330 protein-coding genes, 1 tRNA gene, 1 rRNA gene and 2 pseudogenes are annotated in these 384,578 nt (G+C 59.1%); 157 read left to right on the top strand and 177 right to left on the bottom strand.

Going from position 1 to position 384,578, the window contains the following annotated elements:
• Together G505_RS0103730 and gmhB are read right to left on the bottom strand one after the other, a co-directional pair.
• A 16S ribosomal RNA gene (locus G505_RS0103730) occupies positions 1-172 on the bottom strand; the annotation flags it as partial.
• Positions 173-510: 338 nt separating this feature from the next.
• Positions 511-1,065, bottom strand: coding sequence for a D-glycero-beta-D-manno-heptose 1,7-bisphosphate 7-phosphatase (gene gmhB, locus G505_RS0103725; protein WP_035385024.1), 555 nt, complete (start codon positions 1,063-1,065; stop codon positions 511-513).
• Between the two features lie 335 nt (positions 1,066-1,400).
• On the opposite strand from gmhB, the gene G505_RS0103720 reads away from it, so the two are divergent.
• On the top strand, positions 1,401-2,315 hold the full coding sequence (locus G505_RS0103720; RefSeq protein ID WP_028108359.1) for a LysR family transcriptional regulator: 915 nt from the start codon (positions 1,401-1,403) through the stop codon (positions 2,313-2,315).
• Between the two features lie 28 nt (positions 2,316-2,343).
• Here G505_RS0103720 and G505_RS0103715 read toward each other — a convergent pair whose 3' ends face one another.
• Positions 2,344-3,468 (bottom strand): helix-turn-helix transcriptional regulator, encoded by a 1,125-nt coding sequence (locus tag G505_RS0103715; RefSeq protein WP_028108358.1) that lies wholly within the window; start codon positions 3,466-3,468, stop codon positions 2,344-2,346.
• Between the two features lie 284 nt (positions 3,469-3,752).
• Here G505_RS0103715 and lhpI point away from each other — a divergent pair, with 284 nt between their 5' ends.
• The 5 genes from lhpI (at position 3,753) to ylqF (ending at position 11,576) form a co-directional block, all read left to right on the top strand.
• On the top strand, positions 3,753-4,697 hold the full coding sequence (gene lhpI, locus G505_RS0103710; RefSeq protein WP_028108357.1) for a bifunctional Delta(1)-pyrroline-2-carboxylate/Delta(1)-piperideine-2-carboxylate reductase: 945 nt from the start codon (positions 3,753-3,755) through the stop codon (positions 4,695-4,697).
• On the top strand, positions 4,690-6,000 hold the full coding sequence (locus G505_RS0103705) for an aminopeptidase P N-terminal domain-containing protein (protein WP_035385023.1): 1,311 nt from the start codon (positions 4,690-4,692) through the stop codon (positions 5,998-6,000). Before lhpI ends, G505_RS0103705 begins: the two co-directional genes overlap by 8 nt.
• A 254-nt stretch (positions 6,001-6,254) precedes the next feature.
• Positions 6,255-8,369, top strand: a complete 2,115-nt coding sequence (locus G505_RS0103700) for a TonB-dependent siderophore receptor (protein ID WP_035385022.1) — start codon at positions 6,255-6,257, stop codon at positions 8,367-8,369.
• 62 nt (positions 8,370-8,431) lie between these two features.
• Positions 8,432-10,531 carry a PepSY domain-containing protein gene (locus G505_RS0103695; RefSeq protein ID WP_028108354.1) on the top strand — a complete coding sequence of 700 codons (2,100 nt, stop codon included), beginning with the start codon at positions 8,432-8,434 and terminating at the stop codon, positions 10,529-10,531.
• A gap of 124 nt (positions 10,532-10,655) precedes the next feature.
• A complete protein-coding gene (gene ylqF, locus G505_RS0103690; protein WP_028108353.1) occupies positions 10,656-11,576 on the top strand; it encodes a ribosome biogenesis GTPase YlqF in 921 nt (306 codons plus the stop codon).
• A gap of 29 nt (positions 11,577-11,605) precedes the next feature.
• Here the strand turns inward: ylqF and G505_RS0103685 are convergent, their stop codons facing one another.
• Both G505_RS0103685 and G505_RS0103680 read right to left on the bottom strand, forming a co-directional pair.
• Entirely contained in the window at positions 11,606-11,854 is a 249-nt protein-coding gene (locus tag G505_RS0103685) for a DUF2164 domain-containing protein (protein ID WP_028108352.1), read from the bottom strand.
• A 68-nt stretch (positions 11,855-11,922) separates the two neighbouring features.
• Positions 11,923-12,303 carry a VOC family protein gene (locus tag G505_RS0103680; protein WP_028108351.1) on the bottom strand — a complete coding sequence of 127 codons (381 nt, stop codon included), beginning with the start codon at positions 12,301-12,303 and terminating at the stop codon, positions 11,923-11,925.
• Positions 12,304-12,478: 175 nt separating this feature from the next.
• Here G505_RS0103680 and G505_RS0103675 point away from each other — a divergent pair.
• The 3 genes from G505_RS0103675 (at position 12,479) to cspE (ending at position 16,858) form a co-directional block, all read left to right on the top strand.
• Positions 12,479-12,569 (top strand) — tRNA-Ser (locus G505_RS0103675).
• Between the two features lie 1,052 nt (positions 12,570-13,621).
• A complete protein-coding gene (gene pflB, locus G505_RS0103670; protein WP_028108350.1) occupies positions 13,622-15,904 on the top strand; it encodes a formate C-acetyltransferase in 2,283 nt (760 codons plus the stop codon).
• Positions 15,905-16,645: 741 nt separating this feature from the next.
• Positions 16,646-16,858: a transcription antiterminator/RNA stability regulator CspE gene (gene cspE / locus G505_RS0103665; protein WP_028108349.1), complete on the top strand. Its 213-nt coding sequence runs from the start codon at positions 16,646-16,648 to the stop codon at positions 16,856-16,858.
• Between the two features lie 636 nt (positions 16,859-17,494).
• Here cspE and G505_RS0103655 read toward each other — a convergent pair.
• On the bottom strand, positions 17,495-17,875 hold the full coding sequence (locus G505_RS0103655) for a winged helix-turn-helix transcriptional regulator (RefSeq protein ID WP_028108347.1): 381 nt from the start codon (positions 17,873-17,875) through the stop codon (positions 17,495-17,497).
• A 99-nt stretch (positions 17,876-17,974) separates the two neighbouring features.
• On the opposite strand from G505_RS0103655, the gene nfsB reads away from it, so the two are divergent.
• Complete coding sequence (nfsB, locus tag G505_RS0103650; RefSeq protein WP_028108346.1) at positions 17,975-18,631, top strand: oxygen-insensitive NAD(P)H nitroreductase; 657 nt, start codon at positions 17,975-17,977, stop codon at positions 18,629-18,631.
• A gap of 166 nt (positions 18,632-18,797) precedes the next feature.
• On the opposite strand, the gene G505_RS0103645 is transcribed toward nfsB, so the two are convergent.
• Positions 18,798-20,702 (bottom strand): monovalent cation:proton antiporter-2 (CPA2) family protein, encoded by a 1,905-nt coding sequence (locus G505_RS0103645; RefSeq protein WP_028108345.1) that lies wholly within the window; start codon positions 20,700-20,702, stop codon positions 18,798-18,800.
• Positions 20,699-21,307: an NAD(P)H-dependent oxidoreductase gene (locus tag G505_RS20500; protein ID WP_051215862.1), complete on the bottom strand. Its 609-nt coding sequence runs from the start codon at positions 21,305-21,307 to the stop codon at positions 20,699-20,701. The genes G505_RS0103645 and G505_RS20500 overlap by 4 nt, the downstream gene beginning before the upstream one ends.
• 202 nt (positions 21,308-21,509) lie before the next feature.
• Here G505_RS20500 and G505_RS0103635 point away from each other — a divergent pair, with 202 nt between their 5' ends.
• Positions 21,510-23,087: a BCCT family transporter gene (locus G505_RS0103635; protein WP_028108344.1), complete on the top strand. Its 1,578-nt coding sequence runs from the start codon at positions 21,510-21,512 to the stop codon at positions 23,085-23,087.
• A gap of 60 nt (positions 23,088-23,147) precedes the next feature.
• On the opposite strand, the gene G505_RS0103630 is transcribed toward G505_RS0103635, so the two are convergent.
• Both G505_RS0103630 and G505_RS0103625 read right to left on the bottom strand, forming a co-directional pair.
• A complete protein-coding gene (locus G505_RS0103630; RefSeq protein WP_028108343.1) occupies positions 23,148-23,870 on the bottom strand; it encodes a 3'-5' exonuclease in 723 nt (240 codons plus the stop codon).
• 9 nt (positions 23,871-23,879) lie between these two features.
• On the bottom strand, positions 23,880-25,754 hold the full coding sequence (locus tag G505_RS0103625; RefSeq protein ID WP_028108342.1) for a putative nucleotidyltransferase substrate binding domain-containing protein: 1,875 nt from the start codon (positions 25,752-25,754) through the stop codon (positions 23,880-23,882).
• 210 nt (positions 25,755-25,964) lie between these two features.
• On the opposite strand from G505_RS0103625, the gene G505_RS0103620 reads away from it, so the two are divergent.
• From G505_RS0103620 to G505_RS0103605, 4 genes are all read left to right on the top strand, one after another.
• Entirely contained in the window at positions 25,965-26,390 is a 426-nt protein-coding gene (locus G505_RS0103620; protein ID WP_028108341.1) for a hypothetical protein, read from the top strand.
• Between the two features lie 141 nt (positions 26,391-26,531).
• Positions 26,532-27,548, top strand: coding sequence for a Fe(3+) ABC transporter substrate-binding protein (locus G505_RS0103615; protein ID WP_028108340.1), 1,017 nt, complete (start codon positions 26,532-26,534; stop codon positions 27,546-27,548).
• An 18-nt stretch (positions 27,549-27,566) separates the two neighbouring features.
• Positions 27,567-29,207, top strand: coding sequence for an ABC transporter permease (locus G505_RS0103610; protein ID WP_028108339.1), 1,641 nt, complete (start codon positions 27,567-27,569; stop codon positions 29,205-29,207).
• Position 29,208: 1 nt separating this feature from the next.
• Positions 29,209-30,318, top strand: a complete 1,110-nt coding sequence (locus G505_RS0103605; RefSeq protein WP_084643795.1) for an ABC transporter ATP-binding protein — start codon at positions 29,209-29,211, stop codon at positions 30,316-30,318.
• Between the two features lie 59 nt (positions 30,319-30,377).
• Here G505_RS0103605 and G505_RS0103600 read toward each other — a convergent pair whose 3' ends face one another.
• On the bottom strand, positions 30,378-31,601 hold the full coding sequence (locus tag G505_RS0103600) for an HlyD family secretion protein (RefSeq protein WP_028108337.1): 1,224 nt from the start codon (positions 31,599-31,601) through the stop codon (positions 30,378-30,380).
• Positions 31,594-31,908, bottom strand: a complete 315-nt coding sequence (locus G505_RS0103595; protein ID WP_028108336.1) for an MFS transporter — start codon at positions 31,906-31,908, stop codon at positions 31,594-31,596. The genes G505_RS0103600 and G505_RS0103595 overlap by 8 nt, the downstream gene beginning before the upstream one ends.
• Before the next feature lie 179 nt (positions 31,909-32,087).
• On the opposite strand from G505_RS0103595, the gene G505_RS0103590 reads away from it, so the two are divergent.
• Together G505_RS0103590 and G505_RS23430 are read left to right on the top strand one after the other, a co-directional pair.
• Complete coding sequence (locus G505_RS0103590) at positions 32,088-32,558, top strand: GNAT family N-acetyltransferase (RefSeq protein WP_028108335.1); 471 nt, start codon at positions 32,088-32,090, stop codon at positions 32,556-32,558.
• A gap of 20 nt (positions 32,559-32,578) precedes the next feature.
• The gene (locus G505_RS23430) at positions 32,579-33,640 is read left to right on the top strand and encodes an NUDIX domain-containing protein (RefSeq protein ID WP_051215861.1); all 1,062 of its coding nucleotides are present in this window, start codon (positions 32,579-32,581) and stop codon (positions 33,638-33,640) included.
• Here G505_RS23430 and G505_RS0103580 read toward each other — a convergent pair.
• From G505_RS0103580 to G505_RS20475, 11 genes are all read right to left on the bottom strand, one after another.
• On the bottom strand, positions 33,632-34,024 hold the full coding sequence (locus G505_RS0103580; protein ID WP_028108334.1) for an MAPEG family protein: 393 nt from the start codon (positions 34,022-34,024) through the stop codon (positions 33,632-33,634). The genes G505_RS23430 and G505_RS0103580 overlap by 9 nt on opposite strands.
• 21 nt (positions 34,025-34,045) lie before the next feature.
• A complete protein-coding gene (locus G505_RS0103575) occupies positions 34,046-34,459 on the bottom strand; it encodes a hypothetical protein (protein ID WP_028108333.1) in 414 nt (137 codons plus the stop codon).
• Between the two features lie 133 nt (positions 34,460-34,592).
• On the bottom strand, positions 34,593-35,129 hold the full coding sequence (locus G505_RS0103570; protein ID WP_028108332.1) for a hypothetical protein: 537 nt from the start codon (positions 35,127-35,129) through the stop codon (positions 34,593-34,595).
• Positions 35,130-35,241: 112 nt separating this feature from the next.
• Entirely contained in the window at positions 35,242-36,267 is a 1,026-nt protein-coding gene (locus tag G505_RS22295; protein ID WP_051215860.1) for an AraC family transcriptional regulator, read from the bottom strand.
• A 192-nt stretch (positions 36,268-36,459) separates the two neighbouring features.
• The gene (locus G505_RS0103560; RefSeq protein ID WP_051215859.1) at positions 36,460-37,482 is read right to left on the bottom strand and encodes a helix-turn-helix domain-containing protein; all 1,023 of its coding nucleotides are present in this window, start codon (positions 37,480-37,482) and stop codon (positions 36,460-36,462) included.
• A gap of 72 nt (positions 37,483-37,554) precedes the next feature.
• On the bottom strand, positions 37,555-38,868 hold the full coding sequence (gene fliB, locus G505_RS0103555) for a flagellin lysine-N-methylase (protein WP_028108330.1): 1,314 nt from the start codon (positions 38,866-38,868) through the stop codon (positions 37,555-37,557).
• A gap of 127 nt (positions 38,869-38,995) precedes the next feature.
• Positions 38,996-39,826 carry a flagellin N-terminal helical domain-containing protein gene (locus G505_RS0103550; RefSeq protein WP_028108329.1) on the bottom strand — a complete coding sequence of 277 codons (831 nt, stop codon included), beginning with the start codon at positions 39,824-39,826 and terminating at the stop codon, positions 38,996-38,998.
• Positions 39,827-40,044: 218 nt separating this feature from the next.
• A complete protein-coding gene (locus G505_RS20485; RefSeq protein WP_051215858.1) occupies positions 40,045-42,141 on the bottom strand; it encodes a S9 family peptidase in 2,097 nt (698 codons plus the stop codon).
• Between the two features lie 78 nt (positions 42,142-42,219).
• Positions 42,220-43,746 (bottom strand): fumarate hydratase, encoded by a 1,527-nt coding sequence (locus tag G505_RS0103540; protein WP_028108328.1) that lies wholly within the window; start codon positions 43,744-43,746, stop codon positions 42,220-42,222.
• Between the two features lie 167 nt (positions 43,747-43,913).
• Positions 43,914-45,770: an ATP-binding protein gene (locus tag G505_RS22290; RefSeq protein ID WP_028108327.1), complete on the bottom strand. Its 1,857-nt coding sequence runs from the start codon at positions 45,768-45,770 to the stop codon at positions 43,914-43,916.
• Positions 45,767-46,627 (bottom strand): sulfurtransferase, encoded by an 861-nt coding sequence (locus tag G505_RS20475; RefSeq protein ID WP_051215857.1) that lies wholly within the window; start codon positions 46,625-46,627, stop codon positions 45,767-45,769. Before G505_RS20475 ends, G505_RS22290 begins: the two co-directional genes overlap by 4 nt.
• Positions 46,628-46,970: 343 nt before the next feature.
• Here G505_RS20475 and G505_RS0103525 point away from each other — a divergent pair, with 343 nt between their 5' ends.
• The 7 genes from G505_RS0103525 (at position 46,971) to asnS (ending at position 53,840) form a co-directional block, all read left to right on the top strand.
• Complete coding sequence (locus G505_RS0103525; protein WP_028108326.1) at positions 46,971-47,459, top strand: TlpA family protein disulfide reductase; 489 nt, start codon at positions 46,971-46,973, stop codon at positions 47,457-47,459.
• Complete coding sequence (locus G505_RS0103520) at positions 47,456-47,668, top strand: DUF4266 domain-containing protein (RefSeq protein ID WP_028108325.1); 213 nt, start codon at positions 47,456-47,458, stop codon at positions 47,666-47,668. Before G505_RS0103525 ends, G505_RS0103520 begins: the two co-directional genes overlap by 4 nt.
• Positions 47,659-48,942, top strand: a complete 1,284-nt coding sequence (locus tag G505_RS0103515) for a DUF3570 domain-containing protein (protein WP_028108324.1) — start codon at positions 47,659-47,661, stop codon at positions 48,940-48,942. The genes G505_RS0103520 and G505_RS0103515 overlap by 10 nt, the downstream gene beginning before the upstream one ends.
• Positions 48,942-49,850 (top strand): FAD:protein FMN transferase, encoded by a 909-nt coding sequence (locus tag G505_RS0103510; protein WP_084643791.1) that lies wholly within the window; start codon positions 48,942-48,944, stop codon positions 49,848-49,850. Before G505_RS0103515 ends, G505_RS0103510 begins: the two co-directional genes overlap by 1 nt.
• 56 nt (positions 49,851-49,906) lie before the next feature.
• Positions 49,907-51,289 carry an aminodeoxychorismate synthase component I gene (gene pabB, locus G505_RS0103505; protein ID WP_028108322.1) on the top strand — a complete coding sequence of 461 codons (1,383 nt, stop codon included), beginning with the start codon at positions 49,907-49,909 and terminating at the stop codon, positions 51,287-51,289.
• 319 nt (positions 51,290-51,608) lie between these two features.
• A complete protein-coding gene (locus G505_RS0103500; protein WP_028108321.1) occupies positions 51,609-52,205 on the top strand; it encodes a CoA pyrophosphatase in 597 nt (198 codons plus the stop codon).
• Positions 52,206-52,439: 234 nt separating this feature from the next.
• Positions 52,440-53,840, top strand: a complete 1,401-nt coding sequence (gene asnS / locus G505_RS0103495; protein ID WP_028108320.1) for an asparagine--tRNA ligase — start codon at positions 52,440-52,442, stop codon at positions 53,838-53,840.
• Between the two features lie 67 nt (positions 53,841-53,907).
• Here asnS and G505_RS0103490 read toward each other — a convergent pair whose 3' ends face one another.
• From G505_RS0103490 to G505_RS0103480, 3 genes are all read right to left on the bottom strand, one after another.
• A complete protein-coding gene (locus G505_RS0103490; protein ID WP_028108319.1) occupies positions 53,908-55,194 on the bottom strand; it encodes an ammonium transporter in 1,287 nt (428 codons plus the stop codon).
• Positions 55,195-55,533: a P-II family nitrogen regulator gene (locus tag G505_RS0103485; RefSeq protein WP_028108318.1), complete on the bottom strand. Its 339-nt coding sequence runs from the start codon at positions 55,531-55,533 to the stop codon at positions 55,195-55,197.
• A gap of 419 nt (positions 55,534-55,952) precedes the next feature.
• A complete protein-coding gene (locus G505_RS0103480; RefSeq protein ID WP_028108317.1) occupies positions 55,953-56,183 on the bottom strand; it encodes a hypothetical protein in 231 nt (76 codons plus the stop codon).
• Between the two features lie 440 nt (positions 56,184-56,623).
• Between G505_RS0103480 and G505_RS20470 the strand changes: the two genes are divergently transcribed.
• Entirely contained in the window at positions 56,624-58,840 is a 2,217-nt protein-coding gene (locus G505_RS20470) for a heavy metal translocating P-type ATPase (RefSeq protein ID WP_035385059.1), read from the top strand.
• Between the two features lie 14 nt (positions 58,841-58,854).
• Positions 58,855-59,211 carry a cupredoxin domain-containing protein gene (locus G505_RS0103470; RefSeq protein WP_028108316.1) on the top strand — a complete coding sequence of 119 codons (357 nt, stop codon included), beginning with the start codon at positions 58,855-58,857 and terminating at the stop codon, positions 59,209-59,211.
• A 25-nt stretch (positions 59,212-59,236) separates the two neighbouring features.
• Here G505_RS0103470 and G505_RS0103465 read toward each other — a convergent pair whose 3' ends face one another.
• The 3 genes from G505_RS0103465 to G505_RS0103455 form a co-directional block, all read right to left on the bottom strand.
• The gene (locus G505_RS0103465) at positions 59,237-60,406 is read right to left on the bottom strand and encodes an AAA family ATPase (protein ID WP_028108315.1); all 1,170 of its coding nucleotides are present in this window, start codon (positions 60,404-60,406) and stop codon (positions 59,237-59,239) included.
• 170 nt (positions 60,407-60,576) lie between these two features.
• Positions 60,577-61,572, bottom strand: a complete 996-nt coding sequence (locus G505_RS0103460; protein ID WP_028108314.1) for a Gfo/Idh/MocA family protein — start codon at positions 61,570-61,572, stop codon at positions 60,577-60,579.
• 3 nt (positions 61,573-61,575) lie between these two features.
• Positions 61,576-61,875: a putative quinol monooxygenase gene (locus tag G505_RS0103455; protein ID WP_028108313.1), complete on the bottom strand. Its 300-nt coding sequence runs from the start codon at positions 61,873-61,875 to the stop codon at positions 61,576-61,578.
• Between the two features lie 104 nt (positions 61,876-61,979).
• On the opposite strand from G505_RS0103455, the gene G505_RS0103450 reads away from it, so the two are divergent.
• From G505_RS0103450 to G505_RS0103435, 3 genes are all read left to right on the top strand, one after another.
• Positions 61,980-62,858, top strand: coding sequence for a LysR family transcriptional regulator (locus tag G505_RS0103450; RefSeq protein WP_028108312.1), 879 nt, complete (start codon positions 61,980-61,982; stop codon positions 62,856-62,858).
• Positions 62,859-63,038: 180 nt separating this feature from the next.
• Positions 63,039-65,186 (top strand): M3 family metallopeptidase, encoded by a 2,148-nt coding sequence (locus G505_RS0103445; protein ID WP_028108311.1) that lies wholly within the window; start codon positions 63,039-63,041, stop codon positions 65,184-65,186.
• A gap of 175 nt (positions 65,187-65,361) precedes the next feature.
• Positions 65,362-66,006 carry a nitroreductase family protein gene (locus G505_RS0103435; RefSeq protein ID WP_028108310.1) on the top strand — a complete coding sequence of 215 codons (645 nt, stop codon included), beginning with the start codon at positions 65,362-65,364 and terminating at the stop codon, positions 66,004-66,006.
• Positions 66,007-66,059: 53 nt separating this feature from the next.
• Here the strand turns inward: G505_RS0103435 and G505_RS0103430 are convergent, their stop codons facing one another.
• The 20 genes from G505_RS0103430 to G505_RS20455 all read right to left on the bottom strand — a co-directional run bounded on the left by G505_RS0103430 (position 66,060) and on the right by G505_RS20455 (position 84,296).
• Complete coding sequence (locus G505_RS0103430) at positions 66,060-66,803, bottom strand: hypothetical protein (protein WP_051215855.1); 744 nt, start codon at positions 66,801-66,803, stop codon at positions 66,060-66,062.
• Between the two features lie 156 nt (positions 66,804-66,959).
• Entirely contained in the window at positions 66,960-68,309 is a 1,350-nt protein-coding gene (locus G505_RS0103425) for a lipid biosynthesis B12-binding/radical SAM protein (RefSeq protein WP_028108308.1), read from the bottom strand.
• A 53-nt stretch (positions 68,310-68,362) separates the two neighbouring features.
• Positions 68,363-69,583, bottom strand: coding sequence for a beta-ketoacyl-ACP synthase (locus tag G505_RS0103420; RefSeq protein WP_028108307.1), 1,221 nt, complete (start codon positions 69,581-69,583; stop codon positions 68,363-68,365).
• Entirely contained in the window at positions 69,580-70,305 is a 726-nt protein-coding gene (fabG, locus tag G505_RS0103415) for a 3-oxoacyl-ACP reductase FabG (RefSeq protein ID WP_028108306.1), read from the bottom strand. The genes G505_RS0103420 and fabG (G505_RS0103415) overlap by 4 nt, the downstream gene beginning before the upstream one ends.
• Positions 70,302-70,754 carry a hotdog family protein gene (locus G505_RS0103410; RefSeq protein WP_028108305.1) on the bottom strand — a complete coding sequence of 151 codons (453 nt, stop codon included), beginning with the start codon at positions 70,752-70,754 and terminating at the stop codon, positions 70,302-70,304. Before G505_RS0103410 ends, fabG (G505_RS0103415) begins: the two co-directional genes overlap by 4 nt.
• A gap of 2 nt (positions 70,755-70,756) precedes the next feature.
• Positions 70,757-71,938 (bottom strand): beta-ketoacyl-ACP synthase, encoded by a 1,182-nt coding sequence (locus G505_RS0103405; protein WP_028108304.1) that lies wholly within the window; start codon positions 71,936-71,938, stop codon positions 70,757-70,759.
• On the bottom strand, positions 71,935-72,498 hold the full coding sequence (locus G505_RS0103400; protein WP_028108303.1) for a DUF3261 domain-containing protein: 564 nt from the start codon (positions 72,496-72,498) through the stop codon (positions 71,935-71,937). The genes G505_RS0103405 and G505_RS0103400 overlap by 4 nt, the downstream gene beginning before the upstream one ends.
• Positions 72,489-73,706: an NAD(P)/FAD-dependent oxidoreductase gene (locus tag G505_RS0103395; RefSeq protein ID WP_035385020.1), complete on the bottom strand. Its 1,218-nt coding sequence runs from the start codon at positions 73,704-73,706 to the stop codon at positions 72,489-72,491. Before G505_RS0103395 ends, G505_RS0103400 begins: the two co-directional genes overlap by 10 nt.
• Positions 73,707-73,708: 2 nt before the next feature.
• On the bottom strand, positions 73,709-76,021 hold the full coding sequence (locus tag G505_RS0103390) for an MMPL family transporter (RefSeq protein WP_157509006.1): 2,313 nt from the start codon (positions 76,019-76,021) through the stop codon (positions 73,709-73,711).
• Entirely contained in the window at positions 76,008-76,574 is a 567-nt protein-coding gene (locus G505_RS0103385; protein WP_157509005.1) for a LolA family protein, read from the bottom strand. The genes G505_RS0103390 and G505_RS0103385 overlap by 14 nt, the downstream gene beginning before the upstream one ends.
• Positions 76,559-76,981 (bottom strand): acyl-CoA thioesterase, encoded by a 423-nt coding sequence (locus tag G505_RS0103380; protein ID WP_028108299.1) that lies wholly within the window; start codon positions 76,979-76,981, stop codon positions 76,559-76,561. Before G505_RS0103380 ends, G505_RS0103385 begins: the two co-directional genes overlap by 16 nt.
• Complete coding sequence (locus tag G505_RS0103375) at positions 76,981-78,534, bottom strand: HAL/PAL/TAL family ammonia-lyase (RefSeq protein ID WP_028108298.1); 1,554 nt, start codon at positions 78,532-78,534, stop codon at positions 76,981-76,983. The genes G505_RS0103380 and G505_RS0103375 overlap by 1 nt, the downstream gene beginning before the upstream one ends.
• A gap of 2 nt (positions 78,535-78,536) precedes the next feature.
• Positions 78,537-80,201: a glycosyltransferase family 2 protein gene (locus G505_RS0103370; RefSeq protein ID WP_028108297.1), complete on the bottom strand. Its 1,665-nt coding sequence runs from the start codon at positions 80,199-80,201 to the stop codon at positions 78,537-78,539.
• Positions 80,198-80,554, bottom strand: coding sequence for an ApeI family dehydratase (locus G505_RS0103365; protein ID WP_051215854.1), 357 nt, complete (start codon positions 80,552-80,554; stop codon positions 80,198-80,200). Before G505_RS0103365 ends, G505_RS0103370 begins: the two co-directional genes overlap by 4 nt.
• A complete protein-coding gene (locus tag G505_RS20465) occupies positions 80,538-81,845 on the bottom strand; it encodes an AMP-binding protein (RefSeq protein ID WP_051215853.1) in 1,308 nt (435 codons plus the stop codon). The genes G505_RS0103365 and G505_RS20465 overlap by 17 nt, the downstream gene beginning before the upstream one ends.
• Entirely contained in the window at positions 81,842-82,381 is a 540-nt protein-coding gene (locus G505_RS0103355; RefSeq protein ID WP_028108295.1) for a COG4648 family protein, read from the bottom strand. The genes G505_RS20465 and G505_RS0103355 overlap by 4 nt, the downstream gene beginning before the upstream one ends.
• Positions 82,381-82,629 (bottom strand): acyl carrier protein, encoded by a 249-nt coding sequence (locus G505_RS0103350; RefSeq protein ID WP_028108294.1) that lies wholly within the window; start codon positions 82,627-82,629, stop codon positions 82,381-82,383. Before G505_RS0103350 ends, G505_RS0103355 begins: the two co-directional genes overlap by 1 nt.
• Positions 82,629-82,898, bottom strand: a complete 270-nt coding sequence (locus tag G505_RS0103345; protein ID WP_028108293.1) for a phosphopantetheine-binding protein — start codon at positions 82,896-82,898, stop codon at positions 82,629-82,631. The genes G505_RS0103350 and G505_RS0103345 overlap by 1 nt, the downstream gene beginning before the upstream one ends.
• Positions 82,843-83,658 (bottom strand): lysophospholipid acyltransferase family protein, encoded by an 816-nt coding sequence (locus tag G505_RS20460; protein WP_051215852.1) that lies wholly within the window; start codon positions 83,656-83,658, stop codon positions 82,843-82,845. Before G505_RS20460 ends, G505_RS0103345 begins: the two co-directional genes overlap by 56 nt.
• The gene (locus G505_RS20455) at positions 83,658-84,296 is read right to left on the bottom strand and encodes a beta-ketoacyl synthase chain length factor (protein WP_051215851.1); all 639 of its coding nucleotides are present in this window, start codon (positions 84,294-84,296) and stop codon (positions 83,658-83,660) included. Before G505_RS20455 ends, G505_RS20460 begins: the two co-directional genes overlap by 1 nt.
• A 217-nt stretch (positions 84,297-84,513) precedes the next feature.
• Here G505_RS20455 and G505_RS0103330 point away from each other — a divergent pair, with 217 nt between their 5' ends.
• Positions 84,514-85,047, top strand: coding sequence for a 4'-phosphopantetheinyl transferase family protein (locus G505_RS0103330; protein ID WP_157509003.1), 534 nt, complete (start codon positions 84,514-84,516; stop codon positions 85,045-85,047).
• A 66-nt stretch (positions 85,048-85,113) separates the two neighbouring features.
• Positions 85,114-85,989: an alpha/beta hydrolase gene (locus G505_RS0103325; protein ID WP_028108291.1), complete on the top strand. Its 876-nt coding sequence runs from the start codon at positions 85,114-85,116 to the stop codon at positions 85,987-85,989.
• A gap of 8 nt (positions 85,990-85,997) precedes the next feature.
• Here the strand turns inward: G505_RS0103325 and punC are convergent, their stop codons facing one another.
• Positions 85,998-87,206: a purine nucleoside transporter PunC gene (gene punC / locus G505_RS0103320; protein WP_028108290.1), complete on the bottom strand. Its 1,209-nt coding sequence runs from the start codon at positions 87,204-87,206 to the stop codon at positions 85,998-86,000.
• A 138-nt stretch (positions 87,207-87,344) separates the two neighbouring features.
• Between punC and punR the strand changes: the two genes are divergently transcribed.
• The 3 genes from punR (at position 87,345) to G505_RS0103305 (ending at position 91,340) form a co-directional block, all read left to right on the top strand.
• On the top strand, positions 87,345-88,247 hold the full coding sequence (gene punR, locus G505_RS0103315) for a DNA-binding transcriptional activator PunR (RefSeq protein WP_028108289.1): 903 nt from the start codon (positions 87,345-87,347) through the stop codon (positions 88,245-88,247).
• A 262-nt stretch (positions 88,248-88,509) separates the two neighbouring features.
• Positions 88,510-90,870: a M1 family metallopeptidase gene (locus G505_RS0103310; RefSeq protein WP_051215850.1), complete on the top strand. Its 2,361-nt coding sequence runs from the start codon at positions 88,510-88,512 to the stop codon at positions 90,868-90,870.
• Entirely contained in the window at positions 90,867-91,340 is a 474-nt protein-coding gene (locus G505_RS0103305; RefSeq protein ID WP_028108287.1) for a DUF6702 family protein, read from the top strand. The genes G505_RS0103310 and G505_RS0103305 overlap by 4 nt, the downstream gene beginning before the upstream one ends.
• Before the next feature lies 1 nt (position 91,341).
• Here the strand turns inward: G505_RS0103305 and G505_RS0103300 are convergent, their stop codons facing one another.
• Together G505_RS0103300 and G505_RS0103295 are read right to left on the bottom strand one after the other, a co-directional pair.
• Positions 91,342-91,836 (bottom strand): GNAT family N-acetyltransferase, encoded by a 495-nt coding sequence (locus G505_RS0103300; RefSeq protein ID WP_035385019.1) that lies wholly within the window; start codon positions 91,834-91,836, stop codon positions 91,342-91,344.
• Between the two features lie 51 nt (positions 91,837-91,887).
• Complete coding sequence (locus G505_RS0103295; RefSeq protein ID WP_028108285.1) at positions 91,888-92,592, bottom strand: aspartate/glutamate racemase family protein; 705 nt, start codon at positions 92,590-92,592, stop codon at positions 91,888-91,890.
• Positions 92,593-92,797: 205 nt separating this feature from the next.
• On the opposite strand from G505_RS0103295, the gene G505_RS0103290 reads away from it, so the two are divergent.
• From G505_RS0103290 to G505_RS0103270, 5 genes are all read left to right on the top strand, one after another.
• Entirely contained in the window at positions 92,798-93,556 is a 759-nt protein-coding gene (locus G505_RS0103290) for a hypothetical protein (RefSeq protein WP_157509001.1), read from the top strand.
• 331 nt (positions 93,557-93,887) lie between these two features.
• Complete coding sequence (locus G505_RS0103285; protein ID WP_028108283.1) at positions 93,888-95,084, top strand: KamA family radical SAM protein; 1,197 nt, start codon at positions 93,888-93,890, stop codon at positions 95,082-95,084.
• 9 nt (positions 95,085-95,093) lie between these two features.
• Positions 95,094-96,539, top strand: a complete 1,446-nt coding sequence (locus G505_RS20450; protein ID WP_051215849.1) for a sodium:solute symporter family protein — start codon at positions 95,094-95,096, stop codon at positions 96,537-96,539.
• A complete protein-coding gene (gene ablB / locus G505_RS0103275) occupies positions 96,532-97,398 on the top strand; it encodes a putative beta-lysine N-acetyltransferase (protein ID WP_035385018.1) in 867 nt (288 codons plus the stop codon). The genes G505_RS20450 and ablB overlap by 8 nt, the downstream gene beginning before the upstream one ends.
• 414 nt (positions 97,399-97,812) lie before the next feature.
• The gene (locus G505_RS0103270) at positions 97,813-99,387 is read left to right on the top strand and encodes a BCCT family transporter (protein WP_028108281.1); all 1,575 of its coding nucleotides are present in this window, start codon (positions 97,813-97,815) and stop codon (positions 99,385-99,387) included.
• Between the two features lie 115 nt (positions 99,388-99,502).
• Here G505_RS0103270 and G505_RS0103265 read toward each other — a convergent pair whose 3' ends face one another.
• The 7 genes from G505_RS0103265 to G505_RS0103235 form a co-directional block, all read right to left on the bottom strand.
• Positions 99,503-100,702: a carbohydrate porin gene (locus G505_RS0103265; RefSeq protein WP_028108280.1), complete on the bottom strand. Its 1,200-nt coding sequence runs from the start codon at positions 100,700-100,702 to the stop codon at positions 99,503-99,505.
• Between the two features lie 181 nt (positions 100,703-100,883).
• A complete protein-coding gene (locus tag G505_RS0103260; RefSeq protein WP_028108279.1) occupies positions 100,884-101,369 on the bottom strand; it encodes a MarR family winged helix-turn-helix transcriptional regulator in 486 nt (161 codons plus the stop codon).
• 181 nt (positions 101,370-101,550) lie between these two features.
• The gene (locus G505_RS0103255) at positions 101,551-102,051 is read right to left on the bottom strand and encodes a DUF3299 domain-containing protein (RefSeq protein WP_028108278.1); all 501 of its coding nucleotides are present in this window, start codon (positions 102,049-102,051) and stop codon (positions 101,551-101,553) included.
• A 9-nt stretch (positions 102,052-102,060) separates the two neighbouring features.
• On the bottom strand, positions 102,061-103,299 hold the full coding sequence (locus G505_RS0103250; RefSeq protein ID WP_245568325.1) for an ABC transporter permease: 1,239 nt from the start codon (positions 103,297-103,299) through the stop codon (positions 102,061-102,063).
• A gap of 5 nt (positions 103,300-103,304) precedes the next feature.
• Positions 103,305-103,994, bottom strand: a complete 690-nt coding sequence (locus tag G505_RS0103245; RefSeq protein WP_028108276.1) for an ABC transporter ATP-binding protein — start codon at positions 103,992-103,994, stop codon at positions 103,305-103,307.
• An 8-nt stretch (positions 103,995-104,002) separates the two neighbouring features.
• A complete protein-coding gene (locus G505_RS0103240) occupies positions 104,003-104,563 on the bottom strand; it encodes a ZrgA family zinc uptake protein (protein ID WP_028108275.1) in 561 nt (186 codons plus the stop codon).
• Positions 104,564-104,599: 36 nt separating this feature from the next.
• The gene (locus G505_RS0103235) at positions 104,600-104,896 is read right to left on the bottom strand and encodes a hypothetical protein (RefSeq protein WP_028108274.1); all 297 of its coding nucleotides are present in this window, start codon (positions 104,894-104,896) and stop codon (positions 104,600-104,602) included.
• 306 nt (positions 104,897-105,202) lie between these two features.
• Between G505_RS0103235 and G505_RS0103225 the strand changes: the two genes are divergently transcribed.
• Both G505_RS0103225 and G505_RS0103220 read left to right on the top strand, forming a co-directional pair.
• Positions 105,203-107,320 carry a TonB-dependent receptor gene (locus tag G505_RS0103225; protein WP_028108273.1) on the top strand — a complete coding sequence of 706 codons (2,118 nt, stop codon included), beginning with the start codon at positions 105,203-105,205 and terminating at the stop codon, positions 107,318-107,320.
• A 153-nt stretch (positions 107,321-107,473) separates the two neighbouring features.
• Complete coding sequence (locus tag G505_RS0103220; RefSeq protein ID WP_028108272.1) at positions 107,474-107,665, top strand: hypothetical protein; 192 nt, start codon at positions 107,474-107,476, stop codon at positions 107,663-107,665.
• A 55-nt stretch (positions 107,666-107,720) separates the two neighbouring features.
• On the opposite strand, the gene serS is transcribed toward G505_RS0103220, so the two are convergent.
• From serS to lrp, 6 genes are all read right to left on the bottom strand, one after another.
• On the bottom strand, positions 107,721-109,010 hold the full coding sequence (gene serS, locus G505_RS0103215) for a serine--tRNA ligase (RefSeq protein ID WP_028108271.1): 1,290 nt from the start codon (positions 109,008-109,010) through the stop codon (positions 107,721-107,723).
• Between the two features lie 11 nt (positions 109,011-109,021).
• The gene (gene crcB, locus G505_RS0103210) at positions 109,022-109,396 is read right to left on the bottom strand and encodes a fluoride efflux transporter CrcB (protein WP_028108270.1); all 375 of its coding nucleotides are present in this window, start codon (positions 109,394-109,396) and stop codon (positions 109,022-109,024) included.
• Positions 109,389-110,717, bottom strand: a complete 1,329-nt coding sequence (locus tag G505_RS0103205) for a replication-associated recombination protein A (RefSeq protein ID WP_028108269.1) — start codon at positions 110,715-110,717, stop codon at positions 109,389-109,391. The genes crcB and G505_RS0103205 overlap by 8 nt, the downstream gene beginning before the upstream one ends.
• Complete coding sequence (lolA, locus tag G505_RS0103200; RefSeq protein ID WP_028108268.1) at positions 110,714-111,313, bottom strand: outer membrane lipoprotein periplasmic chaperone LolA; 600 nt, start codon at positions 111,311-111,313, stop codon at positions 110,714-110,716. Before lolA ends, G505_RS0103205 begins: the two co-directional genes overlap by 4 nt.
• 68 nt (positions 111,314-111,381) lie before the next feature.
• Positions 111,382-114,039, bottom strand: coding sequence for a DNA translocase FtsK (locus G505_RS0103195; protein WP_425402168.1), 2,658 nt, complete (start codon positions 114,037-114,039; stop codon positions 111,382-111,384).
• Between the two features lie 116 nt (positions 114,040-114,155).
• A complete protein-coding gene (lrp, locus tag G505_RS0103190; RefSeq protein ID WP_028108266.1) occupies positions 114,156-114,662 on the bottom strand; it encodes a leucine-responsive transcriptional regulator Lrp in 507 nt (168 codons plus the stop codon).
• A gap of 184 nt (positions 114,663-114,846) precedes the next feature.
• Between lrp and ald the strand changes: the two genes are divergently transcribed.
• From ald to cydC, 4 genes are all read left to right on the top strand, one after another.
• Entirely contained in the window at positions 114,847-115,965 is a 1,119-nt protein-coding gene (gene ald / locus G505_RS0103185; protein ID WP_028108265.1) for an alanine dehydrogenase, read from the top strand.
• 101 nt (positions 115,966-116,066) lie between these two features.
• Entirely contained in the window at positions 116,067-117,017 is a 951-nt protein-coding gene (trxB, locus tag G505_RS0103180; RefSeq protein ID WP_028108264.1) for a thioredoxin-disulfide reductase, read from the top strand.
• Between the two features lie 70 nt (positions 117,018-117,087).
• The gene (cydD, locus tag G505_RS20445; RefSeq protein ID WP_035385017.1) at positions 117,088-118,779 is read left to right on the top strand and encodes a heme ABC transporter permease/ATP-binding protein CydD; all 1,692 of its coding nucleotides are present in this window, start codon (positions 117,088-117,090) and stop codon (positions 118,777-118,779) included.
• Entirely contained in the window at positions 118,772-120,427 is a 1,656-nt protein-coding gene (gene cydC, locus G505_RS20440) for a heme ABC transporter ATP-binding protein/permease CydC (protein ID WP_035385016.1), read from the top strand. The genes cydD and cydC overlap by 8 nt, the downstream gene beginning before the upstream one ends.
• Positions 120,428-120,480: 53 nt before the next feature.
• On the opposite strand, the gene G505_RS0103165 is transcribed toward cydC, so the two are convergent.
• Entirely contained in the window at positions 120,481-120,942 is a 462-nt protein-coding gene (locus G505_RS0103165; RefSeq protein WP_028108263.1) for an outer membrane lipoprotein, read from the bottom strand.
• Positions 120,943-120,998: 56 nt separating this feature from the next.
• Here G505_RS0103165 and aat point away from each other — a divergent pair, with 56 nt between their 5' ends.
• From aat to infA, 3 genes are all read left to right on the top strand, one after another.
• The gene (aat, locus tag G505_RS0103160) at positions 120,999-121,712 is read left to right on the top strand and encodes a leucyl/phenylalanyl-tRNA--protein transferase (RefSeq protein ID WP_028108262.1); all 714 of its coding nucleotides are present in this window, start codon (positions 120,999-121,001) and stop codon (positions 121,710-121,712) included.
• Positions 121,705-122,403, top strand: coding sequence for an arginyltransferase (locus G505_RS0103155; protein ID WP_028108261.1), 699 nt, complete (start codon positions 121,705-121,707; stop codon positions 122,401-122,403). Before aat ends, G505_RS0103155 begins: the two co-directional genes overlap by 8 nt.
• A 72-nt stretch (positions 122,404-122,475) precedes the next feature.
• Positions 122,476-122,694, top strand: coding sequence for a translation initiation factor IF-1 (infA, locus tag G505_RS0103150; protein WP_028108260.1), 219 nt, complete (start codon positions 122,476-122,478; stop codon positions 122,692-122,694).
• 82 nt (positions 122,695-122,776) lie between these two features.
• Here infA and clpA read toward each other — a convergent pair whose 3' ends face one another.
• Both clpA and clpS read right to left on the bottom strand, forming a co-directional pair.
• Positions 122,777-125,044, bottom strand: a complete 2,268-nt coding sequence (gene clpA / locus G505_RS0103145) for an ATP-dependent Clp protease ATP-binding subunit ClpA (RefSeq protein WP_028108259.1) — start codon at positions 125,042-125,044, stop codon at positions 122,777-122,779.
• Between the two features lie 34 nt (positions 125,045-125,078).
• The gene (gene clpS / locus G505_RS0103140) at positions 125,079-125,393 is read right to left on the bottom strand and encodes an ATP-dependent Clp protease adapter ClpS (RefSeq protein ID WP_028108258.1); all 315 of its coding nucleotides are present in this window, start codon (positions 125,391-125,393) and stop codon (positions 125,079-125,081) included.
• 198 nt (positions 125,394-125,591) lie between these two features.
• On the opposite strand from clpS, the gene cspD reads away from it, so the two are divergent.
• A complete protein-coding gene (cspD, locus tag G505_RS0103135) occupies positions 125,592-125,798 on the top strand; it encodes a cold shock domain-containing protein CspD (RefSeq protein WP_028108257.1) in 207 nt (68 codons plus the stop codon).
• A gap of 76 nt (positions 125,799-125,874) precedes the next feature.
• Here cspD and icd read toward each other — a convergent pair whose 3' ends face one another.
• Positions 125,875-127,128 carry an NADP-dependent isocitrate dehydrogenase gene (icd, locus tag G505_RS0103130; RefSeq protein ID WP_028108256.1) on the bottom strand — a complete coding sequence of 418 codons (1,254 nt, stop codon included), beginning with the start codon at positions 127,126-127,128 and terminating at the stop codon, positions 125,875-125,877.
• Between the two features lie 343 nt (positions 127,129-127,471).
• On the opposite strand from icd, the gene rluE reads away from it, so the two are divergent.
• From rluE to G505_RS0103095, 7 genes are all read left to right on the top strand, one after another.
• Positions 127,472-128,086 (top strand): 23S rRNA pseudouridine(2457) synthase RluE, encoded by a 615-nt coding sequence (rluE, locus tag G505_RS0103125; protein ID WP_028108255.1) that lies wholly within the window; start codon positions 127,472-127,474, stop codon positions 128,084-128,086.
• Positions 128,087-128,235: 149 nt separating this feature from the next.
• Positions 128,236-129,339: a tRNA 2-thiouridine(34) synthase MnmA gene (mnmA, locus tag G505_RS0103120; protein ID WP_028108254.1), complete on the top strand. Its 1,104-nt coding sequence runs from the start codon at positions 128,236-128,238 to the stop codon at positions 129,337-129,339.
• Positions 129,340-129,350: 11 nt separating this feature from the next.
• Positions 129,351-129,962, top strand: coding sequence for a high frequency lysogenization protein HflD (hflD, locus tag G505_RS0103115; RefSeq protein WP_028108253.1), 612 nt, complete (start codon positions 129,351-129,353; stop codon positions 129,960-129,962).
• Between the two features lie 158 nt (positions 129,963-130,120).
• Positions 130,121-131,488, top strand: coding sequence for an adenylosuccinate lyase (gene purB, locus G505_RS0103110; RefSeq protein ID WP_028108252.1), 1,368 nt, complete (start codon positions 130,121-130,123; stop codon positions 131,486-131,488).
• A gap of 108 nt (positions 131,489-131,596) precedes the next feature.
• On the top strand, positions 131,597-132,628 hold the full coding sequence (locus G505_RS0103105) for an efflux RND transporter periplasmic adaptor subunit (RefSeq protein WP_028108251.1): 1,032 nt from the start codon (positions 131,597-131,599) through the stop codon (positions 132,626-132,628).
• Positions 132,616-135,669 (top strand): efflux RND transporter permease subunit, encoded by a 3,054-nt coding sequence (locus G505_RS0103100; RefSeq protein WP_245568324.1) that lies wholly within the window; start codon positions 132,616-132,618, stop codon positions 135,667-135,669. Before G505_RS0103105 ends, G505_RS0103100 begins: the two co-directional genes overlap by 13 nt.
• Before the next feature lie 47 nt (positions 135,670-135,716).
• Positions 135,717-136,838, top strand: a complete 1,122-nt coding sequence (locus G505_RS0103095) for a JmjC domain-containing protein (protein ID WP_028108249.1) — start codon at positions 135,717-135,719, stop codon at positions 136,836-136,838.
• A gap of 159 nt (positions 136,839-136,997) precedes the next feature.
• On the opposite strand, the gene G505_RS0103090 is transcribed toward G505_RS0103095, so the two are convergent.
• On the bottom strand, positions 136,998-137,396 hold the full coding sequence (locus G505_RS0103090; RefSeq protein WP_028108248.1) for a DUF2057 family protein: 399 nt from the start codon (positions 137,394-137,396) through the stop codon (positions 136,998-137,000).
• 290 nt (positions 137,397-137,686) lie between these two features.
• Positions 137,687-139,474: a flavocytochrome c gene (locus G505_RS0103085; RefSeq protein WP_028108247.1), complete on the bottom strand. Its 1,788-nt coding sequence runs from the start codon at positions 139,472-139,474 to the stop codon at positions 137,687-137,689.
• Between the two features lie 432 nt (positions 139,475-139,906).
• On the opposite strand from G505_RS0103085, the gene G505_RS0103080 reads away from it, so the two are divergent.
• The 3 genes from G505_RS0103080 to G505_RS0103070 all read left to right on the top strand — a co-directional run bounded on the left by G505_RS0103080 (position 139,907) and on the right by G505_RS0103070 (position 144,458).
• A complete protein-coding gene (locus G505_RS0103080) occupies positions 139,907-140,956 on the top strand; it encodes a porin (protein ID WP_028108246.1) in 1,050 nt (349 codons plus the stop codon).
• A 155-nt stretch (positions 140,957-141,111) separates the two neighbouring features.
• A complete protein-coding gene (locus G505_RS0103075) occupies positions 141,112-143,082 on the top strand; it encodes an ATP-binding protein (RefSeq protein WP_028108245.1) in 1,971 nt (656 codons plus the stop codon).
• Entirely contained in the window at positions 143,079-144,458 is a 1,380-nt protein-coding gene (locus G505_RS0103070; RefSeq protein ID WP_028108244.1) for a sigma-54-dependent transcriptional regulator, read from the top strand. The genes G505_RS0103075 and G505_RS0103070 overlap by 4 nt, the downstream gene beginning before the upstream one ends.
• Before the next feature lie 45 nt (positions 144,459-144,503).
• On the opposite strand, the gene G505_RS0103065 is transcribed toward G505_RS0103070, so the two are convergent.
• Positions 144,504-144,923 (bottom strand): DUF4826 family protein, encoded by a 420-nt coding sequence (locus tag G505_RS0103065; protein ID WP_028108243.1) that lies wholly within the window; start codon positions 144,921-144,923, stop codon positions 144,504-144,506.
• A 252-nt stretch (positions 144,924-145,175) separates the two neighbouring features.
• Between G505_RS0103065 and G505_RS0103060 the strand changes: the two genes are divergently transcribed.
• Both G505_RS0103060 and G505_RS20435 read left to right on the top strand, forming a co-directional pair.
• Positions 145,176-146,174 (top strand): Glu/Leu/Phe/Val dehydrogenase dimerization domain-containing protein, encoded by a 999-nt coding sequence (locus G505_RS0103060; RefSeq protein WP_425402167.1) that lies wholly within the window; start codon positions 145,176-145,178, stop codon positions 146,172-146,174.
• 174 nt (positions 146,175-146,348) lie between these two features.
• On the top strand, positions 146,349-146,849 hold the full coding sequence (locus G505_RS20435; RefSeq protein WP_157508996.1) for a YbjN domain-containing protein: 501 nt from the start codon (positions 146,349-146,351) through the stop codon (positions 146,847-146,849).
• A 56-nt stretch (positions 146,850-146,905) separates the two neighbouring features.
• Here G505_RS20435 and G505_RS0103050 read toward each other — a convergent pair whose 3' ends face one another.
• The 4 genes from G505_RS0103050 to ppsA form a co-directional block, all read right to left on the bottom strand.
• A complete protein-coding gene (locus tag G505_RS0103050) occupies positions 146,906-147,727 on the bottom strand; it encodes a MaoC family dehydratase (protein WP_084643774.1) in 822 nt (273 codons plus the stop codon).
• 166 nt (positions 147,728-147,893) lie between these two features.
• Positions 147,894-148,859 carry a DNA-binding transcriptional regulator DsdC gene (dsdC, locus tag G505_RS20430; RefSeq protein ID WP_051215846.1) on the bottom strand — a complete coding sequence of 322 codons (966 nt, stop codon included), beginning with the start codon at positions 148,857-148,859 and terminating at the stop codon, positions 147,894-147,896.
• 435 nt (positions 148,860-149,294) lie between these two features.
• Positions 149,295-152,294, bottom strand: a complete 3,000-nt coding sequence (gene ydiJ / locus G505_RS0103040) for a D-2-hydroxyglutarate dehydrogenase YdiJ (protein ID WP_028108240.1) — start codon at positions 152,292-152,294, stop codon at positions 149,295-149,297.
• 96 nt (positions 152,295-152,390) lie between these two features.
• Entirely contained in the window at positions 152,391-154,769 is a 2,379-nt protein-coding gene (gene ppsA, locus G505_RS0103035; protein ID WP_028108239.1) for a phosphoenolpyruvate synthase, read from the bottom strand.
• A gap of 129 nt (positions 154,770-154,898) precedes the next feature.
• On the opposite strand from ppsA, the gene ppsR reads away from it, so the two are divergent.
• Entirely contained in the window at positions 154,899-155,711 is an 813-nt protein-coding gene (gene ppsR / locus G505_RS0103030; protein WP_028108238.1) for a posphoenolpyruvate synthetase regulatory kinase/phosphorylase PpsR, read from the top strand.
• Positions 155,712-155,763: 52 nt separating this feature from the next.
• Here the strand turns inward: ppsR and G505_RS0103025 are convergent, their stop codons facing one another.
• The gene (locus G505_RS0103025) at positions 155,764-156,207 is read right to left on the bottom strand and encodes a superoxide dismutase, Ni (RefSeq protein WP_051215845.1); all 444 of its coding nucleotides are present in this window, start codon (positions 156,205-156,207) and stop codon (positions 155,764-155,766) included.
• A 295-nt stretch (positions 156,208-156,502) separates the two neighbouring features.
• Here G505_RS0103025 and G505_RS20425 point away from each other — a divergent pair, with 295 nt between their 5' ends.
• The 7 genes from G505_RS20425 (at position 156,503) to G505_RS0102995 (ending at position 163,791) form a co-directional block, all read left to right on the top strand.
• A complete protein-coding gene (locus tag G505_RS20425) occupies positions 156,503-157,423 on the top strand; it encodes an SPFH domain-containing protein (protein WP_084643772.1) in 921 nt (306 codons plus the stop codon).
• A gap of 440 nt (positions 157,424-157,863) precedes the next feature.
• Positions 157,864-158,280 carry a cytochrome c3 family protein gene (locus tag G505_RS22650; RefSeq protein ID WP_084643770.1) on the top strand — a complete coding sequence of 139 codons (417 nt, stop codon included), beginning with the start codon at positions 157,864-157,866 and terminating at the stop codon, positions 158,278-158,280.
• Between the two features lie 39 nt (positions 158,281-158,319).
• The gene (locus tag G505_RS0103015) at positions 158,320-159,528 is read left to right on the top strand and encodes an NADH:flavin oxidoreductase (RefSeq protein ID WP_169628186.1); all 1,209 of its coding nucleotides are present in this window, start codon (positions 158,320-158,322) and stop codon (positions 159,526-159,528) included.
• A gap of 162 nt (positions 159,529-159,690) precedes the next feature.
• Positions 159,691-160,701 (top strand): hypothetical protein, encoded by a 1,011-nt coding sequence (locus G505_RS0103010; RefSeq protein WP_245568323.1) that lies wholly within the window; start codon positions 159,691-159,693, stop codon positions 160,699-160,701.
• Between the two features lie 83 nt (positions 160,702-160,784).
• The gene (locus G505_RS0103005; RefSeq protein WP_035385014.1) at positions 160,785-161,684 is read left to right on the top strand and encodes a LysR family transcriptional regulator; all 900 of its coding nucleotides are present in this window, start codon (positions 160,785-160,787) and stop codon (positions 161,682-161,684) included.
• Between the two features lie 281 nt (positions 161,685-161,965).
• Positions 161,966-163,024, top strand: a complete 1,059-nt coding sequence (locus G505_RS0103000; protein WP_028108233.1) for a 3-deoxy-7-phosphoheptulonate synthase — start codon at positions 161,966-161,968, stop codon at positions 163,022-163,024.
• A 110-nt stretch (positions 163,025-163,134) separates the two neighbouring features.
• Positions 163,135-163,791, top strand: coding sequence for a response regulator (locus tag G505_RS0102995; RefSeq protein ID WP_028108232.1), 657 nt, complete (start codon positions 163,135-163,137; stop codon positions 163,789-163,791).
• 36 nt (positions 163,792-163,827) lie between these two features.
• On the opposite strand, the gene G505_RS0102990 is transcribed toward G505_RS0102995, so the two are convergent.
• On the bottom strand, positions 163,828-164,169 hold the full coding sequence (locus tag G505_RS0102990; protein WP_028108231.1) for a YkvA family protein: 342 nt from the start codon (positions 164,167-164,169) through the stop codon (positions 163,828-163,830).
• 114 nt (positions 164,170-164,283) lie between these two features.
• On the opposite strand from G505_RS0102990, the gene G505_RS0102985 reads away from it, so the two are divergent.
• The 3 genes from G505_RS0102985 (at position 164,284) to G505_RS0102975 (ending at position 167,227) form a co-directional block, all read left to right on the top strand.
• A complete protein-coding gene (locus tag G505_RS0102985; protein WP_028108230.1) occupies positions 164,284-164,640 on the top strand; it encodes a YibL family ribosome-associated protein in 357 nt (118 codons plus the stop codon).
• Positions 164,641-164,855: 215 nt separating this feature from the next.
• A complete protein-coding gene (locus tag G505_RS0102980; protein WP_028108229.1) occupies positions 164,856-166,889 on the top strand; it encodes a methyl-accepting chemotaxis protein in 2,034 nt (677 codons plus the stop codon).
• Between the two features lie 26 nt (positions 166,890-166,915).
• The gene (locus tag G505_RS0102975) at positions 166,916-167,227 is read left to right on the top strand and encodes a LysE family transporter (RefSeq protein ID WP_157508994.1); all 312 of its coding nucleotides are present in this window, start codon (positions 166,916-166,918) and stop codon (positions 167,225-167,227) included.
• A 316-nt stretch (positions 167,228-167,543) separates the two neighbouring features.
• Here the strand turns inward: G505_RS0102975 and G505_RS22285 are convergent, their stop codons facing one another.
• From G505_RS22285 to G505_RS0102910, 13 genes are all read right to left on the bottom strand, one after another.
• Positions 167,544-168,110 carry an OmpA family protein gene (locus G505_RS22285; protein WP_051215841.1) on the bottom strand — a complete coding sequence of 189 codons (567 nt, stop codon included), beginning with the start codon at positions 168,108-168,110 and terminating at the stop codon, positions 167,544-167,546.
• A complete protein-coding gene (locus G505_RS0102965; protein ID WP_211219924.1) occupies positions 168,110-169,354 on the bottom strand; it encodes a TadE/TadG family type IV pilus assembly protein in 1,245 nt (414 codons plus the stop codon). The genes G505_RS22285 and G505_RS0102965 overlap by 1 nt, the downstream gene beginning before the upstream one ends.
• Positions 169,354-169,917 carry a tight adherence pilus pseudopilin TadF gene (gene tadF, locus G505_RS0102960; RefSeq protein WP_051215839.1) on the bottom strand — a complete coding sequence of 188 codons (564 nt, stop codon included), beginning with the start codon at positions 169,915-169,917 and terminating at the stop codon, positions 169,354-169,356. Before tadF (G505_RS0102960) ends, G505_RS0102965 begins: the two co-directional genes overlap by 1 nt.
• Entirely contained in the window at positions 169,917-170,429 is a 513-nt protein-coding gene (locus tag G505_RS0102955) for a TadE/TadG family type IV pilus assembly protein (RefSeq protein ID WP_028108225.1), read from the bottom strand. Before G505_RS0102955 ends, tadF (G505_RS0102960) begins: the two co-directional genes overlap by 1 nt.
• Positions 170,426-171,625 carry a tetratricopeptide repeat protein gene (locus G505_RS0102950; RefSeq protein ID WP_157508993.1) on the bottom strand — a complete coding sequence of 400 codons (1,200 nt, stop codon included), beginning with the start codon at positions 171,623-171,625 and terminating at the stop codon, positions 170,426-170,428. The genes G505_RS0102955 and G505_RS0102950 overlap by 4 nt, the downstream gene beginning before the upstream one ends.
• A gap of 14 nt (positions 171,626-171,639) precedes the next feature.
• On the bottom strand, positions 171,640-172,509 hold the full coding sequence (locus G505_RS0102945; RefSeq protein ID WP_028108223.1) for a type II secretion system F family protein: 870 nt from the start codon (positions 172,507-172,509) through the stop codon (positions 171,640-171,642).
• On the bottom strand, positions 172,506-173,423 hold the full coding sequence (locus tag G505_RS0102940; protein WP_051215838.1) for a type II secretion system F family protein: 918 nt from the start codon (positions 173,421-173,423) through the stop codon (positions 172,506-172,508). The genes G505_RS0102945 and G505_RS0102940 overlap by 4 nt, the downstream gene beginning before the upstream one ends.
• Positions 173,420-174,688 carry a TadA family conjugal transfer-associated ATPase gene (locus tag G505_RS0102935; protein WP_028108221.1) on the bottom strand — a complete coding sequence of 423 codons (1,269 nt, stop codon included), beginning with the start codon at positions 174,686-174,688 and terminating at the stop codon, positions 173,420-173,422. Before G505_RS0102935 ends, G505_RS0102940 begins: the two co-directional genes overlap by 4 nt.
• Positions 174,685-175,890, bottom strand: coding sequence for a CpaE/TadZ family protein (locus G505_RS0102930; RefSeq protein WP_028108220.1), 1,206 nt, complete (start codon positions 175,888-175,890; stop codon positions 174,685-174,687). The genes G505_RS0102935 and G505_RS0102930 overlap by 4 nt, the downstream gene beginning before the upstream one ends.
• Positions 175,887-176,354 (bottom strand): hypothetical protein, encoded by a 468-nt coding sequence (locus tag G505_RS22280; RefSeq protein ID WP_051215837.1) that lies wholly within the window; start codon positions 176,352-176,354, stop codon positions 175,887-175,889. The genes G505_RS0102930 and G505_RS22280 overlap by 4 nt, the downstream gene beginning before the upstream one ends.
• Positions 176,351-177,688: a type II and III secretion system protein family protein gene (locus tag G505_RS0102920; protein WP_211219923.1), complete on the bottom strand. Its 1,338-nt coding sequence runs from the start codon at positions 177,686-177,688 to the stop codon at positions 176,351-176,353. Before G505_RS0102920 ends, G505_RS22280 begins: the two co-directional genes overlap by 4 nt.
• A complete protein-coding gene (locus G505_RS0102915) occupies positions 177,685-178,329 on the bottom strand; it encodes a CpaB family protein (protein ID WP_157508992.1) in 645 nt (214 codons plus the stop codon). Before G505_RS0102915 ends, G505_RS0102920 begins: the two co-directional genes overlap by 4 nt.
• 324 nt (positions 178,330-178,653) lie before the next feature.
• Positions 178,654-178,866, bottom strand: a complete 213-nt coding sequence (locus G505_RS0102910) for a Flp family type IVb pilin (RefSeq protein WP_028108217.1) — start codon at positions 178,864-178,866, stop codon at positions 178,654-178,656.
• A gap of 197 nt (positions 178,867-179,063) precedes the next feature.
• On the opposite strand from G505_RS0102910, the gene G505_RS22645 reads away from it, so the two are divergent.
• Together G505_RS22645 and G505_RS0102900 are read left to right on the top strand one after the other, a co-directional pair.
• Entirely contained in the window at positions 179,064-179,486 is a 423-nt protein-coding gene (locus tag G505_RS22645; RefSeq protein WP_028108216.1) for an A24 family peptidase, read from the top strand.
• A gap of 147 nt (positions 179,487-179,633) precedes the next feature.
• On the top strand, positions 179,634-180,464 hold the full coding sequence (locus G505_RS0102900) for a LysR family transcriptional regulator (RefSeq protein WP_028108215.1): 831 nt from the start codon (positions 179,634-179,636) through the stop codon (positions 180,462-180,464).
• An 11-nt stretch (positions 180,465-180,475) separates the two neighbouring features.
• Here G505_RS0102900 and G505_RS0102895 read toward each other — a convergent pair whose 3' ends face one another.
• The 3 genes from G505_RS0102895 to G505_RS0102885 are packed head-to-tail and all read right to left on the bottom strand — an operon-like array spanning position 180,476 to position 185,092.
• Positions 180,476-180,904 carry a hypothetical protein gene (locus tag G505_RS0102895; RefSeq protein WP_035385013.1) on the bottom strand — a complete coding sequence of 143 codons (429 nt, stop codon included), beginning with the start codon at positions 180,902-180,904 and terminating at the stop codon, positions 180,476-180,478.
• A gap of 43 nt (positions 180,905-180,947) precedes the next feature.
• Positions 180,948-181,640 carry a DNA-3-methyladenine glycosylase I gene (locus tag G505_RS0102890; RefSeq protein WP_028108213.1) on the bottom strand — a complete coding sequence of 231 codons (693 nt, stop codon included), beginning with the start codon at positions 181,638-181,640 and terminating at the stop codon, positions 180,948-180,950.
• Between the two features lie 26 nt (positions 181,641-181,666).
• Positions 181,667-185,092, bottom strand: a complete 3,426-nt coding sequence (locus tag G505_RS0102885) for a PAS domain-containing hybrid sensor histidine kinase/response regulator (RefSeq protein WP_028108212.1) — start codon at positions 185,090-185,092, stop codon at positions 181,667-181,669.
• Between the two features lie 436 nt (positions 185,093-185,528).
• Here G505_RS0102885 and acs point away from each other — a divergent pair, with 436 nt between their 5' ends.
• Positions 185,529-187,484 (top strand): acetate--CoA ligase, encoded by a 1,956-nt coding sequence (acs, locus tag G505_RS0102880; RefSeq protein ID WP_028108211.1) that lies wholly within the window; start codon positions 185,529-185,531, stop codon positions 187,482-187,484.
• A gap of 640 nt (positions 187,485-188,124) precedes the next feature.
• Here the strand turns inward: acs and G505_RS20410 are convergent.
• Positions 188,125-190,041: a sensor domain-containing diguanylate cyclase gene (locus G505_RS20410; protein WP_051215835.1), complete on the bottom strand. Its 1,917-nt coding sequence runs from the start codon at positions 190,039-190,041 to the stop codon at positions 188,125-188,127.
• A gap of 366 nt (positions 190,042-190,407) precedes the next feature.
• Here G505_RS20410 and radD point away from each other — a divergent pair, with 366 nt between their 5' ends.
• The 5 genes from radD to G505_RS0102845 all read left to right on the top strand — a co-directional run bounded on the left by radD (position 190,408) and on the right by G505_RS0102845 (position 196,257).
• Complete coding sequence (radD, locus tag G505_RS0102865; RefSeq protein WP_028108209.1) at positions 190,408-192,123, top strand: DNA repair helicase RadD; 1,716 nt, start codon at positions 190,408-190,410, stop codon at positions 192,121-192,123.
• Between the two features lie 128 nt (positions 192,124-192,251).
• The gene (locus tag G505_RS0102860; RefSeq protein ID WP_028108208.1) at positions 192,252-192,515 is read left to right on the top strand and encodes a GrxA family glutaredoxin; all 264 of its coding nucleotides are present in this window, start codon (positions 192,252-192,254) and stop codon (positions 192,513-192,515) included.
• A 92-nt stretch (positions 192,516-192,607) separates the two neighbouring features.
• Complete coding sequence (locus G505_RS0102855) at positions 192,608-192,979, top strand: nuclear transport factor 2 family protein (protein ID WP_028108207.1); 372 nt, start codon at positions 192,608-192,610, stop codon at positions 192,977-192,979.
• Positions 192,980-193,059: 80 nt separating this feature from the next.
• Positions 193,060-193,485 carry a GNAT family N-acetyltransferase gene (locus G505_RS0102850; protein WP_035385012.1) on the top strand — a complete coding sequence of 142 codons (426 nt, stop codon included), beginning with the start codon at positions 193,060-193,062 and terminating at the stop codon, positions 193,483-193,485.
• Between the two features lie 288 nt (positions 193,486-193,773).
• The gene (locus G505_RS0102845) at positions 193,774-196,257 is read left to right on the top strand and encodes an EAL domain-containing protein (RefSeq protein WP_051215834.1); all 2,484 of its coding nucleotides are present in this window, start codon (positions 193,774-193,776) and stop codon (positions 196,255-196,257) included.
• 55 nt (positions 196,258-196,312) lie between these two features.
• Here the strand turns inward: G505_RS0102845 and G505_RS0102840 are convergent, their stop codons facing one another.
• From G505_RS0102840 to G505_RS0102820, 5 genes are all read right to left on the bottom strand, one after another.
• Complete coding sequence (locus G505_RS0102840; RefSeq protein ID WP_051215833.1) at positions 196,313-196,672, bottom strand: DUF4870 family protein; 360 nt, start codon at positions 196,670-196,672, stop codon at positions 196,313-196,315.
• A gap of 9 nt (positions 196,673-196,681) precedes the next feature.
• Positions 196,682-197,353: a sterol desaturase family protein gene (locus G505_RS20405; RefSeq protein ID WP_051215832.1), complete on the bottom strand. Its 672-nt coding sequence runs from the start codon at positions 197,351-197,353 to the stop codon at positions 196,682-196,684.
• 82 nt (positions 197,354-197,435) lie between these two features.
• Positions 197,436-197,774 (bottom strand): antibiotic biosynthesis monooxygenase family protein, encoded by a 339-nt coding sequence (locus G505_RS0102830; RefSeq protein WP_028108203.1) that lies wholly within the window; start codon positions 197,772-197,774, stop codon positions 197,436-197,438.
• A gap of 39 nt (positions 197,775-197,813) precedes the next feature.
• Positions 197,814-199,031 (bottom strand): peptidase T, encoded by a 1,218-nt coding sequence (pepT, locus tag G505_RS0102825; RefSeq protein ID WP_028108202.1) that lies wholly within the window; start codon positions 199,029-199,031, stop codon positions 197,814-197,816.
• A 115-nt stretch (positions 199,032-199,146) separates the two neighbouring features.
• Positions 199,147-200,895 carry an ABC transporter transmembrane domain-containing protein gene (locus G505_RS0102820; protein ID WP_028108201.1) on the bottom strand — a complete coding sequence of 583 codons (1,749 nt, stop codon included), beginning with the start codon at positions 200,893-200,895 and terminating at the stop codon, positions 199,147-199,149.
• A 651-nt stretch (positions 200,896-201,546) separates the two neighbouring features.
• Here G505_RS0102820 and G505_RS0102815 point away from each other — a divergent pair.
• Positions 201,547-201,981 carry a hypothetical protein gene (locus G505_RS0102815; RefSeq protein ID WP_157508991.1) on the top strand — a complete coding sequence of 145 codons (435 nt, stop codon included), beginning with the start codon at positions 201,547-201,549 and terminating at the stop codon, positions 201,979-201,981.
• A 1-nt stretch (position 201,982) separates the two neighbouring features.
• On the opposite strand, the gene G505_RS0102810 is transcribed toward G505_RS0102815, so the two are convergent.
• The 3 genes from G505_RS0102810 to G505_RS20400 are packed head-to-tail and all read right to left on the bottom strand — an operon-like array spanning position 201,983 to position 207,109.
• Positions 201,983-205,018 (bottom strand): efflux RND transporter permease subunit, encoded by a 3,036-nt coding sequence (locus tag G505_RS0102810; RefSeq protein ID WP_028108199.1) that lies wholly within the window; start codon positions 205,016-205,018, stop codon positions 201,983-201,985.
• A gap of 8 nt (positions 205,019-205,026) precedes the next feature.
• Positions 205,027-206,088, bottom strand: a complete 1,062-nt coding sequence (locus G505_RS0102805) for an efflux RND transporter periplasmic adaptor subunit (protein ID WP_028108198.1) — start codon at positions 206,086-206,088, stop codon at positions 205,027-205,029.
• Between the two features lies 1 nt (position 206,089).
• The gene (locus G505_RS20400) at positions 206,090-207,109 is read right to left on the bottom strand and encodes an efflux RND transporter periplasmic adaptor subunit (protein ID WP_169628185.1); all 1,020 of its coding nucleotides are present in this window, start codon (positions 207,107-207,109) and stop codon (positions 206,090-206,092) included.
• 211 nt (positions 207,110-207,320) lie between these two features.
• Here G505_RS20400 and G505_RS20395 point away from each other — a divergent pair, with 211 nt between their 5' ends.
• The gene (locus G505_RS20395; protein ID WP_051215830.1) at positions 207,321-208,043 is read left to right on the top strand and encodes a TetR/AcrR family transcriptional regulator; all 723 of its coding nucleotides are present in this window, start codon (positions 207,321-207,323) and stop codon (positions 208,041-208,043) included.
• A 39-nt stretch (positions 208,044-208,082) separates the two neighbouring features.
• Here the strand turns inward: G505_RS20395 and G505_RS0102790 are convergent, their stop codons facing one another.
• The 3 genes from G505_RS0102790 to G505_RS0102780 are packed head-to-tail and all read right to left on the bottom strand — an operon-like array spanning position 208,083 to position 211,043.
• On the bottom strand, positions 208,083-209,159 hold the full coding sequence (locus G505_RS0102790) for an ABC transporter permease (protein WP_051215829.1): 1,077 nt from the start codon (positions 209,157-209,159) through the stop codon (positions 208,083-208,085).
• Between the two features lie 14 nt (positions 209,160-209,173).
• Complete coding sequence (locus G505_RS0102785; protein ID WP_028108196.1) at positions 209,174-210,100, bottom strand: ABC transporter ATP-binding protein; 927 nt, start codon at positions 210,098-210,100, stop codon at positions 209,174-209,176.
• Entirely contained in the window at positions 210,093-211,043 is a 951-nt protein-coding gene (locus G505_RS0102780; protein WP_028108195.1) for an HlyD family secretion protein, read from the bottom strand. The genes G505_RS0102785 and G505_RS0102780 overlap by 8 nt, the downstream gene beginning before the upstream one ends.
• 452 nt (positions 211,044-211,495) lie before the next feature.
• On the opposite strand from G505_RS0102780, the gene G505_RS0102775 reads away from it, so the two are divergent.
• Complete coding sequence (locus tag G505_RS0102775; RefSeq protein WP_028108194.1) at positions 211,496-213,007, top strand: phospholipase D family protein; 1,512 nt, start codon at positions 211,496-211,498, stop codon at positions 213,005-213,007.
• 64 nt (positions 213,008-213,071) lie between these two features.
• Here the strand turns inward: G505_RS0102775 and G505_RS23425 are convergent, their stop codons facing one another.
• Positions 213,072-214,655 carry a S8 family serine peptidase gene (locus G505_RS23425; protein ID WP_028108193.1) on the bottom strand — a complete coding sequence of 528 codons (1,584 nt, stop codon included), beginning with the start codon at positions 214,653-214,655 and terminating at the stop codon, positions 213,072-213,074.
• Between the two features lie 603 nt (positions 214,656-215,258).
• Between G505_RS23425 and G505_RS0102765 the strand changes: the two genes are divergently transcribed.
• From G505_RS0102765 to G505_RS0102750, 4 genes are all read left to right on the top strand, one after another.
• Positions 215,259-216,767: a flavocytochrome c gene (locus G505_RS0102765; RefSeq protein WP_028108192.1), complete on the top strand. Its 1,509-nt coding sequence runs from the start codon at positions 215,259-215,261 to the stop codon at positions 216,765-216,767.
• A 10-nt stretch (positions 216,768-216,777) separates the two neighbouring features.
• Positions 216,778-217,143 carry a cytochrome c3 family protein gene (locus tag G505_RS0102760; RefSeq protein ID WP_028108191.1) on the top strand — a complete coding sequence of 122 codons (366 nt, stop codon included), beginning with the start codon at positions 216,778-216,780 and terminating at the stop codon, positions 217,141-217,143.
• 62 nt (positions 217,144-217,205) lie between these two features.
• Positions 217,206-217,940 carry a cupin domain-containing protein gene (locus tag G505_RS0102755; protein ID WP_425402166.1) on the top strand — a complete coding sequence of 245 codons (735 nt, stop codon included), beginning with the start codon at positions 217,206-217,208 and terminating at the stop codon, positions 217,938-217,940.
• Between the two features lie 59 nt (positions 217,941-217,999).
• Entirely contained in the window at positions 218,000-219,127 is a 1,128-nt protein-coding gene (locus G505_RS0102750; RefSeq protein ID WP_028108189.1) for a hypothetical protein, read from the top strand.
• A 187-nt stretch (positions 219,128-219,314) separates the two neighbouring features.
• Here G505_RS0102750 and G505_RS20390 read toward each other — a convergent pair whose 3' ends face one another.
• The 4 genes from G505_RS20390 to G505_RS0102730 all read right to left on the bottom strand — a co-directional run bounded on the left by G505_RS20390 (position 219,315) and on the right by G505_RS0102730 (position 223,304).
• Complete coding sequence (locus tag G505_RS20390) at positions 219,315-219,788, bottom strand: hypothetical protein (RefSeq protein ID WP_035385011.1); 474 nt, start codon at positions 219,786-219,788, stop codon at positions 219,315-219,317.
• 11 nt (positions 219,789-219,799) lie between these two features.
• Complete coding sequence (locus G505_RS0102740) at positions 219,800-220,726, bottom strand: C-GCAxxG-C-C family (seleno)protein (RefSeq protein WP_028108188.1); 927 nt, start codon at positions 220,724-220,726, stop codon at positions 219,800-219,802.
• A 698-nt stretch (positions 220,727-221,424) separates the two neighbouring features.
• Positions 221,425-222,177, bottom strand: a complete 753-nt coding sequence (locus G505_RS20385) for a TetR/AcrR family transcriptional regulator (RefSeq protein WP_035385010.1) — start codon at positions 222,175-222,177, stop codon at positions 221,425-221,427.
• 110 nt (positions 222,178-222,287) lie between these two features.
• Positions 222,288-223,304 (bottom strand): cation:proton antiporter, encoded by a 1,017-nt coding sequence (locus G505_RS0102730; RefSeq protein ID WP_157508990.1) that lies wholly within the window; start codon positions 223,302-223,304, stop codon positions 222,288-222,290.
• A 797-nt stretch (positions 223,305-224,101) separates the two neighbouring features.
• On the opposite strand from G505_RS0102730, the gene G505_RS20380 reads away from it, so the two are divergent.
• The 3 genes from G505_RS20380 (at position 224,102) to G505_RS20375 (ending at position 230,289) form a co-directional block, all read left to right on the top strand.
• Positions 224,102-225,781 carry an L-lactate permease gene (locus G505_RS20380; protein WP_035385009.1) on the top strand — a complete coding sequence of 560 codons (1,680 nt, stop codon included), beginning with the start codon at positions 224,102-224,104 and terminating at the stop codon, positions 225,779-225,781.
• 1,056 nt (positions 225,782-226,837) lie between these two features.
• A complete protein-coding gene (locus G505_RS0102720) occupies positions 226,838-229,660 on the top strand; it encodes an FAD-binding and (Fe-S)-binding domain-containing protein (protein WP_028108186.1) in 2,823 nt (940 codons plus the stop codon).
• 158 nt (positions 229,661-229,818) lie between these two features.
• A complete protein-coding gene (locus G505_RS20375) occupies positions 229,819-230,289 on the top strand; it encodes a hypothetical protein (protein ID WP_028108185.1) in 471 nt (156 codons plus the stop codon).
• Here the strand turns inward: G505_RS20375 and ybaK are convergent.
• Positions 230,259-230,750, bottom strand: a complete 492-nt coding sequence (gene ybaK / locus G505_RS0102710; protein WP_028108184.1) for a Cys-tRNA(Pro) deacylase — start codon at positions 230,748-230,750, stop codon at positions 230,259-230,261. The genes G505_RS20375 and ybaK overlap by 31 nt on opposite strands.
• Positions 230,751-231,326: 576 nt before the next feature.
• Here ybaK and G505_RS0102705 point away from each other — a divergent pair.
• Together G505_RS0102705 and G505_RS0102700 are read left to right on the top strand one after the other, a co-directional pair.
• Positions 231,327-232,169, top strand: coding sequence for an ABC transporter substrate-binding protein (locus G505_RS0102705; RefSeq protein WP_028108183.1), 843 nt, complete (start codon positions 231,327-231,329; stop codon positions 232,167-232,169).
• Positions 232,170-232,332: 163 nt separating this feature from the next.
• Positions 232,333-232,974 carry a UPF0149 family protein gene (locus tag G505_RS0102700; RefSeq protein WP_028108182.1) on the top strand — a complete coding sequence of 214 codons (642 nt, stop codon included), beginning with the start codon at positions 232,333-232,335 and terminating at the stop codon, positions 232,972-232,974.
• A 77-nt stretch (positions 232,975-233,051) separates the two neighbouring features.
• Here G505_RS0102700 and G505_RS0102695 read toward each other — a convergent pair whose 3' ends face one another.
• The 6 genes and pseudogenes from G505_RS0102695 to G505_RS22260 form a co-directional block, all read right to left on the bottom strand.
• Positions 233,052-233,957, bottom strand: coding sequence for a LysR family transcriptional regulator (locus tag G505_RS0102695; protein WP_028108181.1), 906 nt, complete (start codon positions 233,955-233,957; stop codon positions 233,052-233,054).
• Between the two features lie 121 nt (positions 233,958-234,078).
• The gene (locus tag G505_RS22265) at positions 234,079-235,197 is read right to left on the bottom strand and encodes a GGDEF domain-containing protein (protein ID WP_051215825.1); all 1,119 of its coding nucleotides are present in this window, start codon (positions 235,195-235,197) and stop codon (positions 234,079-234,081) included.
• A 276-nt stretch (positions 235,198-235,473) separates the two neighbouring features.
• Positions 235,474-236,781 carry a cation:proton antiporter gene (locus G505_RS0102685; protein WP_028108180.1) on the bottom strand — a complete coding sequence of 436 codons (1,308 nt, stop codon included), beginning with the start codon at positions 236,779-236,781 and terminating at the stop codon, positions 235,474-235,476.
• Between the two features lie 200 nt (positions 236,782-236,981).
• Positions 236,982-237,266: pseudogene (rplY, locus tag G505_RS0102680) on the bottom strand (50S ribosomal protein L25); the annotation flags it as partial.
• 116 nt (positions 237,267-237,382) lie between these two features.
• A complete protein-coding gene (gene mepK, locus G505_RS0102675; protein ID WP_028108178.1) occupies positions 237,383-237,925 on the bottom strand; it encodes a peptidoglycan L,D-endopeptidase MepK in 543 nt (180 codons plus the stop codon).
• A 142-nt stretch (positions 237,926-238,067) separates the two neighbouring features.
• The gene (locus G505_RS22260; RefSeq protein ID WP_157508989.1) at positions 238,068-239,546 is read right to left on the bottom strand and encodes a L,D-transpeptidase family protein; all 1,479 of its coding nucleotides are present in this window, start codon (positions 239,544-239,546) and stop codon (positions 238,068-238,070) included.
• A gap of 525 nt (positions 239,547-240,071) precedes the next feature.
• Here G505_RS22260 and G505_RS0102665 point away from each other — a divergent pair.
• Positions 240,072-240,536 carry an HU family DNA-binding protein gene (locus G505_RS0102665; RefSeq protein ID WP_342662875.1) on the top strand — a complete coding sequence of 155 codons (465 nt, stop codon included), beginning with the start codon at positions 240,072-240,074 and terminating at the stop codon, positions 240,534-240,536.
• Positions 240,537-240,578: 42 nt separating this feature from the next.
• Here the strand turns inward: G505_RS0102665 and G505_RS0102660 are convergent, their stop codons facing one another.
• The 4 genes from G505_RS0102660 to G505_RS0102645 form a co-directional block, all read right to left on the bottom strand.
• Positions 240,579-242,351, bottom strand: coding sequence for a DUF885 domain-containing protein (locus G505_RS0102660; protein ID WP_028108176.1), 1,773 nt, complete (start codon positions 242,349-242,351; stop codon positions 240,579-240,581).
• A 57-nt stretch (positions 242,352-242,408) separates the two neighbouring features.
• Entirely contained in the window at positions 242,409-243,041 is a 633-nt protein-coding gene (msrQ, locus tag G505_RS0102655; protein ID WP_035385008.1) for a protein-methionine-sulfoxide reductase heme-binding subunit MsrQ, read from the bottom strand.
• A complete protein-coding gene (msrP, locus tag G505_RS0102650; protein WP_028108174.1) occupies positions 243,041-244,060 on the bottom strand; it encodes a protein-methionine-sulfoxide reductase catalytic subunit MsrP in 1,020 nt (339 codons plus the stop codon). Before msrP ends, msrQ begins: the two co-directional genes overlap by 1 nt.
• 95 nt (positions 244,061-244,155) lie before the next feature.
• Entirely contained in the window at positions 244,156-245,130 is a 975-nt protein-coding gene (locus tag G505_RS0102645; RefSeq protein WP_157508988.1) for a LysR family transcriptional regulator, read from the bottom strand.
• A gap of 252 nt (positions 245,131-245,382) precedes the next feature.
• On the opposite strand from G505_RS0102645, the gene rmuC reads away from it, so the two are divergent.
• The 7 genes from rmuC (at position 245,383) to cdd (ending at position 254,993) form a co-directional block, all read left to right on the top strand.
• Positions 245,383-246,702 carry a DNA recombination protein RmuC gene (rmuC, locus tag G505_RS20360; protein ID WP_051215823.1) on the top strand — a complete coding sequence of 440 codons (1,320 nt, stop codon included), beginning with the start codon at positions 245,383-245,385 and terminating at the stop codon, positions 246,700-246,702.
• A 30-nt stretch (positions 246,703-246,732) separates the two neighbouring features.
• Positions 246,733-248,622 (top strand): transglycosylase SLT domain-containing protein, encoded by a 1,890-nt coding sequence (locus tag G505_RS0102635; protein WP_028108172.1) that lies wholly within the window; start codon positions 246,733-246,735, stop codon positions 248,620-248,622.
• A gap of 70 nt (positions 248,623-248,692) precedes the next feature.
• Positions 248,693-249,598: an AAA family ATPase gene (locus G505_RS0102630; RefSeq protein ID WP_028108171.1), complete on the top strand. Its 906-nt coding sequence runs from the start codon at positions 248,693-248,695 to the stop codon at positions 249,596-249,598.
• Positions 249,595-250,509 (top strand): DUF58 domain-containing protein, encoded by a 915-nt coding sequence (locus G505_RS0102625; protein WP_028108170.1) that lies wholly within the window; start codon positions 249,595-249,597, stop codon positions 250,507-250,509. The genes G505_RS0102630 and G505_RS0102625 overlap by 4 nt, the downstream gene beginning before the upstream one ends.
• The gene (locus G505_RS20355; protein ID WP_051215822.1) at positions 250,499-252,478 is read left to right on the top strand and encodes a transglutaminase TgpA family protein; all 1,980 of its coding nucleotides are present in this window, start codon (positions 250,499-250,501) and stop codon (positions 252,476-252,478) included. The genes G505_RS0102625 and G505_RS20355 overlap by 11 nt, the downstream gene beginning before the upstream one ends.
• A gap of 101 nt (positions 252,479-252,579) precedes the next feature.
• Positions 252,580-253,989, top strand: coding sequence for an exodeoxyribonuclease I (sbcB, locus tag G505_RS0102615; RefSeq protein WP_028108169.1), 1,410 nt, complete (start codon positions 252,580-252,582; stop codon positions 253,987-253,989).
• Positions 253,990-254,105: 116 nt separating this feature from the next.
• On the top strand, positions 254,106-254,993 hold the full coding sequence (cdd, locus tag G505_RS0102610) for a cytidine deaminase (RefSeq protein ID WP_028108168.1): 888 nt from the start codon (positions 254,106-254,108) through the stop codon (positions 254,991-254,993).
• A gap of 138 nt (positions 254,994-255,131) precedes the next feature.
• On the opposite strand, the gene G505_RS0102605 is transcribed toward cdd, so the two are convergent.
• The 3 genes from G505_RS0102605 to G505_RS0102595 form a co-directional block, all read right to left on the bottom strand.
• Positions 255,132-255,998 (bottom strand): NAD(P)-dependent oxidoreductase, encoded by an 867-nt coding sequence (locus G505_RS0102605; RefSeq protein WP_028108167.1) that lies wholly within the window; start codon positions 255,996-255,998, stop codon positions 255,132-255,134.
• A 141-nt stretch (positions 255,999-256,139) separates the two neighbouring features.
• Positions 256,140-256,601, bottom strand: a complete 462-nt coding sequence (locus G505_RS0102600; RefSeq protein ID WP_028108166.1) for a hypothetical protein — start codon at positions 256,599-256,601, stop codon at positions 256,140-256,142.
• An 11-nt stretch (positions 256,602-256,612) separates the two neighbouring features.
• Positions 256,613-258,679, bottom strand: coding sequence for an LruC domain-containing protein (locus tag G505_RS0102595; RefSeq protein ID WP_028108165.1), 2,067 nt, complete (start codon positions 258,677-258,679; stop codon positions 256,613-256,615).
• Positions 258,680-258,951: 272 nt separating this feature from the next.
• On the opposite strand from G505_RS0102595, the gene G505_RS0102590 reads away from it, so the two are divergent.
• From G505_RS0102590 to G505_RS0102520, 15 genes are all read left to right on the top strand, one after another.
• Positions 258,952-259,833 (top strand): LysR family transcriptional regulator, encoded by an 882-nt coding sequence (locus G505_RS0102590; RefSeq protein WP_028108164.1) that lies wholly within the window; start codon positions 258,952-258,954, stop codon positions 259,831-259,833.
• Positions 259,834-260,142: 309 nt separating this feature from the next.
• The gene (locus G505_RS0102585; protein ID WP_028108163.1) at positions 260,143-260,358 is read left to right on the top strand and encodes a Flp family type IVb pilin; all 216 of its coding nucleotides are present in this window, start codon (positions 260,143-260,145) and stop codon (positions 260,356-260,358) included.
• Positions 260,359-260,407: 49 nt separating this feature from the next.
• Positions 260,408-260,818, top strand: a complete 411-nt coding sequence (locus tag G505_RS20350) for an A24 family peptidase (RefSeq protein WP_169628183.1) — start codon at positions 260,408-260,410, stop codon at positions 260,816-260,818.
• A gap of 24 nt (positions 260,819-260,842) precedes the next feature.
• The gene (gene cpaB / locus G505_RS0102575; RefSeq protein ID WP_028108162.1) at positions 260,843-261,655 is read left to right on the top strand and encodes a Flp pilus assembly protein CpaB; all 813 of its coding nucleotides are present in this window, start codon (positions 260,843-260,845) and stop codon (positions 261,653-261,655) included.
• Positions 261,652-262,980 (top strand): type II and III secretion system protein family protein, encoded by a 1,329-nt coding sequence (locus tag G505_RS0102570; protein ID WP_028108161.1) that lies wholly within the window; start codon positions 261,652-261,654, stop codon positions 262,978-262,980. The genes cpaB and G505_RS0102570 overlap by 4 nt, the downstream gene beginning before the upstream one ends.
• Positions 262,977-263,465, top strand: a complete 489-nt coding sequence (locus G505_RS0102565; RefSeq protein ID WP_028108160.1) for a hypothetical protein — start codon at positions 262,977-262,979, stop codon at positions 263,463-263,465. The genes G505_RS0102570 and G505_RS0102565 overlap by 4 nt, the downstream gene beginning before the upstream one ends.
• Position 263,466: 1 nt before the next feature.
• Complete coding sequence (locus tag G505_RS0102560) at positions 263,467-264,699, top strand: CpaE/TadZ family protein (RefSeq protein ID WP_028108159.1); 1,233 nt, start codon at positions 263,467-263,469, stop codon at positions 264,697-264,699.
• The gene (locus G505_RS0102555; protein ID WP_028108158.1) at positions 264,696-265,976 is read left to right on the top strand and encodes a TadA family conjugal transfer-associated ATPase; all 1,281 of its coding nucleotides are present in this window, start codon (positions 264,696-264,698) and stop codon (positions 265,974-265,976) included. Before G505_RS0102560 ends, G505_RS0102555 begins: the two co-directional genes overlap by 4 nt.
• Positions 265,973-266,881, top strand: a complete 909-nt coding sequence (locus G505_RS0102550; protein WP_028108157.1) for a type II secretion system F family protein — start codon at positions 265,973-265,975, stop codon at positions 266,879-266,881. Before G505_RS0102555 ends, G505_RS0102550 begins: the two co-directional genes overlap by 4 nt.
• Positions 266,881-267,729 carry a type II secretion system F family protein gene (locus G505_RS0102545; protein WP_035385007.1) on the top strand — a complete coding sequence of 283 codons (849 nt, stop codon included), beginning with the start codon at positions 266,881-266,883 and terminating at the stop codon, positions 267,727-267,729. The genes G505_RS0102550 and G505_RS0102545 overlap by 1 nt, the downstream gene beginning before the upstream one ends.
• Positions 267,726-268,427 carry a tetratricopeptide repeat protein gene (locus G505_RS0102540; RefSeq protein ID WP_084643754.1) on the top strand — a complete coding sequence of 234 codons (702 nt, stop codon included), beginning with the start codon at positions 267,726-267,728 and terminating at the stop codon, positions 268,425-268,427. Before G505_RS0102545 ends, G505_RS0102540 begins: the two co-directional genes overlap by 4 nt.
• Positions 268,424-268,906 (top strand): TadE family protein, encoded by a 483-nt coding sequence (locus G505_RS0102535; RefSeq protein ID WP_028108154.1) that lies wholly within the window; start codon positions 268,424-268,426, stop codon positions 268,904-268,906. Before G505_RS0102540 ends, G505_RS0102535 begins: the two co-directional genes overlap by 4 nt.
• On the top strand, positions 268,896-269,423 hold the full coding sequence (gene tadF / locus G505_RS20345; RefSeq protein ID WP_169628182.1) for a tight adherence pilus pseudopilin TadF: 528 nt from the start codon (positions 268,896-268,898) through the stop codon (positions 269,421-269,423). Before G505_RS0102535 ends, tadF (G505_RS20345) begins: the two co-directional genes overlap by 11 nt.
• Before the next feature lie 2 nt (positions 269,424-269,425).
• Entirely contained in the window at positions 269,426-270,988 is a 1,563-nt protein-coding gene (locus G505_RS0102525; RefSeq protein WP_051215817.1) for a TadE/TadG family type IV pilus assembly protein, read from the top strand.
• Positions 270,989-270,992: 4 nt separating this feature from the next.
• A complete protein-coding gene (locus tag G505_RS0102520) occupies positions 270,993-271,601 on the top strand; it encodes an OmpA family protein (protein ID WP_035385006.1) in 609 nt (202 codons plus the stop codon).
• Between the two features lie 59 nt (positions 271,602-271,660).
• Here the strand turns inward: G505_RS0102520 and fabF are convergent, their stop codons facing one another.
• From fabF to yceD, 8 genes are all read right to left on the bottom strand, one after another.
• Complete coding sequence (gene fabF, locus G505_RS0102515) at positions 271,661-272,899, bottom strand: beta-ketoacyl-ACP synthase II (RefSeq protein ID WP_028108151.1); 1,239 nt, start codon at positions 272,897-272,899, stop codon at positions 271,661-271,663.
• Between the two features lie 62 nt (positions 272,900-272,961).
• Positions 272,962-273,195, bottom strand: coding sequence for an acyl carrier protein (gene acpP, locus G505_RS0102510; RefSeq protein ID WP_028108150.1), 234 nt, complete (start codon positions 273,193-273,195; stop codon positions 272,962-272,964).
• A 166-nt stretch (positions 273,196-273,361) separates the two neighbouring features.
• Positions 273,362-274,108, bottom strand: coding sequence for a 3-oxoacyl-ACP reductase FabG (fabG, locus tag G505_RS0102505; protein ID WP_245568322.1), 747 nt, complete (start codon positions 274,106-274,108; stop codon positions 273,362-273,364).
• A 16-nt stretch (positions 274,109-274,124) separates the two neighbouring features.
• The gene (gene fabD / locus G505_RS0102500) at positions 274,125-275,048 is read right to left on the bottom strand and encodes an ACP S-malonyltransferase (protein WP_028108148.1); all 924 of its coding nucleotides are present in this window, start codon (positions 275,046-275,048) and stop codon (positions 274,125-274,127) included.
• 14 nt (positions 275,049-275,062) lie between these two features.
• Entirely contained in the window at positions 275,063-276,028 is a 966-nt protein-coding gene (locus tag G505_RS0102495; RefSeq protein ID WP_028108147.1) for a beta-ketoacyl-ACP synthase III, read from the bottom strand.
• Between the two features lie 7 nt (positions 276,029-276,035).
• A complete protein-coding gene (plsX, locus tag G505_RS0102490) occupies positions 276,036-277,064 on the bottom strand; it encodes a phosphate acyltransferase PlsX (RefSeq protein WP_028108146.1) in 1,029 nt (342 codons plus the stop codon).
• Between the two features lie 12 nt (positions 277,065-277,076).
• A complete protein-coding gene (rpmF, locus tag G505_RS22640; protein WP_084643748.1) occupies positions 277,077-277,247 on the bottom strand; it encodes a 50S ribosomal protein L32 in 171 nt (56 codons plus the stop codon).
• 16 nt (positions 277,248-277,263) lie between these two features.
• On the bottom strand, positions 277,264-277,791 hold the full coding sequence (gene yceD / locus G505_RS0102485) for a 23S rRNA accumulation protein YceD (RefSeq protein WP_028108145.1): 528 nt from the start codon (positions 277,789-277,791) through the stop codon (positions 277,264-277,266).
• A 272-nt stretch (positions 277,792-278,063) separates the two neighbouring features.
• On the opposite strand from yceD, the gene G505_RS0102480 reads away from it, so the two are divergent.
• The 10 genes from G505_RS0102480 to G505_RS0102435 all read left to right on the top strand — a co-directional run bounded on the left by G505_RS0102480 (position 278,064) and on the right by G505_RS0102435 (position 292,754).
• Positions 278,064-278,681: a Maf family protein gene (locus tag G505_RS0102480; RefSeq protein ID WP_028108144.1), complete on the top strand. Its 618-nt coding sequence runs from the start codon at positions 278,064-278,066 to the stop codon at positions 278,679-278,681.
• Between the two features lie 211 nt (positions 278,682-278,892).
• A complete protein-coding gene (locus G505_RS0102475; RefSeq protein ID WP_028108143.1) occupies positions 278,893-279,231 on the top strand; it encodes an Mpo1-like protein in 339 nt (112 codons plus the stop codon).
• A 110-nt stretch (positions 279,232-279,341) separates the two neighbouring features.
• A complete protein-coding gene (rarD, locus tag G505_RS0102470) occupies positions 279,342-280,241 on the top strand; it encodes an EamA family transporter RarD (protein WP_028108142.1) in 900 nt (299 codons plus the stop codon).
• A gap of 122 nt (positions 280,242-280,363) precedes the next feature.
• Entirely contained in the window at positions 280,364-281,233 is an 870-nt protein-coding gene (locus G505_RS0102465; protein WP_157508987.1) for an EamA family transporter, read from the top strand.
• Positions 281,234-281,387: 154 nt separating this feature from the next.
• Positions 281,388-282,461 (top strand): efflux RND transporter periplasmic adaptor subunit, encoded by a 1,074-nt coding sequence (locus tag G505_RS0102460; RefSeq protein WP_028108140.1) that lies wholly within the window; start codon positions 281,388-281,390, stop codon positions 282,459-282,461.
• Positions 282,462-282,470: 9 nt separating this feature from the next.
• Positions 282,471-285,698, top strand: a complete 3,228-nt coding sequence (locus tag G505_RS0102455; RefSeq protein WP_028108139.1) for an efflux RND transporter permease subunit — start codon at positions 282,471-282,473, stop codon at positions 285,696-285,698.
• The gene (locus G505_RS0102450) at positions 285,688-288,738 is read left to right on the top strand and encodes an efflux RND transporter permease subunit (protein WP_035385005.1); all 3,051 of its coding nucleotides are present in this window, start codon (positions 285,688-285,690) and stop codon (positions 288,736-288,738) included. Before G505_RS0102455 ends, G505_RS0102450 begins: the two co-directional genes overlap by 11 nt.
• A 222-nt stretch (positions 288,739-288,960) precedes the next feature.
• Positions 288,961-291,348, top strand: a complete 2,388-nt coding sequence (locus tag G505_RS0102445) for a TonB-dependent receptor plug domain-containing protein (protein WP_028108137.1) — start codon at positions 288,961-288,963, stop codon at positions 291,346-291,348.
• Positions 291,349-291,535: 187 nt separating this feature from the next.
• Positions 291,536-292,387 (top strand): MBL fold metallo-hydrolase, encoded by an 852-nt coding sequence (locus tag G505_RS0102440; RefSeq protein ID WP_028108136.1) that lies wholly within the window; start codon positions 291,536-291,538, stop codon positions 292,385-292,387.
• The gene (locus G505_RS0102435; RefSeq protein ID WP_028108135.1) at positions 292,380-292,754 is read left to right on the top strand and encodes a hypothetical protein; all 375 of its coding nucleotides are present in this window, start codon (positions 292,380-292,382) and stop codon (positions 292,752-292,754) included. The genes G505_RS0102440 and G505_RS0102435 overlap by 8 nt, the downstream gene beginning before the upstream one ends.
• 42 nt (positions 292,755-292,796) lie before the next feature.
• On the opposite strand, the gene kdsB is transcribed toward G505_RS0102435, so the two are convergent.
• From kdsB to G505_RS0102410, 5 genes are all read right to left on the bottom strand, one after another.
• The gene (gene kdsB / locus G505_RS0102430; protein WP_028108134.1) at positions 292,797-293,540 is read right to left on the bottom strand and encodes a 3-deoxy-manno-octulosonate cytidylyltransferase; all 744 of its coding nucleotides are present in this window, start codon (positions 293,538-293,540) and stop codon (positions 292,797-292,799) included.
• 2 nt (positions 293,541-293,542) lie between these two features.
• Positions 293,543-293,719, bottom strand: coding sequence for a Trm112 family protein (locus G505_RS22635; protein WP_084643745.1), 177 nt, complete (start codon positions 293,717-293,719; stop codon positions 293,543-293,545).
• Positions 293,720-293,722: 3 nt separating this feature from the next.
• Complete coding sequence (lpxK, locus tag G505_RS0102420; protein ID WP_028108133.1) at positions 293,723-294,697, bottom strand: tetraacyldisaccharide 4'-kinase; 975 nt, start codon at positions 294,695-294,697, stop codon at positions 293,723-293,725.
• Positions 294,690-296,459, bottom strand: a complete 1,770-nt coding sequence (gene msbA, locus G505_RS0102415) for a lipid A ABC transporter ATP-binding protein/permease MsbA (protein ID WP_028108132.1) — start codon at positions 296,457-296,459, stop codon at positions 294,690-294,692. The genes lpxK and msbA overlap by 8 nt, the downstream gene beginning before the upstream one ends.
• Positions 296,460-296,564: 105 nt before the next feature.
• On the bottom strand, positions 296,565-298,754 hold the full coding sequence (locus G505_RS0102410) for a DNA internalization-related competence protein ComEC/Rec2 (RefSeq protein WP_169628181.1): 2,190 nt from the start codon (positions 298,752-298,754) through the stop codon (positions 296,565-296,567).
• 30 nt (positions 298,755-298,784) lie between these two features.
• On the opposite strand from G505_RS0102410, the pseudogene G505_RS20340 reads away from it, so the two are divergent.
• A pseudogene (locus tag G505_RS20340) lies at positions 298,785-299,288 on the top strand (DUF2062 domain-containing protein); the annotation flags it as partial.
• Between the two features lie 265 nt (positions 299,289-299,553).
• Here G505_RS20340 and lolE read toward each other — a convergent pair.
• The 3 genes from lolE to G505_RS0102390 are packed head-to-tail and all read right to left on the bottom strand — an operon-like array spanning position 299,554 to position 302,688.
• A complete protein-coding gene (gene lolE, locus G505_RS0102400) occupies positions 299,554-300,792 on the bottom strand; it encodes a lipoprotein-releasing ABC transporter permease subunit LolE (RefSeq protein WP_028108130.1) in 1,239 nt (412 codons plus the stop codon).
• Entirely contained in the window at positions 300,789-301,472 is a 684-nt protein-coding gene (gene lolD / locus G505_RS0102395) for a lipoprotein-releasing ABC transporter ATP-binding protein LolD (protein WP_028108129.1), read from the bottom strand. Before lolD ends, lolE begins: the two co-directional genes overlap by 4 nt.
• On the bottom strand, positions 301,465-302,688 hold the full coding sequence (locus G505_RS0102390; RefSeq protein ID WP_028108128.1) for a lipoprotein-releasing ABC transporter permease subunit: 1,224 nt from the start codon (positions 302,686-302,688) through the stop codon (positions 301,465-301,467). The genes lolD and G505_RS0102390 overlap by 8 nt, the downstream gene beginning before the upstream one ends.
• A gap of 70 nt (positions 302,689-302,758) precedes the next feature.
• On the opposite strand from G505_RS0102390, the gene G505_RS0102385 reads away from it, so the two are divergent.
• From G505_RS0102385 to G505_RS0102375, 3 genes are all read left to right on the top strand, one after another.
• Entirely contained in the window at positions 302,759-303,340 is a 582-nt protein-coding gene (locus tag G505_RS0102385) for a PilZ domain-containing protein (RefSeq protein ID WP_028108127.1), read from the top strand.
• A gap of 69 nt (positions 303,341-303,409) precedes the next feature.
• Positions 303,410-306,844, top strand: coding sequence for a transcription-repair coupling factor (mfd, locus tag G505_RS0102380; RefSeq protein ID WP_028108126.1), 3,435 nt, complete (start codon positions 303,410-303,412; stop codon positions 306,842-306,844).
• Positions 306,844-307,902, top strand: a complete 1,059-nt coding sequence (locus tag G505_RS0102375; protein WP_028108125.1) for a CsiV family protein — start codon at positions 306,844-306,846, stop codon at positions 307,900-307,902. The genes mfd and G505_RS0102375 overlap by 1 nt, the downstream gene beginning before the upstream one ends.
• Here G505_RS0102375 and G505_RS0102370 read toward each other — a convergent pair.
• Both G505_RS0102370 and ycfP read right to left on the bottom strand, forming a co-directional pair.
• On the bottom strand, positions 307,892-308,164 hold the full coding sequence (locus G505_RS0102370) for an acylphosphatase (protein ID WP_028108124.1): 273 nt from the start codon (positions 308,162-308,164) through the stop codon (positions 307,892-307,894). The genes G505_RS0102375 and G505_RS0102370 overlap by 11 nt on opposite strands.
• 83 nt (positions 308,165-308,247) lie before the next feature.
• Positions 308,248-308,802, bottom strand: coding sequence for an alpha/beta hydrolase YcfP (gene ycfP, locus G505_RS0102365; RefSeq protein ID WP_028108123.1), 555 nt, complete (start codon positions 308,800-308,802; stop codon positions 308,248-308,250).
• Positions 308,803-309,157: 355 nt separating this feature from the next.
• Between ycfP and G505_RS0102360 the strand changes: the two genes are divergently transcribed.
• The gene (locus tag G505_RS0102360) at positions 309,158-310,528 is read left to right on the top strand and encodes an L-serine ammonia-lyase (protein ID WP_028108122.1); all 1,371 of its coding nucleotides are present in this window, start codon (positions 309,158-309,160) and stop codon (positions 310,526-310,528) included.
• Positions 310,529-310,688: 160 nt separating this feature from the next.
• Here G505_RS0102360 and queE read toward each other — a convergent pair whose 3' ends face one another.
• Genes queE through G505_RS20335 form a run of 3 tightly spaced genes read right to left on the bottom strand, consistent with a single transcriptional unit; the run spans position 310,689 to position 312,674 of the window.
• Entirely contained in the window at positions 310,689-311,300 is a 612-nt protein-coding gene (gene queE / locus G505_RS0102355; protein ID WP_051215865.1) for a 7-carboxy-7-deazaguanine synthase QueE, read from the bottom strand.
• Between the two features lie 59 nt (positions 311,301-311,359).
• A complete protein-coding gene (locus tag G505_RS0102350; protein ID WP_028108120.1) occupies positions 311,360-312,430 on the bottom strand; it encodes an AI-2E family transporter in 1,071 nt (356 codons plus the stop codon).
• Between the two features lie 25 nt (positions 312,431-312,455).
• Positions 312,456-312,674: a sulfurtransferase TusA family protein gene (locus G505_RS20335; RefSeq protein WP_051215816.1), complete on the bottom strand. Its 219-nt coding sequence runs from the start codon at positions 312,672-312,674 to the stop codon at positions 312,456-312,458.
• Between the two features lie 425 nt (positions 312,675-313,099).
• On the opposite strand from G505_RS20335, the gene bepA reads away from it, so the two are divergent.
• The 4 genes from bepA (at position 313,100) to G505_RS20330 (ending at position 317,302) form a co-directional block, all read left to right on the top strand.
• Positions 313,100-314,548, top strand: coding sequence for a beta-barrel assembly-enhancing protease (gene bepA, locus G505_RS0102340; protein ID WP_028108119.1), 1,449 nt, complete (start codon positions 313,100-313,102; stop codon positions 314,546-314,548).
• Between the two features lie 64 nt (positions 314,549-314,612).
• A complete protein-coding gene (gene arsC, locus G505_RS0102335; RefSeq protein WP_028108118.1) occupies positions 314,613-314,963 on the top strand; it encodes an arsenate reductase (glutaredoxin) in 351 nt (116 codons plus the stop codon).
• Between the two features lies 1 nt (position 314,964).
• Positions 314,965-315,342, top strand: a complete 378-nt coding sequence (locus G505_RS0102330; RefSeq protein ID WP_051215814.1) for a DUF2069 domain-containing protein — start codon at positions 314,965-314,967, stop codon at positions 315,340-315,342.
• Between the two features lie 64 nt (positions 315,343-315,406).
• Positions 315,407-317,302, top strand: coding sequence for a PKD domain-containing protein (locus G505_RS20330; protein ID WP_051215813.1), 1,896 nt, complete (start codon positions 315,407-315,409; stop codon positions 317,300-317,302).
• A gap of 54 nt (positions 317,303-317,356) precedes the next feature.
• On the opposite strand, the gene hda is transcribed toward G505_RS20330, so the two are convergent.
• The 3 genes from hda to G505_RS0102310 all read right to left on the bottom strand — a co-directional run bounded on the left by hda (position 317,357) and on the right by G505_RS0102310 (position 321,267).
• Positions 317,357-318,064, bottom strand: coding sequence for a DnaA inactivator Hda (hda, locus tag G505_RS0102320; RefSeq protein ID WP_028108116.1), 708 nt, complete (start codon positions 318,062-318,064; stop codon positions 317,357-317,359).
• A gap of 66 nt (positions 318,065-318,130) precedes the next feature.
• The gene (locus G505_RS0102315) at positions 318,131-319,201 is read right to left on the bottom strand and encodes a DUF2066 domain-containing protein (RefSeq protein WP_028108115.1); all 1,071 of its coding nucleotides are present in this window, start codon (positions 319,199-319,201) and stop codon (positions 318,131-318,133) included.
• Positions 319,202-319,470: 269 nt separating this feature from the next.
• Entirely contained in the window at positions 319,471-321,267 is a 1,797-nt protein-coding gene (locus G505_RS0102310) for a flagellinolysin (RefSeq protein ID WP_028108114.1), read from the bottom strand.
• Between the two features lie 426 nt (positions 321,268-321,693).
• On the opposite strand from G505_RS0102310, the gene G505_RS0102305 reads away from it, so the two are divergent.
• Positions 321,694-322,431 (top strand): Crp/Fnr family transcriptional regulator, encoded by a 738-nt coding sequence (locus tag G505_RS0102305; protein ID WP_157508982.1) that lies wholly within the window; start codon positions 321,694-321,696, stop codon positions 322,429-322,431.
• 159 nt (positions 322,432-322,590) lie between these two features.
• The gene (locus G505_RS0102300) at positions 322,591-323,040 is read left to right on the top strand and encodes a hypothetical protein (RefSeq protein WP_028108112.1); all 450 of its coding nucleotides are present in this window, start codon (positions 322,591-322,593) and stop codon (positions 323,038-323,040) included.
• A gap of 48 nt (positions 323,041-323,088) precedes the next feature.
• On the opposite strand, the gene G505_RS0102295 is transcribed toward G505_RS0102300, so the two are convergent.
• Both G505_RS0102295 and upp read right to left on the bottom strand, forming a co-directional pair.
• Positions 323,089-324,351: a uracil-xanthine permease family protein gene (locus G505_RS0102295; protein WP_051215811.1), complete on the bottom strand. Its 1,263-nt coding sequence runs from the start codon at positions 324,349-324,351 to the stop codon at positions 323,089-323,091.
• A gap of 134 nt (positions 324,352-324,485) precedes the next feature.
• The gene (upp, locus tag G505_RS0102290) at positions 324,486-325,112 is read right to left on the bottom strand and encodes a uracil phosphoribosyltransferase (RefSeq protein WP_028108110.1); all 627 of its coding nucleotides are present in this window, start codon (positions 325,110-325,112) and stop codon (positions 324,486-324,488) included.
• A 260-nt stretch (positions 325,113-325,372) separates the two neighbouring features.
• Here upp and purM point away from each other — a divergent pair, with 260 nt between their 5' ends.
• The 7 genes from purM to G505_RS22255 all read left to right on the top strand — a co-directional run bounded on the left by purM (position 325,373) and on the right by G505_RS22255 (position 333,931).
• Positions 325,373-326,410: a phosphoribosylformylglycinamidine cyclo-ligase gene (purM, locus tag G505_RS0102285; protein WP_028108109.1), complete on the top strand. Its 1,038-nt coding sequence runs from the start codon at positions 325,373-325,375 to the stop codon at positions 326,408-326,410.
• A 1-nt stretch (position 326,411) separates the two neighbouring features.
• Complete coding sequence (gene purN, locus G505_RS0102280; RefSeq protein WP_028108108.1) at positions 326,412-327,062, top strand: phosphoribosylglycinamide formyltransferase; 651 nt, start codon at positions 326,412-326,414, stop codon at positions 327,060-327,062.
• A gap of 7 nt (positions 327,063-327,069) precedes the next feature.
• Positions 327,070-327,828, top strand: a complete 759-nt coding sequence (locus tag G505_RS0102275) for an HAD-IIA family hydrolase (protein WP_028108107.1) — start codon at positions 327,070-327,072, stop codon at positions 327,826-327,828.
• Positions 327,829-328,011: 183 nt separating this feature from the next.
• The gene (locus tag G505_RS0102270) at positions 328,012-329,598 is read left to right on the top strand and encodes a M28 family metallopeptidase (protein WP_028108106.1); all 1,587 of its coding nucleotides are present in this window, start codon (positions 328,012-328,014) and stop codon (positions 329,596-329,598) included.
• Between the two features lie 41 nt (positions 329,599-329,639).
• Positions 329,640-330,380, top strand: a complete 741-nt coding sequence (locus G505_RS0102265; RefSeq protein WP_028108105.1) for a sporulation protein — start codon at positions 329,640-329,642, stop codon at positions 330,378-330,380.
• Positions 330,381-330,516: 136 nt separating this feature from the next.
• Positions 330,517-332,181 carry an asparagine synthase B gene (gene asnB, locus G505_RS0102260; RefSeq protein WP_028108104.1) on the top strand — a complete coding sequence of 555 codons (1,665 nt, stop codon included), beginning with the start codon at positions 330,517-330,519 and terminating at the stop codon, positions 332,179-332,181.
• Positions 332,182-332,533: 352 nt separating this feature from the next.
• Complete coding sequence (locus G505_RS22255) at positions 332,534-333,931, top strand: EAL domain-containing protein (RefSeq protein ID WP_169628180.1); 1,398 nt, start codon at positions 332,534-332,536, stop codon at positions 333,929-333,931.
• Between the two features lie 33 nt (positions 333,932-333,964).
• Here G505_RS22255 and G505_RS0102250 read toward each other — a convergent pair whose 3' ends face one another.
• Positions 333,965-334,858, bottom strand: coding sequence for a LysR family transcriptional regulator (locus G505_RS0102250; RefSeq protein WP_028108102.1), 894 nt, complete (start codon positions 334,856-334,858; stop codon positions 333,965-333,967).
• 207 nt (positions 334,859-335,065) lie between these two features.
• Here G505_RS0102250 and G505_RS20320 point away from each other — a divergent pair, with 207 nt between their 5' ends.
• Positions 335,066-335,551: an isochorismatase family protein gene (locus G505_RS20320; RefSeq protein ID WP_211219922.1), complete on the top strand. Its 486-nt coding sequence runs from the start codon at positions 335,066-335,068 to the stop codon at positions 335,549-335,551.
• Between the two features lie 259 nt (positions 335,552-335,810).
• Here the strand turns inward: G505_RS20320 and G505_RS0102240 are convergent, their stop codons facing one another.
• The 4 genes from G505_RS0102240 to G505_RS0102225 all read right to left on the bottom strand — a co-directional run bounded on the left by G505_RS0102240 (position 335,811) and on the right by G505_RS0102225 (position 340,234).
• A complete protein-coding gene (locus tag G505_RS0102240) occupies positions 335,811-336,995 on the bottom strand; it encodes an alginate export family protein (protein WP_035385002.1) in 1,185 nt (394 codons plus the stop codon).
• Between the two features lie 64 nt (positions 336,996-337,059).
• Entirely contained in the window at positions 337,060-337,443 is a 384-nt protein-coding gene (locus tag G505_RS0102235; RefSeq protein WP_028108100.1) for a nitrate reductase cytochrome c-type subunit, read from the bottom strand.
• 44 nt (positions 337,444-337,487) lie between these two features.
• On the bottom strand, positions 337,488-339,971 hold the full coding sequence (gene napA / locus G505_RS0102230) for a nitrate reductase catalytic subunit NapA (protein WP_028108099.1): 2,484 nt from the start codon (positions 339,969-339,971) through the stop codon (positions 337,488-337,490).
• Between the two features lie 17 nt (positions 339,972-339,988).
• Positions 339,989-340,234, bottom strand: coding sequence for a chaperone NapD (locus tag G505_RS0102225; RefSeq protein WP_028108098.1), 246 nt, complete (start codon positions 340,232-340,234; stop codon positions 339,989-339,991).
• A 489-nt stretch (positions 340,235-340,723) separates the two neighbouring features.
• Between G505_RS0102225 and G505_RS0102220 the strand changes: the two genes are divergently transcribed.
• Together G505_RS0102220 and G505_RS0102215 are read left to right on the top strand one after the other, a co-directional pair.
• The gene (locus tag G505_RS0102220; protein ID WP_028108097.1) at positions 340,724-342,310 is read left to right on the top strand and encodes an EAL domain-containing protein; all 1,587 of its coding nucleotides are present in this window, start codon (positions 340,724-340,726) and stop codon (positions 342,308-342,310) included.
• Positions 342,311-342,317: 7 nt separating this feature from the next.
• Positions 342,318-342,743 carry a DUF3010 family protein gene (locus G505_RS0102215; protein ID WP_028108096.1) on the top strand — a complete coding sequence of 142 codons (426 nt, stop codon included), beginning with the start codon at positions 342,318-342,320 and terminating at the stop codon, positions 342,741-342,743.
• 81 nt (positions 342,744-342,824) lie between these two features.
• Here the strand turns inward: G505_RS0102215 and G505_RS0102210 are convergent, their stop codons facing one another.
• Entirely contained in the window at positions 342,825-344,135 is a 1,311-nt protein-coding gene (locus tag G505_RS0102210; protein ID WP_028108095.1) for a DUF3943 domain-containing protein, read from the bottom strand.
• Between the two features lie 183 nt (positions 344,136-344,318).
• Between G505_RS0102210 and G505_RS0102205 the strand changes: the two genes are divergently transcribed.
• The 3 genes from G505_RS0102205 (at position 344,319) to creD (ending at position 347,842) form a co-directional block, all read left to right on the top strand.
• Positions 344,319-344,987: a response regulator gene (locus G505_RS0102205; protein WP_028108094.1), complete on the top strand. Its 669-nt coding sequence runs from the start codon at positions 344,319-344,321 to the stop codon at positions 344,985-344,987.
• A 22-nt stretch (positions 344,988-345,009) separates the two neighbouring features.
• On the top strand, positions 345,010-346,452 hold the full coding sequence (gene creC, locus G505_RS0102200) for a two-component system sensor histidine kinase CreC (protein ID WP_028108093.1): 1,443 nt from the start codon (positions 345,010-345,012) through the stop codon (positions 346,450-346,452).
• 70 nt (positions 346,453-346,522) lie between these two features.
• Positions 346,523-347,842, top strand: a complete 1,320-nt coding sequence (gene creD / locus G505_RS0102195; protein WP_028108092.1) for a cell envelope integrity protein CreD — start codon at positions 346,523-346,525, stop codon at positions 347,840-347,842.
• Between the two features lie 46 nt (positions 347,843-347,888).
• Here creD and G505_RS0102190 read toward each other — a convergent pair whose 3' ends face one another.
• From G505_RS0102190 to G505_RS0102180, 3 genes are all read right to left on the bottom strand, one after another.
• On the bottom strand, positions 347,889-348,851 hold the full coding sequence (locus G505_RS0102190; protein WP_028108091.1) for a phospholipase A: 963 nt from the start codon (positions 348,849-348,851) through the stop codon (positions 347,889-347,891).
• Positions 348,852-348,960: 109 nt separating this feature from the next.
• On the bottom strand, positions 348,961-350,340 hold the full coding sequence (locus G505_RS0102185; protein WP_028108090.1) for a methyl-accepting chemotaxis protein: 1,380 nt from the start codon (positions 350,338-350,340) through the stop codon (positions 348,961-348,963).
• A 147-nt stretch (positions 350,341-350,487) separates the two neighbouring features.
• Positions 350,488-351,132, bottom strand: a complete 645-nt coding sequence (locus G505_RS0102180) for a DUF3313 domain-containing protein (RefSeq protein WP_245568321.1) — start codon at positions 351,130-351,132, stop codon at positions 350,488-350,490.
• Positions 351,133-351,217: 85 nt separating this feature from the next.
• On the opposite strand from G505_RS0102180, the gene G505_RS0102175 reads away from it, so the two are divergent.
• Positions 351,218-352,510, top strand: coding sequence for a DASH family cryptochrome (locus tag G505_RS0102175; RefSeq protein WP_028108088.1), 1,293 nt, complete (start codon positions 351,218-351,220; stop codon positions 352,508-352,510).
• Positions 352,507-354,051 (top strand): cryptochrome/photolyase family protein, encoded by a 1,545-nt coding sequence (locus G505_RS0102170; protein ID WP_028108087.1) that lies wholly within the window; start codon positions 352,507-352,509, stop codon positions 354,049-354,051. Before G505_RS0102175 ends, G505_RS0102170 begins: the two co-directional genes overlap by 4 nt.
• A 115-nt stretch (positions 354,052-354,166) precedes the next feature.
• Here G505_RS0102170 and G505_RS0102165 read toward each other — a convergent pair whose 3' ends face one another.
• From G505_RS0102165 to G505_RS0102095, 14 genes are all read right to left on the bottom strand, one after another.
• Positions 354,167-355,468, bottom strand: a complete 1,302-nt coding sequence (locus G505_RS0102165) for an inosine/guanosine kinase (RefSeq protein ID WP_028108086.1) — start codon at positions 355,466-355,468, stop codon at positions 354,167-354,169.
• A 146-nt stretch (positions 355,469-355,614) separates the two neighbouring features.
• A complete protein-coding gene (gene hemH / locus G505_RS0102160) occupies positions 355,615-356,601 on the bottom strand; it encodes a ferrochelatase (protein WP_028108085.1) in 987 nt (328 codons plus the stop codon).
• A 149-nt stretch (positions 356,602-356,750) separates the two neighbouring features.
• Positions 356,751-357,395, bottom strand: coding sequence for an adenylate kinase (gene adk / locus G505_RS0102155; RefSeq protein ID WP_028108084.1), 645 nt, complete (start codon positions 357,393-357,395; stop codon positions 356,751-356,753).
• 304 nt (positions 357,396-357,699) lie between these two features.
• Positions 357,700-358,554, bottom strand: coding sequence for a tetratricopeptide repeat protein (locus G505_RS0102150; RefSeq protein ID WP_028108083.1), 855 nt, complete (start codon positions 358,552-358,554; stop codon positions 357,700-357,702).
• A 47-nt stretch (positions 358,555-358,601) separates the two neighbouring features.
• Positions 358,602-360,509, bottom strand: coding sequence for a molecular chaperone HtpG (gene htpG / locus G505_RS0102145; RefSeq protein ID WP_028108082.1), 1,908 nt, complete (start codon positions 360,507-360,509; stop codon positions 358,602-358,604).
• Positions 360,510-360,805: 296 nt separating this feature from the next.
• Positions 360,806-361,636, bottom strand: a complete 831-nt coding sequence (locus tag G505_RS0102135; RefSeq protein WP_028108080.1) for a hypothetical protein — start codon at positions 361,634-361,636, stop codon at positions 360,806-360,808.
• 188 nt (positions 361,637-361,824) lie between these two features.
• Positions 361,825-362,424 carry a recombination mediator RecR gene (recR, locus tag G505_RS0102130; RefSeq protein ID WP_028108079.1) on the bottom strand — a complete coding sequence of 200 codons (600 nt, stop codon included), beginning with the start codon at positions 362,422-362,424 and terminating at the stop codon, positions 361,825-361,827.
• On the bottom strand, positions 362,424-362,753 hold the full coding sequence (locus G505_RS0102125; RefSeq protein ID WP_028108078.1) for a YbaB/EbfC family nucleoid-associated protein: 330 nt from the start codon (positions 362,751-362,753) through the stop codon (positions 362,424-362,426). Before G505_RS0102125 ends, recR begins: the two co-directional genes overlap by 1 nt.
• A 234-nt stretch (positions 362,754-362,987) precedes the next feature.
• Positions 362,988-365,393, bottom strand: coding sequence for a DNA polymerase III subunit gamma/tau (dnaX, locus tag G505_RS0102120; RefSeq protein ID WP_028108077.1), 2,406 nt, complete (start codon positions 365,391-365,393; stop codon positions 362,988-362,990).
• Between the two features lie 112 nt (positions 365,394-365,505).
• Complete coding sequence (apt, locus tag G505_RS0102115) at positions 365,506-366,051, bottom strand: adenine phosphoribosyltransferase (RefSeq protein WP_028108076.1); 546 nt, start codon at positions 366,049-366,051, stop codon at positions 365,506-365,508.
• Positions 366,052-366,173: 122 nt separating this feature from the next.
• A complete protein-coding gene (locus tag G505_RS20315) occupies positions 366,174-366,569 on the bottom strand; it encodes a response regulator (protein ID WP_051215809.1) in 396 nt (131 codons plus the stop codon).
• A 159-nt stretch (positions 366,570-366,728) separates the two neighbouring features.
• On the bottom strand, positions 366,729-367,472 hold the full coding sequence (locus G505_RS0102105) for an HvfC family RiPP maturation protein (protein ID WP_051215808.1): 744 nt from the start codon (positions 367,470-367,472) through the stop codon (positions 366,729-366,731).
• Positions 367,469-368,299, bottom strand: coding sequence for an HvfB family MNIO-type RiPP peptide maturase (locus G505_RS0102100; protein WP_028108074.1), 831 nt, complete (start codon positions 368,297-368,299; stop codon positions 367,469-367,471). The genes G505_RS0102105 and G505_RS0102100 overlap by 4 nt, the downstream gene beginning before the upstream one ends.
• Positions 368,300-368,671: 372 nt before the next feature.
• Entirely contained in the window at positions 368,672-369,208 is a 537-nt protein-coding gene (locus tag G505_RS0102095) for an HvfA family oxazolone/thioamide-modified RiPP metallophore (protein ID WP_028108073.1), read from the bottom strand.
• 225 nt (positions 369,209-369,433) lie between these two features.
• Here G505_RS0102095 and dusC point away from each other — a divergent pair, with 225 nt between their 5' ends.
• Positions 369,434-370,411 carry a tRNA dihydrouridine(16) synthase DusC gene (gene dusC, locus G505_RS0102090; RefSeq protein ID WP_028108072.1) on the top strand — a complete coding sequence of 326 codons (978 nt, stop codon included), beginning with the start codon at positions 369,434-369,436 and terminating at the stop codon, positions 370,409-370,411.
• 913 nt (positions 370,412-371,324) lie between these two features.
• Here the strand turns inward: dusC and G505_RS0102085 are convergent.
• The gene (locus G505_RS0102085; protein WP_051215807.1) at positions 371,325-374,582 is read right to left on the bottom strand and encodes a hypothetical protein; all 3,258 of its coding nucleotides are present in this window, start codon (positions 374,580-374,582) and stop codon (positions 371,325-371,327) included.
• A gap of 216 nt (positions 374,583-374,798) precedes the next feature.
• Between G505_RS0102085 and G505_RS20310 the strand changes: the two genes are divergently transcribed.
• On the top strand, positions 374,799-376,106 hold the full coding sequence (locus G505_RS20310; RefSeq protein ID WP_051215806.1) for a dicarboxylate/amino acid:cation symporter: 1,308 nt from the start codon (positions 374,799-374,801) through the stop codon (positions 376,104-376,106).
• A gap of 1,061 nt (positions 376,107-377,167) precedes the next feature.
• Positions 377,168-377,530 (top strand): four helix bundle protein, encoded by a 363-nt coding sequence (locus G505_RS0102075; RefSeq protein WP_028108070.1) that lies wholly within the window; start codon positions 377,168-377,170, stop codon positions 377,528-377,530.
• A gap of 167 nt (positions 377,531-377,697) precedes the next feature.
• Here the strand turns inward: G505_RS0102075 and G505_RS0102070 are convergent, their stop codons facing one another.
• On the bottom strand, positions 377,698-378,681 hold the full coding sequence (locus G505_RS0102070; RefSeq protein ID WP_028108069.1) for an NAD(P)H-dependent flavin oxidoreductase: 984 nt from the start codon (positions 378,679-378,681) through the stop codon (positions 377,698-377,700).
• 154 nt (positions 378,682-378,835) lie between these two features.
• On the opposite strand from G505_RS0102070, the gene G505_RS0102065 reads away from it, so the two are divergent.
• Positions 378,836-379,207, top strand: coding sequence for a DUF2750 domain-containing protein (locus tag G505_RS0102065; protein WP_035384999.1), 372 nt, complete (start codon positions 378,836-378,838; stop codon positions 379,205-379,207).
• A gap of 624 nt (positions 379,208-379,831) precedes the next feature.
• Here the strand turns inward: G505_RS0102065 and G505_RS0102060 are convergent.
• Positions 379,832-381,619 (bottom strand): ABCB family ABC transporter ATP-binding protein/permease, encoded by a 1,788-nt coding sequence (locus tag G505_RS0102060; RefSeq protein WP_028108067.1) that lies wholly within the window; start codon positions 381,617-381,619, stop codon positions 379,832-379,834.
• A gap of 917 nt (positions 381,620-382,536) precedes the next feature.
• Between G505_RS0102060 and G505_RS20305 the strand changes: the two genes are divergently transcribed.
• Together G505_RS20305 and G505_RS20300 are read left to right on the top strand one after the other, a co-directional pair.
• The gene (locus G505_RS20305; protein ID WP_157508980.1) at positions 382,537-383,934 is read left to right on the top strand and encodes an MBL fold metallo-hydrolase RNA specificity domain-containing protein; all 1,398 of its coding nucleotides are present in this window, start codon (positions 382,537-382,539) and stop codon (positions 383,932-383,934) included.
• A 406-nt stretch (positions 383,935-384,340) separates the two neighbouring features.
• Positions 384,341-384,578: IS110 family transposase (locus G505_RS20300; protein ID WP_169628179.1), on the top strand; the 238-nt coding region annotated here is incomplete at its 3' end.

Below are 384,578 nucleotides of genomic sequence, written 5' to 3'. Positions count from 1 at the left end.
TTTCCAACTGTTGTCCCCCTCGACTGGGCAAATTCCTAAGCATTACTCACCCGTCCGCCGCTCGACGCCCATCAAATCCACCGAAGCTTCAATGATGTCGTTTCCGCTCGACTTGCATGTGTTAGGCCTGCCGCCAGCGTTCAATCTGAGCCATGATCAAACTCTTCAATTAAAAAGTTTTTTGGAGTCCGAAAATTTCGACTCAATGAATTACTGAATTAACTTGTTATAGTCACTCAGTGCAACATTGATATATGAGATATCAATCCTGCGCGAGTGCCCACACAGATTGTCTGACTAATTGTTAAAGAGCGCGTCTCTCATCGAGACAGGAGGCGCATTCTACGCGACTCTCCGTGGCGGTCAAGGGCTAATTCGCTGCCTTGGCGCCGAGTGTCGAAGTTTTGCTCAGCGTCCGTTTTCCTTCCGCTTTGCCCCGTCGACAGGAAGCGCATTATAGGGGGGGAATTTCTGTTGGCAACAGGAAAATCCCCTCCACGAACCGATTGGCTATTTTTTACCCAGAAGCCACTGGACAGCGCTAGCCAGGTCATCGGCAATCCAGTCTGCGCCACTGGCGCCATCCACCGGTTTGCCACTGCGAACCTGAATGCAGGTGGCCACACCCGCATTACGTCCCGCGTCAACATCGCCCGGTTTGTCTCCCACCATGACAGAGGCAGCCAGATCCAGTTGATGTTCCTGAGTTGCCTGCAGAAGCATGCCGGGATTGGGCTTGCGACACTGGCACTCTCCCACATATTGAGGCAAGCCCTTCTCAGGGTGATGAGGGCAGAAGTAAACCCCCAGCAGAGGTGCACCGGCTTCGGCAAAGCGCTCACTCATCCACTGACTCAAGGTTTGGAACTGCTCTTCAGTATAATAGCCACGAGCAATGCCCGATTGGTTGGTCACCACCACCAGTTGATAGCCTGCCTTATACAGTCTGGCACAGGCTTCCAGCGAGCCGGGGACAAACTCAAACTCATCGATATTATGGACATAGCCGTGATCCAGGTTGATCACGCCGTCCCTATCCAAAAACACTGCTTTACGCACAGGCATACCTGTCTGCTCAAAACTCAATGGGGGTATTATCGATAAAGCCCTTGTGAACTCAAGGGACAGGGAAAGGAATTGAGGCCAAAAAAAAGCCCGCTTACCGCGGGCTCAATCACAATTGGGGAGAGTTCTTTCCAAGATACCATCGCTGCCGCAACGCTCCACACCCATCTGACCACCAGACACAAAGCAGTCATTTTGTTGATGGGGGAGCCATTACGTAGGGAAAGGGGCCTCTGTGTGCAAATCCCAACGTGCTCTCATACAGGCACCAACTGTACGGAGCCATGGCAAATGAGTAAAATGAATTGACACCATGAAGTAGATTCCATTTTGGCATGAACACAACCATACGTTCCCTCAACTGTTTCCTGGCTTTGGTGAAATGCGGCAACTACACCAAAGCAGCCGATCAGTTGTTCATGACACAGCCGACACTAAGCAAGATGATTCAAAGGCTTGAAGAGAGTCTTGGGACGCCTCTCCTGGTTCGAAGCAACCAGGGCATTCGATTGACGCCCGCCGGAGAGCACCTGAAGCAGACCTCAGAGAGCATCGTAGGCCAATGGCATCGGTTGCAACAAGAGTTGGGAAGTTTGACCGACCTCACGTCAGGCACCTTGCGCCTGGGCATCTGCCCCATGCTCAGCAGCCTGATGATCGAACTGCTGTCCCAGTTCCGTCAGCGCTATCCCGGGGTGGTATTGAAGATGTCTGAGTATGGGGGCTATGGCTGCGAACAAGCGCTCATCGCCGATAAGCTGGATATCGCCTTCACCGCCCTGCCAGTCACTCACTCAGAGCAGCTGGATTATAAGCAGTTGGCCCAATACCCCTTGTGGGTGTGTCTGCCTCACTCCCACCCCCTGACTGAAAAGACCTCCATTCAGTGGCAGGACTTCCACAATGAGTCCTTCGTCCTATACAACGAGGACTTTTCCCTGGCTCAGTTGATCAGCCGGCTCAGTCAACAAAATGGCGTCAAGCTCAAAGTGGCATTCCGCAGTGGCCAGTGGGACTTTCTGGCAACCATGGTGGAAAATGGTATGGGTCTTGCCCTGCTGCCCGCCCCCATCTGTCAGAAGCTTAACAGTGCCAAGTTGACCTTCCGCCCCATGGAGCCGGCTCTGTATTGGGATCTGGCCCTTATCTGGCGTAAATCCCTGCCACTGACTCCAGCCGCCGACGCGCTGCTGACACTCAGCCGCAACTTCGCGCCCGGGGACCTGGCACTCGAGGAGTACAACATATAGAGGGTTAATCTCCACCGGACAATTAAACTCAATACGTCCTATTCGGCTCCATGGAAGCCAGTAGCATGGTGGACACCAACTGCACCTGACTGCTGGTGCCCGTCTTCTTCAGGCAACTCTTTATCTGCTGCCTGACCGTTTTCACCGATACCCCACGAGATATGGCGATCTGTTCGCTGGTCAATCCGCTGCACAGAGCGCGACAGATCCCTGCTTCTGCCTGGGTAAGAGAGAACAGCTCGGCAATCCACTCTGCCTGAGGAACCCGGCCACCACTGCAGGGTTCAAAGGTCACCAACAGCGCACAACCACTCTGTTCGCCCCAAATGCCCCCGGTGCTCCAATTCCAGGGGCGCACATGCAACCACACCCGACCTTGCCGCCAGGTCAGTAACTCTCGACCTGGGCCTTCACTCCCCTTGCCGTCCATAAACTGTATCGACTCATGCCGTAGCCGGTTGAACAGCAACTGATGATCGGTCTCGGAAAAGCGGAACTCACTCTCGCGTCCGGTCAGCACCCCCGTTCCTTTGGCAAAAAGTTCAGCCTGATGGTTGCGGTAAAGAAGCTTACCCCCTGGCGTGCAGATAAAGGTCGGAATGCTGCTGCTGTCAAACAAACCTATGAGCTGCGCCCGCTGAGTTTCCAGAAACTCCCGGCGCCGGACCATGGTGATGGCCTGCTCGATATGAGGCACAAACAGGTTCGAGGTTGTTACCTGGTCGTCGCTGTAGTGACTCTGATCCTGGCTGCGCATAAAACCCAGTTCGGTGATCAGCCCATCATCATGGGTAATCAGACAGCCTATGGAGTGTCGAATCCTGGAGGGTCGGGCAAAGTCGTTGTAAATTTCAGAGTTCAGAAACAGGTTATCTTCATAGACCCAGTGGCTGGCATGGAATTGGCCCGGTGGGTGGGGCAGCAGGGCCTGACTCCACACATCCACCTGGTAAAAATACTGGTTATACCGTTCGAAGTAGCGCTCATCGAATCCATAATCGTAAAAACCCAGGGGTTGGGAGTGCAGGCCCTCTCGGGCCAACAGGAAGCAGTGATTGGATTCACTGAACCCGGCTATCCCCTTCAAAACCTCAGTCCACAGATGGGGTTCTTCAACAGCCTGGTAGATCATCCTGATCAGTTCCGATTTCACCCTTGCCCACCTTGGCTTAGTCCACTGTCTGTTTTTTATACCAGATGGTAGATGACAGCAACATCAATCGAAACTAGATTCAATATCAATCTGATGGATTTGTTAGCGCCAAATCTTGTACGGCCCTTTTGGGAGCCTGTCGGCTCCCATTTTCTTTTCCACTCTATGTTGTTCACCCTACCCTGAAGAGATCTTGCTCCCCGCGAGTGCACTGCCCCAAATACCGTGACATTGGCAATGGATTACTCTACCCTCAATGAAAAAGGATATTGTATACAATTAGCATGGGCATCATAGACGCCGACACCATTCGCCGGGCCCTGCCCTACCCCAAATTGATAGACGCCCTGTTTCAGGCTTTCTGCAGCGAACTGACCGCACCCATGCGCCACCACCACGACATGGCCAACCCCGGCCACAGGGAAACCACCCTGCTGTTGATGCCTGCCTGGGAGAGTGGCGGCAAGGCCGGTGTCAAGATAGTCACCGTGGCACCGGAACACGCCCCCAGCATCAAGGGGCTCTATTTGCTGATGGACTTGGCCACCGGCACCCCGGAACTGATGATGGACGCACCGGCGTTAACCGCCAGACGCACCGCCGCCGCCTCAGCCCTGGCCGCCAGCCGTCTGGCGCCTAAGGACAGCTCCACCCTGCTGATGGTGGGCACCGGCGCCTTGTCTCTGGAGCTTATTCAAGCCCATTGTGCCGTGCGGCCCATCAATCGGGTGATGATTTGGGGACGAAATCACCACAAAGCCAGCTCAGTGGCTGAACAAGCTCGCCAGCTGGGACTGGAAGCCTGTGAGGTCCGCCATCTGGAGGCCGGCTGCCGGGAAGCCCAGATCATCTCCGTCGCCACGCTGTCTCAGCATCCACTCATCAAGGGAGACTGGTTGCAACACGGCCAGCACCTGGATCTGGTGGGCGCCTACCGGCCCGACATGAGGGAAGCCGATGACGAGGTAATCCGCCGATGCCAGCTGTTTGTGGACACCCGTCAGGGGGCCCTCAAGGAAACCGGGGATCTGGTGATCCCCTTGAGTCGGGGGCTGATTACACCAGACGATATCCAAGCCGACCTGTTTGAGCTCTGCCGGGGCCAGCACCCTGGCAGAACCCAGACGACACAGACCACACTGTTTAAATCTGTAGGCCACGCCTTAGAAGACCTGGCCGCCGCCAGGCTGGTGGCCAGCGCAGTGCAACCGAGTAACGATCATGAATAACGAACAACATCATTATCAGCAGCGCCGGCAGCGGCTGATGGACACACTGGGCAGCGATGCCGCCGTGATCCTGGCCGCCTACCCGGAGCGCATCCGCTCCAAGAACATCCATTATCGCTTCGTCCAGGACAAAGATTTTTACTACCTGACCGGCTTCGAAGAGCCCGACGCCGTTGCCCTGCTGCGCCCTGGCCATCCGCAGTCATTCATACTGTTCAGCCGTCCCAAGGATCCGGCCCAGGAGACCAGCTTCGGTAGCCGCGCCGGCGTTGAAGGCGCCATCAAGGACTTCGGTGCCGATGCGGCCTACTCCCTGGATGAACTGGATGCCAGGCTGCCGGACCTGCTGGAAGCGCGTACCGACATCCTCCTGGGCGATGAACAGGAACGGCTGGGACACAAGGTTTGGCAATGGTGTAATCACCAAAGGCGCAACACCAGGTTTGACCACCCCAAGCTGTACCGCCGCCTGCGTCCGCTGGCTGAAGTGCTGCACCCAATGCGGCTGATCAAAGATGAGATGGAGATCGAGCGCATTCGCCACGCGGTCTCCGCCAGCTGCCTGGCCCATCGACAGGTGATCGCCCACCTGAAACCCGGGGCGAACGAAGCTGAGCTCTCCTGCCTGTTCAACCTGGAACTGGCCCGTCACGACTGCATCAGCGACCCCTACCCCAACATCCTCGCCGGCGGCGAGCGAGCTATGTGCCTGCACTATGACCACAATAACCAGCCACTGGATGCGGAAACACTGCTGCTGATCGACGCCGGGGGAGAATATCGACACTACGCCGCCGACATCACCCGCACCTACCCGGTCAGCGGTCATTTCAGTGAAGAACAGGCGATCATCTACGACCTGGTGCTCGAAGCCCTAAACGCCGCCACCGGCCAGGCTAAGCCAGGCACACCTTGGAACAGGTTGTATGACGCCGCCATGGAGGTGATCAGCCGCGGTCTTATTCAACTGGGCATCCTGGAAGGCTCCCTAGAGCAGGTGATGGCGGAGGAGTCTCACAAGCCCTTCACCGTACACAAGACTGGCCACTGGCTGGGCCTGGATGTGCACGATGTGGGCCCCTATCAGGACGCTCATGGGCAGTGGCTCCCCCTGGAAGCCGGTATGGTGCTCACCATCGAGCCCGGCCTCTACTTCGGCGCCAATAACCCGCGGGTGTCCGAGCGCTGGCGAGGCATCGCCATCCGCATCGAGGATGACATCCTCATCACCACCGATGGCAACCAAGTCCTCTCCAAGGACGCGCCCAAGACCCGCGCTGAGATCGAATCTCTGATGCGTTGATTGCTCACGTCCCACCGAACTCTGCCACTTCAGGCAGAGTTCGTCTTTTTCACTGTTCTCCCTCGATTTTTTCAGCAATCGTCACCTTTTCCCATTTCACAAATGCAAATACGAATAACTATCAGTTTCATTTTTGAGATCTCGATCACACGCGTGCATCCGCTCGCGAGCACAGGGTTTAAATAATATCGATTCTCATTTAAATTTCGCTGCGTCCCATATTTAACCTACTGTTTCGTTGTCAGGAGATCTCAATGTCTCACCCCGTTCGCCCCCTGGCGGTTGCCGTGCTTGCCGCCCTGGGTTCCGCTCCCACCTTCGCCCAATCCCAGGACACCGCTTCCATTGAGCGGGTCGATGAGCGCATGGTGATTACCGCCATCTCCTTTGACAACTACAAGTCAGACTCCGCCAGGGGTGCGATGCGCTCCGACATTCCGCTGCTGGACACCCCACAGTCCATCACCGTCATTCCGGAGCTGATCGCCGATGAGCAGTTGGCCACCACCCTGAGTGAAGTGCTGATCAATGACGCCAGCGTCACCTCAGGCTCGCAGAAATGGAACCGGGAAGTGTTCAGCCTGCGAGGCTTCGAGCTCTCTTCCGGCAGCGGTTACCTGAGAAACGGGCAGCAGGCCTGGTCTCACTACGTTCACCCCATCGAGACCCTGGAGCGCATCGAGGTGCTTAAGGGGCCGTCCTCCATGCTCTATGGCCAGTCTGCCCCGGGTGGCCTGATCAACATGGTGACCAAAAAGCCCACCTACGACGCCATGTTTGAGTTTGCCTTCGATGTGGATGAGCACGGCTCCTCTCGCTTCCAGGCGGATGCCGGGGGCGCTCTAAATGAGACTGAAACTTTGCGCTACCGCGCCACTCTGGTGAAACAGGATGCGGAATACTGGCGTGAATACCAGGATGGCAGCAGTCAGGAGCGGGATCGCTTCCTGGGCGCCCTGGCCCTGGATTACGATCTGAGCAACTGGGGCAAACTCTCCGCCCACTACGACATGACCCAGGACAAGACCGGCATCGACCGGGGTGCCTGGCTGGACAATGACGGCAACATCATCGGTGACAAGGACACCATCTGGGACATGCCCTGGGCCTTCACCGATAACGAGGTGGAGAACTACGGCCTGGATATGGACCTCTACCTGAGCACCGACTGGACCCTGACCCTGGGCTTCAATCACCAGATGTTCTCCCGCCAGCGCCTGGACTCCAGCCCCAGCTACGACTCTTACGTGGCCTACCAGGAGGCGGGTTACACCGACGGTCGCTACGACTACACCGCCTTCGACCGCTATGACGACTGGCAGTACAGGACCTACTACGCCGATTTTAACGGCTACCTGGACCTCGCCGGCATGGAGCACCAGATCCTTATCGGCGCCAACATGCTGGATTACTACTATGGTCAGCTGCGCGACAAGGACCAGACCCAGACCTATGTGCCCGGCGAGCCCCTGCCGCCACGCCCCGATCTGGACTACAACCGCGACACCAGCCTGTATGAGTCCGAGTACAAGTACTATGGTTTCTACCTGCAGGATCTGATCACCCTGAACGAACAGTGGCAACTGCTGCTCGGCGGCCGCTTCGACATCCAGCGTAAGGATGGCCCCGGCAACAACAACGAGTCCTTCGTGCCCAAACTAGGCGCCATCTATCACCCTCAGGAAAACAGCAGCATCTACCTGAGCTACTCCGAGAGCTTCGAGCCTCAGGGCGTGGTGGCCAAAGAGGATGACGTCAATGACGGCATGGATCTGGATCCTGAGACCGGGAAATCCTGGGAACTGGGCAGCAAGTGGGAACTGGCCGATGGTCGCCTGATGGTGGACGGCGCCCTGTTCGAGATTACCAAGACCGACATCGCCGTGACCGAAGACCTGGGCAATGGCCAGACCAAGACCACCCAGGGCGGTGAGCAACAGCATCGCGGTTTCGAATTCTCCGCCCAGGGCCAGGCCTCCGAGCGCTGGTTTGTGATGACCTCCCTGATGTATCTGGATGCGGAGTACACCCATCACGATACCTACCAGGGCAAACGCCCTATCGATGCGCCTGAGTGGTCCGCTTCCGCCTGGACCCGTTACAAGATGAACGACCAGTGGGCCTTCAACCTGGGCGCCTTCTACGAGGGCGACCGCTACGCCGATCTGAACAACACCATCACCAAAGATGGCTATGTCCGCGTCGATGCCGGCGCCTCCTTCAAGATGATGATCAAGCAAGTGGAGATGAACCTCAGGCTCAACGTTGAGAACCTGTTTGACAGAGACTACATGGCCGGCGGCTCCTACTCCGATCTGAGCATCGGCGCCGAGCGCAGTTTCCGTCTGTCCGCCCAGTTCAACTACTGATTTTTACCCCGAAAAAGGCAGGCCCAAAGTGGCCTGCCTGTTTGCGTTAAAGGAACCAACCCATGCTGGCCAAACTCCATCGCTACCTGGCTGCCCTGGTCGCCCTGCCTCTGCTGCTGGTGATCTTCTCGGGCCTGCTGCTGGCCCTCACTCCCCTGCTCACCCCGGATGCGGAAACCAGGCCGACGCCTGCCCAGTTTCAACAGACCCTGGAGACCCTGGAACAACAGCAGGGCCCAATCCGCTTCGCCTTCGCCCTGCCCGAACACCAATTGGTGATGGTGGCCTTCGAGAGTCAGAAAGGGCGCCAGTTTTTGGACCTCTACAGCGGCGAGCCCGCCGAGTTGCCCTGGCAGTTTCAACTCAGCCGCTTCGCCAAGGGACTGCACGTCAACCTACTGGTGGACGCCAACTGGCTGGTGGAGTTGAGCACCTGGGTGATGCTGTTCCTCAGCCTCTCCGGACTGTTCCTGGCCCGGCCCAAGTCCCCCAAGGGGGCCATGGGTTGGCACACCGCCCTGGGCTGGTATGGTGCCCCCCTGATGCTGGTGGTCACCGTCACCGGTCTGCTGATGCTCCACCCTATGGGCGGTGAACAGCCTAAACAGGCGCCTCACCCCTCCCCCATGAGCCTGGACCGAGCCTTCGCCAAACTGGATGAGGTGGACGTGGCGGCCATGCGCATGGTGCGACGCCCCCCTCAGGGAGTCACCCTCTACTGGGAGAATGACCAAGGCACCCGCTGGCAGTGGCAACCGGATCAGCAGCAGAGTGCGGTCACCCAACCCACCCGCTGGACCCGCATCCTCCATGACGGCAGCTTTGGCGGCCGCCCTGCGGCCTTTATCTATGCCCTGCTGTGCATCAGCGCCCTGGTGCTCTGGGGCACCGGCTTCTACAACTGGGTACGTCGAGCCCGGCTGAGCAGACCGACCAAGGCCCCGGAAGGCGCCTGCCACCTGGTGGCCTACGCCAGTCAGACCGGCAGCGCCGCCGAACTGGCCAAGGACACCGGCTCTCTGATGGAATCGCGCGGTGACAAGGTGCATCTGTGCTCCCTGGCCCAGCTCAAGGCGGAAGATCTCAGCCAGTACCTGTCGGTGCGACTGCTGATCTCCACCTGCGGTGACGGCGAGATGCCCATTCAGGGCCAGGATTTCTTAGAGAGCCTGAAGCGGGTTAGCCTCAAAGGGGTGAGCTATCAACTGCTGGGCCTGGGCGACAGCCGCTATGCCAAGTTCTGTCAGGCAGCTCATGATCTGGATGGCGCCTTGCGACGCAGTGGCGCCTCACTGGTGGGCGGGCTTGCTCTGGCCGACGGTGACCCGACCCAGGTGTGGCAACGCTGGGCCGGTGCAACCGACAGTGAACAACCTCAGTCCATGGCCAACACTGTCTCTCTTAGACTCGAAGACAAGATGCGTTTGGATGATGGCCAGGGGCACACCCGGGAAACCTGGCGTCTGCGCTTTAGCTGCGCGGAGCCCCTCAGCTATCGCTGCGGCGATCTGCTGAAGCTGCGGCCCGCCCAGGGCGGTACCGAACGCGCCTACTCCATCGCCTCGGCCCCTGACGGCAACGGCCTGGAGATCTGCGTGACCCTGCACCAGTGGCAGTTGGATGACGCCCCCCGTATCGGCCTGATGTCCGGGCAGCTGTGCCATGAATCGCAAGTCGGCGATTTGCTGGAAGGTCGCATCGCCGCTCACCCCGGCTTCAGACTGCCGGAGGACTGCTCTCCCATCATCATGGTGGCCGCCGGCTGTGGCATCGCCCCCTTCATGGGCTTTATCCGTCAGCGTCCGCAACTGCGCAACTGGCTGCTGTTTGGCAATCGCCATCGGCAGGGCGACTTCCTCTACGGTGACCAACTGCTCCAGCACCAGCAAAGCAGGGCCCTGGATCACCTGGACCTGGCTTTTTCCCGGGACCAGCAACAGAAGGTTTACGCCCAGGACCGTCTTGAACAAAATCCGAAGCGGGTCGGCGCCTGGCTGGAGCTGGGGGCCCACGTCTATGTCTGCGGTCACCAGTCCCTGGGTGAAGGAGTGCGCCAGGCACTGCTGTCGGTTTTCATCTCTCAGGGCTCAGGGCCTGAGCAGGCTCAGGAGCAGCTGGACCAACTGATCAAGCAGGGTCGCTATCACGAAGACCTGTTTTAGCCCAGCTTTACCCTATCAAGCGCGCCGGTAAGGCGCGCTTTTTTTGTGGCGGACAATTGACCAAGCAAACTGAGGTGGGATCACGTAAAATGGCGCCTTTGACTAATTAACAAGAGCATGACCCATGGCGATTAACTGGTTCCCGGGCCATATGCATAAGGCGAGAAAAGAGATCGCCGAGCTGATGCCGCAAATTGACCTCATCATCGAGGTGTTGGATGCGCGCATCCCATTCAGCAGTGAGAACCCTCTGGTCCCCAAGCTCAGAGGCGATACCCCCTGCATCAAGATCCTCAACAAGAGCGATCTGGCCGATCCGGAGATGACCGAGCGCTGGCAGACCTATCTGGAACAGGAGAATGGCGTGAAAACCATCGCCCTGACCCAGAAGAACAAGTCCCAGGTAAAAAGCCTGCTGACCCTGGCCAAAGAGATGGTGCCGAAAACCCCGCTGCGTGCCCTGATCCTGGGGATCCCCAACGTGGGCAAATCCACCCTGATCAACACCCTGGCGGGCCGTACCATAGCCAAGACCGGCAACGAGCCCGCGGTCACCAAGGCCCAGCAGCGCATCCGTCTCGAAGACCACATTGTGTTGCACGACACCCCTGGCTTCCTGTGGCCCAAGCTGAGCCCGGAGGAGTGTGGCTATCGTCTGGCCACCACAGGCGCCATCAAGGACACCGTGGTGGAGTACGAAGAGGTGGCCATGTTCGCCGCCGAATACTTGCGCACCACCTACCCTGACGCCCTGTGCCAGCGCTACAACCTGGAAGAGCTGCCGGAAGATGACATCGGTGTGCTGGACGCCATTGCCGCCAAGCGTGGCTTCCTGCGTCGGGGCGGCATCGCCGACCTGCACAAGGTCTCTGAAATCTTGCTGCACGAACTGCGCGCTGGCTCGCTAGGCGCCCTGACTCTGGAAACCCCGGAACTGGTGGAGAAAGAGAAGGCCGAAGAGGAGATTCGCGCCGCCAAGGCCGCCGAAGAGAAGAAAATTAAAGAAGAGCTTCGCGCTGCCAAAAAGCGTAAACGCCGTAAATAATCGAAACCCGCCAATAGGCGGGTTTTCTTTTATAAATCGCAGGGCTGCTCCATTTCGTACACCACCTCGGTGGCCAACTCCATTCTGCCCAGGATGGCCACCCTGGCATCCTCCAGCCCCTTGTTGTAACACAAGGTTCCCAGACGCTGCAGCATAAAGTCCAGCAGGAAGCCCGCCTCGAACTGGCCCAGATCCTGGTCCATCTCCTGCTCGCTGTACTCTTGCAGCGCTTCGACCAGCGCCTCACGCTGTTCCTTGGTCAAATCAACCGGGTTCACATCGGCTCCATCAATAAATCTGCTGAGAGAGCCAGTGTATCTTCTCACCCAGAACGCCGCCAGACGCACTATCCCATCACATAGCTGATGGCGGCGATCACCGCCCCCTGGGGATCCTTGATCCAACAGAAACGTCCCACTTCAGGAATGTCCTGGGGCCCGTAGAGCAGCTCGCCGCCCAGCTCCGTCGCCTTGGCGGCCACCGCATCCACATCGGTAACGGTGACATAGCCGGTCCAGGCGGTGGGCATGCCTGGCTCCGGGCTCTGCATGATGCCGCCCACTCCGGCGCCATCGTTCTCAATGATGTGATAGGTGCCCATCTCCATCTGCTGCTCCTTGAAGCTCCAGCCAAACAGGGCACCATAAAATGTCTTGGCGCCTTCGGGGTCAGAGGTCGACAATTCCTGCCAGCTGTGGGCACCGTGAGTCTCGAAGGGTGAACCCATGTTGCGCTCCTCAGTATGGGGTGGCCTGAGGCTAAAGTGTAGACAGCTTCAAAGCCCGAGTGAGCAGAAATAGAGCACTCACCCTGTTCACAGCCGGGTTTTGTTCACAGCTTAGGCGGTTGAACGCCCTGCCCCTTTACAGCATCCCGCTGGTTCACTAACATGCATCCCCGTTGGAGAGATGGCTGAGTGGTTGAAAGCACCGGTCTTGAAAACCGGCAAGGGTTAATAGCCCTTCTAGGGTTCAAATCCCTATCTCTCCGCCATACATAAAGAAGCCCGCCTAGTGCGGGCTTTTTGCTTTTCTGTGTTCGAAGAAAGAGGAGAGATGGGGTGAAGAAGCCTAGCCGGGTTCGCAACGAGCGAAGCGAGTAACGCCGCAGGCGGCCGTACGAAGTGAGGGTATCAATCCCTATCTCTCCGCCATACATAAAGAAGCCCGCCTAGTACGGGCTTTTTGCTTTTCTGTGGTCGAAGAAAGAGGAGAGATAGGGTGAAGAAGCCTGGCCGGGTTCGCAACGAACGAAGCGAGTAACGGAGCAGGCGGCCGAACGGAGCAAACAACGCCAAATGCGGCCTAGTGAAGAGAGGGCCCCTGTCGCTTCGCATACACAGAGAAGCCCGGCCCATGCGGGCTGTTTTAGTCACAGCAAGAAATCTCCACATAATCCACTAAGAGGAATAAGTTCAGAATAGAGTTAAAATTCATATTTAAAGTTCAATAATTAATGCAAGCATGAATTAGATCTATGCGTCCAAATAAAACGCCGAACATTTCACATTGCGCTAACGTATTTATCAATGCGGCAAAATAAACCTCTATTCAAACAAAAATGGAATGCAATAGGGAAATATTGTTTATGCATCGAGCGCAATACCCCCCCGACAATCCAAAAACAGTGCATTCGTAATAAAAAACTATCGTAATTTCTCGTTTCTTTATTGACTAAGAGTCATGAATGATCAAAAGTGTTTCATCAATGACGGATGGCTAAGTGTGCCTCAAGACAATGGTAAGACCATTTACCCCATGCGCCACCAAGCAGTCACACCAAAGGATCGAGACATTACCAAGCGCCCAAACTCAAGGGGTGAAATTTGGGTTTGTCGATTCTGAAAATCTGAAACCAGCGAAGACTCTGGTTAATAAGCCAATGGATGTATGTCCTGTGGTGAATTCAGTCTCAATTTTGCAAAACCAGGTACACGTCTTCTAGCAAAGGCAGGTACCTGGATACTAACTTCGCCATAGAGCGGCCCCTTTTCCTGTCGTGATTGGCGAGGCGTTTTATTCACATTCTATCTAAGGCTAACGTCTATGAATGAAAATACCGCCCCATTTGCAAAGGCCTGGGAAGGCTTTGTAGCAGGTGACTGGAAATCCGAAGTTAATGTTCGCGACTTCATCCAGAAAAACTACACCCCCTATGAAGGCGATGAGTCCTTCCTGGCGGGCTCCACCCCAGCAACCGACGAGCTGTGGGCCAAGGTGATGGAAGGCGTTCGTCAAGAGAACGCCACCCACGCCCCTGTCGACTTCGACACCTCCAAAGTTTCCACCATCACTTCTCACGACGCCGGTTACATCAACCAGGATCTGGAAAAGATCGTTGGCCTGCAGACCGAAGCGCCTCTGAAGCGTGCCATCATCCCTAACGGCGGCATTCGCATGGTTGAGGGTTCCTGCAAGGCCTACGGCCGCGAGCTGGATCCTGTCACCAAAGCTATCTACACCGACTACCGTAAGACCCACAACGCCGGCGTTTTCGATGTTTACACCCCAGACATCCTGCGTTGCCGTAAGTCCGGTGTGATCACCGGTCTGCCGGATGCCTACGGCCGTGGCCGCATCATCGGTGACTACCGTCGTGTCGCCCTGTACGGCATCGACTTCCTGATGCAGGACAAGCTGAACCAGTTCCACAGCCTGCAGCAAGAGCTGGAGCAAGGTGGCAAGCTGGAAGACACTCTGCGTCTGCGCGAAGAGATTGCCGAGCAGCACCGTGCCCTGGGTCAAATCAAAGAGATGGCGGCCAAGTACGGCTGTGACATCTCCAAGCCTGCTGAAACTGCTCAGGAAGCGATTCAGGCGACCTACTTCGGTTACCTGGCGGCCATCAAGTCACAGAACGGCGCCGCCATGTCCCTGGGCCGTACCTCTACCTTCCTCGACATCTACGTTGAGCGTGACCTGAAAGCGGGTCTGATCACCGAGAGCCAAGCTCAGGAGATGGTGGACCACTTCATCATGAAACTGCGCATGGTTCGTTTCCTGCGTACTCCCGAATACGATCAGCTGTTCTCCGGCGACCCAATCTGGGCCACCGAGTCCATGGCCGGTATGAGCCTGGACGGCCGCACCCTGGTCACCAAGAGCAGCTTCCGCTACCTGAATACCCTGTACACCATGGGCCCAAGCCCAGAGCCGAACATCACCGTTCTGTGGTCTGAGCACCTGCCAGAAGGATTCAAGAAGTACTGCGCCAAAGTATCCATCGATACTTCCTCCATCCAGTACGAAAACGATGACCTGATGCGCAAGGACTTCGAGTCTGATGACTACGCCATCGCCTGCTGCGTATCCCCTCAGGTTCTGGGTAAGCACATGCAGTTCTTCGGCGCCCGTGCCAACCTGGCCAAGACCCTGCTGTACGCCATCAACGGCGGCGTGGATGAGATCTCCAAGGCACAGGTAGGCCCCAAGATGGACGCCATCACCGACGACGTTCTGGACTACGACACCGTTTACGCCAAGCTGGACACCCTGATGGACTGGCTGGCCAAGCAATATGTGACCGCCCTGAACTGCATCCACTACATGCACGACAAGTACTCCTACGAGGCGTCTCTGCTGGCGCTGATGGACCGCGACGTTGAACGCACCATGGCATGCGGCATCGCCGGCCTGTCCATCGCGGCAGATTCCCTGGCGGCCATCAAGTACGCCCAGGTGAAACCGGTGCGCGACGAAGATGGCATCGCCACCGACTTCGCCATCGAGGGTGACTATCCCAAGTTCGGTAACAACGACAAGCGCGTGGACGAGATCGCCTGCGAACTGGTTGAGAGCTTCATGCAGAAGATCCGTTCTCTGAAGACCTACCGCAACTCCACCCCGACCCAGTCCGTCCTGACCATCACCTCCAACGTGGTGTACGGTAAGAAGACGGGCAACACCCCAGACGGTCGCCGCGCCGGTCAGCCTTTCGCCCCTGGTGCCAACCCCATGCACGGCCGTGACGAATCCGGTGCGGTAGCGTCCCTGACCTCGGTGGCCAAACTGCCCTTCGCCCACGCGAAAGACGGTATCTCCTATACCTTCTCCATCGTTCCTGGCGCTCTGGGTAAAGACGAAGACGGTCGCCGCGGCAACCTGGCTGCCCTGATGGACGGCTACTTCAAGAACACCCAGGCTCGCGAAGGCGGTCAGCACCTGAACGTTAACGTGATGAACCGCGAGATGCTGCTGGACGCTGTTGAGAACCCAGAGAAGTACCCTCAGCTGACCATCCGTGTATCTGGTTACGCCGTACGCTTCAACGCTCTGACCAAAGAGCAGCAGCAGGACGTCATCACCCGTACCTTCACTGAGTCCATGTAATTACCCCAGGGTAGTTCACTCCAGTGACAGCAAGGGCGGCCTCAAGGCCGCCCTTTTCTTTTCCTGGCCAGACACACCCTTTTCCATTTGGAACAACACCAATGTCCTAAGGGTCGCTGGGCTCACGCCAGTGCAGCCCGTTAGCTTGTGGCCACTATCAACAGCCGGGCTGGTCCTTGAATTGCCTGCTGCTCTGCCTTACTGACGCCGACCTCTGCCTTATCTCGGTTGCCAACATAGCTGACGATCTGCCCCACGCGACACAATCACACCCAAGCGGCTCTGGCTCGAAGAGCAGGTTAGCCCAACAGCGGTACAACGACTGCAATCAACGGTTTGATAGAGAGTGGCTGGCTTCAGCACTGCCAGCCTTTTAAGCTTTTAGAGTATTTACTAGTAACTTCGTGCCCCTCACAGAGCGAAAGGCCCCAATCCAAGCACCGATGGCTCAACCAGCCTAAGGTTCAAGCGAAGGCATTTTTACCCTACAATTCAAATGGTTAATCACACAGCCATTGCGGCCTTCAAAAAAGCTTTACTTCCCCGGTGTTAGACCTCATACTTACGCCGCTCTGTTATCAGGGTTATTATTGACACATTATGTAAAGCAAAACCTTCAGAACATCTTCATTGTTGTTGTAGTCCTAAGTGTTTCCCTTAACTTCATAGTCATCTTTAATAATTCAAGTTTTCAGTGCATTGAAATTGTAAAGTTTTTATCCAAATTAAGAGGGACACATTATGTCTAACAAAACAACTGGTCAGGTAAAGTGGTTCAACGACGAGAAAGGCTTTGGCTTCATCGCTCCTGACAACGGTGGCTCCGACGTGTTTGTACACTTCCGCTCCATCGCTTCTGAAGGCTTCAAGACCCTGTCTGAAGGTCAGAAAGTTTCCTTCGATGTAGAGCAAGGCCAAAAGGGCCCTCAAGCTGCTAACGTAGTAGTGCTCTAATATCGATTGTGGCGCAGGTGCTCTGTCATCTGCGCCCATTCAGCTCCTTCCCCTCCCCCCTGATTAGTTGAGTCAACGCACTCATCACTCCTCCTGCCTAGAAATTTTTCAATAAAATCAGTTCGTTATCTTTTTCGTTACCCGCAAAAACCTCACCTCTGGAACCTTAGGTGAAAGTCCTCCCTTAAACCAAAGACTCGCTACACCCGGAATCAGACCTGGCTGGACCTAGGTAGCCAATGAGGGACTCTGCCACCGCGAGGGCAAGCTTTAAGGTGCCCCCGAGCCCGGCCGCGCCCATTACCATGCGGATATTGAGACACGCAGCGACAACCTTGACGCCCCGGAGTCTCGTGCGCTGAGCCTATTCATCCTTGGAAATTAAGTTTTGGCCAGCCCCCATTACGGCCAGTCTGCTGAACTCGAAGGCAAACACCATGCTGGTCATCAAACCGAGCAACGCCGGGTGGTGACAATCAAAGCAGTCTTGAAACCGGCGGCGCACCACCAGAGAAACCTCCTCACCGTTCTCTGTGGAGATTGATTCCCACACAGGTATGCTGTGGCGCCCAAAACACCCAACATCGGCGGGCCCCCCCGAGCGCCCCAAACAGCCGGTTCATTGTTATCTCACCATTACTCGACAGGCTCATCCTGCTGCTGACGCTCAAGCAAGATGGGCATGGCGTGCTGTTCTCCCCAGTGTTTCAGAGAAAGCAAAATCGGTTCCAGGCTTCGGCCTGTGTCTGTGAGACTGTATTCCACCTTGGGGGGCACTTCCGGGTAAACCTTGCGATCCACCAGGCCATAAGATTCCAGCTCCCGCAGCTGCTTGGTGAGCATTCTCTGGGTGATACAGCCCACCCGGCGTTTGAGCTCATTAAACCTCAAAGTCCCATCCAGCAGATGATAGAGGATCATCCCTTTTCCCTTACCGCTGAACAGCTCCAACGTCGCTTCCACCGGACAGCCCTTGCCCTGATAGGAGGAGTATCTTGTGCGTTTTACAGTATCCATTTTGTGCCTATAGCACATTTCTGTGCGTACTTGTTTAAAAGAAATGTATCCCTATTATACACGGCATACGCCAACCTAGAATGCTGTTAGGAGCTTCCCATGAATCTGAACAAGATTGTTCAATCCCGCTACTCCACCAAGGAGTTTGATGGCAGTAAGACCATTCCCGCCGAGCTGTTTGACCAGGTTAAGGCGCTGCTGCGCTTTAGCCCCTCCAGCGTCAACTCCCAACCCTGGCACTTTGTGATTGCCGATTCCGAAGAGGGACGCCAACGCATCGCCAAAGGCACCCAGGGTTTCTTCGCCTTCAACGAGGCCAAGGTACTGAACGCCTCCCATGTGGTTCTGTTCTGTGCCAAGACCGGCATCGACGATGACTACACCCAACACCTTCTGGACACCGAAGAGAGCGATGGCCGCTTTGCCCAGCCTGAACACAAAGAGATGGCCCACATGGGGCGATCCACTTTTGTGAATATTCATCGTTTCGACCTGAAAGATGCCCAGCACTGGATGGAGAAGCAGCTCTATCTGAATATGGGGACCGTGCTGCTGGGCGCCGCAGCTCTCGGCATCGACGCCCTGCCCATTGAAGGCCTGGACACCAAGGTACTGAACGAGGAATTTGGTCTGCTGGAGAAGGGCTACACCGCCGTGGCCATGGTGGCCCTGGGTTATCGCAAAGACAGCGATTTTAACGCTTCTCTGCCCAAGTCCCGCCTGCCGGAAGCCGAGATTTTCACTCAGCTGAGCTAATAAAAACGCGTCGATATGCGAAGGGGCCTGATGGCCCCTTTTTTACCCGCTATGGGCGATAGGCGGGCTTGAAAAAAAGCATCTGCGTCTTGCCAGTCAGACTGCGACCTTTGCTCCCGGGTATCCGCCGCAACCCAGACAACCCCTGATTCAACCACTGACGGGCTCAGCCCTCCTTCCAGTGTTCCAGATAGTCTTTGGGAGGTGGCGTCCAGCTGCGCTCCGCTCTGGAGTGGCGCTCAGAGTCCTGACCCCGCATCGCCTCCCCCAAAAGCTCCTCCAGCTGCATGAAGAGATCGCGATAATGGGTACCGAAACGATCCCCCTCGTCCCCCTGTAGCCAACTGTCATACAGCAGCTTATCGTGCTCACGCTCCACCTCCTCGAAGGCCAGGCGCCGCTGTCTCGCCCTGAAGGGGTGGTTACCCAGGGCCATCAGGGTTTCGCTGCCCAATGCCAGGGCCGAGTGCAGGGTCTCCTTGATCACCACGTCTGCACCCGCAGCGCGTAAAGCATAGAGGTGGCCTCGGTCATAGGCCCGGGCCAGCACTTTCACCTTGGGATAGGTCTGCTTCACGTAGTGCACCAGTTCCACCGCCGCTTCCTGCTCGTCGATGGCGATGACCAGAGCTTTGGCCTCTTCGATGCCTGCGGTGTGCAGCATGTCAGGGCGGGTGGCGTCGCCAAAATAGCTTTTCACCCGGATGCTCCTCAACAACTCGACCTGGTCCGCTTCATGGTCCAACACCACAGTGGTGATGCCATTCACCGTCAGCATACGGTTGATGATCTGGCCGAAGCGGCCCACGCCGGCGATGATCACCGACCCTTTCTCATCGATGTCGTCCGCTTCCCGCTCGTTACTGCGCTGCTCATAGCGAGGCAGAATCACCCGTTCAAACAGAATAAACAGTGCTGGCGTCAGGAACATGGAGAGCGCCACCACCAGAGAGAGCAGTTGCACCAGATCCTGGGACAGCACCTGATTTTGCTGAGAGTATCCCAACAGCACAAAACCAAATTCGCCGGCCTGGGCCAGGCTCAGGGCAAACAGCCAGCGATCGCTGCCCCTGACCCGGAAGATCCAACCCAGCAGGTAGAGGATCACCAGCTTGCCCAGCATCACTGCGCCGGTCAGCATCAGCACCAGACCCAACTGCTCCCAGAGGACACCGAAGTTAACTCCGGCGCCGACGGTGATAAAGAACAGTCCCAACAGCAGTCCCTTGAAGGGCTCGATGTTAGACTCCAGCTCATGACGGAACTCCGAGTTGGCCAGCACTACGCCAGCCAGGAAGGTACCCAGGGCTGGCGAGAGCCCCACCAACCCCATCAGCGCAGCGATGCCGATCACCAGCAACAACGCCGTGGCGGTGAAGATCTCCCGCAGGCCTGAGGAGGCCACGTAGCGGAACAGGGGGCGACTGAAGAAGTGACCCGCGGCAATCAGCAGCGCGATGGTGGTGATCACCACCAGGGCATAACCCCATCCGGGCAATCCCGCCACCAGGCTGATGTCATGACCATGATCCGCCTCACCGGCGCCGGAGATCAGCTCAGGCAAGGCCAGCAGAGGAATAAAAGCCAACATCGGGATCACCGCGATATCCTGCAGCAGCAACACGGAGAAGGCGCTGCGACCACCATCAGTGTTCCCCAGGTGCTTCTCGTTAAAGGTCTGCAGCACGATGGCGGTGGAGGAGAGAGAGAAGATCATGCCGATGGTCAGAGCACTCTGCCAGGGAAGGCCGGCATACTGGGCCAACCCCCATCCCAATGCAGTGCTCATCGCCACCTGAAGCCCACCCAGGCCAATCAGACGGTTGCGCATCTCCCACAGCATCTTGGGCTGCAACTCCAATCCCACCAAAAACAGCATCATCACCACGCCAAATTCGGCGAAGTGCTGAATGGTCATGGTCTCTTCCCCCACCAAACCGGTGATGGGGCCGATCACCACACCGGCAATCAGGTAACCCAGCACCGAACCCAGGCCCAACCGTTTGGCCAGGGGAACGGCGATCACCGCCGCCAACAGGTAGATAAAGGCTTGCAGGAAATAGAGTGTCATAATGCCGCCTCCACCAGGTGGTTGCTGGTGTGGGTGGCATCGTCGTGCTGCCACTCAACCTCTTTGGCCACCAGGCGCCTGAGCATCTGCTGCCAGGCTTCCAGGTGGCCTGGCAGGCGATCTTCCTCCACGGCTGTGCGGGCACCGAACAGCATAAAGGGAGGCAGATAACGCATGCCGGTCAGCAGAGCCGTCTGCTCCAGGGGCCGAAACAGCTCGCGGATGGTAAAGTGGTTATAGCCCTGCTCCCGGTAGGCGTGCAGGGGACCACCGGCGCTGGCCGCGCACAGAAAGCCCTTGCCCTGAAGGGCGATACCACCTTCGCCATAGGCAAAGCCATGCTCCAGCACCAGGTCCTGCCACTCCTTGAGGATCGAGGGGGTGGAGTACCAGTACACAGGAAACATAAACACCAGTACATCGTGTGCCAGCAGTCTCTGCTGTTCGCGATCCACATCGATTCGCATGTCCGGATAGTCGTGGTAAAGGTCTACCGTGGTGACCCCCTCCACTTGCCGGGTGGCCCGCAACATCTTTGCATTGACCTCTGAACGGTGGAGAGAGGGGTGGGCAAACAGCACCAACACAGAAGGCTTATCACTCATAACGCCTATAGCTCCTTGTGTTTTTTCAAATAAGTTCCCACAGATCGCAGCATAATCCCAGCCAGAAATGACTGAAATAGTTTTGTGATCCTGGCGGTGTAAGAGAGCGACTCCTACTGTTAAACTGTCGCGTTTTAACCGCCGTTAGCGATTTTCCAGTGACAACGACTGAGTCAATCGCAACCCAACTAGGGAGGAAGGTTTGACCAAAGGCATAGATAAATACAGCATCGACAGCACTGACTACACAATAGGTCAGGACAACGTTCAAAAGTGGGGCATCGACGTCCACAATCCGGTTTTCGGCATCAGTGCCGGCCTGATTATCCTCTTTCTCATCGGGACGCTTGTGACCGACGCCGCCACCGCCAAGGCTGCACTAGACGGAATCAAATGGAAGATCATCAACAACTTCGACGGACTTTTCATCTGGTCCGGTAACATCTTCGTGATCTTCTGTTTGGTTCTGGTTGTCTCCCCCTTTGGCAAGATTCGCCTGGGCGGTGACAATGCCGAAGCGGACTTCTCTTTCCTTTCCTGGCTGGCCATGCTGTTCGCCGCCGGTATGGGTATCGGCCTGATGTTCTGGAGTGTTGCAGAGCCAGTCGCCTATTTCACCGGCTGGTATGAGACACCCCTGGGTGTCGAGCCCAACACCCCGGAAGCCGCCAGACTGGCTCTGGGTGCCACCATGTTCCACTGGGGCCTGCACCCCTGGGCCATCTATGGTGTGGTTGCCCTGTCTCTGGCCTTCTTCACCTACAACAAAGGGTTGCCTCTCTCCATGCGGGCAATCTTCTACCCACTGCTTGGGGATCGCACCTGGGGCTGGCCAGGCCACATCGTCGACATCCTCGCGGTGGTCGCCACCCTGTTTGGTCTTGCCACCTCCCTGGGTCTGGGTGCCCAGCAGGCCGCCAGCGGCATCAACCACGTCTTCGGTATCGATGGCGGCATGGGGCTGCAAGTTCTGGTGATTGCCGTAGTCACCATGTTGGCGGTGGTGTCCGTTTATCGCGGCATCGAGGGCGGTGTAAAACTGCTGTCCAACATCAACATGCTGCTGGCTCTGATGCTGGTGGTCTTCGTGGCCCTGCTCGGCTTCGGTGTGGTGCTGGGTGCCATCCCGACCACCCTGATGGCCTACTTGGAAAACCTGGTGCCCTTGAGTAACCCTCATGGCCGGCCCGATGAAGCCTGGATGCACGGCTGGACCGTGTTCTACTGGGCCTGGTGGATCTCCTGGTCTCCTTTTGTCGGCATGTTCATCGCCCGGGTCTCCAAGGGGCGGACCGTGCGCGAGTTCATCGTGGCCGTACTGATTGTCCCCACTCTGGTGACCCTGTTGTGGATGTCGGTCTTTGGCGGTATCGCCCTGGACCAGGTGATCAACCAGGTGGGCGTACTGGGGGCTAACGGACTGCGGGAAGTGCCTCTGGCGATGTTCGAGATGTTTGAAAGCCTGCCCATGAGCGATCTGCTCTCCATTGTGGCGATCATTCTGGTGATGGTGTTCTTCATCACCTCCTCCGATTCCGGCTCTCTGGTGATCGACAGCATCACCGCCGGCGGCAAGGTGGACGCTCCAGTGGTTCAGCGCATCTTCTGGGCTTTCATTGAAGGCGCCATCGCCGCGGCCCTGCTGTGGATTGGCGGCACCGAGTCTATCCAGGCTCTGCAAGCCGGCGCCATCTCTACCGCCCTGCCCTTCACGGTGATCCTGCTGATGATGTGTGTCAGCCTGGTGATGGGCATGCGCACCGAGTCCAGGTTTCGCTAAGGCGAAGTGATAAACCGCGACAAAAAGAGGCGCATGATGCGCCTCTTTTTGTACCCGAACTCAGTCCCAGATCTCTGAGATGGGGGTCTGGGGAGAAAAGTGGTAGGCCACCTGAGCCTGAAACAGCTCGGCGGTGGCAATGGCATCGGTAAGTGCGTGGTGGGGCTGATACGCCGGCAGGCCATAACGTTGGCGACAGGCGCCAAGGCGCACCGACGGGGCCTTCTTGCCCACCAGACGATTCCAGCGACTGCCCATTTGATGCTGCAGTATGCTCTGCTCCAGCTCCATGGTATCCACCAGAGGAAACTGCACCCCCTCCCCCAACCGGGATTTCAATGCCTGGTCGAGGAAAGGTCGCTCAATCTGCTTGAAGTGCACCACCGGGATGGCCCCGCCCAGAGCCTCCAGCAAGGGAGCGATCACCTTGGTAAAATCAGGCGCCTCATCCACATCGCTGTGGGTGATGCCGTGGATCACCACAGACTCGTCGTTGAGGGGATGTTCCGGCTGTACCAGAAAGTGGCCAGCCCGGCGGCAGTAGACCCGATTGAGATCAAAGGGCACCCAGCCCGCGGAGACAATGGCATCACGTTCCGGATTCAGCCCCGTGGTCTCAAAGTCCAGAGCCACAAACGGCACCTCGGACAGCGGGGTGTCCGGCGCCACCACCCCCTTGTCATAGAAACGTTTTAGCCTGGGATCACGCACTTGGGTGCAGGCCTGCTCAAACAGGCTCACCCAGTCGTTATTGCGTTTACGACGTTTCCACCAACCAAACATTGGGGCTCCTTAAGCGAAACTGCTGGCCTGATAGCGGTATTTGAGGAAGTTCTGCGCATTGCTCAACACCTGGAAGGCGTCCTTGAGGTTTCGCCGCTCAAAATCCGACATGTTTTCAGGCTCGATGTTGTTGTCCGGCTCCTGGCCCAGCTCCACATCCCGGGCCTGGTGGCGAATGCGCACCATGGAGATGAACTCCATGGCGTCACGAATGTCCTCCGCCTTGCCCTTGGGCAAGATGCCGGCATCGATGATGTCGTCCAGACGCTCGAAAGAGTTCTGCGCCCGGGAGCCCACCGCCAGAGCATGGACCCGGATCAGATCCGCCAGGGGTGCGGTCCCCCTCCGCTTAAGGTTAATGGAGTTGTTGTGACGCCCATCCTTCTCCATCACGAACTCCTTGAAAAAGCCCAGAGGTGGCGTACGGTTCAGGGCGTTGCGAGCCAGGCAGGCGAGGAAGCGGTTGTTCTTTCGGGCCCGGCGCACGATAAAGCCGTTAAGCTGCTCGGCCCACTTCACCCGGCCATGCACCCCCTCAAGATCGAAAAAGATGGAGGAGTTGAGCAGGGCCTTGGGGTTGGGATCATCAATCCAGTCGGCAAAACAGGCCTCCCACTCCTGGCGGGTCATGCGCCACATGGGGTTGGTGGCCATGATGCCGCCGGTGCACCTGGGGTAACCACACCTGTCCAGGGCATCACACACCCACTCGGCCAGGGAGGTAAAGTAGTCCCCGTGCAGCTCCTGACGATACTCATCGTCCAGGATGATGGCGTTATCCTGATCGGTCACGATCAGCTGCTCGTCGCGGGCCATGGAGCCCAGCGCCAGGAAACAGTAGGGGACCGGCGGAGGGCCCATCAGCTCCTCGGCCAGTTCCAGGATGCGCTGCTTGAAGCTGCGACCGATCACCGCCATGGCGCTGCCCACCATGTGGGCGTTGGCATCCTCATTAACCAGGCGCACAAAGCAATCTTTCACCTGATGAGACAGCTGCTCCAGCTCCTCCAGACTCTGCTGCTTAAATATGGAGCTCACCAGCAGCAGGCTGTTCTGAGACTCGTAGCGGACAATGTCGGTCAGGGAGATGATCCCCAACGGCTTACTGCCCTTAACCACAGGCAGGTGATGAACGTTATGCCTGAGCATGTAGAGCATCGCCTCGTACACATAGGCGTTGTTGTCCAGGGTGATCACTTCGGTACTCATCACCTGTGAGATGGGCAGGGTGATGTCCAGCCCCTGGGCCACCACCTTGCTGCAGAGATCCTTCTCGGTAATGATCCCCTGCAGCTGCTCCCCTTCATCCTCAGCGCGTTCGTTCCACACCAGCAACGAGGAGAGGTTCTCTTCCGCCATCTTGGCCGCCGCCGCATGAATACTGCACTTGCTCTCCACCCACACCGGATCGCCGCTGAGCAGAGTCACCACCTTGGAGGTGGTCATGTCATTGGTATCAAACCCACTGGAAACCGCCTGCCTGAGGCGCACCGAGTTCTCCACCTCAACGAAGTCCGCGAAGGAATCAAACTTGTCGTTGAGGCGATGAAACACCTCTTCCGGGATACAGTAGAGCAGGGTGTCTTCGATGGCGGTGGCCGGGAAGCGTACTTTGTTGTGGGTCAGCAGACCCAATTGGCCAAACACCCCGCCCTCATCCAGGCGATTGTAGAGATCACCATTACGGCGATACAGCTCCACGGCGCCGCTGCGCACCACATAGAGATCGTGAATCTCCTGCCCCACCGCAAGGATCGCTTGGGACTCGCGCACATAGGCGATCTCAACCTGGGAGACCACCTCGTTGAGGGTCTCCTCAGGAAGATCATCAAAGGGGGGAAACTGGGACAGAAATCCCTGAATCTCCAACAGTTCAGCGTTCATAGGCATGCTCATAGGGGGCTATCCCCTAATCCTAACCGTCACCGCCAAGATTCTCCAAGGGAAGAGGAAACGAATGGCCAAAGCTGCAGCGACTTGTGCACCGACGTCCAATCAGGCAAGTTAGGGCTTGTTGCGCTACGGCGATGGTTTTTGCGACAACATCTGACCGCACAACAGGCCCCAATTCACAGAGCTCCACGGGACGGAACCATGAACAACGGATGGATCACTAAGGCGTTTATTGCCGCTGGCATCATCAATCTCGCCGGCGTTCTGCTGTTCTCCAAGGGCCTCACCAATGAACTGCTGTGGCAATGGGATCCGGTGCTCTTTACCCCCTTTGGCCTGGTGCTGATCATGCTCTGGGGCGGCGCCTACATCGCCGCCAGCCACCGCCACCTGCAACTGCCCTGGCTATCCCTGGTGTTTGCCGCGGAAAAAGCCCTCTATGTCGGCGCCTGGATTCTGTGGATGGCGGCCCATGGGCAGCAGCTTTCCTCCATCTTTGAGCAGGACTGGCTGACCGGGGTGTTCTTTACCATCTACGGCGCCAATGACGCCCTGTTTATGCTGGTGTTCCTGTTCGCCTTCTACCGGGCACGCCACTCCAGGGTCAAAGTCAACCAAATGACCTGATTGCCAAGGCTCTTATCCTCAGATTGCGTAAACCATACCCTTGAGAGTTGGTAAGTGCTAACCTATTCTTGCTAATGGCAATCACTCTCATTGCCGTTGCCATTGCCAATCAACCCAATACGCCTTGAAGGATACAACGACATGCATAAGCTCCTGGCCCTCTCTCTGCTGATGCCCCTGGCTCTGTCGCCGTCGCTGCTGCAGGCGGAGGAACTGAATATCTACTCCTCACGCAAGGAAGCGCTGATCAAACCCCTGCTGGACAAATTTTCTGAGCAGAGTGGCATTAAGATCAATCTGGTGACCGGCAAAGACGATGCCCTGATCACCCGGCTGACCAGAGAGGGCAGCCGCTCTCCCGCAGACATACTGATCACCGCCGATGCCGGGCGCCTGCATCGTGCCAAAGCCGGTGAACTGCTGCAGCCTATGGCCACCAGCGATGCATTGAAGCAAGTCCCCGCTAACCTCAAGGACCAGGACAATCAATGGGTGGGGCTGACCCTGCGAGCCCGCCCCATCTTCTACGTCAAGGGCAAGGTCTCGCCAGACGAACTCTCTACTTACGAGGCACTGACCGACACCAAGTGGCAGGGCAGGATCTGCATCCGCTCTTCCGGCAACATCTACAACCAGTCGCTGATGGCATCCCTGATTGATGCCGACGGCGCCGACAAGGCCCAGGCCTTCGCCTCAGGCCTGGTGGGCAATATGGCCCGGCCACCCGCCGGAGGAGATACCGACCAGCTGCGCGCCGCCGCTGCCGGCGTGTGCGACATCGCCATTGCCAACACCTATTACTATGGGCGCCTGGCCAACAGTGACGATCCCAAAAACCAGAGCGTGGTGAAGGCGCTGGGGCTGTTCTGGCCAAACCAGGCCGATCGTGGCACCCACGTCAACGTCAGTGGCATCGGCATCACCCGCTCAGCCAAAAACCGCGAGGCCGCCGCCAAGCTCATCGACTTTATGCTCACCGAGGAGGCGCAAAACTGGTACGCCCAGGTCAACAACGAATACCCGGTCCTGCCCGGCGTGTCCCCTTCACACGTGCTGGCCAGCTGGGGGGAGTTCAAGGCCGACGACATCAGCCTGAACCGTCTGGGTTCCCTCAACCGTCAGGCGGTTGAGATCATGGACCGGGCCGGCTGGAAGTAAACCCGTAAGGTGCCGGCCATGCCCCTCTCCCGAGTCAACCCGCTGCTTCTGGGCGCCATCACCATCGCTTTGGTGCTGATGGTGCCCCTGCTGACCGTCACCGGCCAGAGCCTGGTGGGATCTCTGGAGGTCTGGCGGCATCTGTGGCAGACGGTGCTGGGCGAGTACACGGTCAACTCCCTGCTGTTGGCAGTCGGAGTGGCCGTGCTGGTCACCCTTATCGGCGTCCCCACCGCCTGGCTCACCGCCCGCTGCGATTTTCCCGGACGTCGACCTCTGAGCCTGCTGTTGCTGCTGCCCATGGCGATGCCCGCCTACATCATCGCCTATACCTACACTGGCGTTCTGGATTTCGCTGGCCCTGTTCAGCAGTGGATCCGCAGCCTCACCGGCCTGGGATATGGCCAATACTGGTTCTTTGAGATCCGCTCCCTGGGTGGCGCCGTTGCCATGCTGTCGCTGGTGCTCTACCCCTATGTCTACCTGATGAGCCGGGCCGCCTTTCTCTCCCTCTCCGACAGAATGATAGACACCAGTCGCAGTCTGGGGGTCTCCTCCCTGGGAGAGATGCGCCGGGTGATTCTGCCCCTGACCCGCCCTGCCATCGTGGTTGGGGTGGCCCTGGCCCTGATGGAGACCCTGGCGGATTACGGTACCGTGGAGTATTTCGGTGTGCCCACCTTCACCACAGGCATCTTTCGTACCTACTATGGTTTTGGTGACGGCAGCGCCGCCGCCCAACTGTCGTTGATGCTGCTGGGATTTGTGCTGGTGTTACTGACCCTGGAGTCCCACTCTCGCCGACGAATCAAGTACTTTGCCAAGGGAGAGCCCCAAAGTCAGGTTCGCCGCAACAGGATCCCGGGGTATCAGGGCTGGCTGGCCTCGCTGGTGTGCTTGCTGCCGCCGCTGCTCGGCTTCCTGTTGCCTGGTGCTCTGCTGCTGCGCTGGAGTCTCATCAGCGATCAGGCGGCCACCGCTCAGTTCCTTGAGCTGGCCTGGAACTCCTTCTCCCTGGCCGCCATGGCTTCACTGCTCTCCCTGGCACTGGCCCTGGTGCTGGCCTATGCCCTGCGGGCTCAGCACAGGAGACTGACCCGGTTATCCGTCAGGCTGGCCTCTGTGGGCTACGCCCTTCCTGGCACCATAGTGGCCATCGGCGTGCTGAGCGCCCTGACCTGGCTGGACCACACCCTGGTCGCCGAAGTCGAAACCACCCTGGCCAGCCTCGGGTGGTCGTTGGATCTTGGCCTGCTCTTCTCAGGCTCACTGGCCGCCCTGTTGTTCGCCTATTCAGTGCGCTTTATGGCGGTCTCCATCGGTGCGGTGCACAGCGGCCTGCAGACCATACAGCCCAGCCTGGACCACAGCGCCCGACTGCTGGGCAACAGTCCGGGCCAGGTGCTGTGGAAAATTCATTTGCCACTGCTGCGACGCAGTGCCCTGACTGCGCTGCTGATCGTTTTTGTGGATGTGCTTAAGGAGTTGCCTGCCACCCTGATGCTCAGGCCGTTCAACTTCAATACTCTGGCGGTGCGTGCCTTCGAGTTGGCATCTGACGAGCGCCTCATTGACGCAGCTCCCGCATCACTGATGATCGTCGCCGTGGGGATCATCCCGGTGATCTTGCTTAACCGGTCCATTACGGAGGCTCACTGATATGCTGGCTCACACCAACCGCGCGGCCCTGACCGGCCTTCAGGAACCCGCTCCCGTGCCCAAAGAGGTTCAACTCAAAGCCGAAGGGGTCAGCGCCGGGTATGCGGGTCCGCCGGTGATCCACCAGGTCAATCTGGAACTGTTCAAGGGGGAGATCGCCTGTCTGCTTGGCCCCAGTGGCTGTGGCAAGTCCACTCTGCTCAAAGCGATCGCCGGTTTCCAGCCTCTGATGGAGGGGCGGCTGTGGATGGGGCAGCGATTGCTCTCCTCCACCTCGGTCCAAGTCCCCCCAGAGAAACGCAACATCGGCATGGTATTTCAGGACATCGCCCTGTTTCCCCACCTGACCGTGGCTCAGAACATCGCCTATGGGCTCCACCGCAGTCCCAAAGCCAAACGACGGCCGAGGATCGATGAATTGCTCAGCCTGATTCGCCTGGAGGGTCATGGCGACCGCTACCCCCACGAGCTGTCCGGCGGACAGCAGCAAAGGGTGGCACTGGCCAGGGCGTTGGCCCCCAAGCCCGACCTGCTGCTGCTGGATGAGCCCTTTTCCGGCCTCGATGCTCACCTGAAGGATGAGTTGGTGCCCGAAGTGCGCCGCATCCTGGCCCAGGAAGGGATCACTGCCCTGCTGGTTACCCATGACCAACAGGAAGCGTTCTCCATCGCCGACCGGGTAGCCGTGGTTCACCAGGGCCATATCGAACAGTGGGACACGCCTTACGCCATTTATCACAAGCCGGCCACCCGTTTTGTGGCCAGCTTTGTGGGTCAGGGCCGGCTGATTAAGGCCCGGGCCCTGGCGGATCACCAGGTGCAGACGGCACTGACCTCCACACCCTGGAATCAAGCGCACGCCTTTGCTCCACACACCCCTCTGGAGATGCTGATTCGTCCTACGGATCTGCGCATCGATGAAGAGGGGGAGCTCAAAGCCAGGATCGTCTCAAGGCAGTTTCGTGGCGCAGGCTCTCTGTATGAGGTGGAGCTGGCCAGCGGCGAGCGGGTGCTGTGCACCAGCGCCTCCATGGAGCATCAGGTGGGTCAGTTTGTCGGTCTGAAACTGCAGCTGAAAGAAGCGGCCCTGTTTGAGGCAAGCCATGGCTAAGACCCCGGTTCGCCGAGACCAAAAAGGGCTCCCTGGGGAGCCCTTTTTTTCGATTCCAACTACATAGAGTAGAAGTAGTAGATCTGCGACTTCATGCGAATAATGATCCCGCGAATCACATCCAGGAAGTTGAGGAAGGCGATGGGCTTTTCACCACTGACCCAGGCCAGTCCCACCGAGCCCACCGGGATATTGGTCCCCTCAGGTTCATGAATCTTCAGCCTGACAAAGTGGTGCTTGTTCTGCACGTTGGCGCCTGTGGTCTGCCTGACCGACTCTTCGCGGCCGATCAGGTTGCCCTGTGACTCTCCCGTGGCCTTGACGATGCCGGTGACCTCGGCTTGGAAAATGGTGCCCGGGTAGATGGCCGAGGCAAACTCGGCGCTCTGGCCCACCTTGAGGTTGCGCATCGCCTGGTGGTTGACCCGCATCAGCACATACTTCTCACTGGTGAACATGTTGATTCTGGCCACGGCACCGATGTACTGACCGGGACGCAAAATAAAGTTGGTCATAAAGCCATCGGCCGGGGCATACACCCTGGTGGACTCCAGGTTCCAGCTGTCCTTCGACACCTGGTGCCGGGCCACGTCCACCTCGGCGGCGGTGGACTGCACCGACAGGCGCTGCTTCTCCACACTGAGGCGTTTTTTCTCGGCACTGGCCTGGTTGCGTTCAATGGCCGCCTCCAGGGCCACCACCTTGGCACGGGCACTCTCCACCTTGTTCTTCTGCTCATCCAACAGACTCTCTGTGACCGACTGGGGCACCACCCGGTTCTGCTCGATAAAGCGCGTCAGCTGGGAACGCTTCCAGCTGAGGTCCTCTTCGGCAGCAATCAGATCGTTGCGGCTGATCTCAATGTCCTTCTGGGCTTCGCGGAACTCCGCTTCGGCAATGGCCACTCCCTCTTTGGCTACGGCCAGGGAAGCCTGCTTGGCCTTGAGGCTGGCCTCAGAGCTGGCCAGGGCGATGCGATAGGGCTCATCGTCCAGCTCATAGATCAACTGTCCCTCGGTGACGTACTGGTTGGGCTCCACGTGCAACGCCTTCACTTTGCCCTTGATCTGGGTATTGCCCGGGCGAAGCTGGACGTGGGGCGATTGCACCAGTGAGCCACCGGACAGATCCATGGGGGTGTAGTTCAGCAGGCCCACCCAGACGAACAGCAACCAACCGGCGCCGCCCAGGTAGGAGAACCCCTTGGTGAAGGTATTCCAAGGCATGCCCACCAGCCTGAACAGGTAGATAAACAGGGCCCATACCGCCAATCCCTCAAGCATGGTCACCTCCTCGGGCAGGCTCTCGCCAGATGTCACGGACGCGTCGCAGCGCCGCCTCCCCATCCACGAAAGCGAGGATCACTGCCAACACCCACACCCAGTGCCAGACAAAACCTATCCAGGTAAGGACGGTAATCAGCCCCAGCTGATGATGCTTGCGATTGTGGGCCTGGCTGATGGGCAGCTCATGAAGCTTCCAGAAGCCGTACAGGGCCGCGGCCACTGTGCCGACCATCACCACAGCCGCCACCACATGAAGCGCGGTGTCTGCACCGGTGCCGACAAAGGGGGTACTGATTAAACTCATCTTTTTTGTCACCTCACTGATCTGTTGCCACCCGCCCGGGGGCGAATCCGATTTCGGAAACACATGTTACATTTTGTTTCTGAACCCGCTCTTAACTGAGCCGGCACTTCCTGAACCGGGGGTGAACCAGAATGGTTCCGTGTTATAACAACCCAATCAGCCAGGGAGAGGAGGAGGATATGACCAGCATACGCAAGGCAAGGTTGCAGGACGCTGAAGCCGTTTGGCAGCTTCGCATCGACGCCATCAACGGCCTGTGCCGGGGCCATTACAGCGACGCAGCCATGGACAGGTGGACCGAGGGCCAATGCACCCAGGCATTCGCCGAAGAGGTTGACACCGCCTTCTATCTGCTGGAGCTGGCCGGGCAACCTGTGGCCTGCGGCGCCGTCATAGAGGGTCAGGTAGAGGGGCTGTTTGTCTCTCCCCAATACGGTGGCTTAGGACTGGGAAAGCGGATGCTGAAACATCTGGAGGCGGCGGCCAGGCAACAGGGCCTGACCAAACTGACCCTGGAGTCCACCCTCAATGCCGCCCCCTTCTACCGCAGCCAGGGTTATCAGGGCGAGCGGATCGCTCACTATCAAAGCCCCAGAGGCTTCACCCTGGATTGCATCCCCATGGAGAAACTTTTACTCTCTCCCTCCTGATTTCCGCAGTCCGAGTTTCCATGTCCACTGATATCAGTTTTTTCAACTGGACCCCCAGTACCCCTCACGCCATGGCCTACGTAGTGATCGTTACCCGTCACCAGGGCCGCTGGTTGCTGGTTCGCCACCATCAGCGCAGCAGCTGGGAGTTGCCTGGTGGAAAGATAGAACCTGGCGAGACACCTCTCGAGGCGGCCCATCGAGAGCTCAGGGAGGAGACGGGTGCACTGGCCTACCAGTTGCAGCCGGTTGAGGGATACCGGGTGACTCAGCCCGGCCTCAGCGGCGAAGGGCTGCTCTGTTTCGCCGAGGTGGAGACTCTGGAGGCGCTCTCTCCCCAGTCAGAGATTGCCGAAGTGGCCGCCATGGACGCCCTGCCTCAGGAGCTGACCTGGGCCGAGATTCAGCCGGTGCTGTTCCAACATGTCACCGGACGCCTGTCTCTGATGAACAAGCTCGGGGGCTACCAGCACGTGGTCTGGGACTGGAATGGCACCCTGGTCGATGATGCGCCACTGGCGGTGGAGATCGTCAACCAATTGCTGGCCAGCCAAAACCTGGGAAGCACGGATTTGGCGAGCTACAGAAGGGACTTTTGTCACCCGGTCATCGATTATTACCGCAACCTGGGCTTTGACTTTGAGCGCCTGCCCTTCGACCAGTTGTGTAATGAGTTTGGCCAACACTACGGGGCCGCCAGGAAGCAACTGCAACTGCATCCGGGCAGCCGGTTTCTGCTGGGAGGCATTGCCGGGCAAGCGACTCAGTCCCTGCTTTCAGCCAGCTCACAACCTGTTCTGGAGCAGTGTCTGAGCCACCACGGCATCACCTCCCTGTTCGATCACATCTATGGTCTGCCCGACAATCAGGCGAGATGTAAGATCGACCGGGGACGGGAGCTGCTGGCCACCACCGGCATTCAGGCCGAACACACCATACTGGTGGGCGACACCGACCATGATCTGGAGGTGGCCAACGCCTTGGGCGTTGAGCTGTTGCTGATCGGCGATGGCCACCAGTGCGCCAGCAAACTGGCTAAGATGCACCATCAGGTCCTCTCTGGCTGGCACGCCTTAGACTAGTAGCAAGCCCAGGTTGACTCCGGCCAGGGCGAGGATCACCAACCAGGTGACCAGGGTGCCGAGGAAGCGCCCCGGATGATAGCCGCCGCCCCCCTGAGTCAGCCCCCAGGGGTGGAGGACTCTGGCGATAACCCACAGGCCTCCGCACAGATGCAGCCAGGTTGAGTCTGCGCCATTGAGTTCCGCCGCTCCCAGCATAAGCAGCACCAGCGGCGCATACTCCAACAGGTTGCCATGACAGCGAACGCAGAGTGTCAAATCCTTATCTTTACCTGTCCCTACGCCAATTTTGCGGCTGCGGCGCAGTCGCACCACACGAAAGGCCAGCACCAGGGCCAGTATGGCGGTCAATGACAGGTACAGGGCGGTGATCTTTACCGGCATGGCTCCCTCCGGGTAACTGGGTTAACGCTCATGAAACTGGCGATGATCCACCAGGCGATAAAACGCCAGGGTCATCCGAAGTGCTCCCCAAAGCCACAGCAATGCCAATGGCCACCAGGACTCGAAGTACCACACCAGGCCCGACCCGGCAGGCACCATGAAGACACTGAGCGTCAATACAAAGATGATGTTATCGAAGTGGTCTTCCCACAGGGTCTGAGAAGCTTCCCGTTTTTTCAGCCATCCCCAACCGCCGCCACAGAGCCACAGAATAAGAGAAAAAAAGAAAAACCAGCTGTGTAGCACCCCAACCAGGGAGATCACCAGCGCCGCGCACATCAACAGATAGCAGATTTGGGCATCGAGGCGCGCCATATCATTGCGTTGGGGAAAGGGCAGCAAATCGTCCATTGACTCCTGCTCACGGACTGACATAGAACCTCCTTGTCATGTCTGTCAGTTGTGCATATTCATTCAACGAAGATAGGGATGAGCCTGCATCAAGGCAATAGTTATCTTAAAATATTTAATAAATTTTAATGAGTTGTGTGAATTGATACAGAGAAAACTACAGCTCAACCTTCTCCCCGGGTCGCTTGCCACCGCTTCGATACAGCGCTTCAACATAGGCCTCCACCAAACGGGTCATTGCCGCCTCCTGCAGCGAGGGGGTTGGAATCATGGTCACCGCCTGGGCGGCGTAATCCATATGCGAGGCCACCTCAATGGCCCGCTCCACTACCTGTCTGAGCAGTTGGCTGCGCATCCGCTCAGACTCAATCTGCTGCGCCGCCAAAAGCGCCATATTGAAATCATCGGCCTCCAGGGCCGCCTCAACCACCTCGATTAGGGCCATTTGACGCTGGCTGCCCTGATGGCCCAGGGCGCTGTGATACATGCCATAGATCCAGCGACACTCTCCGCTGTAGATCTCCAGGTTAAGACTCAGCTGAGGTTTGGCCTCGTCACCCAGGATGAGCGTCTCCATCACCTGAGCACTCTGACTGACCTCTCCCTGGGTTGAGTCAAAGGTCTGATAGACGCCCAGCATCCCCAAGGCAATCACGGATGCCCCCAACAACGTCTGACCCAGCTTTCTCTTCACCCACCCAGTCCATAAAGAAATCACTAATATTAGCGATTCTACAAAGCCAAGTGTTGTCTAGCAAATTTCCCCTACTTTTAATAAGGACTCATCGAATTGGCAGACATTCAACCTAGTGCAACGGGGTCTGGCGGCGGCGGTACTGACTGGGGGTCTCCCCCTGCCAACGCTTGAAGGCCTTACAGAAATTGCTCTGGTCCTGAAAGCCCAGCTGACGGGCGATCTCAGCCAGAGACAGATCATGACGACACAGATGGTGACAGGCCAGCTCACGACGCACCTGCTCCAGCAGTTGGCTGAAGCTGTAGCCTTGCTGCTTAAGACGCCGCTGGAGGTGCCTGGGGGTGATGGCAAGCTCCTGAGCCACCAGTTGTTGATGAGGCTCGCCCCCGGACAGGTGTTTGGTGATCAGCCCCGTCACCCGATTGACGATGCTCTGCTTGCCCAATTGTGCCAGCTCATCCAGGGCCAGCGACTCACTGGCCTGGGCCAGTGCCGGGTTCCAGAAGGGGTTTTGCTGCTTGGTGGCCAGCCGGTCAAACACCACACTGTCCCGGGCACAGCCATAGAGGATGTTACATGGCAGCAATGACGCCAGGTACTGAGCCCCCTCCTGCCCAGGGTGGGGGCGATTGAGCTCGATGCGGCGAATGCTCTTTCTGCCTACGATCCCCTGCTCCATCATGGTCAGCACCGGCAACAGGGCCAGATTCAATCCGGCATCGGAGAACCCCAACCCCTCCTCCTCGGTCAGTTCATAGACCAGACGCAGCTCCCTGTTATCCGCCTCCAGAGTCAGGTCTACCGCATCACACACCAGATGACTGATGCGACACATACGCCGGCACGCCTCCTCCATATCCCGGCTGGTGATCATCGCCGTCAGCATGGTGTCACCCCGGAGCTGATCGCCCCAGCGGGACAGCATCAGTCCCATATAGGGGTTACCGGTCAACTTGGCAGCCTCAACCCACAACGCCCTCACCTGATCAACCCACAAACGTGCGCCCGGAAGGCCCAGGGGCTCTGCCACTATGCCCACTTTCTTGAGGATAGGATCCGGATCGTGTCCGGCAGAATGTAAGTAATTTAGCAGCGGCCGAATCCATGCGGCCAGCAGGGTTCCTTGTGATCTCATCACTCATCCTTGAAGTGGCGCCCAGCGCCGCAGCCAGCAGCGCTGATCGCTGGTTTGCTGTTAACTTGCCCAGTTCAATTGTCAGGTGCAAGACACCGATGACACCCTCCCTCAATGTCAACGACGCCCTATTTTTATAACTGCATGTTATATCTTATTATTTTGCAAACCCCCGCAAGAGGTCATACCACTTCAGAGGTGACGCTCCCTGAACTCGGCTGGCGTCACCCCGGCCCAACGACGAAAGCTTCGATAGAATACCGAAGGCTCGGAATACCCCAGCATCAAAGCAATTTCAGAGATGGACCGCTCACTTCCCAGCAGCAGCTTGACCGCACGGGCCCGGCGCACTCTGTCTTTGAGCTTATGGAATTGATGCCCTTCGCGTTTCAGACGTCTGCCGAGAGTGGCCACACTGATATTGAACTGAGCCGCCACCTGCTCCTGAGACAGGCTTTCCAATTGGGAGGACTCCTCCAGATAGCGTCTCACCTGACACGCCAGGGAATCATCTGGCCGGTAAAGAGTCAGCAGACTCTCCGGAGAATCCGCCAGGAAGGCACTCAGGGTATCGCCGGATTGCTTTATGGGCTTTTGCAGCAGGATTCTGGGAAACACCAACCGGGTGACAGGGGCCCCAAACTCAATCCGAGCCTGAAGCAGAGGCGCCAGAGGGAGATCAAACCGCGCGTCGGTAAACGGCAGGTCAACCCGGGTCAGCGGGAGGGGAGCGTCAATCATCCAGGCACTCCAGCGATGCAGGATGACGCACAGGCTCAGCAGCAGGAAGGCCCGGTCACTGCCCTGCTCTCCTCCCAGGATAAAGCTGGCCTGCTCTCCCTCCTCCTCCAGGGTCCACTGGTACTCATCGGACAGCAGCCGAAAAAAATCCCCCACCCGAATCAAGGCGCGGCGCAGGTTAAGGCAGCCGATTGTGGCCTGGCACATCATCCTGAAGCACCCTACTCTCAAGGGACGCAAGGCAAATCCGGAAGACTCATCGTCCAGATGGTCCCACAACCCGCGCAGCAGAGCGCTGAAGCGCTCGGGGGAGAGTCCCTCTCCCATGAGCAGTTGCCGCTCGCTGCTGCCCACAGCCGACAGCAACGGCCCCACCTCCACACCTTTGGCCACGGCACCCTCCAGGGCTGCCGTCACCAGGGTGGCGTCGATGATCGCCTCAGACTGGCGCCGCTCACTCACTCCCTGAGCCATCTTCCCCTCCTTTGATTGGAGAGTTCAGACTATCACAGTCTCAGCATCCGGCACCCAAAGGCACACGCCCCGCTAGGTCAGAAGGCCAAAAACCGCTGCCAAGGGGTCCGGTGAAGCCCGTTTCAGGTACTGCTCCACCTCATCCACAAAGGCGCGGCTGTGCTGGCGTTTCTTGGCGTAGGCAGAGAACAGCCCGATGACCCGCTCTCTGTCCAGTCCCTGCTCGAGAGCCAGGCCGGCAAGGTAGCCCTCGATCACCAGCAGATCCACCATCATCACCTGGAAAAACTGAATGGGACGCTTGTCGCTGCCCAGCAGGAACTGGTGGTGGTACAGCTGATAGAGCAGATAGTTCAGCAGTACCTGAGGGTGGTCACTGAAGTAGGGGTTGATGACTTCGGCGCGGGCCCGGGCAAGCAAGTCATCGAAGGCCTCGGCCACATTCACGCCGTCGCCAGACGCTTGCAGGGCGCGGGACAGAGAGCCTAGGTCCTCACCCTCCACCCCCAGCCTCAGGCTCAGCTGACGAATCAGCGGTGCCTGGAAATCGAGAAAGCGCGCCTCGGCAGGCAGCAGCCTGACGGTACTGTCCTGAAGCTTGCGGATGTTGCCGGTGATGTTGAGCACCTGGTGGACGAAGATCTTCCATCGATGTCCCCTGAGTTCCGGTAGCGCGGAAAACGACTTCCTCATGGTGCCGTCCTGGATATGGCGACGATACTGAGCCAGCACCTGTTCCACCCTCATCGGATCGGCCAGGTGGTCGTCAATCTGGTGGTAGCTGAGCCCGAGAATAAACAGCTTCTCCGACAGGCTGTACTGAGGCAGCAGCATCACCTCGAAACTGTAGTCCCGAAGAAGGTCGGCCCACAGGGGCAGCCGGGCCGTCGTCATCCCGGAGGCGGCGAAGTGGTGGCGATACCCTGAAGATTCGGTCACCCGGCTGAGCATCATGGCATCAGGGTTGTAGAGGATCGCCTCAGCCGCAGCCGGACAGGAAAGGGACAGGCTCAACTCCAACCGGTTGCCGAAGTAAAGCGGCATGCGCGGATACTGCTGGCAGGTCACCGACAGCGCCCCCGGGCCGAGACGCTTGTGCACCTCGCACAGGCCCGCCCCGTCCAACATGGGACAGCGCCCCTCCCCATCCAGGCGAATGACGCCGTAGGCCCCCGGACTGGGGGTGTCACCCTCATGGCGTTTAAAATGGCGTTTCGACAGGGTCTTGATGACGCTGTCACTGGACTTTCGCATCGCCTTGAAGCTCTTCTTGTCCAGGGCGATACTCCAGGAGTGACAGCAGTTCGATGGGCAGCGCTCTCCAATACACTGAAAATCGCGGACGAAGGTGGGCTCCAGCATCTGGCTGGCATTTTCCGGTGGCATAAAGGCACCTCTGAGGTAAGTTGGAATCGATGACTGGCTTAACGCAAGTTTCACGCCAGGCGACCGCCCTGGCTCGCAGACACAAAAAAAGCCGGGCTCAGGCCCGGCTTCGATACGGTTGGGGTGCTTAACCCAGCAGACCCATTACCAGGTTGGTGTTCTGGTTGGCGCGGGCCAGGATGTTGGTGCCGGACTGAACCAGCAGCTGGTTCTTGGTCATCGCCGCGCTCTCGGTGGCGAAGTCGGCGTCCATGATACGACCGGCAGCGGCCTGGGTGTTTTGAGACACGTTGGCCAGGTTATTGGAGGTGTGCTCCAGGCGGTTGATGTTGGCACCCAGAGTGGCGCGGTGCTTGCCCACATTGTCGATCAGGGTGTCGATTTCGCCCATGGTGGTGGAGGCGTTGGCCTGAGAGGTCAGGTCGGCGGTGAACAGGCTGCTGTCGATCTTGTCGGTAGCCACATCGATGGACACAGACAGAGTTTCAGAGGCATCAGCACCGATCTGGAACTTCACGCCGGCGGCGCTGGAGAGGCCGGCACCGGCGAACAGGGTGTTCCCTGCGAACTCGGTCTTGGTGACGATACGATCCACTTCCGCAGACAGCTCCTGGAACTCGGCATCCAACGCGGCCATGTCGTCGGCGGAGTTTACGCCGTTGGCTGCCTGGGTCGCCAACTCCTTCATACGCATGGCGATGCTGTTCACCTCATCCAGGCCACCGTCGGCGGTCTGCAGCATGGAGGTGGCGTCACCGATGTTGCGCTGGGCGGTGTTCATGCCGGTTACGTTGGCGTTCAGGCGATTGGCAATCTGCAGGCCGGCAGCGTCATCGGAAGCGGAGTTGATGCGCAGACCGGTGGACAGACGCTCCATGGCGCTGTTCAGGGCGTTGTTGCTGCTGCCTACAGAGTTCTGGGCAACCAGTGAAGGGAAGTTAGTGTGTACTGAAAGCATTGGTTTATCTCCGTGAGATGCGTTGTGTACTGTCACTGAGAGATAGGCGCCCCATCCTTTGAAAAACTTAAAGAAATTTATCAACCAAAAGGTAATCTTGATTTAACCCATTGTTTATAAAAAGTTTTATATCGAGTCAAAATCCCTGCCGACTTGAACCCTGCAACACGGGATCAAAAAAGGCCACCCGTTGGTGGCCTCATTGAGATCAGGTCAGATCACTCCGCCTGACTGCTCAGCATCTCCTGACGCAGGGCTTCGTTGATGTCGACGGCCTGCTCCTGGCCGGTGTGACGCTTCATCCAGCCCAGTACCACGTCGTACCACTGCACCAGATTATCCGGATTGATGATCCAGTGATTTTCTTCATCGAACACCAGCAGTTCGGAATCGATGCCCTTACGCTGCAGTACGGTGAAGGCTGCCAGTCCCTGCTCCAGAGGCACGCGGTAGTCCTTGGCACCGTGGACCACCAGCATGGGGGTCTGCCACTTGTCGATGTGGTTCACCGGATTGAACTTCTCGTAGGTCTCGGTGGCCTCCCAGTAGCTGCCGCCAAACTCGTGCTCGGGGAACCACAGCTCCTCAGTCACGTTGTAGAAACTGCGCATGTCGAACAGACCGGCATGGTTCACCAGACACTTGAAGCCGTCGCTCCAGTTGCCGGCAATCCAGTTCATCATGTAACCGCCGTAGGAGCCACCTGCGGCACAGGCGTTGTTGGTGTCCAGCCAGGGCTGCTGCTGGCCCACCGCGGCCAGGCCCTTCTGCAGATCAACCAGAGGCTTGCCGCCCCAGTCCAGGGAGATGGAGTCGGTGAACCCCTGGCCATAGCCGGTGGAGCCGTGGAAGTCGATCATCACCACACCGAAGCCGGCGGCGGCCCACAGCTGGGCGTTCCAGCGGCCATGCCAGCGGTTGCCGAAGCTGCCCTGAGGACCACCGTGCACCAGGAAGGCCACCGGGTATTGTTTGCCCTGCTCAAAGCCTGCCGGTTTGATCCAGTAGCCGTAAACGGTCTCGTTGTTCCAGCCCTTGAAGGAGAACTGCTGGAACTCACCCAGGCCCTGCTTGTTGAGCAGATCCTTGTTGAGATCGGTCAGGCGCTGTTTGCCGCTGCCATCCAGGCCCATCACATAGAGGTCATTGGGGCCGGACAGGTCGTTATGGGTGTAGAACAGTTTGCCATTGGTCACCTTCACCATGGCGTTACTGCCCTCGGCCACCAGGGTGCGCTTATCACCGAAGCGCACATCCATGGCGTAGATGGCCACCTGACCCAGGTCCTGGGCGCTCACGTACAGGGTATGGCTCTCTTCCGCAAAGGCGATGCCGCGGGCACTGCGGTCCCACAGGGGCGCCACCTCACGGGTTTCGCCGGACTGCAGGTCCTTGAGCATCACGGCGAAACGACCCGCCTCGAAGCCGGGGCGTTTCATCGCCGCGTAGGCCATGTAGCGACCATCGTCGGAGAAGACCGGATGGCTGTCCCAGGCCAGGTTGTCGGCGGTCAGGTTAACGGCATCACCGCCGGTGACCGGCACCTGCCACAGGTCGTAGTTGGTCTGCCAGGCCTGGTCGCGGCTGGGCGCCTTGGCACTGTAGACCACATGCTTGCCATCCGGTGTGAAGGCCACCTCCTCCATGCCAGAGAAGGGCAGAGACGGCACCTCGGTATCCAGGCCGGCGGTCACATCCACAGGCTTGGAGAGGGTGTGCCCCTCCAGTTTGGCCACAAACAGGTGGTTGCGCAGACCGTCATTCCAGGTGTCCCAGTGACGCACCATCAACTGGTCGTAGTGACGGCCTTTCTGCTTGTTCTCTTTCTTGGCTTTCTGCTTGTCGGCGCTGCACTGGAGGGTGTCGCAGTCAACATTGACCCGCAGCTGCATCACCACCTGGCCGTTGTCGTTGGACAATTTGAAACCGTCGATGCCCAGAGGCAGATCGGAGACCTGAATCGCTTCACCACCGTCTAAGGGGAGCGCCCAGATCTGGCTGGAACCGCTGCGACCGCTGAGGAAGTAGAGGGTCTTGCCGTCTTTGGAGGCCACCAGATTGTGCTCGGTGCTCTTGTGGTTGGTCAGCTGACGGGCTTCGCCGCCCAGCTTCTGCAGATAGAGATCGGAGCGGTAACCCTTGTCGGTCTTCTTCTTCACCCCATAAACCACCGCATCGCCACCGGGCAGAACCACGGTAGAGTGCAGCTTGCTCAGGGTGTTGAGCTGGTTCACGTCGAAAGGTGCAGTCACCGGCTTGGCGATGGCTGACGCACTGAGCGTCAGGGCGGCGCCCAGCAGTAGGCTGTGTTTCATCGTTGCTATTCCCTTGAATGCGAAAGGCGGCCACTGGCCGCCAAGGTCTTTATGGCGCCCCAGTGGCCGCCTGTGTTGTTATTTGCTGAGCTCGGCATCGAGCTCCTCAATCTTGGCCTGCCAGATGGCTGGGCCACTCTGGTGCACGTTGCTGCCGGTGGAATCCACCGCAACGGTCACCGGCATATCTTCCACATCGAACTCGTAGATCGCTTCCATGCCCAGTTCCTCGAAGGCCACCACACGAGCCTGCTTAATCGCCTTGGCCACCAGGTAGGCGGCTCCCCCCACGGCCATCAGGTAGGTGGCCTTGTGGTTGGCGATGCTGTCGACGGTGGCGGGGCCACGTTCGGCCTTGCCGATCATCCCCATCAGACCGGTTTTTTCCAGCATCATGTCGGTGAATTTGTCCATGCGAGTGGCGGTCGTCGGGCCGGCGGGGCCCACCACCTCGTCGCCCACGGCGTCGACCGGACCGACGTAGTAGATGAAGCGACCACGGAAGTCCACCCCTTCGGGCAAACCTTCACCGGAGTCCAGCAGATCTTTGATGCGTTTGTGGGCCGCATCCCGGCCGGTGAGGATCTTACCATTGAGCAGCAGGGTATCACCCGCCTTCCAGCTGGTGGTCTCCTCCTTGGTGATGGTGTTGAGATCCACCCGCTTGACATTGTCCCCCACCTCCCAGGTCACCTCCGGCCAATCCTCCAGCTTGGGGGTTGGCAACTGGGCGGCGCCGGTGCCGTCCAGGGTGAAATGAACGTGACGGGTGGCCGCACAGTTGGGGATCATCACCACAGGCTTGGAAGCCGCGTGGGTCGGTGCGCTGTTGATCTTGACGTCCAGCACTGTGGTGAGGCCGCCCAGACCCTGGGCACCGATGCCCAGCTTGTTGGCACGCTCGAAAATCTCCAGGCGCAACTTCTCTTCGGTGGTCTCGGCACCGCGCGCCTTGAGCTCGTGAATGTCGATGTGCCCCATCAGAGACTCTTTGGCCATCACCGCCGCTTTCTCGGCGGTGCCGCCGATGCCGATGCCCAGCACCCCAGGAGGACACCAGCCGGCACCCATGGTGGGCAGGGTCTTCTCGACCCAGGCGGCAATGTCGTCGGAGGGGTTGAGCATCACCATCTTGGATTTGTTTTCCGAGCCACCGCCCTTGGCAGCCAGGAACACCTCGACCTGGTCACCGGCCACCATATCGATGTGCACCACGGCGGGGGCGTTGTCTCTGGTGTTCTTTCGGGCCCCGGCGGGGTCGGCCACGATGGAGGCTCGCAGCGGGTTGCTTTGATCGTTGTAGGCGCGGCGTACGCCCTCGTCCACCATCTCCTGAACCGTCTGGTCAGAGTCCCACTGAACCTGCATGCCGATCTTGACGAAGCAGGTCACGATCCCGGTGTCCTGACACAGGGGGCGATGCCCCTCGGCGGACATGCGGGAGTTGATCAGAATCTGGGCAATGGCGTCCTTGGCTGCCGGATTGGCTTCCCGCTCATAAGCAGCGTTCATTGCGTCGACGAAATCTTTAGGATGGTAATAAGAGATGTACTGTAGGGCATCAGCCACTGAGCTGATGAAGTCCTCTTTACTGATCACGGCCATTTATTTTTCTCCACGGAGGCTTCCAGCCTCTTCTCACTATGCCTGTGTGGTTGTGAAATCCGACCCATAATACCCCGACCCTGCCCCCCCTGACCAGTGGCGGAAGGTCTAGGAAACCCGGGCATCTCAAATGAATTTTCCGAAAGGCACTGAACCAGTTGCAGCGGTTAGGAGAGGCGTGTGGCTGAATGTCCGTGACGCAGCCGGGCGGCGGCAATCCCCGCCCCTAGCGATGCCAGAGTCACAGGTTTGGTCAGAAAATCGTCCATGCCACTGTCCAGGCAACGCTGTCGGTCCTCCTCGGTCGCGTTGGCGGTCAGCGCCAGAATCAAGGTGTCTGCCGAGGGCCCCAGGCGAATCTGACGGGTAGCGCGATAACCGTCCATCACCGGCATCTGACAGTCCATCAACACCAGGTCGAAGCTCTCCCTCTGACAGGCCTCCACCGCCTGCTGGCCGTTGGAGGCCAGCGTCAGCGCCTCGCACCCCAGCTTCTTCAGCATAATCTGCATCAGTTTCTGGTTACTGATGTTGTCCTCCGCCAGCAACACTTTGGCTCCCTGCAGAGGGCACTCAACCCGCTCGGCATCGCCTTCGGCCTGGCTGTTGAAGTCTGGCTGGCTCAAGGGCAAAGATATCACCAGTGTAAAACGGCTGCCCTGATCTGGCCGGGACTCCACGTCAAGCTGTGCCTGCATCAACAGCGACAGACGTTTGCAGATGGCCAGCCCCAAACCTGTGCCGCCAAATCGCCGCGTCACCGAGCCATCCGCCTGAGTGTAAGCGTCAAAAATTCCAGCCAGCTTCTGAGCCTCAATGCCGATGCCGGTGTCCTCTACAGAGATCGCCAACCGACACTGGCACTCCCCCAGAGATTGGACTTTGGCCTTCAATTCAACCTGGCCGCCGGGGGAGTACTTGATGGCGTTGGTGAGGAGGTTCCCCAGGATCTGCTCCAACCGTCCCTCATCCATCACCAGCATGGCCGGTAGGTCGGGGTCCAGGCACAGGCCAAACTCCACTTTGTGCAACCTGGCCATCCCCTGGTAGTGGGCGTGAACCCGCTGCAGGAAGTCGGAAGGACAACCCGGCAAGGGATCCAGCGTCAATTCACCCGCTTCCAGGCGAGAGAAATCCAGCACGTCGTTCACGATGTGCAAGAGACTCTGAGAAGCCCCCTGAAGCAGCTGCAACTGCTCCTGCCCCTCAGGGGTCAGCCTGGTCCGCTGGGCCTCCAGACACTCGATGAAACCGGTGACCGCATTCAGCGGGGTGCGTATCTCGTGGCTGGCGTTGGCCAGAAAATCACTCTTGGCCTCCAGAGACGCTTCCAGGCGACTGTTAAGCTCGGTGGCCTGCTGCTGACGCTCGAAAAGCTGTCGGTCACTCTGCTCCAGAGTCCGCGCCAGCATCGCCAGCTCACTGCGATGCACCCCCGCATAGGGGAAGTTCACCTGGCCTGTGCCCATCAGCGGCAGTCCGGCCACCAGCTCATCCACCGGTTTTTTCACCCAACGACGAATGCTGCGGTAGATAAGCCCAAAGCAGAACAATGTTCCCATCACCACCATCAGCGCCTGCTGGAATATCTGTGCCTGCAGCTCTCGGGTATCGACCTCCATGGCGTAATCCAGCCACTGGGCCGATTCAAACTCCAACTTCTGATGAATCACCATGCAACCATCCACCAGGGGAGCCAGCCAGGGAAACTCCCCAGGGCAAGCCGACGCCGCGTCCTGTCGCCGATACTCATAGCGCACCTCCCCCTGCAGGGTCATGAGGGTTAGCCCTCTAAGCTGAGGAAAATTACGCAGCTGACGATTGAATTCGGTGACCGTCTCAGGCTGATCCAGCACCACCAGCTCAATCATGGTTGGCGCAAGACTGCCGGCAACTCCGGTGTATTGGGCTCTCATGGTTTGCAGGTCCACCTTGTAGCTCCAGGCACTGATGACAAAGGCCAACAGCGCCATCACCGCGAAGATGGCCAGGTTGAGTCTCTGGGTCAGGGACTGCTGATTCATTCGGGTCTCTCCACCGGAAGATCCCGCTGGGACCAGTCCAGCCAGGAGCCGTCATAATGGGTCACCCGAAGGCCGGACTGCTGCATCAGGAAATACCCGAGGGTGGATGCCTTACCCTTGTAGCAGTAAGTGATGTAACGCTTGCTGGGATCCAGTCCCTGAAACAGCGCCATCAGCTCTTCCCAGCTTCGCAGGCGCAACTGCTGCTCATCATCCGGGTAGAAGAATTTGTCCATGGGAATGTTGATGGCCCCGGGAATATGACCAAATTTGTGGGTTTCGGAGGCCTTGCCCAGAAAATGGTCCTCACCCCGTATGTCGACAACACCAAAACCGGGGTTGTGCCCCGCCAGCAGGGTCATTCTGGCATTGATCAACACATCCGGATTCAGGGCAGGGACATAACTCGATGACCTCGGGGTCACCACCTCTTTGCTGAGTTCGGTGCTCTCCATGTCGTCCACCAGTATGTGGACCTGGTTTAAACCGTAGAGCTCCAGTACCCAGGCCAGTCTGGCCGCATCCATCAATAAACCGTCGTCATACACCACTATGGTTTGCCCCAGAGCCAGTCCTCGTCGGCGGATCTCCTGCGTCATGGCGGATATGGACTTGGCCAGCCAGACCCCCTGATCCTGCCGGTACGTATCCTCAACGTCGAAGCTGATGGCCCTTTGGCGATGCCCCTGGAGGTAGGCCTGATGGGGCCGGGCATCAAGCAATTGAACAGGCGTCCCCTGATGCAACCAGAGTGACAGGGTTTCAGGGGCCAGTGCACTGGCCGCTTCCACAGAAAAAGCGGCCCATACCAGAGGCAGGCTGACCAGCAGCCGATGAGGAGATCGATACCAGACCATAGACTCGCTCCCTGCGATTTTTGTCAAGGTGACTGTTTATCCTGATGTTTCAGTATAGACACTTCCCTCTGCTTCACTCGAGCCTGGCCCGTTTTTCCTCTTTACCCGCCGTACAAATGTGCCATGATGGAATCAGGCTGCGGTGATTAGGGCGTGTTTCTCTTGGGTCTAAAGAGTTTGGCCGAGGACAATGAGGGATTGTTGTCAGCCCGGCCCCGAAGGGCGCTCTGCTCAACCAAGGCACCAATTGATATGGAGCAAACTGCCGACACCTCGATGCCTCAACGGCCAGGTGCTGGCGAAACAACACTCAACAAAGGTTAACACGCCCTAAGGACAGACGATGCGCACCCTTCTCCTCACCCTATTGCTGCTGTTGCCCGGCGCGCCGCTTTCTGCCCGCCCAGCACCGGATTTTCTTATCGAGGTGGCGGGTCAGAGCCGCTCCATGGTGGAGCTGAGTCAGCAGGGTCCGGTCTATGTGGATTTCTGGGCATCCTGGTGTGGCCCTTGCCGACGCTCCTTTCCCTTTATGAACCAGTTGCTCAAAGATTTTGGCCCTAAAGGGGTGACGGTGGTGGCCATTAACCTGGACGTGGACAAGGCAGACGCCGCCAAGTTTCTGGAGCAGTTTCCTGCCGATTTCCCCATCGTCTATGATCCCGAATTTTCCCTGGCAGACGCCTATGGCGTTGGTGGCATGCCCAGCAGCTATCTGATTCAGGACGGCATCATCATCCAGACCCACGTGGGCTTTCGCCCCAAGGACGCCGAAACCACCCGGGCCACCCTGGAGAATCTGATCAACCAACGCAGTGGAGGCTCCCAATGAGACGGCTCTTGACCCTCGCGCTGCTGGTCGCACTGTCCGGGTGCAGCTCCATGGGAGTCAAACCCTGGGAGCGTGACCTGCTTGCCCATCCGGCCATGGCTCTGGAGGCGGACGCCCTGGACAAATCCTTCGACGACCATGTCTATTTCAGCAAGGAGGCCACCAACGGCGGCCGTGGCAGTGCTGGCGGAGGGTGCGGGTGCAACTGAAGCCTGTCAGCAACATTACCGCCGCCCTGGCCGCCGCCACCCTGCCGTTGACCCAGGTGCACGCGCAGGAACCCCTGTTTGAGCCCGAGTGGAACTTCGATGCCGCCTTCCTCTATTACAGCGAAGGGGATGACAGAGTCGACGCCTATGAAGGGGTACTGCAGGCAACCCGCACCAACGCCGATGACCAGATCCTGGTGCTGACCGGCACCCTGGATGTGCTTACCGGCGCCTCCCCCAATGGCGCCGCCCCTCAAAATACGCCCCAGACCTTCACCCGCCCCTCAGGCAAGGGGGAGTACCAGGTTGTCCCGGGGGACACTCCGCTGGACGACACCTTTAAAGACACCCGGGCCCAGCTAAACCTGCAATGGACCAGCCCACTGAACCGGGCCATGGGCTACAGCGCCGGGCTGCACCTGTCCAAGGAGTATGACTACCTGTCTCTGGGCATCAATGGCGGCCTCACCCGGGACCTGAACCAGAAAAACACTCAGCTGGCCGTGGGGGGGGCGCTCTTCTACGACACCGTAGAACCGGAAGGGGGCGTGCCGGTTCCCATGAGCACCATGGCCATACGCAACAACTTCCCCAGCGAAGAAGCGTTCCAGCAGGCGTTTGACGCCACCCGAGGCGACGGTGACGACACCAAGACCACCTGGGACCTGCGTGCCAGCATCAGCCAGGTCGTTAACCGGCAGCTGATTGTCCAGGGCACCCTGACCTACGCCCAGGTAGAGGGGTATCAGAACGATTTTCTCAAGGTGCTCTCCGTAGTCAATGAGTTGGGAGAAGCCCAGCGCTACCTCTACGAATCTCGGCCACAGCGCCGCAATAAGTGGGGGTTCTTCGGTCAGGCCAAGTACCATTTCGGCCCGATACTGGATGTCAGCTACCGCTACATGAGTGATGACTGGGAGGTGGACTCTCACACTCTGGATGCCCGGCTGCTGTTTGAATTCGGCCCCCACAGCCTGGAACCCAACCTGCGTTACTACAGCCAAAGCGCCGCCGAGTTCTATCAGCCCTTCCTGATGGAGGGCGACTCGCCCCGATACGCCAGCGCCGATTACCGTCTGGGCGAGTTAGACACCTATACCCTTGGGCTGAAGTATGGCTACCGCATGCCCAATGGCCACCGAATGGCACTGAGGCTTCAGTGGTACCATCAGGCACCGCAATCCATTGGCAAGACCGAGCCGGAACAGCTAAAGCCCCTGGATCTCTACCCCAGCCTCAACACCCTGATGCTGCAAACCAGCTATCACTTCTGATGACCACCCTGGCCGAGAAAACCGCCCTCACCCTGACGGCCGCAGAACCTGGCGTCTACCGGGGCTGCTTTCAGGCCATGGCCTGCCGTTGCGAACTGTTGATCCGCACCGATGATCACGCCCTGGCTCATCAGGTGCTGGGGGTCGGTGCTCGCGAGGCACTGCGTATCGAGCACAAGTTCAGCCGCTACCGCCGTGACGGACTCTGCCATGCGATCAATCACAGTCAGGGAAAGCCGGTCGCCATCGATCCGGAGACCCACCAACTGCTCTCCCTGGCTGACACCGCCTGGCGCCTCTCCGATGGCCTGTTCGACATCACCAGCGGCGTGCTGGGCAGGGTGTGGTTCTTCGATGGCGGCAACCGCCTGCCCTGCCCGGAACAGATCGCCGCCCTGCTGCCGCTGGTCGGCTGGGACAAGGTGACTCTGGGGCACAACAGTTTCACCCTGCCCCCGGGCATGGCCCTGGACTTTGGCGGTCTGGGAAAGGAGTTTGCCGTGGATCGCGCCCTGGCACTGATTCAGCATCATTGGCCACAACTGGAACTGCTGGTGAATTTCGGTGGCGATATCGCCGCCTCCCCCACCCAGGCCCCCTGGCATGTCGGCATCAGCCGGGCGGATGGTGGTACATCAGCGAACACCCTGGCACTGAAACAGGGCGCCGTGGCCACCAGCGGAGACATGGAGCGTTACCTGATCAACGATGGCAAGCGGGCCAGCCATATCCTCAACCCCAAAACCGGATACCCGGTCGAACGGGCACCGGCCAGTGTCACCGTCCAGGCCGAGCGCTGTACCGATGCAGGCCTGATCGCCACCCTGGCCATGTTGCAGGGTGAACAGGCGGAGATCTTTCTCGAGGCCCAGGGGCTGCCCTTCTGGGTGCAACGACGGACACAATAGGCCCAACCGCTCTGAACTGGTATGATCCCGGCAAAGGACAATAACCGAAGAACCTTATGCCACACCTGACTCGCCGCCCGCTGGAATGGGCCTGCGACGCCACGGCGCTGTTTTCAGCGCTGCAACACCTGCCCTGGGCCATGTTGCTGGACTCGGCCACCGATGCCGCCACGCCTCACCCCGATGCACGCTTTGACATCATAGTCGCCGATCCTGTGGCCACCCTGACCACCCAGGGCGACCGGACCCGGATCCACAGCCAGGGCCGTGAACAGATAAGCGACGAGGATCCTCTCGCCCTGTTGGAGCAACAGCTCTCTGCCCGTCTGCCCAGCCTGAGTGGCCATCAGGACCTGCCCTTCTGCGGCGGTGCCCTGGGGCATTTCAGCTACGATCTGGGGCGCCGCTTCGAGCGCCTGCCCGACCAGACCCGGGATGACATCCAGCTGCCCGAAATGGCGGTGGGCCTCTATGACTGGGCCCTGGTGTTGTGCCATGAGCGGGATCAGGTGGAGCTGGTGGTTCTGGGCGATGAACAAGCCTGGCAGTCCCGCCTTCAATGGCTGGTGGACCAGTGTCGCCAGGCACCACAGGGCTTTTCCCTGACCGGGCCCTGGCATCATGACACCAGCTATGGGGACTACCTCAAGGCGTTTGATCAGGTTCAGGAGTACCTGAAAAGCGGCGACTGTTACCAGATAAACCTGACCCAAAGGTTCCACGCCCCGTATCAGGGCAGTGAATGGCAGGCCTACCAGGTGCTGCGCAGCCACAATCTGGCCCCCTTCTCCGCCTTTGTCCGTTTGCCGGACGCGGCCCTGCTGTCGGTGTCACCAGAACGTTTCCTGCTGGTGGAGGGGGACCAGGTGCAGACCAAACCCATCAAGGGCACCCGCCCCCGCAGCCCGGACCCTCACCAGGACAATCAGTCCGCCCTGGAACTGGCCCACTCCGAGAAGGACAGGGCAGAGAACCTGATGATTGTCGATCTGCTGCGCAATGACATCGGCCGGGTCAGCGCCCCGGGCAGCGTTCAGGTGCCCTCCCTGTTTGCCATCGAGAGTTTTCCTGCGGTCCACCACCTGGTGAGCACGGTAACCTCCACCCTGGCTGCGGGAATCACCCCCTGCGACCTGTTGCGGGGGGCTTTTCCCGGCGGCTCCATCACCGGCGCGCCCAAGATCCGTGCCATGGAGATCATCGAAGAGCTGGAACCCTGGCGGCGCAGCCTCTACTGCGGCAGCATCGGCTACATCAGCTGCCATGGACGCATGGACACCAGCATTACCATCCGCTCGCTGGTGGCCAAGTCTGGCCACATCTACTGCTGGGCCGGAGGTGGCATCGTTGCCGACTCCCATGGCGAGGCGGAGTATCAGGAGTGTTTCGATAAACTGGCGCGCATCCTGCCAGTACTCAGTCAAGCAAACGACACCTAACCAAAAGGCGGATTCCCCCCCGAAGCCGCCTCTGTTATCTTGGGACTATCTAGGGCGTGTTTATCTTTGGTGTTTAGAGTTTGGCCGAGGATGACGACGACTAATCAAGGAGTTCAATTGTAGGCATAGTTGCTCTACGTCAAAATCGAATGACGACGAGTAGTCGTTGTCAGTCCGGCCCCGTAGGGCGCTTTGCTAAAAAATGGTACCAATTCATTTGGACTACAGAGCTAACGCATTGATGCCTTGGCGGCTGAAGTGCAGCGCAAAAATATTCAGCAAAGGTCAACACGCCATAACACCGGAGGATGGTCTCAAGTTGAATCGCCAGCAGTTTCTCGCCCAGTTCGCCCTAAGCCCCATCTCCGGGGTGGAAGACCCCATTGCGGCGCACCCCCTGGCCCCTATGTTCAAGCCGGCCTCGGTCCTGCTTGCCCTGACCGAACGCCAGGGTGAACTGCAACTGCTGCTGACCCGGCGCGCCAGTCATCTTCGCCACCATGCCAACCAGGTGAGCTTTCCCGGCGGCAAGGTGGACGACACCGACACCTCGGCCTGGCATGCCGCCACCCGGGAGGCCTGGGAGGAGGTGGGGCTGGAGCCGGACCGGCTCACCCGGGTCGGTGAACTGCCGGAGTTTCATACCATCTCCCGCTTCCGCATGCTGCCGCAACTGGCGTTCTTCGAGGGTGATTTCGCCCCGGTCCTGAGTCAGGCTGAAGTCAGTGAGTGCTTCTTGGTGCCCCTGGCTCATCTGTGCGAACCCGCCAACCGCCGTGCCGTGGATCTGAAGCGTCGCGGCGCCGACCACCGAGTCTATTTCATGTTCTGGCAGCATCACCAGATCTGGGGAGCCACCGCCGCGGTGATTGAACAGCTGGTCCGCCATCTGGGCTACCCTCGCGCACCACTCTAGGCCCATTGCCGGCACCGATATAGGCGAAGAATTGCGCAATGACGGTCCAGAAAAATCAACCGACCCAACTCTCCCCACCGAATTGCCTCAAATTGTCTTGAGAATCAGGGTCAGCAAGGTAAGATTAACGGTTTGCAGCTGACCGCAGAGTGTGGTTAGCTGCCCTAGTCAAACCGCAGCCTGTGGTTTACTGACAACGTTTTGATTTTAATCTCGCTGGAGAGACAACCGAGAATGAGTGTGGCAACTATCGCTGACGTCCTGAAGGGCGTTTACGCAGTAGGCAGCGAAGTGACGGTACAGGGTTGGGTTCGTACCCGCCGTGACTCCAAAGCCGGTATTTCCTTCCTGGCCGTGTACGACGGCTCCTGTTTTGATCCTATTCAGGGCGTAGTACCCAGTAATCTGAATAATTACCAGGAAGATGTGCTGCGCCTGACCGCCGGTTGCTCCGTGAAGATGACCGGTGAAGTGGTGGAATCCCCCGGAAAGGGCCAGCAGTTCGAGATGGCGGTCACCGCCGTTGAGGTGGTGGGCCTGGTCGAAGATCCAGACACCTACCCCATGGCCGCCAAGCGCCACTCCATCGAGTACCTGCGCGAAGTGGCTCACCTGCGTCCCCGCACCAACCTGATTGGCGCGGTCATGCGTGTGCGTAACTGCCTGTCTCAGGCCATTCACCGCTTCTACCACGAGCGCGGCTTTATCTGGGCCGCGACCCCAGTACTGACCGCCTCCGACTGTGAAGGCGCCGGTGAGATGTTCCGGGTTTCCACCCTGGACATGAACAACCTGCCTCGCACCGATAAGGGCGAGGTCGACTACGACCAGGATTTCTTCGGCAAGGAGACCTTCCTGACCGTATCCGGCCAGCTCAACGCCGAAACCTACGCCTGTGCCATGTCCAAGGTGTACACCTTCGGCCCGACCTTCCGTGCCGAAAACTCCAACACCAGCCGCCACCTGGCCGAGTTCTGGATGGTGGAGCCTGAGGTGGCCTTCGCCGAATTGGACGATGTGGCTTCTCTGGCGGAAGACATGCTGAAGTACTGCTTCGATGCGGTGCTGGCCGAGCGCATGGATGATCTGAAGTTCTTCGAGCAGCGGGTCAACAAAGAGGTGATCACTCGCCTGGAGAGCTTCGTCAAGGCCGACTTCGCCCAGGTGGATTACACCGACGCCGTCGAGATCCTGAAAAACTGTGGCAAGAGCTTCGAGTTCCCCGTTGAGTGGGGCATCGACCTGGCCTCCGAGCACGAGCGCTTCCTGGCGGAAGAGCACTTCAAGGCCCCTGTGGTTGTGAAGAACTATCCGAAGGACATCAAGGCTTTCTACATGCGCATGAACGACGACGGCAAGACCGTTGCCGCCATGGACGTTCTGGCCCCAGGCATCGGTGAAATCATCGGTGGTTCCCAGCGTGAAGAGCGTCTGGATATGCTGGACAAGCGCATGGACGAGATGGGCCTGCCCAAGGATGAGATGTACTGGTACCGCGACCTGCGTCGCTACGGCACCGTGCCTCACGCCGGTTTCGGCCTGGGCTTCGAGCGACTGGTGAGCTACGTAACCGGTGTGTCCAACATCCGTGACGTGATCCCCTTCCCTCGCGCCCCGCGCAGCGCCAACTTCTAAGGCCTGCCCTGGAACGACAAAAACCAGCCTTGCGGCTGGTTTTTTTGTGTCTGCTGCAATCTTGGCGTCACAGGTTGTAGCCCGTTTCCTCATGCTCATGGATATCCAGGCCGGCGACCTCCTGCTCCTCACCGACTCTCAGCCCCTTCACCAGGATCGCGACCAACTTCAGCAGCAGATAGCTGACCACGGCGGTATAGCCAAAGGTGGCGATCACACCGACAAACTGTACCCACAGCTGACCCGACATGGTGGTGATGCCCTCGGCAAAACCGTAACCGCTGAACACCCCCAGTTCGGGAGAACTGAACACTCCGGCCAGCAGGGTTCCCAGGATGCCGCCCACGCCGTGAACGGGAAACACATCCAGGGAGTCATCGATCTTCAGCTTCTGCTTGATGTAAACCGTGGCGTGGAAACAGATAACCCCCCCAGCCAAGCCGATAACCAGGGCGCCACCCGGGCCGACAAAACCCGAGGCCGGGGTGATGGACCCCAGTCCCGCCACCATGCCGGTGACCACCCCCAGGGCGCTGGGCTTACCAAACTTCTTCCACTCGATGGCCGCCCAGGTCATGGCCCCCATGGAGGCGGAGATGTGAGTCACCAGGATCGCCATGGCGGCATCCCCATTGGCTCCCAGGGCACTGCCACCATTGAACCCGAACCAACCCACCCAGAGCAGGCCAGCTCCGGTCACCGTCATGGTCATGTTGTGAGGCAAAATGGCGGTGTGCAGATAGCCCTTTCTTGGCCCCAACACCAGGGCCGCCACCAAAGCCGCTACGCCGGCGGTGATGTGCACCACGGTACCGCCGGCAAAATCATACAGCCCCATCTCGGCAAGCCAGCCGCCGCCCCACACCCAGTGGGTAATGGGCGCGTACACCGCCAGCAACCACAGGGCGCTGAACAGAAGCACCGCCGAGAATTTCATCCGTTCGGCGAAACCACCGATGATCAATGCCGGGGTAATCACGGCAAAGGTCATCTGAAACAGCATGAAGAGCACCTCGGGTATCTCCCCGGACAGCGACGCCTTGCTGACGCCCGCCAGCATCACCTTGCTCAGCCCACCGATGAAACCGTTGCCCTCATCGAAGGCGATGGAGTAGCCCACCACCAGCCACAGCACCGAGGCGATGGCGGCAATGGAGAAGCACTGCATCAGGATGGAGAGCACGTTCTTACTGCGCACCAGGCCACCGTAGAACAGTGCCAGGCCCGGCAGGGTCATCAGCAGCACCAGTGCGGATGAGGTCAGGATCCAGGCGGTGTTGGCGCCACTCATCTGTTGCGCGGACACCCCAAAGGAGCACAGCATCAGTGCTAATAAAGTCAGTATCTTATTCATCTATATTGCCTCAGTGCCCTCTTCACAGGTGCGTATGCGTACCACTCGTTCGAGGTTTCTAACGAAGATCTTTCCGTCCCCAATTTTTCCGGTTCTGGCAACAGAGATGATGGTGTCGATGACCCGATCTTCCAGCTCGGTCGGTATGGCGATATCCAGCTTCACCTTGGGCAGGAAGTCGACGACATACTCTGCACCACGATAAAGTTCTGTGTGTCCCTTCTGACGACCAAAGCCGACGACTTCGGTCACGGTCATTCCTTGTACCCCGACATCCGACAATGCCTGTCGGATTTCGTCGGCCTTAAATGGCTTAACGATGGCGGTTACAAGCTTCACAACTCCCCCCTTAGTGTTGATTCAACGCCAAACCTCCTGTCCGGTGACGTTCGAAGGACTCCTTGCGGACAGGGGCAACAGCAAGGGGTGCAATTTCAGCGCCAACAGCAACACCATTTACATTTCAGTAACTTAGACAATGCTCGCACCCATTTGGCCCAGAAAGACGCACAACGCCTGTGCAGCCGCCGCATCGATTGCGCCAAAGAGGTGCGCCGTCACCAGGCTGGGTCAATAGTGTGACAAGGGAAAGGGCACAAACGCTCAGGCAGACCGGCCTCCATGCCATCTTGGCGCAGAGCACTGAATCATTGAGGGGAAGAGTCCACTGTCACAAGCGTTCCGGTTACCGCATGATAGAGGACGACAGCAGCCTCGGGGGGCCGCTTGGTGTTGTGGTCTGACGCCGGACGATGGCCTCAAGCGGTTCTTGGGTTGACCCACCAACCGTGATTTTCACTGTCCGGGCCTGTACTGGGAGTCTCGAAGTAACGACTGAGGATCCGGTTTGCCTCCTCGAGAGAGGGTTGGTAACCCAACTCTTCGCGGCACCGCTCCAGAAAATCCTGGGTACTGAACCCCAGGGTGACGTCTCCGCTCATGGCGGCGAAAAGGACGATGGTTTCTTCGTTCAAATCCCTGAGTTGCATGGTCACACTCTCCTTGGGTCATGACTTACATCCTGAAAACCATTAAGACACGCTACCACCCAAATTTAAGCCGTTTTGTGACAGCGAGCACGAACATTGCTTCACCCAAAGACCTCATACCAGTGAACCAAGGCTACCGGCTGTGCGCCTAGGATAAGAGCGCATTTGCTCACGGCAGAACCAAAGCTCCGGCGTCATTGTTCAAAGAGCTCAGCCAGTATCAGTCGTTTGACCCTCCCGCGACAGGAGGGTCTATAGTGGCAACTGGGGCAACTCTCCGCCGCAACCCACAGTCCGGTGACAGATGGTGCCCTATCCTGACCAGTATTGGTTCGCGGCTGCCTTATAGGTGGCAATAAAGGAATACAACGATGACGCCGACGCCACACACCGCTCCCCCCACAACCCCGAACCCAAACCGGGACACCCACAGCGAACTGATGATAGACGGAGTCAGCTGTGCCAGCTGTGTGGACAAAATCGAAATGGCCCTTGCCCGGGTGCCCGGGGTGGAGCATGTCACCATGAATTTCGCCCTTCGCACCGTGGCCATTAAGGGCAGCGCACCCCAGGAGGCCCTGATTCTGGCCATCGAAAAGGCAGGGTATGGCGCCCGCCCCATACCCAATCAGCAGGAGAGTAAGGCCCTGCAGGAGCGTGAACAGGCAGATAAGGCCTACCAGAGGGGCCTATTCAGAAAGGTCGCAGTCGCGCTCGGCCTCGGTGTGCCGCTTATGCTCTACGGACTGCTGGGAGGAGAGATGACAGTGACGACCGGAGGCCAGCGTCTGGCTTGGCTGGTGGTTGGTCTGCTGACGTTGGCTGCCATGGTCTTCTCCGGCGGACACTTCTATGCCGGGGCCTGGCAGGCGTTCAGGAATCACGCTGCCACCATGGACACTTTGATCGCCCTGGGGACCGGCACCGCCTGGCTCTACTCCATGGTGGTGGTGGTGCAGCCGGAACTGCTCCCCTTGGTGGCCAGGCACCTCTATTTCGAAGCCACCGCCATGATCATCGGCCTGGTTAACCTGGGGCTGGCATTGGAAGTGAGGGCGCGAGGACGAACCTCGGAGGCGATTCAACGCCTGATAGGTTTGCAACCGAAGACGGCCAGGGTGGTCCGAAATGGCCAGGAAGTGGATCTGCCTATTGAGCAGGTGGTGGTAGGCGACACCCTGCGTATTCGGCCTGGCGAAAAGGTGCCGGTGGACGGCAGAGTGACCCAGGGCCACTCTGCCGTGGACGAATCCATGCTCACCGGAGAGCCCATGCCGGTAGAGAAAAAGGTCGACGATCCGTTAGCGGCAGGCACCCTGAATCGTACCGGCAGCCTGCTGTTTACCGCTCAGCGCGTCGGGGCGGATACCGCCCTGTCTCAGATCATCGCCATGGTGAAACAGGCACAAAACTCCAAGCCTCCCATCAGCAGACTGGCAGACGTGATCTCCGCCTACTTTGTTCCCTCCATCATGATCATCGCCGTCGTCAGCGCCATGGTATGGATGAACTTTGGTCCGGATCCCGCGATTGGCTTCGCCATGGTCTCCGCCACGACCGTCCTGATCATCGCCTGTCCTTGTGCTCTGGGCCTGGCAACCCCAATCTCGGTGATCGTCGGCATTGGCAAGGCTGCCGAGGTCGGAGTGCTGATCCGCAACGGTGAGGCACTGCAAACCGCCTCGAAGATAGACGTCATGGTACTGGATAAAACCGGTACCATCACCCAAGGCTCCCCAAGGGTGACGGATCTGATTTTAACCGGCAGCCGAGACGAGCAGGAGGTGATGGCCCTGGCCGCCACTCTGGAGTCCGGGTCCGAGCACCCCCTGGCCATGGCCATTATGGAGTCTGCCAGGGAAAGGGGCATTGAGCCGGGAGTACTGGAGGAATTCAATGCCATTGCCGGTCATGGCGTCGAAGCCAGAGTCGATGGCAAACCCCTGCTCTTTGGCAATGAGAAACTGATGGCAGACCGCGGCGTCGCCCTGAACCACCACCAAAGCCAATCCCAATCATTGGCAAGAGACGCCAAGACCCCAATCTACCTCGCCGTCGAAGGCCAGCTGAGCGCCATCATTGCCATCGCCGACCCCATCAAGCCAGGTGCCGCCGATGCCATAGGCCGACTCAAGGAGAAAGGGATCAAGGTGGTGATGCTCAGTGGCGACAACCGGGAGACCGCCATGGCGGTGGCGAAGAGCGTCGGCATCGATGATCTGTTCGCCGAAGTCCTTCCGGAGCAGAAGGCACTCAAGGTGCAGCAGTTGCAAGAGGCCGGTCATATCGTGGGCATGGTCGGCGATGGCATCAACGATGCGCCCGCATTGGCACAAGCTGACGTTGGCTTTGCCATCGGCACCGGTACCGACGTAGCCATGGAGAGCGCCGACATCACCCTGATGCGCGGCTCGCTTCACGGCCTGTCAGACGCTGTGGAGGTGAGCAAAGCCACCCTGAAAAACATCAAACAAAACCTGTTCGGGGCCTTTATCTACAACGCCGCCGGTGTACCGATCGCCGCCGGCATCCTGTACCCCCTGTTTGGCCTGTTACTCAATCCGGTGGTGGCCGGAGCTGCCATGGCGTTCTCCTCAGTCACCGTGGTGACCAACGCCAACCGGTTGCGCTGGTTTACGCCAACCAGACCCCAGTAAGGAGAAGACGCGAGATGTTGTGGTTCAACCTGGCAGCCCTGATGATCATCGGCCTCATCGTTTGGTGGTTCTGGCTCGATACGCCGGCTCAGGCGCAAGCGAGAAACGACCGCCCCATCGCCATTGTGGTGGCCAACGGGGTCTACCAACCGGCACGGGTGCATGCCTCGGTGGGGCAAACCCTGACCTTGCGTTTTCTGCGTCAGGACACCTCCCCCTGCGCAGAGCTGGTTCAGTTTCCTGAACTTGGACTGAGTGTCACCCTCCCCATCGGCCACCACACCGAGATTCAACTTCCCGCCTTGGACAAAGGGGAATACGCCTTCCACTGCCAGATGCAGATGTACCGCGGCAAGCTGATCATCGACTGACGCCGCCGAAAGCCCTGGTTCGCCCCTACAGCCCTGCCGGCCAACTCCAGGGGGGGGCATCCAGTCTCGACTGCCCGAGAATGTCGGTCTCTCCATGGGGCTTGTGCAGCTCGATGGAGTGACAGTCTGAACTCTTTTCCAGGGCAGCAATCAGCCTGGGAGCGTGGGAGATCACCCACACCTGGCTGTGAGCCGAAGCGTTGATGATCAATTGTCCCAGGGCAGGCAACAGATCCGGGTGCAGACTGGTTTCCGGCTCGTTCAGCACCATCAGGTTGGGGGGCCTGGGGGTGAGCAGGGCCGCGGACAACAGCAGGTAACGCAGGGTGCCATCGGAGAGCTCAGCCGCCGTCAGCGGGCGCAGCATTCCCGGCTGCAACAAACTCAGGGTAAATCGGTTATCTGGGCTGATGTCGACATTCAGTCTCGAGCCAGGAAACGCCCTGTGGATAGCCTCATCCAACCCGTCGGCATCACCCACTTCACGGATGGTCTGCAGGGCCGCGGCCAGGTCTCTGCCATCATGATGCAGTACCGGCGTACGACTGCCGATCTGTGCCTGGCGGGCGGGCGCCCCCGGATCAGTGCGAAAATGATCGTAGAATCGCCAGCGGCGGATCGCCTCCCTCATGGCAAACAACTCCGGCGTGGCCTGAATATCCGCCACCTGGTCAAACATGCTGTCGTACGCAGGCAGGTGCTGACTGACCACCCGAAAGCCGCCCCCGTCGCGGGTCTTCACCAGGGGCCCCTGACGGCTGACCAGTTCAGACGCCGGGCGCCAGCGATGGCTGCTCCAGATGGACTCCCGTTTGACTTCAGGGTCCAGGTTGAAGACGCTGCGCGGAACAGGCTCGGGCATCCCCAGGCTGATGGCGTAACTGAACGGCTCTCCGGTAAACCCCAGCCTCAATCTGGAATGACGGTTGCGTCCCGTCCCCTGAATCGCCACCTCGCCGCGGCGCATACCGCCGGTGATCTCATCGGGGCCGGCCCACATGGTGGAGAGCAATCCCCCCTCGCGGGCCAACGCGCTGACCACACCTCCCTGCGCGGTTTCCGCCAACAGCCTCAGGGCACGATACAGGTTGGACTTGCCACAGCCATTGCCTCCGGTGATCAGCGTCAACGGTCCGAGGGGAATGCGCAGGCTGCGAATGGAACGATAGTTTTCAATGGCAAAGGCGGTCAGCATAGTCGCGGAAGAGGAAGCAAAACGGAATGCTATTACCTTAGCACCGCCGTCGCCCTGGCAACATCACTGTTTACCCTGACCGGCCGGCCAACTTAACCACCAGCCTGGCGGCATGCTCCCGGACCCGCTCCGGACAACAAAAGACCCGCCAATGGCGGGTCGGTGCAGCATTAGCTCGGCGTGACCGTCGCCGCCTCCCAGCGAGTGAGCAGCGCCATGATCTCCCGAGAGTCCTCCGGCGTCGCCGCCGGCCGAGCCAACCGGGACTGCCCCGCCTCCAAAGCCTGGCGCACCGCCTGCACCTGGTAGAGGAAGGCATCTCCCTCTCCCGCCACCTCTATGGTTTCGGGGGGCTGTTCATGGGGCATCAATTGCAGGGTGTTGGTTGCGCCAGGCAACCATGGGTTGCTGATCATCCTCATGCTGGCGTCGCTGCCCACCAGGGTGAACTGCCAGTGGAGACCGTAGTCCTCGGCGCTGTGCAGCTGAACGGCCACACCGTTGCGCAGTCGCAGACTGGCGGCGGATTCACAGATGTTGCCATCGTCTCCACGGCGCCCCAGGGCCTGAATCTGAGCCCCCTCGAAGGGATTCCCCAATCCGGTTTGTTGCAGCATCAGCTGGACCAGGGAGGCCGGATAGCACCCCAGATTGTAGAGGGTACCCTTGCTGCCCGGATTAACAAACTGGCTGATGGCGGCGCTGTAGCTGGCATGAATCGCCTTGATCTCGCCCAAGCAGCCCTTGTTTACCAGCTCAACCGCCCTGGCGATAACCGGATGATTCAGGTACATCAGCCCCTCAGCAAAGAAGACGCCGGCGTCCGCCACGGCGCTCAGCGCAGCCTCGGTGCCGGCCATATCCACAGACAGGGATTTCTCGCACAGGATTGCCTTACCGGCCTTGGCGGCTTTGACCACATACTCATGGTGCAGATGATTGGGCAGGGCGATATAGACGATGTCGATCTCAGGGTTGGCGATCAACGCATCGTAGTCCTGGTAACGCTGCTCAATGCCGTACTGGTCGGCGAACTGATCCAGCCGCTCAGAATGACGGCCGGCCACCGCCTGAATCCGGGTCTGCCCCTCTGCAGTGATGGCATCGGCCATCACCCCGGAGATAAAACTGGTGCCCAGGATGCCCCAGCGAAGTGGTGTACTCATCGATTACAACTCCGGAATCAACAGCTCAGACTGGAATGCCTGCACCAGCTCGGTCAGACCTTGTTGGATGAACCTCTGGGTATGCTCGGCATCGAAGTGGGCCTGGTGGGCCGCTTCATCGTCATAACGCTCCCACAGAATGAATTTGCGGGGATCCTCTCTGTCCTGAAGCGGCAGGGCCAAGGAGCAGCCCGGCTCCGACTCCATGTCCCGGCAGAAGCGGAAGATGGCCAATTTGGCCAGCTCCAGAGAGACATCGGGTTTAACCCTGAGTTCGGCGGTGATAAACAGCCCCTGATCCATACGACCTTTCCTGGATAGTGATATCAAAGCGCCACTGTAGTTGACTCTCCCAAATGGATAAACCACCATTTGTTCACTTTATTGCAAACCAAAAGTTTCTAATCATGGATCGACTGAAGAGCATGCAGGTGTTTGTCACCGCCGCCGAACAGGGCAGCTTCGCCGCTGCCGCCAGTACCCATGCCATTACTGCCACCATGGTGGGTAAACACATACGCTCACTGGAACAGCACCTTCAGGTCAGGCTGATCAACCGCACTACCCGCCGCCAATCCCTCACAGAATCCGGCCAACTCTATTACACCGAGTGCCAGCGGCTGCTTCGAGAGCTGCATACTGCAGAGCAGACCCTGCAGCAGCGCAGCCAAGCCCCAGAGGGCACGGTGAAACTCAACTCCCCGGTCACCTACGGCAGCCGGGTGCTGGCTCCTCTGTTGGCGGGCTTTCTGGAAGATCACCCCAAGATCAATGTGGAACTGACCCTGGAGAACAGCCTGGTGGACCCCTTCCATCACCCCACGGATCTGGTGGTGCGCATCGGCGCGTTGGCGGACTCCTCTCTCATCGCCCGCCCTCTGGGCAGCTATGAGCTGATCTATTGCGCCAGCCCGGACTACCTGGCGCGACACGGTACCCCTGATTCGCTGGCCAGCCTCGAAGATCACGCCTGTCTGGGCTTCGACTTCGGCCGGCGTCGCGCCAGCCAGTGGGGCGCGCCCACCGCCTTTGATAAGGGGCAGGCAAGACTGGTGGCCAACAGCGGCGATGCGCTGCTGGCCGCCGCAAAAGCCGGAGCCGGCGTGGTGTTTCAACCGAGGTTACTGGTCGAGGAGGAGCTGGCCCGAGGGAATCTGGTGCAACTGTTGGAAACACAGTCACCCAGACCGGCGCCCATCCACCTGCTCTACCGCGAAAACGAACCTCCCAAACGGGTTCGTGTGCTGATCGACTATCTGACAAGCGCGCTTTCGCCGAAAAGCTGAGCGAACTGTAACACTTGATTACAGATCCCGGCATCCGGGGATTTTCGTTCACCCCCCCTTTACGATAAGGTATCGCCAGACTCTGTCTGCTAACACAGAGAACATAACTAGAACGCCCGCAGCCAAAGGCGCTCCCGTCCTTGGGGCGAACGCGACAAGCCATTCAAGAAGGAAGATATGATGCTTCGTAAAACTCTGCTTGCGTCAGCGGTGATGCTGTCGCTTGCTGCCTGCACTTCAGTGGATACCAACACCGTGACCGACACCGCCCAGGTGGCCCAGCTGGCCGACAGCAACCCTCTGAAGAACGAGAGCACCCTGCTCTACCGCGCCCCGGATTTCACCAAGATTGACGACAGCCACTTCAAGCCCGCCATGGAAGCGGGCATGGTCGCCCAGTTGGCCGAAGTGGGCGCGATCGCCAACAACCCGGACGCCCCCACTTTTGAGAACACCGTGGTGGCGATGGAGAAAACCGGTGAGCTGCTGAGCCGTTCCGCCAGCGTGTTCTACAACCTGGTGGGCTCCACCAGCAACGACGCCCGTCAGGCACTGGCCGCCGAGATGGGCCCCCAATTCTCCGAGCACAACGACAACATCTATCTGAACGACACGCTGTTCAAGCGCGTAAAGTCCGTCTACGACCAGCGTAACGAGCTGGGCCTGGATCCTGAAGGCCTGCGTCTGGTGGAGAACTACTACCAGAACTTCGTGCTGGCCGGTGCTAACCTGAGCGATGCAGACAAGACCAAGGTCCGCGAGCTGAACAAGCGACTGTCCACCCTGACTACCCAGTTCGGTGACAACATTTTGGCGGCCAGTCAGGGCGGCGCCCTGCTGGTCACCGACGTCAAACAGCTGGATGGCCTGTCCAAAGGCGAGATCAACGCCGCCAAACTGGCCGCCGACAACGCGGGCAAAGAGGGCTACCTGCTGACCCTGACCAACACCACCCGTCAGTCCGCCCTCTCCAGCCTGACCAACCGCGACCTGCGTGAAAAGCTGTGGCGTGCCTCTGCCTACCGCGCCACCAGCGGTGAGTACGACAACCGCCCTGTGCTGCTGGAGCTGGTGAAGCTGCGTGCCGAAAAAGCGGCCCTGTTCGGTTACGACAGCTGGGCCGAGTACCAGTTGCAGACCAGTATGGCCAAGACTCCCGAAGCGGTGCTGGACCTGCTGGGTTCCATGGCACCTAAGGTCGCCACCAACGCCGCCAACGAAGCCAAAGCCATTAAGGCCATGGCGTCCAAGGACCAGGCCAACTTCGAAGTAAAACCCTGGGACTGGCTGTACTACGCCGAGAAAGTGCGTCAGAAAGAGTACAACCTCAACTCTGCCGAGGTGTCTCAATACTTCGAGTTCAACCGGGTTCTGGAAGATGGTGTGTTCTATACCATGAACCGCCTGTTCGGCATCACCCTGAAGCCGCGCACCGACATCCCGGTGTACCACCCGGATGTGAAGGTGTATGAGATCTTCGACAAGGACGGCAGCTCCATGGGTCTGTTCTACGCCGACTACTTTGCCCGTGAAGGCAAGCGTGGCGGTGCCTGGATGAACACCTTCGTCAGCCAGTCCAACATGAAGGGCACCCAGCCGACCATCATCAACGTGATGAACATCCCCAAGGCCCCCGCAGGCGAGCCTCAGCTGGTGAGCTGGGATGAAGTGACCACCATGTTCCATGAGTTCGGCCACGGCGTGCACGGCCTGTTTTCCGATGTTTACTACCCAAGCCTGGCCGGTACCAACGTCTCCCGTGACTTCGTGGAGTTCCCCTCCACCTTCCAGGAAGACTGGGCCGCCGACCCTCAGGTGATCGCCAACTACGCCAAGCAGTACAACACCGGTGCCCCAATTCCTAAGGAGTTGTTGGACAAGGTTCTGGCTGCCAGTAAGTTCAACCAGGGCTTCGACACCCTGGAGTACCTGTCCGCCGCCCTGGTGGACATGGAGTGGCACGCCCTGAGCGCCGAGGAAGCCGCCAAGATCACCGACGTGGAAGCCTTCGAGAAGGCCGCCCTGGCCAAGCACGGCGTTGATGTGGAAGCGATTCCGCCACGCTACAAGTCCACTTACTTCGCCCACATCTTTGCAGGTGGTTACTCCGCCGGTTACTACGCCTACATGTGGTCTGAGATCCTGGCCGCCGATGCCTTCGCTCACATGCGTGACAACGGCGGTCTGACCCGCGAAATGGGTCAGCGTTTCCGCGACACCGTCCTGTCCCGCGGCAACAGCCAGGACCTGATGAAGACCTACCTGGACTTCAAGGGCAGCAAGCCTGACACCACCGCCCTGTTGGAGCGCCGTGGTATCTCCCTCTAAGTCACTGGGTAGAGATTGCATAAGCCGGCCCCTGGGCCGGCTTTTTTTCTGCCAGAAACTCAGCTGCCTGCACTGATGACAACAGAGGGTCAGCAGCCCGCAACATGATCTGCCTCCTTGAATTTTCTCAGGCTCTGGTCACACTGACACTCTGGTCTGAACAGGAAGCAAAACCATGATAAACACACTGCAACAGGTGCTGGAACAGCGCTACTCCACCAAGGTGTTTGACGCCAGCCAAGGCGCCGAGGAAACCAAGATCCAGGCGCTGATCGACACCCTGCGTTTGGCGCCCTCCTCCATCAACAGTCAGCCCTGGCACCTGTTTGTTATCTCCAACCCCGACGAAAAGGCACGCCTGGCCAAGGCCGCCTGGGATTACAATCAGCCCAAGTTCCGCGACGCCTCCCACCTGTTCGTGTTCTGCGCCAAGACCGAGTTTGGTGCCGGTGAGGTGATGGAGCTGGAGCAACTGGTGGCCGAGGTGCGCGGCACCGACGTCAACCCGGACCGCGTCGCCCTGATGACCAACTACGTAGAGGGGATGGATCCGGCTGATCGCCAGGAGTGGCTGAAGAAGCAGGTGTATCTGCTGTTCGGTCAGTTCCTGCTCTCCTGCGGTCTGCTGGAGCTGGACGCCTGTCCGGTGGAGGGCTTCCTGCCCGAGGAGCTGGACAAACTGATGGGCCTGGAAGAGAAGGGGCTGACCTCAGTGGTCACCGCTCTGGTGGGCGTGCGCTCCAACGAGGACTTCAACACCCTGGATAAAGCGGCCAAGGTGCGCATTCCCCGCGAACGCTTCGTGACCGAAGTGAAGTAATCACGTCTGCATAAAAAAGGGGCGCTCGGCGCCCCTTTTCTTGAATCTATATATCAAAAGTAGTTCAGATACTTCCTGGCATACTTTCGCATCTTTGACGCACCCGCCTCTTTGGACAGCTGCTCGATCAATGGGCGATATTGAGGCTCACCCGAGCCTGCCACCGCTTTGGCCATCCAGGCATAGGCATCCACGGTCAACTTGTCATCCGCCATGGTGGGCGCCTTGGCTTTGAGCTCCGCTGCCAGGGTTTCCAGCAGGTATGGGGTATAGTTATGCTCATAATGCACCCGCTTGGCGCCAATGCGGTTTAGCTCCAGCACATCACTGCGGATCATGTTGGCCAGACGGTTGTCTTGCAGAGACTCACCCTGTTTGAATCCATCAGCATCGTTGATGATGGGGTTCCATAGCTTATGCTGATCCAGGTAGCCCAACGACTTCTTGGCGTACTTGCGTACCTTCTTGTGGAAACCGCTCTGGGTGTACTTCTGAATCTCTGCCCGATATTTCTCGTTGCCGGAAAACGCCAGTGCCTTCAGCAACCAGGCCACATGATCAATGCTTGCCTTGCTCTTGGCCTCGGGAGCGGCCTGCTCCAGGTTGGCGGCGACCACGTCGAACAGGGCCTCGTCACTCAGGCCAGACCATTCCAGGGTTGACGCTGCGGCAGTTTGCTCCACCCTGGAGCCATGCTCGAAAATCTGCTGGTAATAGTTAAGATCAAACTCTTCAGCCCAACTGCTGCTGCAGAACAGCATCAAGGCAACACTCAGGTACTTTTTTAATAGCTGCACGGCTCTCTCCAATAGTCGTCATCTCAAAAACAGAGCAGCCTAGGCCACCCTAAACAAAGCCTGACACCGATTTAATTCGATAACGTTTTTAAAATCAATGGTTTTAGTAAATTGATTGGCCGTCGTTCTGGGGTCGAGTGACGCCCGTCTTCCCCTCTAGAGGATGTACTCCCAAAGAGGTCCTCGCTTACCCAGCTTTCTCAGCATCTCAATATTGCCACTGAGATCCTCATCGGGCAGTACCCAGCGTTGTCTCGCAGCTTTCAGCCTGCTCCTGAACCCTTCCAGATCCAGATCAGGGCTCTGATAATAGCGAGGCGCCAGCAGATCGTCTTCGGCTGACAACAGCCCCTGCTGGATCATCGTCTTGGCCAACAGGGTGTTGGGATACACCCTCATGCCGAAATAGGGAAAGAATACGGTATCCGCCAGGGTATCTGCATTAACCAGCGTCTCCTCGATGCTCTGGGTGGTCTCACCCCAGCCCCCCATGATCATAAAGTGAGCCTGATGAATCCCGAGATCGGCGGCCAGTTCGGCGGTGCGCTGCACATGCTTGACCCGAAACGGCTTGCCGTAACTTTCCAGGGTGATGTCCGACAGGGCTTCGGTACCAAACTCCAGGTGGGTCAGCCCCGCCTGCTGATAGAGCGCGAGCTGAGAGGCGCTTAACCTGTGGGGAGCGAAATAGGCGCCCCACTTGGTAGGCAGCCCCTCTTTGATGAGGGCACGAGATAGCGACTCGTTGAAGTCCGGATTGAGGTTAAACACCGAATCGGTGAAAAACACATAATCGATGCCGTGACTGTCCCAGGCCTCCCTCAAGGTGGTGACAATCTGCTCCACCGGCAGGTTGCGCACCCGGGTGCCGTCAATCAGCGGATAACTGCAATAGACACATTTATGGGGGCAGCCACGCTTGGTCTGGATATTGAGCATGCCGCTTCGCTGCCAGTAGTGAGCCACCAGCTCAGGATCAAAGGTCAGGGTGGGGTTGTCGATATAGCCGCACCTGGGCTGCAACTGACAATCGACGCCGTCCCGACGTACCAAGCCATCCACCTGAGTCAGCTCTCCCCCTCCCTCCAGGGCCCGAATCAGATCGATCAGGGACTGCTCCCCCTCCCCCACCAGGCCAAAATCGCCCTCGAGTTCGGTCAACAGCCGCTCCGGAAACAGAGAGTAGCCAGCACCACCAAGGATAACCGGCGCCTGTGTGCCCTTACGAACAGCCCGGATCACCTCCCCATAGCCCTCGACAAAGCTGCGTTTATGGATTTGGTCCACATCGTCAATGTTGCGCAGAGACACGGCAACGTAATCCGGCGCCAACCCCTGAATTCTCTGGGTAAGCTCCTTGCCTCCCATCATATTCATGTCCACCAGGGACACTCTGAGATCGGGCCACTCCCGGTTGAGATAGCTCTTCAAATAACTCAATCCCAGGGGATAGACGGGATAGGGGGTAGTAAAACGATTGGCGGAGACCAGGGTCAGGTGGGGCACAGCAAAATCCCTAAAAACAGTAGAGGCGCCCCGTGAATCCGGGGCGTTGGGCATTATGGACGAGCGAAGATCAACGAGGTGTTGATGCCGCCAAACGCAAAGTTATTGCTCATCACTTTGTCTATCACCATCTTGCGGCCCGACCCGGTGATGTAGTCCAGATCACCGCACAGCTCATCGACCTGATCCAGGTTAATGGTGGGCGCAAACCAACCCTGTCGCATCATCTCGATGCTCCACCAGGCTTCCAGGGCACCACAGGCCCCCAGGGTATGGCCAACATAGCTTTTCAAAGAACTGATGGGCTTGCGGCCCAGCACCGCCGCGGTGGCGTTGCTCTCGGCCACATCGCCCCTGTCGGTGGCGGTGCCGTGAGCACACACATAACCGATGTCGTCAGCGCTCAGATCGGCGTCATCCAGGGCCTGCTGCATGGCCACCGCCATGGTTTCCTGATTGGGTTGGGTCACATGCAAGCCATCGCTGTTGGTGCCAAAACCAAGCACTTCGGCGTAGATGGTGGCGCCACGGGCCAGGGCGTGCTCCCGCTCCTCCAGTATCAGGGTGCAGGCACCTTCACCAATCACCAGGCCATCCCTGTCTCGGTCAAATGGACGAGGCGTCTGCTGCGGCTGATCATTACGGGTGCTGGTGGCAAACAGGGTGTCGAATACCGCCGCTTCAGAGATACACAGCTCTTCGGCACCGCCGGCCACCATCATCGTCTGGCGGCCGCTGCGGATCGCCTCGAAGGCATAGCCTATGGCCTGGCTTCCCGACGTACAGGCACTGGAGGTGGTATGAACCCGCCCTTTCAGGCCAAAGAACACCCCCACATTGACTGCGGTGGTGTGGGCCATCATCTGGATATAACTGGTGGCCGTCACCCCGGTCATGTCGCCGTCATCAAGCAGACGGCCAAACGCCTTGATGGGATCGGTAGACCCCGTCGAGGAGCCATAGGCGACCCCCATGGCACCACTCTGGATAACGGGATCTCCCAACAGGCCGGCATCGTCGAGGGCCCGCTCGGTGGCAACCGTGGCCATCAGCGACACCCGTCCCATGGAACGCACCGCCTTACGCTTGTAGTGGGCGGGCTTTTCAAAATCGGTTACAGGGCAAGCCAGGCGGGTATGCATCTGCTCGGCACTGTCCCACGCCTCCATACGCACCACGGCATTATCCCCTTTGGCCATGCGCGCCTGAACGCTCGACCAGTCCTGACCTATGGGGGAGATACCGGCCATACCGGTGACCACGACTCGCTTCACAACATGCCTCCGTTCACCGAAATCACCTGACGGGTGATGTACGCGGCGTCATCACTCATGAGAAAGGCCACAGTAGCAGCCACCTCTTCCGGCTTTCCGAAACGGCGAGCCGGGATCTGATCCTTGAGCATCTTCTCATCCAGACCGTCGGTCATGTCGGTGTCAATGAGTCCGGGCGCCACACAGTTAACGGTGATCTTTCTCTTGGCCAACTCCAGAGCCAGGGCCTTGGTGGCACCGATGATTCCGGCCTTGGCGGCGCTGTAGTTGACCTGGCCGCGATTTCCGGCCACTCCTGAGAGGGAAGAGAGAGTGATGATGCGGCCGCCTTTGCGCCCCTGGACCATGGGCATCACTACCGGGTGCACCACATGATAGAAGCCATCGAGGTTGGTGCGCAGCACCCTGTCCCAGCTCTCCTCTGACATGGCGGGGAAAGCAGCATCGTCACTGATCCCTGCGTTGCACACGACCCCATAGTAGGCACCACGGGCCTCAATATCCTGCTCCAGGGCGGTGCGACAAGCGTCGCCGTCGGCCAGGTCGAAACGAACCAGGCTGGCCCGGCTGCCCAGGGCTTCCACCTCTTGGGCCACCGATTCGGCCGCGGCGCTGTTGCTGTGATAGTGCAGCACCAGTTCGACATCAGGACCGGCCAGCTTCAAAGCAATGGCACGTCCGATTCCCCGGCTGGCACCGGTAACTAAAATGCGTCGTGTCATGAGGGAAATCCTAGGTATTCGTTGACGTTGTTGGGCTGAAAGACATTGATCCTGGCACTGGCTACCGGGGCCTGCCCCCGGAAAATGTCACATTGGAAGTTGGCCATGCCGTCTTCATCCTGATAAAGACGCTCTACCCGGATGGTGTAGGGCGTATTGAGAGCAAAAGCGCGTTCGTGAACCTGGTATTTTCGGGTTCCCAGCAGAAAGCCAATGCGTACCTCCTCCCCTCTGCCCCGTGCTTCCACGCCAGCGAGAGTGGCCACGGTCTGAGCCATATACTCCATGCCCACCCATTCGGGCACCCGCCCGGAGTCAGGGTCATAGAAGGGAGAGTCTTCACTCAGAGTCACCTTACAGCTCAGGCTCTCGGCCTCAAGGGATACCAGCTCATCAATGAGAATCATCGGCTCATCATGGGGCAGGTATTGAGAAAGAGGATGGGTCATGATTAGCTTTCGCGCTCCAATATAAGGGCTATGTTGCTGCCACCAAAGGCAAAAGAGTTACTTAAAATGCGTCCACCTGCAGGCAGCCTGTCGAGCTCGCTGGCCAGGCGAACCTCTGCCAGCTCAGGGTCTTTCTCTCCAAACAGCAACTGAGGCGGCAGTTTCCGTTCGGGGTTGCAGTCGCTGAGCAGCCCCCAGCACAGGGCGGCCTCCAGCGCACCCGCGACACCCAGGGTATGTCCGGTCAGGGTTTTGGTGCTGCTCACCGGAACCCGGTCGCCACACAGACGCTCAATAGCGGCACACTCCATCTTGTCGTTCAGTGGCGTGCCGGTGCCATGCAGGTTGATGTAATCCAGGTGCTCAGGCTCCAGAGAGGCTGATTGCAGAGCCTGCCTCATGGCCGCCTCGGCACCCCGGCCCTGCGGGTGCGGCGCTGACACATGATGCGCATCACTGCTCTCCCCGGCCCCCACCAGACGAATGCCGCCGGGTTCACGGGTCATCACGAAGAGCACCGCAGCTTCTCCGATGTTGATGCCATCGCGCTCCCGGGTTAACGGTGAACACTGGTTGTCGGAATAGGACTCCAGGGCATCAAATCCATTGACGGTCAGTTTGCACAGGCTGTCGCTGCCGCCACAGATAACCGCATCGGCCAGGCCACAGTCGAGCAGCCTTGCGGCAGAGGCCATCGCCTTTGCCGCAGAAGAGCAGGCGGTGGATACGGTGTAGGCACAGCCTTCAAGCTCAAACCGTTCCGCCACAAACAGGGCGGCGGTGCCCATCTCCTGCTTACGGTAGTGATAGTCACGCACCGGCTCGCCGGCCTGTTCTTCGGCGAGGGTCAGTTCATACTCCTCAATGCCGGAGGTGGAGGTCCCCAGAACCACGGCAATGCGTTCGCCGCCATGCTGAGTCTTCAGCGCCTCGACCTGCGCCGCAACCCGATCACAGCAGACCGCCAACATGCGGTTGTTGCGACAATCCCAGTGGTTCAGGTGTTGCGGCAGAGGCCGGTCCAGATTCGGAGCCTGACCCACCACGTAATTTCGCTCACCACCGAAGCTGTCCGAGGGGGTCATAATGGGCTGGCGGCTGCCGAGCACCCGGTCCACCAATGTCTGAATATCCTGTCCAAGCGAGGAAAACAGTGCCGGAGGGCTCAATCGATAGCTGGTCACAGAGCCTCCCGACTCAAGGTATTGATGGTCATGGTCAGTCCATAATTATGATGCTCGACCCGGGTGTAGTTGTTTGAATGGCTCAGTGTCATCAGCCGCTCGCTGTCCTGCCACAGCTGCCTCTGCCTCAGATCCCCTGTGGTGGTCTCCGTCAACCCCGCGCCACTCAATGCCGCTTCCACGCCGGCAAGAGGGTATTCGCTCAGCTGAACCATGGCCAACAACCAGGCCGGATCCAGGGTGTCCGGCAAACCATGGTTGCGGGACTCCAGATGCCGACCGTCCCATTTCAGGGATAAGCTGATCTGGCCGGCTGCCCCGGTCGCCGCAAGCACCATGCTTCCCGGCGTGCTTTCACGCACCCCCTGAAGCGTCATTTTGGGTGTGCCCGGCACCTCGATGACGATCTTCTCTATCTGCCTCTGGCTCAGCGTCCCGGCAGGGGACAACAGACAATAGCCGACTCCGGGGGCCAGATAGGGGCAGGTCTCCCCCTTCAGCACAGCACAGCCATTTAATAACAGGGCCAGCAACAGCGTCAAAAGCCCCTTCACTGACATAACGCCACCAGGGCCGCCAGGCGGCGGTCACTTTCGCGAACCAGAGGGTTGGCCTCGTCCCAGGCGTAACCTGCAAGAATGGCACTGACCATATCACGTATGTCACTGTTTGGATTGGGATGGAACATCAGCGTCTGAAAATCGCCTCGGTACCAGGCTTTGACATAGGTCTTGAAGGTGTTGACCCCCTGCTGGAGCGGCCTGGCATACTGCTGCTGCCAATCCACGGTGTTGCCCTCCAGCTGCTCCCCCAGCACTTGTGCGGCCAGCACCGCCGACTTCATGGCGATGGTCACTCCGGACGAGAACACGGGATCCAGGAACTCACCCGCATTGCCCAGCAGGGCAAAACGCGGGTCTGCCAGAGTGGTAACATCGGCAGAGTAGCCCTTGAGGCTCTGGACAGGACGATCGAATTGGCTGTCGGTCAATACAGACGCCAGGCTGGGCGTCGCGGCCACCCAGGCCTTGAGCTGCTCCTCCCAGGGCACCCCCTCCTTGAAGAAGTGCTCCTCTCCCACCACGCCGAGAGAAGCACGGCCATCTGAGAAGGGGATCAGCCAGAACCACAGGTCCTGATGCTCAGGGTGGACGGTAATCAGGATCTTGTTGCGATCGAACCGGCCTTCGGCGTTATCCTGGATGTGGGTGAAGATGGCCCGCCGCGACGGAAAGTCTGAGGGTCGCTCGAGCTTGAGAAGCTTTGGCAGCACCCGGCCAAAGCCGCTGGCATCTAGAACAAAATCGCACTCAATGCGATAGCTCTGTCCATCGGCCTCCACACAGAGCTGGGCCCCCTTCTGCTGCAGAGTCACACCCACCAGGGTATGGCCATAACGAATCTCCACTCCCTGGGCTTCGGCGGCGTCGGCAAGGCGTTTATCAAAATCGGCTCTGGGCACCTGATAGGTGGTCCCCGGTCCCGGAGAAAACTTCTCGCGAAAATCGAACTCGGTGTACCGCTGACCCCAGGCAAATGCGGCGCCGTTCTTATGCTGGTAGCCCCCCTGCTCTACGGCATTCAGCAAGCCAGCCTGCTCCATGAAGGCCATGCATTGAGGCAGCAGGCTTTCTCCAATGGAGAATCGGGGAAACCGATCCCGCTCCAATACGACCACATCCCGCCCTTGCTTCTTCATCAAGGCGCTGACCAGTGCGCCAGAGGGGCCGGCACCAATCACCACCACAGTGCGCTTCTCCGTGTGCATCTTTATCTGTCCTTCTCATCATTTGTCAGGGCCATGGTGGACAGCACCAGTGCCGTCATTAATCCGAGGCTGAGGCTTTGGCCAAAGGCCGCCAGGGCGGGCGTCTGAGACAGGCCCAGCATGCCGAAGGCGACGACTGTGGACACCACACTCAGACCGATGGCCAGGGCACACCGGCCCAACTCAGTGGGACCGGAGGTTGCCAGAAACAGGGATTGATCCAGGGCGATACCAAACATCAGCAACAGCCCCAGCATATGGAAAAGGTTAAGGGGAGTGCCCAGCAGGCCCCACAGAGCCAGCACCATCAGGGCAGAGAGTGTCGGGGGCGCCAGTATTCGAATGGCGGATTTCAGACCATAGCTGCGACTCACCAGCAACAACGCCGCCAGCAGGATGAGCCCCATGACCACCGACAAGGCCTGCCGATAATGCGCCATAAACTGACTGAGGTCCTCCACCCTGTCCAGATACCTTACTCCACTGCCAGCCGCGATGGCGCGCAGAGAGTCGATGTCGGCCACTCCCTCGAGCAGGATCACCGTCCTCCACCCATGCTCCCCTTGACCCAGCCACTGCATCTGCAAGGGCGCCAACGCGGCCTGTGACAGCCAAAGTTCCGGAGTGAGTAAAGGGGCCTGCTGAATCGTCTGAGACAGACTGGACAACAAACCCGGGGCAAACCCCATCTCCAGCATCATGGACTCCAGTTCGGGGCTCTGATAACGGCGGGCCAGAAGCTGACGGTCACTCCGCTGCTGCGCCAGAGAAGGCAGGGAGTCAGACGCCCGGCGATAGCCCTTGAGGGCACCGGACGCCACTAAGCCGTCCAGCCCGACACGCAACGCCTCTTCAGCCTGCAAAACCTCTTCCGCCGTAGCCGCTTCCACCAACAACATGCGACTCTGATCAGGCTGAGGCAACAGAGATTGCAACCGCTCCTGTTGTGTCAGCAACTCAGGGGCACTGTGCTGCAGGTGACGAATATCGTCATCCACCCCCAAACGACTGAGCCCCGCCAAGACCAGCGCCAAAAACGGCGCCCAAAACAGGGTTGAGCCGGTCAGACGACGTGCGGTCAGTGCCAGGGTGCGCGCTGCCGGGGCCAAACCTGGCGCCACGCCTGGCGAATGAAAACCCATGGCGGGCATCCACTGAACCGTGACAAAGGCCCAGCACAGTCCGGCAACGGAAAACACCGCCATCTGCTTGAGGCCAGGAAAGGGCAGCAGCAACATCACCAGGTAGGCCAGACAGGAGCTGATCAGCGCCAGGGCCATAGGCCGACGCAACAGGGCCGCGGCCCGTCGACTGTTGCCTGCGCCATGACAACTCAGGTGCAGGGTATAATCCACCGCCACTCCGACCAGGGTGGTACCGAACACCAGGGTGATGGCATGCAGCTCACCCAGCAGCAACAGGCAGGCGGCCACTCCCACCGTCATGCTTGACCCCACCACCAGCAATAGCCAGCCCAGGGGCATCAGTCGCCGAAACGCCAGCCAGGAGAGCAGAATCACCATCAGCAATGACGCGCTGCCCAGCAGAGTCATCTCCTGGCGAGCGGATCGGGCCGCCTCGGCGGCATGGAACAGCACCCCAGCTCGGCTGAGGCTGATCTGAGGATGCGCCTCCTCGAACCGGGACAACTGGTCGAACACCCGCTGCTGCAGCCCCATATCGAAGGCACTGGTGCCGACACGCCACTGGCTCAGCAGTACCTGCTGTTGGCCCAGCCGGCGCTCCAGCGCCAGGTTGCCGGGGTGCCAGTTGCCCTGGTCGCCGGCCAGAGAGGAGAGAAACTCAGGAAACAACAGCAGGGGGTCCTGACTGATAAGCCCTGCGGCCGGCGTCGTCCCCGGGGTCGCCAGAGCACGCAGCAGCGGCCTGATCCACAACTGGGGATTGTCCTGCTTCAGCCTGGCCCGAGCCTCATCGGTGAGCAAGCCAAAGCGGTAGGGAAACAGCGCCGTTCCCAGGGCAAGATGCTGCTCACTGCCGGGGGCCACCAGGGTGAGCCCGGCTCGCTCCAGCTCTGGCACCAGTGACGCCAGGGCCTGGCGTGTCTGACCGGTTTGTGGGCCTTCCATCATCAGGAACAGGGTATTGGCTCCGGACTCGGCCAACCGCTCCAGCACCACGGTCGCGGGGCTGGAGTCGTCGGCGCTCGGCAAGAGTGCGGTGATCTCCGTATCCAGGCGGGGAAGCCGGAACTCCAGTCGAACAGCCGCCGCCGAGAAAAGCAGCAGCAACAAACCCAGCCAGAGCACCCAGCCCTGGCCGGCAGAGACGTGGCGGCGCTCAGAAGCGAGCACGTTCATCCTCCTTCAGTTCACCGAAACGAATGTCGCTGAAACCTATTTCTGTGGGCTGTGCGGCGGTGTCGGTCAGAGTGAGCCCGAGGATCTGCCGCTGTTCACCGCGGATCTCTATGGTGCTGAACAGCCTCGTCATGGGCTCCGCCTTGGGCACCAGCTGAAGGCGCCAGCTCTCTAAACTGCCCTCCCCTGTCAGGGTGAAGTGCTCCCTGAGGGTATCCAACTGTCCCTGCATCAACGCGGCAATCACAGGTGCAAAGGGCCCCGCCTGCATCTCCACAGACTCTCCGTCCATGGTTAACTTACCCTGGCTGAGGATCATCTCCTGGGGCCAGGGGGTGACCTGATCCCAGATGAGTCCCATCCCGGGGGCCATCAGATACTCCCCTTCGCTGACCATGGGCCTGGACAGAAACGCCAGGGTCTTGGACTGGGTAAATTGGCCTCGCACAGGCTGGTTATTGTCCAGCAGCGACTGCAGGGCACTCAGTTCCAGCGCCTGCGCTCCGCCGGCCAGCGCCAACAGCAAGGGGATCAACCATCGAGCCATGGGGACAACCTCTCTCGTAATACCGGCGGCGAGACCAGGCACATCTCACCGGTGTCGTTGTGTACCGCCACCTGCACCGTCTCTCCCTTGACCAGGCGGCGGCCGGTTTCCGCGTCCAGCACCTTGTAGCGAATCTTCAGCCGCTGCTCCCACTCCACCAGCTCCGCATGGACCTCCAGCTTCTGCTCAAAGGTCGACGGCTGGGGATAGCGCACCTTGAGGTCGATGATGGGCCAGCGGTAACCGGACGCCTCCATCTGCCGATAGTTATATTGGAATGAATCCAGCAGCGCACATCGAGCCAACTCGAAATAGCGCAAATAATTGCCGTGCCATGTGATTCCCATGGGATCGCAGTCGTGAAACGGCACCTCCACCCGGACCATCGCAGAAGGCAGCGCACTCATCAGGGCACCTGCCAGTACTGCTGCTGAATCTGAGTGGCCGTCTGACGCAGGCTGTGCTCCAGGGGGCGATCCTCAATCACCAGGTCAAACTCCTGAGCCAACTGCGACATCAGGGCGGTGATTCCTGAGGTCAGCGGCTGCTCACCCTCTAGGCGGCGACGCAGGCACACCGCCTGGTAGCTGGCCAGAAGCAGGGCCGAAGCAACCTGTTCGGTGAGCGTCAGCACTCTCAGGGCATCCCGAGCGGAGATGGTGCCCATACTGACCTTGTCCTGGTTGTGGCACTCGGTGGAGCGGCTGAACACCGACGCAGGCATCGTCTGCTTCAGCGCTTCCGCGGTCCAGGCGGACGCCCCGATCTGCACCGCCTTGAAACCGTGGTTGATGGCGGCGCGCTCGCCCGTCGAGGCGGACAGGTTGCGGGGCAATCCGTTATTGAATTTGGTGTCCACCAGATGAGCCAGCTGCCGGTCCATCAGATCCGCCAGGTTGGCCACCGCATTCTTCAGGCTGTCCATGGCAAAGGCGATGTGGCCGCCGTAGAAATGGCCACCATGGAGAATTCGGCCCGCTTCGCCATCGATGATGGGGTTGTCGTTGGCACTGTTGAGCTCGGTTTCGATGGTCTGCCGCAAAAACGGCAGGACGTCCGCCAGCACCCCCACCACATGAGGGGCACAGCGCAGAGAGTATCTGTCCTGCAGTCTTGGGGGATTGGGGTTGCCATCGTTGCCACCGAGATCCTGATAGATCCAGTGAGCCACCTCTGCCTGGCCGGGGTGAGGCTTGGCCTGAAACAGCAGCGGATCGAAATGGTAGGGGTTGCCCTTGAGGGCAATGGAGCAGAGGGCGGTCATCCTGGCGCACAGGCGGCTCAGGTATTCGGCCCGGGCGAAGGCATCACAGGCCAGGGCGGTCATCACTGCGGTGCCGTTCATCAGCGCCAGGCCCTCTTTGGGGCGAAGCACCAGCGGCTGCCAGCCCAACTCGGCATAGACATCCTGGGTATCACGCACCTCGCCGTGATAATAGACCTCTCGCTCCCCCACCAGCACGGCGCCGATGTAGGAGAGCGGAGTCAGATCGCCGCTGGCGCCCACCGAGCCCTCCTCTGGGATGCGGGGGATGATGTCATGGTTGAGCAGGTCAACCATGCGTTGCAGCAGAGCCACACTGACGCCGGAGCGGCCGATCACCAGAGACGCCAAACGCGCCGCCAGTACCGCCCTGCCTTGACGCAGATCCAGATGGCGCCCCAGGCCACACCCGTGGAAGCGGGTCAGGTGCAGGGGCAACTCCTCCACCAGGTGATCCGGGATGGACACGGTGCAGGAATCGCCGTAGCCGGTGGTCACACCGTAGATCTCACCGTCCTGCCTGAGCAGGGTATCCAACAGGTCGGCGCTGCGCTGCAGCCGTCCTAGCACCTGTTCACTATCACTCAGGCGCACCTTGGCGCCATCGGCAATGGCGTTCACCTGCTCTATGGTCAGAGCGCTCTCGCCCAGGGTGATGATCCCGCTCTGGAGGGCGGAGGTCGTCTGCTGTTCCATGATCAATCCTTATCAAGCTGCAGGGCATCGTCCCGCAGCCAGAAATCATAAAAGTTGAACCAGTGGAGCGGGTGCTTGAGCACCTGCTGCTCCAGTCGGGCGGCGTAGTCGTCTATGCAGCGGCCAATCTGCGCCTGCCGCTCTTTTCTCGGGCCCTTGAGCGAATCCGACAGCTTCTCCATGTGAAGCTCGGGAGTCGGCAGCCCCAACATCAGGTAGACCGGGCACTCCAGAACGGAGGCGAGCACATAGGGCCCTACGGAGAAGGGCGCCGGCGCCCCCAGGAAGGAGGCATAATGAACTCGGCCAAAGTTGCTGGCAGAGGTGCGATCGCCGGCGATGATCACCAGCTCGCCGTTGGAGACCCGCTCCTGCAGCAGCATGGCCGTCTCCACCCCAAGGTCATCCACCTGAAGCAGCTCCACCTGAGATTCAGGGTTGAGCTCCTTGAGGATGGCGTTGAATTTGGCCGCATGACTGGTCAGGGCCAACACATTGATTCTGGGTTTGAACTGACTCTCGGCCGCCGCCCGAAATATCTCGATGTTGCCAAAATGCGCGGTCAGAATCACCGCCCCCCGGCGCTGTTCAAACAGCTCCACCAACAGGTGACGATTGGGGAACTGGGCAGGCCCCACGTCCAGCCGGCCGCTCCAGGCGTCCAACTTGGCCAGTGCCGCCTGTCCGAAATTCAGGAAATGGCGATAGCTCTGCCAGTGGCCCGGGCGAGGTGCTTCCGCCCCCTGCTTGGCCTTGGCGACCCGATAGAGAAACTCCCTAGAGGCATTCCTGGCCTGGGTGCCGGTCAGATAGAAATAGCCAATCAGCAGCGGCAGGAACCCCTGGCACAACCAGCGACCACCATGACGATAGAGCCAAAGCAGGGTCTTCAGGCCCCACATGGCACCGCGCTCCGAGGCATTGCTCCAGTGTTGGCTGCGACTTTTACGAAACAGCAGCCGGGGGGCCCGCCACAACATGCCAAACACAAGGCGGGTATGCATCTTACTGATCAGCCAGTTGTCTTCCAGGGCACGGAAATGGGACAGGCCCTGTTCTGGATAGATCACCTTGGTGGGCCGCTGAATAATGGGCACCCCCTGCCAGTGCATGCGCACCATGATCTCCGGATCAAAGTCCATGCGGTCCCCCAACGTCTGGGTGCGCAGAACCTCCACCACTGATGCCAGGGGGTACACCCTGAAACCGCACATGGTGTCTTTGAGCTCCAGGCTCAGGGTCTCGATCCAGACCCAGACGTGGGTCAGGTATCGGGCCCAATATCGGTGACGGGGCACTGAATCATCGTAACTGGGGATGCCGGTGATCAGCGCCTGGGGGTGTTCCCGGCACAATCCCAACAGCTCAGGCAGGTCCTCTAGGTCGTGCTGACCGTCGGCGTCCACCTGAATCGCATGGGTGTACCCCTGGTCAAACGCCCAGTTCAGCCCACTTTTTACCGCCGCGCCTTTGCCACCATTGTGGGGTCGCTGCACCAGCTTGACCCAGGGGCGGTCGGCGATCAGTTCATCCAGCGCCTCACGGTGCGCCGCGGCAGAACCGTCATCCACCAGCACACAGTCGATGCCGTGGCGAGCCAGAGAGGCCAGCACCGGCGGCAGTTGCTTGCTGTGGTTGTAATGCGGAATCAGCAGGCAGGGTGTCATGCACTCTCCGTCTCAAATACGATGCGACCGCTGGAGTAGCGTTTGTCGCCACTGAAATAGGCAAAACGCACCCGGGCATCATCCAGCTGCTCCAGCTCCAGAGTGACACTCTGCCCCGGCAACTGCAGATGCTGAAACTTGACGACGTCCAGCCGAGTGCAATACTCCGCCATGGGGAATGTCTGCTGAGCCTTGCGAATCGCCCACTGAAGTTGCACCACTCCGGGCAACACCGGAGCGCCATTGAAATGACCGCGAAAATAGTCCAAATCTTCGGGAATCGTCATCTCAAAGCTGTGCAATGGGCCATCCTGAGTGTGTGCCACCCAAAGAGGATCAACCTTGGTTAACATCAAAAAGCTCCAATAATGCGGTCCGGGGCAGCTTGCCCTGACTGTTGTAGGGAAGTTGATCCCGGTAGCGCCAGCGTCTGGGCAGGGTCACCCGCTCAAATTCCCCCATAAGGGCCTGCTTCAACCTCTCGGACAAGCCCCGGTGGCCGACCTCTGCCAAGGATTGCTGACCGGCCACGGTCAGCTCGAGGGCAGCCCCCAACTGGGCGCGTCGGCCAGGCAGCATCACCAGGGCCGCCTTGCGAACCCATGCCGATGATTCCAGGGCACGCTCCATAGCCACCAGGTTGACCCGTTTTTCCGCCAGCTTGACGGTGCGATCAGCCCGGCCAAGGAGGCAAAAACCCTCGCCCGCCGACTCCACCAGATCATCGGTAAGATACCAGCTGTGGGGGTCAACGAAGGCTGAACGAAGCTGCAGTCGCTGCGCTTCGATACGCGTTTCCACCCCGGGGAAGGGAAGCCAGGCCGGATTCGGTTGCGCCGCAGAGGTCTGTCGCCGGGCTATCCCCCCGGTCTCTGTACTGCCATAAATCTCCACCACGCCCTCTCCCCAGCCCTGAGCTCTGGCTACCGCCGCAGAACGAGCCAGGGGTCCGCCGGAACTGAACGCCAACCGGGGTACCCCCTTTCCATTCAGGTCCCAACGCTCCAGCACAGAAGGACTGGCAACCAGCACCGCAGGCGCATACTTCAGCAGTGCGCCTTCGATGCACTCGGGATAGCGCAGGGTTTGAGCCAAAAAGGGGCGACCGCTGACGAAAGGCCAGAGAACACGAAACAGCAGGCCATAGATGTGCTGGTGTGACACGCTGGCGATCACGGTGGTCCCCGCCAACCTTGGCCCAAACATCTGCTCAAGGGCGGCCAGCTCCGCTTCTATCTGCTCCAGCGTCTTTTCCACCGGCTTGGCATCACCGCTGCTGCCTGAGGTGAACAGCCGCAGCCTGCCCTGCTGACTCCAGCGCACAGGCCCTGGCTGGCCACAGGCGGGTTGCCAGTCATCGTCCATCTGAAGTTGGTGTTCTGAGGCCAACTTGGCCAGCGACTCCGGCTGACCATTGGCGGGCAGCACTACCTCAATGCCCAGCCCCAACAGGGCAAGCAGGCGAACTAGAAATGTGCCACTGCACTCGCTGTACAGCATGACCCGGCTTACACCTGCCGGCACAGAACTCTGAACACGAGCCACTCGCCGACGCAGGGCCTCGAGGTCGACGCAGCCCTCACCGGTGATGACACAGCTGACGCTGTCATCGCCCATCAACGCCTGACCGATACTCAGCCTCATTGCACCGCCTCGTGCTTGGGTCGCACCAACCATTCACCGGCCATGAGCACCCCCATTAACCCATAAGAGATCAGGCCATTGTAGATGGCCCACCACTGCAGATCGCCCATCAGTACAGTCGCCAGCGCCAGGCTGCCATTGATCACGAAGAAACCGCACCAGACCCGGGTCACCCGCACCAGGTAGGGGCGGGCAGCGTCGGGCAAGTCGGGATGACGCAGGCGAGCGAACCGTTCAATCATACTGGGGCCCCGCTTCAACGTCAGGGCAAAGGTCACCAGCATCACAAGATTCACCATGACCGGGTACCACATCAGCACCTGATCCTGGCGGGTGACCCCGTAGAGCATCACCAGGGCACATCCGGCCGCAGGCAGCAGCCGGCTGCCTGCCGGGGCCAGAATGGCTCTGGCCGCCAACACCAGAAACAGGAGGGCAGCCAGAATCATCCCTCCTCCCTGGTTCACCGACAGGAACACCAGGACGGGGTAAGCCAGCAGCAACAGGGTTGCCATCACTGCCAACAGGCGTTTCATCACGCGGGAATCAGCTTTTCCAGGGCGTCCAGAACGTCGTTTACGGTTCTCACGGCCTTAAATTCCTCAGGCTGAATCTTCACCCCGGAAGACTGCTGTAGCTTGATGACCAGGTCCACAGCATCGATGCTGTCCAGGTCCAGATCTTCGTAGAGGTTGGCGTCCGGCTGAATGTCATCGGCGTCGATCTCAAACTCGTCGATCAGGATGGCGGACAGCTCCGCAAGCAGTTGCTCTCTGCGGCTCATTACAGGGACTCCTGTTTTTTCTGTGTTTCGATAAAGTTGGCCAGCGCAGTCACACTGGCGAAGTGAGAGCGGGTATCCTCTGCGTTGGGATCCAGCTTCACACCGTATCGTTTCTTGATGGCTACGCCCAACTCCAGGGCGTCAATGGAGTCCAGTCCGAGGCCTTCAACAAACAGAGGTTCGTCAGATTCGATCTCTTCGGGGGTGATCTCTTCAAGTTCTAAGGACTCGATGATCAGCTGCTTCAATTCCAGTTTCAGTTCGTTCATTCGGGTGTAGCTCCATGTTGTAACCGGCCTCAAGGCGACGAGTCAGTTGTCGTACCTGGAGAGACTCGGGTAATTCTGGGTCCGGGGCATAGTTGACCTGCTCGCCCACCCTGAGATCAATAACGAATCGCCGGGGGGCCACATGATACCAAGGAGTCCCCTTAGTCAAAGTGGTCGGTGTGCAACGGATTGTAACCGGCAGCACGGGCGCCTGATTACGTAAAATCAGCCTGGCGGCGCCCCGCTGCATGCTGATGGGGTTGTCTGGGGTGGTTCGGGTGCCTTCAGGGAACACGATGAGGTTATCGCCTCGCGCCAGGCGCTCTTTAACGTCACGAACCACGTACTCGGGATCGTCGTTAGCAATGTAACCCGCGGCCTTAATCACCCAACGCATAAAGGGGTTGCGCAGCAGGGACTGTTTCACAATGCAGTTGGTGTGAGGTACCACGGAGATCATCACCACCACATCCAACAGGCAGGGATGATTGGCAATAATGATGCACCCCCTGGCCTGCGCGAGACGTTCTGGCTTGTCCACCTCGACCCGGGTTACCCACAGCAGCTCCATGAAGCGGACAAAGCCACGAAACATCAGGTGCACACAACGTTGAGCCCGGCGCTCCTTCACCATGGGTTTCCCCGGTAACATCGCCAGCAGGGGAAAAAACAGCAAGCCGGTCACCAGCCCGCCCACCCCGAAGAGGGTAAAACTCAGGCCGGTCACGACAATGCGATAGAGATGATACAGCTGCCCCATCACGACTCCAGGCTCCACCGCAAACACCGGCGCTCCTGACTCACCACGCGCTCCCCTTCTCCCTTGTGCAGCAAACTCAATAGCTGCCAGGCAGGCTGGTCACAGGACTCTGGGGTGTCAGTGGTCGTTTCGGCCACCAATTGACGTGGGGCTGTTAAAGAGAGTCGGATACCTAAGGCAATGGCGGGTTCCTCCGCATTGCGAAACCGCTCAGGCAGGGGCACATCCACATAGATGACCAGCACGTCTCTCCCCGGCTCGAGCATGGCCCGAGCCTCCACCAAAGCGGAGAACAGGGTGTCACGCCCTGCCGCGATGGATGTGGAAGCAGACTGATTTGAAAAATGGATACCGTAAGCCCCAGAAGCGGAGTTGTGCACTGACTGGCTGAATTTGGTGGGAGAGGGAGCGTCGCCGCCAAAAATACCCTCTAACATGGTCATGGTATGCGCCACCTCTCCATGCTGAGAGGCAAACACAGACGGAAGGTCATGAGACTCATCCAGAGCGGAAGCAACATGAAGCGCCATTTTAGACAGACGAGTGAGCCTGCGGCGCTGCATCGCTGGCACCACACTCACAACAGGTGCATCGCCTTGATCGCTCCAGGGATACTCAGGCAGCGATTCCAGTTCCATGGAACCTCCTGAACACCACCCTTCCCACTCCAGAATAGGGAATATCTGCTTCATGTTTTTCTTGATTTAAACTAAATTCGAAAGGCCGCCAAGCGGGCGCTACCATAGCCCTTTTTTACATATGTTACAACAAGAGGCCTCTGAATCAGAGTCACCAGTGATGACAATAACTCTAAATAGGTCCGCAATCACAAAACAACAGAAGATCAGAGTGGGATTGGCCGAATTTTCAGCACCATCAAATGATAGAAAACTGAAAGAACAACAAAGAGATGCGGTAAAGGCTCTGTTTGCAGAACTTAACGATGATGGCGCACTTCCCGACAGCTGGCACCGCACCCCATCGGGGCAGCCACGTTTTCTAGACTCGCAGTGGCAGATCTCCATCAGCCACAGCGGCCATTTCGTTGCCATCGCACTGTGCCTGAATGCCTCCATAGGGGTGGACATTCAATTGGAAAAAAATAACAAACTCCATCAGTATGCCGATTACCTGAAATGGCCAAAAGATCAACTATTTCGTCGTTGGTGCCTGTATGAGGCGACGTTTAAGGCGGCGCAAGATATAACGCCAGACCTGATCAAGAAAGTTGGTGAAATAGATATCCCGTCAAACCCTGCCCCCTTCCCTTGCCTGGAATCCTGGGCCCTGTGCTGGTCTCCCGTAAATGGGTTGAGCGCCAGCTTAGTTTGCAGCGACAGTTTGCTGAAGCAACCCATCTGTACTAACTTGAAATTCAGCGCGTTATAACAACAAACCCGCACTATCAGGTGATTCCATCACAGGCGGCCCTCCGGCCTCCTCAAGGAGACTTGAATGCGATTTATGCTGCTTACCCTGCTGTTGATGAATCTGTTCGGTTGCGGTCATCGATTCTTCTATTCGCCAAAGAGCGCCGACGTAATGCGCATCGGCTCAGGCATCGACAACTACTTCCTGGACTCCCGCTCCGGCAATCAACTTCACGTTCAGCTGCATAGCCCCCCGGGCTACGCCAAAGGCACGGTGATCCATTTTCACGGTAACCGTGGACATCTTGACGAAACCGGCGAAAAAGCGCTGTGGCTGGTGAATGAAGGCTATCAGGTCCTCCTGTTTGATTATTCAGGTTTCGGCTTATCCGGCGGCAAGGCCAGCAAAGAGGCACTGGCTCTGGACGCTCGCTCTCTGCTCGAACACGCCGTTGCTCGACCGAACTTTCACTCTCTGCCTCGAATCATCCTCGCCACCTCTATGGGCGGTGCCATAGCACTCGATGGGTTGGCACAAAGCGGGCTTGAACACCAATTCGACTTACTTGTGCTGGACAGCTCCTTCGATGACTACCTGCTACTGGCACAGGACGTTGTAAGCACTTACCCCGGTGGCACTCTTTGGCGCAACCTGATGCCGCTGCTGATCAACACCGATGACGCACCGAAAGAACGGATAAGGTCATTGAATCACCTGCCAGTGGTCATCAGTCACTGCAGTCAGGACCGGTTGATTCCGGCAATACGTTCTATACAGCTCTATGAGGCTGCGCAGACACAGAAGGAGTTTTGGCTGATGCCTCTATGCGCTCATGCCAGAACCTTTACCAGTGACCACCCACAGCATCAAAGTAGATTACTGCTTCGGTTCGATCAGCTTGCAACTCCCTCTTTACCTTCGCGCCGAAGTCAATTGGCCGGTCCATCAGCCAACCCCTAGACTGCAGGCTACTCACGCTCATCCATGGCCACCCGGGCCGGGTCTGGCCGGGTCCACTGGCAACGCTGGCTGGCATCGGAGACCACATACCCCAGCATCACACCGACACAGCTGAGGCCAATGGCGATGCCAATGGCGGCCTGAGCCTGGCTGGCAAAGAGCGCCACCGCCGCACTGGCGGCAAAGCTGATGCTGATCTGGATGCAGTTCTGCAGCCCTGCTCCAGTCGCCGGGCACTCCCTCGCCTGCCCCAGGGCCCGGTTGACGGCGATGGGATAAAGGGCACCATTGGCGGCGGCCAGTAAACAGAAGGGCAGCAACATCGGCCAGATAACCGGGAGGGGCAGCAGGGAGACGACCGTCAGCAACAGTGAGGCAAAACCAAACAACACCAACAGCTGCTTCAGTAGCCACTCATCCCCCATTCGCTCAACCAGTCGCTTGCCCAGGTAACCGCCCGCCATGAAAGCCAGTGTCTGCGGCAAAAACACCATGGCGATATCGGCGGCAACGTATCCCATCCCGGTCATCACCCTGGGCAGGCCGGTCAGAAATGCGAAGAAGGCCGCCGAGCCGAAGCTGTAGATCAGCACATTACCCAGATAACCGGGCCGTCGCAGCAGCAAGCCGAAATCGGCGGCGATACTGCCTCGGCAAGCCAGTGGCCTGCGCGGCGTACGGCTCAGGGTCACCAGCAGACAGGCCAGTCCCATCAGCGCCAGCCCGACAAATATCCCCTGCCAGTCAAACCACTGCATCAGCGCTACCCCGAGTTGAGGTGCCAGTGCCGGGGTCAGCGCCACCAGGGGCATGATGCTGGCAAACAGGCGCTGCGCCTCGCGTTCACTCTTTTCCGAGATCACCATCGCCTGCCAGATCACCGCGGCAGAGGACACCCCGACCGCCTGCAGGGCCCGCAAGGCGAGCAGTTGCCAGATACTGTGACTGTAGGCAATGGCCACCGAAGCCAGGACAAAAAGCGTCAGGCCAGTCAGCAGCGCACTGCGGTGCCCCAGCCGGTCAGAAACCGCCCCCCACAGCAGTTGCCCCATGGCCAGGCCCGCCAGAAACACCGACAGGGACAGCGCCACCGCTTCCGGGCCACTGCCAAAGAAATCCTGCATCCGCTCGAAGGCGGGCAGATACATGTCGGTGGCGACAAATCCCAGCATCGACAGAGCCGCCAGGTAAACCATCTCCAGTTTGGTGGTTTTCACTATAAATACCTTTCAATAATTTTCATCGAGCGAGGTGGCGCCAGCCCCTTGTATATCAACGGACAGGATTGTATTTGTCGTATCGAAGAAAATTAAACGATATTATCCTGGGTTATCATTCAAAAATTTTGATGCCAAATGTTTGCCAAAACCGATCTCGAACTGCTGGATTGCGTCGCCCGCCTGGGCAGTTTCACCGCCGCCGCCGGTCAACTGCACAAGGTGCCCTCCGCCATCAGCTACCGGGTGCGCCAGATGGAGGGGGAGCTGGGGGTCGAACTGTTCCATCGCCTGCCTCGTCGGGTCGAGCTGACCGAAGCGGGCCAACACTTCATCACCCAAGCCAGGGCAATGCTCAGGCAGATGGAGGAGGTCAAAGCCCAGACCCAGAGGGTCGCCAGTGGCTGGCAGCAGACCCTGCGCCTGGCCCTGGACAATGTGGTCAAGCCCCACAGGATCACCGCCCTGATTCGGGATTTCTATCGCCACTTCGACAACGCCGAGCTGGTGATCAGCATGGAGGTGTTCAACGGCGTGTGGGACGCCCTGGCCGAGGGCCGGGCAGAGATTGCCATTGGCGCCACTTCCGCCATCCCGGTCGGCGGGGACTTCGGCTATCTGGACATGGGCGAGATCGACTGGGCCTTTGTGATGGCGGCTCACCACCCCCTGGCCAACAACAAAGATCTCAATGAAGAGGTCATCGGTCACTACCCCGCCATCAGCCTGGAAGACAGTGCCCGCACCCTGCCCAAGCGCAGCAACTGGCAACTGCCTCACCAACGTCGGCTGATGGTGCCCGACTGGCCCAACGCCATCGCCTGCTTCAGTGAGGGGCTGGGACTGGGCTGCATGCCCCGCCACTACGCCGAGCCGCTGATTGCCCGGGGCATCCTGGTAGAAAAAAGTCTGCCCACCCCACGCAGTCCCAGCCACTGCTGCCTGGCCTGGCGCAAGGACGAGTCCAACGCCCTGCTGGCCTGGGTACTGGACTATCTGGGCGAGGACAGAGACCAGTTGAACCGGGAATGGCTGAACTGATTCGGCCCTGGACAAACCAGCTTACACAATTTTTCCTGTTCCCAATTTGCTGAGATCCAGTACTTTTCACCAGTAAATCCCGGGTGTTAACCACAGCTTAATATCCTGAATCCGGTTTATTGGTCGGCGGCTCCCCGACGGCGCCGCCCGAGGTTTTTCACCGCCTTACGCCTATGGTATCGTGCCCGCGCCACAACACCCCGCCGCACCAAACTCATAACCAGAGCGGCCGTGGGATTCACCCTTTAGAAGGAAACCGCTCGTGCCATTTCGCTCCCTTATCCTGGGCCTGTCGCTGATCGCAACCGTCGCCCTGGCCGCCGATCCGCTGCTGGTCGCCGGTGACAAGTTTCGCCAGCTAGAAGAGCTGCTGCCCACCCCCAACAGCTACCGGACCGCCTCCGGCGCCCCCGGTCACCAGTACTGGCAACAGCAGGCGGATTACCGCATCGATGTAACTCTGGATGACACTAATCAGAGCCTGTCCGCAGAGGAGGTGATCACCTACACCAACAACTCACCGGATAGCCTGCGTTACCTGTGGTTGCAACTGGACGCCAACCGTTTCCGCCAGGACTCCATGGCCAACCGCATGCGCACCGTGTCGGTGGCCGACGAGGGAGACAAGGCAAACCGCATCGACATGGGCAGCTACCGCCGGGAGCTGATGACCCAGGTCCACCCCTCCGGCATCAACCTGACCCGGGTCAGTGGCAAGGACGGACAAGCCCTGAAATACACCCTGGTGGACACCCTGATGCGGGTGGACCTGCCCAAGGCCCTGAAATCCGGCCAGAGCTTCGAGCTGACCATTGGCTGGCACTACCAGATTCATGAGCAGAAAGCCCTGGGTGGTCGATCGGGCTACGAGTACTTCGAGCGGGACGACAACTACCTCTACGAAGTGGCCCAGTGGTTCCCCCGCATGGCGGTCTACAGCGACGCCCATGGCTGGCACAACAAACCCTTCCTGCGCCATGGCGAATTCACCCTGGAGTTTGGTGACTATGAGGTGAACATCACCGTGCCCGCGGACCATGTGGTCAGCGCCACCGGCACCCTGACCAACCCAGACAAAGTGCTGACCCGCACCCAGCGTCAGCGCCTGAAACAGGCCAGAGAAGCTGACACGCCGGTGTACATCATCACCCAGGCCGAGGCCCTGGAGAACGAGAAGCGCCGCAGCAAGGACACCAAGACCTGGCGCTTCAAGGCGGACAAGGTGCGTGACTTTGCCTGGGCCTCCTCCCGCAAGTTCCTGTGGGATGCCCAGGGCTATAAGAAGGGCGGCACCGACACCCTGGCCATGTCCTTCTACCCGGAGGAAGCGACGCCACTGTGGGACAAGTACTCCACCGCCGCCATCGTCCACACCATCGACGTCTACAACAGCTACAGCTTCGACTACCCCTACCCGGTGGCGATCTCGGTCAACGGTCCGGTGGGCGGTATGGAGTACCCCATGCTCTCCTTCAACGGCCCTCGTCCTGAGATCAACAAGGAGGATCGCAGCGACCGCACCTGGTCCAGGCGCACCAAGTACGGGCTGATCACGGTGATCATCCACGAGGTGGGCCACAACTACTTCCCGATGATCGTCAACTCCGATGAACGCCAATGGACCTGGATGGATGAGGGGCTCAACACCTTCGTTCAGTACCTGGCCCAACAGGCGTGGGAGGAGGAGTACCCCTCCAAGGGCGGCGAACCCCAGGAGATCATCTCCTACATGAAGAGTGAGGGTCAGGTGCCGATCATGACCAACTCCGAGTCGATTCTGCAGTTTGGCAACAACGCCTATGCCAAGCCAGCCACCGCCCTGAACATCCTGCGGGAAACCATCCTGGGCCGTGAACTGTTCGATTTCGCCTTCCGGGAATACGCCGAACGCTGGAAGTTCAAACGACCCATGCCCGCAGACTTCTTCCGCACCATGGAAGACGCCTCCGGTATCGACCTGGACTGGTTCTGGCGCGGCTGGTTCTACACCACGGATCACGTCGACATCAGCATCGACCGGGTGCGTCACTTCACGGTGAACACCAAAGACCCTGACATCGAGTCCCAATGGCAGCGCCAGCAGCATCAGGAGAAACCGGAAACCATCACCGAGCTGCGCAACCAGGGGATGCCTCGCTTCATCGACGGCAAACCCGCGCAGCAGGACTTCTACAACGAGCATGACCGGTTCACCGCCACCAACAAAGACCGCAACGACTACGCTAAGATGCTGGCCAAACTGGAGCCGTACGAACGGGAGCTGCTGCAGGACGATCACAACGTCTACCTGTTAGACTTCTCCAACCTGGGTGGCCTGGTGATGCCCATCATCCTGGAGCTCAGCTACGACGACGGCACACAGGAGTCGCTCACCCTGCCCGCTGAAATCTGGGTGAAGAACGCTCAAAAAGTGACGAAGATGCTGGTACGGCCCCAGGAGAAAAGGCTAACCTCTGTGGTGGTTGACCCCCATTGGCAAACCGCCGACACCAGTGTGGACAACAACCATTATCCGAGACAGATCCTGCCCTCCAGGCTGGAGCTGTTTAAGGAGAAAAAGAAGAAGAACATGATGCAGAAGTTCGCCGAACCTCTGAAGGAGGACGGTAAGGAGACCCAATGAGACTCTGGCTTCTGGTCCTGGCGCTGCTCAGCGGCGGCGCCTGGGCCCACAATTTCCACTTTGGACTGACCGAAATGGCCTTGAGCCGCAACGGTCAGTCCCTGGAGATCATCCACCGCTACAGCGCCCGGGATATGGGGCGCGCCCTGGAGCTGCCTGCCAGCAAAGGCTTCGCCGATGCCGAATTGCAGCTGGAGCAGTACCTGAGCCAGCACTTCAGGCTGGAGACCGATACCGGGCTGCAGCTGGAACCAAACTGGGTGGGCATCGACCCCACGGTAAAGGATATCCTCATCTATCAGGAGCTGCCCATTGGCGAATATCGGGGACACCCCCTGACCATCACCCTGACCCTGCTGCAGGAGGTGGAACCCAGTCAGGTGAATACCCTGAACCTTCAGGATTTCCGCCAAACCCAGAGCTGGCAGCTCAACCGGGCCCAGCCCTCGGTGACTCTGACCCTGCCCTGAATCAACAGCCCGGCGTCCGGATCCTGGCCATCAGCAGAGCATCGACGTAACGACCGTCCCGGAACGCGTATTCGCGGGCGGTCCCCTCCACCTCGAAGCCATGGTTACGATAGAGCGCCAGGGCCGCCTCATTGTCACTGTACACCTCGAGTTCGATGCGCCTTAACGCCAGCCAGTTGTCCGCCAACTCCAGCAACGAAGCCAACAACGCCGAACCCACGCCCTGACCATGAAACTCGGGGTGCACCGCCATGCCGATGTTGGCCACATGACGACGACGGGGAAAGGCCGCCAGTTCAAGTCCCCCATTGGCCACCACCCTGCCCTGCACCTCGACCACCAGCACATGGAGATTGTCGGGCTTACTGGTCAGCCGCTCACACCACATCTGCTCGGTGGGGTGGGGCATCTGCAGGGTATTGCCATAACAGACCGGCTGCGCCATGGTCTGGGTAATGTCGGCGGCGTCTTCGGGGCGGGGGGCGCGAATGAGCATAGTGTCTCCCTTTTCTATCTCATTGAAACTTTATGGGAATCTATCTTTTTCTCACGATTCCAGGGCTTTGGCAACCGCCGCTTTTGCATGGATCTCTGTGGTGTCGAACAGGGGCACCACCGTGTCACTGTCGCCGACCAGCAGGCCAATCTCGGTGCAGCCCAGGACCACCCCCTGGGCGCCTTCTGACGCCAGCTTTTCGATCACCTCCAGGTAATCCCGGCGGGACAGGGGTTTGACCTGACCCAGGCACAGCTCCTGATAGATGACCCTATCCACCATGGCCCGCCCCGCCCCATCAGGAACCAGTACCTGGATCCCCCTCGCCTCCAGACGCTCCCGATAGAATGCCTGCTCCATGGTAAACCGGGTCCCCAACAGGCCGACACAACTGATTCCAGAGCTCAGCAGCGCGTCGGCGGTAGCGTCGGCGGTAGCGTCGGCGATGTGCAGCAGGGGGATCTCCACGGCCTGAACCACCTGCTCCGCCACCTTATGCATGGTATTGGTGGCAATCACCAGGAAATCGGCTCCGGCAGACTCCAGTGCCACGGCCGCTTGCGCCAGAAGCTCTCCGGACCTCTGCCAGTCGCCGCGGGTCTGCAGGGCCTCTATTTCGGCAAAATCCACGCTGTAGAGCACCAGTTTGGCGCTGTGCAGCCCACCAAGAGCAGCGGCAACACCCCGGTTAATCTGCTGATAATAACTGACGCTGGACTCCCAGCTCATGCCGCCAATGATGCCGATGGTTTTCATAGACCCTCATTCTCCGCTCATTCGTCGATTGCCCCCAGACTAGGCTCAAGGTCTCCATTGAGCTTGGACAGAATTGCTCACCGGGCACCACCGAGTTGTCAATTTCCGAGAAAAAGTCAACAATTCCGTTGATTTTCAACCAGAAATCTTAACAGCCCGGGAATGAATTGAGTATGATTTATCCAGCGTCTCTCGGAGGGATACCATGAGAATTGCAATACTGATGTTGATGCTGGCCACCGCTCTGCCTGCCTGGGCCAGGCACGCCTACCCCAAGTTCTACTTCCAGGTAGACCACATTCGCTCCTTCGAGTACGCCATCTCAGGCAACCACTGGTATCCGCCCACTCGAGACAACCGTCGCGTCCTTCAGGGGGTAATGGCCCTCAACACCCCAGACGATCAACGGCAACTGGTGAGAGATCTCAGCCGGGATCCCAATCTGGAGAGAGGCCTGCGGCAACTGGGTGGCGAACTGACCTGCCTGGTCTACCGTTACCTTGCGAAAGAGGGGGAACGGCCGCTGTGTTTCGACGCCGCTTCCAGCGACAGCAGACGCAAACAGACCACTCCGTTTTTCGACCGCAACAGCCCCTATCATAAAGAACCACTGCAGCTGACCTATCCGGAACGCGCCGCCTCCTATCTTACCTACCGATTCAGGATGACCGTCCCGTCAGGCAACCGCTATGACCTGGATAATCCCTTCTACCCCCTTCACAGGCTGGGGTACGGCATGGGGGGCAACAACAGCGACGCCCTGATTGTTACTGTGTTCCTCGAGGTGCTGACCGAAAGCGAGAGCGGCCTGTGGCAACCCGTGACCCTCAGTCACTCTCAGATCCCCCTCTATCTGCACCTGCCCTCCCAACGGGCCATAGGTAAAAGCGGCAGCCTCAGAGCCGCCTTCGATCTGGGCAGCAAAGAGGTACGACTCTTGGATTACACCGGCCAACGCTGGTGATCAACTGAAATAGGCCCCTCGAAAAGTTGCTCATTCCGGGGGGGCACAATTCAAATGACATCTAACAAAACCCCCTTTCCAACCCCTCGCCAAACGTTTGGCATCAAACTTATGATCAAACATTTACCTTGCCAAACTCCGTTAAGCGTTCGTTACATCATGACACCTTAATTTATCAAGTCAAAATTTACGCCATAAAAACAGATGCTTAGACACCACCATCTTTGTTGGCATTCATATGGACCATTGAAATTGTCGGTAATAGCCGTTATTTTAATTAGAGAACGAATGATTTCATCACTAACCAATTACCAATAAACGGATGTTTGACATGTCAACCAGTACCGCTGAGAAACGGGTCTCAGCCCCCTCGAAACGCACCATCCCTCTTACCCTGATTAACCCCTCCACCCCTCACCATTTCGCCAGCCGCAGCGAACTGATGAACTTTGATGTCGCCGCCCACCCATGGCGTGAAACCTTGGCCAAGTCCTTTAAAACCGACAGGGACTTGGCCAAGGTTTTGCAAAAGGTTCGCCCGGTAGATCGGGAGGTTTACAAGGTAATCGCTGCCAGGGTAACGCCCTACATCGCGCAACTGATGGATGAACATGACCCTGAGTGTCCCATCCGCATCCAGTATGTGCCGGAGCAGGATGAGCTGGAGGTGGCCCCTCACGAAATGGGTGACCAGCTGTCAGAAGACGACATGATGCCGGAGGGCACCTCCATCGTGCACCGCTACCCCAATCGGGTGCTGTTTCTGGTGCACAACATCTGCGGCGCCTACTGCCGACACTGCACCCGAAAACGTATGGTTTCCGACCCACTGAATGTCATCTCCATGGATCGCATTCGTAAGTCCGTAGAGTATTTGCGTGACCATCCCGAAGTGCAGGATGTACTGCTCTCTGGTGGCGACCCTTTGCTTCTCACCGACGACAAGTTGGGCCAGATTCTGTCGATGATCCGCGAGGCCAGGCCGGATCTGAAGATTTTGCGCATCGGCAGCCGCATGCTGGCACAGCTGCCCACCCGGGTAACCCCTGAGCTGTGCAAGGTACTGGTGAAAAATCGCGTCACCCTGATCAATACCCAGGTCAACCATCCGAAGGAGATTACCCCTCTGTTCCAGGAGCGCGTCAGCCTGTTGCGACGTGCCGGTATCATGCTGGGCAACCAAAGTGTGCTGATGAAGGGGGTCAACGACGATGTTGAAGTGATGCGGGATCTGGTGATGGACCTGGTGTCCAATGGTATCCGCCCCTATTACGTCTACTCTATGGATCCCGCTCCTGGGAACAGCAAGTTCCAAGTCAGCTATGATCGGATGCTGGAGATCTATCACGGCATTCGTGGTTGGGTGTCTGGCCCGGCAATTCCCACCTTTATCGTCGACGGCGTTGGTGGCCTGGGCAAAATGCCGGTACAGCCTGACTATGTCCGTAAAGAACACCATGGTGAGCAAACTCGACTGGTCGCCACCAACTTCGAAGGCCGCACCGCTGATGTCTCCTACCTGCTGTAGAGACTGATGATGCACACCATCGATTACCTGCTGTTTTTCGGCTACCTGATGGCATTGCTGGCGGTCGGCCTGTACTACTACCGTCGCCACCGTGGGGGAGAGGATTACTATCTGGCGGGCAGGAACCTGCCTGCCAAGCATGTGGGTTTCTCCATTGCCGCCACCGACGTAGGGGGCGGATTCTCCATTGGTCTTGCGGGTCTGGGATTCACCATGGGTCTTTCCGCCAGCTGGCTGCTGTTTACCGGTCTGCTGGGAGCCTGGCTCACGGCGGTGCTGCTGATCCCCAAAGTAAAACGACGGGACCAAACCCAAAACCTGTTTACCTATCCGGATCTGCTGCGCCACCATTTTGGCCCTAGGGTTGCGATGATCGCCGCGCTCATCTCAGGAGTTGGTTATCTGGGCTTTACCTCCGCCCAGTTGCTGGCAGGAGCCAAGTTGGCCTCTGTCACACTGATTCCCGACTCACTGTCGTTTGACAGCCCCCTGACCCTGGCCCTGTGGATCATCGGCGGCACCACCATCCTATACACCGCGTTTGGCGGACTGAAAGCGGTGATCATGACCGACAGCATCCAATGGCTGGTGCTGCTGCTGGGGCTGCTCTGCCTTGCTCTGCCCATGGCCTGGAGTCAGGTAGGGGGTTGGTCAGGCCTGAATGCAACCCTGCCTGAGCACTTCTTCAGCCTAAGCAGCATCAGTGGCATAACGCTGATCAACTGGATGGTAACCATTACCCCCATCTGGTTTGTTGCCATGACCCTGTATCAACGTATCTACGCATGCCGGGACGATGCAACGGCAAAGCGTGCCTGGTTTATGGCCGGCTTGCTGGAGTACCCGGTGATGGCATTCAGTGGTGTGCTGCTGGGGATGTGTGCAAGGGTACTCCTGCCTGAGATGGACGCAGAGAGCGCGGTCCCGGCCATGATTCGGGATCTGCTTCCCGTGGGCGTCACGGGCCTGGTGGTTGCCGCCTACTTTTCCGCCATCATGTCTACCGCTGACAGCTGCCTGATGGCCTGCTCTGGCAACCTGCTTAATGACTTGATGGGTCTGCGTGACAATGACCGGTACACCGTCCGCTACTCGATGCTGGCCACTCTGATACTGGGTGTGATCGCCATCATCCTGGCCGCCAGGGCTGAATCGGTTCTTTCCGCCATACTGATGGCCTACACCCTAATGATATCAGGGTTGGTAATGCCAACCCTGGCCTGCCTGTTTTGGCCCAGAGTAAGTCAGGGCACGGCCCTGGCCTCCATGCTGACAGGCTGCATCACCTCACTCTGGCTGATGTGGCCCCCCCTGCCGGTGCCCGAGTTGATTCAGGCAAGCGGCCTGGATGCGGGCGTATTTGGCCTAACAGCATCCGCCTGCGCCATGGGTATCGCCCATATGATGAACTGTATTTTCTCCACTTCCCACTCGCAAAAGGAGCTCCATGACTGACTCACTCGCCCCTAACACTCAGGATCAGAGCCCCTACGACATCCTTACCTCCTTGGAGGGCGCACAGATTCAACATGGTCCGAACAACAACCGCATCTACTTGATGGATCTCAAAGAGGCAGATCCTGCACGCTTGATCATCCAGATGCAGTCACTGGCCAGAGAGCACGGTTATGGCAAGCTCTTTGCGAAAGTCCCGGAGCACCGTGCCGGTCGATTCCTATCTCATGGGTTTCGCGTCGAGGCTCGAATTCCCGGCTTCTATCCAGAGTGCGATGCCCTGTTTCTGGGACTCTATCCTGATCCCCAGCGCGCCAAGGAGGCCCAGACGCACCAATTGCACAAGGTGCTTCAGCTGGCCAGGCACAACCTGGCTCCGGTGCACACCCCTGACAGCGGTTCCGGGGTGCGTCGCTGCCGGCCTCAAGACGTGGACGCAATGGCCCAACTCTATCGGCAGGTATTTCCCAGTTACCCCTTTGCCATCGATCAGCCCGATGTCCTGCAGCAAAGCATGGAGGAGGATGTGGACTACTTCTGCATCGAACAACAGGGGGAACTGATGGCCCTGGCCGCCGCAGAGAAATCCCCCGGTTCAATGACTGTTGAGATGACCGATTTTGCCACCAGCCCGGCAGCCAGAGGCCAGGGACTGGCCAGCCTACTGCTGCGGCAGATGGAGCAGGAAGTCTCTTCTGAGGGCTATCGAGTGGCTTATACCATTGCCAGGGCATACTCAGTCGGCATGAACCGCACCTTTGCCCGTCAGAGATATCAACTGGCGGGGCGCCTGACCAACAATACCCAGATAAGCGGACATATAGAAACCATGAACGTCTGGTATAAGGCCTTGAGATGATCGGCCATCCCCCCTTAGCTTGTTAGGATCCAAACAACTGGCGTAGCCATTTAGCCGGCTACGCCAAACTCTGAAACCTGAACAATTAATTTCAGCTATAAGCATTGAGCGGTTAATATTTAGACTTGAATGCACTTTTGCCCAATAGATGTCATTTTATTTTCACTACAGCTCGTTGCATTTTCCCTTTCGGCCCACTCGACGCCAAAAACAGCATAAGCAACTGTTTTTAATGAACTTAATGATATTCAAACCGTAACTCGCTGGTGTTTTTATCACCAAAACATGCTCGAAAGCAGATTTCAAGTCGCCAGACGATTTGAGCTCTACCCTAACACTTTGTTAGCATTGTCCCGCATTACAACTAAAACATCTCATCAATTGGTTTGATTTCAAATCTAACAGAGAGGATTAATGAGTAACCCCATAGATAAGTACAGTATCGATAATACGGACTATACCGTTGGTCAAGACAACATTCAGAAGTGGGGGTTTGATGTCCATAACCCTGTATTCGGCATCAGTGCCGGCCTGATTCTTCTTTTCCTGGCAGCCATCCTCATCAGTGATGCCGCCACCGCCAAAGCCGCCCTCGACGGCATCAAGTGGAAAATCATAAACAACTTCGACGCCCTCTTTATGTGGTCGGCTAACCTGTTCCTGATTTTCTGTTTATGGCTGGTGGTCAGCCCTTACGGCCGCATCCGCCTCGGCGGTGCCGACGCCCGTCCCGAACACTCCAACCTGTCCTGGATGGCGATGCTGTTTGCCGCTGGCATGGGCATCGGCCTGATGTTCTGGGGTGTTGCCGAGCCCGTTGCCTACTTCACCGGCTGGTATGAAACGCCACTTGGCGTCGAAGCCAACTCTCCTGAAGCGATCAAGGTCGCCATGGGCGCCACCATTTTTCACTGGGGCCTGCACCCCTGGGCAATGTACGCCGTGGTCGCCCTGTCCCTGGCCTTCTTCGCCTTCAACAAGGGGCTGCCCCTGTCGATCCGCTCCATCTTCTACCCCATCCTGGGGGATCGGACCTGGGGTTGGTTTGGTCACGCCATCGACATTATGGCGGTGCTGGCAACCCTGTTTGGTCTGGCGACCTCTCTGGGCCTGGGTGCCCAACAGGCCTCCAGCGGCATCAATCATGTGTTTGGCACCGAAGGCGGCATCGGCATGCAGGTTGGCGTCATCGCCTTTGTCACCGGCCTGGCGGTGGTCTCCGTGGTCCGCGGCATCGAGGGCGGCGTCAAGGTACTGAGTAACGTCAACATGCTGGTGGCTCTGGCCCTGCTGGTGTTTGTGACCCTGGTGGGCGCCGCCGTCGCCTTCGGCAATCTGGGACAAACCCTGCTGGGCTACGCCGAGAACCTGATCCCCCTGAGCAACCCTCATGGGCGGGAAGATGAAGCCTGGATGCATGGCTGGACCGTGTTCTACTGGGCCTGGTGGATCTCCTGGTCTCCTTTTGTTGGCATGTTCATCGCCCGGGTGTCCAAAGGTCGTACCGTGCGTGAATTCCTGATTGCGGTGATGTTTATCCCCACAGCGGTATGCATCATCTGGATGTCGGTATTTGGTGGTATCGCCATCGACCAGATCGTCAACAAGGTGGGCGAACTGGGCACCAATGGCCTGTCGGACATCACCCTGGCGCTGTTCTACACCTATGATGCCCTGCCCTGGAGCACCTTCCTGTCAGTGATCTCCATCGTGCTGATCATGGTGTTCTTCATCACCTCTTCCGACTCCGGCTCCCTGGTGATCGACAGCATCACCGCCGGGGGTAAGGTGGACGCCCCTGTACCTCAGCGCATCTTCTGGGCCACCATCGAAGGCGCCATCGCAGCCACCCTGCTGTGGATCGGCGGCACCGAAGCGATTCAGGCCCTGCAGGCGGGCACCATCTCCACCGCTTTGCCCTTCACCTTTATCCTGCTGATGATGTGCGTCAGCCTGGTCAAAGGCATGAAGACCGAGCCAAGAGGGTAACCTCACATTCCGATTCCAAGGGGCGCCGCGGCGCCCCTTTTTGTTGGCCCGAGACCAACCACCAGACAAAAAAAGCCCCGCCAATGGGCGGGGCTGGATGCTGTGAACCTCTGGCTTAGAAGTAGTAGCCGAAGTTGATGTTCACCCGCTTGTTGGTGTCACCACTGCCCACCAGAGTGCCGCCGATAAAGGGCTGATTCTCAGCAACCACAAAATCCACGTAGGTGTAGAGCGCCCCGGCACTGATCGCCATACCGGTGACGTTCATGAAGGTGTCGTCCAACTCGCCCGGCTTGTCGGTCATCAGCGAGTAATCGTTGTAGAAGGTCAGGTTGGTCACCGGGCCCATCTTCACCGGCAGGCTGTAAGCGATGTTGGCGGTGTAGGTGATCGCTTCTGCGGGAATGGAATCGTAAAAGGCATAAGCGCCGACGACCATCTGCTCCACTTCCATGCCATCGATGTCGTATTCGTAGTCGGACGCCTGAAGCTGAACGTTCCAGGCACCATAGTTGATGACGCCGTGCACCGCCGCAGCCCAGTGATCACCATCCATGTTGCCGTCCACCTCCAACTCGCCAAACTGGCCCGACAGGCCCAGTTCCACCGAACCGCCGTCCAGTTGCAGGGTGTGAGCGTAGCGAAGGTTGAAGGTGTTGGTTTCCCCCACCTCCAGGCTTGGCGCATCGTAGGTGCCCTCGCCCTCCAGGCGCACGCCGAGCACGTCATAGGAGTAACGATCGCTGCGCTCAGACACATAGCCATCGATGCCGCCCTGCTCATCGTTCTTGTAGAACGCCACATCCAATCGATTTCGTTTGGACTCAAACTTATAATTCAGGCCCATGTCATAGTCATCTTCCAGGCCAGTGTAAAAGTTTGAGCTGAAGAAGAAGCTGTGAGAAGCGTAGGGCAGGATGCCGAAAGGCACCTGGGTGACACCGATCTGACCGCTGTGGCTGTCACTGAAATCATAGCCAACCCAGGCATGATGCAGCACATCCATATATTGGTACCAACGGTATTGAGCAGACAGCGTCAGGTCGCCAATCTTGCCATTGGCATCCAACCTGAACACATCAAAATCGAAGTCTCCGCCTCTGTCGCTGTTGTCATCGCTATAATCTTCATAGCTATATTGGAATCGAGCCGCACCACCCAGGGTAATGCCTCCCTCATCCTTTTCCTGCTCTACCGCTTGCTGACGCTTCTCCAACTCGTCGATTCGCTGCTTAAGCTCCTCGATTTCACTGGTTTGAGCTGCAGCCGCGGCGGAGAAAATCATACCGATGACAATGGCCAGTTTGGTTTTCATTACAACGCGTCCTAAATGATTTTTGTGAATGTTCCAACAGACGCCCCGAACCACATTTCTTTAACCGCCGGGACGCAACAACGTTACATGTTAACGGAGCAATCATTTGATCTCAAATCATTGTGCTGATTTCAGACACAAAAAAGGGCGGCTTACGCCGCCCTTTTATGGGGTTCCTGGTTTACTTCACTGTATCCGGTGAGGCGATATCCAGCAGAGGCGCCGCATCCAGAGTCTCGGCGTCCATCATGTAGGCAACTCGCTGCATGGAAGAGAGGATTTGGGTCTTTTCCCAATCATTGAGATTCTCAAACCGGTCGATGAACTTCTCATGCAGAAGTGGCGGAGCCGATGCCAAAACCCGGCTCCCCTCCTCGGTCAGCCTGGCATTGACGATACGCTTGTCGGTCTGACTGCGGACCCGCTCAATCAGTCCGCGGTCCTGCAGACGATTCAAGATGGTGGTGACCGTCGCCGGACTCAGTGAGACGTCATTAGAGAGACGGCGCACCGTCACATCCCCGAGGGTATCGATGGCTCTGAGCACCATCACCTGGGGAATGGTCAGCCCGCAGGCTTTGATCATCCTCTTAGACTGCAGGTCGGTCGCCCGGATGATGCGCCGAAGTGCCACAAGCACCTCAGGCCAGTATTGTGCCTCAGGCATGTTCTTCCTATACAAAATTCAACAGATAATTGCCGAGTATATTCACCCTCGAACTTTAGGCAACTAACTTATTGCTCTGAGTTGAAATTACCCGGGCATCACCAAAAAGGGGCCTGGAATCTTCCCCCACCCCGCTCCGAAATGGGAACAGGCCGGGCCAGATCCCCTGCCCTGTCACGGCCTACCCCTCGTCGTAGGGATTGGCCAGGGTCGCCTTCATCGAGTAACCCGCCGCAAAGGTTTCCATGTCGTAGGTCACCGCATTGAGCGTGCCGGTCACCCACACCGCATCCCAGACAATGTCCTGCGGCAGGCCTTCAGGATAGTTCACATAGACGATCTGGTTGGTGGGCGGCGGTGGCACATGAATACAAGCGCCATAGTATGGCACCAGCAAAAACTCGGTGACCTTGTTCTCATCCCCCTCCAGAGGCACCACAAACCCGGCCAATCTCACCTGTTTACCGTTAAGGGCTTCCACCACCTTGCCATAGGTCTGTATCCAATCGATGGGCGCGCTTTCATCGGCAAACATGGGGTGAATGGCCATGGAGGGCGGAGGCAGCGGCTGATTACGCTCCTCAGCCGGGACCAGGTCTTCCCATTCCAGCACCTTGACGTCGGCATAGGCCAATTGACTCATCAGGGCCAACAGACCCAAACACAGATATCGAACGTTCATTTTCTCTCCTTACAATCTTTGGGTCAGGCCATCGCTGAGGGTATGCCGGTAAGCGCGCCAGGCAGGTACTATCCCGGCCAAGGTGCCGGCCAACTGCACCGCCCCCATCATCCACAGCACAGAATCTGCGGGCATCCCCAGACTCAGCTCAAGACCATACTGACTCCTTGCCCAGGGCGACAGCAGCAGCACGCTAAGCTGGGCCAGCAGGTAGCCCAACACGGTGCCAATCAGGCTCAGCAGGGCCGCCTCCCCCCACAGCAACAGGAAGATGTGCCTGGGTCCGGCGCCCATGGCCCGCAATATGGCCATCTCTCGGCGCCGCTCTCCCAGGCTGGCCAACAGGGTGGTCAACATACCGGTCAGTCCCACCGCCACTACAAAGCCGGAGACAATGGCCAGGGCCCGTTCCCCCTGAGACAGCAGCGCCCACAACTGAGACAGGGCCATACCAGGCAAGATGGCGGACAAGGGCTCAGAACGGTTGGTGTTGATGGCCCGCTGTACCCCAAGCAGTCGCAGTTTGTTCTCCAGCCCCACCAGGAAGGCGGTGATGGTCTTTGGAGTCAAATCATACTGGTTTACCTGACCACCGCTGATCGCATAACGGCGGCTTCCCCCCTGCCAACCCAGGTGAATCGCTTCTATGGCTTGCAGAGAAACGTGCAGACTTCGATCTACCGGGGTGCCGGTTGGTGCCAGGATTCCCACGACGGTAAAGGGCATCTCATCGTGCTGGGAGAAGCTGACCGACGCCCCGGCACCGTGGGAGAGCACCAGCTGATCGCCAAGTTGATAGCCCAGTTTGCTGGCCACCTCGGCGCCAAGGACCACATCAAACAGTCCCTCAAATGGGACACCCTGAGCCAGGGCCAGAGACTGCCCCTTGCCATAGTGGTAGTGGTGGAAATAATCGAGATTGGTGCCCACCACCCGATACCCCCTGTGGGAATCCCCCAGGGCCAGGGGAATGGTCCAGGCCACCCCTTTGGTGCCGGCCAGCCTCTGGTAGGTGTCATAACCAATATTGTTGGTGGCATCCCCCAGCCGGAACACCGAGTAGAGCAGCAGGTTGATGCCGCCACTTCGTGCTCCCACCACCAGATCCGTGCCTGAAATGGTGTTGGCAAAGCTCTGCCTGGCTTGGGTCCTGACCATTTCGACCCCGATAAACAGGGCAACGGAGAGGGCAATCACCGCCAGGGTCAGCCCAACGCTGGTGCGCCGATTGGCCATACTTCGTGTCATCAGGCTTAACATGGCAGCACCTCGGTACCCTGGGGAGTGACCTCGAGCCGATAACCCCGCTCCACCACCTGGGCCAGCGCCGGATCATGACTGACCAGCAACAGGGCAGAGCCTGACTGGGCGCACTGCTGCGTCAGCAATGACAGGAAGCTGTCCCTGGCCTTGGGATCCAGGGCGGAGGTCGGTTCATCCGCCAGAATCAGCCCGGGAGCACCAATCAGTGCCCTGGCCACCGCCACCCGCTGCTGCTGCCCAACGGACAACTGAGTTACCGGCTGACGATGCAGACTCTGATCCAGCTCCATGGCGGTCAGCAGGCGACTGGCCTCCCGAGCGGGATTGCCGGCTCTGCGTCGGCGTTCTTTAGAAAACTTCAGTGGCATCAGCACGTTCTCTTCCACATTCAGATAGGGAAGCAGATTGAACTGCTGAAAGATGATCCCCATGGACTCCGCCCGCAGGCGATCACGCCCCACCGCTGACAGGGCCGAAAGCTCTGCCCCCTCCAGCTTGAGTCCGCCCCCATAGCCAGACAGCACACCACTGATCAGGTTGAGCAGGGTGGACTTGCCGCTGCCTGACGGCCCCTGCAACAACACCCTCTCTCCCGTTTTCAGTGCAAGCTCATCCACTCTGAGCTCTCTTCCGGAGCCAGGCCAGCGGTAACTGAGCCCCTCTATCGCCAGTTGAGTCATCGTGCCCCCTACCAGCTGAGGGTGGTGTGCTGGCGGTCGAGCTGGCCACCACCACTGCCCTGAGCGGTCAGTCGCTGAACGGTCAGCGAGTGCAGATCGGGAAATTGGGCAAACAGCGTCACCCCAAGCTGGTTCAGCGCAGAGGGGTTCTCACAGCGCCACTGCCAGTCTGCTTCCAGGGCCATATGACCACTCGCCGAAGGACGGTCCAGCCCTTCAGGCCGGTTCAGGTTGACGCCGTCGGGGCGACATTGAGCCTGATCATTCAAACTGAACAGAGCATGCCCCTGCTCCAGTCGAGTCAGCACCTGTTCTACCTGTGCCCACTGCGCTTCATCGGCCGGGGCATGTTCAAAACCCCAGAGGGAATGAGTGTCCACCTCCAGGCTGATCTGCACCAGATTCTGGTCCTGGACCAGAGTCAGCAAGCCCTCCCCATGCCGGTGGGCCTGATGCGCCTGAAATTCGTGGTGATGATGACCTTGATGGTCCGACGCCATAGCACTGACCGGCATATGAACTGAGCCAATCAACAGGGCGGCCTGACCCAGTTTTGATTTGGTTCCCATAGAGAAACTCCGTCTGTAAATCGAATAAGGGTGGGTTCACGACAGAGCGAGGGGTGGGTCACGGTTGCCTCTGTACTGGATCGCAGGCTGAGCCAGGGGGCGGGAATGCGGCAACGCCCTGTTCAGAAACGGAGGCGAAGCCGGCCAGGTGACTGCGGACAGGCCGGTCGCCTGGAACCAGTGGTCTATCAGCAGGGCGTGAACACAGGGCACACCAGCCTCGTGGTGGTGCAGCGCCTCCTTCAGCCCCTGGCAGGCCAACATCGACAGATTGGCTGTCCAGATCATAACAACCAGGGCTAAGGCCCGCAGCGATGGGGCGGTCATGGACATAGAGGCTCAGGGCGCTTGGGAAAAAAAGGCATTAAAAGAGATCTATACCATCCATGGAAGTTCAGCAACAGCAAAGAGTTGTAACCGGAGGAGACAGATGGCCAGATCCGACTACTGCGCGCTCCCTCCCGCCGAAGAGGCGTGAGCCCCCCCTCCTCTATTCGAGTAACAGTCTGTTCTAAATTGCTTTTCTCTTACTCTTTATGTGGATTTGCATTGTTGCGAATCGTGATCATTCTCATTTGCATTTGAAGGATTTGTGAGTAATATGGCGCGGTTTTTAGCCATTGTTTAAGGTTGTAACCCATGCACAAATCCTACCTATCCCTCTGCGTAACCCTGGCGCTTCCCACCCTCGCTCTGGCCAATGCCAGTGTGCCGGACAGCGAGAATATCGAACGGATTGTGGTGACCGGCAGCAGGATCATCGAAAGCATTGACGAAGTCCCCGCCTCCATCACCATTGTGACCGCAGAACAGCTTCAAGATGATCTGCAGGTCAGCTCAGAACTTCAGAATATGCTGGCCATTCGGGTGCCCGGAATGGCGCCCTCCACCGGCAGCAGCAGTAACTCTGGCCAGACTCTGCGAGGCCGAGCCGCACTAGTGATGATTGACGGCGTGCCCCAATCCACGCCCCTGCGCAACGGCGCCCTGGGGGTGCGGACATTGGACCCCTCGGTGATCGAGAGGATCGAAGTGATCAAGGGAGCAACCTCAATCTACGGCAACGGCGCGGCAGGGGGCATCATCAACTACATCACCAAAAAGCCAGGCAAGGAACATCAGGTGGAACTGGGTCTCTCCAGCCGAGCCAGTCTGGTGAAACTGGAAGACAGTCAGGGACACCGACTGGAGGGAGGACTGAACGGGTCGGTGAATCAGTTCAGCTACGTGCTGTCGGCGGTGAGAGAGGAAAATGGCGTACAGCGCGACGCTGAAGGCGACATCATCGGCACCAAGTACGGCATATCGGAAAGCGTGGCCCAAAACTACTTCACCAAACTCGCCTACCAGTTTGACGACGACAAGTCCCTTCAGCTGACCTACAACTACTATGAATCCCAGATGGACGCCGATCTGGTTGATGTCGTTGGCGATATCAATGCTGGCATAAAAACCTACGCAATTAAGAACACCTCTGGCGAACCCAATCCAGGTGAACCCCAGGGACCCCGGGGTAATCATAACGCCATGCTTCAGTACCAAGATTTTGAGGTGTTCAGCAATACCGACATGACTCTGGATGGCTACTGGCAGAAAATTGAGAACGTCTTCTTCTACTCTCCGGTCCTCGCCAACCCCGATGAGGGTTACGCCGGTGGGCAGTCCTACATCAAATCAGAAAAACGAGGCTTCAGAGCCACATTCAACAGCCAGCTTGAGTGGGACCAGATAGAGGGCACCTTTATCTACGGCGCTGACCTGCTCAATGATGTCACCTCCCAGCCTCTGGTCGATGGCCGGATCTGGGTACCTGAGATGGACATGAGCAACCTGGCGTTCTTCCTCCAGACCAAGTGGATCATCGCCGATGACTGGGTGTTAAAGGCAGGGGTACGCAAAGAGAGCATTGATCTGGACGTAAACGACTATCAGACCCTGAAATTGTGCCGCAGCGCCGACGTCTGCTCCATTCCCATGGATGTCACCGGAGGCAAGCTGGAATACCGGGCCACCACCTACAACGTCGGCCTGAGGTACATGGCCGACGAACGCTTCTCCCCCTTTGCCAACTACTCTCAGGGCGCCGACATCTCCGACATTGGCCGGCTGCTGCGCACCGCCACCGTGACCGACATCAGCGATATTCGCACCGAAGCGTCCATCATCGACAACTACGAGGTGGGTTTCAGCAGCCAGTTTGACGACCTGATGTTCAGCCTGGCCGCCTACCGCAGCACCTCGGAGTTGGGCACCTCCAACACATTCGATCCCAACACCGGCGTCTACATGCCCGTGCGCGCCCCGCAGAAGATCTGGGGGTATGAAGCCAGCCTGGACTACGCCGTCGACGACAGTCTGTCTTTGGGGGCCACCTACAGCTGGGTTGAGGGCAAGGACACCGACAAGGATGTCTACCTGGGGGCCAGGCAGATTTCCGCGCCCAAGCTGACCGCCTTCCTGGACTGGCGACCAGTGGACAACGCCAAATTGTCACTGACCTACCTGCATGTGGGCAGCCGCGACAGATTCGACCCCGTCGATGGCAAGTACGTAGGCGATCAGGGTCCCATCGACAGCTACGATCTGTTCAACCTGAGCAGCCGCTACCAGCTGGGCAACTGGGAGCTGTTTGCTGGCATCGAGAATCTGTTCAACGAGGATTACTACCCCGCCACCTCGCAAGCGTACACCTATGGTGGCTACAACACCAAGGGGCTGGGCACCACGCTGAATCTGGGTGCCAAGATACGCTTCTAAGCGCCCTTCGCGGACTAACCTCTTCAATCAGAGGCGCTTGTGCGCCTCTTTCTCTTTGCCTCTGCAAAAGCTGTAACTCACTGGTGAATCTATGCTATCTGCTCGATAGGCGTCTATTATCAGAGTATCCCCCTGCACAGGAGAGGCCTGGCCATGCTGATCTCCACCCTGGTCCTGTTGTTGACCGCCGTGGTCTATACGGTAATGCGCTACGACAGTTACTCCAGCGGCGAACTCTCCATCATCTCCATCATGGTGCTGGTGTTCTCCGCCTTGCTGAGCGAAGTGGTTGCCCTGAGGCAACGGCTAAAACAGCTGGAAAACAAGGAAAGCCCTAAGCCTTAAACGCAAAAAAGCCCGGCTCAAGGCCGGGCTTCTGCAAAAATGCGGACGCTTTCGATTACCCGATGTGGGTCAGGCCACCCATGTAGGGGCGCAGCACTTCTGGGATCTCGATGCGGCCATCGGCCTGCTGACAGTTCTCCAAAATCGCCACCAGGGTGCGACCTACCGCCAGGCCGGAACCGTTCAGGGTGTGCAGCAGCTCAGGCTTGCCGGTTTCAGGGTTACGCCAGCGTGCCTTCATACGGCGGGCCTGGAAGTCGCCCATGTTGGAGCAGGAGGAGATCTCACGGTACTTGGCCTGGCTGGGCACCCACACTTCCAAATCATAGGTCTTGGTGGAACCAAAGCCCATGTCGCCGGTACACAGCACCACCTTACGGTAGGGCAGGTTCAGGTTCTGCAGGATCTTCTCGGCGTGACCGGTCAACTGCTCCAGAGCCGCCATGGACTCGGAAGGCTTGGCCAGCTGAACCAGCTCCACCTTGTCAAACTGGTGCTGACGAATCAGACCGCGGGTATCACGGCCGGAGGCACCGGCTTCACTGCGGAAACAGGGGGTGTGAGCGGTCATCTTCACCGGCAGCGCCTTGGCATCGATGATCTCATCGCGAGCCATATTGGTCAGGGGCACCTCGGCGGTGGGGATCAGGCTCAAACGACGATCGGTATCCTCCTCCAGCTGCTCGGTGTGGAACAGGTCCTCACCAAACTTGGGCAGCTGACCGGTACCGCGCAGGCTGTCCGGGTTCACCAGGTAGGGCACATACATCTCGGTGTAGCCGTGCTCTGTGGTATGGGTATCCAGCATGTACTGGGCCAGGGCGCGATGCATGCGGGCCACCTGGCCCTTCATCACGATGAAACGGGAGCCGGACAGCTTGGCGGCGGAGGCAAAATCCAGGCCATCCACACCTTCACCCAGGTCCACGTGGTCCTTGACCTCGAAGTCGAAGCTGCGGGGCTCTCCCCAAGAGCTGACTTCAACGTTCTCCTCCTCATCGGCGCCGATGGGGCAGGAAGCATCCGGCAGGTTGGGGATGCCGGCAACGATGTCGTCCCATTCGGCCAGCAACTTGTCCTGGGCCGCCTTGGTCTCGGTCAGCTTATCGCCGAGGCTGGCCACTTCCGCCAGCAGCGGGGCGATGTCTTCGCCATTGGCCTTAGCCTTACCAATCGACTTCGAGCGACTGTTACGTTCAGCTTGCAGTTCCTGAGTTTCGACCTGCAGCGCTTTACGCTGTTCGTCCAGTTTGGTCAAACGCGCCACATCCAGGATGTAGCCTCGGGTAGCCAGACGCTCGGCAGTTTGCTCGAGGTCGGCTCTTAGGTATTTGCTGTCTAACATATCGCTTCTATTTAGAGTCGTGCATAAACCAACTGCTGACCGCAGAACACCATCGCAAGACAGAGGCCTACGTTCAGCAATACATTCAACATGGCTTTGATCCAGTACCCCTCCTGCAACAGCAGGACGGTTTCATTGGAGAAGGTGGAGAAGGTGGTCAACGCACCCAGCATGCCAACACCAATAAACGCTTTCAGGGTCGGGGACAGATTAGAGACATCGCCCCAGGCGTAGAGCGCCCCCATAATCAGAGAACCTATGCAATTGACGATCAGTGTACCAAAGGGAAAGCCAGTTCCGAATAGCTTTAAGGCAAGAATTGAGGTGCCATAACGTGCGCTCGCTCCCACCGCGCCCCCCAGGGCCACTGCAATAAGGTTATTCATAGCGTTTGTTCCCACTTTGGCGATCCATTTCCGCCAACTGATTGAGTTTCTCTTTGATCTTCCTCTCCAGGCCTCTATCAGCAGGCTGGTAGAACTTCTCCTGTTCCAGCTCCGGCGGCAGATAGACCTCACCGGCAGCGTAGGCACCGGGCTCATCATGGGCGTAGCGGTACTCGGCGCCGTGCCCGAGCTCCTTCATCAGCTTGGTGGGGGCATTGCGCAGGTGCACCGGCACCTCCAGGTGGCCGGTCTCCCGAGCCCGCAGCCGTGCAGCCTTGAAGGCGGTGTAGACCGCATTGCTCTTGGGCGCCGCCGCCAGATACACCAGGGCCTGGGCGATGGCCCGCTCCCCTTCCGCCGGACCGACCCGGTGGAAACAGTCCCAGGCGTTCAGGGCCACCTCCATGGCTCTGGGATCGGCGTTGCCCACATCTTCGGAGGCGATGGCCAGGCAGCGCCGGGCCACATACAGGGGATCGCCGCCCCCCTCGAGGATACGGCAGTACCAGTAGAGGGCCGCATCCGGGTTGGAGCCGCGCACCGACTTGTGCACAGCGGAGATCAGGTCATAGAACTGATCGCCCTTGTTGTCGAACCGGGCCACCGGTTCTCCGGCAACCTGGATCAGCATCTCCTGGGTGAGGAGGCCGTCCTCACTCATGTCCGCCATCAACTCCAGCAGATTCAGGGCGCGGCGGGCGTCTCCGTCCACCAGGGTGGCCAGGGCGGTCAGCACCTCATCGGCCATGGTGAGCTTGAGCTTGCCCAGCCCCCTGTCAGCGTCGGTCAGGGCATCGCTGAGAATGCGCGTGATTGCTTCGGCGCCCAGCTTTCTGATCACATAGACCCTGGCCCGGGAGAGCAACGCGCTGTTCACTTCGAAAGAGGGATTTTCCGTGGTGGCGCCGATGAAGATCACCGTGCCATCTTCGATGAAGGGCAAAAACGCATCTTGCTGGCTCTTGTTGAACCTGTGGACCTCGTCCACAAACAGCAGGGTGCGCCGTCCCTGGGCCTGAGCCACCTCCTTGGCCTTGGCGATCGCCTCACGAATCTCCTTGACCCCGGAAGTCACTGCGGAGATCCGCTCTACGTGGGCGTTGGAGTAGCTGGCGACCAGCTCTGCCAGGGTGGTCTTGCCGGTACCTGGTGGCCCCCAGAGGATCATGGAGTGGGCTCGGCCCGCTTCCAGTGCCTGGCGCAACGGTTTGCCGGGGGCAAACAGGTGCTCCTGGCCGATATAGTGTTCCAGTTTCTCCGGGCGCATTCGCGCCGCCAGAGGACGAAAGTCCGGGCTAAAGTCCAGGCTCAGGCTGCTCATTGGCCGCGCTGATCGTCGATCTCGGTGCCCTCTGGCGCCGTAAACTGGAACTGGTCCGCGGCCACAGCATCAGAGCTGAAATCGGACAGGGTAAATTCACTGCGCACCGCCTGGCTGTCCAGCATCGCCAGAGAGGCAATGCTGTCACCCTGGAAGCAGACGGACATGCGGCGAATGTGGCTCTCTTCGCTGATGGGCTCGGCGTCGAAGCACTGCTCATTCTGACTGAAGCGATACTGGCTCCAGGCCTCGTCATCGGTACGGGTCAGTATGGTCAGCGGCGTCTGGGCGATGGCGTCATCCTGACGATAGACGGACACCGCCTCCATCAGCGGGTCGTATACCCAGACGGCACTGCCATCGGCCACCACCAGACTCTCCTCGGGTGCGGTCAGTTGCCAACGGAAGCGGTCGGGGGAGCTCACCGCCAGACGGCCTTCGCCCTCCTGGATCAGCTCACCCTGGTCGTCGAATACCTGCTGACTGAAACCCGCCTGGAAGCTTTCCAGCTGTGCCAGCTTCTGTTTCAGGTTCTCTTCGGCCCCGGCATGAGCCAGAGCAGGCAGCAAGGCCACTGCCAAAAACAGTCTTTTCATAATTCCTCTCTGGAGGGGATGCCCATGCTGGAGAGCGTTGCGCCATCGCCTCTCCCCGGGCATCGTGTCTAATCTCTGGCGGGCACCAGCACCTCACGGTTGCCATTGTGGCCCGGAGGGCTCACCAGCCCACTCTGCTCCATCTCCTCGACCAGGCGCGCCGCCCGGTTGTAGCCGATCTTCAGCTTACGCTGAACACTGGAGATGGAGGCCCGACGGGACTCGATGACAAAAGCCACCGCCTCATCGTAAAGAGGGTCCTTCTCACCCTCTGCGTCTCCGCTCTCTCCCGGGAGCAGCACCTGTTCCCCGCCGCTCTCGCCGGCGAGAATCTCCTCGATATAATTCGGCTCACCGCGGGCACGCCAGTCGGCCACCACCCGGTGCACCTCATGGTCATCCACGAACGCGCCGTGGACCCGCATCGGCACCCCGGTACCGGGCGGCAGGTAAAGCATGTCACCCTGCCCCAGCAGTTGCTCCGCACCCTGTTGATCCAGGATGGTGCGGGAATCCACCCGACTGGAGACCTGGAAGGCGATACGGGTGGGGATGTTGGCCTTGATCAGGCCGGTAATCACATCCACCGACGGACGCTGAGTCGCCAGAATCAGATGGATGCCTGCGGCCCGGGCCTTCTGGGCGATACGGGCGATCAGCTCCTCCACCTTCTTGCCGACGATCATCATCATGTCGGCAAACTCATCCACCACCACCACAATGGAGGGCAGCTTCTCAAGCTCAGGGGGCTGAACATCCATGGAGTCCGTTGCGCTCCACAGGGGATCGGTCAGCGGCTCACCGGCGTCTCTGGCCTGCTGCACCTTGGCGTTGAACCCCTTGAGGTTGCGCACGCCCAGGGCGGACATCAGCTTGTAGCGGCGCTCCATCTCGCCCACGCACCAGCGCAGGGCGTTGGAGGCCTCCTTCATGTCGGTGACCACCTCACACAACAGGTGAGGAATCCCTTCGTAGACCGACAGCTCCAGCATCTTGGGGTCGATCATGATCAGCCGCACCTCTTCCGGGGTGGACTTGTACAGCAAGCTGAGGATCATCACGTTGACCCCCACCGATTTACCCGAGCCCGTGGTACCGGCCACCAGCAGGTGGGGCATCTTGGCCAGATCCACGGTCACCGGATAACCGGCGATGTCCTGCCCCAGCACCATGGCCAGGTTGGATTTGGACTGCTCGAACTTGTCGCTGCCCAACACATCGCGAAGATAGACGATCTCCCGGTGCTTGTTGGGCAGTTCCAGGCCAATCACCGACTTGCCGGGGATCACCTCCACCACCCGTACGCTGACCGCAGACAAGGCCCGAGCCAGGTCCTTGGCCAGGTTGGTGATCTTGGAGACTTTGACCCCGGGGGCCAGGTCCAGTTCAAACCGAGTGATCACCGGGCCGGGATGCACATCCACCACCTGGGCAGAGATGCTGAAATCCGCCAGCTTCAGCTCCACCAGACGGGCAATTTGATCCAGCTCGTCCCGGCTGATGGGGTTCTTACTCTTGTTGGGCCTGTCCAGCAGCTCCAAAGTGGGCATCAGGGTCTGGGCCTCTGCCTGTGCTTGTGCAGCTACGGGCAGGGTTGGCTCACCCTTGGGTTTTGCGGCCTTTCTCGGTTTGGTTGCCTTAGGGACAATGCCGGTCTCTGCTGCTTCCGGCGCCAATCCCTGGGCTAGGGCTGGCATAACTGGCTCCGATTGCTGAGGCTCGCCGCCCATCATGGGCTCGGTCCGGGCGCCGAACAGACTTTCGGTGTCCACCTGGGGCTCAGCCCTGGAGGACAACTGCGGCGGCTCATCCTGCGCCTCTTCCGGCCCGTAACGACGCTCGTCATACCAGGCTACGAAACGGTTGAACCAACGGAAACGGTAGAGGAAAGGCACCCGATCGAGCCAGTCGGTGGGCTCATCCTCACTCTCCGCTTCTCGGTCCAGGTCCGCCGAGACGGCTGAAGTAGCGTAGGCTGGAGTGGCACCGCCAAAGGCGGGCTCTTTGTGCTTTTTGGCCAGGGACAGAATGTCGTCCTCGGGCGGCGTCGGCGCCCCTTTGTCACGGTTGAGCATCCTGCCCGGCAGGGCCCAGAGCCACAGCAGCGCCTTGATAACACCGGCACCCACCGCCTCCACCACAGTCACCCAGCTCAGGCCGGTGAACAGGGTGAAACCCGCACCGATGAAACAGAGCAGCAGCAAGGTGGTGCCCATCAGGTTGAAATAGGGCAGCATGGCATCGCGAATCACATCACCAATCACCCCGCCAGCGGAGAAGTAGTAGATGTCATCGGCATTGATGGAGGCCAGGGTGGCGAAGCCAAGCAACATCAGCAGCAGGCCGACGATGCGCAGGGCCACGGAGAAGTAGTCAATCTCAACAAGGTGGTAGCTGCGACGGAACATCAGCCAGCCTATGCCTGCAGTCAGCACCGGAATGGCCCAGGCACTGATGCCAAAAGCGAAATACAGCAGGTCTGCCAGCCAGGCGCCGACCCGTCCCATGGTATTGTGCACCTGCCCGTCCCAGGCGGTTTGGCTCCAGCCCGGATCCGCCGGATGGAAGCTTCCCAGGGCGGCAAGGAGGTAGAGAGCCAGGGCACAACAGAGAATCAACCCCAGTTCCAGTAATCGCTGAATGCCGTTTAGAGTGCGTGGCGCAGTCTCTTGCTCACTCAAGGCGTGACCCTTTTTTCTCGCAGATTCAATAGAGAAGCCTACCATATCAGACAATGGCGGCGGATGCATGGTTATCTATACAGTTATTGGCGGGGCTTTCTTGGGCCTAAACGCAACAATGCCTCCGCTGGAGGCACTGTTGGCTGGGGGTTTCCCGAGGATCAGGCTGGGACGCTGGTCTGGCTGATCTGAACCCGGCTGGTCTGCTTGACCTCCTCCATCACCACATAGGTGCGGGTGTCTTTCACACCGGGGAGCTTCAGCAGCGTGTCGGACAGCAGCTGACGGTAAGCGGACATGTCACTTACGCGGGTTTTCAGCAGGTAGTCGAAATCGCCGGATACCAGGTGGCACTCCTGGATGTCTTCCAGAGCCATAACGGAGTGATTGAACTTATCAAACACGTCCGGGGAGTCACGATTGAGGGTGATCTCCACATAAACCAGCAAAGAGGCGCCCAGGTAGTGGGGGTTAACCAGTGCGGTGTAGCCCTGAATGAAACCCTGACGCTCGAGGCGCTTCACCCGCTCCAGACAGGGAGTGGGGCTCAAGCCTACGCGCTTGGACAGTTCAACGTTGGAGATGCGGCCATCCTTCTGCAGTTCATTAAGGATGTTGCGGTCGATTCTGTCCAACTCTTTGAGTGGCTTTTTCTTATTATATGCCATTTTGTGCTTCCTTTTCCCTTCTTGGTTGGGATTTTATCCTAATAATGCCCAAATATATCGGAAGAAAAACTTCCGACTGAATAATATACTGATTCGCACCCGATAGCCACGAAAAAATCATATTCAGGGGTAGTTTTTCAATACTTACGCCTGTGGATCAATAGAAAATACAAAAGGGGACAATATGATCATCGGTGTGCCAAAGGAGATTAAGAATCACGAGTACCGTGTTGGCATGGTGCCAGCCAGCGTGCGGGAACTGACCCGTCGCGGCCATCAGGTACTGGTGCAAACCCAGGCAGGCAGCGGTATTGGTTTTGACGATCAGGACTACATCAACGCCGGCGCCGAGATCCTCGGCACCGCAGAGCAGGTCTTCGCCCAGGCGGAGATGATTGTAAAGGTAAAAGAGCCTCAGGCAGTCGAACGTGCCATGCTGCGCCCCGGCCAGATCCTGTTCACCTACCTGCACCTGGCCCCCGACCTGCCTCAGACCGAGGACCTGGTTAAGAGCGGCGCCATCTGCATCGCCTATGAAACCGTGACCGATGATAAAGGCGGCCTGCCTCTGCTGGCCCCCATGTCTGAAGTGGCCGGTCGCATGTCCATCCAGGCCGGTGCCCAGGCACTGGAAAAATCCCACCAGGGCCGCGGCATGCTGCTGGGTGGCGTACCCGGCGTAGAACCTGCCAAAGTGGTGGTCATCGGTGGCGGCATGGTTGGCCGCAACGCAGCCCTGATGGCGGTCGGCCTGGGCGCCGATGTGACCATCCTGGATCGCAACGTCAACGTACTGCGTGATCTCAACAATCAGTTCGAGAACCGCGCCAAGGTGATCTACTCCACCGCCGAAGCCCTGGAGAAGCACGTTCTGGAAGCGGACCTGGTGATTGGCGGCGTACTGATCCCCGGCGCCGCCGCTCCCAAGCTGGTGACCCGCGAGCACATCAGCAGAATGAAGCCCGGCGCTGCCATCGTAGACGTCGCCATCGACCAGGGCGGTTGTGTGGAAACCTCCAAGCCCACCACTCACCAGGACCCTGTCTACATCGTCGACGACGTGGTGCACTACTGTGTGGCCAACATGCCCGGCGCCGTACCGCGCACCTCTACCTTCGCCCTGAACAACGCCACCCTGCCCTACATCGTGGCCCTGGCGGAGAAGGGTTATAAGCAGGCTCTGCTGGACGACAAGCACCTGCTGAACGGCCTGAACGTGATGGACGGCAAAATCACCTGTGAAGAGGTCGCCGAGGCCCTGAACTTCGAGTTCGTCGAGCCCCGCTCCCTGCTGGTTGGATAAAAAACCTGACAGTGCAATCGAAAAAAGGGGGCAATGGCCCCCTTTTCTTTTGTGCCCCCGGCCCATAGAATCCGGGCATATGCTTATGGATGGAGACTCTAATGACCCAGGCAAAACACTGTGGCCTTCTGATCCTTGGTTCCGGCCCCGCCGGCTACACCGCAGCGGTGTACGCAGCCCGCGCCAACCTTAACCCGGTACTGATCACCGGCATGCAACAGGGCGGCCAGCTGACCACCACCACAGAGGTGGAGAACTGGCCCGGTGATCCCCAAGGGTTGACCGGCCCCGGTCTGATGCAGCGGATGCAGGAACACGCGGAACGGTTTGAAACCGAGATCCTGTTCGACCACATCAATGAAGTGGATCTGAAGACCCGCCCCTTCCGCCTCAAGGGCGACAGCGGCGAGTACACCTGTGATGCCCTGATCATCTCCACCGGCGCCAGCGCCAAGTACTTGGGCCTGGACTCCGAAGAGGCGTTTAAGGGGCGCGGCGTGTCCGCCTGTGCCACCTGTGACGGCTTCTTCTACCGCAACAAACCTGTGGCCGTGGTCGGCGGTGGCAACACCGCAGTGGAGGAGGCACTCTACCTCTCCAACATTGCCAGCGAAGTGCACCTGATCCACCGCCGCGACAGCTTCCGCGCCGAAAAGATCCTGGTGAAACGCCTGATGGACAAGGTGGAGAACGGCAACATCGTGCTGCACACCGACCGCACCCTGGACGAAGTCCTGGGTGACGACATGGGTGTTACCGGGGTTCGCATCAAGGACACCCAGTCCGATGCCACCGAGGAGCTGACCGTGGACGGCGCCTTTATCGCCATCGGTCACCAGCCCAATACCCAGATTTTCGAAGGTCAGCTGGCGATGAAGGATGGCTACATCCTGGTTCAGAGCGGCCTCGAAGGCAACGCCACCGCCACCTCAGTGGCCGGTGTATTTGCCGCCGGCGACGTGATGGACCACAACTACCGCCAGGCGATCACCTCGGCCGGCAGCGGTTGTATGGCCGCCCTGGACGCCGAGCGTTTCCTGGACGCCCAGTAAACGTCCAGTTATTAACAAGAATTAAGGGGGAGCGCAGACTCCCCCTTTTCGCCTTTGAAAGACAGTTGTTATGGATAAAGCCCTTCAGCGCCACCTGACCTCCTGGCTCCGCGGCGCTGCCAAGCCGGCCCGCCTGTGGCTGATGCTCACCCTGGGGTGCGGCCTGCTTGCCGGTCTGGCGATCATCGGCCAGGCGTGGGTCCTGGCGGACCTGCTACACCGACTCATCATCCTCGAGGTGGCCAAGGAGCAGCTGACCCAGCCGTTTCTGATGCTGGCCGCGCTCATCGCGCTCAAATCCCTGGCCCTGGCCGGGCGTGAGCGCTTCAGCTTCAACATTGGCGCCCTGGTGCGCCAGAATACCCGCAGCACCGTCCTGGACAAGATGGACCGTCTGGGGCCCGCCTACACGGCTCAGAGAGCCCAGGGGGCCTGGACCACCATGCTGCTGGAGCAGACGGAGCAGATGCAGGACTTCTTCGCCAGGTATCTGCCCCAGATGATGCTGGCAGGGATGATCCCGCTGATGATCCTGGTGCTGCTGTTCCCCATCAACTGGATTGCCGGGCTGATCCTGCTGGGCACCGCCCCACTGACCATCCTCTTTATGGCGATCATCGGCATGGGCGCCGCCGACGCCAACAAACGCAACTTCCAGGCGCTGGCCCGCCTCTCCGGCACCTTCCTCGACCGTCTCCGTGGCATCAGCACCATCCGCCAGTTTGCCGCCGCCGACGCCCAGGCCCGCTCCCTGAACCAGGCCTCAGAGGAGTTCCGTGAGCGCACCATGGAGGTGCTGCGCATGGCCTTCCTCTCCTCGGCGGTGCTGGAGTTCTTCGCCGCCATCTCCATCGCCCTGATCGCGGTCTACTTTGGTTTCAGCTATCTGGGCCATCTGGATTTCGGCCACTATGGCGCCGGCATCACCCTGTTTACCGGCTTCCTGGTACTGCTGCTGGCCCCAGAGTTCTATCAGCCCTTGCGAGATCTTGGCGCCTTCTACCACGCCAAGGCCCAGGCCCTGGGCGCCGCCGAGTCCATCGTCGAGTTTCTGGAGCAACCTGAACCCCAGGCTTCCGGCGGGCACACCCTCAGTCAGCAACAGCAGATCACCCTGGAAGCCGACCAACTGGTGGTCACCGCCCCCGATGGTACCCCACTGACTCGGCCGGTCAGCTTCCGGCTGGAGCCCGGGCAGAAGCTCGGCCTGGTAGGTCCCTCCGGTGCTGGCAAAAGCTCCATCCTCAAGGCACTCATGGGCCTGATGCCCTACCAGGGCAGCCTCAAAGTCAATGGTTGTGAAGTCGCAGAGCTGGCACGGGACCACTGGATGGAACACTACAGCTGGCTGGGTCAGAACCCCGCCCTGATTCACGGCAGTGTCCGGGACAACCTGCTTCTGGGTAACCCCCAGATCACCGAGAAACAGCTGGTCCAGGCCTGTGCGCTGGCCCACCTGGATGAGGCCCTGGCCCTGTTCCCGGACGGGCTGGCACACAGAGTCGGGGACCGCAACAGCGGACTGTCGGTCGGCCAGGCGCAGCGGCTGGCCCTGGCGCGGGCCCTGCTGAAAGATGCCCCCCTGCTGCTGCTGGATGAGCCCACCGCCAGCCTGGATCACAAGAGTGAAACCCTGGTGATGGACGGCCTGAGACACCACTGGCAACAACGAAGTGTGGTCCTGGTCAGCCACCGCCGTCAGGCGCTGGAGGAGCTGGACCTGGTATTGGAGATTCAGCCCAGGGAGGCCGGCCATGAATGATCTGAAACCCTTCCTGAGCCTGTTCCGCCCCCATTGGCGAATGATGAGCCTGGGTATTTTGCTGGCGATTATCACCCTGTGTGCCAGCATCGGACTGCTCTCCCTGTCCGGCTGGTTCCTGGCGGCGTCGGCCAGCGCCGGCCTGGTGGTGGCAACCCGCGGCCAGTTCAACTACATGTACCCCAGCGGCGGGGTGCGCGGCCTCTCCATCCTGCGCACCGCAGCCCGCTGGGCCGAACGGGTGGTCAGCCATGATGCCACCTTCCGTCTGCTCACCGATCTGCGCGACCGCTTCTTCCGCGCCCTGGCACCTCTGACCCCGGGGGACAGGGGCGATCTGCGCGACGGCGATCTGCTGAACCGGATGGTGGCGGATGTGGACACCCTGGACCACCTCTACCTGAGGCTGATCTCCCCTCTGGTGGCGGCCATGGTGGCCATCGCCGCCGTAGGCGCCCTGGTGGCCCTGTTTGATCCGGCCCTGGCGGCGGTGCTGGTGGCCATTCTGCTGAGCCTGCTGGTGATCCTGCCGCTGATCTTCTATCGTCTGGGCCGCGCCCCCGGACGGCAGTTGGGGGAAAGCACCCGCACCCTGCGCCAGCAGCTGGTGGACTTCATCGCCGCCCAGACCGAACTGGCGGTCTACGGCGGCACCCTGGCCCAGCGGGGCCAGATCCGCAAAGCCGAATCTGAGCTGCTGCAGTCCCAGCGCCAACTGACCCGGGTCACCGCCGCCTCTCAGGCCCTGCTGCAGCTGCTCAACGGCTGGGCCCTGGTACTGATGCTCTATCTGTCCGCCGATCAGATTGGCACTCTTTCCCCGCCCGGGCCGCTGCTGGCCCTGGTGGCCTTTGTCACCCTGGCCAGCTTCGAAGCCCTGGTGCCTGTGGCCGGCGCCTTCCAGCACCTGAGCCACACCATCAATGCCGCCGGACGACTGAAACCGGTACTGGAGCAGCGCTCATCCCTCACCTTTGGCCAGGCCAGCTGGCAGGATGCCCCGATCCAGCTCAATGACATCAGCTTTGCCTACCCAGGCAGCCCCCTTGCCGCCCTGGAGCAGGTCAGCCTGACTCTGGCCCCCGGCGAGAAGGTGGCCCTGGTGGGCAAAACAGGTTGTGGCAAGTCCTCCCTGCTGAACCTGCTGAGCCGGGAGTGGCAGCCAACTTCCGGTAGCCTGACCCTGGGCTCAATCCCCTGGCAGGAGCTCAGCGAAGCCACGCTGCGGCAACAGGTCTGCCTGGTGGAACAGCGGGTCCATGTGTTCAGCGGCACCCTGGAGGAGAACCTGCTTCTGGCCAGGCCCGGCGCCAAGGAGGCAGAGCTGGAAGAGGTTCTGGAGGCGGTGGGCCTCAAGGGCCTGCTGGAGAAGGAGGGGCTGGCACTCTGGCTGGGAGAGGGAGGGCGGCAGCTCTCCGGCGGCGAAGCCCGCCGCATCGGCCTGGCCCGTGCCCTGCTCCACCCTGGCTCGGTGCTGCTGATGGATGAGCCCACAGAGGGGCTGGACGATGACACCGAGCGACAGGTTCTCAGCGGTCTGCTCCAAGGCGGGCGAACCGTCCTCTATGTCACCCATAAGAGCGCCGGCCTGGAAAGGATGGACCGGGTACTTCAGATGGAACAGGGCCGGATTGTCAGCGGTCACTAACACGCAAAAGGGCGCCACAAGGCGCCCTTTTCTGCTTCGGCATCACGGTGGCGCTACATCGCCTTGTCGACCCGGACATTGTCATTGGAGAGGAACACCAGCCTCACCTCATCCCCGGGGGCAAACAGCATCGCCGGGTCCCTGTCCTGCAGCACCATGAGGCGCTCCCCCTCCTCGGTGACCACAATCAGCTCCACCAGGCGAACCTGACGTACCTGATAGCCTGGATTGCGGTTATGCGCCATGTTGGCCCCCAACAGGGCGCCAACCACTGTGGCCACATCCCGCCCGGAGCCATCACCGAACTGGTTGCCGATCAGGCCGCCGATAAGGGCACCACCAAAGGTTTTCCAACCCCGGTTGCGATCTTCGATAAGCTCCTGTTGTTCCACCTGGCGCACCGATTCCACTGTGGCATAATCCACCTTCTGCACCGGCACCGCCTGGTTGCGATTATACACCTGGGCATGGGCCAGGGAGGTGCCGAGAAGCATCAGCACCAACAATCCTCGTATCACCTGCATGGTTTTTTCGCTAACTTTAATAAGACACAGGTTCTATAGTACGCGTTATGGTCAAGGTTGTCCGCTACCTCAATAATGAACATCACTGGTTCCCCACACCGGAGGAGGCGCTGGCCGAACCCAACGGCCTGCTGGCCATAGGTGGCGATCTCTCGCCGGAACGGTTGATGCAGGCCTATCGAAAGGGGATCTTCCCCTGGTTCAACCCGGATGAACCCATTCTCTGGTGGTCTCCCGATCCCAGGGCGGTGTTTCAGGTGGCCAACCACCGGCCATCTCGCAGCCTGAAGCGATCCATGCGCCGCATGGGGTGGCGACTGACCCTCAATCATCATTTCGCCGGGGTCATCGATGGCTGTGCCTCCCCCAGAACCAAACAGGAGGGGACCTGGATATCACCCCAGATGCGCGCCGGCTACCTCGAGCTTCATCGCCTGGGTCAGGCCCATTCTGTGGAGGTGTGGCACAACGGCACCCTGGTGGGAGGCCTCTATGGGGTACTGGTGGGCGGCCTGTTCTGCGGTGAATCGATGTTTCACCGCCAGAGTGATGCCTCCAAAGCTGCCTTCTGGGCCCTGAACCACCACCTGAGGTCATGCAACATACAGTGGATTGACGCCCAGGTGCCCAATGAACACCTGACCAACCTGGGCAGTGAAAGCCTCTCTCGCGACGCGTTTCTGCAGCTGCTGACCGGCTGCCGGGATCAGCGGGTGGATCCGGTTCGCTGGCAACCACAGGAGATCAATCTGGATGTCTGAAGTGAGCCGGTTGCCTCTGGGGCTGAGCCAACCCTTCGAGTGCAGTTACCGGCCAGAGAAGAAAGAGCAACTGCTGATCGTGCAGAGCAAGATGAACCCGGGTCACTTCGAAGGTTTGATGACCCTGGGGTTCCGCCGCAGCGGCAGCGACGTCTACCGGCCCCACTGCCCGGAATGCCGCTCCTGTGAGCCGGTGAGGGTACTGGTGAAAGAGTTTGTCCCCAGCCGCTCTCAAAGGCGGATCCTGGCCAAAAATCGGGACCTGACCTGGCGGGTGGTCAGTCAGCCCACCGACGAGCACCGGTCCCTGTACCACAGGTATATTCGGGGGCGTCACAGCGATGGCCCCATGTACCCGCCCACCGATGAGCAGTTCAACCGCTTCCTCCCCTGCGACTGGCTCGAGCAGAGGTACCTGGAGGGGCGCCTCGACGGCAAGCTGGTGCTGGTGGCGGTCACCGACCGGCTCAGCCAGGCGTTGTCTGCGGTCTACACCTTCTTCGAGCCCGACTTGGATAAGCGTTCTTTAGGGGTGTGCGGTATACTTAAGCAGTTGGAGTATGCAAAGAGTGAGGGCAAACATTTTCTCTATCTGGGCTACCAGATCGAGGAGTGTCGGAAGATGGCCTACAAAACCCAGTATCGCCCCTATCAGACCCTGACAACAGGCGGCTGGCACACCCTGACCTAAGCCAACTTTACACTAGCCGTAAATTGCGGCATGATACGCCCGATTTTTGTTTCGTAACAGGATAACCACTTAATGGCAAAAGAAGACAGTATTGAGATGCAGGGCACCATCCTGGAGACCCTCCCCAACACCATGTTCCGTGTTGAACTGGAAAACGGCCACGTCGTGACCGCCCACATCTCTGGTAAAATGCGCAAGAACTACATCCGTATCCTCACTGGCGATACCGTGACTGTAGCTCTGACCCCCTACGACCTGAGCAAGGGCCGCATCGTCTTCCGTTCTCGTTAATCCCTGTTGCGAGGCCGCTATAGCGGCCGACGCCGGATTCAAAAAAGCCCAGCAAACGCTGGGCTTTTTGTTTAGCTGACACTCAGGCTTGCGCGACCTCTTCAGGGGCATAGTGGAAAGTCAGCTCATCCGACTCCACCGTCACCTGCACCTCACCGCCGCCCTGAAGACGCCCGAAGAGGATCTCATTGGCCAATGGCTTCTTGAGCTGCTCCTGAACCAGGCGCCCCATAGGACGTGCCCCCATGTTCTGGTCATACCCCTTCTCAGCCATCCATACCCGGGCATCCTCATCCACCTGCAGGGTCACCCCCTTGGCGTCCAGCTGCGCCTGCAGCTCAACCAGGAACTTATCCACCACCTTGGCGATCACCTGCATATCCAGATGGTTGAACCAGACGATGGAATCAAGGCGGTTGCGGAACTCAGGAGTGAACACCCGATTGATTTCGCTCATGGCATCCAGGCTGTGATCCTGCTGACGGAAGCCAATGGACTTGCGGATGGTCTCCTGAACACCGGCGTTGGTGGTCATCACCAGAATCACATTGCGAAAGTCCGCCTTGCGGCCGTTGTTGTCGGTCAGGGTGCCGTGATCCATCACCTGCAGCAGCAGGTTGTACACATCCGGGTGGGCCTTCTCGATCTCATCCAACAGCACCACCGAGTGGGGATGCTTGAGTACCGCATCGGTGAGCAGACCACCCTGGTCGTAGCCCACATAGCCCGGAGGCGCGCCCACCAGACGGGACACGCTGTGACGCTCCATATACTCGGACATATCGAAGCGAATCAGCTCAATCCCCATCAGCCTGGCCAGCTGATTGGTGACCTCGGTCTTACCGACCCCGGTCGGACCGGCCAACAGGAAGCTGCCCACGGGCTTATCCTCGTTGCCCAGGCCTGAGCGGGAGAGGCGGATGGAGGCGGTCAGGGCATCGATGGCCGGATCCTGACCGAAGACCACCATCTTCAGGTTGCGGTCCAGATTGGCCAGCAGATCCTTATCCGACGCAGACACCGACTTCTCGGGGATCCGCGCCATCTTGGCGATGATCGCTTCGACGTCGGTGACCGAGACCGTCTTCTTGCGCTTCGAAGGCGGCAACAGCGCCATCCGGGCGCCCGCCTCATCAATCACGTCGATCGCCTTGTCAGGCAGGTGACGCTCATTGATGTGCTTGGAGGAGAGCTCCGCCGCCGCAGTCAGGGCAGATTGGGTGTAGCGCACTCCGTGGTGCTGCTCATACCGCTCCTTCAGGCCCTGCAGGATGCGGATGGTGTCCTCCACGCTGGGTTCCACTACATCAATCTTCTGGAAACGCCGGGCCAGGGCCCGGTCCTTCTCGAAGATCCCCTGGAACTCCTGATAGGTGGTGGAGCCGATGCAGCGCAGCTTGCCGCTGGAGAGCAGAGGCTTCAGCAGATTGGAGGCGTCCATCATGCCGCCGCTGGCGGCCCCGGCACCGATGATGGTGTGAATCTCATCGATAAAGAGGATGGCGTTTTTACGGCGCTGCAGCTGGCGAAGCACCGCCTTGAACCGCTTTTCAAAATCACCCCGGTACTTGGTGCCCGCCAGCAGAGAGCCCATATCCAGGCTGAAGATGATGGCGTCGGCCATCACCTCGGGCACCTGCTCATTGACGATGCGGTAGGCCAAGCCTTCGGCGATGGCGGTCTTGCCCACACCGGCTTCACCCACCAGCAGCGGGTTGTTCTTACGGCGGCGACACAATACCTGAATGGCGCGCTCCAGTTCGTTGTCGCGGCCAATCAACGGATCGATCTGGCCTGCTTTGGCCTGCTCATTGAGGTTGGTGGCGAAGTTCTCGAGCTTCTCGTTGCCCTCGGCGGACTCTTCGTTCTGAACCTCTTCCTGGCTGTCATCACCGCCGGCGTCCATATCCTCGCCGCCCTTCACCACCCCGTGGGCGATGAAATTGACCACGTCCAGTCGGGTGACGTCGGATTTGCGCAGCAGATAGACCGCCTGGGACTCCTGCTCACTGAAGATGGCCACCAGCACGTTGGCACCAGACACCTCATTGCGTCCGCTGCTCTGCACATGGAATACGGCCCGTTGCAGCACCCGCTGGAACCCCAGGGTCGGCTGGGTCTCCCTCTCCTCGTCATCGGAAGGGATCAGCGGCGTGGTCTGTTCGATAAAACCCTCGATCTCCTGTCGCAGAGTCACGAGTTTCGCGCCACAGGCCTCCAGGGCCTCCTTGGCGGCCGGGTTGTCCAGCAGGGCGAGCAGCAGGTGCTCAACGGTCATGAACTCGTGGCGGCTGTTCTTGGCCCGCTGGAACGCCGTGTTCAAGGTCAGTTCGAGGTCTTTGTTCAGCATATGGAGTTCCCCTGAGTTACGTTGGACATGCCATTTACACGCGCTCTGTTGAGCACAACAGAGGATGACCGTGTTCACGAGCGTACCGGTTTACCTGCATCGCCTTAGTTTCGGCGATGTCCAGGGTGTACAACCCACAAATGCCCTTTCCCTGCTGGTGGATTGTCAACATGATCTCCGTCGCTTCCTCGACGGGCTTGGCAAAAAATTTCTGCAGTACTTCAACCACAAAGTCCATGGGTGTGTAGTCATCATTATTCAGTATCACTTTGTACTGAGGTGGCGGCTCCACAGCCTGTTTTTGAGAGTCTCTCTCAACAACCAAGTCTGGTAGGGTCTCTCTGCTCATTGTAAAAGCTTAGTCATTCCGTAGGGGTTTGTTGAAGATTGTGATTCATTTAGGGCTTGACGGCCATGTTGCTCATTTGTTAATAGATAAAGAGTCAACATCAATAGTTGGCCGCTACGTCTCGCCCTCACTACCAGTTATATGGGCGAAACCAGACGATTACAAGACGATTCAAGACTAATGGAAGGAAGTCGAGGTATGGCTAACGGAACAGTGAAGTGGTTTAACAATGCCAAAGGATTCGGATTTATCTGCCCTGAGACCGGAGGTGAAGATGTGTTTGCCCACTACTCCACCATCCAGATGGAAGGTTATCGGACGCTAAAGGCCGGCCAACACGTGGAGTTTGAGATGGAAGAGGGTCCCAAGGGGATGCACGCCTCCAACATCACGCTTGCCAAGTAAGGCGGAATCTGAATAAAAAAAGCAGACCCGAGGGTCTGCTTTTTTTGTTGCTCGCAGCCTGTGGCGTCACAGGCTCTTACATATTATCGATGACCGCATCACCAAACTCGGAGCAGCTCAGCAAAGTGGCATCCTCCATCAGGCGATCGAAATCGTAGGTCACGGTTTTGGCGGCGATGGCGCCCTCCATGCCCTTGACCACCAGGTCGGCGGCCTCCAGCCAGCCCAGGTGACGTAGCATCATCTCACCGGAGAGGATCAGGGAACCCGGGTTGACCTTGTCCTGACCTGCATACTTGGGTGCGGTGCCGTGGGTGGCTTCAAACAGGGCGACACCGTCGCCGATGTTGGCGCCGGGGGCAATACCGATCCCACCGACCTGAGCCGCCAGCGCATCGGAGATGTAATCACCGTTGAGGTTCATGGTGGCAATCACATCGTACTCGGCGGGGCGCAGCAGAATCTGCTGCAGGAAGGCATCGGCGATCACATCCTTGATGATGATCTCCTTGCCGGTGTTGGGGTTGGTCATCTTGCACCATGGGCCACCGTCCAGCAGTTCGGCGCCGAACTCACGCTGAGCCAGCTCATAACCGAAGTCCTTGAAGGCGCCTTCGGTGAACTTCATGATGTTGCCCTTGTGCACCAGGGTCACAGAATCGCGGTCGTTATCGATGGCGTACTGGATGGCCGCACGCACCAGACGCTCGGTGCCGGCCTTGGAGATAGGCTTGATGCCGATGCCGCAGTTCTCCTCGAAACGGATCTTGGTGGCGCCCATCTCCTGGGTCAGGAACTTGATCACCTTATCCGCTTCGGCGGTACCCGCCTGCCATTCGACGCCGGCGTAGATGTCTTCGCTGTTCTCACGGAAGATCACCATGTCGGTCAGTTCAGGGTTCTTCAGCGGGCTGGGGGTGCCCTGGTAGTAGCGTACAGGGCGCAGACACACATACAGATCCAGCTCCTGACGCAGGGCCACATTCAGGGAGCGGATACCACCGCCGACTGGCGTGGTCAGAGGGCCCTTGATGGCGACGGCGTAATCCTTCACCGCTTCCAGCGTCTCTTCAGGCAGCCAGGTGTCGGCACCATAGACCTGGGTGGATTTCTCACCGCAGTAGATCTCCATCCAGTGAATCTTCTTGTCACCGCCGTAGGCTTTCTCTACCGCAGCGTCGAGAACTTTACGCATAGGGGGGGTCACGTCCACACCGATGCCATCACCTTCGATGTATGGAATGATGGGTTCATTGGGAACGTTCAGCGCACCGCTGTCGGCAACAGTAATCTTCTCACCAGCAGCTGGAACGACAATCTTGGACTCCATGTAATTCTCCTTTTTCCTTGCGCATGTAGGGGGGCCGGCCCTTCCGACCGAATCATGAGCTTTGTCACATTTCGCCGTCATCATATACCAGACTGCACAGATTAGAAACGGCCACCACTTCGCCTCATAGAGTATGACTTCATCATAAGGGTCATACCATTGAACCTTGGTCTAGGGGTTGTTTTTTCACCGGTTAAATGTTGGCAACCAGCGGCGGCATCTCCCTGAGATCACCATTAAGGCCACCCTGAATCCGGGCATCGGCGCGCCAAACGATGGAAAATCACCCAGCCAGACTCCACATACCCTAGTCCCTCCCTCTCAAGCTGGGTAAACTAAACGAATGCAAAAGAGAAGACCCCAACGATCCCCGCGCCGTCCGGCATCGGCTAGCCGCCCTCGTCCCCCGCAGGAGCCGAGGCAGGTGCTGCTGTTCAACAAGCCTTTTGATGTGCTGACCCAATTCACCGACGATCAGAATCGCGCCACCCTCAAGGATTTCATTCCCGTCGCCGGGGTGTATGCCGCCGGTCGCCTGGACAGGGACAGCGAAGGTCTGCTGGTGCTCACCAACGATGGTAAGCTTCAGGCCAGACTGACCCAACCGGGCAAGAAGACCAGCAAGACCTACTGGGTCCAGGTGGAGGGGGTACCCAGTGACCAAGCGCTGACACAGCTGCGCGATGGGGTGACTCTCAAAGATGGCCCTACCCTGCCCGCCAAGGTGGAGCGTATGGCGGAGCCCCAGGAGCTGTGGCCACGCACCCCCCCTATTCGCGAGCGCAAAGCGATCCCCACCAGTTGGCTGGCGATCACCCTCATCGAGGGACGCAACCGCCAGGTTCGTCGCATGACCGCCCACATCGGCCACCCTACTCTGAGACTGATTCGCTATCGCATGGGGAACTGGACCCTGGACGGACTGGCCAGCGGAGAATACCGTCTGCTGGAAAATTAGTTCCAACAATTTGGAAGTTTCTCCACTTCCCCCCTTGAAGGGGGTCGACACTAACCCCATATGGCCATTTCGTGATAAAATTCTGCCCCGCCCGCATTGCGGGCGCCGTTTTTTGTTGAGCCACACCACTAACCGGAATTCGCTTGTCTATGTCAGATAACAGCTCAAAAAAGGTGATCGTCGGTATGTCCGGCGGCGTCGACTCCTCTGTTTCCGCCTATCTGCTGATGCAGCAGGGCTACCAGGTCGAGGGCCTGTTCATGAAGAACTGGGAGGAGGATGACACCGAAGAGTACTGCGCCGCAGCGCAGGATCTGGCGGACGCTCAAGCGGTGTGCGACAAGCTTGGCATCGAGTTGCACAGCGTCAACTTCGCTGCCGAGTACTGGGACAATGTGTTCGAGTACTTCCTGGAGGAGTACAAGGCCGGGCGCACCCCCAACCCGGACATCATGTGCAACAAAGAGATCAAATTTAAAGCCTTCCTGGAGTTCGCCGCCGAAGCCCTGGGCGCCGACTACATCGCCACCGGCCACTACGTGCGCCGTCGCCAGGCCGAGGACGGCAGCTTCCAGATGCTCAGAGGCCTGGATGGCAACAAGGACCAGAGCTACTTCCTCTACACCCTGGGCAGCGAGCATGTGGGTCAGACCCTGTTCCCCGTGGGTGAACTGGAGAAGCCCGAGGTGCGCCGCATCGCCGAAGAGCAGGATCTGGTCACCGCCTCCAAGAAGGACAGCACCGGCATCTGTTTTATCGGCGAGCGCAAGTTCACCGATTTCCTCTCCAAGTATCTGCCTGCTCAGCCCGGTGACATCGAGACCGTCGACGGCGAAGTGATCGGCACTCACCAGGGGCTGATGTACCACACTCTGGGCCAACGCAAAGGACTGGGGATCGGCGGCCTGAAGAACTCAGGGGATGACCCCTGGTACGTGGTGGACAAGGATCTGGAGCGCAATGTCCTGCTGGTGGCCCAGGGGGCCGACCACCCCAGACTCTACTCCCGGGGCCTGGTGGCCAACCAACTGCACTGGGTGGACCGCACAGGCCCGGCCGATGGCAGCCGGATAACGGTAAAAACCCGCTATCGCCAACAGGATATTCCCTGTAGCCTCAAGGTATTGGATAATGGGGACTTGGAAGTGATGTTCGATGAGCCGGTCTCCTCGGTCACCCCTGGCCAGTCCGCCGTATTCTATGATGGTGAGGTCTGCCTGGGCGGCGGCATCATCGACGCTGTCATTCGCTAACGGAATTTAAGATGCAAGATAACCTGCAAGCGCGCACCCTGGCTTTCGCCGCCCTCTGTCAGGCGGTATGGCAGGTGCAGCAACTGGCTCGCTATGGCCGGGTCGATGAGGAGGCGATGAGCCACTCCCTCGGCGCGGTGATGATCACCACCCCGGACAGCGTGGAGGAGGTCTACGACCGCCACCAGCTCAATGCCGGCTTCCGCACCCTGGTGGATCAAATAGGCGATGGCAACCGTAAGGACGTGGACCTGACCCGCTACATCGTCGGCATCCTGGCCCTGGAGCGCAAGCTGGCCAAGAACTCCTCTGCCCTGGGGATGCTGGGTGAACGCATTAGCCAGGTGAAGCGCCAGCTGCACCACTTCGAACTGACCGATCCTCAGGTGCTGGCCAACATGGCCTCCATCTACAGCGACGTCATCAGTCCTCTGGGGGCAAAAATTCAGGTGGTCGGCAACCCGGAGCAGCTGCAACAGAGCAGCAACCAGGCCCGAATCCGTGCCCTGCTGCTGGGGGCCGTTCGTGCGGCGGTGCTGTGGCGCCAGCTCGGTGGCAAGCGCCGTCAGCTGATGTTCTCACGGGGCGCCATGGTCAAGGCGGCCATGCAGGCCTTGCGATAGCCGAGGGTTAGCACCCCAGCAGATGCGCCCCGAGGGCGCATCTTTTTTTGGAGCCCCTCCAAACTCGGGCAGGCCTTTGATAGAATTGCCCTCAACTATAACGAGCCCTGGCACGAGCCCGGGTCACAACCTCTGTCTTTGTACCCAAGGAGTCCTAAATGGAGCTTTCCAGCCTCTCTGCCATCTCTCCGGTTGACGGCCGCTATGGAAGCAAAACATCCCCTCTTCGTCCCATCTTCAGTGAGTTCGGTCTGGTTAAGTACCGGGTTCAGGTTGAGATCAGCTGGCTGAAGATGCTGGCTGCCTGCCCTGAGATCAACGAAGTACCCTGCTTCTCCGAAGAGGCGCTGACCGTGCTCGATGGCATCGTGGCCAACTTCTGTGAAGCAGACGCCGCCCGGGTGAAGGAGATTGAGCGCACCACCAACCACGACGTCAAGGCGGTGGAGTACTTCATCAAGGAGCGCATCGCCGACAACGCCGAGCTGAACGCCATCAACGAGTTTGTTCACTTCGCCTGTACCAGTGAAGACATCAACAACCTCTCTCACGGCCTGATGCTGACCGAAGCGCGCGATACGGTGATCCTGCCCTACTGCCAGCAGCTGGTGGACGCCATCAAGGACCTGGCCCAGCGCTATGCCACCATCCCCATGATGGCCCGCACTCACGGCCAACCAGCCAGCCCCACCACCATGGGCAAGGAGATGGCCAACGTCGCCATCCGCCTCGAGCGCCAGGTCAAGCAGATCGCTGCGGTGGAGATCCTGGGCAAGCTCAACGGTGCCGTAGGCAACTACAACGCCCACCTGTCCGCCTACCCGGATGCAGACTGGCACCAGATGTCCGAGCGTTTTGTTACCGGTCTGGGACTGACCTGGAACCCCTGGACCACCCAGATTGAACCTCACGATTACATCGCCGAGCTGTTCGACGCCATCGCCCGTTTCAACACCATCCTCATCGACTTCGACCGGGATGTGTGGGGCTACATCGCCCTGGGCCACTTCAAGCAGAAGACGGTCGCCGGCGAGATTGGCTCCTCCACCATGCCCCATAAGGTCAACCCCATCGACTTCGAAAACTCCGAAGGCAACCTGGGTCTGGCCAACGCCCTGTTCCAGCATCTGGCCGCCAAACTGCCGGTCTCCCGCTGGCAACGCGATCTCACCGACTCCACCGTGCTGCGCAACCTGGGTGTGGGCGCCGGCTACAGCCTGATCGCCTACCAGGCCACCCTGAAGGGGATCAGCAAGCTGGAGGTCAACGAGGCCAGCCTGCTGGCCGAGCTGGACAGCAACTGGGAGCTGCTGGCGGAGCCCATCCAGACGGTGATGCGCCGCTATGGCATCGAGAAGCCCTATGAGAAGCTCAAGGAGCTGACCCGGGGCAAGCGGGTCAACCAGCAGATGATGGCTGAGTTCATCGACGGTCTGGCCCTGCCCGACGAGGTGAAGGCGGATCTCAAGCAGCTGACCCCGGCCAACTACATCGGCCGCGCCCAGCGTTTCCTCGAAGAGCTGTAACGCCCGGGCCCGTTAAGAACGCCACCGCTAAGGTGGCGTTTTTCTTTCCTCTTTCACCCAACATCTTCGTCTAGGCTAAACACAGAGCTTTCGCCGACGGAGACCCAGATGAATGCCCTGAAACCCCTGCTGCTCAGCCTGCCACTGCTGATCGCCTGCTCCCCGGAACCGGAACAACAACGCGCCGCGGCAGTACGGCCGGTCAAGCTGTTTACCATCACCGACGCCCAGCGAAACCAGATCTATGAGTTTCCCGCGGTGGTGGACGCCTCCAGGGACGCGGATCTGAGCTTCCAGGTCAGTGGTTTGCTCAAAGAGCTCAATGTCATTGAGGCTCAACAGGTGCAGGAGGGGGAGCTGCTGGCCAAGCTGGACCAGAGGGATTTCGTCAATAAGCTGGCCTCGGCCCAGGCGGAGTACGACAACGCCGAGCGGGAGTACCGACGGCTGGAACAGGTGGCCTCTAAGGGGCTGATCTCCCAGAGTGACCTCACCAAGCAACTCTCCGCCCGGGACATCGCCAAAGCCAACCTGGGCATCGCCCAGAAAGCCCTGGATGACAGCGTACTGCACGCGCCCTTCTCCGGCGTCATCGCTCAGGTGCCGGTGATCAACCTGCAGAACATCGCCGCCGGGGAACTGGTGGCCAAGTTGATCGATACCCAGGAGCTGGAGGTGAACTTCAATGTGCCCTCCAGGCTAATTAAGACCGGCGCGCCCCCCACGATTGAGGTCTACATCAACGCCGATCCCAGCCAACGCTTTACCGCCCGCTTTAAGGAGATCGGCCTGATTGCCGACCCCAGCTCCCAAACCTACCCGGTCACCTGGCTGTTCACTCCCCCCCAGGGCAGGCTGATCCTGCCCGGCATGCTGGCCACGGTGGAAGCCATTCCCCCAGGAGCAGACAACGCCCCCCTGGCGATTCCCCTGGAGGCGGTACAGCAGCAAGGCACACAAACCTATGTCTGGCTCTACCATCGGCAGGACAACACCGTCAGCCGCCGGGATATCCGGGTCGCTGAAGGGGTGGGTGATCGGGTGCCCGTCGAGGAGGGGCTGCAGATTGGGGATACCATAGTCGCCGCTGGCGGCACCTACCTGGCGGAGGGGATGGAGGTGAAACCATGGCAGGATTGAACCTGGCAGAGTTCAGCATCCGCAACAAGGTGTTCAGCGTCATCCTCATCATCCTGGTGTGTATGGGAGGCTGGAACGCCTATCAGGAGATGCCCCGGCTGGAAGACCCGGACTTCACCATCCGGGAAGCACCGGTGATCACGCTCTACCCCGGCGCCAGTCCCGAGGAAGTGGCCGAGGAGGTCACCGATCCCCTGGAGCAGGCGATCCAGGAGATGCAGGAGGTGGACTTCCTAGAGTCCACCTCATCGGACGGAGTGTCGGAGATCAAGGTCAACATCAAGTATGAATTTTCCAAGACCAAGGACGCCCTTCAGCTGGTGTGGACCAAGCTCAGAAACAAGGTCCGGGATGCCCAGCGCGACCTGCCCCCGGGCACCTACGAATCTGTGGTGGTGGACGACTTTGGTGACGTCTACGGCCTCTACTACCTGATCACCGGCCAGGGGTTTTCCGATGCGGAGCTGCGCCACTACGCCAAACAGCTGCAGAGCGAGTTGCTGCAGGTGGAAGATGTGGCCAAGGTCACCCTGGGCGGGGAGCGCAGCGAAGGGATCTATGTGGAGATCTCCCGGGCACACGCCACCGCCCTGGGATTGAACATCAACAACATCTACGCCACCCTGGAGAGTCAGAACACCGTCAGCAGCGCCGGTGACGTGAAGATTGGCGACAAGCGGGTGATCATCTACCCCAGTGGCAACATCGATTCGGTGGAGTCCATTCGCAACCTGCAGGTCTCCTCCACCGCCGACGGCCAGGTGGTCTACCTCAAGGACATCGCCAACGTCTGGCGCGGCTACCAGACCCCCAGGGATCACAGCTACCGTTTCAATGGCCAGCCTGCGGTGGCCATGGGGATCTCCGCCGTCCAGGGCAGCAACATCGTCAAGGTGGGCAAGGCGATTGACGCCAAGCTGGCTGAAGCGGAGAGCCGCCGCCCCTGGGGCGTCCAGGTAAACCAGTTCTATCACCAGGGGCAGGAGGTGGAAGCCTCGGTGCAAGGGTTTGTGGCCAATGTGCTGATTGCCCTGGTGATCGTGGTCGTTACCCTGTTGCTGTTTATGGGGCTGAAATCCGCCACGGTGATCGGCGCCATCTTGCTGCTGACCATCGCCGCCACCCTGGCCACCATGCACATCGGCGGCATCCCCATGCATCGCATCTCTTTAGGGGCCCTGATCATTGCCCTGGGGATGATGGTGGATAACGCCATCGTGGTCACCGAGGGGATTCTGGTGGGGATGCAACGGGGCATCAAGAAACTCGAGATCGCCAGAACCATCGTCACTCAGACCCAATGGCCCTTGCTGGGCGGCACCCTGGTGGGGATCATCGCCTTCGCCCCCATCGGCTTTGCCCCCGGCGACACCGCCGAGTACACCGGCCACCTGTTCTGGGTGATTCTCATCTCCCTGCTCTATAGCTGGGTATTTGCCCTGACGTTGACGCCACTGTTCTGCTACTGGCTGTTCAAAGAACAGCCAGGCCAGCAGCAGCAATCCCAGGAGAGCGGCTTTATCCGCAGCTACAAAGCCACCCTGGAACTGTCTCTGAAACTGCGCAGTTTGCTGATACTCGGTGTATTTGGCCTATTTCTCCTGTCCGGCTGGGGCTTCCAGTTCGTTAAAAATGGCTTCTTCCCCGCCTCCACCACCCCGCAGATGGTGGTGGATTACTGGTTGCCTCAAGGGAGTGACATCGAGCGTACCTATGAAGATCTGGCTGCCGTTGAAGCCTTTATTCTGGCGCAGGAGGGGGTGGAATCGGTCAACGCCACCATAGGGTCCGGCGGCCTGCGTTACATGCTGGTGTACGCCCCGGAATCGGAGAACAGCGCCTACGGCCAGTTGCTGGTCCGCGTGGATGACTATCGGCGCAACGATACCCTGATCCCCAAAGTTCAGAACTACATCGACCAGAGCTTTCCCAACGCCCAGGCCAAGGTGTGGCGCTTTGTGCTGGGCCCGGGAGGAGGCTCCAAGATTGAAGCCACCTTCAAGGGGCCGGATCGGGCCAGGCTCAGACAACTGGCGGATCAGGCCAAGGCGATCATGATCGCCGACGGCGGGGCCATCGCCATCAAAGACGACTGGCGCCAGCCGGTCAGCGTCATTGAACCGCTCTACTCAGAGTCAGAGGCCAGGCGAGCCGGCATCAACCGGGAAGATCTGGCCATGGCGCTGCTGACCAACTTCTCCGGCCGCCAGATAGGTACGTTCAGGGAGTTTGACGACCTTATCCCCATCTTTGCCCGGGCCCCCGCCCTGGAACGGGTCGGGATTGACGGGATTCAGAACATTCAGGTGCTGAGCGCCACCACAGGGCAGACGGTCCCCATCACCCAGGTGGTGGAGGGATTTCGCACCACCTGGCGCGACGGCCAGATAAAGCGGGAGGATCGGCTGTGGACCATCAAGGCCCAGAGCGATCCACTCCCCGGCGAGCTGGCATCGGACCTGCTTGGGCGGATCAGGAGTCAGGTGGAGGCGATCCCTCTGCCCAACGGCTACACCCTGGAATGGGACGGGGAGTATGGCGACTCCAGCGAATCCCAGGAGGACCTGGCCTCGGTGATCCCCCTGGGCATCATGTTTATGGTGGTGATCGTCTTTGTGCTGTTCGGCACCGTCCGCCAGCCGGTGATCATCTGGCTGGTGGTGCCCCTGGCCCTGATTGGGGTGGTCGCCGGCCTGCTGACCACCGCCACGCCGATGGAGTTTATGGGGATCCTGGGCCTGCTCTCCCTCTCCGGCCTGCTGATCAAGAACGCCATTGTCCTGGTGGACCAAATCGATCTGGAGATCAATGAGGGCAAGCCCCCCTACCAGGCGGTGATCGACGCCTCCGCCAGCCGGGTCCGGCCGGTGATGATGGGCGCCCTGACCACGGTACTGGGTGTGCTGCCGCTGTTTTTCGACGCCTTCTTCCGCTCCATGTCGGTGGTGCTGGTGGGCGGACTCTCCTTTGCCACCCTGCTTACCCTGATCGTGGTGCCGGTGCTCTACGCCCTGTTCTTCCGTATTCCATCGCCCAGGTAAGCGGATATAATCCCGGCTCATTGAGAGCAGGATCGACAAGGAGCGCCATGTACCACCTCAATCTCGACATCCCGGGGTTTGTTCGCCACCACTGGCAGAAGAAACCCCTGTTTATCAAGGCCGCCTTTGCCAACTTCCAGGACCCCTTGGCGCCCGATGAACTGGCGGGCCTGGCCACCGAAGAGTCGGTCAGCAGCCGCCTGGTGATCCAGCGCAAAGGCCAGTGGCGCAGTGAATCTGGGCCAGTCACCGACTTCGAACGACTGGGCGAGTCCGGCTGGCAGCTGTTGGTTCAGGCGGTCAACCATCTGGAGCCCGCCGCCAGCGAATTGGCCGCCTGCTTCCGCTTCCTGCCGGACTGGCGCTTCGATGATCTGATGGCCTCCTTTGCCGCTCCCGGTGGCGGAGTGGGCCCCCATATCGACAACTACGACGTATTCATCATCCAGGGGCAGGGACTGCGTCGGTGGCAGGTGGGCGACAAAGGAGATCACAAACCCAGAGAGGGCAGCGGCGCCCTGGCCCTGGTGGAGGATTTTGAGCCTCTGCTGGACGTGGAGATGGGCCCCGGGGACCTGCTCTACATTCCTCCCGGCTACCCACACTGCGGCCAGACCCTGACCCCGTCACTCTCCTACTCGGTGGGGTTTCGCGCCCCCAGTCAACAGGAACTGCTGTGTCAGCTGGCCGACCAGTTGCAGGAGACCGGAACAGGCCAGAAACGATTCATCTCTGACTCGGAGCCAGAGCAGGCCTCCCTGATCAGCGGCGATCATCAGCAGGGGCTGGCAGACCTGATGATCCAGCTGATGGCCGCCCCCAGCACCCTGCGCCCCATGCTGGGGACCCTGCTGAGCCAGAGCCGCTTCGAACTGGATCCCCTGCCCCCGGAAGAGCCCTTGGACCTGCCCGGGCTTACCGCAGCCCTGGAGCAGGGCAAGGAGCTGATGCGCATCGGCGGCCTCAAGGTGCTGCAGCTGGAGGGAGACCAGCCCGGCAGCCTCTACCTGGATGGCCACCACTGGCAACTGAACACCGAGGCGCTGGCCCTGCCATTGAGAGAGCGGACACGTCTGGATTTGGGTTCCCTGACGCCACTTCTGGCGGACAGAGCAGACAGCACCAGCCTGCTGGAATTCATCAACCTGGGATACTGGTACCTGGAGTAATCCTAATTCACCCGATGGTGGCTCGGCCGTTTGACGCTGGTGGTCACAGGCAACGGCGCCTCAGGTTGACGACGTGCCGAACGGAGTCGGGATAAAAAAAGGGGAGCCGATGGCTCCCCGAGATTTTCGTGCGGATGATGACAGATGTCGCCGGCGGAACTAGTCAGCCAACGCGGCAGCAATCGCGGTGTGGCCGCTGTAGCGCTTCATCGCCACCTTTCGACCATCAGCCTGAATGTGGAACTTCAAGTCCCCCTTGTAGGGGTCAAACTGGCGACGCTCTTCCAGCACCAGTTTCATCTCCCCACGGCCGGCGTTAAACACCAGATACTGGGGTTTGGAGGTGTAAAAATCGTTGGACTCGGGGTGGCTGATGTAGGGGTTGATGTACCTCAGGGTCACCACCTGTTTACCCTCGCCCAATTCCAGGGTTCGACCCTGTTGCTGAGCGGGCGCACCATTCACCTCCATGGCGTAGAAGCCAGTAGGCAGGGTCAGGGTGCTGGCAGAAGCCATGGATGCCATCATCATGGCCGCGGATGCAATCAGTGTACGCATTGTTGTTCTCTCCCTGTAGCGCGTGCTTTGCGGCTCATCGCCGCCACTCCCTATAAGATCTAACAGACAACGTGACTTTGATCACACTTTTATTTCCACTATACCGAATTCCCTGCTGAGTTTCTGACGACCGGCAGCAGGGGTCACCTCAGCCATCTGCCCAGCCGGAACTCACTGCTGCCCACAGTGGCAACAAACAGAGTTCAGGCTGAATCTGGCGCAACAGGCACAAAAAAGGGAGGGCGCGAGGCCCTCCCAAAAACGTGCAGGAATGAAACTGATGTTAACTGTTACTGCTTGGAGTACTTGGCCGCTTCTTCACCGGCCAGGCGACCAAAGGTCACGATGTCGGAGATGGCGTTGCCACCCAGACGGTTGGCACCGTGAACGCCGCCAGTCACCTCACCGGCACCGTACAGACCAGGAATGACCTTGCCCTTGGTGTCCAGAACTTCGGACTTGTTGTCGATCTTCACGCCACCCATGGTGTGGTGTACACCTGGACCCACTTCGATGGCGTAGTACTGGCCTTCGTTCAGTGCGCGAGGCAGCTGAGGACGCTCGAAGTCACTGTCCTTACCGGCAGCCACAAACTCGTTGTAGCGGGCGATGGACTTCTTCAGCTCCTCACCATTGATGCCTTGGGATTTGCCCAGCTCTACGACGGAGGCATTGGCAGGCACTACGCCCAGACCGATGTACTTCTCAATTTTCTTCAGAGACTTACGTACGGAGTCATCGAAGATCAGGAAGGCAGTCTTACCAGTCTGCTGCAGAATGGCTGCGGCAGCCTTGTCACGGGTGGTGATTTCGTTGACGAAGCGCTTACCTTCGCGGTTGACCAGGATCGCACCGTTACCACGAACCGCCTCGGTCACCATCACACCGCCCTTGATGGACAGAGTTGGGTGGGCCTGGATGTACTTCAGGTCAACCATCTCGGCACCGGCTTCGCCAGCAACGTCCAGGCCATCACCTGTGGCACCAGGCTGGTTGGTGGCTTTGAAGCCCTTCAGCTTGGGATCCAGTTTGGCAACACGGTCGTTGTTCTTACCGAAACCACCGGTGGCCAGCACCACGGCGTCGGCTTTCACCCAGTAGTAACCGGTGTACTTGCCTTTAACCAGCATGCCTTTCACTTTGCCGGAATCGTCTTTGAGGATTTCGACACCGCGGGTGTTCATGCGCATGTCGATGTTGCGCTTCACGGCGTTGTCATACAGAACCTGAACCACGTGGGCGCCAACACCGGCACCCCCGGTTGGACGGTGGGTACGGTTAACAGAAGCACCACCCATACGGCCCACATCGCTCAGATCCGCGCCCATGCCGGTCATCCAGTCGATGGAGCCCGCGGAATCCTCAACCAGAACCTTAACCAGGGCAGGATCGTTGATGTTACGGCCACCTTTCATGGTGTCCTTGGTCATCAGTTCGATGCTGTCTTTGATGCCCTTGGCGGCCTGCTGCTTGGTTTCGGCGGCGTTCATACCACCGGCAGCCAGCTTGGCGTTACCACCAATCACGGGCTCTTTCTCAATCAGCATCACCTTGGCACCGTTGTCGAAGGCCGATACCGCGGCAGAGAAACCGGCACCACCGGAGCCGACAACCAGCACGTCTACGGTGTCACGTGGGGCAGCAGCCAGCGCCGCTTCACGGTCCGCCTTATCTTTGTGCAGCTCGGCGATGGAGGGCTCGTGACGCTCCCACTTGCCGTAGTAAGGCATGTCGAAGTCGAAGCTGTGGCAGGAGTCACAGTAGTTCAGAGACTTCTGGTGGCCCGCGTGACAAGCAGTACAGGCGGGTTCACCGGGGAAGTGGGAGTCGTGAGCATTGAAGTGCTCGTGCTTAGTGGACTCGGCCACCTCCTTCAGATCGCCGTGGCAGCTGACACACTGGCCGTTCTCATGGCTCAGGTTGTCGTCGGACAGATCCATGCTCTCGGTGTGGCAGGCTTCGCAGCCCAGGTTGTCAGCGTGGAAATCGGCCAGATTGTCTGCAGCCAGAGTGGAAGCAGACAATACACCGGACACCAAAAGTGCACTCAGAGACAGTGCATATTTGCGAGCGTTCATCGATATCTCCTAGGTGGTTTTACGTACATGGAAAGTGATTATCCATGCCGTTAATAAAAGAGGCTTAATATTCAATTTATCGAATTTAATAAACGGAACAATTTAATGCCTACTCTCTTTTACCTTTTATCTTTTGTCAGCCAAGGAGGAAATACAAGTCGGTTCCCCATCTAATGGGCAGAAGTGAAGCCACTGTCACAGCGGGGTTTTGGCACTATGCGGTTGTGCATTGCAGCATGCGCCCCTATGCGTTTTTGCATAGCGACCCACCATCAGGCTCAAAAAAAACAATAAAATACGGGCTGGGGCAAATATTAAAACCACAGACAATTAAACAAATATAAATTCCACTTCAGATCACATTATGCCGGCTATTTATTTCTTAATCTTTTCGCCAAGCAATCCCACACCAAATAAAATAGGGTATGTAAGATGAAAAAAAGCATTGTAGCTTCCTCTATGCTGCTGGCTCTGCTGGGCTCCACTGCAGTACAGGCAGAGATGCCCACCTTCTACGGCGCCATGCGTCTGGCCGTGACTGACGCCGACACCGGCTTCGCCTCCAACATCGGCGGTGGCGAAGGCACCACCATCGAGAACGACTTCTCCCTGGTTGGCATCAAGGGCAACGTTGCCCTGAACGACGCCCTGGCTCTGGTGTACAAGGCCGAAGTGATGGTTCGCGGTGAAGACAGCGCCGCCAGCAACCCTTTCTCCTCTCGTGACACCTACCTGGGTGTGAAAGGCGGCTTCGGTGAGCTGACCTTCGGTAAGATGGGCTCCGCATTCTGGAAAGCTGAAGGCGGCGTAGACAAGTTCAACCTGACCAACAGCGACATCAACCGTCTGTTCTCCGGCAACAGCCGCTACGGCGACATGATCAGCTACACCTCCCCTAAACTGGGTGGCCTGACTCTGATGGGCACCTACCAGCTGGAAGATGATGCCTACGGCGCCGACGCAGACGTCGAGGGTGACCTGTACTCCGTGTCCGCCCTGTACGGCGACAAGAAGCTGGCGAAGCAGCACTACTTCGTGGCCCTGGGCTACAACGCCGGTCTGGGCGGCGATGAAGCCTACCGTATCACCGGTCAGGTAAAACTGGGCAAGGTGAAGCTGGGTGCCATGTTCCAGGACACCAAAGACCTCAGCTTCGAGAACCTGGATGGCAGTGGTTTCGTTGTTGACGCCGCCTACCCTCTGACTGACGTGATCACCCTGAAGGTACGTTACGGCCAGGACGACTCCGGTAACGGCAAATACGCCGGCAACGTAATGAAGAGCCTGGCTGGCCTGAACAAGGGCGACGTGACCAAGGCTGAAGTGACCAACTACGCCGTTGGCGCCGATTACAAGCTGAGCAAAGCCGCCAAGCTGTACACCCACTACAGCCGTTTCGATGCGGAAGTGGCCACCGCTGCCACCACACTGTACGACGAAGGTGACAACATCTTCACCATGGGTCTGCACTACAAGTTCTAACTCCTGTACGACGTACTCCAAGGGGCCTTCAGGCCCCTTTTTTTGGGACCGGCGACACAGCGAACGCTCCCCGGGGTGAGAATCCGTCCTGGGCCTGAGTCCAATTCGCGATCCCCTGCACATCTCGGCTACCTACTCTTAGGTATGATTCTCCCATGAAATATTGCCTCTCAATTCTGCTGCTGTTCTCATCCCTGTGTCTGGCCTCCAGCGAGCCCGTGGTATTTGGGGTGCACTCCAACACCGCGCCACTGGAGTGGCGAAAAAACGGGGTGGATCAGGGCTTCAATATCGAACTGCTCAAGCGCATCGGCCAGCTGACTGGCCACAGCATCCACCCCAGACGCAAATCCTTCCAGCAACTGGTGCGGGATGTGCAAAACCCAGACAGCGACATCGACGTCATCTGTGTGGTGAGCCCGGTGGCCATCAGCCGCAACGCCCAGCAGTCCGACCCCATCTACGCCACCCACGCCAAGGCCTACACCCTGCAGGGGAAAAGCTTCATCAATAACTGGCAGGACTTGGCGGGCAAGCGGGTGGCGATCAAGGTAGGCTCCTTCGTCGACGTCTACCTGCGGGGCCACCCGCAGAACTTTATCCGCATCGATGTGGATCTCTATGAAACCGGCTTCAAGATGCTGCTGCAAAAACGGGTAGACGTGGTGCTGGCAGAAAACTTCGTCGCCCGCCGGCTGCAGCCTCTCTACCCCTCGGTGCGCAGCGCCAGTGACCCGCTGATCTACGGCGCCTTCAACTTCGTCAGTAACGACAAGAACGCGGCGCTGATGGCGGAGATCAACAAGGCCCTGCGTCAGCTCAAGCTCTCCGGCGAGTACGACCTGCTGGTCAACAAGTGGTTTGGCACCGGGCGGGAGAAGGTGGATCTCACCTCCACCCACGAGCAGGTGATGTGGGGCTCGGTGCTGATCGCCACCCTGGCGGCCATCGGCCTGGTGTTTACCTTCTCCATCAGCAGGCGGCTGCACAAACGCACCCTGGATCTGGACAACGAGCTGGAGCAGAGGCGCCTGGCGGAACGACGTATCTCCCAGTTGTCACGCCAGTTCCAGTCGGTGCTCGACGGCATTCCCCACGGGGTGTTCCTGTTCGATCGGCGCCAGGAGTGCCTGTGGAGTAACGGCAAGAACCAGTCGATGCTGGAGTCCGGAGCCCTGCTGGACAGCCTGGGGCTGCACTTCCAGCTGGCACCTCTGCTGAGGATGGTGCTCAACACCCAGAAAGGCCAGGTCAAGGAGCTGCACCAGGGGCAGCAATACTGGCAGCTGCAGATCCACCCCATAGGTCAGGAACAGGCGGTGGTGATGCTGGAAGAGACCACGGAGCAGCACAAGCTGCGCCAGGCCAACGAACAGGCCAGCCGCCTGGCTTCGCTGGGGGAGCTGTCCGCCGGCATCGCCCATGAGATCAACAACCCCACCGGGCTGATTGTCCACGCCATCGCCCTGTTCAGCGAAGCGATGCAGGATCTCAAGCCTGCCATCGAGCACTATCGACAACAGGACCCCTTCTGGCTTATCGCCGGATTGGATCCGGATCGGGCTCTGAGGGAGCTGGACAACGGCAGCCACACCATCGAAGAGGGGGCCAGACGCATCGCCCGAATTGTCGACGACCTCAAGCAGTACGCCCGCCCCGCCGACCAGGCCAGCCACCAGAGTCTGAGCCTCAATGATGTGGTTCAGGTCGCCCTGCGCCTCACCGCCAACCAGGTGAAGCGCTTCGGTGTCCAGACTGCACTGGATGAACACGACCCGAGAATGCGCGGCGATACCCAGCAGTTGCAACAGGTGATGATCAACCTGATTCAGAACGCCTGCCATGCCATGAGCCCTGACCGGGGCGTGCTGCAACTGGATACCGGCCGGGATCCCCAGGGAGTCTTTATCCGGATTCGGGACAACGGCTGTGGCATGGACCAAGAGACGGTACAGCGCATCAAGGAGCCCTTCTTTACCACCCGCCGTCACGTGGGTGGCACCGGGCTGGGGCTGTCGGTGTGCAGCCGCATCATCAATGAACATCATGGCAAATGGCTGGTGGAGTCCGAACTGGATTGTGGCACCACCATGACCCTCTATTTCCCCGAGGAGGAGCAAGCATGAAGCTGGCACGAAACCTATTGCTGGTGGACGACGAAGCCCAGTGGCTGCGCACCCTCTCCATGACCCTGACCCGGCTGGTGCCTGAAGCCACCCTGGATACCTGCGTGGACAGCCGCCAGGTACTGAACCGCATGGAGCTCAAGGAGTATGCCCTGGTGCTGCTGGACCTGACCATGCCCTTCCACTCCGGCGAACAGCTGCTGGAGGAGATCCGCGGTCGCTTCCCCAACACCCGGGTGATCATCGTCACCGGGGTCAATGAGGTGGAAACCGCTGTGCGCTGCATGAAGCGCGGCGCCTACGACTACTTCATCAAGACCGGCAACGTGGAGGATCTGGCCAGCACAGTGCGCCGGGCACTGGAAGTGGTGGGCCTGGAGCGCAGCTACCAGCAGATCAAGGAGAGTTTCCTCAGCCGAGAGCTGGCTCAACCCGAGGCGTTCAACCACATTCTCACCTGCGAGCCGGCGATGCTGGACCGGCTGCGCTACCTGGAAGCCCTGGCCATCAGCCCAGAACCGATCCTGATTACCGGGGAGAGCGGTTGTGGCAAGGATCTGTTTGCCCAGGCCCTGCACCGACTGATTGGGACCGAGACCCCTTTCGTCCGGGTCAATCTGGCGGGATTGAGCCTGCAGGGGTTTGAGGCCACCCTGTTTGGCCAGGTTCGCGGTGCCGTCGAAGAGGATGAGCCAGCCCGGGCCGGTCTGGTGCACAGCGCCCAAGAGGGTCTGCTCTACCTGGATGAGATTGGCGACCTGCCGCTGGAAGCTCAGGCAAAACTGCTGGATCTGCTGCAGTACCGGCAGTACTACCCCATCGGCAGCGACCGCCCCTTCCCGGTACGCTGCCGTGTGGTCACCTCCACCCAGCACGACCTGCTGGAACTGAAAAAGGCGGGGCGGTTTCGTAACGATCTGCTCTACCGGCTGAGGGCCCACCGCATCAACCTGCCTCCCCTGAGGGAGCGCCCGCTGGACCTGCCGCTGTTGCTCAACCACTTCATCGAGCAAGCCAGCGAGCAGATGCAGCGCCCGGCCCCGCTGCTTCCGGCAGACCTGGCCGCCAGACTGGCGGGCTACCCCTTCCCGGGCAACTTGCAGGAGCTCAAGGGGATGGTGTTTGACGCGGTCAGCCGCAGCGATGACACCCACCTGAACATCGCCCCCTTTGTGGAAGCGATGCAGGAACATCAGGGGGACACGGCACCGGCTCAACTGCTGCGATTCCCGGAGCAGTTACCCAGCCTGGCCGAGGTAAACCGCGCCATCATCGAGGAGGCGATGAGCCGTACCGCCAATAACCAGACCGCCGCCGCCAAGATGCTGGGGATCAGTCAGAGCGCACTGAGTCGCCGGCTGGCCAAGGGGGAATAGAAAAAGGGGAGCCGATGGCTCCCCTTTTCAATGCGGTGGCAGGACTCAGGCCTTGGCCTCTCCCGTCCAGAAACGCTCATCCATCTGCATCTGCGCCATCGCTTCGGCGCGGTTGATCAGCAGCTCCGCATACTCCAGCTGGGTCTTGTCCTGGGTGGTACGACGGATGTTCTCCGCCTTCATCTGCCAGTTCAATGAGAAATGGCGCAGGGCATCGCGAGCCCCCTCGATGTGGGTGTCCTGCATCAGATCTGCAGGCAGATCGCCACTGAGTACCCAGTAACGCTTGCCACTGCCACTCTCCATGATCTTCCAAAGGGCCAGGAAGGGGGGCAGCACCCGGCACTCCTTGTCATACACTTTGCCCGGAATCAGACCTTTCTCCGCCATGTGACGGTTGGCCTTCTGAAATTGAGTCCGGATCCACTCCTGCTCCTGCTGGGGGGGCTGTTGTTGTTCTGTCATTGCCTCTTCCTTCTTGCTACTGCCTTATACCAGTCAACTTTTGCGCAGAGGGGCCGGCAGTGTGATCTATGTCAACTTTGCTTGCCATTTGACACCCTTTCAGGCCCTGGTTCGACTTGGCGCACCAGTGTGTCACTGGTATGGTGGCGACCATAATCACATATAAAAAGGCCTGAAACAAAGGCAAACTGCACAGGGAGCAAGCCAGTGTCCATTTTCGAGCACATCTCATTTGATGAACATGAGCACGTCATGTTCTGCCACGACAAGGCCTCTGGCCTTAAAGCGATCATTGCCGTACACGACACTACTCTGGGTCCAGCCGTAGGCGGCTGCCGCATGTGGCCCTACGAGAGCGAAGAGGACGCCATCAACGACGTACTGCGCCTCTCTCGTGGCATGACCTATAAGAACGCCCTGGCCGGCCTGGAGTTCGGTGGCGGCAAGTCGGTGATCATCGGCGACCCCAAGTCCGACAAATCCGATGCACTGTTCCACGCCTTCGGCCGCGCCGTCGATTCGCTGGGTGGCCGCTACTATTCCGCCGAAGATGTGGGGATCAACACCTCCGACATCATGAAGGCCCATGAGGTCACCCCTTACATGTGTGGCCTGGAAGGGCAGAGCGGCGATCCCTCCCCCTATACGGCACTGGGCACCTACCTCGGCATCAAGGCCGCAGTGAAACACCAGCGCGGCCTGGACAGCCTGGAAGGGATCAAGGTTGCGGTACAGGGCCTGGGCCATGTGGGCTACGACATCTGCCGTCACCTGCATGACGCCGGTGCCGAACTGATCGTCTGCGACCTCAGCCCAGAGCAGCTGGATCGTGCCGCCACCGAGTTTGGCGCCACCGTCGTCGGCCTGGATGAGATCTACAGCCAGAACGTCGATGTCTACTGCCCCTGTGCCCTGGGCGCCACAATCAACGACGCCACCCTCCCCCAACTCAAGGCCACCATCGTTGCCGGCTGTGCCAACAACCAACTGGCCGAGCCCCGTCACGGTGAGATCCTCAAGGAGAAAGGGATTCTGTACGCCCCGGATTATGTGATTAACGCCGGCGGCATCATCAACGTCTCCTTCGAAAAGGAGTATGACGCCAACAAGTCTGAAGCCAAGGTGCGCAAGATCTACGACACCCTGCTGACCATCTTCGCCAAAGCGGACGAAGAGGGTAAAACCACGGGAGAAGTGGCCGACATCATGGCCCGGGAGATCATCGCCCAGGCCCGCGCCGCCAAGGCGTAGGCCCCAGATGTGGAAACGCCCCGCCAGGCGGGGCGTTTCTGTTTCCGGCACCGGTCAACACCGGTCTAAGATGATTTAAAGAGATGTAACACACTCTGAGGCTCGTTACCTTGGTTTCCTAAAGTGTGAATGTTACTCTTGCTCCCTAAGTCTGACTAAAGCGTTCCCGATTCTATGCCTCAAATCTCTCAACCCGGACACGCCGACATCCATCGCTGGTTGGAAGCGATGCAGGTGGAGTTCTACCTGTGCGGCGCCTGCGACGGTTTTCACCTGACCAAGATGCAGGAGTGCCCGGGCGTGTTCGACAGCAAGCTGGAGCTGATTGAGGAGCAGGGCCTGCTGCAGTTCAGCACCTCCATGGAGCTGCGACCCGCCACTCTGCTCAAGCTATACAGTGAACTGGGTGAACTGAACAACAGGCATAACGAGCTGAAGATTTTCGTCGAGCTGATGGATGACACCCTGCCCAAACTGGTGATCAGCAGCCATGTACGCACCGCCGCCGGGCTCACCGAAGAGCAGTTTGCCGATTTCGTCGGCTTCCACAGCGATGTGAAGGTACAGCTGCTGAAGTGGATCCACGAGCAGGGCTATGCCCTACCGGACGACAACGACGAAGAGAGCCATGCCGCCCCGGAAATCGAACTGGGGCAGCAGCACCTGCTGCATTAAGCGAACAGCACTAAAAAAGGCTCCGAAAGGAGCCTTTTTTGTATCTGCAACCTGAATCAGGCGACCTTGGCAGAGACCAGGGCCTTGCCCGCCTCATTCACCAGGCGCAGACCTTCACCGTCACGTTCGATGGTGCCCTCACAGGGCATCAACACCGGACGCTGGAACTGGAAACTGGCGCTGGTGATCGGCTCGGCGACACTGGCCAGCATCTTGGCCACCATATACATGCCATGGGCGATGGGCGCTTCGAAACCAAAAGGCTTGGCGGTCAGGCGATGCAGGTGGATGGGGTTGTAGTCGCCGGAGATGGCCGCATAACGGCGAGCATCGCTCTCCTGCATCATCAAGTTGGATACCGGCTTCCAGTCGTAGGCGACCCGAGGCTCACGCGCCGGACGACCGCGCTTGCGAGGCCCCTCGAGTTTCAGCAGACAACGGCTGACGTAGCTGGCGGTCACCTCTCCCTCATGGCGGAATTCACCCAGCAGCTCAAACTCCAGCCCCTTGATGGTCTCCTGCTGATCACCCACTTTCAGGGTGAACTGGTAGCTCTTGTCCAGGCTCATGGGCTGGTGCTGCTCAAAGCTCACACCCAGGTGAATCATCCCCAGGGGCTTGACCGGTACGTCGGGCTGGGTCAGCAGCATCAGTTGCACAGGCTGAGACGCAACGAACATATAGCTCAGGGGCAGGCTGCCCTTGGGAAAGCCACAGAAGGTGTTGTACTTTTCCAGCTTGCCGGCATCAAAACGAAAATCCTGAATCTCAATGGCCTTCTCGGGCAGCTGCGCCGGAGGCGTACGCTTGAGGATGGCTCGGGCAATCAGTGGGATCGTCGTGGGGATCTGGTTGGCGTGGTATTGAAGCACTGTCATTCCTTCAGAAGGTTCTCTTAAGTGGCATATTTACTCTAAACAGAACAGGATACCGACTTTCCCGGCCGAGATGGACAGACCAGTCGGGACTCAGAGTATAGAACAGACAGTAAAATGCCGCCGAACTCATTGAGTTTGGCGGCGTTTCTCATAAACAGAGACTATTTTAGAAGGCGCGCTGACTCGCCAGCTCACTGTACTTGGCCATGCTGGCCTCCCCCAGTGAGATGCGCTGGGTGGCCTGCTCCTGCAGCCAGTCAAACATCGCCTTCACCGCCGGGGTGTCTTTGCGATCCGGGTGGCAGACCAGATAATAGCGCTGCCCTGCCGGCACAAAGGACTCGATGGGCACCACCAGGTTGCCTGCCTCCACCTGAGGCGCCACCATGCTCCAGCGTCCCATGGCGACCCCCTGACCGGACATCGCCGCCCGATAGGCCAGGTCCGCCCGGTTGAAGACGAAGCCCCGGTCCACCGACAGCCCCTCAATCTCCGCCAGCCGCGCCCAGTACTGCCATTCGGTGTAGAAACCGGAGCTTTGCCAGGCGGTCTCATCGTGCAACAGCAGACACTGGGCCAAACGTTCGGGGCTGTTCCACAGCTCATTGATGTCGGCATACTCCCGGCTGCACACCGGCACCAGACTCTCCTCCATCAGGTCGGTGCCATAGAGGCCGGAGGTGAGGTGGTCGGAATAGTAGACCGCCAGATCCACAGACTCATGCTGGAAGTCGGTGGCTCTGGACTGGGCGCGAACCTGAAGGGTCAGGCGGGGAAACTTGGAGTGCAGGTCGCCCAGGCGCTCGGCCAGCCAGCAACGGGCAAAGCTGTGGGGCACGGCGATGCTCAGGGTGGAGGAGAAATCCTGCTGCTTGAGATCGCGGATGGCAATCTCCAGGCTGCCCAGAGACTGGTCCAGCTCCGCCAGGAGTCCCGCCCCCTGATCGGTCAGCTGCAACCGGCGATTGAACCGCAGGAACAGCTTGAACCCCAGCTGCTCCTCCAGTTTCTTGATTCGATGACTCACGGCGGATTGGGTGAGGTAGAGCTCCTCCGCCGCTTTAGTGAAACTCAGATGACGGGCCGCGCACTCAAAACAGTGCAGCGAAGAGAGTATCGCGCCGTTTAACATAGCCACCTCGGATTAATTGAATTAATTCGAGGATAATGATAATTCGCTGTCAGGGAGGCGCAAGGCTAAGTAGTATGCAAGGGTCGACAGCGGGACAGGGTTCACAAAACCAGTGAGTGAACCCATCGAGTTAGCCCTTTGTTCCGCTGCCGGGCCCGGTCAGACAGTGCTCCCTTACTTGCTGCTCTGATCGCGTCGACCGCGTCATATACAAGGTGACAAGGTCGCCGGCAGAGTGGTGATACGACGCTATCCCCTCTGCTGTGCCCCACCCCTCTTCAAATCCCCTTCAGATTATTCAAATTCAAGCCAAACCGTGATCCCGATTCGGCCAGCCACTTTTTCGGCGTGACCAAGATCACGTCGCCAGTCAAGGTGACGCGCGCAGCGATCAAAAAAGGGCGCAGAAACGCCCCTTTATTCACTCCTGCCAACCTAGTCGACCAGGTCGAACAGCGCCTCCAGGGGATGACGGGGCCGCTGCTTCTCAATTCGCTTCACCTGGGAGCGACAGGAGTAACCGGACACCAGCACCTCCTCGGTGGCCGCGTCGATGGCGGGCTTCCAGGAAAGGTCATAGAGATCTTTGGAGATGGCCAGGTTGCCCTTCTCATGACCAAAGGTGCCGGCCATGCCGCAACAACCGCCGGCCTGATGAATCAGCTCGCCGCCAAAGTGGCGGAACAGCGTCTGCCATTCGGCCACCGCCTGAGGTCGCAGGCTGTTCTCGGTGCAGTGGGTCATCAGCTTGTACACCGCTTCCCCCTTGGGCTTTTGTGGCCAACGCTCTAACTGAGTCACCAGAAACTCGTTGAACAGCAGCACCTGGAAGTCGCCCCGGGCATCACCCAGCACCAGGTTGTACTCATCCCGGTAGGTCAGCACCAGCGCCGGATCCACCCCCACCAGGGTCACCCCGAAGCTGGCCACCCGGTTGAGGGCTCGGGCGCTGCGGGTGGCGGTCTCGGTGAACTTGTCCATAAAGCCTTTGATGTGCTGCGGTTTGCCGTTGGGCTGGTAATCCATCACCCGCACCCGGTAACCCAGGGCCTGCAATAACTGTGCGGCACGCTCCACCACCACGGCATCGTAGTAGCTGGTGAAGGGGTCCTGAACGATCACCAGGGTGTTGGCCAGCTCCGAATCGCTCAGCCTGGCCAGCTCCGCCTCGTCCAGGCGCAGCTCTGCCGGCAGACGTTGCGCCAGGGTGGGCACCGACAACGCCGGGGTATCCACATAGCCAAACAGCTTGCCTGCCGCCCAGCCGGACAGCGGGTTCTGGGTCATCAGGTTCACCAGGCGCGGCACCTTGGCCATCCACCCGAGGGCGGACTCGATGCCGGCCACCAGGTAGTCCTTGGCCGGTCTCAGGTAGCGCTTATGGTAGAGGTGCAGGAACCGGGCGCGGAAGTCCGGCACATCCACCTTCACCGGGCAGCCGCCGCTGCACGCCTTACAGGCCAGGCAGGTCTGCATCGCCTCATACAGCTCATGGGAGAAATCCTGGCGCTTGTGCCGGCCCAGGCTGGCCTTGATGCGCTCGCGCAGTGTGGCCATGGGCACCGCGTCCAGGTCGGCGGTGTTCACCCCCTCCTGCGCCAGCAGCCTCAGCCACTCCCGCATCAGGGTCGCCCTGCCCTTGGGGGACCACACCCGGTTGCCGGTGACCTTGTAGGAGGGGCACATGGGGTTGTTGGCGTTGTAGTCAAAGCAGAGGCCATTGCCGTTGCAGCTGATCGCCTTATCGAACTGGCTGCGGGCCGCCTGTGGCAGCTGACGGTCGAAGCTGCCGCGCTTTATCTCGTCGATGCTGTACACATCCTCCTGAGACTCGAAGGGGGTACAGATCTTGCCCGGATTCATGCAGTTGTGTGGGTCGAACCAGCCCTTAATGCGACGCAGATCATCAAACAGTTCACCGAATACCGCCGGGCCATACTCGGAGCGCACCCCTCGACCATGCTCACCCCACATCAGACCACCGTACTTGCGGGTCAGGGCCTCCACCTCGTCGGAAACGGTGCGCAGCAGAGCCTCATCCGCTGGATCGCACATGTCCAGGGCGGGACGCACGTGCAGCACTCCGGCGTCCACATGGCCAAACATGCCGTACCTCAGCTGATGACCGTCGAGCAGGGTGCGGAACTCGGCGATGAAGTCCGCCAGCTGCGCCGGCGGCACCGCGGTGTCCTCGGCAAAGGCGATGGGCTTACGGGCGCCCTTGGCGTTGCCCAGCAGACCCACCGCCTTCTTACGCATCTGGTAGACCCGGGCAATCTCCCCCTTGTCCAGGCAGACCCGGTGACCCAGTACGCCCTTGGCCCCCTCCGCCAGCAGCTGCTCCAGGTTGGCCAGTTTGGTCTCCACCTCGTCACGGGTTCCGGCAAACTCCACCATGTTGATGCCGGCCATCGCCGCATCGAAGGCGCTGGGCACCAGTTCGGAGACCTGGTGCCAGATGATGTCCTCCTTGGCCAGTCCCAATACGGTGGAGTCGATGGTCTCCACCGCCGTGGCCTGAGCCTCCACCATGATGGGCGCGTGGCGCAGGGCGGAGTCGAAGCTGTCGTAGCTGATGTTGACCAAGGCTCGGTGGGTTGGGATCTGGGTCAGGTCCAGCTTGGCGCTCACCACAAAGGCCAGGGTCCCTTCACTGCCACAGATAAGCCGGGTCAGATCCAGGGTGTCGCTGTCCGCGTCATAGGCATGGCGCAGGTCATAGCCGGTCAGGAAACGGTTCAGCTCGGGAAAGGTCTGCTTGATCTGCGCCTGCTTGTTGCGGCACAGGCTCAGCACCGCGTCCGCCAGCTCCCTGGCGCGGCCGGTGAGGGCCTCCCTGGCGTCGGCGTTCCAGGGCCCCGTGGTCAGCAGGCTGCCGTCATCCAGTACACTGGTGACGCCCAGGACATGATCCGAGGTCTTGCCGTAGACCAGGGAGCCGGCGCCGGAGGCGTCGGTGCTGATCATCCCACCGATGGTGGCACGGTTGGAGGTAGAGAGATCCGGGGCAAAGAACAGCCCATGAGGACGCAGGGCGTCGTTCAGGGCGTCTTTGACCACGCCGCACTCCACCTGAACACTGCGCCCCTGGGCATCGATGTCAGACACCCCCTGGAAGTGCCTGCTGGTGTCCACCACCAGGCCAAAGTTCAGGGCCTGACCGTTGGTGCCGGTGCCACCGCCCCGTGGGGCGAAGTGGATCCCCTTGAAGGCGGGGGAGCGGGCCAGACGCAACATCAGCTGCAGGTCGTGGGCATCCTTAGGGTAGACCACCGCCTGAGGCATAAACTGATAGACGCTGTTGTCCACCGCCATCGCCAACCGGGCGCTGTAGCTGAGATCGATCTCGCCACTAAACCCCTGTTGGGCCAACTGTTCCGTAAAATTCTTGTAGCGCGCGTCCAGTGTCTGCGCTGTAGGCAATGATGGGATCATTCGACCGCAAGTCCCCAGATGAATACTTGCTCGAATCATATAAAAAAAGGGGGCGCTTTAGCAGCGCCCCCCTCATTATTCTAGTATTGACCAGACTTATTTCTTAGGCAGAGCCTTGCCCAGGTACAGCCAGGTCTCGACCACGGTGTCCGGGTTCAGGGACACGGAGTCGATCCCCTCTTCCGCCAGCCAGGCCGCGAAATCTTCGTGGTCGGAAGGACCCTGACCACAGATACCCACGTACTTGCCGCGAGCCTTGGCCGCCTGAATCGCCATGGACAGCAGCGCCTTGACCGCGTCGTTACGCTCATCAAACAGGTGGCTGATGATGCCGGAGTCACGGTCCAGACCCAGAGCCAGCTGAGTCATGTCGTTGGAACCGATGGAGAAGCCATCGAAGTGATCCAGGAACTGGTCAGCCAGCAGGGCGTTGGAGGGCAGCTCGCACATCATCTGTACCTGCAGACCGTCTTGACCACGCTTGAGACCATTCTTGGCCAGTTCGGCAATCACGCCTTCCGCTTCGCCCAGGGTTCGAACGAATGGAATCATAATCTCGACGTTGGTCAGACCCATCTCGCCACGCACACGCTTAATCGCTTCACACTCCAGGGCGAAACAATCGCGGAAGGAGTCGTCGATGTAACGGGACGCACCGCGGAAGCCCAGCATGGGGTTCTCTTCCTCAGGCTCGTAACGATCACCGCCCACCAGGTTGGCGTATTCGTTGGACTTAAAGTCAGACAGACGAACAATCACACGCTTGGGGTAGACGGAGGCGGCGATGCAGGACACACCTTCCGCCAGGCGGGCAATGTAGAACTCAACGGGGTTGGCGTAACCGGCCATCAACTCGTCGATCTCCGCCTTCACATCGGCTTCCTGATCGTCATAGTTCAGCAGCGCCTTGGGGTGCACACCGATCATGCGGTTGATGATGAACTCCAGGCGGGCCAGGCCGATACCTTCGTTGGGCAGGCGACCGAAGTCGAAGGCGCGGTCAGGGTTACCCACGTTCATCATGATCTTCATCGGCAGTTCAGGCAGGTCATCCACGCGAGAGGTGGTCACCGAGAAGCCCAGTTTGCCGTCGTAGATGTAACCTGTGTCACCTTCGGCACAGGAAACGGTGACTTCGCTGCCGTTGGTGATCTTGGCGGTGGCGTCGGCACAGCCAACAACCGCGGGAATACCCAGCTCACGGGCAATAATGGCGGCGTGACAGGTACGGCCACCACGGTTGGTGACGATGGCGCTGGCACGCTTCATGATCGGCTCCCAATCGGGGTCGGTCATGTCGGTCACCAGAACGTCTCCGGGCTGGATCTTGTCCATATCTTCGATGGAGTCCAGAACCTTGGCCACACCGGCACCGATCTTGTGACCGATGGCGCGACCTTCGGTGATCACCTCGCTCTGACCTTCCAGGTTGAAGCGCTCCATCACCTGGGCGTCTTCGTTGGAACGTACGGTCTCAGGACGGGCCTGCACGATGTACAGCTTGCCGTCGATGCCGTCTTTGGCCCACTCGATGTCCATGGGACGACCGTAGTGCTTCTCGATGATCATCGCCTGCTTGGCCAGTTCCAGGACCTCTTCGTCGGTCACGGAGAACTGCTTCTGCTGCGCGGCGTCCACGTCGATGATCTCGACCTGCTTGCCGTGGGCTTCGTCGCCGGAGTACACCATCTGTACCAGCTTGGAACCCAGGTTACGGCGCAGTACCGCCATGTGGCCCTGGGCCAGGGTTGGCTTGTGTACGTAGAATTCGTCAGGGTTCACCGCACCCTGTACCACCATCTCGCCCAGTCCGTAGGCGGAGGTCACAAAGACCACATCTTCGTGGCCAGACTCGGTGTCGATGGAGAACATCACACCGGAAGAGGCCTTGTCGGAACGCACCATGCGCTGGATACCCGCGGACAGAGCCACACCGCGGTGGTCGTAGCCCTGGTGAACACGGTAGGAGATGGCGCGGTCGTTAAACAGAGACGCAAATACGTGCTTGATGGCCACCATCACGGATTCGATGCCGCGAACGTTCAGGAAGGTTTCCTGCTGGCCTGCGAAGGATGCATCGGGCATATCTTCGGCGGTGGCGGAGGAGCGAACCGCGAAGGAAGCGCCTTCGGCGCCACCCTGGTTCAGCTCGTTGTACGCTTCCTTGATCGCCTCTTCGAGGGCGGGCTGGAAGGGGGTATCGATGATCCATTGGCGGATCTCGCCACCGGCCTTGGCCAGGGCGTTCACGTCATCAACATCCAGGGTGTCCAGAACGGTGTGGATACGCTCGTTCAGTCCACTTTGCTCAAGAAACTCATCATAGGCCTCCGCAGTGGTCGCGAAACCACCGGGTACCTGAACGCCGGCGTTAGCCAGGTTGCTGATCATCTCACCGAGAGACGCATTCTTACCGCCAACTCGGTTGACGTCGTTCATGCCAAGTTCTTGGTACCAGAGTACATATTGGGTCACTGTTCTGTCCTCACAACCTCAGATTTATTATGACACCCCTTCCTACGGGGTCGCTGGCATCATACACTGGGCCCAAATAGCCATAAAAGTCTAATTTTTATTGTAATTTTATTACTACATGAGGCCCGGATGACCCGCAAAGTATTCTACATCTCCGACGGAACAGCCATTACTGCAGAAGTGTTTGGGCACGCGGTTTTGTCCCAGTTTCCAGTAGATTTCGAACAAAAGACCATCCCTTTCGTGGAAACTCTGGCGAAAGCCGAAGAGGTTCGAAACCAGATCAATGACTGTTTTATTACGACGGGAGAGCGTCCTCTGATCTTTCACTCCATTGTGAACCCGGAGATTCGCGCCATCATCTACTCCTCAGAAGGACTGGACTACGACTTCCTGAACACCTTTGTGGCCCCCCTGGAGCAGCAGCTGGGCATCAAGGCAGACCCCAAGGCCCACAGGACCCACTCCATGGCCAACGAGTCCTACAACGCCCGTATCGATGCCATCCACTACGCCATGGACAACGATGACGGGGTGACCCTGAAGAATCTGAACGAAGCGGATGTGATCCTGATTGGTGTCTCCCGCTGCGGCAAGACCCCCTCCAGCCTCTATCTCTCCATGCAGTTCGGCATCAAGGTGGCCAACTACCCCTTCATTGCCGAAGATATGGAAAACCTGAAGCTGCCGCCGGATCTGAAGAAGTTTAAGAAGAAGCTGTTCGGCCTCACCATCAACCCCCAGCGCCTGACAGAGATCCGTCAGAGCCGACTGGCCGATTCCAAGTACGCCTCAGCCCGCCAGTGCCGGATGGAGGTGAAAGAGGTGGAACTGCTGTTCAAGAAGGAGAAGATCCCCTTCCTGAATACCACCAACAACTCGGTGGAGGAGATCGCCACCAAGATCCTCTCAGAAACCGGACTGGAAAGAAGCATGTTCTAAACCAGCAAAAGAGGGCGCCAATCGGCGCCCTCTCTTTTATCCTGTCCCGGCGTCAGTGCTTATGTTCCGGGTAGTAGGGCGCCAACGCCTCAATCGCCTTGGTGAGGGCATCGGCAAACTTGGGATCGGCATTCTGCTTGGCCTTCATCGCCGCCACAATCACCCCATGGTGGGTCACCAGTCGCTGCTGATAATCCTTGTGGCTGGACTTCACCCTCTGAGTCAAGAAGTAGTCGCTGATGGTCGAGATCACCTTCTGAGCATGCTGCTCCTTATTCATGACCCAGCGAACCATCTGATTCTGCGACTGAGCGTCTCCTTTGCCTGCCAGCTCCGCCATCATGGCGGTGGCCTTGGCCACGGTTGCGGCGTCCTCCAGCATCTGCTTAACCCTGGCATGATCATCGTAGATGCCGCAGGGTACCTGGCAGTGTGACCAGGCCAGAGGCGACAGCATTCCCAGACACAGGGTAAGCAGCATTAATACTCGTTTCATGATTCCCTCTCCTTGATAAACAGCCCGGTTCTGGAGGAGACACAACAGCAAGCCATTCAAAGGCTGCGCCTTTTCCCATTCCCAGGTTCAATTTCCCCAAGGAGTATGGCTCGCCTATGAGCACTCTGCCGAAAAACTGCAGCCAACGGGGCATCGATTGCCCAGACCGATCGCCAATTCGGAAATCCCGAAAAATTCACCGCTTCTATTCGTTTTTAATGTCGATAAAAATTTGATATATTGGAGCCATGGATTCGAAAAAAATATTACATAATACAAAAAGGAGATAATCATAATGAACAGCTCAGCGAAGACTCAACTGGCCACCAAGGCTGCTCCCATCGCCATCGGTCTGTTTTTGCTTGGTGTTGTCACCATGTCCACCTTTTATACTGTGGATGAGGGCCATGTTGGCATCGTCAAGCGCTTTGGTCAGGCTCAGCAACAGGTCAATCCCGGCCTGCACATTAAGATCCCCCTGGCTGACTCGGTGCAAAAACTGGAGATTCGAACCCGTAAGAACGTGGAAACCCTGAAGGCTGCCACCCACGAACAGATGCCGGTGGATGTGGATGTCTCCATCAACTGGACGGTGATCCGCAGCGAAGCCTTCGACCTGTATCGCAACTACGGTGGCCTGGATCAGTTTGAAAATCGCATTCTGGACCCTCGGCTAAGATCGGCGGCCAAGGACGCCATCGCCCGCTACAAGGCGGAAGAGATTGTGCAGAATCGCGGCAAGGTCATCGCCAAGATCGAGGAGAACGTAGTCACCACCATGGGAGAGTTCCCGGTGAAGCTGGACAGCGTGCAGATAGAGAACCTGGTGCTGCCGCAGAAGTATCTGCAGAGCATTGAAACCAAACAGACGGAGAAAAACCTGGCGGCCGCCGAGAAACACCGCCTAGAGCGCCAGAAACTGGAGGCCCAGAGGGAGGTGAACACCGCCGAAGCCAAACGTGATGCCGAAAAGGCCCGGGCCGATGGTAACGCCTACGCCATTCTGACCGAAGCCCAGGCAGAAGCGGAAGCGATCAAGGTGAAGGGCCTGGCGGAAGCGGAAGCGATGCGCGAAAAGGCCGGCGCCATCGCCCAGAGTCCGCTGCTGGTGGAGTATGTCCGAGCCCAGAACTGGGACGGCAAATTACCCAGCACCATGATGGGCAGCGAGCAGAATGTGCTGTGGAATCTGGACCAGAAGTCCGCCATGCGATAACGAAAATGAGGAGGGCCTACCCTCCTCTTTTTTTGCCATGCATTAACTGCATATTATTCCAACAATAAAAGAGGCGAATAAAAACAAGATTAAGCAATGATAAAGTCGACATTTATCGAACCTCTCTCAAAAAAAAACAGAGATATCCCTCCTCAATATTCATCATTTCAGACCTCCCCTTCTCACTGCCTGCCACCTAAAACTGACACCACAGATCACACAATCCAGCAAAAGATAAAAAACAAACTACCCGACAGCAATTCATATTGGCAACAGACACCAAGAGACCAAGACAATCAGTGCCTCAGTTCACAATTCTCGCTAAGACTATACATCTTTATCAAAACACCCTGTGTGCAAAACTGCTTTGCACCGCCTGCGTTGATGGTCAGATTTGTCGATGGTCAAATATTTAGCACACCAACAAACCTGGAACTAACATGAAAATTAAAGTATCAATAATTGGATTGGTTCTTTCTTTGGCTTCCGTCGGGGTCAGTGCCATGGGAGAATTTATAGTTAAAGAAAGTCCGGAAGTTATTCTTCCCATGCATCAACTGTCCCGACACGTCGCTTTCGATCACCAAAATCATAAAAACGTCGAGTGCGCATCATGCCATCATAAGGTGAAAAGTGACGTAGAAAGCTTTACCCCCTACAAATGCTCCAGTTGCCACTCTACAAAAAAAGCAGATAAAAAAGACTCTGGCTCCTATTACGCCATTATTCATGGCAAAAAAGCCGTCAAGGATGATGCTGCTATTCGCTGCCTTTCCTGTCACAGCGATGCCCAGAAAAAATTTAATAAGTCAGATAAAGATCTGGTCGGCTGCGCTAACTCCAGCTGTCACAAATAATTCCTAGTCGAGGTAAGTATGTCTATTAGTCGACGCACGATGATGAAATTCATGGGTGTGGCAGCGGCGAGTGGCCCGGCCACTCTTTCTTTGAACGCCAATGCCAGCGTCAATACCCACCGAAGCCTGTTTGAAGAGACCAAGCTTGGCACATTGACGCTGAAAAACCGAATCATTCGTTCAGCCGCCTCTCAATACCGGGCAACAGTAGATGGCGACCCGACAGAGGATCTGATGCGGGTTCACCGGGAATTGGCCGAAGGCGGCGTAAGCCTGATTATCACCGGCCTGACCTACATCATGCCCGAAGACCAGTACGGTAACGGCGGTACCGGGTTGTATGACGACTCCCAAATCGAGATGTATAAGAAGGTCGTCCAAAACGCCCATGATCATGGCTCCAAGATCGCCGTTCAATTGGCGATGGTCGGCCCTCAAAGTAACTACCGGACCGACCGCCGCAAGGTGTACGGTGCCTCTAAGGTCCCCCACCCCATCTACGGCACCATCCCTAACCAGGTGATGACCAAGGAGGACATCAACTTCGCGGTTGACGCCTTTGCCAACGCTGCGGTCAGAGCGCAGAAATCGGGCTTTGACGCCATCGAACTGCACTTTGCCCACAATTACCTGGTGAGCCAGTTCCTGTTCCCCTACTACAACGACCGCAAAGATGAGTACGGCGGCCCCATCGAGAACCGAGCCCGCTTCGCCTTTGAAATCGTCGAGGCGGTGCGTGCGGCTGTGGGGCCTGAGTTCCCCATCATTGCCAAGGTACATGGACGGGACTACCTGGGCAGCCTCGCCGGTGGCAACACCCAGGAGGAAAACCTGTTTGTGGCCAAAGGGCTGGCCGAGCGAGGCATCACCGCACTGGACATCAGCGGCGGGAATAAGGTGCGCGGCATGGGTGAGTTCCACCCGGATATTCAGAACGAGAAAGATCAGTCTTACTTTGCCGATGACGCCAAATTCATCAGCGACAATGTTGATGTGCCGCTGATCGTCACCGGAGGCAACCGCACGCCCAAGTTGATGGAAGAGATTCTCGCCAACACCAAGAATATCCAAGCGTTTGGTTTCGGGCGCACCCTGCTTTCTGAGCCAGATCTGGCAAACAAGTGGAAACAGGATCCCTCCCACAGACCCCGCTGCCTGGCTTGCAACTGGTGCATCGCTAACTACGGCACCCAGAAATCCCAGTGCATCCTCAATGCTTCTCGAGCTTATATCACTCCAGGGCATTAATTTCACACCAGCAAAATAAATACTTGCCGCACTTTCCTTAAGTGCGGCACTCCACGACGACTGGATAATATAATGAAAAAATATAACACCCTGGCAATCATTATTGCCTCAACATTGTTGAACACTAACGCTTTTGCAGCCAACGAATATGAATTCGGTGGCATGACCCGAGTTAATTACTCCTACATCGATTACAATGAAGCCTCAGAAGACAAACTGGGTGACTTCAAATTCGAAGTCGCAGCCCTCTCCTTCAATGGCGAACGCGACGACATTGGCTTGTCAATGGAATATCGCTTTCGTGATGACTTTGATGCAATAAAACATGGCTATGCCTACTACAAACTGGATGACAACACCACTTTAAAGGCGGGCGTGGCTAAAGTACCCTTTGGCAATATCGGTTATATTTCCAACAGCTTCTGGCTGAGTTTGCAATACTATGTCGGTTTCGAAGACGATTACGATACCGGCGTCTCCCTGGAGTATCGTGGCGACGGTTATCAGACCGACGTGGCCTTTTTCAAAGGGGCCGAAAATGGCGCCACCAGCACCAAACGCTTCGCGGCAGATATCTTTCAAGGGGTGGTGAACGGTACCGAATACAACTACGAAGAGACCAACCAGTTCAACCTACGTCACTCCATTTTCACCGAGCTATTCGGCATTGACTTCACCATTGGCGCCTCTCTTGAATATGGACAGATGTATGACGCCGCCAACGGCAGCAAGGAAGATCGCTATGCCTATGCCGTTCACTACGAGGGCTCCGTCGACAACTGGAAGGTTCAGGCCCAGTACCTGAAGTACGATTTCGATGTCGCCTCCGACTATCAGAACAAGGTCGCCCTGAGTGTGGTCGGCGCCACCTATGAGATCACTTCCGAAGCCAGTGCCTTCACCTTTAACCTGGCCCGTAAGGTCGACATGGGATGGGGAGCGTTAACCGTCTACAATGATTTCAACGTGCTGTGCCCAGAGTCTGACGACTTCGACAAGAGCTATCAGAATGTTACCGGCATCAGCGTTGGCAAAGGACCGGTGTTTGCCTGGTTTGACTTTATCGTAGGCAAAAACATGTTGTGGTCCTCGCGCAGCAACCACGTTGGCCTGGAAGACCAGTTTGACAAGTGGGACAAGCGAATCAACATCAATCTGGGATACTACTTCTAATGCGAACAGGCCAGCCCCGAGGTTGGCCTGTTTTTTTCGATACTGATATAAATGTCAACCAGCACCGATCCAAGGAGACGATAATGCGCGAAAGCATCACACTGGATGAGCTGAAATGCTTGGTAGCCGTTTATGAGAGCGGCTCCATCAGCCGGGCTTCCGAGGAACTCGGGGTGATGCCGTCAACCATTAGCCGAAGCCTGACCCGGTTGGAATCGAAGCTGGATACCAGCCTCATTCTGAGAAACACCCGGAAGCTGGAGTTCACCCAGGAAGGGGTGCAACTCATCGAGCACGCCAAAACCATCAACTCCGCCATCGACAACATTCAAGACGAATTTCGCTTCGCAGGGAACGAGCCGAGCGGTACCCTGAGAATCAATGGTGCCTCTCCGGTTCTGGTCCACCTGGTGAGCCCCATAGTGAAGTGCTACTCCAAACTCTACCCCAGAGTAAAGATCCATCTGCAAAACGATGAAGAGATCGTCGACATCATCGAAAAGAGATCAGACCTGGCCATCCGGGTGGGTGCAGTGAACGATTCCAAGCACAACGTGATGCCTATTGGCATCAGCAAACGCCGTTTGCAGGCAAGTCCCAAATACCTTAAGGAGCACGGCTTCCCCAAGAGCATCGAGGATCTGAACAATCACGTACTCCTGGGGCTTGATGGTCCTACCATCCTCAATACCTGGCCGGTATTGGATAAAGATGGCAACAAGCTGAAGATCATCCCAAGCATCATCGCATCCAGTGGGGAGGTGCTCAGGAAACTGACTCTGGAGGGCGCCGGTATCGCCTGCCTGACCGACTTTATGACCAAGGCCGATCGCAGTACCGGCAAACTGGTGGAAGTGCTCAAAGAGGACACCGTGTACGACATCCGTGAGCTGAACGCCATCTATCACAAGGGAGGACCCACCCCGCCAAAAGTGAGTGCCTTCATCGAGCTCCTTAAGACAGAAGCCACTAGGATGCTTTAGTCCTGCCCGAGCCTCTGTTGCTTTGCGATCTGAACACTCATCCTAGCCCCGAGCCACAAAGCAGGTTAAAGCTCAAACACAAAGCTGGCTTACAGAAACACGGAAAAAACAGACACTCTGGACATACCCTCCCCTTTTTCATATCTGATGATTTTTGACGCAGTTGTCCCCAAGCCACTGGCGCGATTTGGATTGTTCCCTTACCTAAAGGCAAAGATTGGGTATAATCCGACTAATTTGTTGCAAACGGCGGGCTCCGCCCCGCTCTGTTGTAGGCACACATGACTTTTAAAACCGATGAACTGCGGACCACCCTGCTGTGCAAGGTGATCTCCCCGGCAGAGCTGGCCCGCGAATACCCTCTCTCCGATGGAGCTGCAGAGGCGCTGCTGAGCGCCCGGCGCCAGGTAGAGGCGATTTTAAGTGGCGAAGATCCCAGACTGCTGGTGATCATCGGCCCCTGCTCCATCCACGATGCGGACGCCGCTCTGGAGTATGCCGAGCGCCTGGCCAAGCTTCAAAAGGAACTGGCCGAAGACCTGATGATCGTAATGCGGGTCTACTTCGAAAAGCCCCGTACCATCGTGGGCTGGAAGGGCCTGATCTCAGATCCGGATCTGGATGGCAGCTTCAGCGCCAACAAGGGGCTGCGCAAGGCACGCAAGCTGCTGACCGACATCTCCGAACTGCGCCTGCCCATCGCCACCGAGTTCCTGGACATGGTCAATGGCCAGTACATCGCCGATCTGATCACCTGGGGCGCCATTGGTGCCCGCACCACAGAGAGTCAGATCCACCGCGAGATGGCCTCCGCCCTCTCCTGTCCGGTGGGCTTCAAGAATGGCACCGACGGCAACCTGCAGATCGCCATCGATGCGGTGCGCGCCTCCCGGGTACCGCACATCTTCTACTCCCCCGACAAAGAGGGGCAGATGGCGGTATACCGCACCCACGGCAACCCCTTCGGCCACATCATCCTGCGCGGCGGCAAATGCCCCAACTACCAGGCTCAACATGTGATTGACGCCGGAGAGCGGCTAACCGAATCCGGCATCAGCCCCAGGCTGGTGGTGGACTTCTCCCACGGCAACAGCCGTAAGGAGCATCGCCGTCAGTTGGAGGTGGCCAAAGACATCATGGGGCAGATGCAGCAGCCCCATGGCCACACCATTGCCGGTGTCATGGCCGAGAGCTTCATCAACGAGGGCAACCAGAAGGTGATCCCCGGCCAGAGCCTTATCTACGGCAAGAGCATCACCGACGCCTGCCTGGGTTGGGAAGAGAGTGAAGTGCTGCTTCGCGACCTGGCAGAAGCCAGCCGGGCCCGCAGACAACGCTGATGGGATCTCCATGCTGATCCGATCACCAGGGGCGCCATACGGCGCCCCTTTGTTTTTGGGCCAAATTTGCATAAAGTAATGGCATTATTAGAAAAAGGACTCATGAAGCCATGGACCAGCCCGCTCGCTCTATTCTCATCGCCGACGATCATCCCCTGTTTCGTCAGGCGCTGAAGCAGTCTCTCAGCCTGTTTATGGCGGATACCCGCTGGCTGGAAGCGGACAGCGCTGACACCCTGGAGCAGCGCCTGTGTGCTGAACCGGATATCGACCTGGTGCTGCTGGACCTGCAGATGCCCGGTTCCCATGGCTATTCCACCCTGATTCACCTGAGAAGCCACTACCCGGCCATTCCGGTGATGGTAATCTCCGCCCATGAGGATGGCCAGACCGTTGGCAAGGCTATCCACTACGGCGCTCAGGGCTTTATCCCCAAGTCAGCCCAGCCCCAGCAGTTGGCCGAAGCCCTGCAACTGGTGCTCGATGGAGAGATCTATCTGCCTCCGGGCATGGAGGGTCTGGCCGATGAGGAGCATGGTGAAGATGACATCGGTGCCCGCCTGGCGGAACTGACGCCACAGCAGTACAGAGTGTTGCAGATGTTTGCCGAGGGATTGCTCAATAAGCAGATCGCTTACGAGCTGGACGTCTCCGAGGCCACCATCAAGGCCCACGCCACCGCCATCTTCAAGAAGCTGGGGGTGCGCAACCGCACCCAGGCGGTGATCGCCCTTCAGGGGCTGGATATGGACAATAAGCCGGTCTGAAAAACAATTTAACCGGCAAAAATCAGCAGGTGCTGGCTACTCGGCAGGACCAAACCACTCCTCAACCTGCGTGGCCGCCCTGTCCCAGTGCTCATCGGTCAGGTGGGCCGCCACCGTGGCCAGGGCCACGGACAGCGCGCCAATATCATCGGAAAAACCCACCCCAGGGGTCAGGTCCGGAATCACATCCAGTGGCAGAATCAGATAGCCCAGGGCACCGAGAATCACGGTCTTGGCCTGTGTCGGTGTTGCCGGGTCCATCAGACAGAAGTAGAGCACCAACGCCTTCTCGACCGCTTCCCGGCCAATGGTGATGGCGTAGCGACGCAGCTTCTTCCAGAAAGAGTCCACACTGAAGTGCTGTGAGTAATCGTCCATGGGCCTCTCCTCTTTATCCCACCCGACACGGTATTGCCTGATATACTACCCCACTGCGCCGGGCAAAGGCAGCGCCTGCTGGCTTTGCTGCAATAAATCCTCAGAGGATACACAATGAACCTGAAACAAGAGCTCCAGCAGCTGAACAACCGCCTGGATGCAACCCGCCGTAAGCTTGATGCCGCCCATGAAAGAGGCGATATGGCGATGATCGACAAGTTCTCCGAGGAGAGCCAAGCCCTGAAGAAGCGCATCGAGAGCGTGAAGAAGACCCAGGCCCGACAGGTAGGAAAACAGGGGAACAAAGTTTCGTCCCTGGCGTTTAAGCGCCCCCTGACCAAGGAGGAACAGGCGGACATGGGCAAGCTGAAGAAGTCTGTCCGTGGGCTGGTGGTGGTCCACCCCCTCACCGCCCTGGGCCGGGAGATGGGCATCAAAGAGGTCACCGGCTTCGCCCCTAAGAAGTTCTGATCCTGTCTGGCACCCCGGTAACGGGGTGCCAACACACCCACCGTCAGAAAGTTATCCACTCTGAGAACTTCATCAACTTCAGGGTTTCCCACTGAATAATCAAGCTCACAAAATCAGAAACTCCACTCAAGCCCCTCCCCCTTCCATCCGATAAAGAGCAGCAGGCGATACCGCCTCAGCAGAATACACACCTCTAGCGATTCGGGGAGAATCTTGTGGCCCTACTATCCAACCTCAAACACCGGAGCCTTAGTCTGCAATTGGGACTGACGGTCGCCCTGCTGGTCACCCTGGCCTTCTCAGCAACCGCCTACCTGGCCTATCTGGACAGCAACCGTACCCTGATGGAGAAAGCCCTGAGCGAGCATCAGTCCAAAGTCCAGGCCCTGAGCCTAACCCTGGAACAGAGCTTCAACGGCTATCTGGAAGAGGCCAAGATCCTGGTCACCAGCCTGCGCAGCCGCTACATGGAAGACCTGGAAGTCAGTGGCACCAAGGTCAGCATCAAAGGCAAGGAGTTGACCGACTTTGTCATCTTTGGCGACAGGGTCAGCGACAACATGCTGGTGGACGCCTTCCTGGAGGACACCCATGCCGGGGCCACCGTCTTCACCAGGGAGGGCAGCGACTTTTACCGCCTCTCCACCTCGCTGACCAACCTGCAGGGGGAACGCATCGTCGGCACCAAGCTGGACAGGAGCAGTCCCAGCTACCAGGCCCTGATTCAGGGGCAGGACTACCACAACAAGATTGACCTGTATGGCAAGCAGTACCTGACCTACTACACCCCACTGAGAGATCGCGCAGGCAGCATGATAGGTGCCGTGGTGGTGGCCCTGCCGGTGGAGAAATCCGCCCAGGCACTGTTCGACAGCCTGGCCCAGGTAAGCTGGGGGGACAGCGGCTATTCCATCGTGTTCAGCGACGCGGACAAAGACCGGGGCCGCTATCTGCACCACCCGGACAAAAGCAACCTGAGCAAGAACATCATCGACCTGGCCACCGAGGAGAAACCCTTCCAGAAGCTGTTCGAAGGGGACTCTGGCGTGGTGCGTTATCCCCACACCTTCAATGGCGTCACCGGTATGAAATACCTGGCCTACGCCAAGGTGCCTGGCTGGCAGTGGGTGATCTCCGGCGGCACCTTTATCGATGAGATCACCAAGGAGTCTCAGGTGATTCTGAGGGACATCATACTGATCGCCGCCGTAGCCGGGGCCGTCACCATCTTGGTGCTGATCTGGATGGTTCGGCGCCTGCTGGCCCCATTGACCGAGGCCAATGGCTATATGCAGGCCCTGGGTGAAGGCCAGGTAAGCGTCCAGATCCCCAAGATGCGCAACGACTCCCGCAATGAGATTGTGCAACTGATGGCCAACATGGGACAGATGGCCAGCGGCCTCCAGGGCCTGGTGGAGCAGATCAAGCACACCAGCAGCGAATCCGGCCAGGCTTCCGAAGGTGTGGCCCGATTCGCCGGGGACAACCTGGCCCAGGCGGATCAGCAGCAACAACAGGTCGACCAGATGGCCGCCGCCATCGAGGAGATGGCCTCCTCCGCCAACTCCGTGGCCGAACAGGTGGAGGCGGTCGCCAACAATGTGCGCAGCGCCGACGGCGACAGCGAAAACGGTGCCACCATGGTGGAGGACATGGAGCGGGAGATGGCCCGCCTCGGCGAGCAGCTGAATCACTCCACCGACGCCATCCACCAGGTGCATGAGCAGAGCAAAAGCATCGAATCAGTCACTTCGATGATCGACGCCGTGGCCGAACAGACCAACCTGCTGGCGCTCAACGCCGCCATCGAGGCGGCCAGGGCCGGCGAACAGGGACGCGGCTTCGCGGTGGTGGCCGACGAGGTTCGTCAATTGGCCCACCGCACCCAGAGTTCGGTTCAGGAGGTGATCGGCATCACCGGCGAGCTGCAAAGCCGCATCGAGTCGGCGGTTGCCATGATGAACGCCAGCCAGGAGTCCAGCGTCCAGGTGAGCGACAAGGCCCACACAGCGGGGGATGCCTTCCGCGCCATCCGCCAGCAGATCCAGGGCATCGCCTCCATGGCGGAGAGTATGGCCACCACCTCAGAGCAGCAGGCCCAGGTAAGTCAGGAGATCGCCGCCAGTGCCACCCAGGTCAGCGACCTGAACCGCATGACCCGGGAAACCTCTGCCCAGACCGCCACCAGCGCCGAGGAGCTGCAGCGGCTTTCGGCCAACCTTTCTGAACAGGTGGCCCATTTCAGCTAAAGCCACAAGCGCCACTTCAACCTGAAGTGGCGCGTTCCCCGGCCAGTCTCTCCCCAGGCTACAGATCGCCCGACAACCTGGACACCAGCCAATCGATGAACTCCCTGTTCTTTATCGCCCTGTTCACTCAACTCCTGGGTCCGGACACCACCATCACGGCTCAAGTCACTCTGGGACTGTCCATCGCCCTGGGCCACCTGCTGTGGTTCGGCCTGCTGGCTCTGCTGTTAACCATCCCCGGCTGTCAGCGATTGCTCGACCGGACCCAGCTCTGGTTCACGCGCCTGACCGGAGTGTGTATGGTTGGATTGGGCGCGCGTCTGATAACAACAAACTGACACCCGCAAAACCGGCAAAAAAAAGGGGCGCCCTGTGGGCGCCCCAAAACACTCGTTGGGAGATGTCTGACTAGGGCGTGTTGACCTTTGCTGAGTATTTTTGCGCTGGCATCCAGCCACTAAGGCCTAGATGTGTCGACATTGTGCCCAAAATGAATGGCTACCTAGAGTGAGCAAAGCGCCCTTCGGGGCCGGACTGACAACGACTACTCTTCGTCGTTCGATTTTGACGTAGAGCAACTATGCCTACAATCGAACTTCTTGATTAGTCGTCGCCATTCTCGGCCAAACTCTAAACACCAAAGATAAACACGCCCTAAACTTTAAGCTTGATCTCTACCCGGCGGTTACAGCCCAGGCTGGCGTTCTCTTCCCGGCTGCACACCGGGCTGGACTCACCAAAGGAGTAGGACTCGGTGGCCAGATCCGGCCGCACCCGCTTAAGAAACTCCGACACGGCCCGGGCCCGTCGTTGAGACAGGCTCAGGTTGTACTGGTCACTGCCCAGGTGATCGGCGTGGCCGGACACCCCCAAGGCCAGAGAGCCCCCCTGCTCCACCATCACCACCAGCTCCAGCAGGGCCTGCTTGTGATCCACGGTCAACTCAAACTTGTCCACCTCGTAGTGCAGCACCAGAGTCAGCCTGTCCAGATCGAAGGAGCAGTCACTGCTCTCTGAGACGGTTTCACTCGATGCCCCGACCTCATTCATTGGCGTCACCTTCAGCAGGCGGTCGCCATCATGATGGGTAATAGCCCAGGCTCCGGTCTGTTTGCTGCTTTGCTTATACAGTGCCTGACTGTCCAGGCACCCCGCCAGGACACTCTGTGGTGCCAGGGTCCAGGCCAACAGGCCCAAGGCGGCAATTTTGCTCAGTTTCATCATTTCAGTCGCCCCGTCTCTTCGTTCAGCATCTGCAAAATGTATTTGTACACGTCCGGTCCCTGGCTGGCGTGGTAGATGTTCCTCTCCCCCACGCAGTCGTAAAATCCGTTGCTCTGCTGATCCAGCAGGAAATCAATGCCAATCACCCCGGCCTTGACCGAGATCTCCTCCCCATGACGGCCGGTCTTGCCCCTCATGTTGTCAAACAGCTTCTGGCACAGGCCCGAGTTCACCAGCATCTTCAGGTAACGGTTGGTCTTCACCCCGTTGTAAGTGATCTCATTGTCATGACCATCGGAGAGCACAATAAACACCTGATCCGGATTAAGGTTGGTGGCCTCATTGGAGACCACCGCGGCACGAAGCATCCCCTGCCAGGAGTGAGTTCCGGCATAACGGGCGTTGGCGGTCATGGTGCCCAGTTCAGTCAGGAAGTGATCGTAATCCTCGGTCAGAGGGATATCGTGGAAGTTTCTTGGGTAGTAGTAGCTGTAATACTGGTAGTAGCTGGAAGCCGGCGGCTTGTCCTCAAACATCCGTGACACCGTCTCTGTGGTGGTGTCATAGATGTCCATGTTGTAGAGCACCCGGCTGCCATTAACCTTACGCACGCTGTACTTGTTAAAGCCCACCAGGGCGATGCGACTTTTGTCCTGGTTGTACTGGTTATAGAGCTTAAGCTGATCCACCACCCTGGCCAGGGTGTCCTTGACGATGTCGAACTTGGGTTCGCCATTGGTCCAGGACCAGCTCATGGAGTAGCTGAAATCGACGATGAAATAGACATCCACCGGCTTGGGCAGGTAGCGCTTGGAAAGGGAGCCGCCCTTGAGGTCAAACTGATCCTTGATGCCAATCTCGTTGTAGCTGATCCAGCTGTTGTACTTAGCCTGCACCACCACATCCGATTGCATGGAGGGAGCCAGTTCCCCCGCCTCCTGCATACAGCCACTGGCGTAGGTGCAGGCACTCTGATCCACACTGACCGCCAGCTCACCGACGTTGTCCTTGATGTAGAAATCGACAATGCTCTTGGCCAGTTTCTCTGACTCAGCCTGAGTCGGTTCGTTCTGAGCCGCCACCGCCAGACTGGCCACCTCGGCCGCCTCCAGCAGCCTTGCGTGAGCCAGCATCTGCTGTGCAAGGTGCATGGCAAAGGCAAACAGCATCATCATCACCGGCAGCAATCCGACGAAAATGATCATCGCCGCACCCTGTTGTTGTTTCGGCGTCCTCATCATCAGAACCTCGCAAAGGAGATGGAACTGGCCACGATATTGAAGGGATCCCCCTCCACCGCGCCCAGCAGGTTAAATTCGGTCTTGTAGCACAGAGAGATCTGGTAGATGGGCAACTTCCGGCTCTTTGACGTCAGCGGAGACAGGGCACCCATGGCGCTGTTATTGATGGAGACCAGATCGCAGCCTGTGCTGTCGCCCAATGTCCGCACCGTGTACGCCGCTGCGGGCGGTGCCGGAATGTACTCCTCCACCACTATGGCCAGATCATTGGCGTCGAAGCTGGAGAGCGCCCGCGCCATGGCCCCCTCCACCACATCCCGGATCTCGGTCATCAGCTTGTTGCACTTGGTGGCATCGCCGCCGTTGAGACCGCAGATGTAGCCCTCATCATCGAAGAACTGACGACGTTCGGCCACCAGAGCCGCCGCTGAGTAGGCCGCCCTGTCCATGGCCCCCTTCTTGGCTACGGCGATCATATAGTTCACCTGCAAGGCAAAGAAGCTGGAGAGCAGCACCAGCACCAAGGCCAGTTCGACGGTGAATACCCCTTGGTTACTCTTCATCAGCAGCCATCCCAATACTTGAATTTACAGCGTTCATACTCCTGAATCGCCGCCACCTCCCGGTGGACCTTGAGTTCGGGGAGATAGATGTTGAACATGGGCTTGTAGCTGTAATCCACCAGATAGACCGCCACTGGCGCGTTGAGGCCTGTGGTGCGAGCCTTGGCACAGCTGAGCAGATCGCCCCCCCCGGCACTGCAGGAGGCGTAATCCGCCATGCTGTCGAAATAGAGAACATCGGCGGTCATCGCCGCCAACTCTTCGGAGCTCATCCACCAGGTCACGCCGTTCTCGATAAGCGCCTGTAACAGGGCGTACTCATAGTCCGCCACCGTGGTCGAGCTGAGGCTTCCCTGACGCTTTGCGGCATTGACGGCGGTGGCCAGGGCGTGATCCGTGGCACTCATGGCGTAGGTAAGCACACAGAACTCCAGCCAGGCCAGCACCATCAGGATAAGCAACGGCAGTCCCAGGGCGGCTTCAACGGCGATCACCCCATTCTGGCGTTTCATGGGGCCACCTGCTCATGGCAGTTGGTCTTGGTCACCACATAGGCCCCGGACTCGGTGATCTGCGGCAGGAACGCCTTGGCTTCGGACAAGGTATCGAATTCGCTGACGCAGTAACGGTAACGACCACCAGACTGGTGCTCAAACAGGCTGCCGTAACGCTGGGCAAAGTCGTTGCGCATCCTGGCGCTCAGGGGGCGATCCCAGGAGGTCACCTGGATGCAGAAGCTCTTGTCTTGAGTGGGTTCGATGACGCACTGGGCCACCTCTGACGAAGAGGACGCCGCAACCGCCGGGGGAGTTGGGGGATGGTCCCCGGCGGGCTGCGACTTATCTTTCTTGATGTTCTGGGGCTGTGGCGCATTATCGGGCTGCTCCTCTGCCCCGGCAGTCACCCCGAGCTTGGATTGGGCGGCCGCCTGCGGCTGACTTGCCTGAGGCATCGCCGCCTCCGGCGCATCCTCCTTCATCCACAACACCGGGTTCCTCTGCTTAGGCTTCATGCCACCCACCAGGGCACGCAGGCGGCGCTGTGCCTGCTGTTCATCGAACTGCTGACGAAGCACATCCAGTGCCACCTCAGGTCGGTCCGCCTGGATCGATGCCAGTATCAGGTTGGCCTGAATCCCGGTATCCGAAGGGTGACTGAGATAGAGGGGATAGAGCAATGCCATGGCGTCGGTGTAGCGCTTTTGCATCATCCGCACCACCGCCTGATTGTTCTGCACCAGCAGGTCCTCAGCCCCCAGACGGCGGGCCTCCTCAAACTGGGCGAAGGCTTGGTCGAAACGCCCCTGCCCTGCGCTGGCCCGGCCCAGGTTCAATAGGTACTGCACCGTATTGCCACCGGCCTGACCATACTCCTCCAGCTTCTGCTCGCAGGCGTGCCAGTTCTGCTGCTGGCAATCGATTCGGGCCAGGGCCAGCTTCACCGGCGCCTGCCCTCGCTCCTCTTCCGAAAGCAGACTGGTGTACAGTTCGGCAGAGCGAATGTCACCCTGATCCAGATAGACGTTGATCAGGGCCAGCTTGTATTCCGGCTTCTGCTGCAGGTTGGCCTTATAATGAGCCACCAGGCCAGGCTGGTTATTGGCGGCCTGAAGCAGGGTTTCACGAGTATCCAGCGGATCATCAACCGGCTGACTGGCACACCCAACCAAACTCATTGCCAACAGGGTGGCGCTCAGGGTTCTAGTCATGGTCATCATCCTCTCTAACTCAACATCCGCATGATTCCGGGAGCGGCAATCAACACCACAATGGGCACCATGATGAAGAGGATCAGCGGGATGGACATCTTGGCCCCCAACTTTCCGATCTTCTCCTCCAGGTTCATCATGTTGATCTCCCGAATATCCGACGCAAGACCAGAGAGCACAGGCCCTACTGAGGAGCCATACTGCAGACTCTGGACAATGGTCATTACAAAACTCTGGGCCTCACTGGTGGGCACCAGCTCATAGAATTCATGGATCGCCTTCTCGATCCCCACCACCTTGGAACGCTCCACTGTGATGCGAACCACCCGGGCCAGGTGGCGGTCCACCATCACCAGTTCTCCTGCCAGGTGGTCCAGGGCCGCTTCCACCGTCATGCCGGTATGAACACAGACGTTCATCAAATCCAGCAGGAAAGGCAGACGGCCACTGATCTTGCGCACCAGTTTCTTGGCTCGCATATCCAGATAGATGTCCGGTACCACCAGGAAGGCCACGGCACTCAGGCTCACCATCAGGATGAACTTGGTGGAGTCCACATAACCCCGCATCAGCAGGAAGATCCCCACCGCCAGTACCACCACAAAGGGAATGAACTTCAGGAAGTAGTAACTCTGCGCCACCCACTCCTGATAGATTCCGGCACTGGCCAGCTTCTTCTCCATCTCCTTCTGGTTGAAGCTGAACGGGCTCACCACCTTATCTACCCACTGCCCCTGGGCTCTCTCTCCCTGGCCGCTGCCCAGCAGGGCATTGACATTCCAGCGAGTGGCAAAGCGATCCCAGATTCGGGCGCCCACCCAGGCCAGCAGCAGGGCGGACACCAGCGCCACCAGGTAGAACACATAGGGAGGCACATAGGTCATGAGTCAACCCCCCTCAGAATCCAGGCGATGCAGGCGAAGCCGATGCACTCACTGATCAGCACGTAGTAAAAGATGGGTTTACCGCCCTCCTCGAACATCACAAAGTTGTAGTTCTCCGGGCTGGTGTATTTGAGAATCAGCAGGAAAACGAAGGGCAGCGCCGCCACAATCTTGGCGGAGGCTCGCGCCTCTGAGGTCAATGCGCTCTTCTTCTTGTCCAGGGCCCGGGCATCGAACATCAGCCGGTTGATTCGGTTGATCACATCCTTGAGCTGTCCCCCGCGGCTCAGATTGAGGCGGATGGTGGAGACAAAGAAGAAGTACTCCACATAGGGGAAGGTGCTGCCGCTTCGCTGAAGCACATCATCGGGATCTTCACCGATAAGCAGTCGTTCAGACATCAGCTTAAACTCCCGGCCAACGTCATTGTCCAGCTGCTCTCCCACATATTCGAAGGCGTGTACCACACTCTGACCGGCAGACAGGGCCCCGGCCAGGATGTTGAGGGCGTCAGGAAAGTCATCCTGAAACCTCTGCTCTCGCATCTTTTGCAGCTGCATAATGAAGATCACGAAAGTAATGGGATACCCCCACCCCAACAGCATCGGCAGGCTCAGGTGCAGCAACATCTCATTGAGCAGATAGAGCCCGGTGGTTGAGACACAGAAATAGAGCGCCATCTTCACCTGAGGCTTGGGAGACATCAGCTTGATCAGGCTTTTCCAGTGCCCCCGCAGCCGGGTCTTGACGCTGGCGTCGAATCGGCTGGCGTCGATCACCATCCGCGCCACCTCCTGGGCCTCCAGTTCCCGCTCCATGCCGATCAGCTTGTCCATCTTGTTGTGACGTTTTCGATCCTGCCACCAGACAAACAGCAGGCCGAACAGCACCAGGAGGAAGGCCAGGCGAATCATGAGAAGATCTCCTTAAGCTCCTGCTCCAGACCGAAGAAGCGAGCACGCTCGTAGATCACCGAGCGGGTGGAGAGACCCGGGGTGCGAAAGTCTCCGCGGATGCGGTTCCCGGAGAAGCCATCGATGCCGGTCTCGAATCGGAAAATGTCCTCCAGCACCACGTTATCCCCCTCCAGACCCACCACCTCGGAGATGTACATCACCTTACGACTGCCATCGTGCAGACGCTTGACCTGTACGATGAGATCCACGGCGCTGACGATGGCACGGCGAATCGCCGCCAAAGGCAGGCTGGCGGTGGCCATCATCACCATGCTTTCCACTCGGGCAATGGCGTCCCTGGGGCTGTTGGCGTGCAGGGTGGACATGGAACCGTCGTGGCCGGTGTTCATCGCCTGCAGCATTTCGAACGCCTCGCCGCCCCGACACTCGCCGACAATGATGCGGTCAGGGCGCATCCGCAAGGCGTTGATCACCAGCTCCCGGGCATCCACGGCACCTGTGCCCTCGACACTGGCCTGGCGAGTCTCCAGGCGCACGATGTGAGGCTGCTGCAGTTGCAGCTCGGCCGCGTCCTCGATGGTGACGATACGCTCGGTCTCGCCAATAAACGCAGACAGGGCATTGAGCAGGGTGGTTTTCCCCGAGCCCGTACCACCGGAAATCAACACGTTGCACTTGCAATGGGAGGCGATGGTCAGCAGCTTGGCCATCTCCATGGACAGGGCACCAAACTCCACCAGATTCTCCATCTGGATCTTCTGCTGTTTGAACTTACGGATGGAGATGGAGGTACCGTCGATGGCCAGCGGCGGAATGACGATGTTCACCCGGCTGCCATCTTCGAGGCGGGCGTCACACAGAGGCTTGGCCTCATCGATGCGTCGCCCGACATTGGAGGCGATCCGCTTGGCAATGGTGTTCAGCTGCTTCTCATTAACGAACTGAATCTCGGAGCGCTCAACCTTGCCGCCAATCTCGATGAAGATGTCGTTGGGACCGTTGATCATGATGTCGGAGATGTCGTCGTTTTCCAGCAGCGCCTGCAAAGGCCCCAGCCCCTTGAGCTCGGCAAACAGGGCACGCACCAGTTCCATACGCTGAATGCTGGTCACCTGCAGTTGGCGCTGATCCACCAGCAGGTCCACAGAGAGGCGCAACTGCTCCTGCAGCTCCTCCTTGCTGACGTCGCCAATGCTGGCGGCGTCAATGGCATCGAAGATCTCATCCCTGAGATCGATGTAGATCTTCTTCAATACGCTCATCGGGACAACCACCTCAGTCGACCGCCGCCATAGATGCGCTTGCCGGCCAGCTCATCCACAATGGTGGCCAGGCTGCGCAGCAGCTTCTTGGACTCGATGAAGGAGTGTCCTTTCTGAATCAGCCCCTTCTCCAGCCCCGCTTCGTAGCCCAGAGAGATGGCGGACTCCATCTTCAGCTTATCCAGGGCATCGGCCATGGTGAGGGCATAGTCGCCGTTGGGTCGTGACTGATTGACGATCACCCTGTGGGGAACCTTGTCCAGTTTGCTCTTCAGCTGATTGTAAGCGCGCAGCGAGCTGACCGATGGGTCCAGCACCACGTAGATGCGGTGGTAGCGCTCGGCAAATCCCGGGTCATTGACTTCGTCAAACAGGGTGGAGGGCACCGAGTCGATGATGAAGTTGTAGTCCTGGGCCAATTGACGGGACAGCTCCAACAGGTTGGGAGCATGAAACCCGACACAGTTGTTGACGCTCTCGAGCATCAGGCAGTCCGCCCGGTCGTTGACCCGGTTCAGGTATGTCCGGGCGATGGAGGCATCGATCTCCTTATGGCTGAGATCTGAGCTGTTCTGACGGATCTTCAGCCCCTCAATGCCCAGATAGAGATCGCTGCTCACCGCACCATTGTCGTGGTCCACCAACAGGGTCGGCAAGCCCGCCTTGGCGGAGAACAGATGCACCAGAGCACTGCTGACGCAGCTGACCCCGACTCCCCCTTTGCTGCCCAGCACCAGAATCCGTTTGGCGGTCCTGGCCTTGTAACTGCCGGTGGCAGGACCGGGGCGACGAAGATCGCCGACGTTGTGGATCAGGCCGTTGACGTTACCTTCCCACAAGACATAGCGGGCGCCCTGAGTCTCCACCCAGTTCTTTAACTTGATGGAATCGGACTCCCCCAGGATGACCACACTGATCTGGACATCCAGCTGAGTGGTGTGGGCCTCAACAACCTCTTTGAGTTGCTCGGCATCGGCGTAGCGCAGATCCAATATCAGGGTGCGCGCGCCGTGCTCGCTCTCGGCCCACTCGCGGACGGCCTCCAGGCTGCTCTCCACCTTGGGTTGGCCAAAGCCCTCGATGGCATAGCCTTCCATCACACGGTCACGCAACTCAGAGTCGGGAGACACCACCAAATCCAGGCATTGGCTGGCCTCTTTCTTCTCAGCACCACCGCTCTTAAAGATGCTGCTCAGGTTCATTCAGCACCTCCAGGCAGGGGGTTGGTCAGGCTCAGTGTGCGGTTGTACTCCAGGGTGCAACCGAAGCTGTACTGCTCTCGGCGGGCCATGGAAAGGCGGCCACACTCATCGTTCTGAATCAGCAGGTAGCGTGCATCCAGGGTCAGTTTGTCCCTGGCACTGCCGGGAAGGGCCACCAGATTGACCCGAACCGGGGAAACCCCCTGGCCATAGGCGGTAAGTTTGAGCGCGTTGGCCATCTGTTTGGCTCCCGGGCCATATTGAATGCGCAGGCTCAGATGGTCGGAATGCTCGCTCAAGTCATTGATGAACGCCTGGGAGCGTCGGTTTGCGTCGGGCAGCCTGACAGACGCCAGCTCCAGACGAGTCTCCATCTGACGCACCATGACTTTGGCGGGATCCGGGGCCTGGGTGGCGCTGCAGCCACACAGCAGCACTGCCAATAGGATAGTGGTCTGTTTCATCGGAAACCTCCCTGGGTCAGAACCTCTTGCAGTTCGGGTTGCTGAGGGTTGCTGAATTCGATCCCCAGCAGCCGTTCCAGGTCGCTGGTACGTTGCATCATCGGCAGCCTCAGACGCTCAGGCGACGTGGGCTGCACCAAATTGACCGTGGCCACGATGATCAGCTCAGTCTTGGTGTAATCGGACTCGGTATGGCTGAACAGGCTGCCCAGTACCGGGATGTCGCCAAGCAGTGGTACCCGAGACAGCAGCTCCCGCTCCTCTGACGTGAGCAGGCCCGCCAGAACAAAACTCTGACCATCTTTCAGCTGGACAGTGGTGTGGGCACGACGAGTGCGCAGGGCCGGGATATTGGCGATGGTGCTGTCATAGGTGTTCTGCGGGTCGATGGAGCTCACTTCCGGCATCAGGGAGAGGCGGATGTTGTCACTGTCCATCACCTTGGCCACCAGATTGAGCTTGATACCATACTCCTTGTAGGTGACCGAGACGGTGTCATCGGTGCGCACCGCGATGGGGATCTCGCCGCCGACCAGGAAACTGGCGGTCTCACCGGAGATCACCGACAGGTTGGGCTCGGCAAGCACCTGCCCCAGGGTTTCATCCTTCTTAGCGGAGATAACAGAGATGATGTCTTCGGCAGAAAAGTCCAGCAGGTAATCCACAAACTGACCCGCTTCGGCCCCTTCGGAGCCATACTGGACGCCCAACTGACTGAGCAGGCCACTGGACACTTCCGCCACCGTCAGCTTGACGTTGATCTGTTCAGTGGTGAGGACCTTGAGGTTGTTGATGACACCTCGGTAGAGGCTGGTGCGACCGTATTCGAGGTTGGCCAGTTCATTGCCGTTGGTGTCATTGAGGACGATCTCATTGACCTGGACCTCCTTGGTCAGCATCTCACCCACCAGCTGATAGACCGACTGCTTGACCGTTTCACTGGAAACGGTCCCCTCCAACACCACCTGTTCCAGCACATTGCGGATGGTGATCTTCTCATCCGGATAGTGTGCTGCCACCAACTGCTCCAGGACTTTCGGGTTAAGGTTGACCACCAGGGTGTGATTGGCCAACTCCTGCCCCTCCTGACCGTAGAGAATCACGGTAGAGAGGCCGGGGGAAACACCGAATACCACGACCTTGTGATTATCCACCACCTTGTAGTCCGCCACCTTGGCGTTGGAGATGAACACGGTATCGATGGGCTGACTGGATCTCAGGGTCTTGGCCCCTCCTTCATCCAGGTTGTATGTTGCGGCCGTGGCGGGCATCAACGCCATCACCAGGGTCACCAAAAGGGCCACCAGCCAGGCTGTCACTCTCATAATCATCATTGAGCCTCCCCGGCACGCATCTCCCGAACCCCACTGAGACGCTCTATGACGTCACTGCTCTTCACCGACAGGGTGTTGCCGGTCAGCCGAGATGGCACCAGGGTGATGTCCCCCAGTTTTCTGGCCATCTCCAGTTGCAGCACCTGCTCCACAGTCAGGGCGATCAGCAGGCTGCTGTCGACCTCCTCCTGCTCCTGCTGGTTCTGGGGAGCGCTGAGCACTTGAATCACTTTGGCATCATCGACAATGACCCGGCTGGTGATGTCGGTAATCTCGGCGTAACCCGCCTCTTTGATGTTGTGTGTCGCGGCAGTGGTGGCCACAAAACTCACCCGGTCACCTACGGCAATAGGAATAGTGTCGATGGCCTGGTTGTCGTCAGAAGAATAAAAATAGGGGACATATTTGTCGCCGATGGACAGCATCAAATACCCTTTGTCACCTGGATTTGACACCATGTCAGATAATAAAAAGCTTCCAGCCTTGTAATCGTCGCCGAAAACACTTCCCTTGGTGAGTTTAAGTTCCCTGGCAGGGGTAATGTTCTGGCTCACTACTGCAGTTTCATTCAGGGAGATAAATTCCAGAGAGGTTTTATCTACGGACTCAGAGCGACTTACGTCCCGAACAAGACGTGCCACTTCGACCTCTCTGACCTTATTCTCTACGGCTGCGACTTCGGGCTGTGGCGCAATCAGGAATTCTTCTAAAGAAAAGATAGAAAACAGCACGATGCCGAAGATAATGACGAAAATGAATAATCTACTCATAGCATCTATAAAAAAAGGAGGGCAAGCCTCCTTTTTGCTCTTATTCGGTATTGAGTCTGGCCGCCGACAGACTAAAAAGATGAATTATCGATTTAGACTGTCGGGGCAATTAGGCGCCGACAAATCCTTGGCGACTGGCAATTAATTGACGTCGATAACAAACCCCACCGTGGACAATTAATTGGCGACTGACAATTAGTTGGCAGTAGTCGCAGAGGTCATGTTGGTCTTAATGGAGCCAACAGCATCAGTCAGGGCGGTCTTCAGGGAGCCATCGTTGAATACAACCAGGATAATGGCGGACATGGCTACGGCGATGATGGCGTATTCTACGGCGGTTACACCACGCTCGTCTTTAATGTACTGACCGAAAGAGAGGTAGAATTTGGACTTGATGTAATCGAACATATGAAGATTCCCCCAGGAATAATTTGTTTGGCATCAATTGCCTTGATTGCTTTGCCGTTCCAATACTATGTTCGATCCGATTTTCCCCACTAGCCTTTTCTCCTTATATTTTTATAAGAAAAAAATGATAAAGTCTGATACAGTCGTTACGACTCGGGTTAACGTACGGATAAGACGGTAAAATTACGAGGTGAAAAGTGCTGCTGATCACTCTTGCGCTAGTGAGTCTATTTGCAATTAATAGCGACATAAGAGATAGAAAAATTTCAAATATTACAGTCGCTTTTGCCGGTCTGCTCACCGCAATTATTGCTCTTACCGGCCCTAGGGAACAGATTCAGTTGCTGTTGCCCATTATTATCATCGCTATCGGAATGGCGTTAATGATGCTTAATATTCTTGGCGCTGGTGACACCAAACTGCTGGCTGCCTACTCCCTGGGGATAAAACCTGAGCTGTTTCCCGGGGTGCTGCTGGTCATCACGCTGTTGGGGGCGACCATCGCCATCGCCATGATGATCATCAATCGCCGGCAAGCCAGAGAGAGAGGCGTGCCCTATGGGCCGGCCATCGCCATTGGCGGCTGCCTGGGCGTCATTCTCAGCAACCTCAGCCAGTAAAGTGTCAGGGCGACCGGAATGAAAAGAACCTAAAATCAAATGTAAAGCTGTTGGACCTACGTGCTCTGGATAGGCGCCAGGCCAAGACAATAAGAAACATATATCAATGACTTAGAATAAGAATGGATGCATTGACTGGGGATTGTGATGAATCGCTCTATCGATATCAAATTTCTGAAGACCTTCGCCTGTGTCGCTGACAAAGGCAGTTACAGTGACGCTGCGGCAACCCTGTTCATGACCCAACCGGCGGTCTCTCAGCATGTGCGCAAAGTGGAGGAGCATTTTGGCAAACGCCTTCTGGAAAAAAGCGCTGGGCTGAAACTGACCCGGGAGGGCCAACTGGTGTTCCACTACAGCCAGAGGGCAATTCGCCTGCAGGATGAGATGATGAGCGAATTTGCCAAGCTGGATCAGCAGCAGTTCCTTAAAATCTCCATCAGCGACGGCATTCGTAACGATCTGGTCAGCGCCATCGCCCAGGTCATTTCAGAATCCGCCAGCCTCAATCTTTCCATATCGCGCTTCTCGGTGATGACGCCCGCCATCATCGATGAGTCAGATCTCACCCTGGGATTTGCCTGGCCTGAGGAGAAATCCATGGCAAGAGACATTCTGGTGGAGCACCCCATGAGCTTGGTGTGCTCTCCAGATGATGCCCCGCTCTCCAAGGTGGTATTCAGCAGCATGCTGGAGCAGAGCCTTGCCCGAAGAATCATCGAAGAGAGTGGCCTGGAGAGTGATGAAGAGAGCCAGTGGCTGCAAAGTGAATCAGCCACCCTACTGGGAGACGCCGTTCAAGCGTCCGGCCAGGCCGTGGTGCTGCCAACCTGGAGCCTGCCGCAACAGGTGGAGCAGCGCTCTTTGGAAGCCTATCCCCTGGGGTTTTTCCTACGCGCCTCCAACCAGTTCAGGAAACACTTCGATATGTATGCTCTGACGGACAGGATACGGGAACTGGTGACACCGGCAGGCTAAGCCAACAACGACTAGCGCAGAATACCCGCCCTGGCCATCCGGCGGGCGAACAAGTAGAGGCCCAGGGAGATAACGAATATCGCTGCGCTGAATATCAGGGAAGTGGGGTCGCCCATCACCTCCAGGCCATTGCTCAGCACAAAGTTGTGTCCCATGGAGGCCACCATGGCGATAAAGGAGACCAGGAAGACCTGCACCGCCACCTCCCGGCGCAACAGCAGCAGCAGGGCACCAAGCACGCCCCCCCACACTGCCGTCGCCCAGCAGGCCACCACCCAGGCCGGCAATCCGTAGAAGAACGCCAACTGCGCCTCGGAGAACTGGGCCATATACTCCTCGTTGCGGGTCTGGGTCATCACGTAATCCAGGGCACCTCCCGCATTCCACAGCAGCGCCAGAGCCGCCACCAGCCAGAAATACCAGGGTGTTTTAGACTCCATAGCGTTCTCCTTCAGTGGCGCTCTCAAGACCAAATGGCCATCATCAGTGGCTCCCCCCCAGGCGGTTGTCCCCCACAGAGCAGGAGATCACCCGGGAGATGCTGGCCAGGGGCAGATCACTCTGCTGCTGCCACTGGTTGAAACAAGCCTGGGCCTGAGTGAGCGCCCGCTTACTGGTGGGCGCCCCCTCGATCAACTGATGCGCCTGCAGATAGGAGGTCACATCGCCTGTCATCAGGAAGGTATCTATCCCCACCACTCTCAGGAAATAGGGCCCGGTATTGCCACCCAGCCGGGCACCGCGCTTTTTCAGCTCGGCCCAGAGAGCCACCACCTCCCGACTCTGCCACTGACTGAGCCATCGACCGAAACTGCCATGCTCCTCGGCCAGTTCAGCCACCATCCGCGCATTGTCCAGCACCGCCTGCATCTTCTTGCCGTGGCGGATCAGCGCCGAATTCTGCATGCGCTGATCCAGCTGCTCCGGAGACATCAACACCAGTTTATGGGGCTCAAACCCCCAGAACGCCTCCTCGAAGGCGGGCCACTTGTTCTCCACCACCCGCCAGACAAAGCCCGACTTGAAGATCTGGGCGCTCATGGCGGACAACAGCCGGTCATCACTGGCCAGAGAGCCTTCGCTCTGTGGCGGCAGCAAGGCCCGCAAGGCGTCATCGCCTCCCTTACGCTCGGCGGCCCGTTGCCAGATCGCCTCAAACTTTTCCATCTTACTCATTGGGTTGAACCCTACCCTGTTCCAATCTAATCATGGTCTGCACCCGCCTTTTTCGCAATCAGCGAGGACACCATGGCCCTCAAGGCCGCGGGCTTCACCATCTTAGCCATGTAGTTGTACCCTCGTTGGGCCACCTCCTGCTTAAGCTCTTCGCGAGTGTCGGCGGTGATCAGCACCCCGGGCACCTGATCTCCGTAGCGCCGGCGAATCTCATCCATGGCATCCAGGCCATTTCGGTTGTCGTCCAGGTGGTAGTCCGCCAGCATCACGTCCGGTTTGAACCCCTGGAGTCCCATCTCTATCAGCGCATCCTCCAGGCTCTCCGCCAGGGCCACATCGCACTGCCAGCGCTGCAACAGGGTGGCCAGGCCCGCCAGGATGGTGGCCTCATTGTCGATGCACAGGACTTTAACCCCCTTCAGAGGGGATTGAGGCAGTGCCTTGGGTTTGGGTCTGGCGGCCACCGGAGAAGCACTGATGGGCAGAGACACCGAGAACATGGATCCCTCCCCCAAAGAGGAGCGCAGATGCAGCTGGTGATCCAGCACCTTGCTGATGCGATCCACAATGGCCAGTCCCAGGCCGATGCCGCCAACCCTGGCGTGCAGATTCAGCTGCTTAAACTCGTAGAAGATCTCACCCAACTTGTCCTCGGCGATGCCACAACCGTTGTCCCACACCTGAATCTCCAACCGGCCGCGATGGATCCTTGTTCCCATGACCACCCGTCCCCTGGGAGCGTATTTCAGTGCATTGGTGAGGAAATTCTGCACGATACGGCGCATCAAATTGGGATCGGTATTGATGGTGGCCGAACGCAGGTGGGCGCTGAAGCGCTGACCGTTGCTCTGAGCCAGGGCGGAAAACTCAGTCACCAGGGGCTCGAGGATGTCCATCACATTGACGTCGGAACGATTGACCTCCATGGTACCGGACTCCAGTTTGGAGATGTCCAACAGATCCGCCAGCAGGTCCCCGGCGGTATGCAGTGAGCCGGTAATGTTCTCTACGGTGGCGGTAAGCTCCTCGTCCAGCTTCTGATGCTGGGCCAGGGCTGCGGTAAACAACCTGGCGGCATTCAGAGGCTGCATCAGATCATGGCCAATGGCGGCCAGGAAGCGGCTCTTGCTCTGATTGGCCTCCTCCTCCGCCTCTTTGGCCACCACCAGCTTCTGGTTCAGCGCTTCCAGCTCACGGGTACGCTCCTCCACCCTGGCCTCCAGGGTGGCGTTGATGTTCTGCAGCGCCGCTTCCTGCTGCCGAAACTCGGTGATGTCGGTAAAGGTCATCACGAAGCCGCCACCGGGCATGGGATTGCCCCGGACGCTGATCACCCGGCCATCATCGCGGCGACGCTCGGAGCTGTGGGCACTGCCCTGGCGCATGAAATAGACCCGCCGGGCCACATGGTCCTCAATCTCGCCCGGGCCGCAATAGCCACGCTCGGCGTTAAAACGGATGATCTGCTCCACCGGCATCCCCAACTGCAGGAAGCCATCAGGGTAGTGATACAGTTCCTGATAGCGGTTGTTCCAGGCCACCAGTTTCAGCTCCTGGTCCACCACGCTCATCCCCTCGTAGGCGTGCTCGATCGCTCCGCGAAGCATATCCTGTGACAGCAGGATCTTGGCGGAGGCCTCATCCATCAGGGAGAACACCTCGTCCAGGGCCAGATCCCGCCCCCGCAAGACCGAGTCCATCACCAGGTCCGCAGAGGATGCCCCCAGCACACTGGAAAGCAGGCGCTCGGTATGGGCAATCAGCTCCACCGGGGCACTGCGCCCCCAGGAGCGGGAGTCCACCGATCCCGGGCTGAACTCGGAAAAGCTCTGATAGGCCCGGGTGGGGCCGACAAATCGGGACGCCAGCAGCAGCAGGTCATGCTGGGTGACCACCCCCAGCAGCTTGGTGTTGATCCGGCGCTCCTCCGGCAGCTGCACAAAGGCGCTGGTCTGAATCCGCTCCGCCACCCCGGCGCGGAATAGCAGGGAACCGACAATGTAAAACAGGGCATTGGCCAGCAGGGCCAGGAACAGATCCACCACCCCTTTGTTGACCCCGAACAGGCTGGATTGGTGGGCCAGTTCAGGCTGCAACACCACAGAGAACCACAATATGAAACCCACCGCCAAGCCACTGAGCACCCCACTGCGATTGCCCCCTTTCCAGTAGAGGCCACCAATCAGGCCGGGAGCCAATTGGGCGAAGGCACCAAACGCCAGCATCCCCAGCCTGGCCAGTGACTCCTGAGAGGTTATGGTCTGATAGGCCACCAGCCCCGCCAGCACCAGCAGGATAATGGTGATGCGACGGGCATTGAGCAGCAGGGTGGAAAACTGGGAGAAGTTCTGGCTGCGGATCTTGCCGGAGCGCAGCAACAGTGGCACCAGCCACTCGTTGGACACCATGATGGAGATGGTCACCACCGCCACGATCACCATGCCGGTGGCGGCAGAGATGGTTCCCAGCAAGGCGATCACCGAGGTCCAGAAATGACCGGTCGCCAGGGGCAGGCTGATCACCATGGTATCCGGTGCCACGCTGGCCGGCAGCAGCAGGGTGCCCGCCAGGGCCAGAGGCACCACGAAGATACCAAATGCCAACAGATACAATGGGAAAAGCCAGCGAGTCTGGTCGACGGCCCTAGGGTGATCACACTCCACCACCATCACATGGAACATTCTGGGTAAACAGAGGAATGCCGCCATGGACAGCAGGGTCTCCGGCATCAGTTTCTCCAGCTGCAATGCGTGGCTGTCGCCGCTGATCACCCCTTGAGCCCGGGATTGGGCAATGAGATCCCCAAGTCCGTCAAACAGACCAAACACCACCAGCAGCCCCACCCCGACAAAAGCCGCCAGCTTCACCAGGGATTCGAAGGCGATGGCCAGCATCAGGCCCGGGTTGTGCTCGGTGGCATCCAGTTTGCGGGTGCCAAACAAGATGGCGAACACCGCCAGACAGGCGGAGATCAGCAGCGCCAGAATGTCCCCCTCCAGGGCGGTGGTCCTGGGCTGGAACAGGCTGAAGCTGAGCACCATGGCCTTAAGCTGCAGGGCGATATAGGGCATAGCACCGAACACCGCAATCAGGGTCACCAGCGCCGCCAACAGCTGGGATTTGCCGTAGCGGGCGGCGATGAAATCCGCCACCGAAGTGATGTTCTGCTGCTTGGAGACGGTCACCAGCTTGCGTATCACCCCGAAGCCCACGGTAAACAGAAGGATGGGGCCGATATAGATGGGAATGAAGCCCCAGGGATCCGTGGTGGCCTGGCCCACGGTGCCCAGGAAGCTCCAGCTGGAACAATAAACCGCCAGGGAGAGGCCATAGATCCAACGTTTTACCCGGCTGGGGATCTGACGGATGTAGCGATCCCCTCCCCAGGCGATCAGGAAAAGCAGGCTCAGGTAACAGAGGGCGGCAACCCCGATAAGCAGCGTGGGTGACATAGGCGTAACTGTTTAGTAATTATGCCCTTATGATGCCAGCAACCCGGCTGAAATCACAATTTTCCCTTGCGCTGAGACCCCCCCCCCGTTAGCCAGACAGACGACCCTGATGCCGATCTCCCCGCCACTGAAGGGCTTTCGGGTCCCCATACCTCTCTGCGCCCTAAGTGGTCGGTCCTGTCCAGCCGTTGGCCGTCATCGCCGGCCCGGCGGGAAATCCCGTGAACCACCCCTGACCACCAAAATATAAACCTTCAATTTATCATGCACTTAACTCAGCATGCGGTTGTGGCTGGCAAAGGCAGCTCACCCCGCCTTCGGTCAGCCACTGCTATGGTTAAAAGCACGCTAGACCAATGTCTAATGGTTGCTCCGGTAGTGAGTTGCAAGACTCTACCGGGTAGACATCATTTTGAATAAAGAGAAGGATTCCTCGATGAGCACGCAGTCTCTCTATCCGGTGAATGCCGAACTCGCCGCCTCGGCGAAACTCAATGACGAACAGTACCGTCGCATGTACCAGGAGTCCGTAGTGAACCCTGAAGGGTTCTGGCGTGAGCATGGCCAGCGCATTACCTGGTTCAAGGACTACACCAAGATCCGCAAGGTCTCCTTCGACGACCACAACCTCTACATCAAGTGGTTCTATGATGGCACCCTGAACGCCTCCTACAACTGCCTGGACCGCCACCTGGACACCCGCGGCGACCAGCCAGCCATCATCTGGGAAGGGGACGACGACAAAGACCAGTTGACCCTGACCTACCGCCAACTGCATGAGAAGGTGTGCGCCTTTGCCAATGCTCTGCGCGGCCAGGGCGTGCAACGGGGTGACGTGGTCACCATCTATATGCCCATGGTACCCGAAGCCGCGGTGGCCATGCTGGCCTGTGCCCGCATCGGTGCCATCCATTCGGTGATCTTCGGTGGCTTCTCGCCCGACTCCATCGCCAGCCGCATCATCGACGGCAAATCCAAGGTGGTGATCACCGCCGATCAAGGCGTCCGCGGCGGTCGCGTCATTCCTCTGAAGGGTAACGTCGACGCCGCCCTGGAGAATCCGGACGTCACCACCGTAGAGCGGGTGATCGTCCTGCAGCGCACCGGCGGTGAGATCCAGTGGCAGGAGAATCGTGACATCTGGTGGCACGATCTGATGTCGGTCAGTTCCCCCTACTGCGAAGCCACTGAGATGAATGCAGAGGATCCGCTGTTTATCCTCTACACCTCCGGCTCCACCGGTACCCCCAAGGGTGTGCTGCACACCACAGGCGGTTACATGGTGTACGCCTCCATGACCCACGAGTATGTGTTCGACTACCGAGAAGGTGAGATCTACTGGTGTACCGCCGATGTGGGCTGGATCACCGGCCACTCCTATATGGTCTATGGTCCCCTGGCCAACGGTGCCACCCTGCTGATGCATGAAGGGGTGCCCAACTGGCCCACGCCCAAGCGCATGGGAGAGATCATTGACCGCCATAAGGTGAACATCTGCTACACCGCCCCCACCCTGATCCGGGCCCTGATGGCCGAGGGTGAGGAACACTTCCAAGATTTCGACGGCAGCAGCCTGCGCATCCTCGGATCGGTGGGCGAACCCATCAACCCAGAAGCCTGGCGCTGGTATTACGACGTCATCGGCAAGGAGCGCAACCCCATTGTCGACACCTGGTGGCAGACCGAGACCGGCGGCATCCTCATCACGCCGCTGCCCGGCGCCACCGACCTGAAGCCCGGCAGTGCCACCCGCCCCTTCTTCGGGGTGCAACCGGCGCTGGTGGACAACATGGGCAACCTGATCGACGGCCCCGGCGAGGGTAACCTGGTACTGCTGGACTCCTGGCCAGGCCAGATGCGCAGCGTCTACGGCGATCACGACCGCTTTGTGCTCACCTACTTCAAGACCTTCCGAGGCATGTACTTCACCGGCGACGGTGCCCGCCGTGACGAAGATGGCTACTACTGGATCACCGGCCGGGTGGACGATGTGATTAATGTGTCCGGTCACCGATTGGGCACCGCCGAGATCGAGAGTGCCCTGGTGGCACACCCCGAGGTGGCCGAAGCTGCGGTAGTGGGCTATCCCCACGACATCAAGGGTCAGGGGATCTACGCTTACGTCACCCTGACCAAGGGTACCGAGGAGACCGAGGCCCTGCGCCAGACTCTGCGTCAGTGGGTGCGCTCCGAGATTGGTGCCCTGGCAACCCCGGACCTGATTCAATGGGCCCCGGGCCTGCCAAAGACCCGATCCGGCAAGATCATGCGCCGCTTCCTGCGCAAGATTGCCGCCAATGAAGTGGGTGCCCTGGGGGATGCTTCTACCCTGGCGGATCCAACGGTGATCGACGATCTGATCGAGACCCGTCTCAACCGCAATGAGGGTTAACCCCATTTCACACTCTGTTTTGTGACCTTCCGACCCCGCCTGGCGGGGTCTTTTTTTGGCCAGGCAAAGCAACACTCCGCCAATGGTCACCAACGCGTTTCAAAGATGGCGTAGCCAGGAGCCTGCCCTCCCACGCTGGAATCACTGTGTTTGGTGCTATTAAGACCTTTCTGATGCCGGAGTGCGTCCGTGTCGGCGGGACCGTACCGGCGACTTTCGCCACGCCTTAATGCAGCAGAGGAGATGGGCAGTCATGAGGGGTGCACGGCGAGGGGCCCAGACCCGGTTGCTGCCGGGCTGCCGATGGTCGCCGTGGAGACCGGGTTTGCCTGAGCGGGTCCGACAGGCATCTGGCGTAATCAGGCTTGGTCTGGCTGGGGGTAGATACGGCACTTTCTGCACGGGGCAGGCTTGTACCCCAGGGTGTACTGACACCTGGGACAAGGCCGGTCCCGCTTGCTCGCCTTATCGGGCACGATCACCACAGGGGCAGGCTGAGGTTTGGGCCTTAACTTTAGCAACACGAGCACCAAAGCCGCGACCGCGACGATGCCGATAATCAGATTAATCACATCTGCCTCCTGGGAAAAACCGCTTCACCTTAGCGGTTTAGCCCCAGGATGTCTGTGAGATAGAACACTTATCCCAGAGTCTGAGAATCCGCTTCAAACTGCCCCTGAGAGCGAGTCACCCTGTTCCTTCCATCGTGTTTGGAGCGGTACAGCGCCGCGTCCACCCGACTGATCAGCTGATTGAGCTTCTCTCCCGGTCTCGCCTGGGCCACCCCCAGGCTCACGGTCACACTGCGCCCCACAGGCTGAGGAAGCTCGGCCACCTTATCCCTGAGCTTCTCCGCCAGTTGCGCGGCTCCAGGCTCCTCGGTACCTGAACAGATCACCAGAAACTCCTCGCCTCCCCAGCGCCCCAGGTGATCCACCTTACGCAGGTTCTGCTTGAGGCACTGAGCCACCTGAGCCAGTACCGCATCGCCGGCCTGATGGCCCTCGGTGTCGTTGATCGTCTTGAACCTGTCCAAATCCAGCAGAATCACGGAGAAAAACTGACGGTATCTCTGGTAACGCTCCATCTCCTCTTCCAGCAGTTGATCCAGGCGACGACGGTTGGCCACATTGGTGAGCTCGTCGGTAACCGACATCTTCTCCAGAGCCTTACGGTCGGTCACATCCACAGACACCTCGGTGTAACCGGACACGGCCCCCTCCTTGTCAAGGTCCGGGGTGATCACCGTATTGACCCAGTAGGTCTCTCCCTGACGACTCAGCTGCATCAGCTCACCGCGCCAACTTCCCCCCCGGGTCACCACAGCGCGAATCTCGTCATAGAGACTCTGCTGGGCATCAGGATGACGAAGCAACTCATGGGTGCGCCCAAGCAGTTCCCAGGATTTGTAACCCGACACCTGACACAGGGCTCCGCTCACGTGGGTAATGCGCCCGGCACTGTCGGTACTGCTGGAGATCACATGGGTATCCAGAGTTTCAGTGCTGCTTCGCAGTTTCGCCAGGGCATCCTGCAGCCGTTGCTGCAGCCCGGCGGGAATGACCGCAGCCAACCAGGCAAGGGGGAAGGAGATGAGAATCACGCTGGCGGCGATCAGCAGCGCCGCCAGGGTATTGGCGTGCATCAGTTCGCTGAGTGCCTCCTCCTTGGGAACCACCACCAGCTCCAAAGACTCCCCGTTTTGAATCAGCGCATCGAGGCTGAATCGATACAGTCCTTCGGCGGTTTCCCACCGTTCGGGTATCAGCTCCCTGATGGAGGGCCGGTTATCCAGATACCGGCTCCAGGATAGCTTGGGGTTGGGGTTCACCAGCACCTCACCATCCCCATCCACCAGATAGACATCAAACTCCGGAGCCCGACTCAGGGAGTCCAGGGTTGCCTGAGCCTCAGTATTGAGAATGACGATGCCAGCAAAGTAGTTCCCCAGGTAGACCGGGGTGGCCACCCTCAGGGTGGGGCGAATGGGCCGCTCGAGCCGTCCGCGCTCCCGATTCAGGTCCAGTCTTGAGTGCCAGAACTGCTGAGCCGCCAGATCCTGAGTTTCCTTAAAGTAGTATCTGTGACTCTTGTCCTGCAACAGGGCGTCGGTTATCACCCGAGGCTCAACAGCCCCCCGAGCCCTGTCTACCCGAACCCTCTCCATGCCGGACCGGTCCAGGAAACGCACTTGCATCAATTCCCCGTGAGAGCGCGCAACCAGGCTGAAGAGATACTGCAGAGCCTCCAGGCGTTCCGGGCTGGGGGCCACCAGATACTCGGTCATCAGCGGATTCTCCGCCAGGGCCAGGACCAACCCGTTCAATTCCTGAACACGCCCCTCCAGCATCTCCAGCTTCTGCTCCCTGAGCTGATTGAACCTCTGATGAATGGAGGCCTCGATGCTGGTGGACTGCATCCGGTAATGGATGAAGGAGGAGAGCAGGGCTACCGCAGCCCCGAACAGAATAAAGCAGGCGGATAACAGCAGATAGCTGTGCCGCTTGGTCAGTGAATCCACACCCAACCAGCGGTTCAGCCATTGAAACTTTTGCACAGATGCCGCCCCCCGGAGTAAAACCGCTTAGCCCATGCTAACGAAAAATTGTGATCCACCAAGCAAAAAGCCGGCAGCCCACACAAACTGACAACAGGAGATGTAAGTCAGGACTCAAATTTATGTAATTATCCAACTTTTTGTGGCTGGCATTTAACCAAGGTGTTCACATATTGAGAACCTTAGCATCATAGGGCAACCAGAACCGTGGGCGAACCTCTTTCGAACACCGCTCACTAAAAATGCGATCTCATCCCGGTTAACCCGAAGCCGGATCCCCGCAATGACTCCCTCATCCGCCAGCCAGCTTGAGCACAGGGCTGAGCCGGGCTAGGATGCCCCTAATTACCATCACTCCCATCATTCATGCAACTTCGTCCCTATCAGCAGGATGCGGTCAAGGCTGTCATCCAACACTTCAGGCAACACCCATCCCCTGCCCTGCTGGCTCTGCCCACAGGAGCGGGAAAAAGTGTCATCATCGCCGAACTGGCCCGGCTGGCCAGAGGGAGGGTGCTGGTGCTCACCCATGTTCAGGAACTGGTGGAGCAAAACCACAGTAAATTGGTCGCCATGGGCCACCAGGCTGACATCTACTCTGCCGGCCTGGGTCAGAAACGGGCCAGTGGCAAAGTGGTGTTTGCCTCCATCCAGTCCCTTGCCGCGTCAGACCAGACGATGGCGCAATCCTTCTCCATGGCGATCATCGACGAATGCCACAGGGTCAGCCTCAAAGGAGAGAGCCAGTACAGCCGGGTGATTCAGGCGCTGCAAAAAGCCAATCCAGAGGTGAAACTCCTGGGGCTGACCGCGACGCCCTATCGCCTCGACGGTGGCTGGGTCTATCAGAAGCACATCAACGGGACCCTGAGAAGCACGGAGCCCAAGCCCTTCGAGACCTGTGTGTTTGAACTCCCCATTGGTCAGTTGATCAAGCAGGGGTACCTGACGCCCGCCCGGGTCATCGATGGCGCAGTGGCGTCCCTATTGCTCCCCTCCGACGACGCCCAGGCGGACACCATGCTGATCAATCAGGGACGAGCCACCTCACTGATCTGCGACCAACTCAGCAAACTGGGGCAGCACCACCAGGGCGTGCTGGTGTTTGCCGCCACCGTGCGCCATGGCCAGGAGGTCTTATCGAAACTTCCCCAGGGCGAGGCGGCGCTGATCACCGGGGAGACCGCGGCGTCACAACGCGAGACCATCATTCGGGAGTTCAAGGCCAGAAAGCTCAAGTATCTGGTGAATGTGTCTGTGCTGACCACCGGCTTTGACGCTCCCCATATCGATCTCATCGCCATCTTGCGCCGTACCGACTCCGTCGCCCTCTATCAGCAGATGGTGGGACGGGGCCTGCGTCTGGCCGAAGGGAAACAGGAGTGCCTGGTGCTGGACTTCGCCGGCAACGGCTACTCGTTGTTTTCCCCTGAGGTGGGGGAGCCCAAGCCAAAAGCCGATGCCCAGGTGGCCATAGTGCCCTGCCCCAAGTGCGGCCACGAAAACCACTTCTGGGGCAAGCACGATGACAATGGTCTGCTGCTGGAGCATTACGGCCGCCGATGCCAGTCACTGAATGAGGAGCAGCAACAGTGTGATTTTCGATTCCGCTTCAAGGAGTGTCCCGACTGCATGGCGGAGAACGACATTGCCGCCCGTCACTGTCAGGCCTGTGACAAGGCCCTGGTGGATCCGGATAAGCGCCTCAAGGAGGTACTCAAACTCAAAGACTACCTGGTGCTACGCTGTGCCGGCCTCTCCCTGAGCCCCCACACGCTGAAATCCGGTCAAGCGGGCATCAAAGTCACCTGGCACGACGAAGATGGTGTGGAGCTGCAGCAGATCTTCGGCTTCACCACCCCGGGTCAAAAAGGCGCTTTCTACCACCACTTTGCCAGGATGCACCTCCGTTCCCCCGGAGCGCCCTTGCGATTGCCGGATGTCGATGCGGTGGTGGCCGCCGCACCGCTGTTCCGCCACCCGGATTTTGTTATTGCCCGCAAGGAAAAATATGGCTGGAAGGTGATCGAAACCCTGTTCGACTATCAGGGGCGCTACCGAAAAGCCGATAGTGCCTATTAGGCATACCGATTAACATAATGTAAACACTTATAATATATAGAAAAACATCTTCATGCTGGGATCCTGCCCCATTTAGGAGATTCCGTCGTCTGTGGTATAAATACCCCATCGTTTTAAAGGAGAGTCCCATGTTTGTAGTTATCTTTGGCCGTCCCGGCTGCCCCTACTGTGTTCGCGCCAAGCAGATCGCCGAGACCCTGACCGAATCCCGCGAGGACTTCAAGTTCCGCTACGTGGATATGCACGCCGAAGGGATCAGCAAGCAGGACCTGGAAAAAACCGTTGGCGCGCCCGTTGCCACCGTGCCTCAGATCTTCATCGACCAGGAGCATGTTGGCGGCTGTACCGAATTCGAAGCCTTCGCCAAAGAGAATCTGGGGCTCTACGCCTAACGCTTCTGCCTCAGGGCGACCCCTGTCGCCCTGCACCCCCGCCCTTCCGGTGTTATGCTTTTCTCATCAGGCCTGACTATCCGGAGGCGCTTATGCATCATCACACCCTGATTAACGCCCTCAAGGCCAGCCAGAACTGGATCAATCAGTTTAACCACGGCAATCTCGATTATTGCGTCGCCAGCTTCGCCGATGGCGCGACTCTTGATGTGACCCCCATGGGGCAGTACACCGGCCAGCAGCAGATTCATGATTTCTGGCAGGCAATGCTCCAGTCCGGAGCCAACGATCTGGTCTACAGAAACACCCAGGTCACCCTCATCAGTGATGATGAGGTCCGGTTGTGCGGCCAGTGGCAGATGAGCATCGGCCGGGGCAAGATCCTGGCCGAACACTGGTGCCGTCAGGGGGACGGCCACTGGAAGCTGGCCTCAATGAAGCTCGAATTTTCCGAGCAATTTTAGGGTTTGGTTTCGGCGGAAGTTGCATCTGGCCCGAGTGGACAGTACCTTAGTGCCGTCACCCAGCCCAAGAGATCAATAACATGGACAGTTTACAGCTGACGCCTGTCTCCCCGCCGGACCAGAGCGAAGTACAGGTCCTGAAACAGGGGCTGATCGGATTCAACGATGCCGTTGCAGGCTCCATGCAACATGAGACTGTTGCCTGCTTCATCAAGGATGAAGAGGGCAGAATTGTCGGTGGTATCGCTGGAGAAGTGAAGTTGGGCTGGCTCCATGTGGATGGCATCTGGGTGGATGAGGACAAACGACGCTGCGGTGCCGGCACCCGTTTGCTGAATCAGCTGGAAGGCTACGCCCATGCCAAGGGTGCCCATGGCATCTTCATCAAGACCACCAACTACCTCGCCCTGGAGTTCTACCAGCAGCACAGCTACGAGGTCTTCGCCAAGCTGGAGGACATGCCTCCCGGCTACATCAGCTTCTTCCTGAAAAAAGAACTGGGATAGCACGTCGCGAATCCGCTTGACCTCCAGGCAAAAGCGAGTGCCTTGAAGCCCCCCTCACAGGCACGCAATCCCAAGGTCCGCCGGTCTCTGCGGACGGCTTCCCTCTCAGCTGATGCATCGCGCCCTCGCACACCCTTTATCCCGGTGCAAGCCATCGGTTCCCAATGGCCAGGCGAAATGAGATAATGCCAGCACAAAAATCGGCCTGACCACCCAGATAGTCAGGCAAATCACTATTATTATTAGCGTTATTGGTTTTGGCCTGTTAGAGCCTAGGGGAGCATCTGAGTGGCAGTACTGAATCCAGAGTGGCTGGACACAAGCGTCTTTGCAGATCTGGGCCAGAACTGGCGCCCCTCTATGGTCCTGCTGGCTAACACAGCCGGCGCCAGGGGAGTCATCCTTCACGTAGACCAGGGAGCAGAACCCATTCTGCTCTGCGACGCCAATCGCTGCTCCCCCCAGCAGCTGGCCTTTATCCTCACCCCGGTGGCAGAGCAGCTTCGCGCCAGCCTCAACTACTCCTCGGATAAATCAGCCCAGGATCCCAGGCTGCACCTGAAAGAGGTGTTCTGGCCCAACGGCGTGCTGTTCGGCCTTGTCTGCCTCTATGGCCCGACTCAACTGAATGACGACGCCCGACTGCTCAGGGACAACCTCTGCGGCCGAATGGAAAACGACCTGGCCAGACAGCTTAAACAGCGCACTGATACTCAGGCGGCAGAGGACACGGCACTCAGAGGCATCACCCTCAACGATTTTATCAACAGCATCGAGGATCATGTCTGGATCAAGGACGCCAGGGGCATCTACGTCGCCGCCAACCAAAGTGTGGTTCGTGACTGGCAATGTTCGCCCCTTGGGCTGAACGATACCCAGCTGTTCGGGCCGGAGCGGGCAGCCCTGTTCGAGGAGGCCGATAACCAGGCGATTCGGCAATGCCGACAGATGGTGGTGGAGGAGTGTGCCGACCCTGGAGATCCGGAGCAGCAGACCTGGCTGGAAACCATTAAAAGCCCCATTATCGATAAGCAGGGAGAGCTGTTGGGGGTGATAGGCATGACCCGTAACGTCACCCAGCGCCGGGCCTTTCAGGAGCAGTTGACCCTGGCAGCCACGGTATTCGCCAACTCCGCCGAAGGGGTGATGATCACCGATCACCGGGGCACCATCATCGAGGTCAATGAAGCCTTTTGCCGCATCACCGGCTACAGCCGGGAGGAAGCTCTGACCAATAACCCCAGGATCCTGAAGTCGGGCCGCCACGACCAGCCTTTTTATCAGTCCATGTGGCAAAGCATGCTGGACCAGGGGCACTGGCACGGGGAGGTGTGGAATCGGCGAAAAGACGGCACCCTCTATCCGCAGATGGCTACCCACTCGGCGGTGTATGATGATGAAGGAGGGATACGGTATCTGGTGGCCCTTTTTTCCGACATCTCTCTGCAGAAACAGACCGAAGAGCGACTGGCCCACATGGCCTACCATGATCCGCTCACCGGCTTGCCAAACCGGGTGCGTGTCCACAGCCAACTGGACCAGGAGATACTTCGCGCGAACCGCAACCAGAGTGAACTTGCGGTCGTGTTTATCGATGTGGATCACTTCAAGCTGATCAACGACAGCCGCGGCCACCTGGTGGGGGACGAGGTGTTGTGTGAGATTGCCCAGCGCCTCAAAGGCCAATTGCGAAGCTCTGACACCGTGGCCCGGATCGGCGGTGATGAGTTTGTCATTCTGCTTCCCGAAGTCGGCGGGGCCACCGCCGCCACCAACATCGCCAGTGGCCTGATGAGCCTTTTCCAACAACCTGTAGCCCTCAGCACCGGAGAGCAGTTGAAGCTCACCGGCAGCATGGGCATCGCCCTCTATCCCGAGGATGGCAGCAGCAGAGATACCCTGCTCCGCAATGCCGACACCGCCATGTACCGGGCCAAGCAGCAGGGGCGAAACAGCTTTGCCTTCTATACCCACACCTTGACCGAAGAGTCCATGGAGCACCTTAAGGTGCAGAGTGCCCTGCACTCCGCCTTGGAGCGGGAGGAATTCTACCTGGTCTATCAGCCTCAGGTCGACCTCAACAACGGCGCTCTGGTGGGACTGGAAGCCTTGCTCCGCTGGCACTCCGAAGAGTTGGGCAACGTCTCCCCCTCCCGGTTCATTCCCGCGGCGGAACGGGTCGGCCTCATCGACGAAGTGGGCCTGTGGGTTCTGAGGCAAGCCTGCCATCAGGGGGCCAGCTGGCTTGCACAAGGGCTGAGCTTCGGGCGGATTGCCGTTAACATCACCGGGCCTCAGCTGCTGAAAGGCAACTTTGTCAGCGAGGTGAGTCAGGTCCTGTTGGACAGCGGCATGCCCGCCTCGGCGCTGGAGCTGGAGGTGACAGAGAGCTTTATGATTCAGAATCCGGAGGAGTCTATTCGTCGACTGCGACAGCTGAGGAACATGGGGATCCATATCTCCATCGATGACTTTGGCACCGGCTACTCCTCCCTGAGCTACCTCAAGCGACTGCCCCTCAATACCCTGAAGATTGACCGCAGCTTCGTCAATGGCGTTCCGGGCGATCAGGACAGCCGCGGCATCGTTGAAGCGATCATCTCCATGGGCCACTCACTCTCCCTGACAGTGATCGCCGAAGGGGTGGAGAGCCCGGCCCAGGCGAGCTTCCTCAGTGACAGCGGCTGTTTGCTGGCGCAGGGGTTCCTGTTCAGCCGCCCTCTGACCTCAGACAGACTCACCAAGTTGCTGATCGAGGAGATGAAGCCGTAAGACAGGCGGCCATGCCGGGGACCCAAGCAGGCCGCTGACCTCACCGAGTCTTGCTTTAGTCCTGAAAACTGCGGTTGTCCATCAGGCGGATCAGCCCCTTTATCAGTCGGTACAGGGTCCACAGGCCCATGGCAAACAGCACCAGCAATCCCAGCCCAAAGGGGATCAGCACCACCCCCAACAGGGCCAGCCCCAGTCCCCACCAGAAGGTGGTCACCATATTCTGGTAATGATCCTCAAATCGGGTACCCCGGGCGTCCGCCCGCTTGAGCATGGCCCAGATGGCCCCCACCAACCACAGTATTCCGGTAAAGGCGCCGGCCAACATTAACCCATAGGCGATAAGCCCATGGGTTTTAGCGCTGTCCTCTTTTTCAGTAAAGCCGCCCTGGGCGTGCAGATCCGTTTCTGACATGAGTACTCCTTACTCTTTTGATGACGTTTGCCCCCCGGGCTCACGGGGAGAGTCGGTACCCAGCAGCCAGTCGGTCAACGGCCAGGTAATATTGAAGTTGATGCGATTCATCCATTTAGGGTGGTGATGCAACCTGTGCCGCTCCCTCATGGCGTCCAGCGCACCAATGCGAAACAGCGGGTGATCCGCGGGAAGGTGCCAGGTGAAGTGACAGATCTCATAGAGCAGATAGGCGAACACCGTGCCCATCAACCACAACCACCCCAGGTTCGCTGAAAACAACTGAGCCAAACCCCACCCCAATGCGCCATTGGCCAGGATCACCAACAGGATTAGATAGAGGGGAAACAGCACCACCCGCCAGTCGCGGTGGCTCTGCCAAAGCATATCCAAATGGGTAAAAAACCTATGATGATCGCCACTGTGGCGCTGATAGAACAGCGGCAGCAACCGGGTCCGGCGGTGCCCCAGCCAACGATGAGCCCCATACTCAAGCAGATTACCGGTTACCAGGGCTGCCGGCAGCGTCAGCCACTGCCAGAGAGAGGGGGATTGGAGCTGAATGGCGCTGTAGCCTAGGGCGACCACTCCGATGACCAGCACGGCACCGGCGTGAAGGTAACCGGAATAACCCGTTGCGATCCCGCGCCGATACTCGTGCTGAAATCCCTGCTGTGACATGCTGCCCCTCCTCAGATGCTGGCCTCAAGCTAACGGCTGAACACGCCAGAGGCAAACCGGAAGGGTTGAAAGCGACCGAATTTCAGGCCAGATGGTCAAAATAGGCGTCAATTTGGCGGTGATCGCCGGCATGATCCCGCTCCACCAAAGCGGTGCGCACGCGATAGTGGCGAATCAATGCCTTGGCGGCAGGGTCCTCGGACAGCTCCTGTTGCAGGTGCCGTTGCCACTGCTGAACATCTTCCCGGGTCAGCCAGAAGGAGAGGCTGAGCAACTTATGCTCATCCATCAGACTCTGAAACCGCTCGATGGAGACCAGCCCCCGGTGACCACTGATCATCACCAGTAACCGTTCCGCCAGGGCGGTAAACGCCTCCTTGCCGGATTGTGTCGGATAGATCTCCAGTATCACCGCAATCATAGGTGCTCCATGGCGGGGCCAAGCCCCGCCGTCATCGATTTAACGTGTCGCCGTCAGCTGACAGAGCCTGACGATGACCGCCACTGCCTGCTCCATCCCCTCCAGGGTGATGAACTCATGCTTTCCGTGGAAGTTGTAGCCTCCAGTAAAGATATTAGGACAGGGTAGCCCTTTATAGGAAAGCACCGCCCCGTCGGTTCCACCACGGATGGGCTTGATGTCCGGCTCAACACCGCACTGCTGCATCGCCTCTTTGGCCAGCTCAATGATGTGAGGATAAGGCTCCACCTGCTCTTTCATGTTGCGGTAGCCATCACTCCATTGCAATTCACAGGGGTTGCCCGCCCGGGTGAAGGCGTCGGCCTGAGCCTGCAGGTAGGCGCGCCGACGAGCCAGGGAGTCGAGGCAGAAGTCCCGGACGATGTAGTGCAGGCTGGCCTCGGCGGTCCCCCCCTTGATCCCAACCAGGTGATAGAACCCTTCGTAGCCTTCGGTGTGCTCCGGCGTCTCACTGGCTGGCATCTGCTGATGAAAGCCGGTGGCCAGTGTCAGGGCGTTCACCAGCTTGCCTTTGGCACTGCCTGGGTGCACCGAGTTGCCACTGAACACCAGGGTGGCGCTGGCGGCATTGAAGTTCTCATACTCCAGCTCACCCACTGGGCCGCCATCGATGGTGTAGGCCCACTGGGCACCGAATTTGGCCACATCGAATTCGCTGGCGCCCAGACCGATCTCCTCGTCGGGCGTAAAGCCGATGCGGATGGGGCCATGCTCGATCTGCGGATTGGCCTTGATCACCATCATGGCGGTGATGATCTCGGCAATGCCAGCCTTGTTGTCCGCCCCCAACAGAGTGCTGCCATCGGTGGTGATCAGGGTTTTGCCAATCAGAGCGTTCAGCGCCGGATACTGGGCAGGGTCCAGTTTCTCCCCCTTCTCACCCAGGACCACCACCCCGCCGTCGTAGTCAGGGATAATCTGCGGTCGCACATCCTTACCGGACGCATCGGGGGCAGTATCCATGTGGGCGATAAAGCCGATGGTCGGCACCTGACGCTCGGTATTGGCCGGCAGGGTGGCCATCACATAGCCGTTGTCGTCCAGAGAGACATCCTCAAATCCCAGGTTGGTCAGTTCATCAAACAGGGCTCGGGCCAGCACCAGTTGCCCGGGGGTGCTGGGCAGGGTGTCGGACTCGGCATCAGCCTGGGTATCAAAGGTTACGTAGTGAAGAAAGCGATCTAGCAGCTTGTCCATGGTGGCTCTCAGTAGCAATCAAAGGGAGCCATTATGCCGCGCCGGGACGGTGGCTGACGGTGCGGTGGATCAAGCTGCCGGCAAAATTCGCAGGCAATGGCCTGCATTGTACGACTTAACTCACCAGTTGCAGATCCGCCAGCTCCTTATAGAGGGCGTTTCTGGCCACCAGTTCGCTATGGGTACCCACGGCGATGATTCGTCCCTGCTCCATCACCACGATACGGTCCGCATTGACCACGGTGGCCAGGCGATGGGCGATGATCACCGTAGTCTTGCCCCGCATCAGCTCGTCCAGGGCCAGCTTCACCAGTTGTTCACTGGCGGCATCCAGGGCACTGGTGGCCTCATCCAGCAGCAATACCGGCCTGTCGGCCAGCAATGCCCGGGCGATGGCGATCCGCTGTTTCTGACCGCCGGAGAGGCGCACGCCGCGCTCTCCCAGGTTGGTGTCATACCCCTGAGGCAGGGCTTCAATGAATTCATGGGCCCGGGCAGCGCGACAGGCGCCCTTGACCTCCTCCAGAGTGGCGTCAGGCCGGCCATAACGCACATTCTCCAAGGCGCTGCTGGCAAAGATCACCGACTCCTGGGGCACCAGGGCAAACTGACGGCGAATATCCTGAGGATCCAGTGAGGTCAGGTCTACGCCATCAAGCAGCACCCTGCCCTGATTGGGCAGGTAGAACTGTTGCAGCAGCTGAAACAGGGTGGATTTGCCGGCACCACTGGGTCCCACCAGTGCTACCCGCTCACCGGGTTTGAGGGTCAGATTCAGCTGTTCGAGCACCGCCTTATCCGGGGCACTGGGGTAGGCAAAAGAGAGGTTATCCAGAGTCAGCTCGCCGCACACAGGCTCAGGCAAAGCCAGGGGCGACTCCGGGGCCCGAATCTCCGGCTGGGTACTGAGCAGTTCCAACAGGCGTTCGGTGGCCCCGGCGGCCCGCTGCACCTCACCGATGACCTCGGAGACGGTGGCCACTGCACCGGCGACCATCACCGCATAGAAGAGAAACGCGGTCAATTCACCAGCACTCATGCCACCACTCAGCACTTCCAGAGCCCCCAACCAGGCCACCAGGGTGATGGCGCCAACGCTGAGCCCCATCACCAGGGCGATCAGCAGGCCCCGATGACGAATCCTATTGGCGGCGGCCTCGATCACCGCTTCCACCCGATCATTGAAGTTGCCCCTGTCCACCGTTTCATGGGTGTAGGATTGCACCGTGTGGATCTCATGAAGGGTTTCATCCACATAGGCACCGATGTCCGCCACCCTGTCCTGGCTGGCCTTGGCGTAAAGTCTCACCTTGGCGCCCAGCACACGAATGGGCACCAGCACCAGGGGCACTGCGACTGCGGTATACAGAGTCATCATCGGGCTGGTCACCAGCATCATCAACAGCCCCCCCACCAGGGTGACACTGGAACGCAGCGCCATGGAGAGGCTCATTCCCACCACGGTCTGGATCACCGTGGTATCACTGGTAAAACGGGAGATCACCTCACCGGTACGGGTGGTCTCGTAAAATCCGGGGGAAAGGGTCAACAGGTGGTTGTAGACGGTTCGGCGGATATCGGCACTGACCCGCTCCCCCAGCCAGGACATCAGGTAGAAACGGCAAAAGGCCGCCAGCGCCCCCAGCAGATTGATCCCCAACACCAGCAACATGATCTGATTTAGGCGTTGGCTGTTGTCCGACAAAAACCCCTCATCCACCAGCATCTTGCCCCCCTGGCCCAGAGCCAGCCAACTGAGGGAACCCACCGCCAGCGCCACACAGGCGGCAATCACCCGCCCCCGGTAGGGTTTGAGCAGTGACAGGATCCAGGGTACGACAGAGGTAAGGGGGGCGCGCTTCATCGACGGATGAGTCTCCAAAAAAATCGGGTGGCACAGAGAGTGTCACCCATCATAAACAAAAACGGTCCCGAAAGGGGATCTCAATAAATCAGGGGTTTTCTGACCTTCATCGCCCATGAGATCGCCCTGCGGGATCTGCCCCTGTGGCAGATGGATTCTTTGGCGTCAACAAGCCCACCTCGGCCCGGGCCCTGGCCCACGAACAGGGCGTGGGGGGGCGTCGCCGTCCTCCACGACCTCAATCAGGCGGCCCGCTACGCCACCACTGGGTGGCGCTGTCTTGTTTGGCGCACATATTTCCGAAAAGCACTAGACTCCCTGGCGCATGTAAATGAAGTTACTGTTTTATTTCAGTTTTTTACATGGAGTTTTCTTGACTGGAACCGCCACAAGTTACCGGCGCCCCGCCTGGAACGCCGGTATGGGTGCAGGCCCGTTCGCCTTGATGTTCCCTAACTGGGATCGCCACAGGATCGCCGACTATCAGAGAGCATTGAGAATCCGGGAGCAACAAGGATGAACCAACAACTGATCACCCCAACCCCGGCAAGCCACCTCAGGGAGACATTGAGGCGGCAGGCCTATGAGCTTCCCATTCCCCTGCTTGTTCTCTGACTGTTCGGTGCACCCGAGCTGGTGGTGCTGTTTATTGTGACGCCTCTCGTATCTGCAGCTGTCTGGACCATCAAACTCACTCGTCATCCCCATCACTACGCCGTCAGCCTGACCGCCGACGCCATCGAGGGCCCCAGCGGCGATAGGGACTCCACCCCGGCCAACAAACCGAGACACCGCTTTTTGATCCGTGAGCTGGATCTGACCCGCTGCCCCCAGCCAGGCTGGCGCCAGTACTTTGTCAGCGAATACCGCCTCTACAGCAGCAGGGAAACGATGCCCAATCATCAGCCCCGCTCTGTGGTGATTCGCGGTGACCTGATTGGCAAGAGGCGTGCCAGAACCCTGGTGGAGCAGGCTTTGGAAGGGGGCCGAGCACTTCAGCAGACAAACAAAAAAAGGCCGGTCAGGGAGCTGACCGGCCAAGCGCCTTTGGAAGGCAAGGGAACTGAGTCTCCCAAGGGTCGATGAATCAGGGGGCCTTCACCTTATAGAAGATGGCGTAGAGCACCGGTACCACCACCAGGGTCAACAGGGTCGCAAAACCCAGGCCGAACATGATGGTCACCGCCAGCGACGCGAAGAACACATCAAACACCAGAGGGATCATCCCCAGGATGGTGGTCATGGCCGCATTGGTCACCGGCCGCACCCGGCTGATGGCGCTGTCGACAATGGCCTGATAGGGCGCTTTGCCGCTGGCCATCTCCAGGTTGATCTGGTCCATCAACACGATGCCGTTCTTCAATACCATGCCGCTGAGGCTAAGCAGCCCCAACAGGGCGGTGAAGGTAAAGGGCTGATTGGTCACCAGCAGCCCCACGGTCACCCCAATCAACGACAGAGGCACGGTCAACCAGATCACCGCCGGTTTCCTGAAGGAGTCAAACAGGAATACGGTGATGATGAACATGAACAGGTAGCCCATGGGCAGAGAGCCGAACAACATCGACTGGGCGTCGCCGGCGGATTCATACTCCCCGCCCCACTCCAGGCTGTATCCGGGTGGCAGCGGCAGGGCTTCCACCTGAGGGCGGATGCGACGGAACAGGGCGTCGGCGGTCTCCTCGCCCAGCACGTTGTGATCCGCCAGCACAGTAATAGTGCGCTTGCGGTTCTTACGCTGAATCAGCGACTCGGTCCACACCAGCTCGGTGTCGCGCACCACCTGCTGGATGGGCACATAGTTCTGCAGTGTGGGGCTCCACAGCTTGAGGTTGTCCAGGGTGGCGTAGTCATCCCGGTACTGCTGCTCCAGCCGGGTGACGATGGGCAGCATCCGGGTACCGTCCCGGTACATCCCCACTTCGGTGCCGCCAAAGGCCATCTTCAGGGTCTGGGCCACCGCATCGGTGCCGATGCCGAGCCGGCGAGCCTGGGACTCATCCATTACCGGCACCAGCTCCTTGGTCTGCTCACGCCAATCGTGGCGAATGCCCCGTGTGCCGGGATCCTGAGCCAGGATGTTCTCCACCTCGGCAGCCAGCTGACGCAGCACACGAGGATCGGCACCGGAGATGCGCGCCTCAATCTTGGACTTGGGTGATGGACCAATCTCCATCAACTTCAACTGGAACTGAGCCTGAGGGAAGCGTTCGGGCATCGCTTCGTCCAGACGATTGGCCAGCTCAAACATCTTCTCCTGATCCGGGCTGCGAATGGCCAGTTGGGCGTAAGAGGCGTAACTGTTCTCCGGTGCGTAGGTCAGGGTAAATCGGGGCATCCCCTGGCCCACGGTGGCGGCGACAAACTCGGTCTCCCTCTGCTCCAGTACATAGGCCTCGATCTCTTTGACCACCTGCTCTGTGCGGCGGATATCGGTGCCCTCGGGCAGCCACAGGTCCAGATAGAACATCGGAGTGTTGGAGGGTGGGAAGAACGCCTGTTTGACGTTACCGAAACCCACAATGGCCCCCGCCAACATCAGCACCATGGCCACCACAGTGGTCTTGCGGTAGTTGAGGCACCAGTTCAACAAGGCACCAAACACCTTGAAGATGCCGCCTTGATAGGGGTCCTCACTGCTCTGCTCACCCTGGGGCGTTGGTAACATCAGGTCCGCCAGGAAAGGTGTCAAAGTCAAGGCGGTTACCCAGCTCAGGAAAAGCGAGAACAGCAGGACATAAAACAGAGAGTTCATAAACTCGCCGGTGGCATCGGCGGACAGGCCGATGGGGGCGAAGGCCACGATGGCGATCACCGTGGCACCAAGCAGAGGCCACTGGGACTGCTTGACGATATCCTTACAGGCGTCCAGTTTGCTGCGGCCACGCTGCATCCCCACCAGGATCCCCTCGACCACCACGATGGCGTTGTCCACCAGCATCCCCAGGGCGATGATCAGTGCCCCCAGGGAGATGCGCTGCAGCTCAATGCCGTCGTACTCCATCATGATGAAGGTGCCCAGCATGGTCAGCAGCAGCACGATGCCGATGATCAGGCCACTGCGCAGCCCCATGGTGAACAGCAGGATGACGATGACAATGGCCACCGCTTCCGCCAGGCTGATCAGGAAGCCATTGACCGAACTCTCCACCTCCTGAGGCTGGTGATACAGGGGATGCAACTCGATGCCCACAGGCCTGTCCTGCATCAGTTCCGCCATGCGCTGATCGATGGCACGTCCCACCTCCACCACGTTGACGCCATCGGAGAAGGCGATGCCCAGGCTCAGCGCCTGCTGGCCATTGAAGCGCAGCAGATGGGTTGGGACCTCCTGAAATCCCCGGTGCAGAGTGGCCACATCACTCAGACGCACCAGCTGGCCAGTGTCCCGGCCATGGATGATGGGATCCATGCTGGAACCCTGAGCGGTGGGGCGCAGATAGAGAGATTCCCCATTGATGGTCATCTTGCCGGCGTCCAGCACCGCATTCTGCTGAGTCAGCAGGTTGATTACCTGAGCCATATCCAGATTCAGCGCCGCCAGGCGGGTCAACGAAAGCTCGATAAATGCCTGCTCCTGCTGCTCGCCGGAGATGTCGACCTTGCCCACGCCATCGATCAGTTCCAGCTCACGGCGCAGCATATCCACATACTGCTTCAGGTCGTCATACTGGAAGCTGTTGCCAGTCACCAGATAGAGCACACCAAACACATCGCCAAAGTCATCCACCACCTGGGGAGGGTAGGCACCGGAGGGCAGTTGAGACCCCAGATCGTTGACCTTACGACGCAGCTCATCCCAGATCTGAGGCAACTCCTCGGCGCCATAAATGGAGTCCATCTCCACGGTGATCTGAGACAGCCCAGGGGCTGAGGTGGAGGTGATCTTCTTGACGTAGGGCAGCAGTCGGATCGCCTTCTCAATGGGATAGGTCAGCTCCTCCTCCACCTCCTCGGCGGTGGCCCCGGGATACATGGAGATCACCATCGCCTTTTTAATGGTGAAGGCGGGGTCCTCCAGGCGTCCCAGATTCATAAAGGAGGAGCTGCCCCCCAGCGCTAGCAAGATCAGGAACATCCAGCTGATGACGCGATGTTTGATTGTGTACTGTGCAATATTCATTATCTGTTTCAGTCCTTCTCGACCACTACCACGCGCTTATTGGGTCTCAGTCGAGACAATCCTGTGGTGATCACCCGATCACCGCTGGAGATGCGGCCCACCACCAGGGCACCCTCCTGCCCCATCTGCACCACCTCCACCGGCACTGGCTGCACAGTCTCCCCTTGGAGAATCCACACCTGGAAGCCGGGCTGATCCCCCCTGGACTGCAGGGCGGTGATCGGCAGCCGATAGCCACTGGTGGAAGGCAATCCGGCCTGACGCAGGTCCAGATGCACCTCCACCGCCTGACCGGGCAACAGGCCCAGATCCGTGCCAAACGCCGCCAAGCGGGCGATGTAGCTGCCTCGCTGCTCATCCAGCTTCAGGGAGTGCTCCAGATAGGTCATCTCCAGCGCCCCCTCTTTACCAAGAACGGTCACTCTAGGCCGGTAATTGGCGTTGGGAATGAAGTTAACCGCATGACTGAGCAAAGTATCTGGAATGTCCATCTCCACGTCGGTGCGGTCGCTGCGATACAGGGTCATGACGGTTTCACCGGGAGAGGCGGTCTCATAGGCCTGCTTATCCAGGGCATCCACCACCCCGTCGAAGGGAGCGCGCAACTCGGTGTAGGTGAGCCTCGCTTCGGCAGACTTGAGGTTGACCCTGGCCAGCCTCAGCTGAGCGGTCAGTTCATCAAACTCCGCTTGGGCCACCAGCCCCTTATCCAGCAGTACTGAGGAACGTTGCCACTGTCGTTGCAACAACTCCTTCTGTGCCTTGGCGTCCTGCCACTGCTGTTGGGGGATGTCGTCGTCCAGCCGGGCCAATATCTGGCCCTTTTTCACCTGTTGGCCGGGCAGGACGTTGAGGCTCTCCAGCTTGCCCTCGATACGAAACGCCATGCGGGTCATCTCGGCCACGGACACCTGGCCGTTGAACAGGCGCTCTGACACCTGCTCGGGGGCAGTCAGTAGTTGGGCTTCCACCCTCTGAGCCGCCGCTGGTTCAATTGTGGTGTCTTGGGAACAACCGGACATCAGGGCCAGCAGCACGGAAGTCAGCGCCAATCTCTTCAACGTTTTCATCTTAAATTCCTCGCTCCCGCTCCCATACGCGAACCTTCTGCCCCTTCATCAGTCGACTGGCACCGGCGGCCACTATGCGATCGCCACGGCTGAGGCCAGAAACCACCAGACCCTGCTCATCCACCGTCACCTCGACTTCGCTGAGGGTGTCGGTGGCAGGATCGATGCGCCACACCACGGGGTTGTCCCCCTTGTACTTCACCACCGCCCCCTTGGGCAGGGGAACAGGCTGCATCTCCTCATTGAGAGTGCTCAGCTCGACCCAGGCATTCATGCCGGTCAGGGCATTAACCTTGTGAGGCCTTGGAAGAGAGAGAGTTACCCGGTAGCTGTTGGTGTCTGGGTCGGGCTGAGAGGCAAACTCCTTGACCCTGGCCCCCAGATAACGACCGGGACGACCGGTGAAGCTGACGGTGGCAGCCAGGGTGTCCGCCTCCAGCATCTCGGCACCGTACTGCACCGGCAGGTTAAAGCTGATGTCCACCTGATCATTGTTCTCCAGCTGCATCATCATCTGGTTGGCGGCCATCACCTCTCCGGCGCGGGCATGGGTCAGGGCGACGTAGCCATCGAAGGGCGCCCGCAGCCTGGTGTCGTTAAGGTCGGTCTGCGCCTGGGCAAGACGAGCCCTGGCGACCTGAAGGTCGGTCCTGGAGCGATCATACTGGTCTTCACTGATCAGCTTGCGCTCAAACAGCTTGGCATCACGTTCTGAGCGGATAGCCGCCAGATCCAGTTCCGCCTGTCTGGCCTGTACGGCCAGTTCATAGTCGGTGGGATCCAGCTCCGCCAGCAGTTGGCCCTGACGAACAAACTGGCCCATGCGCACATAGAGGCCCCGCAATTCGCCTGAGATGCGAAATGCCATGGCGGCATGCAGGGTGGCGGACACCTCCGCCGCAAAAGGAGTGACCTGTTGCTGATTACCGACCACCATCGCCTTGACCGGCTGGATAGATTGGGCCGGCTCGGACTCCCTCTGGGGTTGGGCAACGGCGCTCCATGCCATTACAATGGTCATCAATAAGATTCGCTTCGAATGGGACGTGATTTTCGAAGTAACTGCAGTATTTAACATGGTGAGCCACGCATACGCTGTTAAAAGTGGATTTACTATACGAGCGTATAGCCTATATACTGCACAGGCGGATAGCAAGCGTTACTATCCAAATGTGTAGCAAATAAAGTTCGGCTAATGCGCCCGCTTAGGCGTGGTTAATGAGTGAGGACCAATGACAGCAAAACGATCCGGAAGACAGAGCGCCAGCTCGGCTCAGCAGACCCGAAAAGGGATACTGTGCGCGGCCGCCGAGCTTTTTGTCGAAAAGGGGTTTGATCGGGTCTCCGTCCGGGAGCTCGCCGACAAGGCCGGCGTTTCCCACGGACTGATCCGCCATCATTTCGGCAGCAAACAGCAGATCTGGGAGCAGATCTGCGATCTGGTGCTGGAAGATGTACTACTCCAGGTCAAGACGATTCTGGCGGAACTGGACCCAAAGGTACCCGCCAACGAGCGCTACTTTTATCTGATCTCCCGTTTCCTGGCGACTCAGCTCCAGGACCCTCGCCCCATGCGACTGATGGTGGACGCGGTTCGGGACAACGAAATGCTGTTTAACTACTTCCAGGAGGCCCCCGCCGACATCGAGCAGCTGATGGACTCGGAGCTCAGGGCCGTCCAGGCTCAGGGCTACCTGCCCGGAATGCAAGTCAAAGAGATGAAGTGGCTGATCTGCATGTTCAGCGACGCGCCCGCCACTCTGGCACCACTGCTGGTTGACGTCTATGACACCGATCTGAACGATGCCCGGGTTCAGCACTGGATGCTCGCCTGTCGCCTGCTGGCCAACCCTCTGGGGATCCCTCTCGATAAGCTTCCCACTCCGGCAACTCTGGAGGAGGTGGCCCTGCCCTGGCCTCGCTGCATCACCGACGGCATGTGTGAAGCCTCCTAATTCATCGGGCCCCGCAGTGCGGGGCCTTGTGCGTTGGCGTTAATCCAGGCTCTTCTTGAATCTCAGTGACGCCAGCATCAAACCCAGCACGGTGAACCCCGCCAGCCAGAGAGAGTCTGGCCACATGGCCCCCAGATCCGAGCCTCGCAGCACCACCCCGCGAATCAACCGCATAAAGTGGGTGGCTGGCAGCACCTCGGCTATCCACTGGGCCGCATTCGGCATCGCCTCATAGGGAAACATGAAGCCGGACAACAGAATCGAGGGCAGCAGCACGAACACCGTCATCTGCATCGCCTGCAGCTGGGTGGTGGCGATGGTGGAGATCACCAGGCCCAGGGTCAGACTGGCGGCGATAAACAGCAGAGTGGCGAACAGCAACTGGGTCAGATCCCCGTTGATGGGGACACCAAATACCGACACCCCCAACCCCAGGATGATCGCGACCTGCAGCAGACCAATAAAGATATAGGGGATGATCTTCGCCACCATCAGCTCCAGAGAGTGTACCGGAGTGGTGATCAGCAGCTCCAGGTTGCCCCTCTCCCGCTCCCGAACGATGGCTGCCGAGGTAAACAGGATCATGGTCATGGTCAGGATCACCCCCAGCAGCCCCGGGACAATGTTCACCGCCGAGCGCCTTGACGGGTTGTAGAACAGCGCCACCTCGAAGGTGTTGGGCGCCTTGGGTTTGGAGACAATAAGATCGCTCAGTGGCATGGTCTGCAGCTGCAGCAAAGCGGAACTGATCATGGTGTCCGAACCGTCCACCAGCCACTGACCCAGGGTGCGCCCCTGAGCCGCCCTCTGGGTGAGGTCATGGGGCAGTACCAGGGCAGCCCGCACCCGACCGGCGGCGATCGCCTGCTCCGCCTCGACCACAGTGGCCAGCTTCTCAGTCACCTCAACCACCTGAGTGGCCTTCACCGACTCGGTGACCACCCGTCCCAGGGTCGCCTGACTCTGGTCCACCACGGCCACAGGAATGTTGCGCACATCGGTATTGATGGCAAAGCCAAACAGCAACAGCTGAATCAGCGGGATCATCACCACCATGCCAAAGGTGATGCGATCCCGGGACAGTTGGCGCAGCTCCTTGAACACAATGGCCAGCATACGATTAATACTGTTCACTGTCGGCCCTCCCCGGTACAGGTGACAAACACATCTTCCAGGCTGGGCCGGGCCAGAGTCAGCTCGGCATCGGTCAATTCGGGGAACTGCTGGCGCAACCAACGAATGGGTTCCGACACCGATTTGTCCACCAACACCCGCAAGCGTATTCCCAGCTGGGCGGCAGAGCGGATCTCATCCAAAGACAGCAGTGCCGACTTGAGCCTGCGCAGTTCCGGTGCTTCCACCTCCACCACGCTGACCCCCATCTCCTGCATCAGGGTTTCCGGGGCGCCGTCGGCACGCACCACGCCCGACTCCATAATAGCCAAACCGTGGCAACGCTCTGCCTCATCCATATAGTGGGTGGTCACCAAGATGGTGGTGCCCCCATCGGAGAGATCGAACAACTGCTCCCAGAATTCGCGACGATTCTCCGGGTCCACCGCCGAAGTGGGCTCATCCAGGAACAGCAGGTCCGGCTTGTGCATGGTGGCCGCCGCCAGCCCGAGCCGCTGCTTCTGACCACCACTCATTCCTCCGGCCCTCTGGTTAATCAGGCGGGTCAGGCCATAGGTCGCCAGCTGGTCTTCTATCCTTTGCCTCAGTTCAGCCCGGCCCATGCCATAGATCTGGCCAATAAACTCCAGGTTTTCCTTCACGGTCAGATCGTCGTAGAGGGAGAACTTCTGGGTCATGTAGCCGATACGCAGGCGCAGCTCCTCCGCCTGACGGGGGATCTCCAACCCCAGCACAGACACACTGCCTTCACTGGGCATCAACAAGCCGGTCAACATGCGGATGGTGGTGGACTTGCCGCAACCGTTGGGCCCCAAAAAGCCGTAGATGCTGCCCTTGGGCACCTTGAGGTTGAGCCCGTCCACCGCCTTGAAGTCACCAAATCGCCTCACCAGGCCATCGGCTTCGATGGCGTAGTTAGTCATGGGGCATCTCCACCTGGGCAGGCACACCGGAGGGCAGTCTCATGGCCGAGTCTGGCAGAAGCACCTCGGCCAGGTAGACCAGGCGCGCCCGGTCCTGCTCATTCAGGGCATAATAGGGGGTAAATGCGGGCTCGGTGGCGATCCAGCGCAACGTGCCTTCAAAGGAGGCCTCCACCCCATCCACATGGACGGTGAGGGTCATCCCCGGGATCATCGCCACCCGGTATGGCTCAGGCACATAAACCCGGGCAAAGGGGGCCATCTCCGCCTGAATGGCCGCCACGATGCCGCTCATGGGCACCCGCTCACCCACGTTATAGGGCAGGCTGTCCAAAATCCCATCTCGGGTGGCCACCACAGTCAGGTCACTCAAAATCTGCTCCTGCAGCGCCTGCTCAGCTTGTGCTGCCTCCAGGGAAGCCTGAGCCTGAGTGATGTCCTCCACCCGGCTGCCCCGGGTCAACTTGATCAGCTGCTCATTGGCGGACTCACGCTCGGCGATGGCGGCATCCCGGTTGGCCAGCGCACTGTCCAGTTCCGCCTGGCTGGCGAGCTTTCTCTGCACCAGGGTGACGGCACGCTGATAGTTGGCCCGGGCCTCCACCAGGGTGGCTTCCACCCGATGCAGATTGGCCTGGGCGGCGGCAATGTCCTCGGGACGCTCTCCGTTGGTCAGCCTGAGCAGATAGGCGTTGGCTTTAGCCACCTCGGCGCGGGCCCGGGCAACAATCGCTTTCTGCTGAGTATCGTCCAGCACCACCAGCACATCGCCTTGATGGACAGGACTGCCTTCGGCTATGGGCGTGCTGCGTACTATCTGATTGGCGGTGGCAGTAAGAATCACCCGGTCCCGCTCCAGGGTACCCAGCGCCATGGAGGCGCCGTCACCACTACAGGCTGCCAGAAGAGGAAGAGAAAGAAAGAGGGAGAACAGGGCTCTCATCTGTGGGTCACTCCATAATCTGTGAATGACGACAGTCTAGGCTTCAGGCATTAATTCACCAGAGGATTAATTCCCACTTTGGGCCCAATTTGATGAATAAGCAAGTTAGAACAGCTTGAGAACAAAGAGGAAGTTTGAATCAGGCTCAGGGGAGGGCGAGGCAAGAAGGTGCTAAGACTGGGCCCCCATACAGACCGGAGAGGGCGCTCCCCTCTTTCAACGACACCGCCAAAGTCAGACCCCGCCGACAAAATGAACACCATTGAGATCTGGGTCACAACAAGGCTGAGCAGGAAACCGTGATCCTTTAAACCCTGGGGTCCGTAGACATTGATGATCACCTGTTGTTCACGACAACCCGCCTTAACGGCCCTCTGGCCGTTTTTTTTTGCTTGTTACTCAGGCTAACCCATTGCTAGGCTTAATATTCATTCCTATATGGACCCAGCCCAATGGCCAAACACCTGCTGATGCTTTTCTGCCTGCTGCTTGCCGGCTGTGCCACCTCGCTGCCGCAGGTGGCTCAGACTCCCAGTCACAGCCGGCCGGCACCGGAACACAGCCCCCTATACCAGGCCTTTGCCCCTCTGGTGTCTGAACAAGCCGGGCTCAGCGGCGTCTACCCCATCTCGGATGGCCGTGAGGCACTGATCATCCGGCTACTGGCCGCCAGCCAGGCGGTCAGCAGCATCGATCTGCAGACCTACATCTATCGGGGCGATGACACTGGCCGCGCCCTGCTCTGGAGCCTGTGGCAAGCGGCGGAGCGAGGTGTCCGGGTGAGACTGCTGCTGGACGACATGCAGAGCGGCAAAGACGATGCCCTGTCACGCCTTAATCAGCACCCTAACATTCAGGTTCGCTTGTTTAACCCTTTCACAAACAGACGATGGCGCTCCCTGGAGATGCTGGCCAGTTTCGATAGGACCAACCGTCGAATGCACAACAAATCCATGGTGGTGGACGGCACGCTGGCGATTACCGGCGGCCGCAATATTGGCGATGAGTACTTTGCCGCCAATCAGCAGGTCAGTTTTGGTGACTTCGACGTGATGCTGCTGGGGCCTGCGGTCACCGAAACCGCCAGCCAGTTCGACTTGTACTGGAACAGTGGCTTTGCCATAGGCGTCGAGCACCTTATCCTCGAGCAGGAGGCGATCTCTACGGACCAGATAACCCGTGAGTTTGCCGAAGTGATTGAGCGGGATCAGGCCCGACAGCAGGCCTATATCGACTCCCTGCGCGATACGCCTCTGGTTCGCCACCTGACCGAGAAGACCCTGCCCCTCTATTGGGGTGAGATTCACGTGGTGGCCGACGCACCGGAAAAGGCGGCGGTCCAGGAACAGACGCCCACCCTGATGGTGGATGCCCTGACCCGCTACTTCGAAGCCACCAAGCACGACCTGTTGCTGGTTTCCCCCTACTTTGTCCCAGGTGAAGACGGGGTCAAAGCGCTGGCCCAATTGGTCAAACAGGGAGTCAGGGTGCGGGTGCTCACCAACTCCCTGGCCGCCACCGATGTGGTCGCCGTGCACTCCGGCTACAAAGGGTATCGCCAGGGGATGCTGGAGGCCGGGGTGGATCTGTGGGAAACCAAACGCCTGCCAGGCCTGGAACCGGGCGCCTGGAACGCCTCCTCTCAGGCGAGCCTGCACGCCAAAACCATGGTGTTTGACGGCGAGGTCCTGTTTGTCGGCTCCTTTAACCTCGATCCCCGCTCTGCCCAGATCAACACCGAGATGGGGGTGTTCATCCACTCAAATGAGCTGGCCGGAGCGGTGAACGACGGCCTGAATGAAGCACTGAGCCAGGTGGCCTACAAGCTGTCCCTGGAGCAGGGGGAACTCAGGTGGCACGATCTGGCAACGGGGGTCACCCAGGAAAGTGAGCCGGACGCAGGGTTTTGGCGGCGATTCGGGGCCTGGTTCCTGCAATGGCTGCCCATCGAGGACCAGTTATGACTGTGACGAAAAAGGGCCGGCAAACGCCGGCCCAACTCTTTCAGGAAATCACCTCTAACACGCTTTAGTTGGGCTTACCTTTAGGGCCCTTATCAGGCTTACCATTACCGCCGCCACCGGTGTCACCGCCACCGGAGCCTCCGGTGCAGCTGGCCAGGGCCAGGTGAGCATCGTAGGCGCGCACCAGTCCGTGTCCATAGGCATCATCGCGACCGGCCGCCCCCAGATCTTCGGCAGTACTGCTCAGGGCAGAACGAAGCTCGGCATTGCTGCAGGTGGGGTTGTTGCTCCACACCAGGGCCGCCACACCCACAACGTGTGGCGTGGCCATAGAGGTACCGTCGAAGTAGGCATAGTGATCCGTGGATACCGCCAGATTGGCGCTGCCCAGGCTGGCCTGCAGCGCGGCGCCGTCGGTGTCACTGATCCCCACAGACGGAATCTGGGTGGCCACCTCTCCAAGGGTGCCATACAACATGCCTGGTTCATTGTTGTAGATCACCGCACCGATGCCACCATTGCTTTCGCAGTTGAGCACCTTATCAGAGAAGCTGACATTGCCCCGGGCGATCAGACAGATCTTGCCGGAGGCGGCGCAGCTGGCCTCGCCGGTACCACAGTCCACCAGATCGCCGGACGCCGACTGGATGGGTGAACCATCCATCATGGCAGACGCGATGGCTCCACCATTCACGGTCAGATCCGACTTGGCGGCGCTGTTCATGGGCACGCTAGAGAGCACACCGACACCAGGGCCGGACAACTCAACCTGATTGGTCTGCTGAGAGAAGTCAGCCACCATCTTATTCTCATCGATGGCGGCAACAGACACCACGGAATCGTAGGACGCCGGATAGGAGTGACGGGTATTGCCATCGTTACCCGCCGCCGCAATGCTCAGAATTCCCTCAGAAAAAGCCTGATCGAAAGCGCGCATCTCGGTGCGGTTGGAGCGTGAGCCCCCAAGGCTCATGTTGATCACCATGCGATCCAGCTGGCGGTCTGCCTGGGCCGCCTTACAGGCATCCAATGCCGCCACCAGGCCCGAGGAGTAAGCCCAGCCATCGGCACCAAACACCTTGATGATGTGCAGGTTCAGGTTGCTGTTGGGCAGCACACCTACGACACCGACGTTGTTGGCCACACCAGCGATGGTGCCGGCCACGTGGGTACCGTGGCTGTTCTCATCGGTGTTCCAACTGCCTGTGCCGGGATCATCGGTACCCTGCACCGCGCCGTTGTGATTGAGGTCTTCGTGTCCGCCGTCATAGCCTGAGTCGATGATGCACACCAGTGTATTAGAGGCGGCCGCATCGGACAGCATGTCTGCCTGCACCATGGGAATGCCGTAGGGAACGGTTTCAGACATCATGTACCGCTTAACGTCCGCTTCCAGGTACTCAACGTTGGGGTTGTTCTGTAACCCCTTCAATGCCTGGGCCGGCAGACTGACGGACATGGCGTTATGATTGGCGAGCATCCGCTCAACCTTGCCCTTGCCCTGGGCAACACTGGCCGCCACTCCCTGTCCTTTGCCTGCCTTGAATTTAACGATATAGCGTTCCATCTCGGCCGCGTGGCTGAGGTTCACCAGACCAAGAGCCGCCAAAGTAGTGGCAGCCAGGGCACTTTTCTTTATCAGAGTCATAGGTTCTACCCATTGATAGTTATGATTATTACTTCCTTCAGGCCACGACTTCACACTGTGACAAAGAGCAACCTAGGCCGCCATTTCTGGTGTGTAAAGGCCGAATGATTGTCGTTTTCAGCCCGATGCATCATCACGGGCCTTTTACAACGAACAATTCGCCACGCTTTAGCGAATTGAAAGGCATAATCTCCAACAAAAACCAAAACCAGCACCGATTTCAGTTTTTTTCATCGGCCCACCCTTCAATTTCCAGTGTGATTTGCCAGAAAACCTTTCACACCAACACCTTGCAACATTTCATTAACCTGGACAGACCAGAACCTTTTTTTCTTACTAATCAGAGAGGAGTGAAAAAACTGTTTTGAAGGAGGTCACGGAATCTTCTGTCCCCCATTCGGCGATCCAAGCCACACTCTGCCCGGAATCTGAGAGGCGACTCGGATTCATTTCAACTCAGCTCTAATTTCATCTGCCATCTCAGTAAAATAGTTCATCCTGGCCGTCGCCGATGAGAACAGTTTCTCCATAGAGCCATCACGGCACGGGAAGCGGCATCCCCGTAACCTGCATCCCACACACACTCTCGACTTTGGAGAAATCATGTCGAACAGACGTTCATTCCTGCGACTCGGTGCCGGCCTGGCCGCCGGTGGCCTGGCAGCAGGATTGCCCGCGGTGGCAACCGCCGGCCCAGCCACCAAATGGGATGAAGAGGTTGATGTACTGGTGATCGGTTCCGGCTTCGCCGGCCTCTCCAGCGCACTGAATGCCAAACGTCAGGGGCTGGGCAAGGTCCTGGTCCTGGAGAAGATGCAAGTTATTGGGGGTAACTCCGCCATCAACGGCGGTTGGTTTGCCGTGCCCAACAACCCCATCCAACTTTCTCAGGGAATCGAAGACGACAGCCCGGCCGAACTGGTGAAGGATCAGATGATCTCCGGCCGGGGTATGGCCGATGAGGCGATGCTGACCCAGATCGCCGAACACGCACTGGGCGCCTACCACATGTGCGTCGATGCCGGGGTCGAGTTCCGCAAAAACTTCAACATCCAGGTCGGTGGCCACAACAAGGCCCGCGCCATCCGCACCAAGCACGGCACCGGCGGTGACATCACCACCAAGCTGTATGAAGCGGGTAAGAAAGAGGGCGTGGAGTATCGCCTGCAGCACTACATCGAGGACTTCATCCTCAACGACCAGGGTGAAGTAGAAGGTGTGGTGGTTCGCCGCGGCTATCGCTTCCCCGACCAGAAAACCGGTTCCCTGGTGCGCATCAAGGCCAATAAGGCAGTGATCTGCGCCTCCGGTGGCTTCACCCGCAACATGGCCCTGCGCGCCGCCGTGGACCCATCCCTGGATCCCACCCTGGACGGCACCAACCACCTGGGCGCCACCGGCGAAGTGATGCTGGCCGCCATGGCCCACGGAGCCCTGCCGGTTCACCTCAACATGATCCAGACCGGTCACTGGGGCTCTCCTGATGAAGGCGGCTTCGGCTGGTCCAACGCCCTGCTCTCCATCGGTTGGCACGAGGGGATCTCCGTCAGCGTACTGAGCGGCAAACGTTACATGAACGAGCGCGCCGACCGGCTGACCTGCTCCACCGCCATCATGAAAAACCGCCATCAGGACGGCACCCCTGCCTATCCGCTGGTGCTGTTCAACTACAACGACCACCCCGACGATGACCGTGTGGTCCGCGCCCTGCGGGACGAAATGGCCTGGAGGGTGGACAGCCTGGAGCAGCTGGCCGAGAAGTTCAACGTCCCTCTGGCCGAGCTGAAGCAGACCCTGGCCCAGTGGAACGCCCAGGTACCCAAACGCAACGATCCCGACTTCGGTCGCAAGATGGACACCGCCGTCGAGCTTAAGCCCCCCTTCGTGGTCAGCCGCATCTGGCCCAAGGTTCACTACTGCATGGGCGGCCTGAAAACCGACATGGGTGGCCGGGTGCTGGATTGCCGCACCATGAAGCCCATCAAAAAGCTGTACGGTGCCGGAGAGGTAACCGGTGGGGTACACGGCCACGCACGCCTGAGCTCCACCTCCTGCCTGGAGTGCCTGACCATGGGCATGATCGTGCCCAAGACCATCAAAGCGGACGCCTGAGGAGAACGCCATGAAACGAGTACTGATCTCCCTGGGACTGATGCTGGCCCTGTGCAATACCGCCCAGGCCGGTGATCTGGTCAAGGTAAAGGGGGCCACCAAAGGCCGCACCAACCACCATTTTATCTACGAAGAGGGCTGCAAAACCTGCCACCAGGGCTCTGCCCGCAAATACGTGGACGACAGCGCCTGCATCGACTGCCACGGCAACATCAACGACATCGAAGTGACCCGTGAACTGGTGCTCGAGGAAGCCAACCCTCACAAGAGCATCCACTTCAATCAGGGCGCCAGCTGCCTGGCCTGTCATGGCGAACACCAAACCAAGGCTCCGGTCTGCTCCGAGTGCCACCGCACCTGGTTCGACGAGATGTAACCCATTTGGCGGCAGGCCCCGCGCCTGCCGCCTCAAACACAACAATATATAGGAAGAGAATGATGAAGAAACTCGCACTGATCCTCGGCGCCCTGTGCTCCGGTTCCGTTATGGCCAACGCTCACCTGGAACACGCCCAGTTGCCCTACCAGCAGGCCACCGCCATTCCTTATGACTCCACCCCCTACTCTCCGCAGGCCACCATGCCCGAGCAGTGTCGTGACCCCTTGGTCGAGCAGTACATCGCCGACTGGGAAGCGGGCCGTGTGGATTTCAACACCATCAAGTCCAACGACTCCATCGCCAAAGACCAGCGTTTCTGTAAGACCATGGACGACGACGGCAACATCATGGAAGCCGAAGACTGCAAACTGGACAACGCCCCGGTGGGCTATCTGTGGAAGGAGCTGTCCGACGCCCCCGTGGTTATCGGCATCACCAACGGCGGCAAATCTGATCACGCCCCACACTTCCACGGCCAGCCTGAGTGCTACTACGCCGTCTCCGGCCGTGCCCGTACCCTGGCGGACGGCCAGTACAAGTGGATGGAGAAGGGCATGTACTTCTACATCCCCGGCAACACCATCCACAACACCCCCATCACCGACGAACAGGGCTTCGGCGTGATGTACTGGTATCCCAAGAACGCCCACTTCGATGGCTTCAAGTACTACTGGCGCAAAGACGTGAAGAACCTGCGTGTTGCCGAAGAGGCCTTCGACCGCGTCGACGCCCTGCGCAAGGCCGCCATGGACCTGGGGCCCTACGGCACCAACCAAGACAAATTCAAAAAATAAATACAACCTATCAGATTGTTGAGCCGGCCTTGCCGGCTCGGATTAAGGCAGTGAATACCATGAAACACGCAACCAAGCTTTCCCTGGTGGCAGGCGCCATCTTCGCCCTGCTCAACCCCGTGGCCCAGGCCCAGGAAGACGGCATCAGCGTCGGCGGTGCCGTACGGGTGAACTACGGCCTCAAATTCTACAGCGACAGCTCCAAGGACAAGGCCGGTGACCTGACCTTCGACATGGCCGCCATCAAGTTCAACGGCAAGCACGGCGACTGGGGCCTCTCCTCCGAGTACCGTTTCACCTCAGGCACCCACTACATCAAGTACGGCTACGGCTACTACGACGCCACCCCGGAGTGGCAGATCCAGTTCGGCATCAACAAGGTGCCCTTCGGTAACCGCGATTTCATCTCCAACAGCTGGTGGTTCGGTATCCCCTACTACCTGGGCTTCGAGGATGACCATGATGTGGGCATCAAGGCCACCTTCGACAACGGCAAGTGGCACACCGATCTGGGCTTCTACAAGAACCCTGAATACGGCGCGTCTGAGAACAAGCGTTACGCCACCGACCTGTACACCGGCACCATCAACGGCACCGAGTACTACAACGAAGAGACCAACCAGCTGAACCTGCGCCAGACCTACACCCTGGAGCACGACGGCGGCAGCACCACCCTTGGTGGCTCGGTGCAGTGGGGTCAGATCTACAACAGCAAGACCGAAGACAATGGCGACCGCTACGCCATCGCCGCTCACCTGGACTCCAGCTTCAACGGTTGGAACATCCAGCTGCAGGCAATGCAATATGAGTACGATGCCAAGAACCAGGAGGGGGTGGATCCCAACAAGATCGGCGTCTCCGTGGTGAGCTGGCAGTACGAGATCGCCTCCAAGGGCCAGGCCTACAACTTCAACATCGCCAAAACCATTCCCACCGACTGGGGCAGTGTGAAGATCTACAACGATTTCGGCGTGATGACCCCGGACACTGACGACGACAGCTATGACAACAGCTACCAGAACGTCACCGGTGCCGCCATCGCCGCTGGCCCCCTGTACATCATGGCGGATTTCGTGATGGGCAAGAACATGACCTTCTCCACCGAGATGGATGACCACGTTGGCCTCAAGGAAGCGGGCGACGGCTGGGACCAGCGCATCAACATCAACTTCGGCTACTACTTCTAAGCCGACTCTCAACTCCTGACACACGCCAAGGCTCCCGCAAGGGAGCCTTTTTTCAGACGGTGACAGAGCTCCGTATCGAAATTCCCTTAAAGGGGCTTTTAAACAGATCCTGTTTCCTGAGGTATTAAGACAGTGATGATAGCCGGACAGACAACCCAGACCCCAAGGGGTCCGTGTTGTCTGTAAATTAGCTCCTTGGAATATCAAACAGCTCTTGTGTATTGCTGGCCAGTGCACCATGTACCCTTATAGAGTAACGCAACCTAGCCATGGTTTGAGCCAGCTCCGGCAGGTTTGCCGGGGTAAACAGGTAAGAGCCCGGCTCCAGCTCAATGAGGTCACCGCCACACTCTACTCCCCCTCCAACACAGACAAACTGTTCGGCCTGGTGCCATGGCATATCAAAAGATGAGTCATACTCACCGGGAAAACCAAGGTACATCACCTCAAAGTTGCTCCCGGCATCGGTAATGGCAAGGCCATCCTCGTTGGCCAAGCGGAAGGCGATAGCCAGGCTGTCCGCATCCACAGCCCCCGCGATTAACACAACGCTGTTGGCCTGGTCCAGGGTGACGCTGGTCGCCGGTTCTGGCGTATTGTCATCGGATCCGCATGCCGCCAGTAACAGGGTCAGGCAACCAATAATGAATAGATTACGCATCACTCTCCCCCTCACTTGTGACATGATTCGCATTGCCCATTGTCGGCATGGTCAGGAATAGGACCGACCTTTTCGTGAGCGGAGTGACAAGTCTTACACTCCATTTTGGCGTTAACATCGGTACCAATGTAGTCCTCAGGCTCGCGCTTAGTCGGCATGTGACAGGCGCTACATTCGTCGTTTTCGGGGGCCTTTCTTTCGGAATCCAGAGTTCCCGCCAACGATTTATTCAGAAAATCTGCGGTAATGAAGGCCACCTCTGCAGTAACCTGGGCGCAGCGCTCCAGCTTGGCGGCATGAGAAGCTCCAAACTTGCTGGCGCTGGACCAATGAGACACGGAAGTGTGACACAGCAGCGTATTGGCTACCGATTGGCCAATCAGTTCCGCCCCAAGCGGCGTACCGTCATCGGCCTGTCGCGTCGGTGCCCCGATGGCACCTAGGAACGCCTCATCCCCACGGGGCATGGGCGTCTTTTCATAGTATCGGAACACCGCATCGATGACCGCCGCCTGATCCACGCCAGCCAGCACGTTTACTGCCATGGCTGCAGCATTAACACAGCCGCAGATAGAACCCCAGCCCTTGACACCACCACCACCGTAAATGGTGATATTAGTCGGAATGGCTGCGAAGTTGCAGGCGTCCTCATGCCCCTGTTCGGCCAGCTCCTTGATGATGGCATCAAATACACCGTACATGCAGCCGCCTCGCCCGTAACCTTCGTAGCCCCGCTTGGCCACCTTCATCGGATCCAGAGGGACATACTGGAGTAGGCTCTCCTTCAGCTCTCCGCCACCGTCACTTCCAAGCCCGATGGCAGTATCGACCGGGCAACCTTCTGCAGAAAATACAGAGTTCGACACCACTGAGGTACCCACTGCCATTCCGGCCAAACCCACTATTCTTCCCATCGCCTGACGTCGGTCTACATTCATTTTCATCTCTCCATGACATTAGAATTTGCATTTCAACATTTTGAAATATACAAATTTCGGATTATAAAAACCTTATAAATCAAAGATTTAATTGCAACATCAGTTAGAAGTTAGCTCTGATCTGGCAAAGAGTAAAGACCGGAAAATGAAATATCTAAACAGAGTATTTCGAGCTATTGAGAGATCCGTTAAAGGCTCAAATTGATGTTCAGACCCGTGGACCGCTGACCACACCGCAATCGGCTTCCCTTTGTCAGCAGATGGTTCAGAGTGTCGGAGTAGGCCCGAAAGGGCGTTACCTGTGGAAACGAGGCTTTTTAGGGCAAAGTAGGAATTGCGTCTTTCGGTTCAAACCCGACTAAACCAATGGTCCCTTGAGAGACCGAAGAGCACAAAGTCTTCACCAAGGCCAATATCCTTCCGATAAGCGATTTACAGTAAGCCAACAACACGGCACCACTCCTTCATAAGGTTTCGTTTAAGACTTCGGTGTCCTGTGGAAGTGAAAGCGAAGAAGGTATAGGAAGGTATAGAACGGCGAATGCCTATTGGTATCTAATCAGCTTGCTGATAACTCACGCTGTGACGTCTAACATGGGCACTTCAGGCACCCAGCGAACACCTCCTTCTTTGAAAGCAATGTCAGGCTGAAAATAAAAGGCCCCCAAAGGGGAGCCTGCCCCTGCGCGCCTAACAACCTAACCGCTCAGCTTCGCCTGCATCGCCATGCAGCGGGCGCAGCTGTTAAAGTCTCGGTGATGGGCCTGGTAGTACATGTGTACCCGAACGCCCACCCGTTCGAACAGCGCCAGGGTCAAAGGCTCTCGCCAACCATAGGGTTTAAACACATTTTGCAGCTGACGAAACAGGGTCTGTCGCTTCTCCTGCAGGAACTCCTTGCCAATGAGACGGCACTCATAGGCAGACAGGGCACCACTCAGGTAAAAGGTGATCGCCTGGGCCAGTTCCCTCACCTCATCGTCCGAAGCGACCAGCTCGCCCTCGGTCACCGCCTGCTTCAGGTATCCGGTGATCCTCTCCCAATAGAGGTTGATTCGATTCTCGAACGCCTTGGCCTTGTCGGCACTGGCCAGGCGCCACACCCGGCTGTTGACCGCCACCTGACGAACCAGATTGAAGCTGGGGGAGAAGTAAGTCGCCTCAAAGGTGAATATGATGGGCAGCAGCACCCGCTCTATAGCGGACATTCCCGGATGTTCGGCTTCGAAATCGTCAAAGTGATTGCAGGTGGCGTTGCGCATGAAGCAGCACACCAACAGGTCCTCCTTACTCTCGAACAGCTTATAGAAGGTGGAGTTGGCAATCTCCGCCTCCTTGGCGACCTGAGACAACTTGAATGAGATCAACCCCTGCTGATCGATCATCCCTTCGGTCACATCGAGGACGGCCTGACATTTCACCCTGAGGGCATCGGTGTGGGGACAGCGCATGCAGTGGACCTAAAAAGCAGAAACCCAAAGGACCATTTTACTGAAGGCCGGTCAAACTCTCCGGACCCTCATCACATCTGCATCCCCCCTCTGGCGCCGCCTTTCCAGAATCACGATCCGCTCACACTGCGAGACGCCAATGGGCGCTGAATCAATAACTCAAACAGAACCACCCCATAACAAGCGGCCTGTATGGTCCACCAGGCAGTCACCGACACCGGAATGGAAAGCACCAGGGCCAGGGTGACGGGCCCATGAACTGGCAGTCGCCACCACAGCGAAGCAGACCTCTGGCTCAAAGGGTGACGGAACCAACGGGAAGTGGCCCAAAGCAGGGGCAACCTGGCCATCAGGCACAGACCTATGGCCGCCAGCATCACCCAGTAGCGCTCGGTGAACATGGAGAGAGTCAGAGAGAAGCCCAGTATCAGCACCAGAAGATCCGCCCCCAGGCGTGCGCCCGGCTCTATAAGCTGATTTCCGCCTCTCACCAACTGAGGGCGACTTAACAGAACCAGCGACAGGCACACCGCGGCTCCAGGCAGGCCCAGTCCCCACTCCGCCCCCCAGAAACTCAGGTAAGCCAGTGGCAGAGTCAGTCCCGGGTTCCACGTGATGAGCGGACGAACAATAAAGGAGAGCAGCCAGGCGACCAGCAGCGAGCTGAGCAACAGCCGGGTGAAGATCAAGGCAAACTCAGCAACACGAAGCTCATCCAGTGACCCTACCTTTACCAGTACCATCAATCCCACCAGGGCAAAGAGCTCTACCCAGAGCCCTTCCCCCTCCAGCAGCACCAGCAAAGACCGCTGGCGCTCGATCATCTGACTGCTCCAACTGGGATCGGATGCGGCCAGCAGCAAACCGGCAATCAGTGCCGAGATCAAAGGAAAGCCAGGATGATCAATCAGCAGATAGAGGCCCCAACTCACCAGCAGCAGGGTGAGACTAAACACCAGACTGGCGGGGACAACGACCCAGGGCCACAGTGTTCGCAGCCTCCGCCGGGAGATCATCCGTGCCGCATGCACCAGTAACCAGGGCAAAATCAGGAAGTAGATGGTCTGAGTCAGCCCGGTTGCAGTGATGCCGGTCTGCCATTGGAATGTACTGACAAGTTGACCCACAAGTAAGCCAACTGTTAACAGGATGATATGCCTGGCCATCAGCCCGACGTTTCGCACTGCCGTCACCAGAGTCACGGCGGCCATTATCAGTAGCCAATTTCCCTGCAAAATCCACCTCAAATCCGTAGGAGCTTGATTTACCAAAGCTTAGTATGGACCACCATGGGCACTTTGTGATCTGGCTCAAGGTGGATTGTGCAAAAACTAAACATGACGAGGTTTTGTAATTATAATTCAGCAATTGAGCTGAAATTTGGCAATAACCCAATTTATCTAGTTATTTTCCTACATTATTAAGCCGCCACTGCCGAATATTTTCCTCTCTTGGCAAATTTTCGCTGAAATCGAATTTGCCACTAACTGAGTCGCCTTATTCACTTTTATGATTAATGTTCATTTATATATTCCAAAAACACCCATCGCGCCCCTTTAGTGACTCTAAGCTTGCAACACCACCCTAACGCCAGACCGGGCTATCCATATGTTTTTATTGGACTTTTTGCGATTGTGAAAAAATGGTTATAAAAACAGCTTTTTTATTGTGATGGAGATCACAGTCAAAAATCCCGCGCAACATGCCAAGATCACAGTTTCAGACCGTTTGGGACGAGAAACTCATTCCCGATTGCTACTAAAATGTGAAGTTCATCGACATTGACCTGGATCAATTTTCTGAGGTGCTTTCCGCTATTGAATACGCTACCAATTACTATCGTTCAACCAAGCATGATTCAAATTTGGTTGACTATAGTGAAACTGAAACAAAGTAATCATTCCTCAATAGAAGGGAAAACGGCGTGAATCTCATACAGACCATCGCAACGCTCACACCGATTATTTCGGTACTCGTATTCTTGGTGCTCTTGCGCTTGCCTGCTTCCAAGGCAATGCCAATCTCCGCAGTATTAACCGGTTTGGCGGCTGCCTTCATCTGGCAGATGGATACCGCAATTCTCAGCGCATCCGTCGTCCAGGGTATGTTGGACGCCATTACCCCTCTGACCATCATCTTCGGCGCGATTTTCCTGCTGAAGACGCTGGCCGCTTCCGGTGCCATGGATACCATCCGTGCGGGCTTCACTAACATTAGTGCTGACGCCCGTGTTCAGGTCATCATCATCTGCTGGCTGTTCGGTTCCTTCATCGAAGGTTCCGCCGGTTTCGGTACCCCTGCTGCTATCGGCGCTCCTCTGCTGGTTCTGCTGGGCATTCCGCCTCTGGCTGCGGCCTGTGTGGCACTGATTGCTGACTCCACCTCCGTATCCTTCGGCGCCATCGGCCTGCCCGTACTCTTCGGTATGGACAAGGGTCTGGACGCTGGTGGCGTTTCCATGGCTGCCGAGCAGATTGCTGCCCTGGGTGCCACTGCTGGCTTCGCCGACTACGCTCAGCTGATTGCCAAGCACATGATCACCATCGACCTGTTCACCGGTACTCTGGTACCCCTGACCATGGTTGCAGTGCTGACTGGCTTCTTCGGCCGTAAGAAGTCCTTCGCCGAAGGTCTGCAGATCTGGAAGTTCGCTCTGTTCGCCGGTCTGGCGTTCACCATCCCAGCCTGGCTGATCAACTTCTTCGCCGGTCCAGAGTTCCCATCTGTAATTGGCGCCCTGGTTGGTATGGCCATCGTGATTCCTGCTGCCAAGAAAGGCTTCCTGCTGCCCGCTCAGCCTTGGAATGACTTCGCCGAGAACGACGGCAAAGCTTCCTCCGCTACCGCTGGTCAGCCTCAGTCTGCTGGTGCCGCTGCTGCCAAGCCTCAGTTCTCTCAGCTGGCTGCCTGGACCCCTTACCTGGTAATGGCCGGCCTGCTGGTTCTGTCTCGCGTAGTGGCTCCTCTGAAGAGCTTCCTGCTGAGCTTCAACCTGAGCTTCCCCAACCTGCTGGGTACTGAGCTGGGTTCCGGCTTCAAGACTCTGTACGCTCCTGGCGCGTTCTTCGTGGCCGTGTGTATCCTGGGCTTCTTCATCTTCAAGATGAAGCCAAAGGCCTTCTCTGGTGCGTTCACTGACTCTTGCAAGTCCATGATCCCTACCATCATCTCCCTGGGTGCTTCCGTACCTATGGTGAAGATCTTCCTGAACTCTGGCGCCAACGACGCTGGCCTGATGTCCATGCCTAAGGCACTGGCTGACATGCTGGCTAACTCCATGGGCGCCGTGTGGGAGTGGACTGCTCCGGTAGTAGGTATCTTCGGTGCCTTCCTGTCCGGCTCCGCGACCTTCTCCAACATGATGTTCTCCGGCCTGCAGTACTCCGTAGCCGACAACCTGGGCATGAACCACGCCCTGGTACTGGCCCTGCAGGGTATTGGTGCTAACGCCGGTAACATGATGTGTGTAATGAACGTTGTTGCTGCTGCTACCGTAGTAGGTATGGCGGGCCGTGAGTCTGAGATTATTCGTAAGACCATGCCTGTTGCCCTGGCCTACGCCATGGTTGCCGGTACCATCGCCTTCTTCTGGGGTGGCTACTAACACCTCCAGCAAGACTTAAAAAAAGCCGGGCCCTTTGGTCCGGCTTTTTTAATTTCAATCACACTTAACCTGCCTGACCCGGTTAAAGTTCACCCTAGTTAATCTGACTAGCCAAATATTTAATGCGCCTAATTTAACCTCATATTCAGCATCCCGCATTACTCACTTCCGACTAAAGCGCTTCTCCCCTTCAGCGCCGACTGCCGCTCGAGGCACCCCAAAACAGAGTTGTGCATATTGACAAGTCAGCAAAGCTCAATGACGCCAGCTCCCGACAGGCCGAGTAAGCTTCATGAGTGGCATTCGCGTTTCGAGTGCGGCGCTCAAACCCTAAGATTGAATCCTCGGGTCAAGAACACACCAGTCGGCTTAACCGAAAACACAACAAGGGTAAATCTGGCCATGGGGACGCCTCTCTTCAGTCGTTCGCCGATGCCCTGGCCGCCAAGGGTAAAAGCCACTTCCATGCCTCGAGCAGCAAACGCCATTTTGAGGAATGCCCAGGGCTTCGGTGACTGCCAAAAATCACGCTAAAACAGCCGTTTGGCCTTGGTTACTTAGGGGTTCAATTGCCAGAATGGTCGTAAGTGAAGCCGAACTGGTGGCGCAGATCCAGCGCCACAAAGATCACCTTACTGAGTTACTTGAGTCAGCCTGCTCATTGCAAAACCGAGCTCCCTCAGCATTCGGCAAAAGCTGAATATCATGACGACCCCAACTAAGTGGCCACACACAAAATTACGCCCCCTGAAGGGCAGCCATCTACACCACCTTTCCACTCATCCGATCAGGTGAACGCGCTTTGGCCTCCACCGTTCATTAGTGATCTTTCTTCACTTAATTTGTTCAAATGCACAAAAATCTTGGTCAATTTTGACTCTATATTCAGTCATCCGCCCAAAGACCCTGAATTCGCTTATGGCATAATATTTATACTGAATGAATGTGATCCAGGTGCGGCTTTTACCAAGGATAATGAATATTTGTTCAAATATTTCACTCCCTTGGTACAAAATATAAGGGTATATAAAAGTGCTAACTGCTAACTATAGTGAAGTGGCTAACAAGCTTAGCCAGATTCTTGATGCTAATCGCGTCCATACCGACAACCTCCGCCGAGTTGCTTGGGGTACCGACGCCTCTTTCTACCAGAAGCGTCCACAGATCGTGGTCCACCCCAAGACCGAAGCTGAAGTCTCCGCTTCACTGGCAGAGTGTCATGCCAACAAGACTCCTGTTACCTTCCGTGCCGCCGGTACCGCCCTGTGTGGTCAGGCGATCTCCGACTCCATTCTGATGGTAGCCGGTGGTGACTGGGACAAGTACGAAGTTCTGGATGGCGGTGAGCGTATCCGCCTGCAGGCCGGTGTTATCGGTTCCAAGGTCAACCAGATACTGAACCCGCTGGGCTGGAAGTTCGGTCCCGATCCCGCCACCATCGCGTCTGCCATGGTTGCCGGTATTGTGTCCAACAACGCCTCCGGCATGAACTGCGGTACCCACGCCAACTCCTACCAGCTGATTGAGTCCGCCCGCATCGTCATGGCCGATGGTTTCGTCCTGGACACCGCCAGCGACGCCAGCCGCAAAGAGTTCACCGCCAAGTACCCTGAAGTGATCAAGGGCATCGAAGCGATCCGCGATGAGATCATGGCTGACCAGGAAGTGGTTGACCGCATCAATCGTAAGTACTCCATTAAGAACGTAACCGGTTACGGCATGAACTCCTTCGTGGACTTCTCCGACCCGTTCGACATCATCCTGCACCTGATGGTGGGCTCTGAAGGTACTCTGGGCTTCCTGTCCGAGATGACCATGAAGAGCGTGCCCAAGGCGACTCACTCCGCGTCCGCCATGGTGTACTTCGACTCACTGCGCGGCGCCTGTGAAGCGATCGTTGAACTGCGTAAAGACGCCTTCGACGAGACCAACGCCGCCGAGCTGCTGGACAACTTCGCTCTGAAGGCGGTGGCTGCGTCCAAGTACCAGACTCCAGATTTCCTGGGCGACATCCATAAGGACGTGACCGCGGTACTGTTCGAAACCTTCGGCATGAGCCAGGAAGAGATCGACCGCAACACTGCCAAGATGAACGCCATCATGGAGAAGCACGGTCTGTACCGTCCTGTTGAGTTCACCCAGAATGGCTCTGAAATTGCCAACATGTGGGCGATCCGTAAGGCGGTATTCCCTCTGGCTGGTTCCATGCGTCCCGCCGGCACCTCCTGCATCATTGAAGACATCGCCTTCCCAATCGAAGTATTGCCTCAGGCCACCATCGACCTGCAGAACCTCTCCTTCGAGCACGGCTATAACGACGCGGTGATCTACGGTCACGCCCTGGAAGGTAACTACCACGTAATCTTCTCTCAGGATTTCAGCACCCAGGCTGAAGTAGACCGCTTCGACAACTTCATGGAAGCGGTAGTAGAGCTGGTTGCCACCAAGTACGACGGCTCTCTGAAAGCTGAGCACGGTACCGGCTTCGGTATGGCGGCCTTCGTAGAGAAAGAGTGGGGCACCCGCATCTACGACCTGATGAAGCGCACCAAGAACGCTCTGGACCCTGCCGGCATCCTGAACCCAGGCGTGATCATCAACGACGACCCACACTGTCACTCCAAGGGCTTTAAGCCTCTGCCTCAGGTACACGACATCATCGACAAGTGTATCGAGTGTGGTTTCTGTGAGCAGCACTGCGTGGCCCACAGCCTGACCCTGTCTCCTCGTCAGCGTACCGCGGTAGCCCGTGTGATGAAGACCCTAGAGACCACAGGCAAAGAGCCCGAGGTTCTGGCTGACCTGCAGGCGAACTACAAGTACTTCGCCATGGACACCTGTGCCGCAGACGGCCTGTGTAAGCTGGGCTGTCCCATGGGCATCGACACCGGTAAGTTCATCAAGGTTCAACGGGCCAAGTACGCCACCGGTACCGACAAGAAGGTAGCCAACTTCACGGCTAACCAGTACGACAACCTGGAAGGCGTAGCTCGCTTCGCCCTGGGTGCAACCGACATCGCCCGTGCCGTCATCGGCGAAGGCGGTATGGGTGGCATCACCAAGATTGCCCGTAAGGTGATGCCTGGCATGCCTATCCCTCTGTGGACCTCCGGTATGCCTAAGCGCGGTAAAGCCCTGCCTGAGATGAAGACTGCCGGTGACATCAAGGCCGTTTACTTCCCAGCCTGTCTGAACCGTATGCTGGGTACCGCCCCCAACAACCCTGACCAGCGCTCCGTTCCTGAGACCATCAAGGCTCTGTTCGAGAAGTGCAACATCGAGATGCTGTGTGGCGAAAAGCCTCAGGGTCTGTGCTGTGGTCAGTCCTGGGAGTCCTACGGTCACAACGAGCAGGCGGACCGCAAGTCCGATGAGCTGTCCAAGTGGCTGCTGGAAGTGTCCAACAACGGTGAGCACCCCATCCTGGTAGAAACCACCGCCTGTCTGGAGCGTATGCGTCGTTCCTGTGACAAGCGCCTGAACATGTTGGGTCCAGAAGAGTTCGCCATGCAGTACATGGTTGACCGTCTGGACATCAACAAGATCGAAGAGAAGATCGCGGTTCACCCAACCTGTACCTGCCGTAAGATGGGCATCGTTGATGACCTGGTTGGCCTGGCCAAGCTATGTGCCTCTGACGTGGTGGTTCCTGACCGCGACAAGGTTGGCTGCTGTGGTATGGCCGGTAACCGTGGCATGAACTTCCCAGAGCTGAACGAGCACGGTCTGCGTCACCTGAAAGCAGAAACCAAGGACAAGGGTTGCACCAGCGGTTACTCCGTATCCGCCACCTGTGAGATTGGCCTGACCACTCACTCCGGCATCCCTTACAAGAACATTCTGAGCCTGCTGGACCGCGCGTCCAAGCCTAAGCGCTAAGACTGTCTCTTGAACTGAAAAAGGCCACCTCGCGGTGGCCTTTTTAATGGGAGGCGCTTTTGTCAGCTCACTCTTTATCCAGTTTTACCCAGGCTGCCACGCCTTTACATTGCAGCGGCTAACATGGGGGAAACAGACCTTCCCAACGGAGCAAGACCATGCGCCCCATGATGATCACCGCCCTCATTCTGCCGCTGCTCGCAGCCCCACAAGTCCAGGCCAAACCTCACCATGGTCCGCAGCACAAAGCCAAGGTGATCGTGGTTAAGCCCGGTGCCCACCACAAGCCTCATCACAACCATTACGCCTATCACCACAAGGAGTTGACCCGGATCGCCACCTTCGCGGTGTACTCAGGCGTCACCTACGCCATTGTCGACGATGCCTACTACCGTAAACACGGGGATCATTACCTCTACGTGGAATCCCCCCCCGCCGGGCACTACAGCGTCATCCAGGCCGGCGATGCCGGAAGCGGTTACACCCTGGGCCAGCGTCTCGGTCAACTCCCCTCAGGAAGCCACAGTGTAGTGGTCGATGGCATCAGCTACCACAACCTGGGAGAGCACTGGTTTGTCCCCCTGGCCGGTGGCCAAAGCTATGTGGTGGTCGAGTCCCCCTTGGAGTAGCCAACCACGGCAAAGACGCCCCCGGTGAGCTTGAGCAGATCCCTCGGGGCCAGCTCAATCTCCAGGCCACGGCGGCCACCAGAGACACAGATGGTGTCAAAGGCCTGAGCTGAAGCGTCCAGCACCAGCGCCAGACGCTTCTTCTGACCCAGAGGGCTGATGCCACCCACCACATAGCCAGTGGCCTTCTCGGCGGCCTTGGGGTCCGCCATCGCCAGGCGCTTGGCCTTTACCGCCTTCGCCAGAGCCTTGAGGTCCAACTGACCCGTCACCGGTACCACTGCCACATACAGCTTGCCTGCATCGTCTGCAGCCAGCAGGGTCTTGAACACCCGAGCCGGATCCTGCCCCAGGGCTTCGGCAGCCTCCAGTCCGTAGGAGGGGGCATTGGGGTCGTGCTGATACTGATGGAGCTGAAAAGGCACCTTGGCCTTCTTGGCGGCGTTAACGGCAGGGGTCATGGAATCTCCAGAATTTGGGTCAAGCCAAGCAGTATGCCACAAGAGAAAAATGGCCACTGTGATCTTCTGCTCCCCACTGCTCAGGGCAAACACCCGCAGCTCCAGTAGAGACATTTTGTCCTGCCAGGGTGTCATTAGAAGTAATTTGAATTTTTCCAATGATTTACACCAAGACACCGATCACAATTCGCCCGCAATCGAATTGAAGAATTTTGCCGTATGGCCAGACTGGCGCCATCAGTTTTTTCGGGGCCGAGACACCTATTTGCTGGCGAATCCGTCCGGCCCCCCTTTTTTCGATGCTGCCCAGTCGCTCCGGCTGGCTGAGCCGGTGCAAACCGGTTTGGCTGGCCACTCTTCCCGACATTCAACCCCCACTCCCCGACACGGCCAAATTGTCCCTACCCCGTTGTCACTTTTGGTTATTCCACTCCCATTGGTGGATTTTGTGTTGACCCAGCTCCGGAGAGCAGAAGAGACCAATTGCCAAAAAGGTGAAGCAGATCAACCCTGTCTCCAGTATCTGTATCGGCACTGCCGGGCCACAACCAGCAGTGTCCCATCATAGGAGTTCTCATGATCAAAAGCGCAATCACCCTGGGCCTGGTTTGCCTGGCCGCCCTCCCCGCCCAGGCCACCGAGTGCAAGGCCAGCTACGGAACCGGCAAGGTCAATTTTCGATTGGCCACCGGCAGTCCGGGAGAGCTGGGCCTACTAAAGGCGCTGGCCAGTGAATTCAATGCCACTCATGACAGTCGCCTGTGTTGGGTCAAGGCAGGGTCCGGCAAGTCACTCTCCCTGCTCAAGCAGGGAAAAGTCGACATGGCGATGGTTCACGCCCCCGCGGCAGAGAAGAGAGCGGTAGACCAGGGCTGGGCGACCCAGAGAAAGCTCATCGGCAGCAATGAGTTCTACCTGGTGGGCCCCAAGACAGATCCCGCCAGAGTCAAGGACGCCGGCTCCATCAAAGAGGCCTACCGCAAAGTGGCAGACAGCCACGCCCTGTTCCTCTCTCGTGGCGATAACTCCGGCACCCACAAGAAGGAGATGATGATCTGGGGCCTGGCAGAGAAGCAACCTCAAGGCCAGTGGTACCGGGTCACCCATGAGTTTATGCGGGCAACACTGCGTCAGGCCAACGAACAGCAGGGCTATTTCATGACCGACAGCTCCACCTGGGTGGCGGAGAAAGCCAACCTGGGTGAGCTTAAGGTGCTGTTCTCCGGCGACCCCATCCTGGTCAACACCTACCATGCCCTGAGGGGCGTAGAGGGGAACACTGAGGCCCTGGAGATTGCCCGTCAATTCATTGAGTTCGTTGGCTCACAAACCGGCCAACAGATCCTCAGCAACTATGGCAAAGCGCAATTTGGCGATGCCATGTATACCGGCATCAATGACAGCCCGGCCCACCGCTGATCTCACCCTGCTGACCAGTTTGGGGGGCGATCGCCCCCCTGATTTTCCAGCGAAAAAACGAACTAATTTTCCCCAACCTTGCGCCAGAGCATTAAAATGGCAGTGAACAACTGGCATTATCAGCCCTCTTCCTGAGACAGTTACCCACCGGGCTCGAACGCAAATGAATGAAAAACTGACCAAATCCGACGAGAAGCAACTGGCGAAAACCCTGGATGACGCTGCCCAGTACGGTGGCATGACCCTGATGCAGAGCCGCGGCTACCTGGCTCACCTGCACTGCTTCCCCAAGACCATCGACCCCGGAGTCTGGAGCGCCCACATCGCCAACACCAAGCCGGAACAGGAGCTGTGGCCTTTCGAAAATAAGGTAATGGAGCAACTGTTTGCCCTCTACAACCAGCTGCACACCGAGGTGGTGGAAAAAGGCGAGGTGCTCTCGCCCAAGTGCCGTCCGCTGCTGGATGACCTGCAGCAGAGGCAGGTTCCCATGGATCTGCGCCACTGGTGCGCCGGCTTCCTCACCGGCTTCGCGGTGCTCAAGGAGAAGTGGCAGGAGATCTGCACACCCGAACAGCTCGAAGAGGTGGAATCCTGCTGCCAGTTTATGGGCTACCTGGCCACCCTGGGCAGTGACGAGGAGCATGCCCTGGCCTGGCGGGAAGGCGCAGACCCGGTGCCAGAGCAGTTGATCGCCACCATCGAGGAGGCGATGGCGTATATGCACGGCTGGAGTCAGATGGAGCTGGACGAGGAGAACAATCCGGTCAATGCCATGGTCAACCCTGAACTGGGAAGCCACTGACGACACCCAGGACAACAATCAAAAACGGCTACCCAAGGTAGCCGTTTTTGATTGTCGAGCAAACAGGGCGCTTGTCCTTACACGGGCATCCGCTTCAGGGCATTGCGCTTCAGGTACTCCACCAGGAACTGCATCAGGGCACGCTGCACACCGGGCAGGAAGCGCTGGGCCGGATGCAGCAGCCACACAGGCACGGCTGCCGGCTCATAATCACTGAGAATCGGCTGCAATGCTCCGGTATCGAAGGCCCGCCACAGCTGGAAGTCCGCCAGCTGCACCACCCCCCTGTCTGCCTGAGCCTGGGCCCGGATACAGAGGCTGTCATTGCTCTCGAAATCCCCATCCACCTTCACCGGGATTCGGTGACCCTGATCCTGATAGAGCCAGGACCTGGGGGTACGGTGAACATTGTTGATCAGGCAGTTGTGCCGGGTGAGATCCGCCGGATGCTGGGGCACACCGTTGAGGGCCAGATAGCCCGGGGAAGCACCGGTGAGCATGCGCATGGTGGTCAGCTTGGTGGCCACCACCCCGCTGTCCGGCTGTTTTCCGGTGCGGATGGCAAAATCATAGCCTTCATCCACCAGGTCACACTGGCGGTTGAGCAGTTGCAGCTCAATGGCCACCCCGGGATGCTCCCGGCCAAACTCCGCCAGGGCCGTAGGCAGAATCGACTGGCCAAAGAGCACCGGGGCCACCATGCGTATGGTACCCGCCAGGCCATCTCCGCTCTGCGTGCTGCCATAGAGCCCGTCCACCTCTTTGCAGATGGACTCCATCTTCGCCAGGTAACGCTGCCCCTCGTCGGTCAAACGCACAGAGCGTGTGGTGCGTTGCAGCAGCTGCACACCCAGGTGGCGCTCCAGTTCGCTGACCTGCCGGCTGACCGCCGACGGCACCAGGTTGAGGGACGCGGCCGCGGCGGAGAAGCTCTGCTGCTCCAGGACAGCCCGGAATATCCGTATCGATTTAAGTAGGTCCATCGTTGCCAGAATCAGAATAATTATAGAAAAGCCAAGTCTCTATTCACATTTTGGACTCAATTCATCTGGCAAGGCAATAGCCAGGGCCGAATTATCTTTGCCCTGGGAAAAGGGAAGGGGCTCAGAGCGAGAGGGACAACCGGTCCACGGCCCAGCAATCTCTCCCCTGAGACTTGGCATGATAAAGCGCCTGGTCGGCTTTGCGATAAAGAGACGCAGTGGTGTCCTGTTCACGCCACTGGGCAATGCCGATACTCAGGGTCACCCTCTCCGAGGTGATGGAATCAGGATGGGGAAGGTTCAGCGCTTCCATCGCCTGCTGCATCCGCTGGGCCATCACCTTGGCCCCTTGCGTATCCGTACCGGCGAGTATCACCGCAAACTCCTCCCCGCCGACCCGGCAGAATACCTCTGTCTGACGAGCCATCAGGGCCGACAGCGTGTTGGCCACCAGCTTGAGTCCCTTGTCCCCCTGATCGTGCCCCAGGGCATCGTTGTACTGTTTGAAGTGGTCAATATCCACCAGCATCAGCGTGGCAGGAATCCCCAGACGTCGGGCCGACGCCACCGCGTCGGACAGGGCCTCGTCGAAGCCACGGCGGTTCATCACCTGGGTAAGAGGGTCCAGAGTGGTCTCCCGCCTGAACCGCTCCAGAAGTTCCAGGCTCTGACTGTGTCGATCCAGGCCAAAGAAGTACCAACGTCGCAGATAGAGGGAGGAGAGGCAGATCAGCAAGGGAAACTTCAGTACCGCCAGATAGTAGGTCACCGACTCGAAGCCAGTATGCAGCAAAGTCAAATAGGCATAGGCGACCAATATGATGCAGCAGCTCAGGCACATCATCAGCCTTGAGGTGTACCAGCCGATCACCACCGTCAGACAACCCAACATGAAGATCTGCTTGGAAGAATGGTACTCCCCCCAGCTCTCCATGCTGTTGATGGAAACCAGACACCATGCCAGGCCGACCAGCGATGCCATGCCAGCACGAATGGGCCTTTTAACCTCACCGGTGTAGTTCACCAGATAGGCTGTCACGGCCAGTACCAGCAGCGAGACCACTGCCTGAGCCACCGCCAAGAGGCGGGTTTGCAGTAAGGGCTGAGGAAGGTGCTCCCAGAGGTTCACAAAGAACAGCAGCTGCACCAGCAGGGTAGTGAAGGCCACCCACAGGGTCCCCTGACGCAGGTGCTTCTGCTGCATCAGCTGTATCACTTCGGGGTAGTGGCTCTGGCTCATCGGCACCTGCTCTGACGCGAGGGGCAGCTGGTGCGCCGGTGGCGTACTGATCCTAACCCCAAGTTAGGGCAGTTATTGTACACGAAGCAGATTCAAGTGCGCCTTCAGCTCGCCCTAAAACCCGCTAATTTATGCAGAAAAAGCTGCTTAATATCTCCCAAAGAACAGAGAATCCATCGGCCAACAGATGCCCCGGCAGAAGCTCACACCCGCTTTACTAAAACGCCACCCCAAAGAAACGCTGTCGCAGCATCCGGGGCACAACTCCAGTTCCCATCATGCCAGCTCAGCCTGGCTGTCGGTGCGATTGCGATTTGCCTCCCAGAGATTGGCCCGGTTCAGCAGTGGCGCAATGGTAGAGCCTTGCACCAGGATGGAGAACACCACCACCGAATAGGTCATCACCAGCAGGATCTCACGAACATCTATCCCTTTGCTGGCCACCACCACCACACCTGAGGGCACCGACATCGCCATCGCCAGCGCCAGGCCACCGCGCAATCCCCCCCAGGTCAGGATGGTCACCGACAAGGGATTGTAGTGACGGAACCGGGCGAAGCCCAGATAGCAGAGGCGAACGCTCAGGTAACGGGCCACCAGGACCACAGGGATGGAGACCACCATCAGAATCCAATCCTCCTGATGGAAGCTAAAGGTGAGCATGGCCAGGCCGATCAGCAGGAACAGCACGCTGTTGAGAAACTCATCCACCAACTCCCAGAAGCTGTCCAGGTGTTCCCGGGTTTCGGTGGACATGCCGGTATGACGGGTCCAGTTGCCAATAATGATGCCGGACACCACCATGGCCAGCGGACCAGACACCTCCAGGGCACTGGCCAGAACATAGCCGCCTGTGGGGATACCCAGGGTCAGCAGAAGCTCCATGGAGTGATCGTCGGTGGAACTGATCAGGGTGTGAAACAGCAGGCCGATGGCCAGCCCATAGAGGATGCCCCCCAGGGCTTCATGGATAAACAGCTGCGTAATGCCTGCCAGAGTGGGCGCCTCGCCACCGAAGGCGATGGCAAACAGGGTCACAAACAGCACCAGGCCAAAACCATCATTGAACAGGGACTCCCCCTCGATCTGCACACTGATCTGTTCAGGTGCCTTCATCTTCTTGACGATGGCCAACACCGCAATGGGGTCGGTCGGAGAGATTAGGGCACCGAACAGCAGGCAGTACACCAGATCAAACTCCACACCAATCAGGCGGAAAAACTGCCACAGGGCCCCGCCGATAAGCAGGGTGGAGATCAGGGTGCCAACCAGCGCCAGGGTCGCAATCTCCCACTTCTGCGCCTTGAGATTGGACAGTTTGATGCCCAGGCCGCCGGCAAACAGCAGAAAGCCCAGCATGCCGTTCAGCAGGAAGGTTTCGAAATTGATGCGATCGATCGCCTCGGCGGCCACACTCTTCAGTGAGAACCAGCCCGCCTTACCGGCGATGACGATCAACAGGGAGAGCATCAGGGCACCGGCGGTGATGGCGATGGTCATCTGCAACCGCCCCACCTTGCTGTTGATAAAGGCGATCATCATGGCAAGGGCTGCCAGGGTACATAGGGTGGCATACACCGTCATTGGACTCTCCTTATCCGCCACGCCAGTGGCATCACTTCCATTCACGAAGGGATGGGATTGTACCCAAAACTCACTCTATTTTAGTCTCTTAAAAAAAGAGAGCCAGATCACACCTGTAAACCAACCGGGACGGAGTCAGAGAGCGACGGACACAAAAAAAGCGCCCCTGGGGGCGCTTCTCTCAAACCTGCGCGAGATTAAACGCGCTTAAAGTCGATGTGGGTAACTTTAGGCTTGTAGGGGTGACGCTGCATGTCCTGAGCCTTCACCTTAACGGCTTTGCCATCGATGTTGATGGTCAGCTCGTCAGTGTAGAAGTTCTCGTTCTCCTGGGCTTGCAGGATTACGTTGTGCTCCAGCTCGATAGCAACGGCTTCTTCGCTGCCGCCATAGATGATGGCGGGTACTTTGTCAGCATGACGCAGGCGGCGGCTCGCACCTTTCCCCAGGTCAGTACGTACAACAGCTTCAAATACTAAAGACATAGTTATTACCTTCAATGTCAGAAAAATTAATGCCACCGCTTGCGACCAGCAGTGGCACTTTGCAAAAAGCGGACGGAGTCTACCATGAGCGGCGGAGGATCACCAGCGTCCTGTGATCACCATTGTCTGACCCGGCCGGTATCCACATGAACAAACCCTGACTTGGGATAGTAACCCACTCCGCCTCGCTTCAATGACAAGGCCGCGTTTCTCAGGCGGGACAGTTCCACACCCGGAATGGCGATGTCTATGGCCATTCCCTTCATATGGTAGCTCTTCTTAGCCACCTTGGAGGACTGGCCGGCCAGCATGGCGTTGGTCTTGGGGCTGCGATAACCGGAGATAATCTCGATACGGCGATCGGTACCCAGGGTTCGGGTCAGGTCGTAAAGGAGTTCATAGAGGCCGTTATCCATGGGCATCGCCTCACCGGTGCGATGATCCCTGAGAACCTGATTGAAAGCCTCCAGGGCCGATGAGTCGTATTGACTTGGGGTCCAGAAGGTCTGGCTGGTGCTCTCGCCAGTATGGCGATTGTAGAAACTCAGGCGCTTGGGGGCGGACAGGCTGGCATGGGCCGTCAAGGGCAGCTGGCTCAAGGCGGCGGCGGCTCCAATCCCCATAAGAATCTTGCGTCTATTGTTATCAAAAGCGGTCATTCAGCGGTTCCAGTACATCTCTAAAAGAGGCCGGCAAGGGTGCCGGCGCCACTAAACTAACGGCTATAAATTGTACTGGCAAGAACTGAAATGGGTGCTACCACTTCGATGGAAACGATAAGGTGTTGAGAATCAATCCCCTTTAACCGCCGAAAGTCGATCTCATTGCAATGGCATTTTTGTGATCCGCATCACCATCCTGATGGTAGATGTCCCTGCGATAATGGGCTACGCCATTGTGGGAGACCCAGGCACTCCAATACACCAGGTACACCGGCAGCGGCCGCTTCAACCTGAACCACCTTGTCTCCCCCAGCCCCCTGGCATGATTAAAGCGCTTCAGATCCACCTCTCCTTCGAAAGCCAGTTGGCGAGCCAGGAGGTCGGCCCCCTCTACCCTGACACAGCCCGAGCTCAAGGCTCGCCGGGACCGGTCAAACAGCTGCTTCTCCGGGGTGTCGTGCAGGTAGATCGCCTTACTGTTGGTCAGATGAAACTTATATCGTCCCAGGGCATTGTCATCCCCGGGCCGCTGAGACAGGCGGTAGGGAAAGTGGCCACCGGCGGCCAGCTGCCACTGTTCGGCCGAATACTGCACCGGCTCTCCCTGTCGGTCATAGGCATCAAACCGTTGCCTGGTCAGGTAATCACCGCTCAGGCGGATCTTGGGCAGGAGATCCCGCCAGATAATGGAGCGGGGCACGTTCCAGTTGGGGTTCACCACCAGGCTGACCACCTCGGTTGTCATTCGGGGAGTGCGTCTGCTGTTTCGCCCGACAATCACTCTGGTGCTGAACTTCTCCCCTTGTGGGGTGACCCAACGCAATCGGTACTCTGGGATATTGACCAACAGATAGCTTTCGGCAAACCGGGTCCGATCATGCCACTGCCTCAGGGTGTTCCTGGCCAGCCTCTGTGCTCGGACTCTGGGGGACACTCTGAGCCAGGCTCGGGTCCTGGGTCCCACCACTCCGTCGGCAACCAGGCCATGGCGACGCTGAAACGCCTGCACTGACAGGAGCAGCCCCTCATCATAGAGTGAGCCGCTTACCTGACCTTGGTAATCTCCCAGCTGTGTCAGCACCCAGCGCAGATGGTCAACCTGAGGGTGGGCGTCGCCGGGTTCCAGTAGCGGCGCCGGATCGAACTCTGGCCAGGCGAGGTCCGCAAGCTCCATCAACCTGGCCACGCGACTCCGTGCCAGGCGATACACCATAGCTTCTGGAATCAGGTCTAAGACCCGCTGCTCCAATCTCCCCTGCTCCGCCGCTTTCAACAGAGGATATTCCCCCCCCTCCGAAGCCATCAGCAGAAACGGGGCTTCTCCCAGGCCATCGCTGCCCAGGGGGCGCTCACTCAATTGGAGGTTAAACTGCTCGATCAACTGAAACCCAAGCAGCAGCAACCTGTCCCTCTCCTCCACCGGCAAGTCAGGCAAGCTCAGATTCTGATGCAGAGAATGGAACTGGGGGGACACATTGGCGGCAGACAGGAAAGCCAGCTGTAGGGTCAGCTCTTCGGCGGCTCGACGCTGATCCTGAACCGCCTTCCACAGGGGCATGGGCTGGGCAGCACACCCCAGAGTCCAGAATATCGCCATCAGACAAAGCCGCTTAATCAAAAGCTGCCTCCTTATCTTGGTAAGGACGGCGTAAGTCAATCACGCCCCACAATAAAATCAGACCAGTATTTTTTGTGCCCTGTTTCACCAGGGAAGAAGATAAGTATGGCAAGCCTTTGGCAAAGGCAGAGGAAAAATCGCCTCTGGGGCTGTCAGAGTATTGATTTTCTTAGCGCATTTCCCATAGGAATGAGTCAGATAAAAAAAGCCCCCGGAATGAGCATCCGGGGGCCAGGGATTTCAAGGTCAAAACAATAACGAGAGGGCATGTCGGCCCGTCGATGCTCACTTTAAGGCCGTAAGATTGCAGTCATATGACAACAATGATCGACACTCTGCCGACCACAGGCTGGCGCAAGATCACGCTTGGCATCCACAGCCTAAAACCGATCACAGAGAACACATCCACCAGAGCATAATAATCATCTGATATCAGCCACTTAAACAGACAATAGAGGATTCTGGACCCATCCCGCCGACCCCTTCTCTTTTTTCGCCCTCGCCGTGAGCCAGTTCACAGCAAACATGCAACAAACCTCATACACTTCAAAGCGTTTAATGTTCCCAAGCATGTCATATTGCGCTGTCCTTTTTAGGGTAGCGCTTTCTTTTGCCCCGAATCGAGTAAAGGGGCACCAGTCAGCCCCCACCACCGTCGATTCGGCGACAAAATTCAGGTATAAAGCCGCTCCTGCGCATCAACCTGAGAGACCCATGAATCGGAAACAATTGATTCAAACCATGGCGGCCCGCAGCGGCCTGAACCAATCCCAATGCCAAGCCAGTCTGTCCCAACTGCTGAACACCATCGCACAAGCACTGCATGAGGGGGAGAAGGTCTATCTGCCCAAACTCGGCGTATTCGAAGTCCGCCACCACCTGCCCAAGAGCGGTCGCAACCCCATCACCGGGGAGACCATCGAGATTCCGTTCCGCTCCAGTGCCGCCTTCCGTCCCAGCGATGCCTTGAAGGCCGCCCTCAAAGGCTAGGTCAAAAAAATCCGGCCACCTGGGCCGGATTGTCTGCGTCGACTACTGCATCAACTGACGGATGTACTTCACCGGTGATGAGCCGTAGCTCAGGAAGGTCTCGTGGAATCGCTGCAGGTCAAAGTTGTTCCCCTGCCTGCTCTTCTGCGCTTCCCTCAGGTCGTAGATCTCACGGAAACCGGAGTAGTAGGAGGTCAGCTGCACCTGGCTCAGAGTGGCACGGCGCCACTTCTGCTCTGCCTCCTCCTGCTGCTGGAACGCGCCGTCCACCATATGGGCCAGGGCCTGTTCACGGGAGATCCCCTTCACCTGAATCTCATAATCGAGAATGGTGTTGGTGATCACCCTCAGGTTCCACTTCCAGTACATCAGCCACAGCTCCGGCTCGAAGCCGCCGTAGCCCTGCTCCAGCATCACCCGCTCGGCGTACACCGCCCAGCCCTCGATCATGGCACCATTGCCAAACAGGCTCTTCACCAGGCTGGGGGACTCATTGGAGTAGACCAGCTGGGTGTAGTGACCGGGGATCGCCTCATGGATGTTGAGGATCTGCAGAATCCAATGGTTGTACTCCCTCAGGTAGCTCTCCGCCTGCTCTTCGGTCATGCCATCGAGAGGCGTCACGTTGTAGTAGGTGTTGGCCTGCTTATCGTAGGGGCCCGGAGCAGAGATGGAGGCACCGGCAAACCCACGCATGTAGGCGGGGGTTTCACGCACCACCAGAGGCTTGCTGGGATCCAGGGTGACCAGCTGAGTCTCATTGACGAACTGCACCAGCTCAGGGATCTGTTTGCGCACTTCGGCAACAAAGTCCTCCCGTTTCACATGGCGGGCAGACAGGTGATCCACCAGTTCCCGGACCGCCTCAAGGTCATCCATCGGCATCCCTTTGCCGGGGAAATATTTGGGCCACAGTTGCTGGGTGATGGTGATCATCTGCTTCTGAGCCTGATCCCGGTCCGCCAGCGCCTTTTTATAAAGCTGCTTTGCGGTCATCCCCGCCTGGATATCCAGGGCAAACTTCTCCTCATACAGGGTTTCGCCGATGCGGAAGGAGCGCGGGTTGCCCTTGTTCAACTGGGCCACCTGGGCCTCCAACCAACCGATGTGGCTCTGGATCGCCTGTTTGGCCACGAAGAAACGATCCTGGAACAGGGCTTTGTCGCTGTCGCTCAGGCCAGACTCCATCGCCTGAGCCAGCATGGCGTCGGAAAAGACACTCAACGCCCCTTTGTTCTGCAGCAGCGCCAGCTCGGTATGCTCCAGGGTGGGGTTGTTGATGTTGTCACGGGCGGCGCGGTAGTACTCAGGCACCCTCTCCATACGACCGATAATCGCCGTCAGCCGCGTTTCCAGCGGCGCATAGGGTTCGTTCATCAGCCGGGCAAAGGGACCGGCCACATTGTAGTTGGCGGGGTTCCACTGCCAGGATTTGAATCTGGTGTTTTCCCACTCCATCTTGTCCAGCACATTGGTGATCAGGGCCAGATCGATGCGAGCCCCTGCGGTCATCTCCACTTGACTGAACGGCGCCATTTGGGCACGCCACTTGGCCACAAACTGGGCATCCTGCAAACGGCTGTCGTTGTCCGGGATCACCAGTTGATCGGCGTATTCGTAAAAACCGCTGTAGAGAGCCCAGGTGGGAGAGTGGCGCCACAGATCGTCGACGAAGGACTGGCTGACGGCATCAAACTTTTGAGCCTGACACTCGGCCAGGCAGGGGGGCGGGGTCAATTCGGCGGCAGACTGGCTCTGGCAGCCCGCCAGCCCCAGACTGGCCAGCAGTGCCAGGGCGGCAACTTGGGTTTTCATGGTTCACTTCCCTGATGGATTGAATGTGGCAAGTAAACCAGAAAAACGGGGCCGCTGTCAGCCCCGGTCTAGGCCGCGGTTAAAGTTGGTAACAATTTGTTGATACAACACTATTCGCTTGCGGCGCCAGGCCAGCAGTCCCAGGCAGGCCAGCAGATAGAGTGCCGGTTCGTACCAGCCGGACTTCACCGACCACCAGAAATGCACCGGTACCAGTACCGCAGCCAGATAGACCCAGTTATGCAGTGTCTGCCAGCGACGCCCCAGCCGCCGCTGCATGGCACTGGTGGAGGTCGCCGCCAGGGCAATCAGAATCAGCAACGCCGCCATCCCTACCAGAATGTAGGGGCGTTTGACGATTTCGCCCAGCAGCAGTCCCACATCCCCCAGCAGATCCAAGCCGAGAAACGCCGCCACATGCAGCAGGGCATAGGCGAAGGCCCAGAGCCCCACCAGCCGGCGCACCCGCATCAGCCCCCCCATCTTCAGCCCCTTGGCCAACGGGGAAACCAACAAACTGAGGATCAGGCCATGAATGGCCCCCATTCCCAGAAAGTGGATGACATACTGCACAGGATCCCCCCCGGCAGCCCCGGCCTGCACCGCCAGCCACAGGTAAGCCAGCGGCAGCAGGAAACCAAGGTGCAACAGGGTTTTCAGGGCCAGAATCCGCCCTTGGGTCAGTTTCATCAATACCAGCGCCTCAAATTCAGCTCGGTGTACATCTGGGCCACATGCTCACCATAACCATTGAACATCTCCGTAGGGATCCGCTTGGCGGAAAGCAGGCCCCCGGCGCCGATACGGCGCTCACTGGCCTGGGACCAACGTGGGTGATCCACTTGCGGGTTGACGTTGGCGTAGAAGCCATACTCATGACTGGCCAGAAGATTCCAGGTGGTCGGCGGCATCTTCTCCACCAGCTTGATGCGCACGATGGACTTGATGCTCTTAAAGCCATATTTCCAGGGCACCACCAGGCGAATAGGCGCCCCATTCTGCGGTGGCAGGGTTCGGCCATAGAGCCCTACGGACACCAGGGTCAGCGGATTCATCGCCTCGTCCATACGCAGCCCCTCCACATAGGGGTAATCGATACCACCACCCACAAAGCGGGAGGCCTGCCCCGGCATCTGCTTGGGGTCATAGAGGGTTTCAAAAGCGACATACTTGGCCCGGCTATTGGGGTTGGCCCGTTTGATCAGCTCCGCCAGGGGGAAACCCAGCCAGGGGATCACCATAGACCAGGCTTCCACGCAACGCAGGCGGTAGATGCGCTCCTCCAGGGGCATGGAGCCTATCAACTCCTCCACATCCAGGGTCAGAGGGGTGTCCACCTCCCCATCGATGGTCAGTGTCCAGGGGCTGGTCTTCAGCCCCTGGGCGTGTTTCACCGGGTCGGTCTTGCTGGTGCCAAACTCATAGAAGTTGTTATGAGTGAGGATCTTCTCCTCGGGTGTCAGCTCATCAGTAATGCCATAGTTGCGGCTGACCTCGAAAGCGAGATCGCGGCGTGGAGCCAGATCGACGCTCTCGCTCTCCGGCTTCAGCCAATCCAGCAGACCGGCCTGTACATTCAGAGGCAGGCTGGCACTGATGGCGCCCAGCCCCAACGCCTTGGCGATCTGACGCCTGGCCCTGAACACCTCCTCCGGCGTGACATCCTTCTCTCGGTGTTTGTCCCACGCTTTTCTGGCTAAGTACTTCATCCACACACTTCCTTACTCTTGGGTTAACCAATAAGACCCAGAAAGGCCCCATATGATTTCACCCAGTTTCAAGAAAACGCTGTATCAGTACCGAGTTAGCCTTCGTAGTTTCGCTTAACGAACTGAGTAAGGGCTTCGACCAACCATCCAGGACAGAGGCTGGGTTTGTTGCAATGCAGGTAAACCCCCAGATTGGTGGAGTTGCCACTGAACAGGCTGTGCAACTTGCGTCTCAGCAGAGCCGGCATGGTAACCGCCACAATATTGCCGTGCGCCTCCAGATACTCCTGGCTGCCTCTGCCACCAATGATGGAGTAAGCCCTCCCTTCCTGAAGAATGGCCACCAGATCGGGCAATGAGGACACCCTCGCCTCAATCTCAAGTGTTCTCCCCATGGCATTGGCGTAATCCTCCATGGGATCACGACCCTCATTGAAGGAGGGAAGCTCATTGACCACGAAGGGAAAATCCAACATAGCCAGGTGCAATTCGGCCTTCCTTTGCCAAATAGGGTGATCTTTTACGGCGACCACCATCGGGTTGTTGTTGTAACAGATCAGCCTTGATTCCACATGCTTCCAGGGCTCAAACCCATAGTAGATGGCCATATCAACCTGATTGCTGTCATTGGGGGCCACAGGCTCGGTGCCTCCGGTTACCACGGCAATATCCAGCTTTTCTCCCCGGGCTTCCGCCAGGGTGCGCAGGTGTTTCAACAATCCCTGACTCAGGGCCGTCGGGGTCGAGATTCGAATCCTGGCATTGGAGTTGGCGGCCTCTGGCTGCATCAGCTCATGGGGCATCTCCTTGGCCATCTCCAGCAATGCATCGGCTCTGGGGTAGAGACGCATCGCCAAAGGAGTAGGCTCAAAGCCGCGTTGCCGACGGACAAACAGAGGGTCATTGAAGGTGTCTCGCAAGCCGCTTAAGGTTCGGCTCACCTTTGAGGGCAGCACATCCAGGGATTCAGCCACCTTATTGGAGTTCATCTTCTGGCTGAGAAGCACAAAGACTTCCAGATCAAACAGACTGAGCCGCCTCAGCCTTCGCCAGGTCAATATGTCGTTCATGGCCACCTTCAGCCTCCTGGTTTAAGAGGCTGTATAGTTTGCCATGTTCTCCCGGCCCACAAGAGATAATGACGAAAAAATTTCAATGTGTGATAGCACAGACGTTCGCTATGCAATCATTGGAATTTCCATTTTGCAGAAACTGCAACGCCCTCAGCAGGCTGCTTTTGCACCGCTTGGCCTCTTGCCCCTTGATAGCGCTGCATCCCGGTGCCACCCTAGGCTTCATCACCCCTTGAGAATCAAACTGCTATGACTCTGGACCCCCTTACCCTGGGCCTGCTGGCCCTCACTGCCCTGCTGGGACTGATTCTGGGCTGGGCCCTGCAATTCGGGCCCCGTCGGCGTGCGGAGCAGGACGCCACCGCCCTGGAGGTCACCGCCGCCAACCAGCGAGAGCAACTGGAGAAACTGGAGTCCCAGCTGCAGGAGAAGGAGAGATACCTTAACGACCTCCATGGCGCCCTGGCCCAAAGCCGGGCCAAGGAGGAGGGGGTGCGCCAACAGCTGCAACAGGCGCTGCAGAGCGAAAAGCGCCTTAGCATGGAGTTTGAAAACCTGGCCAACCGCATCTTCGACTCCCAGAGCCGCCGCCTCACCGAGGCCAACAACAGCCAGTTGGGGGCCGTGCTCAACCCGTTGCAACAGCAGCTCGACGGTTTCCGCAAACAGGTACAGGAGAGCTACACCAGCGAGACCCGGGAGCGTTTCGCCCTGAAACACCAGCTTGAGGATCTCAAGGCCCTCAACCTGAGGATGAGTGAAGACGCCCTCAACCTGACCCGGGCCCTCAAGGGCGACAACAAGGCGATGGGGAACTGGGGCGAGGTGGTGCTCGCTCGGCTGCTGAGCCAGAGTGGCCTGCGTGAAGGTCACGAATACGACACCCAGGCCGCCCTGAAGCAGGAGGATGGCAAACGCTACCAACCCGATGTGGTGGTTCACCTGCCGGACGACAAGGATGTGGTGATCGACTCCAAGGTTTCCCTGGTGGGCTACGAGCGCTTCTTCAATGCTGAACAGGACGCTGAGGCTGAGCAGGGGATGCGCGAGCATCTGGCCAGCATCCGGGGTCACATCAAGGGACTGGCAGAGAAGGATTACCACAAGCTGAAAGGGATCCGCACCCTGGATTATGTGCTGATGTTCATCCCGGTAGAGCCGGCCTTCATCGCCGCCATCGAATCGGACCCGGACTTGGTAAATTTCGCACTGGAGCGGAACATTTTGCTGACCAGCCCCACTAACCTGATGGTAGCCCTTCGTACCATCAACAACCTGTGGCGCTTCGAGCACCAAAGCCGCAACGCCCAGGAGATCGCCAGTCAGGCGGGTAAGATCTACGACAAGCTGGTGGGCTTTTCCGACGATCTGCTCAAGGTGGGAAGAGCCCTGGAAACCGCCCAAGGCAGTTATGACAAGGCGGTCAACAAATTCTCCTCCGGGCGTGGCAACCTGCTGCGTCAGGCGGAACAGATGAAACAGCTGGGCGCCACCACCAGCAAACAGCCTCAGGCATCTCTGCTTGAGGACGCCCTCAACCCCACCCTGGACGAAGCAGCGGGGGAATAAGGGCGACTGAACACGAACAAGGGAGGAGCAATGGGTTGGATTGCCCGGACGCTGATATTGGTATTGGCTCTGCTGAGCGCCCACAGTTGGGCACAAGCGACTCAACGGGAGGCCTTCGAACAGGCGATGAACGCCATCGAGTCCGGAAACCAGGCTGAATACCACCTGCTGAGAAAACGGCTTAAGACCTATCCCCTGGCGCCCTACCTGGAGTTCGAGTATCGCACCACCCAGATGAGTGAGCTGACCACCCAGCAGGCGGTGGAGATCCTGGCCAGCCTCACCAATACCCCCCTATACGACAGCTTTAAACACCGATTCCTGATGCAGGCGGGCAAACGCAAACGCTGGGACAGCTTTGTGGCCATCAGTCCCCAGCCGCCAAGAAGCACCGACCTCAAATGCTACTTCTATCGCGCCAAGCGGACCCTGGGCGAACCAGAAGTCGCCTGGGAAGGGGCCAGCGAGCTGTGGCTGACCCCGAAAAGCCTGCCCGAAGCCTGCACCCCGCTATTGAAAGAGTGGCGTAAGGCTGGACGCAGAACCAACGAACTGATTTGGCAGCGGATGCTGCTGACCTTCGACGCTCGTCAGGGGCAACGCCTGGCCTACCTCAACACCCTGCTCAAGGGGGAGTGGCAAAGCCGGGGTGAACGCCTGGTGCGCCTCTACCGATACCCCAGAGAGGTGCGCAAAAAAGGCCATCTCCAGCGCTACCCCCAGGGGCCGCAGATGGCGGCGGCGGCGCTGAAACGCCTGGCTCGATCAGACGCCGACTACGCCCTCAAGCAGTACTTCAACTGGCAGGGAGAGCTGGGTGAACAGGAAACATCGGTACGACGGGAGGTGATCCGCCGCGCCCTGGGTGACAACATCTGGACGGAGCAGCTGGCCTCCCTGATGGAGCAGTATCCCGATGATGACCTGATCATCCGCCGCACCCGCCAGCTCATCGGCAACGGCGACTGGGCCCAAATCAACCTGTGGCTGTCGCGGATTCAGGATGTGGAAGCGGACGACTGGCGCTACTGGCGCGCCCGGGCGCTGGAGGAGCTGGGACTGGAGCAGGAGGCGATGGCCGCCTACCGTGAACTGGCGAAGGAGCGCAGCTATTACGGCTTCCTGGTCTCTCAGCAACTGGGGCTGCCCTACAACATGAACACCACCCTGCCCAGCCCCTCAGTCCAGGCCAGCAACAAGGTCGCTCAGTTACCCGCCCTGCTGCGAATTACCGAGCTGATGGCCTTGGACAGACTGCCGGAAGCCCGGGCCGAGTGGCGCTGGCAACTGCTCAGGGTAACCAAGGAGGAGCAGCATGCCCTGACCGCCCTGGCCGATGAGATGGGCTGGCACTTCCTGACAGTTCAGGGCACCATCACCGCCAGAGCCTGGAATGCCATCCCATGGCGCTTCCCCAACGCCTACAACGACGAGTTCAACCGCCAGGGCAAGCACTGGCAACTGGACCCGGAGCTGCTGCGTGCCATCGCCCGACGGGAAAGCGCCCTCTACCCCAGGGCCCGTTCCGGCGCCAACGCCTATGGCCTGATGCAGCTGCTGCCCTCCACGGCCAAGGAGACCGCCCGGCGCATCGGCACCTCCTACACCGGACGCAGCCAGCTCTATGATCCCGGGTACAACATCCGCCTGGGCAGTGCCTACATCAGTCAACTGCTGGAGCGCTATGAGGGCAACCGCATCCTGGCCACCGCCGCCTACAATGCCGGCCCCCACAGGGTCAGCCGCTGGCTGAAGCGTTCCGACGGTAACCTGGCCACCGACCAGTGGGTGGACACCATCCCGTTCAGGGAAACCCGCGACTACGTCAAGGCGGTGCTCAGCTACCAGCTGATCTACAACGACCTGCTGGGCACGCCCGGTCTGCTGCTCTCCGAAGAGGAGCTGCGCCGCCGCTACTGAGCCGCCTGGGGCTCACGGCAGTGCCGGGCTCGACTATCCTTGAGGGTGTGATAACCCCAAGGAGCGCAATATGGTGCAGAGCCTGGCCCCCGTTCTCGGTCAGTTGCAGCAGGTGGTGCTGGATAAGCCCAGGGAGATCAGGCTGGCGCTGGCATGTCTCATCGCCCGTGGCCACCTGCTGATAGAGGATCTCCCCGGGATGGGAAAGACCACCCTGTCTCAGGCCCTGGCGACCACCCTGGGCCTGAGTCACCAGCGGGTGCAGTTCACCGCAGATATGCTGCCGGCCGATCTCACCGGCTTCTCCATCTTCTCTCCGGACTCCCAGGAGTTTCGCTTCCACCCCGGTCCACTGTTCAGTCAGGTGGTGTTGGCCGATGAGGTGAATCGTGCCAGCCCCAAGACTCAGAGCGCCCTGCTTGAGGCGATGGCCGAACGCCAGGTCAGCTGCGATGGCACCACCCGCTCCCTGCCCGATCCCTTCTTTGTCATTGCCACTCAGAACCCTCAGGAGCAATCCGGTACCTTCCCGTTGCCCGAATCCCAACTGGATCGCTTTATGATGAGACTCAGCCTGGGTTTCCCCAGCCTTCACTCGGAAAAGCTGTTGCTGCGGGGCGATCATCTGGCGGACAGGGTGCGGGAGCTGCCGGCCCTGCTCAATGCCGCCGATCTCAGCCTGATGCAACAACAGGCCGACGCCATCGCCGTTGCCGAACCCGTGCTGGATTATCTGCTGGATCTGGTGCAGCTCAGCCGGGACAACAATGAAGGCCTGCTGCCCCTCTCCCCCAGATGCAGCAGAGCCCTGCTGGCCGCCGCCCGCGCCTGGGCATTGATGGACAGTCGCAGTTTTGCCGTGCCCGACGATGTTCAGGCGGTGTTTGCCGCCGTGGCTGGCCACAGGCTGGGGACCGGAGAGAGGGGCAGTTCCGGCGCTCAGCGGTTGCTGGACAGGGTAAATCCCATCCGATGAAGATTCCGAGATTCTGGCAACCACCGGAGATTCAGGCCTGCCCTAATGCACGCCTGGAACACAACGACATTCTCATCCTGCCTTCAAGATTTGGTCTCTTCTATCTTGCCCTTGCCGGGGTGCTGTTTGTCTTTGGCTCCAACTACCAGAACAACCTGATCCTGATCCTCTCCTTCCTGATGTTCAGCCTGTTCAGCTCCTGCCTGCTGATCTGCTTTCGCAACCTCTCCGGACTCTCATTGAGGTTTCAGCAGGGTCGCTCCAGCTTTGCCGGCCAGCAGGTGGGGTTTCCCCTGGAGCTGATCAGCAACCGTGAACGCCACGCACTGACACTGAGCCTGGACGAAGGTGCCCAGCAGCGGCTGCAGTTGTTGGCCACCCCGGGGCAGCGACTCGAGCTGGGAAAGCCGGGAAGAGAGCGAGGCAGGCTGAGCCCCGGCAGGGTTCGCGTCAGCAGTCACTACCCCCTGGGTCTGTGCCGGGTCTGGGCCCATATCAGGCCAGAGGTAGGGTGTTGGGTCTGGCCCAGCCCGCTGCCGCCAAGCCAGTCCATCCCTGCGGTGTCCTCCCCATCCCAGACCAGCCAGTGGCAGGAGCTGGATGGGCTGTGTCCCTGGCAACCCGGCCACAGCCTCTCTCGAATGGACTGGAAACAGCTGGCCAGACAGCGTGGCAAGATGCTCAAGCAGTTCAATGAACACAGTAACGAGGCCTACTGGCTGGAACTCAACCCTGGCCACGGCGATCTGGAGCAGCACCTCAGTCAGTTGGCCGGTGCGGCGCTGCACTGCCAGCAGCAGGGGATTCCCTTTGGGCTCCGGGGAGCTCGTATGACGATCACCCCAGGGCTGGATGGCGACCACCTGGGCAGAGTTCTGGACAGGTTGGCCGAGGTGCCCCATGGGGGCTGACTCCCCTCAGGCAAACCTGCGCCAAACCCTGGGGTGGCTGCTGCTGACCCAGCAGATGATGGTGGTGCACCTGATTGGCATCCTGCCGGACTGGGCTCTGGCCATCGCCAACCTGACCCTGGCCTGGCGGCTGGCGATCTTTCTCGGAAAAGTCCCGCCGCCCCGCCCGGTTGTGCTGTTTCTGATCTCATTGATGGTGCTGCTGAGCCTGGTGCCTCTCTACCTGAGGGAAGGGCTGGCCATCACCCTGTCGGTGATGATCGCCCTGGCCTACAGCCTGAAATCCCTGGAGGTGCGCTCCCGGCGGGACATCCTGGTGCTGACCCTGGTGGGCTTTTTCCTGATCTCCCTGAGCCTCATCCCCCAGCAATCCCCGCTGAAACTGGCCTCGGCCCTGGCGCTGTTCACCCTGAACATCACCGTACTGCTGAGCCTGCACAGCAGCAGCTCTGCCCGCAGCAACCTGGGCACCACCCTGCGGCTGGCCCTGTTCAGCCTGCCCATGACCCTGCTGCTCTATCTGCTGATCCCCAGGGTGGACCCTCTCTGGCACCAGGGCGTGCGCCCGGGGGCGGAAACCGGCCTGAGTGATACCCTGTCCCTGGGGGAGATTGCCGAGCTGACCCAGTCCACCGAAATGGCCTTCAACGCCAGCTTCGAGCTGCGACCTCCCCAGGAGCTGCTCTATTTCCGGGTGTGGATTCACAACCTCTATGATGGCCGTACCTGGCACGGCGCCCGCCCCTACCCCCTGGACGCCATGACCGCGACCCGGGCGGAAGAGGGGCACCTGTACCGCATCAGCCACTGGTATTCCGGAGTCAGACTACCCACCCTGGCCATGAGCCAGGGACTCTCCCCCGGCATGCGCCCTCTGGGGGACGGACTGTGGCAGGGAAGGAATCCCCAGGATCAGGTGCTGAGCTGGCGGCCCAGGGCAGTACCGGCGGCCCCTGCGGCGATCGCCGAGGCCCTTAAGCTGCCTCCGTCGGGCAATCCCCGAGCCAGACAACTGGGACAATCCCTGATGGGCCTTAGCCAAAGAGAGATTGTCCACAGAGTGCTGCTCAGGTTCAGGGAGCACCCTTTCCACTACACCCTCTCTCCACCGGCGACGGGCCCCGATGAGATAGACGACTTCCTGTTTGAGACCCAGGCCGGATTCTGCGGTCACTATGCCGGCGCCATGGTGTTTGTACTCAGGGCCGCAGGCATTCCCGCCAGGCTGGTCACCGGCTACCAAGGAGGGCGCTGGCTGGGCGACAGCAACCGGCTTCAGGTGCGTCAGCTCAACGCCCACGCCTGGGTGGAGTACTGGCTGCCCTCTCAGGGATGGGTCCGCAGTGACCCCACCAACATGGTGGCGCCGGACCGGGTACAGATACTGGGGGAGCAGCGATTGGCCCAGTGGTGGGGGCTGACGGGCTGGCTGAAGGAGAGCCCCCCGGTGCGCACCCTGGGCGCCTGGGCCGACAGCCTCAATGCCCTGTGGCATCAGCAGGTCAGCGGCTTTGACCGCCTCAGTCAGCAGCAGTGGCTGAGCCAGTGGCTGGGACGCCTCTCCGTTCAGCACCTGCTGCTGCTGGCCGCCGCCATCATGCTCGGCACCCTGCTGATTCACCTGAAACTCGCCAGGATGCTGACCCCGCCCAGACTGCCCTCTCTGGAGCTGCTGCTGTGGCGCTGGTTGTCAAAGCGCCTGACCCAGCTCGGTGCCCGACCAGCCCCCGCTGCGTCGGTATCCCAACTGGTGACCCTAACCCGGAACCACTGCCCAGCTGCTGCTCTCCCGGTTCGCCACCTGCAACGCCTCTTCAACCGTCTGCGCTACGCCGATCCCCCCGCAAGTCAGCGACGACTCCTCAGGCTGGCGATGTGGCGCCAGTTCCGCAAGCTGCGCCAGGTCCTAAGAGCAGGCAATGGCACAGCTTCCCCGATGGATGTCAGCAAGAGTGGCCCAAGTGGCTAAACGGCCATCGGCCCCGGCCAGCGGACCAACACCCCCGACGCTGTCGCCGGCGGCACACTGGTGTATACTCAGCCCAAATTCCTGTAAAAGACCGAGTTTCGATGACCGACGGCCCAAGCCTGCTGTGGCACGACTATGAAACCTGGGGTGCCAACCCTTCCTCCGATCGCCCGGCGCAGTTCGCTGCCATCCGCACCGATCTGGATCTCAATCCCATCGGCGAGCCCATTGAGCTGTTCTGCAAACTGCCCGCAGATTACCTGCCCTCACCGGAAGCGATGTTTGTCACCGGCATTACCCCTCAGCGCGCCAACCGCCTGGGCGAAGTCGAGGCGCAGTTTATCGCCAAGGTGGAAGCGGAGATGGCCAAGCCCGGCACCTGCACCGTCGGTTACAACTCCATCCGTTTCGATGATGAAGTGACCCGCTATACCCTGTATCGCAACTTCCATGATCCCTATGCCCGGGAGTGGCAGAACGGCAACAGCCGCTGGGACATCATCGATCTGGTGCGCGCCTGTTACGCGCTGCGTCCCGAAGGCATAGAGTGGCCCTTGCGCGACGACGGCAACCCCAGTTTCAGGCTGGAGCACCTGACCGCCGCCAACGGCCTGGATCATGGCAATGCCCACGACGCGGTGTCCGATGTGCAGGCCACCATCGCCCTGGCCAAGCTGATCAAAGAGGCTCAGCCCAAGCTGTACGACTGGTTCTTTGGCCTGAGACGCAAACAGGCGGTGGCCAAACTGGTGGACGTGCTGGCGATGAAGCCCCTGCTGCATGTCTCCTCACGCTTCCCTGCCAGCCAGGGCTGCGCCACCCTGGTGATGCCCATGGCCTGGCATCCGGAGAACCGCAATGCCGTGGTGGTGGTCGACCTTCATCAGGACGTCACCCCGCTTATCGAGTGGAGCGCCGAGCAACTGAAAGAGCGCCTCTATACCCCCAGCCGTGAGCTCGGCGAGGGTGACCTGCGGGTGCCGGTGAAGCTGCTGCACTTCAACAAGAGCCCCTTCATCGCCCCGGCGGCCACCCTGGAGGATGCCCAGGCACAAAGGTTGGGACTGGATAAGCAGCGCTGCCGGGACAACTACAAATTGCTGCGCACTCATCATCAGCAGGTTCGGGAGAAGCTCACCGCCCTCTACAGCGAAGAGTGGCCCTCCGACGACAGCCGGGATGTGGACCAGCAGCTTTACGGCGGCTTCTTCTCCGATAGCGACCGCAGTCAGATGGAGCTCATCCGCACCACCGCCCCTGAGCACCTGGCAGCGCTCAATCCCCAGTTCAGCGATCCCAGGCTGGCCCCGCTGTTCTTCCGCTTCCGGGCCCGCAACTACCCGCAAACCCTGTCTGAGCAGGAGCAGAAGCGCTGGCAAAGCCACTGTCAGGAAAGGATCAACGATCCCGAATATGTGATGCGCCTGGAGCAGTTAGTGGAGACTCATCAACAGGATGAGACCAAGATGGGGTTACTGAAAGCGCTCTATCATCATCTTCAATCGTTGTAAATTAAAGAAATGTTGCCCACTTCCTCTATATTTGGAAGTGGGTGTGATCGGCATCACATCAGAACGATCCGCAACCACCTAAACTGTAACCCAGTTTCATAATTTGAGGATTGAGGATGAGTACCCGTTTTGCCGACGCGTTGACTCAGATGCCCGAAGCCTTGGCGGAGGCGGTAGCCCCCATGTTGACCGAGCATTTTGCCGGCCACCTGTCCGCCGAACAGCTGAAGGAGCTCAGTGAGAAATCCGGCTTAAGTGGCACCGAGCTGTACCTGGCTCTGCTGCCCATCGCTGCGACACTCTCCTACGCGCCCATCTCCAACTTCTTTGTTGGCGCCATCGCCCATGGGGTGTCTGGCGACGCCTATATGGGTGCCAACATGGAGTTGGTAGGGGAAGCCCTGTTCCACTCCGTTCACGCCGAACAATCTGCCATCAGCCACGCCTGGCTGGCAGGCGAGCGTAAACTGGTGGGGATCACCGTTAACTACTCTCCCTGTGGCCACTGTCGTCAGTTCATGACCGAGCTGAACAACAACGACGGCCTGACCATCCGCCTGCCCGAGCAGCAGCCGCAGCCTCTGACTCACTACCTGCCCTACGCCTTCGGGCCCAAGGACCTGGGTATGGAAGATGGCCTGCTGGACGGCAACGATCATGAGATGGTACTGGAGAGCGATGACTCCCTGGTGCAACGTGCCCTGCGTGAAGCCAACGCCTCCTACGCCCCCTACTCCAAGACTCCGGCGGCCATCGCCCTGGAAACGGACACTGGCCGGGTGTTTGTGGGTCGCTACGCCGAAAACGCCGCCTTCAACCCCAGCCTGCCTGCGATGCAGATCGCCCTGAACGGTATGGCTCGTATGGGACTGTCCTTCGACAGCATCCACCGCGCCGTGCTGGTGGAGAGTGCCCGAGGCCAGATCAGCTTTGTTCACAGCGCCAGCGATGCCCTGGCCACAGTCAGTCGGGTGAAGCTTGAAGTTTTCAAAGCGGAAGCTTAATAAGAGCGTCAAAAAGATGCAGGCGGGTCGACGCCGCCTGGTCTTTAACCGGGGTCTGAATCAGGACCCAGGTTGGAAAATGAGCGCATAACCTCTTGGTGACAAGACAAAAAAATGCCGCCCCTATGGGCGGCATTTCTATTTGGGTAAGCGCAGTTTCAATGAGGAGGTGTCCATACGGCTGCCACCCAGTCGCTGCACCTCGGCGTAGAACTGGTCCACCAAAGCGGTCAATGGCAGCTGAGCCCCGTTGCCTCTGGCTTCATCCAGGGCGATGCCGAGATCTTTGCGCATCCAGTCCACGGCAAAGCCAAAGTCATACTCATCTTTGAGCATGGTATGGCCACGGTTGTCCATCTGCCAGGACTGAGCCGCGCCCTTGCCGATCACCTCCAGCACCTTGTCCCCGTCCAGGCCCGCCTTCTGGGCAAAATGCATCCCTTCGGCCAACCCCTGAACCACACCGGCGATGCAGATCTGATTGACCATCTTGCACAGCTGACCGCTGCCCACAGGCCCCATCAGTTCGGCGCACCTGGCATAGGCATCGATCACCGGTCGCGCCGCCTCAAACTGCTCCGGTTCACCGCCGGCCATCACGGTGAGCGCACCATTCTCGGCGCCCGCCTGTCCCCCGGAAACCGGCGCATCCACGAAGCCGATGCCCTGCTCGGCAGCCATGGTCGCCAGCTCCCTGGCCACATCGGCCGAGGCTGTGGTGTGATCCACCAGCACCGCACCTGAGTTCATCCCCGCCAGGGCACCCTGGGTGCCAGCCACAACCTGGCGAAGATCGTCATCATTGCCCACACAGACAAAGACGAACTCACACCCCTGAGCGGCATCCTTGGGGGTCAAGGTATAGCTGCCGCCATACTGCTCCTGCCAGCGCTGTGCCTTGGCGGTGGTACGGTTGTATACGGTGACATCATGTCCCGCCTGCTGCAGGTGACCCGCCATGGGGTAACCCATGACGCCCAATCCAATAAAGGCAACCTTGGCCATTGTTTTCCCTCTGAACAACGAAAGTGGATTCATTGTGTGCCAGATGAGTCTGGATTGCGAGCCTCTGGAGAGCAAAACAGCAGAGCAGGCAAGTGCTTAATCCGGCCACCCGCCCCCTTGCCTGCCTCGGAACATCCTCCGTTACAACTCCCACTCAATACGCTCGGCTGGCAATGGGAACAGCTGCTGCAGAGGCGCAGTGTCACCGTGATACCACACCTCCACCAACAGCTGTTGCTGGTCGTCAGCGGCCATCAGCGCGGCCTCAAACCTTCCGCCTTCGGTCACGCCCGCCGCCAGCCGATTCTGGTAGTCGGGCCGATAACTTGCCCCCGTCCCACCGAAGCTGGCGTACAGCGCCACGTAAGCGGAACGGTCTGGATTCACCGACACCAACACCGTCAGTTCACTGCTGCTGGCAAAATTCATCTGGGGAGAGGCCACCAGATCCGCTGTCGTCTGAGGTGGTTGTGGGGTATCCGGTGTTGCCGGCGCGTCCGGCACCGCGGGGGTTACCGGATCCGGTGCCGACGCACTGTCTCCACCACCTCCGCCACAGGCACACAGAAACAGGGTGAACACTGCCGCATTGAAACTCTTCATATTCCATCTCCTCAATCAAACAGCTTCTGCTGCACGCCATTACTCTTCTGATGCCAGTCGGTATACTGGCCACCGTCATACTCCAGGTACTTTTCGAAGTTGGGGTAAGTCTGCAACAGGTCCTGCTGCTCTGCGGGGTAGCTCCACTGATGATTGAACTCCAACGCCCAGGGCAGGCTGTTGCCGGTGCGGTAGTAACGGCCGCTGCCGGGGTTGCTGTCATCCTGCTCGCGACCAAAATATTGGTCACTGGCAAGATCGGTGGGCGGGAAGTCCGCCATATGGATCTCCAGGGCACGACCTGGGGGAGCATCGAAACCTGTCCTTGCCTTACCCGGGCTGGCAAAGATAAAAGGGTCGAAAGGCGCACGGGGCATGGCGTTGGCCGGGACCCCCTGGGCAAACTGAATGTCCAGCTCAAACGGCATCTGAATCTCATCATTGCAGCCCTGTTCGGTGCGATAGTAGAGACAGCTGGAGACATACTCCGTTTTCAGATCCTCGCTGACCACAAACACCGCATTACTCTGTCCCGCTTCGAGACCTGCCCCCTCCACCCGGCTGCCCGATTTGGTCAGAGTAGACCCACTGCCGATGTTGGTACGGCTGATGCCAGGCAGATGCAGCGCCAGGCCATTGTGGTAAGCCGCCCCAACCGCACGCAGCTGACCGGTCACCTTAACCCGGGTTATCTGCCCGGATTCCAGGTACTGGGTGAATTTCAGGTCAACCACGACGTCATTCATGTCGTAGTCGGGCATCCTGGGCCAGCGGTCTTCAAAGGCGACGGTGGCCCACCCGCTGCTGGGATAGTGAATCTGGGTCACCCCCGGGGCAAGGACGGCTTCTGCGTAATCCTCCACTTCACCATCCGGCGCGCCGCCGCGAGAACGTACCCCGGCATCGGACGCGATACGGAACCGGGTCTGCACCACTCCCGAGGCAGCGGCAGGTACGGTTACCTGAATGTCGCTGCTGCCAACGGCCAGCCACTCATCCTGCACCGCGTGTTCGCCGGCGTCATCGAAGTCGCCATCGCTGTTCCAGTCGAAAAAGCCCTGGAGGTAACCCGCTTGTCGGCTGACTGACACACCAATAATGGCGGCCTGTCCGGCGGTCAGGCCATTCTTAAAGCTGATGCCGTCCTCGTCATTAAGCCCTACGGACTCATCGGTCCTGGGAGATTTGTAGCCATCCGACTCGGCATCCACCTTGCTGCCCAGCATGGGACCTTGCGGCTCCAGGCTGTGACGGGCACCGTTCTCCTCCATGGTGGTGCCGTAGCTGTCCGGGGCATCGCCAAAATCGACATTGTCGGCCACCACAGGCGCGATGGCGCAGCGGGCACCATCGTTTTGATTGGAACTGGGGCCATTAGCGTAGAACTCCGCAGTCGGATCCAGCTGCTCGGGATTGCGCAGATCCAGCCGGAAGATATTGCCGTCCTGGTTGCGGCTGATGTAGTAATAGCCACTCTTGTCGAAGTAGCCGGCGCCAAAAGTGCCGGTGACGCCGCCATACCCCAGAATCTCACGACTGCCGTCACTGGTATCAATCTGATACACCGCGCCGCTGCCGTTATCCACCGCATACAGCTCTCCATCATCCGGGTGAAAGGCAAAGTCGGTGAGGTTCATCGAGGTATCCGCTCCCGGTATCTTCACCGCTTTAAGGTAGTTCGGGTCGGACGCCGACAGGGAGATGGCGTAGAGGCCATGATTCTTATGGTAGATCCAGTAGGTGTTGTTGGTGACGTCCCCCACATAGAAGTGAACACCGGAGGGCAGACCGGAAACATTGAGCACTTGGGCTTCGTAATCACCACCAACACGCACCACCTTCAGCTGACTCTTACTGAATCCGTAAATATAGTTATCCGTCTGGTTGAAACCGATGGCGTTCACATTGCCAGCCAGGGTCAAATCTTCTTTTAAAACCTCATAATCACCGGTCACCAGGTCCACTCCATACACCGTGGTGTCCTTCTGAAACAGGAAGGCTTCCGTTGGACAGTTTTCAAAAGGTGTGGCAGCGACGCCCGTTGAGACGGTCAGTAGCAGTGTGGCTATTCGGGTCATCTTTTCCTCTCCAAACAATGGTTTGCGAGGGATTATGAAATTTCCGTGCCAATACAAAAAACTCTATTAAGTCAGCGACTTGAAAAGTTAAAGCCCAACATTTTTGCATAACGCAACAAACGCAGATGAAAAAAAGTCACCCCTGAGCGGCATTCACTATTGATCTTGACAGACAAAAACGCCAACAATAATTATCTCTAATGAGTGGGCCCCCAATAATCGACCCATTTCTTCTAAATAACTTGTGCCCAAGTTTTATTAGGAACCGCTTTATGAAACTGCAACTGGAAGCAGTCAGAGCCTTTGTTGCTGCCGCCGAGGAAGGATCCTTTACCGCCGCAGGACGACAATTAAAAAAGACCCAAGCGGCCATCAGTCAACAGGTGCAAAACCTGGAGATTGATTTGGGCTTCGATCTCTTTAGCCGTCAGGGTAAATACCCCAGACTCACAGAAAAGGGACAGCGTCTGCTCAAAGACGCGAGGATGATGCTCTCTCAGGTGGAGCACTTCTCGGAACAGGCCCGCTCCCTGGAGGGCGTCGCCGAACCCAGGCTGCGCATCGGAGTCGACCCCTTGGTGGGCACTCCGGAACTTCTTTCCATCATGTCAGAATTTGCCGAGACCTTTCCCCATGTGGAGCTCTATCTGGTTCAGCAAAACAGTCAGTCGCTCCTGCAAAAAATCTCAGATGAACAATTAGATGCAGTTCTTGGCCTGTTCCCGAAAACCGATATGGTGGACTTCACCTCCATTGATGCTTTTCAGATAAGCAGTCACTGGGTCGCCTCGCCTCAGCTGGCCGAATCTTTGGGGCAGCCGATCCGTTACGCCAACCTGTGCCACTCCAGGCTGCTTTTGCCCACCAATTTGCCGGAGCAATCCATGCGCAAAATGACCGATATGGTGCAGGTCTGGCAGGTAGAGGATCTCAATACCCTGCTGAGTTTCTGTCGCAGTGGCATAGGCATCTCCTGCCTGCCTGACTTCGTCATTAAGCAGGATTTGGAAAAAAACAAACTGACCCCTATCCAGTTTGACTTCGACCGAATTTCTCAATTTGATTGGCGTGCAACATTACTGTGGCCCAATGGCCATCAATTCCATGATGCCGGGCTGTGGCTGTTTAATAAACTGGCAAACGCCCGTCAATAATTATTGACTCATCAAATTTGATGATTTTTAAAGGGAGCGAAACTTGTTCGCTCCCTTTTTCGTCTATACTCAGACACTAATACCCGACTATCCCACTGCTCAACCTATACCAAATGGTACACTCATCAAAAATTAATAATAAATCAGGTGGATGCAACCAATAACTAAGCTATTGAAAATACTATAACCACGCCCTTATCCATAAGCCTCTCTTATGGAACCCATCTTTTTAAGGTCACAACATCTCAATAACATCAATTCCGTGATTCATTCACGCCTAAATATGTTTATAAGGAGATGACAGTGAACATGATCAAAACCTACGCCAAAGTCCAAGCCGCCCTGACCACCTTCAAGCGCGACGAGCGCGGTGTGACCGCCATCGAGTATGGCCTGATTGGTGTAGCTATGGCAGCCATGCTGGCCGGTGTACTAGCTTCCACCGATGGAAAGTTTCTTGCCGAACTTCAGCAAGCTTTTGAAAGCATCGCAAAGAAATTAACAGCAGCAACACCAACTACCTAAGCAAGGCGGAAGTTCCACTGTGCTTCCATCTTTATCCGCTGTTATTACATTGGGAGCATGTTGGATCGCCCTGTGGGATGTCCGCCACCGGCGGATACCCAACGGCCAGGTGGGGCTGCTGCTGCTGCTCACCTGGCTGGCCGCCCTGATGGGCGGCAACTGGCCGGAGGCACTGCAGAGTTTCACCCTGGCCACAGTTATCGGCCTAGGTCTCTACCTGGTCCGTTTCTGGGCCGGCGGCGACGCCAAGCTGTATATGGCCCTGGCGCCGCTGATGACCCCGGATGAGCTGCTGCGCGCCAGCTTCTGGATACTGCTTATCGGCGGTGTGCTGGCCGCAGGCTACCTCATCAAGTACCGAATTTTTGACCGGAGCAAGGAAGACCCGGGACTCCCCTATGGCCTCGCCATCTTGCTGGGGGTGGGATTCCAGCTTCTGATCTCGACGTCCAACACCTAAAACAGTCGAACGGCGAACCACATTATGAGTTCAAAAGTGACCTACCTTATCGCCTTTTTGGCGGTGATCTTCGGCCTCTACGGCATCCTGGATCTGGCCAGCGGCGACACCCAGCCTGCGGCCACAGCCACCCCCGACGCCAAACTGGTTACCCTGTGGCAGGCCACAGAATCTGTGACCATGGGAGATAAGCTGAACGCTTCCCACCTGAAGCGGGTGACCCTGCCCCAGGCAGAGGCGGCCCAACTGGGTGCGGGTGACAATGTGGATCTGGGCCTGGTTCCCGCCACCCTGGCCGCCCGAGACATAGCGGCCGGCGAGTGGGTCTTCCCCGAACAGCTGAGCCAGCCCGGCCAGCCAGGCTATCTGGACCTGCTTACCTCAGAGGGGATGGTGCTCTATCCGCTGACCATCTCCGCCACCAACCTGGTGGACAACTACATCCATCCCGGCGACTACATCGACCTGCTGACGGTCAGCTCTCCGGACACCAACCTCTCCGACGCGCACGCCAGGTTGGCCAGCTTTGGCGGAGTGCGCGCCGGACTGCTGATGCAGAACGTGCGGGTAATGTCCCTGGATAATCAGTCGGACAACGGGGTCAAGGCCAAGGTGGGGGTCAACGGCGAAACACAGACCACAGTGGTGATAGAGGTGTTGCCGCAGACGGTTTCCCGCCTCTCCCTGGCACAGCGCACCATGTCCATCGAGATCTACCGCAGCCAGCGACAACACCCCATCCCCGATGCCGAGGTCAGCGATGTGATCGCCAACTACACCGGCATCAAGGAGCTGCGCGGCAACACCGCCATCCAGCGGCAGGAGGCACTGCGATGATGCGTCTATTTTCCCTGCTACTGGTGGCCCTGCCCCTCTGCCTGAGCGCCGGTGAGCGCAGTCTTACCCAAGGGGACGCCCTGGATATCAATTTCAATGAAGAGCTGGGCACCATCTTCGTCAGTCAGCCCGGGGTGGCGGACTACAAGGTGGTGGGAGAGCGTCAGCTGGTGCTGTTCGGCCAGGGGCTGGGTCAGACCCGGCTGATTGTCTACGCCAAGTCGGGCAAGGTACTGGCCTCGGATCTGGTGCGGGTCGACATCGACCTGGCCCCGGTCAGGCAGGAAATACGGTTACGCTACCCGGACCTCAACATCCAGCTGGCCGCCATGGGCAGCCAGGTGGCGGTCAAGGGCAGGGTGTTCAGCGACAAGCAGCGGGATGAGATCTATGCCCTGGTGGCTGGGCTGCTGGGCCGCCAGCGTATCGACCGTTATGGCGAAACCGAACTGCTGGAGTTCGACAACGGCATGAAGGAGAGCGGCCTGGCCACCTTTCACCGCCTCTACACCTTTGAGGGGATCATCGAACTGCTGGAGCTGGACAGGCCCCAGCAGGTGAACGTGAAGATCTCCGTGGCCCAGGTCACCGACGAATTCAACGAAACCCTGGGGGTAGACTGGTCCTCCATCGGCTCCCTGCCCGGCACCTTCACCTTCGCCGATTTCGAAGCGGCGGATCTCTCCACCATCATCACCGCCCTGGGTGATGACAGCCTGGCTGAGCTGCTGGCCGAGCCCAATCTCACGGTGATCTCCGGTGAATCTGCCAGCTTCCTGGTAGGCGGCGAAGTACCGGTGATCGTCACCAACAACAACACCACCAACATCAGTTTCAAGGAGTTTGGCATCGGCCTGGACCTGACCGCCAAGGTGATCAACGAGGAGCAGATCCGTCTGCAACTGGCCCCAGAGGTGAGCGCCATCGAAGGCTATGTGCGCACCCTTGGGATCGAAGTGCCTCAGCTCAGCGCCAGGCGTGCCATGACCACCGTCGAGCTGGGGGATGGCGACAGCTTTATGCTAGGCGGATTGATGAGCAGCGAAGAGGTGGAGGAGCTGGCCAGGGTGCCCGGCATTGGCGACATTCCCTTCTTCGGCGGCCTGTTCCGCAAAGCCACCACCACCCGGCGCAAAACCGAACTGGTGATCATCGCCACCGTCAATCTGGTCAAGCCGGTCACCCAAGATCAGATTGTGCTTCCCCATATCCAACGAAGCACCACCCTGACCCGGCTGTTTAATCTGCCGGATCCCAACCCCAATGACACCAAGGAGCAGGCTATCACCCTTGAGCTGCTGGAGCGTGGAGGCTTTATCCAATGATTCGAACTCTTTCCTCTCTGCTGGCTGCCGTACTGGGCGCAGCCCTGCTCGGTGGGTGCGCCGACCATGGCATGGATACCCCGGGATCTGAAGCTGTTATCTATGCGGAGCAGCACAGATTTGACTTAAGCCCCAAGGGCAAGGATGCCAGCGCCATGAAAACCAAGATGTCGGAACTGGTTGCCCAGTTTGATGCCGATGCTGCCCGCTTTGTCCTGCACCATGCTCCCGCGTGGGAAAGGCAAGCCAAGCAACTCAGGCAATCTCTACTGGCTGACGGACTCAACCCCGGCCGCATCACGCTGGTTGAGGACACCAGACTGGACACCCCCATCAGCCTTCGAGTTGCCCTTTGGAAAACTCAGACCAGCGAGTGCCCAGCCCATAGCCTGAAACAGCCCTACCCCAGACTCGGGTGTGCCGTGGATGCCAACCGGGTAACCCACACCCGTCACCCCGACTCACAGGCAAAAGGGGGCCTCTGACATGTTTGATCTCGCCAAGGCGATCAGCGCCAATGCCAAGAGTGAACCTGAAGAGCGGGGCCCGGCGGGCTTCAGTCTCTTCTACCAGACTCCCGAGTGTCACAACCTGGTCCTGGAGGTATGCCGTTTCGAGGGATGGCCAACCCCTCATTGCCAGCGAGAGTCTCAGGGGATCAACCCGGAAAAGCTGCAGGACATCGTCATCCTGGAGCTCAACGACTCGGACAATGTGGTGGCCGATGCCCGTCAATTTGCCAGCCAGATGCCCAACAAGAAGGGGATCATCATCATCGGCAAGGAGGACGCCATCACCACCATGCGCGCCCTCAAGGAGATGGGGTTCTACTACCTGTTCTGGCCTGTGGGCAAGCAGGAGCTCACCGAGTTCCTCCACCATGTGCACGCCAACCAGCAGAAGTTCTCCGGAGTCAGCCAGAACCGCAAGGCCAAACGGGTTGCCGTGGTAGGCAGTCGCGGCGGCTGTGGCAATACCCTGATCGCCACCGAACTGGCCTCAGCCCTGGCGGGCTCGGGCGCTGAAACCATACTGGTGGATCACAAGTACTGCCACAGCAATATCGACATCATTCTGGGCCAGAAAGACCTGGCCAAGCAGGATGTGAAAAACATCAGCCTGCAGCTGCACGAACTGGACGAGGACGCCGCCTTCAGCTATCTGGCCCATGTCAGCCGACGGCTTTCCCTGCTGGGGCTCACCGGTGACTCGCCCCAGAAAGAGTTAACTGAATTCAGCCACACCCTGTGTGACCTTCTGCTGCGTCGAGCCAACTTCTTGATAGAGGACTACTCCGCCTCCATCGACTTTCCCCTGGAGGTCGGGACGCTGATACAGCGAAGCGACATGATTGTTTTGGTGCTGGAGCCCTCCGTTACCTCACTGCGCAACGGCCAGCAATTGCTGGAGGCCGTAGCCAAGCACAACCTGGACAGCGGCGATGACACCCGGGTGCTGCTGGTGGCCAACTACCACCGGCCAGAGGGCGCCTTCTCCCTGAGCCAGCAGGAGATGAAGCAGTATATGGAGCGGGAGATGGACATCGTCATCCCCTTCAACAAGCAGACCTCTCATCTGGTGCTGGAGGGGCGCCGCCTCCATAAGCAGGAATCGGGCAAGCAGAAGCCGTTGACTGCACTCTACCGGCTGATCAACGGCCAGTTGGCTCCCCAGAAGTCCTCCCCCCTGACCCTGTTCAAAGAGGTGTTTAAACGATGAGCACCAGCAAGGCGATCTACGCCGACTTTCGCAACCGTATCTTTGAAGTACTGGACGCCAGCGCCATCACAGGTATGAACCGCAACGAGCTCACCGCCCAGATCGAGGGGGCGGTCGGGGTACTGGCCTCCAACTATCACACCCCGGTGCCGGCGGTAATGCGTGCCGGTCTGGTGAAGAACCTGGTGGATGAACTCGTGGGTCTGGGGCCACTGCAGCCGCTGATGGAGGACCAGAGCATCACCGACATCATGGTGAACGGGGTCAACGACATCTTCTTCGAGCGGGGTGGCAAGCTGCACCGCTCCGACCTGGCCTTTGTCAATGAGCAGCAACTGGTGGAGATTGCCCAGCGTATCGCCTCCCGCGTTGGACGACGGGTGGATGAGTCCTCCCCCATGGTGGATGCTCGCCTGGACGATGGCAGCCGGGTGAACATCGTCCTCAAGCCGGTTGCCCTGGATGGCACCACCATCTCCATCCGTAAGTTCCGGGAACAGAAGATTGGCCTGGAGGATATGGTGAAATTCGGCACCCTGTCGGAGCCCATGGCCAGAGTGCTGATGATCGCCGCCCGCTGCCGCCTCAATGTCGTCATCTCCGGCGGCACAGGTTCGGGTAAAACCACCCTGCTCAACGCCCTGTCCCAGTTCATCGCCGAAGATGAGCGTATCCTGACCATCGAGGATGCCGCCGAACTCAGGCTGATGCAGCCCCATGTGGTGCGCCTCGAGACCCGCGCCCCCAGCGTCGAGAACACCGGCGCCATCACCCAGCGAGCCCTGGTGATCAACGCCCTGCGGATGCGTCCGGATCGCATCATCCTGGGCGAGTGTCGGGGCCCCGAAGCGTTCGAGATGCTGCAGGCGATGAACACCGGCCACGACGGCTCCATGTCCACCCTGCACGCCAACTCTCCCCGGGACGCCCTGGCCCGCATCGAGTCCATGGTGATGATGGCCAATCTCAATCTGCCCCTGTCCGCCATCCGCCGCACCATAGTTTCGGCAGTGCACCTGATCGTCCAGGTCAACCGGATGCGCGACGGCAGCCGCAAGATCACCTCCATCAGCGAAGTGGTTGGCCTGGAGGGAGACAACGCGGTGATGGAAGAGCTGTTCCAGTTCCACTCCGACGATCAGCAATCCAGGGACAAGATCACCGGTGAATTTGTCACCTCCGGACTGATGCAGCGCTCCATGCTGATGCGACAAGCCGCCTACTACGGTCTGCATGACGAGTTGATGGAGGCGTTCCAGACAGGGGTGCCCGCATGAGCCTGTACATCGCATTGATCCTCGGCGGCCTGGCCCTGGCCTTCTACCGCAAAAATAAGCCGGATCCCAAGGTAGAGTTCCTGCGACCGGAAGAGCCCATCGAAGAGGTGCAGATCCCGCTGGCGGTCAACCTCAAAAACCTGACTAAGTCGCGGCTCTATCTCAAGCTGAAGGAACTGGCAGACCCGGCACTGGAACTGATGGGGGATGGTGCCTGGATTAAAATCGGCCTGTTCCTGATGCTGGTATTTACCGCCTCCTCCTACCTGAACCAGAAATGGCTGATGCTGAACCCGGTGCTGCTGCCCGTTGCCGTCACCCTGGCCGCCTTGGTCTGGGGCTGGAACCTGATGCTGCGCCGCCGCCGAGCCAGATTTGAAGTGGAGTTCCCCGATGCCCTCAACATCATGATGAGCGCCATCACCGCCGGAGACAGCATCACCCAGTCCATTATCTATGTGGGTAAGACTCTGGATAACGACATCGGCCTGGAGTTCAAGCACGTCGGAGAGCACCTCAAACTCGGTGAACCGCCGGAACAGGTGTTTAACCGCTCCTGCAAACGTTTCCCCTACCCCGCCTACCTGTTCTTTGTGGTCACCATCCGCGCCAACATGAGCCGGGGCGGCCAGCTTAAGCAGGTGATGGCCAAGCTGATCCGGGTTCTGGTGGACTCCAGGGCCATGGAGAAGAAGAAGATGGCCCTGACCTCGGAAGCCCGCCTCTCCGCCAAGATCGTCGCCGCCCTGCCGCTGGCCTTTCTGGGGATCATGCACTGGCTGAATCCGGACGATCTGCAGTTTGTGCTGTTTCACCCCGATGGCCGCTGGATCCTATTCTATGTCCTGGGCAGTGAGACATTGGGGTTGGCCATCATCTGGCTGCTGGTCAGGGGGATTCGCTGATGATCTATCTTGCCATCGCCCTGATGTTCGCCGCCGCAGTTGCCTGGATGCTGACCCAGGCAGTGCAGAGCCGCAGCCGGGAATCTCGAATCCGCGGCTACCTGCAGCCCAAAGAGGGCAACGCCATCAGTTGGGTCAATCAGTTGCTGAACCGGTTTGGTCAGAACCAGCAAGCGGAACTGCAGCAGAAGCTGGTGGAGGCCGGTATCTATCACGGCAGTTGGGCGCGCTACTTTATGCCTGCCAAGTATGGCCTCCTGCTTGCTGCCCTGGCCGGTATCACCTTGTCCGGCCTCAGCGGGACCCACAAGATAATGACCGCCGCCCTGACTCTGGTGGCCATCATCATGCTACCGGATCTCTACCTGGGGATGAGGAAAAAATGGCTCATCGCCAAAACCGCCCGCCAGCTGCCCTACATGCTGGATATGATGGCGGTGTGCATTCAGACCGGCATGACTATCGAAGCCGCTTTTCGCTATCTGGGGGAGGAGCTCCAATCCTTTGATCAGGACCTGTGCTACCAGATTCGCAAAACCTCTGACGCAGCGGCGGTCAAGGGGCTGGAACGGGCACTGCACGACCTTGCAGAACGGGTACCCACTCCGGAAATCCGCTCCTTCTCCTTCACCCTGATACAAAACCTTCAGTACGGCACCTCCATTGCCAAGGTGCTGTCAGACCTGTCCGAAGACATGCGCCGGATGCAGGTGCTCTCCGTCGAGGAGAAGATTGGCAAGCTTTCCGCCAAGATGAGTGTCCCACTGATTCTGCTCATCATGTTTCCCATTGTGATCCTGATTCTGGCCCCCGGAATCACCCAGCTGATGTTGGATTTCAAATCATGATCAGAAAACTCCTCCCAATCCTAATGCTGCTCTCGGCCTGTGCCTCCACAGAGGCACCCGCCCCCTCTGCGGAACTCCAGCTTACCTCTGCCGGCAACTACGCCGGATTGGCGGATCACTTGCGGGGGCAACTGGAGAACCGACCCGATGATACAACCTTGCTGCTGAAACTGGCCCACGCCTATTACCGGAATGACGATCTGGAGTCTGCCCGATTCTACCTAGGCCACCTGGAGACTCTCGGCCACCAGAGCCCTCAGCAGAGCCTGCTGGCAGGCAAGGCTGCCGCCGACCAGGGCGAGTTTGCCGCGGCCCTGGAACATTACACCAAGGCTCAGCAACAAGGCCTGACCAGCAGCGAACTGGCCCTGAGGCAGGGTGTCGCTCGCGCCCAGTTAGGGCAGTACGATGCGGCCAAGGCCGCCTTTAACCGCGCCAGGCTTAGGGGGCATGATGAGCTGGCGGTCAAAAACAATCTGGCCATGCTGCAACTCGCCCAGGGCCACTACCAACAAGCCATTGCCATGCTCGAACCCCTCTATCGCCGCCATCCGGACAATCCTCAGATCCAGGCCAATTTGGCCCTGGCCTGGGCCAAAGGGGGCGATCTGAACCGGGCTCACAGGCTGCTCGCCACACTCTACCCAGACCAACCCCTGGGACCAGTGCTGCAACAGTTACAGAGGTTGTCGCCATGAACAAAGTCACCTCGAAAGGCAAGCAGCACGGTGTCCTCACCATTGAGTTTGCCCTGGGTGCCATGGTGCTGTTTCTCACCACCTTTGCCATCTTCGAGATGAGTCGCTTCGTCTACATCGTCAACCTCACCGAAACCGCCCTGTCGGAATCGGCCCGGGATACCCGGGTGTTCGAGGGAGAGCGGATGGGTCAGGGCTATGACGAGCGTCTGGCCGAAATGTTCAACCATGACGGTGAGATGTGGCACAGCCTGGTGGACATTGAGAGGTACCGTCTCAATCGTACCTTTTACGACAGCCTGGCAGACCTGGCCGCCGGCAATGCCAGCGCCAGCTGTAACGACCGTTGCCCCATCGTTGAGGTGGAGCTCAGCTATGACTATCAGCCTGTCTATTACATTGGCGTCGTTGGCAACCGAACCATTAGCCGGCGCCTTCTCTCCATCCAGGAGCATGAGGGGTGGGGTTATGGGCCTTAACGCACCGAAAATGCAGGGAGGCGCCTTTGCCATCGAAATGGCCTTTGTACTGGCGTTCCTGGTCACCCTGTTCCTGTTCAGTGCCGACCTCTCCCAACAGGTGTTGAACCGGGCCAAGCTGGACAGAGTCAGCTACTCCCTGGTAAACCTGGTCAAAGAGCGTCAGCGCTTCTATGAGGGTCGAGTTACCTTGAGCCTGGAGGATTTTAAGCAGATACGTGATATCGCCGCCCGGCTGCTGCACAAGAGTCAAGTTGAGGAGCAGGACCAGTTCGGCATTACGGTGCAATCCCTGGTTGAGGGGAGTCAAACCAGCTTCAGCAAGAGCTTTGCAGGCGAGACCTCCTGTGAGCCCGAAAACAGCATCGCCTCCCTGTCAGCCCTGGTGCCGGAGAACGACGAGGGCAAGCGCTTTCCCCTCTATCAGGTGACCCTGTGCATGACCTCCAGCTCCTGGTACGACAGAGTCATAGGCCAACACCTGATTTCTGCCACCTCAGTGATGCCGGGAAGGTGAGAGTGAAACGATTCAACCCCAAGATTCAGCGCGGTGTCGCCGCCATCTACCTGGCCTTGCTGCTGGCCCCCATGTTCGGCATGGTATTCCTGGCGGTGGAGGGCACCCGTTACATTCAGAAGAAAAACCGCCTGGCGGACGCCACCGAAGCGGCGGCCATGGCGGTGTCCATGGCCAATCGCAACCTGCCTGCGGCCGATGGAGAGACACCGGATCAATACCGGCGACGCCTGGCCCAGGCCTACATTCACGCCTATGTACGCCACATCGAAACCATAGAGCAGCTCCAGGTGGAACGCACCGATGGCGAGGAGGTGATAGTTGGCCAGCCCCAGGAGTTTATTCAGTACCGTGTCAGCGCCACCACCCAACACGATTCCTGGTTCAGCGACGGCACAGGCGTCATCCCCAGCTTCAATAAACAGCAAAAGGTGGCCAACCGTGCCATCGCCAAAAGTTACCCCAACCGATTGGAACGCAATGTGGACATTGTGTTTGTCGCTGATTTTTCTGGCTCCATGACACAAACCTGGAACGATCGATCCAAGATCCAAACCCTGAAAGAGCAGGTGAATGCCATCAGTGCAGAGATACTTGCCGACAACGATGAAGGGTTCAGCCACCGCATCGGTTTCGCCCCCTTTAACATGCGCACTCAAGAGCGTGAGGAGGGCAACCTAGTGTGCACCACCCAGTTAAGATACGTCACCGCTCATCCGAACCTACCAGAAGACTATGAAACCCTGCCCTGGTATCAGTGGTCAATGGCATACCAGCCAGAGATCTGGGAGAAGCAAAAAGAGAAAAAAGGGAATCCATGGGTTCTAATCGAGCCCGACTCGCTGACCAAATGCTTCCGAGATGGCGATTGCCCAGATTTCAGCACGCCAGAGCAAGCGCTCAGTGTCCATGAGGTTCGGCGCCTGTCAAACAACTACTATGGCGGCGGAGACTACCCGGATCCCACCTTTCTGGTGGATATGTCCGCGACAGTCAACGACCTGTTCAACAACAAGCCGACCAACCTGGAGATGCAATTGCCGGGTACGCGCCATGAGCTGCTGGACAACCTGCTGTGCAACACCAATTTCGAGACCCTGCCACTGGACACCAGTGCCCATGACATCTCGGCTATGCAGGCGGGAGGCTACACCTCAGTGTACCAGGGGCTGATTCGAGGGGCTCAGGTGATGGACGCCGGACGCCCCGCCACCACAGCCTCATCGGCGGAATGGGCACAATACCGTCGCCGGGCCAAGATGATCATTATCCTCAGCGATGGCGAGGAGCGCCCCTATACCAGCACCTTCGCCCAGTTGGTCAGCCATGGGCTCTGCGACGCCATTCGCGCCCAGTTCACCCGGGATGAATCACCCCTGTTCATGGGAGTTTTGGGCATCGATTTCCAGGCCTCCAACCAGGCCGCCTTCCAGCAGTGCGTGGGCAGTGACAACATCATTGACGTCACCAATGCCGCCGATCTGCAGGAGTACATCAAAGAGCTGATCGCCAAGGGCGCACAATCCGATGGCATCAGCCGACTCTACTACCGACACTCAGGATAACATCATGACCAACAGACTGACCTTGCTTACCTTGACTCTGCTGAGCCTGCCGGTCGTGGCCGATGACGCCCTCAACGCCCGCATCGCCCAGCTGTGCGCCACCGACACCCTGGAGGTGCGCCATAATGTCGCCATAGCGCCGGTGGTGGCCATGGGCCATCACCGGGATGGCCAACTGCAGATTCGCCAGGATGGCTCTGCCCTGGCCTCACAGCTGGCCAACAGCACCCAGGCCATCGACCTGGGCAGCGACTGCCTGGAGATGCTCAAGCAGACAGGCATCGCCAAGGATGCCCCTCTGGCCCGCATCTATTTCGACTTTGACCGCAGCGACCTGACTCAGGCCTCCCGCACCATTTTGCGCGAACTGGCCCAACGCATCGACGCTCAGCCTCTGACCATCACCGGCCACACCGACAGCACAGGCACAGAGAGCTACAACCAGCAGCTTGGGCTGGCACGGGCCGAGCATACCGCCGATGCCCTCTCCCAGCTGGGGATGGATCGCGACAAGCTGACCACCGACAGCCAGGGTGAATCGGCCCCCCTCAAGGACAACGACACCCGCGAGGGACGCGCCGCCAACCGCCGGGTAGAGATAAACCGGCTGTAGCATTGCAGCAAAAAAAAAACGGCGCCCTGAGGCGCCGTTTTTCGCTCTGAGACTCAGTCTCAGGCTTTCTTGAACAGCAGAGAGCCGTTGGTACCACCGAAACCGAAGGAGTTGCACAGGGCGTACTCCAGCTCCGCCTCGCGGGCCACGGGGCCAACGAAGTCCAGGTCACACCCGTCATCGGGGTTTTCCAGGTTGATGGTCGGCGGCACTTTCTGGTCGTGCAGAGCCAGGATGGTGAAGATCGCTTCGGCAGAGCCCGCGGCACCCAGCAGGTGGCCGGTCATCGACTTGGTGGAGCCCATCATCAGCTTGTAGGCGTGGTCGCCAAACACAGACTTCACCCCGTTCACTTCGGCGATGTCGCCGGCAGGGGTGGAGGTACCGTGGGCGTTGATGTAACCCACCTTCTCTGGAGCAACGTCGCCATCATTCAGGGCGTTACGCATGGCAGCGGCACCGCCACGACCGTCCGCCGGTGGCGAGGTCATGTGGTGGGCGTCGCCGCTCATGCCGAAGCCGACCAGTTCGGCGTAGATCTTGGCGCCACGGGCCTTGGCGTGCTCGTACTCTTCCAGCACGATTACGCCGGCACCGTCACCGATCACAAAGCCATCACGGTCTTTGTCCCAGGGGCGGCTGGCCTTGGTGGGGTCGTCGTTGCGGGTGGACAGCGCCTTGGCGGCCGCAAAACCGCCCACGCCCAGCTCGGTGGTGGCCATCTCGGCACCGCCGGCAACCATCACGTCCGCATCACCATAGGCGATCATGCGCGCCGCATGGCCAATGTTGTGCACCCCTGTGGTACAGGCAGTGGTGATGGCGATGTTGGGGCCGGTGAAGCCATACATGATGGACAGGTGGCCGGCAATCATATTGATGATGGTGGAGGGCACGAAGAAGGGGGAGATCCGGCGAGGACCAGATTTCTTGAACTGGTCGTGATTGGCCTCGATCAGCTGCAAACCACCCATGCCAGCACCAATAGCGGCGCCAATACGGTGGGCATTGTCTTCGGTCACCTCGATGCCGCTGTCGCGCATCGCCTGGATGGAAGCCGCCATACCATACTGGATGAACAGGTCCATCTTGCGGGCATCTTTCTTGGAAAGATAAGCCTCGATATCAAAATCTTTGACTGAGGCAGAGAAACGCACAGCAAACTCGCTGGCGTCAAAGTGGGTGATGGGGGTTACGCCACTCTTACCGGCCAGAAGGTTGGCCCAGGTGGTGTCCACATCATGTCCGACAGGAGTCACGGCACCCAGGCCAGTGACTACGATACGGCGCTTGGTCATTGTCTCTCTCCGTCAGAAACAAAAACAGGCGGCCCATGCCGCCTGTTTCATAATTCTTCTGCTTACTGGTTAGCAGTAACGTAGTCGATCGCAGCCTGAACGGTGGTGATCTTCTCGGCTTCCTCGTCAGGAATCTCGGTATCGAACTCCTCTTCCAGAGCCATTACCAGCTCAACGGTGTCCAGAGAATCAGCACCCAGATCGTCAACGAAAGAAGCTTCAGCCTTAACGTCTTCCTCTTTCACGCCCAGCTGTTCAACGATAATCTTCTTAACTCGTTCTTCGATGTTGCTCATAGTCTTCGCTTTCCTATTAAATTTACGCATCTGCGTAGAGTTGCGAGTAGTTTATTCGATTCATGCCACAATGCAAGCAAGGTCTTAATGGTCAAACCACGGAGATTGCTTCATTTAGGCGAAATTAGAGTCAAACTACCTACTGGATCACGATCCGGCCCAAAATTTAGGCCATCACCATCCCACCGTTTACGTGCAAAGTTTCACCAGTGATATAGCTTGCACGATCGGAGGCCAAAAATACAACTGCGTCAGCAATCTCTTGCGGCTGACCCAGACGGGCTACGGGCACCTGGCCCATGATTCCCTGTTTCTGGTCTTCGGTAAGCTCGTCAGTCATATCGGTCTGGATGAAACCGGGCGCCACGGCGTTCACTGTGATACCACGGCTGGCCACTTCCTGGGCCAGTGATTTGGTGAAGCCCAGCAGGCCCGCTTTGGCGGCGCTGTAGTTGGCCTGACCGGCGTTACCCATGGTACCGACTACGGAACCGATGTTGATGATGCGACCGTTGCGCTTCTTCATCATGGCACGCAGTACCGCCTTGGAGGTGCGGAACACTGAGGTGAGGTTGGTGTCGATGATATCGTTCCACTCATCCTCTTTCATCCGCATCATCAGGTTGTCACGGGTGATGCCGGCGTTGTTCACCAGAATATCGATGTCACCATGTTCGGCCTTAATTGCCGCAAAAAGTTCATCGATGGAGGCCTGTTCGGTCACATTCAGTACCATACCCTGGCCGTTGTCGCCCAGGTAGTCGCTGATGGCGCCCGCGCCACGCTCGCTGGTGGCGGTGCCAATCACCTTGGCACCGGCGGCAACCAGTTGCTCAGCAATGGCACGACCGATGCCACGGCTGGCGCCGGTGACCAGGGCGATCTTGCCGCTCAGATCCATACTAATGCTCATAGGAGTCGTTTCCTTGTTATAGGGCCGCCGCCAGGGTCGCCGAGTCGTTCAGCGCCGCTGCAGCGATCGTCTTGTTAATTCGTTTGGCCAGGCCGGTGAGCACTTTGCCGGGACCACACTCAAAGGTAGTCTCAATTCCCATCTCTGCCATGGCGTTGATGGTCTCGGTCCAGCGAACCGGGCTGTACAGCTGACGCACCAGGGCATCACGGATGGCGTCGACATCGTCAGCAGCCGCCACATCCACGTTGTTCAGTACCGGAATGGCTGGGGCATTCAGCTCCAGTTTGGCCAGGGCGTCCGCCAGCTTTTCGGCAGCAGGCTTCATCAGGGCACAGTGGGAAGGCACGCTCACTGGCAGCGGCAGGGCACGCTTGGCGCCAGCCTCTTTGCACAGCTCACCGGCACGCTCGACGGCGGCTTTTTCACCGGCGATCACCACCTGGCCCGGGCTGTTGTAGTTCACCGGAGACACCACCTGGCCCTGAGCCGCCTGCTCACAGGCAGAGGCGATGGCGTCATCGGCCAGGCCGATGATGGCGTACATGGCGCCGGTACCGGCAGGGACCGCGTCCTGCATCGCCAGGCCACGCAGTTCAACCAGTTTCACCGCGTCTTTGAAATCAATGACACCGGCGCACACCAGGGCGGAGTACTCACCCAGGCTGTGGCCCGCCATGGCGGCAGGCGCCTGACCACCTGCGGCCTGGTAGGCGCGGTAGAGCGCCACACTGGCGGTCAGCAGGGCCGGTTGGGTACGCTGGGTCTGATTCAGGTCCTCGGCGGGGCCCTGGCTCACCAGTTGCCACAGGTCGTAACCCAGTACGTCGGAAGCCTCGGCGAAGGTCTGTTCAATCACCGGGTTCTCGGCGGCAATCTCGGACAGCATACCTACGGCCTGGCTGCCCTGGCCGGGAAATACAAAAGCAAACTTGGACATAATCTCAGATTCCTTTAAAAACGGATCAGGGCAGAGCCCCAGGCAAAACCGGCGCCAAAGGCTTCCAGCAGCAGCACCTGGCCACGCTGGATGCGGCCATCACGCACCGCCACATCCAGGGCGATGGGCACGGAGGCCGCAGAGGTGTTACCGTGCTCGGCCAGGGTCAGAACCACCTGGTCCATACCCATATTCAGCTTCTTGGCGGTCGCCTTAAGAATGCGGTAGTTGGCGTTGTGGGGAACCAGCCAGTCGATCTCACTGCGATCCATCTGGTTGGCTTCCAGGGTCTCTTCGACCACTTCTGCCAATCGGGTCACGGCGTGCTTAAACACCTCGTTCCCCTTCATAAACATGTACTCGTCGCTGCTGGAAACGCGAGGGGTCTTGCTGCGGACAGGCGCAGCGGCCTTGAGCAGCGGCCCTTGACGACCATCGGCATGAATGTGGGTAGAGAGCACTCCAGGCTCTTCCGAGGCACCCACGACTGCGGCTCCGGCGCCATCACCAAACAGGATGATGGTGGTGCGGTCATCGGGATCGCACATGTCTGCCAGGGCATCAGCGCCAATCACCAGCACCTTTTTGCAGGCACCGGATTTAACAAACTGGTCCGCCACAGCCAGGGCGTAGATGAAGCCACTGCAGGCAGCAGCCACATCAAAGGCGGGAACGCCGGAGATACCCAGCAGTTCCTGCACTTCACAGGCGGCGGAGGGGAAGGAGTTGGGGGCACTGCAGGTGCCGCAGATGATCATATCCAACTCGGAGGCATCAATGCCGGCCATCTCCAGAGCTTTCACCGCGGCGCGATAGCTCATGGTAGAGACATTTTCATCGCCGGTGGCGATGTGGCGTGAACGGATTCCAGTACGCTCCAGAATCCACTCATCGGAGGTATCCACCATCTTTTCCAGATCAGCATTGGTGCGGATCTGGGTGGGCAGGTAGCTCCCAGTACCTAAAATTTTTGTATACATAGGAATATCAACAGGACTTTTCTAGTAACACCGACTCGAGTCGAGCTTCAATCTTGCCAGGCACTTGCCTTTGAACCTCTGTCATGGCTTCCTCGACAGCGCGCAGAAAGGCCAGCTCATCAGCATTACCGTGGCTCTTCACCACAATATGGCGCAATCCTAACAGACTCGCACCGTTATAGTGGTCGGGGTTCATTTGCAAGAACAGCTTTTTCAGCCTTCCCTTGAGCAGCCAGCTCAGGCAGCGGGCCAGCGGATTCCGCTTAACCGACTGAGCAATCTGGTGCATCAACAGGCGGGCTATCCCCTCCGTGGTCTTCAGGGTAACGTTCCCCACAAAGCCGTCGCAGACAATCACGTCGGCCTCGCCGGAGAAGATGCGGTCACCCTCCACATACCCGGTGTAATTAATGTGCGGTGTGGACTGCAGCAGGCCGGATGCCTGCTGAACCTGATCATTTCCTTTGATCTCTTCAGTACCAATATTCAGCAGAGCCACCCTGGGGTTGCTCTTATTGGCCACCTGCTCGGCGAGTACCGAGCCCATTACGGCAAACTGGAACAACGCATGGGAGTCGCAACTGGCGTTGGCACCGAGATCCATCAGATAGACCGGGTCACCCGTCATGGTGGGTAACGCGGTCACTAAAGCGGGGCGGTCGACACCAGGCAAAGTTTTCAGCACCACCTTGGCCATGGTCATCAGGGCACCGGTATTACCGGCACTGACGCAGGCGTGAGCCTGGCCATTGGCCACCAGGTCCAGGGCCAGTCGCATGGAACTGTGCTTGAGTCGACGCAGGGCATGCAGCGGCTTATCGCCCATCTGAACCACCTGCTCGGCGTGCAAAATCCTCAGGCGTTCTGATTCACAGGCCTGATGTTGACGCAGGATAGAGAGGATGGTGGGGCGGTCGCCCACGAGGATCAGATGAAGGTCGGCGTAAACCGACAATGCCTGCAAAGCTGCAGGCACTGTGACATGGGGGCCGTGATCGCCCCCCATGGTATCTAACGCTAGGGTTAGATGAGTCAAATCGGTATCAACTTACTTGTTGATTACCTTTTTGCCACGGTAGTAACCATCAGCGGTTACGTGGTGGCGACGGTGAGTTTCACCGGAAGTAGCGTCCACAGACAGCTGGCAAGTGGTCAGCGCATCGTGAGAACGACGCATACCGCGACGTGAACGGGTAACTTTATTCTGTTGTACGGCCATGGCCCCAATCTCCTAATTACTTACTCTTAAGCTTTTGTAACACCGCAAAGGGATTCGGACGCTCATCTTCACTCTCTTTGGGCAGGTCGCCGACGACGACTTCGGTTTCGGGGCGACTGCAATCGGCCAGATCATGCATAGGCATCATCGGTACCATCAGCAGCAGCTCATCTTCCACCAGTTCGTGAAGTCGAACCTCACCGTGTTCATCTAACTCGACGGGTTCGTAAGCATCCGGGAGCTCTTCGACCTGTGAATCGTCGGTCACAGGGCTGTATGCGAATTCAACTGCGAGAGTCTGCCGAAAAGGCTCCATACAACGCTGACATGTCAGAGTGAGCTCCGTCACAGCCTTCCCCTTGAGGTAGACTATCCCCTGGATGTCAGTGCCGCATTCAACGGTCACCTCGGCATCAGTGCAATCGCCGGAACTCACACCAATCAATCGCTTCAGATTCTTGGCAAGAAGAAGTCCTTCATAAACCAATCGTCTTTGGGCGGCTCGTTTTGGGTCGAGCGAAACCGGAATTTGTACATTCTGCATAGGCCGCGCAGTTTATCGATCGTCTCAAGCTGAGTCAAAGGAAATTTTAGCTGCCAAAACCCAGGCTGGCTAAGGGCTAACCATACTGCTGGCCCAAGCTGTCAAAATATAGCTTGATGCCTGATTTTTGCCCCATTTTCCCAGGGTAAATTCATTGAACCCGGTTAGAGTGGCGGACGTTTGACCCAAATCAAGGGGCTCCATGGTACCCCGGCCCCGAGTCTGCTAGGCTTGCGGCCTGAAATTTTGTCTCACTTTTTACCAGACAGCCTATGAAAAAGCCGCTTATTTTGGGCTCCACTTCGCCCTTTCGTCGTGAAATCCTCGAGAAACTGAATCTTCCTTTCAGTTGTGAAAAGCCGGAAGTGGACGAGACCCCTCTAGAGAATGAAACCGCTTATCAACTGGTTATGCGCCTGGCCGAAGCCAAGGCACGTGCCGCCGGAACCCAGCACGACGACGCCTGGGTCATCGGCTCCGATCAGGTCGCGGTGATCGATGATGAGATCCTCGGCAAGCCCGGCAATCACCAGACCGCCATAGAACAACTGACCGCCGCCAGCGGCAAAAAGGTCACCTTCTATACCAGTCTGTGCCTGCTCAACACAGACACCGGTGAAAGCCAGGTGGATGTGGAAACCTTCAAGGTGTACTTCCGCACCCTGAGCCATAAGCAGATCGACGCCTATCTCAAGGCGGAGCAACCCTACAATTGCGCTGGCAGCTTCAAGAGCGAAGGTCTGGGCATCGCCCTGTTCGATCGCTTGAGTGGCCGAGATCCCAACACCCTGATGGGACTGCCGCTCATCCGCCTTACCGAGATGTTGCAGGCCGAGGGCTTCGATGTCCTGCGTGCCCAGGCGGACCTTGCCTCCAAGAGCGCCAACTAGATTGATCAACGAACACCAGGGTTGCGACAGGGCGAGGTCAACACTCCTCCATGGGTCGTTGGATTTCTCACTGTAGAGCCACGGAACCATCGGAAATTGGCCTGGCCTGTGAAAATTTTGCCTTTCGCTGGTGTTTTTTCGAAATCTGTATGGCGCTCTCGGCACCACCATGATAAACCTGTTGTGATTAGTTTTTGGTCACAACAGGTTTATGGATAAGCGCTTTCGCTCTTTTGACGAGTTTTACCCCTTCTATCTGGGTGAGCACCGGGATCGCCGATGCCGCATCCTCCACTACGTCGGATCCGCTCTGGTGCTGTTGATGGCGGGTATCGCCGTGGCCTCCGGCAACTACCTGCTGCTGCTGACCCTGCCGGTCATCGGCTATGGATTTGCCTGGGCAGGCCATTTTGGATTCGAGAAAAACCGCCCCGCGACCTTCCAGTACCCCATCTACAGCCTGCTGGGCGACTGGGTGATGCTGAAAGACGCAGTCACCGGAGAGCTCGATTCCAAGCTGAAGCAGCTGCAACCTCAGCCCAAACGCTGACGACAGCGACCCACATTCGAGAACTCCTCCTCAATTTCTCCCCGAGCCCCCTGTTGCTGCCCTACTCTCAGCAGTAGAATGGCGCCCTCTTTCCCCCTTGAACATCACCCATGAGCGCAACCCGACTCGGCAACCTGCTGGCTGCCCTCTCCTTCGTGGCCTATGGCCTGCTGCCACTTTACTACGCCCCCCTGGAGGGTGCGCAGATGGAGGAGATGCTGGCCCTGAGAATCGTCACCTCTGCACCGGCCATGCTGCTGCTTATTCTTGTGCTACGCAGGCCAACGCTCTCCTTTGGCGCCATGTGGGCGGATAAGCGCTCCCTGTTGCTTTGCCTGTTGGCCTCTATCGTCATGTGTACCTCCTGGTACAGCTTTACCTGGGCCCTGACCAATGGCCAGGTGCTCGCCGCCAGCCTGGGGTTCTTTATCAACCCCCTGATGGCGGTGGCCCTGGGGGTACTCTTTCTGGGGGATAGGCTCAGTCCGGCCCAACGTGCCGCGGTGGTACTGGCCACCGCCGGCATCGGCTATCAGGTGTGGCAGTATGGCGAATTGCCCTGGCTCTCTCTGGTGATGGGTGGCGCCTTTGCCCTCTACGGCCTGATTAAGAAGTTCATCCGCTTCGATGCCCTGAACTCCGTCATGGTGGAGGCGATGCTGTTGATCCCCCCAGCCCTGGCCTTCCTTATCTGGCGCCAAGAGACCCAGGGGCTGACCTTCGCCGCCGCGGATACCCCCACCCTGCTGCTCTATCTGGGCGCCGGTCCGGTCACCCTGATCCCCCTGGTGCTCTTCGCTCTGGCCATCAACCGCACCAGCCTGACCATGGTGGGACTGATGCAGTACATCGAGCCCAGTCTGCAGTTCCTGCTGGCCACCCTGGTGTTCGCCGAAGCCTTTGACGAGGTCAAGGCGGTCAGCTTTGGCCTTATCTGGCTGGGGCTGCTGCTCTGCTCACTGGAGGCGATGCTGGGGATAAGGCGCCGAGCCGCCAAGCCGCACTACTGACCCGCTTTAAGAGGCGATCCAGTTCCGATTTCCTGCCTCGGCTTACTGTCAGCGCCAACCCTGGGTGCTACATTGGGTCAGTTTTGCCTGAGGTGGGTCCATTGTTTCATAAACTGGAAATAGTGATAGCGTTCAGCATCTTCGGGATGCTGCCGCTCTATCTGAACCTGATGCCTGACGCCCAGGTGACCCATTTGGTGGCCCTGAGAATCATTCTGGCCAGCGCCGTTCTGGTCAGCCTGCTTCTTATCAGGGGACGCTGGCGCCCGATGCTGCATCAGGTCAAAAGAGACCCCAAGGCCGCCCTGTGCTGTATGGCGGCAGCCCCGCTGGCCATGGCCGCCGGCCTGCTCAGCATCTGGGCCTACCTCAACCAGCAGATCCTGGCCGCCAGCCTGGGGCAATACCTCTCCCCCTTCGTATCCGTGCTGCTGGCCGTGGTGCTGCTCAGGGAACAACTCTCGAGGCTGCAGAAGCTGGCCCTGATCGCTGCGGCCGTTGGCCTGATGCTGCAGTTTGGCAACCATAGCTTCTCCGTACTCCTGGCCCTGGGGATAGGCGCCCTGTTTGCTCTCTATGGCTTCCTGAAAAAATGCGCCCAGACGGACACCCTCACCTCCCTCACTCTGGAACATCTGGCCGTGCTTCCCATTGCCCTGGGATACTGGGGCTACCTTTACTGGCAGGGAGAGCCCGGTCTTGTCAGCCCGGAGTGCAGCCTGTGGCTGCAGTTGGGGTTTGCACCACTGATTCTGTTTGCCCTGACCCTGCTCAATCACGGCATTCAGAAGGTCAATTTCACCACCTATGGCCTGATGCAGTTTATCGATCCCAGCCTGCAGTTTCTGCTTGGGATCTGGGTGTTCAATGAACTGTGCCCGCCGGAGCAGCTGCTGGGCTTTATGCTCATATGGGGAGGGCTGGTTGCCGTAATCGGCAGTGGTCTTCGAAGGTCAAACGCCAGCACTAGCAAACTGGCTCAATTAAGTTAATAAAACTCGCCAACTCTTGGTGAATCCCCTCAACACTTTGTTTACCTGACTCCTCAGACCTCTTGTAACCCATTGATTTACAGTTGTTAAAAAGTTGGCACAGGCCGTGCATTCCAAGCGTAACTTCCGAATAACGACATAAAGGATTTGCGCCATGAAACGCCTCTCCCTGACCGCCCTCTCCCTGGTATGGGTTCTCTCCGCCTGTGGCCAGGCGCCCGCAGCCGATGAAACCAGCAAGGAAACCGACACCGCCAACGAGGAGCAGGTGGTTACCCTGCCGGTGGAAACCCAGCCGGTCGTTCAGGACACCGTAGCCTCCTACTACAGCTCCACCGCCATCCTGGAGGCCCCGGAAGAGGCGATGGTGGTCAGCCGGGTCCCGGGGGTCATCACCCAGGTGAACGTGGAAGAGGGAGACAGAGTCACCCAGGGACAGGTGCTGGCCAGCATCGACTCCGAGCGCTACCGCTACAACCTCGACAAGGCCCAGGCCGAATTGGATGTGATTGATCAGGAACTGAATCGCCTGAAAAAGATCGCCAACCAACAACTGGTCAGTGAAGAGGCCATGGCCAAGCTGGAGTTCCGCCGCCTCTCCGCCATCGCCGATCGCGACCTGGCCGCCCTGCAGCTGAAAGAGAGCCGTGCCGAAGCGCCTTTCGATGGCGTGGTCGCCAAACGTCTGGTGAAGCGAGGCAACATGGCCGAACAGTACAAGGAGCTGTTCTACATCGTCCGTCAGGATGAGTTGCACGGCATCATTCACCTGCCGGAGCAGGAGCTGCCCCAGGTGCGTAAGGGCCAGATGGCGGAGCTGATTCTCAGCGGGGATGAGCGCAAGCACCAGGCTGAGGTGCTGCGCATCAGCCCCATCGTCGATGCCGATACCGGCACCTTCAAGGTGACCCTGACCGTGCCCAATGGCCAGGGCAGCCTCAAGGCCGGCATGTTTGCCCGGGCCAGGCTCAAGTATGACGCCCACGAGGGCACCCTGGTGATCTCCAAGAACGCCCTGCTGCGCCAGGATCAGGGGCACGCCGTATTCGTGGTCGAACAGGGCAAAGCCAAGCGCCGTGCCGTAGAGTTGGGTTACGAAGATGAGGGACGGGTGGAGATCACCCAGGGTCTGGCCCTGAACGATCTGGTGGTGGTGCGCGGACAACACCAGCTGAAGGACGACGCCAGCGTGGAGGTTATCGCCCCACTGCAACTGGCCCAGCGCTAAGGACGGCACATGGGAATCATCAACACCTCAGTCAAGCGTCCGGTTACCGTCTGGATGTTCATCCTGGCCATCGTCATGTTTGGCCTGGTGGGCCTGAGCCGCCTCAGCGTCAACCTGCTTCCGGACATGAGCTACCCCACCCTGACGGTACGCACCCTCTATCCAGGGGCTGCGCCGGCAGAGGTGGAGCAGCTGGTCAGCAAACCCATCGAAGAATCCGTCGGCGTGGTCAAAGGACTGCGCCAGGTCTCCTCCACCTCCAGGGCCGGACTCTCAGACGTTCACCTGGAGTTCGAGTGGGGCACCGACATGGACTTGGCCGCCCTCGACAGCCGGGAGAAGCTGGACGCCATCCAACTGCCCCTGGATGTGGATAAGCCGCTGATTCTGCGCTTCAACCCCAATCTGGACCCCATAGTACGCCTGGCGGTCACCACCCAGGAGAGCAATGAAGCCGCCCTGGTGCAGATGCGCACCTGGGTGGAGGAGGAGCTCAAACGCACCCTGGAAACCGTGCCCGGTGTTGCCTCGGTGCGTCCCTCCGGCGGACTGGAGCAGGAGGTGCAGATCCTCATCGACCAGCAGAAGATGGCCCAGCTGAATCTCACCGCCGCCCAGTTGATTGAGCGCATTCGCAGCGAAAACCTCAATCTCTCCGCCGGCAAGCTGACCCAGGGCGATCAGGAACTGCTGATCCGTACCCTCAATCAGTTCCAAAACCTGGAAGAGCTGCGTCAGATGGTGGTCTACCGTGACGATCAGCGTCAGGTGCGCCTGTTTGAAGTGGCCCAGGTCAAAGACAGCTTCAAGGAGCGAGACAACATCGCCCGCAGTCAGGGCCAGGAAGCGGTGGAACTGGCCATCTACAAGGAGGGGGACGCCAACACCGTCGCCGTCGCCCAGGCCCTGAAGGCCAAGTTAAAGCAACTTGAGGAGGAGACCCCCTACCCGGTCAACCTGCTCTACGATCAGTCCCGCTTTATTGAGAATGCGGTCAATGAGGTAACCAGCGCCGCCCTGGTGGGTGCCGTGCTGGCGATGGCGGTGATCTTCCTGTTCCTGGGCCAGCTTAAGCCCACCATGATCATCTCCCTCTCCATTCCGGTATCGGTGATCGCCACCTTCAATCTGATGTACTTCGCCGGCATCAGTCTCAACATCATGTCCCTGGGCGGCATCGCCCTGGCAGTGGGCCTGCTGGTGGACAACGCCATCGTGGTGCTGGAGAACATCGACCGTCGTCGCCGACTGGGGGATGATCTGCACCAGGCCGCCGAAACCGGCACCCGGGAAGTGAGCGGTGCCATCATCGCCTCGACCCTCACCACCCTGGCGGTGTTTGTGCCGCTGATTTTTGTCGACGGCATCGCCGGCCAGCTGTTTGCCGATCAGGCGATGACGGTCACCTTCGCCCTGATCGCCTCCCTGCTGGTGGCCCTTTCCGCCATTCCGATGCTCTCCTCCCGCAAGGGGATTGAGCTCAAGGTCAACGGCACTTCCCAGCCCAAGGCCAAGCCCACCACCCGCTGGGGCAAGGTGCGTCACCATGCGACCACGGTGTTCAGCTTCCCCTTCGTGCTGCTGTTCTCCTATATCCCCAGCCTGGTGATTGCGGTGGTGATGGTGATTGTTCGCGCCCTGCGCAAACTGTTCGCCCTGCTGTTCACCCCGGTGCTCTGGGGTTTTGACCGCCTCTACGGCGCCCTCTCCTGGGGCTACCCCAAGCTGCTGAACCTGGCCCTGAGTGCCCGGGTGCTGACTCTGGGCGTGGCGGTGGCCGTCACCGCCCTGGCCTTCTCCCTGGCCCCACGTCTGGGTATGGAGCTGATTCCCCCCATGAACCAGGGGGAGTTCTACCTGGAGGTGCAGCTGCCACCGGGCACCGAGGTCAGCCACACCGACAAGGTGCTGCGCCACCTGGCGGACAGCCTGATGGACAATGAGGCGGTGGACAAGGTCTACTCCCAGGCGGGCAGCGGAGGCCTGCTCAGCTCCGCCTCCCAGATTGGCGGCGAAAACTGGGGCCGGCTGCAGGTGGTGCTCAGTGACGCCAGCCAGCAAGCCCAGGTGATGAGCGCCCTGCGCCACAGCGCCTCGCGCATCCCGGATCTGGAGTACTCGGCCCAGTCGCCGGAGCTGTTCAGCTTCAAGACCCCTCTGGAGCTGGAGATCAGCGGCTATGACCTGGATATGCTGGGTCTGGCCAGCGGTCAGGTGGCGGCCACCCTGGCCCAATCCGATCGCTTCAAGGATATCCAGAACAGCCTCAAGGAGGGCCAGCCCGAGCTGACCATCCGCTTCGACCACGCCAAGCTGGCGTCTCTGGGGCTGACCGCCCCGGATGTGGCCAACCGCGTCGCCTCGGTGATCGGCGGCAGTGTGGCCTCCCGATACACCGTGCGTGACCGCAAAATCGACATCCTGGTGCGGGCCCTGCCCGCCCAACGGGATCAACATGAGGATCTGGCCAGCCTGATCGTCAACCCGGGCTCCGAGCGCCCCATCGCTCTGGATGCGGTGGCCACCATCAAGGAGGAGATTGGTCCCGCGTCCATCAACCGCATCGCCCAGCAGCGGGTGGCCATCGTCTCCGCCAACCTGGCCTACGGCTCCCTCAAGGAGGGGGTAGACGCCGCCTCCACCCTGCTGGAGTCACTGTCCCTGCCCCCGGGCACCAGCATCCAGTTTGGTGGCCAGAATGAGGAGATGGAGCACTCACTCAACTCCCTCTACATCGCCCTGGGCCTGGCGGTGTTCCTGGTCTACCTGGTGATGGCCAGCCAGTTTGAGTCTCTGCTGCACCCCCTGCTGATCCTGGCGGCGGTACCCATGGCCCTGGCAGGCAGTGTCTATGGCCTGTGGCTCACCGGCACCCACGTCTCGGTGATCGTCTTCATCGGCCTGATCATGCTGGCGGGCATCGTGGTGAACAACGCCATCGTGCTGGTGGATCGCATCAACCAGCTGCGCCAGGAGGGCGTGGAACGGGGCCAGGCCATCATGGAGGCGGCCCACTCCAGGCTGCGCCCCATCCTGATGACCACCCTCACCACCACCCTGGGCCTGGCCCCCATGGCCATCGGCCTGGGCGAAGGCGCCGAGATGCGCGCCCCCATGGCCATCACCGTGATTGCCGGACTGATGATCTCCACCCTGCTCACCCTGGTGGTGTTGCCGGTGCTCTACAGCCTGTTCGACAACAAGCAATTTGCCATGGAGAGCCAGCATGACCACTAATCTGACCAAACTGGCGCTCAAGCGGCCGGTGACCATCACCATGGCCTTCCTGGCGATGCTGCTGATGGGGCTGGTTTCCAGCCGGCTGTTGCCCCTGGAGATGTTCCCCGGCCTGGAGATCCCCCAGATCATGGTGGAAGTGCCCTACCAGGGTGCCTCTCCCCAGGAGGTGGAACGCGGTATCACCACGGTGTTGGAGGAGTCCCTGGCCACCCTCAGTGATGTGAAGAGCATGCGTTCCCACTCCACCGAGAATGGCGCCTTTATCGAGATGCGCTTCGACTGGGGCGTGCCCATCGCCTCCAAGACGGTGGAAGCCAGGGAGCGGCTGGACTCGGTGCGCCATCTGCTTCCCAGCGATGTAGAAAGAGTACTGCTGCGCCAGTTCTCCACCGCGGACATGCCCATCTATACCCTGAGGATCTCCTCCAAGCGGGATCTCAGCGGCGCCTATGACCTGCTGGAGAGCCAGCTCAAGCGTCCTCTGGAGCGCCTGCCCGGGGTCTCCCAGGTGACCCTCTACGGGGTCGACAAACCCCGCATCGAGATTCGCGTCGATGCCGATGCCCTGGCCACCATGGGAGTCAACCCGGACACGCTGCAGCGGCGCCTGGGCCAGGAGAACTTTACCCTCAGCGGTGGTACCTTGCGCAGTCAGCAGACCCTGTGGCAACTCTCTCCCAAAGGGGAGTTTCGCAGCATCGGCGAGATCGAAAACCTGGTGATTCGTCCTGGCCTGCACCTGGGTGATGTGGCCGAGATTGGCTACACCCAGGCGGAGCGCATCGATGGCCGTCACCTCAACCGCGCCTACGCCATCGGTCTGGACATCTTCAAGGAGTCCGGCGCCAACCTGGTGGAAGTGGCCGACCGGGTGACCAAGGTGATCGCCCTGGCCAACAACAATCCCCAGTTCCAGGGCATCGAGCTGTTCTCCATGGACGACCAGGCCCAGGGGGTAAAAAGCTCACTGCACGACCTGCTGATGGCCGGCCTGATAGGCGCAGGCCTCTCTTTCGGGGTGCTGTTCCTGTTCCTGCGCAACATCCCCATGACCCTGATTGTGGTGGTGTCCGTGCCCATCTCCATCGCCATCACCCTGGCGGCCATGTACCTGATGAACTACAGCCTCAACATCCTGTCGATGATGGGACTGCTGCTGGCAGTGGGCATGCTGATCGACAACTCGGTGGTGGTGACCGAGTCGGTACTGCAAGCCCAGGAGAGCGGCAAGTACAAGGACACCAAGGACGCGATTCTGGCCGGGGTCAACAAGGTGGCCCTGGCGGTGATGGCCGGCACCCTGACCACCATCATCGTATTTCTGCCCAACATCTTCGGCACCAAGGTGCAGCTGACCATGTTCCTGGAGCATGTGGCCATCGCCATCTGCATCTCCCTGCTGGCCTCCTTGCTGCTGGCCAAGACCCTGTTGCCCCTGCTGCTCTCCCGTCTCAAGGGACTGAAGTCCAGCCCCAAGGGCAGCAGCCACCACCCCAGGTACAGAAAGTGGCTGACCCGCTGCCTGGAGTGGCCCAAAACCTCGGGGATCATCGCCCTGGTGCTGCTCGCCAGCACCGCCCTGCCCATCAGCCAGGTCAAGATGGCGGACGATGATGACGACAACACCCGCCTCTACCTGCGCTACCACCTGCAAGAAAACCAGCCGGTGGCGGTCACCGAGGCGATGGTGGACCGGGTGGAGGAGTACCTGTTTGCCAACCAGCAGGCTCTGGGGTTCGACAGCATCTACAGCTACTACGCCACCGACAACGCCACCACCACCCTGATCATGCGTGACGAGCTGCCCGCAGACATCGAGTCCATCAAGCAGACCATCCGCGATAACATGCCCAGGCTGGCCAACGCCGAGCCCGAATTTGGTTGGGGCGGCGGCGACGACAGCGGCATGAGGATCACCCTGACCGGCCGCTCCACCACGGTGCTGATGGAGCTGGCGGACCAGCTGCTCCCCCTGATGAACCGCATCGAGGGGCTGGAGGATGTGCGCTCCGACGCCGGTGCCGGTCAACAGGAGCTGGTGGTGCAGTTCGACCGTCAGCTGCTCTCCCGTCTGGGATTGCAGGTCAGTGACGCCGCCCAGACCCTGGCCCTGGCGGTACGCGGGCAGAACCTGCGCTCCTTCCGACATGACCCCAGCGGCGAGATTCAGATCTTCCTCGCCTGGGAGCGTCACTGGCGCGACTCCCTGCAGCAGCTGAAGCAACTGCCCATCGTCCGCGATGGCGAGCGGGTCTATACCCTGGAGATGCTGGCCAGTATCTCCAGCCAGCCTCAGCTGCAGGGGATTCGCCACTTCAATCGTCAGACCGCACTGACCATTGGCGGCAACGTGGAGGGACGCTCCATGGATGAAGTGCGCGACGACCTGACCCGGGTGCTGGACTCCATCCACTGGCCTCCCGGTTACGAATACAGCTTCGGCGGCGGCTTCCGCCAGCAGCAGGACAGCGAACAGATCATGATGATCAACATGCTGCTGGCCATCGCCATGATCTACATCGTCATGGCGGCGCTGTTCGAATCCCTGCTGCTGCCCACGGCGGTGATCACCTCCATCCTGTTCTCCATCACCGGGGTCTACTGGACCTTCATGGTGCTGGGGCAGGAGATGTCCATCATGGGGATGATCGGCATCCTGATTCTGATGGGGGTGGTGGTCAACAACGGCATCGTGCTGGTGGACCAGATCAACCAGAGAGAGCCAGACATCGACCGTCTCAAGCAGGCGATCATCGAGGCTGCCGCGTCCCGTCTGCGGCCGGTACTGATGACCGTGGCCACCACAGTGCTGGGGCTGGTTCCCCTGGCCCTGAACGACACCCGCCTGGCTGGCGGAGGCCCCTCCTATACGCCGATGGCTCTGGCCATCATCGGCGGCCTGCTGTTCTCTACCGTCACCAGCCTGTTCCTGGTGCCCTACTGCTATCTGCTGCTCAGCCGCATGCGTCATTTCTACGCCCAACGCTGTGCCCGCATCAAGCAATGGAGCGACAACAAGTTGCCCAACTGGATGTAATGAATTTTCCCACCGTCGTTCGGGAGGCTCACGCCTCCCTTTTTTTATCCACACCCAAAGCAGCCTAAAGCACAACCTTAAGCCCAGTTAAACCAGGGGGTTATTTCAGCGATTTTTAGACCGGAGCATGATGAATCAGACGATTTGGTTATAATTCGGCGTTCTTCGAAGTGTTAACATCCTCACACTTTCATATTCACTTTAGTTATTTGGATAGTACGGATGTTTAGAAACCTTGTTGCGTTGGCTGTCGCAGCAACTCTGCCAGCCCCCCTGTTGGCCGCCGAAGAGGCCGCTGTTGAACGTATCGAAGTGGTGGGTTCCCGCATTGCCCTGCGCACCGCCACCGACTCTGCCGCCCCGGTAGACATCATCTCCGCCGAAGACCTGGCCGCCACAGGTCAGCTGGAAACCGCCAAGGCGCTGCAATTTGCCGCCCCCAGCTACAGTTTCCCCTTCTCCTCGGTGACCGACGGCACCGACGCGGTTCGCCCTGCCAACCTGCGCGGCATGTCTCCGGACCACACCCTGGTGCTGGTGAACGGCAAGCGCCGTCACACCACCGCCCTGGTGCACCTCTCCGGCACCGTGGGTAAGGGCTCCTCCAACGTGGATCTGAACGCCATCCCCATGTCCGCCATCAAGCGCATCGAGATCCTCCGTGACGGCGCCGCCGCCCAGTACGGCTCTGACGCCATCGCCGGGGTGATCAACGTGGTGCTCAAGGACGCCGACCAGGGGGGCAGCATCAGTACCCACCTGGGTCAGACCTACGAAGGCGACGGTGAGCAGGTGCGCGTCGGCCTGAATCACGGCATGCAGTTTGGTCACGAGGGTTTCCTGAACCTCTCCCTGGAGAGCCACCACAAGAACCCCACCAACCGCGCCGGCAACGACCCCCGCCAGCAGTACCCTGAGCTGGCCGACGGCAGCCCGGATCCCCGCGAGGAGAGCTTCGACCGCAACAACCACCATGTGGGTGACAGCGACTACCAGAACTACGGCCTGTTCCTCAACGCCGGCACCGCCCTCGGTGGTGACGACCAGCTGTACTTCTTCGGCGGCTACTCGGAGCGTGAGTCCAACTCAGGCGCCTTCTACCGCCGCGCCAGAGACAGTCGCAACGTCCCGGAGATCTACCCCGACGGCTTCCTGCCGCAGATCAACCCGGAGATCATCGATGCCTCCCTGCTGGTAGGTTATGAACTCGAGGTGGGTGAATGGAGCCTGGATGCTTCCGCCGGTTATGGCCAGAACAGCTTCGAGTACCGGGTAAAAAACAGCCTGAACGCCTCCTTGGGCCCCACCAGCCAGACCGAGTTTGATGCGGGCAAGCTGACCACCAACGAACTCAACCTCAACATCGACGCCTCCCGCTACTACGACTTTGCCAACGACTCCGAACTGGTGGTTGCCCTGGGCGCCAGCTGGCGCAACAGCGGCTATGAAGTGGAAGCCGGTGAGCAAGCCTCCTACATTCGCGGCGACTACCAGGGCAAATCCGGCGGCAGCCAGGGCTTTGGCGGCTTCACTCCCGAGTCTGCGGTAGACGAGGACCGTCACAACCTGGGGCTCTATCTGGAGCTGGAAAACCAGTACAGCGACCAGTTCTACTGGGCCGCCGCCGCCCGTTACGAGGACTACTCCGACTTCGGCAGCAACACCAGCTGGAAGCTGGCGGGTCGCTGGGACCTCACCGACTCCCTGGCGCTGCGTGCCACCACCAACACCGGCTTCCGCGCCCCCAGCGTGCAGCAGCTCTACTTCACCAACATCTCCACCTTCTTCGATCCGGATCCGGTCACCGGCGAGTTTGTGCCCCGTGAGTCCGGCACTTTCAACACCCTGGCGCCCATCACCCAGGCCCTGGGAGTGAACGAGCTGGAGCCGGAGATCTCCCACTCCTACAGCCTGGGCCTGGTGTACAGCCACGACAGTGGCCTGACCGTCACCCTGGATGCCTACCGCATCGATGTGGACGATCGCATCATCCTCTCCGGCTCGGTGGATAAGGAGTCCTCCCCACAAATTGAAACGCTGTTTGCCGGCACCAACGCCGAATCCGCCCGCTTCTTCATCAACGGCCTGGACACCCGCACCCAGGGGCTGGATCTGGTGGCCACCCAGGAGTTTGACCTGGGCAGCTGGGGTGAGCTGAAAGCCAACCTGGCCTACGCCTACAACGACACCGAGATTCAGTCGGTGAACCTGCCCACCATCCTGAGTGGTCAGCAGGAGCAGCTGTTTGACCGCCGGGAGGAGATTCGCGCCACCGACGCCAACCTGCACCACAAGGGCAACCTCGGCTTCACTCACAGCCTGAACGATCTGACCACCCACTTAAGGTTCAGCTACTTCGGCACCTACACCGTGGGCTACTCCCGAACCGAGGTGAAATACGACGCCAAGTGGACCACCGACCTCAGTGCCAGCTACGCCCTGACCGATGCCCTGACCCTGACCGCCGGTGCCCAGAACCTGTTTGACACCTATCCGGAGAAGCGCCCCGAGGACAACAACTTCAATGGCATCTTCATCTATCCGCTCACCAACACCCCCTTCGGGTTCAATGGCGGTTACTACTACATGGACCTGACCTACAGGTACTGACCACACCATAAAGGGCGCCCTCGAGGCGCCCTTTTTCATCTGGTAGCGAGCTTCTTTCCTGTGCCACGCTTCTAAGGTATCGCCCTTACCCCCAAGAAAATAGCTGCCCCTCAATGAACGGAGGTGTATATCAACCATAGGAATTTGGTGTTATTTTCATCAACAAACAACCATCAGGATGATTTTTATGCGCAAACTGCTTCTCATGACCCTGCTCTTCTCCCTGCCGTTGAGCGCTGAGGATCGCTTTAAGGATGTGAAGATCCTCTCCGAGAAAGTGTCGGAAGGGGTGCACATGCTCACCGGCAGCGGCGGCAACATCGGTGTCAGTGCCGGCGACGATGGCATTCTCATTATCGACGACCAGTTCGCGCCTCTGGCCGGTCGCATCCAACAGGCGCTGGCCGCCATCAAGCCTGGTCCGGTGAACTATGTGCTCAACACCCACTACCACGGCGATCACACCGGCGGTAACGCCGAATTTGCGCCTCCTGCTACGGTGTTCGCTCATCACAATGTCCGGCTGAGACTGGCAGACGATGCCAAGTTCTCCCCTGAGCACCTACCTGTGGTGACCTTCGATAAGGGGATCACCTTCCACCTCAACGACGACACCATTCGGGTCATCCACCTGCCTCATGGCCACACGGATGGCGATGCCCTGGTTCGTTTCGAAAAGGCCAATGTGATCCACATGGGTGATCTCTTCTTCAACGGCATGTTCCCCTACGTCGATCTCAAGGGAGGAGGCAGTGTGGAGGGATACCTCAATGCGGTCACCAAGGCGCTGGAATGGATGGATGCAGACACCAGGGTGATACCGGGTCACGGCAAGCTGGCGAACAAGGCCGACCTGCAGACGTTCCAGAAAATGCTGCTAGACTCAATAATATGGGCGAAGAAACAGGACAAGGATGCGCCACTGGAGGCTTGGCAGAAAGCCTTCCCCACATCCCTGTCCTCCTGGAGCTGGCGCTTCATCACCACCGAGCGTTGGGTCACCACTCTCTACGAGGATCGAAACAGACTGCATGACTGATCTGCTGGTTTTCGCCGCCCTGGTTTTGCTGGTCTCCATGGTGCCAGTTTACGGGACTGCGGTGCTGATACGCTCTCCCACTCCCGGGCCTTTGCTTGGGGCACTGACCGTGTGCGTCGCCTTGGCCCTGTTGGAACTGTCATTGGACAGAGTAAGTGGTCACTGGGGTTGGCTGGTGGGCGCCCTGTTTGGGGCCGTGGCCTTCAGTCTGCTGTTTGGCACCCGAACCTGGCGCGGCATCATCCTGGCCACCGTACTCTGCCTCACCTACCAGTGGGCCACCAGCGAATACCTTAATGGCGCTTCCCTCACCACCACCTTTAAGCAGCAGATCAATAAAGCCAGATCTGAGGTTTGGCCGGACTGAGCCATCTGACACAAAAAAGGCGGCCCAACGGCCGCCTGTCTATTATTCGAGAATCTCTCTGACCCGCTCCAGGTCCTCCGGCGTGTCCACGCCGGCCGGAGGGGTCTCTTGGGCCTCCTCCACATGAATCCCTTCACCGTAGTAAAGCACCCTCAACTGCTCCAGGGATTCAATCCCCTCCAGTGGACTGGGCTGCCAACTGACATAACGCTGAATAAAGCCAGCACGATAGCCATAGATGCCTACATGACGCAGCGCGCCAGGGCTGACCGCTGGCCCATCGGCAAACCCGTCCCTGTGGTAGGGAATCGGCGCACGAGAGAAATAGAGGGCCCTGCCATCGGCGGCGCACACCACCTTGACCGCATTGGGGTTGAACATCTCCTCGGCGTCTTCGATGGCCACCCCCAGGGTGGACATGGGCAGCCCGCTGGCGATCAGGTTTTGCGCCACCTGACGGATGTTGGCGGGCGGGATCAGGGGTTCATCACCCTGAACATTGACCACCACCTGATCTTCACCGAGCTGAAGCAGCTCGACCACTTCGGCCAGGCGCTCGGTTCCTGAGTTATGATGCGCTGAGGTCATCACCACCTCGGCGCCAAAACCTGAGACGGCGTCAAACACCCTCTGATCGTCGGTCGCCACCACCACCCGGTCGGCACCGCTGGCCTGGGCCTGCTCGCAAACCCACTGGATCATCGGCTTTCCGGCGATCTCCGCCAGAGGTTTGGCAGGCAGCCTGGTAGAGGCAAAACGGGCGGGAATCACCACCACAAAGCCCATGATCAGTCTTCCTTCAGCTCAGTCGCACGGTTCTCCAGCAGCACTGGAATACCGTCGTCGATGGGGTAAACCAGACGGTCTGCCTTGCAGATCAGGGTCTGCTCGGCCGCATTGAACTCCAGCTTACCCTTACACACAGGGCAGGCAATAATCTCTAGCAGTTTGGTATCGAACGCCATTGTTTATTCCTTCAGTCGTGACAGCAGCGCGCCATCAAAATCTTCCGGTAAATTAGCAGTTACCGGTAGGTAAAACCAGTTGGGCCGGGCAAAACCACGGCACTTGACCGCATCTTTTTCGGTCATCAGCAGCAGTTCGCCGTCCGGGGTCAGTGCCGCCAGTTCCGCCTCACTGTACAGGTAATGATCGGCAAAGGGGACACAGCGCAGCGGCGACAGCCCCTGCTCCTCCAGTGAGGTGAAGAACCTTGGGGGGTTGCCGATCCCCGCCATGGCCACAATCTCCAGGTCCGGGTCGAAGGCACGATCACTGCCATCCACCGCGTTCAACCTGTCCGGGGACAGAGACATGGGGTATTCACCGACCTGATGCTGACCGCCGTTGCAGATCACCATATCCACACTCTTGAGGCGACTCACGGGCTCTCGCATCGGCCCCATGGGCATGCGAAAACCATTGCCGAAGCGACGCTCTCCGTCAACCACCACCAACTCGATGTCTCGCTGAAGGCGGTAATGCTGCAGGCCGTCGTCGGCCACAATCACGTCCACCTTCGCCCTCTCCAGCAGCAGCTGGGCCGCCTTGATGCGATCCGGCCCCACCGCCATCGGCGCGCCGGTTCGCTGGACAATCAGTGCGGGCTCATCCCCGACCTGGGCTGGGTCCGTATCCTGGGACACCCACTGGGGCCAGGTTTCAGCCTGGCCGCCATAGCCGCGGCTGATCACCCCCACCTGATAGCCATGGCGGCGCAGCAATTCAATCAGATAAAGCACCACCGGCGTCTTACCATTGCCGCCGACACTGAGGTTGCCCACCACGATGACTGGCACCGGCAACTTGACGCTGGGCATCACCCCGAGGCGAAACAGCAGGCGACGCAGGCCGCTGACCAGGATAAACAGCAGGGTCAGCGGGGCCAGCAGCCACAAGACCGGGCTCCCCTGCTGCCAGGCACGTTCGAACCAGCTACTCATTGTCACCGAACTGCATCTGGTGCAGTTGACTGTAGATGCCACCATGCTGAAGCAGCTGCTGATGGTTGCCCTGCTCCACCACCTGGCCCTTGTCCACCACCATGATGATGTCGGCATTTTCGATGGTGGAGAGGCGGTGGGCAATCACCACCGAGGTGCGCCCCTTCTGCAAGTTGTCCAGGGCCGCCTGAATGGCACGCTCAGACTCGGTATCCAGGGCCGAGGTGGCCTCATCCAGGATCAGGATGGGAGCATCCCTCAGGATGGCGCGGGCGATGGCGATGCGCTGGCGCTGACCACCGCTGAGCAGGATGCCGTTTTCACCCACCATGGTATCCAGCCCCTGTGGCAGATCCTTAACGAACTCCATCAGGTAGGCGGCTTCGGCAGCGGCTTCGATCTGGTCACGACTGCACTGCTCGCAAGCGTAAGCGATGTTGTTGGCGATGGTGTCATTGAACAGGGTCACCTGCTGAGACACCATGGCAATCTGGCTGCGCAGGTTACTCAGGACGTACTCGTTCACGTCCACCCCGTCCACCTGAATCATGCCGTCGGTAGCATCGTAGAAACGGGGCAGCAGGCTGGAGATGGTACTCTTGCCCGAGCCGGAACGGCCCACCAGGGCCAGGGTCTTGCCGGGCGGCACCTCCAGGGACACACCGCGCAGGGCCGGATCATCTTTGTTGGTGTTGGGGTAGCAGAAGGTCACATCCTTGAAACTGATCGCCCCCTCGACCCGGTCCACCTTATGGCTGCCATTGTCGGCGGCATTCGGCGTGTCCAGCACCTCAAACACCGAGTGGGCGGCGGTGATGCCACGCTGGAAGTCGGCGTTGACCCGGGTCAGGTGCTTGAGCGGCTGCATCAGACCCATCATGGAACCGACGATGGTGATAAAGGTACCGGGAGACAGGCTCTGGAAAATGAAGTCGAAGCTGGCCACATAGAGCACCACGCCAAGGGCCACGGAGCCGATGATCTGAATCACCGGCTGGCTGATCGCCTGAGCCGCCGACAGCTTCATGTTCTGCTGACGATTGCGGTTGTTCACTCTGGCGAAACGCTCCGCCTCGATCTCCTGACCGCCGAAGGCGATCACGTTCTTATGCCCCTTGATCATCTGCTCAGAGGCGGTGGTCACGCCCCCCATCGCTTTCTGAATCGCCTTGGAAACCTTCCGGAAACGACGGCTTACCAGGGTGATCACCCAGGCGACCAGGGGCCCAATCAGGAAGAAGATCAGCGACAGCTGCCAGCTCTGATAGAACATGATAAACAGCAGGCCGATGACCGTGGCACCATCGCGCACCATGCTCACCAGCGCGCTGCTGGAGGCCCGGGCCACCTGCTCGGTGTCGTAAGTAATGCGACTGATAAGGTCCCCGGAACTCTGGGTGTCAAAGTAGCTCACCGGCAGGTTGAGGTACTTCTCAAACACCATCTGGCGCATGCTCTGCACCACCTTCTGGCTGACCCAGGCCAGGCAGTAGGTCGACACAAAGTTGGCGGAGCCGCGGACAAGGAACATCCCTATCACGATAAAGGGGGCCATCTTCAGCACGTCGCTGTTGCCCGCAGTCAGCGCATTATCAATCAGGGGCTGAACCAGCCAGATCATACCGGCGTCCACCGCACCATAGGTGATCATCCCCAGAATGGAGACAACAAACGCGGCGCGGTAGGGGAGAACATAGGGCCACAGACGCTTAAAGGTTGCCCAGGTCTGTCCCTTCTCCATTGGAGTTGGTTTGGCGCTCATAGAGTTAACCGAATTTCAATATAAGGGGCCATTCTACCCACACCGGGCATGGATACCAACGCATGGTGAACAAATGTCGATTAAACCGTCAATTACCCCCATTAGCTACCAGCCTCGCTGGTTATACCAATAGGGAGCCAGATCCTCGCTGTAGCTCAGCAGAGTCACTCCCTGGGGGTGAAAGTGAACACTCACCTGTCCCTGACGCCCCGTGGTTTTCTGAATGGCCCCCTGCCCCTGATACCTGGCCTCTACCTCGGGATGAGGGAAGCGCCAGCGATTACGCCAGCCTGCCGGGTGGATAACGATGCCGGGAGACACCGCCCTGACCCAGGGCTCGGTACTGGAACTGCGACTGCCGTGGTGAGGTGAGATCAGCAGGGTGGCCCGCCTGGGAGTCATCCTGGCCTCGGAGGCCGCCTCGATGTCACCGGGAAGCAGCACGCTGTACTGGCCGTCGGAGATACGCAAGATGCAGGAACCATTGTTGCCCCGGTAGTCGAACTGCTGCCAGGCCAGCTCAAGCCCCTGCCAACGAGTGGGGCCTCGCTTACACTCCTCTCCAGAGATCTCTTTGAGCCCGGGCCACAGACGTTTCATCGCTGTCGCGCCGCCTGCGTGGTCGTTATCGCCGTGGGAGAGTACCAGGTAATCCAGGTGGCCTATCCCCCGGCCTCTCATGAAGGGATCCACCACCCGTTCGGCGTAGCTGAAGCCAGACGGAAAGGCGGCTCCTGTGTCGTACACCAGCGCCCTGCCCTGCTTCTCCACCACCACACTCAGCCCCTGCCTCACATCCATCACATGAACCTGCCAACTCAGAGGCGACCGCTCCAACTGGGTCAGCAGTGTGGGGATCACCAGCACCGGCGCCAGATACCTGGCCTTGGGCACAGGCGGTCGCCACACCAGCCACAGCGCCAGGGGCAGCAACACCAGAGTCATCATTCCATGAGCCCAGCCCAGGCTGGCTCCCGGCAGGGACTGGGCAGTCTGGGCCACCCACTCCAGTGGCCACAGGACCATATCCGCCAGCCACAAGCCGCTGTCGGCAAACGGCAGCGACAACCAGAGCCCCAGAGCGGCCACCAGAGTCAGGGGCAGAGCCACCACGGACACCCAGGGCACCATCAGCAGGTTGGCCCACAAGGCATGGAGTGACAGAGAGCCAAACCACCCCAGCTGCACCAACCCCAGCAACAGCGTCAGTCCACACTGAATCCACACCAGGCTGGCCAGGCGACCGCGACTCCACCCGGGCGCCTGAGCCACCAGCAGCATGATGATTCCGACGGCGCAGCAGGAGAGCCAGTAGCCCGGCCCCAGCACCGCCAGGGGGTCCAGCAGGAGCAGCAATGCTGCGGCCCTGAGCAGCAGCTCCCAGGGGCGGCCAAAGCGCCCGGTGGCCAGCATCACCATGGCGGCCAGAGCCATGATCAGGGCCCTCTGGGTCGCCAACCCCAACCCGGCCAGCAGGGCATAGCCTATGACCCCGAGGGCAGCCACCAGCAACACCGGCAAACGGGCACCGCCCCCCTGAGAGGGACACAGTCGTCTTGCCAACCCGCCGAGCAGAGTCACCAGCAGCAGCGCCACCAGACTCAGGTGCAGCCCTGAGATTGCCACCAGGTGAGTCAGGCCTGCGGCCCGGAGCGTCTGCCAACGCTCATCACTGAGCCCACGGCGGTCCGCCATGGCCAGGGCCCACAGCAGGTCGCCTCTGGGCAGGGAAGCAACAGCCTGTTCAAGGCTCTGGGCCAGGGGGACGCGCCAATGGCTGTGTTGCGCTACCGGTTCCATCGTCAGGATGCGTCCCTGGGCCACCACCCGGTTGGCCAATGCATGGCGTCTCTGGTTCCAGCTAAACTGATTGAAGGTACCCATGGGAGGCCGCAACTTGACCCTCATTTGGTAGAGGTGGCCCGGCTGCCACTGGGTCTCCCCCTGGTAGGTCAGCCAGATGCGATCGGGATGGTGGAACTTCAATGGGGTTTCTCCGATTCTCTCGACCTGCCATAAAGTTCGCTGGTATAGTGCGCCGCGGGTTGGTAAAGTGAGCAGCCTCGCCACCAGCTGGTGCTCCCCCTCACTCAGGGGCTGTGCCGCAGTGATATGACGGTCGCCGTGCCAGGCGAACCAGCAGACGCCCAGCAGTATTCCGGCCAACAACGGCTTTTGCCGCACTAGCCAGAGGGCGGCCGCTCCAGTGACGACCAGAAACCCGGGAGGCAGTAATGCCGGCCAGAACAGGCCTGAGCTGATGGCTGCCACCCAACCAAGAAGAAAACTGTTCACCTGACTCTGTTTAGGCGATAACAAACCGCTATGCCAAAAAAGACCATTCAACGGCTGATGCCGAACCCTGAGAAACTCAAGGACCACAAGCACCTGAAACTCTTCGGTGATGTGATCCATCAACCCGGGTTGTGGCACCTGAATCGTCGCTCTGCCGCTGGCGCCCTGGCGGCCGGCATGTTCATGGCGTGGGTTCCCGTTCCCTTTCAGATGGTCTTGGCCGCGGCTGCCGCCATCATTCTCGGCGTCAACCTGCCGCTGGCGGTGGTCACCGTGTGGTTTACCAATCCGGTCACCATGCCCTTCATGTTCTATCTGGCTTACCTGGTCGGGGCTTCCCTGTTGGGCATCGAAGCTGGGCACTTCCAGTTTGAACTGAGTTGGGAGTGGCTCAGCACCAGCCTGGGGCAAATTGGCGAACCCTTCCTGCTCGGTTGCCTGGTGCTGGGGGGACTCAGTTCCCTGTTTACCTATTTCGTGATCAATAGCTTATGGCGCTACTCCATCCTGTTTAGCTGGAAGAAGCGCCAGAAACAGCGCAACGGCAACGGCAACGGCAACGGCAACGGCAACGGCAACGGCAACGGCAACGGCAACGGCAACGGCAACGGCAACGGCAACGGCAAGTAAGCCTGCCCGAATCACAGCGTTAAAAAAGGCTCCCGAGGGAGCCTTTTTTGATCGCTTATCCACCTTAATGGCACGGACGGATATCTGCTCAGAGGAGGATCAACGGCCCGCTGCCGCGTATCTCAGAACCAAACAACAGAGGCACCCGAGGGGTGCCTCTGTTGCCGGCCTACCTGAGTGCCTGGGCCGGCTCCTGCGCCGCCGCTTTCCAGGCGGGATAGAGAGACGCCACCACGGTCACCAGGAAGGCCAGCACCGTCACTGACACCACGTCACTCCAGATCAGCTGTGAAGGCAGAAAATCGATAAAGTAAACATCCCCTGAAAGCAGGGTGATCCCCAGACTCTGCTCGATGGCACGCACCAGGTCGGACAGGCGCCAGCCCAGGGCACTGCCCAGAGCAGCCCCCAACAGGCAGCCGGTCAGGCCGGTCAGGGCCCCCTGAACCAGGAAGGCCCCCATCACCGCCCGGCGCTCCAGGCCCATGGTGCGCAAAATAGCGATCTCCGCCTGTTTGTCCCGAACCGCCATCACCAGGGAGCAGATGATGTTGAAACTGGCCACGGCCACCATCAGCACCAGCACCAGATACATCAGGCTGCGAATCAACTGAATGTCGGAGTAGAGGTGCCCCTGAGTACGGGTCCAGTCGTTCAGATAGAGATAGTGGGTCTGTCGATAGCCGACGGCCCGAATGACCTGAGGCGCGGCAAACAGATCGTCCAGTTTCAGCCTCAAGCCCCCAACTCCCTGGCCGAAGTCCCGTATCTGCGAGGCGCGGCTGAGGCTGGTAAAGGCCATGGTGCGGTCAATTTCACCGCCCAGGTCAAACAGGCCGGTCAGGGTAAACACCACCCGCTTGGGAGGGCGCTGCCCCTGCGTGGCCGGCCGGGGGACCAACAGGGTCACCTTGTCCCCAAGGTTCAGGTTCAGTTCGGCCGCCAGGGCTTTGCCCAGCACCAGGGGCGAATCGCCGTCGGACAGTGATCCCCAGGCTTCAGACGACATATAGCTGTGGGCATCGGAGACCCGGGCCTCCAGCCTGGGATCCACCCCTCTCACCGACACGCCCTTGAGTTTCTCGCCTTTTTGCAGCAAACCATTGACCAGGGTGAACGGAGCCGCCGCCGCCACACCTGGCTCTGTCAGGGCATCGTCCGCCATCCCCTGCCAATCCAGTATGGGGCTGTCCACCGCGATGAGCTCCGCCTGGGGGACCACCGCCAACAAGCGATCTTTGAGCTCTCTTTCGAAGCCATTCATGGCAGACAGCACCAGGATCAGCACCGTGACCCCCAGGGCAACGCCGATGATGGAAGAGAGGGAGATCACCGAGATAAAGCGGTTGCTGTGGCGGGTGCGCAGGAAGCGCCATCCCAGTTGCCAGATAAGAGCCAGGTTCTTCATTGAGCGGCCTGCAATCGGCCGCCATGCATCATCAGCTGACGGTCCAGCCGGGCCGCCAACTCACGGTCATGGGTGACCACCACGAAAGCGGTGCCCTCCTGGGCGGCCAGTTCCCGAATCAGTTCATACACCTCTTCGGCGGTGGCCTCATCCAGATTCCCCGTGGGCTCGTCCGCCAGCACCAGGGCTGGGCGGTTGACCAACGCCCGGGCAATGGCCACGCGCTGGCGTTCCCCGCCGGAGAGCTCAGAGGGTTTGTGCTCCATGCGGTGGCTCAGGCCAACCCGGTTGAGCAGCTCCTCACCCCGAGTCCTGGCCTGGGCCTTGGACTGACCGGCGATCAGCAGCGGCATGATGACGTTCTCCAGGGCAGTGAACTCCGGCAGCAGGTGGTGAAATTGATAGACAAACCCCAACTCCCGGTTACGCAGTTGAGTGCGGGCGCCATCGCTCAGGGCAAACAGCTCCTGCCCCTTAAACCACACCTGGCCCTCGCTGGGGGTGTCCAGGGTGCCAATGATGTGCAGCAGGGTGCTCTTGCCCGAGCCGGAACTGCCCACCACCGCCAGAAGCTCGCCGGCGTTAACCTCCAGGTTCAGGTCCGTCAGTACCCGGGTGGCCAGCTTACCCTCCCGATACTCTTTGCCCAGCTGCTCACAACGCAGCAATAGATCACTCATAACGTAACGCCTCAGCGGGTTGAATCAGGGAAGCCCGCCAAGCGGGGTAGAGAGTCGCCAGGTAGCTGATCAGCATGGCACCGGCCAGGATCAGGCCTATCTGGCCATAGTTGAGGATCACCGGCAGTGGCTGGCCCGGGGGCAGCAGCCAGATCCCCAGGGCGGCCATCACCCCTTGCAGGTTGAACGCCAGCGCCAGCCCGGCCAGGGCACCGACCACCACCCCGAGCAGGGTACTGGTCATCCCCTGGACGGAGAACACCCCCATCACCGAGGCACGACTCAGTCCCATGGTTTTGAGGATGGCGATGTCGGAGGTCTTGTCGGTGACCATCATCACCAGGGCGGAGACCACGTTGAAAGCGGCAATGGCGATGATCAGCGCCAGCAGCATCGCCATCATGTTCTTCTCCATCTTGACCGCGCTGAACAACTGACCGTAATCGTTGCGCCAGTCCTGCACCCGGTAACCCTCCCCGAGCTGAGTCTGCAGCTGGGCCGCCAGAGCCGGCGCCGTGAAGGCGTCATCCAGGTAGAGGCGCATCGACGCCACCCGCCCCTTGCCCAACCGGGTGAGACGAGCGGCATCATTGATGTGTACATAGGCCAGGTTGCCATCCACTTCGGCGCCGAGTTCAAACACACCGGCCAGGGTAAACACCCGTTGGCTTGGCAGCCTTCCCATGGGGCCATAGACGGCGCCGGTGGCGGAGATCACCCGCACCTTGTCACCGGGCAGCAGGTTGAGACGGCTGGCCAGACGGGCCCCCATCAGGATCTGGTACTGACCAGGCTGAAGATCCTGCCAGCGCCCGCTGAGCAGATGACTGGACACCGTTGAGAAACCAGACTCCTGATGTGGATCCACGCCGAGAATCTGTGCACCGCTGAGCGCCCCCTCCCCTTGCAGCATCGCTTCGGTGCCCACAAGTGGGGTCACCCCGACGACTCCGGGCTGAGTAGCCAGGGTCTGTTGCAGCTCAGCGGGGTTGTCAAGGTAACGGGCCTGGGACACCAGCACCTGGGGTACGGCGCCAAGCAGGCGGGTCTTCAGCCGTCCCTCCAGGCCGTTCATCACTGAGCTGACCACGATCAGCGCGGCCACCCCCAGGGCGATACCCACCACGGAGAAGAAGGTAATAAAGGAGACGAACTGGGTGTCCTTTCGGGCACGCCAGTAACGCAACCCGATAAGCAGGGAGACAGAAGGCGACATCTAACCATTTGCCAAATAGATAAGTTATCGGATAATAAAGTTATTCGCCCCCAATAGACAAGTTCAGGCCATGTCCGAGACGCAACAAAGCTTTTTCAGTGTAACCTGCGAGTTCACCCTGTTCGCCGACCCTCTGCCTGCGGACAAGCGCCTGGTGGACACCGATACCCTGCTGACCATGATGCCCCGTGCCTTCAAGCTGATGGCTCAGGTCAATGAAGTGGAGCAGCGCTGCCAGCCCCTGATGGCCAGCCTGGCGCAGCATGCCGCCGAACTGGCGGAGTACCTGAGCCTGCAAAATCTCAAGCTGGATATGGTGCTGCAGCTACAGCTGGAGAGAAGCACCGAAGCAAGGTACCGCTGTCAGGGCGTCCGTTTTGGGGGCAGTGGTGCCCAGGTTCGCAGTGACCATGCCCTGGAGCCTGGCACCATCCTGGAGATCAAGATTCTGGTGCCAGAAGAGAATGTCGCGGTCTTTGCCGTCGCCGAACTGACTCAGTGTCAGCCCCAGGAGAGCGGCTTCCTGTGGGATCTGGACTTCACCAGCATCATCGAAGCGGATCAGGAACGGCTGGTCCATGCCAGTCTGCAGGTGGAGCAGAGATTGCTTCGTGCCAGGGCCCAGGCCCGACGCGAACAGCAAACCCCCTGACACGCTGGGGTGGAAGCGCCCGCCCCCCTTGCCTACAATAGCCGCACCTAACTTCAGTAAGCCCGAATCATGAGTAGTTTTTCCCCCCTGGCGCCGGCCCCCGCCGGCGCCGGATGCAAGCGCCGTCTTACCGGCCTTACCGGCAGTGCCCTTAGCCTGACCATCAGCCGCCTGGCCCGACAGCATCAGGGAGTCAGCTTACTGATCACCCAGGACACCCCCTCTGCCCTGCACCTGGAGCAGGAGCTGGCCTATCTCTGCCCGGAGATGACCGTCACCCTGTTTCCGGATCGCGAGGTGCTGCCCTACGACAGCTTTTCGCCTCATCAGGACATCGTCTCCCAGCGCCTGGAGGCACTCTATCGTCTGCCTCAGACCCAGAATGGCCTGGTGATCGTTCCGGTCAACACCGCCCTGGTCAGGCTGCCCCCGGTGGATTATGTGGGCAGCAGCGTGCTGTTGCTGGAACCCGGCCAGCGCATCGACATCGACGCCCTGCGCCATAACCTGACCCAGGCGGGCTACCACCATGTGGAGCAGGTGTATGAGCATGGCGAATTTGCGGTTCGAGGCTCCATCATCGATCTGTTCCCCATGGGCAGCGAGCAGCCTCTGCGACTGGATCTGTTCGATGATGAGCTGGAGTCCATTCGTACCTTCGATGTGGACAGTCAGCGCACCCAGGGCAGCCTGGAGCGGGTACGTCTGCTGCCCGCCCGGGAGTTTCCCACCAATGACAAGGCGATCGAAGGGTTCCGAAGCCGCTGGGGCCAGCACTTCAGCCGCATCAGCAACGAAGCGGAGTCCGTCTATCAGCAGATCAGCCGAGGCCTGATGCCCGCCGGCGCCGAGAACTATCTGCCGCTGTTTTTCGAGTCCACCGCCACCCTGTTCGACTATCTGCCCGATCAGGTGCAGCTGATGACCTCGGGGGACATTCAGGGAGCCTGCGACAAGTTCCTGTCCGACGCCACCCAGCGCTTCGACAACTACGGGGTGGATCCACTGCGGCCGCTGCTGCCCCCCAACACCCTGTTCCTGAACACCGAAGAGCTGTTCGCCCGCATCAAACCCCATGGCCGTATTCAGCTCTCCCGCGAGATCAGCGAGATCGCCAAAGAGCCCAAAGCCAGGGTCTCAGCCATCGGCGATGTGGCGGTCAATCACCAGCTCAAGGTGCCGACCCAGGCCCTGGCACAGCGGCTGGAAGGGGCGAAGCGCACCCTGTTCAGCGTCGAGTCCGAGGGGCGCCGGGAGGCCCTGCTGGAGCTGCTGCGCCCCATGCAGCTGACCCTGAGCCAGTTCAATCACCTGGACCAGTTCCTCGACGACGACGCCGCCATCGGCATCATCGTCAGCCCCCTGGAACAGAGTGTGTTGCTGGAGCAAGAGGGGCTGGCCCTCATCTGCGAAGAGGAGTTGCTGGGCGGCCGGGTACGTCAACGTCGTCGCCAGCGCAAGACCGTCAGCTCCGACACCCTGATCCGCAACCTGGCGGAACTCAAGGTGGGCCAGCCTGTGGTACACCTCAAGCACGGCGTCGGCAGCTATCAGGGACTGCAGACCCTGGAGGCCGGTGGCATGAGCACCGAATTCCTGGTGCTGGAGTACAAAGACCAGGCCAAGCTCTACGTGCCGGTGAATGCCCTGCACCTCATCAGCCGCTACAGCGCCGGTGAAGAGTCTGAGGTCCAGCTTAACCGGCTGGGCAGCGAAGCCTGGGACAAGGCCAGGCGCAAGGCCGCCGAGAAGGTCCGGGACGTGGCCGCCGAACTGCTGGACATCTATGCCCAAAGAGAGAGCAAGCCGGGCTTCGCCTTCGAACTGGATGAGCCTGAGTATCAGCGGTTCTCCGCCGGTTTCCCCTTCGAAGAGACCGTGGACCAGCACCACGCCATCGATGCCGTGGTACGCGACATGCGCACCAGCAACGCCATGGACCGCCTGGTGTGCGGCGACGTTGGCTTCGGCAAGACCGAAGTGGCCATGCGCGCCGCCTTTGTGGCGGTGGCCGGAGGCAAGCAAGTGGCGGTCCTGGTGCCCACCACCCTGCTGGCCCAGCAGCACTATGAAAACTTCCGCGACCGCTTCGCCGACTGGCCGGTGCGCATCGAGGTGATGTCCCGCTTCAAGACCGCCGGCGAGCAAAAGCAGGTGCTGAATCAGCTCGCCGAAGGCAAGGTGGACATCGTCATCGGTACTCACAAATTGCTGCAGTCGGACATCAAGTTCACCGACCTGGGGCTGCTTATCGTCGATGAGGAGCACAGGTTCGGCGTTCGCCAGAAGGAGCAGATCAAGGCGCTGCGGGCCGAGGTGGACATCCTCACCCTGACCGCCACCCCCATCCCCCGCACCCTGAATATGGCGATGTCCGGCATGCGCGACCTGTCCATCATCGCCACACCGCCGGCACGGCGACTGTCGGTGAAGACCTTCGTCCGCCCCAAGGAGGGCAACCTGATTCGCGAAGCGCTGATGCGGGAGATCCTCCGCGGCGGCCAGGTCTACTTCCTGCACAACAGCGTGGACACCATAGAGCAGTGCGCCAAGGAGCTGGCGGAACTGGTGCCCGAGGCCCGCTTCGCCATCGCCCATGGCCAGATGCGCGAACGGGAGCTGGAACGGGTGATGAGCGACTTCCACCACCAACGCTTCAACGTGCTGGTGTGCACCACCATCATCGAAACCGGCATCGATATCCCCAGTGCCAACACCATCATCATCGAGCGGGCCGACCGCTTCGGCCTGGCCCAGCTGCATCAGCTGAGGGGACGGGTGGGCCGCTCCCATCACCAGGCCTACGCCTACCTGCTGACCCAGGGCAAGCGCCTCACCAAAGACGCCAAGAAGCGACTGGAGGCCATCGAGCAGTTGGAAGACCTGGGAGCGGGCTTTATGCTGGCCACCCAGGATCTGGAGATCCGCGGAGCCGGTGAACTGCTGGGGGATGAACAGAGCGGCCACATCGCCAAGGTAGGCTTCAGCCTCTATATGGACATGCTGGAGCAGACGGTGGCCGCCCTCAAGGCTGGCAAGGAGCCCAGCCTGGATCAGATCCTGGCAGAACAGACCGAGCTGGAGCTGAAGATTCCGGCCCTGTTGCCGGAGGCGTACATCCCCCACGTCAATACCAGACTGGCAATCTACAAACGCATCGCCTCCTGCAACAGCGTGGACGAACTGACCGAAGCCCGGGTGGAGCTGGTGGACCGGTTCGGCAAACTGCCGGACGCCACAGAGAATCTGCTGACCCTGACCCGTCTGAAACTGCGTGCCATGGCTGCGGGCATCCGCCGCATCGACGCGCACGCCAAGGGGGGCAGCATCGAGTTTGGGCCGGACACCAGTGTGACTCCGGAAATCCTCATAGGTCTGTTACAATCCCAAGCTGGCCTCCTGCGAATGGATGGCCCCAATAAATTGCGCTTCCAGGGCGAGTTGCAGGAAACCCCTGCCCGCCTGGAGGCGGTGGAACAGCTGCTAAGCCAACTGGGGATCTGATGAGCAAACCACTGTACCGCGCCCTGTTTGGGCTCACCGCCCTGCTGGGCAGCGGCGTTAGCGCCGCCGAAGAGGCCACCTGGTTTGAGGTGGAACTGGTGGTGTTTGAGCGTCCCCAGACCACCAGCGAGCGCTTCCCAGAAGAGCTGTCTCCGATGAAAATCGCTGCCCAGCGCGATCTTCTCGGCCCTGCGGTGATGCCGGACACCAGCTCACTGGAGCTGGCGCTGAGCGACTGCCAGAGCTTCGGCTGGCAGCCGGATCAACCGGAATGCCAGCCTCAGCCCGACCAGCCCGAGCAACCCATCGACCTGCCGGTCCGGGTCACGGCGATCAACATGGGGGATCCTCGACTGGGCGAACCCTACCTGCTGCCGGAGAGTGAGATCGAGTTTGACGAGGCTCTGGCCAAGCTCAAACGAGGTGGTGCCAAGCTGCTGCTGCACACCGGCTGGCAACAGCCGGTCTACAGCCGGGGCAACAGCCAGGCCTACCGCCTCTACAGCGGCCACAACTTCGCCGACCGCTACCAGGCCGATGGTCGGCTGATCCCGGAACAGAGCCCCGCAGACAGCGGCGCCTTTGATCTCTCCTGGCTGATGCCCCAGGCGGCAGAGAGCCAGCCCATGTGGCAGCTCGATGGTTGGATTCGCATCTACCTTAATCAGTTCCTGCACATCGACACCCAGCTTCAGCTTCGCGAAGAGGGGGAAAGGCCGGTGCCAGTGCTGGAGACAGGGGACGGGGAGCCTTTGGCGAATGGCGCACCCATGGTGATCACAGGTGCCCTTGAGCAATCAGAGGGAGAGGCGGTGGACACAACCGTGGAAACCGAGCCCTTCCTGAACCAAATCAGGCTGGAGCAGAGCCGCCGGGTGCGCAGCCGGGAGATCCACTACTTCGATCACCCCAGGCTGGGGATGGTGGTACAGATTCGCCGTATGACCCAGCCCAGCAAGATGCCTCCGCTGGAGGCGACGCCAACCGAGACGTTGCCAGTGATTGAATCGCCCACTGAAGCGCCAGCAAGCGCCCAGATCACAGACTCTACTCAGTAACCTCGAAATCCAGGTAGAGATCGCTGCCGTCGTAATCGGACACCAGCACGTCGGACACCTGGGCACTGGGCGGGCCCTGATGGGCCCAGTCCAGCATGGCGTCCACCGCCCTGTCTGCCCCCTGGGCCAGCATCTCTACGCTGCCGTCATCCAGGTTGCGCACATAACCGGTCACCCCGAGTCGGAGTGCCGTCTCCTGAGCTGAGGCCCGGAACCACACCCCCTGGACCTTGCCTGTCACCTTTACCAACAGCCGTTTCATCGAAGCACCCGCAATCACACAGTTAGTTTCAATATAGCAGCAAACAAAAAGGCGACCCCGAGGCCGCCTTAGTGTTCAACGAATCACGCGCAGTTGCGTTCTTCCGTTTTAAATTGGGACAGAGCCCTGAGTTGTTTGGAGATATCCTTGAACTTATGAGTCTGGGTTTCGTCCCAGATCACCGGATAGTAAGCCCCCAACTCGGACTCGATGCGCGCGGTATCCAGCACCTCGTCATTGCGGGCCAGGACGCACAGACAGTGGCCGCGGTTTCGCTCGCGGAACGCCGTAACGCACTTCTCCTTGATGTCCCGATACTCCTCGGGGCGGTCAATCAGCCCCACCATATTCTCTTCCGGCCAGAGGTTGGGGTTGAACACCACGGAGCGCATGCCGCAGAGGAAGCCCACCCGCTCGGCCCAGAAACCGCCCAGGCCTACGCCGACGATCAACGGATTGGCGTCATCGCTGAACTTCTTATGCTTCTCCACTTCCTTTAGCAGGTGCTGCATATCATGACGAGGATGCAGGGTGGAGTAATTGATAAAACGTACATCTTCATCCGCAAACTGCAGCTGAAGCACCTTCTCGTGATTTCCGGGACTGGTGGCATCAAAGCCGTGCAGGTAGATAATCATAGCGAAACCATTCCATTAGCTTGGGACCACTATAGCCACAGGGCCGGGCCAATCAAAGGGCAAATCCTGATCTGGATCACGGTTGATCGAATTTTGCCAGGTGAGCCCAATTCGATTCCGCACCAGAAATGCGTCTCTAACCAGTATGGGTCCTATCCAGTGTGAATCCCATTCCCAGGCCGTTTTGGTCCAGAGCACTCCCCCTGTGCCTGATCGAACAACAGAGCAGACATCGGCAGGACAGCATGGCGGCAAGATATTATGCTGTATGAGTCAGGTCGGATTTTGCTTTCCCTCCGCCTGGGTTACCATCAGCCATCCGCCTGCGGGCAACGACACAACAGGGATACCGTTTATGATCAGCGTGTTCGATATGTTCAGTATCGGCATCGGCCCCTCAAGCTCCCACACCGTGGGCCCGATGAGGGCAGCCAATCGCTTTATCGATGAGCTCAAAGAGCATCAGCAGTTTGAACAGGCCGACGAGCTTCAGTGCGAGCTGTTTGGCTCCCTGGGCCAGACCGGCAAGGGGCACGGCACCGGTAAGGCTGTGGTGCTGGGCTTGCTGGGTGATGAGCCGGAAACCGTAGACACCGACAGCGTCCAGGGCAAGCTGGACCAGGTTGAATCCGAGGAAGCCCTGGTTCTGAATGGTGAACGCCGGGTCCGCTTCACCCGGGCCAATGGCCTGACCTACCACAGACGCAAAACCCTTCCCCAACACGCCAACGCCATGACCCTGCGTGCCCTGGTGCGTGGCCTGGTGGTGTATGAGCAAACCTACTTCTCCGTAGGGGGCGGCTTTGTCCTGGACAAGAGTGAGATCGCCCAACCCATCACCATCAGTCAGGGCCCGACCCTGCCCTACCCTTTTGAGAGCGCCGCCCAGCTACTGGAGCTGTGTAATGAACAGGGACTCTCCATCGCGTCCCTGATGATGGCCAACGAGAAGATGGTGGCCGAAGAGCCCGCCATTCGCGCCCAGCTCTGGACCATCTGGCTCACCATGAAACAGTGTGTGGAACGCGGCTGTCGCGACGAAGGGATCCTCCCCGGTGGCCTGAAGCTGCGCCGCCGGGCCCCTACGCTGTACCGCAGACTCACCGTTGAAGGGTGCAACAGCAGCGATCCCCTCAATGCCATGGACTGGGTGGATCTCTTTGCCCTGGCGGTGAACGAGGAAAACGCCGCCGGTGGCAGAGTGGTGACCGCTCCCACCAACGGCGCCGCCGGTATCCTGCCCGCGGTCCTCTGCTACTACGACAAGTTTGTTCAGCCGGTGGACGAAGAGACCGCCTGTCGCTACCTGATGAGCGCCGCCGCCATCGGCATCCTCTACAAGAAAAACGCCTCCATCTCCGGCGCCGAAGTGGGCTGCCAGGGTGAGGTGGGCGTCGCCTGCTCCATGGCCGCCGGCGCACTGACCGAGATCATGGGGGGCACCCCTGCCATGGTGGAGTGTGCCGCCGAGATCGGCATGGAACACAACCTGGGCCTGACCTGCGACCCTGTGGGCGGCCTGGTGCAGGTGCCCTGCATCGAGCGCAACGCCATGGGCGCGGTCAAGGCGATCAACGCCTCCCGCCTGGCCCTGCGCGGCGACGGTCAGCACAAGGTCTCTCTGGACAAGGTGATCAAGACCATGTGGGAAACCGGCCAGGATATGCGCACCAAGTACAAGGAGACCGCCCGAGGCGGTCTGGCGGTGAACATCGTCGAGTGCTGATGGTTGCGTAAAGAGTTGAAGATCCCCGCCCCGGCGGGGATTTTTTTGGCCCTGAGTCCGCGGTGAGAGCGACAACTGCCTGCTGGCCGACCAACCCAAGTGATGCTGACAAAAAAGACCGCCAGATGGCGGTCTTTCTCTTTAAGGCTTAGGCAACGGCTTAATCGATATCCAGGTACTTGTGGGTCTGCACCGACAGTCGCCAGTTGCGCTTGATGCAGGTGTCGATGGCCAGCTCGGTCGCCCGCTTCTTGGTGGAGATGGGCTGCAGGCAGATCTGCGGCTCTCTGGGCAAGGGCTGGCCTTCGAGAAGCTGATCCAACTCCTCGATGTGACGCTCTGTGGCGATGGGATGCTTGATCTCATCCGCTCGGGCCAGTGCCTGCGACAGCACAGGCAGCCCGCCTTTCATGTTTACCTTGGGCGATACCGTCACCCAGGTCTGCTCATCACAACGTACCTCGGCACAGCCGGAGGTCTCAATCTGACAGCGCCAGCCCGCAGCGTGCATCAGCCGGGTCAGTTCGGTCAGATCGTACAGACAGGGTTCACCACCGGTGATCACCAGGTGACGGGCGCTGTAGCGGCCATCGGTGAGCAAAGCCACCAGTTGAGCTTCGTCATAGCCGGCCCAGATAGGCTTATCACCGCTGATACCGATGATCTGCTCCGGGTCCACCTGGTTCTCAGGCTCCACCTCCCAGGTATGGCGGGTGTCACACCAGGGGCAGCCCACAGGGCAGCCCTGAAGACGAAGGAACACCGCCGGCATGCCGGTAAACTGGCCCTCGCCCTGGATGGTCTCGAAAATCTCGTTAACGGGAAGCTGACTCACTGACCCGCCTCCTGCACCATCTCGCTGCTGGGCCAGGCATTGATCACCGCCTTGACCAGGGTGGCCAGGGGGATGGCAAAAAACACGCCCCAGAAGCCCCACAGGCCGCCGAAAATCAGTACGGCGATGATGATCGCCACCGGATGCAGGTTAACCGCTTCGGAGAACAGGATGGGCACCAGCACGTTGCCATCCAGCATCTGAATGATGCCGTAGGCCAGCATCAGATAGCCGAATTGTGGGGTTACCCCCCACTGGAACAAGCCGACCAGGGCCACCGGGATGGTCACTACGGTGGCACCGATGTAGGGGATCAGCACCGACAGCCCCACCGCCAGCCCCAACAGGGCGGCATAACGCAGATCCATAAACAGGAAGGTGAGGTAGCTGGCCACGCCAATGATCATAATCTCGATGGCTTTGCCGCGGATGTAGTTGACGATCTGGCCGTTCATCTCGGCCCACACCTGCTTGGCCAGTTCACGGTTGCTGGGCACAAAACGGCTGAGGCTGCGCAGCAGTTGGCGTTTGTCCTTGAGGAAGAAGAACACCAGCAGGGGCACCAGAATGGCGTATACCGCCAGGGCCACCAGGTCCACCAGGGAGCCCAGAGAGATCTGCAGCACCTGCTGTCCCCAGGCCAGAATCTGATTGTTGAGATTCTGCATCAGCTCCTGGACCTGCTTCTCGCTGATCACATCAGGATACTGTTGGGGCAGTGTCAGGACCATCCCCTGAGCCTGACCAATCATCTCGGGCAGTTCCCGGGCCAGGCTGATCCCCTGGTTCCAGATCTGCGGCAGGGCGATGAGACAGAACATCATCATCACCCCGACAAACACCAGCAGCACCAGCGAGACCGCCAGGGAGCGAGGCAAGCCGCGGTTGGCCATCTGCGCCACCGGCCATTCCAGCATGTAGGCCAGCACCACGGCCACCAGCAGAGGGGTGATCAGCTTGCCGTAGAAGTAGATGATGGCAAAGCCCACCATCAGGATCAGTGCCAGGGTGACCGCCTGAGGATCGGAGAACTTCTCCTGGTACCAGTTGCGGAGTAGATTCCACATACTTTTCTAAAACCTTTTCTGTCTTTTAATAATGCGGGCGCAGATAAACTGCCGTCCCCTGAGGCCGCGTGTCGGATTCCACCGAAAAACCGCAGCGCCGGGCATAGGGGATCAGATCCCGTAAGGTGGCCGGATCGCTGATAAGCAGCTCCAGCGCCTGGTCCTGACCAAGATCCTTCATCGCCAGCTTAGCCTGAACAAAGGCCATTGGGCAGCGATAAGCAGAAAGATCAACAAATTGCATCCTGACTTCCTTGCCAACTAATGAGGCTCAACCATCGGACACTCACCTCCGATAGGAAACGGCCACGAATCGGGCGTCATTATCCCCCTAGCTCAGACAAACCACAAACCCACGATGCAAGATTATGTAAAGTCTCTGGAACCCAAAGGGCCTCTGAGCAGACTAAATAGGGCATGCTGATCTCGGCTCACAGTTTTTTCGCCCGCATTCCCGGCCAGATTCTAACCCGCGGAGATCAACACGTCCCACTAGCCACCCCGGCCAATTCGGTATGAAGCACGTGCCGAGGACTGGAATAACCTAAGTTAAAACATAGCATTACTCCATTGACCTTGGGTAAATGCCTGTGCAACACAGTGGTCATTCACAGGCGGATGCAGGTACACTGGCCGGAACAACATCAGAAACGGACATCAAGGACACACGTGATCAGACGTTTTTCACTCACTCTGGGCGCCGCCCTACTGAGCGCGACACTGGGACTCACTGCAGTCCAGGCTCAACCGGAACTGCCTGAGCTTGGCACCGTGGCTTCCAGCACGCTCTCCATCGACAAAGAGAGCCAGATTGGGGACTTCTACATGCGGATGCTGCGCGGTCAGCTTCCCATCATCCACGACCCCGTGATGAACGAGTATCTCAATGATCTGGGTAACCGTCTGGTGGCCAGAGCGGACAACGTCAAAACCCCCTTCACTTTCTTTCTGATCAACAACAACGAAATTAACGCCTTCGCATTCTTCGGCGGCCATGTGGGTGTTCACACCGCCATTCTCAACGAAGCGGACAACGAGAGTGAGCTGGCGTCGGTTCTGGGACACGAAATCGCCCACGTTACCCAGCGCCACCTGGCCCGGGCCATCGAGGCGCAGAGGAAGACCGCCCCCGCCACGCTGGCAGGGGTGATTGGATCCATCATCCTGGCCATGGCCTCTCCGGAAGCGGGCATTGCCGCCCTGCAGTCGACCCTGGCCCTGAATCAGCAGGCACAGATCAACTACACCCGCAGCAACGAAAAAGAGGCGGACCGTATCGGCATCAAGACCCTGGCCGCCGCCGGGTTTGACCCCGGTGCCGTCCCCAGTTTCTTCGGCAAGATGGCGGCCAAATACCGCTTTGCCAGCAAGCCGCCCCAGATGCTGCTGACCCACCCCCTGCCCGAGAGCCGGGTGGCGGATGCCCGGGCCCGGGCAGCCCTCTACCCCTATCGCCCAGTGCCGGAAAACCTGCTGTTTCATCTGGCCAAGGCCAGGGTTCAGGTGCGCTACTCCAAGCTGGACCGAGACCACGCCCTGTTCCTGTTCGATAAGCAGGCCAAAATGGGCGACCCAGTGGTCATCGAGGCCGCCCATTATGGTAAGGCACTGACCCTGCTGGATATGGAACGCTTCGATGAAGCGGAGAAAGAGCTCAACGCTCTGCTGGCCGAAAGTCCGCAAAACCTGTTTTATCTGGATACCGCCGCCGACATCCTGCTGATGCAGAAACGCCCTCAGGAGGCGATTGCCCTGCTGCGACAAGCCCAGAAACTCCGGCCAGACAACAGCGTCATTGAGATCAACCTGGCCAACGTGCTGCTGCAAACAGGCCAGCTCAAAGAGGCTCGCACCCTGCTGGAGCACCAAATACTGCTCAATAAGGACAGTGTGGTGGCCTACGATCTGCTGTCCCAGGTGTACCGCAAGATGGGATTGACCGCCGAGCGCCATATGGTCCAGGCTGAGTTGCTGGCTCTGTCGGCCGGTTACGGCCAGGCCATTGAGCAGCTTCAGTATGCCTACCGCCAGACAAAAGATAACCCTCTGCAGAAGGCGCGCATCGATGCCAGAATCAAAGAGCTGCGCAAGTCGGAACAGGAGATGAAATCCCTTTGATCTGATGGCGGCCCGACGTAGAATGGCCCCATAATGAGATCATGATCACAGGAAGTTCATTACCATGACCCAAACTACCCGCATCTGGCACAACCCCCGCTGCTCCAAGAGTCGTCAAACCCTGGCGTTACTGGAGGAGCAGGGGGTGACTCCCCAAGTCTATGAATACCTGAAACAGGCTCCCTCCGAAGCGGAGCTTCGTCAGATCCTGGAGATGCTGGGTCTGGCCCCCCGCCAGCTGATGCGCACCAAGGAAGCGGAATACAAGGAGCAGAACCTGGCCGATGCCGGGGATGATGCCCTGATCGCCGCCATGCTCAGCACCCCCAAGCTGATTGAGCGCCCCATTGTGGTTCATGGCAATCGTGCTGCCATCGGCCGTCCCCCGGAGCAGGTGCTGGAGATCCTCAAATAAGATGGTGAACCACAGCGAAAGCCTGGGCCGCTTCGCCCTGGGCAGCTACCTCAGCTGCCTGTTGTACATTCCCCTGTGGCAGCTGTGGTTGTCCCCGGGGAGCGGCTACTCACTGGGATTCAGCCTGATGATGCTGGTGCCGCTGTTCCTGCCCCTTCCCGGCATGCTCAAGGGGAAGCCCTATACCCATGCCTGGTCAGGCTTTATCGCCTGCCTCTATCTGGTCGCCAGCCTGACCCAGCTGTGGGTCGCCAGAGAGGCGTTCTGGTGGCCAACCCTGGCCACAGTACTGCTGTTAAGCTGGCTGTTGGCCAGCAGTTTTTATGCCCGCAGCCGCGGCAGAGAGCTGGGTCTGGGACTGAAAAAAAAGAAACAATAGAAAGGGTACGGACAGGCCAGGGCGGCCACCTGCACCCATGTTAACCCCCTATGGGAGAGAGCCTATGAAGACGCACTGGATTGCACTGACCGCCTTAACTCTGCTCGCCGCCTGTGGCGGAGGAGGCGGAGGTTCCTCCCCTGATCCCACGCCGCTTCCTCCCTCATCGCAGCTGAGGCTGAACCTGAGCCCGGCGGTCGACGGCAGTGTTGCCCTGGTGGCCACCGTCGATGGCGTACCCAGCCGGGATCTCAGCTTCCAGTGGTCCCAAGTCTCGGGTCCGGCGGTCAACATCGCCAACCCCAGATCGCCCATGGCGGCCTTCGAGGCCCCCCAGGCAACCCTCTATGAATTTCAGCTGACCATTACCGACACCCAGGGCAATGTCATCCAAGCTCCTGTGGACATCAGCACCACCGAATCGGTGGCGGCAACGCGGATCCGGGGTGACCAGGTGGTGCCCTCCGGCGGGCGGGTCTCCATGCGCCTGGGTCGCAGCGGTGATCGCAACCAGCCCCTGCAGAATATCAGCTGGCAGCAAGAGTCCGGCCCCGGCATCAGCGACATGGATAACAGCGACCCAGAACTGCTGACCTTTACCGCGCCCGTCGTGACCCAGGATACCCTGATTCGCATCAGCGCCAGCGCCAGTGACAATGGCCAAAATGTCGGTGACAACGCCTATGTCCTGGTCACCACCGAGCCCTCCCCTGTCTCGGGCGCCCTGTTTGATTCTCCCCTGACCCGAGTGATCGCCTGGAACTCTGACTCCCCTTGGGCCGATGCCCTGGGACGCTGTGTCTACTCGACTCAACTGGCCTCCTCCGCCCCCTGCAGCATAGAGACTCTGCCACTGCTGGGTCAGAGTCACCCCAACCCCACGGTGGATCAGGTGATGGAGCGGGTGGTGGTCTCCCACCCCTGGATGGGGGATGCCTTCAAGAGCTTCCTGGAGCTGCGTGACACCCATGGCGACTTCCGCCGCTTGCTCGGGGCCGTGACCGCAGTGGTGATCAGTTCCGATGTGCGCCCCTCGTTCTACTGGGTCGCCACCGGCGCCATCTATCTGGATCCATCGGATCTGTGGCAATCACCCTGGCAGATGGCCACCATCAATGAAGATCCGGACTTTCGCAGCGGCTTCGGCAGCGATCTGAGCTTCCTGCTTCCCTGGCGCTACGTGAAAGGCAACAGCTATGCCAGCGTCTACTACCCCCCCTATCTGGAAATCAGCCGTAGCCTGGGCGCCCTGGAACCGGATCTGGCCAGCCTGCTCTATCACGAACTGGCCCATGCCAACGACTTCTTCCCCAGCACCACCTGGGACAGCATCAACACCTCAACCCTGCTGCAGGCCTTCTATCAGCGCAGCGAACAGAACGCGTTGATCTCCGACCATCTCACCCGGGACCTGCCTTTGCAGAGCAGCGAGATGAAGGCCCTGGCCGATGTGCAGTTCAGAGGCAGTAAGGCCACCACCCTGCAGAAGAGCTACCAGCCCGATGACATCACCGCCTTCTTCTCCGGCGACCGGGCCAACGATGATTACAGCTACTCCACCTCCAGAGAGGACCTGGCGATGCTGTTCGAAGAGGCGATGATGATGCACAGGTATGAGATCCGTCGGGATGTGGCGGTGACCGACCTGCCTGAGCAGGTCACCGCATCCAACATCACTGTCGACTGGGGCCAGCGAGGCCGCATCGGTGAAACGGCGATTCTGCCCAGGCTGGACCTGGTGCTCACCGAACTGATGCCCTCATTGAATGCCAATGAGCTGATCTCCGGCCTGCCCAGCCCCACCCAGATGCGCAGTGGCGAGAGCTGGGCCCAAAACCTGACCCTGGAAGATGCCACCTCGGCACCGCGGGTTCAGGCGATGCCCTCCCTGCTTTCACCTAAAGAGGGACGACATCGCCATCTGGGCAAAGCGCCAGACTGGAAGGTGGAAAACAACTAAAACAGAAAAGGCCGCAGATGCGGCCTTTTGTTATCTTCTCACTCCGTCAACTCACTAGAGGTGCAGAGTCTCTTTGACGAAGGGGATGGTCAGTCGTCGCTGTGCCTGCATCGAGGCCTTGTCCAACCTGTCCAGCACATCAAACAGGGTGCGCAGATCCCGGGCCAGCCTGGTCAGCATAAACCGGCCCACATCTTCCGGCAGCTCCAGTCCCCGCGCTTTGGCCCGACGCTGCAGTGCCGTCAGCTTCTCCTCATCGGTCAGGGACTGCACCTGATAATGCACCCCCCAATTCAACCGGGACACCAGATCCGGCAACAGGAATCCAGCCTGGCCGGCGGGGCAACTGGCCGAGACAATCAGCTTGCAATCACCGCGCTCGTTGATCCTGTTATAGAGATCAAACACCGCCTCCTCCCAGAAGGGGTTTCGAGCCAGCTGATCGACATCATCCAGGCAGACAAGGGAGATCTCTTCCAGCCCTTCGAGCACCGCAGGGGACATACTGGCATGGATGCCCAGAGGGAGATAGAACGCCTGACGCTCCAGTTCTCGGGCGTGGGCACAGGCAGCGTGCAGCAGATGGGTACGGCCAGACTTGGCCTGTCCCCACAGGTAGGTAACGGTCTCCCCTTTGCCCTCGGCCACCTGACGAATCGCCTCCAGTAACTGCTGGTTGGCCGCCGGGTAGTAACTGCCGAAGGTCTCATCGTCCGGCAGATGTACAGGCAGGGAGAGCTGAATGGGTGAATTCGATTGCACTAGGGATTTACAGCTCCAGTCCGCAAGATGGCGTCATTGTAGCACGGGCTCCGGCCCGTCCCAATTTCACTGGTTACCGATCCAGCGATATCGGGTCTGAATGACCATTTCGTCGTCAGCCACCAACGTCTCCACCCTGGGTTCCAGCTCCAGAATCTGCGCCAGAGCGTCGGCGGACCCCACCAGCTCCACGGCAAAACTCACCTGACGACCCTGTAAGCCGGTCACCTGCAGGCTGGAGATGGCGCTGAGCCCTCGAAGGTAGCGTTCGACCGAGACCAGTTCCGCCATGCTGCCCTGAATCTCAAACACCAGCTGCTTCTGCGCCTCCTCATCACTGGCCACAGTGGCGTAACGACGGGCGTAGTATCCGGCCAGCTCCTGCTGCAGAGCCATCAGCCCCTGCTCCAGACCTTCGACCTGGCCGCTCTTCTGCATCACACTGCGACGAACATTGCCAAAGCCATATCCATCTTCCTGACTGCCCTGCTGATAAGGGTAGAGAGCCAGGGTGTAGTACCAGCCCTCCTTGCCGGGCCAGACCCGGGCCAGCATAAAGAAGTCCGCCTGGTAGCGCTCACTGGCTTCGGCCACAGGATCCACAAAGAACCCCCAGACATCATTGAGGCCCACCCGGATGGCGTCTTCAAGATCCATCAATGGCAGGGACAGAGGCAAACCGCGCAGCCGTGACTGTTCTCGCCAGGCCGCCAGCATCTCGGCATCCAACTGCTCCGACATCAACTGCCGCTCCCCCAACTCATCTTCCAGGGCAACCCACCCCAGAGTCAGCGGACGCTGCTTGCCCCACACCGGCAGTTGTCGCTCCTGCATCTCTTTCACCAGCAGTGAGCCATCAAACTGGATGGTCAGAGTCAGCGGGTCGCCGCCATAGCCAAAACTGGAGACAAAGCGGGTGGCGTTGCCGAGCATCCCCTTCATCCGGGGATCCTCGGCCACGGCCGCATCACCGGTCAGGCGAACCAGGGTCTGCACCAGGGCATCGGGAATCTTCTGCTGGCGCTCGGCACGTTCACGCCCTTCCACCTGAACCTGGGCCTGATAGAGGTTGGCCACCTCCACCGCCATAGCGGATGTACAGAACAGCAGAGGCAGTAAAAAAGCGAGTCGTTTCACGAAGATTCCTGAGGGTCAATATCAATGGCCAGAGTGTATCACAGAGGCAGGGAAGTTGAATGACTGCCGCCTATCTCCTCTGGCGGCAAGAGCATGGGCCCTGAACGGGGCAGACGAATGCACAACACACAGAGGCCCGGACAGGCTGGGCTATGCGCTGACGGCTTCCCAGCCATTTTTCCCTGGAGGAAAAATCCGGCCTGCAGCTGCACCATCGAGATAAAATTCAGCCCCGCCGCAGCTGTGACGGGGCCGGTTTTGCCATCCAACTACAGCAACGACAATGCCGCCGAGGGTAACTGGTTGGCCTGAGCCAGCATCGCCGAGGCGGATTGCTGCAACACCTGCTGTTTGGCCAGGTAGGAGGACTCCTTTGCCATATCCGTATCCCGAATGCGGGAACGGCTGGCCGACGTGTTCTCGGTGATGTTGGTCAGGTTGGCGATGGTGTGCTCCAGGCGATTCACCGTTGCCCCCAAAGAGGCCCGCGACGAGTCCACAATCTTAAGCGCATCATCCACCGCTTCAATGGCAGACTGAGGGTCCTTGGTCAGATCGATTCTGTCCAGACCCAGGTACTTGGTGCCAAAACTGCCGAGGTTGAAGGTGATCTCCTCGTTGGCATTGGCGCCCACCTGAGCCGCAATCTGATACCCCCCCTCTCCCTCTCCAATTTCCGGAGCGTAGTCCGCCAGGGCAACTTCCGTCGCCCCAATGGCCGAGGGATCGTAGCTGCCGGGATCAAAGTCGCCGCCGTCGTTGTCGTCGTCACCGGACACAAAGTACTCGTCGAAGGAGGCCGCACCACTGCCATCTCCGGTGACACCCTGCATGACGTTGTCCAACTCGGGGCCGGCACCGGTCACATCGAAACCGGCCAGCGAGCCATTATCGGCATTGGTGAGATCCATCTGGGTGTTGATGAACTCCTCAAACTTGGTCGCGGCACCGCCACCGCCTGCGCCATCGAGCTCGGCAAACAGGGCATTGACGTTCCCCCAGCGCCCACCGGACGCAGTATTGAGTGCCGCATCCAGGGTGGCACCACCGGCCATGGCCGTGTTGACCGCCTTGAGTCCGCCGCCACCCAGTTCGTGGTCGATGTAGCGGTTGACCACGTAGCCGCCTGAGTAAGCAGCGGCAGTGCCAATGCCGGTGGTTGGGTTGGCCGTGCTGGCCACATCGGCCTTGAGCTGAGTCCAGATGGCACCAATACCGGTGGCACCGCCGCCATGATTGGCAATGTCCGCACTGAGCCGGTCGTCGGCCCCTCGCATCACCTCGGCGCTGCCCTCTTTAAACCAGGTCGCCGTGCTTCCCCATTGATCGAAGTTCGCCCCCTGAATGGCGTGCACCATCTCGTGGAGAATGGTTTCATCCAGTTCCAGGCTGCCACCTCCTGCCCCAGCACCGAAGTCATCCAGGTCAATGGTCATCACCTGATTGTAGGCGGTACTGCCCGCCACCAGAGAGGAGACACTTGCCGCCGTTCCGCCGGGACCGTCCATGTGTTCGAGGTCGATCTTCAGCGTGGTGTTCTTGCCATCAATTCCCAGCTTGTCCTTAATCAACTCCTCAGACTCTTTCAGCCAGCTGTTGGCAAGCTTACTGACAATCTCCCTCTCGATGGGGTCTACCCGGGAAGCGTCGGTTTCCTTGAATAACCTATTGCCACCAAAAGAGGTGGTGGTATTGGTGCGGTCAATCTCCTCCAGCAGCGCTGCCGCCTCTTTCTGGAGCGCCTGCCTGTCCTCATCACTGTTTGAACCATTGGCAGCCTGCAGACTCAGGTCGCGGATTCGAAACAGAGATTCGGTCACCTCCTGAACGGCACCCTCTGCAGTTTGCGCCATAGAGATGGCGTCAGATGCATTCTTGATGGCGACATTCAATCCGTTAATTTGGGACGTTAGCCTGTTGGTGATCTGCAACCCGGCAGCGTCATCCTTGGCCGAATTAATCCTCAGCCCAGACGACATCCTCTCCATCGACGCTGCCACGCCACTGCTACTGCGCTGCAGCAACTGGCTGGTGAACATCGATGTCGTATTGGTGGCTATTCGCACGACACCCCCTTACCAAGTTTGTACTCGAACTTGTCTTGGGTATCGGCGCACTCAATAGTGACTTTATACACAAACTGACACTTTTGAGCGCGATGTAACAAACTTAAAATAAATTGGCTGAATATGCCGCAAATGGTAAACCCGTTTACCATTCAAACACGAGCGGATGTGATACCCTCGATTTCGGACCATGGTAGAAGTACTTATTGACCACCCGCCACGAAGTGAACGTTTACATTTTTTTTACCCACGTCCCTTTAAGGTTCCACTCTGTTTAAGAAAGCCTCAAAAAGAGTGGCTTCGATGGGATCCTTTCGATTCCCACGACACTTCACGTGAAGACTTTGACGACAATAATTGACATTGTGACCCGGTTGTAGCGCCCTGGGGTTGCAGAAAATAATCAAGGTTGAGCAGACAACATCGATGAAGAACCCCAGCTTTTCGTGGTCCCCACCGCCGGACTCCCTGACGGATCTCCTGATAAGAAACGGCCTCGACTCCCTCCTCGCGTCCGAAATCCTGAATCACAGCGGTTTAATAGAGCTAAGAAAAGGAGACTGCTTCCTGCCCAGCTTTCAGGAGGCGGCCCTCAATTACGTAGAGAGAGGGGTGCTCAAAGAGGTGGTGGACTATCCGGCTGAATTGAGCAAAGTGACGGGCATCTGGCTGCCCAAGACCCTGCTCACCAGTCATGCTCCCAACGGCAACAACCCCTGGCTCAACAAAAGCTATGTGGCCCTGGACTCCACGGTGATCAGAGCCGTTCCAGGAAACTGTCTGCACAAACTGGCCAGCAAGTCAGAAGCCCTGTTTGAGTTCTGCCTGCGGCGTTACGAGATCAGCAACGCCGCCACCCGCGACTGGTCGGTGATGAGCAGCCTGCTGGATAAAAAGCAGCACATTATTATGTGCCTGGTGATCATCTTTCTTTATGGCCACGAAATTGAATTTCGCAGTGCGCCGTTAAAATATGACGACATCGCCAGTTTTTCCGGTGTCACCAAACAATATTGCATCTCGGTCATAAAAGAGTTGATTGGCCAGGAGATGATTAGAAAGAGATACGGGACTTTAGCCATCGAGGATCTGGACGCCCTGGTCTCCCTGGTGGATATCCGCCATCTCAATTACTACATTCAATATTTGAAGTGCCCCAATTAACCCTGCGACGCCCCGACTCTTTCCCTGGTCGGGGCCCCTCCCCCCTAAGAATGCTTACTTTTACTTACTGATTTATTTGCGTTATCTCCCGGAATCACTCTCAAGTGATTCTATATGCTGCCGATACACCCACTATCAGACCGCCAACAGGAGCTCTCCATGCAGATCTCTCAACATCAGGGCAGCAACATCACCCTGGCCACCTCCCAGGGCCGGGAAGTCCTGCCCGCCACCGACGCCGGCACCACCGCTCCCAAGGACAACGTCTCCAGCCCGAAAGAGAACCGCATCACCGTCAACATCTCCCAGGAGGCCAGGCAAAAACTGGCTGGCGAGCAGGCCACCACGGGAGAGAGCAAGGAGGCGGAGAAGAAGGAATCCCCCGCCATCGAGCGAATCAAACAGGCCATCAAGCTGATCAAGGAGCGTTTGGAGCAGGCCAAGGAGCAGTTGCAGGAGATCAAGGGCAAGGAGATGGACCCCGAGGCCAAGCAGAAACTGCTGGACGCCAAGCGCAATGAGATCATGAACATCACCGCCGAGCTCAATCAGGCCAACACCAAACTGGCCGATGCCAGGAAGAATGAGGCCGAAGGCAAGGCCGGATAAAAAAAAGAGGACTCAATGAGTCCTCTTGTTCGTCAGATGAGCCGGCTATCAGGCCTCGTCTTCGTGACCGAAGTTTTTGGGCAGCACCAGGTTCAGCAGGATGGCCACCACCGCACACAGGGCGATGCCCTGCAGGGTAAACTCGCCCATCTTGATGGTCATGCCACCGATGCCGAACACCAGGGTCACCGCCACAATCACCAGATTGCGGGGCTCGGACACGTCCACCTTGTTGTTGATCATGGAGCTCATGCCCACTGCGGCAATGGAGCCGAACAGCAGGATCATGATGCCGCCCATCACCACGGTGGGCACCGTGGCCAGGATGGCACCGAACTTACCCACCATGGCCAACAGGATGGCGCTCACCGCCGCCCAGGTCATCACCTTGGGATCGTAGTTGCGAGTCAGCATCACCGCACCGGTCACCTCAGAGTAGGTGGTGTTTGGTGGTCCGCCCAGGCTAGCAGCAGCCATGGTCGCCACACCATCACCCAGCAGGGTACGGTGCAGGCCGGGCTTCTTCACGTAGTTTTTGCCAGTCACATTGCTGATGGCCAGCATGTCACCGATGTGCTCCACCGCCGGGGCAATGGCCACGGGGATCAGGAACAGAATCGCCTCCCAGTGGAAGCTCGGCGCAGTGAAATCCGGAATGGCAAACCAGGGGGCAGCGGCCACGCCGCTGAAGTCGATGATGCCGGCAAACCAGGAGAGGCTGTAGCCCACCACCACCGCAGACAGAATCGGCAGCAGACGCAGCATCCCCTTACCCATCACCGCGACCACCAGGGCGGTAATCAGGGTGGGCAGGGCGATGGACAGAGCCAGCCCGGTCTCATAAGCCTGATTGTCCCCTTGCATCCCCAGGGCCATGTTCACCGCCACAGGGGCCAGAGTCAGACCAATCACCATGATCACCGGACCCACTACCACGGGCGGCAGCAACTTGTTGATCGCTTCCATGCCACCGGCACGGGCCACCTGAGACAGCACCACATACACCACGCCAGCCGCCATCAGGCCGCCCATGGTGGCGGAGACGCCCCACTGGGCCACGCCATAGGAGATAGGGGCAATGAAGGCAAAGGAGGAGGCCAGGAATACGGGAACCGAACGCTTGGTCACCAGCTGGAACAGCAGGGTGCCGACACCGGCGGTGAACAGGGCAACGTTGACATTCAGACCGGTAAGGAGGGGAACCAGAACCAGGGCACCGAAAGCCACGAAAAGCATCTGGGTACCGGCGACCACCTGCCGCCAGGTAGCCGGGACAGGCGCAGCCCCGGCGGTAACAGCTTGCTGCTGCATGTTAACCTCGTTGTTATTTATCGTAATTATGTAATCGGCATCTGGGCGCCGATGTAGGGTCGAAAGCTGGGGCACGGCCCCGCCCGGCTTTCACGGGATTCAAAAAAACGGCGCCGATGGCGCCGTCTCTGAAATCACTTGGTTCCGAAGATCTTGTCCCCGGCATCACCCAATCCCGGGAGAATGTAGCCCTTGTCGTTGAGGCACTCATCCACGGAAGCGGTGAACAGTTCGATATCTGGGTGAGCCTCCTCCAGCGCCTTCAGGCCCTCGGGAGCCGCAACCAGAACCAGAACCTTGATGCTGGTACAGCCGCGCTTCTTCAGCAGATCCAGGGTAGAGATCATGGAACCACCGGTGGCCAGCATCGGATCCACCACCAGGGCGATACGCTCATCAATGTTGGACACCAGCTTCTCAAAGTAAGGTACTGGCTCCAGGGTCTCTTCATCACGGTAGATGCCCACAACGGACACCTTGGCGGCGGGGATGTGCTCCAGAACACCATCCATCATGCCCAGGCCTGCACGCAGGATAGGCACCACGGTCACTTTCTTACCCTTAATCTGGTTAACGGTGATAGGACCGTTCCAGCCATCGATCTCCACAGACTCGGTCTCAAAATCGGAGGTCGCTTCATAGGTCAGCAGAGCGGCAACCTCTTTCGCCAGCTCACGGAAGCGCTTAGTGCTGACATCAGCTTCACGCATCAAGCCCAGTTTATGTTGAATCAGCGGGTGCTTGACCTCAGTGACTTTCATCTTATTCTCCGAATGGTAGGCTACAGGTAAACAGCGGAATCATAGCGTGAATCCCCACACTTGGGAAGAGAGTGTGCTGCCAGCCACACCATGACGGGAGACAGATCACAGCACAAGGGCTCAAGTGAAGAGTTTTCAACCGGTTTACGCCCCATGAACCCCCATCACAGAGAAAAACTTGGGCACACAGTGTGCAACTGGTAAAATGCGCGCCAGAACATCAACACTATAAAAATCCCTACAAAAACAACGAGGCCTCTGTGAACAAAGCCGATTCCCTCAGCTACAAAGACGCCGGTGTCGACATCGATGCCGGTAACGCCCTGGTAGACAACATCAAGTCTGCGGTAAAGCGTACCCATCGCCCGGAAGTGCGCGGCGGCCTGGGCGGCTTTGGCGCCCTGTGCGCTCTGCCCGAGAAGTATAAGAAGCCCCTGCTGGTCTCCGGCACCGACGGTGTCGGCACCAAACTTCGCCTGGCCATGGACTACAACGGTCATGGCACCGTTGGTGTGGATCTGGTGGCGATGTGCGTCAACGATCTGATTGTCCAGGGTGCCGAACCACTGTTCTTCCTGGATTACTACGCCACCGGCAAGCTCTCCGTGGACACCGCCACCCAGGTGGTGTCCGGCATCGCCGATGGTTGTGAGCAGGCTGGCTGCGCCCTCATCGGCGGTGAGACCGCCGAGATGCCCGGCATGTACGAAGGGGAAGATTACGACCTGGCTGGCTTCTGCGTCGGCGTGGTCGAAGAGTCCGACGTCATCGACGGCAGCCTGGTGGCCCCGGGTGATGCCCTGATCGCCCTGGGTTCCAGTGGTCCTCACTCCAACGGCTACTCGCTGATCCGCAAGGTGCTGGAGCGGGTGGAAAGCCCCGAAGAGCAGACCATCAATGGTCAGCCGCTGATCCAGACCCTGCTGGCCCCGACCCGCATCTACGTCAAGCCAGTACTGAAACTGCTGGAGCAGCATAAGGTCCACGCCATCTCCCACATTACCGGTGGCGGCTTCTGGGAGAATATCCCCCGAGTCCTGCCTGACGATGCCCAGGCGGTGATCGATGGCAACTCCTGGCAGTGGCCCGAAGTGTTCAACTGGCTGCAACAGGTAGGCAACATCGACCAGCACGAGATGTACCGCACCTTCAACTGTGGCGTCGGTCTGGTGATCGCCCTGCCTCAGTCCGAAGCCGAGGCCGCCGTGGCCCTGTTGAACAGCGAAGGGGAAAGCGCCTGGCTGCTGGGCAACATCGAAGCCCGCACCGGCGACCAACCCCAGGTGGTGATCGCTTAAGATGGCACAGCAGACCCGAATCGCCGTTGTCATCTCCGGCAGCGGCAGCAACCTCCAGGCGATCATCGATGCCTGCGCCGAAGGTCTGGTCCCGGGCCAGATCGTCGGCGTCATCAGCAACAAGGGCGAGGCCTATGGCCTGACCCGCGCCGCCAATGCCGGCATCGAAGGGATCACCCTGGCCGCGGAAAAGGGGGAGAGCCGTGAGGCCTACGACGCCCGCCTGGCCGCCAAACTGGATGCCCTCAATGCGGACCTGGTGGTACTGGCAGGCTTTATGCGAATTCTGAGCCCCGGCCTGGTGCAGAAGTTTGCAGGGAAGATGCTCAACATCCACCCCTCCCTGCTGCCCAAGTACACAGGCCTCAACACCCACCAGCGGGCCCTGGACGCCGGGGACAGCGAGCACGGCTGCTCGGTCCACTTCGTCACCGAAGAGCTCGACGGAGGACCGGTGATCCTGCAGGCCAAGGTGCCGGTGTTTGAAGAGGACACCATAGAGGCGCTGACTCAACGGGTGCATACCCAGGAGCACCGCATCTATCCATTGGTGGTCAAGTGGTTTTGTGAGGGGCGCCTGGCCATGAACGACCAGGGTGCCCTTCTGGATGGTCATCTGTTACCCGAACAGGGGTACGCCAGCGAGGAGTGAGCCATACATGGCGACTGAGTTAAAGAGCGTTATCTGTGACATCGACGGCGTGCTGATGCACGACAACCAGCTGATCCCCGGCGCCGACCGCTTCATCAAGCGGCTTCAGGAGCAGGGGAATCCGCTGGTGCTGCTCACCAACAATCCGGCCCAGACCGCCAAGGACCTGGCCAACCGCCTGGGAAATTCAGGCATTCACCTGCCGGACTCTGCGTTCTACACCTCCGCCATGGCCACCGCCCATTTCCTCAGACACCAGAGCGGCAACAAGGCCTATGTCATCGGTGAGGGGGCACTGACCCACGAGCTGTACCAGGCGGGCTTCACCATCACCGACATCGATCCCGATTTTGTGGTGGTGGGTGAAACCCGCTCCTTTAACTGGGACATGATCCACCGGGCCGCCAACTTTGTGGCCAACGGTGCCCGCTTTATTGCCACCAACCCGGACACCCATGGCCCCTCATTCAGTCCGGCCTGCTCCGCCCTGTGCGCGCCCATCGAAAGGATCACCGGTAAGACCCCCTTCTATGTGGGCAAGCCCTCCTCCTGGATCGTCCGCAGTGCCCTGGACCACCTGGGCAGCCACTCCGGCGATACGGTGATTGTGGGTGACAACATGAACACCGACATTAAAGCCGGGGTTCAGGCGGGGCTGGAGAGCATCCTGGTGCTCTCCGGTGTCACCGGCATCGAGGAGCTGGACACCCACCCCTTCAGACCCACCCACATCTTTCCCTGCGTCGCCGAGATTGATGTGGTGTGAGCCAGTAGGCAGTATCCCGAAGAGGCGGCCAGGTGGCCGCCTTTTTTATCGGATAAACCGTCGGCTCGCCATACAGAATTCCTTACAAATCACCCTTGTCGGTACAGACAACTGAGGCGATGATAGGCTCGGACCAACTGAACGGCAGATTCAGTCCATGAATAATGATAAGGGAAGAAGGAAATGAGATTAACCCTACTGGCGTCAGCCCTGCTGCTTGGCGCCTGCAGCCAGATCCCGCCCCAGCAGACGGGCATCGACGAATCCAGGTTCCGCGCCGACATCAAGGAGCTGGCCTCAGACCGCTATCAGGGCCGCCAGCCCACCACAGAGGGGGAGACCCTGACCCTGGCCTTCCTGGAGAAACAGTTTCGTGCCATGGGCCTGGAACCGGGCAACGGCGACTCCTACCTGCAGCCGGTGCCCATGGTCACCTACACCACAAAGCCCGGCACCGAGCTGAGCCTGGGGGGCCAGTCGCTCTCCCTGCCGGACCAGGCGGTGCTCAACAGCTTCCATGACACCCCCAGCCAGACCCTGTCCAACAGCGACATCGTGTTTGTCGGCTACGGCATCGATGCTCCCGAGTATGGCTGGAATGACTATCAGGGGCTGGATGTCACCGGCAAGACCGTGCTGATTCTGGTGAACGACCCGGGTTTTGCCACAGGCGACCCCATCCATTTCAAGGGCAACACCATGACCTACTATGGCCGCTGGGATTACAAGTTCGCCGAAGCAGGCCGCAAGGGCGCCGCCGCGGCCCTGATTATTCACGATACCGAACCCGCCTCCTACCCCTGGTCCGTGGTCGCCAACAGCTGGACCGGTCCGCAACTGGATCTGGCCGGCAGCACCGACCCCCACCCGATGATGGAGGGATGGATTCAGAAGGAAGTGGCAGACAGGCTACTGGCGGCTGAAGGTAAGAACCTGGACGCTCTGACGGCCCGGGCGGCCCGGACGCCGGGAAACCTCTCCCTGAATGCCCGCGCCGACGCCAGGCTGAATCAGACCGTGGAGTACGCCACCAGCCACAACGTGGTGGCCAAGCTCACCGGCAGCGAGCGTCCCGATGAGGTGGTAAGCTACACCGCCCACTGGGATCACCTTGGCAGCGACGGAGAGACCATCTACAACGGGGCCCTGGACAACGCCACTGGCGTAGCCGGTATCCTGGAGATCGCCCGCCAGTTTGCCATGGCCCCCAGGCCACCACAGCGTTCCGTGCAGTTTATCGCCGTCACCGGAGAGGAGCAGGGACTGCTCGGCTCCCGCTACTACGTGGCCAACCCCACCGAATCTCTGAAGAAAACCGCCGGGGTGTTCAACCTGGACTCCACCAACGTCTATGGGGCAGTGAAAGAGTTCACCGTCGTTGGCCTGGGGCAATCCCAGCTGGATGATTACCTTGGCACAGCGGCGGCCGGTCAACAGCGTGTGCTGGCGCCGGAGCGCTCCCCTGAAGCCGGGGGATTTTTCCGCTCGGACCACTTCTCCTTTGTGAAGGAGGGGGTACCTGCGGTGTTTGCCGGAGGCGGCGCCACCCCCAAGAGTGATGCCCTGGCTCAGTACCGAACCGAAATGCGCACGGAGATGAAGGGGTGCTATCACAACGCCTGTGACATCTACCGGGAGCACTGGAACCTCTCCGGTGCCCTGGAGGATATCGAGGTGTTCTACCGGGCCGGCAGCGCACTGGCCAACAGCGACCATTGGCCCGGATTCAACCAGGGCAGCGAGTTCCACTCTCTGCGCCCGGCCAGTTAAACAGGGCCGCCAACGACGGCGGCTGACAATGAGGAAGAACCATGTTTAAGAAACTGCTGGCGTCCGTGGGTATCGGCGCCGCCAAGGTGGACACCCAGCTGCATCAGGATGTGATGATGCCCGGCCACCCGTTCTCCGCCACCATAGTGATCAAGGGGGGCGACGTCGACCAGGAGATCTCCGGCCTGTCTCTGACCCTGGTGACCGAAGCCAAGGCCGAGGTGGACGACTCCACCGTCTACCAGCACGTGGCCCTGGAGAACTGGCGCCTGAGTGAAAAGATGACCATCGAAGCGGGCCAGACCTATGAACTGCCGTTCGAGGGCGTGCTTCACCCGGAAACCCCCATCACCACAGTGGGCGGCCGCCGCAATCAGAGCAAGGTGTGGCTGCAGACCGGCCTCGAGGTGGACCTGGCCATCGACCCCACCGACCGGGACATGCTGGCCGTCGCCCCCTCCCCGGCGATGGACACCCTGCTGGCCGCCATGGAGCAGGCGGGCTATCAGCTGCATAAGGCGGACGTGGAACGTGGTCACCTCAACGGTGCCGGCTTCAGCTCCCAGAGCGGCGCCTACCAGGAACTGGAGTTTGTTCCCGGCGGCATGAACCTGTTCGGCGTGCGGGAAGTGGAGGTGTCCTTCGTCCCCCAGGGCAGTCGCATGAACGCCCTGATTGAGGTGGACAGGGCCTTCCGCGGTGACAGCTACAAGAGCCTGAGCTGGGACGACAGCACCTCCCAGCCTGCCCTGTTGGAGCAGCTGAAGCGCACCATAGGTTGATCCTTCACGGCCGCGCCGACCGGCGCGGCCGATTATCAATTCATTTACACTGACTATACATGCAGTTGGCAAACGCGCCAAAGAGTGGCAATGTGGTCTGAGCCTGACCCTGTACCCACCACGGAGTGAACCAACAATGTGCAGTATCTTTGGTATCCTGGACCTTAAGACTCCAGCCTCCGAATTGCGTACTCTGGCACTGAGCCAGTCAAAAAAGATGCGTCACCGCGGCCCGGACTGGTCCGGCATCTACTGTGATGACCAGGCGATCCTGGTCCACGAGCGTTTGGCCATCGTCGACATCGACAATGGCGCCCAGCCCCTGTACAGCAAAGAGGGTGATCTGGTGCTGGCGGTCAATGGCGAGATCTACAACCACAGAGAGCTGCGCCAGGAGCTGGAGGAGGAGTATGAGTTCCTCACCGGCTCCGACTGTGAGGTGATCCTCGCCCTCTACCGCAAGTATGGCGAACAGTTCCTCGACCGCCTCAACGGCATCTTTGCCTTCGTACTGTGGGACAAGGCCAAAGGACGCTACCTCATCGGTCGGGACCACATCGGCATTATCCCCCTCTACACCGGCTTCGACGCCTCGGGCAACTTCTACGTAGCCTCAGAGATGAAGGCCTTGGTGCCCCAGTGTCGTCAGGTGGAGGAGTTCCTTCCCGGGCGCTATCAGGCAAGCTGGCTGGATGAGCCGGTTGCCTACTATCAGCGGGACTGGCAGCAGCATGGTGCGGTGGCAGGCAACCCGGCGGACAGCGCCACCCTGCGCCAGGCCCTGGAAGAGGCGGTGAAGCGCCAGCTGATGTCAGACGTGCCCTACGGCGTCCTGCTCTCCGGCGGCCTGGATTCCTCCATCACCTCGGCCCTGGCAAAGAAATACGCCGCCCGCCGCATCGAGGAGGATGAGGCCAGCCCCGCCTGGTGGCCGCAACTGCACTCCTTCGCCGTCGGCCTGGAGGGCTCTCCGGATCTGGCCGCCGCCGCCGAGGTGGCATCCCACATCGGCACGGTTCACCACCAGGTCACCTTCACCATTCAGGAGGGGATAGATGCCCTGACCGACGTCATCTATCACCTGGAAACCTACGACGTCACCACCATCCGCGCCTCCACCCCCATGTACCTGATGGCAAGAAAGATCAAAGCCATGGGGATCAAGATGGTGCTCTCTGGCGAAGGGGCCGACGAACTGTTCGGCGGCTACCTCTACTTCCATAAGGCCCCCAGTGCCCAGGCGTTCCACGAGGAGCTGGTGCGCAAGATTCACAAACTGCACCAGTTCGACTGCCTGCGCGCCAACAAGGCGATGGCCGCCTGGGGCATCGAAGCCCGGGTGCCCTTCCTGGACAAGGAGTTTGTGGATGTGGCGATGCGCCAGAACCCCGCCGCCAAGACCATCACCGGCGGGCGCATCGAGAAGCAGATTCTGCGGGAAGCCTTTGCCCACTACCTGCCCGAGTCCGTCGCCTGGCGTCAGAAGGAGCAGTTCAGCGACGGTGTCGGCTACTCGTGGATCGACACCCTCAAGGAGCACGCCGATGCCCAGGTGAGCGACCAGGATCTGCAGAACGCCCACTTCCGCTTCCCGGTCAACACCCCGGACACCAAAGAGGGGTATTTCTACCGCACCCTGTTCGAGCAGCATTTCCCCGGCGAGGCCTGTGCCCGCTGCGTACCCGGCGGCAAGTCCGTCGCCTGCTCTACTCCCGAGGCCCTGGCCTGGGACAAGAGCTTTTCCGCCATGGCCGACCCCTCGGGTCGCGCCGTAGCCAACGTACATAAAGACGCTTACTAGTCACTTGGGGGCTTCGGCCCCCTTTTTTTTACCTACCAGAACAAAAATCCCCTCGAACCTGCCCATTCAACGCAAAATTTTTAATAACCAACATTTCAATACCTTGCCCGGAATACCTGGGTAAACGCCCGGAAATGCCCGGTTCAGTGGTTTAAAGGGGGCCGGGATTTTGCTACATTTTTGTCACTTTTTTGGGATCTCACCAGTTTCTGCCTGTGCCAGGACCATAATGATTCAAATAAGATGGCAGCTCGGACGCTACATACGTCATGGATGGCGATGGTTTATTCTGATTCAGTTGATCTGTCTGCTGAGTGTCATCTTGGCGGGCAGTTTGGCCCTAAGTGAACGATTGGATAGCAGGACTGAAGAGGTGGTCGCCGCCACAGGCAACTACCTGAATCGGGGCATTGACGCCCTGACCGTCCTGGGCCATGAGCTGGCCCCAGGCGTCTGCGACGCCACCACGGAGTTTCGTCTCACCGAAGCGGCCATCCACTCAGATGTGTTCGATCACTTTGCCTACCTGAGCAACCAGGGAGGCTATTGCCGCAGTGCCACCAACCCCCTCTATCCGGTTCAGGTCGGTCAGTTGATCTCAACCCACCCGGGGCCTCTGTGGCTCTCCTTCGATGACAGCACCCTGACACCCTATCAGTTGTTCGTACTGGAACAGAGGCCTGGACACTACCTGATCGGCATGGCCAAATCCTCCCACCTGCTGGACCGACTGGTCACCCCCAGGGACCGGGACTTTGTCCGACGCATTGAGATCCAGGTTGGCCAACGGCTGTTTTATGCCAGAGACAGTCTGACCCAGGTCCCCTGGCTCAGCCTGCAAACCAGCCAGGTTCAGGGTCAGGTCCGCGCCGAGATGATGGCGCTGCTGTTCAGTGGCGACCACTGGCGCCGCTGGCTGACCTACAGCCTGCCGCTCTCCCTGACCCTGGGTTTCATCCTGCCGGTGCTGATGATTCAACGCAGCAGCCATCAGGGCGTGCTGCTGGATGACCTGATCACGGCACTGCGTCGCGGCGAGATCGCCCCGGTGTTCCAACCCATAGTCCATGGGGGCAACGGCAGGGTAAAGGGGTTTGAGATGATGGCCCGTTGGACCCACCCGACACTGGGCAAGATCACCCCGGATACCTTTATTCCCATGATGGAGCAGCATGGTCTGCTGGACAGGTTGCTTCTCTCCCTGGCGGATCAGGCCCGCGGCAAGCTGCCCAGCACCGCCTATCTGAGCATCAACCTGTCTGGAGAGCAGCTGACCCAGGGGCTGAGGGATCCCCTGAGCTTCCTGCTGGAGATCTGCCATCGTCTGGAGATAGGTCCGGACAGGCTGATGGTGGAGATCACCGAGCGCCATGCCCTGGATTACGACTGCCCCCAACTGCAGGACACCCTGGCCATCTTGGGTCAGGCGGGCTTCAAGCTGGCGTTCGATGACTTCGGTACCGGCCACAACGGCATCGCCTGCCTGCGCACCTTCTCACCGGATGTGATCAAAATAGACAAGAGCTATGTGCACACCGTCAGCGGCGAAGCGATCCAGAAACCGGTGCTCGATGCCATCATCCAGCTGGCCAGGAAGATGGACGTCGAGGTGATCGCCGAGGGAGTGGAAACCGACGCCCAACGCCTGTTTCTGCTGGATCGGGGCGTCACCAGTATGCAGGGCTACCTGTTTGGCCGGCCGGCCCACTGGCATGACAGTTGCCGCCCGCCACAGCCCGCCATCGCCTGAGGGCGAAAAGCGCTAACCGGTCAACTCCGCCAATTAGCCGGGAGCTGGCTTGGGCATCTGCTCCACCACATAATCGACAAATAACCGAACCGCCTGGCTCACATGGCGATGCGACTGATGGATAAGGTACATGTTGCCTGCCGGTGCTTCGTACTCCCGGAGCAGCGGCCGAAGCTGGCCCTGCTCCAGATAGGGCTTAATCAGCAGAAAAGGCAGTTTGGCAACCCCCAGTCCGGCGAGTGCAGCCTCAATCAACAGGTGTTGGGTGTCTGCCGAGTACCGCCCTGTCACGGGCACCCCGACCACCTTTCCCTGCTCCTTAAACTGCCAGGTGTGGCCTTGCAACGACCTTCCCCAGAGCACGCACTGATGCTGGGCAAGGTCGTGCGGATAACGGGGTGCCGGATGCTGGGCCAGATACTCGGGACTGGCGCAGCAAACCACGGACTTCGTCATCAAACGACGCGCCACCAGGCTGGAATCCTTAAGAATTCCGGAGCGGAAGGCGATGTCGATCCTCTCTTCGATGAGATCGACCTGGTGGTCACTGATCTCAAGCTCCACATTCACCTGCGGGTGGCGGGCAAGAAAGGCACTGACCCAGGGTTGAACAAACATCAGAGCAAAGTCGAGAGGCGCGGTGATGCGTATGGTTCCTGTGGGTTTCATTTGGGATTGAAGAACGAGCAGGCCGGCTTCCTCCAGGCCACTAAGGTTATGCTGACAATGCTGAAAGTAGCGCTGACCCACATCGGTGAGGGACAACTTGCGGGTGCTGCGGTTGAGCAGCCTTACCCCCAGGTCGGCCTCCAATTGCTGAACTTTCCGACTGACTGACGTCGGCGGCATCCCCAAAGACCGAGCCGCCCCCACAAAACTGCCGGCCTCAGCCACCCGAACAAAGACTCTGACCTGATTCAGATCCATCCGTAATTACCAACAAAAATGGGATAGTCAACTTCAACTATACCATCTAATAAAGGTGCACGGAGTTCACTACACTGAGTCCACTCTCGGTTAACGGAAGCCCCCATGAGACGAATGTTGAACCGGATGGCTCTGGCCGGCATGAGATTCAACGTCTTCATCAGGCCCCGAATCAATCCAGACATCCCCCACCCTAGGAGGTTTACAATGACAGCCAATCTCTTCTCCCCAGACAACGCCGCCATGCTGCTGATCGACCACCAGGTCGGCACCATGAACTGGGTCCAGTCCAACGACCTTGCCGAGATCAAACGCCATACCCTGGCCCTGGCCCGTGCCGCCAAGGAAACGGCGATGCCGCTGATCCTCACCTCCAGCCAGGAGGATCAGATTCAGGGACCGCTGTTTGAAGAACTGATCGCCGCCGTGCCGGAAGCTTACGCCAGCCGCATCCAGCGACAGGGCGTTGTCGACGCCATGAGGGATCCGCAGTTTGCCGGGGCGGTAACCGCCACCGGACGCAAGAACCTCATCATCGCCGGCATTACCACGGACGTCTGCGTGGTCTATCCGGCCATCACCGCCGTCCAGCAGGGATACAAGGTCCAGGTCGTGGTGGATGGTTCAGGCTCTCCCAGCACCCTGGCAGACGAAACCGCCTTACGGCGCTGGAATCTCATGGCGTCACCCTGACCACCACCAACCAGCTCAACGCAGAACTGGCGCAGGACTGGAGCTCATCAAACGGCAGCAAACTGATGCAGGTCCTGTTTGAGGAGGTTCTCTCCAAGCAGGGGTAAAGCCCCACCCCGACAAACGGCACAAAAAAGGAGGACTCATTCGAGTCCTCCTTAGCTTTGGCCACCCGCCCAGGTGACCCGGGGCGCGTTGTTCCCAGACAACAGCCTATTGGAACCTCACGCCCTCATGCTCCATGACAGGGGCAGGATGTTTAGAAGCTGGCGCTGGCCCACAGCCACAGCTTGTCGGTGTCCACCTTGATGTCACCGGCGTCGTACATGGCGTACTTCACACCCAGGGTGTAGTTCTTGGCCACCTTGGTGGTGTAGCTCAGGTCGATTTCACTTCCGAAGTCATCGGCGGCGACGCTCTCGTCGGCGCTGAAATCGTGGTAGACGGCAGCGAACTTGCCACCCAGAGCCTTACCGGATACGCCGGCGTACAGGTCAACCAGACCGGCATCCGGGGTGCCCAGGAACTGGTCAGCCCAACCGTTGAACTTGTGCAGGGTCGCCAGAGGGGTGGAGAAGCCGTACTGGCCGCTGTCGGAACCCAGAACTTCGTAACCCAGCTTGGCGGTCACAACGCCGAAGGTGGCGGCACCCTCGATCAGGTAGTAGTCGGCCTCGAAGTCGTTGGCCTTGTTTTCCTGAGTGGCGTACTCCAGCTGGTACTTAACCGGGGTGTTGGCCAGCTTGGCACCACCGGCGAAACGAACACCATAGGTGTCGATGCCGTTGGTGGTGTCGTTGTCCACTTCCAGCAGGTAGGCGTAGGCGGTCAGCTTACCGAAACCAGTCTTGTAGCCCAGGTTGATCAGGTGATCCTTGGAGTCCACGTCACGCTCTTCGGCGAAGATGCGGTTACGCTGGTTGATGTAGACGTAGTTCAGGGACAGGTCCTTGGCGGGGGTCAGCATCAGGTTGACCGCGTCGAAGGTCTGGCGATCCTGACGCCAGCCAACGTGGCCAACGAAACGGTGGTTGTCCATGGTCACCACCTGACGACCCAGGGTGCCCTTGAACATGCCGCGCTGATAGCGCAGGAAGGCCTGATCCAGCTCTGTGGTGTTGGGATCGGCAATCACGGAGTACTCGGGCTTGCTGCCCAGAGCGTCGTTGTAGTCGTTGATGCCGAAGGCGTCGCGGGAGTCTTCGAACTCAACCAGAACGGAGAAGCCCTGATAAGCGGCGGTCTCCAGGGTCAGGCGGGTGCGCAGAGTCAGGGCATCGGCGTCTTTCAGAGCGTTGTCCTGGCTGACATTTTCATAGCGCAGACGGGCATCCAGTTTTACGGAGCCGTCAGCAACCGCATCGGCGATGGACGCGGGCTCGGCAGCCACAGCGGCAGAGGAAAGGGCCAGGGCAGTTACGGTGGCCAGGTAGCGTAGTTTCATTGTCGTCTCCTGTTTTGACAAAGTGCGGGGCGGTGGGCCGCCCCGTCTTTATTATTTTTTGGTGTTACTGGTTGGCGAGGGCGCCAACGTTATCGGCCTGAGGCACATGGCAAGCTTTACACTGATACAGCTGGCCCTTCACCTTGCCGTTGTCGGTGTGGCTGACAGGCAGGGTTTGCTTCTTGGGCTTGTGGCAGCTCATGCAGCCATTGCGCTTCAGGGTGATTGGGTAGGTCGCCTTGTGAGGGATCAGCGGCGGCTGGCCGGCAAACACCTCATCCACAACCTGTTTCTTGGGATAGTTGGCGATGGGCGCGGCGGGCAGCTGGGTGTTTACCGCAGCCTCTCCGCGGCGGGACTCAGCGGTGTTCTGAGCCTCCTCGGCGGCATTCATTTGACATCCGGCCACCATCAGGGCCGCTGCTACCATAAGAATTTTTGCTTTCATTGGTCTCTCCATAGGGGCCGCCTGGCGGCCCCTTCCCTAATCGATTAAGCCTTGACTACCTGAACCGGACACTTCTTGAAGTCGGTCTCTTTGGACATGGGGTCGGTGGCATCCAGCAGCAGCTTGTTCACCAGCTGGCGAGCGTCACAGAAGGGCATAAACACCACGCCTTCCGGCATCTCGTAACGACCCTTGGTCTCGATGCGGGTGCGCACGGCACCACGTGGGCTGCTGACCATCACCTCGTCACCGCGCTTGAGGCCGCGCTTGGCTGCGTCCTTGTCGCTCATGTAGATCTTGGCGTTAGGGTAGGCCTTGTTCAGTTCGTCGACGCGGCCGGTCATGGTGCCGGTGTGCCAGTGCTCCAGCACGCGGCCGGTACACAGCCACATGTCGTACTGCTCGGTCAGCTCCTCGGCCGGACCCTCATAGGGGTTGGCGATGATCATCGCCTTGCCGTCAGGCTTGCCGTAGAACTCGAAACCGGTGCCGGGCTTAACCAGAGGATCCAGACCCTCCTTGAAGCGCCACAGGGTCTCTTTGCCGTCAATCACAGGCCAGCGCATCCCTTCGCCGAAGTACTCGTCGAACTCGCCCAGGTCGTGCTTGTGACCCCGGGTAAAGGCGGCGTACTCCTCGAACAGGCCCTTCTGCAGGTAGAAGCCCAGCGCCTCGGACTCGTCGTTGTGCTTGCCCTTACAGTCGGACACGGGGAACTTGTCCACCACGCCGTTACCGAACAGCACGTCGAACATGGTCTTGCCGCGGTACTCAGGCTTTTGAGCCAGCAGCTCTTCAGGCCAGACCTCTTCCATCTTGAAGTACTTGGAGAACTCAACCACCTGCAGCACGTCGGAGCGGGCGCCGGGAACCGGCTTAACCAGCTGGTGCCAGTACTGGCCGCGACGCTCGGCGTTACCGTAGGCGCCCTCTTTCTCCACCCACATGGCGGTAGGCAGCACCAGATCGGCCATGGAGGCGGTCACGGTCATGTAGGCGTCGGACACCACGATGAAGTTCTCCGGATTCAGGAAACCAGGCAGAGTCTCTTCGTTAATGTTGGGACCGGCCTGCAGGTTGTTGGTGACCTGAGTCCAGTAGCAGTTGAGCTTGCCATCTTTGAGCATTCGGCTCTGCAGCACGGCGTGGTAGCCAGGCTTGGCAGGGATGGTGCCTTCCGGCACGGCCCAGCGCTTCTCGGTGATGTCGCGGTGAGGCTTCTTCATCACCACCATGTCTGCAGGCAGACGGTGGGCGAAGGTACCCACTTCACGGGCAGTACCACAGGCGGAAGGCTGACCGGTCAGGGAGAATGGGCTGTTGCCGGGCTCGGAGATCTTGCCGGTCAGCAGGTGGATGTTGTAGATGGAGTTGTTCACCCACACACCACGGACGTGCTGGTTGGCCCCCATACACCACATGCTCATCACCTTACGCTTGGGATCGGCGTAGGCCTTGGCGATGGCCACCAGAGCGTCGGCGTCGACACCGGTCTGCTCAACGGTGTACTCCAGGGTGTAGGTGCTCAGGAACTTGGCGTACTCGTCGAAGCTGATGGGGGTCATCTTCTTCGCAGACTTCTGGTTCTTGGCTTCCTTCTCACGTGGGTGATCGGGACGCAGGCCGTAACCGATGTCGGTGGTGGCCATGGCGAACTTGGTGTGCTTGTTGACGAAGTCCTTGTTTACCGCGCCATTCTCAATGATGTAGTTGGCGATGTAGTTCAGCAGGATCAGGTCGGTCTGAGGTTTGAAGATCAGGCCGTTGTCCGCAATGTCGAAACAGCGGTTACGATAGGTGGAGATGGCGTGGATCTTGGCACCTGGATGGCCCAGACGACGGTCGGTGACGCGGTTCCACAGGATGGGGTGTGCTTCGGCGGCGTTGGAGCCCCACATGACGAAGTCATCGGCGTGCTCGATGTCATCGTAACAGCCCATGGGCTCATCGATGCCGAAGGCGCGCAGGAAGCCCACTACGGCAGAGGCCATACAGTGACGGGCGTTAGGATCGATGTTGTTGGAACGGAAACCCGCCTTCATCATCTTAACGGCGGCGTAGCCTTCCCAGACGGTCCATTGACCGGAACCGAACATACCGACAGAGCTTGGGCCTTTCTTCTTCAGAGAGGCTTTCCACTTCTCGGCCATGATCTCATAGGCGCGATCCCAGGATACCGGAGTCAGCTCACCATCTTTGGCGTACTGGCCGCCCTTCATACGCAGCAGAGGCGTGGTCAGGCGATCCTTGCCATACATGATCTTGGACAGGTAGTAGCCCTTGGCACAGGCCATGCCTTTGTTCACAGGGGAGTCTGGGTTACCGCGGGTGGCGATCACCTGGTTGTCCTTGGTGCCCACCATGATGGAACAACCCACACCACAGAAACGGCAAGGCGCTTTGCCCCACTCCAGATCGTCCTTGCCCTGTGCCGCATTGACGGTGGACACAGGCAAGATGGCACCCGCGGCGGTGGCGGCGGCCACTGCGGCATTGGCTTTGATAAACTCGCGTCTGTTCAAGCTCATATCATCCTCTTGATATATTAGAGTTGTTCTACCCTGTGATAGGCCAAAGCGGTATTCATCACCCCTTCGATGGCCGATATCGCTTCAATGGCTTCGCTGGTGCTGGCCTGGCTGTCTCGCTCCAGGGTCACCACCAATTTGCCGTCGTCTGTCTTGGTGTGCAGCTCACAACCGGGGATCTCGGTCAGGGCCGGAATCACCGCCCCTTCTAGCTCCGCCGTGCAGCTCACCACCAAACCACTTATATGCACCGTCTCACTCAAGGTCTTCACCTGTGTCGTTTTGCGCTTCATTGATTTAAATGTTGTTTTTTTGGCCTCAGCCTAACCATACCCCTTAGGTGGTATTCCTTTTGAGATAGGGCGAAGGTCCAAATTTCCACTACAAAGGGAAAGGTTATTTATTTAACGAGCCGTTAAAATGCGACATTAACCATGAATCGCATTCGTGAACTTTGTCCAGCAACTATAGCAATAAGAATGGATGTCATTTGGAAAGGTAATTCAAAGTGATGAATCCGAGTCATCCCCGGCGTGACGGGCTTTGCGAACTCTCGATAGCTGTGAGCCAGAGCATGTTAACTGCCTGTGGTATGAATTACCGGTATCCCGAGGGAGGTTCGGCCTTCAGTAAAATTCCGCCAAAACCGTTTACATTTTGCCCACATATCTGTATCCGTTCAGTTTTTTAAAGACAAAGTGTGATAAGTTGATTGCCATCTTCCGGGGCCAATCAGGGATTACAGCCTGTTTATGAGCAAATTCAGGTGGCAGCTTGGACGCTTTATCCGACTGGGGTGGCGATACTTCTCCATCTGCCTGCTGGTGGGCGTGCTGTTCAGCCTTTGCCTGAGCCTGATGACCCACACCAACAACATCAACTCCCGCCTGAGTCTCGGCCTGTCCCTGTTCGACGCCTACTACACCCAGAGTGAACAGGAACTGAAACAGCTGGCCGGACACATCCCCTGGGGGGTGTGCGATGCCTCCTCAGAGCTGGAACTCAAACGCCAGGCCGAGCTCTCCCACTTCTTTGATTACCTCGCCACCATGAGTGATGAAGAGGGGTTCTGCCGCGATGAAGACCTGATCATCGCTCCTTCCACCGCCTTCAAAATGTTGCTTGAAGGGGAAGGCCCCACCTGGATGAAGAACGTCAGCCATCACCTCCAGTCCTACCAGATGATTGCGCTGCATCTTGGCGACAGCCGCTACCTGTTTGGCATCACCAAGAGCCGACGCATGATGGAGCTGCTGTTTCCTGAGCCCGAACTGCTCAGCAACGCCAGGATCACCCTGAAATTCAAGGAGCAAACCATTGTTGCCCTGGGGGAAGCGAAACAGGACTGGCTGTCACAGCACTACAGTGAACGACGCGGCCCACTCTCCATCAGGCTGTCGCTGGCCCCCCAGCACCTGACTCTGTCGCTGAAGCGGGATCTGTCCCTGGGTCTGCCGCTGACGTTGATATTTTCCATCCTGGTGACCATGCTGCTGCTTTACTGGCGCAGCTACCAGGGACTGCACCCGGAAGACCTGCTGGACACCTTCAGCAACCGGGAGATCTACCCGGTGTTCCAACCCATAGTGGACGGCCGTGACAAAAGAGTGCTGGGCCACGAGATGCTGGCGCGTTGGAGCCACCCACAACTGGGTGAGGTCCCACCGGATGAGTTTATCCCCATGCTGGAGTACCACCAGCAGCTGGACCGCCTGCTCTATGAGCTGGCCCCCCAATGCCAGTACCAGCCCTCCCAGCACGGCTATCTGAGCATCAACCTGGCGGGTCAGCAGCTGCTCTCTGAAAACCGCAGCCTGGGGGACTTTCTGGAGCACCTGAGCCGTCAGATCGGCATCGAGCCCTGGCAGATGGTGGTGGAGATCACCGAGCGCGAGGTGCTGGACTTCCACTCCCGTCCCTTTCAGCGAACCCTGTACAACATCCGCCAGCGCGGCTTTAAGGTCGCCATCGACGACTTCGGCACCGGCCACAACGGCCTGGCCAGCCTCAAGGTGTTCCAACCTGATTACCTGAAGGTGGACCGCAGCTTTATCCAGGCGATAAAGCATCGCCGGGATCCCCAGCCGGTGCTGGATTCCATCCTTCAGCTGGCCAACCGGCTGGAGATTGAGGTGATTGCCGAAGGGGTGGAAACCGAGGAGCAGCGGCTCTACCTGCTGGATCGCGGCATCACCCGGATGCAGGGATTCCTGTTTGCCCGCCCCGGCCCCCTGATCATTTCTTCCCCAAAGAGGGAGGGCACGCAAGAAATCCCCTCCCGCAGCGCCGTTGAATCCACTATACTGGCCGCCGATCGAGCCATCACTGGGGACACCTGAGGAATCCATGAGAATCTGCGCCGTAGAACTGAAGAGCAACGAAGCCATTATCTGCATCCTGGCACTGGAAAAGGGACTGTTTAACGTTCCCGATTGCCGTGCCCGCAAACTGACCCTGACCGACACCCAGGGCACCAAGGCACTGCACGCCTTTCAGAGCGAGTTTGCCAAGCTGCTGAGTGACTATCAGGTGGATAAGGTGGTGATTCGCGAACGCCCCACCAAAGGCAAGTTTGCCGGCAGTGCGGCAGGCTTCAAGATGGAAGCGGCGATTCAGCTGATTGACGGCGTCGATGCCCAGCTGGTGACCAACACCGCCATCAAAGAGAGCCTCAAGCGCACTCCCCTGGAGGTCAGCACCAAGGACGTGGGACTCAAGCAGTTCCAGGAAGCGGCCTTCACCACAGGCTTCGCGTACCTCAACGCCAAATAACAGCAGCGGCGTGAATCAGCGGGTCATTGAGCTGACATCAAATGCGCTGAGTAGAAAGCCCGGCAGTCGCCGGGCTTTTTCTTATCGTTCTCCGCCGCCGAAGCGGTAGACCAGTTGCAGCTCCGTCAGGGTATCTGTGGTGGAGAAGCGGGTGCTGTGAAATGCACGCCACTGCCCCTGCAGCGCCCAGTTCCGATGCCATCGCCAGTGCAATCCGACACCGGCATTGACCTGGAAGGTCTTCCTGTCCCGGTCCTGGTCCCTTAGGGCTTCACCTATACCTCCGGTGACAAAGGGCCTAAGATCACTCGCCCCATGCCAGTAGTACTGGGAATCCCAGCTGTAGTTTTCGTAGGTCAGTTGCTTGCCGCTGCCTTTCTCATCCAGATCACCCCGGGCGTAGCTCAGGCGGGTAGAAAAGCTGGGCGAAAAGTAGAGCCCCAGAGTCATCACCGTTGCCGAGCCGCCCTCCACCCCCCAGTTGCTGTCCGGCGCCACCCAGACGGTGCCCAGACTCAGGCCAACGATGCCGGTGTCTATGGGATCGTCGCTGGGCATCTGGCCGGTCCTGGGTGGCCTCAACGCCTGTTCACCGGCGCCAAAGCTGTATCTCATGTGCAGTTGAACCTGGGTGTCGGTCTCCCCATTGTGCATGGGCACTTCACTCAGGGTCATGTAGCCGGTGCCCGCCTTGATCAGCTGCCGCCCCACCAGGCTGTTGACGCCGCGGCCGATGCTGTCCACCGGGTCCAGGAAGAACAGCGCGGTGCTGCCCCAGCCTTCAGACCCCCACACCTTGCCGCCATTGGCCCAGATCTCCTGCTCCTTGTGGAAAGCCCATTCGCCGTAGACCCAGCCCAGCACCGGGGTCACCACAATATCCTGAATGGAGGGCACCTCGGCGAACGCCTCCAGACCGTATTCCCAGTAAAAGGTGGACATCAGGAAGGAGTAGACGAAGGCGTCCCATTGGCGGTATCCGGACTTGCGGGCCACCTGGTAATAGACGCCGCCAAAATAGGGGTGGCCGATGTAATTGATGTGCCAGACATCCCGGTCCCACACCGGGCCTTCTGAGACATTTTCCCACCATTTGGACAGCAGCCTATCATCGCTGGTTTCCCAGTTGGAGATATCCTCAGGCAGCAGGGCTATCACCCCGGCGACCCCCACCCCGTAGGCCATCAGCGACTTGGTCTGAGACCAGAGCCGGGCCTTGTCCTCACCATTGGGGGCACTGAACAGAGACACGCCGTAGGGATCATCGTACACGTCTGGCGCCAGAGAGAGCTCCTCCCAGCGACTGTTGGTGATGGGGCTGCGCTCCACCTCGTCATCGGCCCAGGCACCACCGGCCAGCATCAACGCCAGCGCAACACTGCAAAGTCTCATCTCTCATCCTCTCCCTGGCAAAAATGAAGCCGATTGTAGATTACAAATCAGAATGTTAGCTGAACGAGCCGTCGAATATTCCTTCCAACGATCTATGAGAACCATGGGCGCAGCACGTCCGGTTGCCGAATTCCCCCAATAAATGAGTATAATCCCTGAACAGATCGAATAAAGAGTAACACCTTGAAAATTCTGATTATCGAAGATGAGCCCGCCATCGCCGACACCCTGATTCATGTGCTGGAGATGGAGGGGTTCCAAACCCTGTGGCACACCACTGCCCAGCAGGGGCTGACCGCCATACGGCAGGGCGCCGCGGATCTGGTGGTGCTGGACGTCGGGCTGCCGGACATGAGTGGTTTTGAACTGTGCAAGCAGATCCGCTCCTTTTCCACCCTGCCCATTATCTTCCTCACCGCTCGAAGCGATGAGATAGACAGGGTGGTGGGTTTGGAGATCGGTGCCGATGATTATGTCACCAAGCCCTTCAGCCCCAGAGAAGTCCTGGCCAGAGTCAAACTCCGATTACGGGCCAGGCCCCAGCCAGACCAGGCGGAAATGTCCGATGATCTCCGCGCAGAGAACTACGACTACTGGAGGCGGGAAACGCCGCTTAGCCTGACCATGGTGGAGTATCGAATCTTCCACAAACTGGTTGAGTCGGTCGAGCGGGTGCTGAGTCGAGAGCAGCTGATGGACGCGGCGCAGATGCCGGCGGAGGCGGCCTACGAGCGCAACATCGACTCCCACATTAAGGCGATTCGTGCCAAGCTCAAACCCTTTGGCCTGGAGGGACGAGTCCGCACCAAGAGGGGCTTTGGCTACCTCTACAGCATCAGGAATGAACACTGATGATCCCCATTGAGGCAAACCGATGAGACGCTGGCCAAGAATCCCCCTGGGTCTGCGCCTGTTTCTGCTGTTTCTGCTGCCCGTGGCCCTCACCGGCTACCTGGTCACCAAATCGGTGATCCAGGAGCTCAAACCGACGGTGCGCCAGGCCACCGAAGAGACCCTGGTGGACGTCGCCAACCTGTTGGCGGTGCTGGCCGCCGAGGAGATGAGCCAGGGCGAGCTGGGCCAGAGCCGCTTTGCCGAGCTGATCGCCGCCTATGGCCTCCGCCAGCCCAAGGCCCGTATCTGGGAGTTCGGCAAAAAATCCATCAGCCACCGCATCTATGTCACCGACCGCAACGGCCAGGTGGTCGCCGACTCCTGGCAGCAGGACATCGGTGCCGACTTCTCCCAGTGGAATGACGTCTACCTGACCCTGCGCGGTCAGTACGGTGCCCGCAGTACCGCCCTGGACCCGGACGATCCCCTCTCCACCGTGATGCATGTGGCCGCCCCCATCTATGACGGCACAGAGATCATCGGCAGTGTCACCGTGGCCAAGGCCAACCGTTCAGTCCAGCCCTTCATCGACCTGTCCAAACGCAAGGTGCTGCTCTGGCTGGTGCTGATGACCACACTGGTGCTGCTGGCGGGCGCCCTGGTCTCCTGGCGCATCAACACCGCCCTGAGTCGGCTCGAGCACTACGCCCGGCAGATGGGACGAGGCGAGAAGGCGGACAAACCCCGCTTTCGGATGTTTTTCGAGTTCGGCGCCCTGAGCAATGCCCTGGAGACCCTGCGCACCCAGCTCGATGGCAAGCAGTATGTGGAGGAGTATGTTCAGACCCTGACCCATGAGCTCAAGAGCCCGTTGTCGGCCATTCGCGGCGCCGGCGAGATTCTGCAATCCCCGCTGCCGGAAGCGAAACGGCTGAAGTTTGCCGGCAACATCGAGCGGGAGAGTACCCGGATGCAGCAACTGGTGGAGAGGCTGTTGGAACTGGCCAAGCTGGAAACAATGCCCCAGCTGGACCAGCGCCAGACTCTGGCGCTGGGTGAACTGCTAAAGCCTGTGATTCAGAGCGCCTCTGCCCGACTTGAGCAAGGGCAGCTGAATCTTGAAGTCGACATACCGGACGACGCCCAACTGCGAGGCGATCCCTTCCTGTTGCGCCAGGCCCTGTTCAACCTGATGGACAACGCCCTGGCGTTTGTTCCTCAGCGAGGCTTGCTGAAATGGCAGGCCACACGAGAGCAACATTCATGGCGAGTCTCGCTGTTCAATCAGGGGCCGGCCATCCCCGACTATGCCCTGCCCAGACTGACTGAGCGCTTCTTCTCCCTGCCCAGAGAGCATGGTCAGAAGAACACCGGACTGGGGCTGAACTTTGTCGCCCAGGTGGCCAAGCTTCATGGTGCCGATCTGGCCATAGAAAACGTGGAGGGCGGGGTCCGCGTCAGCCTGATTTTCCCAACTCCATAAACTCTCCATACTGGCTCCACTCTCTCTCCAACTTCCCCCGTTAAAGTGGAAAAAAACAAGGAGAGCAGAGATGAAATCGATCTTTAAAAACAACATCAGCACCAAATTTGGCTACATAGTGCTGCTGTTTATCTTGCTGCAGATCCCCCTGAACCTGATCAGTGGCATCTCCAGCGAACGGGCCCAACGACAGCAGGAGGTGCGAGACGAAATCGCCAGCAGCAGCGCCGGCGAACAGCAATTGATGGGGCCCCTGGTCCACATTCGTTATCTGGACCCCAAAGAACGGGACACGCGCGGCCGCCCTCTGGCCAGACAAAAACTGATTCTGCCCAAACGCTTCCAGCTGGATGCCCAGATGCTCACCCACGAAAAATACCGGGGGATCTACACCGCCCGCCTCTATCAGGCCGATGCCCAGATTCAGGGGCAGTTCGATCTCTCCTGGCTAAGCACCCTGGCCAGCGATGACATTCAGTCAGTGTCTCTGGTGATGGCCATCAGCGACAGCCGTGGCATCGGCGACCTCAGCCCCCTTAGCCTGGGCGGCCAGAAACTGGCCATGAAACCAGGCACCGGCCTGAGGTCCTGGCCTCAGGGGATCGGTACCGAGCTGCCCCTGGCCACTCTGGACATCACCCAGCCTGTCCCTTTCTCGTTGAACCTGACCCTGGGCGGCATGGAGTCCCTGAAGGTCACCCCGGTGGGGGAGCTGTCTTCCCTGAGCCTCAACTCCCCCTGGCCCCACCCCAGCTTTGTCGGCGATTACCTGCCGGTGGCCTCCTCGGTCGGTGATACCGGCTTCACCGCCCAGTGGAAGACCAATAACTTCTCCACCAACATCGAACCATTGATGCTGAATTGCCTGGAGAACAGTGGCCAATGCAGCGCCTTGCACGGGAGGCAGATGGGCGTAAGACTGATCGACCCTGTGGACCACTATCTGAAGTCCCACCGGGCCATCAACTACGCCGTACTGGTCATCGCCCTGGTGTTCGCCACCTTCTTCCTGCTGGAGCTGCTGCAATCCCGGCCCATTCACCCCATTCAGTACAGCTTTGTGGGGCTGGCCCTGGCCCTGTTTTACCTGCTGCTGCTCTCCCTGAGCGAGCACATCGGCTTCAACCTGGCTTATGCGGCCGCCTCCCTGGCCTCTGTCGCCCTCTTGGGCAGCTATGTGGCCGGAATTCTGGGCAACCGCCAGGGTACCCTGTTCTCATTCTGCCTGGTGCTGCTCTATGGCCTGCTGTTCGGCCTGCTCCAGGCGGAAAGCTACGCCCTGCTAATGGGCTCCATACTCTGTTTCGCGGTGCTGAGCCTGCTGATGATGATGACCCGAAAGGTCAACTGGTATGGCAAAACCGCCACTGCGCCCTCGCAGGGGGACTGAGACAACAAAGCCGCCCATCCGGGGCGGCTTTGCCTGTGTGACGCTGCTAGAGGATGGGGGTCATCTCCAGCCCGATGCCGATACGGTTGGAGCGGACGTTGTAGTCGATGAGACTTTCGCCATAACCGTAAAAATACTGCACATATCCCCGCACCTTGTTGCCGATGGGGAAGCTCCAACCCAGCTCCACCGCTCCACGATTGTCATCGAAGTCCAGGTTATTGCGGAACAGGCCACTGAAGGTATGATCCTCATACTTGTAGACCACGCCGAGTTCGCCATAGCCCAGGTAATCGAGGATGTCCGGGTTGTCGTCCCCCTTGGAGTCTTCCGGAGACTCCTTCTCAACCTCTGGCAATCGGTACCAGGCTTTGGACAGCACGGTCCACTCATCCTTCTCAAACACCAGGGTGCCGATGATGCGGTTCCAGGAGCGGCTTTTCTCGCCATTTTGACCGTTGGACTGGTGGTTGATCCCCAGCCCCCAGAACGGCACCTGCCACTCACCCAACTGCCAGCCGGCTCGCTGCACCCAGAACAACTCAGGTTCGTGGTTAGTCTCCCTGAAGGGCGCCGAGTAATCGCTGTTGTAGGCCTGCCACCAGCTCTGGTTGGTGTAGGCAAAGAACAGCCGGCCGCTCTCATTCAGCAGGGGCACCGTCAGGGGCATCTTGAAACTGAACTGGAACTTCATCTCCATATGCTGCAGCGGCAGCTCATCCGGGTCGAAGGGGGCCTGATTGGGCGTCTGGTTGTAACTGAAGGGCAGGATGTAGTTATTTTTGTGAGCCGTCAGGCTGAAGTCGGAGGCGTTACTGATGCGCTCCTCGGCGATGCGGTGCTCCAGGGCACTGTCGTGAAGCTCTCGCCCGGGATTCAGCTTCTCCTCACAGATGACCCTCAACTCGGCAACGGTAACGTCACCCTTGGCCTCTTTTACCGCACTCAACAAACAGGCATCCATATCGCTCATCTGGGGGGCTGCCGCCAGCATCAGCAGGGATAGCATGACATTTCCTTTTTAAACTCAGTTCATTAACACCTATGGTATCAGATGTTGCCTCTGGGGCCAGACACAAAAAAGCCGCCTTGCGGCGGCTCTGCTTCGACAGACAGGCCTAGGCCTTGAGGTCTTTTACCAAGCCCTCAATCACCGTCGCCTGCTGGGCAATACGCTCCACATTGGAGGCACTGTCGCGAATCATCCCCACCACTTCATGGGACTGGGTACGCACCCGCTCCAGGCTGGCAGCGATTTCGGCGGCCACACTGCCCTGCTGGGTCGCCGCGGCGGCGATCTCGGCGCTGCGATCGGAGATGGTGACGTTCAGGCCGCTGATCTGCTCAATCTCACCATGGACCGCAGCCATCAACGCCTGGCTCTGGTGGGCATTGTTCACCGTGCTCTCGGTCACCTGCAGCAGACCTTTACTGTGGTTCTGCAGCCCTTCCACCATCCCCTGGATCTCCACGGTCGCCTGCTGAGTGCTGCTGGCCAGAGTGCGAACCTCATCAGCCACCACGGCGAAGCCCCGGCCCTGCTCTCCGGCACGGGCGGCCTCAATGGCGGCATTGAGCGCCAGCAGGTTGGTCTGCTCACTGATGGCATTAATGGTGGTCAATACCTTACCAATCTCGACGGTACTGGCATCCAGATCGGTGACGGCACGCTGAGCCTGTTCAATCTCCTCGGCCAGGCTGGCGATGGCACCACGGGTCTGGTCCACCTTCTGCTGCCCCTGGCTGGAGGCCTGAGCCGCGTCCTGGGTCAGGGTGGAGGAGTCTTCGGAGTGGGCGGCCACCTCTCGAATCGAGGCTTCCATCTCCACACTGGCACCGGCAAGGCCGTCGATCTGAGACTGCTGGTCTTCCGCCAGCACCTCGGACTGTTGACTCATGGCCGCCAGTTCATCGCCAATATTGGTCAGCAGAGACGCGGCGTTCTTCATCTCCAGCACCAACTGCTGCTCGCGCTCGGTCACCTTGTCGATGGTGATCGCCAGCAGACTGAACTCATCCCGTACCGGGAAGTAATTGAGTCGCTGTACCAGGTCACCGTCGGCCAGGTTATTCAGTGCCTTATAGGTACTGAACATGGCTCCGCCAATAAAGGTCATGATGTAGTAACTGGTCATCAGGCTCAGCAGCAGCAGGGTGCCCAGCAGGACCCACTGCCAGCCGGAGACCTGGCTGAGCAGTCCGGGCTGAGTGTCCGCCACCACCTGGTAGTTGCTGCCCTGCCCCTCGACCCGCAAACCGCTCTCCTTAAGCAGAGTCCGGGCCTCATCGGCAGACACCGAGCTGGCACTCAGCAGTTGGGACACCAGTTGTTGCTGTTGCAGACTGTCCAGTTTCTGTGACTGGTTGGATTGGTGGGTCAGGACCCAGCCGGCAAACAACAGGGTAATCAGGGGAAGCAGGAACAGGAGGTAAAATTTCTCTCTCAGGTTCAGGTGGATAAGCCATTTATCCACCCAACGGAAGGCAACTTCTTTCATTCCGACCACTCTCAGAATTCGACTAAGAAACAGACCAGCAAGAGACACGAATGCGCATATACCGATCCCCTAAAACCCAGCCAGTATATAACGTTGCTGTTACAAGAAAAGCCCGACCTGTATCTAATTTAATTTCCTTGTTGTATTTCAGTTACTTTCTCGAAAGGTTTGCCCCAATCTTTCGATCCACCAGTCGATGGCCCCTTTGATGCCGGCAATGGGGTCCACCAGGTTGTCCAGATCCTTGTCCCCCTGACGCCGGTCGATGGCGGCCACCAAGGGTTGTCCTGTGGCACCGTCCCTCACCAGCAGTTCCACCGTGCCCTCACCCACATTGGTGTGCTCACCGGTCACCACCTTGGACAGGGTCGAGATCCCCAGGCCCACAGGCAACAGGGTGCTGGTTACCGCCAATATGGGGTTCGGGGTTTCGATATTGGTCAGGGCCAGGCTCAGCCTCAGAGTCTGGGCGTCCGCCGTCTCCACCTGGGTGAATCGACCCTCAAGACGCTCTAACAACGCCTGGGTCAGATACTCGGTCAATTCCGCCACCTGCTCGTCATCCAGTGGATAGTCTTCATCCACCACCACCCACACCTGGTCCAACTTGATTTTGTTGTAGTTTTTCAGTTTGTCTCTGAAAGTTTCCATGGAATTGATCCCTTTACCCGCCCACACCAGATCGACACCACCAGGTGGACCGGGGCGGAAATCATCGAACCCCTGGAACAGGGCATGACCATTATTTTCGGGTGTTGCGGCACAACCCAGCAGGATTGTGGTCAATAGCATAGGAAGGATCCGTTTCATGGAGTCACCGTAGACAGACAGAGAAGAGCCGCAATCTTACTTAATTGGCAAGAGCAGTGAAACTTAAATGACTATTTTGGTGCTGTTTGAACACAATTTGAGGCTGGATGACAATCCGTTGCTGGCCAGGGCCACTCAACTCGGTGGGCAGATGCTGTGCGTCGCCCTGGGAGACCCTCTGGGCCAGCCTGGCCCCTACGGCCTAAACAGAATTGGTCACCGTCGCCAGCACTTTCTACACCAGGCCCGCCAGGAGTTGCACGACGCACTGACCAGGCTGGGACAACAACTGGTGCTGATTCGACAGCCGGCCATTCCGGCCCTGTCACGGTTGATTGAACGCCACAGGGTCACTCACCTGGTCAGGCAGCGCCCCCTGGCCAGCGACGAACAGGCACTGAGCTGGCACCTCACTCGCCGCCATCCCGGCCTCACTCTGGAATATGTTGATGGTCACACCCTGTTCCAGCTGGAGCAGCTTCCCTTTGACATAGACAGGCTTCCCTCCAGCTACAGCGCGTTTCGCCGCGCCCTGCTGCCCATAGAGGTCAAAACACCGCTTCCTGTCCCCCAGCGCCTGCCCGGCTCACCACCGGAGGTGACCCCCTGGCCCCACATCCGCCAGCACAGACTCCGGCCCTTTATTGGCGGCGAATCGCAGGGGCAGAGGCAGCTGGCTCACTATCTGGACGGTCCGGCCCCCGGGCACTACAAGGAAACCCGCAACGACCTGGAGGGATGGCAGAACTCCGCCAAGTGGTCTCCCTGGCTGGCCGCAGGGTGCCTCTCGCCCCGCCGCATCTGGCAGGCGCTGTGTCACTACGAACAGAATTGGGGCGCCAACGCCTCCACAGAGTGGCTGAAACGGGAGCTGTTATGGCGGGAGTATTTCCAGTGGTACGCCCTGAAATGGGGCCGACGGCTGTTCCAGGTGAGTGGCATCGGTCAGAAACGACCGCTCACCAGCTTCTACCCGACCCGGTTCAGCCAGTGGTGCCAGGGCAGCACCCCCTACCCGCTGGTCAACGCCTGCATGCATGAACTCAACGAGACCGGCTACCTCTCCAATCGAGGCCGTCAGCTGGTGGCCAGCGCTCTGGTGAATGAACTGCAACTGGACTGGCGCTGCGGCGCCGCCTACTTCGAGCAGCAGCTTATCGACTACGACGTCGGCAGCAACTGGGGAAACTGGCAGTACATCGCCGGTGTCGGCGCCGATCCCCGTGGGGGACGCCATTTTGATCTGAACAAACAGAGCCAGTTGCACGACCCCAAAGGGCATTACACCCACAAGTGGCGAGGCGACACCCCTGTGGCGCTCACGGAAAGCCCCGTTGACTGGCCGGGGGAGGCGTCATGACCTCCACCCTCAGGCTGATCCTCGGGGATCAACTCAATACTCACCACTCCTGGTTCGAGCAGGTCGACCCCAACTGCCTCTATCTGATGGCCGAACTGAAGCAGGAGACCGGCTACGTCCGCCATCACCTGCAGAAAGTGGCCGCCATCTTCCTGGCCATGGAGGCCTTTGCCCGTCACCTGCGAGCCCAGGGCCACCAGGTGCTGCACCTGACCCTGGACGAAACCCAGAGATTCGACTCCCTGCCCCAATTGCTGATGCACCACTGTGCCCTCCACGAGATCACCAGGCTGCAGTATCAGTCTCCCGATGAGTTTCGTCTGGAGCAGCAACTGGCACAGATGTGCCTGCCGGGAATCGAGGTCGAGTCTGTCGAGAGCGAACACTTCCTGCTGCCCCGTTCGGTGCTCGGCGACTACTTTCCCGCAGACCGTCCGATGAAGATGGAAACCTTCTACCGCCGGATGCGTCGGGAGCAGGATCTGTTGATGGATGGAGACCAGCCCAAGGGCGGGCACTGGAACTACGATGCCCGAAACCGAAACCCCATCAGCGATATGGAAGCCCTGGCGGTCCCCAGCCCCTGCCTGTTTGCCAATGACTGCCGCGCCGCTCTTATACGGATAGAGCGCCACGGCGTAGAGACCCTGGGGCGCTGCCCTGAGCAGCTGATCTGGCCGGTAACCCGACTGCAGGCATTGCAGCAGCTTCAGCACTTCTGCCGCTTTCTGCTGCCGCACTTTGGTCAGTTTCAGGACGCCCTGACGGAGAGCGGCCCCTACGCCTGGACCCTGTATCACGCCCGACTCTCCTTCGCCCTCAACACCAAGATGCTCCACCCCATGGAGGTGATCCGGGCGGCCATCGCCGCCCATGAACATCACCCGCAAGAGGTGGCACTGACTCAGGTCGAGGGGTTTGTCCGTCAGATTCTCGGCTGGCGGGAGTATGTCAGGGGGATCTACTGGAGCAAGATGCCCGACTACGAGCGCCTGAACGAGCTGGAGGCCCACCGGCCCCTACCCTCCTGGTTCTGGAACGGCGAGACCCGGATGCGATGCCTGTCCCAGGCCATCGGCCAGTCGCTGGACTACGGCTACGCCCATCACATCCAACGACTGATGGTCACCGGCACCTTCTGTCTGCTGGCGGGCATCGCCCCGGATGAGGTGGACCAGTGGTACCTGGGGATCTACGTCGACGCCTTCCAGTGGGTCGAACTGCCCAATACCAGGGGAATGAGTCAATACGCCGACGGCGGCGTACTGGCCACCAAGCCCTATGCCGCCAGTGCCAACTACCTCAACAAGATGGGTAACCATTGTCGCCAGTGCGCCTACGACCCCAAAGCCAAAGTGGGTGACAACGCCTGTCCCTACAACAGCCTCTACTGGCATTTTATCAACCGTCACAGCGAACGCTTCGCTCACCACCCCAGGATGGGGATGATCTACCGTCACTGGTTCGGTATGGATCCGGATCAGCAGCAAGCGGTGCTGGCTCAGGCCGAGAATTACCTAAACGGCCTTGATGAGCTATGAAGAGTGCGTCCTGTCATCAGCCCCAGCATGACTTGAAAACACAGATTGCTTATCCCAGGGTTGATCCATAAAAAAACCCGGCACAAGCCGGGCTTTTGTTGATGCAGGAAACGGATTAACGCTCCCAGTAGGCCTCTTCCAGGCTGTCCTCTCGCTCAGGCAACGCCCTGGACAGTCGCGGAGAGTGCTGGGCCAGCACCTCGTAGCTCACCCGGTTGGCGTACTTGCAGATCTGAGAGAAGGAGGAGTAACACAGCCCATCATAACGATGCTTGCTGGAGGTGGGCAGGTTCTTCTTGTGGTAGAAATTGGCCGCCATGTCGTGCAGCAGGGCCGACAGGGCGCCGTCACCGGCACCGTTGGTGTTGCGGATCTTCTCCGGGCCGCCCATAAAGGGAGCGATGTGGGAGAACACCTTCAGCGGCTGCTCGCAGTCCTCTTTGCGCATGGGGCGGGAGAACTCGTACTGGTTGAACTCGGGGATGGAGCCTGGCAGCAGGGTGTGGCTGGTGGGGCGCTTCACCTCGTCGCTGGAGTAACCGGCCATGTACAGGCCGGCAGGACCCGCGGTGCACAGCACCAGGTCACACCACTCCAGGGTCTGTTCACAGGCCAGCAGGATATCGCGCTTACCGGTCAGGGCTTCCGCCTCCTCCTCGTTCATCGCCAGTACGTCCACATGGTCATTGATGAACTGCTGCCACCACTGGGGGTCCTCTTCAATGAGGAAGCGGGTGCCCAGGGTCAGTACCACAGGCACGCCAACCTCTTTGGCGTAGGCGATGGCGGTCATGGCGGCATCGGTAATGGGATCATCACCGGCACGCATCAGGTAGGCGGTCAGCACCAGGGCGGCGCCGCTCTGCACCAGGGTCTTGTCGATGAAACCCGGGGTCAGCTTATCCATGGCGCCCTTGGAGATGGCGAAGGTCCGCTCACCGCACTGGCTGATCAGGGTAAAGCAACGCCCAATGGGGCCGTCCACCGGCTCCAGGTGATTCAGATCCACCCGGCTGGAGGTGGCGCTGAGGTAACGGTAGGCGTAGCTGCCAATCAGGATGTTGCGGCTCATCACCCCAAACAGCACCGAGCGGTCATCCGCCAGAGTGGAGTAGTTGTGCAGGGTATTGCCGATGGTGCCGCCGGCAAACTCGTTGGTGACCAGCGCCTTGCCCTTAAGCTCCTCGTAGAGGGCGTGAGCGGCGGCGTCGTCGATCAGCATGGAGTTGCCTTTGCGCAGTCCGTGGCGGGCGATAAAGTCGTCGTCGACCTTGGCTTCAATGTCCACCAGGGTCTGATCGATACCGGTAATGTGGATGTTCTTTGGACGAATGACCGGATTCAGTTCATTGGTCAGCGGATCACGGGCATCGACAGGAAAATAGTGCTTTGACTTGCGTTGGCCAGGGAATTTCATTGGGCGGTAACCATGGCAGAAAAGGAGCGAAACATCCTTGCTAGTGTAGACCCCGCCTTGCGCCATTGCGCTCCCTGGCGGGGTGACCCTGCCGGACCCGTTACGGGCCCGGATTGGCGCGGGATTCTAGCAGTTGCCGGTAGGGATTACCAGTTCTGCATCTCGGCCTGGATCAACTCAGACATCATCTGGATGTGATCCGGCTCCGCATTGAGACAAGGAATAAACTGGTACGCCTTGCCGCCGGCCTCCATAAACTCCTGTTTGCCCTCGATGGCGATCTCCTCCAGGGTCTCCAGACAGTCCACGGAGAAGGCCGGGGTAATGATGTCGATGGCGGTCACCCCCTGTTTCGGCAGGGCTTCCAGAGTTTCATCCGTGTAGGGAGTCAGCCACTCCTCCTTGCCGAAACGGCTCTGGAAGCAGGCCATCCACTGCCCCCGGGACAGCCCCAGGCGCTCCGCCACCAGTTCGGCGGTGCGCAGACACTGGCTCTGATAGATGTCCCCCTCATCCACGAAGCGCTTTGGCACCCCGTGGAAGGAGAGCAGCAGCTTCTGACCGCGCCCCTTCTTATTCCAGTGCTCCAGTATGCTGCCGGCCAGGGCACTGATGTAGGCGGGGTGGTCGTGGTAATCACGCACCAATCGGGTGTGGGGAATCGTGCGCATCCGGGCAAACTCCGCCGCCAGGCCATCGAATACCGCGCCGGTGGTGGAGCAGGAGTACTGGGGAAACAGTGGCAGCACCACCACCTTGTCGCACCCCTGAGCCTTGAGGCTCTCCAGACCGTCGCTGAGGGACGGAGAACCATAGGTCATCCCCAGGGCCACCGGCACCTTGATGCCCATATCCTGCTGCAGCCTGGCTTCCAATGCCTTCTGCTGCTCCAGAGAGATCACCATCAGTGGCGATCCCTGCTCCTGCCACACCTTCTGATACGCTTTGGCCACTTTCTTGGGGCGGAAGGTCAGCACGATGCCGTTGAGGATGGGCCACCACTGCCAGCGGGGCAGATCCACCACACGGGGATCGCTGAGAAACTGCTTGAGGAAGGCGCGAACCGCGCTGGGAGTCGGGGCATCGGGCGTCCCCAGGTTAACCAGCAGAACGCCAGTAGTGCTCTTGTCCATCAATGAAACCTATCCAAAATTGGCCTGACGCCAGTATACGTGAGACTGCAGAGTTTGGTTTAACAATTGCCTGAATAGACAACGAAAAAAGCCCGCTGTTCGCGGGCTTTTCGAAAAGAATCACATTTTGTGTTTCCGTCGGCGGCAGCTTAGGCCAGCAGCTCGGCGATCTGACCAGACACCTCGGTCACGGCCTGGGTACCGTCCAGCTTGTGGTACTGGTTCAGGCCCTGCTCGGCAGCGGCGCTGTAGTAGTCCACCAGAGGCTTGGTCTGCTCGTGGTAAACGGACAGACGCTTGCGTACAGTGGCTTCTTCGTCGTCGGCGCGGATCACCAGCTCTTCGCCGGTGACGTCATCTTTGCCTTCCGCCTTGGGCGGGTTGTACACCACGTGGTATACACGACCGGAGCCAGGGTGCACGCGACGACCGCTCATGCGCTCTACGATCACCTCGTCGGCCACGTCGAACTCAATCACATGATCCACGCTGATGCCGGCGTCCTTCATGGCGTCGGCCTGAGGCAAGGTGCGGGGGAAACCATCCAGCAAGAAACCGTTTACACAGTCATCCTGTGCAATACGCTCCTTAACCAGGCCGATGATGATCTCATCGGAAACCAGTTGACCTGCGTCCATCACCTTCTTGGCTTCCAGACCCAGGGGGGTACCAGCCTTGATGGCGGCTCGCAGCATGTCACCGGTGGAGATCTGGGGAATCCCATACTTCTCCATAATGAATTGGGCTTGAGTTCCCTTTCCGGCGCCCGGCGCTCCCAACAGGATAATGCGCATTCGACAGTCCTCTCACTATTTCTCTTGACTTCTGATCCGGCGATCTTGGCACAGCCCAAGGTGGATGTGAAGGGCAGTTAAGGTAGACTTTTGGTTAATTCAGCGCGATATAGTTCACTGATGGTCAAAATTCATTAACTTTAATGCCATAACCGCACTGGCAATCAGTGGTAGGGTTATTATTAGGGGCAAATCTTAGGGACTGTTTCTCTTTGCTGAGCAGTTTTGCTGCCTCACCAAAGAACAACAGACCCTAATAAGCCGAGCGTAGGCTCGGCTTCACGATTTTGACGGTTTTGCAGCACTAATACAACAGGCTGTACAATTTTCTGCGGTATTGGTTGGCCACAGGGTCGCCCTGCCCCAATGCGTTCACAATGTCCATAAAGACGCGCCGGGCTTCGCCGTCGGCGGCGGTCATGTTGCCCTTGAGCAGGGCAAACAGCGCCTCCAGAGACTCCTCCTGGCGCCCCGCCTGATTCAGGGCCACCGCCAGTTCGACCACCACCTCCGGCTGATCCGGATTGGCCTCGAGCTTGGTCTGCAGTGCGCGGATCTCCGGGGTGTCCGCCGCCTGCTGGGCCAGCTCCAGCTGGGCCATCAGCACCCGGTACTGGCTGTCCTGATCCGCCATGGGGATGGTCTCCAGCAGCACCTCTGCTTCACCGGGACGCCCCAGTTGCAGATAGGCTTCCGCCAGGGCCAGCTTGAGCTCGCTGTTCTCCTCCAGGGCCAGGGCATCGCGCAGCAGCGGCAGTGCCTCATCCCACAACTTCTGCTCCGCCAGGACTTTAGCCTGCTCCAGTTTCAGTTGCCACAGCTTGGGCAGGTGCTTCTCCAGCATCTGCTCCACCATGGCGTCCGGCTGGGGTCCGGCGAAGCCATCGACACTCTGGCCCTTGCTGAGCACCAGAACGGTCGGCAGCGCCTGGATGCGGAAGTAGCCCGCCAGCTCCATCTGGGTATCACAGTTGACGTTGGCCAGGATGAACTGACCGGCACGCTCGGTGGCCAGACGGGTCAGCAGCGCCGTCACCGGCTGACACTCCGGAGCCTGGGCAGAGAAGAAGTTCAGCACCACAGGCCGGTCCATGGACTGGTCCACCAGCTGCTGAATGTTCTGGGCGTTCGCTTCGAGGATCTGTGCTTGCTGTTGCATATAGGGTCCTGTGGGGCCGGAGGCTGGCTCCGGCCCGGGTTAGGGTATTACTTGGACAGTTCCAGCCACAGGCTGTTCATCTGTGCCACGAACTGAGAGGGATCCTCCAGGCTGCCGCGCTCGGCCAGCATCGCCTGGGACAGCAGCAGTTCGGCCCACTTGCCGAAGCGCTCCTCATCCTGCTCCTGCTCCAGCTTGGCCACCAGCGGATGCTCCAGGTTCAGTTCGAACACCGGCTTCACCTCTGGCACCTCCTGGCCCATCGCCTTCATCATCTTCACCATCTGGCTGGACATGTCCTGGTCAGAGGTCACGATGCAGGAGGGGGAGTCGGTCAGGCGCTGGGAGATCTTCACCTCCTTCACCTTGTCACCCAGAGACTCCTTGAAGCGGGTCAGCAGCGCTTCGTGCTCCTGAGCCTGCTTCTCGGCCTCGGCCTTCTCCTCGTCAGACTCGGGCAGCTGCAGATCGCCCTGGGTCACGGAGATGAGCTGCTTGCCGTCGAACTCGGTGAGGTGGCTCATCAGCCACTCATCGATGCGCTCGGACATCAGCAGCACCTCGATGCCCTTCTTGCGCAGCAGTTCCAGGTGGGGGCTGTTCTTGGCTGCCTGATAGCTGTCGGCAACGATGTAGTAGATCTTCTCCTGGCCTTCGATGGCACGGCTCAGGTACTCCTCCAGGGAGACGGTCTCGGCACTGGAGTCAGTGTGAGTCGAGGCAAAGCGCAGCAGCTTGGCGATCTTCTCCTTGTTGCCGTGGTCCTCGGCAGGCCCCTCTTTCAGCACGTTGCCAAACTCGCCCCAGAACTTCTGATACTTGTCGGCATCGTTGGAGGCCATGCGCTCCAGCATGGTCAGCACCCGCTTGGTCAGGGCGGTGCGCAGGCTCTGGGTCACCTTGTTGTCCTGCAGGATCTCACGGGAGACGTTCAGAGGCAGATCGTTGGAGTCCAGCAAGCCTTTGACGAAACGCAGGTACTGAGGCATGAACTGCTCGGCGTCGTCCATGATGAACACCCGCTGTACATAGAGCTTGAGTCCCTGCTGACGCTCACGGTTCCACAGATCAAAGGGGGCGCGGCCGGGAATGTACAGCAGCGAGGTGTACTCCTGCTTGCCCTCAACCTTGTTGTGTACCCAGGCCAGGGGATCCTCAAAATCGTGGGCGACGTGTTTGTAGAACTCCTGATACTCCTCGTCGGAGATGTCGGACTTGCTGCGGGTCCACAGGGCGGTGGCCTTGTTAACCGCAGTCCACTGGCCCTCGGTGGCAGGGAGGGTCTCGCCATCCTGCTCACGCTCGGGCTCACCCTCCTGCCACATCTCGACCGGGATGGAGATGTGATCGGAGTATTTGCCGATGATGGACTTCAGGCGCCACTCATCCAGGAACTCCTTCTCCTCATCCCGCAGGTGCAGGATGATGTCGGTACCGCGCTGGGCCTTCTCGATGTTGGCCACGGTGAAGTCACCCTCACCGGCGGACTCCCACTGGACCCCGGCATCGGCATCGAAGCCGGCGGCGCGGGAGCGTACGGTCACCTTATCGGCCACGATGAAGGCGGAGTAGAAGCCCACGCCAAACTGGCCAATCAACTGGGAGTCTTTGGCGGCGTCACCGGAGAGCTGGGAGAAGAAATCGGCGGTGCCGGACTTGGCGATGGTGCCCAGGTGCTCAATCACCTCGTCGCGGGTCATGCCGATGCCATTGTCGCTGATGGTCAGGGTACCGGCGTCGGTGTCGACGCTCAGGCGCACCCGCAGTTCACCGTCACCCTGGTAGAGGTCAGCGTCGGACAGGGCCCGGTAGCGCAGTTTATCGGCGGCGTCGGCGGCGTTGGACACCAGCTCGCGCAAGAAGATTTCCTTGTTGGAATACAGAGAGTGGGTCATCAGCTTCAGAAGCTGGGACACTTCGGTCTGAAAACCATGGGTTTCCTGTTGCACGGACATGCTCTATTTCTCCTGGCAGTCTAATTGAATCTGTTCTCTTTCTCAGATGGGGTCGCCCTCAATGATTTCAACCACTCACCGAAGAATTTTAGGGGGGCTTGAGCCCTGATGACCATTTTTGCGGCAATTCTTGTCGAAAAGACGGGGGCCGGCGGAGGCCGGGACGACGATTGTGCCTGGTATCAGAGGAGCTGCGTGCTGAGGGCTGTTGCCTCGCCTTTCTGTCCCCAAGGGGCCGTCTCCAGCCAGGGTTCCTCCGGCGGCAGTGGGGGAGACGCACTGCGTTTGGAGTTACCCTAGGAGATCAGCCACAGGCTGGCGTTCTCATAGACGGACGCGGACAGGGGGATCACCTGCATGCGGCGTTCGCCCACAGGAATGGAGCTGCCGAAGCGACGGGTCACCCTGGTGTTCACTGCCAGAAGATGGGCCCGGGCCAGGATCAAATCGTGCCAGGGGTCCTTAAGCTTGAGGCAGCCCCGGTACCAGCGCAGCGGTCCGTCACTCTCCAGCAACGCCTCCATGGCACGGCTCATAAACACCGGACTGCCATCGGCTCGCACTATGGCCAGGGCGGCATCGTTGTTCACTTTGTCCGCCTGCCACTGACACAGCCTCTGATGCACCTGGTCCGCCAATGCCCGGGCGGTGCGCACCGCCCCTCCCACATGGGATGAGAGGACGCTGAAGCCCGCCTGCTCACCGGCATTGTATTGACGCTGGCGGGCTGTCCGGTTCATGGCAAACAGGGCCGACAGCTCCTTGACGGGATAGACCCGACCAATGGCATGATCCGCCTCCATCTCCCGGTACCAGCGATAGACAGGGCTGGCTTCCAGGCGCGGCTTTATCCTGTCACTCATGCACAGGGCCTCGTCTGGGCGTTGCATCACCACCTGAAAACAGGGATCAAGATGGATCTGCCTCATGTAGCCCTGGAGCAAGTCCTCGAGACCATGGGTGATACAGATCATATGCTGCCCCTGATCAGGTTCACGGGTGGCAGAAAGGAAGACTTTGGAGCCGCCAAAGGCGGGAGAGATGCGATCCAGCAGGTCGTTCCACTGGCCATCGATGGCACTGTCGTAGGCCTGCTCGATCAGGTCAAAAAGTAGGTCGTCGTCCATTACCCCGAATCCATATTATTCCCATGCGTCCGGCATGGGGAGCTGTCTATGCAGCCCATAGTTTTAACGTGTTAGTAGAGGTCTCTCTGTGTGCCCAAGAGTGTAGTTGCCGAATAAAAATCCCGCCACAAAGGGCGGGATTATTTATGCAGTTACTGTCAGATAAGGCTGAAACCTGTGTCAGTACTCTACAGCTCTCTGCGCCCGCTTAACGACAGGGCCAGAGTGGTGCCATCCACATACTCCAGTTCGCCACCCACGGGAACACCATGGGCAATGCGGCTGACGCGGATGCCGCTGCCTTTGCACATATCGGCAATGTACTGAGCGGTGGCCTCCCCCTCAACCGTGGGGTTGGTGGCCAGGATCAGCTCCTTAGGCGCCTCCTCGCGGATCAGCGCTTCCAGCTTATCCAGGCCAATCTCATCCGGACCCAGTCCATCCAGGGGCGACAAGTGCCCCATCAGCACAAAGTAGCGGCCGTCATACTGGCCGCTGGTCTCGATGGCCAGGACGTCGGCCGGCGACTCCACCACGCACACCTGACCGGACGCGCCCCGCTTGGGGTTGGCGCACACCGGACACAGAGACTCCTCGGTGAAGGTGCGACAACGGCCACAGTGGCCCACGTCCGCCATCGCCTTGGACAGAGCCTCACCCAGCTTGTGGCCGGCAGCCCTGTCCCGCTCCAGCAACTGGAATGTCATCCTCTGCGCCGAACGGGGACCCACACCAGGCAGGCACTGCAGGCTTTTGATCAGGTCATCGACCAGGGGACTGAACTTCATTAGAAGGGCATCTTAAAGCCAGGGGGCAGACCCATGCCGCCGGTCAGGGCAGCCATCTTCTCTTTGGAGGTCTCCTCCACACGACGGGCGGCGTCGTTGCAGGCTGCGGCGATCAGATCTTCCAGCATCTCAACCTCATCCTCCATCAGGGAGGGGTCGATCTCGACGCGGCGAACGCTGTGGCTACCGGTCATGGTGACCTTGACCATGCCCGCGCCCGCTTCACCGGTCACTTCCATGGCAGCGATCTCAGCCTGAGCCGCTTGCATCTTCTCTTGCATCTGCTGGGCCTGCTTCATCAGGTTGCCCATACCACCTTTACCAAACATATTCGGTTCTCTCTTTAATGATTGGAGCTCGATACCAACTTCACTAAATACTTGATCACTATGGCTTGTATAAATTGCTCCACTCTACGTTGCGGGGCTTACTGTTAGAAAAACCAGCAGTTGCGCCCCTCGCCTTGATTGAAACAATTTCTCCGGCGCCCTAGGTTGACCACTTACTTAATGACGCTGGTATTAAGGGCCGTATGTTAACGGATTCGTACCCGTTAGCTAAGTTTATTTATAACTGATCGATTCATCGATGAGTTGTGCATCAAATTCTTCCATCAGCCAGCTGACACTGGGGTCCCCCAACAGAGTGACCTTGGCCTGGGCCAGCCGCTCACGGTGCAGGCGACGACGAATCTCCAGCGGGGTTTCCCGTCCTGGCTGCTCGCCGATCTCCACTTCCAGCTCGATGGGTTGCTGCCACAGGGCCACCATTTTCTCCTGGATCTGCCCCATCACACTCTTGTGCATCAGGTGGCGCTGCTCGGGCTTGAGCAACAGGGTGACCCGGTTCTCTTCCCTGTGCATCAGTGAGTTGATCGCCAGTTGCCTGGACCGGGCAGCCACACCCAGATCAAAAATCGCCTGGTACCAGGCCAGATCCTCCGGGTTGCCGGACGGGGTCGGGCCGTCACTGGCCTGCGGCGATGGTGACACCGGTGCCTCGGCTTGTGGAGCCTCGGCTTCTGCTGCTGGCGACCGCACGGGCGTCTCAGGAGGCTGCGGCGGAGCCACGGTCTCAATCTTCGGCTGAGCGGGCGCCTGTTCAACCTTGGGCTGGGTCACCACCGCTTCGTGGCAAGGCGCCGTCTCCTCCGGCTGAGACACGCTGCCATAGTCGCCGTACGCCTCCAGAGGAATGGACTCCGGAACACACTGCTGCTGAACCGGCTGCGGCGCCTTCACAACCGGCTGTGCCTGCGAGGAATCAGAACGGCTCCGGTGCTCAGCGTCAGCCGCGGGCGGCTCTTGTGTGACAGGCTCTGCCTGCTCGGCAGTGGGGCTAGCGGTCTTGCCTCCCCTGGGAGCCGCGCTCACCAGGGGCGCCGGCTTTTTTGATTCCTGCTCCTCGGCCTGTCCCATATTGCTCAGCCGCTCGCGGTTGGCCAGGGCGCGCTCCACCAGGCTCATGGGACCGCTGGCCGCAGCCGGTGCCTGGGCCGGCGCGACCTCAGGGACGGCGCCACTCTGTGGCGGCTGAACACTCTGCTGCTCGGGCGCTGGCTCAGACACTGGCTGAGGGGCTTCCACCGCCGGGGGCTCGGCCTGTGGCGGTTCGCTCGGCTGAGGGGGTTCCTCCAGCGGCGCGAAACCGGGCTGCTCGGCCTCCACCGGCGGCTGGGGCTCGACCTCTGCCACCGGCGCACCACGAAGCTGGTCCGCCTGGTCCAGCAACATCTGCTGCTCGGCAGCCAACACATCCGGATCGCTGCTGCCCACCTGGGCGGGCTGAGCCGCAAGCTGAGGCTGGGGCGCAACCTGAGTCACGGGCGCCTGAGGAGCCATGGCTGCGGGCTGCTCGGTCAATGCCGGTGACAGAGGCGGCACCTCGGTGACCGGAGAGAAAGCCAGGGTACGCAGCAGGGTCATCTCCAGGCCGCTGCGCGGATCCGGCGCCAGGGCCAGATCCCGGCGTCCCTCTGCCAACATCTGGTACCACAGCTGCACCTGTTCACGGCTGAGACGGCTGGCCAGGGGCAGCAGTGCTGCTCCCTGCTCCTGCAACCGGGCCGCATTCACAGAGAACTGGGTCATCGCCAGCGCGTGGAGCAACTCCAGCAGCTGCTTCAGCAGATCGTCGTAGTCCGGTGCAAACTGATCGATCTCCTCCAGGGTGGCCATCATGGCCGCCAGATCTCCGGCCACCAGGGCCTGCAGCAGGCGCAGGCTGTAGCTGGCATCCAGGGTGCCCAGCATCGACTGAACCTCGGCCAGGGCCAGGTCGCCATTACCGTGGGCAATGGCCTGATCGGTCAGGCTCATGGCATCTCGGACACTGCCCCCTGCGGCCTTGGCCAGCAAGTTGATGGCTTCGGGCACAAAGGGCACGGACTCCGCCTGCAACACCCGGCTCAGGTGCTCGGCGATGCGCTCGGCAGGCAAACTCTTGAGGTTGAACTGCAGGCAGCGGGAAAGTACGGTCACCGGCAGCTTTTGCGGATCCGTGGTGGCCAGCAGGAACTTGACGTGCGGAGGCGGCTCCTCAAGGGTCTTGAGCAGCGCGTTGAAACTGTGTCGGGACAGCATGTGTACCTCATCGATGAGATACACCTTGAAGCGACCACGCACCGGCTGATACTGGACGTTGTCCAGAATCTCGCGGGTGTCGTCCACCTTGGTGCGAGAGGCAGCATCGATCTCCATCAGGTCGACAAACCGACCCTGGGCGATCTCCTGGCAGGCGGCACACCGGCCGCAGGGGTTGGCGGTCACCCCCTGTTCGCAATTCAGCCCTTTAGCGAACAGACGGGCGATACTGGTCTTGCCCACCCCGCGGGTGCCGGTGAAAAGGTATGCGTGGTGCAGGCGGTCCTGCTCCAGGGCGTTGGTCAGTGCCTTAAGCACATGTTGCTGACCAACCACCTCTTTAAAACTGGCCGGGCGCCACTTACGCGCCAGAACCTGATAAGCCATGGTATGTCCCGTAAAATCCTTCGAAGGCGATGCTTCGTTAAGAGGTTGATGCTATCACGGGAACCCAGGTACAAAAAAGCCGGGCACATCGCCCGGCTTAGCTAGTCGACCATCAATCTCCGTCAAACTCGCAGAGTTTGGTGATGGTCAGGCCCAGCGCTTCCAGCTTCTGTTCACCGCCCAGGTCAGGCAGGGAGATAACAAAAGCGGAGTGTTCCACTTCGCCGCCCAGGGAGCGGATCAGCTTCACGGTGGCTTCGATGGTGCCACCGGTGGCCAGCAGGTCGTCCACTACCAGGACCTTGTCACCGGCTTCAATGGCATCAACGTGCAGTTCCAGGGTGTCCTGACCATATTCCAGCTCATAGGACTGGCCGATGGTCTTGCGAGGCAGTTTGCCCGGCTTACGTACAGGAACAAAACCCACACCCATAGCGATGGCCAGAGGCGCACCAAACAGGAAGCCGCGCGCTTCGGTGCCGACGATCTTGGTGATGCCACAATCACGGAACTGCTCGACGAACAGGTCGATAGACGCGTTGTAGGCCTCGGCATTCTCCATCAGGGAGGTCACATCACGGAACATGATGCCTGGCTTTGGGTAATCTGGAACGGTTTTGATGCTGTTTTTGATCAGCGTCAGTTTATCTTGGTTCATGGTTAAAGGGCTTACCATTTCGCCGCAGATGCGACGGCAAAAAAACAACAAAAAAGCCCACTGCGCTGAAATAAGGTTCAGCAGATGGGCCTTTTATGACTACTACCTTTTTCGGCTATAGCTTAAGCAGCTTTAGTTTTGGTTGCAACAGACGGATGTAACATTTCCGCCGCAATTAATGCGAGCTTTTGTTCCGTAAGTGGTTTTTCCATCCAAACCGGTACTCCGCACTCCTCCATCTCCTCCTGAAAGGCCGGCCCGGCCTCGGTAGTTAACAGGATGATGGGCACCTGCTTAAACGCAGGGATCTCGCGAAGCATGCGGCACAGGTGACAGCCATCCATCATGGGCATCACCTGATCGGTCACCACACCGTCGAACTTGGTACTCTTGGCCGCAAGCAGCGCCTGCATGCCATTGTCTGCTGTCACCACTGACATCCCTGCCGCCGTCAGGACCTCCTGGATCCTCGCCCGGCTGCCGGGGTTATCGTCCACCACTAAAATGTGTTTGGTCATAATCCACACCCGACTCCGAATTCCTGAGCGCAGTCTACGTAACCCGCACCCAGGATGGTGTGCTTGAGATCACAACCAAACAAGCAGATTCGGCGAAATTGGATTATGTTTGAAACAGTTTCCCGCCAAATCAATCACACTCTCGCGTGCACTCTCAATTCATGAACGAGATTTGACCACCACCCCAGTGCGCGCCATCTGCCCCAGGATCTGGATCACGCCCTGCTCGATCACTTGCGGGTCAAATTGAGGAAACTGCCCCTGCATCGACAGGATAAGCGCCTCGGTGGAGGTCGGTTGAGTGGCATCCAACTTCGCCAGAAGAGCCTGGGTCATGGGGTTGATCGCCATAAAGGCGATATCCAGATCCAGGTTGCGGTACACCAGCAGCAGGGTGTGCGCTGGATCCACATCCCGGTTGTATTCGGACACCTGATGGACCGGGTAGTCGTACTCGCCTATCTCCACCACCTGGTTGAGCAGCAGCGGCACCTGATAGAGATCGTCGTTTACCGACAGCGGTTGTTGGTGCAGGGCTTCGGGCATCACATCCAGCTTCAGCTCCAGGTATTCGTAGGCGGCCAGGGCTTCCAGATAGTGAGGGTCGCAGTGGCGGTGTTGCCAGCCCTGCAGGAACAGCAGAAACTCGGCGGCAATGTCCACAAACAGCGGAGAGTGGCTGTCGTGGGCAGCGAAAAACGCTTCCCGCAGCTGCGCCCAGTCCGCCTCCTGGTACAGAGACTTGAGTACCGGAAAGCCGCTGTCCACGAAATTACCGATGTTATTGAGCATCAGTTCGCGGTACACCGCCATCCGCTCCTTCGGAATTCCCTCCGGCACCGGATTATTCGGGTCGCGAATGTGCGCCATGAAGGCCTGTTGGCGGGATTTGAAATCGATCATGCGCTCTCCTTGACCCCTCTGACCTGGTCGGCAAGCAGGTGAATACGGTCGATTTCGGCGACCAACTCGCGCGTCTGGGGCAGGTTGAAGTCCCGCTCCAGCAAGGTGGGGTGGAGACCATGAAGCTCATAGGCCCGCTGCAGCAGGCGCCACACCGGATCGATCACCGGCGCACCATGGGTATCCACCACGAAGTCATCGGCCTGTCGATAGTGACCCGCCACGTGATAGTAAGCGGTGCGGCTACCATCGATCCCCTCCAGGAAGGCATCGGCGTCATACTTGTGGTTGATGCTGTTGACGTAGATGTTGTTCACATCCAGCAGCAGTTTGCAGTCGCTCTCCGCCAGCACCGCATTGATGAAGCTCACCTCATCCATGGTGGCACCGGGTTCGGCATAATAGGAGACGTTCTCGATGATCAGAGGGCGCTCGATGATCTCCTGCACGGTGCGGATGCGCTCTGCCACGTGAGTGACCGCTTCCTCAGTGAAGGGGATGGGCATCAGATCGTACATGTGGGCATTGCCGGAGCAGTAGCTTAAATGCTCGGAGTAGAGGTCAATGCCATAGGCATCGAGAAACAACTTCACCTGTTTGACGAACCCCACATCCAGAGGCGCCGGAGCCCCGATGGAGAGGGAGAGGCCGTGGCAGACGAAGGGGTACTGCTCCGTCAGGGCTTTGAACTTGCGCGCCAGTTTGGGCGGTACCTTCATCCAGTTTTCCGGTGCCACCTCCAGAAAGTTGACCGAGGGCGGTACCCCATCCTGGATAAACTCATCCACCATCTCACGCTTTAAACCGAGTCCGGCCCCTGAAATCATACTGCTCTCCTTCTGATCCTATGGATTAAGGCTGGCTGCAACATTAATCCATATGAATCTGGTTTTCTTCGCCTAGGGTCTGTTGATCTTCGGTGGTAAATTTTTGGCTGAGGATGACGGCGAGCAATCACGGAGCTCGATTGCAGGCATAGTGGCCCTACGTCAAAATCGAGCGACACAGAGTGGTCGTCGTCAGTCCAGCCCCGCAGGGCGCCAGTATCGCTCGCATCATCAAGATGCCTTCGCTAAACTCGATAGTCATCAACACATCAAAGTACTTCTGGCGCAAAAGCAATCAGCGAAGGTCTACAGACCCTAATGACAAGGCTGGCAAACGCCAGCCTTGCATAGAGGATTACTCAGGCTGGGACCTTAGGCAGCGCCACCGCACTTACCTTCGCCACACTTGCCCTCTTTGGACTTGGACTCGCCGCCGCACTTACCTTCGCCGCACTTGCCCTCTTTGGCCTTGGACTCGCCGCCGCACTTACCTTCGCCGCACTTGCCCTCTTTACCCTTGGCCTTGGACTCGCCGCCGCACTTACCTTCGCCGCACTTGCCCTCTTTACCCTTGGCTTCGCCACCGCACTTACCTTCGCCGCACTTGCCCTCTTTGGCCTTGGACTCGCCGCCGCACTTACCTTCGCCGCACTTGCCCTCTTTACCCTTGGCCTTGGACTCGCCGCCGCACTTACCTTCGCCGCACTTGCCCTCTTTACCCTTGGCTTCGCCGCCGCACTTACCTTCGCCGCACTTGCCCTCTTTGTGCTTATCACCGTCCAGCTGGTAACCGGCTGTCAGTTCCTGAGCGGCAAAGGGGTTGGCATCGGCCGCAGCAGCGCCCATGGATACGCCAGCTACACACAGACCCAAAGCTGCAGCAACAGTGGTTTTCTTCATAGTGTTCATCTTAAGCTTCCTTCTCTATATCTTCGATTTTTAAACCATTGTTAACCCAGCGCCGTAGTTCGCTGGCTTACGAGAATAGACCCAGCGACCTCAGGATCTATTTCACAATATAACAACTTTTTTTGATCTTGCCGGTTTTCAAGACGGTTTTATCCTGTTAGGGATGATGCAACACCAAGGTGCTGGTACACTGTCGCGCCTTGATAACAGTGGGTTTGGCGGGCTATGAGAGTGATTCTGGCGCCGATGGAAGGGGTGATGGATCCCCTGATGCGGCAAGTGTTCACAGAGATAAACAATTACGATTTGTGCGTCACCGAGTTTGTCCGGGTGGTGGAACAACGGCTGCCGGAAAAAGTGTTTCGTCGTCTCTGTCCTGAACTGGATCAGGGGGGAAAGACCCTGGCTGGCACCCCGGTGCGGGTTCAGCTGCTGGGCCAACACCCACAATGGATGGCCGAAAATGCCGCGATTGCTGCCGAGCTGGGGTCACCCGGCATCGATCTTAACTTCGGTTGCCCCGCCAAATCGGTGAACCGCTCCAATGGCGGCGCGGTGATGCTGAAAACCCCCGAGCAGATCCATCAGGTGGTCAGTCAGGTGCGCGCAGCCGTCCCGGCACACCTGCCGGTCACCGCCAAGGTTCGCCTGGGCTGGGACAGCGGCGATCGGGCGATGGAGATCGCCGATGCCGCCGCATCCGGCGGTGCCGCGGAGCTGGTGATTCACGCTCGCACCAAGGAGGATGGCTACCGGGCCGAGCGCATCGACTGGCCTGCCATCGCCCCCATCGCCAAAGCCCTGACCATACCGGTGATCGCCAACGGCGAGATCTGGAACCGCGCCGATGCCCTGGCCTGTCAGCAGCAGAGTGGGTGTGAAGACATCATGCTGGGCCGCGGCGCCCTGGCGGTGCCCAACCTGGCCAACGTGGTGCGCGGCACCGAATCCGCCTACTCCTGGTCCCAGGTGGCGGCCCTGATGGCCGATTATGCCGAGCGGGAGATTGGCGGCGAGAAGTCCATCTACTTCCCCAACCGCGTTAAGCAGTGGCTGCGCTATATCCTGATGCAATACCCCCAGGCAGAGCCCTTCTTCGTGGAGCTGAGAGTGCTGCGCTGCGTCGATGCCATTGTGGAGTTGCTCAAGCGGGAGCAGGAGAGAGCTTTCGAGCTTGAGCAACGGGGCGAGCCAGTGTTTTAGGTCGCACCATATATCTAAAGAGAAGGAGAGCCAGCGCTCTCCTTTTTGGTTTGGGGACTTAGAAAACTGAGGGGTTTAACTAATAGGCGAGCGAAAACGGGCTCCCATGGAGTATCTATACTCTGCGGCTTAAAGACGCTGGGCTCCGGCATTCGCCGGAGTGACTGTGCGAGGGGGAGCTCTGCAGGATTGCTCAAGCATCATGCGAACCTGCAACTTCAGCTAAACAGCTCCCCTTGATTCAATAACCCACCTCCCAGCACGTACATTCGTCAGCAACAACGCGCTCCCCGGCCCACACGCACAATCGTCTTCCCGGCGCACGCCGGGATCCAGTGGCTTTCAACCTCCGCAAAAACCCCAAGAATCAAAGACGCTGGGCTCCGGCGTACGCCGGAGTGACTGTGCAAAGGGGAGCGCCGCAGGATTGCTCAAGCATCATGCGAACCTGCAACTTCAGCTAAACAGCTCCCCTTGATTCAATAACCCACCTCCCAGCACGTACATTCGTCAGCAACAACGCGCTCCCCGGCCCACACGCACAATCGTCTTCCCGGCGCACGCCGGGATCCAGTGGCTTTCAACCTCCGCAAAAACCCCAAGAATCAAAGACGCTGGGCTCCGGCGTACGCCGGAGTGACTGTGCAAAGGGGAGCGCCGCTGGGCTGAGCCAGCTCTGTGCGAATCTGCCAGATACAACATTCCCAATTCCTGCGAGCTAAGTCGCTGGGCGACCGCCTTCGCCGGAGTGACTGTGCGAGAGGGGGCTCCTGCGGATTGCATCGACTAGCTGCGAACCTGCCAGCCCCAATTGCGTAAGCCCGGGCCCACGTCGGGAGGTTCCCCTCCCGATGCAGCTCAAACTTTCCGGGCACTTTTTGCCCTTAGTCCCACTATATATAGCTACGTCCAATTACCCCCCATCCAGCACCGACACCGAAAAGGCGGCAGGGCTGCCCTTGGGGGTGGTGACCGTGATAAACAGGCTGCCCAGAGTGCGGTCATTGGGGCTGGTCTCCTGCTCGACGGTAAAGCCAAAAGCCATGGGAATCATGCTGTTGGTGCTGCCTACACTGTATTCGGTCACCCCCACCAGCTCACCGTTGGAGGTGGAGGCGGTGATGGTGGTGCCATAGGGGAGTGGGTTGTTGTTCTCATCGGAGAGAAACAGCAGCACCGACTGACTGGCGTTACTCACCAGATCCAGCTGACTGACACTCTGCAGCGCCCCACCGCTGCCCACCTGACGCAGTTTGCCAAAGGGGACGCTGCCGGACATCACCAGGGTCAGGTTACGCCACAGCATCAGCTGGGCTTGCTGGGAATCCTGGCCGGTGTCCACACACTGAGCCGCCGCATCCCCATGGCAGAGCAAGCCGGTGTAGAGACCGTCCACCCCATCAAACTGACCATCGCTGTCGAAGTCGAAAAACTCCTCCTCCACGGCTCCGGCCGGCACCGCGCCACTGACGCTCAGGCCATCAGCGCTGTAACTGCGGTAATGGCCATCCTCATTGTCATCGCGAAACGCTTCGGTGCGGTCGACAAAGCTCTCCGGCGTACCGTCAAACACGCCGTTGCCATTGAGGTCCACAAAGCTCTCTTCACCAATCAGCCGCACCATCACCGAGGCTCGTCCGGGCCTGGGCTCGGCGATGATGGAGCCCTGACCACTGACGTGATCGGCCATGGTGGCCCCCAAGCAGGGAGGCAGTGAGGCGTCGGGGCAGCTGACGGTCACAGACTCAAAGGGCCGTGGATTCTGGCTGCGCCAGGCTGCTTGGCAGGCGCCGTTGGGGTTGGGGCGATCATCCTTGGGGCCGGTTTCACAACTGGCGTCGATAGCGCCGCCTTCGGTGGTAAACACCACCATGGTGCCGTCCGGGACCGGATTATTGAAGTGGTCCGCCGCCATCATGGTCAGCAACACCTGCTCACCGTCAAACGCCCAGGCCTCGGGGTTGAGCAGGGTTGCGCTCAGGGAGAGGCTGTTGTCGTCCGCCAATCCCGTGGTCACCACCAGGGCATCGGAGAGGTTTGAGACCACCGCCGGGTGGCCGCCGCTGTCGCTGCCGGCCCACACCGCAAACACCTTCACCTGAGTCGGCACATCGCCGGCACCGACGGTCACCGACACCAGCCCCTCACTGTTGGAGTAGCCCACCGCGAACCGGCTGAGATTCGAGGTCCCCTCCGGCACATTGGGGCAATCGGTCAGGTCCTGAGCCAGTGGCCGGGGGCTTAGGGTCAGTCCGCCAACCTCTGTGGAGAGTTCGAAACACACCTTCTCCTGGGTGGCCGGTGCACCGGATTGGTCCCGCAGCCGGAAGCTGACCAGGGCAGTCTCGGAGCGAATTCCCACCCCCTGAATGCCTCCACTGCCTTTTAACGCCAGCAGTCCGGGGTCGACGGAGACAAACTGCAGGGAGCCGATGGCCGCGTCCGCCACCTGCACCTGAGTCTGACCGACGACGGTGCTGCCACCAGTCTGGGCGCTGACACTGATCCTGTCCTCCCCCTGGCACCCCTGTGCCAGATAGGTGGCCAGCCCCACCCCGGCCACAGTGGTCACCGGGGAGTCGATCACCGCCAGCCCGGCCGCCGCGCACTGGGAACCGAGTTCCAGCTCAAGCGGCTGATCCACCGCCAGGGAGCCATCCGGGTTCAAGGTTTCCACCCGGATGATGGCGCTGCCACCGGCCGGCAGGGTCTGACTGTCCAACGAGTTGCTCACCGACAGGCTGACACTCACCCTGCCCACTTCGAAGGCCAGCTGCTGCGACTGGTTGGCGATGCCTACCGTCAGTTCCCCTGCCCCAAGATCGCCATTGGTGTAGAGATCCAGCAGTGCCCGCCCCTGAGCATCGGTGATGGCGGTGCCCGCAGCCGGGCTGATGGCACCCAGGGTGGTGGTTGCACTCACCAGCCTCTGCGCCAGGGGTTGATCACTGCCGCTCTGAGTCAGGGTAATGGCGATCACCCCGGGCTGGGTATTGGTGATGTTGGAGGTGGGCTGACACACCTCGAAGTTTCGGGCACTGCGATCCCAGCCCGTGGCCCCATTGCAGTCGTACAGGGCCAGGGCGATCTCCGGCACCACTGAACTGGGGTCAATCTCATCCCCCAGGGTGACAAAACCCAGGCGGCTGATCACCGAATCGAAACTGGCCTCCACCTCGGCCGCCCCCTGCACACTGCCCGCCTTCAGCAAGATACTGGCGCGGCCACTGCTGTCAGTCAGGGCCGTGGCACTGGCGGGCAGAAACTGACCCAGGGTGGTGCTGAAGCTCACCACCCGACCCGCCACCGGTTGCTGAGACGCATCGAGCAGCTGCACCTGGACCAGTCCGGGGTCCGCAGCGGAAACCTGGCTGGTCGCCACGCCACTCTGGCTGCTCACCAGCGACAACTGCAACTGCTCCCCGCCAGCGGTCTCACCTGAACTCTCCTCTCCCAGGGTGGCAAAGGCCAGCGAACGGCTCAGCACAATGCCATCGATGCTGACGGCGCCATGCACCAATCCCGCACCGGCCTCGCTGCCCGCCAGCAGGGTGACACTGGCGATGCCGCCGGCGTCGGTCAGGGCCGTACCCAGTGAGGGGGTCATCGCCCCCACCTCGCCCAGGGTGAAGCTCACCAGGGTATCGGCCATGGGATGACCGTCGTCGCTAAGGTGAGCTCTGAGCTGACCGGGCTGGGTAGGAGACAGGGTCTGCAGTGGCTGACCCAGGGTGTCGGTGAGGGTCAGGTCGAGATTCAGTGTCTGGGCATCGAAGGGGATGCTGGCCTGGACCTGGGTGCCGTAATGGCCGCGAACCTCACCCTGCCCCTTGAGACTCCCCGCGGCCAGGGTGACCCGGGCCTCCCCTGCGGCATTGGTCGACACCTGGTAAGTCAGGGCAGATTCCATTCTGGAGCCGCTGATCTCAATGCTGAGATCGCGGGAGGCAATGCTTGCACCATCGGAGCTCAGACGAGCAACCAGTTGCAGCGTGTCACCGGAAAAAAACTGCTCAACCTGTTGCCCCGACCTATTAAGCAGTTGCAAACTCAGGGCATACGTGGCAGGGAAATCCTCTGCACTGCCCTCCTCGAGGCCATCGCCACCTCCGCAACTCACCAACAAAATCAGAAAAAAAGAGACAAAAATCTGACGAATGACAAAATCCATGATGGGACTCCCTGTCACACCGGGGACACCACTCCTTAGCATCCCAACAACCTTAAGACTAATCACTCACAACGAGTTCGCCACTTCGAATCATCATCAAAGCAATATCAATCCATTGTGATTGCAGATTTCTACATTTACCCCCTTTTTTCCCCTGCAAAGTTCCTGCTAGGCTTAGGCCGCAAATAAAAAAGAGAACCGAATGAAGGAAGTTGCATGTCTGAAAAAATGCAAAAGAAAATGGGTCTGACTGCCAAAATTCTAATTGGCATGTTCGCCGGTATTGCCATCGGCGGATTGTTGCGGATCCTGTTCCCAGGCAGTGAGCTGGTGGAAACCTACCTGGTGGACGGCCTGTTCAGCGTCATCGGAAACATCTTCGTTTCCTCGCTGAAGATGCTGGTGGTGCCCCTGGTGTTTGTATCCCTGGTGTGTGGTACCGCCTCCCTGTCCGATCCGGGCAAGCTGGGCCGCCTTGGGGGGAAAACCCTGGCGTTCTACCTGACCACCACCGCCATCGCCATCACCCTGGCGATCACCGCAGCCATCATCGTGCAGCCTGGCAACGCCTCCCTGGCGGCCGAAGGTCTGGCCTTTGATGCCAAGGCAGCGCCGCCGCTGAGCCAGGTGCTGGTGAACATTGTCCCCAGCAACCCCATCGACGCCATGGCCAAAGGCTCCATGCTGCAGATCATCGTCTTCGCCATCATCTTCGGTGTGGCCATCAGCCAGAGCGGCGAGCGTGGCGCCCGGGTGCGTAACTTCTTCGAAGACATCAACGAAGTGGTGATGAAGCTGGTAACCATCCTGATGCAGCTGGCTCCCTACGGCGTGTTCGCCCTGATGGCCAAGCTGGCGCTGACCCTGGGTCTGGAAACCTTCGGCAGTGTGATCAAGTACTTCTTCCTGGTGCTGGCGGTGCTGTTCATCCACGGCCTGGTGACCTACCCCACTCTGCTGAAGGTGACCACCGGCCTGAGCCCCATCACTTTCCTGAAGAAGATGCGCAGTGTTCAGCTGTTCGCGTTCTCCACCGCCAGCTCCAACGCGACCCTGCCGGTGACCATTGAGAACGCCAACTACCGTCTGGGCGTGCACAACAACATCAGCTCCTTCTCCCTGCCTCTGGGTGCCACCATCAACATGGACGGTACCGCCATCATGCAGGGTGTGGCCACCGTGTTTATCGCCCAGGTGTTTGGCATTGATCTGACGCTGGGAGACTACGTGATGGTGATCATCACCGCCACCCTGGCCTCCATCGGCACCGCCGGCGTTCCTGGCGTAGGCCTGATAATGCTGGCCATGGTACTGAACCAGGTGGGTCTGCCTGTTGAGGGCATCGCCCTGATCCTGGGTGTGGACCGCCTGCTGGATATGGTGCGCACCGCGGTGAACGTCACCGGTGATGCCGCCGTGACCGTGATTGTGGCCAAGTCCGAAGGTGAGTTCGAGGCCGATGTGTACCACGATCCCCTGGCCGGTGCCGACCTGATGGGTGACCGCAAGTCTGACAACGCGTAATCGCCAGTTAGAGTGACAAAGGGCCCTGCGGGGCCCTTTTGTTTTTCTGATTCTGGCGTTTGAAGGGGCGCTCAGTGTATCGAGCATAAAGACGCTGGGCTCCGGCGTTCGCCGGAGTGACTGTGCTAAGGGGAGCGCCGCTGGGTTGTTTTGGCTATGTGCGAACCTGGCGGATACGACACTCCCTGCTTATGCGAGCCTTACCACTCCTCCGGCTAACCCATGCATTCGAATAACCTATCTTTCAGAACGCACAGCCGCCAGTAACAACGCACTCTCCAACCCACACGCACAATCGTCTTCCCGGCGAAGGCCGGGATCCAGTGGCTTTCAAACTCCGCAGAGTCCTCGAGGGCAAAGACACTGGGCTCCGGCCTCCGCCGGAGTGACTGTGCTAAGGGGAGCGCCGCTGTGTTGAACCGGCCCTGTGTGGACCTTCCAGAGATGAAACTCACAATCCGAAAATCAAAGACACTGGGCTCCGGCCTCTGCCGGAGTGACTGTGCTAAGGGGAGCGCCGCTGGATTGCTTAAGCTCTGTACGAATCTGTAAGTTTAGCTAGACACGTATCCTTGCTTCATCGAGCAATCTCTCTGCACGCACAGCCGCCAGCAACAACGCACTCCCCAACCCTCACGCACAATCGTCTTCCCGGCGAAGGCCGGGATCCAGTGGCTTTAGAACTCCGCTGAGTCCTCAAGAACAAAGACGCTGGGCTCCGGCCTCCGCCGGAGTGACTGTGCTATGGGGAGCGCCGCTGTGTTGCATCGGTTCTGTGCGAACCTGCAAGCTCAGCTAAACACGCTTCCTTGATTCAACAAGCAATCTCTCAGCACGCACAGCCGCCAGCAACAACGCACTCCCCAACCCTCACGCACAATCGTCTTCCCGGCGAAGGCCGGGATCCAGTGGCTTTGAACCTACACTGGCGATACAAAGCCAACCATAAGCGCTTTAAACAATAAGATTCAGCCTGACTTGTATGTGCCCCATCTTTCACTGGCATTGTCCTGTCCTTGTCTACACTGATCCTTGAAGGCACTGGAAATAGGGGATAAACCATGCAACGACTGCAACTGTTAGGGGTATGGGAGCGCAGCTGCCAGTTGGTGATCAGCGTGCACAACGATCTGGTCAATCAGCTCCATACTGATCTGGGGCAGCGCCTCTCCAAAACGGTGATTGCCGTTTCCAGCCACCTGGCCAACTGCTACGAAACCAAACCGCTGTGTGAGTCCAGCCTCAATGCCGCCAATGGAGCCCTGGGAGAGCTTCAGGCACACATCGAACAGGCCCATGAACACAAGCTGCTGCCCCTGGCTACCAGCCACACCTGGCTGCAGGAGGTGAAAACCCTGCGCAACGAAGTGGAACAACTGCTGGCCCAGTGCCATCAGCTGAATCCCAGCAGCCAGACAGCCTGATCCTTACCACCCTGATCCCCAAACCTGGCTAATCCAAAGAATGTCTGGCAGACGTGGCCTGCCATATAGCCCCCCCCCTCCACCGACACACCATGATCAACAAGGGCTCCCGAAGGAGCCCTATTCATATCCGAATCAGCAAGCTGCCGGTACTCAGCGACTGAGAACTACTTGAGGTAGACCTTGGCCATCTCGTGATGGTCAAGCACCGCCTCCTTGTATTCGACTTTAAGCTGCTGCACCAGGTTGGCCACCGTGGGGATGTCCTTAATGGCGCCTACCCCCTGGCCGGCGGACCAGATCTTCGACCAGGCCCCGCCCTGCTTCTCCCCGGGAGTCAGCTCCTGACCGAAGTCGAGGTCGGTCTTGGGCGCCAGGGCGTCCGGGTCCAGCCCGGCATTGACGATGCTCTCCCGCAGGAAGTTGGCCGCCACCCCGGAGATGTTCGGGGTGTAGAGGATGTCCGCGGCGCTGGCGCACTGGATCATCTTCTTGTGGCCCACATCGGCGGTGGACTCCTGGGTATTGATGAAGCGGGTGCCCATGTAGGCCAGATCGGCGCCCATCTGCAGGGCGGCGGCAATATCCCGGCCACTGGAAAGGCTGCCCGCCAGCAAGAGGGTGCCCTGGAACAGCTGGCGCACCTCCGCCAGCAAAGCGAAGGGGCTCATGGTACCCGCATGACCGCCGGCGCCAGAGGCCACCAGGATAAGCCCATCCACACCGGCCGACGCGGCCTTGCGGGCATGGCGCACCGTGGTGACGTCATGGAACACCAGGCCACCATACTCATGCACCCGCTCCACCAGTTCCGGCACCGCCCCGAGAGAGGTGATGACGATGGGCACCTTGTGCTTGATGCACAGCTCCAGATCCGCTTCCAGTCTGGGGTTGGATTGATGGACAATCAGATTGACCGCGTAGGGGGCCACCCTGGCGCCAGCCCCATAGCCATGCTTGGCCAGGGCTTCGTTGATGGTGATCAACCACTGCTCAAAACCCTCGCTGGTGCGCTGGTTCAGGGCGGGGAAACTGCCTACAACCCCACTCTTACAGGTTTCGATCACCAAATCCGGGCCGGACGCCAGAAACATAGGGGCGGCAACGGCCGGAAGCTGCAGGGTCTTCTGCAGCAGACTTGGCAGTGACATAGTGCGTTCTCCAAAAACACTCGCCCATATTGTTACCAAGCTCGGCTAACCGGGCAAATTAGTCGACCTTCATACTTATCGAAGGGTTCTCTTTGGTTATGGAACCCGGCAACTGTTATAATCCGCGCCCTATTCCATTATCGAGACCCAGCCCATGTCCCTGACTGAAGAACAGATTAACGACTTCTATCGTCTGACCAGCAAAGAGCGCTTTGACCAGTTTGTCGTCCAGGTGCAGGAGAACAAGGTGGTGTGGACCCTGGCCAACGATCAGGGCTGCGTACTGGTGGACACCGGTGAAGAGCAATGCCTGCTGCTGTGGCATGATGAGGATCTGGCCGAAGGCTGGGCCACCGAAGAGTATCAGGGCTGTCGCGCCATGGGCATTCCGCTGGACGACTTCCTGGCCAAGTGGGTACCCGGCATGACTCAGGACGGCTTCGACGTGGCCCTGGTGCCTACCCGCGCAGGCGAAGGGGAAGTGATGTCCCCGGAAGAGCTGGCCGGCGAACTGACCGCCGAGTAACACAACAACGGGGCCCAAACGGCCCCGTTTTGTTTTGGGCCACACCCTGCTTGTGGCCTCCCTTGCGCAGCACCGAGCACTCGCTGAGCGAGCGGTCACTTACCCGAAACCGCCCCCCCATCCTCAACGCAATTCGAAATAGCCAAACCCAGGCTTCCGTTAAATCATTCTAAGAATTGCTGGGCAAAGTGCGACCAAAGACGCTGGGCTCCGGCCTGCGCCGGAGTGACTGTGCTAGAGGGAGCCGCTGTGGATTGAATTGACTAAGTACGAACCTGCTCGCCAAATCAACAAACCCATAGAAGTGACTCTCAGCAATCACCACCGCCAGCTACAACGCACGCAACAACCCACACGCACAATCGTCTTCCCGGCGCACGCCGGGATCCAGTGTCTTTCAAAAACTGTTTCGAATAGATAGGGCTCAGAGGAGCATTCAAACAATCTGCGAGCTAAGACGCTGGGCTCCGGCGTGCGCCGGAGTGACTGTGCGAGGGGAGAGCACAGTGCTTTGCATCATCGGCGTACGAACCTGCAGCAACATATACCGGCCGCTACGAAGCACTTAGCTTAATTCATCGCACAATGTCTTCCCGGCGCACGCCGGGTTCCAGTGTCTTTAGCTTAAGCCGACCGCTCCTGCTGCTGCACTCGCCATAGGGCGGCGTAGTGGCCCTCTTTGGCCAGTAGCTCTTGATGGCTGCCCTGCTCCACGATCTCGCCTTGATCCAGTACCAGGATCTTATCCGCGTCCACCACGGTGGAGAGGCGGTGGGCAATCACCAGGGTGGTCTGCTCGCGGGCAATCTCAGACAGGGCGGTAAGGATGTGCTGCTCGGAGTGGCTGTCCAGAGATGAGGTGGCCTCGTCGAACACCATGATGGGCGGGTGCTTCAGAATCGCCCGGGCGATGGCCACCCGCTGCTTCTCGCCGCCGGAGAGTTTCAGGCCACGCTCACCCACCAGGGTCTGCTCCCCGTCCGGCAGGCGGGCAATGAACTGGTCCAGGTGAGCCAGCTTGATGGCGTCCCACACCTGTTCATCGGTGGCATCCACCTTGCCGTAGCGAATGTTCTCAAAGATGGAGGTGTTAAACAGCACCGTATCCTGAGGCACTACGCCGATGGCCCGACGCAACGAGGTTTGAGTCACCGAATCGATGGCCTGGCCATCCACCCGAATTGCCCCGCCACTGACCTCGTAGAAACGGAACAGCAGCTTAAACAGGGTGGACTTACCAGCGCCACTGCTGCCAACGATGGCCACCTTCTGCCTGGGCTCAACCCGAAAACTGACCCCTTTGAGGATAGGGCGCTCTGGGTGGTAATGGAAATGAACATCATCAAACTCGATGACGCCGTCGGTGACCGCCAGCTGGCTGGCATCAGACCTATCCTCCACCAGCGGCTTACGGCCCAGAAGATCAAACATCTTCTCGATGTTGGCCAACGATCCCTTCATCTCCCGATAGACAAAGCCGAGGAAGTTGAGCGGCATGAAAATCTGCATCATAAAGCTGTTGATCAGCACGAAGTCACCCAGGGTCATGTCACCGTCGACCACATCCGAGGCCGCCAGCACCATGGCCGCGGTCATCGCCAGAGCAATGATCAGCGCCTGCCCCCCGTTTAGGGCAAACAGAGAGAGACGGTTACGGCGCCGGGCGCTTTCCCACAGCTCCAGCTCCTTGTCGTAGTGATGGCTTTCATGCTCCTCGTTGGTGAAGTACTTCACCGTCTCGAAGTTCAGCAGACTGTCCACCGCACGGGTGCTGCTCTGGGATTCCGCCTCGTTCACCTGGCGGACAAAATCGGTGCGCCACTCAGTGGCCACCACCGAGAAGCCGATGTAAGCCACCACCGCCAGCAGCACAATCAGGGCATAGCCCACATGGTAGTTCCACCACAGCAGGCCGACCACCAGAGCAATCTCCAGCAGGGTGGGAACAATGTTGAATACCATGAAACGCATCAGGAAGCTGATGCCATTGGTGCCCCGCTCGATATCACGGGACACGCCGCCGGTACGACGCTCCAGGTGGAAAGCCAGGTCCAGGTTGTGCAGGTGACGGAACACCTTGAGACCCACCCGACGCATGGCGCGCTCGGTAATGCGACCAAACAGGGTGTCGCGCAGCTCGCCGAACAGCACGTTGGAGAAGCGCACCAAACCGTAGGCCAGCAGCAATGCCAAGGGAATAGCGGTCACATTGGCCATCTCGCCAACGCCATCGAGATTGTCGACAATGTGTTTCAGGATAAAGGGCAGGCCAACGCTGGCGACCTTGGCGGCTATCAGACAGGCCAGGGAGAGGCCTAAAATGGTGCGAAATTCCAGCAGGTAGGGAAACAGCGACTTGAGCACGCCAAAGTTGACGCTTTTATAGTGGACTACCGAACCGTATCGCCGCATTAAATCTTCCTATACCCAAACTGTTGACCGCGCGCACATTATCCTCCTTTTTACGAGGGATTTCCTGTTTGGTTTTCCGAGGAGGGTTCAGGTGTCAGTGTCTTTCGCAAGTGCAAGCAAAGACGCTGGGCTCCGGCGTTCGCCGGAGTGACTGTGCTAGGGGGAACAACAGTGGATTGAGTTCACCAAATACGAATGCTAACAAACCCATGGACGTAGCTCTCAGCAAGCACCACCGTCAACTACAGCGCACTCAACAGCCCACACGCACAATGTCATCCCGGCGCACGCCGGGATCCAGTGTCTTGCTACTCTGTATCAATCAGCCCCGTCACTACCAGCAACGAAGTACTCACCGCCTCACCCGCACAATCGTCTCCCTGACGCACGTCAGGGCCCAGTGTCTTTGAAACGACACTCACCGACTGCACGGATGCCAGCAACGCAGCACTTCCCGCCCCACACGCACAATGTCTTCTCGGCGCAGGCCGGGATCCAGTGCCTTGCTTCTCTGTATCAATCAGTCCCGTCACTACCAGCAACAAAGCGCTCCCCGCCCCACACGCACAATGTCATCCCGGCGCACGCCGGGATCCAGTGTCTTGCTTCTCTGTATCAATCAGCTCCGTCACCACCAGCAACGAAGCACTACCCGGCCCAAACGCACAATCGTCTCCCTGACGAACGTCAGGGCCCAGTGTCTTTGAATTCAACACTCATCGACTGCACAGGGGCTGCAACAAAGCACTCCGCCGCCCCACGCGCACAATCGTCATCCCGGCGCACGCCGGGATCCAGTGTCTTTGAGCCCTTCAACTCACAACCACCTCTGAACCGGAATACCCCCTGAATTTCCCCACCCAACAGCCTAAAGGCTGCTAGGGTTAAAACAGGTAGGGGATAAAAGGATTTATCCAATGATCAAACTGCTGCATCACGGCGCCGCCTCTGGCGTCACCGGCTCCTGTCATCAGCTGTGGCTCGACTCAGACCACTCAGTATTGGTGGACTGCGGCCTGTTCCAGGGGGAAGACCTACAGCGCCGTCACCCTAAAGGTCTGGAGATAGACTTCAGCCTCGACGGGGTGGAGGCGCTGATCGTCACCCACTGTCACATCGACCACATTGGCCGCATCCCCTACCTGATGGCCGCCGGGTTCGATGGCCCCATCTTCTGCAGTGAAGCCAGTACTCACCTTATGCCTCTGATACTGGAAGACGCCATCAAGCTGGGCTTTACCCGCAACCGCGATCTGAGAGAGCGCTTTCTCGAATTGATTCAGCGCCGGCTCAAACCACTGCCCTACCACCAGTGGCATGCGATACCGGGCAAAGCGCCTGGCATGGTGAGGCTGCGCCCCGCAGGCCACATTCTTGGCTCAGCCGTGGTCGAGATCGCCATGGACAGCCATCGCCGGGTGGCCTTCAGTGGTGATCTGGGCTGTTACAATACCCCTCTGCTACCCGACCCCGACCCACCAGAGATGGCCGACCTTCTGGTGCTGGAAACCACCTATGGCAACCGTCGCCATGAGCACCGGGCGGAGCGCAGCAACAAACTGCGCGCCATATTGGAATCCACCCTGGGGAACGGCGGCACTACCCTGATCCCCGCCTTCAGCATTGGCCGGACCCAAGAACTCCTCTATGAGCTGGAGGAGTTGCTGTTCCAGATGCTCGGTGAAAGCGCACTGGCCAAGGTGCCCATCGTGGTTGACTCCCCCCTGGCCGCACGCATCACCCAAAGTTACCGTCACCTGCAGAACTTGTGGGACAGCGAAGCCAAAGGTCGCGTCAGCCGAGGCCGTCATCCGCTGGACTTCGACCAACTGATTACCATCGAGGAGCATCAACAGCACCAGGCGCTGGTCAACCGGCTGAGTCACAGCGGAGAGCCCGCCATCGTACTGGCCGCCAGCGGCATGTGCAGCGGCGGACGCATCGTCAACTACCTCAAGGCCCTGGCGGGCGATGAGCGCACCGACATCCTGTTTGTGGGTTATCAGGCGCCTGGTACTCCGGGACACAAGCTGCAACAGCTTACCGGCCCGGGAAAAGTGACTTTCGACGATGAACTGGTTCAGGTGAGTGCCAAGATTCACAGCCTGAGTGGCTTCTCCGCCCACGCCGACCAACCAGACCTGTTAAGGTTTGTCTCCGGCATGGCGCTGCCCCCAGCCTGCATCAGGCTGGTCCACGGCTCGCCCGTGGCTCAAAAGGGACTGGCCAACTGCCTGAAGCGCACCATGCCCGGGGTAAAGGTTGAGCTGGCCTCACTGATGCGGCACAGCAAGCGGCACAACACGCCGGCATAATCGGCAAAAAGTACTGAGCGAATAGCAACTGATCTAAAGAAGACACAGACCGACCGCACCGAGCCCAGCAACAAAGAACCTCACTCACTACCTGCACAATCGTCTTCCCGGCTAAGGCCGGGAGCCAGTGCCTGTCCTTTGGTTTAGCCTTATGCAAGCTAAGACGCTGGGCTCCGGCCTTCGCCGGAGTGACCGTGCTAGGGGGAACCACAGTGCTCTGAGCTGACTCCGTTCGAAATTGCGGCCAGCAACGGAAACTACTACATAGTGATCAACTGGCCCTCACGCACAATCGTCTTTCCGGCGCAGGCCGGAATCCAGTGATGTGATGGACGCCCCCCTACGATACGGCGTCAAATGCGCCAGAATTAAGTTGCACAACATAATTCAGAGAGGAGCGTCCATCATGTCTATTAAAGCCATTGGAATTGATTTAGCCAAGAGTGTTTTTCAGGTTTGCGTTCTGCTGGAGGATGGCTCCATCCTTTGGAACCGCAAGATCAAAAGAGAAAAGCTGCTTCACACACTCCTTGAATTTCCAACGGGTACGCTGGTGGCCATGGAGTCTTGTGCTCGTTCTCACTATTGGGGAAGGCGGCTTCAGCAGGCTGGTTACCAGGTAAAGCTCATCCCAGCACAACATG

The organism is Ferrimonas futtsuensis DSM 18154, assembly GCF_000422645.1.
Classification (GTDB): Bacteria; Pseudomonadota; Gammaproteobacteria; order Enterobacterales; family Shewanellaceae; genus Ferrimonas; species Ferrimonas futtsuensis.
This window is presented reverse-complemented; position numbering and strand designations above follow the sequence as displayed.

Coding starts and splice junctions, on each gene's coding strand:
- G505_RS0102785 (WP_028108196.1), bottom strand. CDS start 210,100: ATGACTAACTACGCCATCGAAGCCGATGGCCTGGTGAGGCGATTTGGT.
- G505_RS20385 (WP_035385010.1), bottom strand. CDS start 222,177: ATGCGCTGTCCCCACACCGATGCCCTCAGGGTGAAATGTCAGGCCGTC.
- G505_RS0103455 (WP_028108313.1), bottom strand. CDS start 61,875: ATGGATCAGGGGCTGTTTATCACCGCCGAACTCAGGGTTAAACCCGAT.
- fabF (WP_028108151.1), bottom strand. CDS start 272,899: ATGACCAAGCGCCGTATCGTAGTCACTGGCCTGGGTGCCGTGACTCCT.
- G505_RS0103070 (WP_028108244.1), top strand. CDS start 143,079: ATGAAGCTGGCACGAAACCTATTGCTGGTGGACGACGAAGCCCAGTGG.
- G505_RS0102445 (WP_028108137.1), top strand. CDS start 288,961: ATGTTTAGAAACCTTGTTGCGTTGGCTGTCGCAGCAACTCTGCCAGCC.
- G505_RS22280 (WP_051215837.1), bottom strand. CDS start 176,354: ATGAAACAGACCACTATCCTATTGGCAGTGCTGCTGTGTGGCTGCAGC.
- G505_RS0102435 (WP_028108135.1), top strand. CDS start 292,380: ATGACTGATCTGCTGGTTTTCGCCGCCCTGGTTTTGCTGGTCTCCATG.
- G505_RS20390 (WP_035385011.1), bottom strand. CDS start 219,788: ATGCGTAATCTATTCATTATTGGTTGCCTGACCCTGTTACTGGCGGCA.
- G505_RS0103305 (WP_028108287.1), top strand. CDS start 90,867: ATGAGACTCTGGCTTCTGGTCCTGGCGCTGCTCAGCGGCGGCGCCTGG.
- G505_RS0103090 (WP_028108248.1), bottom strand. CDS start 137,396: ATGCGTACACTGATTGCATCCGCGGCCATGATGATGGCATCCATGGCT.
- G505_RS0103290 (WP_157509001.1), top strand. CDS start 92,798: ATGAGAATTGCAATACTGATGTTGATGCTGGCCACCGCTCTGCCTGCC.
- purB (WP_028108252.1), top strand. CDS start 130,121: ATGGAGCTTTCCAGCCTCTCTGCCATCTCTCCGGTTGACGGCCGCTAT.
- G505_RS0103435 (WP_028108310.1), top strand. CDS start 65,362: ATGATAAACACACTGCAACAGGTGCTGGAACAGCGCTACTCCACCAAG.
- cpaB (WP_028108162.1), top strand. CDS start 260,843: ATGAGTTCAAAAGTGACCTACCTTATCGCCTTTTTGGCGGTGATCTTC.
- ydiJ (WP_028108240.1), bottom strand. CDS start 152,294: ATGATCCCATCATTGCCTACAGCGCAGACACTGGACGCGCGCTACAAG.
- G505_RS0102175 (WP_028108088.1), top strand. CDS start 351,218: ATGACTATTTTGGTGCTGTTTGAACACAATTTGAGGCTGGATGACAAT.
- G505_RS0102830 (WP_028108203.1), bottom strand. CDS start 197,774: ATGATTGCGGTGATACTGGAGATCTATCCGACACAATCCGGCAAGGAG.
- G505_RS0102895 (WP_035385013.1), bottom strand. CDS start 180,904: ATGGAGTCTAAAACACCCTGGTATTTCTGGCTGGTGGCGGCTCTGGCG.
- G505_RS0102180 (WP_245568321.1), bottom strand. CDS start 351,132: ATGCTATTGACCACAATCCTGCTGGGTTGTGCCGCAACACCCGAAAAT.
- punR (WP_028108289.1), top strand. CDS start 87,345: ATGTTTGCCAAAACCGATCTCGAACTGCTGGATTGCGTCGCCCGCCTG.
- G505_RS0103655 (WP_028108347.1), bottom strand. CDS start 17,875: ATGGATACTGTAAAACGCACAAGATACTCCTCCTATCAGGGCAAGGGC.
- G505_RS20450 (WP_051215849.1), top strand. CDS start 95,094: ATGCACACCATCGATTACCTGCTGTTTTTCGGCTACCTGATGGCATTG.
- G505_RS22650 (WP_084643770.1), top strand. CDS start 157,864: ATGAAAATTAAAGTATCAATAATTGGATTGGTTCTTTCTTTGGCTTCC.
- G505_RS0103645 (WP_028108345.1), bottom strand. CDS start 20,702: ATGACACTCTATTTCCTGCAAGCCTTTATCTACCTGTTGGCGGCGGTG.
- G505_RS20405 (WP_051215832.1), bottom strand. CDS start 197,353: ATGTCACAGCAGGGATTTCAGCACGAGTATCGGCGCGGGATCGCAACG.
- G505_RS0102860 (WP_028108208.1), top strand. CDS start 192,252: ATGTTTGTAGTTATCTTTGGCCGTCCCGGCTGCCCCTACTGTGTTCGC.
- G505_RS0102780 (WP_028108195.1), bottom strand. CDS start 211,043: ATGAGAGCCCTGTTCTCCCTCTTTCTTTCTCTTCCTCTTCTGGCAGCC.
- G505_RS0102910 (WP_028108217.1), bottom strand. CDS start 178,866: ATGTTCGATTACATCAAGTCCAAATTCTACCTCTCTTTCGGTCAGTAC.
- G505_RS0102170 (WP_028108087.1), top strand. CDS start 352,507: ATGACCTCCACCCTCAGGCTGATCCTCGGGGATCAACTCAATACTCAC.
- G505_RS0102250 (WP_028108102.1), bottom strand. CDS start 334,858: ATGGATCTGAATCAGGTCAGAGTCTTTGTTCGGGTGGCTGAGGCCGGC.
- G505_RS0102935 (WP_028108221.1), bottom strand. CDS start 174,688: ATGAGCGTATTGAAGAAGATCTACATCGATCTCAGGGATGAGATCTTC.
- sbcB (WP_028108169.1), top strand. CDS start 252,580: ATGACCGACGGCCCAAGCCTGCTGTGGCACGACTATGAAACCTGGGGT.
- G505_RS0102215 (WP_028108096.1), top strand. CDS start 342,318: ATGAGAATCTGCGCCGTAGAACTGAAGAGCAACGAAGCCATTATCTGC.
- fabD (WP_028108148.1), bottom strand. CDS start 275,048: ATGTCCAAGTTTGCTTTTGTATTTCCCGGCCAGGGCAGCCAGGCCGTA.
- G505_RS0103050 (WP_084643774.1), bottom strand. CDS start 147,727: ATGACAGTGCTTCAATACCACGCCAACCAGATCCCCACGACGATCCCA.
- G505_RS0102685 (WP_028108180.1), bottom strand. CDS start 236,781: ATGACGGTGTATGCCACCCTATGTACCCTGGCAGCCCTTGCCATGATG.
- crcB (WP_028108270.1), bottom strand. CDS start 109,396: ATGAATAACCTTATTGCAGTGGCCCTGGGGGGCGCGGTGGGAGCGAGC.
- cdd (WP_028108168.1), top strand. CDS start 254,106: ATGAGTACCCGTTTTGCCGACGCGTTGACTCAGATGCCCGAAGCCTTG.
- mnmA (WP_028108254.1), top strand. CDS start 128,236: ATGTCAGATAACAGCTCAAAAAAGGTGATCGTCGGTATGTCCGGCGGC.
- acpP (WP_028108150.1), bottom strand. CDS start 273,195: ATGAGCAACATCGAAGAACGAGTTAAGAAGATTATCGTTGAACAGCTG.
- G505_RS0103580 (WP_028108334.1), bottom strand. CDS start 34,024: ATGCCGGTAAAGATCACCGCCCTGTACCTGTCATTGACCGCCATACTG.
- G505_RS0103245 (WP_028108276.1), bottom strand. CDS start 103,994: ATGACTCAACTGGCGATAGAGGGGCTCAGTTACCGCTGGCCTGGCTCC.
- G505_RS0102965 (WP_211219924.1), bottom strand. CDS start 169,354: ATGATGAGGACGCCGAAACAACAACAGGGTGCGGCGATGATCATTTTC.
- creD (WP_028108092.1), top strand. CDS start 346,523: ATGAAATCGATCTTTAAAAACAACATCAGCACCAAATTTGGCTACATA.
- G505_RS0103285 (WP_028108283.1), top strand. CDS start 93,888: ATGTCAACCAGTACCGCTGAGAAACGGGTCTCAGCCCCCTCGAAACGC.
- clpA (WP_028108259.1), bottom strand. CDS start 125,044: ATGCTGAACAAAGACCTCGAACTGACCTTGAACACGGCGTTCCAGCGG.
- G505_RS0103225 (WP_028108273.1), top strand. CDS start 105,203: ATGCACAAATCCTACCTATCCCTCTGCGTAACCCTGGCGCTTCCCACC.
- G505_RS20375 (WP_028108185.1), top strand. CDS start 229,819: ATGCGCCCCATGATGATCACCGCCCTCATTCTGCCGCTGCTCGCAGCC.
- G505_RS0102460 (WP_028108140.1), top strand. CDS start 281,388: ATGAAACGCCTCTCCCTGACCGCCCTCTCCCTGGTATGGGTTCTCTCC.
- G505_RS0103720 (WP_028108359.1), top strand. CDS start 1,401: ATGAACACAACCATACGTTCCCTCAACTGTTTCCTGGCTTTGGTGAAA.
- icd (WP_028108256.1), bottom strand. CDS start 127,128: ATGGAGTCCAAGATTGTCGTTCCAGCTGCTGGTGAGAAGATTACTGTT.
- G505_RS0103605 (WP_084643795.1), top strand. CDS start 29,209: ATGCTGGCTCACACCAACCGCGCGGCCCTGACCGGCCTTCAGGAACCC.
- G505_RS0102135 (WP_028108080.1), bottom strand. CDS start 361,636: ATGGACGACGACCTACTTTTTGACCTGATCGAGCAGGCCTACGACAGT.
- G505_RS0103460 (WP_028108314.1), bottom strand. CDS start 61,572: ATGAGTACACCACTTCGCTGGGGCATCCTGGGCACCAGTTTTATCTCC.
- dusC (WP_028108072.1), top strand. CDS start 369,434: ATGAGAGTGATTCTGGCGCCGATGGAAGGGGTGATGGATCCCCTGATG.
- mfd (WP_028108126.1), top strand. CDS start 303,410: ATGAGTAGTTTTTCCCCCCTGGCGCCGGCCCCCGCCGGCGCCGGATGC.
- trxB (WP_028108264.1), top strand. CDS start 116,067: ATGACCCAGGCAAAACACTGTGGCCTTCTGATCCTTGGTTCCGGCCCC.
- G505_RS0102790 (WP_051215829.1), bottom strand. CDS start 209,159: ATGCTGGCCATTGTGTTCAAGGAGCTGCGCCAACTGTCCCGGGATCGC.
- G505_RS0102240 (WP_035385002.1), bottom strand. CDS start 336,995: ATGAAACTACGCTACCTGGCCACCGTAACTGCCCTGGCCCTTTCCTCT.
- G505_RS0103540 (WP_028108328.1), bottom strand. CDS start 43,746: ATGGCCGTGATCAGTAAAGAGGACTTCATCAGCTCAGTGGCTGATGCC.
- G505_RS0103410 (WP_028108305.1), bottom strand. CDS start 70,754: ATGACCCATCCTCTTTCTCAATACCTGCCCCATGATGAGCCGATGATT.
- G505_RS0102330 (WP_051215814.1), top strand. CDS start 314,965: ATGGTGAACCACAGCGAAAGCCTGGGCCGCTTCGCCCTGGGCAGCTAC.
- serS (WP_028108271.1), bottom strand. CDS start 109,010: ATGTTAGACAGCAAATACCTAAGAGCCGACCTCGAGCAAACTGCCGAG.
- G505_RS0102600 (WP_028108166.1), bottom strand. CDS start 256,601: ATGAAGAGTTTCAATGCGGCAGTGTTCACCCTGTTTCTGTGTGCCTGT.
- G505_RS0102565 (WP_028108160.1), top strand. CDS start 262,977: ATGATTCGAACTCTTTCCTCTCTGCTGGCTGCCGTACTGGGCGCAGCC.
- G505_RS20435 (WP_157508996.1), top strand. CDS start 146,349: ATGCCTCAAATCTCTCAACCCGGACACGCCGACATCCATCGCTGGTTG.
- asnS (WP_028108320.1), top strand. CDS start 52,440: ATGAGTGTGGCAACTATCGCTGACGTCCTGAAGGGCGTTTACGCAGTA.
- G505_RS0102555 (WP_028108158.1), top strand. CDS start 264,696: ATGAGCACCAGCAAGGCGATCTACGCCGACTTTCGCAACCGTATCTTT.
- G505_RS0102065 (WP_035384999.1), top strand. CDS start 378,836: ATGTCCCTGACTGAAGAACAGATTAACGACTTCTATCGTCTGACCAGC.
- G505_RS0103470 (WP_028108316.1), top strand. CDS start 58,855: ATGTTGTGGTTCAACCTGGCAGCCCTGATGATCATCGGCCTCATCGTT.
- G505_RS22265 (WP_051215825.1), bottom strand. CDS start 235,197: ATGAGCCAGAGCCACTACCCCGAAGTGATACAGCTGATGCAGCAGAAG.
- G505_RS0102665 (WP_342662875.1), top strand. CDS start 240,072: ATGCAACAAACCTCATACACTTCAAAGCGTTTAATGTTCCCAAGCATG.
- G505_RS20400 (WP_169628185.1), bottom strand. CDS start 207,109: ATGACCATTGTAATGGCATGGAGCGCCGTTGCCCAACCCCAGAGGGAG.
- G505_RS0102705 (WP_028108183.1), top strand. CDS start 231,327: ATGATCAAAAGCGCAATCACCCTGGGCCTGGTTTGCCTGGCCGCCCTC.
- lolD (WP_028108129.1), bottom strand. CDS start 301,472: ATGAGTGATCTATTGCTGCGTTGTGAGCAGCTGGGCAAAGAGTATCGG.
- G505_RS0103255 (WP_028108278.1), bottom strand. CDS start 102,051: ATGAACGTTCGATATCTGTGTTTGGGTCTGTTGGCCCTGATGAGTCAA.
- G505_RS0103620 (WP_028108341.1), top strand. CDS start 25,965: ATGAACAACGGATGGATCACTAAGGCGTTTATTGCCGCTGGCATCATC.
- kdsB (WP_028108134.1), bottom strand. CDS start 293,540: ATGGGCTTTGTGGTGGTGATTCCCGCCCGTTTTGCCTCTACCAGGCTG.
- G505_RS0102945 (WP_028108223.1), bottom strand. CDS start 172,509: ATGACCTATGTGCCTCCCTATGTGTTCTACCTGGTGGCGCTGGTGTCC.
- G505_RS0102125 (WP_028108078.1), bottom strand. CDS start 362,753: ATGTTTGGTAAAGGTGGTATGGGCAACCTGATGAAGCAGGCCCAGCAG.
- pflB (WP_028108350.1), top strand. CDS start 13,622: ATGAATGAAAATACCGCCCCATTTGCAAAGGCCTGGGAAGGCTTTGTA.
- G505_RS0102275 (WP_028108107.1), top strand. CDS start 327,070: ATGGCGACTGAGTTAAAGAGCGTTATCTGTGACATCGACGGCGTGCTG.
- G505_RS0102635 (WP_028108172.1), top strand. CDS start 246,733: ATGGGTTGGATTGCCCGGACGCTGATATTGGTATTGGCTCTGCTGAGC.
- G505_RS0103365 (WP_051215854.1), bottom strand. CDS start 80,554: ATGTTAACCAAGGTTGATCCTCTTTGGGTGGCACACACTCAGGATGGC.
- G505_RS20485 (WP_051215858.1), bottom strand. CDS start 42,141: ATGAAACACAGCCTACTGCTGGGCGCCGCCCTGACGCTCAGTGCGTCA.
- msbA (WP_028108132.1), bottom strand. CDS start 296,459: ATGAGCGCCAAACCAACTCCAATGGAGAAGGGACAGACCTGGGCAACC.
- apt (WP_028108076.1), bottom strand. CDS start 366,051: ATGAACCAAGATAAACTGACGCTGATCAAAAACAGCATCAAAACCGTT.
- lpxK (WP_028108133.1), bottom strand. CDS start 294,697: ATGAGTAGCTGGTTCGAACGTGCCTGGCAGCAGGGGAGCCCGGTCTTG.
- G505_RS0103295 (WP_028108285.1), bottom strand. CDS start 92,592: ATGAAAACCATCGGCATCATTGGCGGCATGAGCTGGGAGTCCAGCGTC.
- G505_RS0102920 (WP_211219923.1), bottom strand. CDS start 177,688: ATGATGATTATGAGAGTGACAGCCTGGCTGGTGGCCCTTTTGGTGACC.
- G505_RS0103560 (WP_051215859.1), bottom strand. CDS start 37,482: ATGGCTCAGGGAGTGAGTGAGCGGCGCCAGTCTGAGGCGATCATCGAC.
- G505_RS20330 (WP_051215813.1), top strand. CDS start 315,407: ATGAAGACGCACTGGATTGCACTGACCGCCTTAACTCTGCTCGCCGCC.
- G505_RS0103600 (WP_028108337.1), bottom strand. CDS start 31,601: ATGCTTGAGGGATTGGCGGTATGGGCCCTGTTTATCTACCTGTTCAGG.
- acs (WP_028108211.1), top strand. CDS start 185,529: ATGAGCACGCAGTCTCTCTATCCGGTGAATGCCGAACTCGCCGCCTCG.
- G505_RS0102645 (WP_157508988.1), bottom strand. CDS start 245,130: ATGAACGACATATTGACCTGGCGAAGGCTGAGGCGGCTCAGTCTGTTT.
- fabG (WP_245568322.1), bottom strand. CDS start 274,108: ATGAGCATTAGTATGGATCTGAGCGGCAAGATCGCCCTGGTCACCGGC.
- purN (WP_028108108.1), top strand. CDS start 326,412: ATGGCACAGCAGACCCGAATCGCCGTTGTCATCTCCGGCAGCGGCAGC.
- G505_RS0102930 (WP_028108220.1), bottom strand. CDS start 175,890: ATGAACCTGAGCAGCATCTTTAAGAGCGGTGGTGCTGAGAAGAAAGAG.
- G505_RS0103270 (WP_028108281.1), top strand. CDS start 97,813: ATGAGTAACCCCATAGATAAGTACAGTATCGATAATACGGACTATACC.
- G505_RS22635 (WP_084643745.1), bottom strand. CDS start 293,719: ATGGCGTTCGATACCAAACTGCTAGAGATTATTGCCTGCCCTGTGTGT.
- G505_RS0103625 (WP_028108342.1), bottom strand. CDS start 25,754: ATGAACGCTGAACTGTTGGAGATTCAGGGATTTCTGTCCCAGTTTCCC.
- ald (WP_028108265.1), top strand. CDS start 114,847: ATGATCATCGGTGTGCCAAAGGAGATTAAGAATCACGAGTACCGTGTT.
- aat (WP_028108262.1), top strand. CDS start 120,999: ATGGTCAAGGTTGTCCGCTACCTCAATAATGAACATCACTGGTTCCCC.
- G505_RS0102210 (WP_028108095.1), bottom strand. CDS start 344,135: ATGAGACTTTGCAGTGTTGCGCTGGCGTTGATGCTGGCCGGTGGTGCC.
- G505_RS0102190 (WP_028108091.1), bottom strand. CDS start 348,851: ATGCTATCCCTGCTGATGCTGGCGGCAGCCCCCCAGATGAGCGATATG.
- G505_RS0103155 (WP_028108261.1), top strand. CDS start 121,705: ATGTCTGAAGTGAGCCGGTTGCCTCTGGGGCTGAGCCAACCCTTCGAG.
- G505_RS0103015 (WP_169628186.1), top strand. CDS start 158,320: ATGATGAAATTCATGGGTGTGGCAGCGGCGAGTGGCCCGGCCACTCTT.
- G505_RS0102480 (WP_028108144.1), top strand. CDS start 278,064: ATGAAAAAGCCGCTTATTTTGGGCTCCACTTCGCCCTTTCGTCGTGAA.
- G505_RS0103385 (WP_157509005.1), bottom strand. CDS start 76,574: ATGGCTCGATGGTTGATCCCCTTGCTGTTGGCGCTGGCCGGCGGAGCG.
- G505_RS0102940 (WP_051215838.1), bottom strand. CDS start 173,423: ATGATTCGCCTGGCCTTCCTCCTGGTGCTGTTCGGCCTGCTGTTTGTC.
- G505_RS0102105 (WP_051215808.1), bottom strand. CDS start 367,472: ATGATCGATTTCAAATCCCGCCAACAGGCCTTCATGGCGCACATTCGC.
- G505_RS0103105 (WP_028108251.1), top strand. CDS start 131,597: ATGAATGCCCTGAAACCCCTGCTGCTCAGCCTGCCACTGCTGATCGCC.
- G505_RS20320 (WP_211219922.1), top strand. CDS start 335,066: ATGACAGCCAATCTCTTCTCCCCAGACAACGCCGCCATGCTGCTGATC.
- G505_RS0103060 (WP_425402167.1), top strand. CDS start 145,176: ATGTTCTGCCACGACAAGGCCTCTGGCCTTAAAGCGATCATTGCCGTA.
- G505_RS20460 (WP_051215852.1), bottom strand. CDS start 83,658: ATGGGGCAGCTGTATCATCTCTATCGCATTGTCGTGACCGGCCTGAGT.
- lolA (WP_028108268.1), bottom strand. CDS start 111,313: ATGAAAAGACTGTTTTTGGCAGTGGCCTTGCTGCCTGCTCTGGCTCAT.
- G505_RS0102985 (WP_028108230.1), top strand. CDS start 164,284: ATGAACCTGAAACAAGAGCTCCAGCAGCTGAACAACCGCCTGGATGCA.
- ablB (WP_035385018.1), top strand. CDS start 96,532: ATGACTGACTCACTCGCCCCTAACACTCAGGATCAGAGCCCCTACGAC.
- G505_RS0103575 (WP_028108333.1), bottom strand. CDS start 34,459: ATGTCAGTCCGTGAGCAGGAGTCAATGGACGATTTGCTGCCCTTTCCC.
- gmhB (WP_035385024.1), bottom strand. CDS start 1,065: ATGCCTGTGCGTAAAGCAGTGTTTTTGGATAGGGACGGCGTGATCAAC.
- G505_RS0102810 (WP_028108199.1), bottom strand. CDS start 205,018: ATGAATATTGCACAGTACACAATCAAACATCGCGTCATCAGCTGGATG.
- G505_RS0102360 (WP_028108122.1), top strand. CDS start 309,158: ATGATCAGCGTGTTCGATATGTTCAGTATCGGCATCGGCCCCTCAAGC.
- fliB (WP_028108330.1), bottom strand. CDS start 38,868: ATGCCACCGGAAAATGCCAGCCAGATGCTGGAGCCCACCTTCGTCCGC.
- G505_RS0103445 (WP_028108311.1), top strand. CDS start 63,039: ATGCTTCGTAAAACTCTGCTTGCGTCAGCGGTGATGCTGTCGCTTGCT.
- G505_RS0103550 (WP_028108329.1), bottom strand. CDS start 39,826: ATGCTTTCAGTACACACTAACTTCCCTTCACTGGTTGCCCAGAACTCT.
- G505_RS0103250 (WP_245568325.1), bottom strand. CDS start 103,299: ATGACACGAAGTATGGCCAATCGGCGCACCAGCGTTGGGCTGACCCTG.
- G505_RS0103510 (WP_084643791.1), top strand. CDS start 48,942: ATGACCACCCTGGCCGAGAAAACCGCCCTCACCCTGACGGCCGCAGAA.
- G505_RS0103630 (WP_028108343.1), bottom strand. CDS start 23,870: ATGTTTGGTTGGTGGAAACGTCGTAAACGCAATAACGACTGGGTGAGC.
- G505_RS0102660 (WP_028108176.1), bottom strand. CDS start 242,351: ATGAAAACCCAAGTTGCCGCCCTGGCACTGCTGGCCAGTCTGGGGCTG.
- G505_RS0102595 (WP_028108165.1), bottom strand. CDS start 258,679: ATGACCCGAATAGCCACACTGCTACTGACCGTCTCAACGGGCGTCGCT.
- G505_RS22285 (WP_051215841.1), bottom strand. CDS start 168,110: ATGAAACTGAGCAAAATTGCCGCCTTGGGCCTGTTGGCCTGGACCCTG.
- G505_RS0103075 (WP_028108245.1), top strand. CDS start 141,112: ATGAAATATTGCCTCTCAATTCTGCTGCTGTTCTCATCCCTGTGTCTG.
- G505_RS0102520 (WP_035385006.1), top strand. CDS start 270,993: ATGACCAACAGACTGACCTTGCTTACCTTGACTCTGCTGAGCCTGCCG.
- G505_RS0102545 (WP_035385007.1), top strand. CDS start 266,881: ATGATCTATCTTGCCATCGCCCTGATGTTCGCCGCCGCAGTTGCCTGG.
- G505_RS0102890 (WP_028108213.1), bottom strand. CDS start 181,640: ATGAGTAAGATGGAAAAGTTTGAGGCGATCTGGCAACGGGCCGCCGAG.
- ylqF (WP_028108353.1), top strand. CDS start 10,656: ATGGCGATTAACTGGTTCCCGGGCCATATGCATAAGGCGAGAAAAGAG.
- G505_RS0102750 (WP_028108189.1), top strand. CDS start 218,000: ATGAAACACGCAACCAAGCTTTCCCTGGTGGCAGGCGCCATCTTCGCC.
- G505_RS0102755 (WP_425402166.1), top strand. CDS start 217,206: ATGAAGAAACTCGCACTGATCCTCGGCGCCCTGTGCTCCGGTTCCGTT.
- G505_RS0103380 (WP_028108299.1), bottom strand. CDS start 76,981: ATGAGTGCGCTGCCTTCTGCGATGGTCCGGGTGGAGGTGCCGTTTCAC.
- G505_RS0102295 (WP_051215811.1), bottom strand. CDS start 324,351: ATGCAGCAGCAAGCTGTTACCGCCGGGGCTGCGCCTGTCCCGGCTACC.
- G505_RS0102560 (WP_028108159.1), top strand. CDS start 263,467: ATGTTTGATCTCGCCAAGGCGATCAGCGCCAATGCCAAGAGTGAACCT.
- G505_RS0102990 (WP_028108231.1), bottom strand. CDS start 164,169: ATGGACGATTACTCACAGCACTTCAGTGTGGACTCTTTCTGGAAGAAG.
- rpmF (WP_084643748.1), bottom strand. CDS start 277,247: ATGGCCGTACAACAGAATAAAGTTACCCGTTCACGTCGCGGTATGCGT.
- tadF (WP_051215839.1), bottom strand. CDS start 169,917: ATGAAGAGTAACCAAGGGGTATTCACCGTCGAACTGGCCTTGGTGCTG.
- lrp (WP_028108266.1), bottom strand. CDS start 114,662: ATGGCATATAATAAGAAAAAGCCACTCAAAGAGTTGGACAGAATCGAC.
- G505_RS0102300 (WP_028108112.1), top strand. CDS start 322,591: ATGCAGATCTCTCAACATCAGGGCAGCAACATCACCCTGGCCACCTCC.
- recR (WP_028108079.1), bottom strand. CDS start 362,424: ATGAAGTTCAGTCCCCTGGTCGATGACCTGATCAAAAGCCTGCAGTGC.
- nfsB (WP_028108346.1), top strand. CDS start 17,975: ATGAATCTGAACAAGATTGTTCAATCCCGCTACTCCACCAAGGAGTTT.
- G505_RS0102150 (WP_028108083.1), bottom strand. CDS start 358,554: ATGCAACAGCAAGCACAGATCCTCGAAGCGAACGCCCAGAACATTCAG.
- G505_RS0102765 (WP_028108192.1), top strand. CDS start 215,259: ATGTCGAACAGACGTTCATTCCTGCGACTCGGTGCCGGCCTGGCCGCC.
- G505_RS0103705 (WP_035385023.1), top strand. CDS start 4,690: ATGAATAACGAACAACATCATTATCAGCAGCGCCGGCAGCGGCTGATG.
- G505_RS0102855 (WP_028108207.1), top strand. CDS start 192,608: ATGCATCATCACACCCTGATTAACGCCCTCAAGGCCAGCCAGAACTGG.
- G505_RS0102585 (WP_028108163.1), top strand. CDS start 260,143: ATGATCAAAACCTACGCCAAAGTCCAAGCCGCCCTGACCACCTTCAAG.
- G505_RS0103345 (WP_028108293.1), bottom strand. CDS start 82,898: ATGAACGAACTGAAACTGGAATTGAAGCAGCTGATCATCGAGTCCTTA.
- yceD (WP_028108145.1), bottom strand. CDS start 277,791: ATGCAGAATGTACAAATTCCGGTTTCGCTCGACCCAAAACGAGCCGCC.
- G505_RS0102070 (WP_028108069.1), bottom strand. CDS start 378,681: ATGTCACTGCCAAGTCTGCTGCAGAAGACCCTGCAGCTTCCGGCCGTT.
- G505_RS0102305 (WP_157508982.1), top strand. CDS start 321,694: ATGAAGAACCCCAGCTTTTCGTGGTCCCCACCGCCGGACTCCCTGACG.
- G505_RS0103000 (WP_028108233.1), top strand. CDS start 161,966: ATGACTTTTAAAACCGATGAACTGCGGACCACCCTGCTGTGCAAGGTG.
- dsdC (WP_051215846.1), bottom strand. CDS start 148,859: ATGTTAAACGGCGCGATACTCTCTTCGCTGCACTGTTTTGAGTGCGCG.
- G505_RS23425 (WP_028108193.1), bottom strand. CDS start 214,655: ATGACTCTGATAAAGAAAAGTGCCCTGGCTGCCACTACTTTGGCGGCT.
- G505_RS0102995 (WP_028108232.1), top strand. CDS start 163,135: ATGGACCAGCCCGCTCGCTCTATTCTCATCGCCGACGATCATCCCCTG.
- G505_RS0102375 (WP_028108125.1), top strand. CDS start 306,844: ATGAGCAAACCACTGTACCGCGCCCTGTTTGGGCTCACCGCCCTGCTG.
- G505_RS0103005 (WP_035385014.1), top strand. CDS start 160,785: ATGCGCGAAAGCATCACACTGGATGAGCTGAAATGCTTGGTAGCCGTT.
- cspE (WP_028108349.1), top strand. CDS start 16,646: ATGTCTAACAAAACAACTGGTCAGGTAAAGTGGTTCAACGACGAGAAA.
- G505_RS20315 (WP_051215809.1), bottom strand. CDS start 366,569: ATGACCAAACACATTTTAGTGGTGGACGATAACCCCGGCAGCCGGGCG.
- G505_RS0102590 (WP_028108164.1), top strand. CDS start 258,952: ATGAAACTGCAACTGGAAGCAGTCAGAGCCTTTGTTGCTGCCGCCGAG.
- G505_RS0102185 (WP_028108090.1), bottom strand. CDS start 350,340: ATGAAAGAAGTTGCCTTCCGTTGGGTGGATAAATGGCTTATCCACCTG.
- ybaK (WP_028108184.1), bottom strand. CDS start 230,750: ATGACCCCTGCCGTTAACGCCGCCAAGAAGGCCAAGGTGCCTTTTCAG.
- queE (WP_051215865.1), bottom strand. CDS start 311,300: ATGCCGGCGGTGTTCCTTCGTCTTCAGGGCTGCCCTGTGGGCTGCCCC.
- G505_RS0103325 (WP_028108291.1), top strand. CDS start 85,114: ATGCGATTTATGCTGCTTACCCTGCTGTTGATGAATCTGTTCGGTTGC.
- G505_RS0102165 (WP_028108086.1), bottom strand. CDS start 355,468: ATGAAATTCCCTGGCCAACGCAAGTCAAAGCACTATTTTCCTGTCGAT.
- G505_RS0102350 (WP_028108120.1), bottom strand. CDS start 312,430: ATGTGGAATCTACTCCGCAACTGGTACCAGGAGAAGTTCTCCGATCCT.
- G505_RS0103095 (WP_028108249.1), top strand. CDS start 135,717: ATGTACCACCTCAATCTCGACATCCCGGGGTTTGTTCGCCACCACTGG.
- G505_RS0102450 (WP_035385005.1), top strand. CDS start 285,688: ATGACCACTAATCTGACCAAACTGGCGCTCAAGCGGCCGGTGACCATC.
- G505_RS0102630 (WP_028108171.1), top strand. CDS start 248,693: ATGGTGCAGAGCCTGGCCCCCGTTCTCGGTCAGTTGCAGCAGGTGGTG.
- G505_RS0102840 (WP_051215833.1), bottom strand. CDS start 196,672: ATGTCAGAAACGGATCTGCACGCCCAGGGCGGCTTTACTGAAAAAGAG.
- rmuC (WP_051215823.1), top strand. CDS start 245,383: ATGACTCTGGACCCCCTTACCCTGGGCCTGCTGGCCCTCACTGCCCTG.
- G505_RS0103235 (WP_028108274.1), bottom strand. CDS start 104,896: ATGTCCATGACCGCCCCATCGCTGCGGGCCTTAGCCCTGGTTGTTATG.
- G505_RS0103480 (WP_028108317.1), bottom strand. CDS start 56,183: ATGCAACTCAGGGATTTGAACGAAGAAACCATCGTCCTTTTCGCCGCC.
- G505_RS20470 (WP_035385059.1), top strand. CDS start 56,624: ATGATAGACGGAGTCAGCTGTGCCAGCTGTGTGGACAAAATCGAAATG.
- G505_RS0103615 (WP_028108340.1), top strand. CDS start 26,532: ATGCATAAGCTCCTGGCCCTCTCTCTGCTGATGCCCCTGGCTCTGTCG.
- asnB (WP_028108104.1), top strand. CDS start 330,517: ATGTGCAGTATCTTTGGTATCCTGGACCTTAAGACTCCAGCCTCCGAA.
- G505_RS0102085 (WP_051215807.1), bottom strand. CDS start 374,582: ATGGATTTTGTCATTCGTCAGATTTTTGTCTCTTTTTTTCTGATTTTG.
- G505_RS20500 (WP_051215862.1), bottom strand. CDS start 21,307: ATGAGTGATAAGCCTTCTGTGTTGGTGCTGTTTGCCCACCCCTCTCTC.
- G505_RS0103520 (WP_028108325.1), top strand. CDS start 47,456: ATGAGACGGCTCTTGACCCTCGCGCTGCTGGTCGCACTGTCCGGGTGC.
- G505_RS20475 (WP_051215857.1), bottom strand. CDS start 46,627: ATGGTCTGGTATCGATCTCCTCATCGGCTGCTGGTCAGCCTGCCTCTG.
- G505_RS0102220 (WP_028108097.1), top strand. CDS start 340,724: ATGAGCAAATTCAGGTGGCAGCTTGGACGCTTTATCCGACTGGGGTGG.
- G505_RS20455 (WP_051215851.1), bottom strand. CDS start 84,296: ATGGAACTGGAATCGCTGCCTGAGTATCCCTGGAGCGATCAAGGCGAT.
- G505_RS0102570 (WP_028108161.1), top strand. CDS start 261,652: ATGATGCGTCTATTTTCCCTGCTACTGGTGGCCCTGCCCCTCTGCCTG.
- cspD (WP_028108257.1), top strand. CDS start 125,592: ATGGCTAACGGAACAGTGAAGTGGTTTAACAATGCCAAAGGATTCGGA.
- lolE (WP_028108130.1), bottom strand. CDS start 300,792: ATGAAGAACCTGGCTCTTATCTGGCAACTGGGATGGCGCTTCCTGCGC.
- G505_RS0103680 (WP_028108351.1), bottom strand. CDS start 12,303: ATGGGTTCACCCTTCGAGACTCACGGTGCCCACAGCTGGCAGGAATTG.
- G505_RS0103355 (WP_028108295.1), bottom strand. CDS start 82,381: ATGAAACGCCTGTTGGCAGTGATGGCAACCCTGTTGCTGCTGGCTTAC.
- G505_RS0102060 (WP_028108067.1), bottom strand. CDS start 381,619: ATGCGGCGATACGGTTCGGTAGTCCACTATAAAAGCGTCAACTTTGGC.
- G505_RS20335 (WP_051215816.1), bottom strand. CDS start 312,674: ATGCAATTTGTTGATCTTTCTGCTTATCGCTGCCCAATGGCCTTTGTT.
- G505_RS0103085 (WP_028108247.1), bottom strand. CDS start 139,474: ATGAACGCTCGCAAATATGCACTGTCTCTGAGTGCACTTTTGGTGTCC.
- G505_RS0102820 (WP_028108201.1), bottom strand. CDS start 200,895: ATGAAGCGCGCCCCCCTTACCTCTGTCGTACCCTGGATCCTGTCACTG.
- G505_RS20355 (WP_051215822.1), top strand. CDS start 250,499: ATGGGGGCTGACTCCCCTCAGGCAAACCTGCGCCAAACCCTGGGGTGG.
- G505_RS0103220 (WP_028108272.1), top strand. CDS start 107,474: ATGCTGATCTCCACCCTGGTCCTGTTGTTGACCGCCGTGGTCTATACG.
- G505_RS20305 (WP_157508980.1), top strand. CDS start 382,537: ATGATCAAACTGCTGCATCACGGCGCCGCCTCTGGCGTCACCGGCTCC.
- G505_RS20395 (WP_051215830.1), top strand. CDS start 207,321: ATGACAGCAAAACGATCCGGAAGACAGAGCGCCAGCTCGGCTCAGCAG.
- G505_RS0103490 (WP_028108319.1), bottom strand. CDS start 55,194: ATGAATAAGATACTGACTTTATTAGCACTGATGCTGTGCTCCTTTGGG.
- infA (WP_028108260.1), top strand. CDS start 122,476: ATGGCAAAAGAAGACAGTATTGAGATGCAGGGCACCATCCTGGAGACC.
- mepK (WP_028108178.1), bottom strand. CDS start 237,925: ATGACCGCTTTTGATAACAATAGACGCAAGATTCTTATGGGGATTGGA.
- G505_RS0103590 (WP_028108335.1), top strand. CDS start 32,088: ATGACCAGCATACGCAAGGCAAGGTTGCAGGACGCTGAAGCCGTTTGG.
- htpG (WP_028108082.1), bottom strand. CDS start 360,509: ATGTCCGTGCAACAGGAAACCCATGGTTTTCAGACCGAAGTGTCCCAG.
- G505_RS0102695 (WP_028108181.1), bottom strand. CDS start 233,957: ATGGACCTACTTAAATCGATACGGATATTCCGGGCTGTCCTGGAGCAG.
- G505_RS0103450 (WP_028108312.1), top strand. CDS start 61,980: ATGGATCGACTGAAGAGCATGCAGGTGTTTGTCACCGCCGCCGAACAG.
- G505_RS0102075 (WP_028108070.1), top strand. CDS start 377,168: ATGCAACGACTGCAACTGTTAGGGGTATGGGAGCGCAGCTGCCAGTTG.
- G505_RS0102540 (WP_084643754.1), top strand. CDS start 267,726: ATGATCAGAAAACTCCTCCCAATCCTAATGCTGCTCTCGGCCTGTGCC.
- G505_RS0103080 (WP_028108246.1), top strand. CDS start 139,907: ATGAAAAAAAGCATTGTAGCTTCCTCTATGCTGCTGGCTCTGCTGGGC.
- radD (WP_028108209.1), top strand. CDS start 190,408: ATGCAACTTCGTCCCTATCAGCAGGATGCGGTCAAGGCTGTCATCCAA.
- hemH (WP_028108085.1), bottom strand. CDS start 356,601: ATGGACAAGAGCACTACTGGCGTTCTGCTGGTTAACCTGGGGACGCCC.
- G505_RS0103265 (WP_028108280.1), bottom strand. CDS start 100,702: ATGAAAACCAAACTGGCCATTGTCATCGGTATGATTTTCTCCGCCGCG.
- G505_RS0102385 (WP_028108127.1), top strand. CDS start 302,759: ATGTCCGAGACGCAACAAAGCTTTTTCAGTGTAACCTGCGAGTTCACC.
- G505_RS0102700 (WP_028108182.1), top strand. CDS start 232,333: ATGAATGAAAAACTGACCAAATCCGACGAGAAGCAACTGGCGAAAACC.
- ppsR (WP_028108238.1), top strand. CDS start 154,899: ATGACCCGCAAAGTATTCTACATCTCCGACGGAACAGCCATTACTGCA.
- napA (WP_028108099.1), bottom strand. CDS start 339,971: ATGAGCTTGAACAGACGCGAGTTTATCAAAGCCAATGCCGCAGTGGCC.
- lhpI (WP_028108357.1), top strand. CDS start 3,753: ATGGGCATCATAGACGCCGACACCATTCGCCGGGCCCTGCCCTACCCC.
- G505_RS0102605 (WP_028108167.1), bottom strand. CDS start 255,998: ATGGCCAAGGTTGCCTTTATTGGATTGGGCGTCATGGGTTACCCCATG.
- pepT (WP_028108202.1), bottom strand. CDS start 199,031: ATGGACAAGCTGCTAGATCGCTTTCTTCACTACGTAACCTTTGATACC.
- G505_RS0102625 (WP_028108170.1), top strand. CDS start 249,595: ATGAAGATTCCGAGATTCTGGCAACCACCGGAGATTCAGGCCTGCCCT.
- G505_RS0103300 (WP_035385019.1), bottom strand. CDS start 91,836: ATGCTCATTCGCGCCCCCCGCCCCGAAGACGCCGCCGACATTACCCAG.
- G505_RS0102440 (WP_028108136.1), top strand. CDS start 291,536: ATGCGCAAACTGCTTCTCATGACCCTGCTCTTCTCCCTGCCGTTGAGC.
- G505_RS22290 (WP_028108327.1), bottom strand. CDS start 45,770: ATGAATCAGCAGTCCCTGACCCAGAGACTCAACCTGGCCATCTTCGCG.
- hflD (WP_028108253.1), top strand. CDS start 129,351: ATGCAAGATAACCTGCAAGCGCGCACCCTGGCTTTCGCCGCCCTCTGT.
- G505_RS0102235 (WP_028108100.1), bottom strand. CDS start 337,443: ATGAAAGCAAAAATTCTTATGGTAGCAGCGGCCCTGATGGTGGCCGGA.
- G505_RS0102535 (WP_028108154.1), top strand. CDS start 268,424: ATGAACAAAGTCACCTCGAAAGGCAAGCAGCACGGTGTCCTCACCATT.
- G505_RS0102265 (WP_028108105.1), top strand. CDS start 329,640: ATGTTTAAGAAACTGCTGGCGTCCGTGGGTATCGGCGCCGCCAAGGTG.
- creC (WP_028108093.1), top strand. CDS start 345,010: ATGAGACGCTGGCCAAGAATCCCCCTGGGTCTGCGCCTGTTTCTGCTG.
- cydD (WP_035385017.1), top strand. CDS start 117,088: ATGGATAAAGCCCTTCAGCGCCACCTGACCTCCTGGCTCCGCGGCGCT.
- rarD (WP_028108142.1), top strand. CDS start 279,342: ATGAGCGCAACCCGACTCGGCAACCTGCTGGCTGCCCTCTCCTTCGTG.
- rluE (WP_028108255.1), top strand. CDS start 127,472: ATGCAAAAGAGAAGACCCCAACGATCCCCGCGCCGTCCGGCATCGGCT.
- G505_RS0103205 (WP_028108269.1), bottom strand. CDS start 110,717: ATGAGCAGCCTGAGCCTGGACTTTAGCCCGGACTTTCGTCCTCTGGCG.
- msrQ (WP_035385008.1), bottom strand. CDS start 243,041: ATGAAACTGACCCAAGGGCGGATTCTGGCCCTGAAAACCCTGTTGCAC.
- tadF (WP_169628182.1), top strand. CDS start 268,896: ATGGGCCTTAACGCACCGAAAATGCAGGGAGGCGCCTTTGCCATCGAA.
- G505_RS0102950 (WP_157508993.1), bottom strand. CDS start 171,625: ATGACTAGAACCCTGAGCGCCACCCTGTTGGCAATGAGTTTGGTTGGG.
- G505_RS0103240 (WP_028108275.1), bottom strand. CDS start 104,563: ATGGGAACCAAATCAAAACTGGGTCAGGCCGCCCTGTTGATTGGCTCA.
- G505_RS0102455 (WP_028108139.1), top strand. CDS start 282,471: ATGGGAATCATCAACACCTCAGTCAAGCGTCCGGTTACCGTCTGGATG.
- G505_RS0103525 (WP_028108326.1), top strand. CDS start 46,971: ATGCGCACCCTTCTCCTCACCCTATTGCTGCTGTTGCCCGGCGCGCCG.
- cydC (WP_035385016.1), top strand. CDS start 118,772: ATGAATGATCTGAAACCCTTCCTGAGCCTGTTCCGCCCCCATTGGCGA.
- G505_RS0102955 (WP_028108225.1), bottom strand. CDS start 170,429: ATGAAACGCCAGAATGGGGTGATCGCCGTTGAAGCCGCCCTGGGACTG.
- G505_RS0103595 (WP_028108336.1), bottom strand. CDS start 31,908: ATGAGTTTAATCAGTACCCCCTTTGTCGGCACCGGTGCAGACACCGCG.
- G505_RS0103350 (WP_028108294.1), bottom strand. CDS start 82,629: ATGAGCCGCAGAGAGCAACTGCTTGCGGAGCTGTCCGCCATCCTGATC.
- G505_RS0103010 (WP_245568323.1), top strand. CDS start 159,691: ATGACCCGAGTTAATTACTCCTACATCGATTACAATGAAGCCTCAGAA.
- G505_RS0102495 (WP_028108147.1), bottom strand. CDS start 276,028: ATGTATACAAAAATTTTAGGTACTGGGAGCTACCTGCCCACCCAGATC.
- G505_RS20465 (WP_051215853.1), bottom strand. CDS start 81,845: ATGAGGCTGAGTATCGGTCAGGCGTTGATGGGCGATGACAGCGTCAGC.
- G505_RS0102885 (WP_028108212.1), bottom strand. CDS start 185,092: ATGTCACCCACGCTGCTTATCGGGGTTGCCGCCCTCTGTTACCTGAGC.
- G505_RS0103260 (WP_028108279.1), bottom strand. CDS start 101,369: ATGCCTGAGGCACAATACTGGCCTGAGGTGCTTGTGGCACTTCGGCGC.
- G505_RS0102550 (WP_028108157.1), top strand. CDS start 265,973: ATGAGCCTGTACATCGCATTGATCCTCGGCGGCCTGGCCCTGGCCTTC.
- G505_RS0103100 (WP_245568324.1), top strand. CDS start 132,616: ATGGCAGGATTGAACCTGGCAGAGTTCAGCATCCGCAACAAGGTGTTC.
- clpS (WP_028108258.1), bottom strand. CDS start 125,393: ATGAGCAGAGAGACCCTACCAGACTTGGTTGTTGAGAGAGACTCTCAA.
- G505_RS0102270 (WP_028108106.1), top strand. CDS start 328,012: ATGAGATTAACCCTACTGGCGTCAGCCCTGCTGCTTGGCGCCTGCAGC.
- G505_RS23430 (WP_051215861.1), top strand. CDS start 32,579: ATGTCCACTGATATCAGTTTTTTCAACTGGACCCCCAGTACCCCTCAC.
- G505_RS0103395 (WP_035385020.1), bottom strand. CDS start 73,706: ATGCACACGGAGAAGCGCACTGTGGTGGTGATTGGTGCCGGCCCCTCT.
- fabG (WP_028108306.1), bottom strand. CDS start 70,305: ATGACACGACGCATTTTAGTTACCGGTGCCAGCCGGGGAATCGGACGT.
- G505_RS0103695 (WP_028108354.1), top strand. CDS start 8,432: ATGCTGGCCAAACTCCATCGCTACCTGGCTGCCCTGGTCGCCCTGCCT.
- G505_RS20425 (WP_084643772.1), top strand. CDS start 156,503: ATGAACAGCTCAGCGAAGACTCAACTGGCCACCAAGGCTGCTCCCATC.
- G505_RS0103465 (WP_028108315.1), bottom strand. CDS start 60,406: ATGCTGACCGCCTTTGCCATTGAAAACTATCGTTCCATTCGCAGCCTG.
- G505_RS0102390 (WP_028108128.1), bottom strand. CDS start 302,688: ATGTCGCCTTCTGTCTCCCTGCTTATCGGGTTGCGTTACTGGCGTGCC.
- G505_RS0103375 (WP_028108298.1), bottom strand. CDS start 78,534: ATGGAACAGCAGACGACCTCCGCCCTCCAGAGCGGGATCATCACCCTG.
- G505_RS0103025 (WP_051215845.1), bottom strand. CDS start 156,207: ATGAAACGAGTATTAATGCTGCTTACCCTGTGTCTGGGAATGCTGTCG.
- G505_RS0102475 (WP_028108143.1), top strand. CDS start 278,893: ATGGATAAGCGCTTTCGCTCTTTTGACGAGTTTTACCCCTTCTATCTG.
- G505_RS20310 (WP_051215806.1), top strand. CDS start 374,799: ATGTCTGAAAAAATGCAAAAGAAAATGGGTCTGACTGCCAAAATTCTA.
- msrP (WP_028108174.1), bottom strand. CDS start 244,060: ATGAAGTACTTAGCCAGAAAAGCGTGGGACAAACACCGAGAGAAGGAT.
- G505_RS0103195 (WP_425402168.1), bottom strand. CDS start 114,039: ATGGTAGGCTTCTCTATTGAATCTGCGAGAAAAAAGGGTCACGCCTTG.
- upp (WP_028108110.1), bottom strand. CDS start 325,112: ATGAAAGTCACTGAGGTCAAGCACCCGCTGATTCAACATAAACTGGGC.
- G505_RS0102850 (WP_035385012.1), top strand. CDS start 193,060: ATGGACAGTTTACAGCTGACGCCTGTCTCCCCGCCGGACCAGAGCGAA.
- G505_RS0102740 (WP_028108188.1), bottom strand. CDS start 220,726: ATGAATGTAGACCGACGTCAGGCGATGGGAAGAATAGTGGGTTTGGCC.
- G505_RS22295 (WP_051215860.1), bottom strand. CDS start 36,267: ATGAGATCACAAGGAACCCTGCTGGCCGCATGGATTCGGCCGCTGCTA.
- arsC (WP_028108118.1), top strand. CDS start 314,613: ATGACCCAAACTACCCGCATCTGGCACAACCCCCGCTGCTCCAAGAGT.
- G505_RS0103065 (WP_028108243.1), bottom strand. CDS start 144,923: ATGACAGAACAACAACAGCCCCCCCAGCAGGAGCAGGAGTGGATCCGG.
- G505_RS0102370 (WP_028108124.1), bottom strand. CDS start 308,164: ATGAAACGGCTGTTGGTAAAGGTGACAGGCAAGGTCCAGGGGGTGTGG.
- G505_RS0102805 (WP_028108198.1), bottom strand. CDS start 206,088: ATGAAAACGTTGAAGAGATTGGCGCTGACTTCCGTGCTGCTGGCCCTG.
- G505_RS0102095 (WP_028108073.1), bottom strand. CDS start 369,208: ATGAACACTATGAAGAAAACCACTGTTGCTGCAGCTTTGGGTCTGTGT.
- ycfP (WP_028108123.1), bottom strand. CDS start 308,802: ATGATTATCTACCTGCACGGCTTTGATGCCACCAGTCCCGGAAATCAC.
- G505_RS0102775 (WP_028108194.1), top strand. CDS start 211,496: ATGGCCAAACACCTGCTGATGCTTTTCTGCCTGCTGCTTGCCGGCTGT.
- G505_RS0102100 (WP_028108074.1), bottom strand. CDS start 368,299: ATGATTTCAGGGGCCGGACTCGGTTTAAAGCGTGAGATGGTGGATGAG.
- pabB (WP_028108322.1), top strand. CDS start 49,907: ATGCCACACCTGACTCGCCGCCCGCTGGAATGGGCCTGCGACGCCACG.
- G505_RS0103700 (WP_035385022.1), top strand. CDS start 6,255: ATGTCTCACCCCGTTCGCCCCCTGGCGGTTGCCGTGCTTGCCGCCCTG.
- dnaX (WP_028108077.1), bottom strand. CDS start 365,393: ATGGCTTATCAGGTTCTGGCGCGTAAGTGGCGCCCGGCCAGTTTTAAA.
- G505_RS0103400 (WP_028108303.1), bottom strand. CDS start 72,498: ATGTCAGTGAAGGGGCTTTTGACGCTGTTGCTGGCCCTGTTATTAAAT.
- G505_RS0103370 (WP_028108297.1), bottom strand. CDS start 80,201: ATGACACCCTGCCTGCTGATTCCGCATTACAACCACAGCAAGCAACTG.
- G505_RS0102900 (WP_028108215.1), top strand. CDS start 179,634: ATGAATCGCTCTATCGATATCAAATTTCTGAAGACCTTCGCCTGTGTC.
- G505_RS0102760 (WP_028108191.1), top strand. CDS start 216,778: ATGAAACGAGTACTGATCTCCCTGGGACTGATGCTGGCCCTGTGCAAT.
- adk (WP_028108084.1), bottom strand. CDS start 357,395: ATGCGCATTATCCTGTTGGGAGCGCCGGGCGCCGGAAAGGGAACTCAA.
- G505_RS0103610 (WP_028108339.1), top strand. CDS start 27,567: ATGCCCCTCTCCCGAGTCAACCCGCTGCTTCTGGGCGCCATCACCATC.